The following is a 457,457-nucleotide window of genomic DNA, read 5'->3' as shown; positions in this document are numbered from 1 at the left end:
GTGTCTCGGTCGGCCCGTAGTGGTTGAACAGGCGCGCGCCGGGGAGTCCGGCGAACCAGCGCCGGATGCTGTCGGTGCACACCAACTGCTCGCCCGCGGTGACCACTTCGCGCAGCCGGGAGGGATACCTGTTCAGGCGGACGGCGTACTCGGCGAGCAGTTGCAGGGCCACGTAGGGCATGAAGATCCGCTCGGCGCCCGAGGACTCCAGCCGATCCAGGAGCGCGGGCGCGTCCTGCCGCCACTCGGGACGTATGAGCTGGAGGGCGCCGCCTGTGCACAGTGTCCCGAAGATCTCCTGGAAGGACACGTCGAACGCCAGCATCGAGAACTGCTGGGTGGCCGCGGGGGCGGTCAGGCCGCCGGGACCGGACTGCCACCTGATCAGGTCGCACAGTGTGCGGTCGTGGATCTGCACGCCCTTGGGGACGCCGGTGGAGCCGGAGGTGAACAGTGTGTACAGGGGGCGGGTGCCGTCGTGTGCCGGCGCGTCGACCGTACGTCGGTCATACGCGTGCCCGTCGGACGACGCAGTCGAGCCGTCGCCCGTCCGTGGCGCCGGGTCCGCCGGTTCGACGAGGTGGCGCACCACACCGTCCGGGAGCAGTGTGTCCAGCGTCGGCGAGCTGTCCCGCGTGGCCAGGACGCACAGCGGGTCGATCTGTTCCAGGACCCGGCGCAGCACGTCGGCCGGGTAGGAGGGGTCGAGGGGGACGGCGGTGACGTTCAGCCGTGCCAGTGCCAGCAGCGCCACCACGTGTTCGGCGGAGGGATCCAGGTACAGGGCCGCCCGGCAGGGGCTGCCGTCGGCCGGGATCGGGTAGCGGTCGGCCAGTTCCCCGGCGAGGGTCGCGGCATGAGCGTCGAGGGCCGCGTAGCTCAGGGTGCCGCCCTCGGCCGTGACGACGGCGGGGGCGTCCGGAGTGCGGTCGACCTGCCGGCCGAAACCTTCGGCGACCGTGGTGAAGCCGGGCTCCGGGGCGGGTCCGCGCCCGTGCTCCGGAAGGGACCGTCGGTAGGGCACGACGAGTTCACGCGCGGTGGAGCGGCCACCGGCCGCGAGCGCGTCCACGCCCCGCCGGAGCAGCTCCGCCATCGCCTCGACGTCCTCGCGGGTGAACCGGTCCTCGGCGTACTCCCACAGCACGTCGAGTCCGTCCGCATGCTCGACCACGGAGACCGTCATCGGGCATTTGGCCTCCGGTGCCGCCCACCACAGGGGGCGCTGGGCGCAGCCGGGCAGCCGCAGCGCCCCGAAGTCGGTGTTCTCCAGGACGAACAGAAAGTCGAACGGAGTGCTGTCGTCGACGGCCTCCCAGCCGGTCAGGACGTCCGTGAGCGCCACGTCCTGGCGTCCCAGTACCTGCCCTGTTTCGGTGCCGGTGCGGGCGAGGTGCCGGCGCAGGTCCTCATCGGGCGCGACGGTCAGCGGCAGCAGCACGGTGTTCGCCATCATGCCCGCGCTGTTCTCGAACTCGCGCACCGGACGGCCCGCGACCGGGGTGGCGATGCGCGGGCGGACCAGGCCGGTCACGCCGTACAGGCACCAGGAGAACACCCTCAGCAGGATCTGAAACCGGGTCAGTCCGAACTCGGCGCACAGCTGGTCCACTTGGGACCGCAGAACGACGTCGAGCGGTGTGTGCAGCAGGCGCGCCTTCGGTGCCGGACCCGCGACCTGGGCGGGCAGCGTCTCCTGCGGCTCCTCCAAACCCCGGTAGAACGCGAGGAGTTCATCGCGCTGCGCCTGGTAGGCCGTGCTCGCGAACCGGTCGCTCTGCCAGACGGCGAAGTCCAGCGGAGTCGGAGCGGGATCCTCGGGGCGGCCGCTTCCGGCGTAGGCGGCCGACAGGTCGTGCAGCAGGATGCCCAACGACCAGCCGTCCACGGCGATGTGGTGCAGGTGCAGCAGGAGAGTGCCGCCGCCGTCACCCGGCAGCCAGCAGGCTCGGAGCATGCGGGGGACGGCGAGGTCGAAGGGCTCGGCGAAGAAGGTGTCGGCGAAGGCGTGCGCTTCTTCCTCGTCCCACGCCCGCCGGGGGCCCGGCTCGTGCCAGGGGTCGTACGGCTCGCCGACGGTCTGCTCCAGGCCGTCCGGGCCGAGGCCGAAACCCGTCCGCAGCGCCTCGTGGCGTGCCACCAGGCTGCGCAGTGCTCGCCGGAGGGCAACGATGTCGAGGGGTCCGTCCACGCGGAAGGCCTGGTTGACGGAGTAGGCCCGGGAGCCGGGGTTGCGGCGCTGTATCAGCCACAGCCGCTGCTGTTCACTGGTGGCGGGCGCCGAGCGGGCGCCGAGCGGGCACCGGAGACCACCGGCGCCGGCAAGGCGCTCTCCTCGCCGGGACGGGCCGTGGTGAGGGACCGGGCGACGGAGGCCAGGTCGCCGTGCAGGACGGCCGCCTGGGTCAGCTCGCGGTCCCATCGCTGTCGTACGGCGAAGCAGAACCGAAGCGCCTTCAACGAGTCACCGCCGCTGGCGATCCAGCGGTCGCCGAGCCCGAGGCCGGTGGTGCCGAGTATCTCCTCGGCCAGTTCGACGACCCGGCGCTCCGTCTCCGTCGCGGCCGGTCCGTCGGAGTCGGAGGCGGCGGGCCGCCAAGGCCGGTCGGCCTGCCGCAGCAGCGCGGCCTGGTCGACCTTGCCGTTGGCGTTGAGCGGCAGCTCGGCCACGCGATGGATCCGGTGGGGGCGCATGTATGCGGGGAGGAGGGCCGCCAGGTGACGGTCGAACTCCTCGTAGGACAGCTCCTGACCGAGGTCCGAGGTGGGAGGCATCCTGACCGTGGGGGCGGCCACCGAGAAGCCGGCGGATCCCTCGGGCTTCAACGCGTTCTGGGGCATGGTGGCGGTCACCGAGAGCGAGGCGCACAAGCTGCCCGAAGTGGTGGGCACAGGAACGACCAACCCGTTGGCCGGTGCGGTCGTCCTCATGGTGGAGGGGATCGTCAACTACAACACGTCGGCGGGCTGACTTCCTGCGTGCCGGCGAGTTCGTGCGTGGTCGGCACCGCGCACGCGCGATGTCGTGAGCGTCTTCTCCGCGAAGGGGTCTCCGCCAGAGGGATCGCCTTCATGTCCGCACGATCGGTCCGCTCCCGCACAGTCCTCCCCGCCGACACGCTTGTTGACACGTAGCCGGCCCCGGGTGTCGATCAACCGGAAGGCCGCTGGGCTCTGATGCATCTCGTACGGCGAACCCGAGCCGATGATGACGTCGGCGAGCAGGAGACCGCTCATGTCGAGCTTCAGATGGAGGTCGTGGATCAGGCCCGTGCCGTCGTCCGTGTTGCCGGTGAGGGCGGCCCAGCCGATGAACGCCGAGCCCAGGATGCCGATCAGTGCCGGCGAGAGCAGGGTGCCGTGCCCTCCCACGAGGTGCGGACCAGGCCCATGGGGAAGCGGCGGTTGAAACCGGTGACCGAGTACTGCAGGTCCTTGGGCGCGGAGGGTTGGCGGCGGCGCCGGCCGGTCATGTCGACGACGACTTACTCGCCGGGGCCGTCCACGAGGTGGTTGAGGTACAGCGATGAGGCAAGCGCCCGGTGTGCAGGCCGGAGCGTTCTCTCTCGGCTCCTGACATCGCTCGGGAAGGGTAGGATTCTGTCCCCGAACTGGCGACTTGGGTCACTCCGAGTCGCCGACAGCGGGACACTTCGGAAGGTATTCGCCATCATGACAACGAATCCCGTCACCCGGCACCGGGTCCTCGTCCAGGGTGTGCCGGCGGACGGCAGCTATCCGGAGCGGGCTCCGGAGGCGTCGCGCGGCGAAGTCCTGCGGATCACGGTGGTGGGGGAGGACATCCTGCACCGGCCCTGCAAGCCGGCGTCCGCCGAGTTCGGGACGGCGGAGCTGTCCCAGTTGATCGATGACATGTTTGTCACCATGTACGTGGCCGAAGGTGCGGGACTTGCCGCCAACCAGGTCGACGTCGACCTGCGACTGTTCGTCTACGACTGTTTGGACGACGACGGTGTCCGGCACGTGGGGCACATCCTCAACCCGGTGGTCGAGCAGGGGGGCGAGGCCGGGGAGCGTCGTCTGCTCGAAGCCGGCGAGGGCTGCCTGTCCGTACCCGGCCCTCACATCGACCTGCACCGTCCGGCCGAGGCAGTGGTGCGCGGTCAGGACAAGGACGGCACGCCCGTGGTGATCGAGGGCACGGGTTACTTCGCGCGCTGTCTCCTGCATGAGACGGACCACCTCAACGGCCTGCTCTACATCGACCGGCTGACCAAGCGTGAGCGTCGCGGAGTGCTCCGGGAGATGCGCGACATCATGGACGATGTCTTCGCGCGTCGGATCGAGCGGGCCACAATGATCGGCGCTGTCGAAAAGGGGCAGCAGGCGGAGTAGGGCCGCGAGAGGAACGAACGGCGGCCGCCCTCCCTTCATCCCACCCCGCCCAACTCGCCCTGATACTAACGTTGTTCTTCGAACGGTTGCGCTCTCCACATCGTGGACAGCATGGGTACGCGTCTGCCAGGCTGACCTCTCGTCGGGCCCGCCCGGCCTCGTCATCAGCAGCAACCTGTCGTAAGTCCCTTTTGGGAGGGTTACGTTCCGTGTCGATATCCGAATCCGCCGTGGCCGCCGTCAGCGAGACGGTAATCAAGATCGTCTCCGACGTGCTGAAGCAGCCGGTGGTCCTGACGGACAACTTGCTGGAGCTGGGCGTCGACTCGCTGGTTGGCACCATCATTGTCGTGACCATCCGATCCGAACTCGGCGTGGATGTCCCCTTGTTGGCCCTGTTCGAGAACCCGGTGCTCGGCGATTTCGTCGCCGAGGTGACGGAACTGCTCCAGGAGAACAACGGCTGACGGCCTCCGGTCACCGAGTTAGGGAGGCTCGATGCCAGGAGGTGGGCCGGCGCTGCCGCTGACAACGGCGCAGGAGCCGATCTGGTTGGAGCAGCTCAGACATCCGGAACGGGTGAATGCCGGGTTCTTCTTCGCCACTCTCCGCGGTCCCGTGGTGGCCGGCGACGTGGTGGGGGCCTGTGCCGCGGTGTGCCGCCGCCACCCGGAGCTGCGCGGGACTGTCGAGGAGCGGGGTCGGCGGTACTGGTTCCGGATCCACGATGTCGACGACCTCTTCGAGTTCGAGCGGGCGAGCCTCCCGTGCCCGGCGGGTGCGGAGCAGGACGCGGCGCGCGCCTGGTACGTGGCCCGGCGCCCACTCCACTGGGACCTCACCTCCCGGGGTCCGATCCGCTTCATGCTCCTTGATCACGGCCGTGACCGACAGACGCTCGTCGTCGCCGTCCATCACATGGCATTCGACGGCCGCTCCAAATTCGTGTTCGCCCGGCAGTTCGCCCGGGCGCTGTCCGGAATACGCGAGCGTGGCGGCCTTGCCGGCGAGGAATGGGAGCCTGCCGCCCCGCTCGCGGGCCTTGAGGAGCCGGACCCGGAGGCGCTCGCGGCGGCAACGGGGTACTGGCGCAGCCGCGATCTTCCCTCATACCCCAGCCTGGTGCTGCCCCGGCCGGACGGGGCAGCAACGATGTCAGGGACCGCCGCCACGCCGCGGTTCGAACTGCCGGAGAAGGTGTTCAGGGAGCTCCGTGCCGTCACGAGGAAGACGGGAACCACCTTCTTCGCCGGGCTGCTTGCCGCGACGGCGGCGCAACTCGCCCGGTACGGCAACGACCGCCTGGCCTTATGCATCCCCGCCGACACGAGCACCGAGGCTACCCGCGACCGGATCGCCATGCAGGTCAACATGGTGCCGTGCGCCGTCGTGCTGGAACCCGGGGTCACCTTCCGGGATCTCGTGGGCGTCGCCGGGCAGGCCGTGTCGACCATCGGCCGGTTCCGGCGGGTTCCCTTCCACCTCCTGATGCGTGAACTCCGTCGCGGCTACGGTGTGGACATCGGGCCGGGCATCTTCGACCGCTTCGGGATCTCGTACCCGCGAGTCGCCGACGACCTGGGAGAGGTGCCGGGCCTGCAGCTCGACTGGGAGTTCTTCGCGCCGAACTCCTCGCAGTCCTTCCAGAACACACTGCAGTTACGCACGACCTCGGACGGGGTCTTCGGCCGCCTCGACTACGCCACGTCCGTCTTCGACGCCGAAACCGCCGAAGGCTTCGCCGAGGACTGGTGCCGGGCCCTGGAACAGGCCCTGCGCGATCCGGACGCCGCTGTCTTGCGGCGAACTTGGGGACACACGGCCGCGAACGCCGTCCCGGAACTGAAAGCCACGTCCGTCGTGTCGCCGGTGCCGCAGGCAGGACCCGAGACCGTGGTCGTCCCGGTCGAACGGTTCCTGCCGACCGGGGACAGGCTGGCACACGTGAAGGCGGGCGGCCGGATCGTGCTGGTGCTCGGCCACGAGCGGGTTGGGCCGATTGCCTGGGGAGAGTGGCAACCGGATCCCGGAACGAGCGACGGAGCCCTGCCGCTGCCCCACCGCGCCGGTGAGTGGCACCCGGTCATTGTCGCCCCCAGCGGCCGCGAGTTGCCCAGGCGCACGCCGGGCCTGTTGGTGCTTCGCCCCCCCGGCGGCGGGAAGGACGTGCCGACTGGGTTCCGTGCGCGCATCGACGGGAAGGGGTGCCTGTGCTTTCTCGGACCGGACGACAGGGCGAGGGACTTCGGCGGCCGGCTCCTGGAAGGCGGAGAAGTGGAGCGGCGGATATCCGCGCTGCCTGGAGTGCGTGACGTGTCTGTCGTGCCAGGAGAGGACGCGGCGCATCCGACGCCTGGAGTCCTGGTCGTCCCGGCAGACGCCGGTGGTTCCGGTTCGGACCCCGACGCGGTGCGCGCGTGGCGGCGGCGTGTCCTGGGGGTCTGGCCCTCGGAAGCGCCCAGGCCGACGCATGTCTCGCTCACCGATGCGCTGCCGCTCGACCCGTCGGGCGCCGTCGACCTGCCACGGGTCCGGGCGATCTGTCGCACCGGTCGCCCCCTCACCGACTCCCGTCCCGCAAGCCCTGGCACCGTGCACTCGACCGAAGGACGACGATGATCCCCCGCTGTGTGCTGCCCGAGATGGCCGCCCTGTGGTCCGACGAGTCCGAGTACGCCCTGTGGGCGCGTATCGAGGTCCTCGTGGCCGAGGCGCAGGCCGCGCACGGCCTCGTCCCCGCAGGGGAGTTGCGGATGATCTCCGAGGCCCCGCCGCCCGCGCCCCAGCGCGTCGCGCCGGGGCATCGAACCGCCGGCCGCCGTCGGCCCGGAGCGCTACCTCGCTCAGCGCGTCCATCTCAAGGAACGCCTGCAAGAACTGATCAGGGAGACAGCAGCACATGTGGAAGTGTGAGATCGTCAACGGCGCTGACCTCGACATCGACGAGGTGGTGGCCCTCTACCACGCCTCCACGCTCGGCCTGCGTCGGCCTGTGGAACAGCGTGAGCGCTTCACCACGATGATCCGAGAGGCGAACCTGGTCATCACCGCCCGCCTCGACGGCCGTCTGATCGGCATCGCGCGGTCGCTGACGGACCGGGCGTACGTCACCTACCTGTCGGACATCGCGGTGGACGCGGAGTTCCAGCGGCAGGGGGTGGGCCGCAGCCTCATCCGCGCCGTGCAGGAGGCGGCGCCGCAGGCCAAGATCGTCCTGCTCTCGGCGCCCGCCGCAGTCGACTACTACCCGCACCTGGGCTTCACCCGGCACAACTCGGCCTGGCTGCTCGACGCGCTGGAGTGACAACCGCACCGGCTCGGTGCTTCAGACGGGACCAGACGGCGCATCACGCGGAAGTTGGACGAGACCGTTCGGGGGTCGAACGATGACTGGCTTGAGGACAGAGGGGTTCGACGCGGTGGTGGCCGAGGCCGCCGCCCTGGCACGCAAACAGCTGACGGCGTCTGATGCGGCGCGCGTCGCCGCCACTCTGGACGGGCGCATCGACGAGGGGGCGGGCTTGGCGGCGCTGAGCCGCCCCGAGAGTAGACTCCTGGAGGAGATGGTACGCCTAGGGGCTGCCGTCGAAGGCAGTCCCGGCACCGACGGGGAGGGAGACAACGAGAATCCGGGCGGTGCGGCCGGTACCGACGGATGGCGACTGTTCCTCACCGCCACGGGTCGACTGGCGATCCGGAAGGACCCGGCGGATACGGCCGACGACGTCCGCAGTATCGGCCGGGTGTGCTGGCCCACCGAGGAAGCCCTCGCAGAGGCGGACCGCCTCGCGCACGAGCAGTTCTGCGCCGAGCGCGCCGAATTCGACGAGCTCGCCGCGGAACTGGCAGAGGAGCCGCCCGGGGCGGCCGCCGAACGGATCGCCGTCATCACCCACGCGCTGGTCCACCTGGCGCCGGTACAGATCTACGTGAGCGACCGCGTCTACAGCAACCTGGGAAGCCGTTCCAACCTGCCCGGGAAGTCGCTCGCCGTCGGCGCGCCGGGCTCGGTACTCACTGCGCTGAGCGCTTTACCCACCACCGAATGGCGGGTGGAGGACGCGGTGTTCGTGGCCTGCGCGACAGCCCTCATACGTTCCGGTACCGCCGCACGCCTCGAGGAGTTCAACGGCCGCCAACTCACGCCGCCCACCCTGGAAGCCTGGCTGCGACGCAAACTACGCGACTACGGAGGTACCGAAGCCGATCTCGCCTCGGCCGGTGCCACCGAAGGAGTCCTGCGCCGGATCGACACCCTGGCGCTGCGGTGTGCTGCCCGCCGCGCGGAGGTGGTGCGTGACGGTACGCAGTTCTACCGGGTCATCCAGGGTGCCAATCTCTTCAAGGAGGAACGCTCCTTCACGCCGGAAGTCGGCCCGACCGACCTCCCTGAAGAGGTGGCCGAGACCCTGCGTGTCCGGACCGACTGGGATCCGAGGGCCGAAGGAGGGCCGGAGGTACCTGCGGAGTTGGCGCTCGCCCTGACCGGTCCGGCCACCGACGTCCGGTTCGGCACCGCCTTCGAAGAGCTGCTGCACGACCTGCTCCTTGCCGTCGCCGACGCCACCGACTCGGACGCGGTCATGGCCCGCGGCCCGCGCTGTCTGGCCGATCTGGCCACCGGGACGCACGGACCTGACCACATCCTCAAACTCACCACCAACGAGAACTACTGCTGCGTCGTCCCCGGCCGGGCCTTCCGTGAGCGCTTCGGTGAGGACCGTGCGTCGCTGGTCAAGACGCTGTCCGCGTACAGCGCCCGTATGCGCTACAACACCTGGCACTATCTGCCGGATTCCATGGGCCTGGGCCTGCACCGCCCCGGACGCGACGACTGGTTCTACGCGCCCTCGCTCCCCGACATCGCCACCTGGTCCGACCAGCATCACACCGGCCACGTCATGTTCGGCGTGCGCAACGCGATCCGCGTCCCGATCGGGATCCCCTTCGACGGCGCTTATCGGCCGGGCCTGTACGACCTGCGGCTCATGCGCTCGGGCGACCCCTCGTTCGTCATCGACGACTTGCGTGCCGGCGTTGCCATAGGCCAGGTACTGGCCGCGCTCCATCGGGCGATGGCCGTCCACCGGCAGCGTGTCTCCGCCTTCGACAACGCATGGTTCCGGAGGTTTCATGGCTGACGCCTTTCGGTTCAGCGGGGTCGCCGACCTGCGCGAGGCGTTCGCACAGGGCGAGGTGTCGCCGCTCGACCACGTCGGGGATGTGCTGGACCGTGCGGAGACCGAGGGTGCTGAGTTGGGCGCGTTTGTTCCGCCGAGCCCGGAGAACCTGTCCCACGTGGGGCCGCTGACCCGCAATGTCGCCGACGCGGTCCTCATGACTGCGGTGCTGGGCGGTGCGGATCCCAGGGACCCCTACTCCGTCCCTGGCGCGCCGGGCGAGTGGGACCTTCCGCCGTACGGCAGCCGGCCGCTGCGGATCGGCTGGATCGAATCCCTCGGAGACCCGGCACCGGAACCGGAGATCCGTGACGTCGCGTACGCCGCAGCCGCGGCCCTCGCCGAGGCCGGGCACACCGTGGCCGAGGCAGCACCGCCGTTCGCGGACCCCTACGGTGTGCTGGAGACGATCCTGGCCGCGGCCGAGGCGGCTGCGACCGATCCGGCCACCGCGGAGCACGCCGCTCCCGGGCGGCTCCGGGTCGCGGAGCTGGGACACACTCTGTCGGCCGTCGACCTCGGTCGAGCCGAGCGCCACCGGGCAGAACTGACCGAGCGGGTACGGACCGCGATGGCCGACGTGGACGTTCTGGCGATGCCCACCGTGCCACTCGTCCCGTTCGCCGCCGACCTCGACCAGCCTGCGGAGCCGCTGTCCAAGGGCCGTCTGCCATGGCTGGCCTGGACACCGGCGACGTACCCGTTCAACCTCACCGGACAGCCTGCGATCTCGGTGCCCGCAGGCTTCACCCGGCAGGGGCTGCCGGTGGGCCTGCAACTGGTGGGCCGCTGGCGGGCGGACGCAACCGTGCTCGCCGCCGCCCGCGACCTGGAGTGGGTCCGCCCTTGGGCCGCCGACTACGACCGTCTTGCCGCAACAGCGACTTGAACACGTCCAAGGAGGAACGATGGTGATGGCCATGCCCGGCCGCGCCCTGAAGAACGCGAACGTCGAGCGTTATGCCGGGTTCAGCACCGGAGCGCCCGGCTTCGTCGCCGGTCACGGTCTGTGGAATGAGGACCAGCACGAGGCGGCGGCGGAGCTGGACGCTCTGCTGGACGGGCTCGACCTGGTGCGCGTCGTCTACGGCGACCCGCACGGCGTGGTGCGCTCCAAGACGCTGACGAGGTCGGCGTTCCGCACTGTGCTGCGCAACGGCATGGACGCCAGCCCCGGCCCGTTCGTGTTCGACACCGGGCACGCGGTGGCCATCGACTTCTTCACTCAGGGCGCCGGGATCGGCATCGACGAACTGAGCGGCGCCGGCGACTTCATCCTGGTCCCCGACCCACTCACCTTCCGAGTGCTGCCCCATCAGGAGGCGAGGGTCGGCTGGGTGATCGCGGACGAGTACCTGCGGGACGGTTCCCCGCACCCGCTGTCCAGCCGGGCAGTGCTCAAGCGGCAGGTCGAACGACTGTCGGCCTGCTCGCTCGACCTCGTTGTCGGCCTGGAGATCGAGTGGACGCTCACCCGCTTCCTCAACAACGGCCGCCCGGAAGGCATCGGAGGCTTCGGCATCCAGGGCGAGCCTCCGGCGGTCGAACCGGTGAACACTGGCTACCAGTTCAATCTCGACCTGTATGCCGACCAGCTCCTCCCGGTGATCGCACCACTGGCGCGCGCCTACCAGGCTGTCGGCTTGCCGCTGCGGACCATCGAGCACGAGTCGGGACCCGGCCAACTGGAATGCACCTTCAGCCCGATGAGTGCGCTCGCAGCGGCCGATGCCGTCCTGCTGGTCCGAAGCCTGACCAAGCAGATCTGCGCGCGCCTCGGTCACCATGCCTCGTTCATGGCGCTGCCTTCGCTGCCCGGGCTGGATCCGAGCGGATGGCACCTCCACCAGTCGCTGTACGACCTCGGACACGGCCGCAACGCGTTCGCCGCCGCCCCCGCCGAAGAGGGGACCGCCCCTCTCGTCCCGGACGCACCCCCGCTGTCGCCCACCGGCATCCACTACCTCGGCGGCCTGCTGGACTCCGCCGCGGAGGTAAGTCTGCTGTGTGTACCGACCGTCAACGGTTACCGGCGCCTCACGGACCAGTTCAGCCTGTCGCCCGACCGCGTCGTGTGGACCATGGAGAACCGGGGCTCGTTCCTGCGGGTCCTCGGCGGAGCCGGGGACCCGGCCAGCCATATCGAGAACCGCATCGGCGAGCCCTGCGCCAACCCGTACCTGTACATCGCCGGGCAGGTGGCGGCGGGCTACGACGGCGTCGAGCGCAGGGCAGACCCCGGCGTGGCCGCCACCGACCCGCACGCGCCGGACGCGAGACGGCTGCCGACCTCGCTCATCGAGGCGATCGAAGCCTTCGAGACGTCGGAGCTGTGCCGGCGGACGCTGGGCGAACCGTTGTGGCGGGCCATCGCCCTGCTCAAGCGCAGTGAATGGACCCGTTACCAGAAGTGGCTCGCCGAGACCGGCGTGGACCAGGCCGCCGGCGTCACGGCCTGGGAGCAGCGCGAGTACTTCGAGATCTACTGAACCGACCGGCCGGGTACACCCTTACCAGAGGAGCTTTTTGTGTGCGGTATTGGCGGCATCATCTCGTTCACCGCGGACCTCGGTGAACGTCATCGGACCGCTGACCAGTTCACGGCGGCGCTGCACGATCGGGGCCCCGAGTCGGGCGGCCGCTGGTTGGGACGACACGCCCTGCTGGTCTTCACCCGGCTCGCGGTCATCGACCCGGTCGGCGGTGGGCAGCCGATGGTGGGCCGGAGCGGGGAGGCTGCCGGCAGTCGAAGGGAACCGGCCGTTCTCGCCTATACCGGGGAGATCTTCAACTTCAGGGAACTACGTGCCGAGTTGACCCGGCACGGTCATCGGTTCGACACCGCCAGCGACACCGAGGTCGTCCTGCGCGCCTACGAACAGTGGGGGCCGGCCTGCGCCGAGAGGCTGCGCGGGATGTTCGCGTTCGCCGTCTGGGACGCGGCCGCGGACCAGCTCCACCTCATCCGCGACCGGTTCGGTATCTACCCGCTCCACTACACACTCACCGAAGAGGGGTTCGCGTTCGCCTCCGAGCCCAAGGCGCTGTTCCGCGCCGGCCAGGCCCGGCCCGTGGTCGACCGCGATGGGCTGCGTGAGCTCTTCGGCTACACGCCCACCCCCGGCCGGACCGTCTTCCGGGACGTCCGGGAGGTGATACCGGGCGAGATCGTCACCTTCGGCCGCAACGGCCTGGCCCGCCGACGCTACTGGGACCTGCCGGCCCGCGAGCACACCGAGGGCCTGTCCGAGACGATCGCCACCGTCCGGGAGATTCTGCAGGACAGCGTGCGCCGCCAGCTGGTCTCCGACGTCCCGCTCGGCGTGATGCTCTCCGGCGGTCTTGACTCCGGCATCGTGGCCGCGCTGGCCGACCGCGAGGTGGGTGCAGCGGCCGGCGGCGACCGGCTGCGTACCTTCTCCATGGAGTACGTGTACAACTTGGCGAACTTCCGCAGTGACGAGATGCACGCGTCTCCGGACAGTCCGCACGTGGCCACCATGGTCGACCACCTCGGCGCGGACCACAACGAATTGCTTGTGACCACCGACGACCTGATGGATCCCGCGGAGCAGCTTGCCGTTGTCGACGGGATGGACCGCCCGATCGTCGGCCTGGAGACTCACGTGGCGTTCCGCCGACTGGCGTCACGGATGCAGCCCACGGCCACCGTGGCGCTGTGCGGGGACGGCGCCGACGAGTTGTTCGGCGGCTACATCTGGTTCCAGGACCCTTGGTACGTACAGGCCGAGACGTTCCCCTGGATCGGGCCGTTCCACGGCATGGAGATGCACTCGGGACTCGTCGACCGACAGCTCTACCAGGAACTGGACGTGCCCGGCTACATCGACCAGCGGTACCGGGAGGCCTTGGCGGAGACCCCGCTGACCGGGGAGGAGACCGCCGAGGACCGCCGGATGCGGCAGATCACCTACCTCAACCTCACCCGCTACCTGCGCACCGTCCTGGACCGCCGCGACCGGATGGGGCAGGCCGGACCGCTGGAGGGACGCGTACCCTTCGTCGACCATGTGCTGGCGGAGTACGTCTACAACGTCCCATGGGCCATGAAGAACCTGGACGGGCGGGAGAAGGGACTTCTGCGCGCCGCGATGGGCGACCTGCTGCCGGACAGCATCGCACGGCGCAGCAAGTCTCCCTTCCCCACCGCACAGGACCCGGCCTACCGGCAGTCCCTGCGCAGTCGGTTGCAGACGATCAGCGAGGACAGGTCCAGCGGCGTCGCAGAGCTGCTGGACGTCAAGCGGGTCGACGCGGTGCTCTCGGACCCCTCCCAGGGCCTGGGCGCCGGCGTCAACCGGCTGAGCATCGAAGCAGCTCTGCAACTGCACTACTGGACCACGGAGTGCGGTGTGGAGTTCAAGCTGTGACCCTCTCCCACGCGCAGGAGCAGATGTGGTTCCTGCACCGGATGGAACCCTCGGCTGCCTACACCGTGCCGGTCGCCTACGACCTCACCGGACCGCTGGACGTCGGCGCGCTGCGGGCGGCCCTGCAGGCGGCGGCCGACCGTCACGAGATCCTGCGCACGGAGTTCACCGAGGAGGCCGGCCGGCCCACGACCCGGGTGCACCCGCCCACGGCGTTGCCCTGTCCGGTGGTGGAGCTGGAAGGTGAGAAGGAGCTAAGTGACGCGTTGCGGGCGGCCTGCGCCCGGCCCCTGCCGCTGACCGGGCCCCACCGCATGCACGTCGTGATCTACCGACTCGGTCCCGAGCACCACGTGCTGTTCCTGTCGTTCCACCACATCGTGGTGGACGGGATGTCGGTGCAGCTGCTCCTCGACGAGGTGCAGCTGCACTACCGCTCCACAGGCGCGGACGAACTGGACGGCCCCGCGCCGCGGTTCGCCGACCATGTCGCCGCCGAACGCGCCGCAGGGGACGGCGCCACGGACGATGCCGGGCACCTGGCCTACTGGCGGAGCCGGCTGGCCGGACTGGAAGACGTCGAGCTCCCCGCCGACCGGTCACGCCCGGCCACCTCGACGACGCACCGCGGGGAACTGCTCCGGCACAACCTGCCACCGGGCTTCATGGCCGGGGTGACGGGCTTGGCGGTGCGTGAGCGGGTCACGCCGTTCATGGTGCTCCTCGCGGCGTTCGCCTGGACACTGGCCCGCACCACCGGCAGCACCGACATCCCGGTCGGCGTGGCGACCTCCAGCCGGGCGAGCGTCGAGTCGTTCGGGACCGTCGGGCTGTTCGTGAACATGCTCCCCGTCCGCAACCGGACCGACCCGGAGCTGACATTCAGCGCCTTCCTGCAGCGGACACGCCAGGACCTGCTGGCCGACCTCGCGCACCGCGACCTGCCGTTCGGCCAAGTGGTGCAGGCCGTCGGACCGCCCCGCCACCGGGGGGCGAACCCTCTGTTCACGGTGGCCCTGGGCTATGAGCGCAGAAGGCCGGACGGCGAACTGGCCCCCGGAGTGGGCATGCGGGCCCGGGACGTACGCGAGGTCGCCACCGGACGGGCGAAGTTCGACCTCGACATTCATGTGTCGGCAGCCGGCGACGACTCGGTGCTGTACGTCGAGTACTCCCGCGACCTCTACGACCGATGGCGGATCGAGCAGTTGTTGCGGCATTTCGAGCACGTGACGATCGCCGCGGTCGCCGATTCCGCCGTGCCGCTGCGGCAGATCCACCTGGTCGACGAGCGGGGCAGTCGCGAGCTCGTCGACCGGCTGACCGGTCCGCGCCGCCCGGCGCCCGACGCGCTCCTGCACGAGCTTTTCGAACAGCAGGCACGCGCCGTTCCCTCCCGCATCGCCGCGGAGTGCCCGGACGGCAGACTGACCTACGCCGCTCTGGACGCCCGTGCCGACGCCATCGCGGGGGAGTTGCGCCGTGCCGGGATCCGGCCGGGAGAACGGGTGGCCCTCCGCCGCCGGCGAGGGCTCGCCCTGCTCGAGGCCGTACTCGGCGTGCTCAAGGCCGGCGCGGCCTATCTGCCGGTGGACCCACAGGCACCCCGGCAGCGGATGGACGGCCAGCTCGCCGACTCCGGTGTGCGGATCATGCTCGATGACGACGGCTTGCACACCTTGCCGGGGAGCCAGGTCCGGTTGCCTCCTGCCCCGTCGCGGGGCCCTGTCGCGTACGTCCTCTACACCTCCGGGTCGACTGGTCGCCCCAAAGGCGTTGCGGTGCCGCACGCCGCCGCCGTGGACTTCGTCACCCAGTTCGGCGACCTCAACGGCATCGGCGAGGGCAGCAGGGTTCTGCAGTTCTCCAACCTCACCTTCGACGTGTCGGTCCTGGAGATCTTCACCGCGCTGTGCCGCGGCGGCACGGTCTGTATGCCGTCACTCGAGACCGTCCGGGCACCCGGTGACCTTGCCGGCTACCTGCAGGACGCGTCCATCGAGGTGGCCGCGCTGCCGCCGACAGTGGCCGACCTCATGCCGGTGCTCCCCGACCTGCCTCTGCGCGTGCTGTCCCTCGGCGGCGAACCGGTCCCCGGCGCACTGGCCGCTCGCTGGTACGAGCCGGGACGTCAGGTCCTCAACTCCTACGGCCCCACCGAGGCCACGGTCATCGTCGCCTCTCACTCCTGCAGTCCCGACCAGGGGGAACCGGTCCCGTTCGGGCGGCCGCGCCCGAACATGTACGCCTATGTGGTCGACGCCTTTGGGGGCCTGGCACCGGAGGGTGTCCCCGGTGAGCTGTGGCTCGGCGGAACCGGAGTCGCCCAAGGATACGAGAACGCGCCCGACGCCACCCGGGCATCCTTCGTACCGGACCCCTTCGTGCCCGGCCGGGGCACGGTGTACCGGACGGGGGACCGTTGTGCCCTCGGCCGTGACTCCGAGCTGACCTTCCACGGCCGGATCGACGAGCAGGTGAAGATCCGCGGCTTCCGCGTGGAACTCGGCGAGGTGGAGGCGGTCCTGGCCGCCCATCCCGAGGTCTCCCGGGCCGCTGCCGGCGTGGCCGGCTCCGGTGCCGGCGCTCGCCTTGCCGCCTGGGTGGTACCTGCCTCCACCCGCTGCGACACCACCCGGCTGGTCCGGTGGATGGGCGAGCGGCTGCCCGCATACATGGTGCCCGCCACGGTGGAGGTGATCGACACCCTCCCGCTGACCCGACACGGGAAGGTCGACCGGGCTGCGCTCCCGGCACCGCGCCGGCACGTCGATGTGTCCGCCACGGGGCCGAGGACCCCTGAGGAGGCCGCGGTCACCGCGGCTCTGGCGACCACGCTGGACATCGATCGGGTCGGTGTCCACGACAGCTTCTTCGACCTCGGTGGCACCTCCCTGCAGATCATGCGGCTGCTGGACGAGATAGAGCGGCGGCTCGGGGTCGCGCCGACGGTCGGAGACGTCTACGCCGCCCCGACCGCCGAAGCGCTCGCCGGACGGGTGGTGCGGGCGTCCGGGGAAGTCCTGCCCGCGCAGTTGTCCGCACTCACCGGCGCGTGGACCGACAGCGCGGCCGTGCCACTGTTCCTGGTCCATCCCAGCGCAGGATCGCCGCTGTGCTATGCACCGCTCGCCCAACGGATAGGCCCGGGAGTGGTGTGCTGGGGCGTCGCGGCGGAGGCCCTGCACGGTGGACGGATGCCCGGCTCGGTGACCGCCATGGCCGACCAGTACGCCGATCTGATCGCCCGGGTCTGTCCCGACCGACCGGTACACGTGGCCGGCTGGTCGTTCGGCGGAATCATCGCGCAGGCAGTCGCGCAGCGGCTGCACCACCGTCTGGACCGCGTGGTGGCCGGACTCGTGCTGATCGACGCGGTACTGCCCGAGGGCCCTCCCCCTGCCGACGACGCCATCGAGGACAGCTTCCGCGAGGAGACGACGCTCACACTGGGGGCGGGTGGTGCACCCGGAGGGGGAGAACCGGCAGTTTCCGAAGAACTGAGGCGCCGCCTTCCGCTCTACTCAGCCATCGTGCGGGCGGTGTACGGACATCGGCCGGAACCCGTCGACGTGCCGACCCTGGTGGTGTCGGCGTCGCGGACCGGGCGACCGGCCGTGACGCCGTGGAGCGGGGTGCTGACCGGCCCGGTGACCGAAGAGGTGTTGAATACCGACCACTTCGGGCTGATCACCGGGCCCGCCGCGGACGAACTTGCCGCCCTGGTGACGAAGTTCGTCACCAGGGCCCAATGAGTCTGATCGCGCCCATAGGACACTTGTAGGCAGCGTCCCGCACCGCTGGATGCCATTCGGCTTCCGGCTCGGCCGTCTTCACCACGACCGTCCCGTCGTCCTCTCTCTGGGTGAACACCGCCGGGACGGTCATGGCGCACACACCCGTGCCCATGCAGACGTCGCGGTCCGTCTCGACCGTCAGGCGCTCAGACATCCCACTCCACCGGCAGTGACTTGACTCCCCACACTCCCATGTCGTGCCGCATCTCGATCTCCTCCCGCGGCACGGCAACACGGAGCCCGGGGAGCCGCTGGAAGATCACCGAGTAGCCGATCCGCAGCTCGGCGCGTGCCAGGTGCTGGCCGGGGCACTGGTGCACACCGTGGCCGAACCCCAGATGGCCGGTGGTCCTGCGCCGCAGGTCCAGCCGGTCGGGATCGTCGAACCGTTCCGGGTCGCGGTTGGCCGCGGGCAGCGAGATCAGGACCACCTCGCCTCGGCTGATGTGCTGTCCGGCCAGCTCGACGTCCTCCAGCGCACCACGGAACGGTCCCATGTGGAAGATGGTCTGGTGCCGCACCAGCTCCTCGATGGCGTTGTCCAGCCCGTCCATGTCTTCAAGCAGGCCGCCGAGTAGATCGGGGTTTTCCAGCAGCGCGTAGAGACCGAGGGCGATCATGCTCGCGGTCGACTCCATCCCGGCGACGAGCAGGGTCACCCCGACACCGGTCAGCTCCTCGTCGGTGAGGTCGCTCTCGGTCAGACCACTCAGCAGGTCGTCGCCCGGCCGAGCCCGCTTGGCGACGATCAGCTTGCTGATGTAGTCGTAAAGGTACGCCCAGGCCCGGGCGGAGTCGATGGTGTTGGTCTTCATGTCGACCAGCACGTTGGAACGTCGGAGGAACTCCTCACGGTCCTGCGAGGGCACGCCCAGCAGTTCGCAGATCATCGCCGAGGGGATGGGCACCGCGAAGTCGCGCAGGAAGTCCGAAGGTGGCCCGACGCGTATCATCTCGTCCAGACAGGCGTTGGCGATCTCGGTGATCCTGGGCTCCAGCACCGCCATCCGCCGTACCGTGAACTGCCCGGCGAGCAACCGCCTGTAGCGGGTGTACTCAGGCGGGTCGAGGCGACTGAACATACCCGGCAGTGTCGGCATGTGCCGTGTCGTCACCCGGCCTCGTTTGACGGGCCAGCGCCGGTACTCGTTGCGGTTGCTGAACCGGTTGTCGGCGAGCACCTCTCTGGCCAGCGCATGGCTGGTCACCAGCCAGCCGCGGTGACCGTCGGGGAAGATGAGCCGGCTGAGTGGTGCCTGCTCCCTGAGAGGGCCGAGCGCGTCCGGCGGGTGGAAAGGACAGGAACGAGCCATCGGAAGGCCGTGGATCTCAGGGGTCATCTCCACCATGGCGCACAGGTTAGCCACCATTTTGGATCTGGCCAAGGGACACATGTTCACATCCACGCGCGCCTGACATCCCGTCATTTCGGCGCGGAACTACTCCACTTCGCGCCGAGCAGAGCCGTCACCCGCTCACCGTGGGCCACACTGAACTCCTCCCAGCCATGGCGGTTGTGCGTACGGACTGCGGTCGACCAACCGGCCTCGCCGTCCGGCGCCGGTTCGACGAGCGCCCACTTCGGCTCGATGTCCATGCCTCGCAGCACCTTCGCCTGCAGCGCGTTCACACCGAAATCGATCGTGGTCCCGCCGTGGCGTTTCGCGTGCTCGATGGGCAGGTAGTAGCCCAGGTTGAAGTAGAGCGCCGTCCTGTGCGCCACCTCGTAGTCCAGGCCCAACCAGGGGACGATCCACTGCGTGCCATGGACGAATCCGCTCACGGCACCGACCAGACGCCCCTCGTCACGGCAGACCAGCGTCAAGGTGTCGTCGCCGAAGAAACGCGCTTGGGCTTCCAGGTTCCCGCGGATGACCGCGGGGTCGACCGGCGGATATCCGTGGTGCTGATAAGTGGCGACGATGAGGTTCGCGATCTCGTCGAAGTCCCCGGGCACATCGGCCGGACCCCAAGTCAGGCCGCTGTCACGGAAGATGCGGCGCTCGCGTCGGATCTCCGAGCGCCGCCGCGCAGGGAGCGAGGCGAGATAACCGTCGAACGTCGTGAAAGACAGCTCCAGGGTCGCCACGGTGCTCATCAGGCCGACCGAGGGGTGCCCGTAACCTGCCGTGGCCAGTTCGGAGAGCCGCGCCTGCGGCAGGCAGAGGAAGGCGGTGTGGTCGGCCCCCAGCGAGCGCGCGAGCGACCGGAACTCGCCAACCATCGCCCTGGCCAGCGCCGCCCGCTCCTGCGGCGGCACGTCTGGCCGGATGAGCAGGCCGTCGTTCTGATAGCCGTACGCCGACCCGCCCAGGACGGAGAATCCTGCGGGGACGCCGGTCTCGGCCCTGATGACGTGCGTCAGCGTGAACGGCCGCGGCATAACGTCCGGCCCGCCGGCATAGGTGGGCAGTGCGGCGATCAGTTGCCCGTCGTCGTCGTGCCACAGCAGGTAGCGTGTGCTCGCCGTGAGTCGCTCCTCCAGAAACCGCTGCCAGCCATGGCAGGCGAAGAACGACGCGCCTGCGGCCACCGCGTTCCAGGCTGCGGGCGCGACCTCGTCGACGGACCTCACCAGCCTGCACGCCGTAGTGGTGACGGAGGTCGCCCCAGTGTCGGGATCCACAAAGCCGCCCTTCGTGCGTGTCGGCCCAACAAGGTTGGATCGGCGTCGAGTTGGCGCCGACGTTACGCTACGATCCCACATCGTGGCAGTTCCGACTTCTTCCGAAGCTCTGCAGCACCGGGCGGGCGATCACCGCCGTGCGAACCTCACGTTGTGGCTGTCGGGTGTCAGCCTCTCCCTTTTCGGCGACTGCGCCCTCTGGCTGGTCGCGGGACTGTGGGTGAAGAGTCTCACGGGCAGTGACGCCGCGGCCGGCATGACGTTCCTCGCCTACCTGGCGCCCGCGATGCTGGCCCCGCTGTTCGGCGTTGTCGTGGACCGGGTACGGCGCAGGCGGTTGCTCGTCGTGATCAACTTGGCGATGGCCCCCGTGATGTGCCTGGCACTGCTCGTCCACACGAAGTCCGACGTGTGGCTGATCTACGTCGTGCTGCTGGTCTCCGGGCTCGGCTCAAGCCTGCACGCCACCGCCGGCAGCGCGATGTTGCCGAGGATTTCCGGAACGGACGGAATCGGCCGGGCCAATGCGAAGTTGCGCACTCTCAAGGAGGCCGCCCGACTGTGCGCACCGGCGCTGGGCACGGCGATGTTCGCCGTATGGGGTGCGGCGTCCGTGGTGGTGACGAACGCGGCGACCTACTTGGTCGCGGCCCTCTGCGTCTGCCTTGTGCGGGTCGAAGACCCCAAGCCTCAGCATGCACCGGGCGAGCCGGTGCTGCGCGAGATGAGCGCCGGTGTGCGCTTCATGTGGCACTCCCTGCCGCTCCGCGAGACGGCGCTCACCCTGATCGGGGTGGTCTCCGTCTTCGGGCTCATCCAGCCGACCGTGTTCGCCTTGGTCGCTCACGGCCTGCACATGCCGGTGACCTTCGTGGGTGTGCTCAGCACGTGTCAGGCGGCCGGGGCCGTTGTCGGCGGCATCGTCACCGTCAAGCTGGTGGACCGGCTCGGTGCCCGGCGCCTGCTGCTGTGCGGGTTGCTCCTTTACCTCGCCGGACACGCAGCGCTGCTCATCCCCGACCCGGCGGGCGTGATCGCCGGGTTCCTCGTGATCGGCGGCGGTGTGGCGCCGGTCGTGGTGGGCTTCTACACGCAGGTGCAGCGTCTGTCGCCGGACGCGATGCTCGGCCGGGTGTCCTCGGTCGCCGACGTGGTCATCAGCCTGCCGCAGACCCTGTTCATCGCGCTCGGCTCCGCGGTGATCGCAACGGTCGGGCACCGCCCGGTGCTGGTCTTCATGGTTGCTGTGCTGGCCGTGTCGACGTGGTACTACGCCGTCCGGCTCCGTGCCACGCCGACGCCGGCGGACCTGGTCCCGCTCTCGGCCCAAGGCACCCCGCCGTCGTGACAACGGAGGCCGTGCTGACCAGGCAACTGCCTGCAGGGCGGCAACTCCCTTTGCATGTAATGATATTGACCGCTTGCCTGCTGCATTGATGTTCGGCAGGATGAGGCTCCGTGGGGGCGGAGGCCCGTCAAGACCACCCTTCACTTTCATGCCGACGGCTGAAGCACAACGGAGGGCAGGTGTACGTGCCGGCGTCCTTGGCCAGGTCCGCAACAGTCGACCAGGCACCCGACGCATCCGGCACCGCCACGAGACCTGCGCAGCCGCTTCGCCGATGCTGCTTCCCTACCGACCGGTCCGCCGTCCGGCATCAACGCTGGGCATCTGTACGCCGGTGACCGGCCCCCTCCGGCCCCCGCGCGCTTCGGTTCCCCCAAGAGTTGGAGATACCACCCATGTCAGATGAGTCAGGGCCGGGCGACGTAATGGCGGACGTGGTGGGGATCGGCTTCGGCCCCTCGAACCTGGCGCTGGCCATCGCCCTCGAAGACCGCTCGCGCACCGGCGCCTTCACGGCCCGATTCTTCGAGAAGCAGGCGGAGTTCGGCTGGCACCGGGGCATGCTGATCGACGGCGCGACGATGCAGGTGCCCTTTCTCAAGGACCTTGTCACACCCCGCGAGCCCACCAGCCGATTCGGGTTCCTTTCCTATCTGCATGCCAAGGGTCGGATGATGGACTTCCTCAACCGGAAGTCTTTTTTCCCGCATCGCACCGAGTTCCACGACTACCTGTGCTGGGCCGCCGGACAGCTCGCCGACCGGGTGGACTACGGCAGCGAGGTGGTCGAACTGCGTCCGGTGAAGGACGCGGAGGGCGTCACCCGCTCCGTGGAGGTTGATGTCCGCCGCCAGGGCACTGTGTCCACGGTGCAGACACGCGCCGTGGTGCTGGCCTCCGGACTGGAGCCGGCGCTGCCCGCCGGCATCGAGGCCGGGGACCGCGTCTGGCACAGCTCGGAATTGCTGTACCGGGCGGAGAAGGCCGCCACCGGTGAGCCAAAGGCCTTCGTCGTAGTCGGCGCAGGACAGAGCGCCGCAGAGGCGGTCAGGTTTCTCCACGACCGATTCCCGCAGGCCGAAGTGCACACGGTGTTCAGGAGGTACGGCTACAGCGTCGCCGACGACAGCCCGTTCGCCAATCAGGTCTTCGACCCGGTCGCACTCGACCACTACTTCGACGCGCCGCCCGAGGTCAAGGAGATGCTGTTCGACTACCACACCAACACCAACTATTCGGTGGTCGACGACGACCTCGTCCGGGACCTGTACGACCGGGTGTACCGTGAACGGCTGAGCGGGAGACGTCGCCTGCACGTCCACCGGATCTCCCGTGTCCGCGAACATGCGAACGGCTCCGACGACGTGCGCGTCGACATCGAGTTCCTGCCTACCGGCGCAGTCACGACCGTCCGGGCCGCTGCGGTCGTCTACGCCACCGGTTACCACCCCGGGGATCCGCTGGCGCTGCTCGGCAACCTCGGCAACGGCTGCCTGTGTGACGAGCGCGGGCGCCTGCGGGTCGGCCGCGACTTCCGCGTCCAGACCGCTGAGGACGTGAAGGTCGGTATCTTCCTGCAGGGTTCCACCGAGCACACCCACGGCATTTCCTCGAGCCTGCTGTCCAACATGGCCGTCCGGGCCGGGGAGATCGCTGAAGCGCTGAAGGCGTGTCGGTGAACGGCCGCATCGACCGCATCGACCACATCGGCGTGGTCTGCCGGGACCTGGACGAGGCCGTGGAGTTCTATCACTCCACCTACGGCTTCGAGCTGCGTCATGTGGAGGTCATCGAGAGCCAGGGTGTTCGCGAGGCAATGATGACGATCGGCAGCCCCGCCGACGACCGAGCCCCCTACATCCAGCTGCTGCAGTCCACCCGTCCGGACTCGGCGGTGTCCGCATGGCTGGAGCGGCGAGGACCGGGCGTGCACCACATCGCATTCGGGACCGACGACGTGCACACGGCGGTCACCTGCCTCAAGGAACATGGCATCGCGCCGATCTTCGACCCGCCCGGCACCGGATCGCGAGGGACCCAGGTGACCTTCCTGCACCCGCGGGACTGCTTCGGCGTGCTGACCGAACTGGTGGCGCCGCCGCGGGAACCGGCAGCGGACGGCGAAACCACCTCCGATTCCGCGGCGGCCGGCGACGGCGCCTCGGCGTGCCGCTGAAAGGAGTTCGGCACCGTGTTCGTTCCGAAAATCTATCGCGTCGAGGGCGACGAGTGGCCGCGCCGTGTCATTCGCGAGCATGCCCTGGCGACGCTCACCACCAACGGGACAAAGTTCCCCCACGCCACCCACCTCCCGTCGCTGCTCTCCCCGGACACTCCTGAGGATGCGCCGCTGGTCGGCGCGGAACTCCTCGGCCACATGAATCGGGCCAATCCGCACTGGCGCGCGCTGGTCGACGGCACCCCGGCCCTGCTGATGTTCCAGGGGCCCGGTGCCTATGTCACTCCGGCCGTCTACCGTGTCGATCCCGCCGCGCCCACCTGGGACTTCGTCTCGGTCCACGTCCGCGGCAGGCTCCGCCTGGTGGAGGACCGTGAGGAGACTCTCGGGATCATCCTGGCAACCGTGGCACACCTGGAAGGCACCCTCGGAGATGCCTGGGATCCCACCTCGTCACTCGACTACTTCCGCCAGATCCTGCCCGGCGTGGGGGCCTTTCGGCTGGAGATCGAGGCCGTGGACGCGATGTTCAAGCTCAGCCAGGAGAAGGGCGACGAGGTGCGGCAACGCGTGATATCCCGCTTCGAGGACGGTGACGGCCGCCACCGGCGACTGGCCGAGCTGATCCGGGTACACGGAGGCGACGCCGACCGCCACGAGGGGCAGGCATGACGGGCCGGGGCACGGCAACCGTGCTGTGGGGCGGTGACGGGGACTCTTCCTGCCTGTTCACCGCCCTTCTGGAGACCGTCGCACAGCAACCGGACGCCGTTGCGGTCTCCGACGAAGGCGGAGACGTGTCCTACGCGCAACTCCTGTGCTGGGCACGGGGCATCGCCGTCCTTCTCGAGGAGCACGGCGTGGCGCCCGGCGATCCGGTCGCAGTCACGGGGCGGCGCAGTGCGTCCGTCGTCGCAGCGATGCTGGGCACCACCCTGCACGGCGCGGTCTACGTGCCCCTCGACCCCGAGTACCCCGCGCCCCGGCTCCAGCACATGCTGAAGGACAGCGGCGCCAAGGTGCTCCTGCACCACGGGCTCGCGCCGGCCCTGGACAGCGCAGCCACACCTGTGCGGATCCCGGCCCTCGGCGAGCTCCCGTACCCCGACCACGTCGTGGACGCGCGGAATCCCGCCCCATGCCGACCCGACGCCGCCTTCTACGTCATCTACACCTCCGGCAGCACCGGCTGGCCCAAGGGCGTGGCCATCCCGCACAGCTGCCTGGACAACATGGTCCAATGGCAGGCCTCGCACTCGCCGCGGCCCGACCTGCGCACCGCCCAGTTCGCGCCGCTCAACTTCGACGTCTTCTTCCAGGAGGTCCTCGGCACGTTGCGGGGCAGCGGCACGGTGGTGATTGCCCCGGAACGTCTGCGTCGGGATCCTGTCGGACTGCTGGCCTGGCTGGCCGAGCAGCGGATCGAGCGGCTCTTCCTGCCCTTCGTGGCGCTGCAGATGCTGGCGACCGTCGCGGTTGCGAGCCCGGACCTCGGCACCCTCAGGCTCACCGAGGTCAACACCGCGGGAGAGCAACTGGTGGCGACCGCACAGATCCGTGAGATGTTCCGGCGGCTGCCGCAGGCCCGGCTGGTCAACCACTACGGCCAGAGCGAGTCCGCGATGGTTTCCACGCACATCCTCCCCGCCGGCCCCGACCGGTGGCCGGACCTGCCACCGATCGGTGTCCCGATCCAGGGCTGCGAACTGCTGGTCCTTCCGGAGTCCGAGGCGGACCTGTCGGTCGGCGAGCTCCTCGTCGCCGGACTTCCGGTGTCGCTCGGGTACACGAACCAACCTGAGCTCACCGCCCGGCGGTTCACCACGATCCCCGCCACGCCACGCGGCCACACACGGGCGTTCCGCACCGGTGACCTGGTGCGGTTTCAGGACGGCGTGGTGCAGTTCCTCTGCCGGACGGACGACGATGTCAAGATCCGCGGGTACCGCGTGAACCTGACCGAGGTCGACGTGCACCTGCTCAGCCGGCCCGGCGTCGAAGCGGCGGCCTGCGTCGCCATGGAGACACCGACCGGAACCCGGGTCCTGCGCGCGGCCGTGACCGCCACCCACGGCGGTCCGCCCCCCGATGTGCCCGCCGCCATGGAGCACCTGCGCCGGGTGCTGCCGGAGGCGTCGGTGCCGCTGTCGATCACAGTGCTGCCTGACCTGCCCCGCACACCGAGCGGGAAGTCCGACCGAGATGCCGTGGCCGAACTTCTCGCCACCGGCAGCCCCCACAGACGAGAGGAGACGGAATCAGCATGGACGCGCTCGCCGAAGCCGTAGTCAACGGTGCGCACGGTCAGGAACTCGAACGCATACCGGTTCCTGACGAATATGTCGCCGTGCACACCCGTGTCGAGGACGTCGGCATTTTCCAGGGCAACGAGGACAAGGACGTCCGGCGCTCGCTGCGGGTCGGCGAGGTGCCGATGCCCAGGCTCGCGTCGGACGAGGTGCTGATCGCCGTGATGGCCAGCGGCATCAATTACAACACCGTGTGGTCCGCCACCTTCGACCCGGTGCCGAGCTTCGCGTTCCTTCGGCAGTTCGGGCGGCAGGGCGGCGACGCGGCCCGGCACGACCAGCCGTTCCACGTGCTGGGCTCGGACGCGGCCGGCGTCGTGGTCCGGGTCGGCACCGGAGTCCGCCGCTGGTCCGCCGGCGACCATGTGGTGGTGGCGACGGCTCACGTCGACCACGAGGAGCCCGCCACCCATGGGGATGCCATGCTCGGAGGGGAGCAACGCGCCTGGGGATTCGAGACGAATTTCGGTGGACTGGCACAGTACGCGGTGGTTCGTGCGAGCCAGCTGATGCCCAAGGCCGGGCACTTGACGTGGGAGGAGGCCGCCTGCAGCCCGCTGTGTGCCGGTACCGCGTACCGCATGCTGGTCAGTGACAACGGCGCCCGGATCAAGCAGGGCGATGTGGTCCTCATATGGGGTGCGGCTGGCGGCCTCGGCGCCTACGCGGCGCAGTTCGTACGCAACGGCGGGGGCATCGCCGTCGGCGTGGTCGGCTCCGAGGCCAAGGCGGAGACAGCTCGGCTGATGGGCTGCGAACACGTCATCGACCGCAGCGAGTTGGACCTGGACGGTGGGTCCACGGCGGTCGGCAAGCAGCTGGGCAAGCGAATCCGGAACATGGTCGGCGAAGATCCGCACGTCGTCTTCGAGCACGTGGGCCGGGCAACCTTCGGCACCTCGGTGTTCGTCGCCCGGCGTGGCGGCACCGTCGTCACCTGCGGCTCCAGCACCGGATACCAGCACGAGTTCGACAATCGCTACCTGTGGATGCGCCTGAAGCGGGTGATCGGCAGCCACGGCGCGAACCTCGAGGAGCAGTGGCAGGTCAACCGGCTCATCACCCTGGGCCGGATCAAGCCGGCGCTGTCGGTGACGTTTCCCCTGGCCGAGGCCCCGGAGGCCGCACGCCTGGTGCAGAACAACCAGCACATCGGCAAGGTCGGCGTCCTGGGACTGGCGCCCGAGGAAGGACTCGGCGTCACCGACCCGGTCCTGCGCAAGGAACTGGGCGCATCGAACGTCAGTCCACTCAGGGCTGAACGGGGCTGAGAGGAGCAGCAGTCATGGGTCGACCCGGCGAGTACCCGTTCGACGCGGGCATCCATCCGACCGGTTACACCACCAAAGTGTGGACGATGCGACAACTCGCCGGCCTCGCCAGCGCTGCCTCCACCAACGAGCGGTTCCACTACCTGCTGGATCTCGGCGAGACCGGCCTGTCACTGGCCTTCGACCTGCCCACGCAGCTCGGTCTGGACCCCGACGACCCCATGGCCGACGGTGAGGTCGGCCGCACGGGCGTGTCCATCGCCACGGTCGACGACCTCGCGGCGGTCTTCGAAGGCATTCCGCTCGACCAAGTCTCGGTGTCGATGACCATCAACGCCACCGCGCCGATGCTGCTGGCGATGTGGGTCGTAGTGGCCGAGGAGTCCGGTGTCGATCCGGCTCGGCTCACCGGGACGCTGCAGAACGAGATGTTGAAGGAGTTCCTGGCACGCAAGGCGTGCGTCTACGACCTCGACACCAGCATGCGGTATTCCCTGGACGTTCTGGAGCACTGCATCCGCCACCTGCCCAGGGTCAACCCGGTGTCGCTGTCGGGCGGACACGCGCGGGAAGCGGGGGCGTCCCGCGCGTTGGAGATAGCGTGCGGGATCGCCGACGCAGAGACCTACCTCCAAGGCATGATCAATCGTGGCCTCGGCGCGGACGAAGTGGCCCGCCGCTTCACCTTCATCTTCGGCGCGCACATGGAACTGCTGGCCGAGGCCGCGAAGTTTCGCGTCGCGCGGTCGCTCTACGCGAGGCGCCTGCACGAACGCTGGAGTGTCATGGACGAACGTGCCATGAAGATGCGCGTCCAGGTCAATACGTTCGGCTCCGCGCTCGTACACCAGGAACCGCTCAACAATGTAATCCGGGCGACCGTCCAGGCGCTCGCGGCCGTACTGGGCGGTGTGCAGTCGCTGCACGTGTGCAGCTTCGACGAGGCGTACCAGACGCCTGGGGAACTGGGCGCCCGGATCGCTCTGCGTACCCATCAGATCCTGGCGGAGGAGACCGACGTCGCCCGGTACGTCGACCCTCTTGGCGGATCGGAGACGATCGACCGGCTCGTGACCGAGATGACGGCGGACGTCGAGGACTGGCTCCAGCAGATCGAAGACCACGGTGGCATGCTGGGGAGCATTCGCAGCGGCTGGCTGGAGTCCGAGATCGAGGAACTGGCCTACCACGACCCCGGCCCACGGGTAGGTGTCAGGGACCCACTGCGCTCCGGAACCGAGCAGGAGATCATGCGGCGGGAGCGCCACGAGGCCCCGGCATCGGTGCAAAGAGCCGTCGAGCGCCGTCCGTGCGAGAAGGAACTGGCGGCTGTGCGCGAGGCCGCGCTGAGCGGTTCCAACGTGCTGCCGACACTGATCGAGGCAGCGAGGGCCCGTTGCACGATCGGGCAGATGCGGGCGGCGATGGACCCGGAATCCGGGTGACTGCGGCCTTCGGCACGGTCGAAGACCGGGACGCGGCGTTCTTCGGGGACAGGGACTGACAAGGGTGGTGGACGTCATGACGGACATACCGGCCGGCCGCGAGGCCTTCCCCTGGAACGGGAGTGCCGGTTCGCGCCACCAGATGAGCTCGCGGCGCTCCGCGAACACCGTCCGCTGAGCGCCATGACCCATCCGGACGGTCATGAGGGCCGGCTGGTGACCAGCTACGAGCTTGCGAGATCGGCGCTGGGGAGACCTCCGCTTCAGCAGTCGCAACGATCTGCGGGCGGGCGGCTCGCGGGGGGTAACGTCCTCCGGCACAATTTGGTCCGCGACTGGTCCGAGTAGACTTCACTGGGCGCCAGAGAGTAACTAGAAGAACCCGACTGATTGCATTGGGTAGCTGTCGTGTCGGGTTGCCTGGAGGGCATCGGCGCCTCCAGGCAAGCGACTTGAGACTCTAGAAGAACCCAAGCTTCTTCGGGCTGTAGGAAACGAGAAGGTTCTTCGTCTGCTGATAGTGCTCCAGCATCATCTTGTGCGTCTCCCGACCGATTCCGGACTGCTTGTAGCCGCCGAAGGCAGCGTGGGCCGGGTAGGCGTGGTAGCAGTTCGTCCAGACGCGGCCCGCCTGGATCGCCCGGCCCGCGCGGTACGCCGTGTTGATGTCCCGCGTCCACACACCGGCGCCGAGGCCGTACAGCGTGTCGTTGGCGATCTTGATGGCGTCGTCGAAGTCGTCGAAGGACGTCACGGAGACGACCGGACCGAAGATCTCCTCCTGGAAGATCCGCATGCGGTTGCCGCCTTCGAAGATCGTCGGCTGGACGTAGTAGCCGCCCTTCAACTCGCCGTCGTACTCGATGCGTTCGCCGCCCGTGAGGACCTTCGCGCCCTCCTGCCTGCCGATGTCCAGATAGGAGAGGATTTTCTCCAGCTGGTCGTTGGAGGCCTGGGCGCCGATCATCGTGTCGGTGTCCAGGGGGTGGCCCGGCTTGATCAGCTCGGTGCGGGCGACCGCCGCCTGGAGGAACTCGGTGTAGTTGCCGCGCTGGACGAGCGCCCGCGACGGGCAGGTGCACACCTCGCCCTGGTTGAGCGCGAACATGGTGAAGCCTTCGAGGGCCTTGTCGCGGAAGTCGTCGTTCTTCGCCCATACGTCGTCGAAGAAGATGTTGGGTGACTTGCCACCGAGCTCCAGCGTGACCGGCTTGATGTTCTCGGAGGCGTACTGCATGATCAGCCGCCCCGTCGTGGTCTCACCCGTGAACGCCACCTTCGCCACCCGCGGACTGGACGCGAGCGGCTTGCCCGCCTCCACCCCGAAGCCGTTGACGATGTTCACGACGCCGGGCGGCAGCAGGTCGGCGATGAGGCTCATCCAGTAGTGGATGGAGGCCGGGGTCTGCTCGGCGGGCTTGATGATGACCGCGTTGCCCGCGGCGAGGGCGGGAGCCAGCTTCCAAGTCGCCATCAGGATCGGGAAGTTCCACGGGATGATCTGGGCGACCACGCCGAGCGGCTCGTGGAAGTGGTAGGCCACCGTGTCGTCGTCGACCTCGCCGAGCGAACCCTCCTGCGCGCGGATCGCGCCGGCGAAGTAGCGGAAGTGGTCGATTGCGAGCGGGATGTCCGCGGCCAGCGTCTCGCGCACCGGCTTGCCGTTCTCCCAGCTCTCGGCGACGGCGAGCGGTTCGAGGTTCGCCTCCATGCGGTCGGCGATCTTCAGCAGGATGTCGGAGCGCTCGGTCACCGACGTACGGCCCCAGCCCGGAGCTGCCGCGTGCGCCGCATCGAGCGCCCGCTCCACGTCCTCCGCCGTACCGCGCGCGATCTCCGTGAACGGCTGCCCGTTCACCGGCGACGGATTCTCGAAGTACTGCCCGCGTGCCGGCGGTACGTACTCGCCCCCGATGAAGTGGTCGTAGCGCGCCTGGTAGGAGACGATCGCGCCCTCGGTGCCGGGCGCCGCGTAACGGGTCATGCTGGCCTGCCTCCTTCGAAGCGCTGCCCGCCGTTGGGCAGCTCCCGTCGGGAGGCTAGGGACGGCCACGTTGCAACTACGTTGCGTGAATGCCGGGACGGGCACGCGTGCTCGCTACGCCGGTGCGCCTCCCCGCCGGCCTGCGGCGCCGGGCCAGTCGGCCGGCGCCGCCAACTCCAGCTCCAGCGCCGTCAGGCGCGCCCGGACCGCCGCCGTCGGGCGGACCGCGGCGAGTGCCCGCCATATGTCGAGGTCGTCCTCGCCCCACGGCGTGTGCGCCCAGTCGGCCAGCAGGTCGGGATCGCGGCGGGCGATCAGCGCCGTACGGAGGCCGTCGGCCAGGCGGTGCCTGAGCCGCACCACCGCCGGGGCCTGGGAACCCGGCAGCAACGGCCCCGCGTACGCCGTCGCGGCCCCCGTCACCGCACCGCTCTCCAGCCGCCGCTCCACCACAGCGGCATCGCACTCGACGGGAACCGTCAGCCGGTAGGGCCGCGAGGACAGCAGACCCGGACCCAGCACCCTGCGCAGCCTGGCCAGTTCGGCGCGCAGCGTCACCGGCGTCACCGACTCGTCCTCATACAGCGCGCACAGCAGCTCGTCGCCGGTCAGCCCCTCGGGGTGACGCGAGAGCAGCACGAGGATCTCGCTGTGCCGGCGGCTGAGCCTGATCCTGCGCCCGCCGGACAGAAGCTGTGCCTCGTCCCGGCCCAGCGCCGTCAGCTCGGGCGTGTCGGCGGCGGGCCGCTCCGGGACGAGCAGTGCCAGGTGGGACTCGGCGGCCCGGGCGACCGCCTGTACGAAGCCCAGACTGTGCGGATGCGCGAGCCCGTCTCCGCCGGTGATGTCCACGGCACCGAGCACCCGCCCGGTGCGCGGATCGTGCACCGGAGCCGCCGCGCACGTCCACGGCTGCACGCGCCGGGTGAAATGCTCGGCCGCGAAGACCTGCACGGGCCGGTCGACGGCGACCGCGGTCCCCGGCGCGTTGGTCCCCATCGCCGTCTCAGCCCACCGGGCACCCGGCACGAAGTTCATCCGCCCCGCATTCCGCCGGGCGGCCGGATGCCCTTCGACCCACAGCAGCCTGCCGTGCACGTCGCACACCGCCAGCAGATGTTCCCCGTCGGCAGCGAACGTCCCCATCAGCTCACGGAACAACGGCATCACCCGCGCCAGCGGATGCTCGGCCCGGTAGGCGCCGAGGTCACCGTCCGCGAGCTCCACACTCGCCGTGCCGTCGGGCCCCACGCCGGCCCGCGCGGAACGCCGCCACGACTCGGCCACCACCGAACGCACCGGCCGGGCCACCGTGCCCACCTCGGTGAACCTCTCGTGCGCGCGACGCAGCATCCGCGCGTGCTCGGCAGGGTCGGCCCCCGGCTCGAGGGCCACCCACGGATCGGTCAACTCGGCCTCCCCGGAAGGTGTTGCGGCTGGGGACATCGTCACTCCGGGTACGCGCACGGACAACCGTTTCGACCACGGTGACCCGAATGACGGTGCCGCCCTCGCGGTCGGATGGAGCGGTCAGGCGAAGTTGACGAGTCTGATGTAGCGCGTCCAGTCCCAGTTGGGCCCGGGGTCGGTGTGGTCCGTGCCAGGCACCTCGTAGTGTCCGATGATGTGTGCCCGGTCCTTCGGAAGTCCGAATCTGGTGCAGATCGCCGCCGTGAGTCTCGCCGACTGCTCGTACAGCGCGTCGGTGAAGTAGGCGGGCCGGTCGACCCATCCCTCGTGCTCGATCCCGATGCTGCGCGTGTTGTAGTCCCAGTTACCCGCGTGCCAGGCGATGTCGGCCTCCCGGACGCACTGCGCGACATGTCCGTCGGCCGAGCGCACCAGGTAGTGCGCGGACACCTGCTTCTGCGGGTTCTGGAAGATGGAGAGTGTGTCGGGGTAGGTCTCCTGTGTGACGTGGATGATCACGTGGTCGACGGGATAGGCCGTGGGGCGGTTCGACACCGTGTAGTTGTCGGTGGTCGCCGGCCGCCACTCGGCGGACGGGTAGTCGACCACCTGGGCCTGCGCACCGGCCGGCGCGTCGGGAAGCAGCGTGTACGGGACGGCAGCGAGGGCCGCACCCCTTAAGAACCGTCGCCTGGTGGTTCCCGGTCTTGCCCGTTCCATGAAGCCGTGCCTTTCGGTCAGTGGGTGTGGCTCAGCTCGATCCGCGGGTGGGGATCAGCCCTGCAGGGTCGCTGCGACCTCCCGCAGGTGCGCGTGCACCCCACGGTGAGTCTCGCGCGCGGGCAGCCACTGTTTGCGGATCTTGGCCACGCAGGTGTAGTTGGTGTCGCAGACGTTGGCCAACGGTGACTCGACCGCCTGGGTCGCGAACTGGTACGCGTCCAGCTCGCTGAACCCGTAGTCGCGCACCAGCCACTGCACCAGGTCGAGCTGGGATATCCGGAACGCGTCCTCCAACGGGCGTGCCGATCCCGTCGAGATGATGTGCGTGTCCGACTCGATGCGCGGCCACGGTGTGGCGAGCCCCTTGAGCAACTCGACGATCACCACGGTGTTCATCGCGCACTCGACGGCGACGCCACAGGTCTCGCCCTCACCCTGCCGGGCGTGCCCGTCGCCCAGGCTGAGCAGCGCGCCCTCCACGTTCACCCCCAGGTAGCAGGTGACGCCGGCCCGCATCTCGGGCGTGTCCATGTTGCCGCCGTGCGCGTCGGGCACCAGGGCCGAGCGGACCTCGAAATTGGCGGGGGCCACCCCCACGGTGCCGTGCATCGGGTCCATGGGCAGCTCGGCCTCGATGTCGCTGTCATGGGCCCGGAACAGCACCGTGCGCCGGGTCCGGTCGAGCTGCCAGATCCACACGGTCTCCGGCAGCGGCGGCTGCAGTGTGGCCGTGGTGTGCGTGGAGGTGAGCGCGCCGAACAGGGGGACCGTGGTGGACGCGGCCCAGTCACGCGCCGGTTCGACCGACACGAAGTGCACCGCGACCGTGTCACCCGGTTCGGCACCTTCGACGTGGAAGGGGCCGGTCTGCGGATTGAGGAAGGGGAACTCGCACACCTCGGACACCAGATCCTTCTCGGACCGTACCCGCCCGGCGAAGCAGTCCTCCGTGTACACGTCGAGGACCGTGCCGGGTGCGATGCGCGCCACGGGGGGTGCCCCGCCGAAGGTCCAGGCGTACTCGTTCGGTTCGGGCCGGACGGTCAGGATCCGGGGGTCGCTCATGGGCGCGCTGCTCCGTTCTGCGCAAGGCCGGTGGGGGAAGGGTCGTCGAGGTGGACACGGGCGGTCTCGGCTATACGTTCGGGATGCCGCCGCATCAGCACCAGCAGCACCACGACACCGGCGGCCATCCACACTGGGACGATCGGCCCGGCGTACGACACCGGGCGGTCAGCTCGGTGACGACGCCGAAGACGGGCAGAAGCAGCAGCGGCGGGACCAACGCCTCCACGAACACGTAGCCCCAGCCGACGAGGAAACCGACAGCAGGGTGCAGCCCCTGCGCCGCGTACGTGGACACCGAGCCCGCGGCCGGCAGTTCCCTTGCCGGCTCGGCCACGCACGACGCGGTGAACAGACAGGCCACCAGCGCGATCAGCACGGCGAGTGGCAGGCTCCCGCCGGCGAAGGCCGCGCCGGACGGAATGGATGCGGCGACCGCGGCGGCCGGAGCCATGGCGGTGACGCTCTGGAACAGAACCTCGCGCAGCCCGATCGCGTCGCGCCTGAGACCTACCGCCACATCCCCCGACATGTGAATCCCCCTCAATTCACGCCGACATGCCAAGACACGGCCCGACTCGACGGGGTGCGTCTCGCGTGATTCACGGTACGGCGCTCGCGAGTTGGGCAGAAGGGCGCGACGTGCTTCGGTGGACGACACCGCTGATGTGGAAAACCTGGCCACCCACATGGGTGAAGCCGGCGTCGGCCGGGCCTATCGGGTGCGATGCAGGCTCGCCGAGAGATGGTGCTGCAACGGGCGGCCGACCGCGGCGAGATCGAAGTCGAACGTGAGTGTGTCGCCGTCGGTCAGGGTGTAGCGGCGACGGGTGGCGTCGACCTGTTTGGCGGTGGGGGTCAGGGCCACCTGATCGGTGGAGAGGTCCACCGAGTCCGTCGTCGCACGGCCCACCGCGACCTCCGCGATACCGGTGGGCTGGGTGATCAGTGCCTCCACCCGGCCGTCGGGCTGAAGCCGCCACCACCCGCTCTCCCGGGCCGCCGGACGCAACGGAGCGCCGTCGGCGTCGAGCAGCCAGGCCCGGGCCTCGTAGCGGAGGAAGGGGCGGCCGTCGTGGCTGAAGGCGACCTCCTGCGCGTACGCGAAATCCCCGGCCAGCGTCGGATACCCGCCCTGACCACGGCCGTGCCAGGTGCCCAGGAGACCGAGCACCGGCGCGAGCAGCGCGTGCGGTACGGGAGCCGCGTCCGGCCGGTGGCTGTCGGGGTACGGGTGCCCCGGTGCGGGGTCGAAGGGGTCGAACACGGTTGCGCTCCTCGGGTGGTGACGGTGCCGTTGCCGGGCGAAAGCGTAGAGCGCGTACGGGGCGTCGGTGCGGAACGGGTTCGGCCGAGTGAGGCGCGTACACGGTGCCGGTCGGTCCGGACAACGTGCGGCTGCGCCCGGCCCGTCCGCCGTACGGCCTCGCGGGTATCGGGATCGGATCAGGCCCTCTCGGCCACCGCCGCCGGGTCGTCAAGGACCGCCCGCACCACCGAGTGCGCCGCCCCCAGCAGTGGTCCTTCGGGGCCCAGCCGCGACACGGACACCGGGCAGGGCGGACCCGCCGTGCGCCGGTCCAACTCGGCCTCCAGTGACGGGAGGAGCCAGGGTGCGAGCCCGGCCAGCGCGCCGCCCAGCACCACGCTCTCGGGGTCCAGCAGATTGACCGCCCCGGTCAGCGCGATGCCGAGCGCGGTACCGGCGACGCGCAGCGCACCCCGTACGTCCTCGTCGCCCTCGGCGGCCCGGCCCGCGAGCAGCCCGACGCGGTCCTCGCCCGGTTCCAGGCCGGCGGCACGCAGCACCGCCTCCTCACCGGCGTACTGCTCCAGACAGCCGCGCCCGCCGCACGGGCACGCGGGCCCCTCCGGCTGCACCGGCACATGCCCCAGCTCGCCCGCGAAACCACGCGTCCCGCGAAGCAGCCCCCCGGCCACCACGACCGCCGCGCCGATGCCGATCTCCGCCGACACGTGCAGGAAGTCGTGGGGAGTGCTCTCGCCGAGCCAGAGTTCGGCGAGAGCACCGAAGTTGGCCTCGTTGTCGACGGTCAGCGGGATGTCGGTGGACAGCAGTGCACCGATGTCCGTGTCGTGCCAGTCGAGGTTCGGGGCGCGTACGACGGTACGGGCGTCGCGCGCCACCAGGCCCGGCACGGCCAGCGCGAGCCCCGCGGGCCACAGGCCTTCGCGGTCCGCCTCCGCGACGACCCGGCGCACCAGTCCGGTCAGCTCCTCGATCACCGGCTGCGGGGAGCGGCCACGGTTCGCGCGATGCCGTACGGCACGCGAACGCACCTGGCCGCGCAGGTCGACAGCGCAGACCGCGAGGTGGTCGACGCCGATCTCGGCGCCGATGCCGGCGGGGCCGCGTCCGCTGACGGCGAGCGCCGAGCCGGGACGGCCCACCCGCCCGGGCCGCTCCGGGCCCAGCTCCTCCAGCAGCCCGGTGCGTATGAGCTCGTCGACGAGGGTCGACACCGCCGCCCGGGTCAGCCCGATGCGCGAGGAGACGGCGGCCCGGGAGAGCGGTCCCTCGGCGCTGACGGCGTGCATCACCCGGGCGAGATTGCGGCGGCGCATGCCTTGCTGGGTGTCGGGCAGCACCCGGCCGGGGCCGGCCGGATGCGCCTCGTGCAGCGGTGCGGTCATGCCCCCGTCCTCAAAGGCTCTCGGTGCTCCGCTCCAGCAGCGGGGCCGCGTCGGAGAGTACCCCGGCGATCCTCGCCAGCGTCTCCTCGTCCCGCTCCACCGCCTCCAGCACCGGGCCCGCGGCGGTGTTCCAGCGCCGGGCGACCGCCGCCGGATCCTCGCCGGTCAGCAGGCCCGCCGCCTGCGCCGCTGCGCCGAGCGCGACCAGCTCCTTGGCCTCCGGGACCTGGACCGGGCGGCCCGACAGCCGCCTTACGGTCTGCTGCCATGCCGTGCCACGGGCGCCGCCGCCGATCAGCAGCAGGGGGACCGAGCGGTCCGCGTCCTCGTCGAGGACCAGGTCGAGTGCGCCGAGCAGCGAGTGCACGGCACCGTCGTAGGCGGCCTGCAGCAGCTGGCCTCCGGTGGTGTCGTGGCGCAGGCCGTGCAGCAGACCGGAGGCGCTCGGCAGGTTGGGTGTGCGTTCGCCGTCCAGGTAGGGCAGGAGCGTGACGCCGGCGACGGGTTCCACGGCCTCGCGGTCCAGGCCCAGCAGCGTCGCGACACGGTCGACGGCGAGCGTGCAGTTCAGCGTGCAGGCCAGCGGCAGCCAGTCCCCGTGGGCGTCGGCAAAGCCCGCCACCGTGCCGGTCGGGTCGGCAGGGCGCCGCTTGGAGACGGCGTAGACCGTGCCCGACGTGCCGAGGCTGAGCACCGGCGTCCCCGGACGCAGCCCGAGTCCGAGCGCGGCGGCGGCGTTGTCCCCCGTCCCCGGAGCGACCAGGGTGCCCTTGGAGAACGGCAGGTCGTGGCTGTCGCGCACGGTGCCCGCCATCTCGCCGGGCCGGACCACCCGGGGCAGCAGCGCCGGATCGAGTCCCACATGCGCGAGGATCTCCTCGTCGTACGACTCCGTCCCGGACGCCCACCAGCCCGTACCCGAGACGTCGCCGCGGTCGGTGGTGCCTTCCCCGGTCAGGCGCTCGGTGAGGTAGTCGTGGGGCAGGCGCACCGCCTTGGCCGCGCGCACCGCGTCCGGTTCGTTCTCCGCCAGCCAGGCCCACTTCGTGACCGTGAAGGACGGGCCGGGCACGCTTCCGGTGCGCTCCGCCCAGGCCTTCGGGCCGCCCAGCTCCTCGACGAGACGGCGCGCCTGCGGCGCCGAGCGCACGTCGTTCCACAGCAGCGCCGGGCGCACCGGCTCGCCCCGCCCGTCCAGCGTGACGAGGCCGTGCTGCTGACCGCCGATCGACACCGCGGCGGCCTCGTGCGCCGCATCGCCGCACTGACGCAGGGCCTCGCACAGGGCGTCCCACCACTGGCGCGGGTCGCTCTCGCGGCCGGCCCCGGAGGAGACGGTGTGCGGTGCCTGACCGCTCGCGACGACCTGCCCGGTGGCGGCGTCGACGACGAGCGCCTTGGTGGACTGGGTGGACGTGTCCACGCCGACGACGAGCGGACCCTCGGCTGCTGACATCGGGCTCTCCCTTTTTGCGCGGCTCAACAGGATGTTCCGTGCGACACACCCTGCTCTCTTCCCAGAGATGCGTTCGCATACTAATTTGTAAACTGCCATGACGAAATAGTCGGAGCAAACAAGGAGCCGCGGCATGAACTACCAGCCCACCCCCGAGGACAAGTTCACCTTCGGCCTGTGGACCGTCGGCTGGCAGGGAAGGGACCCGTTCGGCGACGCCACGCGGCGTGCCCTCGACCCGGTCGAGACGGTGCAGCGCCTGGCCGAGCTCGGCGCCCACGGTGTGACCTTCCACGACGACGACCTGATCCCCTTCGGGTCCTCGGACACCGAGCGCGAGTCGCACATCAAGCGATTCCGTCAGGCCCTCGACACGACCGGCATGACCGTGCCGATGGCCACCACCAACCTCTTCACGCACCCGGTCTTCAAGGACGGCGCGTTCACCGCGAACGACCGTGACGTGCGCCGCTACGCCCTGCGCAAGACGATCCGCAACATCGATCTCGCGGCCGAGCTCGGTGCGAAGACCTACGTCGCCTGGGGCGGCCGTGAGGGTGCCGAGTCCGGCGCCGCCAAGGACGTGCGCGTCGCCCTCGACCGCATGAAGGAGGGTTTCGACCTCCTCGGCGAGTACGTGATCTCCCAGGGCTACGACCTGAAGTTCGCGATCGAGCCCAAGCCGAACGAGCCCCGCGGCGACATCCTGCTGCCCACCGTCGGCCACGCGCTCGCGTTCATCGAGCGCCTGGAGCGCCCGGAGCTGTACGGCGTCAACCCCGAGGTCGGCCACGAGCAGATGGCCGGGCTGAACTTCCCGCACGGCATCGCGCAGGCCCTGTGGGCGGGCAAGCTCTTCCACATCGACCTCAACGGCCAGTCCGGCATCAAGTACGACCAGGACCTGCGCTTCGGCGCCGGCGACCTGCGCGCCGCGTTCTGGCTGGTCGACCTCCTCGAGAGGGCCGGTTACGACGGCCCGCGCCACTTCGACTTCAAGCCGCCGCGGACCGAGGACCTCGACGGCGTGTGGGCGTCGGCCGCGGGCTGCATGCGCAACTACCTCATCCTCAAGGACCGTGCGGCCGCCTTCCGCGCCGACCCGGAGGTGCAGGAGGCCCTGCGCGCCTCGCGGCTGGACGAGCTCGCCCAGCCGACCGCCGCGGACGGCCTGCAGGCCCTGCTCGCCGACCGCAGCGCCTTCGAGGAGTTCGACGTCGAGGCGACCGCCGCGCGCGGGATGGCTTTCGAGCACCTCGACCAGCTGGCAATGGACCACCTGCTGGGGGCTCGCGGCTGACGGCGCGCGCTGCTGGGGGCTCGCGCCTGGGTGCACGCGTGCGTGCGGCGCTGAGCGATCTCCGTGCGGAATGCTCCGGAATCATGCGGTCCGTGGCATGGATCCGTATCAAGTTCCGTACGGGGGTCGCCTCATGCCCGGTCCGAGGCGACTCTGGACGGTATGGCCATGCCGCCCGTACCGCCTCAGCCACCCGGGCCGCCGGGTGACACGCCGCCTCCGGGCGGCGGTTTCGGACCGCACTCCGAAGGATTCGGCCCCGGTTACGGGGCGGGAGAGGGCTACGGCTCTCCTCCAGGAGGCGGAGGCTACGGCCCCCCTCCGGGAGGCAACGAGCCACCCACCTACGGTGGTTGGCAGCCACCGCCGGAACCGCCCAGGAGGCGACGGAACCCGCTCGTCATCATCCTGGTCGGCCTCGCGGCGGTCGCGGCCGTGGTCGTCGTCGTCCTCATGGCCTCCGGGAGCGGCGACTCGCCCGACAAGAAGTCGCCCGCCGGCAGCAGCCAGAGCACCGGCCGCTCACAAGCACCGTCCCTCAGCATCCCGACCGAAATTCCGAGCGAGCTGCCCAGCGAACTGCCTTCCAAGCTGCCCAGCGAGCTGCCGAGCAGCGTCCCGAGCGACCTGGAATCGCTGATCCCCTCCCTGGGAGACATCGAGCTGCCGTAACGCGAGGTCGGGCGCAGTGCGGCAGTCGCACGTACGTCGCCGACGGTGCGCTCCGCCACAAGCAGGCGGTCGCCGCCCACGGCGACAACGGAGGAGACCTTCAGCTCGGAGGTGTCTTCCCTGCTCAGGTCCGCCACGTTCACGGGATCGAAGCGGTAGGCGTACTCGGCGGTGACGGCCTTCGGGCCGACCGTGGAACACGAGGAGTTCCTGCCGGAGGGCGACGCAGGACATGCCCTGTTCTGGGCGCGGCGCGCCGCACAGCCGGTCTGAACCTTCGCTGCCCCTCGCCTGTCCCCTCCGCGGCCCGAGTCACCCGCGGCCCGTTTCGGCGGGGTCCTCCCCGGGAGCCCTTTCCACCGAGGCCAGAGCTGTCGCCGGGTCCTGGCAGGCGGCTCCGGCGGGGACCCAGCGGCCCCGTTCCTTTCGATAGGGCCACCAACGCCCGTCCCGGCCCAGGCGCAGCTGGGCAGGTGTGCCGACGACCGTCCACCGGTTGTCCCGGGCCCGTAGCGACGGACGTTCGTCCTCGTCCCAGGACGACTCCAGAACAGTACGCGCGCGTGCGAGCGTTTCGCCCGTGACGGTCCACGCCTCCTCCAGGACGGACAGCGCGGCCGCCCCTCCGACCCGCCACGCGCGCGTGGCGCGCGTCAGATCCTCCCGGTCACGTCCCGACCCGTGGGCCAGCCGGTCCGCCACAGACCTCTCCGGTGCGCCTGTGGCGAGCCGGACGGCGTCCTGCGAGACCGTCAACTCCGGTTCAGGAAGCAGCTGTTCCGGCCCGGAGCGCAGGGCATCGGCGAGCATGCGATGTGCCTCGACGGCGGTCAGGGCGGCCAGGTATCGCAGCGCGGGCGGGTCCACGTCGGGGCCGGGAGGGGCCTCGGTGTCCAGGGAGGGTGGCATGCCGGGCTCCGGGGGCAGCTCCGGGGGAGTGGGCAGCGGCGGCAGGACGGCGCCGGTCGCGTACGCCTCGGCGGCGTCCACCCCCTCCGGCCCGGAGGGCGCTTCGGACGGCCGGATGCTGCGGGCCTGCAGGGCGTCCAGCACGGCGAGTTCCTCCCGCCCGCGCATCAACAGCAGCACGAACGGATCCTGATCCAGCAGACGCGCCACCTGGTAGCACAGGGCCGCCGTGTGCGCGCAGTGGTCCCAGGCGCCGCAGTCGCACTCCGGCTCCATGTCGCCCATTCCCGGCAGCAGTTCGACACCAGCGGTCGCCGCGTCCTCCACCAGATGTGGCGGCATCTCGCGGTCCAGCAGCGCCGCCACGTGTCCCGCGCGCTCGACCGCAATGTCCAGGAAACGGTCCCACTGGCCGCCGTCCAGCTCCCCCAGCAGAACGTCGGCCCGATGCACCGTCCGATCGCGGTCGTGGACCACGGCCGTCATGCGTCCAGGGCGCACGGACACCGCTCCCACGGCGCCCGCGCGCGCGAGACCTCGGCCCGCCTTCAGCTGCTGCGAGTCGAGTGCCCCATCCTCCAGCGCCTTCAGCCAGGCCAGGCCCCACCACGTGTCCGCGAACCTCCGCCCGTGCGCGGGCGGCAGCGCGGCGAACGTGCGCTCCGTGTCCTTCGCGTGCCGGTTCATCGTGTGCCCCCTCGCAGTTCCACCAAATCGGCCAGCTCCCCGTCCGTGAGCTCCGTGAGCGCGACCTCGCCGGAGCCCAGCACCGCGTCGGCCAGCTCCCGCTTTCGGGCGAGCATGTCGGCGATGCGGTCCTCGATGGTTCCCTCCGCGATCAGCCGGTGCACCTGCACGGGCCGGGTCTGCCCGATGCGGTACGCGCGGTCGGTGGCCTGCGCCTCGACGGCGGGATTCCACCAGCGGTCGTAGTGCACGACGTGCTCGGCCCGTGTCAGGTTCAGGCCCGTGCCCGCGGCCTTCAACGACAGCAGGAAGACGGGGACTTCGCCGTCCTGGAAGCGACGCACCATCGCCTCCCGATCGCCGACGGGCGTCCCGCCGTGCAGGAACTGCGAGCTGACGGCCCGGCCGGCCAGGTGCCTTTCGATGATGCGCGCCATGCGCACGTACTGCGTGAAGACCAGAACGCTCGCCCCCTCGGAGAGGATGGTGTCGAGCAACTCGTCCAGCAGCTCCAGCTTCCCTGAACGCCCCACGATCCGCGGCCGCTCCTCCTTGAGGAACTGCGCCGGGTGGTTGCAGATCTGCTTCAGTCCCGTCAGCAGCTTCATGATCAGCCCGCGCCGCGCCATGGTGTCGGAGCCGGAGATCTCCGCGAGCGTCTCCCGCACCACCGCCTCGTACAGGCCCGCCTGCTCCTTGGTCAGGGACACGGCACGGTCGGTCTCGGTCTTCGGCGGCAGCTCCGGGGCGATCCCCGGGTCGGACTTGTGCCGGCGCAGCAGGAACGGACGTACCAGCCGGGCGAGTCGCTCCGCCGCCGCCGGGTCCTGGCCGCCCTCGACGGCCTGCGCATACCGCGTGCGGAAGGTGCCGAGGTGGCCGAGGAGCCCAGGGGTCGTCCAGTCGAGGATCGCCCACAGCTCCGACAGGTTGTTCTCCACCGGGGTGCCGGTGAGCGCCACACGCGCGCGTGCGCCGATGGAACGCAGCTCCCGCGCGGTCGCCGAGTACGGGTTCTTCACATGCTGTGCCTCGTCCGCCACGACCATGCCCCACGGCACCTCGGCGAGCCTGCGCGCATCGAGGCGCATCGTCCCGTAGGTGGTGAGCACGAACTCCCCGCCGGCCAGGGCGTCCAGGCCGCGCCGCGCCCCGTGGAAGCGACCTACGGGTGTGCCGGGCGCGAACCTCTCGATCTCGCGCTGCCAGTTGCCCATCAGCGACGTCGGACACACCACGAGCGTGGGACCGGCCGTCGACGGGTCGCTCTGCCGGTGCAGATGCAGCGCGATCAGTGTGATCGTCTTGCCGAGTCCCATGTCGTCGGCCAGGCAGCAGCCCAGGCCCAGGGATGTCATTCGGGCCAGCCAACTCAGGCCCCGCCGCTGGTAGTCACGCAGCGTCGCCGCGAGAGCGGCGGGCTGTGCGACCGGCTCCTGCGCCTCCGGGGCCGCGAGCAGCTCCCGCAGGGCTGCCAGCCACCCCGTGGGGTGTACATCGATTCGGGTTCCGTCGACCTCGGTGGAGCCCGTCAGCGCGGCACCGAGCGCGTCGATGGGCGTGATCTTGCGATCCTGCTGGGCGCGGGCGCGGTGCACCTCCTGGGGGTCGATGAGGACCCACTGGTCGCGCAGGCGAACGACGGGGCGGTTGGCCTCGGCGAGCCGGTCCAGCTCCTCCCGTGTGAGCTGTTCGTCGCCCAGAGCGAACCGCCAGTTGGAGGCGAGGAGCGCGTCGGCGGACAGGAACGACGGGGCGCCCGAGGTGCCCCGGCCGGTGTCCGGCTCTCCGTCCGGGGGGCCGATCACCGCGCGGGCGGTGAGGTTGCGGGTCAGTTCCCGCGGCCAGTGCACGTCGACGCCGGCCTCGCCGAGGGCTCGGGCGCCTTGTCCGAGGAGCTCGGTGACCTCTTCGTCGGCGAGTTCGACGGCATCCGGCACGCTCGCCGAGAGCAGGGGCGTCAGCGGCGGCCAGGACCGCGCCGCCCGACGGAGCGCGAGCAGGGCGTCCATCCGTGCGCGCGGCCCGAAGCCCCCGCCCCCGGAACCGGACCAGACTTCGGAGGCGTCCGCCACGAGCACCGGATCACTGACGCTGTGCACCTGCAGGACGGCCCGGAACGCCACCGTGGCGTCGGCCTGCGCCGCATCGGCAAGGCCGGGTGCCTCGATCCGCAGGGAGAGGCGTACGTCCGCGTCGTGGCCCGCGGTGACATCGGCGGCCCACGCGCGCTGTGCGGGCATGTGCTGCGGCTCCTGCGCCGCGTAGGCGGGCCCGCCCGTCACGAGCGAGGCCGCCGGGGAGCGGGGGAGTGTGTCGGCCACCGCGTCCAGGTAGGCGTGCAGCAGCCGCTCCGGGTCGGCCAGCCTCGGCGGCCCGGCGCTGTCCGCAGGCACCGCGTGCGCCTGCGCCTGCGGTCCGGCGCCGTCCACAGGCACCGCGTGCGCCTCGGGCGGCATCGCGGCGGCCAGCCGACGGACGCGCTCGATGTCCTCCAGAGACAGAGGACCGACACGCCAGGCGTCGTGGTCCCTGGCGGAGAGACCCGGCAGCAGCAGTCCGCGCGCCACGAACTGCAGGGCCAGCACGGTGGCCGCACCCCAGAAGACCGCCCCCCTGTGCCCGTGCGGGTCGGTACGCGCACGCGTGAGGACGGGCAACGCCACCCGCACCGGCAGCAGGACGGCGGGAACCCCGACGCGCTCGACACCGTCGCCGCCGGGCAGGACGACGGTCAGATCCTCGGCGGTCCCGGCCCCGGCCGCGAGGAGCGGAGGAAAGGTGCCGTCGGGCCGCCAGAAGGCGACCCGGCCGGTGCGGGCCGGGTCACCGGGCACGAAAACGGCGCAGCAGCGGGCCAGTTCGGAGATCTCGGACGGTGTTGCCGTGGGGATCGACTGCACAGCGAAGCCGCATTCCTCAAATTTGACTACTTGGGGCCAGGGTCGCCGAGGGTACAGCACTTCGGCGGGCTGTCCGGCACGGCCGCGGGTCATCACCCGGACCGTCTCGCTCCGGGGTGTCGTCAACCCCCCTACGCGCCGCGGGGCTTGCCCCCGCCCCTGGACGGGGGGTGGCGCCATGGCCGGCGAGGGCCGTCAATCCGTACGTTTCAACAGGTCAGCCCCTTGCCCGAGAGAGCCGGAGACCGGTCATGCCCGAGCCCACCACAGCCCTCGCCGAACCCCTGCCGGGAACCCTCGCAGAACCGCTGCAGGGATCCCTTGCCGACCCCCTGCCGGGAGCGCGCGACGCACCGCCTCCCGGAAGCGAGTTCGCGCCACTCCTGCGCATGGTCAGGGGCCAGGGGCTGCTGGAGCGGCGCCAAGGCTGGTATGCGCTCGGCATCGCCACCAACGCACTCGCCCTGGCCGGCATCGTCACGGGCATCGTCCTCACCGGCGACTCCTGGTGGTCGCTGCTGCTGGCCCCGCTGCTGGCCGTCTTCGGCGCCCGCACGGCCTTCATAGGCCACGACGCGGGCCACTCCCAGATCACCGCCGTCAAGAAGGCCGCCCGTGCGATCGGCCTGATCCACGGAAACCTGCTCCTGGGCATGAGCTACGCCTGGTGGAACGACAAGCACAACCGTCACCACGCCAACCCCAACCACATCGACAAGGACCCCGACGTCGTCGCCGACGTCCTCGTCTTCACCGGTGCACAGGCCAAGCAGCGGTCGGGATTCCGGCGCTGGCTGACCCGCAACCAGGCCTGGCTGTTCTTCCCGCTCACCCTCCTGGAAGGCGTCGCCCTGAAGGTCCACGGCTTCCAGAACCTGCGCCGTCAAGCTCCACGGGAGCGCGCCGTGGAGGGCCTGCTCCTCGCGACCCACGTCGCCGCGTACGTGACGCTCCTGCTCAGCGCGCTGTCGCCGGGCAAGGCGCTCGCGTTCGCCGCACTCCACCAGGCGTTGTTCGGCCTGCACCTGGGCATGGCCTTCGCCCCCAACCACAAGGGCATGGAGATGCCCGACCCGGGCGGTGAGCGATGGGGCCATCTGCACCGGCAGGTGCTCACCTCGCGCAACGTCCGCGGCGGCGTCCTGACCGACTGGTTCCTGGGCGGCCTCAACTACCAGATCGAGCACCACCTCTTCCCCAGCATGCCCCGTCCCCATCTTCGGCTCGCCCAGCCCCTGGTGCGCGCCCACTGCAGGGAGTTGGGTATTCCCTATGCGGAGACCGGGCTCGTCGACTCGTATCGGCAGGCCCTGCGGCACCTGCACGAGGTGGGGGAGCCGCTCAGGGCGGAATGACCGAGAGTGTTCTCGGGCGAGAGCGTTCTCGGACGAGAGTGGTCTCAGGGATGAGTCGGGGTCGCACCTCAGGGACGTCTCAGGGTCGCGGTCCGGAACCGCGTGAGACGCAGGCCCGTTCTCAGGACAGAGAGCGGCAGTGGCCGCGAAGGAGGCGACGCAATGTCGAAGAACGCGAAGATCGCCGCGGGAGGTGTGGCGGTCGGGATCATCCTGCTGATCTGGCTGCCCTGGTGGGTATCGCTCCTGATAGTCCTGGGAGTGCCGGCCGCCGCCTACCTCGCGCTGGACCCGTCACAGCGGCGCAGGCTGCGCCGCGCCACCCGCAAGGAGCTCGGCCGCTGACGTACTACCGCATGGGATCGGCCCGGTCGGCCAGCCTGCAGGAGTCGACCACATCGCCGTCCGCGGGCCGTGCGACGGTCTGGTCCGCGGGCGGTCGGGCACCCTGCTCCACCCAGGAGACCAGCGCGTCGAACGCCGATCGATAGCAGGGCAGGATCGGCCGCAGCCGGTCCGGATACGTGTCGTACAGCCCGTCGACATGTGTCCCGCCCTGGATCGTGTAGTAGCGGTGCAGTGGACCTCGTCCGCTCGCGTCGACCATGCGCGCGTACACGTCCGAGTCGGCGGCCTTCGGCAGCAGTGTGTCCAGATCGCCGTGCAGCGTGATCAGCGGTCTGCCGATGCGCCCGGTGAGCGACACACGGGCCACGGCCCGGTGGACGGACGCGGGCCGCGACGCATAGTCGTACGCCGCGTCGGTGGCACAGGGCGACAGGATCTGGTCCGGGGTGCTTCCGGCTGACGGGCCGGGACAGCCGGGGTCGTAGGTCGGGTCGAACTCGGCGCGGTAGACCTTCTGCGTGACTCCCCAGTACGCCTTCTCGTGATACGGCCACAGAAACTCGGAGCCACGTGCGAAGCCCACTGCGTACATGTCCTCGTCCTCGGCCGAGCCCCGCATCCGTGCCACCACGGTGGGCAGGGAGGTGAGCAGGCTCGGCCCGTCCGCGGTCCACAGCGCGCCTTCCCAGTCCACGCCGCCGTCGTACAGTTCCGGGTGGTTCTCCAGCTGCCAGCGGGTGAGATAGCCACCGTTGGAGATGCCGGTCATGTAGGTATGGCGAGGGGTGTGCCCGTAGCGCTGGGCCACCGCGCGCTTCGCCGCGCGGGTGAGCTCGGTGGTCCGTGCGTTCCACTCGGCGACCGCGTCACCAGGGCGGGTTCCGTCGCGGTAGAAATCGGCGCCGTTGTTGCCCTTGTCGGTCGCCGCGTACGCGTAACCCTGGGCGAGCGCCTGGTCGGAGATCGCGGTGTCCGTCGCGTACTGCTTGCGTGTGCCGGGGGCGCCGGTGACCACGAGGCCGCCGTTCCAGTGGTCGGGCAACCGGATCACGAACTGCGCGTCGTGCCGCCAACCGTGGGTGGTGTTGAAGTGCGAGGAGTCCGGGAAATAGCCGTCGATCTGCACCCCCGGAACCCCGGAGGGGGCGCGGGTGGCCTTGGCGGTCAGCCCCGCCTGGTCTGCCATGTCGGTGTACGGCGTGCCCGCGAGCCCAGCCGTGGTCAGGTCGCGCAGACAGGCGCTCCGCTGAAAGGCGGCGCTCGGCACATGCAGCCGCTGCTGGTGGGCTTAGTGATCGCCGCCGAGCACCGAGGCCTCAGCCGGAGCGGGCCAGGCAAGGGCTGTTGCCACCAGCGTGGCGGTGGCGAGCGGAACACCGCGGGACGGACGCATGACGGCCTCCAGGCCAGGACGGGAGGGCAGCGCGACCGCGGAGGAGCGGGGCGCCGGGGGCTGCCCCATCGTGTGGTCCGGCCCTCGCGGCAACCATGGGCCGGGACCACATGGAACGGGCCCGCCGTATAGCGGCTTAGTACGGGGGCGCGTGTGACGTCCCGTGCGGAGGACGGCGATTGGCACAGGAGGCCAGGCGAAGGCCAGGCATTTCACGGCGAGAGCGCAGGGGCGACGCCGCGTCTCGAGCCCCGCCGGGTACCGCGGCGGGGCTCGGACGACGTGGTCCTCAAATGGGACGTACAGCCATCTTTTCGAGCGCCTCCAGAAGACCCGGCAGCTCCGGTCCCCGGCCGACCGGCAGCACCTCGCCGGGCTCCGCGTCGAGCAGCACGAACGCGATGTCGTCGGTCCTGGCCACGAGCGACCAGCCCGGACCGTCGGCACGCAGCGTTCGCGCGTCACCCGGAGCGAAGGACGACCGGACCCGGCCGAGAGGCGGCGGCGTCTCCACGTACGCCCGTGCCTCGGCGAGTACGCGCCGCACCCCGCCACGCCCGTTGGGCGCGTCGGCCCGTTCGCCCTGATCGTCCTTCACGGCCGCTGCGCTCTCCCCAGCGGCCTCCGCGCCCTCGATGGCGGCCGAAGCCCCGTCCGGGCTGGCGAAGTCGGCATCGTCGATCTGCTCCCGCCACACCGCCCACTGGAGCGCTATCTCGTCGGCACCCAGGCGTCGCTGCGCGGGCCCCCACGTGCTCGTGTCCGGCGGTGCCAGCGGTGGACCGTCCGCGACCTCGGGGCCGGGATCATGCGGCTCGGGCACGCCGGGAGCGGCGACCGCGACCGCGAGGGGCCAGCCCGGCAGTGCCGCGACGACCGAGCGCTCGCCGGGCGAGAGGTCGTACTCCATCCCGCAGTCCCAGGACGCGATGGCGACCGCGACCAGGGAGACGTCGTCGACCACGACGGTCCACCGGGCGCCGTCGCCGTCCTGGCCGAGCACCAGGCCGTATCCGTCGGCGAGCGGCGCGAGGCCGAGCGCCGCGCAGGCCTCCGGATAGTCGTCGCCCAGCACGCTCGGGAACTTCGCCGGCGTCAGAAGTACCGCCGTGAGCACATAGAGCGCATCGTCCGCGGCGGCGACGGCGTCCTCGTCCGTCCCGGCCATCCCAGCCTCCCCATCGAATCATCCGATCGCGCGCACCCTAGTGCGAGCGGAAGCAGCTTGTCACGACTCACAAGCACACCCGGAGCTGCAGTTTTCCGGCTGGACGGGGCGAATCGACCGCATGCGAGGCGGTGCGGTCAGGCCGCCGGAAGCCCCAGGAGCTCACGGGCCACCCTCCCGGGTGACTCGTCGCGCTCCCGGGCGAGCGCGATGACGGCCCTGCAGGCCAGCTCGTTGACCCCGAAGGACAGGTCCTCCGGCGACACCCAGCCGGCCGCCTCGTCGATCCGGTCCTGATCGTCCTCCGCACAGGCCGAGACGTATGCGGCGGCAGCCTCGAAAAGATTGTGTGTACGTTTGTCCCCGCCGCTGTTCACCTCCGCCCGCACGGTGTTGAGGAATCTCGCACAGGACTTGCGCACCCTGCCCCACATGCTGACCACCTTCCCCCTGCGTGGTGTGCCCCGGCTGATCGTTCATCTCCTGCTGTTCAACGTAGAGTTGGAGCTCCGGCTGCAGAAGGGGGACGGGGCGGTGAAGCGCTTCCGGCAGCTCGGACAGATCCGGCGGATGGGTCCGTACCAGGACTCTTTTGAGATCTGCCCTGAACTGATCAGCCGTCGAGCGACCTGATCGTGTCGCGCAGCCAGGTGAGTTCGGCCCGGGACGTGGCACGCGCGATGGTCAGTAGCCCGCGGCGGAAGGGATCGTCCAGCTCCTCGGCGCGCAGCGGCCGGTCACCGTCGTAGAAGAAGCTCGCCGGTTCCTCCAGGAAGGCCAGCCGGCGGCGGAGTACGGCCGCCTGTGCCGGGGCGTCGTCGAGGTGGCGGAGGAAGGCGAGCACGGTGAACCACCGGTTCTCGTCGGTGATGTCGCGCTGAGCGGGCTCGGCGAGCCGTCGGCGCAGTTCCCCTCTGCCCTCTTCGGTGAGCGTCAGGACGTGACGTGGAGCGGCCACGGCGCCGGGCTCCGTGGCGCGCTCCAGCAGGCCCGTCTTCTCCAGGCGCTTGATCGCCGGGTACAGCGTGCTTTCGGCGACGGGTTTCACGTGACCGGTCAGCGCGGTGATGCGTTTGCGCAGCTCGTAGCCGTGCAGCGGGGTGTCGTACAGGAAACCGAGGATGGCGAGCTCCAGCATGCCGGCATTCTCTCGTACCAGCGCTGTACATCGTTTCCTTGATACCTCGCTTCCTTGGCACCTCACTTCATCAATACCTCGGCTCACCAATACATCGTGTTTTCTATACCTCGAAACCGATGTATTGTTTTGGCCGGGCCGAGGACGGCCGCCGTGGTGCCATGAAGGAGGACGCGATGAAGCAGGCCGAGTTCGACGGCAAGGGAAGCTGCATCCGGTGGACGGAGACGCCGGGCGAGGAACCCGCGCGCGTCTATGTGCACGGACTGGGTTCGGTCTCGGCCGTGTACCACGCGCACATCGCGGCGCGCCCCGAACTCGCGGGCCGGCGCAGTCTGTTCGTCGATCTGCCGGGGCACGGCATCAGCGACCGCCCCGAACACTTCGGCTACACACTCGAGGAGCACGCCGACGCACTGGCCGCAGCGCTGGACGCTTCGGGTCTGACCGGCTCCGAGCTGGTGGCGCACAGCATGGGCGGCGCCGTCGCCATCGTGCTCGCCCGCCGACGGCCGGACCTGGTCTCCCGGCTGGTCCTCACCGAGGCCAACCTCGACGCCTTCCTGCCGCCCGCCGCGGGCAGCAGCGGTATCGCCTCCTACGAGGAGGACGCGTTCGCCGACGGCGGCTACGCGCGCGTGCTGGAGAAGGTCGGCCCTTTGTGGGCGGCGACCATGCGGCTGGCGGACGCGCGCGCCCTGCACCGCACGGCCGTCGGCCTGCGGCGTGGCTCCGAGCCCGTCATGCGCAGCGTCCTCGAGGAGCTGCCGATCGACCGGGTGTATCTGCAGGGCGAACTCAGCGGTGAACTCGCGGGCAGGGAAGCCCTGGAGGCCTCCGGTGTGCGTGTGATCACGGTGGCGGGCTCGGGCCACAACGTCATGTTCGACAACCCCGACGCCTTCGTGGCGGCGGTGGCGGGCCCGCGCTGAGGCTCAGCCCTCCCGTACCGCCAACGCCAGGAAACGGGCGTCCTCGTCGACGTACGAGGTCATGCGCCACGCCGAACCTGCCAGCAAGGGGCCGAGGTTGGCCTCGGCCCGCAGATCGTCCGGGGTGATGCGGCGGCCCTGGCGTGCTGCCAGCGCCGCCCTGCTGATGGGGTGGAACAGCGCCAGCGTCCCTCCGGGGCGGACCACGCGGGCCAACTCCCGGAGATTCTCGGCCGGTTGTGGAAGGTGTGCGATGAGCCCTGCGGCGAACACGGCGTCCAGTGACTGCGACCGCAGCGGCAGAGCGGCGACGTCGGCGAGCAGCAACTGCCCCTCGCGGTCCCTCCCGGCCCCTACGGCGGCCTGGAGCATGGCCGGGGTCAGATCGGCCCCGACGACCACTCCCGACCGCCCCACGGCGGCACGCAGCGGCGTCAGGGCCCGTCCGGTGCCGCAGCCGGCGTCGAGCACGCGGTCGCCCTCACGCAGCCCCATGTCGGCGACCGCGGCGGCGTAGGCGGGGCCGTCGTCCGGGAACCGGCTGTCCCAGTCGGCGGCGCGGGCACCGAAGAAATCCTGGACGTGTGTGTGGTCGTCGCTCATGTTCCGCATGATCCCTCACCGACACGGATGACGCCGCGGTGCACATGTTCGAGCGTGACGCGATCGTTCAGCTATACCTCTGCGCCATATTCCAACAGCTTTCGAAATGCGCACCCTTGGTGCCCCCTTGCCCGGACTAGCGTCCCTGGGCCATGGGACACCTGGACCATGCCACCTTCGGCTGGCTGACCCCCGTGCTGTCGTATGTGATGGCTTGCATCGGCGCCGCACTGGGACTGCGCTGTACCGTCCGCGCGCTGGGCGCCACCGGGCGCTCACGCCGCAACTGGCTCATCACCGCCGCATCGGCGATCGGCACCGGCATCTGGACCATGCACTTCGTGGCCATGCTCGGCTTCAGCGTCAGCGGCACCGACATCCGTTACGACGTGCCGCTCACCATCGTGAGCCTGCTCGTCGCCATGCTCGTCGTCTGTGCGGGCGTCTTCGCCGTCGGCTACAGCCGGGACCGCACCCGCGCGCTCTTCCTCGGCGGCCTGACCACCGGGCTCGGCGTCGCGAGCATGCACTACCTGGGCATGGCGGCGGTGCGGCTGCACGGCCATGTCGGCTACGACCCGGCACTCGTCGCACTCTCCGTCGTGATCGCCGTCGTCGCGGCGACGGCGGCCCTGTGGGCGGGCCTCAACATCAAGTCGCCCGTCGCCGTCACCGCCGCCTCGCTGATCATGGGGGTCGCGGTGACCAGCATGCACTACACCGCGATGTTCGCCGTGAGCGTCCGCGTCACACCTTCCGGCCAGGCCCTGCCCGGGGCCACGGCGATGCAGTTCATCTTCCCCCTCGCCGTCGGCCTCGGCTCCTACCTGTTCCTGACCTCGGCCTTCGTCGCGCTGTCGCCGACGACCGGGGAGCGCGAGGCATCCGCGTCGGCCCAGCGGCCGGTCGAGAGCGCCGCGCACTAGCGACGGCCCGCGCTGCCGGGCCCCCCGGCCACCACCGACCCACTCCCCAGCGAGGAGGCCATGCGTACACCGCGTAGGACCCCCAGCCCCGGCGCCGAGGCGCCGCCCCAGCCTCCCGCGCGCGGTCGTCGCGCCCATGCCGGGCCGCCCGCCGACGAGGTCCTGGACGAACCCGCGGGCCCGGCACCGGGCGACAGCCACGCGCGCGGGGGCGGCTGGCGCATACGGCCGCGCACCGTGCGAGCGAAGATCGTCTGCCTGCTGATGGTTCCGGTCGTCTCACTGCTGGCCCTGTGGGCGTATGCCACCGTCAGCACGGCACAGGACGTCTCCCGGCTACGGCAGCTGCAGCGCGTCGACGCCAGGATCCGCACCCCCGTCGCCACCGCAGTCGCCGCACTGCAGACCGAGCGCGCGGCCGCCGTGCGCTACGCGACCGACCCGTCGTCCGGACGGAGCGGCGACTACAAGAAGCTCGCGGACCGCACCGACAAGGCCATCGCGAAGCTGCGGCTCGGCCGCGACCACACGGTCGCGAACAGCGAGGAGCTGCCCACCGGGGTGTCACGGCGGCTCGAGACGTTCGTCGCAGGCGGCGAACGGCTGCGTTCCCTGCGCGCAGCGGTGATCGACCGCCGCGCGGACTGGGACGTGACATACCGGCAGTACACGAAGACCATCAGCGGTGCCTTCGAGGTGGGCGGCGCACTCACCGGCATCCAGGACTCCGACCTGGGCTCCGACGCGCGCGTGCTGCTCGAGTTCTCCCGCGCGGGCGAGGCATTGGCCCAGGAGAACGCGATGCTGGCCGGTACCCGCCCGACCGGTGGCCTCAGCGGCGAGCGGTTGCGGCTCTTCACCGGCGCCGTCGCCACCCGCCGAGCCCTCACCGAGGCCGCCGTCGCCGATCTGAGCCGCCCGCAGCGGAGCGCCTGGCAGAACCTCGCCGACAGCAGCGCGTACGCCGTCCTGGGCACGGCGGAGGACACGGTCGTCGACGGCACCCCGGGCCCGCTCACCTCCGCACCCGAGGCCACCTGGGCCACGGCACACGCGCGCGTGCAGGACGGTATGCGGACGATCGAGGAGAACGCGGGGCGCGGTGTCGCCGACAGCGCCGCCCCGTTCACCCGAGGTGTGCTCACCCCGGCCGGCGCCGCGGTGCTCCTCGGCCTCGCCGCGGTGGCCGCGTCGCTGGTCATCTCCGTCCGCATCGGACGCGGCCTCGTCATCGAACTCGTGAACCTGCGCAACAGCGCCCTGGAGATCGCCCGGCGCAACCTCCCCGAGGCCATGCGGAAGCTGCGCGCGGGTGAGGAGATCGACATCCAGGCCGAGGCCCCGCCAGGGCCGCCCGCCGAGGACGAGGCCGGACAGGTCGCCGAGGCCCTGGGCACGGTGCACCGCGCCGCCCTGCGGGCCGCAGTCGAACGCGCCGAACTCGCCAGCGGCATCTCCGGTGTCTTCGTCAACCTCGCCCGCCGCAGCCAGGTCCTCGTCCACCGCCAGCTGAGCCTCCTGGACAGCATGGAACGCCGTTCGGACGACCCCAACGAACTCAGCGACCTCTTCCGGCTCGATCACCTCACCACCCGCATGAGGCGCCACGCCGAGAGCCTGATCATCCTCTCCGGTGCGGCACCCGGCCGGGCCTGGCGCTTGCCGGTCTCGCTGACGAACGTGGTGCGCGCGGCGGTGTCCGAGGTCGAGGACTACGCGCGCGTGGAAGTACGACAGCTCCCCGAGGCATCGGTCGTCGGGTCGGCCGTCGCCGACCTCACACACCTGCTGGCCGAGATCGTCGAGAACGCGGCTCAGTTCTCGCCGCCCCACACACGCGTGCGCGTCATCGGCGAACCCGTCGGCAACGGCTACGTCGTCGAGGTCGAGGACCGCGGCCTGGGCATGGGCCCGGACAGCCTCGTCGAGGCCAACCGCCGCATCGAACAGTCCGAGGCGCTCGACCTGTTCGACAGCGACCGTCTCGGCCTGTTCGTGGTCAGCAGGCTCGCGGCCCGCCACGGGATCAAGGTGCACCTGCGCACCTCGCCCTACGGCGGCACCACCGCAGTCGTACTGCTGCCGACGGCGCTGCTGCACGGCGGGGCGGCGGAACGTTCCCCCGGCAAGGCGGCGGACGCCCGGCGGCCGGCGGAACGCCGGTACGCGCGCCTGCCCGAGACCGCACCGCACCAGGAGCCCGTCCCGGCGACGGCAGAGCGGCCCGCGCTGGTGGCACACACACGGGCCGCGGCGGAGACGATGCCCGACACCCCACCTCCCGGAGTGACCACCTTGCGCCTGCACCGTCCCCCGGAGAACGCCGAAGACTCCGACGACCTGCCCCGTCGCGTACGCCAGGCAAGTCTCGCCCCCCAACTGCGCGAACAGCGCACCGAGGAGCCGGCCCGGACACCGGCCTCTCCCCACGACGAACCGCGCACCCCCGAGGTCGTGCGCGAGCGCATGGCGGCCTACCGCGACGGCTGGACGCGCGGCGGCGGCAGGCAACCCGGCCGCGGTACCCGGCCGGATCCCACACCGCGCAGCGACAGCAGCGAAGGAGACCGCGCATGATCCAGGACCCGAGCATGAGGGCCGACCCGCGATCCGGCGAACTCGACTGGCTGTTGGACGACTTGGTCCTGCGCGTGAGCGAGGTGCGGCACGCCGTCGTGCTGTCCAACGACGGCCTCGCCGTGGGCGCGTCCACCGACCTGCGTCGCGAGGACGCGGAACATCTCGCCGCCGTGGCATCCGGATTCCAGAGCCTGGCCAAGGGCGCCGGCCGGCACTTCGGCGCCGGCGGCGTGCGTCAGACCATGGTGGAGATGGACGACGGCTTCCTGTTCGTGGCCGCCGCGGGCGACGGCTCCTGCCTCGCCGTGCTCACCGCCGTGACCGCCGACATCGGCCTGGTGGCGTACGAGATGGCACGACTGGTCAAACGCGTCGGAGAACACCTGTACACCCCGACACGCGTCGCCGCGCGGCCGCCCGCCGCCCGATGAGGCGAGAGAGTGACGCGCGCACATGAACGTGGACAGGACCGAGGCCCCGGCCGAACCGGGCAGTCAGTGGTACGACAGCGAGGCCGGGCCCCTGGTGCGCCCGTACGCCATGACGGGCGGGCGCACCAGGCCCGGCCCCACCGGGGTCCACTTCGACCTGATCGCCCTGGTCACCCTGGACGTGGGCGCGCCCGGCGCCGAGGACGACTCGGGGCTCGGGCCGGAACACCGGGACCTGATCGAACTGTGCCGCACGGAGACCCAGTCGGTCGCGGAGCTCGCCGCGGGATGCGACCTGCCCGTGGGAGTGGTCCGGGTCCTTCTGGGCGACCTGCTCGAACTCGGCTGCGTCACGGTCAGCCGTCCGGTACCGCCCGCCCAGCTTCCCGACGAACGGATTCTGCGCGAGGTGATCGAAGGACTGCGGGCGCTGTAGATGAGAGTTGTCCAATCCCTCGGAGAGGGGACGCAGTTGTGATGATGCCTATCGACGTCGACCGTTGCCGGCACTCCCGAGAGAAGTGATCGATGGTCTCCGAGCACTCCGAGCACTCCGACGCACAGGACGGCGAGACGGCCGCACTGGCGTTGAAGATACTGGTCGCCGGCGGATTCGGCGTGGGCAAGACCACTCTGGTGGGCGCGGTCAGTGAGATCAGGCCGCTGCGCACCGAGGAACTGCTCAGCGAGGCCGGCCAGTTGGTGGACGACACCGACGGCGTGGACCAGAAGGTCACGACGACCGTAGCCATGGACTTCGGACGTATCACCATCCGGTCCGGCCTCTCGCTCTACCTCTTCGGCACACCGGGCCAGGACCGTTTCTGGTTCCTGTGGGACGAACTGTCGCAGGGCGCTCTCGGTGCCGTGGTCCTCGCGGACACCCGACGGCTGGAGGACTGCTTCCCCGCGGTGGACTACTTCGAGCACCGGCGCATCCCGTTCGTGGTGGCCGTCAACTGCTTCACCGGCTCCCGCACCTACGGCGCGCAGGACGTCTCACGCGCCCTCGACCTCGACCGGGGGACGCCGGTGGTGCTCTGCGACGCCCGTGACCGGGACTCGGGGAAGGAGGTGCTGATCCGGCTCGTCGAGTACGCCGGGCGGATGCACACCGCCCGGCTTCTCGACTCGGTCGGCTGACCGGGGCCGCCGGTCAGCCGCGCTCAGTCTGCGACGGCCTTCTCGGCCAGGACCTTGTCGATCGCGATGCGGACGAGGAGTTCCCCCGGCACACCGTTGCGCCGCCCGAACTCCTCGGCACGCTCCTCACCCATGTACCGGGCTCCGATGCGGGCAGCCCAGTGCCTCAGCTCCCCGAGGTCCTCCGAGATCCGGGCACGGCCCTGCAGCACGACGAAGTCGAAGGGCGGCCGGTCGTCGTCGATACACAGGGCGGCCCGGCCGTCACGAGCCAGATTCCTTCCTTTCACGCTGGTCTTGGCGGTGTTGAACACCAGTTCGTCGCCGTCGAGCACGAACCAGATCGGTGTCACGTGCGGGCTTCCGTCGGCCCTCACGGTCGACAGCTTTGCGGTGCGGGTGCCGTGCGAGACGAACGCCCGCCATTCGTCGTCGGTCATCTTCTGCGCCATGCCTCCTATCCTCCTTGCCCGGGGGCCGGTCGTGGTGAAGGCTGGCGTGGAGATCCTCCGGCCAGGGGGAGTCATCACACGGGGAGACCGGATCATGGCGCAGAACCAGGGACTTGACTGGCTTTTGGACGACCTGACCGAGCGTGTCGAACATGTGCGGCACGCATTGGTCCTGTCCAACGACGGGCTGGTGACGGGAGCGAGCACGGGCCTGCGGCGCGAGGACGCCGAGCACCTCGCCGCCGTCTCGTCCGGACTGCACAGCCTGGCCAAGGGGTCGGGACGCCACTTCGGCGCGGGCAGAGTACGCCAGACGATGGTCGAGTTCGACGACGCGGTGCTGTTCGTCACCGCCGCCGGCGCCAGCAGCTGTCTGTGCGTGCTCAGCGGGGCGGAGGCCGACATCGGCCAGATCGCCTACGAGATGACCCTGCTCGTCAACCGGGTCGGCGAACACCTCGACGTGGAGGCGCGACAGCCCGAGCGAACCACGGCCAAGGACATCTGACCTGCAGGTTCGTCGTCTCGATCGGAGTTATCCACAGGCTCGCCACCCGATCCGCCGAAGCGGCTACGGTTTTTCCCGAGGCCGCGCGCACGGCGCGGGCCACGTACTCCACGGGGGAGACCGAACATGTCCGGCAATACTGTCACGCAACCGAACAGCGCGTCCTGCACGCCGAGCCGTGCGGCCCGCGAACTGGGCCTGAAGCGAGGGGAGTTCGACCTGGCCGTCAATCTCGGACACATCCGCACCGTGCCGGACGAAGGAGGCGGGGGCCTACGGGTCACCCGCACCGAGATCGACCGCCTGCACGCCGAGGACGGCTTTCCCGGGACGCTGAAGCAACGTGTCGAGGCCGTGGGCACGAAGGACGGCGCTGAACTGCTGGCCGTACCACTCGGCAGGTTCACCCGTCTGGCCAGGCTCGGCGTGGTCGTGCCGGTGAAGTTCTACCTCAACCGCTACCGTGCCGTCGTCTGGCTCTATCCGGCCGAAGAACTACGGCAGTTCGCGGCCGACGAGAACAACGCACCGCTGCTGAGGGGCCGTACGTCCGCTGGTCTGCGGCAGCAGCTGGCCGAGGGGCTGGATCTGCGACCGCGGACCTGGCGGGGCCGGCACCTCGGTTTCCTGCTCCGACGAGCGGGAGACCATCCGTGGGCGTGTGCGGCGGCCGTGGCCTCTCAGCTCGACGCCGTTCAGGTCGCGGAGATCGTCCAGGACCCGTACGAGCGCGCCCACCTGAACCGGTTCCGGCCCAGTGCGCCGGCCCACGGCGCACCCGGTTCGCCCGCCGCGCACCTGGCCGCGACCCTCTCCATGGCGCAGGACCCCGGCGAGATCGGCTGGCTGCGAGCCGATCTCGCGCAGGCGGTGGGCGAGGCGCGCGCACGCCAGCCGGCGCCGCGCCCGACTCCCCGGCACCCGACTCCCGGGCACGGTCGGCCGAGTTCCGGGCCGGCGCCGACGAAAGCACGGGAACGGACACACCCCACGCTCCCCACGGCCGCGCAGCAGAGCCCACCCGAGTGCGAGGAACCGGGACGCTCACGCGGGTTGTTGAGCCGACTGCTGCGCAGAAGCGCGTGAACTACAGCGCCCGGAACAGCCCTTCCTGGACCACGGACACGAGCAGTCGTCCCTGCCCGTCGTAGATCCGGCCGCGGGCAAGACCCCGGCCGCCCGTCGCGATCGGCGACTCCTGGTCGTAGAGGAACCACTCGTCCGCGCGGAACGGCCGGTGGAACCACATGGCGTGATCCAGCGACGCCATGTCGAAACTCCTCGGGCCCCACAGGGGTTCGACGGGGATGCGGACGGCGTCCAGGAGGGTCATGTCGCTGGCGTAGGTCAGAGCGCACGTGTGCACGAGCGGGTCGTCGCCGAGCGGCCCGACCGCACGCATCCACACAGCGCTGCGCGGCTCGGCGTCCTTGATCTCCTCGGGCGTCCAGCGCAGCCGGTCCACATACCGGATGTCGAAGGGCTGACGCCGGGCCATCCGCTCCAACTGCTCGGGCAGCTCGCCCAGATGCTCACGGACCTCCTGCATCACCGTCGGCAGCGACTCGGGGTCCGGGACCTTGCGGGCCGGCGGCAGCTGGTGCTCGAAGGGTCCTTCCTCAGGCTTGTGAAAGGAGGCGGTGAGATTGAAGATCGTGCGTCCCTGCTGCACGGCTGTGACCCGGCGGGTCGTGAAGGACCTGCCGTCCCGCACCCGCTCCACCTGGTACACGATGGGCACGCCCGGCCGGCCCGGGCGCAGGAAGTACGCGTGCAGTGAGTGCACGGGACGGTCGCCGTCCGTGGTGCGGCCGGCGGCGACCAGCGCCTGGCCCGCCACCTGGCCGCCGAAGACCCGCTGCAGGGACTCCTGCGGGCTGCGGCCACGGAATATGTTGACCTCGATCTGCTCCAGGTCGAGCAGGTCGACGAGTCTCTCGGCCGGGTTCGTCATGCGGGGGATTCTCCTTGGCTCACAGCTGGCCGACATCGGTGACACGGACGATCGCACGGCCCTCCGCGTCGGAGGCCGCGAGGTCGATCTCCGCGCTGATGCCCCAGTCATGATCGCCGTTCGGATCGGCGAAGATCTGGCGAGCGCGCCACAGGCCGTGCTCCGGCTCCTCCTCGATGAGCAGCAGCTTGGGGCCGCGGGCGTCGGGGCCGGTGCCCAGGTCGTCGTACTCGTCCCAGTACTTGTCCATCGCCTCGCCCCACGCGTCGGCGTCCCAGCCGGACTCGGCATCCAACTCGCCCAGCTCCTCGACGTGGTCGAGGGCGGCCAGCTCGACGCGGCGGAACATCGCGTTGCGGACCAGGACCCGGAAGGCGCGCGCATTGGAGGTGACCGGCTTGACCTCATCGGCCTTCTCCTGGGCCTCCTCGGCCGTCATCTCCTCCGGGTTGGCGAGCTGCTCCCACTCGTCCAGCAGGCTGGAGTCGACCTGGCGGACCATCTCGCCGAGCCACTCGATCAGGTCCTGCAGGTCCTCGGACTTGAGGTCGTCCGGGATGTTGTGGTCGAGGGTCTTGTAGGCGCTCGCGAGGTAGCGCAGCACGATGCCCTCGGTGCGGGCCAGCTCGTAGAAGGACACCAACTCCGTGAAGGACATCGCCCGTTCGTACATGTCGCGGATGACGGACTTCGGCGACAGCGGATGGTCGCCCACCCAGGGATGGCTCTTGCGGTAGGTGTCGTAGGCGTGGAAGAGCAGCTCCTCCAGCGGCTTGGGGTAGCTGATGTCCTGGAGGCGCTCCATGCGCTCCTCGTACTCGACGCCGTCAGCCTTCATCGCGGCCACGGCCTCGCCCTTGGCCTTGTTCAGCTGGGCGACCAGGATCTGCCGCGGGTCGTCCAGCGTCGACTCGACGACGGACACCATGTCCAGCGCGTAGGACGGCGACTCCGGTTCGAGCAGTTCGAACGCGGCGAGCGCGAAGGTGGACAGCGGCTGGTTGAGGGCGAAGTCCTGCTGCAGGTCCACGGTGAGGCGGACGATACGGCCCGTGGCGTCCGGCTCGTCGAGTTTCTCCACGATGCCGCCGTCCAGCAGCGAGCGATAGATGGCGATCGCGCGCCGGATGTGCCTCAGCTGCTGCTTGCGTGGCTCGTGGTTGTCCTCCAGGAGGTGCCGCATCGCCTCGAAGGCGTTGCCCGGGCGGGCGATCACCGACAGCAGCATCGTGTGCGTCACACGGAAGCGGGAGGTCAGCGGCTCCGGATCGGAGGTGATGAGCTTGTCGAAGGTGCTCTCCGTCCAGCCGACGAAGCCCTCCGGTGCCTTCTTGCGGACGACCTTGCGGCGCTTCTTCGGGTCGTCACCCGCCTTGGCCAGCGCCTTCTCGTTCTCGACGACGTGCTCGGGAGCCTGGGCGATGACGAAGCCGGCCGTGTCGAACCCGGCCCGCCCGGCTCGACCCGCGATCTGATGGAACTCCCGGGCCCGCAGCGTGCGGACACGGCTCCCGTCGTACTTGGTCAGGGCTGTGAACAGCACCGTGCGGATGGGCACGTTGACGCCGACGCCCAGCGTGTCCGTGCCGCAGATCACCTTCAGCAGACCGGCCTGGGCGAGCTTCTCCACCAGCCGCCGGTACTTGGGCAGCATCCCGGCGTGATGCACACCGATGCCGTGCCGCACGTAACGCGAGAGGTTGCGGCCGAACTTGGTGGTGAAGCGGAAGTTGCCGATCAGCTCCGCGATCTGGTCCTTCTCCTCACGCGTGCACATGTTGATGCTCATCAGCGCCTGCGCCCGCTCCACGGCCTGCGCCTGCGTGAAGTGGACGATGTAGACCGGGGCCTGCCTGGTCTCCAGCAGCTCGGTCAGCGTCTCCGTGAGCGGGGTGAGCCGGTATTCGTAGGAGAGCGGTACCGGGCGGGTCGCCGAGCGGACCACCGACGTGGGGCGGCCGGTGCGCCGGGTGAGGTCCTTCTCGAACATCGAGACGTCGCCGAGCGTGGCGGACATCAGGACGAACTGCGCCTGGGGCAGCTCCAGGATCGGGATCTGCCAGGCCCAGCCGCGGTCCCCCTCCGCGTAGAAGTGGAACTCGTCCATGACGACCTGGCCGACGTCGGCGTTCTTCCCGTCGCGCAGCGCGATCGAGGCGAGCACTTCGGCGGTGCAGCAGATGACGGGCGCATCCGAGTTCACGGACGCGTCGCCGGTCAGCATGCCGACGTTCTCGGTGCCGAAGATCTTGCACAGCTCGAAGAACTTCTCCGACACCAGCGCCTTGATCGGCGCCGTGTAGAAGGTGACCTCGTCCCGGGCCAGGGCGGCGAAGTGGGCGCCCGCCGCGATCATGCTCTTGCCGGAGCCGGTGGGCGTCGACACGATCACGTTCGCCCCGGAGACCGCCTCGATCAGCGCTTCCTCCTGGTGGGAGTAGAGCGTGAGACCCCGCTCCTGGGCCCACGACTCGAAGGCTTCGTAGAGGGCGTCGGGGTCGGCGGTCGGCGGCAGCTGATCGATGAGGGTCACGCCCCCATCTTGCCTGGCGTCCTCCCGCATAGGGGAATCGGTTGTCACCACGAAGATCACGACCAGTACGCTGTGACGCCGACGGAGTGTCAGCGCACCCGGTCAACTGGACAGCGGCACAAGACGAATGGGGCGGGCAACGGCCATGATGGGACCAGCACACTCACTCTCGGGCGCCGCCGCCTGGCTCGGCGTCGGTGCGGCGGCCGCTGCGGCCGGGCACGCCATGCCCTGGCCTGTACTCCTGGTCGGTGCCCTGATCTGCGCCGGAGCCGCGCTGGCACCGGACCTGGACCACAAGGCGGCCACCATCTCAAGGGCCTTCGGTCCCCTCTCGCGCGGGCTGTGCGAGATCGTCGACAAGATCTCCTACGCCGTCTACAAGGCGACGAGGAAGCAGGGCGACCCCCGCCGCTCCGGCGGCCACCGCACGCTCACCCACACCTGGCTCTGGGCTGTCCTGCTCGGCGCGGGTACATCGGTCGCCGCCATCACCGGTGGCCGCTGGGCGGTCCTCGCCATCCTCTTCGTCCACATGGTGCTGGCCATCGAGGGCCTGTTGTGGCGGGCGGCCCGGGGGTCCAGCAGCGACATCCTGGTCTGGCTGCTGGCCGGGACCAGCGCGTGGATCCTCGCCAGCGTCCTGGACAAGCCGGGCAACGGTTCGGACTGGCTGTTCACGCAGCCCGGCCAGGCGTACCTGTGGCTGGGCCTGCCGATCGTGCTGGGCGCGATAGTGCACGACATCGGGGACGCGCTGACGGTCTCGGGATGCCCGATCCTGTGGCCGATCCCGGTGGGCCGCAAGCGCTGGTACCCGATCGGACCGCCGAAGTTCATGCGGTTCCGGGCGGGCAGCTGGGTCGAGCTCAAGGTGTTGATGCCAGTGTTCATGCTGCTCGGCGGAGTGGGCTGCGCAGCGGCGCTGAACTTCATCTGAGGGGCGGACCCCTCGGGGCGGGACACGGCGGCCACGGCCTCACCCCACAGGGGCCGCGGGTGGTGTCAGTCCCGCCACTGCTCGGTCGGAGCCACACCGGGCAGCGGCCTGCCGATGGTGGCGAGGGGGATGAAGAAGAAACCCTGGCCGATCGCGAAGGCCAGCGTGGTCAGAGCCTTCTCGTCGTAGTGCCGGGACACCTCGGCGTACAGGTCGGCGGGGACGCGCTCGCCGTGCGGGTTCGGGGTGAGCACGGCCTCGACCAGCGCCAGTGCCGCACGCTCGGCGTCCGTGAAGTACGGTGCGTCGTGCCACGACGACACCCCCGTGATCCGCTCCTCGGACTCGCCGGCCCGGCGCAGGCTGCCGGTGTGCATGACGGTCAGATAGGTGTTGCCGACCAGCTGCCCGGTCCGCAGATGGACCAGGCTGATCGTGGTCTGGGGGACCGAACCGTTGCCTACGGCCTTGAACAGGGCTTCGGCGACCGGCCCGAACTCGGGGACGGTCTTGAGCGGGTTGGGCAGGCGCGACTCAGTGGTCATTGCGTCCGTGTTGATTGCGTCAGTGGTCATGGCTTTTCCTCACCGGAGTCTTCGAGATCTTCGAACTGCTTCTGTCTCAGTGACGGATCTCGAAGCCCGGATGTGACCGCCGGACGCCAGGAATTCCCGATCGGCCGCGTGCGGCCCCAGGGGTCAGCCGGTGGAAGCCTGCCCGGCCTCGCCCCCGCCCCCGTAGCGCCGCTCGAACTGGGCGATGCGGCCCTCCGTGTCCACCGTCCGCGCCTTGCCGGTGTAGAACGGGTGGCTCTCGGACGAGATCTCCACGTCCACCACCGGGTAGGTCTCGCCGTCGTCCCACTCGATGGTCTGGTTGCTGGTCGCGGTGGACCGGGTCAGGAAGGCGTAGCCTGCCGCGCGGTCGCGGAAGACCACCTGGTGGTAGTCGGGCTGCTTGTCCTGCTGCATAGGTGCTCCTTGACTGGTGGCGACTGCTCAGCCGGACAGGGCGTCCTCGTCGACGATGTGCATCGCGGCCTCCTCGGCGGACGCCGCCGCGCCGTCGATGCCCACGTCCGTGGCGACCATGGCGCTCTCGTCGTCCTCGTGCGCGCCCTCGTCGGGTGCCACGAGACGGCCGGAGCGGGCGGTGCCGACCTCGTTGTCCAGGAGTTCGCCGTCGGTGCCGTCGCAGTCACCGATGCCGTCGCCGTCGGGCGCCACGAGGTCCGGCAGTTCCTCGGCGAGGCGCTGGTCCAGCGTCTCCCCGTGCCGTCGTTCCGCCGCCGTCACATCGGCACGCTCCACCGCCCATGGTCTGTCCGGAGGGGACCAGCCCCGGTCGAGGGGGTCGTCGACACCATCGTTGACCAGGGAGTCCTCCGAGTCGAGCAGCCCGGAGTCCTCCTGGATCTCGGATCGGTCGGGCTGGTAGACGTCGTCTCCCCATCCGTCGGCGCTGTTCACGGGAACCTCCAGGTGATGGGGACGGCCCGTCTCACCGCGCTGGGCGTCGGACCGCCGTCACGCGGGGCACAGGCTGCGCCCGACAGAACCGACGGTCCCAGGGAGCTTCCCCGAGCCGGTGCCGTTATCCAGCCTTCCACCCCTTTTCGTGACTGCGCAACGGCACGGCACGAGGAGGTACTCGGTGCCGGGGAACGGCCCGTCGGCCCGGTGCGGACGGTCGTTTCCCGTCGATCATGTCCGGTTGGCGTGCACCGGGACCCGACGTCAGCTGTGCAGAACGGCCGACGACCAGACCTGCCCGTAGTCCGTCACCAGTTCGACGCGGTCGATGGCGCGTGTGGATCCGTAGGCGATCCAGGTGGCCCGGCCGGACGGCGGCATCCACCATTGGCCGGCACTGCGGGTGGAGCCGTCCTTGAGGAGGAGCCGGCAGGTGTAGTGGGTGCCGGGCCGGCCGTCCGTGATCTGCATGACCACGACGTGCTCGTCGCCGGCACGGCTCGGTTCCACGGTGCCGACCTTCGCCCCCGAACCCGTGACCAGCAGGGCTCCGTGATCGCTCGCGGCCACCTGGACCGGCGCCGACTCGTGGTGCAGGACAGTGCTGCCGACGGCGCCCAGGCAGAGGCCGGCCGCGGCGGCCGCGGCGACCAGCAGCGGGGTCCGGTGGAACCGGCGCGCGGGGGAGTGGCGGCGCAGTTCCAGGCGGCTGAGGACCCGGGCGTCGAAGCCGGGCGGCGCCGCGACCGCGGGGGCGGCCGGCAGTACCGCGTCGACGGCCGCCGACAGATCGTCGTACGCCGAGCGGCAGGAGGCGCAGACGGTGAGATGGCGCAGCAGCTCAGCCGGTTCGCCGGGGAGGGTGCCGAGAGCCAGGGCGGTCAGTTCGTCCTCGTCAGGGTGGTGTTCCCGGGCGTCAGAGTGGCGTTCCATCGCGGCTTCCCTCCTTCAGCGCGTCGCGCAGTCTGCGCAGGCCGGTGCGTATGCGGGTCTTGGCGGTGCCCAGAGGGATGTGCTCGTGCCGGCCCACCTCGGCGGCGGTGCAGCCGCCGAGCACGGCGAGGGCGACCGCGCGGGCCTGCTCGACGGGCAGGACCCGCAGCCGGGCGAGGGCGCGCTCGCTCTCCAGGGCGGCGAGGGCCTGCCGCGCCGTGCCGTCGGAGTCGTTCTCGGCCCGCAGGGTCACATCCAGCAGCCGCTCCAAGGTCTCCGCGAGGACAGGCGTGGAGCGCCGGGCCCGTACGGCGTCGATCGCGGCGTTACGGGTGATGGTCAGCAGCCAGGTGAGAGCCGAGGCCCGCCGGGGGTCGTAGTTTCCCGCCGCCCGCCAGGCCCGTACGAACACCTCCTGGCTCACGTCCTCGGCCAGCACCGGATCGCGGGTCACGGACAGCGCCAGACCGTAGACCGCGTCCTGGAAGCGGCGGACGAAGGCGGCCGCCGCCTGCTCGTCGCCCAGTGCGAAGCCGGCGACGAGCGAGGCGTCGTCGACACGGTCCGCGCGCGGGAACAGTTCCACACCCTTGTGTACGTACGGGAGTGCCGAAGGGATTGAACGGGTGCCGAAAAAATTGAACGCAAACCGTCCCAATCCGTCGGGGCCGCTCGTCCGTACAACCTCCGTCAGGAAGGACGGAGACATCATGAGGCGAGAGATCATGGGGCGAAGCGGCATCACCGTGGCGGGGTTCGCCATCGCGGCACTGGCGCTGGCCGGCTGCGGCGGAGGAAGCGGGAGCGGAAGCGGGAGCGGCGCCCAGAAGGGCAGCCCGGCAGCGGCAGTCATGGACACCTCCACCATCAAGGCCGGCCACTCGCAGGTGGGCGACATCCTCGTCGACGGCAAGGGACGCACGTTGTACCTGTTCACCGAGGACGGCAAGAACAGCAACTCGATGAACTGTGATGCCGCGTGCGTCAAGCTGTGGCCGCGCATGGAGGGCAAGCCGCACGCGGGCTCCGGCGTCGACGCCGGCCTCATCGGCACCACGAAGGGTTCGGGCAAGGCACAGGCGACGTATGCGGGACACCCCCTGTACTACTACGCCAAGGACCACGCGGCCGGCGATCTCAAAGGGCAGGGCATCGACAAGATCTGGTACGTGATGAACACCAAGGGCACGGCGATCATGAAGGCCGTCCCGGCGTCGAACGGCAACGGCTATGGCAACGGCAGCAGCGGCAGTGGCGGCTACTGACGCGGGCCGGGAGCCGCCGCGGTACGGCAGCCCCCGACCGGCTCGGGACACTCACCCGTGCCACGACCGCCACAGCGCCGCGTACGCGCCCTGCGCCGCGACCAGGTCGTCGTGGCTGCCCAGCTCGCTGATGCGGCCGTTCTCCACGACGGCGATCACGTCCGCGTCGTGGGCGGTGTGCAGCCGGTGGGCGATGGCGACGACAGTGCGGCCGTCGAGGACGCGGGCGAGGGACCGTTCGAGGTGGCGTGCCGCACGTGGGTCGAGCAGCGAGGTCGCCTCGTCCAGGACCAGCGTGTGCGGGTCCGCCAGCACCAGGCGGGCCAGCGCGATCTGCTGGGCCTGGGCCGGGGTGAGGGTCAGCCCGCCCGAGCCGACCTCCGTGTCCAGACCGTCGTCCATCGCACGGGCCCAGCCGTCGGCGTCGACCGCGCCCAGCGCCGCCCACAGCTCGGCGTCCACCGCGTCCGTACGGGCCAGCAGGAGGTTGTCGCGCAGGGAGCCCACGAAGACGTGATGCTCCTGATTGACGAGGGCCACGTGGGAGCGGACCTGTTCGGCGGACATCCGGGACAGCTCGGTGCCACCGAGGGTGATGCGGCCCTCCCGGGGCGCGTAGATGCCGGCGAGCAGCCTGCCGAGCGTGGACTTGCCCGCGCCGGAAGGGCCGACCAGGGCCAGCCGAGTACCCGGCGCGACATGGAGGGACACCTCGCGCAGCACGTCCACGCCCTCGCGATAGCCGAAGTGCACCCGGTCCGCGTGTACGTCACGTCCGTCGGGCGCCGGGGTCCGGCCACCGGCGTCCGGCTCGATGTCGCGCACGCCCACCAGCCGCGCCAGCGACACCTGCGCCACCTGCAGCTCGTCGTACCAGCGCAGGATCAGGTTCACCGGATCCACGAGCATCTGCGCGATCAGTGCGCCCGTGGTCAGCTGGCCCACGTCGATCCAGCCCCGCAGGACGAACACGCCGCCGATCATCAGCACCGAGGCGAGCACGGTCACATGGGTGACGTTGATGACGGGGAAGAGCACGGAGCGCAGCCACAGCGTGTAGTTCTCCCAGGCCGTCCACTCCTTGACCCGGCGCTCCGACAGCTCGATGCGGCGGTCGCCGAGGCGGTGGGCCTCGACGGTGCGCCCGGCATCGACGGTCTCGGCGAGGGCGGCGGCCACGGCGGCGTACCCCGCGGCCTCCGAGCGGTAGCCGGACGGCGCCCGTTTGAAGTACCAGCGGCAGCCGACCACCAGCAGGGGAACGGCGATCAGGACGGCGGGCGCCAGCGGCGGCACCGTGACGACGAGCCCGCCGAGCAGCAGCACCACCCACACCACGCCGATCGACAACTGCGGCACGGCCTCACGCATCGCGTTCGCCAGCCGGTCGATGTCCGTCGTGATCCGGGACAGCAGATCGCCCGTGCCGGCCCGCTCCAGGACACCCGGCGGCAGCCCGACCGACCGTACGAGGAAGTCCTCGCGCAGATCGGCCAGCATCCGCTCGCCGAGCATCGCCCCGCGCAGCCGCACCTCCCGCACGAACACCGCCTGCACGACCAGGGCGAGCACGAACAGCGAGACGATGAGCGGCAGATGAAGCTCCCGCGCCCCGTCCGACACCCGCTGGACGAGGTCGCCCAGCAGCCACGGGCCCGCCATCGAGGCGATCACGGACACCGTGTTGACGGTGATGAGGATCAGGAAGGCACGCCGGTGCCGCCGGAACAGCTCGGTCACATAGGCGCGTACGGTCGCGGGGGCGCCGACGGGCAGGGTGTTCGCCGTCGTCGGGGCCGCCGGGTCGTACGCCGGTGGCGCCACGCCGATCATGCCGTCTCCTCGATCTCTTCCAGTTCGTCCATGTCCAGTACGCCGCTCGGGGCGGCCTCGTCCTCGGTCTCCCGGGTCACCACGGCGCGGTAGCGGGGCTCGGTGTGCACCAGCTCGCGGTGCACACCGACCGCCGCGACCTCGCCCTCGTGCACTAGCACGACCCGGTCGGCGTGGTCCAGGAGCAGCGGCGAGGAGGTGAAGACCACCGTCGTCCGTCCTTCCCGCAGGGCACGCACTCCCTGAGCGATCCGCGCCTCGGTGTGCGAGTCGACGGCCGAGGTCGGCTCGTCCAGGACGAGCACCTCCGGGTCGGTGATCAGCGACCGGGCGAGCGCGAGCCGCTGGCGCTGACCGCCGGACAGCGACCGCCCGCGCTCGGTGATCCGGGCGTCCATCGGGTTCGCGGCGTCCAACGACCCCTGGGCCAGCGCCTCCAGGACGTCCCTGCACTGGGCGGCCGCCAGTGAGTCCCGTGCGGCGACGTCACCCGAAGCGGGTACGTCGAGCAGTTCGCGCAGCGAGCCGGACAGCAGCACCGGGTCCTTGTCCTGGACGAGGACGGACTTGCGGGCCGTGTCCAGCGGCAGTTCGTCCAGGGGGACGCCGCCGAGCAGGACGGACACGCCCTGCTCGGCCGGGTGCCCGCCCAGCCGCTCGGCAAGGCGCCCCGCCGCGTCCGGGTCGCCGCACACCACGGCGGTCAGCCGGCCGGTCGGCGCGAGCAGTCCGGTGGCCGGGTCGTACAGGTCCCCGGAGGGGAGGTCGGCCGCGCGCGAACCTTCGGTGTCCGTGGCCCGCTCCAGCGCCAGCACGCCCGCCGCCCGCGTGGCGGAGGGCCGCGAGAAGGAGTACGCCATGGCGATCTCCTCGAAGTGCCGCAGCGGATAGGTGAGGATCATCACCGAGCTGTAGACGGTGACCAGTTCGCCGACGGTGATGCGGCCGTGGCGGGCGAGGTGGACGCCGTAGAAGACGACCACCACCATCAGCAGGCCCGGCAGCAGCACCTGGATCGCGGAGATCAGGGACCACATGCGGGCGCTGCGCACGGCGGCGTGGCGGACCTCCTGGGAGGCGCGGCGGTAGCGGTCGAGAAACAGTTCCTCGCCGCCGATACCACGCAGCACGCGCAGGCCGGCGACGGTGTCCGAGGCCAGCTCGGTGGCCCGCCCCGCCTTCTCGCGCTGGAAGTCGGCCCGCCGGGTCGCCCGCGGCAGCAGCGGCAGCACCGCGAGCGCCAGCACGGGCAGGCCTGCGGCGACGACGACGCCGAGCGCGGGCTGGTAGACGACCAGGGCCACGCAGACCACCACGACCGTGAGGGCCGCCGCGGTGAAACGGGAGACGGCCTCCACGAACCAGCCGATCTTCTCGACGTCACCGGTGGAGACGGCTACGACCTCGCCGGCCGCGACACGCCGCGTCAGCGCCGAGCCCAGCTGGGCCGCCCTGCGGGCGAGCAGCTGCTGGACGCGGGCGGCGGCCGTGATCCAGTTGGTCACCGCGGTCCGGTGCAGGAACGTGTCGCCGAGGGCGATGCCCACGCCGGTCAGCGCCAACAGCCCTCCCGCAAGGGCGAGTTGCCGGCCTGAGCGGTCGACGACGGCCTGGACCGCTGTGCCGACGCAGAACGGCAGGGCGGAGACCGACACGAAATGCAGCAGGCCCCAGGCCAGCGACTTGAACTGACCACCCAGTTGGTTTCGGCCCAGCCACCACAGGAATCGGGGACCCGAGCGGGCGTCCGGCACGCCCGGGTCGGCATACGGAAGGTCTTGGATCTGCATGACGGATGACGTCCCAGTGGCTCGTGTCAGGGGGTGGTGGGAACTGCGAACGGCGACAACAAACCGTGAAAGGTTCGCCTCGCAGCGTGGTCGAAAGCAACAGGTTTTCTGTGGCGCCGTACAGAATGGGCCGATGCGAAAGAACGGTGCATGTCGTACGGCGGTCGCGGTGGCGGTCCTGGGAACGCTGGCGGTGATGGCGGTGGCCTGCGGCAGCGAGCGACAGGACGGCGCAGGTGAGAAGGGCGCCACGGGCGCCACGGGCGGCGCGGCCGGCACCCGCCCGCACATCGCCGACCGAACCCGGACCATCCCTGACGTCGGTGACCGCCTGCAACGGCGGATCCCCGCGGGCTCCGGTCAGGTCGTGGCGGTGTACGGCGACGGCAAGGACTCCGCGGACTCCACGGTCGTGCTGTACCGCAAGCGCGGCTCGGCCTGGGACCGGATGCGCAGTTGGCCGGCGCACAACGGCAAGAAGGGCTGGACCGCCGACCACCATGAGGGCGACCGGCGCAGCCCGATCGGCGTGTTCACCCTCACCGACGCGGGCGGCGTCCTCGACGATCCCGGCGCCCGGCTCCAGTACACCCGCGACGCGTCCCTCCAGGCCCCGCGCTGGTGGGCCCGCTCGCACTGGCACGACTTCGACTACGTCATCGCCATCGACTACAACCGCGTCAAGGGCACCCCGCCCGACGATCCGACGCGCCCCGAGGGCGACGCGAAGGGCGGCAGCATCTGGCTGCACATGGACCACGGCAGCGGTACGTCGGCCTGCGTCAGCGTCTCCCGGGCGGCGATGGAGTATCTGCTGCGCACGCTCGACCCCGACCGGCATCCCGTGGTGGTGATGGGGGACAGGGAGGACCTGAAGTCCTCGCACTTCTGACGGAGGCCTCATTGCCACGAGGCGCCAACTCGCCGTAGAACACCGGCCATGAAGAGACGGATCGTCATGTCCATGCTCGCCGGAGCGACCCTCCTGGCGAGCACCCTCCTGGGGGCGGCTCCGGCCCAGTCCGCCGACGTCCCCGCCGAGTTCGGCACCGACTGGCACGACCCGGTGACCGCGGCCCCGCCGGTCGACAAGCCCTCCGGAAAGTCCTGCCGGGTCACCCTGGCCGAGGCCCGGTTCCGGGACTTCACGCCGTACAAGGGCACGTACTCCCCGCCCGAAGGCTGCGGCGACCGCTGGGGCAAGGTGGTGCTGCGCCTGGACGGCAAGGTCGAGGGACGGCAGTTCGACCGGCTCGGCCATCTGCACGTCGGCGGGGTCGAGATCCTTCGTACGTCCACCCCCGAGCCCTCGCCCGACGGCATCGGGTGGTCCGTCGAGAAGGACGTGACGCGCTACAGCGACACGTTCCGCAGCGGCCAGGACGTCGAGATGCTCATCGGGAACGTCGTCGACGACACGTACACGGGCGTGATCGACGTCAAGGTCACGCTCACCTTCTACCCGGCGAGGACGGGCAAGCCGGCCACCGCGATCCCGGACCGGGTCCTCACCCTCTCGGACGGCAACACCCTCACCACCCCGCGCAACAGCGAACGCATCCTCGCCGAGGTCTACGCCACCGGATCGGGCGGCGGCTGCGAGGAGTTCTGGTACCTGGCGGTGCCCGACTCCGCGCCCTACTCCTGCCGGGCCGACGGCGGCCCCTACCGTGAGGTGCAATTCAAGGTCGACGGCCAACTGGCCGGAATCGCCGCGCCGTTCCCGCACGTGTGGACCGGGGGATGGTCCAACCCCTTCCTCTGGTACGTCGTTCCGGGCCCGCGCGCCTTCGACGTCAAGCCGATCGAATACGACCTGACCCCCTTCGCCGGCCTGCTCAATGACGGCCGCCCGCACCAGGTCCAGGTGTCGGTCGTCGGTGTGCCCGAGGGACAGAGCGGCTGGAGCGCTCCGGTCAACGTGCTCGTGTGGCAGGACGCCGGGCGGGCGCACGTGTCCGGGAAGCTCACCGTGCACAGGGTGGGTGACCTCGCCAACTCCTCGACGTACACGGCCGGTTCGCCGCAGCGCGTGGACACCGAGGCAGGCCATCGGCTGACCGTCGCCGGGTACGTGGACACCTCGCACGGGCGCGTGACCACCACCGTCGGCCGCACCCTCGCCAACACCTCCGCCCACCGGTGGACCGACGGCGAGAACACCGACGGCCTCGACGCCACCTGGACCGACGACGAGACGGTCACCGTCGACGGACGCGGCCCGGCCCGTACGACGCACACGCACCGGACGTACGCGATGAACGGTGCGACCACGATCGGCGACGACGCGCGGCTGCGCACGGTGCTGACGCTCGGCGACCGGGCCGCGGTCGTCGAAACGCGCGGCGGCCGGCGGACGGGCTGGTCGCGGCTCGACGACACCGTCACCGGCGACGCCACGTACACGACCGATGTGCCACGCGACCAGCGGCACGCCGTCGGCACGACGGGCGAGCGGTACCGCTTGTACGGCTCGGCGGGCTGCTACGACCGCTCCCTGACCAGCGTCCAGGGGGTGCTCACGGAGGAACGCGACCGCTGCTGAGGCCAGTTGTGTGCGATGTGTCACGCGAGGCTGGTTTTACAGGGCTGTAACGCGGAGGTCTTCGACGGGATCAAGAACGCCCTGAAAGTGATCGTCACGGAAGCCGCTTTCCGTATCGCAGAAGTTCCCCCCTGGCTTCTGTGTGGTGACGTCCCCCTCTAGGAGTGCCCGTGCCGCCGCCCGTACCGTCCCTCCCGCGACGCGTCGCACGCATACTGCGTACCTCACTCTTCGCGCAGGTCGCCTGCGCGCTGGTGCTCGGAGTCGTCGTCGGAAAGCTGTGGCCCGACGTGGCCACGGATCTCCAGCCGCTCGGCGACGGATTCACCCGCCTCATCAAGACGATCATCTCGCCGCTGGTGTTCTGCGTGGTCGTCGTCGGCATCGCCAAGGCCGGCGACCTGAAGGCGTTCGGCCGGATCGGGCTCAAGGCGCTGATCTGGTTCGAGGTCGCGAGCACGGCGGCGCTGATCATCGGTCTGGTCGCCGCCAACGTCTTCCAGCCCGGCTCGGGCATGCACGTCGACCCCTCCACGCTGAGCACCAAGGCGGTCGACGCGAAGACGGGCGGCGGCTCGCTGCCCTCGACGACCGAGTTCGTCGTCAACGCGCTGCCCACCAGTTTCATCGGCGCCTTCGCCGAGAACTCCCTGCTCCAAGTGCTCATCCTGGCCTGCCTGGTGGGCGCCGCACTGCTGCACCTCGGCCACACCAAGGTGCCGCAGGTCCTGCCCGCAGTCGAGCAGGCCCAGGAGATCATCTTCGCGATCGTCGGCTTCGTCATGCGGCTGGCCCCGATCGCGGTGTTCGGCGCGATGGCCGTCCTGATCGGCCAGTACGGGCTCGGCGTGATCGAGACCTACGCCAAACTGATCATCCTGTGCTACGTCGCCGCCGCGCTGTTCGTCGCGCTGCTCGCCGTCGCCCTGCGGATCGTCACAGGGCTCAGCCTCTGGAAGTTCCTCCGCTACATCCGCGAGGAGATGCTCCTCGCGCTCGGCACGGCGTCCACCGAGTCCGTGATGCCGCGCGTGATGCAGAAGCTGCGCAAGGCCGGAGCCCGCGACGACGCCGTGGGCCTGGTGCTGCCCACCGGCTACTCCTTCAACCTCGACGGCGCCTCGCTCTACCTCTCCATCGGCACGCTGTTCATCGCGCAGGCCGTCGGGGTGGACCTCAGCCTCGGCCAGCAGATCACCGTGGTGCTGGTGCTGATGCTGACCAGCAAGGGCATGGCAGGCGTCCCCGGTTCGGCCTTCCTCGCCCTGTCCGCGACCGCCTCCTCGCTGGGAGCCATCCCGGCCGGCGCGGTGGCGCTGCTGCTGGGCGTGGACCGGATCATGGACTCGATGCGCGTCGTGACGAACCTGCTCGGAAACTGTGTCGCGGTGTTCGCGGTGTCCCGCTGGGAGGGCGCGCTGGATCTGGAGCGGGCGAAGAAGGTGCTGGGCGGGGAGACCGCCGAGGAAGAGGAGTCGTCGGTTTCGGAGCCGACGGCGCCTGTCGCCCAGTAATTCGGGGCGTCCCGTTTCGCGGGCGGCTGTGGGTGCGTGAGGGCTGATCGCGCAGTTCCCCGCGCTCCTTGGGTACGGCCAGTGGGCCGACCTTCAAGGGGTGCGGGGAACTGCGCGACCAGCCACGAACGACCCGCAGTCGCCCGCGTGCCGTGATGCCCCCTACCTGCAGCGCCGCACTGGCTCCGGCGCCCCGTCCACCAACGTGTCCAGCAGCCCGCCCAACACCTCGCGCTGCTCGTCCGTCAGCGGCGCCAGGATCTCCACGGCGGCCGACCGTCGCGCCCCCCGGAGCTCGCTCAGCGCCTTGTGTCCGTCGTCCGTGAGCTCGATCCGGATCACCCGGCGGTTGGTCGGATCGGGAACCCTGCGCACCTTGCCGCTCGCCTCCAGCCCGTCCACCAGTGAGGTCACGGCCCGGGGGACCACCTCCAGGCGCTCGGCGAGATCCGCCATGCGCGGCGGGGAGCCGTAGTGCGCCAGTGTGCGCAGCAGCCGGGACTGGGCCGGGGTGACGCCCAGGCCGGCCTGTTCGATGTGGCGCTTCTGGATCCGGTGCACGCGCCGCGTGAGCCGCAGCAACTGCTCGGACAGCAGGCTGTCGGCATCGGGGGTGGTCATGCGGGAACAATATCAGGACTAATTTCATTGTGAGCTTAGGTAACAATGAGCTAAGGTCCGTCAGTCGCCGCCGCACCGCGCCGGCCATTCGTCGTCCCACCCCGTAGGAGCCCATGCACCCCGACCGTGAACCCGGATGGACTCCACCTGCCGACTCCGACTCCAAGGAGCAACCCCGGCAGGTGCGCCGCATCCTCGGACTCTTCCGTCCCTACCGCGCCCGTCTCGCCGTCGTCGGCCTGCTGGTCGGCGCCGCGTCCCTGGTCTCCGTCGCCACGCCCTTCCTGCTGAAGGCGACCCTCGACACCGCGATCCCGCAGGGCCGGACCGGCCTGCTCAGCCTGCTCGCGCTCGGCATGATCCTCAGCGCCGTCCTGAGCAGCATCTTCGGTGTCCTGCAGACCCTGATCTCGACGACCGTCGGCCAGCGCGTCATGCACGACCTGCGCACCGCCGTCTACGGCCGCCTGCAGCGCATGTCGCTCGCGTTCTTCACCCGCACCCGCACCGGCGAGGTCCAGTCCCGCATCGCCAACGACATCGGCGGCATGCAGGCCACCGTCACCTCCACCGCCACCTCCCTGGTCTCCAATCTGACCAGCGTGGTCGCCACGATCGTCGCGATGGTCGCCCTCGACTGGCGCCTGACCGTCGTCTCGCTGGTCCTGCTCCCGGTCTTCGTGTGGATCAGCCGCCGCGTCGGCAGCGAGCGAAAGAAGATCACCACCCAGCGTCAGAAGCAGATGGCCGAGATGGCCGCCACGGTCACCGAGTCGCTCTCCGTCAGCGGCATCCTGCTCGGCCGCACCATGGGCCGCTCCGACTCGCTCACGAAGTCCTTCGCCGAGGAGTCCGAGGGCCTGGTCGACCTCGAAGTCAGGTCGAACATGGCCGGCCGCTGGCGCATGGCCGTCATCACGATCGTCATGGCCGCCATGCCGGCCGTCATCTACTGGACCGCGGGCATCGCCCTCCAGATGGGCGGCCCTGACGTCTCGATCGGCACGATCGTCGCCTTCGTCTCGCTCCAGCAGGGTCTGTTCCGCCCGGCCGTGAGCCTCCTGTCGACCGGCGTCCAGATCCAGACCTCGCTCGCACTCTTCCAGCGCATCTTCGAATACCTCGACCTGCCGATCGACATCACCGAGCGGGAGGACCCGGTCCACCTCGACCGGATCAAGGGCGAAGTCCGCTTGGAGGCCGTCGAGTTCCGATACGACAGCAACGACAACAAGCGTGCGCCCATCCTCGACGGCATCGCCATCGACGTCCCCGCGGGCAGCAGCCTCGCGGTCGTCGGCCCGACCGGCGCCGGAAAGTCGACGCTCGGCTATCTCGTCCCGCGCCTGTACGACGTCACCGGCGGCCGCGTCACCCTCGACGGGGTCGACGTCCGCGACCTCGACTTCGACACACTCGCGCGCGCGGTCGGCGTCGTCTCCCAGGAGACGTACCTCTTCCACGCCTCGGTCGCCGAGAACCTGCGCTTCGCCAAGCCGGACGCCACCGACGAGGAGCTTGAGACGGCGGCGAGGGCGGCCCAGATCCACGAGCACATCGCGTCGCTGCCCGACGGCTACGACACGGTCGTCGGCGAGCGCGGGCACCGGTTCTCCGGTGGTGAGAAGCAGCGCCTGGCCATCGCGCGCACCATCCTGCGCGACCCGCCGGTCCTGATCCTCGACGAGGCGACCAGCGCCCTCGACAACCGCACCGAGGCCGCCGTCCAGGACGCCATCGACGCCCTCTCGGCCAACCGCACCACGCTCACCATCGCCCACCGCCTGTCCACCATCCGCGGCGCCGACCAGATCGTGGTCCTCGAGTCCGGGAGCGTCGCCGAACGGGGCACGCACGAGGAACTGCTGGAACGGGACGGGCGGTACGCGGCCCTCGTACGCCGGGATGCCCAACTGGAGCCGACGAGCTGAACATATGCCGGGTTTGTGACGGTATGCGGGTTACCGTGCCCGCATGCAGAAGAACACTCCGCCACGGAGCACGATTCGACTGACGCGGCGGGGCCGACTCGTCCTCATCGCGACCGGAGCCGTTGTGGCCGGCACCGCCGTGGCGGTGCCGCTGGTGATGCTGGAACGCCACCGGGATACCAGGCCCACCTCGCTGGTCATCCCCGAGGGCTGGCGCGCGAGCCAGGTCTACGCCGCCGTCGACAAGGGGCTCACCCTGCCGGCGGGCAGCACCAAGAGGGCGCTCGCGAAGGCCCGGCTGAAGCTGCCGAACGACGCGGAGGGCAACCCTGAGGGCTATCTCTTCCCGGCGACGTATCCCCTCCGCGCGAAGGCGACGCCCGAGTCGGTGCTGTCGTTCATGGTCGACACCGCGAACAAGAAGTTCAACGGTGCCCCGGTCGCGGCCGGCGCTCAGCGCAACGCGATGAACGTCTATCAGGCGGTCACCATCGCCAGCATCGTGCAGGCCGAGGCCGCCTCGAAGGCGGACATGGGCAAGGTCGCACGGGTCGTCTTCAACCGGCTGGAGCGCGGGATGCCGCTGCAGATGGACTCCACCCTCAACTACGCCCTGAAGCGCGCGACGCTGAAGACGAGCGCCGGCGACACGAAGCTCGACAGCCCCTACAACTCGTACCAGCGCATGGGGCTGCCGCCGACACCGATCGACAACCCGGGCGAGGAGGCGATGCGCGCCGCGATCAGCCCCACCCCGGGCGACTGGCTCTACTTCGTCACGGTCAAGCCGGGCGACACCCGCTTCACCGCCGACTACCAGGAACACCAGCGCAACGTCGCCGAGTTCAACACCAACCAGAAGACCACCGGCACGAAGCCCGCGAAGTAGCTTCCCGGTGTCGCCGTAGCGCTCGGGCCGGGAGTCAGGCGGCGACGGGCTTCGTCGGTTCCCCGGCCAGCAGGTGCCGGATGTCCCGTACGGCCGCTCGGCCTGCCCGGTTCGCGCCGATCGTGCTGGCCGACGGTCCGTAGCCCACGAGATGGATGCGGGGATCGGCGACCGCGCGGGTGCCCTCGACGCGGATGCCGCCGCCGCGCTGCCGTAGCCGCAGTGGACGCAGGTGGTCGATGGCGGCCCGGAACCCGGTGGCCCACAGGATGACGTCGGCGTCGACACGCTGCCCGTCGGCCCACTCCACCCCTTCGGGCGTGACCCGGTCGAACATGGGCCGGCGGTCGAGGATCCCGTCCGCGATGCCCTGCCGGATCGCGTCGTTGAGCGGCAGGCCGGTGACGGAGACGACGCTCATCGGGGGCAGCCCCTGCCGCACCCGCTCCTCGACCAGCGCGACGGCCGACCGGCCCACGTCCTCGGTGAACGGGCCCTCGCGGAAGACCGGCGGCCGCCTGGTCACCCAGGTGGTGGCAGCGGCGTACGGGGCGATCTCCAGCAGATGCTGCGTACCGGAGGCACCCCCGCCGACCACGACGACCCGCCGCCCGGCGAACTCCTCGGGCCCGGGGTACTGGGCCGTGTGCAACTGCCGCCCGCGGAAGGTCTCCTGACCGGGACAGCGCGGCCAGAAGGGCCGGTCCCAGGTGCCGGTCGCGTTGATCAGGGCCCGCGTCGACCAGGCTCCGTCCGAGGTCTCGACCAGCAGTCGGCCGTCCTCGCCCTCCCGCACGGCGAGGACGTCGACGGGCCGCCGTACCCGGAGGCCGAAGGTGCGCTCGTACCTGGCGAAGTACTCGGCGATCACCGCGGACGACGGCCGCGCGGGATCTGCGTCCGCCAACTCCATACCGGGCAGCGAGTGCATGCCGTGCACCTTGCCGTACGTCAGTGACGGCCATCGGAACCGCCACGCGCCGCCCGGACCGGGGGAGTGGTCGAGCACCACGAAGTCGCGCCCCGGCTCGAAGCCGGTGCGCCTCAGGTGGTAGGCGCTGGACAGGCCCGCCTGGCCGGCGCCTATGACGACTACCTCGATCTCGACCGCGTTGTTCACGCTTGTGCCAACGGCGTCCGGGTCATGGATCTTCCCGAGACGATCCCGAGGCGACGAGCCTCACCGGCCGCTCGCGACGAGGATCGGCGAGCCGCCTCCGCCGGCCGGACGCTCCACCAGCCCCCGTGCCGCCAGCTCGGGAATCACTCCCTCCCCGAACCAGTACGCCTCCTCCAGATGCGGATACCCGGACAGTACGAAGTGCTCGACGCCCAGCGCGTGGTACTCCTCGATCAGGTCGGCCACCTCGGCATGGCTGCCGACCAGCGCCGTACCCGCGCCGCCCCGCACCAGACCCACCCCGGCCCACAGGTTCGGGTGGATCTCCAGCGCGTCACGGGAGCCGCCGTGCAGGGCGAGCATCCGCTGCTGCCCCACCGACTCGCTCTTGCCCAGCGCCGCCTGCGCGGCCGCGATCGTGTCCGCGCCGAGGTCGTCGAGCAGCCGGTTCGCGGTCGCCCAGGCCTCGGCCGAGGAGTCCCGGGAAATGGTGTGCAGGCGGATCCCGAAACGGACGGTCCGGCCTTCCCGCTCCGCGAGCGCCCGAATCCAGTCGATCTTCCGCTTCACCTGCGCCGGTGGCTCGCCCCAGGTCAGATAGACGTCCGCGTGCCGCGCCGCGACCGGCCCCGCGGCCTTGGACGACCCGCCGAAGAACAGCTGCGGCAGCGGATCGGGCGGCAGCGCCGTCAGCCCGCCCTCGACCTGGTAGTGCGTGCCGTCGAAGTCGTACGGCTGCCCGCGCCACACTCCTCGTACGACCGACAGGAACTCGTCCGTCCGCGCGTACCGCTGGTCGTGGTCGAGCCCGTCGCCGAAACGGCGCTGCTCCGCGGAGTCGCCGCCGGTCACGACGTTGAGCAGCAGCCGTCCCCGGGTGACCCGCTGATACGTCGCCGCCATCTGCGCGGCGAGTGTCGGCGAGATCAGTCCGGGCCGGAAGGCCACCAGGAACTTCAGCCGCTCTGTGTGCTGGGCCAGCGCCACCGTCGTCAGCCAGGCGTCCTCGCACCAGGTGCCGGTCGGAGTCAGCACCGCTTCGAAGCCCAACTGTTCGGCCGCCTTGGCGATTTGGGCGAGATACTCGATGTCGGGCGGGCGCACGCCGTTGACCCTGCGAGCGGCACCCAGCTCGTTCGGGGCGTACGCGTGCCGGTCGACGAGCGTGCGTCCGTCACCGCCGGTCGGCAGGAACCAGTGCAGATGAACGGTCATGTCTCAGCCCTCCGACGCGCGGGCGGGTGTGGTCGAGGCCGGCAGCTTGCCGTTGTACCGCAGGTCCACGAAGTCGGCGAAGTCCACCTTCTTCGGGATGAGCTTCAACTCGGTGAAGGTGTCGGCGATCTGCTGCTCGGACGCGATCAGCGGCCTGTCGACGGCGACCGAGATCCGGGTGGCGTTGGTGCGCTTCACCGAGGCCAGCGCGACGTCGTACGGCAGGCCGGTGTCCTTCGCCCAGACCTTCGCCCACTCCTCCTGGTGGGAGGGGACCCACGCCGTGGCCCGCCGCAGCCGCTCCAGATAGTCCTTGATGGCGGCGGCCTTCTTCTTGTCCTGCAGCGCGGTCGGCGCCGCCACCTGGAAGGTGAGCCCGTTGGTCACACCGTCGCCGGTCGTCAGGACACGACCCTGCCTGCCCTGCAGGATCTGCGAGGTGTACGGGTCCCACACCGCCCACGCGTCGACCTTGCCGGACGTGAACGCGGCGAGCGCGTCGGCCGGCTGGAGGTACTTGACCTTGACGTCGCTCAGGCTCAGCCCGGCCGCCTTGAGGGAGGCGACCAGCTGGTAGTTGGCGGAGGAACCCTGCGCCACGGCGACCGACTTGCCCTTGAGGTCCTGGGGCTTCGTCAGCTTCGAGCCGTTCGGTACGAGGATGGCGTCGCCCTTGGACGTGCCGTGGAAGGCGGCCACCACCGTGATCTTCGAGCCCGCGCCCGCGGCGAAGACCGGCGGGGTGTTGCCGACGCCGCCGATGTCGACGGCCTTGGCGTTGACGGCCTCCAGCAGCGGTGGGCCGGAGGTGAACGTGGACCACTTGATCTTGTAGTTGAGGTTCTTGAGCTCCCCGGCGGCCCGCAGGATCGCCTCGGAACCACCCTTCTGGTCACCGACGTCGAGGGTGAGGGAGCCCTTGCCGTCGGTCGCGCCGCCCACGTCCGTCGACGAGTTCCCGCCGCAGGCGGTGAGCAGGAGGGCGAAGGGGAGGAGGAGCGCGGCGGGGACGAGGCGTCGTCGCATCATGGATCCGTTCTGTGGAACTGGAGAGGGGGAGGGGGAGTTCAGGCGGCTTCGGCAGCCGTGTCGACGCCGAGCCGTTCCAGCAGTCCGGCACGGAGCTCGGCGAACCGGGGGTCGGTGATGTCACGGGGGCGGTCGAGGTCGATGCGCTGCTCGTGCGCGATGACGCCGTCGTCCATCACCAGGACGCGGTCGGCGAGCAGGACGGCCTCCTCGACGTCGTGCGTGACCAGCAGCACCGCGCAGCCCCGGCGCTGCCACAACTCGCCCACCAGGCGCTGGGCCTTGATACGGGTGAGTGCGTCGAGCGCGCCGAACGGCTCGTCGAGCAGCAGCAGATCCGGCTCGCGCACCAACGCCCTTGCGAGGGAGGCGCGTTGAGCCTCGCCGCCGGAGAGGGTCTTGGGCCAGGCGTCGGCGCGGTGGTCCAGGCCCACCTCTTCGAGGGCCCGTTCGGCGAGGGAGCGTTCGGGCTTGCCGGGCAGACCCAGCACCACATTGCGCCACACCCTCTTCCAGGGCATGAGCCGCGGCGCCTGGAAGGCCACCGCCTTGCGGCGCGGCACCAGGACCGTGCCCGCGATGTCGCGGTCGAGGCCCGCCAGGATGCGCAGCAGGGTGGACTTGCCGCAGCCACTGCGGCCGAGCAGGGCGACGAACTCGCCGGTCTGGACGTGGAGTTGAAGGTTGTCGATGACGGTGTGGCCGTCGAAGGAGCGGGTCAGCCCGTCGACGCATACCGCCGTTTGCGGGGTCACCGGCCGGTGAACGTCGGTCGCCATTGCAGCAGCAGCCTTTCGAGGGAGCGGACGATGAAGTCGGCGAGCAGGCCGAGGAAGGCGTAGACGATCAGGCAGACCACGATCACGTCGGTGCGCAGGAAGTCCCGTGCCTGCACCATGAGGAAGCCGATGCCGGAGTCGGCGTTGACCTGCTCGGCGAAGACGAGGGCGAGCCAGGCGACGCCGAGGGAGTAGCGCAGCCCGGTGAGCGCGCCGGGCAGTGCCCCCGGCAGCACGACGTGCCGTACGAGACCCCAGCGCGACAGCCCCAACGACTCGCCCGCCTCGATGAGTTGGGCGTCCACGCCGCGGATGCCGGCGTACACGTTCAGGTAGAGCGGGAAGGTCACGCCGAGCGTGATGATGGCGACCTTCGGGGCCTCGCCGATGCCGAACCAGATGATGAACAGCGGGATCAGACCCACGAACGGCACGGTCCGCAGCATCTGTACGGGCGCGTCCACCAGGTCCTCGCCGATCCTGAACAGGCCGGAGACCAGGGCGAGTCCGGTCCCTACGAGGGTGCCCAGCAGCAGCCCGAACGCCACGCGCTGGAGCGAGGTGCCCATGGCGGAGGCCAGCGAGCCGTCGCCGATCAGATCTCCGGCTACCTGGGCGATGCGACCCGGCGAGGCGAGCACGTTCGAGGCCAGCGCGCCGGTGGCGCTGAGGAGTTGCCACAGACCGAGCAACAGGAGGGGACCCGAGGTGCGGCGCAGCCAGCGCGGGACGTGGGTGCGGCGGGAGGAGGCGGGGGCGATGGGGGCCAGGTCGAGGGAGGTGTGGCCGTGGGCGCCGTCCTCCGCTTCCTTCGATGCCGATATAGCCGGAATATCGGGTTTGGAGGAGCCGGGCGGGGCATGACTGATGCTCATGAGTGCTCCACGAGGAGGAGAGCGGCCGGTGAGGGCGGGGAGCGGGAGGGGTGTGCGTCAGTGCCGCCACGTCACGACTGGGCGTACGGGCAGGGCGGAGCACAGGTGGAACGTGGAGCGAGGGGAGGGAAGGGCGTCAGCAGCCGCGACAACAGGCGGCGGAGACCACCCGCAGCAGGTCGATGTGACCGCGCGTGGTGAGCATGACTGAACGCAACATGCGGCGAAAGTAGCCAGGCCGTCGATGTACGGTCAATGGTGTCTCGCCAAGTGGACCGCTCGTATCGGCCGGTGGGCCGGAGTTGAGCTGCGGAACCCGGCGCATGGGCCAGGATGGGGGCATGTCAGATGCCTTCACCACCCGAGTGCTGAACGTCGCCACCGGCTCCACGGAGAGGGTCGTCGACCTGACCCGAGACTGCGAGGCCTTCCTGCGGGAGGCGGCCGCCGGCCGTGACGGCCTCCTCAACGTCTTCGTCCCCCACGCCACCGCCGGCATCGCGATCATCGAAACGGGCTCCGGCAGCGACGACGACCTGATCGCCGCGCTCCACTCCCTCCTCCCCGCCGACGACCGCTGGCAACACCGCCACGGCAGTCCCGGCCACGGCCGCGACCACGTCCTCCCGGCCGTCGTCCCGCCCCACGCGACGCTGCCGGTGCTGGACGGGAGGCTGGAGTTGGGGACGTGGCAGTCGGTCTGTCTGGTGGATACGAACAGGGATAATGCGGAGCGGAAGGTCCGTTTCTCGTTTCTCGCGGGCTCCTGACTGCAACTCGGTCTCCGGGCGACCCACTTCCTCCGTACCGGAGCCCAGGTCTGACCCTGAACAACAAGCGCCCAGGGACGGACTGCCGACCCGGACGCGCCACAGCCGTGGACGGCCACGCTGTATGTGCCGGACCGCACGGTGTCTCGCGACAGGCACTTCGCCGTGTACTCGCCCACGAGCACATTGTTGTCGAACACCTCGGTGAACGGGCCGCACCTCGTTCCACTCGCCGTACTCTTCCACCACGGCGAGCGCACCCGCACCGCGGTGGACGTGCGCCGGGATGGGGGACCCGGCGCGGTGCCGGACGGAACCTGCACAACCCCTCCCTGCGGGCACGCTCTCTCCAAGACCACCCGTGAATGTGCGAAGCTGGTTTTCCGATCACGAGGGACGGTGCTTCTCCGTGTCACGGCGTCAGCCGGGCGCACACCCCGTAAGCCCGATCCGTGTCGCGTCCGGTGACGTCCTGCCGTCGGAGCCGTTCCAGCCTGGGAGCGGTGAGTACAGATGAGTCCGAGTTCCGCCGATGCCGCGAATCCCGCGCCGACCGGCGTCGGCAACGGGCCCGCCGTCTCCCGCCGGGAGTTCGACGCACTCTTCGAGGCGGTTCGCACGTGGGGTCGCTGGTCCCCGGCCGACCGCGGTGCCTGGAACCGCGTCACCGCGGACCATGTGCGGCGGGCCGCAGCGCGCGTGCGGACCGGGACGGTCGTCCCGCTGGCGCTGCCGTGGAACACCCGGCCGGGCCCCGGCAACCGCAAGCCCGCCCTGCACCACATGACCGACCTCGGTGACGTGGAGGCGCCGGAACCCTCCACCCACAAGGACTTCATCGCCGCCGACTACCACGGCAAGGGCATCACCCATCTCGACGCGCTGTGCCACATCGCCTATCGGGGGCGGCTCTACGACGGCCGCACGGCACACGAGGTCGTCGGTGCCACAGGCGCCCGCTTCGGCGCGGTGTCGACGCTCGGGTCCCTCGTCACGAGGGGAGTGCTCCTCGACCTGCCCGCCGTCCTCGGGATCCACTGGCTGGAGCCGGGGCGAGCGGTGCACGCCAAGGACATTGTCGTTGTGGAGAAGGCGCTCGATGTGACGATCGGCGATGGCGACGCGGTACTGCTGCGCTCCGGACACGTCCGGCGCCGCGAGGAACTCGGCGCCTGGGACCCCGACACGGCCAGCGCGGGCTTTCATGTGGACGCCCTGCCGCTGCTGGCCGAGCGTGGCATCGCGCTGCTCGGCGGAGACGGCGACAGTGACGTACGGCCCTCACCCGTGGACGGCGTGCACTCGCCGGTTCACGCCCTGGCTGTGGCCGCGATGGGGATGCCACTGCTGGACAACCTCGACCTGGAAGCGCTGTCCGCCGCGACCGCGACGGCGGGGCGCTACGACTTCATGCTCGTCGTGGCGCCGCTGAACGTCCCTGGCGGGACGGGCTCGCCCGTCAACCCGGTCGCGGTCCTGTGACACCGATCCGGTCCGGTCACCGTGTGTGAGGGGCCTTGTGAACGGTGACTCGCGCCTCCAATGCCCGTATCCTCGTCCATATCAGGCATTTCGGAAAGATTGACTGTCGAAGGCGCGAGTGAGGCGGAGCGTGGTTCGGGCCGGCGAAGATCCGATACCGACGGGGCGTGCGTCAGACGGCACGGGGCCCGCCAGTTTCCGTGAGCGGTTCCTGCAGGGTGAGCCGGTCGAGACGGGTGTGCGCACGTCGATCCTGGATTCCTGGCGGCGCTGCCGGACCCTGGGGCTGTCGCCGGACCAGTCCGACCTTCCCTTCCGGGAGGACTTCGAACCGGACGGACGGATCGTCCGCGCGGCCGTTCCGGTGCTCGACCGGCTGCAGGCCACGTTCGCCGGCAGCGCGATGAACATCTCCGTCGCCGATGCGAACGGGACGGTTCTCCTGCGCCGTTTCGGAGAAGCGTCGCTGGCCAGAGTTCTCCCGGCCATCCAGAGTGTCCCCGGGTTCGTGTTCGCCGAGAAGGTCGCAGGTACCAACGGCATCGGTCTCGCCCTGGCCGAGCGCCAACCCATCCGGGTCTACGGTGCCGAGCACTTCGCCGAGCGCTCCCAGGGCAGTGCCTGCCGCGCGCTTCCCGTCCGCGACCCGCTCAGCGGCCGCATCGAGGGCGTCCTGTGCTTCGGCTATCCGCGCAGCGCCGAGGACCCGGCGCTGGACACCGTGATACGCAAAGCGGCCGAGACCATCGAGCGGCGGCTGCTGGGGCAGAGTTCCTCGCGTGAGCGCGCTCTGCTGCGGGCGTACCTGGACAGCGGAGTCGAGGCCGCCGCAGGTTTTCGGCACCGCATAGGGGTGCGGGAACTGGCTGGGGAGATGAGCCCCCGCGACCGGGCGATCCTCATGGAGAAGGCCGCCGAGCTGATCGCCTGTGCGCAGCGGGCCTGTGTCGACGTGCCCCTGTCCGACGGCCGTCGGGTCACGCTCGTGAGCCGGCCGATGACGAGTGGCTCCGGAGTGGAGGGCTTCGCCATCGAGGCCGTTGTCCCCGGTCCCTCACCGCGCGAGCCCCTCGCCCTCCCGCATCAGGTCCACGAGCCGCTGGGCCTGTCTGCCGAGCTTGCCGTCGCCACCTCCCTCACGTTCTCCGGCGCCGTTCCCGACGTGGCGCCCGGGCAGCTCCACGTCACCCCGCCGTCGGAGTACCTTCCCGGCACGGAGCACGGCCCTGTCGCCGTGGGCGTCGAGCGCGTCACGGCCGGCGACGGCACGACGGAAGAGCACTCCGACTCCCCGCCCCCGGCGAGAAGGCTCATGATGGTGGGGGAGCCGCACGTCGGGACCTACGCCCTGGCCGCGCGCCGCCGCCTGGAATTGTTGTCGGAGGCCGGCGTCCGCATAGGCACCACCCTGGATGTGCGCACTACCGCCCGGGAGCTCGCCGAGGCGGCGGTGCCGCAACTGGCCGACTTCGTCACCATCGACCTGCCGGAAGCCGTGCTTCGCGGCGAGGAGTCCGCCGATCCCCGCAGTGACCTACGCCGTACGGCGGTCCACGGCATCCATGACGACTGTCCCTTCCACCCGGTCGGCAAGCAGGTCGACTACGGTCCGACGATGCCGCAGTCGCGGTGTCTGACGAGCGGCCAGGCAGTGCTGGAACCGGACCTGAAGGCTGCCGCGGGCTGGTTCGGGCAGGACCCTGAGCACTCCGCACAGCTGCTGAGCCACGTCCACTCCCTCATCGCGGTGCCCCTGGTCGCCCGCGGTGCGGTCCTGGGCGTGGCCAGCTTCTACCGCGCGCAGGACTCCCCACCGTTCGGGGACGACGACCGGTCGCTGGCCCAGGAACTGGCCGCCCGTGCCGCACTGTCCATCGACAACGCCCGGCGCTACACGCGCGAACGCGCCATGGTCCTGGCCCTGCAGCGCAGCCTGCTCCCGCACGGTGTGCCGGACCAGGACGCCGTCGAGGTCGCCCATCGCTACCTGCCCGCCGAATCCGACGTCGGAGGGGACTGGTACGACGTCATACCCCTGTCCGGCACCCGCATCGGGCTCTTCGTCGGCGACGTCGTCGGCCACGGCATGCTCTCCGCCGCCACCATGGGGCGGCTGCGCACGGCCGCCCGCAGTTTCGCCGAACTCGACTTCCCCCCGGACGAGGTCCTCACCCACCTCGACAAACTCGTGGGACGCCTGGACCGGGAGGACCCCGGCGCCGTCGACGCAGGCATCATCGGCGCGACCTGTCTCTACGCCATCTACGACCCGACCACACAGCAGTGCACCATGGCCCGCGCCGCCCATCCCCCGCCCGCTCTGGCCCGCCCCGACGGCACCGTGTGGTTCCCCGACCTCCCCGCCGGACCCCCGCTCGGCCTCGGCGGTCTGCCGTTCGAAGCCGCCGAGCTCGACCTCCCTGAGAACAGCCAGCTGGTCCTCTACACCGACGGGCTCATCGAGGACCGTCACCGCGACGTCGACGTGGTCCTCGATCAGCTGCGCGCCACGCTGGCCCAGGCGAACGGCACGCCCGGCGAGACCTGCGAGGCGATACTCGCCACGGTGGCCCCCGCCCACCCCTGCGACGACATCGCCCTGCTCGTCGCCCGCACCCACGCCCTGGACCCCCAGCGGATCGCCACCTGGGACCTGCCCGCGGATCCGGCCCTGGTCAGCGAGGTCCGCGCCTCCGCCACCCGGCAACTGACCGACTGGGGACTCGACGAGGCCGCGTTCGCCGCCGAACTGGTGCTCAGCGAGCTGGTCACGAACGCCATCCGCCACGGAGCAGGGCCCATCCGGGTACGGCTGCTCCACGACCGCACCCTGATCTGCGAGGTCTCCGACACCAGCAACACCGCCCCGCACCTGCGCCGAGCGGCCAGCACCGACGAGGGCGGCCGCGGCCTGTTCCTCGTCGCGCAGCTGACGCAGAGCTGGGGCACGCGCTACACCCAGCAGGGCAAGGTCATCTGGGCCGAATGCGGGATCGAGGGGGCCTGAGGCGCCGACCCCGGCGATTCGCTGCTCCGTTGGGGTCACAGAGAGCGGCCAGATGTCGGAAAATGTGCGACATGTGCCGCTAATGTCACTGATGTGCATAGGGAAGAACACGACAGGTCCAACCCCGGAGAGGTCCGTGCACGAGGCCCATGACACCTCTGCGCATGCGGTCCCGCCCTTCGGGGCGGAACCTCTGGTCCGTGTCCGCGGACTTGCCAAGCGCTTCGGGGGAACTCTCGCGCTCGCCGGGGTCGACCTCGATGTCCACGCCGGCAGCGTCCTCGCCCTCCTTGGTCCCAACGGAGCCGGGAAGTCCACGCTCATCAAGGTGCTCGCCGGCGTCCACCACGCCGACTCGGGGCAGGTCACCGTGGCCGGGCACCCGCTCGGGAGTCACGCCGCTTCCCGGCACATGTCCTTCATCCATCAGGATCTCGGCCTGGTGGAGTGGATGACGGTAGCCGAGAACATCGCTCTGAGCACCGGGTATCCGCGCCGCGCCGGACTGATCTCCTGGCGGCTCACCCGAGAACACTGCACCGAGGCACTGCGGGTCGTCGCCGGACATCTCGACCCCGACACGCCGATCTCCCGCCTCGCCCCGGCCGAGCGTTCGCTTGTCGCCGTCGCACGAGCCCTGGCGGCACGGGCGAGACTCATCGTCCTCGACGAGCCGACCGCCCGCCTGCCCGCCGCGGACTGCACCCGGCTGTTCCGGGTGCTGCACACCCTGCGCGACCGGGGGCACGGCATCCTCTACGTCAGCCATCGCCTGGACGAGGTGTACGAGGTCGCCGACACCTTCGCCGTGCTGCGCGACGGACGCCTGGTCAGCCACGGCTCGCCGGCGACCCACCCTCCTGCCCGCCTGGTGCGCGCCATCACCGGCGAGGGGCCGACCGATCACCGCCTCGCCACCACCCCGGCCGACGGCCCGGCCCTCCTGACCCTGGACGGGGTGCGCACCCCCGACGCGGGACCGGTCAGTCTGGAGCTGAGGCGGGGGGAAGTCCTCGGCCTGGTCGGCCTCACGGGCGCCGGACACATCGGCGTCGCCCGAGCCCTCGCGGGCGCCCGGCCCCTCCTCGGCGGACGAGCCCTTCTCGGCGGTCGCCCGTACCATCCCCGTACGGTCGCGGACGCCGTCGGACGGGGTGTCGCCCTCGTACCCGGTGACAGGCAGCGGGAGGGTTGCCTCGCCGAGCTGACCGTACGGGAGAACCTCCTGGCCAACCCCCGGGCGGGAGGCATGTCGGCCATGTGCTGGATCAGCCCCCGCCGCGAACGCGCCGAGGCCGGCACCCTGATCGAACGGTTCTCGGTGCGTCCCCACGACAGCGAGGCCGCCATCGCCACGCTGTCCGGGGGGAACCAGCAGAAGGTCATGATCGGCCGGTGGCTGCGGCTGGCCCTGCGCCTGCTGATCCTCGAGGAACCGACGGCGAGCGTGGACATCGGTGCCAAAGCCGCGATCCACCGCCTGCTCGACGAGGCGCTCGCCGCCGGCCTCGCGGTCCTCCTCATCTCCAGCGACTTCGAGGAGGTCGCGGGCGTGTGCCGGCGCGCCCTGGTCTTCGTCCGCGGATCCGTGACGACCGAGCTGACCGGCCCGGCCCTCACGGTCACCGAGCTCACGCGGGCGGCTTCGGCCCTGCCCTCCTCCGGAACCGCGGCGAATCCGTGACCGGCTCCCCCTCTCCGGCTGCGCCCCCGCCCCGGCCGCGTCGCTCGGGCCCACCGAGGCGACTCGCCCGACTGCACGAACGGAGCGGGCAACTCATCGGCGCCTACGGCCTCCTGACCGTCACCGCCCTGCTCTTCCTGATCTTCTCCCTCACCCTGCCGCGTACCTTTCCCACCCGGGACACCGTCGACTCGATCCTGTCCAACCAGTCGATCCCGGCCGTCCTCGCACTCGCCGCGATGGTCCCCATCGTGACCGGCGCGTTCGACCTCTCCATCGGCTACGGTCTCGGCCTGGCGCACGTCATGGTGATGCAGCTCGTCGTGGGCGACGGGTGGCCTTGGCCGCTCGCCTGCCTCACGGTGATCGCCGGAGGGGGTGTCGTGGGCGTCCTCAACGGTGTCGTCGTCGAATTCGGACGGATCGACTCGTTCATCGCCACGCTCGGAACCGGCAGCATGATGTACGCGGTGACCGGATGGGTCACGGGCGGCGGCCGGATCGTCCCCGGCCCGCAAGGCCTCCCGGCCGCCTTCACCGACATCTACGACTCGACGTTCCTCGGCCTGCCGGTTCCCGCCTTTTACGTGCTCGCGCTCGCGGTCGCCCTCTGGGTGGTTCTGGAGCGGCTGCCGCTCGGCAGGTACCTGTATGTCGTCGGGTCGAACCCGCGCGCCGCCGACCTGGTCGGCATCCCGACCCGCAAGTACACCGTCTACGCCTTCGCCGCGTCGGGACTGATCGTCGGCTTCGACGGAGTGCTGCTCGCGGCCCAGCAGCAGATCGGCAACCCCAGCGTCGGCCTCGACTACCTGCTGCCCGCGTTCGTCGGGGCCCTCCTCGGCTCCACCGCCATCAAACCCGGGCGCCCCAACGCCCTGGGCACCCTCGTCGCCGTTGCCGTCCTCGCCGTCGGCCTCACCGGCATCGCCCAGATGGGCGGCGATTTCTGGACGGTCCCGTTGTTCTACGGCGGCACCCTGCTCCTCGCCGTCGGACTGGCCGGCTACTCCGCTCGTCGCCGACTGCGCACCGGCGCGTTCGTCGCCCGCGATTCGCCCGCCGTGACACAGGACGACGGCACGCCGGGCAGCCCTCCATGACCCACGCCGCGGGCACCGCCGGAGTGCCCGGGCGGCATCCTCCGCAAGGAGCTTCCGTGCACCGCAACCGCAACACCCCCACCGTCCGCAACGCGCGGTCCACTGCCACCGCCCTGGTGGTCGCGGTGTTCGTGCTGGCCGGCTGTGACCGCGGCTCTTCGAGCGGCCCGGCGCACCCCACCTCCGGTCCGGGCGGCTGCCCCGCGGCCCAGACCAGGGCCCAGGCCGCCGTCAGCCGGGCGGAGCGGAGCGACATCCCCTGGAACGGACCGACCAGCGGTCCCACCGCGGTGGGAGGCAAGACCATCGTCTACGTCGCCCAGACCATGACCAATCCCGGAGTCGCGGGCGCCGCGGACAGCGTGCGGGAAGCCGCGCGCGTCATCGGCTGGCACGTCCGGGTGATCGACGGTGGCGGCACCCCCGCCGGTATCCAGGCGGCGATGAGCGGGGCCGTGGACGTCAGACCCTCGGGCATCGTCATCGGGGGCTTCGACCCGGGCTCGACCTCCCAGCAGGTGGCGCGTGCGAACGCGGCAGGCATCCCGCTCATCGGCTGGCACGCGGTCGCTTCCCCCGGCCCCAGCCGGCGCCCCAGGCTCTTCACCAACGTCACCACCAAAGTCGAGGACGTGGCCAGAGCCAGTGCGCAGTGGGTCATCACGAGCTCCGACGGCACAGCCGGGGCCGTGGTCTTCACCGATGCCTCGATCCCCTTCGCCAAGTACAAGTCCGACCTGATCAGGAAGGAGCTGGCCACCTGCGCAGGGGTAAAGCTGCTGGCGTACGAGAACATCCCGATCCCGGATGTCGGCAGCCGCATGCCCCGGGAGATCTCCTCACTGCTCTCCCGCTTCCAGGGGAGATGGACCCACTCCGTCGCCATCAACGACCTGTACTTCGCCGATGCCGCCCCGGCGTTCCGCGCGGCCGGCAAGAAGGGTTCCGGCCCGCCCTTCAACATCGGCGCCGGCGACGGCGACCCCTCCGCCTTCCAGCGCATCAACAGCAAGCAGTATCAGGCGGCCACCGTGCCGGAGCCGCTGTCCCTGCAGGGCTGGCAGATCGTCGACGAGTTCAACCGCGCCTTCTCCGGCCGGCCTGCCAGCGGGTATGTGGCCCCCGTCCACATCAGTACGGCCGACAACAGCCACGGCGCCACGACCTGGGATCCGGCGGGATACCGGGAGGCGTACCGGAAGATCTGGGGCACGTGACAGTGGCGGCAGGGACTGGTCAACGTGGCGGGGCGTACTCGGTGAGCAGGAGCGCGATGTCGTCCGCCCTGTCGGGGGAAGCGTGGCAGGCATCCCGCAGCAGCCCGTCGGCCAGATCGTCCAGGCCGCCCCCGCCGAGCCGGGCCAGTGACCCCCGGAGCCGCTCGACGTCGGAGCCGATGTCCGAGTCGCGCCTCTCGATCAACCCGTCCGTATAGAGGGCCAGGACCGACCCGGGAGCGAGACGCAGCTCCGACTCCGGAAAGCGTGCCGTCGCGTCGATGCCGAGCAGTGGGCCGCCGGGCACATCCAGGATCTTGGTGTGCCCGTCGGGCAGGCGCAGCAGGGGCGGGAGATGGCCCGCTCGGACGATGCGCACGATCCCCGAGCGGGGATGGAACTGGGCGTAGCAGCAGCTGGCGAGGAGCACCGGGTCGAGGTCCATGTGGAGCCGGTTGGTGCCGGCGGCGACATCGCTCGGTCGGTGGCCGGCGGCGACGAATGCCCGCATGGCGCTGCGCAGTTGGCCCATGGCGGCCGCGGCGGGGACGTTGTGCCCCTCGACGTCCCCGACGATCAGTGCGACTTCGTCGCCGGTGGGGATGACGTCGTACCAGTCGCCGCCGATGTCCATCCCCCTGGTGCCCGGAAGATAACGCCCGGTGACGTGCAGCCCCGGCAGAGTGGGCAGCCGGCGCGGCAGCAGCGCGTCCTGCAGGCCGCGGGCGAGGGCGAATTCGGCGTCGTAGAGTCTGGCGCGTTCCAGCGCCTGGCCGATCAGGCCGCCCAGCGCGGTGAGGACTCCGCGCTCCTCGTCGGGGAACCGGTGGATGTCGTCGAAGCCGAGCACGCAGGCGCCGACCGGGTGGTTCGAGGCGATCAGCGGCAGGAACGCCCAGGAGTTGGTGTGACCCGCCATGAGCCCGGGGTAGGTCTCGCGGAGCTGCTCCCGGGACTCGACGAACAGCGGGACCCCGGAGGTCAGCGCGTCCGTCACGGGCAGCCGGGCATGCAGCGGGGTGCCCTCGAACCGGGCGAGAAAGCGTTTCGAGTAGCCGCGCTGAGCGAGCAGGTGCAGGCGCCGTTCCTCGACCACGGCGATCGCCAGCTTCTGGCCGCCGAACGCCGGCAGCAACTGTTCGGCGACGGCATCGAACACCTCGTCCGCGGTGGCCGCCTCGGTGAGGGCGCTGCCCAGCGTGAGTACCCGGTAGAGGGAACCCACGCGGGGGGCCGCGGGCGGAGGCGCCGAGGAGAGGGGCGGCCCCTCCTCGGTGACCGGTGCACCGGGTACGGTGCCGGCCGGTACGGGCTGCTGCACTCGTGAGGCCCATCCCGTCATGCCCTGAGCGCCCGGGTGGAGGGAGAAGACCAGCCACTCGTCCGGCGGGCGGCGGACCAGGAAGGAGACCGGCTGCTGGGAGACGGCGGCGGCCCGGTAGCGGTCCTCGTACACGGGATCGGCCAGCCAAGGCAGAATGTCCCAGGGGCGCCGTCCGAGCAGTTCGTCCTGGCGGACCCGCAGCAGATCCTCCAGGCTGTGGTTGGCGTAGGCGAGGCGCCCGTCGGGAGAGAGCGCGAAGAAACCGTCCGCGAGCCGCTCGATCGCCGCCACGGCGGCCATGCCGCTCCCGGAGTCCAGCACGGCGCCGACCAGGTGGCAAGAGGCCTCCGAGTCGTCGGGCCTCTCCGGTACCCGGCCCCACAGCTCGACGACGCGGTGTCCACCACGGCCGTCCAGGATGCGTAGGTGGTGCGCCAGTAGGTGTCCTTCCTCGACCGCGGCGCGGGCGGCGGACCCGAAACCGGGCAGATCCGCCGGCTCGATGCAGGCTGCCAGTGTGGTCGCCCGACCGTCGAACGCGCGGGGCGCAATCCCGAAGATCGCGCACAGCTCGTCGTCGGCAGTGAGGGCTCCGGTGTCGAGGTTCCAGTCGAACAGGCCCACCCGGATCGCCGGAGCGGACGGCAGCGGGACCAGTACCGGAGCCGTCCGCTCGTCGTACTCACCGAGCGTGCCGCGGGCCCGCAGTCCGGCGAGGGCGGTGCCCAGCCGGTCGGCGGCGGAGCGCAACTGCCCGCGCTGTGCCCTCGACAGTCCGGTCCCGTCCGGCTTGGGCGTCCACACCACGGCGATGGCGCCGAAGGTCCGCTCGCCCGCCCGTACGGGGACCGATGCAGAGCCGAACGGGTAGGGCAGGGCGATCGAGAGCTGGGGGAAGCGCCGCATCGTCTCCTCCGCGCCGGCCAGGTGGACCATGCGCCCGGAGCGGCACGCCTCCGCCACCGGCATGCGGCTGTTGACCGGGATCCGACGCCACCCGCTGAGCAGTGAGGGCGGTGTCCCGCAGGACGCGGCCACGACGAGCGAGCGATGGTCGCCGGAGAGCAGGAACACGCTTCCGGTATGCGCTCCGGTGACCTCCACCGCATGGACCACGGCCCTCGCCAACGCGTCGTCACGCTCGGGCGCTTCGCCGACACCCGCGGCGCTGAGCGGGTATGAACTCGATGCCATACCGTTGGCCGACACGCTGCCCTCGATCATCCATGGAGTGCTTTTCCCAGTTTAGAGCCATTCGCACCTCTCTGTGGATGGATGTCGGGCCGGTACGGGTGAGTCGATTTTGTCCCCGCAGGCCAGACGGAGCGGGGGAACGTTCGCCAGGGTGCCCGATCATGAGCGAGAGCGAGCCGCCCGCCCCAGCGGAAGCTCCTCTCGCCACGGATGCGGACGTACTCGCGCCGTTGGTGCGGCCGGCACCTCGGGGGTCGGGCGTTGGCTGCGTGTCCTGGCGGAGTGCTGGATGCGGCCCGTAGTGCAAAAACCGAGCCGTGTGTACTCGCCCTCAGGGGGCGAGCAGAACCTCCTGGAAACGCTGGACGTAGTCCTGTCGTGGATGCAGGATTCCCGACGAGTTGGACGCTTCTCTGAGCCAGGGCGCCCTGGAGCCGCGCACGGACTGTCAACCTTGGGCCCTCAAGCTGAACCAGGGGTTGCCCTAACGGAGGTTGGCGGACACGAACAAGGACAACGCCGATCGAACGGTACGTCTGAGATTCCTCGCGGGCGGCTGACTCAGGAGCGCACCGCTGGGGCTGGCGGTGAACCGAGCGTCGGCTTTGGACAATTGTGGCGCGTGTTTTGCCGGCCCTTGCGTTGTCCGCATCGCCACACGGACCTAGCGTCCCCTGCGGAACCGTGGGAGGGCCGGCATGCTGAAGACCGTCCGAGAGCAGGCAACTGGTCTTACCAAGGATCAGCGCAACGCCTTCGTCGCCGCCTATCTGGGCTGGGCGATGGATGCCTTCGACTATTTTCTGGTGGTTCTCGTCTACAGCGAGATAGCCGACGAATTCCATGTCTCCCTCACCGACATGGCTTTCCTCACCACCGCGACCCTGGTGATGCGTCCGGTCGGTGCCCTGCTCTTCGGCATGTGGGCGGACCGCAGAGGCCGCCGGCTGCCGCTCATGGTCGACGTGGTGTTCTACTCGATCGTCGGCTTCGCGTGCGCCTTTGCGCCCAACTACGCCGTCCTGCTGGTCCTTCGCCTGCTGTACGGCATCGGGATGGGCGGCGAGTGGGGCCTGGGGGCGGCGCTGGCCATGGAGAAGATTCCCGCTGAGCGGCGGGGCTTCTGGTCGGGCCTGCTGCAGAGCGGCTACTCGCTGGGATATCTGCTCGCCGCTGTGGCCTTCTTCGGCATCGAACCCACCTTCGGCTGGCGGGGGTTGTTCGCCTTCAGCCTGGTGCCCGCGCTGGTCGCCCTCTGGGTGCGCACCCGGGTGGAGGAGAGCGAGGTGTGGGAGAAGAGCGTCCGGCTCAACCGCACTCCCGCCTACCAGGTGTTCAGGAACCCGGCGGTGCTGCGCCGCTTCGTGTACCTGGTGGCGCTGATGACAGCCTTCAACTGGATGTCGCACGGCACCCAGGACGTCTATCCGACCTTCGTCAAGAAGGGCCTGGGCCTTTCCCCGGACACGGCCATCGCCATCGCGGTGGTCTACAACATCGGCGCCATGATCGGAGGCGCGCTGCTCGGTGCCTTCTCCGAAAGGCTGGGGCGCCGCCGCACGATCATGATCGCGGCGGCCGGAGGTCTGGCGGTGGTGCCGTTCTTCGTGCTGTCCACCACCGTCGGCTGGTTGATGCTCTCCGCCTTCCTGATGCAGGTGTGCGTACAGGGAGCCTGGGGCGTCATTCCCGCGCATCTGACAGAGATGAGCCCGGACGCGATCCGAGGCTTCTATCCGGGCGTCACCTACCAGCTCGGCAACCTGATCGCGGCCCTCAACCTGCCGCTCCAGGAGGCCATCGCGGACCGTCACGGCTATCCCGCGGCGATGACGTGGACCGTGGTGCCCGCCCTGGCCGTGGTGATCGTCCTCAGTGCCGTCGGCAAGGAGGCCAAGGGCATCCGCTTCGGCGGCACGGGCACGCAGACGCCGAGCACGGCACCGGCCGACACGGTGTAGTTCCGGTGCTCGAATGCTCGAACGACACACCGACTGTGTCGGTACTGGGTGACGTAAGTCGTACGAACTGCCTTCAGATGTCCACGCCTTGCCGGAGTGCCCTCGCGGGGTCCCTCCGGCGCAGGCGGCAGCCGCCGTACCCCTTCTGCTTCACGCACCGTGGTGAGAATCCACGGAATCACCGTGTGGCACCCGCCAATTACGGATATTTCGCCCTAACTTCCATGGCTGTCGAAGGCGATCTTTCGCGATCGCATCCCCTTCACTCCATCGGAGAGAACATGCACATGCTCCGCAAGGCTGCCGTTCTGGTCGTGGCCCTCGGGACCGTCGGGTTCCTGAACGTCGGCGCAGCGCAGGCCCACGGGGGCCAGGACGGCGGCGGTCAAGGCGGCGTGTTCACCGTCCAGCAGAGCACGACTTGCCGGTCCCACGACCTGAACATCGACATCCTCGGCGCGGTCGGGCTGCTCAACGGCGCCCTGGGTGGCGCGCTCAACGGCGAGGGCAACCCGGGCGCCCAGGAGGACCACCTGGGCTCGACCATGGGCTGCAACAACGCGGTAGGGAAGTAGGCGGCAGGTCAGACCGTCCCCGGTGCCCGGCCACAGGCCGGGCACCGGGCCTTTTTGTGTCGCGCCGTCAGATCGGGGTGTCGTTCCTTGCCTTAACGCCTCTCGTCGTACTCAGACCCGGCTCAGACCCGCTTTCCGCACCCATTGGGCTGCCCACCGGGTGACAGGCGGGTGAAGCCTGAGCCGCCGTCCGATTCGCGGGGCATGCATGAGGACCGCGGCCCGATCCGGCCGGTCGCGGACAAAGACGTGCTGGAGGCGAGAGTGATGAACGAACGAGTCGACCAGGCCGACCACCACACCCTCAGGGTCCCGGTCCTCATCGTCGGCGGTTCCCTGGTCGGCCTGTCGACCTCGTTGTTCCTGGGACGGCTGGGGGTGCGCCACGCCCTGGTGGAACGGCACTCCGGCACCTCCATCCACCCGCGCGGCCGCGGCAACAACGTCCGCACGATGGAGGTGTTCCGGGTGGCGGGCGTCGAGTCGGCGATCCATGAGGCCGCCGCCACCTTGGCCGACAACCACGGCATCCTGCAGGCGCCCACCCTGGTCGGCGACGCGGGCGAGTGGCTGTTCAGGGAGATCGACCCCGGTGGCGGACTGGCCCGCTTCAGCCCCAGCGCATGGTGCCTGTGCAGCCAGAACGACCTGGAGCCGGTCCTGCTCGACCACGCCAGGGCACTCGGCGGCGAGCTGCGCTTCTCCACCGAACTCATGTCGTTCGAGAGCGACCCCACCGGCATCACCGCCGTGGCCAAGAGCCGCGAGACCGGCGAGCACACCACCATCCGCGCCGACTACCTCGTCGCCGCCGACGGCCCCCGCAGCCCCGTCCGTGAGCAGCTCGGCATCGGTCAGAGCGGTCCGGGCGACCTGTTCCACAACGTCAGCATCACCTTCCGCTCCCGCCGTCTCGCCGACGTCGTGGGCGACCGCCGCTTCATCGTCTGCTACCTGACGAACCCGGACGCCGACGGAGCGCTGCTGCCGGTGGACAACCGCGAGAACTGGGTCTTCCACGCCCCCTGGCACCCCGAACACGGCGAAACGCTGGAGGAGTTCACCGACGAACGGTGCATCGAGCACATCCGCCGCGCGGTCGGGTTGACCGATCTCGACGTGGAGATCACCGGCCGGGCACCCTGGCACGCCGCCCAGCGCGTCGCCCGCAGCTACCGCTCCGGACGGGTCTTCCTGGCCGGTGACTCGGCCCACGAGATGTCGCCCACCGGTGCCTTCGGCTCCAACACCGGAATCCAGGACGCGCACAACCTCGCATGGAAGCTGGCCGCGGTCCTCGGCGGCTGGGCGGGGGAGGGGCTGCTGGACACCTACGACGCCGAGCGCCGCCCGGTGGCGGAGGCGACCAGCGCCCGCGCCGCCGTCCGTTCGGCCGAACACAGTCACCCCGGATTCACCCCGCCGCCGGGTGCGGGCGGCGGCCGCCAGCGAGGCATCCTCAACGTGGCGCTCGGCTACCGGTACCCGCAGGGCGCGGTCGTCGGCGCCGATCCCGCCGCAGCGGTCGTCCCGGAGAACCTCGACCTGAGCGGGGCGCCCGGCACGAGGGCGCCCCACCTGTGGGTGAAGCGCGGAGGCGAACGGATCTCCACTCTCGACCTCTACGAACGGACCCCGGTCCTGCTCAGCGACGCCGGTGACCCGAGCGGATGGCACGAGGCCGCCACCCGCCTCGCCGACGAGATGTCGGTCCCCGTCCGGTCGTACCGAGTGGGCGCCGGACCCGAGGCCGAACTGGTTCCGGAGGGCGATGTGGACTGGGCGGAGCGCCACGGCACGACCCGCGGGGGCGCCGTCCTCGTACGGCCGGACGGGTTCGTCGCGTGGCGGTCGTCCGGACCGGATCCGGATGCCGGATCGGCGCTGCGCAGGGCCCTGGAAGACGGTCTGTCACTGGCCTGATCACCCGCCCGGCAGAGTGCCGGGTGAGGTGTGCTCGCTTCACCCGGGTGATCGTCCCGACTGGTGGCCCGGCGATGTCTGGCTGACGGTGGATCACGTCGGGGCCCGGTCAAGACAGCTGACAAAGTCCCAGCTGCCGGGCCTGACGGAAGGACCATCAGATGCGCTCTGCTCGCATGATCCTGGCGACAGCGGCGGCCTCGGCCGTCCTCGCCATCGGTGCACCCGGCGCATACGCCGCCGGGGGCGACTGGGATCACGACGACTCTTCGTACAGCGACGGCTCTTCGCACGGCAAGGAGCACGGCCAGGACACCAAGCACGATTCCCCGCACGGCGGCATGCACACGGGTGGTGGCGCGCTCACCGCGGTGAACGACCGCGACGACTGGGCCACCGCGAAGGACCCGAAGACGGACCCGGAGACCTACAAGGACAAGGAGGGCGAGCACGGCCAGGACTCCTGGGGCGGCGACCACGACAGTGACGGTGGCCGCGGCAACGACTCATGGAGCGGCGGACACGAGAAGCCCAGCGGTGGGATGCACACCGGCGGCGGAGGCCTTGCCACCCCGTCGGCGACCGCGGGCGGACTGGCGGTCCTGGCCGTGGCCGCGACCGGCCTGTATGCGGTGCGCCGCAAGAAGCTGGCCGGAAGCCCGGCCTGATCCATGCCTGATGCGATAGCGCAGCCGCGGCCGCCACCCGTTTGCCCGTGTGGCGGCCCGGCTCGCTGTTCGCATCCCGGTCCGCCCCGCTGCCGTGCCCGATTGAGGTGATTTCCGATGGCAGCCCCCCCTTCCCCCACCGGCGACGACCCGGTGTCCACCGGCCAGGGATCGTCCCGCTCGGGGGCGATGATGATGTGCGCCGCGGCCGGCCTGCTGCTGGCCGCGAGCCTGATCAGCGGCCAGGGCGAGTCGACCGACGCCTCCAGCCCGCCGGGCGGCCCCCAGTCCGCGGCGACGGCCCCGCAGGCCGCAGATTCGCCGCCGCGGTCGGCCGCGTCGGCACCGCCCGCCGGGCAGCCGGCGGGGAAGCATCTGCCCCGGTCCAGGCCCGTGCGCCTGCGCATTCCGAAGATCGGGGTCGACGCCCCCTTCACCGACCTCTACATCGGCTCGACCGGACAGCTGGAGCCGCCTCCGGCCGCCGACACCAACCTCGTCGGCTGGCATGTCAAGGGAGCCTCCCCCGGCGAGGCCGGAACCGCGATCATCGCCGGTCACGTCGACACCAAGACGTCCGCGGCGGTCTTCGCGAACCTCGGCGAGCTGCGCAAGGGCGACCGGTTCTCCGTCCTGCGGGCCGACGGGCGCACCGTGACCTTCCGGGTCGACGGCGTGGAGACCTTCGACAAGTCGAACTTCCCCAGCGACCGCGTGTACGCCGACACCCCGCAGGCCCAGGTGCGGCTCATCACCTGTGCGGGTGACTACGACCGCTCGGTCCGGGACTACACGGACAACCTGGTGGTCTTCGCCCATCTCGTCTGAGCGTCACCCGCGTAGTGCATACGAGTCGCGCTCTTCACGGGACGGGCACACGATCGAGGAACGCTGACGCCGCATCACCGCGGCTCGAACAACCACTTCCCCCCTCCGCGAAGGAGATGTGCGCAGGATGACCACCACGTCCGAACGTGTTTCCGGCCCGCTGACCCAACAGGTGTCGCCACGTGTCTCCCAGTCCGTGTTCGACGGCTCCAGACTCAGGGTCGTCCTGCTGGTGGACGTCTACGACGGGGCCCAGCAGCAGTTCCTGGAGGCGTACGAGCTCCTGTGCAACCAGGTCGCGTCCGTTCCCGGGCACGTCAGCGACCAGCTGTGCCAGTCCATCGAGAACCCCTCCCAATGGCTCATCACCAGTGAGTGGGAGAGTGCCCCGCCGTTCCTCGCATGGGTGAACAGCGAGGAGCACGTGCGGATGGTGGAGCCCCTGCACAGCTGTGTGCGGGACACCAGGTCGCTGCGCTTCCACATCGTCCGTGAGACGGGCGGACCGGCCGTGGACACCAAGGCCGGCAAGCGCCGGCTCCAGGCGTCGCCCAGGATCGGCGACGGCATCATCCGCCACGCCCTCACCTTCACCGTCAAGCCGGGCAGCGAGGAGACGGTCGCCAGGATCCTCGCCGACTACGCCTCGCCCGACCCCAAGGTCGATGCCGCCACCCGGCTGTGCCGCACGTCGCTGTTCATGCACGGCAACCGGGTGGTGCGGGCCATCGAGGTGCGGGGCGACCTGCTCGCCGCGCTGCGCCACGTGTCCCGGCAGCCCGAGGTGCGCGCCGTCGAGGAGGCCATCAACCCCTATCTGGAGCAGGACCGGGACCTGAACGACCCCGAGTCCGCCCGCGTCTTCTTCACCCGGGCCGCCCTGCCCGCCGTGCACCACGTGACGGCGGAGCAGCAGGACCCGCGAGCCGAGCGGTACGCGCTGTCCTACCCGGCCCGGCCCGGCTGCGGCATGCGCCTGGCCGAGCTGCTGGCCCGGCAGGACGAGGCGGCGGCGGACGACCCGCGCAGCCCGGTCCTGCGCAGCACGATCTTCCAGCGCGACGACGTCGTCGTACGGCTGATCGACGTGCGCGGCGGGCTCGACGCCGCCGACCCCGCGCTGGCGCTCGGCCTCCCGGACCCCGGGCAGGCCGCCGAGCTGATGACGTTCCCTGCCGACGCGTCCGCGCCGAAGGACGGCGAGCTCGCGCGCTACGTCGGGCTGGCCCGGATGGACCTCGTCACCGACCGCCGCTCGCCCGACGCCTGATCTGGCGTCACCCCCCGTGGCGGCGGCCACACCCCCACGTCGATGCAGGACCTGAACGGAGGAACGTCGTGATCACATCCCGTCCCAAAATCGTGGATCTCAGCGAGGTCGAGCCCAACCGTCGGCGCGGCGGCGATCTGCGCGCCATGCTCACCCCGGCCACGGTCGGCTCCACCAGCGGATTCATGGGCGTCGCCCTCGTCGAGCCCGGCGACCGCATCGGTGAGCACTACCACCCGTACTCCGAGGAGTTCGTGTACGTCGTGTGCGGGGAGCTGGAGGTGGACCTGGACGGCGTGCCGCATACGCTGCGGCCCGAGCAGGGGCTCATGATTCCCGCCCACATGCGCCACCGCTTCCGCAACGTCGGCAACGTGGAGGCCCGCATGGTCTTCCACCTCGGCCCGCTGGCCCCGCGTCCGCAGCTCGGCCATGTCGACACCGAGGAGACCGAGACCGTCGCCGAGGTGCATTCATGACGAGACGGGTGGCCGTCACCGGCATAGGCATCGTCGCACCGGGCGGCATAGGCGTACCGGCCTTCTGGGACCTCCTGGCGGCCGGGCGCACCGCGACGCGGGGCATCACGTTCTTCGATCCGGCCGGTCTGCGTTCGCGGATCGCCGCCGAGTGCGACTTCGACCCGGCGGACCACGGGCTGGACGCCGGGCAGACCGAACGGTGCGACCGGTACATCCAGTTCGCCCTGGCCGCCGGAACGGAGGCGGTGCGGGACGCCGGCCTCGAACTCGACCGGGAGGACCCCTGGCGGGTGGGTGTCTCCCTGGGCACCGCGGTCGGCGGCACCACACGACTGGAGCACGACTACGTGCTGGTCAGCCACGGCGGGCAGCGCTGGGACGTCGATGCCCGGCAGGCCGAGCCGTACCTCCACCGCGCGTTCGCACCGAGCACGCTCGCCTCGACCGTGGCGGAGCGGTTCGGGGCGCGCGGCCCGGTGCAGACCGTCTCCACGGGCTGCACCTCGGGGCTCGACGCGGTCGGGTACGCCTTCCACACCGTGGAGGAGGGCCGGGCCGACATCTGCATAGCCGGCGCCTCGGACTCGCCGATCTCCCCGATCACCATGGCCTGCTTCGACGCCATCAAGGCCACCTCCGCGAACAACGACGACCCCGCGCACGCCTCGCGTCCCTTCGACGCCGACCGCGACGGGTTCGTCATGGGCGAGGGCGGCGCGGTGCTCGTCCTGGAGGAACTCGAACACGCCCGGGCCCGCGGCGCACACGTGTACTGCGAGCTCGGCGGCTACGCGACCTTCGGGAACGCCTATCACATGACCGGTCTGACCCGTGAGGGCCTGGAGATGGCGAAGGCCATCGAGGCCGCCCTCGACCACGCCAGGCTCGACGGCACGGCGATCGACTACGTCAACGCCCACGGGTCGGGCACCCAGCAGAACGACCGCCACGAGACCGCCGCGGTGAAACGGGCCCTGGGCCCGCACGCCTACGACACGCCGATGAGTTCCATCAAGTCCATGGTGGGCCACTCCCTCGGCGCGATCGGCGCGATCGAACTCGTCGCGTGCGTACTGGCCCTGGCGAACCAGACCGTCCCGCCGACCGCCAACTACGAGACGCCGGATCCCGAGTGCGACCTGGACTACGTCCCCCGTGAGGCCCGCGCCCGGAAACTGGACAGCGTGCTCTCGGTGGGCAGTGGGTTCGGCGGCTTCCAGTCCGCGGTGGTCCTGTCCCGGCCGAGGGAGAAAACACGATGAGCGAACCCTATCCACGGCGCGCGGCCATCACCGGAATGGGCGTGGTCGCGCCCAACGGCTCCAGCACGGAGACCTTCTGGAAGTCCACAAGGGAGGGCATCAGCGTCCTGGACCGGGTCACCCGCGAGGGCTGCGAGCACCTGCCGCTGCGGGTGGCGGGCGAGGTCCGCGACTTCGACCCGTCGGCCGCGGTGGAGGAACGTTTCCTCGTCCAGACCGACCGGTTCACGCACTTCGCGATGGCCGCTGCCGACCTCGCGCTGGACGACGCCCGTCTCGGCCGGACCGAGACGGACGACTCCCCGTTCTCCGTGGGTGTGGTCACCGCGGCCGGCTCCGGCGGCGGAGCGTTCGGACAGCGGGAACTGCAGCAGCTGTGGAGCAAGGGCAGCCGGTTCGTCGGCCCGTACCAGTCCATCGCCTGGTTCTACGCCGCCAGTACCGGCCAGATATCCATCCGCCGGGGCTTCAAGGGGCCCTGCTCGGTCGTCGCCAGCGACGAGGCCGGCGGTCTGGACGCCCTCGCGCACGCGGCGCGGGCCGTACGGCGCGGTACCGACGTGATCGTGGCCGGATCGACCGAGGCGCCGCTCGCCCCCTACTCCGTCGTCTGCCAGCTCGGCTACGAGGAGCTCAGCACCACGGACGACCCGACCCGTGCCTACCGTCCGTTCACCTCCGCGGCCTGCGGGTTCGTCCCTGCCGAGGGCGGCGCCATGCTCGTCGTGGAGGACGAGGCCTCGGCCCGGGAACGGGGCGCGCGCGTGCAGGCGGTGCTCGCCGGACACGCGGCGACGTTCACCGGCGCCTCCCGCTGGGAGCAGTCCCGGGAGGGGCTCGCCCAGGCCATCCGGGGCGCCCTGGACGAGGCCGGCTGCGTCCCCGAGGAGATCGACGTGGTCTTCGCCGACGCCCTCGGAGTGCCGGAGGCGGACCGAGCGGAGGCCCTGGCGATCGCCGACGCGCTCGGCGCGCACGGCACGCGCGTGCCCGTCACGGCGCCGAAGACCGGCATCGGCCGGGGCTACGGCGCGGCGCCCGTGCTGGACGTCGCGGCGGCGGTGCTGGCGATGGAGCACGGCGTGATCCCCCCCACCCCCAACGTCTTCGACATCTGCCACGACCTCGACCTCGTGACCGGCCGGGCCCGTACCACCGAGGCACGCACGGCGCTGGTCCTGAGCCGGGGACTCATGGGATCGAACTCGGCGCTGGTGCTGCGGCACGGCGCCACCGACGCCTCGAGGTGAGGCGCCGCGCAGCAGCAGAGGAGCAAGCGCATGACTGACCGCATCACCGTGGAAGAGCTGGCCGAACTCATGAAGAAGTCCGCCGGCGTCACCGTCGACCCGGAGGAACTCCGCAAAGGCGACCCGGGCTTCGACACCCTGGGCGTCGACTCGCTCGGCCTGCTGGGCATCGTCGGCGAACTGGAGAACCGGTACGGCACACCGATGCCGCCCGACGCCGAACGCTCCAAGACGCCCCGTCAGTTCCTCGACCTCGTCAACGGTGCCCTCATGACAGGAGCGTGAAATGACCGGACACACGCAGAACGAGATCACCATCGCGGCGCCCCTGGACCTGGTCTGGGAGATGACCAACGACCTGGAGAACTGGCCGCGGCTGTTCAGCGAGTACGCCTCCGTCGAGGTGCTGTCCCGGGAGGGCCGGAAGACCACCTTCCGGCTGACCATGCACCCGGACGAGAACGGCACCGTGTGGAGCTGGATCTCGGAGCGCGAACCCGACCGCGACACGCTGAGCGTCAGGGCCCGCCGGGTCGAGACGGGACCCTTCGCCCACATGAACATCCACTGGCAGTACGAGGAGGTGGCGGCCGGCACGCGGATGGTCTGGACGCAGGACTTCGCGATGAAGCCGGAAGCGCCGGTCGACGACGCCTGGATGACGGACAACATCAACCGGAACTCCAAGGTCCAGATGGGCCTGATCCGGGACCGCATCGAGAAGGCCGCCGCCGAGCGCGGGGCCACGCCGGGTCTGACCCGCTGAGCCGGACGAAGGACGGAGAGCAGTCCCCATGCACCAAGCTCTGATCGTCGCCCGGATGGCTCCGGGATCGGCACCCGACATCGCCAAGGTGTTCGCGGAGTCCGACCGGGGAGAGCTGCCGCACCTCGTCGGTGTGGTCCGTCGCAGCCTCTTCCAGTTCGGCGATGTGTACATGCACCTCATCGAGTCCGAGCGCGAGCCCGGTCCCGCCATCGCCAAGGTCACGCAGCATCCCGACTTCCGGGACGTCAGCGAGCGGCTCACCGCGTACGTCAGCGCGTACGACCCCGAGACCTGGCGCTCCCCGAAGGACGCCATGGCTCAGCGCTTCTATCTCTGGGAGCGCGACCCGGCACGCTGAGCCTGCCGGACATCACCGGTGGCCGGGCCCGCGACGCTGCGGGACCCGGCCACCGGTGGTCTGTGCGGATGCGCTCCGATCACTGAGGGACGTGACAGTCGAACGCGTGCAGGTAGGGGTTCACCGGCCGGATGTCGTCGATGACCAGGCCCGCCTCGGTCAGCCGGGCCACCATGCTCTGGGTGGTGTGCTTCGCCCCGCCGACGTTCAGGAGCAGCAGCAGGTCCATCCCGGTGCTGAACCGCATCGAGGGCGTGTCGTCGACGAGGTTCTCGATGACCACGACCCGGGCCCCCGGCCCACCCGCCTCGCGCACGTTGCGCAGCGTCCGGGCCGTGCTCTCGTCGTCCCACTCCAGGATGTTCTTGATGACATACACGTCGGCCTCGACCGGGACGGCCACCCGGACGTCGCCGGGCACGATGCGCGCGCGGTCGGCGAGGTCGCCTCCCGCGCGCAGCCTCGGCACCGCGTTCTCCACCACCCGGGGCAGGTCGAGCAGGGTGCCGTGCATCGCGGGGTACTTGTCCAGCAGGCTCGCCACCACGTGCCCCTGGCCGCCGCCGAGGTCGGCGACCGACGAACTCCCGGACAGATCCAGGAACTCGGCGACGTCCCGGGCCGACTGCACGCTGGACGTCGTCATGGCGCGGTTGAAGACGTCGGCCGATTCCGGGGCGTCCTCGTTGAGGTAGGGGAAGAACTCCTTGCCGTACAGGTCCTCGACGACGTTGCGCCCGGTGCGCACCGCCTCGTCGAGCCTCGGCCAGGCGTCCCAGGTCCACGGCTCGGTGCACCACAGCGCGATGGCGCGCAGGCTGTTCGGGTCGTCCTCGCGCAGCAGCCTGGAGACGTCGGTGTGCTCGAAGGTGCCATCAGGCAGTTCGGCGAAGATGTCGTAGCAGGACAGCGTGTGCAGCAGCCGGCGCAGGGGCCGGGGCTCGGCCTTCACGGCTGCGGCGAGGTCCTCGACGGTCATGGGGCTGTCGCCGAGGGCGTCGGGGACTCCCAGCCGGGCGGCGGCCCGGAGGGCGGCGGCACATGCCGCCGCGAACGCGAGCTCCCTCAGCCGCATGGACGGCGGTGGGGCGGTCTGTGCGGTCGTCATGTGCCGCTTCCTTCCTCATTGGTTCATCGGGTTGGCCGGGGTCGAGCGGTCAGCACAGTCCCGCGGGCTTGGACGCGCGGCAGTGGTTGCCCTGGAAGGTGTTGCCCACTCCCTGGTCCGTGTTGACGATGTCCGCCGGGGAGTTGCCCCCGAGGACGTTGCCGCTGACGCGGTTGCGGTCACTGGTGACGCCCACGAAGCTCTTGAACAGGACGATGCCGCCGGACAGCGGGGACGCGCCGGCGTTGCCCCGGACCACGTTCCCCGTCACCGTGTTGTCCTCGGCGCCGGTCACGACGATGCCGGAGCCCTGGAGCGCGTCGAGCCGGTCCGTCTTCGGGCACGACTTGTTGTTGCGCACGACGAAGTTGTCGCGCACGGTCACGGCGCCGGCCTTCGGCTTGTTCTCGTCACCTACGACGAACACTCCCGCGCAGTTGCCCGTGATGCGGTTCTGCGCGACGGTGAGGTTCCGCAGTCGCCGGACCGTGACGCCGATGCGGTTGCCCTCCAGCCGGTTGCGCTCGATCACCGTGCCCTGGGTGTCGTCCGCGCCGGCCTCCTCCTTGATGGTGTTGGCGAGGAACAGACCCGCGTCGCCGTTGTCCTGGGCGGTGTTGTTCTGGAACACACCACGGACCGAGCGCTCCTGGGCGATGCCCCACACGCCGTTCTTCACCGCGGTCACGTTCCGCACGGTCATCCCGTCGGTCGCCATGCCGAACACCCCGGTCCGGGTGAAGCCGGTGACGGTCAGCGAGGCGACGGTGACGCCCTTGACGTTGCGGTCCTTCGTACCCAGCACACAGATGCCGTTGCCGCCCTCGGAGCAGCTGTCCGCGGCCTTCTTGGTGCTCGGCGCGATCACCGTGCCGCGCCCCATGCCCCGCAGGGTCAGTCCGGGCGTGGTCACCTTGACGCTCTCGTGGAACGTGCCGGGGGCGAGCAGCACGGTGTCACCGGACCGGGCGGCGTCCACCGCCTTCTGGATCGACTCGCCGGGCCAGACCACATGGGTCGCATGATGCCGGTCGGCAGGCGGAGCGGCACCGAGTCCCGTCCCGACGACCACGGCGGTGCACATCAGGTACGCGCGGTATTTCTTCATATCGCGAACGTTATGACCTGATATGCCGCTCAGCGGCAGGATGGGCCATCCGGCGGCGTGTCACCGTCCGAGTGATTGTTAGCCTTTGGTGTGAACGCCGCTGACTCCTTCCCGCTCGGCGCCGCGACCACGCTCGCCGGACTCGCCCACGATCCACATCCGCGACTGGCGCTGCTGCGTGCGCACGAGCCCGTGTCCTGGCTGCCCGAGCTGGGCGGCTGGCTCGTGACCCGTCGCGACCTCGCGCTGAGCGTGATGCGGGACGCCGAGACCTTCACCGTCGACGACCCCCGGTTCTCCACCGCTCAGGTCGTCGGGCCGAGCATGCTCTCGCTGGACGGCGAGCAGCACACCCGCCACCGCGAACCCTTCAACGCCCCTTTCCGCCCCCGACAGGTGCGGGACGGCTTCGCCTCGTTCATCGAGCGGGAGACCGACCGGCTCGTCACCGCGCTGGAACCGGCAGGTGCCGCCGAGCTGAGGCGCGTCTTCGCCGGACCACTCGCGGTCGCCGTCGTGACCGAGGCGCTCGGTCTGGTGGGCACCAGTGCGGACACGGTCCTGACCTGGTACGACTCCATCGTCCGCTCCGTCTCGGACATCACCGAGGGGCGCGAGGCGGGGCCCGCCGGCGCCGCGGCGTACGCGCAACTGCGCGCCGCGGTGGAGGGCACCGTCGCCGACCGGGGCAGCAGTTCGCTGCTCGTCTCCGCGGCCGGGCGGCTGACGCTGCCCGAAGTGGCGTCCAATGCCGCGGTCATGATGTTCGGCGGCATCGAGACCACCGAGGCGATGATCACCAACGCGCTGCTGCAGCTGCTGGCGAACCCCGGCCAACTCGCCCTGGTCCGCGCCGACTTCGACCTCCTGGACGGCGCGATCGAGGAGTCCCTGCGCCTCGAACCCGGCGCCGTGGTGGTCGACCGCTACGCCACCCGTGACTTCGAACTGGGCCCGGCATCGATCCGCCGCGGTGACCCGGTCACCGTCTCCCTCGCGGGTGCCAACCGCGACCCTGCCGTCTTCCCCGACCCCGACCGTTTCGACGTGCGCCGCGCGGGCGCCCGCCTCCAACTGGCCTTCGCGCACGGCCCGCACCACTGCATCGCCGCTCACCTGGCCCGCCTGGAGACCCGCATCGCCCTCCAGTACCTGCTCGAACGCCTCCCCGCTCTGCGCCTCGACCCGGACCACCCCACGACTCCGCACGGCCTGGTCTTCCGCAAGCCCTCCACCCTGCACGTGCTGTGGGACAGGCCCGCCTGAGGGCCGGCCCCGGCACGGTCACGCAGATCTCCTGACGCCGACATCGTGGCAAACGGTCGTCCGCCGCGGCGCCACTCAGGAGCAACTTCCCAGTAGATCGGGCGTGTTGAGGCGCTCGATGACCCGGCGCAGGAAGCCTGCCGCCGTGCCGCCGTCGCAGACGCGGTGGTCGAAGGTGAGGGACACGTTCACGACCTTGCGGACCTCGACGCGGCCGTCCGTCACCCAGGGGCGGTCGGTGATGCGGCCCAGCCCGATCATGGCCGCCTGGGGGTGGTTGAGGATCGGGGTGGCGCCGTCGACGTCGAAGCCGCCGTAGTTGTTCAGGGTGAACGTGCCGCCGGTGAGGTGCTCGGCGGGAAGCGAGCCGCGGCGGGCGAGGCCGGTCAGGCGCCGCAGCTCGGCGGCGAGGTCGTCGAGGGGGAGACGGTCGGCGTCGCGGACCACGGGGACGACCAGGCCATGGTCGGTCTGCGCGGCGAAACCGAGATGCACCTCGGGCAGCCGGACGAGCTCCTGGCGGCCCGTGTCCACACGGGAGTTGAGCTCCGGGAACGCGGCGAGAGCGTCGAGGCACGCCCGGGCCATCAGCGGCAGCAGGCCCGTCCCGTGGGTGGCGCGGGCGGCGAGCAGGCGGTCGGCCTCGGTGTCCGCCCAGATGGTCACCGCAGGCGTGTCACGGTGCCCACGGGAGAACTTCTCGGCCGCCGGACCCAGCGGGAGACGGGTGGCGGATCGTTGCGGAGGGATGTGGACGGCCGGCGCGGCGGCGTCTTCGGGCAGCGCGGTCGTGGTCGCCGGCCGCGGCGAGTGGTGACGTCCCGGCCGGGACGACGTGCCGTAGCCGGTCAGGACGGCGCCCGAACCGGCCGCCTCCTCCACGGTGAGCAGCGGCGCCCCCACCCGGACGACCTCACCGGCCGGACAGTGCAGGGCCGTCACCGTCCCGGCGAACGGACTCGGCAGCGTCACCACGGACTTGGCCGTCTCGAGCTCCGCGACGACCTGATCGTGCTCGACGGGGTCGCCCACGGCGACCATCCATTCCAGTACCTCCGCCTCGGCCAGCCCTTCCCCCAGGTCGGGGAGGAGGAAGGTCCGCCCGGGTGCGGTGGGGCCGGAGAGCGGCACGGGGCCGCGAGCTCCGCGTACGAAGGCGGGCAGCAGACGGTGGAGGCCGTCGAGCACCCGGTGTACCCCCGGTAGATGGGCGTCCTCCAGCAACGGAGGCGGATACGGGATGTCGAACCCCGTGACCCGCAGCACCGGAGCGCGCAGCGCGTCGAAGCACCGCTCCTGCACCCGCGCCGCGATCTCGGCGCCCACACCGGCGAAGCCCTGCGCCTCGTGCACCACCAGGCACCGGCCGGTCCTGCGCACCGACTCCTCCAGCGCACGGTCGTCGAGAGGGACGAGGGTGCGCAGGTCCAGCACCTCGACGTCCAGGCCTTCCGCGGCGGCCAGTTGAGCCGCTTCGAGCGCTACGGCGACCGAGGGGCCGTACGCCACGAGGGTGGCGTCGCTTCCGGCGCGGCGCACCGCTGCGGTCCCGAACGGCTCGGTGCGGAGCGGGAGTTCGAGCGCCTCCTTGGTCCAGTAACGGCGCTTCGGCTCCAGGAAGATCACCGGGTCCGGGTCGTCGATGGCCTCCCGCAGCAGGGAGTACGCGTCCGCAGCCGTCGCCGGTGTCACGACCTTCAGGCCGGCCGTGTGCGCGTAGTACGCCTCGCTGGAGTCGCTGTGGTGCTCCACGCCGCCGATGCCGCCGCCGTAGGGGATCCGTACGACCATCGGGAGGGTGAGGGCGCCCCGGGTGCGGTTGCGCATCTTGGCCACGTGGGAGGCGATCTGCTCGAACGCCGGGTACGCGAAGGCGTCGAACTGCATCTCCACCACGGGCCGCCAGCCGGCCATCGCCATGCCGACCGAGAGGCCTGCGATGCCGGCCTCGCTGACCGGTGTGTCGAAGCAGCGCCGGTCGCCGAAGGCCTCTCTCAGCCCGTCGGTGACCCGGAAGACGCCGCCGAGGCGGCCGACGTCCTCGCCGAGGACCACGACGCGTTCGTCCGCGCCCAGTGCGTCCCGCAAGGCGGCGTTGAGTGCCTGGGCCATCCCCGTGTCGACCGCGGTCATGTCAGCGTTCCTCCAACTCGGCCCGCAGGAGGGCTTGTTGATCGGTGAGGTGTGGGGGCAGGGTGCCGAAGACGTCGTCGAAGAGGGCCGACGGGTTCAACTCCGGGTCCGCCGCGAGCCGTTGGCGCACATCGGCGGCGTACGCCTCCGCCTCGGCGGTCACGGCCTTCACGTCGGCGTCGGTGAGCAGGCCCTGCTCGCGCAGCGCGGACTCCAGGCGGGCGATCGGGTCGCGCTCCCGCCAGCGGTCGGCCTCCGCGGTGGCGCGGTACCGGGAGGGATCGTCGGCGCTGGTGTGCGGGCCGAGCCGGTAGGTGTGCGCCTCGACGAGCCACGGCCCGCCGCCCGTCCGGGCGTCCTCGACGGCCGTGCCCAGCACGGCGAGTACGGCCGCGGCGTCGTTGCCGTCCACCTGCTCGGAGCGGATGCCGTAGCCGATCCCCTTGTACGCCAGACTCGGCGCGGCGCACTGCTCGGACAGCGGGACGGAGATGGCGTACCCGTTGTTCTGCACCAGGAACACCACCGGCGCCTTCAGCACGCCCGCCAGATTGAGGGCTTCGTGGAAGTCGCCCTCGCTGGTCGCGCCGTCGCCCACGAGCGCGAGGGCGACCGTGCCCGTGCCCTTGAGCCGCTCGCCGTGGGCAAGTCCCGCGGCGTGAGCGGCGTGGGTGGCCAGCGGGGTGCACTGCGGTGCCGTGCGGTGCCGCACCGGGTCGTAGCCGCAGTGCGCGTCACCGCGCAGCAGCGTCAGCGCCTCGACCGGGTCGATCCCGCGGCTGACCAGCGCGACGCAGTCCCGGTAGGTGGGAAACAGCCAGTCCGTGGCGCGCAGCGCGAGCGCCGCACCCACCTGGCAGGCCTCCTGGCCGAGACTGGAGGGGTGGACCGCGAGCCTGCCCTGCCGGGCGAGCGCGGTCGCCTGCTCGTCGAAGCGGCGCCCCACGACCATCTTCCGGTACGCCGTCAGCAGCGCCTCGGCCGACGGCTCGGGGTAGGTCCGCTCGCCCGAGCCATGCGTGGTGTCGAATTTCGGGACATCGCCATTCGGTGAAAGAAGGGAAAACGGAACCTGGGACGGAAGCCAGGTCGAGGGATCTGCCCAATTCTCCGCTGTCGTATGCATCGGCGTATCGCCCATGTTCCCGCGACCCCTTTCGTCATGGCTCGTGCGCCTCGGATGCTCTCCGCAGTGAGCGCTTTCTCAACTGCCGGACGGATACGCCCAAGTGAACCGGAACTGAATACTCCGCAGGTGGGGGGCGTGGTCGCAGCGACCCGGTAGTAAGCGCTTCCCCGGTGTCAACTGCGCGTCAGGCAAAGGTAACCCGCAGGTCGCCCGCTCGTCCCGAAGCACTGGTTCCAATTGATCAGCGAACGCAGCACTGCGGAAGGCAAGCAAAAAATGTCCGGAGTACGCCCGGGAAGACGTCATTACACCGTCGTCTGTTCCTCATGCGGAACCCGATACGAGGACGACGGTCTCCTCCTCGACTGTGACCGTCCCCACGAACCGGCATTCCTGCGCACCGACTACGACAGGACCGGAACCCGGACCGGTGAAAGCGCCGGGCTGTTCCGGCATGCCTCGCTGCTTCCTGTGACACGCACCTTCCCCGACGTGCCCGGTCCCGTCGTCTACGCCGCCGAACGGCTCGGCCGCCGTATCGGACTCGACCGGCTGTGGATCGCCTTCAACGGGTACTGGCCGGAGCGCGAGGCGTACCTGCCGACGTGCACGTTCAAGGACCTTGAGGCCTACACGGTGCTGGGCCGGCTGCCCGCCGAGCCGCCCGTGCTCGTGATTCCCTCGGCGGGCAACACCGCCGCCGCCTTCGCCTGGGCGGCCACCCGTCACCAGATGCCCTGCCTGCTCGTCGTACCCGCCCCGGCCCTGGAGCGGATGCGGTTCCCGGCCCCGCTCGACCCCCGCGTCCGGATCGTCGTCCTCGACGGCACCGCCACCTACAGCGACGCCATCGCATGCGCTGACCTGCTCTCCGCGTTCCCCGGCCACCACGCCGAGGGCGGCTCGCGCAATGTCGGCCGCCGGGACGGCCTGGGCACCGTCATGCTGGCCGCCGCCGACGCCCTCGGACGGCTGCCGGAGACCTATGTGCAGGCCGTCGGCAGCGGCACCGGAGCCATCGGCGCCCACGAGGCGGCACGCAGGCTGCGGACGGAGGGCGAGGCGCTGCCCCGCCTGCTGATGTGCCAGAACGCGCCGTTCGCGCCGCTGTACGACGCCTGGCGATGTACCGGCGCGGCATCGGCCGTCCGCGACCCCCATCTCGACCGCGACCGCGTCCCCCCTTTCGACCGCGACCGTGAGCATGAGCCGCTGGCCCGCGAACTGACCAACAGGCGCCCGCCGTTCACCGTCCGCGGCGGAGTCCGCGACGTGCTCACCGAGAGCGGCGGCGACGTACTGTGCACCGACAACGTTGCCGCGCTCGACGCCATGGCACTCTTCGAGGAGGCCGAGGGCATCGACATCGAGCCGGGCGCCGGCGTGGCGCTGGCCGCCCTGGCCGAGGCGGCACGGGCCGGCCGCGTCCGCAGCGACGAACTCGTCCTCCTCAACATCACCGGAGGCGGCCGGGCCCGCCAGGCCCGCGACCTGCCGCTGATACCCGCGGAACCCTGGCTGCGCGTGCCGTGGCCCGGACGCGACGAGGGGCCGCGGTCTGTCGCCGAACTCGTGGCGCGGCAGCTGACCGGCCTCGTGGCGGTCACGGAGGCCGCCCGATGACCCCTCCCCACGCCCTGGACGTGTCGGCCGCGCAGCGCTCGATGTGGTTCGGGCAGCGGCTCGACCCCGCCGGGCCCGCTTACAACGTAGGCGAGTACACCGAGATCCACGGCCCCGTCGATCCCGTCCGCTTCCGGGCGGCCGTCCAGCAGGTGGTGGCCGCCACCGAGACGCTGCGGGTCCGCTTCACGGCCGACGACGACACCGTCCGCCAGCTCGTCGACACCGACCCCGCCTGGGACCTGCCCGTCGTCGACCTCACGGGCGAAACCGACCCCCGGTCGGCCGCGGAGGCCTGGACGGCCGCCGACTTCGCCACACCCTTCGACCTCGAACGGTCACCGCTCTTCCGGTACGCGCTGCTGAAGCTCGCGGACGCGCACTGGATCTGGTACCAGCGCTACCACCACATCGCCGTCGACGGCTACAGCTGCTCCCTCGTGGCGGGCCGGGTCGCCGACGCCTACAGCGCCCTCGTCACGGGCACGCCGCACACAACGCCGCCTGCGCCCCTCGCCCCGCTGATCGCCGCGGACGAGGCGTACCGCGCCGGCGAACAGCAGGTGTCGGACCGGGAGTACTGGACGGGCGTGCTCGCCGACGGCCCCGACCCGGTGAGCCTGTCCGCCCGTCCGCCGCACGTCGCCGGGCGGTTCGTCCGCCGTACCGGTCATCTCCCGCAGGCCGCGGGGGACTTGGTGCACGCGGCGGCCGAACAGGCCGGCACCCGCTGGTCGCGCGTCCTGCTCGCGGCGACCGCCGCCTATCTGCACCGGCTCACCGGCGCCCAGGACATCGTCCTCGGCCTCGCCGTCACCGCCCGCGCGAGCGAGGCCGAACTCGCCACGCCGGGCATGGCGTCCAACGTGCTTCCGCTGCGGCTGTCCGTACGACCCGACACCACCGCCCGCGACCTCGTACGACGGACGGCGTCCGCCACCCGCGACCTGCTGGCGCACCAGCGCCACCGCGGCGAGGACCTGCGCCGGGAGCTGGACGGGCCGCAGGACGGGCCGCGCTTCTTCGGCCCCGTCGTCAACATCATGGCGTTCGGGCCGGAGCTGCGGTTCGCCGGGCATGAGACCACCCGCCACAACCTGTCCACGGGGCCCGTCGAGGACCTCGCCGTCAACGTGTACGACCGTGCCGACAGTCACGGCATCCGCGTCGACCTCGACGCCGGCCCCGACCACTACACGGACACCGAACTCGCCGCCCACCACCGGCGATTCGCACGCTTCGTGGAGCACTTCGCCGTAGCCGTCGTCGCCACCGGCACCCCGGTCGGCCTGGTGGAGGTGACACTGCCTCAGGAGCGCGCCGATGCCCGGCTCGCCGGTCCCGCCGCATCCACGGGCGGGGCGACGACCGTGCCGGAGCTCTTCACGGCCCGGGCCGCGGCCACCCCGGACGCCCCCGCGATCCGCCACGCCGGACAGGTGGTCACCTACCGGCAGTTGAACGCCCGCGCCAACCGGCTCGCACACCGACTGATCGCCCTCGGTGTCCGTCCCGAGGACCGCGTGGCGGTCCTGATGGGCCGCTCCGACGGGCTCCTCACCGCACTGCTCGCCGTGCTCAAGGCGGGCGGTGCGTACGTCGGCCTCGACCCGCGCGCACCGGCCGCCCGCGCTCGGCAGATCCTGGCGGAGACGGGCGCGAACGTCCTGCTGACCGACACCGTGCCCACCGAGTCGTACGACAGCCTGGTCACCGTCAGCCCCGAGGACCCGACGCTCGCCGCCGAACCGGACACGGACCCCGCCGTGCTTCCGCACCCGGCCCGACTCGCCTACGTCAGCTACACATCCGGCTCCACCGGCACCCCCAAGGGTGTCGCCGTCACCCACCACGACGTCACCGCCCTGGCCGCCGACTCGGCGTTCGGCGACGGCGCGCACACGCGCGTGCTGGTGCACTCGCCGACCGCGTTCGACGCCTCGACGTACGAGATGTGGGTGCCGTTGCTGAACGGCGGCACCGCCGTGGTCGCCGCGGCGGACGAGGACGTGGACGCCGCCGCCGTCGCACGACTGACGGAGCGTCATGGACTGACGGCCCTGTGGCTCACCGCCGGGCTGTTCCGCCTGGCCGCCGAGGAGGATCCGGGCTGCTTCGCGGGCCTGCGCCAGGTGTGGACCGGCGGGGAGGCCGTCCCCGCCGACGCCGTGCGCCGGGTGCTGGCCGCCTGCCCGGGGCTGACCGTCACCGACGGCTACGGCCCGACCGAGACCACGACGTTCGCCACCTCCCGCCCCTGCGCGGCGGGTGAGCCGGTCCCCGATCCGCTGCCGATCGGCCGCCCCCTGGACGGCATGCGTGCCCACGTCCTCGACGGAGCACTGCAGCCCCTCCCGCCGGGCGTGGTGGGCGAGCTGTACATCGGCGGCCCGGGCGTGGCCCGCGGCTACCTGGGCCGCCCCGGCCCGACCGCCGAGCGCTTCACCGCCGACCCGTACGGCCCGCCCGGCGCCCGCATGTACCGCACCGGCGATCACGCGCGCGTGACGGCCGACGGCGAGCTGGAGTACCACGGCCGCGGCGACGGCCAGATCAAACTCCGCGGCTTCCGTATCGAGCCCGCCGAGATCGAAGCGCACCTCGCCGCCCACCCCGACGTCGCGCAGGCGGTGGCCGCCGTACGCGAGGACCGGCCCGGCGACCGCCGGCTCGTCGCGTACGCGGTGTGCGCGGCCGAGACGCCGGGGGACCGGGAGGCCGAGGGTGCCACCTCGGTCTCGGACGCCCTGCGCGACCACCTCGCCGCCCGTCTGCCCGACTTCATGCTCCCCTCGGCCGTCGTGGTCCTCGACCGACTGCCGCTGACGCCCAACGGCAAGCTCGACCGGGCAGCGCTCCCCGCCCCGCCCGCCGCGGCCGCCCCGCGGACCCACGCGGGACCGCGCACCCCGCACGAAGAAGTCCTGTGCGCCCTCTTCGCCGACGTGCTCGGACTGCCCGAACTCGGCCCCCGCGACGGCTTCTTCGCCCTCGGCGGCCACTCGCTGCTCGCCCTGCGCCTGCTGGGCCGCATCCGCACCGCCCTCGGCGTCGAACTGACCCTGCGCGACGTCTTCCAGGAACCCACTCCGGCGGGGCTGGCCCGGCGGGCGGTCGCTGCCGGGACAGCGGTACGTCCCGCCAGGCGGCCCGCCCCGCGCAAGACCCCGGGCGAGGCCCCGTTGTCGTCCGCGCAGCGGCGGCTCTGGTTCCTGCACCGCCTTGAGGGGCCGAGCGCGGCCTACAGCATTCCCCTCGCCGTACGGCTGACCGGCACCCGTCTCGACGTGGACGCCCTGCGCGCGTCACTCGCCGACCTCGTCGCCCGGCACGAGATCCTGCGCACCGTCTACCCGGACACCGACGGGCTTCCGTGCCAGCGTCTGCTCGAACCGTCCACACCGGATCTGCAGGTCGTCGACCACGTCACCGAGGCAGAACCGGCCGATCGGCTACGGCAGTTGGCGGCGGAGGGGTTCCGGCTCGACGAGGAGGCCCCGTTCCGCGCCCACCTGCTGGTCCTCGGACCCGAGGAGCACGTGCTTCTCCTCGTCCTGCACCACATCGCCGCTGACGGCTGGTCGCTGGACCCGCTCCTGCTCGACCTGGCGGCCGCCTGCCGCGCACGGATGGAGGGACGGGAACCGGGCTGGGCGCCGCTGCCCCTCCAGTACGCCGACTACTGCGCCTGGCAGCACGACCTGCTCGGCGACGCATCTGCGTCCGACCGGGATCGTCAACTCGCCCACTGGCGCGAGGCGCTCGCCGGGCTCCCCGACGAACTCCCGCTCCCCGCAGACCGCCCGCGGCCCGCCCGCGCCACGCACCAGGGCGGCGACATCCCCGTCCGCCTGGACGCGGACCTGCACCGGCGGCTGCGCACGGTGGCCACCGAGACCGGCACGACGGTGTTCATGGTCGTGCAGGCAGGGCTCGCCGCCCTGCTCACGCGCCTGGGCGCCGGCACCGACATCCCCCTCGGTACGCCCGTCGCCGGCCGCGCCGACGAGCTGCTGGACGACCTGGTCGGCTGCTTCGTCAACACCCTCGTGCTGCGCACCGACACCTCGAAAGACCCCAGCTTCCGCGAGCTGCTGAGCCGGGTCCGCGAAACCGATCTGGCGGCCTACGCCCACCAGGAGCTGCCGTTCGAGCACCTGGTGGAGGCCCTCAACCCGCCCCGCTCGCCGGCCCGGCACCCGCTCTTCCAGGTGATGCTCGCCTTCCGCCCGACCGCCGGACCCCGCCTCGACCTCCCCGGACTGCACGCCCGCACACTGCCGGTGGAGACCGGAGCCACCAAGATCGACCTGACGTTCAACCTGGGCGAGCAGCGCACCCCCGACGGCTCCCCGGACGGCATCGAGGGCATCCTCCAGTACAGCGCCGACCTCTTCGACCGGCGTACAGCTGTGGAACTGGCTGCCCGCCTGGAACGCCTGCTGCGGGCCGCGGCCGGTGAACCCGACCGCCCCATCGGTGCCTTCGACATCCTCGGGGACGGCGAACGTCACCGCCTGCTGGCCGAGTTCAACGACACGGCACGGGACGTACCGGACACCACCTTCCCCCGGCTCTTCGAGGCGCGCGTGGCCGAAGCGCCGGACGCCGTCGCGGTCGAGGACGGCAAGAACTGCGTGACGTACCGTCAACTCAACGTCGCGGCCGAGCGGTTGGCGCGTGCTCTCACCTCGTACGGTGCCGGTCCGGGACGGATCGTCGCGTTCTGGCTGCCCCGCTCCGTCGATCTCGCGGTCGCCGTGCTCGCCGTCCTCAAGGCGGGCGCCGCGTATCTGCCGCTGGACCCGGAGCACCCGGCGGAGCGCACCGCCCATCTGCTCGCGGACGCCGGTCCCGTGTGTCTGATCGCCAGGGACCGGCTCCTCGCCGACCGTCCCACGGGCTGTCCTGTCGTGGATCCCGACACGAGCCCGGACGATCCGGGCCGGCCCCTTCCCGAGGCCCGGCCCGCCGATCCCGCCTATCTGATCTACACCTCCGGCACCACCGGCCGCCCCAAGGGCGTCGTCGTCGAGCACCGCAACCTCACCACCTATGTGGCCCGCTGCGTCGAGGCGTACCCGAGCCTGCGCGGCACCTCGCTGCTGCACGCCACGATGTCGTTCGACGCCACGGTGACCACCCTGCACGGGGCGCTCGCCGCAGGCGGCCGGGTACACATCGCCGGCTTCCACGACGCGGGCGTGGCACCGGCCAACGGCGGCTACACCTTCCTCAAGGCGACACCCAGCCACCTGCCCCTGCTGCCCGCGCTGCCCCACGACCTGTCGCCGGCCGAGGAGTTCATGCTCGGCGGCGAGGCGCTGGTCGGGGAGGCGCTGCGCCTGTGGCGCCGGGACCACCCCGACGTACGCCTGATCAACCACTACGGCCCGACCGAGCTCACCGTCGGCTGTACCGACCACCGCATCGAGCCCGGCGACGACCTGCCGACCGGGCCGGTACCCATCGGCCGCCCCATGTGGAACACCCGGGCGTATGTGCTCGACAGCCTCCTGAACCCCGTACCGGCGGGCGTCGAGGGCGAGTTGTACGTCTCCGGCGACCAGGTGGCCCGCGGCTATTGGATGCGCCCCGGCCTGACCGCCGAGCGGTTCGTCGCCGACCACTTCGGGTCGTCCGGCGGGCGCATGTACCGGACCGGCGACCTGGCCGTGTGGCGGGCCGACGGCGCCCTGGAGCTGCGCGGGCGGGCCGACGGCCAGCTCAAGATCCGCGGCCTGCGGATCGAGCCCGGCGAGGTCGAGGGCGTGCTCACCGGCCATCCCGGCGTCGCCCAGGCCGCGGTGGTGGTGCGCGAGGACGGGACCGGTGTGAGGCGCCTCGTCGGATACGTCGTCGGAGTCGCCGAGGCCGGCTTCCCCGCCCTTCTGGCGCACACCGCCCGGCAGTTGCCCGCCCACATGGTTCCCGAGGCGCTCGTGGCGCTCGACGCACTGCCGATGACGCCCAACGGCAAGCTGGACCGCGCCGCGCTGCCCGCCCCGGCCGCCATCCGTGAGACGACGGGCCGGGCGCCGCGCACTCCTCAGGAGGAGGCCCTCAGGGACCTGTTCGCCGAGGTTCTCGGGGTCCCCGCCGAGGGCGTCGGCGCCGACGACGGCTTCTTCGACTTGGGCGGTGACAGCATCACCTCCATCCACCTGGTGAGCCGTGCGCTCGCCACAGGTCTGCGGCTGACCCCGCGGGACGTGTTCGAGCAGCGTACGGTCGCGGGTCTCGCCGCCACGGCGGCAGCGCGGCCGGCCACCGGACCCGGCCCGGAGCAGGACGCACCGACCGGCGCTCTGCCCCTCACCCCGGCCATGCACCGGCTGTGCGAACGCGGTGGCCCGATCGGGGCGTTCAGCCAGTCCGTCTTGCTCGAAACCCCGGCGGGCGCGGACGAGAAGCGGCTGACGGCCGCGCTGCAGGCCCTGCTCGACCGTCACGACGTACTGCGGCTGCGGCTGGCGCCCGACGGCCGGTCGGCGCAGATTCCGCCCCCCGGGAGCGTCGATGCGGCGACCGCGCTGGAACGCATCAGCGAACCGGCCGACTTCGCCGACGTGTTGGACAGATCCGCTTCCCTGCTCAGCCCGCAGAAGGGCGAGTTGGTGCGGATGGTGTGGTGCGATGCCGGTCCGGAACGGCCCGGACGGCTGCTGCTGACCGTTCACCACCTGGCCGTGGACGGTGTGTCCTGGCGCATCCTGTGCTCGGACCTGGCCGCGGCCTGGCGCTCGGAGGAGCTGCCCGAGCCGGGGACCTCCTTCCGGCACTGGGCCCGCCTGCTGGAGAAGGAGGCCCGCAGTGCGGCGCGGGCGGCCGAACTGGACGTGTGGCGCGCCATGTCGGAGCCTTCGGCCCCGCTGCTCGGTGCCCGCCGCCCCGATCGGCAGCGGGATGTCGTCGGCGGGATGCGTCACCTCGCCCGGCAGCTCGCGGCCGACGTCACCGCCGAACTGCTCACCACCGTGCCCGCGGCCTTCCGCGCGGGACCCGACGACGTCCTGATCGCCGCCCTGGCCGCCGCGTTCGTCCGATGGCGGCGTTCCAGGGACGGCCACCCGGGCCTGCTGCTGGACATCGAGGGGCACGGCCGGGAGGACCTCGCCGGCGGCGTCGACCTGTCGCGGACGGTCGGCTGGTTCACCAGCATCGTGCCCGCGCGGCTCGACCTGGCCGGAGTCGACCCCGCAGATCCGGCCCAGGTCCTGAAGACCGTGAAGGAACAGCTGCGGTCCGTTCCTGACCACGGCATCGGATACGGGTTGCTCCGTCACCTCGACCCGGAGAACGGGCCGCTCCTCGCGGACCTGCCGACGGCGGAGGTCGGCTTCAACTACCTGGGCCGGGCGGTCCGTTCGGACAACGGCGACTTCCCCCTGGCGCCGGAGACCCTGCGCAACCTGGGCGCCGTGCACGACCCCGCCACGCCCGTGGCCCACGGTCTGGAGATCACCGCCATGACCACCGAGGACGGCCGCCTCGACATCACCTGGTCCTGGGCCCCCGGCATCTGGTCCGAGACCGACGTGCACACCCTCGCGGACGCGTGGCTGACGGAGCTGGCCGCGCAGACCGAAGGCGGCACCGCGGCGGTGGGCGGGCACACCCCGTCCGATCTGCCCCTGGTGTCCCTGTCCCAAGCAGAGATCGACGAACTCGAAGCCGAGTTCGGAAATGAGTGGAGGTAACCCACGGTGACTCGGTCCGGTTCCGGAATAGCCGACATCCTGCCCCTGTCGCCGTTGCAGGAGGGCCTGCTCTTCCACGCCCTGTACGACGACGAGCAGTCCCCCGACCTCTACGCCACCCAGCAGATCCTGGAGCTGACGGGTCCCGTCGACCCCGCCGTCGTACGCGCCGCCGGACAGGCGCTGCTCGACCGGCACCCCAACCTGCGCGCCTGCTTCCGCCGCCGGGACACCGGACGACCCCTGCAGATCGTGCCCACGGACGTCGAACTCCCCTGGGCGGAGGCCGACGTGTCCACCCTCGGGGAGGAAGAGCGCGACAAGGAATGGGAACGGCTGCTGGACGAGGAGCGCGCCCGCCGCTTCGACCTCGCCAAGCCGCCGCTCCTGCGCTACCTGCTGGTCAGGTGGTCCCCTGACCGCTACCGCCTGCTCCTCACCAATCACCACATCCTGCTCGACGGCTGGTCCAAGCAGTTGCTGGTACGCGAGTTCACCGCGCTGCACGCGGGCGAGCACCCCACCGCACTACCGTCGGCGCCCGCCTACCGCGACTACCTCGCCTGGCTGGGCCGACAGGACCGCACCGCCGCGGAGACCGCATGGCGCGACGCCCTGGCGGAGGCGGGCGAGCCCACTCTGCTCGTCCCCGGCCAGTCGGCCGCCACCACCGTGCTGCCCCAGGAACTGGTCGTCGAACTCCCCGAGCAGCTGACCAGCGCCGGCGAGGCCACCGCCCGGTCCCTCGGGATCACCCTCAACACGCTCGTCCAGGGCGCCTGGGGCGTACTGCTGGGCCGCCTCACCGGCCGCTCGGACGTGGTCTTCGGGCAGGCGGTGACCGTCCGCCCGCCCGAGCTGCCGAACATCGCCTCCATGGTCGGCTTCTGCCTCAACACCGTTCCCACACGGGTCCGTTGGGACGAAAGCGGCACCGTCACCGACCTCCTCGCCGCGCTCCACCAGCGGCAGGCGGCCCTGCTGCCGCACCAGCATGTGGGGCTGGCCGACATCCGGCGCGCGAGCGGAGGCAGCGGCGAACTCTTCGACACCCTGCTGGCCTTCGAGAACCACCCGGCTGCGACCGGTCCCGGAGCGGCCCGGGTCACCCAGCTCACCGGCCGCGACGCCACCCACTACCCGCTCACGCTCGCCGTTCTGCCCGCCCGCCGCCTCGCCCTGCGCCTGTCCTACCGGCCCGACCTGTACGACGAGACGGGCGCCCGGCAGCTCCTGGACCGCTTCGCCGCCGTTCTGGAGGCCTTCGTGGCCGATCCGACGCGCCGCCTGCGCGAGGTGGAGATCCTGCTGCCGGGGGAGCGGGAGCGGCTGCTGGCGCAATGGCAGGGCGAGGCCCCGGCCGGCGGACCGACGGACACCCTGCCGGCACTCTTCGCGCGCCAGGCGACCCGGACGCCCGACGCCACCGCCGTGATCCACGAGGGCACGCGGCTCACCTACGCCGAACTGGATGCCCAGGCCGCGCAGTTGGCCGGGATTCTCGCTGCTCGCGGCGCCGGCCCGGAGCGGCTGGTGGCGCTCGCGCTGCCCCGCTCTCCGGATCTCGTGGTGGCGATCCTCGCGGTCCTCAGGACCGGCGCCGCCTATGTGCCGCTCGACCCCGAGTACCCCGCCGACCGGCTGGCCTTCACCCTGGCCGACTCCGCACCGGTGCTCCTCGTGACCACCCGCGACCTGGCCTCCGGCCTGCCCGCCGCCGGGACCCCCGTGGTTCTGCTCGACGACCCGGACCCCACCGATCCGCCGGAACCGCCTGCTCCCGCCCCGGTCCTGACGGGCGATCATGTCGCTTACGTCATCTACACCTCGGGCTCCACGGGCCGCCCGAAGGGCGTGGCGGTCACGCACCGCAATGTCGTGCGGCTCTTCGACCACACCCGGCACTGGTACGACTTCGGGCCGGACGACGTGTGGACGCTGTTCCACTCCTACGCCTTCGACTTCGCCGTCTGGGAGATGTGGGGCGCGCTGCTGCACGGCGGCAGTCTCGTGGTCGTGCCGTTCGCCGTGAGCCGGGAACCCGCCGCGTTCCTGCGACTGCTCGCACGCGAACGGGTCACGGTGCTCAACCAGACACCCACCGCCTTCTCCGCCCTGGTCCGCGCGGACGCGAACGCGCCGGACACAGGACGCGAACTCGCCCTGCGCCACGTCGTCTTCGGTGGCGAGGTACTGGACCTCGGGCAGGTCGCCGACTGGTACACACGGCACTCCGACGACGCCCCCGTCCTGGTGAACATGTACGGCATCACCGAGACGACCGTGTTCGTCACCGGACTTCCCCTCGACCGGCACCGGGTGACCGGCCGCCAGACCGACGGCATCGGGCGCGCCATCCCCGACCTGCGTCTGTACGTCCTGGACGAGGGTCTGCGGCCCGTGCCGCCCGGAGTCACAGGCGAGTTGTACGTGGCCGGCTCGGGTGTGGCGCGCGGCTATCTGAACCGGCCCGCACTGACGGCAGGCCGGTTCGTCGCCGACCCGTTCGGCGCACCCGGCGAGCGGATGTACCGGACGGGCGACCTGGTGCGCTGGTCCGCCGAGGGCGAGCTGGACTACGTCAGCCGGGCCGACCAGCAGGTCAAGATCCGCGGGTTCCGCATCGAACTCGGCGAGATCGAGGCCGTCCTCGCCGAACACCCGGGCGTGGCCCAGGCGGTGGTCCTCGTACGGGAGGGGCGGCTCGTCGGATACGTGGTCGCCGAAGGCCCGGCCGGCGCGCTCGACCCGGCGGCGGTCCGGCGCCACGCGGCCGCGGCCCTGCCGGACCACATGGTGCCGGCCGCCGTCGTCGCCCTGGACCGGCTGCCGCTGACCACCAACGGCAAGCTGGACCGCGCCGCCCTGCCCGAGCCGTCCTCCGGCCCGGGCGCGGGCCGGGCGCCACACACCCCGCAGGAGGAGATCCTGTGCGGCCTGTTCGCCGACCTTCTCGGGCTCCCCGCCCACCGGGTGGGGCCGGACGACGCCTTCTTCGCCCTCGGCGGCGACTCGCTGAGCGCCATGCGGCTCGTCAACCGCATCAAGGGCGTGCTCGGCACCGCACTGCCCGTCCGGGCCGTCTTCGAGGCACCCACGCCCGCCGGTCTCGCCGAGCGGATCGGCACGGGCGATCAGGCCCGGCTGCCCGAACTCGCTCCCCGGCCACGGGAGTCGGCGCCGATCCCGTTGTCCTACGCCGGACAGCGACTGTGGTTCCTGAACCGGCTCGGCGGCGGGAACAGCACGTACACCGTGCATCTGGCCGTGCGCCTGACCGGGACGGTCGACCGGACGGCCCTCGAAGCGGCGCTCGCCGACGTCGTGGCCCGGCACGAACCGCTGCGCACCCTCCACCCGGACTTCCAGGGCGTCCCCTACCAGCGGATCCTCACCCCGGAGACGGGCCGCCCTCGGCTGTCCGTCGTACCGACCACCGAGACCGGACTCCCCGCGCTGCTCACCGCCGCCGCGGGCCACCTCTTCGACCTCGCCACCGAAACACCATTGCGCGCCACCCTGTACCCGCTCGGCGAGGACCGCGACGACGGCGGCGAACGCCGCGACGTGCACGTGCTGCAGCTCGTGGTCCACCACATCGCCGTCGACGGCTGGTCCACGGCACCGCTGATGCGCGACCTGGAGACGGCGTACACGGCCCGCGTGACGGGCCGGGCACCGGCCTGGGCGCCGCTGCCCGTACAGTACGCCGACTTCTCGCAGTGGCAGCGCGACCTGCTGGGCGAGGTGGCCGAGGCCGAGAGTCTGATGAACCGTCAGATCGCTTTCTGGCGGAACGCGTTGGCGGGTGCCCCCGATGAACTTCCCCTGCCGGCCGACCGGCCCAGGCCCGCGGAACCCAGCGGCCGCGGGAACCGGGTCCCGCTCACCGCCGACGCCGGCCTGCACGCCGCACTCGTCGACCTCGCCGCCTCCTCGCGGGTCACCGTCTTCATGGTGCTGCAGGCCGCGCTCGCCGCCCTGCTCACCCGGCTCGGCTCCGGCACCGACATCGCCATCGGCACACCGATCGCGGGCCGCGCGGACAGCAGGCTCGACGACCAGGTGGGCTTCTTCGTCAACAGCCTCACCCTGCGCACCGACACCTCCGGCAACCCGACCTTCCGTCAACTGCTGGAGCGCGTAAGGGACTTCGACCTGGCGGCCTACGCCCACCAGGACGTGCCGTTCGACCTCCTTGTGGAAGCCCTCAACCCCGAACGCACGCTGGCCCGCCATCCCCTCTTCCAGGTGATGCTGGCCTTCACGAGCCACACCCGGGGCCCCGCCCTCGCCCTGCCCGGCCTCGACGTCGCCCACGAACCCGTCGAGACCGGGGCCGCCCGTTTCGAACTCTCCCTCCACCTCGGCGAACACCGCCACGACGACGGCACACCGGCCGGCATCGACGGCGTCGCCGAATACAGCACCGACCTGTTCGACCCCGAAACCGCCGAACGCCTCACCCGGCGCCTCGTCCGCCTGCTGGCCGCCGTCGCCGCGGACCCCGACCGGCGCATCGGCGACGTCGACCTCCTCGACGACGGCGAACGCCGGCAGCTCGACGACTGGAACGCCGTCCCCCCGGAGATGCCCGCCGTCTCGCTCGCCGAACTCTTCCGGCACCAGGTCCGCTCGGCTCCGGCGGCCCCCGCGTTGAACGGGCTGTCGTACGCCGGACTCGACGCCCGTGCCGACCGGTTGGCCCGTGTGCTGGCCGGGCGCGGGATCGGGCCCGGCGACGTGGTGGCGGTGCGGATGCCGCGCTCTGTGGAGCGGGTCGTGGCGATCCTGGCGGTGGCGCTGGCGGGCGCGGCCTTCCTGCCGGTGGATCCGGGGCTGCCGCGCGAGCGGGCCGACTTCATGCTGGACGACGCTCGGCCCGCTCTGGTGCTGTGTGACACAGCACTGGACGGCACGCCCGGAGAGCTGCCCGCCGCGCACCACCCGCAGCAGGCGGCCTACGTCATCTACACCTCCGGCTCGACGGGCACGCCGAAGGGCGTCGTCGTCGCCAACCGCGGCCTCGCCTCCCTCGCCGAGACGCAGATCGAGCGCTTCGCCCTCGACGCGGACTCCAGGGTCCTGCAGTTCTCCGCGCCCGGGTTCGACGCGTCGGTGATGGAACTGCTGATGGCGTTCGCCTCGGGCGGCGCCCTGGTGGTGCCGGAGGAGACCGGACCGCTGGTGGGCGAGGCCCTGTGGCGGGTACTCATGGACAGTGCGATCACCCATGCGCTGATCCCGCCGGCCGCCCTCGCCACACTCCCGGCGCACGAACTGCCCGACCTGCGAACCCTGGTGGTGGGTGCCGAGGCCTGTCCCGGCGAGCTGGTGGCCCGGTGGGCGCCCGGTCGGCGTATGGCCAACGCCTACGGGCCGACCGAATCGACCGTGTGCGCCACCATCGGCGCGCCGCTCTCCGGCGATCAGGCCCCGCCCATCGGGCGGCCCGTCGCCGGCACCCGCGCGCACGTCCTCGACGCCTGGCTGCGGCAGGTCCCGCCCGGCGAGGTCGGCGAGTTGTACCTTGCCGGTGCCGGCCTCGCGCGCGGCTACCTCGGCCGGTCCGCCCTCACGGCCGGGCGCTTCGTGGCCGACCCGTTCGGCGGCCCCGGTGAACGGATGTACCGAACCGGCGACTTGGTGCGCCGGCCGGCCGAGGGCGACCTGGAGTACGTCGGCCGCAGTGACGACCAGATCAAGCTGCGCGGCTTCCGCATCGAGCCCGGCGAGATCGAGGCCGTGCTGACCCGGCACCCGCACGTCGCCCGCGCCGCCGTGGTCGTACGCGAGGACGAGCCCGGACAGCGGCGGCTCGTCGGATACGTCGTGCCCGAGCCCCCCGCCCAGCCCGACCCGGCGGTGCTCATGCGGCACGCGGAACAGGCGCTGCCCGACTACATGGTCCCCTCCGCCGTCGTCGTCCTCGACGCCCTGCCCCTGACCCCGCACGCCAAACTCGACCGCAAGGCCCTGCCCGCCCCCGACCGCACCGCGCCCACCGCCGGGCGCGAGCCCGCCACCCCCGCCGAGCGGATCCTCGCCGGTCTCTTCCGCGAGCTGCTGAAGCTTCCCGAAGTCACCGTGGACCAGGGGTTCTTCGCGCTCGGCGGGGACAGCATCTCCTCGATCCGGCTGGTGAGCCGGGCGGCCGAGTCCGGCGTGGTGATCAGTCCGCGCGACGTGTTCCAGCACCAGACGGTGGCCCGCCTCGCGGCAGTGGCCCGCGGGCCGGCGGCCTCGGCGGGCACGCACGACGACGGCCTCGGCACGATGCCGCTCACCCCGGTGATGCGGTGGCTGCTGGAACGCGGCGGACCGATCGGCACGTTCAGCCAGTCCGTGCTGCTGACCGTCCCGGCCGGCGCCGATCCGACGCGTCTCGCCGCGGCCCTGCAGGCGCTGATCGACCATCACGGCATGCTCCGCTCCCGGCTCACACCCGGACAGGAGCTGGAGGTCGGACCCGTCGGCGGCACCCGCGCCACCGACCTCCTGGAGCGCCGGGACCTGTCCGAGAGCGACGACCCGCGTGCCGCAGTGAGCGAGGAGTTCGAACGGGCTCTTGGCCTGCTGGATCCGGCGGCCGGGGTGATGATGCGCGCGGTGTGGTTCGACGCCGGGCCGGACCGCACCGGCCGCCTGCTGCTCCTCGTCCACCACCTGGCCGTGGACGGAGTGTCCTGGCGGATCCTGGTGCCCGACCTGGAGACGGCCTGGACGGCGGTCGCACAGGGCCGCACGCCCCGACTCCCCGCCGTCGGCACCTCGTTCCGACGCTGGTCGGAGCTGCTCCGCGACGAAGCCGGACAGTCCGCGCGGATCGCGGAGGCCGAGCTGTGGCGCCGTACGCTCGCCGCCCCGCGCACCCCACTGGGCGCCCGCCCGCTCGACCCCGCCCGGGACACCGGGGCCACCACGCGCTCGCTGCGGCTCACCCTGCCAACCCAGGCGACCGGCCCGCTGCTCACCACCGTCCCGTCCGCCCTCGGCACCGGCACGCAGGACGTCCTGCTCACCGCACTCGCCCTGGCCGTCGCCGACCGGCAGGGCTCCCCGCACGTCCTCGTCGACGTCGAAGGACACGGTCGCGAGGAGGTGACGCCCGGCCTCGACCTGTCCCGCACGGTCGGGTGGTTCACCTCCCTCTACCCGGTCCATCTCGACCTGGGCGGCATCGACGTGCCCGACGCGCTGGCCGCCGGACCCGCCGCTGAGGACGCCGCCCGGCGGATCGGAGACCTGCTCCGCGCCCCTGCGGACCACGGCATCGGGTACGGCCTGCTGCGCCACCTCAACCCCGACACGGCACCCGCCCTGGCCGCACCGCCCGCACCCGAGATCGGCTTCAACTACCTGGGACGCTTCACCGCCCCTGACAGCGACAGCGACAACGGCAACGGAAGCGACGGCGCCTGGGCCTTCGCCGCCGAGTCGTCGGCGCTCGGCGGCGGAACCGCCCCCGGTCTCGCGGCCGCCCACGCCCTGGAACTCAACGCGGTCGTCCACGACACCCGCACCGGCCCGCAGTTGGTGGCCGACTGGTCGTGGCCGGACGGCGTGCTGACCGAGCCGGAGGTACGCACCCTGGGCGAGGCGTGGTTCGCCGCGCTGGCCGCGCTCACCTCCCGCGCCGACAGCTCCACGGGTGCCGGGGCTGACCCGTCGCCGACGGGAGCGTCCCCGCTGGTGCTGTCCGACATACCACTGGACGAACTCGACGAACTCGCCGCGGGCCTCGACGGCTGACACGCACACCACAAGGACGGTGACCACACGCCATGACGCAGCCCGCGCTGGCCGACGTACTCCCCCTCACACCGCTGCAGGAGGGTCTGCTCTTCCACGCCCAGTACGCGCACGAGAAGGACGCCCGGGACGTCTACCTCGTCCAGTTGGTCCTCGAACTCGACGGCGCCGTGGACGCCGCCCGGCTGGGCGCCGCCGGACAGGCGCTGCTGGACCGCCACCCAAACCTGCGAGCGGCCTTCCGGCGGCGCCGCGGCGGCGGGCCCGTGCAGGTCGTCCCGCACAAGGCCGCGCTGCCCTGGACCGAGGCCGAACTGGCCGGGCCGGGCGTCGACACCGAGGGGGAGTGGGCCCGGCTGCTCGACGAGGACCGCGAGCGCGGGTTCGATCCGGCCACCCCGCCGCTGCTCCGCTGCACCCTGGCCCGCACCGGTGAGCGACGTCACCGGCTGCTCATCACCCACCACCACATCCTGCTCGACGGCTGGTCCGTCTCCGTCCTCGTACGGGAACTCCTCGCGCTGTACGACTCCGGCGGAGACCCGGCCGCGCTGCCGCCCGCCCCGCCCTACCGTGCCTTCCTGCAGTGGCTGGACGGCCGGGACCGCGGCGTCGCCGAGGCCGCCTGGCGGGGCGCGCTGGCCGGAGTGACCGAGCCGACCAGGCTCGCCGCGGCGGCCGCGGGCGACCGGGACTCCGGTGCGTTCGCCGAGGCCCGCGCCGAACTGCCCGCCCGGAGCGGGGCGGCCCTCACCGACCTGGCCCGACGCCTGGGCGTCACGGCGAACACCCTCGTCCGGACCGCGTGGGCGATCCTGCTCAGCCGCACGACGGGACACGACGACGTCGTCTTCGGCGCCACCGTCTCCGGCCGCCCGGCCGACCTGCCCGGCGTCGAGTCGATGGTCGGCCTGTTCATCAACACCGTGCCCACACGCGTCCGGCTGCGCCCCGGCGAACCGCTCGGCGCCCTGCTGCGACGGGTCCAGGAGGGGTACGTCGCCCTCCTCGACCACCATCACCTCGGCCTCGCCGACATCCAGCGGGCAGTCGGGGTGCCGGAACTCTTCGACACCCTCGTCGTGTTCGAGAACTACCCTGCGGACGCTGGCAGTTCGGACGGGGAAGGCCTGCGTGTCGTCGGGTCGAGCGGACGGGACGCCACCCACTACCCCGTGACCCTGGTGGCGTTTCCCGGCCCCCGGCTCCGGTTCCGGCTCGCCTACCGGTCCGACCTGTTCGACGCGGACTGGGCGGACGCCACGCTCGCCCGCCTCGTACGGATCCTCGAGGACATCGCCGCTCACCCCGACCGTCCGCTCGGCCGGCTCGCACTCCTGCCGCCGGCCGAGCAGGTCCACCCCTGTCCGGCCCCGGCGACCCGCACGCTCACCGAACTGTGGGCGGCCCAGGTCGCGGCCACCCCGGACGCGGAAGCCGTACGCGACCACGGCCGTGTCCTGACGTACCGCGAACTCGACGCGCTCGCCGGGCAGTGGGCGCACCGCCTCGCCGCCCTCGGCGCCGGGCCCGAGCGGGTCGTCGGCATCGCGCTGCCGCGCACCGCGGAGCTGGTCGCCGCCGTCCTCGGCGTACTGAGGTCCGGCGCCGCCTATCTGCCCCTCGACCCCGCATATCCGGCCGACCGCCTGGCGTACATCGTCGACGACGCCCGCCCGGTCGTCGTCCTCGCCACCCGAGAAACGGCCGCGGCACTTCCCACGGGGACACCCGTGCTCACGCCCGACGACCTCGATGGGGCGGGCACTCAAGAGCACGTCCCCGGAGCGGACCTGGACAACATCGCCTGTATCACCTACACCTCCGGAACGACCGGCCGCCCCAAGGGCGTGACGGCCACCCACCGCAACGCCGCCGAGTTCGTGGCGTGGACGCACACGGAGCTCGGGCCCGAGCGCCTGGCCAAGGTGCTGTTCTCCACCTCACTCAACTTCGACGTGTCCGTGTTCGAGATCTTCTCGCCGCTGCTGTGCGGCGGCCGGATCGAGATCGTCGAGAACCTGCTGGTCCTGACCGCCGACGGCCGTGACGACCGGGACGTGACGCTGATCAGTGGTGTGCCGTCGGTCATGGCGACCGTCGTCGCCGGCCGCCCGAACGTCCCGGCCCGCACCGTCGCCCTGGGCGGTGAGCCCATCCCCGAGCGGCTCCTCGCCGACCTCGAAGCGGCCTTCCCGGGCGCGCGGATCATCAACTTCTACGGGCCCACCGAGGCAACCGTCTATGCCACGGCCTGGCAGTCAGACCTCGACCCCCACGGCAAGGACGGCCCGCCGCCCCTCGGCCGCACCCTCGCCCGCAACCGCCTCCACCTCCTGGACCAGGCCCTGCACCCCGTGCCCGACGGGGTGACGGGCGAGGTGTACCTCGCGGGAGGCGGGCCGACCCGCGGCTATCTGGGCCGCCCCGGACTGACCGGGCAGCGCTTCGTCGCGGACCCGTTCGGCGGGCCCGGGGAGCGGATGTACCGGACGGGAGATCTGGCCGTGCGCGACCGCAACGGGCTGCTGCGCTTCCTGGGCCGCGTCGATCACCAGGTGAAGGTGCGCGGCTTCCGCGTCGAACTCGGCGAAATCGAGGCCGCGCTGACGGGGCATCGGGATGTCGCCGAGGCGGCCGCCGCCGTACGCGAGGACCACCGCGGCGAGAACCAGCTGGTCGCCTACGCCGTCGCGGCCGCGGGCCGGACGCTCACCCCCGACCTGCTGCGCGCGCACCTGGCGCAGACCCTGCCCGCCCACATGGTGCCCGCGGCGATCGTCGTCCTGGCCACCCTGCCCCTCACCGTCAGCGGCAAGCTGGACCGCAAGGCCCTGCCCGCCCCCGGGACCCCGGCCTCGGGGCACAGCGCGCCGCGTACCGAACAGGAGTCGAAACTGCGGGCGATCGTCGCCGACGTCCTCGGTCTGGACGCGGACCGGGTCGGCGTGCACGACAGCTTCTTCGACCTCGGCGGCCACTCCCTGCTGGTCCCCCTGCTGACCTCCCGCATCCGCACCGAACTCGGCACCGAGCTGCCCGTGCGGGCGGTCTTCGGCACCCCGACCGTGGCAGGACTGGCCGGCCGGGCGCACGCAGGGGAGGCGAGCACCGCCTCCGCCCTCGGTACGGCGGCGCTGGACACGGTGATTCCGCTGCGCGGCAGCGGCGAGCGGGAGCCGCTGTTCTGCTTCCCGCCGGTCTCCGGGCTGGCCTGGGGATTCGCCGGACTGGCCCGCCATCTCGACCCCCGCCGCCCGGTGTACGGACTGCAGTCCCGAGGGCTGATACCCGGGCAGCCGCGGTCGGGCAGCCCGGCCGAGGCGGTCGCCGGCCATCTGGCCCGGATCCGGGAACTCCAGCCACAGGGGCCGTACCACCTGCTCGGCTACTCGATGGGTGGTCTGGTCGCCCACGGCGTGGCCACGGCCCTCCAGGCGGCGGGGGAGGAGGTCGCACTGCTGGCCCTGCTCGACTCGTTCCCCGGCGCATGGGCCCGACGGGGCCCGCGGTCGAGCGACCGGCCGGCCGTCCTGCGCAGTCTCCTGAGCATCCTCGGGCGCCCGGTGCCGCCGCTTGACGCCCCGGACGAGCTGACCCACGCCCGGTTCGCCGAACTGGTGCGCCAGGTGCCCGACCTGCCGGGCAGCCTCGACGACGCCGAACTCGCCGCCCTGGTCGAGGTGACGGCGAACAACCGGCGCCTGCTGGAGGAGTTCGCCCCCACGACGTGCCAGGGAGACCTACTGGTCTTCACCGCCGCTCGCGATCCCGACGCGCTTCCCGACCGGCATGCCGCCTGGCAGCCGTACGTGGACGGACGCGTCGATCACCACGATGTCCCGTGCACGCACGGGGAGATGACCGGGCCGGCCGCCCTGGACATCATCGGGCCCGCGCTCGATCGACGGCTCCGGCTCACCACATCCGCCACCGACAGGAGGAACCCCGCATGACCACCAACCCCTTCGACGACGACAGCATCGAGCACCTCGTCCTCGTGAACGACGAGGGCCAGCACTCGTTGTGGCCCCACTTCGCAGAGGTCCCCGCCGGCTGGACCGTCGTGCACGGCCCCGCGAACCGTCAGACGTGCGTGCAGTACGTCGACGAGCACTGGACCGACATGCGGCCCAAGAGCCTGATCCGGGCCATGGGCGAGTGACGCGAGACCCCCAAGTGCCGCCCCAGTGGCGTCACTTGGGGGGCAGGACCCAGCTGAGCCGTCCTCCGAGGCCACCGGACCGCCGGGTCGCACCGGCGTCTCGTCCTGCGACGGGCCGCCGAACACGCCTCGTTCCCGCAGCACCGCGCCCTCCTGGAACACCTGACGGATGGCGGCGGACTCGAAGAGCGGATGGCGCAGGCCGTCGGAACCGGGCAGCCGGCCCACCGCCGTGTCGAGCTCCGAGGAGGCCGCCGTCAGCCGGACGGGATGCGAATCAGTCACTGCCCTCCTTCGAGGGAGTCGAGCCACGCGCGGATGGCCGCCACCGTGGTCCCGGAGTGTTCCTGCAGGAAAGAGAAGTGGTCTCCGGGGACGTCGACCCGCGTGTGCGGAAGCGGCCACGAGGTCCGCCACTCCTCCGCCTCCGCGCCGGCCGCCATCTCCGGGGTCGGCCGCGTGGCACGCACCAGCAGGGTGGGTGTGGCGACCGGTTCCGGCTCCCAGCCGAGGAACATGCGGGTGTACGCGCCCAGCGCCGCGACCCCGGCGTCCTCGTCCCCGGTGAACTCATTGCCGCCCAGACGCGGAGCGATGGCCGCGGGCAGGGCCAGCAGCCACTCCTTGTCGCTGTTGCCGTCGTCGATGAGGTAGGTGTCCAGCAGCACCTGCCCCACAGGAGCGGCCCCCATGGCTTCCAGCCGCCGGGTCACCGTGTGCGCCACGGCGCCCCCGGTACTGGCCCCGACGACCACGAAGGGCCGGTCACCCACGTGCCGCAGCACCGACTCGGCGTGCGTGCGGGCCAGTGTCTCCCGGTCGGCCGGCACCGCGTCACCCGCACCGATGCCGGGATGCGGGAACTCGAGTACGTCCAACTCGCCCTGGAGACAGCCGTGGAAGCGGGCGAACTCCCCGTCCGGAGCGGCGAACGGCGGGTGGGTGCCCGTGAAGAAGACGAGCACCGGGCCGTCCCCGGAACCGGTGGCGCGCCGCAGCGGCGCAAGAGCGTGCCGCCGGCTGTCGGCGCTGTCGAACGTCGCTGCCGCCCAGGACGCGGTGACCAGCATCTGCATCGCGGCGACCACCTGACCGGCCTCGCAGACCCGCCGGTAGAGCGAGGACAGAGTCTGTGCGGGCCGCGGGCCGGATGCCTGCCCGGGGCCCGCGGTCTGCCCGCTGTCCCGTGACCGCCCGCTGTCCGGAGCCCGGCCGCCGTCCCGCGTCCGCCCGGCATCCGGTGCCCTCCCTGTGTCCGGCGGCGTCGCGGGCAGGTCGTCATCGAGCAGGCCGAGCACGTGGCGGGCCAGCCCCTGGGCCGTCGGGTGCTCGAACACCACGGCGGCGGGAAGCCTGAGCCGTAGGGCCGTGCTCAGCCGGTTGCGGATCTGCACCGCCATCAGGGAGTCGAAGCCCAACTCGGCGAAGGACCTGCCCGCCGGGAGCGCGTCGGAGTCCGGGTACCCGAGCACCGTCGCCACCTCGGCGTTCATCAACTCCGTGAGTGCGTCGGCCCGTTGAGCCGCAGGCAGCTCGGCCAGCACCTCGCGCCAGGCTCCCGGTTGCCCTGGCTGCTCGGGGCCGGGGCGAGCACTCCCGGCGGCGGGCGTGCGGGGGCGCACCAGCCCGCGCAAGAGCGGCGGAAGGGGCTCCACGGCGGAACGCAGGCCCGTCCGGTCCAGCAGGGCGGGCGCCAGCACGGGCTCCCCTTCGCGGAGCGCCGCGTCGAACAGGGCCAGCCCCTGTGCCACGGTGAGCGGCCGGAGCGTGTCCCCCTTCCACTGCCGCGGGCCGGCCATACCCTCCTCGGACTCCCACGGTCCCCAGGCCAGGGAGACCGCCGGCAGCCCCAGTCGGGCACGGTGGCGGGCGAGGGCGTCCAGGAAGGAGTTCGCCGCCGCGTAGTTGCCCTGCCCGGCTCGGCCCAGCAGACCGGACACGGACGAGAACAGGACGAACGCCGACAGGTCCAGGTCCAGGGTCAGCTCGTGCAGGTGCCAGGCCGCGTCCGCCTTCGGCCGGAGCACCGCGGCCATCCGCTCGGGCGTCAGCGCCGCCAGCACGCCGTCGTCCAGAACCCCGGCGGCATGCACCACGGCGGTCACCGCGGGTTCACAGCCGTTGATCACCTCGGCCAGCGCGGCCCGGTCGGCCGCGTCGCAGGCCACGATCCGCACCTCGGCGCCCAACTCCGCCAGTTCCTCCCGCAGTTCCTCGGCCCCCGGCGCCTGCGGCCCGCGGCGTCCGATCAGCAGCAGATGTCGTACGCCGTACGACCTGACGAGGTGGCGGGCGAGCTCCGCTCCCAGCGCACCGGTGCCGCCGGTGATCAGTGCGGTGCCGTCCGGCCGGAGGGTCACGCCGGACCCTCCGGTTGCCGCGACGGCCAGCCGTGGCGCCGCCAACTGCCCTTCGCGGATCGCGAGTTGAGGTTCGCCAGTGGCCACCGCCGCGGGCAGCCGCCGCAGTGAGCCGGGCCGGTCGTCCACGTCGACCAGGACGATGCGTCCGGGCAGCTCCGACTGGGCGGCGCGCACCAGCCCCCACACCGCGGCCCCGGCCAGGTCCGGCTCGGGCGAGGTGGCGTCCCGGGTGACGACCACCAGGCGCGAGCCCGCCGTCCGAGGGTCGTCCTGCCAGTCCTGCAGTGTGCGGAGCACCCGGTCGGCCAGCACGTGCGCGGCGGTGAGGGGATCGCGGTCCGTGGTCGCGCCGACGGCGGTGACGACGACGGTGTCCGGCTCGGGCGGGGCGGATTCGGGCAGGCCGGAGATCGAACCGCGCAGGTCCGGTCCGTCGTCCACGACCTCCCAGCGCGCGGTGTCCGCGGAGTGCTCGCCCGCCACGGCGGTCCACTCGGGGCGGAACAGAGCCCGTCCCGCCAAGTCATCGGCAGCGGTGGGGAGTTCACGTGTGGTCAGGGCGTCCACCCGGGCCACCGGGCGGCCCGCCGGGTCTTCGAGCGTCACCGCGACCGTGCCCGCCCCGTCCGGAGTGACCCGTACCCGAACCGCCCTCGCGCCCGCCGCGTACAGGCGGAACCCGTTCCACGCGAACGGCACCCGGACAGCACCGGATTCGGGCGCGGAGTCCATGAGCAGCGGCGCGTGCAGTGCCGCGTCCAGCAGGGCCGGGTGGATCCCGAAGCGGCCGGCCGCCACCGACTCCCCTTCGGGCAGGCGGACTTCCGCGAACACTTCGTCGCCGCGCCGCCACAGTGCCCGCACGCCACGGAAGGCAGGCCCGTAGGCCAGACCCGTGTCCGCGAGACCGTCGTACGCGTCGGTGAGATCGATCCCGGTCGCGTCCTGCGGTGGCCACTCCGTCCCGCGCGGTGCCGCCGGCTCCGGCGCCGGACCCACCAGCCCCGTGGCGTGCCGGGTCCAGGAGCCGTCCTGCGCGTCCTCCGCATCCGCCTCGTCCGGCCGGGCGTAGACGTCGACGGGTCGCCGGCCCGCAGTGTCCGCCGCGCCCACGACGACCTGGAGGCGTACGGTCGTTGCCGGGGGCAGGGTGAGCGGGGCGAGCACCAGCAGTTCGTCGAGGGCGCCGCAGCCGACCTCGCCGCCCGCCCGAACGGCCGACTCGACGAACACCGTCGCGGGGACGAGCACCGTCCCGGCGACCACATGGTCCGCGAGCCACGGATGGGCCGTGAGCGAGACCCGGCCGGAGAACACCGTGCGGTCGGTGTCGGGCACGGCGAACCCCGGACCCAGCAGCGGGTGACCGTGCGCGGACGCCGTGGGGTCCGGGGTGCGCGGCGCGTCCAGCCAGTACCGCCGGCGCTGGAAGGCGTACGTCGGCAGGTCCACCCGCCGGGCACCGGTGCCCGCGAACACGGCGGGCCAGTCGACCCGCGCCCCGCGCACGTGCAGCCGAGCCACGGCGGACAGAAGCGACTTCGGCTCGGGCTCGCCGCCACGAGCGGCGGCGACGCACAGGGCATCACCGGCCAGGCAGTCCTCGGCCGCGGTCGTGAGCCCGGCACCGGGGCCGACCTCCAGGAAGGCCGAGACGCCGTTGTCCCCGAGCGAGCGCACGGCGTCCGCGAACCGCACAGGCCGGCGGACGTGCCGCACCCAGTACTGAGCGGAACACAGGTCGCCTGCCTCGGCCGGACGGCCCGTCACGGCGGAGGCCATCGGGATCCGCGGCGGCCGGAACGTCAGCCCCTCCGCGACCCGCCGGAAGTCGTCGAGCATGGGCTCGACCAGGGGCGAGTGGAAGGCATGACCGACCCGCAGGCGTACGGTCCTGCGGCCGCGCGCCTCGAAACCGGCCGCGATGGCGAGCACCGTCTCCCGTACCCCGGAGATCACCACCGAGCGCGGACCGTTGACGGAGGCGATCGCCACCCTCACGCCGGCGTTCCCGAGCGCCGCGCGGGCCTCGTCCTCCGTCGCGTGCAGGGCCACCATCGCCCCGCCGGCGGGCAGAGCCTGCATCAACCTGCCCCGCGCCGCGACGAGTTGGGCCGCGTCGGGCAGATCCAGTACGCCGGCGACGTGCGCCGCCGCCAGTTCCCCGACGGAGTGCCCGGCCAGGAAGTCGGCGCGCACACCCCAGGACTCCAGCAGCCGGAACAGGGCCACCTCGAAGGCGAACAGACCTGCCTGCGTGAAGTCCGTACGGTCCAGCAGAGCAACCTCCGGCGCACCCGGTCCGGCGGACAGCACCAGGTCCAGCGGCCGCTCCAGATGGCCGTCCAGCTCCCGGCAGACCTCGTCGAAGGCGGCAGCGAAGGCGGGGAACGCGGTGCGCAACTCCACGCCCATGCGGACGCGTTGGGCGCCCTGCCCGGTGAACAGGAAGGCCGTGCGCAGGGCGGGATCCGCGAGGGCCCGCACCGCGTCGGTGCTGTCGCCGCCCTCGGCCAGCGCCCGCAGCGCGGCCGTCATCCGTGCCCGGTCCGAGGCCGGGACCATCGCCCGGTGGGCGAGGGCCGACCTGGATGCGGCCAGAGTGAGGCCGACATCGGCCGCCGAGAGGTCCGGCCGGGACGCCAAGTGGTCCGTGAGACGGCGGGCCTGGGCCCGCAGGGCGCCCTCGTCGGCGCCGGAGAGCAGCCAGGGCGCCGCGACCGCCCCGACGTCCGGCCCGGCGCCGGGCGGCTCAGGCGCTTCCTCCAGGATCACGTGCGCGTTCGTCCCGCCGATGCCGAAGGCCGACACGCCGGCCCGGCGCCGTCCGGAGCCAGTCGCAGGCCAGGGGCGGGCCTCGGTCAGCAGCTCCACCCGGCCCGAGGACCAGTCGGCGTGGGGTGTGGGTGTCTGGGCGTGCAGCGTCCGGGGTAGCTCCTCGTGCCGCATGGCCTGCACCATCTTGATGACCCCGGCGACGCCGGCGGCCGCCTGGCTGTGCCCGAGGTTGGACTTGACCGAACCCAGCCACAGGGGCGGTTTGTCCTCGGGCCGGCCCTGGCCGTACGTGGCGAGCAGGGCCCGTGCCTCGATGGGGTCGCCGAGCGTGGTGCCCGTACCGTGCGCCTCCACCACGTCCACGTCGCCCGAGTGCAGGCCCGCCTCGGTCAACGCCCTGGTGATCAGCCGCTGTTGGGCCTCGCCGTTGGGAGCCGTCAGACCGTTGGACGCGCCGTCGGAGTTGACGGCGGAGCCGCGCAGCACGGCCAGGACCGGGTGGCCGTGGCGACGGGCGTCGGACAGCCGCTCCAGCAGCACCAGGCCCACGCCCTCGGCCCAGGCGGTGCCGTCGGCCGAGGCCGAGAACGACTTGCAGCGGCCGTCGGGTGCGAGATTCCGTTGGCGGCTGAAGGCGGTGAACGCATTCGGGGTCGCCATCACCGTGACCCCGCCGGCCAGGGCCAGGGAGCACTCGCCGGAGCGCAGCGCCTGGGCCGCCCAGTGCAGTGCCACCAGCGAGGAGGAGCAGGCCGTGTCGATCGTGATCGAGGGCCCGCGCAGGCCGTGGACGTACGAGATCCGGCCCGAGGCCACGCTGCCGGTCGAGCCCAGGGCCAGATGGGCCTCCAGCTCGTGCCGGGTGAGACGGCCGGCGTAGTCGCCGTGCATGACGCCCACGAAGACGCCCGTGTCGCTGTCGCGCAGGGCCGCCGGGGCGATACCGGCCCGCTCCCAGAGCTCCCACGAGGTCTCCAGCAGCAGCCGCTGCTGCGGGTCCATGGCGAGCGCCTCGCGCGGGGCGATCCCGAAGAGGCCCGCGTCGAACTCCGCGGCCGTGTGCAGGAATCCGCCGCTACGGGTGTACGAGGTGCCGGTCCGGTCCGGGTCGGGGTCGTAGAGAGCGGCCAGGTCCCAGCCCCGGTCGGTGGGGAAGTCCGAGATCGCGTCCCTGCCCTGCGACACCAACTCCCAGAGTTCCTCAGGGGAGTTGACATTGCCCGGGTAGCGGCAGGCCATGGCGACGATCACCACCGGATCGTCCGGGCCGGTCTGCGCGGCCGGGTCCGGGGCAGCCGCGGACCGGGGGACGAAGAGCGTGCTGTGCACCTGCCGGGCCAGCGCGGCCGGCGTGGGGCGGTCGAAGATCAGCGTCGAGGGCAGCCGCAGTCCCGTCGCCTCGCCGATACGGTCGATCAGCGTCACGGCGCCCACCGACGTCAGCCCGAGATCGGTGAACGGGCTGTCGGCGTCAAGCTGTTCGCGCCCCCCGCCCCCGCGCCCGCAGACGTCTGCCGTCTCGGCGAGCACCGCTTCGCGCAGCGCGCGCTCCCGTGCGTCCGGCGGCAGGGAAAGCAGCCGCAGTCGCAGGGACCCGTCGGTGTCCGTTCGCACGGAGGGGACCGCGGGGACGCCGGCAGCGGGCCGTGCCGCTCCCGTGGCGACCGCGTGGCGGACGATCTTGCCGGACGCCGTGCGGGGGACGGCCCCGATCTCGCGGATCTCGGCGGGCAGTTTGTACTCGGCCAACTGGGCGCGGCATGCGTCGAGGACCCGCCGCGGGTCGAACCCTTCCGGTCCCGGAACGACGTAGGCCACCGGGACCTCGCCGAGGACCTCGTGCGGCGCGCCCACGACGACCGCGTCCCGCACGCCGGGGCAGCGCAGCAGGGCCTGTTCGACCTCCGTGGGGTGGATGTTCTCCCCACCACGGATGATCAGCTCGCTGACCCGGCCGGTGAGGGCGAGATGGCCGTGTGCGAGGCGCCGGCCGAGGTCCCCGGTGTGGTACCAGCCGTCCCGCAGCGCCGGCTCCGTCTCCTCGGGCCGGTCGTGGTAACCGGTCATGAGACTCGGCCCGCGCACCCAGATCTCGCCCTCGTCGCCGACCGTGACATCGTTGCCGGAGCGCGGATCGACGACGCGCACCTCCACGCCCGGGATCGGCGGCCCGCAGGAACCGTCGAGCCGCACCCCGCCCGGACGGTTCGCCGCGATCAGGCCACAGGTCTCGGTGCTGCCGTACGCGTCGAGGAGCGGAGCCCCCAGCAGGTCCTCGACCGAACGGCGCAGGGCCGGTGTGCTCGGAGCGCCCGCCACGACGCAGGTCCGAAGGTCCGGCACCGAAGGGGGCGGCGTCTTGTGGGCCGATGCCAGCAGCTGGTGGTAGGTGGCGGGCACCCCGGCCAGGAGGGTGTAGGAGCCGCCCAGGGCTGCGTGAGGTGTGCGCAGCTCCCGCAGGAGGCCGTCGGGCGGGAGGAGGTCGGCGGTGATCCTGGCACTCGCGCCGACGGCGGTGACGGCCAGGACGGCGAAGGAGTGCCCGAAGCTGTGGAACAGCGGCAGCGGCCACAGCAGCCGGTCCTCGGGTGAGAGCCCGAACAGCGGGGCGTAACAGGCTGCCGCCGACCACAGCGCGGCGCGCTGCGTGGACACGACACCCTTGGGCCGGTGTGTGGTGCCCGAGGTGTAGAGGATCCAGGCCGGCTCGTCGAGCCCGAGGTCATCGCGGGGCGGCCCCGCCGAAGAGGGCTCGGCGGCGACGGTGGAGAACAGGACCGTGCCGTCCGGGGCGTCGCCCGGGACCGGTCCCGGGCCGGTGAGCACGACGCGTAACCGGCCGTGTCCGCGGTCGAGGCGGTGCAGGCGCGCCAGGTGCGCGGAATCGGTGACGAGGACCGAGGCGCCGCTGTCCTCGACGAAATGGGCGAGTTCGGCGTCGGACGACCGGGGATTGAGGGGCACGCCGATCGCTCCCGCCCTGACGACGGCCAGGATGCTCTCGACCATCTCCACGCAGTTGCCCAGACAGATCGCGACCCGGTCGCCGCGCCGAAGGCCGGTGCGGGCGAGGTGCCCGGCCAGTCGACCGGTGCGCCGTTCCAACTCCTCGTAGGTGACGGCGCGCAGGTCGTCGGCGAACGCGATGTGCGACGGCGACCTCTCCGCGTGCGTCCTCAGGAGCTCCGGCAGCGGCCGGATCAGCCCGTCGTATGTCATCTTCCCGCCCCTCCGGCGCGTGCCGGGGGGCACGGCGGCCGTCAATCTCCGTGCAGGCCAACGGGGTTGAGCCTACGGGGAGGGGGCCGCGTGATCGAGACGATCCGGCTCGGTGGCGCGCGGGGTGTCGAGCCGGGCGCAGGGGCGGGCGGTGCGGCGGTCGTGCTCGGTCCGCCCCTGCGGAGGGCTCACTGAGGGCCGGGCTCCGACGGAACCCACTGGTACCCGCTCAGCTCCTGCGGTGCCTGGTGCTGCATGTGTTCGGCCGCCACGCGGGCTTCCGCCACGACGTCGCCGCGCTCACGTAGCAGGCTTTCGTAGACCGGTTCGTTTCCGGCTGGGTCGGATGTCACAGTCCTGTGGTCCTTAATCGTGTCGCGCGAGTCGTCCGGAGAAACACCGTCACGTACGGCTGTGGCGCGCCGATATGGTTTCTGTGCCCATAGTGAAAATGTCCTGTGACACCAGGCGGGCGATGGTCGGTCAGGCGGCCGTGGGCTGCTCCTCCTCTTCCTTGGTGATGCCCACCGTCGCGTCCTGGTCGCCCTTCCCGCGCAGCGCGACCACACTCAGAAGGCAGCAGGCCAGCGCCGCGATGCCGCAGACCACGTAGCCGATGGCGTAGCCGTTGCCGAGGGCCTCCAGGGCGATGGGGGCCGCTCCGCCCGGCGGGGACGAGGGCGGGACCGAGTTGGAGGCGAGGGGCCCGCCCTCCGCCGCCACCTGGCCCGCGGCCGCCTTGACCTCGGCCGAGAGGTGGGAGGAGGCCAGCTTGGACGTGAACTCGTCCGCCGCGCGGCTCAGCGCGATCGCGCCGATGACCGCCGGGCCGAGGGTGAAGCCGAAGTCGCGGAGCAGGCTGGTCGAGGCGCTGGCCATGCCCGCGTAGTGGACCTCCACCGTGTTGACGGCCGTCGACGTGATCGAGGAGACCGTGAGCGCGAAGCCGATGCCGACCAGGCCGATCGGGAGGATGAGCGAGGTCAGCGCGCGGTCGTGGACCGAGAGGGTGGCGGCGAGGAAGTCTCCCGCTGCCATGAGCGCCAGACCGGTACCCAGCACCCACCTCGGGCTGACCCTCTCCAGCAGCCGGGAGATCAGCGGCATCAGCAGCAGCGTCCAGGCGTTGAGCAGGATGAAGGCGAACGAACCCCGCAGCGGGCTCTGGTGCTGGACCGGGCCGAGCCGGATGCTGGTCGCGTAGGCCGTGCCGAGGTAGCTGAACATGCCGACCACCGCGACGAACGACGCCACCGCGAACGCCCGGTTCTTGAACAGGTCCAGCCTCAACAGCGGTGAGGCGGCCCGGTGTTCGGCCACGACGAACAGAGTGATGAACAGCGCGGCCACGACGTAGGCGATCACCACGGGCCTCGCGGTCCAGCCGTCCGCCGGGCCCTGGATCACGGCGTAGAGCAGGGCGAACATACCGACGCCGATGGTGATCTGGCCGGCCAGATCGAGTGAACGACCCTCCGGGGCACTGGAGTTGTGCGCCAGCAGCTGGCTGAGCACGGTACTGATCAGGGCCAGGCCCGTGACGACGATGAACGCCCAGCGCCAGGAGCCGTAGTTGCCGGTGATGCCGCCCAGGACGGGGGCGACGAAGCCACCGCTGGAGAGGGCCGCGGCCCAGATCGTGATGGTTCGGGCGCGGTCCTTGGCCGAGTGCGTGCCCGCGGCGATCATGGCGAGCGACGTGGGGAAGAGGGCCGCCGCGCCCAGACCGGCGATGGCCTGGCCCACCCAGAGCATGTGGATGCCGGTCGCGGAGGCGGCGAGCGCCTCGCCGACCACCAGCAGTCCACCGCCGCCGACCAGCAGCCGCTTGCGGCCGAAGAGGTCGCCGAGGACGCCGAAGGTCAGCTCCAGGACGGAGACGGGCAGCAGGAACGCGTCCGAGATCCAGGTCAGCTGTGAACCGACGGGGTGCAGGTCCTCCTGGAAGAGCCCGTTCAGCGTGGCCGGCATGGCAAGGGCGATCTGCGCGAGACAGACGGCGAAGCAGCCGGCGATGAGGGTGCCGACCGGCAGTCCACCGGATGGTGGTGAGGCGGCGGTGGAACCGGATTGGGCGCGCGTTTCGGTGGACACGTGAGCTCCCCTTTGAGCGGCTTGTGCGGCTGAGGCGGCTTGTGCTGCTTGTGTTCTTTGAGCGGCTTGTGCAGCTTTGGGTGATGCGGGGACGCCGGGAACGCGATGAATGTAGGGCAGTTTTTCGACGACGGTCAATAGATTGCCCAATAACGAAGCGCAGGCCTACGCAGACGGCAGGAGACAGCGACAGCGAGTGGGCGGCGAGCCGGCAGGTGCTACGGGGCCGTCGTCCGGATCACGTCCAGCGCCCTTCCGGCCTCCAGGCGGGCCGGCTCCTCGTAGCGGTGCGCCAGCTCGTGGAAGTGCTCCTCCGCGCGGGCCGCGGGCCAGTCCTCGGGCAGGTGCTCGGCCGGCAGATGCGGATCCTGGCGGACCTGCTCCAGCCAGTCGGTGTGCAGGAGCAGTTGCCGTACGAGCACACTCGTCCCGTCCGCGCTCCGGGCCTCGTCCGCGCCCCACCGCGCCAGGAACGCCCCGTACCCCTTCGCGACGGACTCCACGTCGAACGCCGTGTGCAGGACCGTGCGGGCGTCGGTCGGGGCGACGGCCATGGCGCCCCGAAAGACCCTCAGATACGGGTCGACGCCGAGTCCCGCGACCACCTCGGGCACGTCCACCGTGCCCGGCGCGACCCACAGGCCGCTCTGCAACGGGCCGAAACCGTTCCACATCAGCCGGGACCGCAGATCGTGCCGCTCGCTGCGCCAGGCCTCCGGCAGGGAGAAGCCGACCAGGGTCCAGGTGCCGTCCCAGTCCCGGTTGACCGCGCCGGTGCGCCAGATCCGGTCGTGGCCGTCCCGCAGCACCCGGGTGGCACGCGGTGTCGGTCCGAAGTAGGTCTTACGGCCCCTCCGGTGCCGGTCCAGCAGGCCGCGCTTGACCATGCGGGTGAGCGTCGACCGTACGGCGTCCTCGGTGATCCCGGCCTGCCCGAACACGTCGATCAGGCTGCTCGCCGACACGGCGACGTCCCGGTCCAGGACGTGGATGCCGAAGAAACTCAGCATCAGCGACTGCGGCCGGGGCGCGCCCCCCGCCTGATCGAAGCTGGTCACGGGGCCAGAGTAGATCCGCGCCGGGAAGCCGGGGCCGTCGGGGCGGCCGCCGGCCTCACTCGGCGCCTGCGCGCGTGTTCCGGTCTCACTCGGCGCCTGCGCGCGCGTTGTGGACGGTGACCTCGCCGGAGTCGACGGCCTGCCTCCACACCTCCACGGACAGATCGTTGTCGACCGTGTAGTAGGGACGCAGCGCGACACCTCCCACCGTGACCGGCGGGTAGACGAAGACCTCCTTGCGGTCCGCCACGTCGTCGAGGAGACGGGCGAGCCGGATGACAGGCGCCTTCGCCGAAGGCTGCACGAAAACGTTCCAGACACCGCTTCCCGTCCCCTTCCCCCTCCCCGTCGCGGCCGCCAACTCCGCGTGGTCGAGCGTGAAGGAGAAGCTCCGGCTGTCGCTTCCGGCCCGCGGCTCCAGGGTGTGTTCGGCACCGTCGGTCCCGCGCAGACGAAGGCGTACGACTGCTCCCGCGAGGAGCGACGCACCGTGCAGGCGAGCGCCGACCGTCGTCGACCCCTTTGCCACGTCGATGTCGATGCCGTCGACCTCGGCGTGCCCGGGGCGCACCCAGGCCCGAACCGCGAGATGCCCGTCCTGGGTGACGTAGGGAATCCGGACGGCCACCGGCGACGGCCGGTCACGGCGGTGGCCGTCGACCAGGGCGCGCAGATCGCGCAGGCCGGGGCGCAGACGCTGCCGTTCGTCTCCCGGTCCCAGCAGGTACACGTCCCACCGGCCCTCCGCGAGCACCGGCTGTCCGCCCAAGGCGGCACGCACGCGTCCCTCGTCGGCCGGCTCCAGGTCCAGGACGTGGAGAGCCTGCTCGGGCCGGCCCTTCTTCGGACGCAGCCGCAGCAGCAACCGCCGCCCTCCGGCCTCGGCCGACGGCAGTGACAGGTCGAAGGTGATCCGGCCGTCCGCGTCGACCGCGCAGCCGACGCGCGGTTCCGTACGCACCCCGGCGCTGTCCGTACCGTCACTCACCACTGGCTCCTCGCAGTGTCCGGCGTACGGTGCCGACCGAGGTGATCGCGGCGTCGCGGGCCGCGAAGCACTGGCTGACCAGCGTGTGGTGCACTCGGGCGCGTCCCGTGGCGACCCGTCGGCCCGCTCTTCTCGCCGAGACCGCCTCGTTCAGCAGGTGTTCGGCCTGCTCGACCACCGGGCCGGGAGCGAACCGCCGCGCGTTCTCCAGGGCCGCACGGCCCGAACGGCGGCGCCGCTCGTCGTCGCCCACCAGGTCCAGCAGGGCCGCGCCGAGTGCGTCACGGTCCCCGACGGGCACCAGCCGGCCGTCGACCCCGTCCGCGATGATCTCGCCGGGGCCGTGGGGACAGTCGGTGCTCACCACCGGCAGACCGCAGCGCATCGCCTCGACGATCGTCATGCCGAACGGCTCGAAGTTGGAGGCGGCCACACCGATCGAGCCCTTTACCCACTCCGCCTCCATGGGAGCGGCAGCCCCCATCAGGAACACGTTGTTGCACAGGCCGAGATCCGCGACGAGCCCCCGCAGCCGGTCGTGTTCCTCGCCCTTGCCGTAGATGCGCAGGTGCCAGTCAGGGTGTTCGGCGGCGACCAGCGCGAAGGCCTCGATGAGCAGGTCGTAGCGTTTCACCGGGACCAGCCGCCCGGCCGCGACGACCACCTTCGCGTTGCCGTCCGCGGCCGGCAGCGCCGGATCCGGCACGCTGTTCGGCAGAGCCTGGACCCGTACGCCCGGCAGCCGCATCTTGCGCCGGTAGGCACCGGCGTCGGCCTCGGTCACCGTGGTGAGCACGTCGAGCCTGCGGTAGGCCCGGCGCAGCGCACCGCGCAGCCGGGGCGAGTGGTTGTCCAGGGTGAGGTGCTCCTGCCCGACCCGGGCGACATGCCGCGGGGCCTCCAGCGCGAGGTGCACATTGAGGCCCGGCCGGGTGCCGATCACCACGTCGGCGTCGATGGCGGCGAGGCACTCGCGGATCCGCCGGTCGGTCAACTCGCTGTACTGCCGGTACCGGTACTCGGCGCGGGGGAACACCCTCGCCGGCCGCTGGTGCAACGCGTGCTCCTTGTCCTGTCTGAGGTCCACCAGCGGCCGCAGCGTCACCGCCGGGTCCAGGGTGAAGTTCGTCCGTTCCCGGTGCCGCAGCACCGAGACGATCTCCACCTCGTGCCGCTCGGCCAGCGCCTGGGCCAGGTTGAACGTGGTGGCGATGGTGCCTCCGATCCCGTAGGCGTTGTGGAGAAGGAAAGAGATCTTCATGCCCGACTGGACCACGGCAACTCCCCTACAGTTGTGGTCTGTTACCACTTCGTAGTCGTCAAAGCGCCGCGCAGGGACTACCCGATGTGGACCACCCGGGTCCAGGCGGGCGGCGTGTCCGGCACGTATCCGGGGTCGTCCTCGTCCCAGCTCGCCGAGTGCCGGGAGAACAGACCCACCACCGTCCGGCACGCCGGTCGCGCGTCCGGCCACGGGGTCTGGCCGTCCGTCAGCACGACCACGACATCGGGGCGCGGCCGCGTGCGCAGCGCCCTGGCGACCGGACGCCGGTGCGCCGCGTCGATCGCCCGCCGGCAGGGAAGCGGCGTAACGGTCAGCGCGACCAGCAGCTCCTCCCGCCGGATCTCGGCGGGGTCGTGGTCCAGCGGGACGAGCACGCCGTCGACCAGACCGATCCGGTGCCGGGCTCCACGGCAGTCCACGACGCGTGGATGTCCTGCGAGGTCCGGAGCAGGGGGCGGGGAGGCGGGCGAACGGTCCGGTACGAGTGCGGAGGCGACCAGCGGGTGCAGCCGATCGACGTCGATCGACCCGGTGCGGATCAGCTCCAGGTCGGGCGGCACCCAGGTCGCCGCGTCCGGGAGAACCGGCAGCGCGGAGCTGCCCCCGGGCAGGGATCCGGCGTCGGCGCGCACCGCGGGCGGTCCACCGCACACACCCCCGCCGTCCTCGCCACATCGCGGAAGACAGCACGGTTCCCCCACTCGATCGGCCACAGGTTTTCCGGCGGTGCGGTCGGCCCCCGCGGTGCGGACGGGGCGCGGGGTCCGTCCCGCGTCCCGCGCGGAGGTGGCTGAGCGGCCTGTTGCCACGGAGTCGGCGATCGCGGAGGATCTTTGCCCCGGCCCGTATCCACAGGAGCTTCTCGTGACGTACGACATCGCCGCCATCCGCTCCCGATTCCCCGCCCTGCAGGCCGGAACGGCGCACTTCGACGGACCCGGCGGCACCCAGACCCCGGAGCCCGTCATCCGGGCCATCGCCGACGCGCTGTCCAACCCCCTGTCGAACCGGGGCCACGGGGCGCCGGGGGAGCGCAACGCCGAGAGCATCGTCGTCGAGACCCGTCGGGCCATGGCCGACCTGTTGGCCGCGGACCCGTCGGGGATCGTGTTCGGCCGCAGTGCCACCCAGCTCGCCTACGATTTCTCCCGCACCCTCGCCAAGACGTGGCAGCCCGGGGACGAGGTGGTCGTCACCCGCCTCGACCACGACGCCAACATCCGCCCCTGGGTGCAGGCCGCCGAACGGGCCGGAGCCAGCGTACGCTGGGCCGAATTCGACCCCTCCACCGGCGAGTTGACCACCGACGACATTCGCGCCGTGCTGTCCGAGCGCACCCGTCTGGTCGCCGTCACCGCCGCCTCCAACCTGATCGGCACGCGCCCCGCGATCACCGAGATCGCCGGCCTGGCCCGCGGGGTGGGGGCGCTCACCTATGTCGACGGTGTCCATTACGCCGCCCACACGCTGGTCGACCTGGAGGCGCTCGGCGCGGACTTTTTCGTCTGCTCCGCGTACAAGTTCCTCGGCCCGCACCACGGAGTCCTCGCCGCCCGGCCCGAGTTGCTGGAAACCCTGCGGCCGGACAAGCTCCTCCCCTCCACCGACGCGGTTCCCGAGCGCTTCGAACTGGGCACGCTGCCCTATGAGTTCCTCGCGGGCACCAGGGCGGCCGTCGACTTCCTCACCGGTCTCGACGCGGGCGCCACGGGAACACGACGACAGCGCCTGATCGCGGCCTTCGAGGCGCTCGAAGCGCACGAAGCGGGCCTGCGCACCCAGATCGACAAGGGCCTGTCCTCGCTCGACGGCATCACGATCCACTCCAGGGCGGCCGACCGCACCCCCACCCTGCTGCTGACCTTCGAGGGCCGCTCCACGACGGACGCGTACCGCTTCCTCGCGGAGCGCGGCGTCCACGCCCCGTCGGGATCCTTCTACGCCGTCGAGGCCTCCCGCCACCTCGGCCTCGGGGACACCGGCGGCCTGCGCATTGGCCTAGCGCCCTACAACAGCCCGCAGGACGTCGACCGGCTACTGACCGCACTGTCCGACTTCCTCACGCTCTGAGCAGAGGGTCCGCTCCGGCACGCGGCGGACCGGGGCGCGCCTGACGCGCCGAGGCGCCTGAGAGCCTGGAGCCGAAGCCGTCGGCACCTGGACGTGCCGTCAGGGTCGTGTGGTTGACTACGGCCGTGCTGCACGAGTCGGTCTTCCGGACCGCGGATCTCCCGGCGGGCGACCGGTTCGAGGCCTGGACCGAGCGCATGGGCCGCACCCATGCGCCCATGCAGCTCGCCAGCGACCGCGCCGCGGACTACCGCGGCGAGCAGCGCCTGGTCGGCCTGGGGGACGTGACCATATGGCCGGCGGCCTTCGACCACCTGGTCTTCCGCCGGACACCGAAGCTCGTCCGGCAGTCCGATCCCGAGGTCTACCACCTCTCCCTGCTGCGACGGGGAGAAGGAGCGGCCAACTGGGGCCGACAGCAGGTCGCCTACCGAATCGACGACATCCACACCAACAGCTCCTCGCGCTCGTGGGAGGTGTGCACCGGCCCCGACCCGGTCGCTCTCATCGGAGTCGAGATACCCCGGGCCCTGGTGCCACTGCCCGCGCACCGGGCGGAGCGGGTGGTCGGCGGCCGCATCTCGGGCCGCGAGGGGGTCGGCGCGCTGCTGGCGCAGTTCCTGGTCCAGTTGGTCTCGGACACCGGGCCCTACCAGCCCCTGGACGCACCCCGGCTGGGAACGGTCGTCGCCGACCTGGTGACCGCGGTCTTCGCCCACAGCCTGGACGCCGACCGCGAGTTGCCGCCCGAGACCCGCGCACGGACACTGACCCTGCGCATCAAGTCGTTCATCCGCCGCCACCTCCACGACCACGAACTCTCACCCGCCCGGATCGCCGCCGCGCACCACATCTCACGCAGCTACCTGTACCGCCTCTTCCAGGCCGAGGGCACCACCGTCGCCTCCTACATCCGCGATCAACGGCTGAAGAACGCCTGCCGCGATCTCGCCGACCCGGCCCTGCGCACGCTGCCGATCCATGCCGTCGGCGCCCGGTGGGGTTACCCCCGCGCCGCCGAGTTCACCCGGGCCTTCCGCACCGCCCACGGCGTTCCGCCGAGCGAGTTCCGCGAGGTGGCGTCCGCCGCGGACCGTGCTCAGACCCCGCCCGGGCGTGGACTCTCCGCCAAGTAGGTGTGGACCGGCCGCCAACGACACAGCGGTGACCTCCTGTGCATCCTTGTGATCACCGCGAGGGAAGTACGAGCGGATCAAGGCGGGGCCAGGACTGCGGGGGAGTCCTGGCCCCGCAGCCATTGGTCCCGCAGTCATTGGCCTCGCAGTCATGGGCCACGCCGGTGCGTTACACAGGCGCTGGCCTTGTTCGCGTAGGGGTTCGTTCGGCCGGAGGGCAGAGCCCGTTTCTGAACTGATGGGCTGTCCAGGTGAGTTGATCGACAGCGTGGGGTTCTTCGTGATCATGGCTCCTGAGGGGGACGGATGGGGCGAGGTCGGTCACTGGGTTTGGCTGCCTGTGGTGGACTGCTGGGTGTTCTTGTTGCAGGAGCGGGATGCACAGCTAGTTCGGATGAGACAGAGGGCCCGGGCGTGTCGGCCAGTGCTCGTTCCTACCTGTCGAAGGCGCTGGCCACCATGGACGATCACCGAGGCGGTCTGGGGCGCCTTGCCCGCGGCGACCCGGATGCGCCGGCGCAGATGGTCGCGAATGACGCCGAGAACACCGGCGGCGGCCCACTTCCTGGCGAACTCGTAGATCGTGCGCCAGGGCGTTCCGTGGAATAAGTGTCCGTCAAGCCTCGTAGGTGGAGAGCGTGATGCTTGCCAGGTCACACACCGGTGGAGCCGTCGATGCATTCGCGCAGCAGGTCGGCGTGACCGTTGTGTCGGGCGTATTCGGCGATCATGTCCACCATGATCCTGCGGAGTGAGATCGGCTCGCCGGTCCTCTTGCGGATCCCTGTTTCGTCCAGCGACGCTGCGGCGGCGGTGATGTGCCGTGATCGTTCGCATTCTGCCCGCCAGACGGCGAAGGCCTCGTTGACATCACCGTCCAGGCGGTCGAAGTCCTGGTTGGGGTCATCGTCGGAGTAGTAGAGCAGCGGGACCTCCTCGCCGGCGAACTGGATGCGGAACCACCAGCGTTCGACGCCGGCCAGATGCCGTGCCAGGCCGTGCAGAGACAGTGCGGACGGCGGTACCGCCTGTTCGGACAGCTGCTCTGGGGGCAGACCGGCGCACTTGAGCTCGAAGGTGGCCCGGTGCCTGTCCAGGACCGCGCTCAGCGTTTCTCGCTCGCTGCCCACGGCAGGTGGGGTGGGGCGGTTGTCACCGTTCCACCGGGGTGCATAGTGCTTCGGGGCGGGTGCGCCGGTCATCGTCTGCCTTCCTGGTCGGGGACGAGCCGAGTCTGACAGGCGCCACTGACATCGGGTCTGCGCGATGCAGGGCCCTGGGTGACATCGATGATGGGCAGCAGTGTGGCGGTGGGCGGAACGCCGATCCGGCGCGGTGTCGGTCCGGCGAGGGTGGGACGTCGGTGAGTCGCTACTCGGCCGTCGTTGCGGCAGGCCCCTTCCTGACCGCCAGGCGACGGGCCGCGGCCGTCGCACCGTGCCCAAGGAGCAGGAATCCGCCCGCGACGGGCGAGTTGAGGGCGGCGCTGCCCGGTCCGCGCCCTGAGACACAACAACGGGATGCGCGCCGTCGTACGGCCGGCCATGGCCCTGGATCGGGTGCAGCAACTGTTCATGGACGTCAGAGGTCGGATTGCGCGACGATGAAGGGCGTACAGCTGATCAGCGTCTCACCGCCCAATGGGCAGGAACCTACCGAGCAATCCACTGACAGCCCAAGCCGCGCCTGCCGGGCCGAAGCCCCTTCGGCTCGGATGCCGGCCCTCGGAAGGGAAGCCCCTTGTCCTCCTCATCCATCTTCCGCGCCGTTCCGCCGACCGCGGACGTGGTGATCATCGGCGGTGGCGTGATGGGCGCCAGCGCCGCGTTCCATCTCGCCGAGGCGGGGGTGACCGACATCGTCGTCGTCGAGCGCGGCGACCTGGCCTGCGGCAGCTCGGGCAAGCCGATCGGCGGGGTACGCGCCCAGTTCTCCGACCCGCTCAACATCGAGCTGGGCAGCCGGAGCCTGCGCGCCTACGAGAACTTCCCGCACCGCCCCGGTGCCGACATCCGCCTCGACACCGTCGGCTACCTCTTCCTGCTCACCACCGACCGGCAGGCCGCGGACTTCGAGGTGAGCGTCAGGACCCAGAACGCGCTGGGCGTACCCTCCCGAATGGTCACCCCGGACGAGGCACGCGCGCTGTGCCCCTATGTCGACACCGACGGACTCGTGGCCGCCGTCCACTCACCCACCGACGGCCATGCCCGCCCGGGCCTCGTCGTCCACGGATACGCGGACGCCGCCGCCCGGGCCGGCGTCATCCTCGCCACGCACACCACCGTGACCGGCATCGACAGGTCGGGCGACCGCGTCACCACCGTCCACACCGACCGCGGCCGCATCGCCTGCTCCAGCGTCATCTGTGCGGCGGGCGCCTGGTCCGGGCAGATCGGCGACATGGCCGGCATCGACCTCCCCGTCCGGCCGGTACGCCGCCAGCTCGCTTTCACCGAGCCGCTGACGCCCCCGGCGCCCCGCATCCCCTTCACCATCGACTTCGCCTCGTCGGCCTACTTCCACAACAGTGACGCCGGCCTGCTGTTCGGCCTCGCCGACCCTCGCCAGCCCGAAGGCTTCGACACCACCTGGACCCCGGAGTGGCTGGAACTGTTCCGGGCCGCCGTACGCCAACGGGCCCCCGAACTGGCCGACATGAGGACCGTCGGCGGCTGGGCCGGCCTCTACGAGGTCACCCCCGACCACAACGCCCTCATCGGACGCTCCGACGCGCTCGTCAACTTCCTCTACGCCACCGGGTTCTCCGGCCACGGCTTCCTGCAGGCCCCCGCCGTCGGCGAGATCCTGCGCGACCTCCACCTGGAGCGCGAACCCTTCACCGACATCTCGCCCCTCGGCGCCGACCGCTTCCGGTCCGGAGCCGCGACCCGCCCCGAAGCCCACGTGGTGTGACCCCCCTGATCGAAAGGGCACTTCGCTGATCGGCCGGTGGCGGCCGCGCGCCGCCTTCGCCGCCCGCCTCTCCGCGATGTACGGCGGGACGTTCCCGCCCACACCACGCTCGGGGCCGTCTCGCGCGAGGTCACCGAGGACGTCCTGCGCGCGCAGGGCGCCGACGCCGAACGCCTGGGCTCCATCGGACGCGTGACCGCGGAACGGCACGGCGCCATACGCGTCGGCATCCCCGCCGTACAGCATCAGGTCGCGGTGAGAAGGAGACGGGCGGCGGCCGCCATCCGGGCTCCCACGCCCGGTGTGCGTGCACGCGGTCGGCCGCCGAGACCACCGACGGGGACGCTGCGGCCCACGGGGCGGTTCAGCAGGATGTACGAGGCCCGGCAGGGCCGGCCGTGGGCAGGCCGATCTCGGGGTGCCGGCAGGATCAGCGGCGCCCGGCGATCGCCGTGAGGTACCCCCGCAGCATGACCTTCGCCTCGTCGAGGAGTCCCGCGTCCCCCTCCGCGTCGCGCCGGAAGGCCTCCTGGGCGAGCGCGTCGGCCGCCAGGACCGCGGCGTGGCAGGCCCGGGCGAGGGCCTCGTCGTCGTACGCGACGTCCAGGGCGAGGAGGATGCGGCGGAGTCCGTCGGCCATCCGGCGCTTGTGCTCGCGGTCCGCGGACCGGGTCCGCTCGGTCAGGCCGCTGCCGAACCACAGGGCGCGGAAGCCGTGTTCGGTGCGGTAGATCGCGGCGTACTCGTCGAGGAGCACACCGACCGGATCGTCCCAGCGCTCCTTGGCCGCGGCCTCGGCGAAGCGCTCCATGGCGGCCTCGAGTTTCGCGAAGTAGCCGGCCGCCAGGGCGTCGATGATCGCGTCGCGGTCGGGCAGGTACTGGTACAGCGACCCCACCGACACCTTCGCCTCCGAGGCGACACGGGTCGTGGTGAGCGCCTCGACGCCGTCGTCGATCAGGACGCGCTCGGCGGCCTCCAGGACCCGGGCCAGCCGGGCCCTGCTGCGCGCCTGCTGCGGGGTGCGGCGCAGGGAAGCGCCGGCCCCGCCGATGTCCGCCGTCGGCTCGCCCACGAAAACAACCTCCGAATGTGAACGTGACTTTGTTTCACCTTTAGGTTACGGTCCCGCACATGACCGACTCAAGCACGGTGCTGGGTCAGGAACGGGCCGCCGTGGCGGACGCCTGCCGCCGTCTGGGGGCCGAGGGCCTGCTCATCGGCACGGCCGGGAACGTCAGCGTGCGCGTGGGGGAGCGGATCGCGATCACCGCGACCGGAGCGGTGCTCGCCGAAATCACCGTGGACCAGGTGACGGTGGTCGACCTGGAGGGGACGGTCGTCTGCGGCACCTTCGAACCCACCTCGGAACTGGACCTGCATCTCGGTGTCCACCGGCGCTACGGCACCGGCGCCGTCGTCCACACACACGCCCCCATGGCCACCGCGCTCTCCTGCGTCCTGGACGAACTGCCCTGCATCCACTACCAGTTGCTCACCCTCGGCGGCACCGTCCGCGTCGCGCCGTACGCCACCTTCGGCACCCCCGAACTCGCCGAGTCGGTGCTCGCCGCGCTGGAGGGCCGCAGTGCCGCACTGATGGCCAACCACGGCGCGGTCACCCACGCACCCACCCTCGGCAAGGCGGTCGAGCACGCACTGCTGCTGGAGTGGGCCTGCGGCGTCTACCGGCACGCGGCCGCACTCGGCCCGCCCCGAGTCCTCGACGAGCAGCAGCAACTCGCGGTCATCGAGGCCGCGATCGCCCGCAGCTACGGCACCACCCACCCCCTCTCACCCGAGCAGGAGAGCAACAGATGAAGGTCGTCACGATGGGCGTGCACGTACTGGACGTACTGGTACGGCCGGTGGAGGAGATACCCGAGGGGCAGGGCGCCACCCTCGTGGACGACATCCGGATGACCGCCGCGGGGACGGCCGGCGGCACCGCGCTCACCCTCGCCAAGCTGGGCGCCTCGGTCCGCACCGCCGGCGCGATCGGCACCGACCCGACCGGCGACCTGCTCATCCAGCTCCTCAACAGGGCGGGAATCGACACCGAGTTGCTCGTCCGCCGCATCGACACCTCCACCTCCGCGAGCGTCCTGCCCATCCGCCCCAACGGCGACCGCCCCTCCCTCCATCTGCTCGGCGCCAACATCACCTACGGCCTCGACGACGTGCCCTGGGACGCGGTGGCCGAGGCCGGCCATCTCCACCTCGGCGGCCCCGAACTGGTCGGCGCCGACGTGGCGGCACGCATCCTCGCGCACGCCAAGGAACACGACGTGGTCACCTCCGTGGACCTCCTCGCCCCCGGCGAACTCGGCACCTTCGACCAGATCGAGCCGGTGCTCCCCTATGTCGACTTCCTGCTGCCCAACGACGATCAGCTCCTCGGCTTCAGCGGCGAGGACGACCTCGTGACGGGCGCGAAGAAGCTGCTGGCCGGCGGGGCCGGTCTCGTGGCGGTCACCCGCGGCGGCGACGGCGTGCTCCTGGTGACCGCGGAGGGCACCGACACGGTCCCGGCCTTCGAGGTCGACGTCGTCGACACGACCGGTTGCGGCGACGCGTTCTCGGCCGGGTTCCTGCGCGGGATGAGCCTCGGCCGCACCCCGCGCGAGGCCGCCGTCCTGGGCAGCGCCTCGGCCGCGCTGGTGGCCCAGGGCCTCGGCAGCGACCACGGGGACTTCGACCTTCCCGAGGCCGACGAGTTCGCCATGACCCACAAGACCCGGTCGTGAGCGGGATGACGGCGGTGCCCCCGATCGAGTGGTGACGCCCCCGGCACCGGCGTACGGTCGGACAGTGGACGGCAACGTTCACTGAAAGCGACACACCATGAGCAGCAGCCCCCAGCCGACCCCCGCAGCACAGGCCGCCACCCGGCAACCGGGCGGCGGGGGAAACGGCGTGGCGCTGCTCGTCATTGCGTCGTGCCAGCTGATGGTGGTCCTCGACATCACCATCGTGAACATCGCGCTGCCGCACATCCAGCGTGCCCTGGACTTCTCCACCACCAGCCTGTCGTGGGTGGTCAACGCCTACACCCTCACCTTCGGCGGGCTGCTGCTGCTCGGTGGCCGGGTCGGCGACATCCTCGGCAGGCGGCGGGTCTTCGTCTTCGGTGTGCTGCTCTTCGCGCTGGCCTCCCTGCTGGGCGGTTTCGCCCAGAACTCCGGTCAACTCCTCGCCGCCCGCGCCCTTCAGGGAGTGGGCGGTGCCATCGCCTCCCCGACCTCGCTCGCACTGATCAGCACGACCTTTCGCGAAGGCCCCGAACGCAACCGGGCGTTCGGCGTCTTCGCCGCGGTCTCGTCGGGCGGCGGTGCCATCGGGCTGCTCGCGGGCGGGATGATCGTCGAGTGGCTGAACTGGCGCTGGGTGCTGTTCGTGAACGTACCGATCGGCGTGCTCATCGCCCTCGCCGCGCCCCGCTGGATCAAGGAGTCCGAGCGCCATCCCGGCCACTTCGACATCGCCGGCGCGCTGACCTCCACCCTCGGCATGGTGCTGCTGGTGTACGGGTTCATCAGAGCCGCCCAGGAGGGGTGGCGGGACGCGCTCACGCTGGCGTCGTTCGCCGCGGCCGTCGTCGTACTCGCCGTGTTCATCCTGGTCGAGCGGGTTTCCCGGCAGCCCATCACCCCGCTGCACATGTTCGCCGACCGCAACCGCGCGGGCACCTACGGCATCATGCTGAGCCTGGCCGCGGCGATCTTCGGCATGTTCTTCTTCCTCACGCTCTTCGTGCAGGACGTGCTGGGCTTCAGCCCGTTGGAGGCAGGGCTGGCCTTCCTGCCGGTCAGCGCGGTGATCGCCGTCGGCGCGGCGCTCGCCTCGCGGTTCCTGCCCAGGTTCGGCCCCAAACCCTTCATGGTGGTGGGCGCCGTCCTCGCGGCGGCCGGCCTGGCCTGGCTGACCCTGACCGACGTGCACTCCACCTACGCGGGCAGCATCCTCGGGCCGATCCTCGTCTTCGGCCTGGGCATGGGCATGGAGTTCGTGTCGCTGACCCTCATGGCGCTCTCCAACGTCTCGGTCCAGGAGACCGGCGCGGCCTCCGGGCTCCTCAACGCCACCCAGCAGGTGGGCGGTTCGCTGGGCCTGTCCATCCTGGTCACCATGTTCGGCACGGCCAGCACCAACGAGGCCCACAAACAGATCCCACTCTTCCTGGCCCAGGCGACCCCCGCCGAACGCCTGCGCTTCCGGCGCACCGGCCAGCTGCCGCGGCCCTGGTCCGACGAGGTCCTCACGGCCGGGATCTCGGCCGCCTTCGTCATGGCGGCGATCTTCACCCTGGTCGCCGCGCTGATCGCCGTGGTGGCCATCCAGGTCCGCCAGTCCGACCTGGAACGCCTCAAGGGCGGGGTGGGCCCCGGCTCGATGTGAGACCGGCGCGCGGGGCGCCGCCAAGGGGCGCCCGCGTGGTCACCGCCGTTCGTCCTCGGGCTCGCGTTCGGGCTCGGAGTTCCTTCCGAAGGCCGCGGCGATCGTGGCGTAGTGAGCCGCGATCGTGAGATTCGTACCGGCCGTTCCGTCCAGCGTGTCTCCGGCCCTCAGGCGCGCCTCGGACAGGAACAGCCTGGCTTTCTCCAGGCAGAAGTCGCGTATCTGGGCATCGGTCATGCCGCGGACGTCCGCGTCGGGGACATCGTTCGGCTGCCGCCGGTGCCATGGTCTGTCGTTCGGCAAGGTGGCGCCCCCAGTCGGTCCGCTGCTCAGTCCGATGAGACAGACTCCCCGCCCCATTCCTCCGGCGCAACATCCGCGAGCGTCTGAGAGAACGTCCACTGGTGGCCGGCGGGATCCTCGGCGGTGTACTGGCGCTCGCCGTACTCGAAGTCCGTCGGTTCCATGAGGATCCGCGCGCCGTGCTCCCGGGCCCGCTCGCAGTGGGCGCGGGCGTCTTCCACCCGCACCGTCACCGAGTGCGTGACCTCGCCGGGACGCGGGGGACGGCGGTCCTTGCGGGTGTCCCCGACGATCACGGCCCCGTCTCCGAAACTGAGCTGCGCCCGGTGGTCCTCGCCGATCCGCACCCGTTCCTCGAACCCGTAGGCCGCGCCGAGCCAGGCGACCGCCGCGCGCACGTCGGGATAGATCAGGACGGGGATGACGGTCGACGAGGGGATGGAGCGGTTCGGCTTCACGGCTGGCTCCCGGCGGTCGGATCCAAGACTCTGATCGAGGGGCGGGTCGCCTGCCCGTTGTGCCAGGCTGACGGGTCCGCTCGTGCCTTCCCCGTGCGCCTACGATTTCAACCCGGGAGCGTCAGTGATCGCATCTCGCCTGGCCCCGCTGCTGGAGCAGTTCGACTTCGGCTGTGCGCGGCTGGCCGCCCGCATGACAGGGCCGGTGATGGACAGCGGCGACGGGTCGGACACCGAGGTGGGTGCCATGACCGACGAGGAGTACTTCTGGGAACCGGTGCCGGACTGCTGGTCGGTCCGGCGCCGTGCGGACGGGCCGGGTCCGCGCGCGACCGTGCTCGCCGGCAGCGAGGACGGAGACTGGGGACGCGACGCCGCGCCGTACCCGCACCCCTGGCCGCCGCCCTTCACCACCGTCGCCTGGCGTCTGAGCCACCTGAGCGAGATGTTGTTCCTCCGCGCCGATCACACGGCAGGCGGCCACGCCCTCACCCGGGACGACCACGTCGTCAGCGGGGACGTGGCCTCGGCCGTCGCCGCGTTCGACGCCGGGGCCACAGCCTGGCGGAAGGCGCTGCTGAGCACCGACGAGGCGGCGCTCGACACGGTCGGTCACTGCACGTATCCCCACGGCAGCGACCCGGAGGAGCCGTTCGTCGACGTCGTGTGGTGGGTCAACCGGGAAGTCCTGCACCACGGGGCGGAGATCGGCCTGCTGCGCGACCTGTACCGCGCCCGACGGCCCTGATCGCGCCGCCGGGGATCAGGGCGTGGGGACCAGCCCCATTTGCTGGGCCCGCAGGACGGTGCTGATGCGGTCACGGGTGCCGAGCTTGCGGTAGATCTTCTCGACGTGCTTGTGGACCGTACGGTCCGATATGCCGAGCCGCCGGCCGATAGCGGCCGCGGTCAGGGCGTCCGTGAGCAGGAGCAGCACGGTCAGCTCCCGGGGCGTGAGCGCGCACTCCGCGGCCGGTGCGTGGGCGGAGCCGCCGTCAGGGGACGGAGCGGCCAGCCGCTGCCAGCGGATCAGGAGCTGCCGCTGCTGCTCGACCGCCGCCAGCAGCGGCTGAAGCTGCTGCGCCGTGCGGACGTGGTCGTCGGAGAAGTCCGCACCGGAGCGGTAGATCATGCATCCGGTGATCGGCGTCGTCGACTGGGGCAGCGGAAGCGCCAGGACGTGGTCCGCGTCGATGACGTCGCCGATCAGCCGCGCCGTCGGACTCGCGGACCACACGCGGCCGGCGGCCCGGCGCGCGGTGAGGGGAGCGCGGTCGGGCCCGGCCGCGTAGTGCTGCGCGAACGGATACCCCGCGCGCAGCAGGCTCAGGTCCTCCTCGCCGAGCCCGGCGAGCTGGGCGGCGACGCCGGGCGGCATGCCGACGGTGCCCTCGGCCTCGTTCCAGTCGTCGAGCTTGTAGACGAGGGTCTCGCCGCCGCACAGGCCGGGCAGGGCCGTCGCCAGCAGGGGCCACAGCCGCTCCGGCTCACGTTCGTTGAGCGCCGCGACGGCCACCGACAGCATGCGTTCGTGGGCCTCGCCCGGCACCTGGGCCACGTTCCATCTCCGCTCGTCCGCCGCGTACGCAGTTCTACCCATACCGGCGACGCCATGTGCTGTCGGAGACTTCATCCGAGCAATCCGAGCACCACTGACGTTCTCGGAAGTACTCCAGCACACCGGCGCCACGGCGGCCGCAGCGGGGGGAGACCTGGCGCCTGGGGCGGGCGCCGGGATCCCCCACCGTGCGGGGGCCGCCGGCGCGGGGGACCGGCGGCCCCGCAGGGCTCACTCAGGCGCCGGCGTATCCGTACGCATCGCGTCCGAGATCGACTTGACTCCCCCGTGCGCGGTGAGGCCGCCGTCCACCGGGATCTCCGCCCCGGTGATGAACGACGATTCGTCGGAGAGCAGGAAGACCACCAGCGGCGCGATGTCGTCGACGCTTCCGCTGCGGCCGAGCGGGGTCTCGCGGAGGGTCGCGTCGCGGAACGCGGGTGTGGCGGCGGCCGTCATCTCGGTCTCGATGTAGCCGGGATGGACGGTGTTCACGCGGATGCCCCGGGGCCCCAGCTCCATGGCCGCGATCTTCGACACCCCGCGCAGGGCCCACTTGCTGGCCGTGTACGCCACGGGGTAGTAGCCGGTGAGCGCCGCGGAGGAGCCGACGTTGACGATCGACGAACCGGGCGGCATCAGCGGGGCGAGGTGCTGGATGCCGAGCAGCGGGCCGATCGTGTTCACCGCCTGGACCTGCGCGAAGTCGGCGGGGAGCACCTCGCCGAGGCGCTCGCGCCGGATGATCCCCGCGTTGTTGACCAGCCCGTGGATCTCGCCGTACGACCCCTTCAGCTCGGCGGCCAGCCCGGCCCAGTCGCTCTCGCTGCCGACGTCGAGCCGGCGGACGTCGCCCTCCGGCCGGACGTCGGTGGCGATCACCCGCGCCCCGGCCAGGGCCAGCGCCGCCGCCTCCGCTGCGCCCTGGCCGCCGGCCGCGCCGGTGACGACGACGACCTTCCCGGCCAGCCGCCCTGTGTGCTGATCACTCATGCCGCCATACTTCACCACCGTGGCAACCTGAGCTCGTACTCGGGGTGGAACCTCTGCATGTAGCCGGTGTCGTCGCGCGAGCGCATCCCCGAGTCCAGGTACAGCCGGTGCAGTCGGTCGAGGGCGTCGTGGTCCAGGTCCACCCCCAGGCCGGGGCCGGTCGGGACCGCGACCTCGCCGTCACGGAACTCCAGTACCCCGGGGAGGACGACATCGTCGGCCGAGTTCCACGGGTAGTGCGTGTCGCAGGAGTGGTCGAGGTTGGGGATGGCCGCCGCGACATGGGTCATTGCGGCGAGGCTGATCCCCAGGTGCGAGTTGGAGTGCATCGACAGGGCGAGCCCGAACGCCTCGCAGACGGCGGCGAGTTCACGGGTGCGGCGCAGTCCGCCCCAGTAGTGGTGGTCGGTGAGGAGTACCTGGATCGCGTCCTGCTCGATCGCGGGCTTCAGATGCTCCCAGGCGATCACGCACATGTTGGTGGCGAGGGGGAGCGGCGATTCCTTCGCGACCTGCGCCATACCGGGAACGGTCGCGGTCGGGTCCTCCAAGTACTCGAGTACGCCGTCCAGTTCGCGGGCGACGTGCCTCGATGTCTCCACCGTCCAGGCGATGTTGGGGTCCAGCCGCAGCGGCTGCCCCGGGAAGGCCTCGGACAGCGCCTTGATCGCGGCGATCTCCTCGTCGGGCGGGAAGACACCGCCCTTCAGCTTGAACGAGCGGAAACCGTACCGCTGTTGCATCAGCCGGGCCTGCTCGACGATCCCGGCGGGGTCCAGCGCCGCGCCCCAGTCGTCGCCGACCGCCGCCCGGCCGTCGAGCGCCGGGTGCTCGGCCCACTTGTAGAAGAGGTACGCGGCGAACGGCACGGAGTCGCGGACCCGGCCGCCGAGGAGGTCGCTGACCGGCCGCCCGAGCAGCTTGCCCTGGGCGTCGAGACAGGCCACTTCCACCGCGGACGTGGTCCAGCCGCGCTCGTGGGAGCTGGGCACGGCCGGCAGCAGAGCGGCGTCGATCGCGGCCGCGAGGGCCGTCGTGCCGAAGACGTCCATGCCCACGACGACCTTCGCCGCGGCCTCAAGCCGCTCCAGGCGGGCGGTGCCGCCTGGGGACTCGCCGAGGCCCACCGTGCCGTCCTCCAGGACGAGTTGGAGGATGACGCGCAGGGCCAGGGGCTCGTGCACGCCGTTGGAGTTGAGGAGGGGCGGGTCGCGGAAGGCGATCGGGGTGACGATCAGTTCGCGGATCCTCGTGCCACCCGTGGTGCTCATGTCCGTGGTGCTCATGCGCCCACTGCCTCCATACCGTGGTCGATCAGTTTCGCCAGCCGGGCCACATGCTCCGGCGTGGGGTCGAGCAGGGGCGCCCGTACGCCGCCGACGTCCAGGCCGCGGGTCACCCCGGCCTTGACGAGTGACACGGCGTATCCCGGGACCTCGTCGCGGAGTTCGACGAGGGGGCCGTAGAACTCGTCGAGGAGCGTGCAGACCAAGGCCTCGTCGTCCTTGGCGAGCGCGCTGTGGAAGGCCAGGGCGATCTCCGGCGCGAAGGCGAACACCGCGGAGGAGTACAGGTCGACACCGATGCCGCGGTAGGCGGGGGCCGTCATCTCCGCGGTGGGCAGGCCGTTGAAGAACTGGAAGCCCCCGGCGCCGGGTGCGGCGCGCACGGCCCGCACGATGCGGTGCATCCGCTCGATGTCGCCCAGGCCGTCCTTGAGGCCGGTGACCTTGGGCAGGGCGGCGATCTCGGCCGCGGTGGCCTCGGTCAGGCGGGCGGTGCCGCGCTGGTAGAAGATCACCGGCAGGTCGCTCGCCGCGGTGACCTCCTCGACGTACCGCACCAGGCCCCGTTGGGGAGCGCTCACCAGGTACGGCGGCAGCAGCAGGAGGCCGTCGGCGCCGGCCCGCTCGATACGGGCGGCCTGGTCCCGGGCGACCGGGGGCGGGCCACCGGCGGCGGCCAGTACGGGCACCCGGCCGCCGGTCACCTCGACCGCGACCCGCGTGGCGCGTTCGATCTCCTCGGACGTCAGCGCGTGGAACTCGCCGGTGCCGCAGGCGACGAACACGCCACCCGCGCCGGCCGCGACACCGGACTCGATGTGCCGCGCGAGCTGTGCCTCGTCCAGCGAGCCGTCCGTGGCGAACGGCGTGACCGGGAAGAACAGCACTCCTTGGAACTTCATGTCTCCCTCGTAACGTACGAGCTGTGGATGTCAGCCCTTGGTGGCCCCGGCGGCGATGCCGGTGACCAGCGAGCGCTGGAGGAGCAGATAGACGACCAGGCTGGGGACGAGCGCGATGACCGCACCGGCCAGCACCACCCCGGAGCCGACCTCGGGGTCGGTGCGCAGGACGGACAGGGCGACGGTGACCGTGTAGTCGGTGGGGTCCTTGGCGGCGATCAGGGGCAGCAGGTACTGGTCCCAGATCATGATGAAGCCGAGCACGCCGGCCACGCCGAGCGCGGGCTTGCACAGCGGCAGGACGACCTGCCACAGCATCCGCAGTTCGCCGACGCCGTCGATGCGGGCGGCCTCCTCGATCTCGGTGGGGATGTCCTTCATGAACTCGGTCAGCAGCATCACCGAGAAGCCCCAGGCGCCGAGCGGCAGGATCACCGCCCAGACGGTGCCCTTCAAGTCCAGCCCCACGACCGGGACATGGCCGAGGACCAGGGACAGCGGGATGGCGATGACCTCCTCCGGGAGCATCATCGTCAGCATGAACAGGGTCAGGACCAGGGCCTGGCCGCGGAAGCGGTGCCGGGCCAGGGCGTACGCGGCGAGCACCGAGACCGCCAGCTGCAGCAGCAGCCCGCCGCCCGCGATGACCAACGAGTTGGTGAAGTAGTCCCAGATGCCGCGCTCGCCCGCCACCCGCATGTTCAGCAGCGTGGGATGGTGCGGGAGGAAGGACAGCGACGAACCGCTGGGATTCGTGCTGAAGGCGCCCGCGATGATGGTCAGGAACGGAGCCGCGAAGATCGCCAGGGCTGTCACGCAGAGCAGCACCCGCAGGGCCATGCCCAGGCCCGGCCTGTCGCTCCAGCCGAGGGCGGTGTCGAACCGGGCCGGGGTGGTTCGGGCCTGCTTGCCGCCCCGCCCAGCGGGGGAGACGGCGACCTCGTCGGACGGAGTGCGGACGGGGTCGAGGGCGGGTGCGCTCATCGCACGTCTCCCCTCTTGCGGAAGTAGTTGACCGTGACGGTGAGCAGCAGCGTCACGCAGAGCAGCACGACGGAGGCCGCGGAGGCGCCGCCCAGGTCGTTACGGGTGAATCCCAGGGTGTAGGCGCGGGTCATCCAGACATCGGTGGAACCGGCCGGGCCGCCGCCGGTGAGGACGTACACCTCGGTGAACACGCGCAGCCCGCGGATGGCGGCCAGCGTGAGGACGACGCCCAGGGCGGGGCGGATCGCGGGGAGGGTGATGTACCGCAGGCGCTGCCACAGTGAGACGCCGTCCATCGCGGCCGCCTCGTACAGGGAACGGTCCACGCCGGCGAGTCCGGCGAGGATGATCACCATGTTGTACGGGGCCGCCATCCAGATGCCCATGGCCATGGTCGCCCACAGCGCGGTGTTGGGGTTGTCCAGGAAGGGGACGGGACCGATGCCGAGGAAGCCGAGTGCGCTGTTGACCAGGCCGTCGGAGGTCGGGTAGTACATCAGCCGCCACAGCTCGCCGACGACCGCGGTCGCGGTGACGACGGGCAGGAACACGGCCGTACGCATGATCTTCAGCGAGCGTGCCTGGCCCTCCAGGAGCAGGGCGAGCAGGAATCCCACGAGGATCGCGCCGAGCGAGATGCCGACGCCGAGGACGAGGGTGTGGCCGATCGCGTCCTGGAAGCGGTGGTCGCTCAGGACGCGCGTGTAGTTGTCGAGGCCCACCCACTTGTCGCCGAGGAAGGGCCGCACCTTGAAGAAGCTGAGCCAGATGCCCTTGCCCATCGGCAGGAACTTGAAGACGAGGGCGAGCAGCAGCCCCGGGGCCAGGAACAGCCAGGGGAGGACGGCCTTCTTGTTCGGCCCTCTGCGCCGTGCGGGCGCGGTCACGGTAGCGGTCATTTCAAAAGGTCCTGGTCCTTGAGGTCACCGGCGAGGGTTTCGTTGAGCTCCTTCAGGCCTGAGCGGACGTCACTGCCGCAGTACGTGAACAGGGCGTTGAGGCTGTCCGCGGTGTCCTGCTTGATCGGGGCGAAGTCGGGCGCGTTGGGGAACTGCTGGGACGCCGTCTCGTACGCCTTCTGTACGACGCTCCACCGCGCGTCGCCCCGCGCCTTGGCCGCGTCCAGCGTGGAGTTGGTGGGGATGCGCACGACGGGCTGGTGGCCGTCGACGCTGGTCATGCCGATCTTCTGGCCCTCGGCGGAGACCAGGAACGCGGCAAGTTCCCGCTCCTGGTGGCTCTTTCCGGTCCGGGCCCCGAAGTAGACGTTCTCGCCCTCGGCCAGCACGTCGGAACCCGCCGGGCCGGCCGGGGCGGGCACGACCTCGTACGTGTTCCTGCCGGGCGTCGTGTCGAAGCTGGTGATGTTGTACGGGCCGGTCATGTACATACCGGCGTTGCCGTCCTGGAAGTTGGTGGCGGTGCCGGTGACCGCACTGACGGCGCCCGGCTGGAGGACACCCCGGGCGCCGCAGAAGAGGTTGTCCTTCATCCAGGTGACGGTTCGTACGGCGGCCGCCGAGTCCATCGAGGGGCGGTAACGGCCCTTGCCGGCCGGCTCGATGATCTGCGCGCCGCCCTGCCACAGGAAGCCGGCACCCCACCAGGCGGCATAGCCGTTCATGGCGCTGCCCGGCGCGACGATGCCGTAGGTGTCCTTCTTGCCGTCCCCGTCGGGGTCGCGGTCGGCGAAGGCCTTGGCGACGTCGAGCATCTGCTGCCAGGTCGTCGGTGCCTTCAGGCCGAGCTTCTTCAGCCAGTCCTTGCGGATCATCAGGGTCATCGCCTGGCGGGAGTACGGGATGCCGTAGTGCTTGCCGTCCAGGCCCACGGTGGAGGACCACGACTTGGCGCTGATCTGGTCGTGGCCCGCGATCGAGTCGGGGTCGATCGGCTTGAGCAGCCCCTGGCTCTGGTAACTGCCCATCAGAGCCGTGTCGTTGATCAGGACGTCGGGCAGGTCCTTGGTGGAGGCCCGCGCCTGGAGCTGCTGGTCGAAGTTGACGACCGGCTGGTGGTCGATCTTGATGCCGGTCTTCTTGGTGAAGGCGGCGAAGACACGGTCGTAGGTGGCGGCCGAGTCCGGATCGCTCCGGGTCCACACCTCCAGCGTGTTCGGGTCGCCGGAACCGGCGCTGCCGGACCCGGAGCCACAGGCGGCCGTCCCGAACGCGAGCCCCGTGGCGGACGGGCCGCGGCATCACCCGCGCCTGCTCGGAGGGTTCGCGCGACGGGCCGTCCGGGCCGCGAGGGTCACCTTCCGGCGTGCGCGTTTCGGGCATCACCGTCCGCCTCGACGACGATCCCGGTCAGGAGGCGACCCGGCGCATGGCCGAGGGCATCGCGGACATCGCCGCCACCCACGTGATGGGCCCGCAGCACGACCTGCGGGTCGAGTGCGCCGTCGTCATCCCGGTGGCCGCGATCGTCCCGTGTGCTCATCCGCTCGGGCTCGGCCCGGCGGGCACCGGTCGGCGTGAACTCTTCGACGTCGGCGTCCGGTGGGCAGGGGGCTCCCGGTCCGCCCGGGGCTGGTCCGCGACGGGCTCGCCCCGCAGTAAGAGCTCGTACGCTCACTCGGTCTTCCGGCAGTGCGCGGCACAGGTCCGGGCGGTGCGCGGCCGCCGACTTCCGTGAGCGGCCGCGCACTTCACCGGACTGCTGGTGTCTCGACTCGACCGGTGTTCCTGACCCTCACGCCGGACGCACGGCGATCCGGATCGCGGCCTCCCCGGCGTTGTGGATCGACTCCTCGCGGATGACCGAGCCCGGACCGGGGGCGTGGATCATCAGGCCGTTGCCGGTGTAGACGCCGACGTGGCTGAAGTTGTCGTGGAAGAAGATCAGGTCCCCGGGGCGGCTCTCGGCGAGCGGGATCACGGTGCCGGTGTTCGCCTGCTCGTGCGGGGTGCGCGGCAGGGCGACCCCCGCGGCCTTCCAGGAGGCCTGGGTGAGACCGGCGTTGTCGTACGACTCCGGCCCGACCGCACCCCACAGGCACGGCCTGCCGATCTGCGCACGGGCGAACGCGACGGCCCGGTCGGCCTTGGTGCCGACGGGCGTCTCGACGACGGGGACACCGGTGTCGAGCACGGAAGGCTGCATCCGCCAGTCCGGGGCGGCGGGTGCGCCGGTGTCGAGTGCCGGGGGCTGCATCCGCCAGTCCTCGGCCGCGGGGACGCCGGTGTCGAGGACGGACGGCTGGAGTCGCCAGTCCCCGGCCGGCGGCACGCCCGTGTCGAGTACGGACGGCTGCCGCAGTCGCCATGCCTCCTCGGTCGCGCGCAGCGCCTGCTCCTCCCAGGGGGCGGGAACCTGGGGGAGTTGGGGCAGTGGGAGCGGCTGGGACTGGACGGCCATCAGCGGCGCCACGGAGGTCTGCCGGGCGGTGTACCTGTACAGCAGCTCGCTGGCCGCCGCGATCTTGCGCTGGTTGTGCTGCTTGGAGCTGCGCAGCGACGCCTGCTTCGACTCGGGAGCGGCAGCGGGCGGGGCCGTGGAGGATTCCTGCCGCTGTGCCGGTACGGCGGGCAGTGCCGCCGTGGGTGCGGCCGTCAACTCGGCCACCGGACCCGGCTCGGTCTGACCGGCGGGCAGTTCGAGCGCGGGCCGGGCGGCCGGCTCCAGCCCGCGGCCGGTACGGGTCTCGGGCGCCGGTGCCGCCGCGCGCTCGGGCCGGGGCCCCGCCGGGCGGGCCGGCGTGCGCCGGGTGGGCGTGCGGTCGGCCGGCAGGACGGCCGGGGCCGTCGGGCCCAGTGATGAGCGCGCCCCGGCGAACCACTGCCGGGTGATGTCGTCCATCTCGGGATCCGACGTCCGGGTCCGGCCACCGCTCGCCGGGGCGCCGCGGCCCCGCGAACCCGCCGACTGCGCCCGGGTGATGTTGTGGAGGCCGGTGTCGGACTCGGCCTGGTCGTAGAGGCTGCTCACCCGCTGCAGGACGTCTTCGCGGCTGGGGCCCTCGTCCGCCGTCATCGGTGCGGCGTCGGCGGTCTGCGAGAACAGGGCCACCGAGGTGAGGGCGGCGGTCGCGAGAGCGGAGTTGCGCATACCGGGAAGGCCGAAGCCTCCTGGACGCGACGATCGTTCCGGCGCCATGGGAGCCGTACTCCTTCCGTGCTCCGCCTACCGAGTTAGCTGTCGGGTTCGGGCGGTCGTCTCCGGAAGGCATGCCCTACGGCCCTTGCCCTTGCGGGCGGTTGGGCCGATTCACCCCATCGTTCGGTCGGGTCCCCGGCTCCGGCTGCCACGGGGGCGCACCGGACTCGGCGGAGGCCGCGCGTCCCGACGGGGTTCGCCGGTGGGTCTCGTGCGGCCTGCTGCCAAACTAGCCAACTTGTGCGACTCGTGTGAAGGTTGGAGGCCGGAATGTCCGATACGCTTTTGTGACCTTTGTCGTGACGTTCCGTCAGATCCGAGTGTTGTGCACGCAGGGAATCCGGACGGCGACGGAACGTCGCGGGCTGGCGGGTGTCGCGGAAGGACTACGGCGTCAGGAGCAAGGCGTCAGGAGTCAGGAACGCGGGTCGTCGCTCCGCTGCTCGCGCTCGGCGTTCCGCTTCTTGATGCGCGCCCCCTCCTTGCGGACCTCGGCCTGGGTGGCACGCTCCTTCTGCAGCCACTCGGGCTGTTCCTGCTTCAGCGCGTCGATCTGGTCCGTGGTGAGCGGCTCGGTGACCCCGCCGCGCGCGAGGCCCGCGATGGAGACGCCGAGCTTCGCCGCGACCACCGGACGCGGGTGCGGCCCGTTGGCCCGCAGCTCGCGCAGCCACTCGGGCGGCTCGGCCTGGAGCTGGTCGAGCTGGGCGCGTGAGACGACACCCTCACGGAACTCGGCGGGGGTGGCCTCGAGGTACACACCCAGCTTCTTCGCCGCGGTCGCGGGCTTCATCGTCTGGGTGGTCTGGTGCGACATCATGGTGCCCAGGGTATCGAGCGCGTTCGAGACCTCCGACCACGGCCGGTAGCCTGGCGGGGTGACAGGCACGGAAGCATCCCAGACGTTCCGGCTCGCGTACGTCCCGGGAGCGACGCCCGCCAAGTGGGTGCGGATCTGGAACGAGCGCCTGCCCGACATTCCGCTGACCCTCCTCGCCGTACCGGCCGCCGAGGCGTCCGAGGTGCTGCGCGCCGGTGACGCCGACGCGGGACTCCTGCGCCTGCCGGTGGACCGTACGTTCTTCAGCGCCATCCCCCTCTACACCGAGACGACGGTCGTCATGGTCCCCAAGGGCCACCTGATCACCGCGGCGGACGAGGTGAGCGTCGAGGACCTCGCGGAGGAGGTCGTCCTCCATCCGCTCGACGATGTCTTCGACTGGGACCGGCCGCCGGGAGAGCCCGCCTTCGAGCGCCCCGCCACCACGGAGGACGCCGTCGAACTCGTGGCGGCGGGCATCGGCCTCCTGATCGTCCCCCAGTCGCTGGCCCGCCTCCACCACCGCAGAGACCTCACCTACCGGCCGCTCGTGGACGGCCCCGGGTCGGGCGTCGCCCTGGCCTGGCCCGAGGAGGCGACCACGGACATGGTCGAGGACTTCATCGGCATCGTCCGCGGCCGCACGGTCAACAGCTCCCGGGGCCGCACGGCACCTGCGCCGGAGTCCCAGGGCAAGGCGGGCGACACGGCCGCCGCCCGGCGCAAGCCCACGGCCGCCAAGACGACCGGACGGAACCCTCGGGGTGGATCCGTCGTCTCCAAGGGCGCCAAGCGCAGGAAGCCTCGCCGCCGGGCGTAGCCCCGGAGGAGTGGTCTCGCCTGTGCGGCGTGGGCCACTTCTACCAGGTCAGGGGGCGTTTTGCTTCGCAGGAGGATGCGGTGCATCGGCGGTGTCGCGGACAGTGTGCGCGCTGCCGGACTGTCGTACGCCCGGGCAGACCGTTCCGGGCAGGGGCGGCTGCGTCGCGAAGCCTGGCGGGTGGCCGTATTCCTCGGGCGCACGCTGCGGGGCGAGTGGAACGGCATCGTGGTCGATCCCGTGCGGCAACTCCGAAGGCGCGGGCTGCCCGCGCTGTCCCTCGCGTTCGTGGCCGCCTTCGGCGTCATCTTCTTCCATGCGCTGGCGCAACGGCCGACCGGTGCCGTGGTGGTCCGGATCCTCGGCGGCGTCAAGGCCGACCTGCCGTGGTGGCTGGCCCTGCTGCGCACGCCGGTCTCGCTGTACGTCCCGGCCCTGGATCTGCCCGTGTGGGCGGGGATCACGCAGTTGTTCCTCGCGTTCGCGCTCGCCGAACTCGCACTCGGCCGGGCCAGGACGCTCGCCGTCGCGTACGCGACCACGCTGGCCGGCACCCTCATGGTGCGCGTGATGATCGCGCTCGGCCCCGGCTGGGGTGGGCTGGGCCTGTCGCGTGAGGTCGGGCAGGTGCTGGACACCGGACCCTCCGCAGCTGTCGTGGGCCTGTTCACCTACGTCGCCGTCGTCCGCCGCGCTCCCATCGTGTTCACGCTCACCGGTGGGTCCATGGTGTGGGAGTCGATCGCCGTACCCAACCTGGCCGGCCGGGAGCACCTGATAGCGGTCGGCGCCGCGATCGTCCTCGCGCTGTTCCACGGGCGCGGCCGCAAGCGGCCATCCGGCGAAGTCGCCGTGCCGGTCCTCCGGCACAAGGTGCCGAAGGCGACGTCCCAGCGCCGGTCCTCGGACGATCACATCGCGGTCGGTTGAACGCCGGGCGGCGTGTGCGCACCGTGCGGGGAGGAGGTCTGGCTTATCTTCGCCACGGAATCCGACATCCGGAGTAAAAATGCAAAAAACGGATGAACTGGTTGATGTGGCGCCCCCCTCAGTGATCGTCGCGCCGCCGGACGCCCACCCGAGACGGCACTTCACCCGATGGCCCCTGTCCGTCGGCATCGCCACGTCGGCCGGTCTGGTGGCGGTGCTCGTGCTCACCGGCGGCGGGTGGCTGAACCAGCCCGCTGTCGCGGCCTGGCGCACGGTCTGTCTGGCCATCACCGTCCAGGCGCTGCCCTTCCTTCTCCTGGGTACGGCCCTGTCGGGGGCGATCAACGCCTTCGTACCGGCCGACCTGTTCACCAGGATCCTGCCCAGGCGCCCCGCACTCGCCGTCCCCGTGGCCGGCGTCGCGGGCGTCGTGCTGCCGGGCTGCGAATGCGCCTCGGTGCCGGTCGCGGACAGTCTGATCCGCCGCGGCGTCAACCCGGCCGCCGCCTTCGCCTTCCTCCTCTCCGCTCCCGCGATCAATCCGATCGTGCTCACCGCAACAGCCGTCGCCTTCCCGGGAAACCCCGCCATGGTCGCCGCCCGACTGGTCGCCTCCCTTCTCACCGCGGCCGCGATGGGCTGGCTGTGGCTCTGGTTGGGACGCGAGGAATGGCTGCGCCCCGCTGTCCGGCACACCGGGCACCGGCCGGGTCACAGCCGCTGGAAGGAGTTCCGCCTCGGCTTCCGGCACGACTTCCTGCACGCCGGGGGCTTCCTGGTGCTGGGCGCCATGGCCGCGGCCACGTTCAACGTGGCGGTACCGGGCTCGGTCCTCGGCACCTTCTCCGGCTCGCCCTGGCTGTCGGTGCTCTTCCTGGCCGGTCTCGCCGTCCTGCTCGCCGTCTGCTCGGAGGCGGACGCCTTCGTCGCAGCCTCGCTCACCGGCTTCTCGCCCACCGCTCGCCTGGCCTTCATGGTGGTCGGGCCGATGGTCGACCTGAAGCTGATCGCCCTTCAGACGGGCACGTTCGGCCGGGCCTTCGCACTCCGCTTCTCCACCGCGACGACGGCCGTCGCCGTCGTCGCGAGCGTCCTGATCGGAGGCGCGCTGCTGTGAAGCGCCACGTACAAGTACTCCTGCTCGTCCTGACCGGCCTGGGACTGCTGCACACCGCCCTGTTCAGCGACCTCTGCCTGCGCTACGTCAAGGAGGGTCTGCGTCCCCTGCTCATCGCCTCCGGCGTACTGCTCCTGCTGCTGGGCCTCGCGGGAGCCGCGCTCGACCACATGGACCCGGAACACGACGACCAGGGACGCAACCACGACCACCACCAGGACCGCGACCGTAACCACGAGCACGACCTCAACCACGAAGACGACCACAGGCCCGAACACGATCACGGGCACGACCACTCCACCGCCCCCCGCATCGCCTGGCTGCTGTTCCTGCCCGCGCTCAGCCTGCTCTTCTACGCTCCGCCCGCCCTCGGCGCGTACACGGCCGCGCACGCGAACAACAAGGCCGTGAAGCAGGAGCAGCGGTTCGACCCGCTGCCCGCGACCACACCCCTGCCGCTGACCCTCACGGACTTCACCGCCCGGGTCCAGCAGGACCGGGAACAGGCCATCAGGGGCCGCAGCATCAGCATGACCGGTTTCGTCACCCCGGCAGGACCGGGCGGCGGCTGGTACCTGACCCGGATCATCTTCACCTGCTGCGCTGCCGACTCCCAGTCGGTCAAGGTGCGGATGTACGGGACTCCCGCGCCGCGCGCCAACACCTGGCTGGCCGTCACCGGAAGCTGGCACCCGCGCGGCACGCTCGGCACGAAGTCCGCGACGGCGGCCCTCGACATCCACCGCACCGAGCGCATCTCGCCGCCCGTCAACGCGTTCACCGACGACCTTCCGCTGACTCCTTCGTGACGAGGGCCCTGGTACGCCCGGTGTCTCCACGTGCACCCGGCGAACGGCCCGCTCGCGTCCCGCCGTAGGGCGTCACATGGTTGCCCCTGGCCGGCCCTGCTCGCCCTCGGGCGGCGTGGTCCGCGTCCGAGACGCATGCGTGGAGCGGACGAACTCCCGGATGACGCGGGCCAGTTCCGTCGGCCGGTCCAGGGGGAGCAGCGTGTACCCGTCGTCCACCTCGACCAGCCGCCCCTGGGGCAGCAGTGCGGCGAGGCGCCGGCCGTGCTCGGGCGGCATCACCCGGTCCTCACTCGCCCAGACGATCAGGGCGGGCCGGTCGAAGAGCGGCAGGCGCTCTGCCGTGGCTTCCAGCAGGCGACGGGTCGCCCGGTCCGCCGTACGCAACAGGCGTACGGCGTCCCGGCGGATCCCCGGTTGGCCCAGAACCGGCCGCATCCAGCGCGCGCAGGCCGCGTCACCCCGCTTGGTCAGCCAACCGAACGCGATCGGCAGACGGCGCACGAACCGCACTCTCATCTGCTGCATGAACAGCCCGAACAGACGCGGCGAGAGACGACCGCCGGCCACCAGGACCCGCCCGGTCAGGCCCGGCGGGAAGTTGTCGAAAGCGTCGCAGGACACGAGCACCGCCCGCCCCACGCGGTCCTCGCCTTCGGCCATGACGAACTGCACGAGGGCACCACCCGTGTCGTTCCCGACCAGGGTGACCTCCCGCAGGTCCAGCCGGTCGAGGAACTCGACGACGAGCCGCGCCACCGCGGGCAGCGACAGCTCAGCGTCGGCGCGCATCGGGTGGCGGTGCGCTCCCAGGGGCAGGGTCGGAGCGACACACCGGTGGTCGGCGGACAGGTCGGCCATCGGCCCCTGCCACAGCGAGGCGTCCATCATCAGGCCGTGCAGCAGCACCAGTACGGGACCGTCGCCGCCGGTGTCCTCGTACGCGATCGTGCCGGCGGAGAGTTTGATCTCGCAGGTGTCCGCGGTCCGGGTACCGGTGTCCATGGAAGGCCTCCCGTACGTGTTCGCCAGGTGTCAGCACTCAAGAGGGTCCAGGAGCCCCGGAGTGTGACATCGTCCGGCGGCACGCGTCGTCGTGGCGCGTCGCCGGTGGCAGAATCGGCGGCGTGGACCGGGGGATCCTCGAGCGCGAGCCCGAGCTGGAACAGCTGGCCACGGCCGCACAGGAGGCGGCGGACGGGGCCGGTTCGGTGGTGCTTGTCTTCGGCGAGGCCGGGATAGGCAAGTCGAGCCTGGTCAGAGCCATGCCCGAGCATCTGCCCGGGGAGGCCCGGGTGCTCGTCGGACAGTGCGACGACCTCGCCACCCGGCGGCCCCTCGGCCCGTTCCGCGACCTCGTCGGCAGCGTCGGCGCCGAGCTGGCCCGCGCCGTCACCGAGGGCGGCGACCGGCACCGCGTCTACGAGGCCCTGCACGGCGAGCTTGCCGTGACCCCGCATCCGGCGGTACTCGTCGTCGAGGACGTGCACTGGGCCGACGAGGCCTCCCTGGACGCCCTGCGCTTCCTTGTACGGCGTATGGAACAGCTGCCCGCCCTGCTGGTCCTCACCTACCGCGACGACGAGCTGAGCCGCGGACATCCCCTGCGCCACCTCCTCGGCCAGGTCTCCCGCGCTCCACGCGTGCACCGCCTGCCCCTGGCCCGGCTGTCCCTGGACGCGGTCCGCACGCTCAGCGCCACCGGCCGCCTCGACCCGGCCCAGGTGTACGAGGTGACGTCGGGCAATCCCTTCTTCGTCGCCGAGGTCGTCGCCGCCGGCGGCACCGGGGGAGTGCCCCCGACCGTCGTCGAAGCCGTGCTCGCCCGGCTGCGGGGACTGGAGCCGGCCACCGTGGACGCGCTGGAGCAGCTTGCCGTCGTCCCCTCGGCCGTGGAACGTCCGCTGGTCGACGCGCTGCTCAACGGCGGGGTCGCCGTCCTCGCGGCGGCCGAGCAGCGCGGGCTGCTGGCCGTCGCGCCGGAGCGGGTGGCGTTCCGGCACGAGCTGATCCGGCGGGCGGTCGCCGACGCCGTGCCCGCGGCCCGGCGCATCGAGCTCAACCGCACCGTCCTCGCGGCTCTCACCGCCCGGCCCGGCTCCGACGCGGCCCGCGTGGTCCACCACGCCGCCCAGGCCGGCGACCAGGACGCCATCGCCCGCTACGGCCCCGACGCGGCCCGGGACGCCGCCTCGGCAGGCGCCCACCGCGAGGCCGCCGCCCAGCTGCGGCTCGTCCTGCGGCAACGGCACCGCTACGCCCCTGCCGACCTCGCCGACCTGCTCGAACGCTATGCCGTGGAGACCTACACCATCGCCGACTCGGCCGCCGCCGTCACCGCCGAGCGGGAGGCGGTCGCCCTGCGCCGCTCCCTCGGCGACACCCTCGCGCTCGGCGCCGATCTGCGCTGGCTGTCCCGGATCCACTGGTGGGCCGGGGACGCCGACGAGGCGCAGGAGGCCGCCCGCGAGGCCGTCGCCGTCCTTGAGCACGCCGGCGACGACCGGCTGCTGGCGCTCGCCGTCAGCAACATCGCCCAGCTGAGGATGCTGGCCGACCGCTACCCCGAAGCCGTCGAGCACGCCGAGCGCGCCATCGTGCTCGCCCAGAAGACCGAGGACGCGGGGATCCTCTCGCACGCCCTCAACAACCAGGGCACGGCCCGCTGGCGGGGCGGCGACCCCGGCGGGCGGCGCCAGCTGGAGGAGAGCCTTGAGGTCGCCCTCGACGCCGGCGAGGTCGAGCACGCCTGCCGCGCCTACGCCAACCTCATCTGGACCCTGCTCGACACCCTGCAGTTCACCGAGGCCGACCGCTTCCTGACGCCGGCCATGGACCTGGCCGACCGAGCCGAACACCTCGGCTTCCTCACCTACCTCCACGTCGAGCTGGCCATACGCCGGCTCGCCGCCGCCGACTGGGAGGAGGCCGAGCGGCACGCCGAGTTCGGCATCCACGACTTCCTGCCCGCGCGCTGCCCGGCCCTGACCGTCCTGGCCCGGGTGCGCACCCGCTGCGGCCGCCCCGGCGCCGACGAGCTCCTCGCCGAGGCCCGGGAGATCGCCGTACGCACCCGGGAACTCCAGCGCACCGGCCCCGTGGCGGCCGCGCTGGCGGAGGCGGCCTGGCTGCGCGGGGACCTCGACGCCGTGGTGGAGGCCGTGGCCCCCTTCCACGCGCAGGCCCGCGACCTCGCCGTCGTTCCCCATCGCGCCGAGCTCGGCTACTGGCTCACCAAGGCCGGGCACCCCCCGTTCCCGGCGGACGACTCGGGGCATCCGTACGCGCTGCAGGCACGCGGGCAGTGGCGGCGCGCCGCGGCTCTCTGGCACACGGCGGGCTGCCCGTACGAGTACGCCATCGCGCTCGCGGAGAGTCCGGAGCCCGCCGACAAGCTCTCCGCCCTCGCCCGGCTCGACGCCCTGGGTGCCGAGCCGTCGGCCCACCTGCTCCGCACCGAGCTGCGCGGGCTCGGCGTGCGCCACGTCCCGCGCGGCCCCGTCGCCGCCACCCGAGGCAACCCCGCCGGCCTCACCGACCGCCAGTTGCAGGTCATGCGGCTGCTGGCGCAGGGCCTGACCAACGGTGAGATCGCCGACCGGCTCGTGGTCTCCGTCCGTACCGTCGACAACCACGTCCGCGCGGTCCTCGACAAGCTGGACGCGCCCACGCGACGCCACGCCGCCGTCCGCGCGACGGAACTCGGACTGCTCGCCGACCGCGAAACGTAGGTATCCGCGGGCCCGAGCTGGGTGACACCCACGGATGACCGGGCCGGTGCTACCCGAGTAGAACGTACAGATCGACCTGTCTCCTAAAAAAACGGGGGAAATCCGTATGTCCAGTACACCGGCCCTGGCGGCACGCAACGAACTGGCCGACTTCTCCGGAGAACTGATCGGACCCGAGGACTCCGGCTACGAACAGGCCCGCCCCGTCTACAACGCCATGATCGACCGGCGCCCCGCCCTCCTCGCACGCTGCGCCGACGCGGACGCCGTCGCCCGCGTGATCGGCTTCGCCCGGGCGCACGACCTGCCCCTCGCCGTCCGCGGCGGCGGCCACCACGGTGCCGGTCTCGGCACCGTCGACGGCGGCGTCGTGGCCGACCTGTCACCCATGAAGGACATCCACGTCGACCCTGCCGCCCGCACCGTCCGGGTCGGCGGCGGCTGCGTGTGGGGCGAGGTGGACCGTGCCACCAACCCGCACGGCCTCGCTACCCCCAGCGGCATCGTGTCCACCACCGGCGTCGGCGGCCTCTCCCTCGGCGGCGGCCTGGGCCACCTGACCCGCAGGTGCGGCCTGACCATCGACAACATCCTCGCCGCCGACGTCGTCCTGGCCGACGGACAGCAGGTGCGCGCGAGCGCCGACGAGAACTCCGACCTGTTCTGGGCGATCCGCGGAGGAGGCGGCAACTTCGGCGTCGTCACCTCGTTCGAGTTCCGGCTGCACGAGGTCGGCACGGTCGTCGCGGGCCCGACCTTCTGGCCCGTCGAGGTCAGCCCCGAAGTCCTCAGCGCCTACCGGGACTTCCTCCCGAACGCCCCCCGCGAGCTCAACGCCTTCTTCCTGCACGGCACCGTCCCGCCGGCCCCGCCGTTCCCCGAGGACATCCAGATGCGCAAGACGGCCGGCGTCGTCTGGTGCTACACCGGAGACGACACCGAGGCCGCCGCACGCGAGATGGCCCCGCTGCTCGACGCCCTGCCGACGCCGATGCTGCACGCGGTCGGCCCGATGCCCCACCCCGACCTGCAGGGCATGTTCGACGGGCTCTACCCCCCGGGCCACCAGTGGTACTGGCGCGCCGACTTCGTCAACGAGATCCCGGACGAGGCCGTCGAACTCCACGCCAAGTTCGGCGCCGAGGCGCCGACGGTCCAGTCGACCATGCACCTGTACCCGATCGACGGCGCCGCCCACGACGTGGGCCCCGACGAGACCCCCTGGGCCTACCGCGGCGCCCAGTGGTCCACCGTCTACGCCGGTGTCGACCCCGACCCGGCCAACGCGGACCTCGTCAAGCGGTGGACCGTCGACTACTTCGAGGCCCTGCACCCGTACTCGGCGGGCGGCGCCTACGTGAACATGATGATGGACGAGGGCCAGGACCGCGTCCGCGCCAGCTACGGCGGCAACTACGACCGCCTGGCCAGGGTCAAGGCCGACCGCGACCCGGACAACGTGTTCCGCCTCAACCAGAACATCCGGCCGAGCTGACCGGAACGGCATTCAGCAGGCGCCGATGAACGGGCGGTGCCCCGGGCGGGGGACGGGGCACCGCCCGTTCATCGACGCAGGGACCCGGTCCCGCGACCCGGCCGGGTCGATCACCGCGTCGATCTCGAACGCGGCCGCCGCGTTGACCGCCTTCCCGCGCTCCTGCAACTCGGCGACCCGCTCTTCGAAGACGCGGGCCCGCCCGGCCGGGCCCGCGATCGCCTCCAGCACTGCGAGAATGCGCCGCACGCAGTCAAGTCGCTGCCGCACCCGGTCAAGTCCGTGCCGCACCCGGTCAAGTCCGTGCCGTGCGCCGTCACTTCCGTGCCGCCCGCCCGATCGACTCAACCAGCGGCAGCAGCCGCTGCGGGACGCGCTCGCGCAGGGCCACCTCGGTGCGGGTGCGGACGACGCCGGGCAGGCTGATCAACTTCTGGATCACGTCCTCCAGATGGGCGTTGTCGCGTGCCACGACCCGGGTCAGCAGATCCCCGCCGCCCGTGATCGAGAAGGCCTCCACGATCTCGGGCACGGCGGCCAGCGCGTCCCCCACGTCGTCCAGATTCCCCTGGGTGACCTCGATGTGCACGAACGCGAGCACCGGGTGCCCTAGCGCGGCCGGCGAGAGCGTCGGGCCCGTGCCGGTGATCACGCCGTCCCGTTCCAGCCGGTCGAGGCGGGCCTGCAGGGTGCCGCGGGCGACGCCGAGGACACGGGCGTACTCGCGCACGCTGGTGCGCGGCCGCTCCATCAGCAGCCGCAGGATGCGGGTGTCGAGTTCGTCGACGGCCATGGTGCCCGGCCTCCTCGTCCATGGACCGATGGCCCGCCCATGGACGGGCCAGGACCGATATGTCTGTGCCAATGGTCCAGCATATTGGGCGGCACTTGAGCCAGCCGCAGTCTTGATGCTGCAATGAACACGTCGATGGCGCTGCGGATCCCGCGGCGCCTTTTTCATGCCGTTGTCCAGTCGCGGTCCGAGGGGCGGGGAAAGCAGTGCTGAAGAGGGTGTTCGTGGCTCCGGACCCGGGGCGCGCACGGCTGCGTTTCGCCGCGCGGGCCGTACTCGGCATCGGACTCGCGGTCGTCGTCTGCGGCCTGGCCGGACTCTCCCTTGCCGGGGCCGTCACCGGCGGCCTCGCCGCGCTGCTCGCCCTGTTCACCGTCTCCGACGCCACGGTCCGGGGGCAGGCCGTCACCACCGCGCTGCTGCCCGCCGTCGGTCTGCCCGTGCTCACCGCCGCGGCCCAGCTGCACGACCATCCCGTGGCCCGCGACCTCACCTTCCTCACCGTCATCGGCGTGGGCGTGTACGCGCGCCGCTGGGGCACGCGCGGGCACAGCCTCGGCGTCTTCGCGTTCATGACCTTCTTCGTGGCGCAGTTCCTGCACGCGACCACGGACCGGCTGCCCGAGCTGTACGCCGCCGTGATCCTGTCCGTGCTCACCGCATCCGCCGTGCGGTTCGGCCTGTGGTGCTACGAGGCCCAGCTGCCCCCGGCGCCGGTGCCCGCCCCGCCCGCCGGCACCGGCCTGGCCCGCGTCACCACGCGCCAGGCCTTCCAGGCCACCGCCGGCGCGGGCTTCGCCCTCGTCGTGGGCCAGCTGGTGTCAGGACAGCGCTGGTACTGGGCCGTCGGCGCCACCTGGTGGATCTTCGTCAACACCGCCTCGCGCGGCGAGACCCTGGTCCGGGGATTCCGCCGGGTCCTCGGCACGGTGATCGGCATAGGCCTCGGCCTGTTGCTCGCCGTCCCCGTGCACGGAGCGGCCGCGCCCACCGCCGTACTCCTCGCCGTCTGCGTTTTCGGCATCTTCTACACGGCCGCGGTGTCGTACACGTGGATGATGCTCTCGGTCACGCTCCTCGCCGAACTCCTCTACGGCCTCCTGGGCGTGCTGAACCCCGCCCTGCTCGCGCTGCGTCTCGCCGAGACGGGAGTCGGCGCGCTCGGTGCCGCACTCGCCGTGCTCTTCGTCCTGCCGGTCACCACGCACACCGTCACCGACGTCTGGATCCAGCGCGCCCTGCGCTGCGTCCACGCGTGCACGGCGGAGGCGGCCGCGCGCCTGGCCGGTTCCGCGACGGCCGACCCGGCGCCACGGGTCGCGGAACTGGACCAGTTGCTGGGCCGCGTGCGGTGCTCGGTCGCACCCCTGGTCCACCCCCTCAACCCGATGCTCGGCCGCAAGCGACGCGCCCGCCGCGTACTCGCTCTCCTCGACGACTGCGCCCGCGAGACCCGGGGCCTGGTCGCCGTCGCCGCCGACCCGGAGGCCTCCCACGACGCCCGCCTGGCAGCCGCCTGCTGGCGTGTGGAGTCCGCGGTCCAGGCGCTGACGGGTGGCGCCGGCAACCACGTCACCGCCACCACCGACGCGCCTGCCGCCGAACCCGCCCTGGCCCATTGCACGGCCTGGAACGGGCGCTCATGGAACTCGCCACCCCCCTGCGGACGCCGTCGGGCTCGCCGCTCGTGGGTACGTGAATCACCGACCGGCGATTGCGGCCCGGTCACATCCACCAGATGTGGTCTAGACCGCTATTGATCGACTGCTAACGTCGCCCCGACGCACAGGACCGAGAGGGGACAGCGGTGACAGACGGCGGCGGGCGGCAACGGCGGGCCTTCATCGGGTCGTTCACGGCGGCGGGAGGCAGCGGGATCGTGACGGCGGCCGTGGCCGCGGGCAGTGGCGCCCTGACCGCCCTGAGCAGCGTGGACGGCGTGCCCGACCCCTCGTACCTGGCGCTGGCGCCGGACGCGCGGACCCTCTACGCGGTCAGCGAGACGGCTGAGGGCGCGGTGGCCGCGTACCGGGTCACGGGGGACCGGCCGGAGAGGTCCGGTGCACCGGTGCCGGTCGGCGGCAGCGGCCCCACGCACCTGAGCGTCCACGACGGCCACGTCCTGACCGCCAACTACGGCTCCGGCAGTGTCACCGCCGTGCCCGTCCGTTCCGACGGCACCCTCGCGGGCGCCGCCTCCGACGTCTTCCAGCACCGGGGCTCGGGCCCGCACACCCAGCGCCAGCAGGGGCCGCACGCTCACCAGGTGCAGTCCGACCCGAGCGGGCGGTGGGCCGTCAGCGTCGACCTCGGCACGGACTCGGTCCGGGTGTGCACCCTGACGGACGGCCGCCTCGAACTGCACCGGGAGGTCGCCCTGCGCCCCGGCTGCGGACCCCGCCACCTGGCCTTCCACCCGGCCGGCACGCACGCGTACGTGCTCAACGAGCTGACGCCGACCGTCACCGTCTGCCGCTGGGACGCCGCCGCCGGCACCCTGGAGCCGCTGACCGAGCGCCATGTGCTGCCCGACGGCCCGGCCGGCGACGCCTATCCGTCCGGCATCGTCGCCGCGCCCGACGGCCGCTTCGTGTGGACCGCCACCCGCGGTGAGGACGTACTGTCCACGTTCGCCGTCGAGGGGGACGAACTGCGGCTGGTCGGCACGGTCCCCTGCGGCGGCCACTGGCCCCGCGCGATCGCCGAGTCGGCGGGATTCCTCTACGTCGCGAACGAGCGCTCCGGCGAGGTGGCCTGGTTCGCCGTCGACCCCGGCACGGGCCTGCCGCGCTACGAGGGCGCGCTCACGGCCCCCGCCGCGTCCTGCGTGGTGTTCGGCTGACGGGCGAGGCCGTATGCCGAGGGGCCCGCTCCGGTGGATGGGGCGGGCCTGTCGGTGTCCGTCGGGTGGTGCGGTGCGTGTGGGTGGACCGGTGGGCCCTGTGGCTGGGGTGGGGCGATGGCCGGTGGTGCGGGCTTGCTCATGGTCCCGGCCGCGTCCTGCGTGGTGTTCGGCTGACGGGCGAGGGGCCGTATGCCGAAGGGCCCGCTCCGGTGGATGGGGCGGGCCTGTCGGTGTCCGTCGGGTGGTGCGGTGCGTGTGGGTGGACCGGTGGGCCCTGTGGCTGGGGTGGGGCGATGGCCGGTGGTGCGGGCTTGCTCATGGTCCCGGCCGCGTCCTGCGTGGTGTTCGGCTGACGGGCGAGGGGCCGTATGCCGAAGGGCCCGCTCCGGTGGGCGGGCCCTTCGGCGTCCGTACGGTGGTGCGGTGCGCGTCAGCGGACCGGCGCGCCCTGCGGCTGCGGCGGGGCGATGCCCAGCGCCGTCGTGTACTTGGCCAGCGCGAGTTTGCCGATCGCAGGGTAGGGGCCGAGCGCCTCGGCGGCCGGGCAGCCCGCCTCCTTGGCCGCCTCCTCGATCAGGCCCGCGTCGATCTCCGGCCCTATCAGATACGGCGCGAGGGCCAGCTGCTGCGAGCCCGAGGCCCGCAACTGCTCGGCGATGGCCGCGATCGAGCCGTCCTGGTCCAGCGCCGCCGCCATCACCGGCACGGCGAGACGCGCGGCGAGCAGCATGCCGGTGATCCCGGCTGCCTGAACTGCCTCGTCACCGCCCACCGAAGCCAGGATGATGCCGTCCGCGGCGGTCGCCACGGTGAACAGCCGGGCCCGGTCCGCGCGGGCCAGACCGGCCTCCGAAAGACGCACGTGCAGCGCCTCGGCGAGCAGCGGGTGCGGGCCCAGCACATCGGTCAGATCGGCCGCGACGCGGCTGTCCATCACGGCCTGGCGGATACGGCGCAGCAGCGCGCCGTCCGGGCCGGCCAGCAGCGGCACGACGACGGCGACGGGGCCCTCCGGCTCCTTGACGTCCAGACCGGCAGCCCTGGCGTGCTCGAAGCGTGCCGCACGCTCCTCGGCGGCGTGCGCGAGCACGGCCTGGAGCGCGGGGAACTCCGCCTCGTCCCCGTCGAGGTACCCGATCCGCGCGTCCAGACCGGGGAGCTCGGAGCGGGCGATGCTCACGACCTCCTCGGCGAGGCTGCGCGTGGCGGCGCCGGGAGTGCCCGGTACCGCGAGGACGAGCGCGGGCGCGCCCTCGGGAGCCGCCAACGGCTCGGGTCGGCGGTGCCGCCCGGGCTGGCGAGGTCGCGGCATTCGTACTGGCAGGCCGGACGCGGGCCCAGTGGGGGAGCTCATGGCGACGCATGTTACTGGCTTCACGGGCTCCCCTGTTCGGGGAGGGTGCAGGTGAGCGGTATCCGTCCGCTTTTGTCTGATGAGTTACGTACGGTTCAGACGCGATTGGCGTCCCGGGAGCGGTTCCCCGTCCCGCTCACCACACACAGCATCGCCTCATCACCCGGGAGAGTGAGCACCCCGGCCGCGAGATCGTCGGCCATCCGCACCGAGCCCGCCAGGGGATCACCGGCGGCCGGCACCAGCGCAGCGTGCGGCAGCCGCCGCGACAACTCCTCCTTCAGCGGGACGAGCAGCGGGTCGCCCATCCTGAACAGGCCGCCCGTGACGGCCACCCGGGGCTCTCCCGCGGCCGGGCAGACCGCGGCCGCCGACTCGGCCATGTGCCCGGCCGCCGCCCGGAGGATGCCCGCGGCGACCGGATCGCCGTCGGCGCAGGCGGCCACGTGGGGCGCGAAGGAGGCGAGGACCGCAGGACGGTCCTGGCGCGGGTAGAGCCTGCCCGGCAGCCCCGGCATCGGGCCGAACATCTCCTCGGCGCGGGCCAGCAGCCCGGCCGAACCGCCCGGACGCCCGTCGTACGCCCGTAGAGCCGCCTCCAGCCCGGCCCGCCCGATCCAGGCACCGCTGCCGCAGTCGCCCAGCAGATGACCCCAGCCGTCCGCACGGCGCCAGCGCGCGAGGTCCGTGCCGACGGCGATCAGACCCGTACCGGCGGCGACCACGGCACCGGGCCGTGGCCCGAGGGCGCCCACATAGGCGGTGACGGCGTCGGCGGCGAGGGCGACGGCACGGACGCCGAACTCCCGTCCCAGGGCACCGGGGAGTTCGGCCCGCAGGGCGTCACCCAGCGTGGCGAGCCCGGCGGCACCCACGACGGCCGCACTCAGCGCGGAAACACCGGTCTCCTCCGTCAACGCCCGCACCATCGGCGCCAGTTGGGCCATGAGATGCCCGGGGTCGATGCCCCGGGCTCCGGTGCGCACCGGCTCCCGCGTCTCCCGCTCCGCGAGCAGACCACGCTCCGTGTTCTTGACGACGACGCGCAGTCCGGAGCCGCCGGAGTCGACCGCGAGGATCCCTGTCGTGCCCGCCCGCGCTCTGTTGCCCTCCGCGTCCGTACCCGACCCGTCCTCCGCGCCGGTCACGGCAGGCGCCAGTCCACCGGCTGTCCACCCTGTCCGACCAGCAGGTCGTTGGCCCGGCTGAACGGGCGCGAGCCGAAGAAGCCGCGGTCGGCCGACATGGGGGAGGGGTGGGAGGACTCCACGGACGGGAGGCTGCCCAGCAGCGGGCGCAGATTGCGGGCGTCCCGGCCCCACAGGACGGACACCAGGGGCTTCCCGCGCCCGGCCAGGGCACGGATGGCCTGCTCGGTGACCTCCTCCCAGCCCTTGCCGCGGTGCGCGGCGGGCTTGCGCGGCGCGGTGGTCAGCGCCCTGTTGAGCAGCAGCACACCCTGCTGCGTCCACGGCGTCAGGTCGCCGTTGGACGGCTGCGCGAGTCCCAGGTCGGTGTTCAGCTCGCGGAAGATGTTGAGGAGACTTCCGGGCAGCGGACGCACCTCGGGCGCCACCGAGAACGACAGCCCCACCGCGTGCCCCGGCGTCGGATACGGGTCCTGACCGACGATCAGGACCCGTACGTCGTCGAAGGGTTGCTGGAAGGCCCGCAGAACATTCGCGCCGGCCGGAAGATAGGTTCTCCCGGCGGCGATCTCCGCGCGCAGGAAGTCCCCCATCTCGGCGATGCGTCCGGCGACGGGTTCCAGGGCCTTCGCCCAGCCCGCTTCGACGATTTCATGCAACGGTCGTGGTGCCACGGGCGTCACCCTACTGCCGTACGGGCAGCGGAGATCAACCAGTGGCCAAGGCCGCGCGGTCCCCCCGTGGAACTCATCCGACCACGGCCGCCCGCACGCACAGCACGTCCGGCAGATGGGACGCCAACTGCCGCCAGCTGTCGCCGTCGTCGGCCGAGGCGTACACCTCGCCGTTGCGGTTGCCGAAGTACACGCCCGCCGGGTCGGCGCCGTCGGTGCACATCGCGTCGCGCAGCACCGTCCCGTAGTGGTCCTCCTGCGGCAGGCCCGCCGTCAGCGGCTCCCAGCTCTTGCCCGCGTCGGCGGTGCGGAACACCCGGCACCGGTGGTCGGCGGGCACCCGGTCCGCGTCCGCGTTGATCGGGAACACGTACGCCGTGTCGCCGCGGTGGGGATGCGTGGCCGCCGCGAAGCCGAACGTGGACGGCAGTCCCTCGCCGATGTCTGTCCAGTGCGCGCCCGCGTCGTCGCTTCTGTACACCCCCCAGTGGTTCTGCAGATACAGCCGGTCCGGGTTCGCCGCGTCCCGTGCGACCTTGTGCACGCACTGCCCGAACTCCGGGTTCGGATCGGGCAGGAACACCGCGGAGACACCCGAGTTGGAGGGTGCCCAGCTCGCGCCGCCGTCCGAGGTGCGGAACACCCCGGCGGTCGAGACCGCGACCGTCACGGCCTGCGGGTCACGCCGGTCGGTGAGCACGGTGTGCAGGCCCTCACCGCCGCCGCCCGGGACCCACTTCGAGCGGGTGGGGTGCTCCCAGAGCGGGCGGACCAGCTCGAAGGTCTCCCCGCGGTCCTCGGAGCGGTACAGCGCGGCCGGCTCCGTGCCCGCGTACACCACGTCCTCTTCCGCGGCCGCCGGGTGGAGCTGCCACACCCGCTCCAGCGAAGCCCCCGTGTCCTGGGGGAACTTGACGGCCGGCCGGGCCGGTTCGGTCCAGGTGCGGCCCAGGTCGTCGGAGTGGAAGACGGACGGCCCCCAGTGGGCGCTGTCACCGCCGGCCAGTAGACGCGGCCGGTCGCCGCGGGTGTCGACGGCGACCGAGTACACCGCCTGTGCGTTGAAGTAAGGACTGTCGTCGAACTCCCATGTGCCACCGCGCCGACGCCCGATGAACAGGCCTTTGCGCGTGCCCACGGCGAGCAGTACCTCGGTCATGCCGAACACCTCCGCTGTGTATGTGCGGCTTTGCCCCAGACACCGGCCAGTCTGCACCCCGCCACTGACAGTCACCTCTGGAGTCGCGGTCACCGCAGGTCAGGGCGGCGGAGCCGGGTTGAGGCGGCGACAACCGGCCGCGTTCACGAGGACGTCTGTGCGAGCAGGGGACACATGGGACCGTCGAGTCGGGGGACTCGACCTGAGCATCCAGCGGCCTTGGCCCGTATGGGATGGAGGTCGGGGGATGGTCGTGCGCGCAGGAGGAGGAAGCCTTCGATGGCGTTCCGTGGTCCGAAGGTGTGGCTGTGGCGCTGGCGGCGCAACCCGCTCAGGCGTCGAGCCGACGCGGTGGAGGCGTGGGTCGTGCTCGGTGCCTGGCTGGTCACCGTCCTGGCGGGCGTGCTCGCAGGTCTCACGGCCACCGGGGCCGTCGAGGACGGGCTGGCCCGCGAGCGCGTCGAGTGGCGGCAGGTCGCGGCACGGCTCACGGAGAAGGCCCCGGGAACGACGTCCGGCCACTCCGCCACGTCGAGCGGCGAGAAGGTGTGGGGGAAGGTGCGCTGGACCGTGCCGAACGGCACCACGCACACGGGTCAGGTCCGGGTCCGCCCCGGCAGCAGCGCCGGCGCGGCGGTCACCATCTGGACCGATCCGCAGGGCCATCTGGTCTCCAGGCCCGCCACCGCCTCGCAGGCCCAGCTGCGGTCCTCGCTGATCGGCGCCCTGGTGGGCGTGAGCGCCGCCGCGGTGCCCTTCGTCGGCGGTCGGCTCCTGTGCGGCCGTCTGGAACGCCGCCGCATGGCGCAGTGGGACACGGAGTGGGCCCGCTTCGGCCCGCTGTGGGGCCGCAAGACGAGCTGACGCCGGCTGCGGCACCCACCTGACGATGGCACGGCGGCACCGCGTCGCGCTGCGGGCTGACGGCCCGTGTGCCATCGTCTTAGTGATGTCTCGAGTCGGCGCCCGCGGGTGCCGACTCCAGGGCGGAAGAGGTAGCGGTTACTCCAGTTGATGCTGGGCCCCTGGACGCCTCGCGTCGGACAACTACCCTCGCGAACACAACCATTTCTGGCGGAAGGCGGTGCCTCATGGCGGAGCAGACGTCCAGAAGAGGACTGGTCGGCGAACTGTCGGCGGAGTTCCTCGGCACCATGATCCTGATTCTCTTCGGCTGCGGTGTGGTGGCCCAGGTGGTGGCCGCCGGTCTCGGTGACCACGACAGCATCGCCTGGGCCTGGGGCTTCGGCGTCACGCTCGGCGTGTACGTCGCCGCCCGTCTCAGCGGTGCCCATCTCAACCCGGCCGTCACCCTGGCCCTGGCCTGCTTCAAGGGCTTCCCGTGGAAGAAGGTCGCGCCGTACGTGGTGGCACAGACCGTGGGTGCCTTCGTGGCCGCGCTGTTGGTGCGCTGGAACTACTCCGAGGTCCTGGCCAAGGTCGACCCCGGCCACACCATCAAGACCCAGTTCGTCTTCTCCACACTCCCGGGCAACGGTGTCCTGCCGGTGAGCGAGTGGGGCGCCCTCCGCGACCAGGTGATCGGCACCGCGATCCTGGTGCTGCTCATCTTCGCGATCACCGACGTGCTCAACACCCCGCCCGGCGCCAACATGGCCCCGCTCATCATCGGCTTCCTGGTCGTGGCGATCGGCATGGCCTGGGGCAGCGACGCCGGATACGCCATCAACCCGGCCCGTGACTTGGGGCCGAGGCTCGCCAGCTACCTCACCGGGTACAGCACGGCCTGGCGGGATCAGTACGGCAACATCTACTTCTGGGTGCCGATCGTCGGGCCCCTGATCGGCGGCGTGGTCGGTGCCGCCATCTACAAGCTGTTCATCACGCCGTATCTGACGGGCGAGGAGCCACAGGAGCCCGGCCGGGTGCCGACGCCGGAGGGCGAGACCAAGTAGCTTCGAGTAGCTCCGACAGGTGCGGACGGGCCGCGGGCGAAGTGCCCGAGGCCCGTCCGATGTGGGTAGCCCGTCCGACGCGGGCCCTAGCGGGCCGCGGTCGGCTGCCCCGTGCGCCGCCCGCGGCGGTGCAGGGCGAACGCGGTGCCGGTCGCGCCGGCCGTGAGGAGACCGGCGGCGACGGCGATCGGCAGCGCAGGGGAGGCGGAGCCCGCGTCGGCCACGTTCTGCGCCCTCAGGTCCTGGACGTAGGGCGGATAGGCGCCGTGGGCCGAGGTGCTGGTGGCCGTCCCGCTGTGGTGCGGGATGCCCTTCACCGACTTGACCGAGCCGTCCGTGTTCAGCAGCACCTGCTTGTTGTTGGGGTGCCGGAAGTCGAACAGGCCCGTCAGGGAGCCGGCGCGCTGGTCGAAGGAGGCGCCACCGACGCGGCCGGTGTGCCAGTTGTTCTCGATGAACCTGGTGATCGACGCCTGCTCGGTGCGGGTGTGATCGACCGCGTTGACCTTGCTGTACGGGGAGACGACCAGCAGCGGCTGCCGGGTGCCGGGGCCGCAGCGGTCCGCGTAGCCCCCGGCCGCGGCCGGCCCGGACTGGCAGGCCGGGCCGTCGAGGGCCTTGCCGTTGGATCCGGCGGTTGAGTTCTTGGAGCCGTTGAGCACCTTGGCGGCGACGTGGTCGTACCAGCCGTCGGAGTCGTCGTAGGCGAGCACGACCGCGGTGGACTTCCACTCGGGCGACCGCTGCAGCGCGTTGATCTCCTTGATCAGGAAGTGCTGCTCGTCGGTCGGGTCCGAGTAGCCGGCGTGGCCGTCCTGGTACTCGGCCGCCTTCAGGAAGCTCACCGCGGGCAGGTTGCCCGCCTTGAGGGTCGCGTCGAAGTCCGCCAGGTCGTAATTGTGGTTGGCCCGGCCGTTGTGCCCGATCTCGGCGACGCTCTTCGGGGCCAGGTGGTGCGGGTTGGACGTCGACTTGTAGTACTCGAACGGCGAGTGGTGCGGGCTGTAGTCGACGGCCGCGGCGCCGCCGACGTTGGTGTGCGTGGTGTCGCACTTCGCGTGGCCGCCCTGCTTGCCGTCCCAGGCGGTGCTGGGCCGGAAGCCGCCCTGGAACCAGCCCCAGCTCACGCCCTTGGCGTTGAGCAGGTCACCGATGTTCTTGCCCTGCATCGACGCCAGCGCGCCGGTCGCGGTGTGGTCCTTGTCCGAGCAGTCGTCGTAGGCGGGGTCCGGGTCGTTGATGACCGTGCCCACGCCCTTGGCGTCGGGGGAGACGACGACGTACGGGTCCGGTGTCGAGGTCTGCTTCGGGTTCTCCGTGCCGGTGGCCGGGTCGACGGAGATCACGCCGTGGGTCTGGCCGGAGACCAGGTTGAGCGCACCGGGGGTGGAGGGCCCGTACACCGAGCTGAACGACTTGTCGTTCAGCGCGTAGTGCTGGGCGTAGTTCCACAGGGCCGTGACGGTGTTGCCGTCGTAGTAGTCCATCACCAGGCCGGGCTCGCCGAAGAGCCCGGTGCACTTGTTGACCTCGGTGTTCTCGACGTACTTGTCGGCCTTGCCGCCGTCGGCCGCGTACTGCTCGGGGCCGTAGGAGTGGTTCTGGTCGCAGGTCATGGCCTGCGAGCCGGCGAGACGCTTCGGCTTGTAGAGGTTCGGGTTCTTCTTCAGCAGCCCGGAGTTGAGGAGGTTGTCGGCCTTCGGGGTGCGCGCCGCCGCCTTGAAGGCAGTGCCGTCGGTGTTGGCGGCCTTCGGATACGTGGCGAAGTAGTGGTCGAACGAGACGTTCTCGCCGTAGATCACCACCAGGTGCTTGATCGGGGTCGCGGTGTGCGTGCCGGAGTGGCCGTGGCCGGCGGCGGAGGCCGGTACGGCCCCGCCCGCGCTCGCCAGGGCGGCCGCGCCGAGCAGGGCACCCGCACGGGTCAACCCGCGCCACGCCCTTGAGGTTCTGCCTGTGCCGATCATGCTGTCTCGCCTTCCGAGAGCACTGCGTCCACTGAATTCCGTCGCCACGGCATATCCGTGGCCAGGACATCTACGGCTCGATCCTGGGCAATGGTGACGGCGGGGCGGAGGAGGGGCAATGACGGCTCAGCGAATGTTCGGTCAGGAAATGCTCATCGTATTTTGGTGCGCTCTTGACCGGTATTCGGACGGGCGGCTTCAGGCCAGAAGTGCGCGCCCCAGCCAGTCGGAGCCGTCCCGCACGCCTGGCAGGGCGAAGAAGTAGCCGCCGCCGAACGGGGAGATGTAGTCGACCAGCGGCTCGCCGGCCAGCCGTTTCTGCGCGGCCTCGAACTGGCGGGCGAGGTCCTGCTGGTAGCTGCAGAACAGCAGTCCCATGTCGAGGTTGCCGTTGCTGTCCGTGCCGCGGTCGTAGTTGTAGCCACGGCGCAGGATGCGCTGCTCGTCGGTGGCGGTGGTGCGCGGGTTGGCCAGCCGGATGTGGCTGTCCAGGGGGATCACGTCGCCCTGGGGGTCCTGCGGATAGTTGGGAGTGTCCTTCTCGTGGCGTCCGTCCAGGGGCGCGCCGGTGTCCCGGGCGCGGCCGAACATCCGCTCCTGCTCGGTGATCGAGACACGGTCCCAGAACTCCACCAGCATGCGGATCAGCCGTACGACCTGATAGCTGCCGCCGACCGTCCAGTCCGGCTCGCCCGCGCCGCCGCCCACCCACACCAGGCGGTCCATCGCGCGGGCGTCGCGCACGTCGGGGTTGGCGATGCCGTCCTTGAACCCCATGTGGTTGCGGGGCGCGCCCGAGGGACGGGGCGGGCTGATGAAGCCGTCCATGCGCCAGCGCACCTGCATACCGCCGCGGGTGTGCCGGGTGATGTCGCGCAGGGCGTGCAGCACCGTGTCCGTGTGGGCGGCGCACAGCTGCACGCTCAGATCGCCGTGGCACCAGGCGGCGTCGAGGTCGTCGTCGGGGAACGACGGCATCGCGGTCAGCCGGTGGGGTCTGCGGGCGGCCAGGCCGTAGCGCTCGTCGAAGAGGGAGGCGCCGGCACCGACGGTGACGGTCAGCGCGTCCGCGGGGACGTCGGGGCCGAGGGTGCCGGAGTCGACGGGCGGGGCGGTGATGCCCAGCTCGTCCTGGCTGTGGCCGGCGGTGAGGTACCGGGCCCGGTCGGTGAGCGTGCGCAGCAGGTCGGCCAGCTCGCGACGGCTCTCGGTGGTCGTGTCGAAGGACACGAAGGCCGTGGCGCGCTGAGCCGGGGTGAGGATGCCCGCCTGGTGCCGGCCGTGGAAGGCCACCCGCGCACTCTCGCGGGACTGCGCGGCGGCGGACGCGGCCGGGTGGTCCGCGGCCACGAGTCCCGTCCCGGCCACGGCAGCGGCGCCGGCCAGGAAACCCCGGCGCCCGACGTCGTTCACCGGGTTCACGCGGTCCTCCGTACGTCGGTGAGAGCGGCCACGCCGGACAGCCGCTCGACCAGTTCGCCCAGGTCGGCGTCGACCTTCTCGCGCTGGGCGCGGGTCAGCCGGTCCAGGGGCGTCCAGTGACCGTCGTGGTCGAAGCCGTCGAGCGTGCGCCCGGTGCGGGCCATCCACGTGTCGACGCCGGACAGGCCGGTGTCGCGGGTCTTCAGCAGCGGACGCAGATATCCGAGGAGCACGCGGGTGCCGTCGAGGTTGGCGCGGGCGGTGGCCAGATTGGTGCCGCTGCCGTAGTCGGTACGGCCGGTCAGCTCGAACTGCACGGTGTTCTCCAGGATCTCGTGCGCGCGCAGACCGACGTCCCCCGGATCCATCCGCTGGTCGGGCCAGTCGTCGCGCACGGTGTGCACGGCCTCTGCGAGCCGGCCGGCCGGCCCGCGCAGGCGGCTCGCCGATTCGCCGTGCCACAGTCCGTACTCCACCCGGTGGAACCCCGCGAAGTCCGCGTCGTGCACTGCGCCGGACAGGCCCGCAGTGGTGCCGTTGATCGCCGCGTCCGCGTCGCCGAACGTGCCGTAGGCGGCACCCATCCGCTCGTACACCAGATGCGCGGTGAGCCAGTCCGCGCGCGCGGTCGTCAGATCCCCGCGGTCGATCGCGTCGCGCAGCGCGTCGGTCTTCCGCGCCAGCTCGACCGTGCGGGCCTGGATCCACTTCTGGTAGGCGAGCGTGGGCGGGATGAGCTCCTGCTGGGTCACCGGGACGGCGCCCGGACCGCCCTTCGCCGTCGCGCCGCCGATGCGCACGGTGGGTCCGGTGACCGCGTCGGCGTCGTCGGGCAGGCACTTGAAGGCGTAGGTGCCGTTGCCGAGGGTCACCCGTATCGGGCGCTCGGTGCCCGGCGCGAGTCCCTCGACCTCGCCGTAGACCGCGCCCGTCCTCGGGTCGGTCAGATAGACCTCGGCCGCTGTGCCGGAGCTGTTGCGCAGGTCGAAGACCTGGCGGCCGGGTTCGGGGTGGGTCCAGCCGTGGCCGCAGCCGGCGGAGGCGACCTCGACGGTGGTGTGCCGCAGACCGTCGGCCGGCCTCGCCGCGCGGGCGCCCCCGCCGGAACCCCCGGCCGCCAGAGCCCCGGCCACCACCGCGGTCGCGGCCACCAGCGCACCGCCCGCGACCAGCGCGGTGCGCCGCCGAGGCGGGCGGGGCGGGGGCGGGACGGGATCGGATGCGGCTTCGGCGCCGACCGCGGGATCGGGCATGCCGGGCCTCCTGGGAGTCGTACGAATGAGGCGGCGTCCAATGATCCTAAGCAGGCCGCGGGACCGCGACCGCGTTTCTGGCCTGCTCCTGACCAGAGGAAAAGCCAGAATTCGCCCGCGGTTCACCCACCGGCCCGACGGGCAACGGACGCCCACGGCAGCCGTCTCACGTGCGGCGATTCCGGGCGATCTGCCCGTGGCGTGGGGGAGGGGGACGGGGCGGCAAGGGCGAGTGCGGGTCGGGGCCGGCGCCGGTGGCACGGCCCCGGCTACGACGACTGGGCGCCTCACGACGCGGTGCCCTTCCTGGTCGAGGTGGAGGCCGAGGCGGGTCTGTCCGGTGAGGTCTTCGGGCGGATCGCGGTCGGGCGGAACAACATCTTCTGGTCGGCCGATCCGGCGGTCAGGAGGCGCCAGGTGTAGCGGGAGCGGGAGGCGCCATGCGATGCGGTCGCCGAGCGAGGCCGAACATGCCGCCCGTGGCTGCTCCGAGACGCCGGCCCGGGCGGGCGCGCCGTGGGCTCGGTCCGAGGCACTGGCCTCGGCGTCCGCCACCCGTCGGCACGCGCTCCCCAGGTACGGCGGCAGCATCACCATGCCGTGCCGCCGCGCGGGCAGGCGTGCCGCTGCACGGACGGCAGCGCGCGGGACGCAGTCGGCACCGACCTAAGCGCCCGTCCCCCGCCCCGTCTCCGCGTCACTCGCTGCGACGACGGCCGAGCCCGACCAGATCCGCAGGACGGGCTCGGGGTCGCGGCCTCAACGCCTCAACTCCCTTCCGGCAGCGCACGGTTCAGAACGGCGTCCAGGTCGACCGCGTCGGGCAGGGTGCCGAAGGCGTGTCCCCAGTCGCCGCCCAGCCGGGTCGCGCAGAAGGCGTCGGCGACCGCTGACGGGGCGTGCCGCACCAGGAGGGAGGCCTGCAGGGTCAGCGCCATCAGCTCCACCAGGCGGCGGGCGCCGGACTCGGAGCCGTTGGCCAACTGGCCTTCGAGCCGGACCACCGCGGCGTCCAGCCGGGAGTCCGCCCCCTGCGCGAGGGCGAGTTCGTCGAACAGGGCCTGTGCGCTACCGGGCTCCCGCCTCAACGCCCGGAGTACATCAAGGGCGTTGACGTTCCCGGAGCCCTCCCAGATCGACAGCAGCGGAGCCTCGCGGTAGTGCCGGGGCATGCCCGACTCCTCCACATAGCCGTTGCCGCCGAGGCACTCCAGGGCCTCGGCGGTGAAGGCGGGGCCCCGCTTGGTCACCCAGTACTTGCCGACGGCGGTCGCGATCCGCCGGAACGCCGCCTCACCCGCGTCCCCGCGCACCGCCCGGTCCGCGGCCCCCGCCAACCGAAGCGTCAGCGTCGTGGCCGCCTCCGACTCCAGCGCGAGGTCCGCCAGGACATTGCGCATCAGCGGCTGGTCCACCAACCGCGCCCCGAACGCGCTGCGGTGGCGCACATGGTGTCCCGCCTCGACGAGTGTCTTGCGCATCAGCGTGGCCGACATCATCACGCAGTCGAGTCGGGTGCAGTTGACCATCTCGATGATCGTCTTGACGCCCCGGCCCTCGGGCCCGACCAGCCAGGCCACGGTCCCGTCGAACTCCGGCTCGGAGGAGGCGTTGGACCGATTGCCCAGCTTGTCCTTGAGGCGCTGGATGCGGAAGGAGTTGCGGCTGCCGTCGGGCAGGATCCGCGGCACCAGGAAACACGAGAGCCCCTCCGGGGCCTGTGCCAGCACCAGGAACACGTCGCACATGGGCGCCGACGTGAACCACTTGTGGCCGCGCAGCGCGTACATGCCGGGCTCAGCGGTCGGCCAGGCCGTGGTGGTGTTCGTACGGACGTCGGAGCCGCCCTGCTTCTCGGTCATCCCCATGCCCGCGAGCAGGCCGCGCTTCTCCGTCGGTACCTTGAGCGCCGGCTCGTACTCCCTGCTGGTCAGCAGGGGTTCGTAGATCTTCGCCAGCTCCGGCTGGGTACGCAGGGCGGGGACGGCCGCGTACGTCATCGATGTGGGACAGCCGTGCCCGGCCTCGGTGTGCCCCCACACCAACCCGCCCGCGGTACGGGCGACATGGGCCCCCGGCCGGTCCTCCGCCCACGGTGCGGCGGCCAGGCCCTCGGCGACCGCGGCCCGCATCAGGTGGTGCCAGCTCGGGTGGAAGTCGACCTCGTCGACGCGGTTGCCGTAGCGGTCGTGCGTGCGCAGCACCGGCTCGTGGACATTGGCCAGCTCGGCCCACTCCTGTGCCTCCTCGCTCCCGGCCCGCAGCCCCAGCCGCCGGACGCCCTCCTCGGCCCATCCGGCACCCTCGCGGCGCAGCCCCTCCAGCAGAGCCGTGTCCTCGGAGGCGTCGTAGGGCGTCAGGGCGGGGGGCTGGTTGGTGACGTCGTGCGTGGCGTAGTGCTGCCGGGGCTGCGTGGACGCGGGTGTCGGAACCATGGCGTCATGTTGCATCTTTTCTGCGGTCGCAGCAATAGCGCAACAAGACGGTGCGTGTGAAGGTACGCAAGAAGGTGTGTATGAAAGAGCACAGGCCAGGAGCGCACGTAAGGTACGGGCTCATGCGGATGAACGTGTCAGTGCAGCCCGGCGAGGTCGACCTGCCGCCGCTCTCCGCGCGGTCGGTCGTCCTGAGCCTGCTCCTCGGCGCGCACCCGCCGGAGCTTCCGGTCAAGGAGCTCGTCCGAGCGGTGGAGCCCTTCGGCGTCGGCGGCTCCACACTGCGTGCCGCCCTCAGCCGGATGGTGGCCGCCGGTGACCTGCGCCGCACCGCCGCCGCCGTCTACGGACTCAGCGACCGTCTGCTGGCCCGCCAGCGCCGACAGGACGACGCGGTGGAGGCGCACGCGTGCGCATGGGACGGCCACTGGGAGATGGTGGTGATCACGGCGACGGGCCGCGGCGCCGCCGAACGTGCCGACCTGCGCGCCCGGTTGACCACCCTGCGGCTCGCGGAACTGCGCGAGGGCGTGTGGCTGCGCCCCGCCAACCTCAGCCGCACCCTGCCGGACGAGCTGGAGCAGGTGGCCCAGTCCTACACGGCCCGCCCCGACCGGCCCGCGGGCGAACTGGCCGCGCAGCTCTGGCCGTTGGGCGCCTGGGCCGCGACAGCCCGTGCCCTGCTCGCCCGGGTGGCGGAGGCGGACCGCCCGGCCGACCGTTTCACCGCCTTCGCCGCGGTCGTGCGCCACCTGCTCGCCGACCCCGTACTGCCCCCCGAACTCCTCCCCGCCGACTGGCCGGGCGAGGCCCTGCGCGCCGCGTACGCGGACTACCAGCGGCAGATCACCGGATCGATCGGCCACTGAATCGGGGTACCGAACAGAGCGGGGAGCGGGGTACGGGGGAAGGGCAGTCACATCGGACGTCGGCGCGACGGCGGTGAGTTGACTTACACCGACCGGTGGTACTGGACCGGAACCTGCACATCCGCGCCGAGTTCGCGCGCCGCATGCCGGGCCCACGAGGGGTTGCGCAGCAGTTCGCGGCCCAGGAGCACGGCGTCGGCCTCGTTGTTGGCGAGGATCTTCCCGGCCTGTTCGACGTCGGTGATCAGGCCCACCGCGGCGACCGGGAGGGCGGTCCCGGCCTTCACTCGGGCCGCGAACGGGACCTGGTGCCCGTCACCAAGTCCACGACCACGCACCACTTCCGGGTGCTGCGCGAGGCCGGGGTGATCCGGCAGATCTACCGGGGCACGGCCAAGATGAACGGCTTTCGCCGGGACGACCTAGACGATCTCTTCCCGGGACTTCTCGACACCCTGCTCGCCGCCGCCGCTCGGCAGGCCGCCCGCCTCGGCGGATGAAGTCGCCTTCGAGGGAAGGTGGTTGAAGAGCAGGTTCAGCACGATCGCCGTCAGGCAGCCCGCGCTGATGCCGCTGTTCATCACCGTCTGGAACCAGTCCGGGAACTTCGCGTAGACCGTCGGCACCCCCGCCGGCAGCATGCCCACGGCCACCGACACCGCCACGACAGTGAGGTTGTGGTTGTCCTTGAAGTCGACCTGGGCCAGGGTCCGCAGGCCGCTCGCGGCCACCGTCCCGAACATCACCAGACCCGCGCCACCCAGCACCGGCGCCGGTATCGCCGCGACCACCGCGCCCAGCTTGGGCAGCAGACCCAGCAGCACGAGGATGCCCCCCGCGGTGGCCACGACCCAGCGGCTGCGCACCCGCGTCATGCCGACGAGGCCGACATTCTGCGCGTACGCCGTGTACGGGAAGGTGTTGAAGACGCCGCCCAGGACCGTCGACAGACCGTCGGCGCGCAGCCCGTCCGCCAGGGAACGCGGCTCGACCTTCCGCCCGGTCATCTCGCCGACCGCGATCAGGTCGCCGGTGGTCTCCGTCATCGTCACCAGCGCCACCACCAGCATCGAGATGATCGCCGAGGCGTGGAAGGTGGGCGTGCCGAAGTGGAACGGCGTGCTGATGCCCAGCCAGTCGGCGCCGTCGACCCCGCCGAAGTCCGTGAACCCGAAGGGGATCGCCACCGCCAGGCCCACCACGATGCCGATCAGCACCGCGATCCGGCCGAGGAACGCCGGCGCGAACCGCTGCACACCCAGCACCACCGCCAGCACGAGGGCGGCCAGCGCCAGGTTCTTCGGCTCCCCGAAGTCCTTCGAACCGGCCCCGCCCGCGGCCCAGTTGCCCGCGACCGGCAGCAGCGAGATGCCGATGATCAGGATCACCGTGCCGGTGACCAGCGGCGGGAAGAAGCGCAGCAGCCTGCCGAAGACCGGCGCGAGCAGCACGATCGCGAGGCCTGCGACGATCACCGAGCCGTAGATGGCGGGCAGTCCGCCACCCGTCGTCCCGATGAGCACCATCGGCGACACCGCTGCGAACGTACAGCCCTGCATGATCGGCAGCCGCACGCCGAACCGCCAGAAGCCCACGCACTGGATGAGCGTGGCGATGCCGCAGACCAGCAGATCGGCCGTGATCAGATACGCCAGGTCCGCGGGCGACAGCTTCATCGCGCCGCCCACGATCAGCGGTACGGCCACCGCGCCCGCGTACATCGCGAGCACGTGCTGCAGACCGAAGGCGGCCAGTTGCCGTACGGGTGGGACCTCGTCGACCGGATGGACGGGGGCGGGCGTAGCCATGGGCACTCCAGAGCGGCGGGGGAGGGAGTGAGGGGGAGAGTCGGAACAGCACGAGACCGTATGCGGCTTGCACAGTTTGTTGATTTCCGGGGTGTTGCCGCTGTGTGTACTGCCCACTGGGTAGCTTCCGACGCTGCTACGAGGCCCGCTGTTCGCCCGTCGCCCGCGCCGCCGCCAGCAGCGACTCCCAGTCCGCCAGCTTGACGACACCGCGGCCCAGCGAGGCGCCGAGGGCCGCCTCGGCCCGCTCGATCGCCTGCCAGCCCGCCCACCGGACCGGCTCGATCCCCTCCGCGCGCAGCGCCGCGACAGGATCCCCCGGCAGCTCCTCGCGTACGAGCACGGAGGCGTCCTCCAGCAGCGACACCACCGTCTCCTTCGCGCACGGACGGTTGGTACCGATCACTCCGGTCGGGCCGCGCTTGATCCAGCCGGCCACGTACTCGCCCGGCGCGACGACGCCCGCGCGCAGGACGCGCCCCGCCAGATGCGGCACGGTGCCGCCGGCCGCGTCGAACGGCAGCCCCTCCAGCGGCACTCCCCGATAGCCCACCGAACGCAGCACCAACTGTGCCTCGATGTCCTCGTACCGTCCGGTGCCCGTGACGCCCCCGCGCCCGTCGGGTTCCGTCCGCTCGAAGCGCACTGCGCCCACCCGGCCGCCGTCGGCGAGCAGTTCGACGGGGCGCAGGAAGAAGCGCAGCCGGATGCGGTGCGGGGCGTCCTCGGGAGGCCGCTGGGCCCAGCCGCGCAGCACTTCCACGTTGCGGCGCTGGACCGCAGGCAGCGCGGCCGGATCCGCGTAGGCCGGATCCAGGGCCAACTCGGCCTGATCCACGGTGAGTCCGGTGTCCGGGAGCCCGTCCAGCTCGCGCAGCTCCTTGGTCGTGAAACGGGCCTGCGACGGGCCGCGCCGGCCCACCATGTGGACCTCGCTCACCCGGCTCGCGGACAGCGCGCTGAGCGCCGCCTGCGGCATGTCCGTCGGGCTCAGCTCCGCCGGGCCGCGGGCCAGCATCCGCGTGACGTCCACCGCGACATTGCCCACGCCGATGACCACGGCCGACCGGGCGTCCTGTACGAAACCGTCGTCGGCGGCATCCGGATGGGCGCTGTACCAGGACACGAACTGTGTCGCCGACCAGCTGCCCGGCAGGTCCTCGCCCGGGATCCCCAGGTGGCGGTCCGTGGCGGCGCCCACGCAGTACACCACCGCGTGGTACAGCTCGCGCAACCGGGCGGCCGGCAGCCCGCCGGGGCCGACCTGGATGCCGCCGAGGAAGCGCACCCGCTCGTGCTCCAGGACCGTACGCAGGTTGTTCTGCAGTGACTTGATCTTCTCGTGGTCCGGCGCGACGCCGTAACGCACCAGGCCGTAGGGGCACGGCAGCCGGTCCAGGACGTCGACGGACACCCCGGAGTCCAGCTGGACGAGACTCTGGGCGGTGTAGACCCCGCTCGGTCCTGAGCCGACGACGGCGACACGCAACACGGCGGAACTCCTTACGAGAGGAGATCGCTGACGGCTCCAGCATCGCACCGCCCGTGCTGCGCTGACAGGGTGCAGGCACACCATGGACGCGCGTGTCCGTTTCTGCTGTATGTGATCAAGTGGTTACGTTCCGCGTGTGCTAGAAGCATCCTTTCTTAATCTTTCTGATCGTTGTCCGACGGACGGCACGGTGTCCGTATGGCCCGCGTGGGAAGTGCGGGAGGACGATCGCGCCACGTCGTGGTTCAGCGTCCGGCTGGCGTTCGGCGACGGCGCCCGGGTCGACGCCCTCGCGATGGTCTGCGAGGGCTGCGCCGCGCTGGAGGACGTCCGGGCCCAGCCTGCGCTGTCCCTGGACGACCTCGCGGAACTCGCCGACTGGATCGAGGAACCGCTCTTTCGCGCGTGCGGCCCAGGGCCGGATCCGGCTGCCGGGCAGGACGGATCCGTACCCTCCCGGCGGGCCCGGTCCGGCTGGCCGCGTGGCGTCGAGGGGCGCCGGCTCGTCGCCCAGAAGTACCGCGCGGCGCAGGAGCAGGGCGCCGATCCGGTCCTCGCGGTGATGTGCGCGACCGGCCACAGCCGGCGCAGGTCGCTCCGGCTGATCTCACAGGCCCGCGACTCGGGGTTCTTGACGCCACGTCACGCACGGCGCTGACGGGGCGCCGTCCCCGGGGCACCGGGGCATTGGCCGCTGGTCGGAGGGAGCTACTGGTCGGAGGGCTCCGGCCGGGCGGGCCGGTCGCCGGGTCACTCGCCGGTCGCGAAGTACCGTGACAGATCCGTCTCGTACGCCCCCTCGGCCGCCGCCCCGGTGTCGGGCGGCACGCCCATCTCCCAGTCGAGCCGGTAGCGCTTGAACAACTCGGCCCGCAGGGTGGTGATCGGCATCGGCACCCTCGGCAGCACCAGCGCGTAGACGGCGCCCATCAGCAGGGAACGCAGCATCGGATAGTCGGCGTCGACGTCCCGCGACCCGCGCCGGGCGACGACGTCCCGCAGCAGCTCGGCGAGGCGCTGCTGCTCCGGGCACTGCACGAACCCCTCCGCCTGCAGCAGCCCGGCCATGTGCTGGCGCATCAGCACCGGACGGTCCCGGCCCAGCCGCAGAATCGCGTCGATGGCCCGCGCCATCCGCTCCCGGCCGTCCTCGGTGCGCGGCTCCCGCTCGACCGCCTCCTCCAGGATGCGGTGCATCAGCCGGTGCACTGCGGACTGCACGAGCTGGCGCTTTCCCGGGAAGTAGTACGACACCAGACCGCGCGCCGAGCCCGCTCGGTCCGCGATGTCGCCGAGCGTCGTCGCCTCGTAGCCGTGCTCACCGACCAGCTCGACGGCCGCTTGCAGGAGCCGCTCCCGGGAACGTCTCCGCAACTCTTCATTGACCGAGGCACTGCGCGGGGACATGCTGTAACTCCTGCGTTGACTGGCTGCCAGCCAACTATACTCAGCACGTCCCGATCGGAGTTCCGTACGGGCTGGTCAGGGCTGCCGTCCGTCTGGGGCGACGCGGGGGATCGTCTCAGGCGGGCGGTCCTTTCGCCCAGATGGTGTCCTCAGGCTACTTCCCGAAACCTTCGTACTCCCCTCGCGCCGCACCCCCGCCGTCCCTAAAGTGGCACGAGTGCCGAGCCGAGGAGGCCTGCGGAGATGGAACAGGACCGGCAGATCCTGGCCAGGATCACGGAGATGGTCGAGGACGAGCGCAAGCTCCGGGAATCCCTCGCGTCCGGTGAGATCGACAGCACGACGGAACACCAGCGGCTCGGACAGCTGGAGCGCGACCTCGACCAGTGCTGGGACCTGCTGCGGCAGCGGCGCGCGAAGACCGAGTTCGGGGAGAACCCGGACGAGGCGCGGGCCCGGTCGTCGTCGCAGGTCGAGGGCTACCTGGAGTAGCCGGGCGGACGCGCAGGGCGGACCCGGGGCCGGTCCGCCGCTCAGTCCACCAGGTCCAGCACGGCGCGCAGCCCGTCCGGCCGCTCGGACGTCGGCAGATGGTCCACCAGGTGCACCCGGCAGCCGAGGGCCGCCGCTCCGCCGTCCGCCGCCCGGTCGTCACCGACCATCAGGACCTCCGCCGGATCGGCTTCGAGTGCCTCGCAGGCCGCCGCGAACAGCCGTGGGTCGGGCTTCTGGATGCCGTGTTCGTACGACAGGACGTACGTGTCCACATACCGGTCGAGGCCGTGCTCGCGGAAGACCGGACGCAGGTCCCAGCCGATGTTGCTCACCACGCCGATGCCGATCCCGCGCTCGCACAGCGCCCGGAGCACCTCGGCGGCGTCGGGGTAGGGCGCCCACGCGGCCGGCCTCCTGTGCCGGTCGTACAGCGTGTCGTGCAACCCGGGGTCGGGGAGCGGCACTTGGCGGGAAAGGCCGGTGTAGGCGGCCCGGTGCAGCTCGGCGCTCTCGTCCCGGATCCGCCACACCTCGGCGAGGTGCGCGGGCAGTTGTGCCGGGGTCGCTCCGCCCGGTTGCGCCCCGGCCACCTGCAGCGCCTTCGCCGCCTGGGTCAACTCCGGCTCGGAGACCGTGATCCCGGCCTCGTCCAGCACCGCCCGCAACCAGGCCTCGGTGGACTCGATACGGAAGAGTGTGCCGGAGAAGTCGAACAGGACAGCCGTCATGGGTGGATCTTACGTGGCCTGCTCATGGTCGCCATCGCTGGTGGACCAGCACGGCCAGCGCCACGAGCATCGCCCCCAGGAGCCAGCCGCCCACCACGTCGGAGGGCCAGTGCACGCCCAGCCATACACGCGTGAGGCCCACCCCGGCCACGGAGACCACGGCCACGGCCAGCGCCGTGCGCCACAGGGCGCGGCCGGGGCCATAGACGTGCAGGAGCCAGAGCAGGAGGCCGCAGACGACCGTGGCGGTCATCGCGTGTCCCGAGGGGAAGGCCGCGTAGTGGGCCGCGTCGACGGGGTCGGGCCAGACGGGGCGCGGGCGGTCGACCGCGGACTTGAGGGCCTGTTGCAGCAGGGTGCCCAGCGCGCAGGTGGCCACCAGCCACAGCGCCGTCCACCACGCCGCACGTCTCCACACCAGCCACAGCACGGCCGCCGCGCACACCAGGCGCATCGTCCAGGGGTCCCAGACCCAGTCCGTCAGGATGCGGAACGCGTGGGTGAGGCCGGGTTCGTCGACGGCCCAGCGGTGGGTGGTGCGGGCGATGTCGCCGTCGGTGCTGGTCAGGGGGCGCCACTTGACCGCGACGAGCGTGAGCAGCAGCGCGGAGCACAGGGCGAGGACGGTTGCGGCGCGGGCGGTGGCGTTCTGGTCCGGCGGGCGGGGCGGGGAGTCGGCGGGCGGGTTGTGCATGCATTGATCCTCGCCGACCGGCGGGGTCCGAGGCCAATGTCCGGGACTCCTGCGCATCCCGAGGCCGACACCGGGGCCTTCTGGGCCGCCCCGGGAGGGCACAGCCGACGGGCACTACCCCAGGGCCCGCAACCCCGGTACGAACGCCACCAGTACCGGCACCACCGGCACCAGGGCGGCTGTCGCCGTCAGCCCCAGCCGTCGGGTTGCCGTGAGCCGGTCGGGTGCGCCGAGCAGCCTGCGCACGCGCTGCGGAACGTGTGCCTGGGCGCTGGGAGAGGGGCCGAACACGCCCCGGTCCTGGTTGAGTTCGACGAGTGCGAGCGCGGTCGTCAGACGGCCGTGGCGGCGCGAGGCCATGTCGTCGGCGGCGAGCTCGACCAGCCGGTGCATCTCGTCCCGGAACCCCGCGAACACCGGCACCTGCGGGAACCCGACCGCCAGCGCGGCCGAGCAGTGCAGTAGCCAGTCGTGCCGGGCCTGGGCGTGCCCCTGCTCGTGGGCCAGGACGGCGTCCAGCTGCCGGCCCTTGAGGCGGCGCAACGCGGCGGTGGTGACGACGAGCCCGGGCGCCGCACCGGCCATCCACCAGGCGTCGGCCCGCTCGCCCTCCAGCACGACCAGCCGGCCCTCCTCGGGGTTCTCGCCGGGCAACAGCGGGGCCCGGACGAGGAGTTCGGCCCGGCGCCGGCGACGGCGCGCCCGCGCCCGCACGACCTCCCGGACCAGCAGGGCCACGCTCCACACCCCGGCGCACGCGAGCGCCACCGCGGTCGTCGCCGCCCACGGGCCGGTCGCACCGAGTGCGTAGGCGTCCACGACCGTGTGCGGCGCCGCGGCGAACACGTGGCCGCGCACCGCCTGCCACGCGTCCGCCGCGCTCAACGTCATCGACAGCGCACAGCACATGAGTACGGCCGCCACCACGCACTGCCACACCCACAGCGCGAGCACCGGTTCACGGTCCGCCCAGTCGGCCCGGGCGAGCAGCCGTGGGGAGACGACGGCGGTCAGCGCGCCGAGCAGCAACAGTGCCGCGGGGACCATCATGGCGATCACCCTATGAGTCCACGCGCGCCCGGGGCAGGGGCGGCCGCGGCAAAGTGACGCAGGCAACGGTTGCGTGCGGGACACGGCGGCTCGGAGAGGGAGCGGGATCGGTAGGCGGTGGCCGCGACCGGGGGCCCTCGTCGAGGGCGGTCACGAGGTGCCGTAGCCGCGGGTCGGGGCGCTGGGTCCGCGGCCGGCCGCAGAGCCAACTCCTCAAGTCCGCTTGCCGGTTCGGCGGCCGCGTTGACCCGCGCGTCGAACCGGCGGGGTCCGCAGCGCGAGCGGGGCACGGCTGCTCAGAGCGTGATCAGCATGGCCACCATCGCGATCCCCATCGACAGCCGGCAGGCCCGCGCCAGCTCCGGCCGGTCGCCCCAGCCCGTGGTGCCGCCGCCCGCGGTGGCAGGTATCAGCCGGACCCCCGACAACAGCACGTACCCCACGAAGTAGAGCAGCAGCATCCCCGTCACCAGGGGGACTCCGGACGAACCCCCGTGCCCGGCATGGTGTGCCGGAGCGGCCGCCATCGCGACCGCCATGTAGACCATGGCCGAGGTGCCCACCAGGTGGTGCAGATGGTGCGCGCTCGTCCGCGCCGTCCACAGGTCGCGCAGCGCGGCGGCGCCGAAGAAGGCCGCGTAGCCGGGCCAGGTCCACGGCGGCGGGCTGAAGGCCGCCGCCGGAACGGACATGGCGGCCATGCCGAAGCCCATCAGCGCCTCGCCGCCCGCGGCCCTGCGCTGCTCCTCGACCGTGCTGCGCATCCGCAGCAGACAGTAGGCCCCGGTCGCCGCGCACAGCGCGACCAGCAGCCAGCCGGGCGAAGCCGGTCCGTGCACGCGCACCTCCCCGCTCGACGGTGTCGACAGTCGGTGGTTGCCCGTACGACGCGGCGCGCACGCAAGCGCAAGGAGGTGCACGGGGAGCGTTCGAGGGAGCACGGCAGGTGAGGGCAGGTGAGGGCAGGTGAGGGCAGACGGAGGCGGGTGCGCGAGATTTCCTTTACTGGTAAAATACCTGCTAAGGTTATGCCACATGACCCCTGCGACCTCCACTCCCACCACCCCGCGCGGCCGCCGCCTCCCCCTGTCCGGCGTGCTGCGTCTGGGCCGGCCCGCGGACATCTGGTTCAAGCCCGCCCTGAGCGTGGTCGCCTCGGTCGCTCCGCCCAATCTCACGCTGCTGGCCCTCGGCCGGCTCGACCTGGCGCTGTACACCATGGCGGGGTCGCTGTGCGCGCTGTACGCCCACAACCGCCCCTACACCGCCCGGGCCCGGGTCCTCGCCTGGGTGGTCCTCGGCATGGTCGGCGGCCTGGCCGTCTCCCTGGTCACTGCCTCGCTCACCGGCAGTGCCGTCGTGCTCGTCACCGTCGGCGCCCTGCTGGCCGCGCTGCAGAAGGCGCTGTGCGACGCGACCCGCATCGGTCCACCCGGCAATGTGGTCCTGACCTTCATCACGTCCGCCTCCCTCTTCGCCCCGCAGACCCTCGGTCAGGTCCCCGGCCATCTCGCGCTGGCTCTCGCGGCGGGCGGCTGGGCCTGGCTCGTCGGCATGGCCCCCGGACTGCTGCGCCCGCACGGCCCGGAGCGCCGGGCCACCGCGGGCGCCCTGAACGCCGCGGCCGCGTACGCCGGCACACGGGGCACGGGCGACGGCCACGCGCGCAGCCGCGCCACGGCGGCCGCCGCCGTCCAGGCCGCCTGGCAGTCGCTCCTGGCCACGCGCGGCCCCCGTACCCGGCGCGCCCTCGAACGCCTCGTCGTCCGCGCCGAAGTCGCCCTCGCCGCACCCGCCGACACCGATCCGGAGCAACTGCGCATCTGGGCACGCGAGTTGACCGGCACCAGACCCGTCCCGGTCGTCCACGACCCAGTGGTCACCGACGACCTCCTCGGCGTGGACGCAGAACTCGCCGTCCTGCCCCGCCCGTTGTGGCAGCGCCTCGGTCCACTCACCCCGATCGCCGTCCGCACCGCGCTGGGCTGTGCCCTCGCCGGCTACGCCTCCCTGGCCCTCGGCGTCGGCCGCCCCTACTGGGCCCTGGTCACCGCGGCCTCCCTCTATCAGGCCAACCTCGTCCTCACCTGGGGCCGGGGCGTCCAGCGCGTCGTCGGCAACCTCCTCGGCGTCCTGCTCTTCGCCGCCGTGGCCCCGCTCGCGCACCTCGGCCAGACGGCCCTCGTGCTGTGCTGCCTCGCCTTCAACTTCGGTGCCGAGGCGCTGATCGGCCGCAACTACTGGCTCGGCACCGTCTGCGTGACCCCGATGGCGCTGCTCATCACCGAGTTCACCGGGTTCCAGGAGCCGGGGCAGCTGATCGCCGAGCGCGCCGTGGACACCGTCGTCGGCGCGCTGGCCGGCCTCGTCGCGGCCGTCGCCGTCACCAACCGGCGCGCCGGCGACCGGGTCGAGCACGCCCTGGCCGCAGTCGAGCGCTCCCGCGAGCACACCGCCCGACTGCTGGCCGAGTCCGCCCCCGCCCCCGTAACCCTGCAAGCCGCTCGCCGCTCGCTCGCCGCCGCCCTGGCCGACCTGCGCGCCACCGTCGACGCCGCGTCCGGCGAGTGGTGGCAGCGCGCCCTGCCCCAGGAGCGGGTCGTGCGCGCCGAGCAGGCCGGACACCGTACGCTCGCGGCGACGGTGCGGCACGACGGGCCGCGCCGGAGCGCGAGGACGGAGGGCGTACGGCCATGACGGCACCGAACGGACGGCAGGCGGGCGCGACCAGGGGGGACGACACCGTCTCCGCGGTCGTGCGCCAGTGGCGGGCCGTCCACCCCGACCTCGACACCGGCCCCATGGAGATCGTCGGCCGGATCAACCGCTGCGCCGCGCTCCTCCAGCAGGCCGAGGACGGCCCGCTGCGCCGGACGGGCCTGAGCCGCCCCGAGTTCGACCTGCTCGGCGCCCTGCGCCGTACCGGCCACGAGCTGACCCCCAGCGAGCTGGCCCGCGAGACGTACTCCTCCGGCGCCGCCGTCACCAAGCGCCTCAAACAGCTCACCGAGCGCGGCCTGGTCGAACGCCGCGGTGACGCCCGCGACCGCCGCGTCGCCCACGTCCGCCTCACCGACGCCGGCAGCGCCCTGGTCGACGGGATCCTGCCCGAGCAGCTCGCCTACGAGACCTCCGTACTGTCCGTGCTCGACCCGCCGGGACAGGACGAACTCGCCGGTCTGCTTGGGGAGTTGCTCGGCCGGCTGGAGGGTCGGCGTGGCACTCTGCGCGCCTGAGCGGCGGATGCCGGAACGTTCGGACGGCGGACGTCCGTTGACGTGATCGACGCCGACTCCCTACGTTCGACCGGGCTGGTTCGGATCACCGGCTGGCGTACGAGATGTCGAACCAGCGATCAGCGGGGGATGCCGTGGCAGCCGAGACGTTCACTGTCGACCTGGGCACGGAGACGGGCCCCTTCCACGGCGGAGCCGCCGGCACGCTCTACGGCCTCGACTCGGCAGTGGAGGCGGGCAAGGGCAACGGCCAGTGGTGGCTGTTCAACGCGTACGGGCAGCTGTCCGGGAACACCGTCCGGGTGACGGCGCCACACCCCAACGTGCGGTACACACTGCAGGGCGTCGCCGCACTCGACCGGGCCAAGCGGCAGGCACGTGTGCTGTTCGGCGGTGCGAGCGGCCGTGCGGACCTGGTCCTCACGGGCGTCGACGCGGAGGTCTTCGGCGCGAGGGTCCACCTGCGGCTGCAGGAGATCCCGTGGACCGGGCAGGTCGGCGCGAGCGCCCAGCCGTTGCGCCTGCGGGACCTCGAACTGCCCGTCGTGGACGGCCGCGTGACGCTGCCCCTGACCGGCCTCGACGAGATGTCGGCCTACCAGCTGATCCTCGCACCGGGCGGCAACGGGGCCACGCCGCAGCCGCCGTCGGTGACCTGGCGGTGCACGTACGAGGCCGAGGACGCGACCTACACGGGAGGCGGCCGCTCCAAGAACGGTCCCGAAGGATCCCCGTCCGCCGTCGACAGGTTCGCCACCTCCGGCGGCCATCACGTGGGCGGACTGCGCACCGGCTCCGACGGGGTGCTCGCCTTCGATGTCGAGGTCCCGCAGGACGGCACGTACGACATCCGGGTCTTCGCCAACTCCTACAACCTCGCCGACCTGGTGCGCGAGAACGGCCCCACCAACGTCTTCCTGCGCATCGACGGCGAGGACCCGCGGGAACTGCGGCTGCCGCTCGGCTACAAGTGGGCGGTGTGGGGCCACACCGACACCGAGGCCGAATTGACCGCGGGACCGCACCGGATCACCCTCGCCGCACAGGACCCCGACCTCGGCACGACCAGGGGCGACGCGGTCGTCGACAAGTTGGACCTCGTTCTGCGGGACGAGCAGGAGGCCGTGTACGACGCCGAGTACGCGGCGCTCGGCGCGGGCGCCCGGATCAGCTACGCCCACGTCGGCGCATCCGGCCCCGGTGTCGCCGTGGCCCCCCGCGGCGGCACCGTCACCTTCTGGGCGCACGCCGCCGACGACGGCGAGGCGACGGTCACCATCGATGTGCTCGGCCCCGGCGAGGGCCTGCTCACGGTCAACGGCGAGGAGCTCGGGCCCGTCCGGCGAGGCCCCGTCCCGCTCTTCCTGGCCGGCGGCATCAACAAGGTCACGGTCACCGGGACGTCGGAGCTGCTGGTGGTGGACCGGCTGCGTGTCGGCGCGTCCCGCGGACTGCTGCCCGTGCGCGTCGGCGCCGCCGAGGACGGCGTCCTGACCGGCACCGCACACGTGACGGGACTCCCGTACGCCACCGGTGGCAAGGCGGTCGACGGCATCGGCGCCGGGCCCGGCAACGCGCTCACCCTGACACTCAAGGCCGAGCGCGCCGGACGGCATGCGCTCACGATCCGCTACTCCAACGGCGAGCAGGCACCCGCCACTCACTACAACCCCGACCCGGTCTGCCGCCACGCGGACATCTCCGTCAACGGGGCCGCCCCGCACCGAGTCCTGTTCCCCACCACCTTCCACTTCAACAACTTCTGGAACCTCTCCGTCCCCGTCACCCTGGACCAGGGCCCCAACACGATCACCTTCACCGCCGACGAACTCCCCGACTTCGACGGCCGCACCCACAACCAGTACGGCCAGCGCTCGGCGTACGCCCCGGTCGTCGACCGGGTGAGCGTGACCCCGCTTGTCTGAGGGGGTCCTGTCGTGTCGGGCATGGCGAACGACCTCCGGGACCTCGCGGGCGTCGACTTCGAGCGAGTGGACATGTCGGGCACGCCCTTCAGCGGCGTGAGCCTCAACCGGGCGGGCATTCTGTACTCCGCGCTCCCTCAGGTGGTGATGCGCGGTGTGAAGATGGTTCACGTCCGGAGGCAGGCCTCGGCACTGATCACCGTTCGTCGCGCGGCAGGTACACGCCGAACACCGCCTGCTGCGGGTCCCGCAGCACCGCGATCCGCGGCCCGTCCGGCACGACGGTGGGCTCCATGAGGACGGTGCCGCCCGCCCCGGTCGCCGTGGCCGCGGTGGCGTCCACGTCCGCCACCGCGAAGTACGGCAGCCAGTGCGGTGGCACCTCGGGCGGGAACTCGTCGTCCATCCGCACCATCCCGCCGAAGTCCGCGCCGTCGACGCCCCACTGCGTGTAGTGCTGCGAGGCGTTGACACTCCAGCCGAACACCGTGGTGTAGAAGCTCAGGCACCGCTCGGGCGCACGGGTCAGCAGCTCCACCCAGCCCAGCGCGCCGGGCGAGTTGAACAGCCCGGCGCCCGGGAAGGCCCGCGCCTGCCACATCTGGAAGGCCGCACCCGCCGGATCGAGCGCCACAGTGAAACGGCCCACGTCGAGCACGTCCATCGGGCCGAGCAGGACCGTCCCGCCGGCCGCCGTCACCCGCTCGGCGGCGGAGTCCGCGTCGGCCACCGCGAACGACACGTTCCACGCGACGGGCTGCGACTCCTGGAAGAGCGGGGTCAGTGCGGCGACGGCCGCGTCCCCGAGGTGCGCGACCGTGTAGCCGCCCGCCTCCTGACGCGGGTCCGTTTCGTGGCGCCAGCCGAACAGCTCCGCGTAGAACCGCTTGGCCGCCGCCATGTCACTGGTGCCCAACTCGGTCCAGCAGGGCCCGCCGGTCACCGGCTTGTCGAGCTTCATGACGTTCCTCCGGAGGGAATGCGGGACAGCCCCCTCCAGCACGCTAGTCCCGGGCCCCGGCCGCGGCCATCCGGCGAAAACCCCCTCGCACACGGCGCCGCCAGGGACGTATTCTCGCCCCGTACCGCACCCATTGGCGGCCTCCAGCTCACGTATCCGCTCCGGAGGTTTCGCATGTCCGCACTCACGGTGCGCCCTTTCCGCCGCGACGACCGCGACCAGCTCACCGATCTGGTCAACGCGCACATCGCCGCCGTCGTCCCCGGCGTCTCCGTCTCGGTGAACACCGTCCTCAGTGATCTGGAGCGCCGGCCCGCCGAGTTCGTCATCGACCCATGGGTGGCCGAGCGCGTGACGCTCGTCGGCGAGCAGCGCGGGCACGTTGTGGCCGCCGCCCATCTGCTGCGCTACCGCCCCGGCGACGAGGTCGGGGAGGACTACCGGGACGCCGGCGAGATCGACTGGTTCGTCTGCCGTCCGCCGGCGTCCCTCTGGCCCGACTCCGAGGCCGCCGCCGACCAGCTGATGGCCGCGTGCCTGGCCCAGCTCGCCCGCTGGAACGTACGCGTCCGGTACGCCGACGGCGCCGTTCCGGCCCCGGTCGTATACGGCCTGCCGCGCAACTGGCCGCACATCCGCGCCCTCTACGAACGCTTTGGCTTCCAGCACGTCGGCGACACGGAGGTCATCCTGCTGGCACGGGTGGCCGACCTGCCGGCGCCCGAACCCTGGCCGGGCACGACGACCGAGCGCACGCTGGGGGAGTGCGGCACCCGCTTCACGGTCCACGCCGGCACCCGCGCCCTCGGCTTCATCGAGATCGACACATCCCTGGCCCGCCCCGAGCGCCACGCGCGCGCGGCCGGCCTCGCCGACATCGGCAACCTGCACGTCGACCCGGCCCGGAACGGCGAGGGCCTGGCGCAACGGCTGCTGGCCGAGGCCGCCGGGTGGCTGCGTCTGTGTGGAGTGGACCGCCTCCTCGCCTACGAGCAGGTCGGTGACAAGGCGGCGATCGACCTGCTGCTGGGCGCAGGCTTCCGCGAACTCACCCGCACGGACCGCCGCTGGGAGCACCGCCCGGACTGACCCCCGGACTGACCTCAGATCCCCGGCCGGTACCGCATCGGATGGTCCGCCGGCACCTCCACCAGCACGATCCGGGTCCCGTCCGGGTCCGCGATCCACATCTCCATCAGACCCCAGGGCTCCTTCACCGGCGCCCGCACGATGTCGACCCCGGCGGCGCGCAGCTCCTCGTGCGCCGCTGCCACGTCCTCGACCTGCAGCCACAACTGCACGGCCGGGGAGGGCGGGGTCTCCAACCTGCCGGAGACCTCCAGGAAGCCGCCGCCCAGGAAGTACACGGTGCCGCGCTCCGGCCCCGTGCCGAACTCGCGGTGGACGGCGAGGCCGAGCTGCTCACCGTAGAAGCGGCGTGAGCGCTCGGGATCGAGGGGATGGACAAGCGTCCGGCTGCTGAGAACGTGCACCATGCACCGGAGCCTAATGGCAGGGTTACCCTCGTCCGAGCCCCAGCCGCGCCCAGATTCCGGAGTGACGTCCATGGAAACCGCTGCCACCGACCTGACCTTCCGCGACGCCACCGACGCCGACGTGGACGCCCTGGTCGCGCTGATCGAGTCGGCCTACCGAGGGGACTCCAGCCGGGCCGGGTGGACCACCGAGGCGGACATCCTCCAGGGGCAGCGCACCGACCCGGAGGGTGTCCGCGACGTCATCAAGTCGCACGAAAGCCGGCTGCTGACGGTCGAACGGCAGGGCGCCGTGGTCGCCTGCTGCCAGCTCGAACACCGCGGTGACCACGCCTACTTCGGAATGTTCGCCGTCAGCCCGCAGCTGCAGGGCGAGGGCCTCGGCAAGGTGATCATCACGGAGGCGGAGCGCGCGGCGCGCGAGACCTGGGGCGTGCGCGAGATGCACATGACCGTGATCTCCGTACGCAACGACCTCATCGCCTGGTACGAGCGCCGCGGCTACCGCCGTACGGGCCGGATGACCCCGTTCCCGTACGGCGACGAGCGCTCCGGTGTTCCGCAGCGCGACGACCTGCAGTTCGAGCTGCTGGTCAAGGAGCTGGCGTGACGTTCACGCGGTGAAGCGGGCGGTGCGTTTGATCTCCGGGTAGTCGGTGGTCGCGCCGTCCAGCTGCAGGGCCCGTACGAGCCGGAGGTGGTCCTGCGTGTTCACCACCCAGCCGATGATCCTCAGGTCCGCCTTGCGGGCCCGCTCCACGACCTCCAGCGTGAGGCGGCGGATGTTGAGGCAGACGGTCGCGGCACCGGCCTCCACCGCGCGGTCCACGATGTCGGTGCCGTAGCGGCTGCCGATCAGCGCGGTCCGCACGCCCGGCACCAGCCGGTTGATCTCGGCGATCGCCTCGTCGTGGAACGAGGACACCTCGACCCGGGAGACCAGGTCCCGTTTCAGTATCACCTCGGCCAGCGCCCGGGCCGCCGCGATGTCCTTGATCTCGGCCTGGAGAGGCGACCGTACGGCGTCGAGGACCTCCTCGAAGACGGGGACGTGCTCCCCGCGGCCGGCGTCCAGGGCACGCAGCTCGGAGAGGGTCTTCTCGGCGATCGGGCCGGTGCCGTCGGTCGTGCGGTCCACGTCGGTGTCGTGCATGACGACGAGGGCGCCGTCCTTGCTCAAATGCAGATCGAGTTCGATCACGTCGAGCCCGGCCTGCTGGGCGGCGACGAAGGAACGGAGGGTGTTCTCGGGTTCGGTACCCATGACTCCGCGATGACCGATGGTAAGGAAGTTCAAGGTTCAACTCGCTTCCGTCGACGGCGGCTCGGCTCCGCGCGCGACCTGAGCGGACGGTCACGCGGACAGAGCCGCAGCCTAACGGCCCGGCCCGGCGATGAACCCGTGCGTACACGGGGGATTGGGGTGTCGCGAGGGGCGGACCTGGCCCGTACCCCTGAGGGCGGTCACCCTGGCGTGGGCGAGTCCTCCCGGGATTGACCCCTGGCTTGTTTCGGCTGTCCGGTCCCAGGGTAGCCGCGCGATATCCAAATGCCCGCCGGATCTGTTTCCGGCAGGAAAAAGTTCGGTGACCACCGGGGGTGCGCAGGATAATCTCCCGAGACTCCTCTTGCTGGGAGGAAGCTCGTATGTATACGGTCTCCTTACGCGAGGTTCTCCTGTGGAGGATGGGACATGACGGAAATTCTTGTGCAGACGGCTTCGGGGGACTGGATTCCTCCCGTGACCAGGGTGGTGGAGCACCCGGCATGGGCCGTGCTCAAGGATGCCGTGGAGCGGATCCGGCCATGGCAGTCCAAGGACGGGTCGATCGACCTCGCGGCGGAGGGCGCCCCCGAGCGCGCGGACGCCGCGGCGGCGGTCGGGCGTGTCGTGGAGGCGGTCGAGGAGCTCTCCGCGCTGCTCCCGCACGACAGCGCCTACCACGAGGCCCTGGTCCAGGACCTGCGCCGGTGGGCCGAGGGTGGCTTCGAGGTGCCCGACTTCCTCGACTCGCTGCTGGCCTTCCAGCCCGCCGCGAACCGCGCTGACGGCCTCCAGCACCTGGTCGTCTTCCCGATGTACACGCAGAACGGCAACCCCGACCGCAACCTCGAAGCGGTCGTCCTGCGCATGGTCTGGCCCCAGTGGCTGGCCGAGCTGGAGCGCAGCCGCTACGACAACCCGCTGTTCTGCGGCATCAAGTTCGAGGACTTCACGGCCGGCTACGACACCAACTCCGCCGTGCTCTTCCCGGAGACCATCGCCGTGCGCGAGGCGCCGGAACGCTTCTCCTGGGGCGGCATCTTCTGCGACCGCGAGGCCGCCCGCTTCCGCCGGGTCACCGAGGCCGCCGTCGGCATCCTGGGCATCGAGCTGCCCGAGGACGTCGCCGCCATGGTCCACGACCAGACGCGCTGCGAGGAGGCCTTCGTCCTGTGGGACATGGTCCACGACCGCACGCACAGCCACGGCGACCTGCCCTTCGACCCGTTCATGATCAAGCAGCGCCAGCCGTTCTGGATGTACGGACTGGAGGAGCTGCGCTGCGACCTCACGGCCTTCAGGGAGGCCGTGAAACTGGAGGCCGACGGCGTCCCGCAGGCTCGTGACGTGCAGTATGCGGTCCTCTTCGACCGCATGTTCCGCTTCCCGGTCACCGGTGAGCGCGTGCGCAACTACGACGGCCTCGGCGGTCAGCTCCTCTTCGCCTACCTGCACAAGCACGACGTGGTGCGCTGGACGGACAACAAGCTGTTCATCGACTGGCAGCGCGCCCCGCACGTCACCAACCAGCTGTGCGCCGAGATCGAGAAGCTCTACCGCGACGGCATCGACCGTCCCAAGCTCGTCCACTGGTTCGCCGGATACGAGCTGGTCTCCGGTTACCTCGCCCCGCATCCCGGCTCCCGCTGGGCCAAGGGCCCGGACGCCCTCGACCTGAGCCAGCCGCCGCGGAAACTCGTCGATGACGTGCTTCCGGACGAGTTTCCGCTGAGCATGTTCTATGAGGCCCTCTCCAAGAAGCTGAAGAACGTGATCGCCTCCACCAAGGGGATCACCGCGGAGAGCGCCGAGCGGGTGGCCGCGTGAGCGACCGCACCACCAGGAACACTGCTCAGGAGGCGAAGACCATGGCGGGGAACGGAGCTCTCAGCGGTGCGGTGATCGCGGTGGCCGGCGCGGGCGGACCCGCCGGCCGCGCGACACTGCTACGGCTGGCCGAAGCGGGGGCGACCGTCGTCGCCGCCGACAACGACCCCGAGCGGCTCGCGGAGGCGGTGGACGCGGCCCGCTACGCGTCGGGCGGCGCCACCGTCACCGGCGAGCCGGTGGACCTGCTGGACCTGGAGTCCACCCGGGAGTGGGCCAGGCACATCGAGAAGGAGTTCGGCCGAGTCGACGGCCTGGTCCACCTCGTGGGCGGCTGGCGCGGCAGCGAGACCTTCATCAAGACGAGCCTGGACGACTGGGACTTCCTGGAGCTGCTGCTCATCCGCACCGTGCAGCACACCTCCCTCGCCTTCTCCGAGGCGCTGCAGCGCAGCGAGCGCGGACGGTACGTCCTGATCAGCGCCGCGGGCGCGACCAAGCCCACCGCGGGCAACGCCGCGTACGCCGCCGCCAAGGCCGCGTCCGAGGTGTGGACGCTGGCCATGGCCGACTACTTCCGCAAGGCCGGGGGCGCCGAGGGGCCGACGTCGGCGGCTGCGATCCTGGTGGTGAAGGCGTTGGTGCACGACGCGATGCGCGCCGATCGCCCCAACGCGAAGTTCGCGGGCTTCACGGACGTCACGGACCTCGCCGAGGCCATCGCCGACGTCTGGAGCAAGTCCGCCGCCGAAGTGAACGGAAAGCGTCTGTGGCTGACCGAGAAGCCGTGAACCCCCCGAAGACCGACGCACGTCGTCATCACGACCCGGAGGTCCGCGGCTTCGCCAGCGACAACTACGCCGGGGCCCACCCGGAGGTGCTCGCCGCCATGGCCCTGGCCAACGGCGGGCACCAGGTCGCGTACGGCGAGGACGACTACACCGAGAACCTCCAGGGCATCGTCCGCAGCCACTTCGGCCCGACGGCGGAGGCCTTCCCGGTCTTCAACGGCACGGGCGCGAACGTCGTCGCGCTCCAGGCGGTCACCGACCGCTGGGGCGCGGTGATCTGCGCCGAGAGCGCGCACATCAACGTCGATGAGGGCGGCGCCCCCGAGCGCATGGGCGGCCTGAAGCTGCTCACCGTGCCCACGCCCGACGGCAAGCTCACCCCCGAGCTGATCGACAGGCAGGCGTACGGCTGGGACGACGAGCACCGTGCGATGCCGCAGGTCGTCTCGATCACCCAGAGCACGGAGCTCGGCACGCTCTACACGCCGGACGAGATCCGGGCGATCTGCGACCACGCCCATGCCCACGGCATGAAGGTGCACCTGGACGGCTCCCGCATAGCCAACGCGGCAGCCTCGCTGAACGTCCCCATGCGGACGTTCACCAACGCGGCCGGCGTCGACATCCTCTCCCTGGGCGGGACGAAGAACGGTGCGCTGTTCGGCGAGGCCGTCGTCGTCATCGACCACGACGCCGTCAGCCATATGAAGCACCTGCGCAAGCTGTCCATGCAGCTCGCCTCCAAGATGCGTTTCGTGTCGGTGCAGTTGGAGGCTCTGCTGGCCAAGGACCTGTGGCTGCGCAACGCCCGCCACTCCAACGAGATGGCCCAGCGGTTGGCCGAGGGCGTGCGTGCCGTGCACGGGGTGGAGATCCTCTATCCGGTGCAGGCCAACGGGGTGTTCGCCAAGCTCCCGCACGACGTGAGCGAGCGTCTGCAGAAGCGGTTCAGGTTCTACTTCTGGGACGAGGCCGAGGGAGTCGTGCGCTGGATGTGCGCCTTCGACACGACCGAGGAGGACGTGGACTCGTTCGTCGCGGCGCTGAAGGAAGAGATGGCGCGGTAGCCACGGTCCCCGACGGTGCATAGGTATGCGGTCGCTTGAAAAGTCATTGACTGTCGGGTGATCGCATTCCTATGCTCTGTGGGCATGGAGCTGATCCAGAACAACCCTGACCTGTCCGCGTACTTGGCCGCCGACGAGGCCATCGACCATGACCACCCGCTGGTCCGGGAGACGGCTGCCCGGCTCGCCAGGGAGGCGGTGGACTCGTATGCCTATGCGCGGCTGGCGTTCGATTTCGTTCGCGACACGATCCCGCACTCGCAGGATTCCGGTGACCCGCGCGTCACCTGGCGTGCCTCCGACGTCCTGGAGCAGGGCACGGGCATCTGTTACGCCAAGGCGCACGCACTGGCGGCCCTGCTGCGGGCCGAGGACATTCCGGCCGCGCTCTGCTATCAGCGGTTCGACGTGGTGCACGGCCTGGTCGCCGTGCGGTTCAACGGCGCCTGGCATCGACAGGACCCGCGCGGAAACAAGCCGGGCGTGGACGCCCAGTTCTCCCTCGAAGGCGAGCTGCTGGCCTTCACCCCCGACCCGCAGTCCAATGAGATGGACTATCCGGTCCTGTATGCTGAACCGCATCCGACCGTGTTGAGCGTTCTCCGAGCCGCCTGCGACCGGCCGTATCTCTGGAAGACCCTCCCCACCGCACTCTGAGGCATGGCAATGACTCCCTCCCTGACCGTGTCCGACGAGGTGCGCACCCTGGCGCCCGGCTTCACCCACCTGGCAATCGAGGCGCACGGCCTGGTCAACGGCCCCAGCACGGAAGCCGGTTCGGCCCTGCTCGACGACGCGGCCCGCCGTCTGGCCGTACGCCTCGACGGGCGTGCCCCGCACGAGGGCCCGTACATGGCGGCCTGGCGCGAGGTCTACACGGCGTTCGGTCCAAGCCCTCGCGCACCCGCAACTCGGCCGAGGCGCTGGCGAAGAGGGCGCTGACGGACAGCGGCCTGCCCCGCATCAACCTGCTCGTCGACCTCTACAACGCCATCAGCGTCGCCCACCTGATCCCCGTCGGAGGCGAGGACATCGACCGCATCCAGGGTGGCATGCGGCTCGTACGGGCCGTCGGCGACGAGGACTTCGTGACCGTGGCCGGTGGCGAGGAGGTCGTCGAACACCCCGACGCGGGCGAGGTGATCTGGCGTGACGACGCGGGCGTGACCTGCCGACGCTGGAACTGGCGCCAGGGTCCCCGCACCCGCCTCACCGAGGAGACCGTCTCGGGCATCTTCCTGCTGGAGGGCCTGGCACCGATGCCCGTCACCGAGGTGCAGCAGGCAGGGGCCGAACTCGCCGAGCTGCTGGAGAAGTTCAGCCCCGGGGCGCGGATCACCGTCCACGCCCCGGAGTGAGAATTCAGCGAGCCTCGGCCGCCTTCACCTCTTCGGGGGTCGGCGCCGTGCCACCGAGATGCGCGGGCATCCACCAGGTGTCGTTCGGGCCCTTGGGCCGCACCGGGTAGGCGCGCTGCGCGGCTTCCAGGAGCTCCTGGACGCGCTCGCGCAGCCGCCGCGTGATGGCACCCGCGTACTGGTCCTGGGGCGCCTCGACCGGCTCGCCGACCCGAATGGTGATCGGCGTGTGGCTGCGCTTGAAGTTGCGCGGGTGACCCTTGGTCCACAGGCGCTGAGTACCCCACAGAGCCATCGGGATGAGCGGGACGCCGGCCTCCTGGGCCATGCGCGCGGCACCCGACTTGAAGCTCTTCAGAGTGAACGACTGCGAGATGGTCGCCTCGGGGAAGACGCCGACGATCTCGCCGGAGCGCAGCGACTGCAGCGCGTGCTGGTACGCCGTCTCACCCTGCTTGCGGTCCACCGGGATGTGCTTCATCCCGCGCATCAGCGGACCGGAGATCTTGTGCCGGAACACCGACTCCTTCGCCATGAAGCGCACCAGACGCTTCTGTGGCAGGGCGGCCAGACCGTCGAAGATGAAGTCCAGGTAGCTGATGTGATTGCTCACCAGCACGGCGCCGCCCGAGCGCGGAATGTTCTCCGATCCCTTGCAGTCGATCTTGAGGTCCCAGGCCTTGAACAGCGTTTGGGCGAGACCCACGACGGGACGGTAGACAAGCTCAGCCATGGGCGGGGTGGACCCTTCTCTCTGCCCGGATGGGTTCTCCCGGCGGGAAGTTACGCAGCCGTAGGTTTACGGCATTGCGCAGATCGTGCCCCAAGAACGAACGGGTGGCCAGCCCTGGTGCCGCAGAACGGCGAGATCCTCGTCACGTCCATCACCAGTTCGACCTCGGACGTTTTCTCCGCCTTTACTCCGTACGGACCGTCACGCGGCGCAGGACCAGGTACATCTCGCATCCGAGGCAGTACCCGAACGCGGCATTGAGGAACGCGGCGGCGAGCGCGGCCCCGGTCGCGGCGAGTCCCAGCCAGCTCGGCCCCAGCGCGTAACCGACCAGCCCCACGCCCGCGAAGAGCAGGCCCACCGCCTGTGCGAACCGCGGCGGCTCCGGCGACTCGAACTCGGTCGGCGGCCCGATCCGGGGCCGCACGGTCTTGCGGAACAGCCAGCCGTACGGAGAACGGCCCACCCCGCCCGCCGCGCCGAGCGCGAACGCCAGCGTCTGCCAGGCCAGCAGCCAGCCGCTCCCGGTGATCAGCACGACCGCGAGGACGGCGGTCGTCACGGCAGCCCCGAAGCGGGGCCCCCTCACATCGATGTCCATGAACCAAGCATTCCGCAACGGAAACGATCTGGGCAGTCGGGAATCTTTGCAGTCTCGTGAATGCTTGTGCAGGTGATGAACGGACTCGTGGTGTGCGCGGTGGTGCTCCTGGTGGCGAGCGCCTATGGAATGCTGCATCGGCAGCGAAGCGGGAGGGTGCGCGTGCGTGGGCGCGACGGCGGAAAGCGGCTCGGGGCGGCCGAGTTGGGCCAGGAACTGGGTGAGCGCGCCACGCTCGTGCAGTTCTCCAGCGCCTTCTGTGCGCCCTGCCGGGCCACCCGGCGCCTCCTCGGCGAGGTGGCCGGAATGCTCCCGGGTGTGAGCCACGTCGAGATCGACGCGGAGGGCCACCTGGACCTCGTGCGCGAACTCGACATCCTCAAGACCCCGACGGTGCTGGTCCTCGACGCCGACGGCCGGGTCGTGCGACGCGCCACCGGCCAGCCCCGCAAGGCCGATGTCATCGCGGCGCTGGGCGAGGCGGTTTGACGGCTGTGGTCGCAGGGGTGAGGCATCTCCCATATGCCGGAACGTACTTGACTGTGCGCACCACCTATCGTCAACCTGACCGTATGCCACCGGAACTCCTTCTCTTCGGGCGGGTCCACGTCGACCTCGCCCGCACCGCGAGTGCGCGCTGTCCGAGCTGTTGAGCAGCCACGACTCCGCTCGCCCCTCCTCGCAGAAGGACAATTCCATGACGGCCACCGGCCTCGACGCCCGCACCTCTCAGCTCGCCTCTCCCGACCTGCTGCGCTCCGTCTTCCGCCGGCACGCCGCGGGAGTCGCCGTGATCACCGCACAGGGCGACGCCGGCCCTGTCGGCTTCACCGCCACCTCCCTGACCTCGGTCTCCGCCGAACCCCCGCTGCTCTCCTTCGGCATCAGCACCGGAGCCTCCAGCTGGCCGGCGATATCGGCGACCGACCACATCGGCGTCCACATACTCGGCGACCATCAGCAGGACTTGGCGGCCACCTTCGCCAGGAGCGGCGCGGACCGGTTCGGTGCGCCCACCGCCTGGCGCGAGGGCCCCGAAGGGGTGCCCGTCCTCGACGACGTGCTGGCCTGGCTCGTCTGCCGGGTCGTCGGCCGCGTCCCCGTAGCCGACCAGCGCATCGTGCTCGCCGAGGTCGTGCTCGGCGACCCCACGGGCCACGGCCGCCCGCTTCTGTACCACCAGGGGCGGTTCAACGGCCTGCGTGACTGATCGTCGGCCGGCTCCTTCTGCGAAGCGGTCGAGTTCCGATTACGCTGCGTTGCAAAGGTCACAGTTCAAAGCGCTTGCTTAGCGGGAACGAACTGGGTGTACTGGCGAGTAATGTTTCGCTCGGAGCGTGGGTCGCCCCGATCGGGATCGGCCGCTTGAGGCGCCTATGCTGCCTGAACGTAGGCAGCACCGAAATGACGATTGCAGTAGGAGAGCCGGCGTGAGCTTGAGGATCGTTGTCACTGTGAAGTACGTGCCCGACGCCACTGGCGACCGGCACTTCGCCGATGACCTGACCGTCGACCGGGACGACGTGGACGGTCTGCTCTCCGAGCTGGACGAGTACGCGGTCGAGCAGGCGCTGCAGATCTCCGAGAACTCCGATGACGACGTGGAGATCACCGTGTTGACGGTGGGTCCGGAGGACGCCAAGGACGCGCTGCGCAAGGCGCTGTCGATGGGCGCGGACAAGGCGATCCACGTCGAGGACGAGGGCCTGCACGGCAGCGACGCGATCGCCACCTCGCTGGTGCTGGCGAAGGCGATCGAGAAGGCCGGCTTCGATCTGGTGGTCTCCGGCATGGCGTCCACCGACGGCACGGCGGGCATCGTGCCCGCGCTGGTCGCCGAGCGGCTGGGGGTGCCGCAGGTGACGCTGCTGTCCGAGGTCGCGGTGGCGGACGGCACGGTGACGGGCCGCCGGGACGGGGATGCGGCGTCCGAGCAGCTGGAGGCCTCGCTGCCGGCGGTGGTGTCGGTGACCGACCAGTCGGGTGAGGCCCGCTACCCGTCCTTCAAGGGGATCATGGCGGCGAAGAAGAAGCCGGTTCAGGCCTGGGACCTGTCCGACCTGGACATCGACGCCGACGAGGTGGGTCTGGCGGGTGCCTGGACGAAGGTCGAGACCGCCACCGAGCGTCCGGCCCGTACCGCGGGCACGATCGTCAAGGACGAGGGCGAGGGCGGCAGGCAGCTCGCCGAGTTCCTCGCGAGCCAGAAGTTCATCTAAGGGCCCTGGCAGCCCCTTCCAAGGGTCCGGCAGCCCCCTTCCTTCGGAGCTCGCCTCCCTTACCGTCCCTCGCCCCTCAGCTTCGCAATTTCGCAGGAGAGCAATCCCATGGCTGAAGTTCTCGTCTACGTCGATCACGTGGACGGTGCCGTCCGCAAGCCCACTCTGGAGCTGCTGACCCTGGCCCGCCGCATCGGCGAGCCCGTCGCCCTCGCGCTGGGCAACGGTGCCGCCGGCACCGCCGCCGCGCTCGCCGAGCACGGCGCGGTCAAGGTCCTCACCCACGAGGCGCCGGAGTACGCCGACTACCTGGTCGTGCCGAAGGTCGACGCGCTGCAGGCCGCCGTCGGCGCCGTGTCGCCGGCCGCGGTGCTGGTGCCGTCCTCCGCCGAGGGCAAGGAGATCGCCGCCCGTCTGGCGCTGCGGATCGGCTCCGGCATCATCACCGACGCCACCGACCTGGAGGCCGGCGATGAGGGTCCGGTCGCCACCCAGTCGGTGTTCGCCGCCTCCTTCACCACCAAGTCCCGTATCGCCAAGGGCATCCCGGTCATCACCGTCAAGCCCAACTCCGCCGCGGTCGAGGCCGCCCCGGCCGCCGGCACCGTCGAGGCCCTGGATGTCACGTTCTCCGAGAAGGCGACGAGCACGAAGGTCACCGGGCGTACCCCGCGTGAGTCGACCGGGCGTCCGGAGCTGACCGAGGCCGCGATCGTGGTCTCCGGCGGCCGCGGGGTCAACGGCGCCGAGAACTTCGCGATCATCGAGGCCCTCGCCGACTCCCTGGGTGCGGCCGTGGGTGCCTCGCGGGCCGCGGTGGACGCGGGCTGGTACCCGCACACCAACCAGGTCGGCCAGACCGGCAAGTCCGTCTCCCCGCAGCTGTACATCGCCAACGGCATCTCCGGCGCCATCCAGCACCGGGCCGGCATGCAGACCTCGAAGACGATCGTGGCGGTCAACAAGGACGCCGAGGCCCCGATCTTCGACCTCGTCGACTACGGCATCGTCGGCGACCTCTTCGACGTCGTCCCCGCCCTCACCGAGGAGATCAAAACCCGCAAGGGCTGATCACTCGACGCCTGTCCGAGGCCTCCGCGATCGCACGAACGGTCGCGGGGGCCTCGGCTCATTCCAGACCGATCGACGCCTGCACCGGCAGGTGGTCGCTCGGGAACTGGCCGTCCGCGGAGAAGGTGTTGATCGATGCCCGGTGCGTCGTCACCCCTGGCGTGGTCAGGATCCAGTCGATGCGGTCGCCGTCCGGCGTGAGTCCCTTGTAGCCGTGGAAGGTCCCGTAGTGGGCACTGCGCTGCGCTGCAGCGTCCCAGGTGTCGACGAGGCCCGAACCCACCAGCGTGTCGTAGACCGGATTCCTGTGCGCGGCGACGTTGAAGTCGCCGGTCACCACGACCGGCAGCGAGCGGTCGAGCCACGCGATCCGTTGCGTCATCAGGGAGGCGCTGCGCTCGCGCGCGTACTGGCTCGCGTGGTCGAAGTGGGTGTTGAGGACGTAGAACTCCCGTCCGCCGTCGGCGAGATCGCGGAAGCGGACCCAGGTGACGATGCGAGGGAAGGCGGCGCCCCAGGTGTTCGAGCGGATGACTTCCGGGGTGTCGGAGAGCCAGAAGGTGTAGTGCTCGGCGGGGGCCAGGCGCCCGGTGTCGTAGAAGATCGCCGTGGACTCGTCGCGGCTGCCGCCCTCGCGTCCCGTGCCGATCCAGTCGTAATCCGGTCCGAGGTCGGAGTCGATGTCGCGCAGTTGCTGATAGAGGCCCTCCTGGGTGCCGATGACCTGAGGATGCGCGCGAAGCAGCAGTTCGCGCATCACCGGTCTGCGGGCGCTCCAACTGTTGGGCTCGGTGGTGCTCGCGAAACGCAGGTTGAAGGTCATGACGTCGAGACGGGGCGCCCGGCGCGCCTGTCTCGGGACGGACGGGGCGGGCGAGACCGACCCGGACGAGGCGGACGAGGCGGAGATCGCGGCGCTGGAGAGGGGCAGGGTGACTGCCGCGGCCAACAGAGCTTTCATCCCCAGACGGCGGGTGACTCGGCGGTACGGCACGGGGGCTCCTTCGGTGGCGACGGCCGGACGAGTCGTGCGTGAGGCGGGTCGTGCGGGAGGCGGGCCATGCGCAGGGAAGTGTCATACCCCGCTGCGAGATGAGCGTGAACACGCCCAGATCACGGCGTCGCTCCCCATGGACATGGTGTTGACCATCCGGAAGGTCCACCGATAACTTCATTCTACGGATTGTTGATTCCGTACTGCGGAAAACAGGAGGATGGGATGGGTCAGGGTCAGCAGGAGAAGGTGGCGACGAGCCTCGCGGGTGCGATCAGCGAGGACATCAGCGCCTCCCTCGCCCCGGTCGACGCCGAGTTGGAGCGCCGCTACCCCGGGGACCCCGGCACCCGCCAGCCCGTCCACACCGTCTACGTCCCCGGTGACGTCTTCGCCGCCGACACCATCCGCTCCTGGGGCGACCAGGCACTCGCGGCCCTCGACGCACACGCCCCGGACGCCGCCTCCTTCGCCACCGTCCTCGGTCTGTCCGACGAACTCGCCGAACCCGTCTACGCGCGCGTGCGCGCCAAGCTGGAGCGCGAGCCCATCGAGGACCTGCGCGTCGACTTCGAGGACGGCTACGGCTCCCGCCCGGACGCCGAGGAGGACCAGACGGCGGCGCGCGCGGCCCGGCTCGTCGCGGAGGCGTACGAGAAGGGGACGGCGGCCCCGTACATGGGCATCCGCATGAAGTGCATGGAGGCACCGGTGCGCGACCGAGGCATCCGTACCCTCGACATCTTCCTCAGCGGCCTGATGGAGGCCGGCGGCCTGCCCGACGGGCTGGTGCTGACACTGCCCAAGGTGACCTGTCCCGAGCAGGTCACCGCCATGGTGCGGCTGCTGGAGGAGTTCGAGAAGGCGCGCGGGCTGGAGGCCGGCCGGATCGGCTTCGAGATCCAGATCGAGACCAGCCAGTCCATCCTCGCCACCGACGGCACCGCCACCGTCGCCCGGATGATCCAGGCCGCCGAGGGGCGCGCCACAGGACTGCACTACGGCACCTTCGACTACAGCGCCTGCCTCGGCGTCTCGGCCGCCTACCAGGCCAGCGACCACCCGGCCGCCGACCACGCCAAGGCGATCATGCAGGTCGCTGCGGCGGGGACGGGGGTCCGGGTGTCGGACGGCTCGACCAACGTGCTGCCGATCGGACCGACCGAGAAGGTGCACGACGCGTGGCGCCTGCACTACGGCCTGACCCGCCGCGCCCTGGCCCGTGCCTACTACCAGGGCTGGGACATGCACCCCGGCCACATCCCCACCCGTTACGCGGCCGTCTTCGCCTTCTACCGCGAGGGTTTCGAGCAGGCCGCCGCGCGGCTCGCCCGGTACGCGGGCCGGGTCGGCGGTGACGTCATGGACGAGCCCGCCACCGCCAAGGCCCTCGGCGGCTACCTGCTGCGCGGCCTGGACTGCGGCGCGCTGGACATCGCCGAGGTCGCCCGGGCGACCGGTCTGACCCGGGCCGATCTGGAGGGCTTCGCGGCACCCCGGCGCGGCGACCTCACCGTCTCCGGCACGTAGCGGGCCTGTCACAGCCGTCACCGGCGGCTGGTGTTGTCACCGCTGCCCCGTAGTCTGTACGGCACGCATTGACATGTCACAGGAACGGGGCAGCGGGCAGTGTCTTCGGGGGAGACTTCGGCAGGAAAGGGCCAGGGCGACGGGACCGGTCGCCTGCTGGCCGGGCGGTATCGCATCGTCGCCCAGCTCGGGCGCGGCGGCATGGGCATCGTCTGGAGAGCGGTCGACGAGGTCCTCGGACGCGAGGTCGCCGTCAAGGAACTGCGCACCTACAACGACGCCTACGGGCCCGAACTCGCCGACCTGCGGCTGCGGATGCAGCGCGAGGCCCGCGCGGCGGCCCGGGTGCGCCATCCCGGAGTCGTCGCCGTGCACGACGTCACGGAGGTCGACGGCCGCCCCCTGATCGTGATGGAGCTGGTCGACGGGCCGTCCCTGGACCACGTTCTGCGCGAGCGCGGCACCCTCGACGCGCGCGAGGCGGCCGGGATCGGTGCGAAGGTCATGGACGCGCTGGCCGCCGCCCACCGGGCCGGCGTGCTGCACCGCGACGTGAAGCCCGGCAACATCCTGCTGGAGCGTTCGGGGCGTGTCGTCCTCACCGACTTCGGCATCGCCACCATGGAGGACCCGGGCGACGGCTCCGCCACCCACCTCACCCGCAGCGGCGAACTCGTCGGCTCCCTCGACTACCTGGCCCCCGAGCGGGCGCAGGGCGCCGACCCCGGACCGGCCTCCGACATCTGGGCCCTCGGCGCCACGTTGTACGCGGCGGTGGAGGGCTCCTCGCCCTTCCGGCGTACGTCGACGTACTCGACCCTCGCCGCGATCGTGACCGAACCGCTGGCCGAGCCCCGTCGGGCGGGCGCCCTGGGCCCGGTTCTCCGGCAGCTGCTCGACAAGCGGCCCGAGACCCGGCCGGAGGCCGAGCGGGCACGCGGACTGCTGCAGGCGGTCGCGGACATGGCGGGCACGGACACACCGACGGCCACGCTGCGCGGCGGCACGGACCCCAGGCCCGACACGGAACGCAGTCTTCCGTCGGTGCCGCCGGGGTTCGGCCCATGGGAACCCGTGGGGACGGATCCGGCCGGGAGCGGCACGGCGCCGCTCGGAGCCGACACACCACGCTCCGGCTCGGCGGAGCAGCCGGGGCCGGTCTTCCCGGCCTTCGGGGCGCCCGAGCAGGCCGGCGGCTCCGCCGGGAGCGCGGCGCACGGCAGGAGTGGCGCCGAACCCACCGCGCAGCCGTCGCACGGCTTCGGGCCACCCGCGTCGATGGGCCCGTACCCCCCGTCGGCACCCACCAGTGCCGTGTCCACCTCGCGGCCCCGGCGCAGAGGGCGCGCCCTCCTCGCCGCCGCCGCGGTGGTCGCCGTCCTCGCGGCGGCCGGGACCACGGTCGCCCTGGTGAACGGCTCGGGCGGAACGAAGGACGACGCCAGGCCGGCCGGGTCCGCCACGAGCGCAGGGGCCTCCGGCTCGGTGAGCGGCCGCACCGACGCCGACCGTCCCGGCGCGCCCAAGCCCACGAAGCGCAAGGGCGGCAAGACCCCGGACGGGACCGAGGCACCCGGCAGAAAGGGCGGGACCGAACCCGGTGACGGGGCCTCCTCGTCCTCCCCGGCGAAGCCCACCGGCGGCGGCACGACGGGCGGCGGTTCGGGCGGCACGCACGGGGGTACGTCGGACGGCGGCACCGACGGCGGTTCCGGCACCGGCGGTACGGCGACGGGCGGAGGTGGCACGACCGCCGAGCCGTCGGCCTGCCAGTCCATCGGCGGCGGCAAGTACAACTGCCAGGTCTGGCGCACCGCCAAGTCCTACACCGCCTCCGGCACCGAGGTCGGCGTCATCAACGCGGGCACCAACTACTTCTTCTGCCAGCAGAACCTGGGCCGGCGCGAGACCTACGGCCAGTGGACCAACGTCTGGTGGGCGAAGACGGACGACGACAGCGGCAACACGAACGTCTTCGTCAGCGACGTCTACGTCAAGGGCGGCGACAACGACGAGCCGATCCCGGGGTTGCCGGTCTGCTGACGCTCACGCGTCCGTCACATACCGCTCCAGCCCCGACACCGTCACCAGGCTCTCCTCGGCGAACACCTGGGTGCCCTGCTCGCACAGCCCCGCGTCGGCCCGCGCCCGTGCGCAGAACTCCTCGGGTGTGACACCGAACAGCTCCCTCAACCGGGCCGAACCGACGAGGAGTTCGGTGATCAGCGCCCGCTGGCCGGGGTGCCCGCGCGGTGCCCCCGAGCCGTTGTGCAGGACCCCGCGGCGGTTGACGTAGACGTACACCCCGGGCAGGCGCGTACCGTCCTCCAGCTCGATCCGCACGTCCGGCGCGGGCAGCCAGGCGCGCCGGAAGTTGCCGTAGGGCAACGGCACGCCCTCGCTCGCGTCGATCACCCTGAGCTGCTCGGTGTCGAGCCAGGTGAGGAACAGCTCCCGTACGGTGCCGGGTGCGTCGACCGGTGACGCGGAGACGTATCCCAGGCGGCTGACGTGCGCGGAGACGCCCACGCTGATGCCGGTGACCCGGGTGCGCACGATCGGAATCGGCGAGGTGATCCCGGACTCGGTCATCTTGTCGCGCAGTTGGCCCGGGCAGGCGTTGGAGCCGACGGCAAGGACGGGGAGACGGTCTTCGTGGACGAGGCGGTCAAGGGGCAGCAGTCGGTCGCCGTCCAGGAGCCCGGACTGCGACGGCCAGGCGCCCGGGTAGAGCAGCGGATGCCTGCGCGGAGCCTCGGCCAGGCCCAGTGCTTCGAGCGTGCGCTCCGCATGGCTGCCCATCGGCCGCTCAGTCCGTCGGGGGCAGCTCGCCCGAGCCACGGGTGATCAGCCGGGTCGGCAGTTCGATGCGTTCCGGGGTGAGTAGAGTGCCGTCCAGCTGGCGGAAGAGGCGGTCGGCGGCCGTGCGGCCGAGAGTCGCGGCGTCCTGGGCGACGACGGTGACGCCCGGCTGCAGCAGGTCGGCGAGCTCGATGTCGTCGAAGCCGACCAGGGCGACCGGGCGGGCCTGCTCGGCGAGAACGCGGACCACGGTGACCGTCACCCGGTTGTTGCCCGCGAAGATCGCGGTGACGGGATCCGGCCCGGAGAGCATCTCCTCGGTGGCCCGGCGCACCCGCTGCGGGTCCGTGACGCCCAGGGACATCCACGAGTCCGCGACCGTTATGCCCGCGTCCTCCATGGCGGCCCGGTAGCCGCGCAGCCGCTCGGCGGCCGTGTGGATGCGGGGCATGTCGCCGACGAAGCCGATCCGGCGGTGGCCGTGGGCGATGAGGTGGGCGACGCCGTCGCGGGCGCCGCCGTAGTTGTCGGAGAGGACGACATCGGCGTCGATCTTCCCGGCCGGCCGGTCGACGAACACCGTGGCGACGCCCGCCCTGATCTCGGGCTCGAGATAGCGATGGTCGCCACCTGCCGGGATGATCACCAGGCCGTCCACCCGTCGGGCGCACAGAGCCAGGGCCAGTTCCTGCTCACGGTCGGGGTCCTCCGCGCTGGAGCCGTTGATCAGCAGGGCGCCGTGTGCGCGGGCCACCTCCTCGACCGCGCGGCTGAGGGGGCCGTAGAACGGGTCGGCGAGGTCCTCCAGGACCAGGCCGATGCTGGCGGTGCGGCCCTTGCGCAGGACCCGCGCGCTGTCGTTGCGGCGGAAGCCCAGTGCGTCGATGGCTTCCTGGACACGGCGCTCGGTCTCGGGGGTGACGCCGGGCTCGCCATTGACCACGCGGGAGACGGTCTTGAGGCCCACGCCGGCGCGCGCCGCCACGTCCTTCATCGTCGGACGGTTGCCGTAACGCGTTCCGGAAAGGGGGGCTGATCGGCGAGCGGTCTCGGGCACGATGCGCTGTCCTGTCCTGTCTCGTCCATGGGGATGCGTCGACCATGAGTTTGTATGAGGATGTGGCGTCGAGCATAGGGCCTGGACAACGTTGTCATGCGCAAGAGAGACTGTCCACCGCAATCTCCGGCCTCCGCCCCCACCGCGAGACCGGCTCATACTTCTCCACGGTCGACGGGGAAATCTTCCCCGGCCGACCGGAGATCCGATGGTTGATGGGGAGATCCGACACTGATGCACACCGACCTCGTGGGCGCGCTCGACATCGGCGGTACCAAGATCGCCGGGGCGCTGGTGGACGGTCACGGCCGGATCCTGGTGCGTGCCCAGCGCGCGACGCCCGCACAGCAGGACGGCGAGACCGTGATGGGCGCGGTCGAGGAGGTCCTCGGCGAGCTGACGGCCTCGTCGCTGTGGGGACGCGTCACGGCCCTCGGTATCGGCAGTGCCGGTCCGGTGGACGCCTCCGCGGGCACGGTGAGCCCGGTGAACGTGCCGGGCTGGCGCGACTACCCGCTCGTGGCGCGGGTCCGGGAAGCGGCCGGCGGTCTGCCCGTCGAGCTGATCGGCGACGGCGTGGCGATCACGGCGGCCGAGCACTGGCAGGGCGCCGCCCGCGGCCATGACAACGCGCTGTGCATGGTGGTCTCCACGGGCGTCGGCGGCGGTCTGGTCCTCAACGGCCAGCTTCACCCCGGCCCCACGGGCAACGCCGGCCACATCGGTCACATCTGCGTCGACCTCGACGGCGACCCGTGCCCCTGCGGCTCGCGCGGCTGCGTGGAGCGCATCGCGAGCGGCCCGAACATCGCCCGCCGTGCCCTCGACAACGGCTGGCGGCCCGGACCCGACGGCGACACCTCCGCCGCCGCGGTCGCCGCCGCCGCGCGTGCCGGTGACCCCGTCGCCGTGGCCTCCTTCGAGCGCGCGGCCCAGGCGCTGGCCGCCGGCATCGCCGCCATCGCCACGCTCGTCGAGATCGACATCGCCGTGATCGGCGGGGGAGTGGGCAAGGCCGGCGACGTCCTGTTCACGCCGCTGCGCAAGGCTCTGGGCGACTACGCGACCCTGTCCTTCGTGCAGCGCCTGGAGATCACGCCGGCCCAGATGGGCACGGACGCGGGACTGGTCGGAGCGGCCGCGGCCGCGCTCGCCAAGCGGGCGAACGCGGCAACGGTCTGACAGGTCCCAGCAGGAACGTTCACCCTGTTGCCGGGCCTTTGGCGCGCTCAGCAGGTCAACCGGGCGTTCGCCCAGTCCGCGTGGTCCGAGTCGATGCCGTCGCCGCCGTCGGTCACGACCAGGCGGACCACCTGGGCGCCGGTCACGTCAGCGGTCAGCGGCCGGGCCGGCATCGCGTTGGTGAGAACGCCCGTCGAGGCGACCTTGGTGCCGTCGGCCCAGATCTCGAAGGCAACGGTGCCCTTCGCGCCCTTCTCGTCGTCGACACCGACATCCGCGGTGACCGTCTCGCACGCCGTGCCGGTGTAGTACTCGACCGCGCTCTCCGCGTGGACGCCGAGCCCCTTGCCGTACACCACACCGCCGATCGTCAGGGGGTGGCCGTCGCCCGCGGCGCTCTCCCCGTTGCTGGTGTTGCGCTCGACGGGCCCGTAGCCGTTGGTGGCCGACAGCCATGGCAGGTCGCCGAGTCCGGAGGTGCCCGAGGGCGGCGGTACGACCACCGAAGCCGTCAGCGGGACCGTACTGTCGACCCGGACACCGGTCGGGGAGCGGTAACTCGCCCTGAGCGTCAGGTCGTACGAACCGGTCGGCGTCCCCGCCGGAGGGGTGAGGGACCACGTGGTGCGCAGGGCGTGGCCGGTCGGTACGACGGCGGAGGTGGTCCGCGAAGCCGCTCCGACCGTCCATCCCCCGGGCCCGGTCAGCTTCGCCCTGACGCGCAGGGCGGGTGTACGGCCCAGGTCGGTGACGACGGAGGTCAGCGTGGCCGCCTTGCCCGCCTCGATCAACGGGCTGCCGTCCAGGCCGAGTTCGACGGCGGGCGGCTGCTGGGCCCATCTGCGGTCGGCGAAGACCCGTACGAGAACCGTTCCGTGCGCCGGGACGGTCGCCGAGATGGTGCCGGCGCTGTTGTAGCTCCTGTGCTGCCACAGGTCGCGCAGGGTGTACGCGGCGGCGTGGGGCAGGCCCACGGCCCCGGCGCTGGTGGCGATGTGCTGGGCGGTCCCCGACTCGTTGAAGAGGGCCACCGCGCGGCTGCCGTCCTTCATCTCCTTGGCCACGACCCAGCGCCCTCCCTCGGAGGAGACGACCGTGCCCTGCTTGCCCAGCGGGTCCTGGTCGACGGCGACGACCTCCTTGTTGCCGAGGATGTCGAAGGTCGATCGGGACGCCTTGCGCAGGTCGGATCCGATGAGGAGCGGGGCGGCCATGACCGACCACATCGAGAGGTGGGAGCGGTACTCGGTGTCGGTCATGCCGCCGTTGCCGACCTCCAGCATGTCGGGGTCGTTCCAGTGCCCGGGGCCCGCGTACGGCGCGAGCGGCAGGTTCTGCTTCAGGATGGACAGCATCGAGCCCCAGCTGTCGCTGATGTCACCGGTCGTGCGCCACGAATGGCCCACGTCGGCCGCCCATTCCCAGGGCTTGTTCTGACCCCATTCGCAGATGCTGTACACGATGGGCCGGCCGGTCGCCTTCAGGGCGTCGCGCATGGTCGTGTAGCGCAGCTTGGCGTCCACGCCCTGGTTATTGCAGTTGTCGTACTTGAGATAGTCCACGCCCCAGTCCGCGAACTGCCGGGCGTCGCTGTACTCGTGACCGAGCGCACCCGGGAATCCGGCACTGTCGCACGTCGTCGTGCCCGCGCTGGTGTAGATGCCCAGCTTGAGTCCCTTGGAGTGCAGATAGTCGGCGACCGCTTTGATCCCGTTCGGAAAGCGGACCGGATCCGGTACGAGCCGGCCGTCCGCGTCCCGGTTCGGCAGGGCCCAGCAGTCGTCCAGGTTGACGTACTGGTATCCGGCGTCCTTGAGGCCTTTCTCGACGAAGAGGTCCGCGATTCCCTTGACCATGGATTCGTTGAACTCGGCACGGCAGTGCGTGGAGTTCCAGTTGTTGAAGCCCATGGGTGGGGTGAGGGCGAGGCCGTCGGCCAGGGTGGGCGCGCTGGGCTCGCCGACAGGTGCCGCCAGGGCCGGCGCGGCGAGTCCCGCCGCGCACAGGAGTCCTGCGGTGAGCGCTCCGACCACTCTTCGGCGGGTTGTGCGGGTGTGAAGGTGACGCATCGTTACGTTCCTCCGAACACGCGAAAGGTGGGATGACGTCATGTATATGCCAGGGCTGCGCGTTTGCGGTAGGTCGTAGCGGTCGGCACGGGCCGGGCGGATCGGGGCCGGCCCTCCGCGAACCTCCGCGCGGTCACGATGGTGCTCCGCGGCCCTCTCCGGGCGCCTGGAGGTCATCGCGTACGGCACCCGCAGTCCGCAGCCCCGCTGTGACGCCCGGCAGGTCGCCGACGAGGCCGACGCGGCGGCCGGCATGCGTGACCCCTGGCCGTGGTCGACAGTTGATCCGGTCATGAAGAAGCGCAGCATGCTCGCCATCGCCTCCCTCGCCACCGGTTTCGTCGTCGCGGCCGTGTCGCCGTCCCATGCCGTCGGCAACGGCCCGGCCGTCACGCCGTCGTCCGCCCCCGCGGACGACGCGGCGCCCACGCCGTCCCATTCCCTCGGGCACCCGGCAGTGCTCGGCTCCGAAGTCGAGGGGGCCCTCGGTGCCCTCGACCCGACCATCGCCAAGGAGTACCGCCTGGCCATGGCCAACGCCCCCCACGGGAAGAACGGCCACGTCGGCTGACGAACCGTGCCTTTCGGGCGCGACGCCGGTGTCCCCGCTGACGGGGCCACCGGCGTCCGCGTTCCCGGCGCCCTCAACGGGGGCTGGTTTTGGTGGCAGGGTGGAGCGGGCAAGCCTCAGGGGGCCAACAGAAGAGGGGGACCTGTGACCGTCGTCTGGATCAACGGCGCGTTCGGTGCGGGGAAGACCACCACCGCACGGGAGCTGATCGAGCTGATCCCGAACAGCACGCTCTTCGACCCCGAGGTCATCGGCGGAGCGCTGACGCACCTGCTGCCGCCCAAGCACCTCGCCGAGGTCGGCGACTTCCAGGACCTGCCGGTCTGGCGACGGCTCGTGATCGACACGGCGGCCGCCCTGCTCGCCGAGCTCGGCGGGACCCTCGTGGTCCCGATGACCCTGCTGCGCCAGGAGTACCGCGACGAGATCTTCGGCGGCCTCGCAGCCCGCCGGATCGCGGTCCGGCATGTCCTTCTCGCCCCGGCGGAAACGATCCTGCGAGAGCGAATAGCCCGTCGGGAGGTGCCGCCGGACCTGCCGGACGGCGAGATACGGATACGGCAGTGGTCGTACGACCACATCGAGTCGTACCGTGCCGCCCTCGCCTCCTGGCTCACCGCCGACGCCCATCTCGTCGACACCGGTGCGCTGACCGCCTACCAGGCGGCGGCCCGCATCGCGGAGGCGGTCGGTGCCGGCGACGTCGCGGTGTGTGACATCGTGCAGACGCCCGAGCCGACCTCCGAGACCCTCGCGGCCGGCGTCCTCCTCTTCGACGAACAGGACCGGTTCCTTCTCGTCGACCCCACCTACAAGGCCGGCTGGGAGTTCCCCGGCGGCGTCGTCGAGCGCGGCGAGGCACCCGCCCGCGCCGGTATGCGCGAGGTCGCCGAGGAGACCGGCATCCACCTCGACGACGTTCCCCGCCTCCTGGTCGTCGACTGGGAGGCACCCGCGCCTCCCGGCTACGGCGGCCTGCGCCTTCTCTTCGACGGCGGTCGCCTCGACTCCGCGGAGGCGGCACAACTCCTGCTGCCCGGGCCCGAACTGCGCGCCTGGCGGTTCGCCACCGAGGAAGAGGCCGCGGACCTGCTGCCACCGGTGCGCTACGAACGGCTGCGGTGGGCGTTGCGGGCGCGCGAACGCGGGGCGGCGATGTACCTGGAGGCGGGCGTTCCGGTGGGCTGACGTGTGTCGCATCCCCGAGATGCGGACACCCTGGAGACCTCCCTCGTCCTCATCGCACCGGGGCGGTGGGAACCCGGTCGTCCGCCACTACTCGGAGAGCGTGGAGCTGTTGTAGGCGAGGCGTAGTTCCTCGTATGGGTAGTGGGTGCGGCTGCCGTTCTTCCGCAGCCGGTCGAAGAAGCCGTTGAGGACGGCGGTGAGGGGTGCGTCACGGGCGATGATCGCGGCGGCGGTCCCGGGGATGCCGTCCGTGTGCGCCCCGATCGCGCAGGCCCGCACGAAGGCCTCCCGCTCCTGTTGGTCGTACCCGTACAGAGCGGTCACGAGCCAGTTCACCAGGTGAGCCCGGGAATGGACGAGGTCGTAGTCGCGGTGCCGGTCGAAGAAGGCGCGCTCCTGCCGGGTGAGCCGGAACCGGGAGCTGACCGCGAGGCCGTGGTCGGTGAGATAGAAGTCGTCGCCGTCGGTGAGGACGTTCTGGAAGTGGGCGTCGAAATGGGCCAGTTCGTGATCGTGGAGGAAGGCGCTCAGGGTCCCCAGCCACTCGTCCACCCGCCTGCAGACCCGGTCGGATTCGGCCGTGCGCACCTGGGTGTCGAGCCAGTCGTGGAGGGTGTGCGGAAAGTACTCAAGGAACAGGGTGAGGCTTGCGGACGACTTCCGCAGGGCCTCAAGGCGTTCACGAACCTGACGGGAGCCGCTCCAGTAGCCCACCACTCGCTCCACGTCGGCCAGTTCCTCGGGGAGTGGCTGTACGGAGTCCGGCAGGACGCGCCAGTGATGCATCAAGGGGAAGCCCGGGAAACGGTCGGCCAGCACCCAGTTCGTCGTCATCGTGTGCACGGCCAGCTCACGCCAGGCACCGAAGCCCGGACTGCGCCCGGTGCCGTAGTGACAGCTCGGCGGCAGCCCGAAGAAGTTCCCCGTGGACTGCGCGTTCTCGGGTGCCAGCTCGACGTCCGTGAGCGGCACCCGCTTCACGAACACGCGGCGCCCCTCCACTTCGACCAACGCCGAACGCCCACCGATCCCGACACCGAGGGGCACCCCCGACTCCACCAGGTCCGCCAGCTCGCGGTCGCCCAGGAGGGCCAGGGAGGTGGCGAGGTCGGCGTGGGCGGCGCGGCGCGTGGCGGAGGACATGACCTCCATGGTCAGGGTGCGAGCGGGTGTGTGTCTGCCGATCGGCGAAGTGCCGTCGCGGCGTGCGCGATCACCGGATCGCCGTGACCGAAGCACGCCACGTCGGAGGCGGCTCCGCGAGCCGCTGGAAGGGGCGCGGCGAGTTCGCCGGCCCCGCCCGCGTGGTCCTCGTGGAAGTGCGTGAGCACGATGCGCCGCAGGTTCCCGAACAACGCTGCCACGGCGGCGACGCGGGCGCCCGAGCCTCCGGACCCGAGTCGATCAGCGTCTCGACGCTCGGCGCAGCGCGCTGCGCCGCTCCCCGTCGCCGTCGCGCCGGAGAAGAGGCCTGGCCGACGGGGAAGCGGACGAGGTGGAGGCCGGGGACGAGTTCGATGACGTCCAAGGGGCGACCGTGGACGGGCCCCCGTCCGAAGACGAGGGCCCTCTGTCGGAAGCAGACCGAAAGCAGACGGGTAGCGGAGGTCAGCTCGCCGCGTAGGTGCGCAGGAACAGCGCCTCGGCCACCGACAGCCGCTCCAGCTCCTCGGGTGAGACGCTCTCGTTCACGGCGTGGATCTGGGCCTCCGGCTCGCTCAGGCCGATCAGGAGGATCTCCGCCTGCGGGTAGAGGGAGGCGAGGGTGTTGCACAGCGGGATGGAGCCGCCCTGGCCCGCGTACTGCATCTCCTGGCCGGGGTAGGCGACCGCCATCGCCTCGGCCATGGCCGCGTACGCCGGGCTGGTGGTGTCGGCGCTGAACGCCTGGCCCTGCCCGACCTGCTCGACGCTCACCCGGGCGCCCCACGGCGTGCGGGCCTCCAGGTGGGCCTGCAGCAGCTTGGTCGCCTCGACCGCGTCCACGCCCGGCGGCACTCGCAGGCTGACCAGCGCGCGTGCGCCCGCCTGCACGGACGGGGTGGCGCCCACGACGGGCGGGCAGTCGATGCCGAGGACGGTGACGGCCGGACGCGCCCAGATCCGGTCGGCGACCGTGCCCGAGCCGATGAGCTGTACGCCGTCCAGCACCTTGGCGTCCCGGCGGAACCGCTCCTCGTCGTACTGCAGGCCCTCCCACCGGCTTTCGGGGGCGAGGCCGTCGACCGTCGTCGAGCCGTCCTCCGCGCGCAGCGAGTCGAGGACCCGGATCAGCGCGGCCAGCGCGTCGGGGGCGGCGCCGCCGAACTGGCCGGAGTGCAGGTTGCCCTGGAGGGTGTCGATCTGCACGCGGACGAGGGTCATGCCGCGGAGGGTGGAGGTGACCGTCGGCAGCCCGACGCGGAAGTTGCCCGCGTCGCCGATGACGATCGTGTCGGCCGTCAGGAGATCGGGGTGCTCCTCGGCGTACCGCTCCAGGCCGCCCGTGCCCATCTCCTCCGAGCCCTCGGCGATGACCTTGACGTGCACGGGAACGCCGCCGTTGGCCTTGAGGGTGCGCAGCGCGAGCAGGTGCATGATCACGCCGCCCTTGCAGTCGGCGGCACCGCGCCCGTACCAGCGGCCGTCGCGCTCCGTCAGCTCGAACGGCGGACTGGTCCAGGCGGCCTCGTCCAGCGGCGGCTGCACGTCGTAATGGGCGTAGAGCAGGACGGTCCTGGCGCCCTCGGGGCCGGGCAGGTAGCCGTAGACGGACTGGGTGCCGTCGGGGGTGTCGAGGAGGGCCACGTCCTGGAAGCCCTCGGTGCGCAGGGCGTCGGCGACCCAGTGCGCGGCGCCCTCGCTCTCGCTCTTCGGGAACTGGTCGAAGTCCGCCACCGACTTGAACGCCACCAGTTCGGCGAGTTCCGCCTTCGCCCTCGGTATCAGCGAGGCGACGGTCTCGGCGACCGGATTCGACGACATGGGCACGCTCCTTGTGGGTGCGACGTTGTACAGGTGGATATCGGGATCCTCCCACAGCGGCCTGCGGTGATGTCCGCCGTAGGATGCGGGGGACAGGTGCGGCAGGCGGCTTGATCGGAGCAGCGGACCATCGTGAGCGGCGAGAACTCTTCGGCGGACGACGTGCAGCGGGTGTGGGACGTCGTCGTGGTGGGCGCGGGACCTGCAGGGGCCTCGGCCGCCTACGCGGCTGCGGTCGCGGGGCGCAGCGTGCTGCTGCTGGAGAAGGCGGAGCTGCCGCGTTACAAGACGTGCGGCGGCGGGATCATCGGCCCCTCGCGCGACTCCCTGCCGCCCGGCTTCGAGCTGCCGCTGCGCGACCGGGTACACGCGGTGACGTTCTCGAACAACGGCCGCTTCACGCGGACCCGGCGCTCCCGGCAGATGCTGTTCGGGCTGATCAACCGGCCCGAGTTCGACCAGCAGCTCGTCGAGCACGCGCAGAAGGCGGGCTCCGAGCTGCGGACGGGCGTCACCGTGCAGCGCGTCGAGCAGCACGGGTCGGCGGTGCCGGACCGGCGTACCGTCGCCCTGTTCCTGCAGGGCGGCGAGACGCTGCTCGCGCGGGCCGTGGTGGGCGCCGACGGCAGCGCCAGCCGCATAGGAGCGCACGTCGGGGTGAAGCTCGACCAGGTGGATCTCGGCCTGGAGGCGGAGATCCCGGTGCCGGAGACCGTCGCCGAGGACTGGCGGGGGCGGGTGCTCATCGACTGGGGGCCGATGCCCGGCAGTTACGGCTGGGTGTTCCCCAAGGGCGACACGCTCACGGTCGGCGTGATCTCGGCGCGCGGTGAAGGCGCGGCGACGAAGCGGTACTTGGAGGAGTTCATCGGGCGACTCGGCCTCGCCGGCTTCGAACCGAGCATCTCCTCCGGCCACTTGACCCGCTGCCGGGCCGACGACTCGCCCCTGTCGCGCGGTCGGGTGCTGGTGTGCGGGGACGCGGCGGGTCTGCTGGAGCCGTGGACCCGTGAGGGCATCTCGTTCGCGCTCCGCTCGGGGCGGCTCGCGGGAGAGTGGGCGGTGCGGATCGCCGAGGCGCACGACGCGGTGGACACCCGGCGCCAGGCACTGAACTACGCGTTCGCGATCAAGGCGGGGCTCGGCGTCGAGATGAGCGTCGGCAAGGCTCTGCTCACGGCGTTCGAGCGGCGTCCCGGCCTGTTCCACGCGGCGCTGACCGGTTTCCGGCCCGCGTGGAACGCGTTCAGGGACATCACACGGGGGGCGACGTCCCTCGCCGAGCTCGTGCGCACCCGCCCCATGGCCCAGCGCGCGCTGACCGCGCTCGACCGGCGTCGGCCGGTGGGTGGCGAGTCCCCGCTGGGTGGCGAGTCACCGGTGTCCGGCGAGTCGCAGGTGTCCAGCGGGTCCCCGGGGGGCGACGAGCCTTCGGCGGGCGGCGAGGTCAGCTCGTGACGGTGACGCGGAAGACGGGGTGGTCGGGTGCGATGCGCCGCAGCTCGGTGTCCGGCGAGTCGGGGCCGACCCCGTTGAAGAAGACCCCGACCTCGGCCTTCCAGCGCTTGAGGTAGGCCCGCAGCAGCGGGACCTTGTCGTCGTCGCCGACCTCGGTCGCGGTGAACACGTCCACGTTCTTGCCGAGCCGCAGCTCACCGCCGCCCGCCGCGCGCATGTTGTGCGTCCACTGGACGTGGCCGCGCGGCGCGACCAGGTACTGCTGTCCGTCCACGGTCAGCAGGTTCACGGGGGTGGTCCGCCACTCGCCGCTCTTGCGGCCGCGGACCGCCAGAACCCTGGAGCCCCAGACGCTGAGGCCGCGGCGGGTCATCCATGCCACGGCGCGGTTGAACACGTTGACGGTGAACCAGCCGGGCTTCTGGACGTGCGTGGACATGAGGACCCCCATCGGTCACGTGAAGAGCGCCGCTCTCTTTTGTGAGCGCTGCTCTCGCTAGTTGAGATTCTGCACCGGATCGGTGATCCATGGCAAGAGCAGTGCTCTCTTTTTTGTTCGCTGCTCTCCTTTGTGTGCACTGCTCTTGTTCGTGGGAGACTGCTCCCATGAGTACCGCACACAGCGCCCGCGCCCGAGCCAGGATCGAGGTCACCGCCGCCATCAAGGACGAGGCACGCAGACAGCTCGCCGCCGAGGGTGCCGCCAAACTCTCGCTGCGCGCCGTCGCCCGGGAGCTGGGGATGGTCTCCTCCGCGCTCTACCGCTACTTCCCGAGCCGCGACGACCTGCTGACGGCACTCATCATCGACGCGTACGACTCCGTCGGCGAGGCCGCGGAGACGGCGCGCGACGCCGCCTCCGACGCCGCCCCCACCCCACGCTGGACCGCCGTCTGCGAAGCCGTACGTGCCTGGGCCCTCGCGCACCCCCATGAATACGCCCTGATCTACGGCTCTCCGGTCCCCGGCTACGTCGCCCCCGACACCACCATCCCGGCCGCGTCCCGCGTCGGCCTCGTGATGATCGGCATCCTGCGCGACGCCGTCAGGGGCCCGGGCGTGACCTTCCCCCCGCTCCCCGCCGAACTGCGCCCCGAGGCCGAGCGCCTCAGCGCCGACATCGCCCCCGACCTCCCGCCGGAGGTGTCGGCGGCCCTGGTCGCGGCCTGGGCCCAGTTGTTCGGACTGGTCGGCTTCGAGCTGTTCGGACAGTTCAACCGCATGGTCGAGGACCGGGAAAGGTTCTTCCGGCACGCCGTCGTACAGCTCGCCCGGGGAGTGGGGCTGAGGTGAGAGCCGAGTGGGCCTGAGGTGAGCGCGGGCGCCCCGCGTACTTCCCGTGGAGTACGCCTGATCACCACGCCCGGCTGACGCCCACCAGGCACGATGACGTCTAGCGTGGCGGGCATGGACGAGCAGCGAGCACGCGGGGCCGGCCCGCCTCACTGGTGGCGGCACGGGCCGCCGGGGCTGAACCGCTGGGTCGACGAACAGCAGTCGACCCGGTGGCCGTGGCGTTCCACCGGGCTGCTCACGATCTTCGTGCTCGCCGGCTCCAACTACGCGGCACACCAGCAGGCGGGCGAGCGGGCCGCCCTGGACCCGTTCGCGCGCGCACTGCTGCTGGTGGGCTCGGTGCTGCTCCTGTGGCGACTGAGGCATCCGGTGGCCGTCGTCTTCGGTACGGCGGCAGCGGCGATGATCTACCTGGGCGCGGGCTACCCGTACGGGCCGGTCTTCCTCACCGTCGCACTGGGCTGCTTCAGTGCCGTGGTCGCGGGACATCGGCGGGCGGCCTGGGCCGCGGTGGGGATGCTCTGGGTCGGGCATGTGCTGGTGGGCCAGTGGCTGTACCGCTGGCTGCCGCCGTCCGCGGACTCGGCGGCCTCGTGGGCGCCGGAAGGCGTGATCGCCGCCTGGGTGGTGGCGATCGTGGCGCTGGCGGAACTGGCCCGGGCTCGGCGCGAGCAGTGGGTCCGGGAACGGGCCGAGCGGGCGCAGGCCGCGCGCCGGCGGGCCGACGAGGAGCGGCTGCGGATCGCCCGCGAGCTGCACGACGTCCTCGCGCACAGCATCTCGGTGATCAACGTCCAGGCGGGCGTCGGTCTCGCGCTCCTCGACACCGACCCCGAGCAGGCCCGCACCGCGCTCACCACCATCAAGGCCGCCAGCAAGGAGGCGCTGGGGGAGGTCCGCCAGGTCCTCGACACGCTCCGCGCATCCGGAGAGGCGCCGCGCGCTCCGGCGCCCGGCCTCGACCGGCTGCCCGAGCTGGTGGAGCAGGCGGCGAGCGCGGGGCTGACGGTGGACGTCGAAGGCGAGCCGCCCCGGCTCGCGCCCGGCACCGACCTGGCCGCCTTCCGCATCGTCCAGGAGGCCCTCACCAACGTCGTACGGCACTCGGTCTCGCGCCACGCGCGCGTGCACGTCGACCACGACCGGCGGACGCTGCGGCTGTGCGTCGACGACGACGGGCCCGCGACCGGCGCCGACGTGGGCGGCAGCGGCAACGGTCTGGCCGGAATGCGGGAGCGGGCCGCCGCGCTGGGTGGCACGATCGAGGCGGGCCCGCGCACGGACGGCGGCTTCCGGGTGCTCGCCGTACTGCCGTTGAAGGTGAAGGCCGAGGAGGACGACCGGTGATCCGTGTACTGCTCGCCGACGACCAGTCACTGGTGCGGGCCGGCTTCAGGGCACTGCTCGACGCACAGCCCGACATCGAGGTGGCCGGGGAGGCCTCCGACGGTGAGGAGGCGCTGGGCAAGGTGCGTGAACTGCGCCCCGACATCGTCCTGATGGACATCCGCATGCCGGTGCTGGACGGGCTGGCGGCGACCCGTCGGATCACCGACGACGAGGCGCTGCGAGGCGTCAAGGTGGTCATGCTCACCACCTTCGAACTCGACGAGTACGTCTTCGAGGCGATCCGCTCCGGTGCCTCCGGCTTCCTGGTCAAGGACACCGAACCGGACGAACTCCTGCGCGCCGTAAGGGCGGTGGTGGACGGCGACGCGCTGCTGTCGCCCGGGGTGACCCGTCGCCTGATCGCGGAGTTCGCGGCCCGCTCCAAGGAACCGGCGGCAAAGGGTGCTCTCGGCGAACTCACCGAGCGGGAACGGGAGGTGATGGCCCTGGTCGGCATCGGTCTGTCCAACGACGAGATCGCCCGCCGTCTGGTCGTGAGCCCCCTCACAGCGAAGACCCACGTCAGCCGCACGATGGTCAAGCTCGGCGCCCGGGACAGGGCCCAACTGGTCGTACTCGCCTACGAGTCGGGGCTGGTGCGGCCGGGCTGGCTGGGCTGAGCCGGCCGCCGGAAACGGACCAGCACACTGACCACCCGGGCGAGGAACAGCACGGGGGCGAGCACGAGGCCGGTACGCAGCAGCACCGTCTCGACGCCTTGCGGCAGGTCGAAGAGCAGCGCCGGACCGGCGACCGCCCCGAAGACGACCGCTGCCGCGAACACCGCGCTGCACAGCGCGTATCCGATCTCGACGGTGATCGCGTCCCGCTCGGCCTGACTGCGCCGTCCCCCGTGCTCGGTCATGCCCGAAGTCTCACAGCCGTGCGCCCGGCGGGGCAAGCGGGCCCCCGCCGGGCGCTCGACGCAGAGGCGTCCCCCTAGTCGCGTACGGGTACGCGCTCCGCCTCCACCGCGGTGGACTTGGCGACCGTGACGGACTGTTGAGGTCGACGGGTGCGCACGCCCGTGAGCGTGATCAGCAACCCGGCGACCGCGATTCCCGTGACCACCACCAGACCGGGCCGGTAGCTGTCCAACACGGCCTGCGGGGTGGCGTGTTCGGGCGCTCCCGCGGTCACCACGGCCGTCACGACGGCCAGGAAGATCGCGCCGCCCACCTGCACCGAGGTGTTGAGCAGACCGGAGACCATGCCCTGCTCGTGGTCCTCGACCCCGTTCGTGGCCTGGATGTTGAGCGAGGGGAAGACCAGCGCGCAGGCCGCGCCGATCAGCAGCATCGACGGCAGGATGACGGCGGCGTAGGTCGGGTCGAGGCTCACGCGCAGGAACAGCGCGTACCCGACGACCATCAGCGCGAAGCCCGCCGCGATCAGCCGCTGGGTGCCGAACCGGTCGACGATCGAGCCGACCTTCGTGGACGACACGGCCACCAGCGCGCCCGCCGGCAGGAAGGCGAGCGCCGTGTGCAGCGCCGACCAGCCCAGCAGCGACTGCATGTACAGGGTGACCAGGAACTGGAAGCCGACGTAGGACCCGAAGAAGGCCATCGCGCCGAGCTGGGCGCGGATCTGGCTGCCGGAGCGCAGCACGCCCAGCCGGATCAGCGGACCGGGAGAGCGCCGCTCGACCAGGACGAACACGGTGAGCAGGACGGCGACGGCCAGGAAGGACAGCAGCGTGCGGGCCGACGCCCAGCCGGCCTGGGGCGCCTGTACGACGGTGAAGACGAGCAGCAGCATCGACGCGGTGCCGAGGACGGCGCCGGGGATGTCGTAGCCGTTGTGGTCCTTCTCGCGCTCGCTGCGCGGGAGCAGCTTCAGGCCCGCCACCAGGGCGATCAGGGCGATGGGCGCGGGCAGCAGCATGGTCAGGCGCCAACTGGCCTCGGTGAGCAGGCCGGAGAGCACCAGGCCCATCGAGAAGCCGGTGGCCGCGCAGGTGGTGTAGATGGACAGGGCGCGGTTGCGCAGCGGGCCCTCGGCGAAGGTCGTGGTGATGATGGACAGGCCGGCGGGCGCGGTGAAGGCCGCGCTCAGGCCCTTGATGAAGCGGCTGGCGATCAGCAGCGGACCGGAGTCGACGAGCCCGCCGAGCAGTGAGGCGAGCGCGAAGACGCCCAGGGCGATCAGGAAGACCTGACGTCTGCCGAGCAGGTCGGCGGTGCGTCCGCCGAGCAGGAGCAGGCCGCCGTATCCCAGGATGTAGCCGCTGACGATCCACTGCAGGGTCGAGGTGGACAGGTCGAGGTCGGTGCCGATGGACGGCAGCGCGACGCCGACCATCGACACGTCGAGCGCGTCCAGGAACATCGCGGCGCAGAGCACCAGCAGGGTGCCCCACAGCCGGGGGGTCCAGCGTCCCTCGGTCGTGGGAGTGGTGAGCGGAGAGGTCATGTCCGAGACACTACATGTACATGCATCGAATGCAAACGCATTTAATTCTGATGCAATAAATTTGCTTCTCTGCTACGGTGCGGCCATGGCGGCGAAGAAGGCCGAGCAGGAGCTCGCGGGCCAGTGGCGGGACATCCTGGCACTGCATGCGCGCACCCAGTGCGAACTCGACCGTGAACTGCACCAACACGGCCTGTGCGCCAGCGACTTCGAGGTGCTGGACGTCCTGGCCGGCGAAGCCCACGGCTATCGCGTGCAGGAGATCTCCGAGCGCGTCCATCTGAGCCAGAGCGCGCTGTCGCGGCTCATCGCCCGGCTGGAGAAGGACGGCCTCGTCGAGCGTGCCATGTGCGCGGAGGACCGGCGGGGCGTCCGCGTGGCCCTCACCGGGAGGGGCAGCACGCTGCACGGCGAGGTGCTGCCGGTGCAGCGCGCGGTGCTGGCGAAAATGCTGGCGGGCGACCTCAGCTCCAGGTGACGGCAGACTTCTCGCGCCACAGCGCGGCGACGGCGGCGTCCCCGGTGACCTTGGGGAACGGGAGCCGGTTCCACAACGCCGGATACAACTGCCCGGCGGGCCCCGCCACTTCGCAGTCCGCGTCCCCCGCCCCGTCCCGCGTGGCCACGGGCGGCTCCTGGGACAGTCGTACGGTCCACACCGCGTCGTCCGCGTCCGTCGCCCGCACCCGCAGCACTCGGGGCTCGTCGCTGCGGACCTTGCTCCGGCTGCGGGCGTGGAAGCCGCGCAACAGCTCGTCGATGCCGTCCGCCGCGAAGACGGGGGCGATCTCGGCCTGGGCGCCGCCCCGCGCACTCTCCGCGTCGATCCGGTGCACCGTGGTCTCGTGCGCCTGGCGGCGTGCCCAGAACGCGAGCGGGGAGGGCGCGGGCAGGAAGTGCCAGCACCGCACGTCGGGCGGGGCGCTGGAGAGGGTGTCGACGAGGTGTCGGTGTCCTGCGCGGAACCAGGCGAGCAGTTCGTCGCCGTCCAGGTCGGGCAGTCCGCCGTCGGGGTGGTACGAGGTGTGTCCCTCGGCCACGAACGCGGCCGCCCAGCGGTGCACCATCCCGGTGTGCCGCACCAGATCACGCACCTGCCACGGAGGGCAGGTCGGCACCTCGGCGTCGGTCCCCGCCGCCTCGGCCGCAAGGGAGAGGAGATGCCCCTCCCGGTCCAGGACCTCCACGAACTGGGCTGTCTTCATGGGAAGAGTGTGCCGGACGCACGACATCGGCATCCGGCAGCGACTGATCAGACTCCGGGGTGCCGGTGCGGCTGCTGCGGCTGCCCGTACGACTGACCGCCGGCAAGGCCCGCGGCCTGCGCCTGCAACTGCTCGGCCTGCTCCTTCGTGACCTTCTGCTCCGCGCCGCAGAACGTGCACTGCGTCGCGTACTTCGTGGAGATGGGGAACAGCGGCACGAAGAACAGGGTGAACTTCGTGACGCGCTTCCTGAGCGTGTGCGCGGCGGGAGTGCCGCAACTGCCGCACACCAGCGTCAGTATCGCGAGCTGGTACAGATATCCCTTGGTGCCAAAGACGATCACGAGGTCGGCCCTTTCCTGGGTCAGTGCCCGGCGCCGGATGGAGGACGCCGACCGCCATCCTCTCCCGGAAACGGCACGGACTGCCGGGCGGAGTCAGCGTGCTGCCGCACGTCGGGTGACGAGTCCTATGGCGGCTGCCGTGGCGGCAAGTACCGCGACGCTGGTGAGGGCGGCGGGAAGCGAGAACCAGTCCGCCATGAAACCGATGGCGGGTGGCCCCAGGAGCATGCCGCCGTAGCCGAGGGTGGACGCGATCGCGACCCCGTCGGGGCCGGCCAGCGTGCCGGCGCGTTCGACGGCGACGGGGAAGAGGTTGGCGAGGCCGAGCCCGGTGACGACGAAGCCGAGGAGCGCTGCCCACAGGGAGGGGGCGAGCGCGCCGAGCAGCATGCCGACCGCGGCCGTGGTGCCGCCGTGGACCAGGGTGCGGGTCCGGCCCAGGCGTTCGAGCAGCCGGGTGCCGGTGAGCCGGCCGATGGTCATGGCAAGCGCGAAGCTGGAGTAGCCGACCGCCGCCGCGCCCGGTGTGGCGTGGAGGTCCTGTTCCAGGTGCAGGGCGCTCCAGTCCGCCAGTGCTCCCTCGCCGTATGCCGTGCACAGGGCGATCAGGCCGAAGGTGACGACGAGACCGCGGGTACGGGTGTCCAGGCGGCGTGGCGCGGGTTCGTCCGTCGGTGACGTCTCGGGTGGTCCCGGGGGCTGGATGCGCAGGAGGACCCGGCCCGTCAGGGCCGTGACGAGCAGTCCGATCACGGTGAGGCCGAGCAGGTGCCATGGGGGGGACAGGGACCCGGCGATCAGGCCGCCGAGTCCGGCGCCGATCATGCCGCCCAGGCTGAAGGCGGCGTGGAAACTGGGCATGATGGGCCGTTGCAGGGCTCTGACCAGGTCGACCGCCGCGCTGTTGAACGCGACGTTTATCCCTCCGTAGGCGGCGCCGAAGACCAGCAGGACGGCGCCGAGGGTCAGCGCCGAGTGGGTGAGCGGGGGCAGGGCGACGCTGAGGGACAGCAGGATGCCGCAGATCACGGTGACCGGGTGGCTGCCGTAGCGGCGGCACAGACGACCGGTGAGCATCATCGTGACGACGGCACCGGCGGAGACGCCGAGCAGCGCTAGGCCGAGGGCGCTGGCGGAGGCTCCCGTCTGCTGCTTGATGGCGGGGATGCGGACGACCCAGCCGGCGAAGACGAAGCCGTCGAGGGCGAAGAACACGGTCAGGGCTGTGCGGAGCCGGGGGAGGTCGGTGGTGCGGTTGCCCGGCACGACGTTGTGCGTTCGGGATTTGTTTATTTGCGGCACAAAGTCAGGCTAGGAGCCGGGTGCGGCCGAGGCAAGGGGGCCGGGGTTCTTCTGCGACGCTGAGGGGGCCGAGGCCTCCTGTGCGGTGGCCGGCGTGCCTTCGTCCCGGTCGGTGGGCACGGTTCCGTATCGGTCACTGGACGTCGGCCACCGAGAAGATCCCCGGATCGCTCACCCCGTACAGCACCGTGCCCACCAGCAGCGGCGGCACCGAGCTCGGTGTGAGCTCCTCGAAGGAGCGGCCCTCGGTGTCGAAGGCGGGGGTGGTGCGTCCGATCTCCCTGCCCGTGCGCGGGTCGAGAGCGATGATGCTCGTGTCCGGCAGGTTGACGTACAACCGGCCGTCGTGGAGGGCGGGTTCGCTGAAGACGCGCAGCTCGCGCGAACTGGTCCACAGCGGTTTTCCGCGTTTGAGATCGAGGGCGAGCAGGGTCTCGTTGCCGTAGTCGAAGATGTACATCGTGTCGCCGTGCACGAGCGGTGGCGTCTCCGGCTCGACACTCCAGGGAAAGTCGATACGACGGGTCTTCCCGCTGCTGAGGTCCTGGATGAAGAAGGCGGAGGACACCCCGCTGTCCTTCTCCCAGCGCGCGTAGTAAGCCGTGCCGTCGTGGACCGCGGCCAGCCACAGGACGCCCGTGGGTGCCCTGACCGTGCTCAGTGTTCGCCCCGTGCGCGCGTCGAGGCGGGCGATCCGGCCGGAGCCGCTGCGCAGGTCGGCGTAGAGCGTCCGCTCGGGCCCCTCGTAGAACGGGCTGGGTGAGCGGGATGTCAGCTCGCGCTGCCACAACTCCTTGCCTGTGCGCGCCTCGTAGGCCGCATAGCGTGGGCTGCCGGTGGGCCCGAGCTCGTTCAGCCTGACGAGCAGTACGCCGCTCACATACGAGAACTCGCCGACCGGACCGTCCAGACGCCACAGTCGCCTGCCGGTACGGCCGTCGAAGGTGTCCACTCCCTCCGAGCGATCGGCACTGCGGACGTGCACCACGCCGTCGTGGACGGCGGGCCGGCTCACGGAGAAGCCGCTGACCCGCTTCTTGCTCATGGGCTTCGTCCACACCGCCCGTCCCGTCGTGGCGCTCAGCCGGATCAGCGCGGTCTGTGCGGAGGAGCAGAAGACGCCGAGAGCGTCCGGTGTGCAGGACGGCGACGTGGCCATCGGATCGCCCTTGTCCGGCTCCAGCGCGTTGCGCCAGGGCTTCCAGCCCGGCGGCACCGAACCATGGGACGCCGGCCGGGTGTCCGCTTGGCCGACCCCGTCGGCGGTGCTTGCCGGGGCGCCGCCGATCACCGCTGCCGCGCCCGCGCCGGCCACGCCGAGGAGGGCGGCGACGGCGACGGCCGCCCACAGCTTCGTCCTCCTGCGTCGCTCAGGTTCGGCCCGTTCGACCTGTTCGGTCCTTTCGGACGGCCGGGGCACTGTTCCCGGCGCCGGGGCCGACGCGATCCGGGCCGGCTCCGCGTCGGCCTTTTGACCGGGCACTTCTTCCGGGAGCGCCGCCAGGGCGTCCAGCACCTCGCCCGACGTGGGCCGGTCCGCCGGCTCCTTCGCCAGGCAGGCCGACACCAACGGGCGCAGTGGCTTTGGCAGTTCGCCCAGGTCGGGCTCACTGTGCACGGTGTTGTACGCGGCGAGATAGGCGTTCTCCGCCTCGAACGGGCTGCGCCCGGTGGCCGCGTAGACGAGCACCGCGCCCAGGGAGAAGACGTCAACGGCGGGCCCGACCTCGCGCGGGCGGCTGAACTGCTCCGGTGCCATGAAAGGCGGTGAGCCCATCACCAGGCCGGTCTGGGTCCGGACATCGCTGCTGGCCGCGCGGGAGATGCCGAAGTCGATGACGCGCACCGCTCCGTTGTCGCCCTCGCCCTCCAGCAGCAGCACATTGCTGGGCTTGAGATCCCGGTGCACGACCTGCGCGCGATGGATCTCCCGCAGCGCCTCGGCGAGTTCGGTGCCGAGCCGGCGCAGGGCGGGCCAGTCCAGCGCACCGGTCTGCGCGACCCGTTCGGCGAGCGTGTGACCGGGAACGTACGCGGTGGCCATCCATGGCCGATCCGCGTCCGGGTCGGCGTCCACGACCGGTGCGGTGAACGCACCGCTGACCTGGCGCGCGGCCGCGATCTCCTGCCGGAACCTGGCCCGGAACTCGGCGTTGTCCGCGTACCTCGTGTGGACGACCTTGACGGCCACGGTCCGTCCGGATGCCGATCTGCCGAGGTAGACGACGCCCATGCCGCCGATGCCGATCCGCGATTCGATTCGGTAGCCGCCGACGGACCGAGGGTCCCCCTCGCCCAAAGTCACCGCAACTCCTTCACCGGCGCCGGTCCCGGATTCTGCTGGCATGAACCGCTCACTCTAGCGCTGGTCCGGGCCCACACCCAGGTGAAGGGGCGCGGGGGACTGCTGGTCGTCAGGCGCCCGCCGAGCGACGCCCCAGGACCGGCTCGGCCAGCATTCTCGCCGTTCGGCAGAGCGTCTGGCCGTGCTGTGCGAAGAGTTCGTCACGTGAGTCGAAGTGACCCAGGTCCGCCAGGACATGGGCCGAGAGGTCGCATGCGGCGCCGGTGGCCGGGCAGAGCGTCGCACCGTCCCAGTCGATCGCCGTCCGGGACAGCGCGTCGAAGAGCGTCTCCGCGCCGGCATTGGTGAAGCCACCTCCCTCACCGTCGCTCAACTCGTCGAGACTGCCGAAGAGTTCCGAGACCGGCAGCCAGGGAGCCGTGGGGTGCGCGCTGGGCGACAGCGCGTCGAGGCGGAATTCCGGCCACGCCAGCAGCACCCGGTCCGGGACGATCCGCTGCAGCCGGGGGAAGCGCGGATACCAGAACGCCCCGTCCACCAGCAGGCCGCGCACCCGCGTGGCCACCCCGGACGCCCGTGCCACGGACTCCAGTACGGCCAGGCGCTGACTGCACGAGCCGCGGCCGTGGCGAAGCACCGCGGACACGGGGCGCTCGTCCTGCACCGAGTACACCGGCCGGACGGTCGAGGCGATCCGTCGGTGGGCCCGGCGCAGGGCCGCGATCCCGCGGGCGGGCTCCGCGGCGGCCACCGGGCCGGCCGCCGAGTCGGACGCCATGTCGGTCTGCCGGAGCAGGGAGGTGACAAGCGGATGCTGCCAGTCGAGGATCCGCGTCGGGGCCGTGCTCCCCGCCGCCGGTCCCGCCTCTCGTCCCGCCCCCGTCGTGCCGACGTGGCGACGGCCTCGTGGCGTGAGCAGTGAGCTCGTCATGACCGTGGTCCTCTCGTCCAGTGCTCCGCGATGGCTCGCACAGGCATCTTGGCGGAAAAACTGAACGCGTTCAACTCTGGCGGGTGGTGCGGAGGTCCGCGGGTGCCGAACATCCGGTGAACCTGCACACCGTTCACGGGCAGGTCGCAGGGAACCTGAAAAGCCGTCACGACTTTGCCGACGTCCGGCGGATTTGCCGGAAAAGCGTGCGCCCGGAAATCGGTGGCAATGGTTGCGCGTGCAGCGGGGCGGCAGGCTGTGTGAAGGGTGTCGGTATGTACGGTCACCGCGCTCACACGCAGGTGAAGGCACCTTTCGCCAGGTGTACCGGCCAAGCCCCGGACGGTTGGCCGTCCGATTGCAGGCGTGCTTTGATCCTGCCCGTGGTGCAGGTCGCGGGAGAGGTTCTCCTTGTCGAGGATCGGGCGAACTCTGCCATTCCGAAGTGGTTACTCGAAAGGATCGCGCGTGATGAACCTTGCCTCCCAGGTCGAGACGACCGAGATGTCCGACGCCGAGATGGAGAACGTTTCCGGCGGCCTCGGGCTCGGCGACCTCCCGGTCGGCGGCCTCCCGGTCGGCGACCTTGCGCTCGGCGGCTCCGGCGGTCTCTCCCTCCAGACGCCGCTCGGTGACATCGCCGGAGGCCTCGTGGCCGGCGGGTCCCTGCAGGGCCTGACCGCGGGTGCGAGCCTGCAGACGCCCCTGTCTGCCTGACGACATCTGCTCGTCCGTGGGCCCCGGATCGATCGATCCGGGGCCCACGGACGTTTCGCGTCAGGCCCGGCCGTGGGTCTCCTGCGAGCGTCGCGCCAGCGCGTCGATGACCACGGCCGCGAAGAGCACCCCGCCCGTGATGACGAACTGGATGGCCGTGGGGGTGTCCGTGATCGACATGCCGGAGGAGATCGACTGGATGACCAGCATGCCGAGCACCGCCGACCAGGTCGTGCCCCGCCCTCCGAACAGGCTGGTGCCGCCGATGACGGCCGCCGCGATGGCGTTGAGCAGCAGGACACCCGATCCCGAACCCTGGCTCACCGATGTGATGCGCGAAGCCAGGAACAGGCCGCCGATCGCGGCCATCGTCCCCGACACCGCGAGCACCGCGGTCTGGATGGCCGTCACGTTGAGGCTGGCGCGGCGCGCAGCCTCGACGCCGCCGCCGAGTGCGTAGACCTGCCGGCCGTAATGCGTGTGGCGCAGGACGATGTCGAGGCCCGCCACCACCACGAGGAAGATCAGCAGGGCGAGCGGCAGACCCTGGAACCGGTTGAGCAGATAGGCCGAGGTGAACGCGATCACCGCGAGTCCGCCCGTGTGCACCCCGATGTCCCGCAGTGAGCGGTGCGGCATGCCGACGGCCATTCGGCGCCGCCTGTTCTGGTACATGATCAGGAAGACGATGCCCGCGCAGACCGCCGCCAGGCCGTAGGCGACACCGTCGTTGGTGAAGTAGTAGCTGGTCAGCTTGGCGACCAGCCCGTTTTCGTCCAGGTTGATGGTGCCGCTGGTGCCGAGGATGTAGAGCATGAGGCCGTTCCAGGTGAGCAGCCCCGCGAGCGTGACGACGAACACCGGCACCCGGGTCTTGGCGCACGAGAAGCCCTGGACGGCTCCCGTCACCGTGCCCACGAGCACCGCGACGATGACAGCGAGCCATTCGGGCACCCCGTGGTTCACGTTCAGAACGGCGAAGACGGCCGCGGCGAAGCCGCTGATCGAGCCGACCGACAGGTCGAGATCACCGAGCAGCAGCACGAAGACGATGCCGACCGCGATCAGGCCCGTACCCACGATGTCCACGCTCAGATTGGACAGGTTGCGCGGCGAGAGGAAGTTCGAGTTGAGGGACTGGAAGATGATCCAGACCGTGGCGAGCACGAGGACGACGGGGAGCGAGCCCAGCTCACCGGCGCGGAACCTGCGCCGGAGGGAGACACCCCAGCTCCTCAGGACGAGGGCGGCGGCCTGCCCGCGCTGTGTCGGGCGGGCCTCGTCGACCGGTACGGCGCCGTCCGCCCGCGTGCTGTCCGCAGTGCGGCGCATCCCTGTCACCACCCCGCCTCCTGGGATGCCGGCCGGCGCGGCACGTTCTCCGTGGCGCCGGTGATGGAGGAGATGATCTGTTCCTGGGACGCGGTGTTCACGTTGAAGAAGCCGTTGTTGCGACCGAGCCGCAGCACGGCGGCCCGGTCCGCGAGTGCCTTGACGTCCCCCATGTTGTGGCTGATCAGCAGTACCCCCATACCGCGGTCACGCAGCGTGTCGACGAGATCCAGGACCTCGGTGGTCTGCTCGAAGCCCAGCGCCGCGGTCGGTTCGTCCAGGAGGAGGACCCGGGGGTCGCCGAGGAGCGAACGTGCGATGGCCACCGTCTGCCGCTGACCGCTGGACAGGGTGACAAGGGGGGCCCGCAGGTCCGGGACGCTCTTGGTCAGCCGCTTCAGCAGAATCATGGTGCGGCTCTCCATCTCCATCTCGTCGAGGAACCCGAACCTGCGGATCTCCCGGCCGAGGAAGAGATTGCCGACGACGTCGAGATTCCCGCACAGCGCGAGATCCTGGTGGACGGTGGCGATACCGAGGTCCCGGGCGTCGTGCGGGCGCCTGATGTGCACCGACCGGCCCTCCCACTCGATGACGCCCCGGTCCGCGGGGGCGACGCCGGAGATCACCTTGACGAGGGTGGACTTGCCGGCCCCGTTGTCGCCGAGCAGCGCGACGACCTGTCCGGCGTGGATTTCCAGCTCGACGTCCTTGAGAACCTCGACAGCGCCGAAGCGTCTGCACACGCCGTGCAGCGCCAGCAAGGGGGGAGTCGGCACGGAAACCATCTCCTTCCCAGGCCGGGACTCGGGCGGAACGGGATCGTCAGGTCAGACCCACCCTGGTGCAGTCCGCCTTGAGCGGGGGGACGCAGATCTGCCGGACGGTGTAGAAGCCGTCCTTCACCAAGGTGTCCTTGATGGTGGGGGCGGTCACGGGCACGGGCGTGAGCAGGACCGCCGGCACCGACTTCCCGCCGCTGGTCCTCACCTTGTCCTTGCCGACCTCGTCGAGACTCGTGCGGCGGGCCGCGGCCACGGCCATGGCGCCGCCCGAAGAGGCCTCGGGGCCGAAGGGCTTGTACACGGTCATGTACTGGTCGCCGGCGACGATGCGCTGTACGGCTCCGAGCTCGGCGTCCTGCCCGGTGATCGGGGGCAGCGGGTCCACCTTGTTTGCCTTGAGGGCGGAGATGCTGCCCGCGGCGAGGCCGTCGTTGGCGGCGTAGACCCCCTGGATACGGTCGGCGCCGAGGGCGGCGATGGCCCCGGACATGTTCAGGTTGGCGTTCTCCGGCCTCCACTGAAGCGTGTCGTACGCCTTGCCGATCCTCACGCGCCCCGAGAGTACGGACAGCGCGCCCTTCCTGAACGACACCGCGTTGGGATCGCTGGGATCCCCGTTCATCATGACGATCTGCGGGCTCGGCCCGCTGCCGTCCATGGCCTTCAGCAGCGCCCTGCCCTGCAGCCGGCCGACCTCCTCGCCGTCGAAGGAGACGTAACCCGAGATCGGGCCTTGGGAGAGCCGGTCGTAGGCGATCACCGGGATGTCCGCCGCGGCCGCCTTCGTGACCGCCGGGCCGAGGGATCTGGCGTCCACCGCCACGAGCACGATGGCGTCGACGCCCTTGGTGATCATCGAGTCCATCTGTTCCTGCTGGATCGCCACATCGCCCTTCGCGTTGGCGTTCTCGATCGTGCAGTCCCTGCACAGCTGCGTGATCTTCTTCTCCAGCCGGGGCCTGTCCTCCGCCTCCCACCGGGCCGTGGTGGCGTCCGGGAGCAGCAGGGCGATCTTCGGTGTGCCCGTCCCTTCCGGGTCCTTCCCGGGGCTCGACCCGCAGGCCGACAGAGCAACGGCCGTCGAGATCGCGGTCATGGCGAGGGCCGCGCCCCGTATGCAGGCCTTCATGTCGGAGACCTCCCTCCGGAACGGAGATCCACCTGGGAAGTGCCGCATGGTGGCGGCAGGACGACCCGTCGTCAGTCTCGCACCGGCCACGGCGATCTGCGAACGCGGCGGCGGTCGTCGACACGGCCTGAGAGCGCGGCGGTGGTCACTGATACGGCTGTGTCCGCCGGACGCCCGGTGTGGTTCGCCCGCATATGCGATTCTGGTGTGGGTTGCCCGATCTCAGCCGCATCAGCGGCACGGACGGGAGGTAGCTGCCGACATGCCTCACGACGGCCGTGCCCGGGCCGGAGTCTCTCAGCTGCGGGCATCCGGGGCCGATGCCACGGACACCGGTGCGCTGCGTCCGGTGCCGGTAGCGGCAGCGGGCGAGCGGGCCCTGGCCTTCGCCGGAGCGGCCATGGCGGCCGTCTATCTGCCCGAGGCCGGCCGGCAGGAGCTTCGCCTTGCGGAGACGGCCTGTTGGGCCCCTTCCGACCAACGGCTGCCCGAGCGTCTGCCGCTGTCCGGGGAGTCACCCGCGGCCTCCTCCCTCCGCACCGACCGGCCCCTGTGGCTCGATCCTGCCGAGCAGGTCTCCTCCGAGGGTGGGCCCGTACCGGGCGCGGAGGCGTCGCTCGGCGTCCTGCCCCTCGGGCCGGAGGGGAGACGCCAGGGCTGCCTGGTCGTCGTGGGGACGTCCGCCGACGGCTTCGAGCCCGAGCAACGACGCTTCCTGGAGCGGTACGCCGACGCGGTCAGCCGCATGCTCGTGTCCGCCGCCGACACCCCCGGGCCGTCGGCAGTACTGGGGCCCGCCCTGCGGAGTCTGCGCGCCGGCTCCTTCGTCCTGGTGCCGGACACCGGCCTGATCGAGGCGGACGAAACCCTGCTCGGCCTCGTCGGCATCACACCGGCCGACTTCGACGGCAAGGCGGACACCCTGCTCGCGCACGCCCTTCCCGAGGACATGCACGCGCTGGTGTCGGTCCTGGAACCGGCACCCCAGGCGTTCGGCCGACGGGAGCTGGAGTTCCGGGTCCGCGGCCCCACCGGTGAGATGCGCTGGCTGAGTCTGTGTTGCCGTGTCGTGGCGAGCACCGACGACAGCCCCGAGCAGGTGCTGGGGGTGGTGACGCCGACGTCCGTCCTGCGCCGGAGCGCCGACGACGTCTCCCGTATCCAGTGGCTGACCACCGCCCTCGACGACGCCACGACGGTGCGTGACGTCAGCCGTGTGGTGGTCACCGCGCTGCGGGAGCCGCTGGGCGCCGACCGGGTGGCGCTCGCCGAGCTGCAGGGCGACCGGCTCATGGTCACCGTGCTCGACCCGCCGCAGCCCGACGCCTGGCCGGAGAGCTGGCGTGCCCAGTGGCGTACGGAATGGCCCGAGGCCCCGATCGGCGCCCTGCCCACCCTCCAACTGGCCCTGCGGGACGGGCGTTTGGATCTGTGGCCCGCCGGCACGGCCTTCGAACCCGGACTCGCGGGCATCGGTGGCGGAGGCCTGGCCGTCCTGCCGCTGCCCGCCAGGGGACGTGTCGCCGGTCTGTGCCTGATCGGCTGGGACCGGCCGCACGAGTTCGTCCCCGACGAGCGGTCCCTGCTGACGGCCACCGCGGCGCTCGTCGGACAGGCCCTCAAGGGCGCGCACGAGCACGACGCCGAGCAGGAACTCGCGACGATGCTGCAGCGCAGCCTGCTGCCCCGGCGGCTGCCCGAACTGCCCGGCGGGACGGCCGTGGCCCGCTATCTGCCCGCCCGGCGAGGCCTTCAGGTGGGCGGCGACTGGTACGACGTCATCGCCCTGTCCGAGGACCGGGTGGCGCTGGTCATCGGCGATGTGCAGGGGCACAGCGCGGGAGCGGCGACCATCATGGGCCAGATGCGTACCGCGGTCAGGGCGTACGCGGTGGAGGGCCACCCGCCCGACGTGGTCGTCGCGCACGCCAACCGCCTCCTCGTCGGCATGGAGACCGATCTCTTCGCCACCTGCTGCTATGCCGAACTGGACCTGGAGCAGGGCAACACCCTGTTCGTGAGGGCCGGGCACCTCGCACCCCTGGTGCGCCACCCCGACGGCAGTACGGAGGAGATAGAGGTCGAGGGCGGGCTCCCCCTGGGCATACTGGAGGAGGCCGAGTTCCCCATGACCGCGGTCGAGCTGCCCCCCGGCACGGTGCTCGCGCTGCTCACCGACGGTCTGGTGGAGGCCGCAGGCCTGCCCATCGACGAGGGCATGCAGCAGACCCGCACGGCGCTCGCCGCCGCCGATCCGGCGGATCTGGGGCGCATGGCCGACCGGTTGCTCGGTGATGTCGGCCGCCGCGAGGACGACGTGGCGCTGTTGCTGCTGCGCTACGACGGCATGCGGACCCGGCCGATCCGGGCCGGCTGGGTGGTGTGGCGGCTGCCCGACGCCGTCATGCACGCCCGCCGCTTCACCGCGCGCACGCTGCGGCACTGGAAGGCGGAGGACGTCGCCGACGCGGTGCTGCTGGTCGTGTCCGAACTGGTCACCAACGCCCTGGTGCACACACAGGGCGCCGTCCGCCTCGATCTCATGCTGCGTGGGGACCGGGTGCGCGTCTGTGTCAGCGACTCCTCACCGCGCGCGCCCGCCAAGCCGGTGATCGTGGACTGGGAGTCGACCGGTGGCCGGGGGCTGCTGCTGGTCGAGGCGATGTCGGAGAGCTTCGGCTCGATGCCGGTGGCCGGCGGCAAGCAGGTGTGGAGCGAGATCGCCGTGCCGCCGCGAGAGCCGGCACCCGCCGAGCCCGAGCCCCGGCCGGCCGGGGGGAGCCTGCCGTGAGGACCCGTGGATGGCAAGCCGTCGCGGCCCTCGTCGCGGCACTCATGACGATGTCCCAGGTCTCCTGCGGCAAAGACGGCAACGCGGGCACGGACAGCTTCGCCGTCGGCCTGCTCCTCCCCAGCCGAGCGGTCCCGCGCTGGGAGCACTCCGACAAGCCGCTGATCGAGAAACGGCTCAAGGAACTGTGCCCGCGCTGCACGATGGAGTACGCCAACGCGGAGAACGACGCCGACAGACAGCGGCAACAGGTGACCTCCATGATCACCAAGGGGGTCAAGGTCCTGATCCTCGACGCCGCCGACACCAAGGCCCTGCGGTCCTCGACCCAGGAGGCCCACCGGGCGGGCGTACCGGTCGTCGCGTACGACCGGCTCGTGCAGGGCCCCGTCTCCGGCTACGTCAGCTTCGACGGCGGGCAGGTCGGCAGGCTCCAGGGCCGCGCACTCCTGAACGCCATGGGGGACAAGGCGGCCGGCAAGCAGGTCGTCATGCTGAACGGCGATCCGACCAGCCCCAACGCGGCCTGGTACAGGAGGGGCGCGTTGTCGGTCATCGCGGGCAAGGTGAGGATCGGCAGGTCGTACGACACCCAGGGCTGGAGCGCGGACAACGCCCACGTCGAGATGTCCGCCGCCATCGCGGCCCTGGGCCCCGACCGGATCGGCGGGGTCCTGGCGGCCAACGACGCGATAGCCGCCGGTGCCATCTCGGCTCTCAAGCGCGCGGGCGTCAGGCCGCTTCCCCCGGTCACCGGTCAGGACGCCGACCTCGACGCCGTACGGCGCATCGTCGCGGGGGAGCAGTACATGACGGTGTACAAGAGGTTCGGGACGGAGGCCGCCGCGGCCGCGACCATGGCCGTCACGCTGGGCCGCGGCGACGATCTCGGGAAGGTGGCCGAGACGACGACCGACAGTCCCACCACCCGGAACATCCCGTCCGTCCTGCTCACCCCGAGCGCCGTGACGGTCCGGGACGTCAGGCGGATCCTCGTCGACGGCGGGGTGTACACGCTCGACGCGATCTGCACCCGGGAGTACCGGCACGCCTGTGAGAGGGGCGGGCTCGCGCCGTAGCGACGGCGCCTGCGGCGGATCTGGCGCATGAGGGTGCGGCGGCTCACGCGCGTATCGGGGCCCGCTCGGGACTGCCGCTCCCGCCCCGTCGGCTCACGGCTCACGGCTCACCGGTGTCGGGGTCGGGCGGCGTCGCTGATTCCGTGCGGCACTCATGGGGCCGGGCCGTCCTCGCCCGACCGAGTCGCGGGTCCACATGGATCTTGGGGCCCGGCCCGGCGCCGGGCGGGCGTTCGCCGGCGAGTACGGGGCCGACCTCGTCGAGGCTCACGGTGGCGGCGACAAGCGGCCGCGGATCGACGAGGCCCTCCGCGTAGGCCCGGATGGCGGCATCGAGTCCGGGGGAGGCGGACAGGACACCCACCGCGGTCACGTCCTTGAGGGCGAGCGTGCGGGTGTCGATCCGGCTGGGATCGCCGGCCAGCCCGATGTACACGAGCCGGCCGCCCGGTTCGACCGACTCCAGCGCGAGGTCCGGCAGATGGGCGGCGTTCGAGGCGTCGACGACCGCGTCGAAGGGCAGATCGGGAACCGAGCCCTCCGGCCACACGTGGGCGAAGCCGAGACCGTGGACGAAGGCCGGCGAGTCGCCGGTGCGGCCCATCAGGTGGACCTCCGCACCGGCGGCCCGCAGGAACATCGCGACCAGCAGCCCGATCGTCCCCGGCCCGAGCACCAGCACCCGGTCGCCGGACCCCGCCGCGGTGGCGCGTGCGGCCCGCAGGGCGTTGCCGCCCGGCTCCACGAGGGCGCCGAGTGAGGCGTCCACCGCGTCGGGCAGGACGTGCAACGAGGAGACCGGGACGGCCAGTTGCTCGGCCAGAGCGCCGGGCCGGTCTCCCCGTACGCCGACCTCCTGCCGTTTGTCGCACACATGCTGACGGCCGCGCCGGCACCGGCGGCAGTCGCCGCAGCCGAGCATCGTGTCGCCCATGACACGGCGGCCGATCCACGCGGGGTCGACCCCGGCACCGACCGCCGTCACGCGACCGGCCCACTCGTGGCCCAGGCGCATCGGGTAGGCGGCGTGACCGTGGTGGAGATACGCCATCGCGCCGGTGAAGAACTCGACGTCGGTTCCGCAGACGCCGACCCGCTCGACGTCCACGACGGCTTCGCCGGGGCCGGCCGCCGGCGCCGGCACGCACGGGACCGCGTACGCACCGGGGCCGGTCAGCACGAAGGCACGCATCGTGCCAGGACTCACCGGGGTCCGAGCACGTGCTGGCGCTGTGTGCCGAGGTGCCTGATGCCCAGTTCCATCACGTCGCCCGGCTGGAGATACACGGGCGGGGTGAGGCCCATGCCCACGCCGGGCGGGGTGCCCGTGTTGATCAGGTCGCCGGGCTCCAGGACGAGGAACTGGCTGAGGTAGTGCACGATGACATACGGGTCGAAGACCATCGTCTTGGTGCTGCCGGTCTGCCGGCGGACCCCGTTGACGTCCAGCCACATGTCCAGTGCGAGGACGTCGTCGATCTCGTCGGCGGTGGCGAGCCAGGGGCCTGCGGGGTTGAAGGTCTCGGCGGACTTGCCCTTCGCCCACTGGCCGCCGCGCTCCAGCTGGAAGGCGCGCTCGCTGACGTCGTTGACGACGACGTACCCGGCGATGGCGTCGCGGGCCTCCTCCACCGAATCCAGGTAGCCGGTACGCCTGCCGATCACGATGCCGAGCTCCACCTCCCAGTCGGTCTTCGTGGAGCCGCGAGGAATACGCACGTCGTCGTACGGGCCGACCAGGGTGTTGGGTGACTTGGTGAACAGGATCGGCTCGTCCGGCACGGCCATGCCGCTCTCGGCCGCGTGGTCACGGTAGTTGAGCCCGATGCACAGGATCTGGTGGGGGCGGGCGATCGGAGCGCCGACGCGCTCTCCGGCGAAGCGGGACACCTGTCCCGCCGCCACCCGCTCGGCCACGACGGGGCGGACGCGGTCGATGCCGCCCGACCCGAAGAACGCCTCGTCGAAGTCCGTGACGACGTCGGAGAGGTCGACGTAGGTCTCGTCGTCGATACGGGCAACGGGCTTCTCGGCGCCGGGCGCGCCTATACGCATGAGGTACACGAGGTCGGTCTCCAGGGTCGGATCGATGGGGGCGGACGGGTCTTCAGCGGTGCGGCTCGCCGAGCGGGCCGAGGAGGCCGCGGATCTCGGCGAGCGCGTCGACCAGGGTTTCCAGGGGTGTCCGGTAGGCCAGCGCGCTGACGCTCACGGCCCCGGAGGGCGACGTCGGCGAGGTCAAGTACACCGGCAGAGCAAGGCAGTTGACCCCGGTCTCGTTCTCCTGGGCGTCGAGGCCGTAGCCCCGCTCGCGGGTGGCCCCCATCTCACGGTGCAGGTCGACGGCCGTGCACAGGGTCCGCGGCGTGCGACGCTCCAGAGGGCGGTCGCCGATCCACGCCGCGACCTCGTCCGGCGAGCCCAACTGCCCTGCGAGCAGCAGCTTTCCGACCGCGGTGGCGTGGGCGGGGTTGCGCCCGCCGATCGCCGAGGTCAGACGGACGGCACCGGTGGGCGGATCGACCTTGGCGCGGTAGACGACCTCACGGCCGTCCAGAACCGCGTAGTGCGCGGTCTCGCCGAACCGGTGCGCCAGCGCCTCCAGCACCGGGCGGACGCGCATGTGATCGGGCCGGACCTCGTGATGGGCGAAGGCCATACGCAGGAACTCGTCACCCAGCACATAGCGGCCGCGGGTGTCCTGGTCGGCCAGACCGGCCCGGCGCAGGGCGCCCAGAGCCCGGTGCACGGTCGGCTTCGGGCTGCCGATCACGCGGGTCAGCTCCTCCAGCCCCACCCCGTCGGGATATCGCGCGAGCTCCTTGAGGACCGCGAGCACCCGGTCCGAGCCCACGAGCCGGCCGCCGTCGGCGCCCGCCCCGCCGGGGGCTGTCGATCCGTCGTACGTCTGCGTATCCTCCATGGTGTTCCGAACTGTAGACCGCTGTACCGATTACTGGAAGGAACTCCATGGTTCGGCTCCGCAGCGCGCAGTGGTACGAGGGACAGGACCGCAACGCCTACATCCACCGGGCGTGGATGCGGCGGGGCGTGCCGGACGACGCCTTCACCGGCCGGCCGCAGATCGCCATCGCCAACACCGCGTCGGATCTGACCCCGTGCAACGCGCACCTGAACGAGGTCGCGGCCTCGGTGCGTGACGGTGTGCACGAGGCGGGTGGGGTCCCGCTGGACCTGCCCGTGGTGTCGCTGGGCGAGACGCAGGTGCGGCCCACGGCCATGCTCTGGCGCAACATGGCCGCGATGGCCACGGAGGAGATGCTGCGGGCCAACCCCATCGACGGTGTCGTCCTGCTGGGCGGCTGCGACAAGACCATCCCCTCGCTGCTCATGGCCGCCGCCTCGGTGGACCTGCCCGCGGTCGTCGTGCCCGGCGGCCCGATGCTCACCGGGACCTTCCGCGGGACGCCGCTGGGCTGCGGCACCGATGTGTGGCGGCTGTCGGAGGAGGTCCGGGCCGGCACGCTCTCCCAGGAGCAGTTCACCCGGTCCGAGTCGTCGATGATCCGCAGCCGCGGGCACTGCAACACCATGGGCACCGCCTCGACGATGGCGCTGGTGGCGGAGGCCCTGGGCACGACCCTGCCCGGCACGGCCGGAACTCCCGCCCCCGACAGCCGGCTTCTCCAGGCCGCGCACCTCACCGGCCGGCTGGCCGTGGAGATGGTGGGCGCCGAACGGCGGCCGGGCTCGTTCCTGACCGAGGCGTCCTTCCACAACGCGATCGTGGCACTGGCCGCCGTCGGCGGTTCGACCAACGCGGTCGTCCACCTCCTGGCCATCGCGGGCCGACTGGGCATCGACCTGACCCTCGACGACTTCGACCGCATCGGCTCCCGCGTCCCCGTCCTGGTGGACCTCCAGCCGGCCGGCCGCTTCCTCATGGAGGACTTCCACCGCGCCGGCGGTCTCCTCGCCGTCCTGCGCGAGGTACGCGACCTGCTCGATCCCGGCGCGCTGACCGTCACCGGCGAGCCCCTCGTGAGCCACCTCGACGACGCGCCGATTTGGGACGGCGAGGTCATCCGCACCCGTGCCGAACCGCTGGTCGCCGAGGGCGGCATCGCCGTGCTCCGCGGCAACCTCGCACCGGACGGGGCGCTGATCAAACCGGCCGCGGCCTCCCCGCACCTGCTGCGCCACCGCGGCCGTGCCCTCGTCTTCGACAGCATCGAGGACTTCCACGCCCGTATCGACGACCCCGGACTCGACGTCGACGCGGACTCCGTCCTCGTCCTGCGCGGCTGTGGCCCCAAGGGCTACCCGGGCATGCCCGAGGTGTCGAACATGCCCCTGCCGAAGAAGCTCCTCGAACAGGGCGTCCGTGACATGGTCCGCGTCTGCGACGGACGGATGAGCGGCACCGCGTACGGCACGGTCGTCCTGCACGTGGCACCGGAGGCCGCAGCGGGCGGCCCACTCGGCCTGGTGCGGACCGGAGACCTCATCACGCTGGATGTCGAAGCCCGCCGTATCGACCTCGACGTACCCGCCGACGAACTCGCCCGCAGAACCCCGGACAAGGCCACCGTCACCGGCTTCGCGAACCCCCGCCGCGGCTGGGAACGCCTCTACGTCGACCACGTCCTCCAGGCCGACTCGGGCGCCGACCTGGACTTCCTGGTCGGCTCCAGCGGCTCTGAAGTGAGCCGGGAGTCGCACTGAGGGCAGCGGCGGCCTCCCTCATCCGAAACCCGGGTGGCGTCGGCGCGTCGCCCGGGTACAGTCGGGCAATGCCCGATCTCCAGCGGCTGCACGCCGGCCACGCCCCGGCGGTCCTGGCTTTCGAGCTGGCGAACCGCGCCTACTTCGCCGCCGCGGTCTCCGACCGTGGCGAGGAGTTCTTCGAGCAGTTCACCGACCGGCACAGCGCTTTGCTGGATCGGCAGGAGGCCGGCACCGGCGCCTTCTACGTGCTCGTGACCGAGGACGGCTCGGTCGTGGGGCGGTTCAACCTGTACGAGTTCGACGACGGCACCGCCGAACTCGGCTACCGGGTCGCCGAACACTTCTCCGGCCGCGGCGTGGCGACCGCAGCCGTCCGTGAACTGTGCCGGCTGGCCGCGACACGGCACGGGCTGCGCACACTGCGGGCGGCCGCTTCCCACGACAACGCGGCATCCCAAAGGGTGCTGGTCAAGGCCGGGTTCGTCCCGGTCGGCCCGGCCGGTCCGACCGACCTCGGCGGCAAGTCGGGCAGTTGGTACGAGCGCGACCTGGTGCACGGGTCCTAGGGCCTCTCCCGGGACGGCGTTGGCGGGGCTTTCACTCTGTGCTGCACACCGTCCGGGGTGCCGAAGGCCTGGGCGGCTGGGCCTTCTGGACGAGCTGCACACCTTGGAGGAGCCCGTCGATGCCGGGGTCCTCGTGCGCGGCGACCCTTGCGATGGTCAGCAGGGCGGCCTCGTAGAAGGCGTCCCGCACGGCGGGCGGCATGACGTCCGAGGCGTCCAGACAGCGGGGGCCGTCACCATTGAGGCGCTCGACGATCTCGCGTTCGACCGCGTCCTTCCGTGGCCGCACCTGGCGATTCGCCGAGAAGACGGCCGCGGTGCCGGCCCATGTCTGCTGGCCCGCCTTGGAGGTGAGCCGTTCGATCAGTTCCTGGGCCTGGGGACGGTCGCTGAACAGGGCGGCGAAGTCGCCGGTCACCTCATGGGCGCGGGCCCGGTCCGGGCCGCCGGGCAGCAGCGGCGCGGAGTCCACCAGGGCCGCGCGCTTCGCGTACTTCTCTCCGTAGAAGGAGGTGGCGAAGGAGCCCTGGTGCTCCAGAGTGCATCCGCGCCGGCCGTCGAAGAGCAGGCCGTGGTGGTCGGGGTCACCGCGGTGGTCGGTGAGCAGGGCCTGCTTGGCCAGGCCTCTGTCCTGCTGGAGCAGACGGGCCCACGCCTGCCAGGCGTCGCGCACCGGTGCGCTGTTCCACCACGCCCCCGGCTTGCCGAGCGCCCACTTCTGGTAGACGGCCGGCCCCGACCGTTGCAGCACCAGATCCTCGATCCAGTCGGTACCGGGCCAGCCGGAGGCGCCGTCGTCACCCATGCCGATGCACCAACTCCGCAGCGGCGCAGGTGAGGTGGCGGGCCTGTGGCCCTGGCGGTACCAGACGATGCTCTTCAGGTCGGCCTTGACCGGGACCCAGAACACGTGCTTGGAGGACTCTCCCGTCTGCTTCCAGGGGGAGCCGTACTCCTGCGGGTGGTAGAGCCGGTCCAGCGGCTTGAGGTGCTTCTGGTCGGCGTACTCGGCGAGTTCGCCGAGACCCGGCATGATCACGATGTCCGGCGGCTCCCCCGACTGCACCTTGGAGAGCAGCACCTCACGCTGCGCCGCGGTGCCCTGGTAGTGGAAGGGGATGCCGAAGCTGCGCAGCACCTTCTTGAAGTCCTTTTCCTGGCCGGCGGTCCACGTGCCGAGGATGGTGACGGGCTCGTCGTCGTTCTGCTGCTCCCAGACGACCACCATCCCGGCGGCGGCGATCAGCAGCATCACCACGAGGAAGACCAGCATCTTGAACCGCCGGGTCACCGTCGCCTCCAGTAGTCCTTGTCGAGCCGGAGAACGAGCCCCGACGCGGGCAGGGCGATGAGCAGCAGACCGCCGATCAGGGTGCCCCGGTACACCCTGTCGGTCCAGGAGCCGTCGGCCAGTTCCCGTCGGACGTCCTCGGACGTCTCCGTGACCTGCCGCTGGGTGCCGGGCAGTGTGTCGTGGCAGCAGTCCTGCTGGGACATGTGGGTGATCTTCCGCAGGCCCTTGATCGCGCCGTCGAGATCGCTCTCGGTGGAGGAGGTCGTCATCAGCGGGACCACCGCGAGCAGCACGGTGATGACGAAGGCCGCGAGCAGATACGGGTTCCAGTCGCGGCCGCAGCGGTCGCGCAGCACGAACAGTGCCGAGAGCAGCGTCAACGCCAGGGCCGCGAGGGCGAGTTCGGCGAGCCACCAGCCCGCGCGCTGCCACGTCCCCAGGGAGGCGGTGGCTTCGGCGTGCGTCATCTGGATCCGCTGCAGTGAGCTCAGACGGGGCGCGAGGCCCACGTCCTTGCGGGTGAGCAGCGACGTCGCCTCGTCGAACTTCTGCTCCTGCATGAGCTGCTGGTCGCGGCCCATGGACATGCCGAGGTTGAGTGAGTTGCCGTAGGTGGCGAGCAGACCGTTGACGGTGCCCAGGTCCTGGTCCGTCCGGTCGGCGATGCGGGACAACCCCTGGTCGGCGGCGGACAGCTGGGAGCGGTAGGACTCGCCCGAGCCGGCGACGTCGACAAGGTGGTGCGTCACCAGGACGCGGACCTCCCAGTCGGCACGCAGCGCCGCGAGCCGGGCCGCGGCGAGCCCCTGGACGGCCGGTGCCTCCCGGGACGAGAGCGCCTCCACGCCACGCTGGGTCTGCCGGTAGCAGCCGAGCAGCGCGATCGCCGCCACGATCGCGCACAACGTCAGGATGAGCAGATGCATCTCCAGCAGCCGGCGGGTCCGCCAGAGGGCCAGCCGCCTGCGCCAGAAAGCGGCGGGGGAGCTGCGGCGCAAGAAGGCGACGGGTCCGGTCTTCACAGCAGCTTCTCCCCGCAGGCGATGCAGTAACGGGCCTCGCTCCCGGCCACGGTGCCGCAGCCGCCGCAGCGCGGACCCGGCCGCGCGTTGACGGCCTCGGTCAGCAGTCCACCGGGACGGGACCCGGCGCGCAGGATCATCGGGCCGAGCGTGCCGGCGTCGACCGCGGTGCGCAGCCGGACCCGCCCGGCGGCCGCGTCCTCGATGTCGGCAACCGCGTGGATCTCGGCCAGCACCCAGTCCGTGCCGAACTCCGCCGCCAGACGTGCCGCCTGCCCCAGACACTTCTCGGCGGTGTCCCGTCTGTGGTCCTGGAGAGCGACGAGCCCCCGGCGCAGAGCACTGCGCATCCGTCCGGTGGCGTTCAGGTCGCGCACGCTGTCGGCGCCCGCCGGGGCGTGCGGCGGGGGCTGCGCGGGACGGTGCCAGCGGGCGATGACGGGCGCATGCACCTCGCCGACGGAGACCATGGCGAACTGCAGCTCGGTCTCCAGCGGATCGGCGTCGGCGTCGGCCACGAGCGTGAGCAGGTAGTCGCGTCTGCCCTGCTCCCACTGGTAGGTCGGGAAGCTCCAGCGGTGCGGCCGGCCGGGCTGGGGCAGCCCGCCGAGACGGTGCGGCCGGGGTGCCTTCTCGCTGAGCGAGACCTGGCGCACCGACGGTCTTACGGTCACCTCGATCGGCAGTTGGGGGGTGTGCACCCGGCGCAGGCGCTTGATGGCCGCGGTGATCGTCCGGGCCAGGCCGTCGTCCACGAACTCGGCGGTGCCGTGCAGCCGTTCGGCGAGGGTCAGCAGGGGGTCCGGGGCCCATTCCGAGCCCACCGCCAGCACATCGCAGGTGAACTGCCCGGCGCAGGCGTCCAGTTCCTCCTCCAGACGGGTCTCGCCCGGAGCGCTGCTGCCGTCCGTGATCAGCACCAGATGGCGTACGGACAGCGGCCGGCCGAAGAGCAGGGCGCGTGACCTGGCCGCCCAGGCGGCGTACCCGGCGGGACGCGGGCCCTCCCCGTGCAGCGGGAGCGAGCCGACGGCGAAGGCGGCCCGCCGCTTCTCGTGCTGGTCGGCGACGGCCCACTCGTCGTCGCCCCGCGGATAGCACCGCACGGGCTCGGGGCCGCCGCCGAGCACGGTGAAGGAGATGCCGTCGGGCAGGGCGCGCAAGGCGGCCGGCAGGGCCCGTCGGACGGACTCCCGGTGACGCCGGGCGACGTCCACCGCGATGATCACGGCGAGTTCGACCGCGGGCAGGTCGGTGGGAGCACCGTCGGCGGACACGTCGACCCGCAGATGCGCCTCGATCTTCACGCTGCGGTGCGGGCGCAGATCGCCGTCGAGATCGACGTGCAGCTGGATGCCCGGCTGCTGCGGCCGGGTGTGGCTGCTCATTCGTACCTCACCGCTCCTTCCCCTTCGTCGCCGACCGGACCGCGTGGGGGCGCCGTCCGGTCCGTGGTGGCCGTGCGGTCAGAACCTGGTCTGGGGGCGTACCGCGTGCAGGAGGTCCACGAGGTGGTCGTGGACGGTGACCGACTCCCGGTGGCGTGCGGCCAGTTGGCGGTAGTGCTTCTCCACCTGTCGGCGCAACTCGCGTTCCTGTGGGCCCAGGCGTCTGAGGCGGCGGGCGTCGAGCCGTCCGGCTCCCGCTCCCGGTGAGCCGGGCCGGTCGCTGCGGGAATGCAGCGCGTCCAGTTTCCATTCGTGCATTTCGGTGCTCAGGCGCAGCGCCTCGTCCTCGGACAGGCTCGGTTCGCCGGCGCCCGGTCGCTGGCCCTCGAGGCCGCGCAGTTCGGTCAGGGCCGCGTCGACCTCGGTGGGTGCCGGCAGCGGATCGCCGTCTCCGGGCAGCCGGGCCGCGCGGATGCGTAAGGAGGCGATCCGGGCGACGGTGTGGTCCAGGGTGCCGGGGCGGACCCGGCCCAGTACGTCGAGGGCCGCCCGGCGGTCGCCCGCACGCAGCGCGAGCCGGGCCAGGCCGAGGGCGGCGCCGCCGTGAGCGGGGTTGCGGGCGAACACCGCCTCGTACAGTTCCTTCGCGGTGGGTCCGGCCGAGTCGTCGCCGAGTCGCTCCCCGCAGTAGGCGAGGGCCAGTTTGGGCGCGTACTCGCCGGGGAGTTCGAGATGGACCTTCGCGAAGTGGTTCCTGGCCTCGGCGACCTGGCGCGGAACCTCCTCCAGGCCGGCGCTGCGCAGCGCGAGCAGCGCGCGGTGCCATTCGAGCCGCCACCGGCGCACCGCGGACGGCCCCGGGATGGAGTCCGCGGTGTCGAGTTCCTCCTGGGCGAGCGCCAGGTCCTCCAGCGTGTTGCGGCGCAGCAGGACGCGTACGTTGTGCAGGCAGATCTCCACCGACTGCGGCTTCTCGTACTCCTGGTCGAGGAGTTGGCCCGGGTCGTAGCCGCTGCTCACCTCGAACCGCGCGGTCTGCGGATCGCCCGGATAGCGTCTTGGTACCGGCAGACAGCGGGCGATCTCCGTGGGCGTGGGCGCACCGAGGTCGAGGGCGGGGGCCTCGGGCGGCCAGTATCGGTCGCGGCGTGGGCGGTCCAGCCAGTGCTCGATGCCCGGCACGGTGCCGAGCCGGGCGCCGAGCAGCTGCGGGGACGGCCGGAAGTAGTCGGAGGGCTCGGGCGGGTCGCTCTTGCCGCGCAGGGCGCGGATCTCCCTCAGCGCGCCGCGCAGTTGGCCGGCCATCTCCCGGGCGTCGGCGAAGCGCAGACCCGGATCGCCGCGGGTGGCGCGCTCGACGACCCACCAGAAGGAGGCGGTGCCGAGGCCGGGCACCTCGTCCACAGCCCAGCGGGCGAGTTCCCGCAGGGTGACACCGACGGTGTGCAGGTCGTGGGCGACGGTGGGCACGGCCACGGACCCCGTCTCGGGAGCCATGTACTCGGGAGTGACATGGGCGGGGGGCTGGGGCCGGCTCTCGTCCTGCTCGCGCATGCCGCCGAGGTCGATGACCTTGACCGCGTCCCCGTGGTGCACGACGTTCGAGGGCTTCATGTCCCCGTAGACGAAGACGCGTTCGCCGCCGGCGTGCAGATGGACGAAGGCCTCCAGGATCTGGCAGCCGTACGCGGCGACGTGCTCGATGTCGAGCACCGACTCACCCCGCCGGGTCTCCTCGACGACCTTCTCCAGGGTGCCGTCGCCGACGTCGTCCATGACGATGTAGCCGCCGGTGACCTGACCTGCCCGGTCGCTGCGCGCGACGAAGTCGCGGATCTGGACGATGCGCGGGTGGCGGATGGCGACGAGGTTGCGGCGTTCGACGTCGGCGAGCCGGGCGCCGTCGTGTTCGTAGCGGTTGAGCAGTCCCTTGACGGCGACGACGTCACCGAGATGGGTGTCCTCGGCGAGGTAGACCCAGCCCTGGCCGCCGTGCGCGATGGGCCCCATGATCCGGTACTGGTCGCGCAGCAGCCCGCCCTCGGTGAGCTCCGGCTTGTACGAGTAGCGCGCGCCGCAGGCCGGGCAGAACCCCTCGGTCGGCACCTGACCCTCGGTGTAGGGCGGGGCGAACGTGATGCCGCATTCGGCGGCCGAGCAGCCCATGCGGATGCGCAGCGGTGCCTCGGGCCGGATGAGGCGCTCCTGCGCGGGGCGTGACGGGCGCTCGGGCAGGGCGAGGAGGTCGTGGGGGCCGAAGTCCCGTGGGTCCTGGGGCAGTACGGGCAGCCCGGGACCGCCCTCCGCGCGGCCGCACTCGGCGCAGTGGCCGGTGGGCAGCACGGTGCCGCCGCAGGGGGCTCCGGTGAAGCGCCGGTGCGGGCAGGCCGTCATCCTCTCGTCGTCCCCCTCTGCTGCCCTGGCCGTGCTGAGCCGGTCATGCCCGGCCTGCCGGTCCTACGCGGCCTGCCGGTCCTACGCGGCCTGCCGGTCATACGCGGCCTGCCGGTCATACGCGGCCTCCGGGGTGTCGTAAGTCGGCGCGCAAGGTTCTGATCAGCTCGCGCAACCGGGTGAGTTGCTGTCGCGGGTCCGTCAGTTCGTCGATCAGGCGGCGCTCGTGCCGGCGCCGGTCGGCTGTCTCGGTCAGGGTGTGGAGGGAGGCGCTGTCGACGACGCCGAGACGGACCGCGCGGCTGAACTCCGCTCGCTGCAGCCGGTCCAGGAGCGCGTCCGCGTGGTTCGACAGTGCGGGCCGCAGGAGTTCGTCGCGGGCCGCGCTCCAGCCGGTGCCGCCCTCGTGCCGGAAGACGAGCAGCAACCGGAAGCCCAACACCCGCAGCCGGCCCAGGAGTTCGATCAGCGCATCCGGCTCGGGTTCCTGGTCGAGGCCGTCGACGAGGACGGTGACCGGGCGGACGGGCGCACGGTCGGCCGCCTGAGCGGGCCGGGGCCTGGTACCGCGCAGCCAGTCCCAGTACGCCAGGTACTCGCCGGTCGGGAAGGTGATCTGGTCCAGGGCGTGGTCGGCGAGGTCCGGTCTGCTGGAGCCGCCGCGATGCACGACATGGGCACGGTGCTCCAGATGGCGCAGCGAGCGCTCCTTGCCGCTGCCCGGACGGACCACGGTGATCTTCACCGGATCCCCGTCCGGGTCCTCGAACCAGCGGGTCAACCGCTCCTCGAAGAGCCTGTCCCATGCGTTCGGGTTGCTCAACTCCTTGATCAGCGGGGAGAGTTCGGCGATACGCTCGACCGGGACGAGATACGAGAAGGCGAGCCGGTTGTCCTCGGGCAGTGCCGCCTCCATGTCGCCGCGCCAGCTGACGACGAGGCCGACCACGCGGGCCGGACGGCCTTCCTGCGGGCGGGTGCACACGGCGGCGCCGCTGAAGCCCTTGCGCACCACCTCCGCCCTGGTGACGGCGTCGAGCTGGACCCGCTCGCCGCTGGCCCCGCCGATGCGGCCCCACAGGCTCATGCCGTCGTCAAAGCCCTGCGCGTAGCCCGTCGCGTACACCTCCATGCCGCCCCACAACGCCGGTTCCAGCGGGGCGGGGCGAGCCTGCGGGCGCGGGTTGTCCAGGCGCAGCACGGCCACGTCCTCGCTCGCGCGCAGCCAGCCGCCGGGCAGGACCCGCGCCGCCACGGGTTGGATGTCGCTGTTCTCGGCGAACTCCAGCCACATCACGGCGTCCGGGGTGCGCACCACGTGGGCGCAGGTCAGCGCGGTGTTCTGGTCGACGAGCACGCCCGCGCCGCAGATGGGGCCGTGCGCGTCCTCGCGCCGTAACCTCAGTCTCCAGTCCGCACGCAGTTCCCCCATGCTGTCTCACACTACGCGCGGAGCATGGTGCATCCCTAGACTTGTGACCAGTTCGGATCGGCCAATCAATGGAATTCGGCGGTGTGTTGACATGGGGGATTCGGAACCGATCGGTCTCGCGGAGGCCATCGGCACGGTCCGTGCCGAGCTCGCGCGGGCCCAGGCCGAAGGCGCGGAGAGCGACTGGCGGTTCAGCGTGGAGCAGGTCAGCCTGGAGTTCTCGGTGCAGTTCCACCGGGCAGGCGAGGGCGGGGCGGGCCTGAGGCTGGGTGTGGTCGAGGCACGCCTGGGCGGCTCGGTGAGCCAGGACTCCACGCACCGCATCCAGGTCGACCTCAAGCCCCTTCCCCGCCCCGACGGCCGTCACCACGAGGTGAGCCGCGACGACGACACCGCCCACGGCCGGCCGGAACCGCACGACGGCGACCTCTCACGCGGCTAGTGGTGCCGGCGCAGGGTGCTGGTGCCGCTGGTCCCCGACGGTGACGGAGCCCTTGACCTTGGCGCCCGTCCGGTTGTCGTAGACCACGTCGCCGGTGGACTTCTTCCAGATCCTGATGCGGAAGGTGTCCGGAGCATCGGTTGCGGTGACGCGGAAGGCGTAGCCGCCGGTGCCGTTGACCGTGCCGGAGCCCTGGTACACGGCCTGGGAGCCGGTGATCACCAGCCAGTCGGAGCCGGTGGAGCGGAAGTGCAGCCTGGCCGGGCCGAGTTCGAGGGCCACCTGGCCGGTGGGGGTGGTGGCTCCCTTCGCGTAGAACGCCGTGAGGAGGAAGGCGGCCTTGCCGGTCAGGTCCGGTCCGGCGGGGTAGGCGCCCGCCGGAGAGGTGAAGACGCCGGTGGCGAACGCGGTCCCCGCGGAGCGGTCGTAGGCGATCAGTTCGGGGAGCGTCCTGCTGCCCGTGGCGCCGTCGTCGTCGGTGACGGTGATCACCGGTCGCCGTATTCCCGCCTTGGTGTAGGTGTGTTCGGCGCGGCAGCCGGTGACGGTGACCGTGCCGGGCTGCGGCTCGCCGCCGTCCTTCCAGTCGACCGCGCAGGTGTGGGTGTCGCTCGCGCCCGGGTCGGTGAACTCGGCGGTGACGACTGCCCGTTTGCCCACCGACACCGGGGACCGCGGCCCCTCGGCGGAGGTGATGGCCGGTGCCACGTTGGACACCGTGACGGTCGCCGTGTCGCTGCTGCGGCCGCCGGTCAGGGTGGCCGTGTAGGTGCCGTCGTCGGTGCACGTGACGGTGGTCTTCGCCGCCCCGGGGTCGGCGACGGTGCAGGGCGCTCCCTTTTCGACCGTCCAACTCGGGCTGCCTGCACCGGAGATGGTGCCGTTCAGCGCGAGGGCGTCGCCTTCCTTCCCGTCGGCGTCCGCACCGGCGTGCACGATGGTCACCGGGTCGATGCTCGTCAGGGTGGGCGCGACCTTCTTGATCAGGCCGTCCGAGTCGAACTCCAGCTTGTCGATGGTGGTCTCGCGGTGGGTGCCGTCACCGCCGGGGATGGCGAACCGGTGGTAGGCGATGTACCAGTCGTCGGTGTTCGGGACGTGGACGACCGAGTGGTGGCCGGTGCCCTTGATGCCGAGGGAGAGGTCCTTCTCCAGGATCACGCCCTGCTTGGTCCAGGGGCCGGTGGGGGAGGGCCCGGTGGCGTAGGCGACGCGGTAGTTCTCGTCGCGGGTGTCGTTCTCCGACCACATGAAGTAGTAGGTGCCCTTGCGCTTGATGACGAAGGAGCCCTCGTTGTAGCCGCTGGGCGTGATGTCCTTCATTTTCGAGGTGTCGACGGAGGCCATGTCGTCGTTCAGCGGAGCCACGTAGGCATGTCCGTTGCCCCAGTAGAGGTAGGACTGCCCGTCGTCGTCGGTGAAGACCGCCGGGTCGATCATCTGGCCGCTGAACTGGCCCGCCTTCAGCAGCGGTTGACCGAGGGCGTCCTTGAAGGGACCGGTCGGCGAGTCGGACACCGCGACCCCGATGTTGGCGTCGGCGCAGAAGTAGAAGTAGTACTTCCCGTCCTTCTCGGCGATCGTCGGCGCCCAGGCCCTGCTGTCCGCCCAGCTGACGTCGGGACCCAGGTCGAGGATGACGCCGTGGTCCTTCCAGTGGACCAGGTCGGTGGAGGAGTACGCCTTGAACTGCGTACCGCTCCAGCCGTCGAAGCCGTCGGTCGTCGGGTAGATGTAGAAGGTGTCGCCGAACCGCACGATGTTCGGGTCCGCGTTGAGGCCTGGCAGAACCGGGCTCTTCATGACGAGCGCCGAGACCGTCCAGGCGCGCTTCTTCCCGTCGGACCCCGTCACCTCGTACGTCACCGGCTTGCTGAAGTCCTGCACACTGCCGGAGGCGGGGCTGATCGCCGCGCCGTGCGCGAGGGTGAACTCCGGTGCCAGCGCGGTGAGATCGGTGCCTTCCTTCACCGGCAGCGTGACCTTGCTGTCGTCGTTGTCGACGATGGCGTCCACCTTCAGCGCGGGGTGGGTCGCCTTGGCGATGCCCGCGGTGTTGCCGCTGAGCTCCATGACCTCCGCCGCCGACAGGGCACGGTCGTAGATGCGGAAGTCGTCGACGTCGCCGCCGAAGTACGGGTCGGCCGAGTACAGGGAGCGGCCGATGTAGCCGCTGTAGTCCTTGTTCGCGTCGTACAGGTCGGACGGCTTGATGGTGGTCGTCGTACGGGCAGCCTCGACGCCGTCGACGTAGAGGACCATCGTGCCGGTCGCGCCGTCGAGGGTCACGGTGACGTGCCGCCACTGGCCCGGCGTCAGCTGCGAGCCCGCCGTCACCTTCGACTCCGCCGACCAACTCGCCTTCGTGATGGCCGAGTAGAGGCTGTTTCCGCCGTTGGAGGGCGTGGCGAACAGGTACTTGTCGCTGTCAGGACCGAGCCCGAACAGCCACTGGAAGCTGCTGCCGCCCTTCCACTTGGCGTACGTCGACACGGTCACGCTGTCGGCGTTCTTCAGCACACCGGCCGGGACCTTCACATACGGCGAGCCGGTGGCGCCGGACATCCTGAACGAGCCGCCCTTCACGCCGGTGCCGAAGGCGGGCGTGCCGACATACGTGCCGTGGTAGCCGTGGCCGCTGGAGTCGACCGCGATGTTCCCGCCCGTCTCGTCGAAGTCGTAGTGCAGGAGCAGGTCGGACGGGACATCGCCGCCCTCCTCCGAGACGGTGACCGAGGCCTGCACGGGGATCGCCGCGCCCTCCGGCAGGCTGCCGGTCACCGTGAAGGTGCCGGCCTGCGCGTAGGCCGAGGCCGGGACGTCGTCCCAGGTGACCGCGACCGGCCGCTCGACGCCGTCCGCGTACGTCGCGATCACGGTGGCGGGCAGGACGGGCGCCCGACCGGTCCTGGTCTTCACCTTCACGCTCTCGACGCTCTGCACCAACTGGTCGGGCTGGTAGGCGCGCAGGAGGCGGTCGTACTCGGCCTGGGTGACGGGCAGGACGGTGCCGTGGCGTGGCTTGGCCGGCAGGTCGTAGCCGGTGGACGGGGTCCAGTTGCCGGAGTCGAGGTCCGTCGTCTCGAACGGGAGGTAGCCGCGGCCGCCGAACTCGTCGAGGAAGGCGTACCACTTGTCCTCGGTGTTGGACTTGAACACCAAGGGCCCCTCGGCCGCGCTCATCGTGCCCTTGCCGATGCCCTCCGCGACCGCGGTCCAGGAGGGGTTGAGGATCGAGTCGCTCTTCTCCTCGAAGATGAACTTGCTGTTGGGCGTGGAGGAGGTGTTGTTGCGCTCGTCCTTGGACAGGCGGTAGTACGTCCCGTCGTGCTGGATCATCGTCGAGTCGATGACCGAGTAGCCGCGGTCGATCCACACCTTGGGCTTGCTGAAGGTGTAGAAGTCGCGGGTGGTCGCGTACATCATGCGGTTGTACGTGTCGCCGGAGTGCGCCTCGTTGTCGTACAGCTTCGACGCCCAGAAGACCACGTACTCGCCGAGCTTCGCGTCGTAGAACGCCTCCGGCGCCCAGGTGTTGCCCGCGCTGTCGGGGGAGATCTTCACCAGCCGCTGGTTCGTCCAGTGGACCAGGTCGGTGGACTCCCAGATCATGACGGACTTGCTGCCGGTGCGCTGGGCGGCGTCCCAGTCGCCGTTGCCGTAGATCCTGAGGTCGGTGGCGATCTGGTAGAACTTGTCGCCCTCGGGGGAGCGGATGATGAACGGGTCGCGCAGGCCCTTCTCGCCGAGCGTGGAGGTCAGGACCGGCTTGCCGTCGTTCAACTCCCGCCAGTGCAGCGGGTCGTTGCCCTTGCTGAGGGCGGAGTAGAGCTGTTCGCCGTCCGACGTGCCCTCGCCGGTGAAGTAGCTGAACATATAGCCCTTGAGGGCTTCCTTCGCGGGCAGTTCGGGCACCTTGGCCGTCAGGACGCGGGTTGCGCTCGCCTCGCCCTTGGTGACGGTGGCGGTCAGATCGACGGTGGTGGCGCCGGCGCCGTGCGCGGGGCGGTGGACCACGCCGTCGGCGGAGACCGCGGCGGGGTCGGCGGAGGACCAGGTGACGCTCGTGCCGTAGGTGCCGTCGGCGGGCAGGGTGAGGTTGCCGCGTGCGTCATCCAGGTTGTGGACGGTCAGCGCGTCGGCGGCCTGCCGGGCGGCGGTGGCGTCGTCGAGGGCGGGCAGGACGGTGACCTCGAAGGTCCGGGTGTCAGTGACCGTGCCCTTTGTGAGGGTCGCCGTGAGGGTGGCGTGGCCGTCGGGCGAACCGGCGGCGGGGCGGGTCACCCGGCCCGAGTCCGAGACGACGTCGGTGTTGTCGCTGGACCAACTGATGCCGGAGCCACCCGCCGTGCCGGTCTTCGGCAGATCCAGATCCGCCGTCACGGCACTGGTGTCACCGAGGCCGAGGGCCGCCTTGTCGTCGGCGACGCCCTGGGTGTCGACGGGGAGGGCGAGTTGCTCGACCTCGGAGCCGGCCAGTGCGCGGTCGTATACGCGGAAGTCGCGGATGCGGCCCTTGAAGAGCTGGTCGCCGGAGTAGACGGACCTGCCTATGTAGTCGGCGGTGGTGGTGCCGGAACCGATCGCGCCGGGGGTGATGCTCACCGCCGTGTTGCGGCCGACCTCGACGCCGTCCTCGTAGAGCACGCCCGTGGTGCCGGTCTGGGTATAGGCGATGTGCTTCCAGACCGAGCGGGTCAGATTGTGCGAGTCGGACGGCTTGGTGTTCTGCTCGGTCGACCAGTTGCCGCTCGCGACCGACGTACGGAAGGAGTTGCCGGTGCTGAACAGGTAGCCGTTCCCGTTGCCGCCGCTGGAGTTGCCGAAGCCGTAGAGGAAGTACGGCGTGCTCTGCGCGGAGTCGATGCGTACGTCGAGGGAGACGGTGATCGAGTCCATCCCCTTCATGACGTCGTCCGGCACCTTGATGTAGGTGTCGGTGCCGTTGAAGGCGAGCCCCTGACCGGATGCCGACCAGTCGGCGGTGCCGTTGACCGTGCCGGTGCGCCCGTTGCCGGAGGCGTCGCTCACCGTGGTCCCGGAATCGGCGTCCAGTTTGTACCACAGGGCCAGTCCGTCGGTGATGTCCGAGACTTCGGCGGACTGTGCCGCCTGCGCGGGGAGTGCCGGTCCGGCGAGGGCCACAAGCATCGAGGCGGCGGTCAGTCCGGCGAGACGGCCCGCCAGGCCTCTCGCGCGGCTGCGAAGTCGTGCGATGTGCGTCATGTCGGGTTCCCTGCTGAGACATGGCTGATGGCGGACGGTGAGGCGGGACGGGCGCACGAAGGAGGGCCGACGACGACGTGCTTGTCGTGGACCTGGGGTTACGCGGAGGTGACGTCGTGTTGCGAGAGTGTCAATCGGCGTGCTGTGCAGCGTCAAGAGGTTTCGATCAATGTGCGACAGGTCGAACGGAAGCGTGCAACCTGGCACGCCGGGAGAGCACTTGGCTGAGCCGACCGCCTCTCTGATCGTCGCCGTCGTCGGTGTGCGGCGAACGCGTGAACCGTGCGCCCCGGGTGGCGGCCCGGCCGGGATCGTAGGCAAGGTGGAGACCTGCGGAGAGGCGGGTGGAGATGACCACTGCGACGGTCGTGGGAGCCGGCCCCAACGGTCTGGCCGCCGCCGTCGCCCTGGCCCGCACCGGTGTACGGGTCACCGTGCTGGAGGCGGCCGACACGATCGGCGGCGGCACCCGCTCCGGCGAGGCGACCGTGCCGGGGCTGCTGCACGATCACTGCTCGGCCATCCATCCCATGGCCGTGGGCTCGTCGTTCCTGAACGAGCTGGGCCTCGACCGTCACGGTCTGCGCTGGGCGTGGCCGGACATCGACTGCGTGCATCCGCTGGACGGTGGCACGGCCGGGGTACTGCACCGCTCGGTCACCCGGACCGCCGCCGGCCTCGGCGCCGACGGCCGAGCCTGGCGTCGGCTGTTCCAGGGCCCTTCGACGGCGTACGACCTCTTCGGCGACGCCATCATGGGCCCGCTTCTGCGCCTGCCCCGGCATCCGGTCCACCTCGCCCGCTTCGGTGTTCCCGCGCTCGTACCGGCGTCGCTGCTGGCGAAGGTGTTCAGGACGGAGGAGGCCCGCGGGCTGTGGGGCGGGGCGGCGGCGCACGCCTTCCATCCGCTGGAGCGGCCGTTCAGCGCGAGCGTCGGGCTGGGCGTCGTCACCGCGGGACACCGCTACGGCTGGGCGGTCGCCGTGGGAGGCTCGCGCCGCATCACCGACGCCCTGGCGGCCCTCCTGCTCGAACTCGGCGGGACGATCGAGACCGGCGTGCGGGTGCGGACGGTCACGCAGCTTCAGCGCGCGGACGTGACCCTCTGGGACGTGGCACCCAGGGCCCTGGCCGGCATCCTCGGCGATCTGCTGCCGGCCCGGACCGCCCGCGCCTACCGGCGCTACCGGCACGGACCGGGTGCGTTCAAGGTCGACTTCGCGGTCGAGCACGGAGTGCCCTGGCGGGCCGAGGCGGCGCGGCGGGCGGGCACGGTGCACGTCGGCGGCACGTACCCGCAGATCGCCGCCGCGGAGCGGGACATCCACGCCGGGCGCATGCCGGCGCGGCCGTTCGTCCTGGTCGGACAGCAGTATCTGGCCGACCCCTCGCGCTCGGTCGGCGACGTTCACCCCGTGTGGTCGTACGCCCATGTCCCGAACGGCTACACCGGTGACGCCACGTCGGCGGTCATCGCGCAGATCGAGCGGTTCGCCCCCGGCTTCCGGGACCGCATCGTCGCCACCGCGGTACGCACCACGCGCGGGTTCGCCGAGTACAACCCCAACTTCGTCGGCGGCGACATCATGACCGGCGCCACGGACCTCTCCCGGCTGGTCCTCGGACCACGCCCCACGCTGCAGCCGTACGACACGGGGGTGCCCGGCCACTATCTGTGCTCCGCGGCCACCCCGCCCGGCGCCGGCGCGCACGGAATGTGCGGAGCCCACGCCGCGGCACGAGCCCTGGGCCAGCTGCGTGCGTGACGCAGCGAGGCCGCGGGCCGTCCTTCGTCCAGGGCTGTCGACGCGGGGCGCGGTCAGGGAGAGGTCAGCCGGTAGCGCAGCACACCGCTCCGGGTCGTGAAGTCGTCCGGAAGGAAAGGGGCGCTGACGGGGTGTCCGTCGAGCCGCAGCGACCGCACGCGGGTGTTCTCCGCCGACGCGCCCGGGGCCAGGACGGTCAGGGTGACCCCGTTGCCGCGACGCACCGTGGCGGCGGGGAAAAGGGGGCTGGCCAGGGCGAGTTGGGGGCTGCCCGGGATCTGCGGGTACATGCCGAGGCAGGCCCAGACGGCCCAGGACGACATCGCGCCCAGGTCGTCGTTGCCGACGAGACCGTCGGGCCGGTCGGCGAACAGGGCGACCAGGGCGCGCCGCACGGTCGCCTGGGCGCGGTCGGGGCGGCCCACGTAGTCGTAGGCCCAAGGGACGTTGAAGGAGGGCTCGTTGCCGAGATAGGCGTACGGCTTCTCGGCCCCCGCGTTGAGCTGCGTGAAGAAGGTGTCCAGACGGGACGTGACCGCGGCGTCACCGCCCATGGCGGCGAACAGGGCGGGCAGGTCGTGCGGGACCATCCATGTGTACTGCGCCGCGTTGCCCTCGACGTACTCCCCGCGCTGGGTGGGCGTGAACGGCGGCCACGTTCCGTCGGCCGCGCGGGGCTGCAGGTAGCCGCTCGCCGGGTTGAACAGATGGCGCCAGTTGCCGGCGGCGCGCGTGAGAGCGGCCTCGGTGTCGGTGTCGCCGAGGCGTCCGGCGAGACGGGCGAGCGCGGCGTCGGCGACGGCGTACTCCAGCGTGGTGGAGGCGCTGCCCCAGACGCCCTTGGCTCCGGCCGGGACGTAGCCCAGGCTGTCGTACTGCTGGTGTCCCGGCCGCTGACGGTCGTCCTCCCGGCCCGCCACGGCCGTGCGCAGCAGCGCCTCGGCGTCGAAGTCCGTGCCGCCGAAGGCGTGGATCGCGGCGGCGATGGCCGGCAGCGGATCGCCGACCATGACGCGGGTGCCGCCGTTCGCCAGCGTCCACCGGTCGAAGTACCCGGCCTGGCGGCCCTGTTCGAGGATCGACCGGGCGACGTCGGACGCCTCGTGCGGCGCGAGCAGGGCGAGCAGCTGGACCTGTGAACGGTAGACGTCCCAGCCGGAGTAGTTCGCGTACTGCACGTGCCCGGGCCGGGTGCGGTGGACACGGCCGTCCATCCCCCGGTAGCGGCCGTCGGTGTCGCTGAAGACGCTGGGGTGCAGCAGCGCATGGTAGAGCGCGGTGTAGAACACCCGGCGCTGGGCCTCGGTGCCGCCGCGGACGGCGATCCTGCCGAGCCACTCGTTCCACCGGTTGCGCGCGGCACGCCGGACGACGTCGTACGAGCCGCCGCCCTGCTCCACGGTGGCGTTGCGGCGGGCTGCGCCGACGTCGACGAAGGACACGCCCACCCGGGCGGTGACCGTACGGATTCCGGGTGCGAAGGAGACGTACGCGCCGGACGTCTTTCCGTCCAGGGCCTCGGTATGGGCGAAGGGGCGGTCGAAGACGACGTGGAAGTAGAGCCGGTAACGGTTCGAGGAGCGGCAGAAGCCGCCGCTGTCGGTGTATCCGGACAGGGTGCGCGTGCCGACGGTGATCTTTCCGCCGGCCTTGTTGAACGCCCGGCCCGCATCCACGGTCAGCCCGGCCGGCTGCGCTTCGTCCGAGGGATAGGTGAAGCGGGCGATGCCGGAGCGCTGGGTGACCGAGAGCTGTGTATGGATGCCGTTGTCGAACGTGACACCGTAACTGCCCGGCGACGCCTGTTCGTTGGCGTGGGAGAAGGTGGCGAAGCGAGCGGCGGGGTCCGCGTCCGGGCGGCCGGTGAGCGGCATGAAGGGCACGTTGCCGTAGTCGCTGCAGCCGGCGCCGGAGATGTGAGTGAGGCTGAAGCCCCGGATCCGGTTGTCCTTGTACGTGTACCCGCCGTGCTGGTGCGTGACCGTGTCGGGGCTCCACTGGACCCCGCCCAGCGCCGCCGAGGCACCGGGGAAGGTGTTCCCGGCCCCTCCGCCGTGACCGAAGTCCGTGCCGCCCGGAGCTGTGCCGACGAACGGGTTGACGTAGCCGGCGGGATCGGCCGCGGGCCGTGAGGACTCGGCCGGGGAGGGGGTGGAGGACGCCGCCTGGGCCGCTGGGGCCAGCAGGGCGGCCGAGGCCAGGGCAGCCGCGACAGAGTGCAGGCGCAAGAAGCTCTCCTCGAGACGGTGGGACGTCGCGGTGTCGTACGGCGACGGGGCTGCCCACCTTCTCTGCCGGACCGCGTGGTGACGCGGCGCCTTGCCGTGGCACGGGCTGCGGATCAGGCTCACGGCGCAACGCACGGGCATGAGGAAGGGGAGTTCGGGGACACCGGGCGGGGACGGGGGCGGTGCTGTTCACCCGGTCGCCCGGCCCGCTCACACCTCCCTGTGCTCGATGCCGAGCAGGCTCGCCGCGGCCCGGAAGTCGGCGGTGTGCCTGCCGACCGCGAGGGACCAGTGGTGGCCGGTGCCCGTGGCGCTCCACGCGTCGACCCACTCGCCGGGATCGCGGCCGAAGTCGACGCGGCTGGTGGTGTTGCCGATCTCCAGCAGGGGGCCGGGGACGACGGTGCCCTCGGAGGTGATGAACGACAGGCTGCCGTCGGCGTCCTGGCCGAGTCCGAGGAGGGTGACCGGGCCGTGCCGTACGTCGAACTCCACGCTGACGCCCCAGCCGCGCTTGCCGTGATACACGCCGAGGCCCCGCAGCAAGGGGTCACGGGCGCTCACGGCCAGGTGGGCCGGCCCGTCGTGGCCCATCTCCACCACGCCGTCCTCGAAGTTCAGCGCCTGGATCTCGGTGAAGGAACCTCCGGCACCGACACTCTGCGAGGCCAACTGGGCGACGCTGGTGCGCAGTTCGTACTCCCCGGCGGCGGGTACGCCCCGGGCGGTGAGCAGGGAGGCGCCCAGGATCATGCCCGCGCCCAGCCGTTCGTGCAGCTCGCCGTCGAGGCCGCGATGGTAGTAGGCGAGCGTGTCGAGGCCGAAGTCCGCCACGAGCCGGTCGAGGGCGACGGACACGGTCGCTCCCCACCCGAAGTCCTCGTCCACCACGCTCTCGTCGAGGGTGAAGACCCGGCGGGCGAGCGTCATGCGGTCGCGGGTCTCCGCCTCGGTCACCTTCTCCACCCGGTGCCGCAGGTCGTCGAACTCCAGTACCTCGACGTGCGAGCCGAACGTCGTCGACAGCAGGGTCGGATCGGTCGAGACGTCGAGCATGCCGGGATACAGGTGCCCCATCAGTCCGTGCCGGGCGTGCCTGAGTGCGGCCCGGACGTGTGCGGCGCGGATCCACTGCTCGATGCGCCGCCAGGCGGACTCCTGGTGCAGCCATCCCGACACCGACCGGAAGGGGATGCCGGCGCGGCGGAAGACGTTGCCGATCTCGGGTACGGAGCACTGCCCGCAGTAGGCCAGCCAGGCACCGGTGCCGAAGGAGGCGTGGTCCATCCGCTCGGACGGCTGCAGGTCGATGACCAGCACGGGCGTGTGTGAACGCCGGGCGATCGGCAGCACCATCGACGAGGTCAGATACGTCGTCACGAAGAGCACGATCAGGTCGCAGTCGGCCCGGCGCAGCTCCTCGGCGGCGACGGCCCCCTCCTCGGCGTCCGAGACGAAGCCGACGTCGGTCACCTCGGCGTCCATCCGCCGCAGGCGTTCGGCGACGTGTGCGGCCGACTCCTTCAGCTGCGGAAGGAGACCGGGGAACTGCGGCCAGTACGTGCCGAGTCCGCCGGCGACCAGGCCGATGCGGGTGCGGCGGCGGGGCACCGGGGGGAGCAACTCCTTTATCCGCGTGGAGTGTTCGGCAGTTGTCATGGCTCTGGGTGCTCCTTCGGAGGTCCGCTTCGGATTCACGCCCGGGCCGCTCCCAGATCCGCCGGAGCGGCAGTGGCGTCGGGGGAACGCCGCAGGAGCACACGGACGATGTAGACGCCCGCGAACGCCGACGCCGCCATGCAGGCGGTGATCGACCAGAGCAGGACGGACGCGCTGTACTCCATCAGGGCGGGCGTGACGAACGCGACGCCCGCGAAGACTCCGCGCGACACGGCGTAGGTGAGGCCCTGGGTGGTGCCGCGGGTGTCCGGGGGCAGCGTGAGCTGCGACCACACCTTGTAACTGGCCTCCCCGGCAAAGGGGTTGGAGATCTGGTAGAGCACGAAGAAGACGAGCATGCCGACGAGGGCACCGGCCGTGAGGGAGGCGACGCAGAAGGCGACGATCTGTACGACGGTGAACACGTAGAACAGCCGGTCGCGCCAGGGGGTGTCGGCGATCCGGACGAAGACGAAGGTCAGCACCAGGGCGATCGGGAGGAAGACGAGGTTGATCCCGGTGGCCAGGCTCTGCGAGGCGCCGCTGACCGTGACCAGCAGATAGGTGCCGAACTGGCCGAAGGTGTTGGCGCCGACGCCCCAGGTGACGTAGTAGGCGAAGGTCGCGGCCATCGGCAGCAGCGCGGCTCGGTTCCACACGTTCTTGAGCTCGGTGCCACGCGGTGCGGGCGCCGCGGCCGGTTCCCGGGGCACCTCCGTGTCCGGCGGTTCGGCGTCCGGCCGCAGGCGGGAGCGGAGCTGCCAGGTGACCAGTGCGGCGACGGCCAGATGGCCGGTGATGAGCCGCGCCCCGACCATGCCCGAGTCGGACAGGAGGTAGCCGAGGAAGATCACTACGACGATGCCCGCCACCCACATGACCTGGGTGAAGGACACGAGCCGTGCTCGGCCTTCGACGGGGGCGGCGTCCGAGACCACGGCCAGGGACGTCGGCAGATCGGCTCCGGCCGCGAGGCCCGCCACGAGCACACCGCAGAAGAGCACGATGTCGTTCGGCGCCAGGGTGATGACGATCGCGCCCAGCGCGAAGCAGAAGATGTCCCAGTTGTAGACACGGCGGCGCCCGAACATGTCGGCCAGCCGTCCGCCGACGAGGGAGCCGACGGCGATGCAGCCGGTGACGATCGCGCTGATCGCGCCCGCCATCCACACGCCCATGTCGTAACTGTCGCGGTAGATGGCCAGGTTGACGGCGATGCTGACGATGAGGGCGGCGTCGAGGTAGGAGGCCATGCCCGAGAGGGCCGCGACCTTCCACAGCCGCCAGGGGATGGGTTGTTCGGAGCGTTCGGGGGCAGTCGGGGTTCGGACCATGATGCGACTCCGTCGTCTGGGGATGGGCCGAGCGGAGGGGAACGTCGCGGCTCTGGGCCGGGCTGCGGTGAATATAGGGTTCAAAAAACGTTACAACAAGACCTCTTGCGCGCATCCGCTGGAAATGGCGTCCCGTGGGGTCGCCGCGGCATGTCTGGCGCGTACGCCGCAGCTTGTCTACGGTGAGGTGCATGTAAAACGTTTTTCAGATCCGTGAAGGTGTCCGAGCCCAACTCGGAAGGACCGCATTCGTGATCTCGCCGTCCCTGCAGCAGCTGTTCGAGGATCCGCCCCGGGACTTCGGCCCCACGCCGCTGTGGTGGTGGTCGGGTGCGAGGGTCACCCGCGAGCGTCTCACCTGGCAGATGCGCAGGTTCGCCGACGGCGGCATCCACAATCTCGTCGTGATCAACCTGGCCCCGGCCGGGCCGGGTTTCGGCGCCCCGGCCGACGAACCGGCGTGGTTCGGCGAGGAGTGGTGGGAACGCTTCACCGACGCCTGCAGGGTCGGCCGTGAGCTGGGCACGCGCCTGTGGTTCTACGACCAGATCGGGTTCTCCGGCGCAAACGTCCAGGGCGGCGTCACGCGTCGGCAGCCCGAGGCGGCCGGCCTCGCCCTGCGCACCCGCCGGGCGACGGTCGCCAAGGGCGCCGTCCTGCTGCGGAGTTCGGAGACCCTGGTGGGCGTGTACGCCGCGGACGGCCGCCGCCTGCCCGACACCGACCTCGACGCCGGCCCGGATACCGAGGCCGGGACCGGAACTCGTGCTCAGCGGATCGCCGCCGCGGAGGGCAGCGAGATCCAGCTCGTCACCGCCGTCCCCACGGCCTTCGACTACCTGGACCCGTCGGCCGTCGGCCTGCTGATGGACGCCGTCCACCACGAGTTCGACCGCCGGGTCCCCGAGTACCTGGGCAACGTCGTCGCGGGCAGCTTCCAGGACGAACTGCCCGGCACCAACTCCTACAGCCACCGCTTCCCCGAGGAGTTCCGCGCCCGCCGCGGCTACGACCTGCTCGACCATCTGCCGGCCCTCTTCGAGGAGACGGCAGCCCTCTTCGAAGAGAAGGCGCGGGCGGCGAAGATCCGCGCCGACTACTACGCGGTCCGCGCCGAACTCACCGAAGAGGCCCTGTTCAAACCCCTCGCCGCCTGGCACGACGAACGCGGCATGCTTGTCGGCTGCGACCAGAGCCACCCCGCGCGCTCCGGCCACCCCGCCCAGTCCACGCAGATCTACACGGACTACTTCCGCACGCACCGCTGGTACGGCGCCGCCGGCAGCGACCACCACGGAGATTCCAAGGTCCACTCCTCCATGGCGCACCTCTACGGACACGAGCGCGTCTGGATCGAGGCGTTCCACTCAACGGGCTGGGGCGGCACACTGGAGGACACCTACGACTGGCTCCTGCCGTTCCTGCGCAGCGGCGCCAACCTGTACAACCCGCACGCCAGTTACTTCGGCACCGCGGGCGGCTGGTTCGAGTGGGCGCCGCCGTCCACCGACTGGCGCCAGCCCTACTGGCAGCAGTACCCCGCGTTCTCGCGGGCCGTCGCCCGGATCTGCTCCCTCATGTCCTGGGGCACTTACAGCGCCGACGTGGCGGTCCTGCACCCCACCGCCACGATGCAGGCCCTCATCCCGCTGGACGCGCCCATCAAGCACTTCGGCGACGGCCGCCTCGGCGAGGGCCACGCCGACGTGGACGAGACGCAGGAGCGCTACCTGGACCTGTGCGGCACCAACAACTGGCTGCGGCCCCGCATCGGCGCCCTGGACCGGCACCGTGTCTCCTTCGACGTCATCGACGACGCCTCCGTGCAGCGGGCCACGGCCGCCGACGGCGCCCTGCGCATCGGGGACCTGGCCTACAGCGCGGTCCTGCTGCCCTCCGCGAGCGTCCTGGAGGAGGACACGGCGCGCCGGCTCACCGAACTGCTCGACGCCGGCGGCCGGGTGGTGGTCGTGGGCCGTCCGCCCGAGGGCGCGGCGGGCCTCGCCGGTGACGACACCGTCGTGGCGGCGCTGAGCGCTCACCGGCGGCTGGAGCGCGCGAGCGGCGCCGAGGCGGCGGCAGCAGCCGTGGCCGGTACCGCCGGACACGCGACGGGTGACGTCCCGCTCCTCGTCAGGAGGAACGGCGACACGGCGATCGCGCTGGTGACGGGGGCCTTCCCGGACGCCCGTACGCATCCGCCCAGGGGCAACCACGACATCGACCCGGCCCGCTACGCCCCCACCAGGTCCGTCACCGTGCGCGCTCCCGTCGCCGAGGCCGAGGTGTGGAACCCGGCGACCGGTGCCCGACGCCCCGCGCGCGTCACCGTCTCCGCCGGCGTCTCGGCCATCGAGGTGCAACTGGAAGGCGCCCCGGCCGTACTCGTCGTATGGCGCGAGGGCACCCCGACGGCAACGGAGCCCAGGCCGACACCCCGGCCGGCCCGGACCGTCGACGTGTCGACCGGCTGGGAAGGCCGCCTGGTGCCCACCATGGACAACACCTGGGGCGACCTCGCGCTGCCCGCCGGGTCGCTGGTCGACGTGCCGCAGATCTGGACTGTGCGGTGGGCCGAGTCCGCTTCAACTGACGTGCGCTGGGAGGAGATTCGGGCGACCTACGGCAACCGGGCGCGCGTTCTGCCCCCGATGCCCGCCGCGAAGGCCCCCGCCGCGCTGGACCCCGCGTCCGTCGCACGGGTGCTGGCCGGAGAGCTGCCGCTGGTGCTCTGGAACGAGAGCTGGGCCGTGGCGCTGTTCTCGTCGAGCCGCGGAATCCTCGATCCGGACGGCCTGCTGGGCAACAAGGGGCTCGTGACCGAGGAGTTCGTGCGTGTCCCGGTACCGGGCCCCCACACCGTCGCCCGCGTCCGGACGATCGTCGAGACCGACCACCGGGGACCCGCCGAGCTGCACGTGGGCGCGGCGGCGGCCAAGCGCGTGTGGTGGAACGGCGAGCGGCAGGAGACGGGCGGCGGATATCTGGCGTCCGCGCGCGTGCAGGTGAAGCAGCGCCGCAACGTCCTGGAGTACGAGCTGTCCGACGCCGAGGACCGCCCCTCGCTGATCTCGGCCAAAGCCCATGCCCCCGTGGGCAGTTACTACTGTCTGTCGCGTCCGGACGGGTTCGCGCGGCGTCCCCGGTTCATGTGTCTGCCCGAGGGTGTACGACCGGACGGCGGCGTCACCTATCGCGGGCGCCTGCGTGCTCCGGACGACGGGGCGCGGGCCGTGCTCGTGGTGGGTGCCGCCGTGGGGGTCACCGTGCTGCTCGACGGCGCCGTCGTGGCGAGGCAGGAGAAGGTGGAGTACTACGAGTCCGACTGGGGCGCGGTGCCGATGTTCTTCCGCCACGAACTGCCCCTCGGGGCGGGCGATCACGTGCTCGACGTCGTGGCCGACGGCGCCCGCGCACGGGACGCGGTGTTCGTCGACCTCGTGGCCCGCTCGGGGGCCGACGCGACCGCGCTGGTCAGCGGAGGCGGCTGGGAGGCCGAGACGGGCGAGTGGCGCGGACGCACCGTCGAACACGAGGGCAGGTGGGGGGAGTTGCAGCACTGCCATGCCGCGGTGCGGCCGCACCCGTTGCCGGACACCGAGTGGCTCACCGGCGCACCCCTGCTCGGCACCCCCGTACTGCCGGTGCGGTCCACCGACGACGTCCGTGAGCGCGCCCAGCGCTTCCGCTTCACCGCGCCGTCGGGCACCGTCGCCCTCGATCTCCCGCTGGAGCTGCCGGCGCGCGTCAGGGTCGCGGGCGAAGCCGAACGACCGCTCGACGGACAGACGCTGACGTTGCATCAACCCCTCGCGGAGGCAACCGAGTTCGAGGTCGTCACCGCCCCCACGGCCCTGCTGCGGGGCGGCTCGGCCTGGCGCGGGCCGGTGCGTGTCCATACCGTGCCGGCGCCGATCGAGCTGGGGGAGTGGGGGGCGCTGGGACTGGGCAGCTGGAGCGGCGGAGTCATGTACTCGCGGGACGTGGACGTGCCTGCCTGGCCGGACCCGGTGCTCGATCTGGGACGGGTGCGCGGCAGTGTCGCGGTCCGTGTCGACGGCGAACCCGTCGGCGAGGCGTTCTGCGCTCCCCACCGCTTCGCGCTGCGAGGGGCCGCCGGGCGCGCCGTACGGATCGACGTGACCGTCCACAACACGCTGGCCCCGTATCTCGCCGAAGCCACTCCGACCGCCTGGGCGTTCCCGTCCCAGCTCGCCTCGGGTCTGCTGGGACCGGTGACGCTGCGCAGCCGGGGCTCAGCCGGCGGAAAGTGACCGGGTGGAGTCCCGCAGGACCAGGCCGGGTGCGAACACCCTTGTCTCATGGGCGTGTTCGGCGCGGGCCTCCACCTCGTCGAGCAGCATCTCCACGGCCGCCCTGCCGAGATCCTCGACGGGCTGCCGGACCGTCGTCAGGGTCGTCCCCACGAAACTCGCGATGTCAAGGTCGCCGTACCCGACCACCTGTACGTCCTCGGGAACCTTCACACCCCGCTCCGCCAGCCCGCGGCACAGTCCGGCGGCCAGGAAGTCGTTGGTGCAGAACACCCCGTCGGGCAGATCGCCGAGCCCACGGGCGATGTCCGTTCCGTACGCCACCGTCATCTCCGCGGCGGCCACCTGCCCCAGCCGCGCCTCACGTCGGCTGCGCACGGCCTGCCTGGCGCCCTGGTACCGGTCCGCGCACTGCCGTATCGCGCGCTCCCCGTTCACCACCAGGATGTCACGCGCCCCGCAGTCCAGGAGGTGCTGCACGGCGACACGGCCGCCGGCGATGTCGTCGACGGAGACGGAACAGCCGTCCTGGGCCGGCATCGCGCGGTCCGCCAGAACCAGCGGGATGCCCCGCTCGCGCAGCCGTGTGAGCCGGGTGGGGTCGGCGCTGAGCGGGACGACCACGGCGCCGACGGAGCGCTGTTCGACCAGCATGCTGAAGTAGCCCTGCTCACGCTCCGGTTGGTCCCCGCTGTGGCAGAGCACCAGCGCATAGCCGTGGTCGTACGCCGCGTCGGCGGCCCCGCGGGCGATGCGCGCGTAGAAGGAGTTGGTCACGTCGGGCAGCACCAGGCCGATGGAGGAGGTGTGTCCCGTGCGCAGTCCGGCGGCGCCCGGATGGGGGACGTAGTCGAGTGCCGCCACCGCGTCGCGGACCCGCTCGGCGGTCCGGGCGTTGACACGCTCCGGGCGGTTCAGCACGTTCGACACCGTGGACACCGAGACCCCGGCGGCGGCTGCGACGTCCTGGATGCGGGCGGGGCGAACCGGAATGGCGTCCACCCCCCCTTGCTGTGACAGCCGTGCGACCAGGCGCGACGGGGTCCTGACAGGCGACGCAAAGTCTACCCCGGCGGCCTCTGGAACGTTTTTTCAACCGCCATCGGCCCGTGCCGCGCTCGCCGCTGTCAGGGACGCCCTCGCCTGACGAGCATCAGTACGCCCTCCGTGCTCGTCCACGGACCGTGCTCCATTCCCGGATGCCGGTACGCGTACATCCCCGCGGTGAACGTCTCGCCCAGGCACAGGTCGGTCAGGGACCCGTCGACGACGTACACCTCCTCGAAGCAGTCGTGACGGACGGGTCCTTGCGCGCTGGTGTCCGTCCCCGGCTCGTACCGCTGGAGCACGGTCGCGTCCTCGCTCTCCGGATCCTCCGCCAGCACCTGCTCCCACACGCCGTCGGGCGCCCCGGGCGGCCGGCGCCAGGGCGCCTCGGGGCGGTGGAACTCGGACTGCGGTCTGCTCATCGGGCCCGCCCTCTCATGGTGTCGACCGAGTTCAGCACAGCCGCCGCGCCATTCACCCTCCGTCGCACCCGTGAGCACGATCCGTGAGCGGGGCGTCGCCGGGTGTGCCGGGAGCGTCCGAGGTGGGACGCTTGGACGGGAGGCATCCGCCGAGGGGACTCGGGAGGGCCCGATGGGACGAGACGTACCCGCCCTGGTGTTCACGCGGGAGGACCGCCGTCAGTACCGGGAGAAGATGCACACCTGCCTCGACGTGCTCGCGCAGATGCTGCGCGAGTCGGGCTTCGAGAGTGAACGCCCCCAGGTCGGGCTGGAGATCGAGCTCAACCTGGTGGACGGCGACGGACTGCCCGCCATGCGGAACACCGATGTGCTGCGGGCGATCGCCGACCCCGCCTGGTCGAGCGAGCTGGGCCGCTTCAACCTGGAGATCAACCTCCCGCCCCGGCTGCTCACGGCGGGCGGCCCCGGCTCCTGGGAGCAGGCGATCCGCGACGCGCTCAACCACGCCGAGGAACGCGCCGCTGCCGTGGGCGCACACCTGATCATGATCGGGATTCTGCCGACCCTGCGGGAGTCGCACATGGGCGAGTCCGCCCTGTCCGGCGATCCGCGCTATCGACTGCTCAACGAGCAGATCTTCGCGGCACGGGGCGAGGACCTGCGGATCCGGGTGGACGGCGTGGAGCGGCTGTCGATGTACGCCGACGCCATCACCCCGGAGGCCGCCTGCACGAGCACCCAGTTCCATCTGCAGGTCGCCCCCAAGGAGTTCGCGGACTACTGGAACGCGGCGCAGGCCGTCGCGGGTGTACAGATCGCCCTGGCGGCCAACTCGCCCTTCCTGTTCGGCAGGGAGCTGTGGCGCGAGACCCGTATCCCCCTGTTCGAGCAGGCCACCGACACCCGGCCCCAGGAGATCAAGGCTCAGGGAGTACGGCCCCGGGTGTGGTTCGGGGAACGGTGGATCACCAGCGTCTTCGACCTCTTCGAGGAGAACGTCCGCTACTTCCCGGCGCTTCTGCCGCTGTGTGACGAGGAGGACCCGCAGGAGGCGCTGGACGGCGGCGGCGTTCCGCAACTGGGCGAACTGACGCTCCACAACGGCACGATCTACCGCTGGAACCGGCCCGTCTACGCCGTCACCGACAGCGGACCCCATCTGCGCATCGAGAACCGCGTCCTGCCCGCAGGCCCCACCGTGGCCGACGTCATCGCCAACGGCGCCTTCTACTACGGCCTGACGCGCGCCCTCGTCGACGAGGACCGCCCGGTGTGGACACGGATGTCCTTCGCGGTCGCCGAGGAGAACCTGCACGCCGCCGCCCGCGACGGCATCGACGCCCGCCTGTACTGGCCCGGAAGCGGCGAAGTGCCGGTCACGGAGCTGGTGTTGCGACGTCTGCTGCCCCTGGCCCACCGGGGCCTCGAACTGGCGGGCCTGGACGCCACATGGCGCGAACCCATGCTCGGCATCATCGAGCAGCGCTGTGTCACCGCCCGCAACGGCGCCCTGTGGCAGGCCGAGACGGTCCACCACCTGGAGAAGACCGGCGTCGGCGACCGCTATGAGGCGCTGCGACGGATGACCACCACGTACAAGGACTACATGCATCTGAACGCGCCCGCGCACACGTGGCCCGTGGACTGACCGCCGGCCGACCGGTGACGGGAACAGGCTGCCGCCGAGCCGGGACGCAACCCGGTGCCGGCGCGACGCCGGCCCAGTGTCGCGGTGAGTCCTCCGGTTCAGGCTCGATAGGTCCGCAGCTTCCGGTAGAGAGTGGCGCGGGCGATGCCCAGGGCCGCCGCCGCGCGGGCCTTGTTGCCGCCGTGGAGGCGGAGGGCCTCCAGGACGGCGGCGCGCTCGGCCTGCTCCATCGGGCTGAGCTGCCGGGCGGCGGGGCCCTCGCGCACGGGGCCCGGCAGCTCGCTGCGCCGGACGGGGCCGGTCGCGCGACGGCCCTGTGCCAACGCCCGTACCAGATGCGCGAGTTCGGTGATGTTGCCGGGCCAGGGATGCTGCTCCAGAGCGCGCAACGCGTCCAGCGTCCAGCTGAGCGGCGGCCGTCCCGGCGCCGGTCGCGGAGCCAGAACGGTGAGCAACTCCCTGATGTCCTCAGGCCGTTCACGCAGGGCCGGGAGGGTGACGGAGCGGGCGGCCAAGGTGTCCAGGAGTCGTTGGAGACACGGCCCTGGCGGTGTTCCGGGGGTGTAGGTGACCAGCAGGGGAACGTCCGGACGGGCATCGAGAGCCGAGTTGAGAGCCGCCGTGTCGTGCGCGGCGAGCTGCTCGGCATGACGGACGAGGAGCGGACCGCCCGTGAGCAACTGGCCGACCAGCGTGCCGAGTTCACCCTCCGCGGCATCCACGAGCGGCAGGTTCTCGCCCAGCTCCCGTGCCAGCGAGGTCTTCCCCGTGCCGCGCTCGCCGACCAGCAGCAGTGGCTCGGGCGACCCGGCCAGCTCCACCGCACGCCCGACCGCGTGCAGCCACGGCACCGATCGCCCGGGCAGTCCCACGTCACCGCGCGCGGCCAGTGCCACCGCCGCACGCTCCACCGGCTCCAGCACGGCCACCGCCCCGACGGCCGAGCCCTGGTGGGGCACGGGCGTGAGGAGCGCGGCACACCCTGTGCCGTCCGCGAGCCGGATGCGGCGTGGTGAGCGCGACTCCCGCATCAGCGCGACCGCGCCCCGCTCCAGTTCCTCCAGCCCCTGAGGCGAGAGCAACTGCTGCGCGGCCTCGCTGACGAAGCGGTTGCGGCCGTCGAGGGCGACGACCGCGTGGCCGTGCTCTCCCGCGGCCCTCAAGTAGGCGTCCAGCAGGACCCGTTCGGCTGCCCGGGACCGGGAGAGGAGCTCCGCCTCGACGGCTGCGGCCGCGGCCTCGGCCAGCGGGGCCCAGGGATGCGGTCCGCACTCGGCGTCCAGGCCGGAGGACACCGTCACCGTGCCCAGCATCCGCCCGGTCTCCGACGCCCGCACCGGCACACTGACCGCGGAGACGTCCTGCCACCGGTTGAGGAAGTGCTCGGGGCCGTGCACCTCGGCGCGCCGCCGGGTGTGCAGGGCGAAGGCCGCGCTGTTGTGGCCGACCACCCGCTCGGAGAGGTCGTGGCAGGGGGCGCCCGGCCCGTGTCCTTCGGCCCACAGCACCCGTAGCCGATCGTCGGTGAGCACGAGCGAGGCCTGCCCGGCACCGAGGGTGGAGGCGATCCGCTCCAGCACCGGGCGGGCCGCGGCCAGCAAGGGGGACTCGGCGGGCGGTGGCGCGTCCGCAGCCGAGTCGAGCGCGTCGTGTCGTACACCGAGGAACCGGGCACGCTTCCACGCGGCGGCGACGTCCGGCGGTACCCCGTCCGGCAGTTGCCGCCCGAGCAGGAAGAGTTCCCGGGCCCTGCGCAGCAAAGCGAGGTCGGGGCGGACGGCGGGGCGCTCTGCGGTGGTCATGGCAACGCTCACCCTACGGGGACCGGTTGAACGCGCAACAACCTTGGACCGATGCGACGCACTGTCTCGAATTGAGACACCCGGCTTCCCGCATATCCCCACATGATCATGGACAGTCGGCACCGTCCTCATTCCTGGAGCGTCCCCCGTGCACACCGTCGAGCCCGATGTCGTCACCGACGTACTGATCGTCGGCAGTGGCCCCGCGGGTGCCTCCGCCGCGCTCGCCCTGAGCACCTACGGTGTGCCGAACATCGTCGTCACCCGCTACCCGAGCCTCGCCGACACACCCCGCGCGCACATCACCAACCAGCGCACCATGGAGGTGCTGCGCGACCTCGGCGTCGAGGACGAGGTCGTCGCGAAGGCCACACCGCAGCACCTGATGGGCAACACGACCTTCTGCACCAGCCTCGCCGGCGAGGAACTCGGCCGGGTCCGCTCCTGGGGCAACGACCCCCTCGTCCAGGCCGCGCACGAACTCGCCGGTCCCACCCGCATGTGCGACATGCCCCAGCACCTCATGGAGCCGGTCCTCATGGACGCGGCCGTCGCGCGCGGCACGCAGCTGCGCTTCAGTACGGTCTACAAGTCCTTCGTCCAGGACGCCTTCGGCGTGACGGTCACCGTCGAGGACCGGCTGCGCGGCGACGAGTACACCATCCGCGCCAAGTACCTCATCGGCGCCGACGGCGGCCGCTCGCAGGTCGCCGAGGACGCCGAGCTGCCGATGGGCGGCCAGATGGGCGTGGCCGGCAGCATCAACATCGTCTTCGACGCGGACCTGTCGAAGTACACCGCCCACCGGCCGTCCACCCTCTACTGGGTGCTGGCGCCGGGTGCGACCGTGGGCGGCATCGGCGCGGGACTGGTCCGCTGCGTGCGGCCCTGGAACGAGTGGCTGATCGTCTGGGGCTACGACGTCAGCGCCGGCGCCCCCGACCTGACCACCGAGTACGCGGAGTCCGTGGTGCGCCAGTTGATCGGCGACGACGACATCCCGGTGACCGTCAAGTCGTCCTCCGCCTGGACCGTCAACGAGATGTACGCGCAGACCTACTCCAACGGCCGCGTCTTCTGCGCCGGCGACGCCACGCACCGCCACCCGCCGTCCAACGGCCTCGGCTCCAACACCTCCATCCAGGACTCCTACAACCTGGCCTGGAAGCTCAAGCTCGTCCTCGACGGCTCCGCGTCCCCGAAGCTCCTGGAGACCTACACCGCCGAACGCGCCCCGATCGGCAGGCAGATCGTCACCCGCGCCAACAAGTCCATCGGGGAGACGGCCCCGATCTTCGAGGCGCTCGACGGGCTGTCCCCCCAGACGCCCGAGCAGCTGTGGTCCAACATCGCCGCCCGCAAGGACGACACCGAGGCGGCGCGGAAGCAGCGCGAGAAGCTGCGCGAGGCGATCGCCTTCAAGGCCTACGAGTTCAACGCGCACGGCGTCGACCTCAACCAGCGCTACCCCGAAGACGGCTCGGCCGCGATCGTCCCCGACGGCACCCCCGACCCCGGCTTCGACCGCGACCCCGAGCTGTACCACCAGCCGACCTCCCGCCCCGGCGCCAAGCTCCCGCACGCCTGGATCACCTCGGGCACCCGCACCCTGTCCACCCTCGACACCGTCGGACACGGCCGCTTCACCCTGATCACCGGCATCGGCGGCACGCACTGGCTGCGGGCGGCGAAGGCCCAGCACCTGGAGATGGCCACCGCGGTCATCGGCCCGGGTCAGGAGTACGACGACCCGTACGGCGACTGGGCGCGCCTGAGCGAGGTGGAAGACGGGGGAGCGCTCCTCGTACGGCCGGACGGTTACGTCGCCTTCCGGCACGCGACGCCGGCCGCGTCCGGCGAGGACGCCGAGCGGCTGCTGACCGAGGCGGTACGGCGGATCCTCGGACACGCCTGACATCACGCACGCCCCCCACACCACCCCCCCCAAGGCCTGAAAGGTGAACCAACATGCCCCTCGGATTGCTCCGGCGGCGCCTCAGGAATGCCCCCGGGGGCGCCGCGGGCCGCGTGCTTCCCGTCCCGGCCGGCGCGGGCATCGTCGTCCGCGAGGTCCTGGACCCGGTGAACGAACCCCTGGGCGGCGCCGATGTGACGGTGACGGAACTGCGCAGCCACCAGGTCGCGACGCGCGGCACCACGGACCCGTACGGACTGTTCATGGCCACACTGCCACCGGGCACTTACAGCCTGATGGTCGCGGCCGAAGGGCTGGAACCGCACCGCGAGACCGTCGACATCGTCGCCGACGCGGGCCTGTCCCCGCAGCGGGTGTGGCTCCAGCCCGCCCGGCAGGCCGATCTCCCGGTCCCCGGCACCTGGCTCTTCGACCCGCCGCACACGGCGATCCGGTTCATCGCCAAGCATGTCGGCATGGCCCATGTGCACGGCCGCTTCGAACGGTTCGAGGGCGGCATCCAGGTCACCCCTGACGTGTCCGAGTCCCGCGTCCACGTGCGCATCGACGCGTCGAGCATCACCACGGGCAACAACACCCGTGACACACACCTGCGTTCCGCCGACTTCCTCGACGTCGAGCACTTTCCGTACATCGACTTCAGGAGCACCCGCTTCGCCTACCGCGGCGGAAGCAAGTGGTCGCTGCTGGGCACCCTCACGATGCACGGCGTGAGCCGGTCGGTGTCGCTGGACACCACGTACCTGGGCATGGCCAACGGCGGTTACGGCGAGGAACTGCGCTGCGCCGCCCTGGCGAAGACGGAGCTGCACCGCGAGGACTACACGCTCAACTGGCGGTCCATGCTGGCGCGCGGCATAGCGGTGGTCGGACCCACGGTCCAGCTGGAGCTCGACGTCCAGGCGATGTACCGCACCCACGACACCCCCACGCCGCCGGAGTAACGCCCCCCGACGCGCTCCGGCACTTCATGACCCGACATGGCCTAACGGCGGGCCCAAGATCCCAAATTACTACTCTCCGTATGTATACGCTCACCGCAAGTAGCTGTCCAGGGCTTCGTGCCCGGTGAGAAAGGGTCAAACCATGCGCACGTTCCAGCGCGCTGCCGTCGTGGCTGCCGCAGTTGCGGGTCTCTCCGTCCTCGGTGTCGGTGTCGGCTTCGCCGACGACTCCGACGGTCCGCGGCAGGGCACCGAGATGACGTTCCCGGTGTACTCCGCCCCGCAGGCCGACACCAAGAAGGACACGTCGGAGGAGGGGGGCAAGTACGTCCTGCCGGAGTTCGACCTCAGCGCGTTCCTGCCGTCGTTCGCCGCAGCCAAGTAGCGAAGCCCGGAGCAGTAAAGGCAGCCCGGTCGTGCAGCAGGCCCGTCAGGGTGCGCGGCCGGGCTGCAGCGCGTCGATGGCAGGACATTGAGGCGCGGCCGGTGAATGCCGGAACGGATGTATTCCGTTCCGGCATTTCTGCTTTCCGGTATGAAAGCCGCGGTGCCCCGGCTTGTGGCCGGGGCACCGCGGTGAGGTTCTGCCCTACTTGCCGACGCCGTTGTTGCAGCCCATGTCCGAGCCCAGCCCGGTGTCCTGGGCGCCGCTGTTGCCCTCGCCGTTCAGCCCGTTGCCGAGGACGCCGTCGAGCAGCCCGACCTGGCCGAGGACGTCGAGGTTCAGGTCGTGCGACCGGCACGTGGTGCTCTGCAGGACGCTGTACTGGCTGCCGCCTCCGCCCGAACCCGCGCCGCCCTGGCCTCCGTCGGCGTGGGCGGCGCCGCCGGCCAGTCCGACGGTCCCGAGAACCGCGAACAGGACGGCAGCGTTGCGAAGCTTGTGCATGGCATCTCCGGTGGAGTGAAGTGGATGCGACCTGTGACAGATCGACTACGTTCAGTTGGGGAGATTAATGAGGAATATCTCCAAAACACCCGGCGGCGCGCCGAATTCCGGCAACCGTCAATGCCCCTGGTCGAAGGCCCGGAAAAGGCATACCGGAAGTGAACCGAGACCTCGGCATATCTTGAGATGATTCCAATTGGGCCGTGTTCCCGGCGAGTTGGCATGTGGCCCACGCCGGCGGTGCGCGACCCGGCGCAGAGCCGCACGCGGGCCACCGCCCGGGCCGCGGGAGCCGATCTCGCGCACCCGCTCCTTCTCGCGTTGCCCACTCCGGGTACCTGGCGCACTCTGGACCTATGGGTGGGCACGAGGGCCCGGGCCCTACGCTGATCACGTCCGTCCAGCGGGCCTTCCGGCTGCTGGAGGCGGTGAGCGCGCACGAGAACGGCGCGCCGGCGAAACAGCTGGCACGGGAGACCGGGCTGCCCCTGGCCACCGCCTATCACCTGCTGCGGACACTCGTCCACGACGGATATCTGCGGAAACTGGGCGACGGCGGGTTCGTCCTCGGGGACAAGTTGCAGACATTCCAGACCATGGGCCGCGGGCAGGCGCTGCTCAGCAGGGTCCGGCCCGCGCTCGCCGCCCTGCGGGACGAGCTGGCAACCGCCGCCTACCTCACCTTCTACGAGGACGGAGAGATCCGGGTCGCCGAGATCGTGGACAGCCCCCGGGCGCCACGCGTCGACCTGTGGGTGGGCTTCGAGGACGCGGGGCACGCCACGGCGCTGGGCAAGTCCGTGCTGCGGGAGCTGGACGGCGACGCCCGCAAGGACTACCTCTCCCGGCACCACCTCGCCGACCTCACCCCGCGGACGATCACCAGCCTGCCGGCACTGCTCCGGCTACTGGACTCCTCACCCGTGGCTCCGGCCGTGATGGACATGGAGGAGTACGCCCTGGGAACGGTCTGTGTCGCCGTACCCGTCTACAGCGGGGACATGCTGGGCTCGCTCGGGGTCTCCCTGCCGGCGGATCGGCTCTCCCGGCTGCCGGAGATCCGGGCCCGGCTGATCCCCACCGCGAGCCGCGTGACCAGGAGCCTCTCGCTCACTATCTGAAAATCCTCTTCTTGTGACATCCAGGTCCAACCCGTTTCCTGGATGAAACGGGCATTTCGGCTATGCGTCCCGTGCTCAGAACCCGTACTCAGAACCCGCTCAGAACCCGTACACAGAAGAGGACTGCGGAAGACACATGAGTCAGGCCCGAGACCATGGCGGCGGCCGTCGGCCGACACGGCCGTTCAGGAACCGAGTGGCCGGTCCCGCGGCCTCGGCCAGGCGTGCCGTCGCACAGCTGGCCGCCGGCGCGCCCGTCCTGCCCGTACTGATCGTCTCGGTGATCGTGCTCACCGACCTCGCGGGCGGAGCGGGGATGATCTGGCTGCCGATGCTCGCCGCCGGGCCCGCCCTGGCCGCCACCACCAACGGACCGCGCGGTGTCCTGTGCGTGGGCGTCCTCGCCGCGGTGCTGGGCGCGACGCTCGGCGGCCGGGACGGTGTTCCGGACCGGGAACTGGCGGCCGTTCTGTCCGCCCTGGCGGCCGTCACCCTCGCGAGTGCCCTGACCAGCGCACTGCGCGGCCGCCGCGAACGCGTGCTCGCCGCCGTCCGCTCGGTCGCGGAGACCGCCCAGCACGTGCTGCTCAAGCCCGTCCCGGCGACCGTCGGCCCCTTCCAGGTCGCCGTCCGCTACAGCGCCGCGGCCGCCGAGGCCCGTATCGGCGGGGATCTCTACGCGCTGATCCCCACGCCGTACGGGGTGCGGCTGATCGTCGGCGATGTGCGCGGCAAGGGGCTGCCCGCCGTGGGCACCGCCGCGCTGGTGCTCGGAGTCTTCCGCGAGGCGGCCTACGACGAGCCCGATCTTCTCGCCGTCGTCGACAGGATCGAGCGGAGCCTCGCACGCAATCTCGGCGGCGACGACTTCGTCACCGCCGTGGTCGCCGGATATCCGAGGCCGGGACAGCTGGAGGTGGTGAACTGCGGACACGCGCCGCCGCTGCTGGTGCGTGCGTCCGGGAGTGTCGCGGCGGTGGAGCCCACGCAGCCCGCCCCGCCCCTCGGACTGCGCGCCCTCGCGCCTCACACGCCCGGCCTCCAGGTTCTGCCCTTCGCCGACGGGGACCAGCTGCTGCTCTACACCGACGGGGTCACCGAGGCCCGTGACCACGGCCGCGCGTTCTATCCGCTCGACGAAGGGCTGGCACGCCACGTGTCCGACGATCCGGCGCGCACCCTCGGCGCGCTCCACGACGAACTCCTCGCACACGTGGGTGGCCGGTTGCACGACGACGCCGCACTGCTCCTGATCCGCAAGCCGGTCCCGTCCGAGCGGATGCCCGAAGTCGGTACACGAGGCGGCACAGCCGTAGTGCGGACGACGTCCTGCGCTCCGGTCTGCAAGCCCCTTGAGGGAACAGCGAGTTGACAGCGAGATGACAGTGAGTCGGCCGTGGGTCGACAGCGAGTGACGAACGTCCGGTGGTCGGCCGCCCGGCCGGGGTCACCGTGACGCGGACCCGGCCCACTCCTCCGCGGCCGTGAGCGCAACCGCGGCGGGCGGCGGCGTCGACGTCGTCAGCTCGATCCGTCGCCCCTCGGCCGACGAGGAAAGGAGCGCGGTCATCGTCTCCAGCACGTGCAGGGCGAGCTCACCGCTCGCGCGAGGCGGCCGCTGCCCGTCGGCTGCGATGAAGTCGAGCAGACCGACGCCGCGTGCGCCCGCGACGTAACCCGCGGACGGCGGGAGCGTGCGCCACTGCGTGTCGCCGAGTCCGAAGAGCCGCACCTCGCCGTCGAAACCGTTCGGATCCGGCACCGAGAGCGTCCCCGTCTCGCCGTGGATCTCGATCGGCGCGGCCGTGGTTGCCACGCCGTCGAAGCTCGTGGTGATCGTCGTCAGGGTCCCGCCCACGTGCTCCAGCACACCGGAGACATGACTGTCCACCTCGACCGGTATCCGCTCGCCCGCGCGCGGGCCGGAGCCGACGACCCGCTCGGTGCGCAGCCTGCTGGAGGCCCCGGTCACGGCACGCACCGGACCCAGCAGATGGACCAGGGACGCCAGGTAGTACGGCCCCATGTCGAGGAGCGGGCCGCCGCCGGCGGTGTAGTAGAAGTCGGGGTGGGGATGCCAGCGTTCGTGTCCCGGGGTGATCATGACGGCCGAGGCGAACTGGGGGCGTCCGATCGTGCCCGCCTCGACCGCCGCCCGCGCCGTCTGGATTCCGGTGCCCAGGACGGTGTCCGGCGCGCAGCCCACCCCGACTCCCGCCTTCGTGGCGGCCTCCATGACGGCGTGGGCGTCGACGAGGGTGGCGGCCAGTGGCTTCTCCCCGTAGACGTTCTTGCCCCGGGCGACGGCGCCGAGGGCGATCTCGGCATGGGCCGCCGGGACGGTGAGGTTCAGCACCGTGTCCACGTCCGGGCTGCTCAGCAGCTCCTCGACGGACAGCGCCTGGACGCCGGGCAGTTCGGCGGCGACCCCGGCCGACCGCGAGGCGTCGAGATCGGCCACCGCGGTGACGCGTACGGCGGGATGGCCGGCCAGCGTGTCCAGGTACGCGCGGGAGATGACGCCGAGACCTACGATGCCGACACGGTGCGGGTCGCCCACAGCATGCCCCTCTCGATGACGGTGCGGACGTTCGGGTTCTCCACCACGTCGAGGCTGTGCCCCGGAGTGGTCACCACGATCCGCCCGGCGCCCCACCGCCGAGTCCAGATCGCCGGAGAGGTGACGGGCCGGTCCCAGGGCTGCCAGGCACGGACCGGATGGGTGGTCGTGGCCAGGACGTCGATCAGGTCGTCGTGGAGCACCCAGTACTGCTCCGTGCACAGCTCGAAGTCCTCGACGCCGGCGGTGACGGGATGCTCGCGGCCCAGCTCGGTGATGGTGACGACGTGCGGAAGGAAGTTGTCCTCGGCCTCTCCCCGGCGCTCGCACGGCTCCTTGCCCGGGTGGACGGCGAACTGGCCTCCCACCAGGTGGAGATAGTCGGAGGAGGCACGGAACGAGTCGACGATGCCACCGTGCCAGCCGGTGAAGCCGGTACCGGCCTCGACCGCCGCGCTCAGCCCCGACAACTGCTCGGCGGTGATCTGCGACATCGAGATGCACTGCACCACGAGGTCGGTGGCGCCCAGTTCGGCGGCGTCGGCGTAGACGTCCGTCGACTCCTCGATCCGGACGGTGTAACCGTTGCCTTCGAGGAAGGGGAGGAACAACTCCGTTGCCTCGACCGGCCGGTGTCCCTCCCATCCGCCTCGAACGATCAGGGCCTTCTTCCGTGTCATCTTGATCCTCACCCGTAGGACGGAGCCATCACTATGCGCCCGTCGCGCGCGATCGGGAAAGGGCGGCCGGATCGACGAAAGTTTCGCGGCCCACGACGCCGCGCCCGGACGGTCAGGAGGTGGACGTCACGGACGACGCCCGGGCGCCGACCAGCCAGCAGGCCGCGGTGAAGCGGACCTCCGGGCCCTGCACAAAGGTGTCGAACGCGGCCCGAACTGTTTCGAGGACCTGCTCGCGGGTCCGCTCGTCCACCTCGCGCAGGGCCAGACCGACCGGACCGAGCCGGGTGAGGTAGTGGGTCAGTTCCTCCTCGGGCAGGGCACAGGCCACGTCGATCGGCTGGATGTCGGTCTCGGCCCAGCCGCTGTCCGCCAGGATGCGGCGGATCTTCTCCGGATCCGCGAAGCCGAACTGCCCGGGCCCGTCGGGGCGGCGCGCGGGGAGGCCGGGCAGCAGCGGGGCCGCGGCGCGTTCGGCCGTCGTCATGAACGGATTCTCCGCAGGGCCGCGCCAGGCGATGAACCGGAGCCGGCCGTCGTCCGTCGAGGCACGGCGGAGATTCTCGAACGCCCGCACGGAGTCGTTGAAGAACATGACACCGAAGCGCGAGATGACGAAGTCGAAGGACGCAGGCTCGAACGTGTGATCCTGAGCGTCGGCGCGGACGAAGGACGCCGGAGTACCCTCCCGCTCGGCGCGCGCCCGGGCGGCGGCGATCACGGGTTCGGAGATGTCGACGCCCAGACAGCGCCCCGCCGGTGCGAGCCGCCGCGCGACGGCCAGCGTGATGCCGCCGGTGCCGCAGCCGACATCGAGCACACGACTGCCGTGCCCGGTGGACACGGCATCGACGAGCAGGTCCTCGAAGGGCCTGAACATCTCGTCCAGCACGCCCTGCATCTCGACCCAGGCATTGCCGCCGGGCCCGTTCCAACGCGCCGCCTGATCGTCAGCGGTCCTGCGGGTGCCGTCCATGAGCGCCTCCTCTGCTTGCCGTCATCGAGCCGGGATGACACCGTGCCACTTCAAGTCGACTTGAGGTGAAGAGGATGACAGACCTCGACATAGCCGAGGTGGCACTGCGCGCCGGGGTTCCCGCCTCGACACTGCGGTTCTACGAGGAGAGAGGGCTGATCGCGTCGAGCGGCAGGCGGGGTCTGCGCCGTCAGTACGACCCAGGCGTACTGGAGCGCCTCGCGCTGATCGCACTCGGCCGCACCGCCGGTTTCTCGCTCGACGAGATCGCGCGCATGTTCGCGCCGGACGGACGGCCCCGCATCGACCGGGAGATGCTCGCGTCCAAGGCCGCGGAGCTGGACAGGACGATCCGCGAACTCGGCGTGCTGCGCGACTCCCTGCGCCACGCCGCCGCCTGCCCCGCACCGAGCCACGCGGAATGCCCCACCTTCCGCCGCCTCCTGGAGGCCGCCGCGTCCGGCGTCCTCGCCCCACCGGCGAAGCGGGTTCCGCGGCGACCGTGACGCCGGTTCGTCAGCGCGCCGTCAGGCCGAGCCGGCGTCGTAGTCATGCCGGGCTCGCTCGACCTTGTCGAGGTTGCCGGCGGTCCATTCGGCGAGCTGGGCGAAGAGCGGGGCGAGGCTGCGACCGAGTTCGCTGATCTCGTACTCGACCCGAGGGGGAACCTCCGGGTGGTAGGTGCGTATGACGAGACCGTCGCGTTCCAGCTGCCTCAGCCGCTGGGTCAGCACCTTCGGAGTGATCCTCGCGATGCGGCGTTCCAACTCGACGAAGCGTTGCCGACCGTGTGCGTGGAGGCTCCACAGGATCGGTGTGGTCCACCGGCTGAACACGATGTCCACGACCGGGCCGATCGGACAGGCGAGTTCCGGATCGGTCCCGACGGATGCCGGTCCTGTGCCCTTGAGCGCCATACGCATCCCTCCGGGAAAGCCACTTTCCTATAGGTACCTACTATACCGGCGGTGTTAGCGTCCGATCGGCGCCCGGGAAGCAGCATCCCGCGGCGTTCCGGCCCGCTCGGGCATCGACAACCACGCTGCATCACAAGGGAGTTGCTCATGATCGTCGTAACGGGGGCGACAGGTAACGTCGGCCGGTCGCTCGTGCGGACCCTCGCCGCAGCCGGTGAGCGGGTGACCGGGACCTCCCGGTCCGTGTCGGCCGCGGACGCGCCGCACGGTGTCCGGCACCGGCAGGCCGACCTGATCCGACCGGAGAGCCTTCGGCCGGTGTTCGACGGTGCCGAGGCGCTGTTCCTGCAGAACGGCGGCCCGAGCGCGCATCTGCTCAGCCCCCAGGGCATCCTCGATGTCGCCAAGGCCGGCGGCATCCGCAGGGTCGTGCTGCTCTCCTCCCAAGGAGTCGCGACGCGGCCGGAGTCGGCCTCGCACGGGGCCACGGCGCGCCTCATCGAGGACGCCGTACGGCAGTCGGGTCTGGACTGGACGATCCTGCGGCCCGGCGGCTTCCACTCCAACACGTACGCCTGGGCCGAGTCGGTCCGCACCCGGAGGGTGATCGCCGCGCCCTTCGCCGACGTCGGCCTGCCCACCGTCGACCCGGACGACATCGCGGAGGTCGCCGCCGCGGCCCTGCGCGAGGACGGCCACACCGGACAGGTCCACGAGCTGACCGGGCCCGCCCTCGGCACACCCCGGCAGCGGGCCGAGGCGATCGCCGGCGCGCTCGGCGAACCGGTCCGCTTCCACGAGCAGACCCGGGAGGAGGCCCGCGCCCAGATGCTGCGGTTCATGCCCGAGCCCGTGGTCGAGACCACGCTCGACATCCTCGGCGAGCCCACGCGGGCCGAGCAGCGCATCAGCCCGGACGTCGAGCAGGTCCTGCACCGCGCGCCCCGGACGTTCGCCGACTGGGCGCACCGGAACATCACTGCTTTCCGCTGAGACCTCGCCCTCGGCTGCGCATGGCTCCGCGGCGCCTTCCTCGTTGGCCGGCCGTACGGCCCGGACAAGCTCCGTCAGGACGGGCTCCGTCGGCGATCCGCCCGACGGAGCCCGCTCTGGCACGACGGTGGAGGGTCAGGCGGTGTGCAGTGTCAGCCCGTACCGGTTGAGGATCTCGTTGACGGGCTGGTACCAGGTCTCGCCGCCGGAACCGCGGTTGCCCCAGCCGCCGGAGGTGACGCCCTGGGCCCGGTCGCCGCTGATGAAGGAGCCACCGGAATCACCGGGCTCGGCGCAGACGCTCGTCTTCGTCATCCGGTGGACGGCGCCCTGGCTGTAGTTGACCGTCTCGTTCTTGGCCAGGACCGTGCCGCAGTGCCACTGGGAGGTGGAACCGGAGCGTCAGATGGACGCGCCGACGGGAGTCTCGGCGGAGCCACGGACGAGCTCCCGAGGGTCTCTGCTCGCGCCCGGAGGAGCGGCGGATCAAGCGTCGGCGCGTCGCCGATCTTCTCCGCGTTGTGCTCGGCGATCTTCCCCGCGGCCCTCTCCGCGATCTTCTTCCTGATCTGCTGGACTTCGGTGCATGGGGGTTGTCCTGACATGCACCCGCACCTAGGGTCACCTTCGAGTGCAAGCGCTTTCTGCATGTGCTGTTCGTCGCCCGCTCAAGGAGCGCCGTATGCCCCCACACCCCGCCCGCCGCACACCGGGCGACCCGTTCCATCCGGCCATGCACGGAGACCACCCCCACTGGGCCCCGAAGGAGCGCGCATGAGTATCCGTCAGTCACGCGTACGGCGACCACATCGCGGTCGCTGCGCCGGACGGCACCGAGATCCTCCGCTACGTCTACCGTCCCGACCCCGATGCCTTCGAGGCGCGCAAGCCCTACGCCCACCCGGTGCGCACCCTCGCGGGCCGCACCGTGACCGGCTACCGCCCCAGCGACCACCGCTGGCACAAGGGCCTGCAGATGACGGCGAGTCATCTGTCCGGGCAGAACTTCTGGGGCGGCAACTGCTATGTCCACGGCGAGGGTTACCTGCCGCTGCCCGACCGCGTCGGTTCGATGCGGCACGACGGCTTCCCCGAGTTCACGGTCGAGGACGACCGGCTGGCCTTCACCGAGGCCCTCACCTGGGTGGAGAACGGCGGCTGCGCATGGGCGCGCGAGGAGCGCGGGCTGGCCGTGCACTCGGTCGACGAGGAGGCCGGCGCCTGGGCTCTGGACTGGTCGATCCGTCTCACCAACACCCGTGACACGCCACTCGTGTTCGGCTCGCCCACCACGGCCGGCCGGGAGCTGGCCGGCTACACCGGGCTGCAGTGGCGCGGTCCCCGCGACTTCACCGGCGGCACCGCCTTCGGCCCTGACACCGACGGGGGAGCGGGCGTGGACGCGGGCAAGCTGATGGGCACGCAGGGTCCCTGGCTGGCCTTCACCACCGAGCACGACGACGTGGACGCGCACTCCACGCTCGTCTTCGCGCACGCCCCCGAGAACCTCGACGAGCAGTCCGCCGTCCACGAGTCGCACTGGTTCGTGCGCTCCGAACCGATCCCCACGGTCGCGTTCTCCTGGGCGTTCTTCGAGGAGTTCGAGCTGCCGCCCGGCGCGACCTTCGGCTACCGCTACCGGGTGGTCGTCGCCGACGGCGCCTGGGACCGCGACCGCGTCGGCACCCACCTGGAGGGCCTGCCGTGGTGAACGACCCCGGGCCCGCCCTTCCCCACCCGCTGCCCGGCGCGGTCGGCCTCTCCCATCTGAGCGCCTACGACTGGGAGGCCGCCGACGGGGTGTGCGGCGGCAGTCCGCATCTGCACCTGGTGTGCACCGAGGCGTACGTCGTCACGGGCGGCCGCGGGGCGGTGCAGACACTGAGCCCGGACGGTTACCGGGACATCCCGCTGGAGCCGGGCTCGGTCGCCTGGTTCACTCCGGGCACCGTCCATCGCATGGTGCAGGGCGGCGGTCTGCGCATCACCGTGCTGATGCAGAACAGCGGCCTGCCCGAGGCCGGCGACGCCGTCTTCACCTTCCCGTCCGAGGTGCTCGCCGACCCCGGGAGGTACGCGGCCGCGGCAAAGCTGCCGCCCGGTAGGGGAGTTGAGACGGAGGTGGCCGCGCGCCGCCGCAGAGACCTCGCCGTCGAGGGCTACCTCGCCCTGCGCGAGGCGCTCGTCGCCGGGGACGACGGACCGTATCTGGAGTTCCAGCGGGCCGCCGCCCGGCTGGTGCGCGACAAGGTGCCGCGCTGGCGCGAGTTGTGGCGGGCCGGTGCGCTGGCCGCCGCCGAGCGCACCGGGGCCCAACTCGACGCCCTCGCGGCGGGTGAGCCCGTGCATCTCGCCGACGCGACCGCGTACGAGGCCGCGCCCACCCGGCACGGAGGCTTCGGCATGTGCGGCCTCCGCGACGAGTACGCGCTCCCGGGGACGACGCTGCCGCACGAGGTCAAGTAGCCGCGTCAGCAGGGTGGGTGAGGGAACGCCAGGGGGGTTCCGACCGAAAGCCCGAGGAGAGGAAGAGGTGACCTCGGCATGCCCGGACACGGGACAAAGGGGTTCTGCGCATCGGCCGCCGCACTCGCGCTCTGCGCGGTACTGGCCGGCTGCGGGGGACCCGGGGAATCGGCGGGCGGCGGCAAGGTGGTGCTGCGCTACACGTGGTGGGGCAACCCCGACCGCGCGGCACGCACCGAGCAGGCCGTCGCCCTGTTCGAGAAACAGCACCCCGATGTGCAGGTACAGACGTCGTTCTCGGGATACGACGCCTACAAGCAGAAGCTCGCCATCCAGGCCACCGGCGGCGACGCACCCGACGTGATGCAGCTCGACTACCGCCAGATCGACCAGTACGCCTCCGGACACGTCCTGCTCGACCTCGGGAAGGTCAAGGATGATCTGCGCACTAGCGAGATCGACGCGGGTCTGCTGGCCACCGGCCGGGTGGACGGCACCCAGTACGCCGTCCCGCAGGGCCGCGGCACCGAGACCGTGGTCTACGACGTGGCGGCCTGGAAGGCCTCCGGGGTGCCGCTGCCGAAACGGGGCTGGACCTGGAGCCAATGGGCCGACGACATACGGGCGTTGGCGAGGAAGACCGGCAGACCCGGTGCCACCGACCCCGGCCAGAGCGAGGACGCCTTCGAGGTGTGGCTGCGCGGCGGGGCCAAGAGCCTCTACACCAAGGACGGCGGACTCGGCTTCACCGCGGGCGATCTGACCCGGTGGTGGACCTTCACCGACCGGCTCCGCCGGGAGGGTGCCGTCTCCCCGGCCGGACAGACCACCCAGCTCGACGGCTCCGTGGAGAACACGCCGCTCGGCCGCGGCAAGGCCACCGCCGACTTCAACTGGGACGCCCCGTCCAGCGGTTACCTCGCGCTCGTCAAGGGCGGCGTCGCGCTGGCACCGATGCCGTCGGGCGAGGACGGCACGCCCGGCCAGTACTTCAAGCCTTCCATGTTCCTCGGCATCGGGGCCCACACCGGCCACCGCACGGAGGCCGCCGAACTCGTCGACTTCCTCCTCAACGACGGACAGGCGGCGAAGATCCTCGGTGCGACCCGCGGTATCCCCGTCAACGAGACCGTCCGCAACCGGACCGCCTCGCAGCTGAAGGACTTCGACAAGACGGTCGCCGACTTCCAGACGTCCCTGGAAGGAACCCTGAAAAATCCGCCGCAGGCACCGCCCTCCGGCGACAACGCCCTGCAGACCACCTTCCAGCGCGACTACGACCAGGTGTCGTACGCGCGCATGTCGCCGCGCGAGGCGGCCCAGAACTACGTCACCGAGGCGAAGGCGGAGCTGAGGTCATGACCACCACCGACATCCCCGCACCCACCGCACGACCGCCCCGCCCCGCATCCGCCCCCACGCGCCGCCCGGGGCGCGAACGCGAGGGCGCCGCCTGGGTGTTCCTGTCCCCGTGGGTACTCGGCGCAACCGTCCTGACGCTGCTGCCGATGGCTGTCTCCCTCTATCTCTCCTTCACCGACTACGACCTGTTCAACGCGCCGCACTGGGTGGGCCTGCGCAACTACACGCAGATGTTCACCGAGGACCCGCGGTACTGGCGGTCGGTCGCCACGACCCTGACGTACGTCGTGATCGCCGTGCCCCTGCAACTCGCGCTCGCGCTCGTCGTCGCGCTCGCCCTCAGGACCCTGAAGCGCGGCAAGGGCTTCTACCGCTCCGCCTTCTACGCGCCCTCGCTGCTCGGCGCGTCCATGTCCGTCGCCCTCGTCTGGCGGGCCGTGTTCAACGACGGCGGCACCGTGGACAACCTGCTCGGCACCGGCGGGTGGGTCAACAAGCCCGGCTGGTCGCTGGTGGCCGTGGCACTGCTGACGGTCTGGCAGTTCGGTGCGACGATGGTCATCTTCCTGGCCGGCCTGCAGCAGATACCCGCCGAACTGTACGAGGCGGCAGCCATGGACGGGGCCGGCACCTGGCGGCAGTTCCTGTCCGTCACGGTGCCGATGCTGTCCCCCGTGTTGTTCTTCAACCTGGTCCTGCAGACCATCCAGGCGTTCCAGGTGTTCACGCCCGCCTTCGCGGTCAGCGGCGGCAAAGGTGGCCCCGCCGACTCGACCCTCGTCTACACCCTCTACCTGTACGACCGGGGCTTCGTCGCCTCCCACATGGGCTACGCCTCCGCCATGGCCTGGGTGCTGCTGCTCGTCATCGGCGCCGTCACCGCGGTGCTGTTCCGCAGCTCGCGCTCCTGGGTCTTCTACGCCTCCGAGGGGGACCGATGACCACAGCCTCAACTGCCGTGTCCCGCAAGCCCGTTCGCTGGGGCCGGATCGCCGTGCACCTCGGCTGCCTGGCCGCCCTGCTGGTCATGCTCTACCCGCTGGCCTGGCTGCTCGCCACCTCGCTCAAACCCGCCGACGAGGTCATCGCCAGCCTCGACCTGCTGCCCAGCCACCTGGAGTGGTCGAACTACAAAACCGCCCTGGACGGCGTGAACGACGTGTCCATCTGGCGGCTGCTCGGCAACTCGCTGCTGATCGCGGGCGGCGCGGTCGTCGGCAACGTCGTCAGCTGCTCGCTCGCCGCCTACGCCTTCGCCCGGCTGCGATTCCGCTTCCGCGGGCCGATGTTCGCCTTCATGATCGCGACGATCATGCTGCCGCACCACGCGGTGCTGATCCCGCAGTACATCCTCTTCAACAAGCTCGGCCTGGTGAACACCTACTGGCCGCTGATCCTGCCGAAGTTCCTCGCCACGGAGGCCTTCTTCGTCTTCCTGATCGTGCAGTTCATGCGCGGGCTGCCGAGGGAACTGGAGGAGGCGGCGCGCATCGACGGCTGCGGCCCCTTCCGCAGCTTCTTCCAAGTCATCCTGCCGCTGACCCGCCCCGCCCTGATCACCACGGCGATCTTCACGTTCATCTGGACCTGGAACGACTTCTTCACCCAGCTGATCTACCTCTTCGACCCGGACAAGTTCACCCTCACGCTCGCGCTGCGGTCGTTCGTGGACGCCTCCAGCCAGTCGGCGTTCGGCCCGATGTTCGCCATGTCCGTGATCGCGCTGCTGCCGATCGTGCTGTTCTTCCTCGCCTTCCAGCGGTTCCTGGTGGAGGGCATGGCCAGCTCCGGACTGAAGGGGTGAGCGGCATGAGCGACACACGGACGCGTGAACCGGGTGAGGTCTTCGGGCCGCGCATGACCCTGTTCGCCGACATGCTGAGCGTCGGCCTCGCCACGGCGGCGGCCTGTCTGCCACTGCTGACCGCCCCGGCCGCGCTGTCGACGGCGTGCGCGGTGCTGCGGGGCGCACAGGAGGACCAGCCCGTCACCGCGGGCCGCTACCTCGCCCTGTTGCGGCGGCGCCTGCGCGCGGGCGACCTGGTGGCGGGGGCCGTCGCCCTGGCGGGTGCGCTGCTGTTCGCCGCGGACCTGGCGCTGGCTGGGGTGGGGCTGCCCGGGGCGCCCCTCTTCGCGGTGGCGGCCGCCGCGATCGGCGGGTGCGCCGCGCTGGTCGCCCTCAGGGCCTGCGCACGTCCCGAGTCCCTCGACGACTGGCCGGCCGCCCTGCGCGCGGCCGCGCGGGACGCGGCACGGGACGTGGGCGGCAGCGGCCTGGTGCTTCTCGCGCTGGCGACGGCTGCCCTGTGTGCGTGGATGCTGGTTCCGCTGGCGTTCCTGGTGCCCGGGCCGCTGGCGTTGGCGCTCACGGCAGTCGACGTACGGTGTGCTGCTTCGAGGCTCAAAGAGCCTGCAGGGAAAGCCGGTTCGCCGGGCGGGTGATGCCGGACAGGTCGCGGACCGTCATGCTGTTGCGGTCCGCGACCGAGCGGCCGAGCGCGTGGTGCGGCCACAGCCCCGCGGCCACGCGGCGGCTGCGCTCGCCCCATTCGCGGGCCGCGGCACCGCGCGCCTTGTAGTGGTTGACGGCGAACCCGCCCGCATGGATCCGCACCAGGCAGAAGCCGCCCGGGTACTCCTTGACCGCGCTGACCTCCTGCATCGTGACGTGCGGGGCCTGCGGCAGCACCGTGCGCTTGTTGCGGTGGGTGTGGCCCGCGTGATGGAGGAAGACGCCGGGTGCGCCGGCATAGGCGTCGAGGATGGAACGGGCCTGACGACGGCCGAGGCGCTGCCCGCCCGTCACCGGGAAGACGGAGTCCCGCACGGCCAGCGGATGATGCCCGAACACCACGGTGGGCTGGTCCTTGGCCTCCCTCAACCGGGCCCGGAACCACGACAGTTGCTCACCGCCGAGGCCGCCCGAGTCGGCGCCGTTCCCGTCCTTCTCGTAGGTGTCGAGCCCGACGATCCGCAGGCCGCCGAGGTCGCGCGTGAAGTACGACGGCCCGTCGCCGTCGAGAAACCCGTCGCGGAAGGAGTCGCCGCAACCGCCGGTGCAGGAACGGCAGTTGCCGTGTCCGGGCCGGTCGTGGTTTCCGCGGACGACGAAGTAGTCCCGGCCGTGGATGCCGAAACCGTCCAGGATCCGCTTGGCCTCGGCGAGGTCCTGTGCTCCGCCGCCGGCCGAGATGTCCCCTGCGGCCAGCAGCACGTCCGCTCCCCGCAGCCGGGCCTCCTCGACGACTGCCCTGCTCATGATCTCGGGATACGGCGCCAGTCCCTGCTCCTGCCGCACCCCGCGCAGCAGGGGAACACCGGTCACCAGACCGGCGGTGGTCTCACCCAGGTGCAGGTCGTTGCAGAGCGCGATCGACAGCAGATGCCGCCCCGGCGGCGGCTGCGGTGTGGTGAACGAGTACGGGCCGCCGCCCGAGCCGAGGCCGTGCAGGTTGGTGCCGACGGCGTTGCCGCGGACCAGATGCAGCGGGGTGGGCGTCGCGGCCACACCCCGCGAGCGGGCCTGGTAGTAGTACGTCTGCCCCGGCTCCAGGTCCGTGAGCTCCACGTAGTGGTGCGCCACCGGTCCGTCCTCCGCCGCGACGCGGTTGAGGCGGCCGGGGTGGGTGCCGTAGACGACCTCGCCCTCCGTGACCGCGGGCAGCATGTGACCCAGGCCGTCGTCGCTGCCGGGCACTCCCGTGTACCAGGTGATGACGGCGCGGTCCTCGGCCAGGGTGACGAGCTCCAGATGGATCGCGGCCAGGCCGTCGCGGTGACGGTGCCTGCCGCGGCCCGCCGGGCCGCGCAGCGCATCGGCGGCAGCCCGCAGCAGGGCGGGCGTGAGGAGGGCGCCGGACCGCAGGACCTGACAGGGATCCGGCAGGGTCTGCAGGGCGGCGAGGGGAGCGGACAGGCAGCAGCGCATGCCCAAGTGTGCCCGCACGCGGTGAACGACGGCTGTGACGTCCGCGGCGGGGCAGGGTACGGCGTACGACAACTCCCTGGTCGGCGCCCATGCCACACCGGGGTGGCGTGGGCAAACTCACGCCGTGCGGTTCAGCGTGGTTCGCCACGATAGGTGCCGAAGTTCCACCTGTTGCCTTCCGGGTCGCGTGCGGCGAAGTCGCGGGAGCCGTAGTCGGTGACGTGCAGGTCTGCGGTGATCTCGGCGCCGACGGCCTTGGCGCGGGCGTGGACGGCGTCCGGGTCGGCGGTGACGACGTAGGCGCTGAAGGCACCGGGCGGTGTCGGGCCGGTACCGGGCTCCTGCTCCTCGCGCACGGATCCCAGCATGACTCCGCCGCCCTCGGGCCAGCTGAGCTGGGCGTGCTGGACCAGGTCGCCCTCGCCGTACACCACGGTCTCCTCGAAGCCGAAGGCCTCGACGAGGAAGCGGATCAGGGCCCGGGCGTCGTGGGCCCGCAGCGTGGGCCAGACCTGCGGGGCGGGGGGCCGCCCGGCGGTGCCGGACGTGTTGGCGGTATCGGAGCCGGTGGCGTCGGACGTGCTGGTCGTGTCGGATGTGCTGGGCATGGTGTGTGCCTCCGTCTCGCGGGTGTCTGCCTGGACCGGCCGCCTGACGTGACCGGCCGACATCACCAGCGTCACGCGGGCGGGCAGTGCCCGGATTGGATGTTTCGGAACTCCTGCGCCAGCCAGTCGCTCGGCGTGCAGGACGCCAGCGCTGCGAACTCGCGGTCGAGGTGCGACTGGTCCGCGTAGCCGCAGTCGGCGGCGAGTCCCGCGAGGTCGGGCCGGCCCGGGCGGCTCGCCAGACGGCGTCGTGCCAGGTCGAAGCGGATGACGCGAGCGGCCGCCTTGGGGGTGAGACCGATCTCGGCGCGGAAGCGGTTACGCAGGTGCCGCTCGCCGACGCCGGTGTCGGCGGCGAGCTTGTCGACACGCAGCCGACCGCCGGCGGTCAGCAACCGCTGCCAGGCACCGGCCACCGGGCCGGCCAAGGCCGGCCCCGGGCCGTCGTGCAGGGACATGCGCCGCATCAGCCAGTCGTCGACGACCGCGAACCGGGCCGCCCAGCCGGCTGCCTCGCGCACCCTGTCGTGGACCTCGCGCACACAGGCGCCGAGCACGTCGTCGGCGTGCAGATCGGTCCCGGCCAGCTCTCCCGCGGGCAGCCCCAGCAGGACGCGCGCGCCGAGCGGGCTGAGCGCGGCCTGGATGCCGGACTGCCGCCCGGGGATCTCGATGAGCGCGGGCGTGAGGTGCAGGCCGCCCAGCAGGGTCGGATAGTCACCGCCGGCGGCGCCCGGATCGGGATGGGCGGCGATCGTCAACGGCTCGTCGAGGGTGATGATCAGTGTCAGCCACGGTGACGGCAGCCCTCGGTGCCGACCGTGCGGGATGCCGCGCTGGCGGTAGCCGGAGTACCACCCGACCAGCCCCCGCAGAGGCGGCGCGGGGACCCCTCGCACCGACTCGTCCACGATCTCGCCGCCCATGGAGCCATTCTCGCGCGCCGGGGACCTGGCTGCTCCCTCCAGGAGGCCAGGGCCTCGGCGAGGAGAGCGTCGTTGTCCACATGCATGCGGCCAGGGCCGGCCTCACCCTTGGGCGGGGTCGAGGCCGACCGGGACGTGGGTCGCCCCACGTCAGGCGCCCACGTACCCCGCGAGGTGCTCGCCGGTGAGGGTGGAGCGGGCGGCGACGAGGTCGGCCGGGGTGCCCTCGAAGACGACGCGGCCGCCGTCGTGGCCCGCGCCGGGGCCGAGGTCGATGATCCAGTCGGCGTGGGCCATGACCGCCTGGTGGTGCTCGATGACGATCACGGACTTGCCGGAGTCGACCAACCGGTCGAGCAGGCCGAGGAGTTGCTCGACGTCGGCGAGGTGAAGGCCGGTGGTCGGCTCGTCGAGTACGAGGACGGATCGGCTGCCGCCCTTGTCCGCCATGTGGGTGGCCAGCTTCAGACGCTGCCGCTCACCGCCGGACAGCGTGGTGAGCGGCTGGCCGAGGGTGAGATAGCCGAGCCCGACGTCCGCGAGGCGTTCGAGCACCTTGTGCGCGGCCGGGGTGCGCGCCTCGCCCTCGGCGAAGAACTCCAGCGCTTCCGACACCGGCATCGCGAGCACCTCGGAGATGTCCCGGCCGCCGAGGCGGTACTCGAGCACCGACGCGTCGAACCGCTTGCCCTCGCAGTCCTCGCAGGTGCTGGCGACCCCGGCCATCATCGCCAGGTCGGTGTAGATGACCCCGGCGCCGTTGCAGGTGGGGCAGGCGCCCTCGGAATTGGCGCTGAACAGCGCGGGCTTGACGCCGTTGGCCTTGGCGAACGCCTTGCGGATCGGCTCCAGAAGACCGGTGTACGTCGCCGGGTTGCTGCGCCGCGAACCCCGGATCGGGCTCTGGTCGACCGAGATCACCCCGAGCTCCTCGGGCACCGATCCGTGCACGAGCGAACTTTTCCCGGAACCCGCGACACCGGTGATCACCGCGAGCACGCCCAGCGGGACGTCCACGTCGACGTCACGCAGGTTGTTCGCCTTCGCGCCGCGGATCTCCAGGGCGCCGGTGGACTTGCGCACCGCGTCCTTGAGCGAGGCCCGGTCGCCGAGGTGGCGGCCGGTGACGGTGTCGCTGCCGCGCAGCCCGTCGAGGGTGCCCTCGAAGCAGACGGTGCCGCCCGCCGTACCGGCGCCGGGGCCGAGGTCGACGACGTGGTCGGCGATCTCGATGACCTCCGGCTTGTGCTCCACGACCAGGACCGTGTTGCCCTTGTCCCGCAGCCTGAGCAGCAGCTCGTTCATCCGCTGGATGTCGTGCGGGTGCAGGCCCGCGGTCGGCTCGTCGAAGACGTACGTGACGTCGGTGAGCGAGGAGCCGAGGTGGCGGATCATCTTGACGCGCTGTGCCTCGCCGCCCGACAGGGTGCCCGCGGGCCGGTCGAGGGAGAGATAGCCGAGGCCGATCTCGACGAACGAGTCGAGGGTCTGCTGCAGCGCCGTGAGCAGCGGCGCCACCGAAGGCTCCGCGAGCCCGCGCACCCAGTGGGCGAGATCCCGGATCTCCATCCGGCAGGCGTCCGCGATCGAGATCTGCTTGATCTTCGAGACACGGGCGTGCTCGGCGAGCCGGGTGCCCTCGCAGTCGGGGCAGGTGGTGAAGGTGACCGCCCGCTCCACGAAGGCCCGGATGTGCGGCTGCATCGCCTCCTTGTCCTTGGACAGCATCGACTTCTGGATGCGCGGGATCAGACCCTCGTAGGTCATGTTGATGCCCGCGATCTTCATCCGCGTCGGCTCGCGGTGCAGGAGGTCGTGCAGTTCCTTCTTGGTGAACCTGCGGATCTGTTTGTCCGGGTCGAAGAAGCCGGACTCCGCGTAGAGCCGGGAGTTCCAGCCGCCGCCGGTGTATCCGGGGATGGTGAAGGCGCCGTCGTTGATCGACTTGGTGTCGTCGTAGAGCTGGGTCAGGTCGAGGTCGGAGACCGCACCGCGGCCCTCGCAGCGCGGGCACATGCCGCCCACCTTGTTGAAGGTGACCTTCTGCTTGGCACCGCCGCCCACGGAGATCGCACCGGCGGCCGAGACCGAGGGCACGTTGAAGGCGAACGCTCCGGGCGGGCCGACGTAGGGCTTGCCGAGCCGGCTGAACATGATCCGCAGCATCGCGTTGGCGTCGGTGGCGGTGCCGACCGTGGAGCGCGGGTCGGAGCCCATCCGCTGCTGGTCGACGCTGATCACGGTGGTCAGACCGTCCAGGACGTCGACCTCGGGCCGCGTCAGGCTCGGCATGAAGCCCTGCACGAAGGCGCTGTAGGTCTCGTTGATCAGCCGCTGCGACTCCGCGGCGATGGTGTCGAACACCAGGGAGCTCTTGCCCGAACCGGAGACGCCGGTGAACACCGTCAGCCGGCGCTTCGGGATCTCGATGCTGACATCCTTGAGGTTGTTCTCGCGCGCGCCGTGCACACGGATCAGGTCGTGGCTGTCGGCGGCATGCAGCGCGGGCGACTGCGAGTCCGTCCTCTTGGCCGTGGTCATCGTCTCTCCATCTGTCGGGCCGGGGCGGGCACGGGCGTCGGTGGCCGGCGGGCGATCGGGGCTCAGTGGTCCTGCAGCAGTCCGCGGACGTCGCCGTCGGGGTCGGTGAAGGTGGCCACCGGACGGCCGCCGCCGACGTCGTGCGCGGGCTCCTTCACGGTGGCACCCGCGGCGGTCACCTCGGCGGGTTTCGCCTCGGCGTCCGGCACGTGCCAGCAGGTCACCGGCGAGGTCATGCCCTGCGTCCCGCCGCCCGGCACCAGCCCGGTGTGCCGGCCCCCGGCCTCGAAGGCGACGTAGTAGGACTCGTCGGCCACCGGGGGCACGCCCAGCAGGGCGGCGTACACCTCCCTGGCGGCCGCGATGTCGGTCACGGGGTGCAGCCCGGTCTTGATCCCCTGGGTGGGTGAGCCGGCCATGGTCACTCCTGAGGTCGTGGTTCTGCGGTCACGTTATCCGCGGCCCACGGACCGGCGCTTCTCGATTCCTGATCGGTTCCGGAACCCGTTCGGACCGTGCTTCCGGCGCCGGGCCGTCAGCAAAAGGCACGCAGTGGCGCCGAGCGCCACCGTGGCGAGCCCCGACCCGCCGAGTGTCGCCCGCGGGCCCAGCGCCGCGATGAGCGGTCCGCCGAGCGCCGTGCCGAGCGGTGAGGCGGTGAGCAGCACGGCGTTGTTGGCCGCGAGCATCGCGGCCAGGTGCTGCGGTGGCGACTTCGTCTGCATGAGCGTCACGGAGAGCGCCACGAACGGTCCGTAGACCACACCGCCGAAGGTGAAGCACGCGACGGTGACGGCCGTCGGCACGTCCAGCCCGAACGGCAGCAGCGAGAACCCCCAGGCGATCACGATGCCGACCGTCACGGGCCACAGGGGCAGCCGCCGCAGCGCGCCGACCGCCAGCGAGCCGAGCACGGCGCCGAAGCCGAACAGCATCCAGTACAGGCCAAGGAGTGTGCCGGGGGCGTGCAGGTCGTCGGTCACATGCAGCGGCAGGGCCACCTCGACCGGGCCGTACAGCAGGTTGAAGAACCACGTGAGCGTCAGCAGACCGAGCAGCTCGGGACGGGACCGCAGCAGGGCGAGTCCGCCGCGCGCGGCCGCCTGGTCGACGGGGGACACGTGCCCCGACTCCGGCAGCCGGGTGCGCACGACGAGCACGACGAGGAACACGTAGGTGAGGGCGTCCAGGCCGAGCACGAGCGCGGAGCTCGCGTACGTCACCAGCACACCGGCGACGGCGGGCCCGGCGATCGTGGCAGCGAAGGTGAGCGAGCTGACGAGGGTGTTCCCGGCGAGCCGCCGGTCCTCCGGCAGCAACTCGGCGAGCAGCGTGTACTTGCCCGCGCTGCCCCACGCGTGCAGCAGCGACGAGACCGCGAGCAGTACGAGGTACAGCGGCGGCGACAGCAGTCCGGTGAACCGGGCGAGCGGCACGGCGCCGAGGAACACACCGCGCACCACGCTGTCGGCGATCAGCAGCCGCCTGGCCGGCACCCGGCGCAGCCGGCGGCCCAGCACCAGCGCGCCGACCACACCCGGCAGGGTGTACGCGGCGACCGCACCACCTACCCACAGCCCCGCGCTCGCCTGCGGGGCGAGCTCGATGGCGAGCCACGCCACCGCGACGAAGCTCATGCCGTCCCCGAGGCCGGAGACGCCGAAGCCGAGGATCAGCCGCCGGAACACCCGGTCGGCGAGGACCGGCCGGTAGGCGGAGGGAACGAGACGTCGGATCACCGAGGTCACGCTAGGCCCGGCCGGGGGGCCGGCGCTTCTCCTTTCCTGATCGTCCTGCCTCCGGGTGCCGGTGAACAGCCGTCGGTGTTCGCTCGTACCCCTGTGATACGCCTGTCCGTCCGGGGCGGGCGGAACTGCGCCGACAGGGAGACGCACGTGTCACCGCGCCAGCCATCACGAGGACGCACGGTACGCATCACGCCCACGACCCGGCTGGTGCGCGGCGCGACCGTGGCCGGCAGCCTGGCCCTTCTTCCCCTGGCCGCCGCCTGCACCGCAGCAGAGGACGACGACGCCGCACGTTCCAAGCCGGCCAGAACGGCGGGGACGTCGGTAACGGCCGCTCCGGAGGCGGGAGTTGTGGCACCGGCGAAAGTTTTGTTTTCCGGTTCCGCCTCTGTCAGCGTTCGTCGGCGGTGAGCGGCAGCCAGGATCAGTGATGCCGCCGAGCCGCACGGAGAGGTGTCGTGCGTTCGGACCGCCCTGATGGGACCTACTGCCGCGCGGCGGTGCCGCGGAGCCCGAGCCTTGTGATCGTGCGGCGGAGTGCGGTGCGGATCGCCTGCGTCGTCGACGGGTCGAGCGGTGTGGAGAGGTGGTCGATCTCCAGCCCCGCGATGACCGAGAGAATGATCTCCGAGTCCGTCTCGGGATCGTCCGAGCCGAGCCGGCTCGCGACGTGGCTGACCTGGATCTGCAGCGCCTGGCGCCACGCCCGCGAGACGCGTGCGAGATCCGGCCTGCGGGTTGACTCGATCAGGAACTCGTACTCTGCGACCAGGCTCGTTCGTGCCTCGGTCAGCCCGTGGTGGATGAACGCCGCGAGGTGCTCGGCGACGTCGTCGGCATGGCTGCCGCTCTCGACACCCGCAAAGGCGGCGAGGACCCGGTCCGCCTCCCGGCGCGTGTGCAACTCGAACGCCTCAAGGATCAGATCGTCCTTGGTCTTGAAGTAGTAGCCGAGGGCTCCGAGCGGCAGCCCCGCTTCCGCCGCGATGGCACGCATGGAGAGACCGGCGAGTCCCTTGTCCCCGATGACCCTCAGGGCTGCTTCGAGGATGGCCGCCTTGCGGACCCCGCCGCGCTCGGTCAGGACGGGGGTGTCTCGTTGCTGGGCGGACTCGCCGGGCCGGCTCATGTCTGTCGTCGTCCTTCTCACCTGTGGGTGACCGCCGGGCGTCGCCCGCCGGCAATGGCCGCACGGTAGCAATCGGGGCGACCTGCCTGTGCGGTACGCCGTGGCATCCTGTCCCTTCACCTTTGAGACTGGAACGAACGTACCACTCATACCAAGAAAAGTCGGCCGTCCTGCCTGGGGCAGCGACAGTTAATTACCCTTGAAAGGCCAGTGAACTGGCCATTGCCGCCCAGTCCTAATTCCCTTACTGTGACGAACGTTCAACTCAGTCACACCATCGCGCGTCCAGGGATTCGAGGGTGAGTACCACATGAACCCGACCAACGCCGACGGCCGGCCCGTCGCGATCATCACCGGGGTCGGCAGTGCATCCGGCATCGGTTTCGCCTGCGCCAAGCGGTTGGCCGACGACCACTCGCTGCTGATCACCTCGACCACCGGGCGGATTCACGAGCGGGTGGCCGAGCTGGCGGGGAGCTGCCCCGTCCGTGGGGTCTCGGGCGATCTCACCGATCCCCGGTTCGCCGAGTCGGTGGTGGCCGAGGCGCTGGACGCCTTCGGCCGGATCGACGTTCTCGTCAACAACGCCGGCATGGTCTCGGTGGCCGAGCCCGAAGATCCGTCCAGCCTCGCGACGGCCTCCGACGAGCAGTGGCGTTCGGCCCTCTCGCGAAACCTCGACACCACCTTCCATATGACCCGCGCCGCGCTCCGGTCGATGCTCGACCGCGGGTACGGCCGGGTGGTGAACATGTCGTCGCTCTCGGGCCCGGTGATGGCCTACAAGGGCGACGTCGCCTATCACACGGCCAAGGCCGGCCTGATCGGCCTCACCCGCTCGACAGCCATGGACACGGCTTCGCGGGGCATCACGGTCAACGCCGTCGCGCCTGGCTGGATCGCGACCGGGGGGCTCGACGAGCACGTCGACGCCCTCGGGGCGGCAACGCCCGTCGGTCGTGCCGGGCGCCCCGAGGAGGTCGCCGCACTGGTGGCGTTCCTGGCCTCGCCGGAGTCGTCCTACGTCACGGGGCAACTGTTCGTGGTGGACGGCGGCAACTCCATCCAGGAGGAGCGCGGGCTGAGCCCGGCAGGCGGTCCCTTGGCGCTGTTCGCACAGTAGCCCGCCATTCGCCCATTCTTTCTGTTTTGCCCGTGCTGCCCATCGCCAAGAGGAGCGAAGGATGGACCTGAACTATCTGTCGGCCGACGAGATGCTGGGGGCGTTTCGGCGGCGCGAGCTGTCCCCGGTGGAAGTCCTGGACTCCCTGATCGAACGGGTCGCCAAGACCAGCGAGGTCAACGCGGTCGCCGAGGAGATGTTCGACGAGGCCCACGATGTCGCGCGGGCCGCCGAGTCCAGGTATGCGGGGAAGGGACCGGCGCCCCGGGCGCTCGAAGGCGTCCCGGTCGCGGTGAAGGAGGAGATGCCCATCGCCGGCAGGTCTCACCGCTTCGGCTCCCTGCTGACCGAAGGCAACGTCGCGACGCAGACGCAGCCGATGGTCCAGCGCCTGATCGACGCCGGTGCGGTCCTGCACCTGCGGACCACGACGCCGGAGTTCTCGATCGCCGTGACCACCCACTCCGCGCTGTGGGGCGTCACACGCAATCCATGGAACCTCGACTACAGCCCCGGCGGTTCCTCGGGCGGCTCGGGTGCGGCCCTGGCTGCCGGACTCGCCCCACTGGCCACCGGCTCCGACATCGCGGGCTCCATCCGGGTTCCGTCGGCTCTGTGCGGCGTCGTCGGGTTCCGGCCCCCCTACGGACGGGTGCCGTCGTTGCCGCCGCTCAGTCTCGACACCTACTGTCAGGACGGGCCGATGGCCCGCACGGTCACCGACTGTGCTCTCTTCCAGAACGTCATCGCCGGACCGGACCCCGTCGACCAAGCCTCGGTACCTGCTGCTCCACCGCTCCCGACGGCCTTCGGATCGTGTGCGGGACTGAAGGTCGCGCTCGCGGTCACCATCGGTGACTTCCCCGTCGTCCCCGAGGCGGCGGCCAACATCGAGCGGTTCGCGAGCGCCCTGCGGGACGCCGGAGCCGAGGTGACGCCGGTCGAGATCCCGATCACCCGTCAGTCGATCATGGCCACCGCATTCGCCCACTACGGCCTCCTCCTCGGGCCGTCCGTACGGGAGTGCGCGCCGGCCGACGACCCGCGCTGGTCCCGGAACGTCCTCGATGTCGTCGAGGCGTGTGAGGCGGCCCTGGAGAACGTCGGCGCCCTGCGGGTCGTGGAAGAGGAAGGCCGCATGCACGCCGTGCTCGCCGAGATCCACCGCGACCACGACGCCATCATCTGCCCGACCATGGCCACCACCGGCTACCCGGCGGACGCCACGTCCGCGGAGTCCGTCGAGCTCGCCGAGGGTGTGCGGTTCGCCAACCTCGTGAGCCACTGTCTGACCCAGCTCTTCAACATCGCGAGCCGGCATCCGGTCCTCAACGTGCCCTCAGGTCGCGCGGGCAACGGGGTGCCGACCGGCGTGCAGATCGTTGCCCGGCCGTTCGACGATCTGACCGCGTTCCGCCTCGGGGCGGCCGCCGAAGCACGTCTCGGCCTCTGGAGCGACCCGGACTGGCGGCCGAAGCCGGCGCACCATGGCTGAGACGCAACGGTCATCCACCGACGAAGCCGCGGTCGACGACACCGCCTGCGCCGCACCTCGCACCGGCCCGGCGCTGTCGAAGCAGGACGCGACCCGGCTCCTGCACGAGGAATGGGGAATCACCGGTCGGCTCACCGACCTGGGGAGCACCGAGGACCAGGTCATGCTGGTCGAGGACGACAGGGACGGGCGCCGATACGTCCTGAAGGCGTCTCTGGCCGAGGGCGGTGCGGAGGCAGTCCACGCCGAACACCTGGCGGTCCGTCACTTCCGGTCCCGGGATCCGGGCCTCGTGGCGCCGGAAGCCATCCCGACGCTGCGGGACCACGACCTGGTCGACCGCACGGGGCTCCGCGTGCGGCTCTTGAACTGGGTTCCGGGTGCACCGCTGGGCTCCGTCGCGCACCTCTCGCCGACGGCGCTGCGCGGCCTCGGCCGACTGGCCGCGAGATCGGTCACCGCACTCGCCGGGTTCGACCACCCCGGGCTGCACCGCCGCTCTTCGTGGGATCCACGCCACGCGGTCCGGACCGTGTCCGGGCTCACCGATCACTTCACGGACGCGGAGAACGCGCTCATCGAGCGGACACTCGCTCCGATGGACGAGCTCGTCGGCGGCGGGGCCGCCGGGCGACTGCCGGAACAGGCCGTGCACACCGACATCCACGAGTACAACGTGGTCGGTGACTTCGATGCCGACGGCGGGTTCGTCCCGACCGGGATCATCGACTTCGGGGACCTGGTGTGGACGTGGCGGGCCTGCGAGGTCGCGACGCCGATGCTGGCCGCCATCGCACGTGCCCCCGAGGATCCACTGGGAGCGGCGCTGCCGGTCCTCGCCGGATACCTCGATCGGCTGTCGTTGGCCGAGGCCGAGGCGGACGCGGTCTGGACGCTGGTCCGCGCGCGTGCCGTGCTCTGCGCGGCGCTCCAGACCGTCGCGTCGCAAGAGGATCCGGATGACAAGGGGGCGGCCAAGGTCGCCGCCGAGGACTGGCGGGCGTTGCGGTCCGTGGTGGAGACCGACCCGGCGCTCGCGACAGCGGTGGTGCGCCAGGCCTGCGGTTTCGGCGCACCGGAGACCGACCTGGCCGATCTCGTCGCCCGGCAGTCGCCGAGCCCGATCCTCAGCGACCAGGAGTTCGGTCGGCTCCGGCCGGTCGATCTGAGCGTCGAGTCCGAGCTGTTCTCGGCGGGCGACTGGATGGATGGCGCGGCCTTCCCCCAGCTCGGATCCGACACGGAGGTGGCCGTCGGGCGCTTCGACGAGGTCCGCCTCGGTGAGCCCCACCTCAGCGACCGGGCGCCCGCCGCACTGCACCTGGGTGCTGACCTGTTCGTCCCAGCCAGCACCGCGGTCTACGCCCCGCTCGACGCCACGGTGGTCCGGGTAGATGGTCACGCCGTCGTGTTGCGGAGCCGCGTCGACACCACGACGTTCTTCGTCCGGATCGCCGGAGTGGCCTCGCACCTCCCCGTCGGGCACACCGTGCGCCGTGGTGCCGAGGTCGCGCTGGTCGCACCGGCGGCCGGCCCACTGCCTTCCCACGTCCACGTGCAGCTCGGGCTCTCACCCGACCTGCCGGGCTACGGCAGGGTCCGGGACCGTGCGGCCCTCCTGACGCTCTGTGCGGACCCGTCACCGCTCGTCGGGACGCCCACCAGGGCAGAGCGCGGAAAAGCGGTCGAACGCGTGCATCAGCGCCGGGCGAAGTACGTGGCCGGCGCCCAGTCGACGTACTACGGGACTCCCGTGCAGATGGTCCGGGGCTGGCGGTACTGGCTCTACGACAGCGCGGGCCGACGGTACCTCGACCTGATCAACAACGTCGCGATCGTCGGGCACTCCCACCCCGCGCTCACCTCGGCGGCGGCTCGGCAGATGGCGTTGCTGAACACCAACTCCCGCTTCCTGTACGACGCCTTGGGTGAGTACGCGGAACGGCTCGCCGACACCCTGCCCGAGGAACTGCACACCTTCTTCCTCGTGAACTCGGGCAGCGAGGCCGTCGATCTCGCCGTCCAACTGGCCCGGGTGTACACGGGGCGTCGCTCAGTGGTCGTCATCGAAGGCGCCTACCACGGCTGGACCTCGGACGTGTTCGCGTTGGACACGCTTCCCCATGACCGCCCGCGCTGGCGCGAGGAGCTCGACGAACACGTCCACGTCGCCGAGACGCCCGACCCGTACCGCGGACGGCACGGTGCGCGGGTGGAGCCGTATGTGGAGTCCGTGAGGCGAGCCTGCGCCGAAGCCGGCCCGGGTGGTGGCGTGGCCGCGTTCGTGGCCGAGCCCCTGCTCGGCAGCCAGGGAGGAATCGTTCCGCCGCCGGGATACCTGGCCGGCGCCTACGCCGCCGTTCGCGAGGCGGGCGGGGTGTGCGTCGCCGACGAGATCCAGGTCGGGATGGGGCGCACCGGGTCGGCCTTCTGGGCGTTCGAAGGCCAGGGCGCGACCCCCGACATCGTCGTCGCGGCGAAGGCGACCGGCAACGGACATCCCATCGGTGTCGTGGCGTGCCGGCCCGAGATCGCGGCGGAGTTCGGCCGACGGGCCGGGTTCTTCTCCTCCACCGGCGGCGGCCCGGTCTCGTGCCGGATCGGTACGGCGGTCCTCGACGTCCTTCGTGACGAACGCCTGCCGGAGAACGCGCGCACGGTCGGTACGCACCTCGGCGCAGAGCTGGGCGCCCTGGCCGCACGTTTCCCCGAGATCGGCGCCGTCTACGGGGAGGGCCTCTATCGCGGTGTCGACATCGTCGAACCGGGCGCAGGCAAGGAGCCGGCACCCGCCGCCGCGACCCAGATCTGTGAACGCATGTTCGAACTCGGTGTCGTCATCCAACCCACCGGAGTCGAGCTCAACGTCCTGAAGATCAAGCCACCCCTCTGCTTCGACAACGCGGCAGCCGACTACTTCCTCGCCCAGTTCACCCGAGTGCTCGAGGAGCGGGCACAGTCCCGGATGGCCATGACCCGATCGGTTCACCGGCATCCCACGACCATGCAAGGTTGCCCGTGAAAGGAATGAGAGCCCATGACCGGAACATCCGCCGCTGAAGCCGGGATCGAGCTGCATCACGTCGATCCGGTGCCCGAATCCCACCGGCGAGGCCGCCCCCGCGACCTCTTCCACGTGTGGTTCGCCTCCAACCTCAACGTCGGCAACGCCATCTTCGGCGCGATCATCTACTCGGTCTGCCGCAGCATCCCGCTGGCGCTGCTCGCCGCCGTCATCGGCAACCTGGTCGGGACCGTCCTCATGGCCCTGCACTCGATCCAGGGCGCGAGGCTGGGGATTCCCCAACTGATCCAGAGTCGCGGCCAGTTCGGATACCTCGGTGCCCTGGTGCCCGTCGTAGTGGGGTCCGTCATGTACGTCGGGTTCACGGTCTCGGTCTCGCTCGCGGGCGGTATCGCGCTCAGGGCGGCCACGGGCGGCCGGATCCCGCTGCCCCTGGCCATCTGTCTGATCGCCGCGCTGAGCGTGCTCCCCGCACTGATGGGAAACCGGGCCATCCACGTCGTCGCACGCTACGCGACGTGGCCGCTCACCATCAGCCTGATCGTCGTCAGCGGCTACACGCTCGTCGGAGGGGGTGACGTGGCGGCGACGTCCGGTCCGGTGTCGCTCGCGTCGTTCCTCGCCGGCACCGGGGTCGCCGTGACGTTCGCGCTCACCTACGCAACGGCCGTCTCGGACTACTCGCGCTACCTGCCGCGCGACGCGTCAGGCCGGGCGGTTTTCTGGTGGACGGCGGCCGGGGTGTTCCTGTCGTCCACGTTCTGCTGCGTCGTCGGTGTGCTGCTCGCGGCCAAGTTCGCTGCCGCGGACGTCTTCCAGAGCGCCAGTGCCGCGCTCGGCGGTGGCGCTCTCGCGACTGTCGTCCTGGTGGTGACCGCACTGGGCCTGGCCGTGACGAACATGCTCAACCTCTACGGCGGGATGCTGAACCTGATCACGGGCCTCTCGACCTTCGTCAAGATCTCGAACTCGTTCCGGACCCGTGCGGCGATGATGCTGCCGACCCTCGTCATCGGTCTTGGCCTGGCCGTCACGGCCTCACAGGACTTCACCGGCAATCTGACGGCGTTCCTGTCGTTCCTGCTCCTGCTGCTCATTCCCTGGGGAGCGGTGAACCTCGTGGACTTCTACCTCGTCCAGCACGGGGAGTACGACGTGCCCGGCATGTACATCCGCAGCGGAAAGTACTGGAGCGACCCGGCCACGTGGACCCGCAACGGGGTCAACCTCAAGGTCCTCATCGCCTTCCTGGTCGGCGTGGTGTCCGGCATTCCTGCCATGAGCAACGCGTGGTTCGTCGGGCCCGTCGCGCGGCACTTCTCCAACGCCGACCTGTCCTGGATTCCCGGCATGGTGGTCACCTCGGTCGTCTACCTGTCGCTCGTCCGCGTCGGCCGCGGCGCCCGTGGAGAGTCGTTCACGGCAGTCGCGAGTCGGCAACCGACATCTCCCCTGTGACCAGAACTCCCAGTGCTGCGTGCCCATGCCCGACCTGCGTTTCCGGCCCGCCGGAGTGGAGCATCGGTGACGCACCGGGCGTCGCCGACCGCCTCCGCCGGCCGACCGAATCCGGCTCGGGCACGAGCCAGCAGCTCGGCTGCCGTGGCCTCACCCAAACCAGCGATTCCCACACTTGTTGCACGGGCTGGCGTCAGAAAAAGCGGCGCTGAACTGCATGAAACACCACAAGCCGGCCTCGCGCTGCGGTCTCTGCCCAAGGGAACCTCTGCCCGTCAGGGAGCGGCGTCCGGTGCGTGTTCTCGCCTGTGCCGGGTGCCGACTCTCGTACTGAACGTACTTGGGTCTGTGCCCGCTGCGGTGAGTGGGGGGCCTCCCACGCCCTTGAGGCAGTGGGGGAGCGTGCCGGGCGTCGCGACGGGGTGAACGTCGCCTGCCGGGGCACTACCGGCCCGGGACCGGGGTCGGCCGCACGGTGGACGGCGCCCCGAAGCGGACCGACACACCTGGCGAGTAGAGCACGCTGACCGGCGGCTGCGGCATCCGCGGCAGGCCGGCCGCGGTGATCAAGTCGTCGTCGAGGTCGAGGAGTTCGGCCCGGTGCAGCGGCCACGGCGCGTGCTCGTTCGGCAGGTGCACGGTGCGGCCGTGCCACGGGACGTGCATGCCCCATCGGGCTGTGAGGAACAGCTCCAACGCGGTGGGCCTCGCTATCGGCGCGTCGGGCCGCACCACGACCCGGCTCGTGGGCCCTCGCCCCGAGCGTCGTCCGCGACGGCAGGTGTAGGTGAGCACGCCGTTCTCGCGGCGCAGGCGCATCGACGACCACACATACGGCAGGCGTACGCCGAACCGGCCCGTCAGCACCGGCAGCAGCCGGGTCGCGTCCAGCGAGCGGAACACGACTCCGCGGCGGCCCTGCTCGTCCACCGAGTACAGCCGTACGTTCGTCTCGCAGAACGTCCCGAGATACGGCAGACCCGGCCCGGGGCCGAGGCCGACGCCGCGCATCAGGAACGGCACGAGGCCGACGTAGGTGACCCCGTCGAGGGTGTCCGGGCGGGTCCCCGCGGGCAGCAGAGCCGCCACCCGCTCCGGCTCCACCGGCCAGTGCAGGAAGGTCAGTTCGTGCCAGCCCTGCACCAGCGCCGGCCGGCGCACGGGTCGCGGGGTGGACGGCGTGATCGGCTCGGTCTCCATGGTCCAGCCTTGTAGCACGCGGGCGACAGCCGACCGCTCGGACGGGCCCTGGTCTCCCGGGGTTGTGCGCAACGGCACAGTCATGGACGCCGGCCGGGCGGCGCGGCGGTGCTGTCTCTGACGACCAGGCTGGTCGGGACGAGATCGGTGCCTGCCTGCGAGCCGCCGTGGGCGCGGATCTGCTGGAGGGCGCCCTGGACGCAGCGGCGGCCGACCTCGGCGAAGTCCTGGTGGACGGTGGTGAGGGGCGGGACGAAGAAGGCGGCGTCGGGGATGTCGTCGAAGCCGACGACGCTGATGTCCGCCGGCACGGTCAGCCCCCGTTCGTGGAAGGCGCGCAACAGCCCCAGCGCCATCTGGTCGTTGGAGGCGAACACGGCCGTGCAGCCGGGCTGTCCGGCGAGCGCCAGACCTGCCGTGTAGCCGGACTCGGCCGACCAGTCGCCGTGCAGGGGCGGCGGCACGGGACGTCCCGCCGCCTCCAGAACGGCCCGCCAGGCCTGGGTGCGACGCTGGCCGGCGAAGGACGTCTCGGGGCCGGTCACGTGCCAGACCGTTCGGTGGCCCAGGTCGAGCAGATGGCTCACGGCCTTGCGCGCTCCGTCGGCCTGGTCCGTGTCGACCACGCTGTAGCGGTCGCCGGCGTCGGAGTCCACGACGACCACGTGCACACCGGGCGGCAGCTGCACCGTGGCGGTGTCGAGCAGATGGATCTCCATGATGACGATGACGGCGTCGACGGCCAGCTCGCCCATGCGCGTGAAGGCCCCCAGCACGTTGTCCTGGGTCGGGACGTCGATGGGGATCAGCGTGATCGCGTACCCCTCGTCCGCGGCATGCGTGGCGATCGCCTCCACGGTGCGGCTGTTGCCCGTCGAGGACAGGCTGAAGAGGATCACGCCGATGGTGTTGAACTGGCCGTAGCGCAGGGCGCGTGCGGCGCTGTTCGGCCGGTAGCCCAGCTCCCGCATCGCCGCGAGCACCTGCTCCCGGGTCGAAGTGATCACTCCGGAATGGCCGTTGGAGACACGCGAGACGGTCTGCGACGACACGCCCGCGAGCTTGGCGACATCGGCCATGGAGACACGCTGCTTGCGGCGCCCGCCCGGCACGCCGGAGCCGCCCCGCTGCGCACCGCCGGCAGGTGCGGAGATCCGCTGCGCCCGGTCGTTCAGGTCCATGCCTGCACCACTCCCGTCTCCCTCGACGCACCGGAATGTTACGCGTGGGACATCTTGACGGCCGCTGGAGCGGATGCCACGATTCCGGCCCCGCCGAGTTTACGTAAACATCCGATGCCGTGGCAGTCCATGTTTACGTAAACATGCGGGACGCCGAGCCGCCACCTCCTGAAAGGCACGTCGATGCGCAAGACCCCTGCCGAACGCCGCCTCACTCCCCGGCTGCGTACCGCCTGCGTGGCGGTCGCGATCGCCGCGATCAGCGGTGCGACCCTCGCCGGCACCCCCGCCTCCGCCGCCGTGCCGAAGAACACGTCCCAGTTCAAGGGCGTCAACTGGGCCGACCCCCGTGACAACTACGCCAACGACCCCGTCGTGCTCTCCGGCCTGTCGCTCTCCGACAGCTACGCCCAGACCTACGCCAAGGCGAGCCGCGTCATCTCGGCGTTCCGCGCCAACCTCGGTGCCAACACCGTCCGGCTGCCCATCAACCCGTACACCGTGAACGGCTCGTACTGGAAGTCGTACCGGGGCGTCATCGACGCGGCGTCGGACAAGGGCTTCAAGGTCATCGTGTCCTACTGGGAGGGCACCGGGGACCAGAAGGACGGCTTCATCGACGACGAGGCCACCTACTGGCCGATGTGGAACACCGTCGTCAAGACCTACAAGCACGACAAGCACGTGTACTTCGAGCCGATGAACGAGCCCCACGGCTACACCGACGCCCAGTGGGCCGACCTCGCCGCGAAGTGGCTCGCCAGCTACCCGTCCGTCCCGCGCGACCGGGTCTTCGTCAGCGGCGCCGGCTACAACGACCACGTCACCTCGGTCTGCGCCGACCCGCGGCTGAAGGGCACCTATCTGTCGCTGCACCACTACGGGTTCTGGAAGGACTACGCCACCTACGACCAGTGGGTGTCCGACCTCAAGGAACGCCTCGGCAACTGCGCGAGCCGCACCGTCGCCGACGAGTTCGGCGCTCCGATGACCACCGGCTTCGACTACGACAGGCCGGACGCCACCAACAACTCGGTCAACTTCATCCAGGCCGACACCGACACCTTCCGCAAGCTCGGGATGGGGTCCGTCTACTGGCCCGGACTGCGCACCGACGACACCTACTCGGTCCAGAGGCTGACCGGCCCGGCCGCCCGCCCCTGGCTGGCCACCACCAACCAGTCCGGCGCCGACCGCCTCGCCTGGGCCTGGGGACGCGGCAAGCCGGTCCAGCCCTGACCCGGCCCCTCACGGACGCGGGACGGCCCCGGATCCGCTCGGATCCGGGGCCGTCCCGCACCTCGCACACCTGACGGCTACGGCTTGATGCCCACGCCGGTCCACAGGCTGACCTCGGCGTCCGTGGCGTCCATGCCGCCCTCCGGGCGCCAGCGGTGGCCGACGGAGACGCCCGGGTCGAGCAGGTCGAGCCCGCTGAAGAAACGGGCGACGTCGTCCCGCGAGCGGAACTGCACCGGAGTGCCGGCATTGGTGTAGATGTCGGTGACCTTCTGCCAGGTCGCCGGGTCGAAGTCGGGCGTGCAGTGGCTCAGTGCCAGCGCGCTGCCCGAGGGGAGCACCGCCAGCAGCCGCTCCACGATGCCGTACGGGTCCTGCGCGTCCGTCACGAAGTGCATCAGGGCGTTGAGCGACAGGGCCACGGGGCGGTCGAGGTGCAGGACCTCGGCCAGCGCGGGGGAGTTCAGCAGCGCCGCCGGGTCGTTGACGTCCGCCTCGATGTACGTGGTGCGGCCCTGCGCGGTGCTGCGCATCAGGCGCTCGGCGTACTTGAGGACGAGCGGGTCGTTGTCGGCGTAGACCACCCGCGCCTCGGGGACCACGGACTGGGCCACCTGGTGCAGGTTCGGCTCGGTGGGGATGCCGGTGCCGATGTCCAGCCACTGCCGTATGCCGTGCTCCCTGGCGAGGACGCGGGTGGCGCGGTGCATGAACGCCCGGTTCTCGCGGGCGCACACGAAGATCGCCGGGTAGACCGACGCGACGGTCTCGGCGGCGTGCTTGTCGACCTCGAAGTGGTCCTTGCCGCCGAGGTAGTAGTCGTACATCCGGGCGGAGTGGGGCCTGCTGGTGTCGATGTCCCGCGCGGCGTGCGAGTTGGTCATCGTGTCCCTTTCGAAGTGGTGCGGTGGGGGTGTGTGGCGGTCAGGTGATCGGCGAGGCCCCGTTTGACCCCCGCGACGAACGCGGTGATCTCCTCCGGGGTGTAGATCAGCGCCGGGCCGGCGGGGTCCGTCGACTGCCTGAGCGCCACGCGGCCGTCGGCGAGTTGCTTCGTCTGCACGCACTGGCCCCCGTTGGGACCGCTCCACGGAGACTCCCAGCCCTGTTCGCCGAGGTCCGCCGCCGGCATGCCGTTGTAGACGTTGCAGACACTGCCGTCGATCGGGGTCATGAGTACTCCTTTCGCATGCGGTTCAAAAGCCCCCTGCTGTCCGCGTCCGAGGTCAGCAGGGACATGCGGTTGTGCGCCTCCAGATGTGCCGCGACGTCCGAACGCTGGTCCAGGTACATGGCACCGGAGAGGATCTCGCTGTAGACGATGTCCGGCAGCTCCCGTTCCTCGAACCGGAAGTAGGTGAAGGGGGCACACGCCCCGACATGGGCGCCGGCGGTGAACGGCACGACGTCGACGCTGACGTGCTCCAGCTCCGAGACCTCCAGGAGCCGGTCGATCTGCTCCCGCATCACCTCGGGGCCGCCCACCACCCGGTGCAGCACGGCCTCCTCCATCACCACCCACAGCGTGGGGGCGTCGGATCTGTCCAGCAGGCCCTGGCGGCGCAGTCGCAGGTCCACCCGCCGCTCCAGGTCCTCCTTGCTGCCGTTCGGGAGGCCGCCGCGCAGCACGGCGCGCGCGTAGGCGTGGGTCTGCAGCAGGCCCGTCACGTAGTGGGGCTCGTAGGTGCGCAGGGTCGTGGCCCCGCTCTCCAGGCTCACGTAACCGCTGAACCAACTCGGCAGCACATCGCGGTACATGTGCCACCAGCCGGGCTCGTTTGCCCGCTCGGCGAGGGCGACGAACTCCTCGATCTCCTGCTGGTCCGCCCCGTACGTCTCGAGCAGCTTCTCCACGTACAGCGGTTTGAGGGCGACCTCCGCCTTCTCCAGGCGGCGAATGGTCAGGGACGTCACCCGCAGGGCCCTGGCCGCGTCCTCCAGTGACACGCCCGCACCCTGGCGCCGCTCCTGCAGGCGCCGACCGAGGATCATGCGGAGAACGGTGGGTGCGCTGGAGCCACTGCCCGCGCCCGGCCGACCTTCGTTCACGTCCAACCTCCTGAGGTGCCGTCACTGATCCGGTAACGAAGGTGACTTGGTGAAGTCAGCAGACCGATACCGGCGCCATGAAATTATCAGGCAGCTGGTTGCAGGTTGAACTGGCCTGGGAGCATAGTTACTTGTGTGATTCGTTACGACGATCACAGCGCGCCCGCTCTCCTGGAAGGCAACCGCCGTGTCCCCCCACACGACTTCCTCCCCGCAGCTCTTAGACGCCGCGAACCCGGAACGAACGCACTGGCTCGAACTGCCTCCGCACCGCTCCAGCATCAAGGTCGCCCGTCGGTCCATGAGCGCCCGGATGAGCGCGTGGCGCCTGCCGGGCGATCTGTGTGCGGACGCCGTCCTGCTCATGTCCGAGCTGGCCACCAACGCCCTGCGGCACACGCTCAGCGCGCGGATCCTGTGCGGCATCGGCCTCGTCACGGACGGATGCCTGCGCCTGGAGGTGCACGACCACGACTACACGGGCGGATGCCTGCCCCGGTGCGAGCCCGGCCCCGACGACGAGGGCGGCCGCGGACTGCTCCTCGTGGAGGCCATCGCGGACACCTGGGGGGTCGACCGGTCCAGGCTCACCGGCGGCAACGCCGTGTGGGCGAACCTGAGGGCCTGGACCTGAACCTGGCGGTCCGGAGGGCGAGTTCAGTCCTTCGCGGGCGTCAGCTCGGCGAGCAGCAGCGTGCGGTCGTCGGCGCCGGCCGCGCCGGAAGGGGAGCGCAGCAGCCGGCGGCACAGGGCCTGCAGCCGGTCCGCGTCGTCGCCGGCCGAGGGTGCGAGGTGCTCCGTGTCCACGGCGCGTGCGAGGCGGCTGATCTCCTGGTCGATGTCGGCGTCGCGGGACTCGACCAGGCCGTCGCTGTAGAGCACGAGCAGGGCCGGTTCGTCCACGGTCAGCACGGTGGCCTCGTAGCTGCCCGTGCCCAGCCCGAGGGGCAGACCGGGACTGGTGAGCGGGACCGGCGCGGTCTTGCCGGAGGGGCCGCGCAGCAGTGGGGGAGGGTGGCCCGCTCCGACCAGCGTGCAGGTGCGCTGCCGGGGGTCCCACTCGGCGTAGATGCAGGTCGCGAAAGAGGCTCCCGGGGTGTCGCAGGCGAGCGCGTCGAGGCGCCGTACGAGTTCCGCGGGCGGGATGTCGAGCCCCGCCAGGGTGCGGACGGCGGTGCGCAGCTGGATCATCGCGACGGCTGACTCCGGGCCGTGCCCCATGGCGTCCCCGACCACCAGACTGACCCGGTCCCCGGGTCGTTTCAGCACGTCGAACCAGTCACCGCCGATGATGTTGCCCTGCCCGGCGGGAAGGCAGCCGTGGGCGATACGGCACCCCTCGGCCTCGTGGGCGGTGCCCGGCAGCAGGCTCCCCCGGATGGCCAGGGCGGTGCGGCGCTCGCGCTCGTAACGGCGGGCGTTGTCCAGGGCTATGGCGGCCCGCGCGGCCAGCGACTCCACGGCCACGATGTCCGCGGGCCGGAAGGGGGCCCGGTCCGCGCCGCGCGTGCAGGCGACGAAGCCGACCGCGGTGCCCCGCAGATGAAGCGGGACGACGAGGAAGGACGAGACGCTCAGCAGGTCCCCTATCCGCGCGTCGCCGCCTGCGGAGGCCGTGAGCCGCTCGGAGGTGTGGGTGTCGACCGAGTCGAGCAACTGCGCGTGTCCGGCGGCGAGGGCGCGCGCGTACGGAGTCTCACGCGGGAAGACGATGACCTCGCCGGCCGGCAGCACCCGGTCCCAGTCCTCGGCCGCGTCGGTTCCGACGCGCAGCGCCAGGCGGCGCGCCTCTATCTGGGGCGGATCCGCGGCCGGGTACGCGTTCTCCTCGCGCAGCCAGCGCTCCAGCAGGTAGACCGACGCCGCATCGCAGAATCCGGGCGTCAGCGCGTGCACGACATGACTGCCGGTCAGCCACAGTTCGAGTTCCGAGCCGATGGCATCCGCCGCGGGGGAGAAGGCCGACCGGCGGGGCGAAGGCGGGTCGGCGGGTGTGTCGTCGGTGCGGCTGCGAGGTTCGTTCCGCAGGGGTCGTGCCTTTCCGGGTGTGGGCTCCGGACGCACGGTGATCGGGATGGCTCGCCGCGCGCCGTCGGCAACTATATGATGACGCGTCAAGGTCCCTGGTCGGAGAGGGAGTTGTCGTGCCGGACAGCGCAGGAATCGAACCGGGGACGGATCCGGACAAGGCGAGCGTCGCCCGTATGTATGACGCCATGCTGGGCGGGCAGCACAACTTCGCCATCGACCGGGAGGCCGTCGCGGCCTTCACCGCCATCGACCCCCAGGTGCGCACCCTGGCCCGGGCCAACCGCGCCTTCCTGGGACGAGCCGTGCGCTTCCTGATCGAGGCCGGGGTGCGGCAGTTCATCGACCTCGGCTCGGGCATCCCCACCCAGGGCAACGTCCACGAGGTCGCGCAGGCCGCGAGCCCCGGCGCCCGTGTGGTCTACGTGGACAACGACCCCGTGGCCGTGGCCCACAGCACCTCGCTGCTCGCCGACAACCCGGATGCGGACATCGTCGACGCCGACATCCGGCGGCCGGCCGACGTCCTGGCCTCTCCACAGGTACGGAAACTGATCGACTTCGACCAGCCCGTGGCCGTACTGATGAACGCGATCCTGCACTTCGTCACGCCCGAGGAGGACCCGGCCGGTATCGTGGCCGCGTTCCAGGACGCCCTGCCGGGCGGCAGTTGGTTGGCGCTGACCCACGCGACCAACCAGGATCGCCCCGACACCGCTGACGCCGTCGGCAAGCTGTACCGCTCCCGCGCGACCTCACCGGTCAGTGCCCGCTCCCACGACGAGATCCGCGGACTCTTCGCCGGCTTCGACCTCGTGGACCCGGGCCTGGTCTACGTGCCGCTGTGGCGGCCGGACCCCGACGACCTGATCCCGGACGAGCCGTCGGAGTACTGGGTGTACGCGGGAGTCGGCCGCAAGGGCCGGCCGATCCCCAGCCAGGTGGCACGCTCAGCACTGCGGGATCTGTGACTTCCAGGTGCCGGGGCCTCCGGTGTTCAGATACCAGTCGTTGACATAGCCGTCGCCGATGCCGTTGTCGACCCGCATCCAGTAGCGGTAGCCGTGGCCGTCGGCGTCCGGGTCACCGGTGGTCCAGCAGTCGATGCCGAGTTCGTCCCCGTTGTGGTGGTGGCCGAAGACCGGGGACTCGGACGCGCCGTACCTGGGGGCGGTGCGTACGGCCAGATAGGACCCGGCGTCGATGCCGGTGACGTTGGCGCACACGGCAGGGTCGCCGGAGATGCTGCACGAGTGGATCGCGGCGCCGGCCGGCCCCGCGCCGGCGAGGACGGCCGCGGCCGCTGCGGTGAGAGCGACGCCCGTCGCGGTGAGGGCACGCAGACGCTTCATCAGGGTTTCCTCCGTTGGTTCGACCGGTTCGACCGGTTCGACCGGTTCGACGGGATCAGGCGCACTGGGGGATCCGGGACTTCCAGACGTTCGGGCCGCCGCTGTCGAGGTACCAGTCGTTGACGTAGCCGCTCGCGCTGCCGGTGGAGACCTGCATCCAGTAGCGGTAGCCGTGGCCGTCGGCGTCCGGGTCGCCGGTGGTCCAGCAGTCGAGCTCCAGCCACTGCCCGTTGCCGAACCGGGCCACCGCCCCGGCGCCGTAGCGCGGTGCGGTGCGCATCACCAGGGACGAGCCCGCATCGATGTCGATCACTTGGGCGCAGCGCGCCGGGTCGCCCGGGCCCGCGCCGGGGCACGGGCGCGGATCGGCCTCGGCGGGCGCCGCCGTGAGCAGCCCGGCCCCGGCGAGCAGGGCGACGGCCGCCCCCGCGGCGGCCGCCGATTCCAGCCGGGACCGGATCGGTCGTGGTGTCAGCATCGGTTCCTCCATTCGATTGCCGATGATCAACGACGATGGCATCGAACGAGCCAGGAGCCACCCTGTGATGTCTCAGGGCCTCAGGGTCCGGTGGGTGTCGGAGATTTCCCGGTTTCCCGGTCGGACGTGTCGATCCGCGCGGTCGCCGTTCGTGTAGGGAGTGGAGGCCGGCACAGGGCCGGTCACGAAGAAGGGCTGTGATGACGATGACCCGGGTATCGACGCTGCTCACCGGCCTCGGCCTGGTCGAGTCACCCCGCTGGCACGGTGACCGGCTGTACTTCTCCGACTGGACCGCCGGCGAGGTCGTCGCCGTGGACCTGGCCGGACGCAGCGAGGTCGTCGCCCGGGTGCCGTCGCTGCCCCTGTGCACCGCCTGGCTGCCCGACGACCGACTGCTGATCGTCTCGTCCGGGCAGGGACGGCTACTGCGCCGCGAGCCCGACGGCAGCCTGGCCCTCTTCGCGGATCTCGGCGTCCCGGGCTGGAACGACATCGTGGCGGACGGCCGCGGCAACACCTACGTCAATCGTGCCCACTTCGACCCGATGGCGGGGGAGGACGCGCAACCCGGGTCCGTCCACCTGGTCGCCCCCGACGGCTCGGTGCAAGAGGTGGCCGACGACATCGCCTTCCCCAACGGCATGGCGGTGACCGCGGACGACTCCACGCTGATCGTCGCCGACTCCTACCGCCACCGTCTGGTCGCCTTCGACATCGGGGCCGACGGGCGTCTGTCCGGCCGGCGCGTCTGGGCCGACCTGGGCGCGGGCACGCCGGACGGGATCTGCCTCGACGCGGAGCATGCCGTCTGGTACGCCGATGTCCCCCACCAGCGCTGTGTGCGCGTCGCCGAGGGCGGCAAGGTGCTGCAGACCGTGACGCTGGACCGCGGGGCGTTCGCCTGCGTGCTCGGCGGCCTCGAAGGCAGGACGCTGTTCATCACGGCGGCCCGCTGGCAGGGCATGACGGAGGCCGAGCTGGTGGCACCCGGCACCGGTCAGGTCCTCTCCGTCCCGGTCGAGGTGCCGGGAGCGGGCCGGCCGTAGCACCGGCCGTGCCTCACAGGAAGGGCATGCCCGCGTCGATCCCCGACAGGACCCTGCCGTACGGCTCCAGGTTGGTCGCACCGCCTGGCACGACGGGCCCTCACCGTGACGCGGAAGGTGCGAGGCGTCAATGGCGCGTGCGGGGAGCCGAGTTGGAACGGGACAGCTCTCAGCCCCTGCCCAACTGGTCCGTGAGGCAGGCGAGGTAGAGGGCCATGGTGGTGCGATGGTCGCGCAGCGGCCGGCCGGTGATCTGCTCGATCTTGTTCATGCGGTAGACGACGGTGTTGCGGTGGATGTGCAGGGCGGCGGAGGCCCGTACGAGGTTGAATCCGCCCTCGCACCAGGCGGTGATCGTGTCGCGGAGCGCCGGCCAGTCCGGCTGGGCACGCAGATCGCCGGTGGTGAGGTCGACCAGGCGGTTGCGGGCGGACTGGTTCACCGAGGCCAGCACCTGATGCACCCGGAGCTCGGCGATCAGATGAACGGGAGGGCCCGCACCACCCTTCGTGCGTGGGGATCCCCAACTCGCCTCGCCCGCCGGACGCCCGCCCAGACGCAGGGCGTCACAGGCGTCCTGGTAGGAGTCGTGCAGGGAGCCGACCGAGGAGGCGGGCTCGCCGATGCCCACGCGGGCGGTCATCCCGTCCTGCGCGGCGATGAGGTCGACGACCCGTCGGCAGTCGGCGACCAGGGCCGCCGTCCGGTGCCGGGCCGTGCAGCGGTGCAGGACGCCGATCCGGCCGGGAGCAGCGCCGGCGACGATGTCCTGCGGGTCGGCGAAGACCTCGCGGACGGTGCGCAGCAGTTCCGTGCGGACCAGCGCCACGTCCTGGGTGGGGGCGCCGTTCCGGCGGCGTGCGGCCCCTTCGGGCACGGTCACCTCGATGGCCACCGCGACCCGCCGCAGCCGCAGGTCGAAGCCGAGTTCGGCGGCACGGAACACCAGGAAGTCGCCCTCGACGACCTGCGGATCGTACGAGGCGATGTCGGCGAGCAGCTTTTCGGCCGCCCGCTCGGAGAGCAGACGTGAGCGCAGCATCACGGACTCCCTGAGCAGGATCTCCGTCTGGCGCTTCACCAGCAGTCCGAAGCGGCGCACCTGGGCGGGAGTGCCGGTGATCCCGACGGTGCCCACCGCCTGTCCGCCCGCGACCAGCGGCAGGGTGACGCCGGGGCGCACCCCGCGCAGCTGCTGGGCCTGCGAGGCGTTGTGCGTGGCTGGTTCCTGGGTGCGCACGACCTCCACCGACGCCTCGTGGAAGGAGCCGACGCGACTGCTGTCACCGCTGCCGATGACCATGCCCTCCGCATCGGTGATCAGCACGTTGAAGCCGATGACGGCGGAGGTGTCGCCGGCGATCTCCTGCGCGAGTGACGGGCTCAGCACGACTGTTCCTCCCGTCGGACAACGGGCCGGGGACTGGACGCACCGTACAGGCGATCGCGCGACCACGGCCACAAGTTCGTACGAAGTGAACGGTGACGCACCCCTGGACCGGTCTCTAGCGTATGGGCCCAATCGATATCCCCGCCGGGGGCACAGCGCGGTGAACGGCGGGCTCCTCAGGCCGATACGGAAGGCCCATGCCGATGATCCGTGTGCGCTCGCTCGCCGTCGCTCTGTCAGCGACGCTGATGTTTTCCACGGTCGCCGCCTGCAGTTCGGACGGCGACGACTCCCCGAAGAACGTGTCCGCGAAGACCGCCGCCCTGGGCACGCTCACGCCCGGCGTCATCAAGGTGGCCGTCCAGCCGTACGCGCCCTACACCACCGTCCAGGGCGGCAGAATCGTCGGCCTGGACGGCGATATCCTCGCCTACGCGGCCAAGAAGCTGGGCCTCCAAGTCAAGCCGCAGGTAACGGACTTCGCCGGCATGCTCGCCGGAGTGCAGTCCCGCCGGGTGGACATGACCATCGGCGGTGTCGCATGGTCCGCCGACCGGCAGAAGCAGGGACTGTTCACCGACCCGCCCTACTACTCGCCCCCGGCGATGGCCGTGCGCAGCGGCAAGACCTACAAAACGGTGAACGACCTCGAGGGCCTCAACCTGGGCACGGTCGAGGGCTACGTCTGGGTCAAGTCCATCCAGGCCGTGCCCGGCGCCAGGCTGCACGCCTACCCGGACGCCACCGGCGTCTTCGACGACCTCGGCGCCGGCCGCGTCGACGTCGGTTTCCTCGACCCGCTGATCATCATCGCCGCGCAGAAACAGCGCCCGGAGCTGAAGATCAGGACGGAGTACCTGACGCCGCCGACCGCAGCCGAGGTCAGGGCCAAGCCCGCCTACGCGTACTTCCAGCCGTACCAGACCGGCTTCTGCCTCCCCAAGAAGGCCACGAAGCTGGAGAAGGCGGTCTCCGCGCAGATCGACGCCATGTACGCCAACGGCGAGCTGGCCAAACTCGTCAAGAAGTACGGCGGCGACCCGGAGCAGTTCCTCAAGCCCGCCGCCGACGTCGCCACCTCACGCCGCGGCGTGGACCGGCCCGGCAACTGGACGCCGCCGTCCATCGGCCAGTGAGAACCAGTGAGAACCAGTAACGATCACAGAGGATCAGTGAGGAGCTGACATGTCAGGACTGTTCCAGGTCCCCTGGTCCGGCTACCGGTCCGACCTGCTCGACGCGCTCTGGCGCACCGTCTCCTACACGCTGGTCAGCTTCGCCGGCGCGGTCCTCCTCGGCCTGGCCGTCGCGCTGCTCCGGCTGAACCGGGCCTGGCCCGCACGGGCCGTCGCCGCCGTCTACACCGAGGTGTTCAAGAACGTCCCGCTGTTGGCCATCATCTTCCTGACCTACTTCGGTCTCGCCTCGGCGGGGATCCGGCTGGACGTGTTCACCGCCGGCTGCCTCAGCCTGATCGTCTTCTACGCCGCCTACCTGTCCGAGATCTTCCGCGCCGCGATCAGCGGTGTGCACGCCGGACAGACCGAGGGGGGCGAGGCGCTGGGCCTCGGCAGGGCCGGCATCTTTGCCCATGTCGTCCTGCCACAGGCCGTCCGGCAGGCCCTGCCCGGCACCAACACCATGCTGGTCGACCTGCTCAAGTCCACCTCGCTGCTCGTCACCGTCTCCGCCGCAGAGCTGATGTCGGAGGGGCGCCTCATCACCTCGGCCACCTTCCGGGCGCTGGAGGTGTACCTCGTCATCTCCGCCCTCTACTTCGCCCTGTGCTACCCGCTCTCCCAACTCCTCCTGCTGCTGGAGCGGAAGGTGCGCGCCGGCATCCCCCTGTCCCCCTGGCGACGGCGCCGGATGCGCGCCGCTCGCGCGCTGCTCGCCGCCGACCTCGGCGCGACAGCCGACCCGAAGGAGGCGGCCGTATGACCGAGCCCGTCACCACGGCGAAGACCGTGCCACCGGCCACCACCGAGGCGGTCGTACGGATCGACGGCCTCAGCAAGTCCTTCGACGGCCGCCTGGTACTCGACAACGTCGGCCTGGAGGTCGACCGCGGCCGCATCGTCAGTGTCATCGGACAGAGCGGCGGCGGCAAGACGACCCTGATGCGCTGCGTCAACCTCCTCGAACGCCCCGACCGGGGAACCGTGGAGGTAGCCGGCGAGCTGGTGCACAGCGCCGGCCGCACGGTCTGCCGCGACCTGCCCCGGCTGCGCCGTACCGTCGGCATGGTCTTCCAGCGCTTCAACCTCTTCCCGCACCTGACGGCCGTGGAGAACGTCGTCCTGGCACAGCGCAGGGCCGGTGTGCCGCAGGACGAGGCGCTGGAGCGGGCCGTCACGCTGCTGCGCCGGGTCGGCGTGGCGCACCGCGGCCTCGCCCAGCCCGAGCAGCTCTCGGGCGGAGAACAGCAACGTGTCGCCATCGCACGGGCGTTGGCCCTGCGCCCCGAAGTGCTGCTCTTCGACGAGCCCACCTCCTCCCTCGATCCGGAGGCCACCCGGGAGGTGCTCGGCGTGATGCGCGAACTGGCCGCCGACGGCATGACGATGCTGCTCGTCACCCACGAACTGCCCTTCGCCCGTGAGGTGTCCGACCACCTCGTCTTCGTCGACGGAGGGCGCATCGTGGAGGAGGGCGCACCACGGGACGTGCTCGACCGCCCCGCCCAGGCCCGCACACGAGAGTTCCTCGCCGCGTACGAGTCGGCCTCATGACCGCCCCCGTGGTGGTGCTCGGCGGCGGCGTGGTGGGACTGTGCACCGCGTACTACCTGGCCGAGGCGGGCCTCGCGGTGGAGGTCGTCGAACGGCGCGGCCTGGGCTCCGGGGTGTCGAGGGGCAACGCGGGCTGGATCTGCCTCAGCCACTCGACGCCGGTGCCGGCACCCGGAGTCGTACGGTACGCACTGCGCTCGCTCGGCCGGCCGGACTCGCCCCTGTATCTGCGACCCCTGCCCGACCCGGCCTTCGTGCGCTGGCTGTGGCGGTTCTGGCGCAGCAGCACACCGGCCGCCTTCCGGCGTGGCTACGCGGCGGTCGCCGAGCTGAACCGCACCACCTTCGACCTCTTCGACGGCCTGCGCGAGGCCGGCGTCGACACCACACTGACGCGCCCCGGCATGGTCCACGCCTTCCTCTCCCCGGCCGAGGCCCGTCACCACCTCGCCGTACAACGGGAGATGGCCGACGGACGCTACCCGCTCCCCGACGACGTCACCACCGGGGACGCGGCCCGGCTGCTGGACGACGCGCTGTCGCCCGGGGTGCGCGCCGCCTATCTCGTCGAGGGAGAGGGCGTGGTCGACCCGGAGGCCTTCGCCCGCGGGCTCGGTCAGGCGCTCGCCGCGGCCGGGGTGAAGGTCCACGAGAACGCGGAGGCGGTGGGGTTCAGGACCACCGGGGGCCAAGTCACCGCGGTGCGCACCGAGTTGGGCGAGATCCCGTGCGGCGCGGTCGTGATCGCCGCCGGCATGCGCTCGTCCGGGCTGCTGGGGGCGCTGGGACACCCGCTGCCCCTCCAGGCGGGCAAGGGCTACAGCTTCTCCGTGGACCTGGACCCCGCTCCCCGGCACACCCTCTATTTCGGCGAACGCAGGGCGGTCGCCTCACCGATCGCCGGCACGACACGGATCGGGGGCACGATGGAACTGAGCGGCAACAACAACCGCCTGGACTGGCGCCGCGTGGTCGCCGTAGCCCTCGCCAGCCGACACTACCTGGGCCGCTGGTTCGACGACCCGGACGACCTCGTCGGCCTGATTCGCGACCCCTGGGTCGGCGGCCGGCCGTTCCTCCCCGACGGGCTCCCCGTCATCGATCGTGTCCCCGGCCACGACAACGCCTTCGTGGCCACCGGACACGGCATGCTCGGCGTCACCCTCGGCCCCGTCACCGGCCACACCCTCACCGAGTACGTCCGCACCGGCAACCGCCCCCGGGCCCTGGAACCGTTCCGCTTCGACCGACTGCGCCGTTGAGGACCGCGGTGGTTGTACGGGGACACCCGGTGCGATATCCATGGCCGCATGCTGCGTGGCGACAGAGCCGGTCTGCGGGCCCGGCACGAGGACGACGTTCCCGTACTCCACCGTGAGCCCTATGAGGACGTGGCCACCCGCTCCCGCGCGGACCGGGCCGCGCGGGCGTCGCGGCGGGATGCGGGAGGACGGCCATGACACCGGCGGAGGAACAGTTCGACGACCTGGTGACCGAGTTGCTCGGCCTCCCCGGGGTCACTCCGCCCGGCGGCTCCGGCTCCGGCTTCGGCAGGACCGCACTGCGGGTGCACAGCAAGATCTTCGCGATGCTGGTCCGCGGACGGCTGGTGGTGAAGCTCCCCAAGGAGCGGGTGGACGCGCTGGTCGACGCGGGCGAGGGAGACAACTTCGACGCCAACAAGGGCACGCCCATGAAGGAGTGGTTCAGCCTCTCCCCGGCCTCCCTCCTGACCTGGTCGTCCCTCGCCCGGGAGGCCCTGGCGTTCGTCGGCGCTCAGCACAAGGGCGCCGCCGGAGGCTGAAGCCGTGGCGGCGCTCCTGGGGTGAATCGCGATGCCCGCCGTCCCGATCGCCACTACTGTGCCGAGGACAGCATGATCCTTCCAAGGGGTGACGTGGACTACTTCTTCTACTGCCGGGACCGGCCGGGAACGTGGGCACTGCGGTCGGAACTGACCGAAGATCACTGGGCGTTCATGGACCGGTACGCCGACACGATGATCGCGCGCGGCCCCACGTTCACCGCAGACGGCACCGCGGTCACCGGCAGCATGCACATCGTCGGCCTGCCCGACGAGGCGGCCGCGCACGAGTTCGCGTTCGAAGAACCCAACCACAAGGCCGGTGTCTACGAGGAAGAGGTGCTGGTACGGCGCTGGCGGAACGTCCTGGGCCGCACCATGTGGGAGTTCACGGGGGCAACGGCCGGACATCGACGTTTCCTGATCATCGCGCACGGCAAGCCAGGCACGACCACGGCCCACGCGCCCCTGGACGCGGCCCACCACCGGTACCTCGATCGCGGTTACCGCGAACACCTCATCGCCTACGGCCCGTTGCTGTCCCTGGACGGCGGCGCATGGACGGGCACGGCCCTCCTGGTCGAGCTGCGGGACAGGAGCGCCGCCGAGGCGATGATGGCGGACGAGCCGTACGCCCGCGAAGGCCTCTACGAGAGCGTCGAGATCCACGACTGGGAGTTCGGCGGGCGGCCTGCGGCCTAGCGGCGGTCCGCGGTCTTTTGTTGCGGCAGGCGCTCTTGACAACATGCGTACTGTTTCGCGACGTTTGGTCCTCGGCGTACAGTTCGGAACCTGAGGGTCGACCGCGGAACGACCGTGTACACGGCGCGGAATCGGCTGATACTCAGAGAAGTGGTAGGACGCGGACCATGCGCCGCGGGGGGACGTCACGGGGGGAGCGGTCGCCGATGCGATCAGTGAACAGGGGTCCACACGCTCTACCGGCCTGTGCCGCGGTCGGAACGTCACTCGCGGAGCCTGTGGAAGGGCGGATGATCTGACGTGGACGTCACGATCCACAGAGTCGACGAACTGAACGCCTCTCTGCGCGCGGCCTGGCACCGTGCGATGGACGAGTCGCCCGAATACGCCAACCCTTTCCTGGCGCCGGAGTTCGCGCTCGGGATCGGCCGCTACCGCGCCGGAACCAGGGTCGCGGTCCTGCGTGAGGACGGGCGGCCGGCCGGCTTCCTCCCATTCGAACGCAATGCCTTCGGCGTCGGCAAGGCCATAGGTCTCGGCCTCTCCGACTGCCAGGCGCTCGTGCACCGCCCCGGAGTCACCTGGGAGGCCCAGGAGCTGCTGAAGGCCTGTGGCCTGTCCATCTTCGAGTTCGATCATCTCGTGGAGGAACAGAAGCCGTTCGGGCGCCATGTCACGGGCATGTTCGCCTCTCCGGTCGTCGACCTGAAGCCCGACGAGAGCGGCTACGCCCCATGGCTGCGCGGCGCGTATCCGGGACTGGCCAAGACGACGCTGAAGAAGGAGCGTCGCATCGGGCGGGACGTGGGCGAGCTGCGCTTCGAGTTCGACGAGCGTGATCCGCGGATGCTGCACCGGCTCATGCAGTGGAAGTCCGCCCAGTACCGCAGGACGGGCCGGATGGACCGCTTCGCCCGGCCGTGGATCGTCGACCTGGTGAACCATCTCCACCAGGTCCGGGAGGAGCACTTCACCGGTGTGCTGTCGGTGCTGTACGCCGGTGACCGGCCGGTCGCGGCGCACTTCGGGCCCAGATCGCGCACGGTGCTCGCCGCCTGGTTCACCGCGTACGACCCCGATCTCCACTACTACTCGCCCGGGCTGATGATGCACCTGCGGACGGCGGAGGCGGCGGCCCGGCACGGGATCACGCTCATGGACCTGGGGCGCGGCGACAAGGAGTACAAGGACTGGCTCAAGACCCGGGAGCTGCGCGTGGCGGAAGGATTCGCCAGCCGCCCCCACCCGGTCGCCGCGGCCCACCGGCTGTGGCGCAGACCCGTGCGGGGCCTGCGGAACACGGTCAACGCCCATCCCGAGCTGCGCGCCCCCGCCGACCGTCTGCTGAGGACGGTCGGCACACTGCGCACGTCGAGACGGGCGGACTGAGCCGCCGCGGGGCCCCGCGCCCGCTGAGCGCACATCGACGGCCATCCGCGGCGCCGGCTGCCCGGGTCGACGGTTGCCGGCTGACGCCGATGACCGTCGGCGTCAGCCGGCAGCGAAGTCCGGACCGCCTGCCGGAGCAAGGGTGTAAGCATGTAACACAGCCCTTGGGTAAGCGGAAAGGTCGATCCGTGGCCGACACACTCTCCGGGCCCGACCGCTCCCACGAGGAGCGGGCCGCACTGGACTCCTACTCGCAGATCGTCACCTCGGTCGCCGCCGAGCTCACGCCGAAGGTGGCGGCACTGAACGTCGCGCACCGTCGCCCCAGCGGGCGATTCGTGCAGGGGACCGGTTCCGCGGTGGTCTTCACCGATGACGGCTTCCTGCTCACCAACGCCCATGTCGTCGGGCACTCCGACGCCGGTACGGCGTCCTTCGCCGACGGCACGACCACCCCCTTCCATGTGATCGGCGCCGATCCGCTCTCCGATCTCGCCGTGGTCCGTGCCGACGGACCGACCCCGCCCCCGGTCAGGCTCGGCGAGGCCGACGCCCTGCGGGTGGGGCAGCTGGTCGTGGCCGTCGGCAATCCGCTCGGACTGACCGGCAGCGTCACCGCCGGCGTGGTCAGCGCGCTGGGCCGGTCGCTGCCGGCGAGCGCGGGCAAGGCCACCCGCGTCATCGACGACGTCGTCCAGACCGACGCCACCCTCCATCCGGGCAGCTCGGGTGGCGCCCTCGCCACGGCCGACGGCAGGGTCGTCGGCATCAACACCGCCATCGCCGACGTCGGCCTCGGCCTGGCCGTCCCGGTGAACGGCACCAGCCGCCGGATCATCGCGACCCTGCTCTCCGAGGGCCGGGTCCGCCGCGCCTACCTCGGCCTCGCCGGCATCCCCGCCCCGCTGCCACCGCTGCTGCGGGCCCGCACCGGCCGGCCCACGGGCCTGCGGATCATCGAGGTCGTGCCCGCCTCCCCGGCCGCCCGCGCCGGCCTCCGGGACGGCGACCTGCTGATCACCGCCCACGGCGCACCGGTCACCAGCGCACAGGCACTGCAGCGACTGATGCTCGAGGACGCCATCGGCCGGCCGCTCCCCCTGACCGCGCTGCGCGGCGACGCCCTCGTCGACGTCATCGCCACGCCCGCGGAGCTGGTCGCCGACGACTGAGGCCGAGCGGCACACACTCTCCCCGGGGGACCCGGCCGTGTTGCCGAAACAGCAACAGACAGCGCCCTCGGAGTCCGGTCCGCCGGATGATCGTCGTCCACGCACCTGGTCACGCTCGCCCCGGGAGGAACCATGCCGCAGACCCGCGACGCCGACCGCACCCACCGCCTGGTGCCCACACCGGGCGGCCGTACGCACCTGGTGGAGCAGGGCAGTGGACCCCTGGTGGTGCTCGTGCACGGTTTCCCGGAGTCCTGGTACTCGTGGCGGCACCAGCTGCCGGCCCTGGCCGCCGCGGGCCACCGTGCCGTGGCCCTCGACGTGCGCGGCTACGGGCGCTCCTCCACACCCGGGGACGTGGCGGCGTACCGGATGCTCGACCTGGTGGCGGACAACGCGGCCGTGGTCGACGCCCTCGGTGAGCGGTCCGCGGTGATCGTCGGGCACGACTGGGGCGCGACCATCGCCGCGACCTCGGCTCTGCTCCGGCCCGACGTGTTCCGTGCGGTCGGCCTGCTGAGCGTGCCCTACACCCCGCCCGGCGGCCCGAGGCCCAGTGAGGTCTTCGCGGCGATGGGCGGAGAGGAGGAGTTCTACGTCTCGTACTTCCAGCGGCCCGGCCGTGCCGAGGCGGAGATCGAACCCGACGTCCGGGGCTGGCTCGCCGGCTTCTACGCCGCCCTGTCGGCCGACACGATGCCCGCACCCGGCGCGCCCGATCCGCACTTCGTCGGCCGCGGCGGGACGCTGCGCGACAGGTTCCCGGGGGACGGACTGCCGGACTGGCTCGGTGAGCACGAACTCGACGTCTACGCCGAGGAGTTCGAGCGGACCGGCCTGACCGGGGCCCTGAACCGCTATCGGAACATGGACCGGGACTGGGAGGACCTGGCCGCCCACCACGGCGCCCCCGTCACACAGCCTTCGCTCTTCGTGGGCGGGTCCCTCGACGCGTCCACCACCTGGCTGTCGGACGCGATCGAGGCGTACCCCGCCACCCTTCCCGGTCTGGCCTCCTCCCACATCCTCGAAGGCTGCGGCCACTGGATCCAGCAGGAGCGCCCCGAGGAGATCAACCGGATCCTGATCGACTGGCTCGGCTCCCTCGACGTCTGATGTCCGTCAAAGCGCGGTGTGAAGACACATGCGGACGGGCGGGACAGCTGATCGCTGTCCCGCCCGCTCGATGACCGGTTCCCGAGGCTACGCGGCGAGGGCGCCGCGCAGGCGCGTGGAGCTTCGGTAGGTGGAGATTCCGACGGCCAGCAGCCAGTAGCTGAGGATCGCCCCCATCAGGGCGGTCGTGCCCCAGCCGTTCGCCGCATAGAAGTTCGCGGGAGTGTTGCCGAAGAACAGGGACGGCACGAACGCCAGGTTGATCGCTGCGAGGACGTACGCCGAGCGGCTGATCCAGCGCGGCAGCATGCCGGTGCGTGCGACGGTGTAACCGACCGTGGTCAGGAAGAGGCCGAGCATCAGCCGGGAGATCGATCCGTAGAGGATGTACGTGCCGTTGACGGTGATCGTCGGATCGATCGGATGGTCGGTGGCAATGACCGCGCCGGCCTCCAGGCCCATGGAGACCAGGGTGATCGTCGCGTAGACCAGCCCGGTGGTGTAGGCCAGCGAACCCGCCCACTCGTAGTCGGGACGTGTGCGCTTGACCAGTTCACGGAATGCCGTCACGAACAGGACCAGGCATGCGAGGCCGATGATCCCGAGGAGCAGCCGGGCCAGGACGTTCGCGTCCGGCGGCGGGCCCGAGTAGACGAAGTACAGGGGCACTTCGACGATGAGCGCGGTCGCGGCGGCGATACCGGCGACGCCCGTCAGGCGCCTGGCGAGAACTTCGTTCATTGTTCTTCCCCCGAGCTGGAGAGGTGGATTGCGAGTCGGTCCCTTTGCCGACGTCATGAATCCTTCCTGCCGCGGGGCTCCGCGTCCCTGGGCCTGGGCGGCGGATGCGGGGTGGTGCTGCCGACACCTCCCCCGGGGGTCCTCAGCCGAGGGCCCGGTCCAGGTTGAACGCCGCACTGATGAGTGCCAGATGCGTGAACGCCTGGGGGAAGTTGCCCTGTTGCTCGCCGGTGTGGCTGATCTCCTCGGCGTACAGGCCGAGATGGTTGGCATAGGTGAGCATCTTCTCGAAGGCGAGGCGCGCCTCGTCGATGCGCCCGGCGTGCACCATGGCCTCGACGTACCAGAACGAGCAGATCGAGAAGGTGCCTTCGTCTCCGCGCAGTCCGTCGGGGCTGGCCAGTGGGTCGTAGCGGTAGACGAGGGAGTCGGACACCAGCTCGTGGGTGAGGGCGTCCAGTGTGGACAGCCACTTGGGGTCGGTGGGCGCGATGAACTTCGTCAGCGGCATCATCAGGACGGACGCGTCCAGCACGTCGCCGTCCTCGTGCTGGATGAACGCCTGCCGGCTCTGCGACCAGCCCCGCTTCATGATCTGCCGGTAGATCGTGTCGCGGGCCTGCCGCCAGCGGGGCAGGTCGCCGGGCAGGCCACGCCGGTTGGCCATCCGGATCGCCCGCTCGATCGCCACCCAGCACATCAGCCGCGAGTACAGGAAGTTCTTGCGGCCTCCGCGGGTCTCCCAGACCCCCTCGTCGGGCTGGTCCCAGTGCGCGCACACCCATTCCACCAGCGTGCACACGTCGTCCCACTGGTCGCTGGAGATGGGCTTGGCCCACTTGTCGTAGAGGTAGATCGAGTCGATGAGCGCGCCGTAGATGTCGAGCTGGAGCTGGTCGGCGGCCGCGTTGCCGACCCGTACCGGTGCGGAGCCGAAATGCCCTTCCAGGTGGTCGAGTTCGCGCTCGGTGAGGTCGGTGCGTCCGTCGATGCCGTACATGATCTGCAAGGGAGCGGACTGTCCGTCGGCGCACGGACTGACGTACTGGGTGAGGAACTTCATGAACGCCTCGGCCTCCTCGGTGAAGCCGAGCCGCAGCAGCGCGTACACGCAGAAGGCGGCGTCGCGCACCCACACGTACCGGTAGTCCCAGTTGCGTTCGCCGCCCAGCTCCTCGGGCAGGCTCGTCGTCGGCGCGGCCACGATCGCGCCGGTGGGCGCGTAGGTGAGCAGCTTCAGGGTGAGGGCGGAGCGGTGCACCATCTCCCGCCAGCGGCCACGGTACTTGGAGGCGGACAGCCACCGCCGCCAGTACGCCACCGTCGTGCCGAACTGCTCCTCGGCCTCGGTCTTCGCACACCGGCGCGGCTCCACGTCACCGCCCACCTGGTCCAGCGCGAACACCGCCGTCTCGCCCTCGGACAGCTTGAAGTCGGCCCGCGCGTCGAGCCCGTCCGCCTCCAGCGGCACGGTCGCCGACAGCGCGAGCGACAGCCCCTCGGACTCGAAGACCGCCGACCCGCCGGCCATGCGCAGGACGTGCGGCCGGGTGCCGTAGTCGAACCGCGGGGCGACCCGGGTGCGGAAGGGGATCGAGCCGCGCACGCACACGACCCGCCGGATCACCCGGTGCCGCTCGGTCTCCACGCCCCCGCCGTTGACCGGCATGAAGTCCTGCACCTCACCGACGCCGTCCTCGGTGAAGAAGCGGGTGATCAGGACGTTCGTGTCGGGGAAGTAGAACTGCTTGGTCCTCGCCGGGACGGCCGCCGCCAGCTCGAAGGACCCGCCGCGCTCGGCGTCCAGGATCGCCGCGAAGACGCTCGGCGCGTCGAAGGCCGAGCAGCAGTACCAGTCGATCGTGCCGTCGGTGCCCACCAGGGCCACACTGCGCAGGTCGCCGATCAGACCGTGCTCTGCGATCGGCAGATATCGGGGGGCACCCCCGGGGGCGCCCTGGTCGATCGCTTCCGAGCTCATCGCAGCCTCCCTGCTCCGACCCGCGTCCCGCTCCCAGCCTAGGCGGACTCGGGCACGTGGGCGCGAGGATCGCTCGGGGCAGGGCGTACTGCGGGGGTCAGACCGCGACGACGGTGATCCCCGCCTCCTCGAAGCCGCGTAGCGTGTCCGGGCTCGCCGCCGAGTCCGTGACGAGGGTGCCCACCGACTCGGCCGCGCAGATCCGGGCGAACGCCCGCCGGCCCAGCTTGCTGGAGTCCGCTGCGACGATCACCCGCTCGGCGCGCTCGCACAGCAGTCGGTTGATCGCGGCCTCCGCCTCGTCGTGCGCGGCGGCACCGTGTGCGGCGTCGAAGGCGACCACGCCGAGCACGGCCACATCGAGGGTGATCTGGCCGAGCACACCGTCCGCGAGCGGCCCGATCAGCTCGTACGACTGCGGGCGCGCGACCCCGCCGGTCACCACGATCTTGAACTGAGGGCGCACGGCAAGCTCGTTGGCGATGTTGAGCGCGTTCGTGACGACCGTGAGCGCCGGAGACCCGGAAGCGAGATCGCTGCGGACGGCGAGCGCGCGCGCCACCTCGGTCGTGGTGGTGCCGCCGGTCAGCCCCACCGCCTCGCCGGGCGCGACGAGATCGGCCACGGCCTTCGCGATCCGCTGCTTCTCGGAGGCGTGCCGGGCCGTCTTGTAGCGCAGCGGCAGTTCGTACGACACTCCGTGCACGACCGCGCCACCCCGGGTGCGGTCCAGCATCTGCTGCTCGGCGAGCTGGTCGAAGTCGCGCCGGATCGTCGCGGCCGAGACCTCCAGCTCGGCGGCCGCGTCCTCGACGTCCAGTCGGCCGCGCTCCACCAGCAGCTCCAGCAGCGCCTTCCAGCGGGCGTCCCGCGACATGCCCACGCTCCGTTCCTCCCGCTCCTCGATCTCCCGGCGACCTTAGCGCACCCCGTCTGCGCTCGAATGCTTGATTCTGCTCGAAAACTCGCTATATCTTGCAGGAACAATCAAGTCATGGGAACCAAGGAAACCAATCAGGCCAGGGGTCAGGGCAAGGGAGGGTCCGGCATGACGCATGTCGAGGACGAGCTGAAGAGCCAGCCCGAGTGCTGGATACGGGCCGCGTCGGAGGCGGCCCGGCACGGCGGGGCGCTTCCGGTGCCGGGTGAGCGGGTCGCGATCGTCGGGTGCGGCACCTCGTACTTCATGGCGCAGGCGGTCGCCGCACTGCGCGAGAGCGCCGGGCAGGGTGAGACGGACGCCTTCGCCGCCTCCGAGTTCCCCCACGGCCGCGCCTACGACCGTGTCCTGGCCCTCACCCGCTCCGGCACCACCACCGAAGTCCTCGAACTACTCGGCCAGTTGAAGGGGCGCACACGGACGACCGCGATCACCGCCGACCCGGACACACCGGTCATGGCCGCCGCCGGCGACGTCGTCGTGCTGGACTTCGCCGACGAACGGTCCGTCGTTCAGACGCGGTTCGCGACCACCGCCCTGACCCTGCTGCGCGCCCATCTCGGCCTCCACACCGACGCCGTCGTCGACGACGCCCGCACCGCCCTGGCGACCCCGTTGCCCGAAGGACTCGTCGCCTGCACGCAGTTCACCTTCCTGGGCCGGGGCTGGACGGTCGGCCTGGCCAACGAGGCCGGGCTGAAGATGCGCGAGGCCTCCCTCGCCTGGACCGAGGCCTACCCGGCGATGGAGTACCGGCACGGCCCCATCAGCATCACCACCCAGGGCACAGCGGCCTGGATGCTCGGCGAGGCCCCTGAGGGCCTGCCCGAACAGGTGCGCGCCACCGGTGGGTTGTGGGTGGCCGACGGGCTCGACCCGCTCGCCGGACTGGTCCGCGCCCAGCGCCTCGCGGTCGCCGTCGCCGCGGCCCGCGGCCTCGACCCGGACCGGCCCCGCCACCTCACCCGCTCGGTGATCCTCGCCCCCTGACATACCGGAAGGGATTGACCGTGCCCCTCGTCACCACCGGCGAACTCGTCACCCGGGCCGGCGCCGAGCACTCCGCCGTCGCCGCCTTCAACATCATCACCCTGGAACACGTCGAGGCCGTCATCGCCGGCGCCGAGTCGGCCGAGGCCCCCGTCGTCCTCCAAGTCAGCGAGAACGCCGTCAAGTTCCGCTACGGCCGACTGCTCCCGCTCGCCCGCGCGGCCGTCGCCGCCGCCGAACGCGCCACTGTGCCCGTCGCGTTGCACCTCGACCACGTCCAGAGCGACGATCTGCTGCGCCAGGCCGCGGACGCCGGGTTCAGCTCCGTGATGTACGACGCGGCCCGCCTGCCCTATGACCGGAACCTCGCCGCGACCTGCGCCGCCGTCGACTGGGCACACGCCCAAGGCCTCTGGATCGAGGCCGAGTTGGGACAGATCGGCGGCAAGGCGGGGCCCGGCGGGCGGGAGAATTGTGCCGCGCCCCCGCTGGACGCCCACGCCCCCGGCGCCCGCACCGACCCCGCCGAGGCCCGCGCCTTCGTCGCCGCCTCCGGGGTGAACGCCCTCGCCGTGGCCATCGGCAGCACGCACGCCATGACCACCCGCACCGCCACCCTCGACCACGGCCTCCTCAAGCGGCTGGCCGCCGCCCTGGACGTGCCCCTCGTCCTGCACGGCTCCTCCGGAGTGCCGGACGAGGAACTGGCCGCGGCGGTCGCGGGCGGCATCGCCAAGGTGAACGTCGGCACCGCCCTCAACATCGCCATGACCGGCGCGATCCGCGACTTCCTCGCCGCCCATCCCGAGGCGGTCGACTCGCGCAAGTACCTGAGCGTGGGGAGGGAGGCGATGGTGCGGGCGGTGACCGGAATCATCCGGACCGTTGGCCGCCCACCGGCGTGATCACTCCTTGACGGCCTTCAGGACCACGAACTTCGGGTCACTCGCGACCAGTTGACTGTTGCCGAAGGCCTTGCGCAACTTGACGTGGTAGCCGAGGTGCCGGTTGCCGATCACCCACAGCTCGCCGCCGGGCCGCAGCACACGCCGCGCCCCGGTGAACATCCGCCAGGCCGTCGTGTCCGTCGTCGCCTGGTGCGAGTGGAACGGCGGATTGTTGAGCACGAGGTCGACACTGCCGTCCGGCACCCCGGTCAGCCCGTCCCCGACCCGGAACTCCGCGATCCCCCGCACCCCGTTCGCCTGGTACGTCGCCTCCGCCGAGGCCACGGCCTGGAACGACTCGTCCACGAACAGCACCTCGGCCGTCGGATCGGCCACCGCCACCGCCGTACCCACCACCCCGTTGCCGCAGCCCAGGTCCACCACCCGCCGGTCGGGGCGTGCGGCCGGCAGATGCTGCAGGAAGAAGCGGGTGCCGATGTCGAGCCGGTCGGCACAGAACACACCCGCGTGGTTGACCACGGTGCGCCCCGAGGCCGGGCCGACACCGCCGGGCAGGGCGTAGCTGTACGGCCACGGGTTCGCGGGGCGCGCAAGCGACGCGTCCGGCCTGCAGAAGACGAGCCGGGCCTTCTTCTCCGCCAGAGAGGTGCGGGTCGGTCCCAGGATCCGCTCGAAGAGCTGCAGCGTCGAGGTGTGGATCTCCTTCACCATGCCGGTGCCGACGACCACCGTCCCCTCGTGCACCGCCGGTGCCAGCCGCAGCAACTGGTCCTCCAGCAGCGCGAGACTCTTGGGCACCCGCACCAGGAGGACGTCGACGCGGTCGGGCGGCGGGTCCTGGGTGGTGAGCAGCCGCACGGCACCGGTCGCGACGCCGGCCCGCGCCAGGTTCGCCCGCGTCGCCTCCTGCGCCAGGAACGAGTCGGTGATCTGCACGGGCCCCTGCGCCGCGAGCGCGGTGGCCAGAGCGCCCCAGCGGTCACCCAGGACCACGACCGTGCCGGACAGCGGGACCTGCTCGTCTGCCAGGTGCCTGAGCAGGTAGGCGTCGGAGGCGTCCCAGGCGCGCAGCCTCTCGCGCGGGTCCTCGGGGAAACGGGCCAGCGCGAACTCGCCCCACGGCGTCGTCATACGGTCGTCCATCGTGCCTCAAGGCTAGCCGAGCCCCAGCTCAGAACCCGTCGCGCGGCCCGTCGGGCAGGATGGGGCGCATGGATGCCGAGCTGTTCCCCAGGGCTCGTGAGGAGATCGCGCCGGGCGCGGTGCATGTGCCGGACTGGCTGGACGCGGGGCGGCAGCGGGAGCTGCTGGACGCGTGCCGGGCCTGGGCCCGGCCACCGGCCGGCCTGCGTACCGTCCGCACACCGGGCGGCGGCACGATGACCGCACGCCAGGTCTGCCTGGGCCGGCACTGGTATCCGTACGGCTATGCCGACACGGTCGTGGACGGTGACGGTGCTCCGGTGAAGCCGTTTCCGGGGTGGCTGGACGAGCTGGGGCGGCAGGCGGTTGCCGACGCGCTGGGGACGCCGCCTGCGGTGGCACGTGACGTACCACCGGCAGGGGCAGGGGCAGGGGCAGGGGCAGGGGTAGAGGCACCGACATGGGTTCCGTATGACATAGCACTGATCAATTTCTACGATGGCGACGCCCGCATGGGCATGCACCGCGACAGCGACGAGACGTCGGACGCGCCCGTGGTGTCCCTGAGCCTCGGCGACACCTGCGTCTTCCGTTTCGGCAACACCGAGACCCGCACCAAGCCCTACACGGACGTCGAACTGCGCAGCGGCGACCTGTTCGTGTTCGGTGGCCCGTCCCGGCTCGCGTACCACGGCGTTCCCCGGGTGCACGCGGGCACCGCACCGCCCGAGTTGGGACTGACCGGACGTCTGAACATCACGCTCCGGATCAGCGGCCTGTAGGCCGGGGAATGCGCGGATCATGGGAGACTCGCCCTCATGAGCGGCAAGGCGGACCCCCGGCCGACGGGGGAAGGAACCACCTCGAGGGCGCGGCTGGACCGGGGGCGCGGCGCGCTCGGGCCCGCGTTGGAGCTCGTGCACACCGGACGCGCGCCCACCCGGGCCGTGCTCACCGCCGAACTCGGCGTCACCCGGGCCACGGCCGGCGCGGTCGCCGCCGAACTGGAAGCGCTCGGGCTGATCCGCGTCGACGCCCGGCCCGGAGCGGCGGCCGGCTCGCAGGGCAGGCCCTCGCACCGGCTCGCGGTCGCCGCTGACGGCCCGGTCGTCCTCGCGGCGCAGGTGCACGCCGACGGGTTCCGGGCGGCGCTGGTCGGCCTGGGCGGCAGCATCGTCGCCACGGCGCCCGGCTGCGAGACCGTCGACGCCGACCCGGCGAAGGTCCTCGGCTCGGTCGTGGAAGCGGGCGCCGAGCTGCTGCGTTCGACGGGAAGGCACTGCGTCGGTGCCGGACTCGCCGTACCGTCCGCGGTCGCCGAGCCGGACGGCCTGGCCCTCAACCCCCTGCACCTGGCGTGGCCCGTGGGCGCGCCCGTACGCCGGATCTTCGCGGAGTGCGTGCGCGAGGCCGGGATCACTGGTCCCGCCTTCGCCGGCAACGACGTCAACCTCGCCGCCCTCGCCGAGCACCGGCACGGGGCGGGCCGCGGCGCCCGGGACCTGCTGTGCGTGGCCACCGGCCACCGCGGGGTGGGCGGCGCGCTGGTGCTCGACGGCCGCCTGCACACGGGCAGTTCGGGCCTCGCCCTGGAGGTCGGCCACCTCACCGTCAACCCCGAGGGCCGCCCCTGCCACTGCGGCAGCCGCGGCTGCCTCGACGTGGAGGCCGATCCGCTGGCGCTGCTCACGGCGGCCGGCCGCGAGCCGGGCCCCGAGGTCTCGCTCCTCCAGCAGGCCATCGACCTGATCCGCAACCACTACGACGACCCGTCGATCCGCACGGCCACCGAGGCCCTCATCGACCGCCTCGGCCTCGGTCTCGCCGGCCTGGTGAACATCCTCAACCCCGACCGCATCATCCTCGGCGGTCTCCACGGCACGCTCCTCGACGCCGACCCCGACCGGCTGCGCGCCGTGGTCGCCGACCGCAGTCTGTGGGGTCAGAGCGGCGGCGTCCCCATCCTGGCCTGCACCCTCGACCACAACAGCCTTGTCGGTGCGGCCGAGTTGGCGTGGCAGCCGGTGCTGGACGATCCGCTGGGGGCACTGACCTGAGGGTCAGCCGTCCTCGGCTGTCCTCCTTGGCCGGCTCCAGGAGGCGCCCGATCGCCGTCGCCGTCGAGGAGGCACCGCTGGGCGAGCGCCTGGCCCGGTTCGGCATGCTCGCCATGGGCGCCGACAGCCACACCCTGACCCGGAGCGTGTACGTCACCGAGCACACCGTGCAGGACCATCTGAGTCCGTCTTCGCGCGGACGGGCACGCACAACCGCCGAACCTGCTCGCTCGCCCGCGCACTGGGGGCGTGAGCCCCACGGCGCTAGGCTCCGGAGCATGCGGATCTCCGTCTCCTCGGACATGGACGAACCCGTGGCGCGCTCGCTCGTCGCGGAACTGGGCAGGCGCGGCCACGAGGTGGTGGCCCACGGGGCGCTGAGCCCCGGCGACGACCCCCAGTGGGCCGCGTGCTCGGAGGCCGCGGCCCGCGAGGTCGCCACGGGGACCGCGGCCCAGGCGGTCGTGTGCTGCTGGACCGGCACGGGGGCCTCCATCGCCGCGAACAAGGTGCCCGGCGTACGGGCCGCCCTGTGCACCGACGCGTACACGGCGGACGGAGCCCGCCGCTGGAACGACGCCAACGTGCTGGCGCTCAGCCTGCGCCTGACGTCCGAGCCGCTGCTCAAGGAGATCCTCGACGCCTGGTTCGCGGCCGAGGCCAGTGAGGACCCCGAGGACCGCCGGAACGTGCGGCGCGTGGGGCAACTCGACCTCGGCAGGAACACCGACTGACCGGGCGCGCCGTCGCCCAAGCGGCCGGCGACCACCTCTTGCTTACTCCAATAAAGGCGCTTTAGTTTAGTCAGCATGATGGTGACCCAGCGGGAGCGCGAGATCATCGCGTTGCTGCGCCGCGACCCGCTCGCCGGGCCGCAGGCGATCGCCGACGCCCTCGGCACCACCCGGGCCGCGGTGAACGTTCACCTGTCCAACCTGGGCAAGAAGGGTGCCATCCTCGGCCGCGGCTACATCCTCCGCGAGGAGAACGCGGTCGTGGTCGTCGGCGGAGCCAACGTCGACGTGAAGGTACGCAGCCTGGCACCCGTACGGCAGCGGACGAGCAATCCGGGGCGGGCCGGCACCACCGCGGGCGGCGTGGGCCGCAACATCGCGGAGAACTTGGCGCGGCTGGGCACCCCGACGCATCTCATCGCCGCCGTCGGCCGGGACCCGGCGGGCGAGCGCCTGCTCGCGGAGACCGCGGCGGCAGGCGTACGCCTCGACCACGTGCACCGCGGTGCCCATCCGACCGGGACCTACACGGCGGTCCTGGACGCCGACGGGGACCTGGTCGTCGCGGTGGCGGACATGGCCGCCACCGAAGCACTGGCGCCGGAGGACCTGCACCCGGCGCGTGAACTGATCGCCCACGCCGACATGCTGGTCCTGGACGGGAATCTGCCGGCCGGGGTGCTGGCCCACGCGATGGACGTCGCACGGACCGCCGACGTACCGGTGGTGATGGACCCGGTCAGTGCCCCCAAGGCAGCCCTGCTCGCTCCGCTGCTCACCGCCCGTCGGCCGCTCTTCGCGCTCACACCGAACCTCGACGAACTCCGGGCCCTCCTCGGCCACCCCGTCGGCGACAGCGAGGCCGAGGTGACGGCGGCCGCCGCCACCCTGCACGCGCGCGGCGTGCGGCACGTGTGGGTACGGCTCGGGGCGCGCGGCAGTGTCCTGAGCACCGCGGGCGGGGACGCGACGTTCCTGACCGCGCCGCCCGCGGAGGTCGCGGACGTCACCGGCGCCGGGGACGCGATGCTCGCCGCTTTCGTCCACGCGCTGCTGGCGGGCGGCGGGCCGCTGGACGCCGCCCGCTACGGGCACGCCGCCGCAGCCCTGACGGTCGCGAGCCCGGCGACCGTACGCCCCGACCTGACCCCACGCCTGATCGAGGACACACTGACCGGCCCACTGACGAAACCGACCGGCCGTGCCGCCCCGACCGCTGGGGCCACCGGGGCCGGCCCGTCCGCCTCGACCGTCCCGAACGGCCCGGACGCCGCGGCCGGCTCGGGCGACCTCACGGACGCGTCGGCCCAACCGAGCCGAACGGTCTGACCGACCGACCCGACTGACGCGTGCGGCTGCCTGACAGGCATGAACCCCCCGGGCCCCGAAGCCCTGGGCCCGAAACCCCCCGGCCACCCCCCGCCCCCTGAACGACCAGATGCGGAGCCAGAGATGACCACGCCCACCCCAACCCCCGCCCCGATGCCCGCGACCGCGGCCCCGCATCCGCGCCTGGTGCTGACCGACGAGGTCCGCGAGGCGCTGCGCGACGGGCGTCCCGTCGTGGCGCTGGAGTCGACGATCATCAGCCACGGCATGCCGTATCCGCAGAACGTGGAGATGGCCGTCGAGGTCGAGCAGATCATCCGCGACGGCGGTGCCGTCCCCGCGACGATCGCCGTCCTGCACGGCCGGCCCCGCATCGGGCTGACGCCCGCGGACCTGGAGCTCCTCGCGACCGCGCCGGACGTCACCAAGGCCAGCGTCCGTGACCTCGCGTACGTCGTCGCGCGCGGCACCCACGGCGCGACGACCGTCGCGGCGACCATGCGGCTGGCGGCCCTCGCGGGCATCCGCACCTTCGTCACCGGCGGCATCGGCGGGGTGCACCGGGGCGCCCCGACGACGTTCGACATCAGCGCCGACCTGACGGAACTGGCAGCGACGGGCGTCGCGGTGATCAGCGCGGGCGTCAAGAGCATCCTCGACATCGGCCTGACCCTGGAGACCCTGGAAACCCTCGGCGTCCCGGTCCTGACCTACGGCACGGACGAGTTCCCGGCGTTCTACTCGCGCCGCAGCGGCTTCACCTCGCCCATGCGCGTGGACTCCCCGGCCGAGATCGCCGCCGTGATGCACGCCCGCTGGGACCTCGGCATTCCCGGCGGTCTCAGCATCGCCAACCCGGTGCCCGAGGACGAGGAGGTGCCGGCCGAGCGCATGGACGGCGTCATCTCCCAGGCCCTGGCGGAGATGGACAAGGCCGGCATCACCGGCAAGGACACCACCCCGTACCTCCTCGGCCGGATCGTCGAACTCACCGGCGGCGAGAGCCTGCGCACCAACATCGCGCTGGTCAAGAACAACGCCCGGCTCGGCGCCCGGATCGCCGTCGAATACGCCAAGCCCTGATGCGTGCGAGGCCGTTGAGAGGGCAATACGGTCAGTGCCACTCCACCGCGAACGCCAGGGCGGGGTTCGCCGTGAAGATGCGGTCCACCAGGTCCTCGCCCAGCACCAGCGCCAGCCGTGGCCGAACCCGGCGCAGCAGGTACGGCATCCCGGGCCCGCCGTCCACCGACCGCGCCCCGGCGACCACGGTGTCCCCACCGAGCAGCAGCCGATGCCCGAACCCTGCCTCGGCGAGCGCCCGTACGGCGTCCGGCATGCGCCAGTCGGTGGCGTGATGGGCGCGGGACGGGCCGTCGAACGCCAGCCAGCAGCCCGCCTCCGCGGCCTGGCGCTGCACGGTGAAGTCGGGGGAGCGGTTGAGGTGGCCGAGGATCACACGGTGCGGCGGGACGCCCAACTCGCCGCACAGCAGGTCCAGTACGTCGAGTGCGCCCGTGCCCAGCTCCAGGTGGACGGCGATCGGCGCGCCCGTCGCGTGGTGGGCCTCGGCCGCGGCCGTCATCGTCCACCGTGCGTGCGCGTCGAGCGAGTGGAAGCCGCCCGCCACCTTGACGAGACCGGCCCGGACGCCCGATGTGCCGATTCCCTCGGTGAGTTCGGAGACGAACACGTCGGCGAGTCTGCCGCGCAGCTCGCCGAGCAACTGCGGGATGCAGTGGGCGGCTTGGTGCAGTCCCGTCGCGCAGACCACGTGCACGCCGGCCGCCCGGGACAGCAGCGGCAGGTCCGCGGCGCGCCGCCCCATCCCGACGGGGGTCCACTGCACGACGCTCGCCCCGCCCGCCGCACGGAACGCCTCCAGCTCGGCCCGCGCGGCGGTGGCGTCGTTCAGCTCCTGGCCCGGCAGCTGCGGGCTGCTGATGAAGAGATGGTCGTGCGCGTCGCAGACGCCCAGCTCCTCGGGCCGCATGTCGCCCAGCACCGTACGGACGCTGCTCACCACTGCTGTCCGCGCGGCAACCGGTCACGCCCCGGCGCCGACATGTGCAGCACCTCGAACACGTCACCGTCGGCCTTCGGTGCGTCGTGCGCCCACAGCGAGAAGTGCACCAGCTCCCAGCGGCGGGAGTCCACGGCCGCCGCCGCGAGCACCGCGCCGTCCTCGCCGGCCAGCCGCTCGGTCTCCTGCACCGCGTCCGCCATGACTCCGGCCAACTCCACGCCCTCCGGCACCGGTTGGCGCCGCCGCACCGCGAACCGCGCCGGGAGGCCGGTGCCGCCACCCTCCTCGTACGCCAGTCCCGTCCACTGTCGGACGGACGGTCGCCCGAAGTCGTTGCTCAGCCCCTGGAAGGCGCCGCCCCAGAGGAAGCTGTTCATGCCCTCCATGGTGTTCCACAGGTAGAACGGCGCGTACTGGGTGACCGGCGAGCCGTTCACCCCGCGCTCGCGCAGCAGGTACGTCTTGAAGCCGAGGCCCTCCCAGCCGTCCAGCAGATGCCCGACGCGGGCGACACGGCCGCGGATGATGCCCGTGTCGTAGTCGGCGGGCAGGGTCAGCTCGTACTGCATGGCATGCATCGGATGCCTCCTCAGGCAGGGGTGCCCTGCGAACCGTCGGCGGGGTACTCCTCCGGTCCGACGTGCGCGTCCCACTCCGTGGTGGTGCCGTCCTGGGCGGCCTCGACGACCGCGAGATGCGTCATGAAGGTGCGCGGCCCGGCACCGTGCCAGTGCCATTCCTCCGGCTCGATCCACACGGTGTCGCCGGCGCGGATCGCCTCGACGGCCCCGCCCTTTCGCTGCACCAGCCCCTCGCCCTCCAGGACGTGCAGGACCTGGCCGTGCGGATGGCGATGCCAGGCGGTGCGGGCGCCGGGCGTGAAGTGGACGTTGAACATGCGCAGTCGGGACGGGGCGGCGGGCGCGGCTATCTCGTCGAGCCACACAGAGCCCGTGAAGTTCTCCGCCGGGCCCTGCCAGGTGTCGGGACGCTTCCTGGTGATGTGCACTGACCTGAACTCCTAACGTGGGGCGAGAAGGGAGAGCAGACCCCGGACGGCGGCGTCGAAGGCGGTGGGGGAGCCGGCCGCGCGGGCGAGGACGTAACCGCCCTGGACGGTCGCCAGGACGGTGGCCGCGATCTCCTCACCGTCCAGCGTGGGCGCGAACTGCCCCTGTTCCTTGCCCTCTTCGACGATTCCCGCGATCAGCTCCCGGATCGCGTCGAGCGTCTCGTCGACCGGCGCGCGCAGCTCGGCGCTGGCGATGACGTCCGGATCCATCGTCAGCCGCCCGACGGGGCAGCCGCGCAGCACGTCACGCTCGCGCAGCAGATACGCCTCGATGCGCTCGTACGGCGTCCCCGGTCCGTCGAGTACTCCCTCGGCGGTGGCCCGCAGCTCGCCGGCCGTCCGCCGGATCGCCGCCAGCGCGAGATCCGGCTTGCCCTTGAAGTGGTGGTACATGCTGCCCTGCCCGGCGCCCGAGCGCTCCAGGATCGCCTTGGGGCTGGTGCCCACGTAACCGCGCTCCCACAGCAGCTCACGGGTGGACTGGATCAGTCGCTCCGAGGTGCTCATGCAGTCACTGTACATACTAGTAGTTACAGAAGTCGAGCTCTTTGGGAGCAGCAGAAACCGCCCTGCGTACTCCCCGGGAGGTACACGCAGTGCCGCTGGCCGTACGACGACCCGGCCCCCTTCCCGGCGGGAGTCTCGAGAGAACAACGCAAGACCCACCTGGGAGATGACTCGAGATGCAGACACTCGCGAACTGGAACGGCGGCCCCGGCCCGTGGATCCTCTTCTTCCCGCTGATCTGGGCGGCCGTCGTGATCGGCGCCGTGACTCTTCTGCGCCGCACCGTCCGGCGCGGCCGCCGTGGACCCTGGCGGCCCATGGACGATCCGCGCCCCTCCGGCGACTCGCCGCTCGCCGTGCTCGGCCGCCGCTTCGCCTCCGGCGAGATCGACGAGGACGAGTACTGGCGCCGGCTGTCCGTCCTGGACGAGCAGTTCGGCCGCAGCAAGGGCGGTGCGGCGTGACCACCACGACCGCCGTCCGTACGGCCGCCCGGGTCGTCGACGCAGTGAAGGTCTACGGCCGCGGTGACACCGAGGTGAGGGCCCTGGACGGGGTGAGCGTCGACTTCCCGGTCGGGCGCTTCACCGCGATCATGGGGCCCTCGGGCTCCGGCAAGTCCACCCTGATGCACTGCGCCGCCGGCCTGGACACGCTCAGCTCGGGTGCCGCCCACATCGGCGACGTCGACCTGGGCGGACTCGACGACCGCCACCTCACCCTCCTGCGCCGCGACCGCGTCGGCTTCGTCTTCCAGGCGTTCAACCTGGTGCCGACGCTGAGCGTCGCGGAGAACATCACGCTGCCGCTGGACCTCGCCGGCGGCAGCGGGGACCCGGAGTGGATCGAGGCGCTCATCGACGTCGTCGGCCTGCGCGACCGCCTCCACCACCGCCCCTCCGAACTCTCCGGCGGCCAGCAGCAACGCGTCGCCGTGGCCCGGGCGTTCGCCGGTCAGCCGGACGTCGTCTTCGCCGACGAGCCGACCGGCAACCTCGACTCCCGCTCGGGCGGGGAGGTCCTCGGACTGCTCGGCCGCGCCGTGCGCCGGACCGCCCGCACCGTCGTCATGGTCACCCACGACCCGGTGGCCGCCGCCCACGCCGACGAGGTCGTCTTCCTCGCCGACGGACGCCTGGTCGACCGTATGCAGTCCCCGACCGCCGACAGGGTCCTCGACCGCATGAAAGCCTTCGAGGTGCCCTCATGAACGCCGCCGTACGCCTGAGCGTGTCCTCCCTGCGCGCCCACAAACGACGCTTCGCCGGCACCTTCCTCGCCGTGTTCCTCGGCGTCGCCTTCCTGGCCGGCACCCTCGTCATGGGCGACACACTGCGCGCCAGCTTCGACAGCATGTTCGGCAACGCGACCATCGGCACCGATGCCGTCGTCCGCAGCGCGGACACGATCACCACACCCGGTGAGAGCCAGGGCGTACGGCAGCCCGTCGACACGGCCCTGGTGAGCACCCTGGAGACGGTGCCCGGTGTCGCGGCCGCCGCGCCCGACATCGAAGGCGCCGGTCAACTCGTCGGCAAGAACGGCAAGCCCATCGGCGGCCAGGGCCCGCCCACCCTCGCCGGCAACTGGATCACCGACTCCGGGCTCAACCCGTACCAGCTCGCCGAGGGCCGCGCCCCGCAGAAGTCCGGCGAGGTCGTCGTCAACCGCGGCGCCGCGAAGAAGGGCGGCCTGAAGATCGGCGACACCACCACACTCCGCACCCCGGACCCGGTCGAGGTGACGATCGTCGGCCTGGCGACCTTCGGCGGCGAGGACGGCATGGCCCAGGTGACCTTCACCGGCATGACCCGCACCGACGCCGAGAAATACCTCACCGCCAGGCCCGGCGAGGCGGCGAGCATCAAGGTGCGCGCCGGACCCGGCGTCGGTGAGAAGGAGCTCGTCGACCGGCTGACTCCCGTACTGCCCAAGGGTGTTGAGGCCATCACCGGTCAGGAGTCGGCCCAGGAGAACACCGACATGATCTCCAGCCAGTTCCTCACCGTCTTCACCACCCTCCTGCTGGTGTTCTCCGGCATCGCCCTGCTGGTCGCGACCTTCTCCATCCACAACACCTTCGCGATCGTCGTAGCCCAACGCACCCGCGAAAACGCCCTGTTGCGAGCCCTCGGTGCCTCCCGCCGCCAGGTCACCGCGACGACCCTCGTCGAGGCGAGCGCTGTGGCCGTAGCCGCTTCGGTCACGGGACTTGCCGGCGGAATCGGCATCGCGGCAGGCCTGCAGGCCCTGTTCCCCGCGATCGGATTCCCCTTCCCCGACGGCAACTTGGTGATCAGCGCCCTGTCCATGGCACTGCCGCTCGCGGTCGGCATCGTGGTCTGCCTGGGCTCCGCGCTCCTGCCCGCCGCCCGGGCCGGCCGCACCGCCCCGCTGGCCGCCCTGCGCGAGACGACCGTCGACGCCTCCGGCGCCTCCCGCACGCGTGCCGTCACCGGTATGGGCCTCGCCGCCCTCGCCGTAGCCGTGACGCTCAGCGGCGTCCTGGTCTCACCGTCCGTCTGGCTGGCGGGACTTGGCGCCGTCCTCGCCCTGGTCTCGTTCGTGGTCCTCGGCCCGGTCGCGTCCTCGACGGCCGTACGGATCCTCGGCGGCCCCCTCGACACGCTGCGCGGCGTCACCGGCTCCCTCGCCCGGCGCAACGCCCTGCGCAGCGCCAGGCGGACCGCCGCCACCGCGAGCGCCCTGATGATCGGCGTGGCCGTCGTCTCGCTGTTCACCGTCTTCGGCGCCTCACTGAAGGCGACCATGGACCAGACCGTCTCACGGTCCTTCGCCGGCGATGTCGCCGTCAGCACACCGTCGTTCGGCGCGGGCGGCAGCGGCCTGAGCCCTCGGCTCGCCGGGGCGATCCAGCAGCTGCCCGAGGTCGACACGGCCGTAGGGCTGGGACGCGGAGTCGCCGAAGTCGACGGCAAGGGACGGGCGTTGACCGTCACCGACCCGGGGGCGCTGGAGCGCACCTTCGACCTCGGAAAGGTGCAGGGCTCCCTGCGCGACCTCGGCAGCGACGGCATCGCCATCACCAGCGCGGAAGCCGACAAGCAGCACCTCACCACCGGGGCGAAGGCCCAACTCGCCTTCACGGACGGCAAGAAGCAGACCTTCACGGTCCGCGCCGTCTACGGCCGGTCCGAACTCGCCGGCGACTACCTCATCACCCGTGCCGCCTGGGCCCCGCACCGCACCCAGGACTCCGACACGCTCGTCGCCGTCTCCTTCAAGGAGGGTGTGAGCACGGACGCGGGCAAGGCATCCGTGCAACACGTCGCCGACCGCTACGGCAACCCCGAGGTGCAGACCCGCGACGAGTACGCGCAGTCCTCGGCCGGAGGCATCGACATGATGCTGACCCTCGTCTACGCCCTGCTCGCCCTCGCGGTCCTCATCGCACTGCTGGGCATCGCCAACACCCTGACCCTGGCGATCCACGAACGCACCCGCGAACTGGGTCTGCTCAGGGCCGTCGGGCAGACCCGCTCCCAGCTGCGGGCCATGGTCCGGTGGGAGTCGGTGCTCGTCGCCGCCTTCGGCACGGTCGGCGGCCTCGGCCTCGGCGCCTTCCTCGGCTGGGTATTGGTCAAGGCCTCGGACGGTGCCGGCGACAGCGCCTTCGCCTTCGCGATCCCGCCCGTGCAGCTCGTGATCGTGGCCCTGGTGGGTCTCGCGGCCGGCGCCCTCGCGGGCCTGCGTCCGGCCCGGCGGGCGGCGCGCCTGGACGTGCTGCGCGCCATCGCCACCGAGTGAGAGAGTGCGGGCAGATCACCGCCCGGTCAGCCGGCAACGGCCGACCGGGCGGGAGCGTGTGCGGGCCTTCGGCCGTCGACCGCGAGCTCGACCTCCGCGAACCGGTGCGCCGGCTTCTCGGCCGTACGACGCGGAAGGCGGGCCGGCGCCGCGACCGGAGCCGGAGCGGTGGGCAGCGTGAACCAGACGACCTTGCCCGACTCGCCGTCCGGGCGCACCCCCCAGCTCTCGCTCACCGCGGCCACCATGGCGAGTCCGCGCCCGGTGGTGGCGCCCGGCTCCACCTCCCGCACCTCGGGCAGCCGGGGGTCGTGATCGTGCACGGAGACCGTGAGCCGGTCCAGCAGCAGCTCTATCTCCACGGTGCACAGCTTGTCGGGCTGGGCATGCAGATGGACGTTGGTCAGCAACTCCGTCACACCGAGCGCGGCACGGTCGATGAGGGAGTCCATATGCCAGTAGCGCAACTGCGCAGAGACGATTCTGCGGACCTGGCCGATCCGCGACGGCAGGGCTTGCAGCTCTACCGTGCAGTGCCTGCTTGGGTGACTGATCACGGCTGCGACTCCCCGACTGAAGAGGTCCGGAAGAACACGGAAGACGGATCCAGCAGGGTGGCTGAGGGAGACGGCCGCCTGCTGTCGTGCCCGGCGGGCTGGTTCGCAGCGTTATCGCCGGTAAACCCAGAGTGACGTGAGACCAGCGTGACGCAGGGGGCGCGGTACCGCAACTCGCCGTCGGCTCGCGGTCGCAGGGCGCAGCCCGCCGCCGTACTGCGGGAGTTGTCAGCCGCCGCGCCCCGCGGCCCTGCGTACGGCCTCTATGAACCGGCGTGCCGCGGGCGGCCCTGGCTCGCCCGGTGCGGGGTCGTGGTCACCCAGCGTCAGCAGGTACCGCTTGCCGTTGAGGTCCGCGAGCGCTCGGCCCTGCGCGGCGAACCAGGGCTTGGAAGCACGCACCGCCTGCACCGGCGCGCTGTCGATCTCGGTGCCGTAACTGGTGAGCAACGCGAGCCTGCCGTCGCTGATCCGGACCTGCCCGGCCCGGGTGAGCGAACGCAGCCGTTTGCCGATCCGCACGCCCGTCGCCGTGAACTCCGGCTCCACCATGCCGCCCGCCCCCTTGTGCGCGTCCGGTGCGCTGGATTCTGACCTGCGTGGGCCGTGATCCAGCTCGTCTCGTGATCCAGTGTGCGCCCCCGTTCCGTGCAGTCTGCCCGCACCCGGCGTCGAGCACCAGTACGCACGGCACCCCTGCTCCGGGCGCCCGGAGCACTCGCCCGAATGCGCCCCCACCATCGCCCACCCCCTGCCCCCAGGCTGTCCTTTGGGGTGCCCAAAGGTGCGTTTATGCAGGTGAGAAGCGTGCGGAAGGTGTTTATGATCGATGTGTCGGCGGCGCGACGCGTCGTCGGCGCTCAGTGTGAGGAGCACCCGTCGTGAGCACCCCCCAGCAGACCCGGACCGGCCGGACCCTCGACGTCGACCGCAGCGACGCGGCCTACCGTGACTGGCTGAAAGAAGCCGTCCGCAAGGTCCAGGCCGATGCCAACCGCTCGGCCGACACGCACCTGCTCCGCTTCCCGCTGCCCGAGAAGTGGGGCATCGACCTGTACCTCAAGGACGAGTCGACCCACCCGACCGGCAGCCTCAAGCACCGGCTCGCCCGCTCCCTCTTCCTCTACGGACTGTGCAACGGCTGGATCCGGCCGGGCCGCCCGGTGATCGAGGCGTCCAGCGGCTCGACAGCCGTCTCCGAGGCGTACTTCGCGAAGCTGATCGGCGTGCCCTTCATCGCCGTCATGCCGCGCACGACGAGCGCCGAGAAGATCCGCCTGATCGAGTTCCATGGCGGGCAGTGCCACTTCGTGGACGACTCGCGCAGGATGTACGAGGAATCGGCACGTCTGGCGGTGGACACCGGCGGCCACTACATGGACCAGTTCACCTACGCGGAACGGGCCACGGACTGGCGCGGCAACAACAACATCGCCGAATCCATCTTCCGCCAGCTGGAGCTGGAGCGGTTCCCGGAGCCCGCGTGGATCGTGGCGACGGCCGGCACCGGCGGCACCTCGGCGACTCTCGCCCGCTACGTCCACTACACCCAGCGCGACACCAGCATCTGCGTGGCCGACCCCGAGAACTCCTGCTTCTTCGAGGGCTGGACCACCGGCGATCCGGACGTCACCTGCGACTGCGGCTCCCGTATCGAGGGCATCGGCCGCCCCCGCATGGAACCGAGCTTCGTGCCGGGAGCCGTCGACCGGATGATGAAGGTGCCCGACGCGGCGAGCGTCGCCGCCGTACGGGCGCTGGAGCGGGCCATCGGCCGCAAGGCGGGCGGCTCGACCGGCACCGGCCTGTGGAGCGCGCTGAAGATCATTGCCGAGATGGTGGCCGCGGGGCGGCAGGGGAGCGTGGTGACGCTGTTGTGCGACCCGGGCGACCGGTACCTGGACAAGTACTACTCAGACGCGTGGCTCGCCGAGCAGGGCCTGGACATCGAGCCGTACACGGCGGCGATCCAGTCGCTGCTGGAGACGGGCGTCTGGCCGACTGAGGAGGTGCGCCCGAGCCGCAGCTGATGCCCCGGCAGGCAACGTTTGCCCGTCAGGGAGCGGCGTCCGGTGCGTGCTTTGAGGGTCCCCCGGCCGGGTGCCGGGTGCCGGCCCCCGTACCGGACGTACTCGGGTCTGTGCCCGGTGCGTCGAGTGAGGGGGACCTCCCACGCCCTTGAGGCAGTGGGGGAGCGTGCCGGGTGCCGCGACGGGGAACGTTGCGTGCCGGGGTACTAGGTCGCGAGGCGCCGGTCCAGTGAGGTCACCGCGTCTCGGAAGGCCCGGCCCAGGCCCGCCCGAGCCGCCTTGAGGACGAGTCGCAGCGGAGCCGTCCCGTCGGCGGCGAAGGTCCACTGCACGCGCGTGCCCGTGCCGGCCGGAACGAGCCGCCACTCCTCGACCAGGGCCCGCATCCCGGGAGCGTTGGTCACGTCGACTCGGTAGGCGTACACCTCCGCCTCCTTCGCCGCGAGCACCGTCTCCTCGAAGCGCGTCCCGCCCGTCAGCCGCACCTCGCGCCGGGCGCCGCCGTCGAGCGGCCGGGCCAGTCTCACCGCCGAGAACCACTGCGCCCAGCCCGTCACGTCCTCGGCGAGCGCGTGGAACACCGCCTCCGGAGCGGCCGAGATCTCCCGGGCGAAGACGAGACATACGGGCGCGGTCTCGACGAAGTCGAGCCCTACGGGACGCAGACGACGAGCCATGGACGAGAACCTCCTTGACGGAGCAGGGAAGTTGACCGGGGCAACGTCACGATAACTGGCGGCCCGTCAGATGTCTGCACCGCCCGGAGCCGATCAGCTCTCCGGCTCGCCCGCCACGACCAGCCGGCGCAACTGCTCGGAGATCTCCTCGCGCGCGTCGCCCGCGAGACCCGAGTCGGTCACCAGCGTGTCGACCTGCTCCAGCGCGGCGAACGAACTCAGGCCCACCACGCCCCACTTGGTGTGGTCGGCGACCACCACGACCCGCCGCGCCGACTGCACCAGGCGCCGGTTGGTCTCGGCCTCCGCGAGGTTCGGCGTCGACAGGCCGGCCTCGACCGATATGCCGTGCACACCGAGGAACAGCATGTCGAAGTGGAGCGCCGCGATCGCCTGGTCGGCCACCGGGCCCACCAGCGAGTCCGACGGCGTGCGCACGCCACCGGTCAGCACCACCGTGGCCGCACCCTGCCGGGGGCCGGAGGTGCGCTGCGCGGCATGGAAGACATCGGCCACCCGCACCGAGTTCGTCACCACGGTCAGGTCCGGCACGTCCAGCAGGTGGTGCGCCAGCGCATACGTCGTCGTACCCCCGGACAGCGCGATCGCGGTACCGGGCGCGACCAGCTGGGCCGCGGACCGGGCGATGTCCTCCTTGGCCGTCAGCTCCAGGCCCGACTTGGCCTCGAAGCCCGGCTCGTGCGTGCTCGCCTCCACGACCGGGACCGCACCGCCGTGCACCTTCTCCAGAACGCCCTGGCGGGCCAGCGCGTCGAGATCGCGGCGCACGGTCATGTCCGACACGCCGAGCTTGCGGGTCAGCTCGTTGACACGGACCCCGCCCCGGCGCCGGACCTCGTCCAGGATCATGGAGCGCCGCTGCTCCGCGAGGAGGTTCTGATTCTCACTCACGTACGCTCCGGTCCTTTCGCCTCAAGCCGTCCGACATGCCCTGCACACCCCGTCCGACAAGGACATTCTCGCCGACCCCGGTGCGCGGACGTCCCATCCTCGCACGGGTGGGCACCCAGGACGCCACCCGCCCGATGCGCTGATGTCACCGATGCCACATCTGTTCCTCGCATGTCACTCGGAACGGGGAGATTCCGTGTTCACAGGTGTACGTCCCCGTCCGAGCGGCGATCCTTGTGCCCGCACGGACACAAGAAGACGGCGCGTCACGGGGGAAGTGCGAACAGTGGAACGTGCGCAGGAACGTGCCTCGGCGAACGGCCCCGCTCCGGCGCCCGAGGGATCCGGAAACACCCTGGAACTGCTGGTCCACGGCGTGGGCGGCACCACGCCCCAGGACATGCTCGATGATCCGTGCACGGTGCGGATCACCGGCGACGACACGGCGGCCGTCTTCCGGCGCGCCGCGGACGTCGACGCGGACGGCAGACCCGACGGCCATCGCGGCGGACCGGTGCCGGAGGCGTACGTCTGGTGCAACCTCACCTCCGGCAACAGCGCGCGTGCCCTGTGGCTGTTACTGCTGCCGTTCATGGTCGTCAACCTCGCCCACTGGATGCGGCCCACCGACCGCGGCCGCAAGCGGACGGTGCGCTTCTACGGGCTGCTGGTGCGACTCGCCGGACTGACCCTGACGGTACTGCTGGTCGCTGCCGCCTGCGAGGTCGCCCTCGACCTGGCGGCCTGGCAGTGCGCGGGCACGCGCGCGTGCGCCGAGCGGCACACCTGGCTGGGCTTCCTGTCACCGGAGGTGTCGCACCACAGCTGGTGGAGCAGGCCGGGCCGCCGCCTCGCCCTCGCGGCTCTGGTGCCCACCGCGCTCACCGGCCTCCTCTGGTACCTCTCCCACCGCACCTGGAGCGCGTACGAGTCCCAGCAGCCGCTCGCCCACCGGACCGAACCCGACGAGGAGACCGGCCGCACCGCCCTGGGCCGCCCCGGCTTCTGGTACGGCCGCCGGCTCGTCGCCCGGCTGCGCGCCGCCCACACCGCGGCCGGCCTGCTGACGGTCGCCGCGGCGGTCGCCTCGTCCGCGGCCCGCTTCGACCGCGCTCCGGGCGGCCCCGCCGTCCTGGACGTCCTGGGCCGGCTCCTCGCCGTGGCCCTCGTCGCCACCGGCGCCGTCGTGATGTGGGTGGTCTGCCGCCGGGGACGCAGCGAGAACCGCCTCGACCGGGAACTCGACGCGCACCTCGTACGACGGCTTCCGCTCGCCGCCCTCGTCCTGCTCCTGCTGTGCGCGGTGTACGCCGGCTGGGAGCGCCCCGGATGGCGGTCGGGCGGCCTGCTGGCCGGCGGCGGCACCACCTTCGGCGGTATCGCCCTGGTCCAGGGCTTACTGGTCCTCGCCCTCGCGGTCGTCGCCCACCTGCTGTACCGCACCCACCCCGACCCGCGCGCCGTGCTGCACGGCCAGGGCGGACCCGCCGTCGCGATCCTCGCCTGCGCCCTGGGCGGCGTCATGTCCGGCGGAGTCTCCCAGCGGGTGTCGGACTGGCTGGACGGCACCGGCACCTCCATCGAGGGCCCGCCGGTCCTGCTGACCTGGCAGGCATCCGTCATCCCCCTGCTTCTCCTCGCCCTGATCGCGCTCTGCGGCCTGCTCGGCCGACGGGCCTGGCTGCTGCGCCACACCGAACTGGCCACCGTCGAGCTCGACCACCCCGGCGAACCCGAGGACGCCGCACGCACCCGCCGAATCGCCACCACGCGCGCGCTGGCCACGCTCACCGACCGCGCCCCCCTCGTCGTCGCTGTCACCGCCACCACGACCCTGATCCTGGGCGCCGGAGCACTGGCCGGCGCCAAATTCACCGAAGAGGCGCCCGGAGAGGCGGCCCAGCACGCCTTCGCCTTCGTGCACGGAGCCGCACAGACCGCGCAGGCCCTGGGCTCCTGGCTGATCGGCCTGGGCTTCATCCTCTTCGTCACCTGGGGCCGGCGCGCCTACAAGGACGCCTCCGCCCGGCGCACCATCGGCATCCTCTGGGACGTCGGCACCTTCTGGCCGCGCGCCGCGCACCCCTTCGCCCCGCCCTGCTACGCCGAGCGTGCCGTCCCCGACCTCACCTGGCGGATGGCGACCTGGACCCGCGCCACCGGCGGCCGCCTCGTCATCTCCGGGCACTCCCAGGGCAGTGTGCTCGCGGCGGCCGCGGCCTGGCAGCTCAAGCCGTCCGACCGCAAACGGGTCGCCCTGCTCACCTACGGGTCCCCGATCGAGCGCCTGTACGGCCGCTGGTTCCCGGCCCACTTCGGCCCGGCCGCCCTCGCCTCCCTGCACCACGACGTCGACTGCTGGCGCAACCTCTACCGGCTCACCGACCCCATCGGCGGCCCGGTCCGCCTGCCCGGCGACTGCGGCCCCGAGGTGGACCGCCCGCCGCTCAAGGACCCCCTCGCATACGGCCGTACCGCACAACACCCTCTGCCCGCACCGATCCTCGGGCACTCGGACTACCAGGCCGACCCGGCCTTCGCCGAGGAGCGGGAACGGTTGCTGGGCCGCCTGCGAGCGGACGTACCGGCTCCACGCCCCGCGGCAGGCACTCAGGAGGGCTCGGGCAGGTCCTCGGCGTAGAGCAGCGTCAGGTCGTCCGTGCTCGGCTCGTCGAAATGGGCGACCCGGCTCGCGTGCCGCTCCACCATGGCCTCGAAGGTCTGGCGGGCGGTTCGGCCGTTGCCGAACGCCGGGCCCTTGGGGAGCGCTGTGAAGTACTTCAGCAGGGCCTCCGCGGCGCCCGGCGCGAGCCGGTACTCGTGCTCGTCGGCCTGCTGTTCCACGATCCGCAGGAGCTCCCCGGGGTCGTAGTCGCTGAAGGTGATGGTCCGTGAGAAGCGGGACGCCACACCGGGGTTGACCGAAAGGAACCGCTCCATCTCGGCCGTGTAGCCCGCGACGATCACCACGACCGCGTCACGGTGGTCCTCCATCAGCTTCACCAGCGTGTCGATGGCCTCCTTGCCGAAGTCCCGGCCCGAGTCCTCCGGCGACAACGCGTAGGCCTCGTCGATGAACAGCACACCGCCACGCGCCCGGTCGAACGCCTCCTGCGTGCGGATCGCCGTCGAGCCGATGTGCTCACCGACCAGGTCGACGCGGGACACCTCGACGAGATGGCCCTTCTCCAGCACACCGAGCGAGGCGAGGATCTCGCCGTAGAGCCGCGCCACGGTCGTCTTGCCGGTGCCGGGGGAGCCCGTGAAGACCAGATGCCGCTTGACCGAGGCCGCCTTGAGGCCCGCCAGCATGCGACGCCGGCCCACCTCGATCATGTCGGTCAGCGCCCGCACCTCGCGCTTGACGCTCTCCAGGCCCACCAGCGCGTCGAGTTCACCCAGTACGGCCCTCGACGTCCGCGTCGGCTGCTCGGGCTGCGCGGCGAGCAGGGGCTCCTGTTCGGTGGTGCGCTGCCCGGGGATCGCTCCCAGCAGACCGGGCGACTGACCGGCGGTCTGCACAGCGGGCTCCGGGGCCGCGGGAGACCTGAGGCCCGCGCTCTCGTCGCTGGTGCAGCCCTCGACGACGGGGCCGGTGCCGGGCGCCGCGTCGCCTCCCTCCGCGAACTCGTACCCACCGCGCGCGCAGCGCTCCGTGCGGCACTTCTTCAACGTCGTACGACTGCCGTCGATCACGTGGAAGCCGTAGCCGCCGCTGCCCGTCACCCGGCAGTTGAGGAAGCTGCCGCGGCCGCCCGCCGACACGTAGAAGCCCGCCTCCGCGGGGGAGTCGACCGTGCAGCGCTCGATGGTGGGGTCGGCGCCCTTGGTGACGATCACGCCCGTCTGTGTGGCGTCGATGGTGCAGTTGTTGAGGGTGCCGCCGCTGCCGTGGTCGCGGAACCAGGCACCTGTCGCGGCGTCCCGGATACGGCAGTCGTCGAGCTGTGCGGTGGCGCCGTCGCTCACCGACACGGCCGTGTTGCGCACCTGGGACAGGTCGCTGTCGACGACGTCCGCGCGCGAGCCGCGGTCGAGGACGAACAGGGCGTCCGGCACGTCGTGCACCCGGCAGGAGTCCAGCACCGCAGTGGCGCCGTCACTGACCCACACCGCCGGGTAGTCGCCCGTGCTGTCGAAGATCTCGCACTGGTTGGCGTCCACACGGGTGCCCGGATCCCACACCGACAGGCCGTTGCGCCCGAACTGACGAACCGTCGTCCGAGTCAGGGTGAGCACAGAGCGGGAGCGCAGATCGACCGCGTTCTCAGGGATGTCGTGGATGCGGCAGTCGGCCAGCGTCAGCACCGCGTCCGTGTCGAGGGTGACGCCGTCCGCCGTGGTGCGGTGCACATCGCAGTCCGTGAGGTGCGCGGTGGCACGGCCGGTGACCTGGACCCCGCTGCCACGGACCTCGTACACCTCGCAACCCACCGCGTCCAGCGCGGAGTTCTCACCGGTGGCTGACAGACCCGCGCCCGAGGCGTGATGGATGCGGCACCGCTCCAGACGGGGCTGCGCGCCGCCGCGGACCGCAACCCCCGACTGACCGGCGGCCACGACCTCGCACTCCTCGAACACCCCGCCTCCGCCGTCGAGTACGGCGATACCGATGCCGGCCGGATTGTCGACGGTGCACCGCCGCACAGTCGGCCGCGCGCCCCCGCGCACCTCGATCCCCGCCGCCGACCGGGTGATGATGCGGACGTCCAGCAGCTCCGGAGTGCCCTCCTCGACCAGCAGGGCGGGCGCCGCTGCGTCCTGCCCCTCCACATGCAGGTCCTGCACCACCGCCGAGGCACGCACGGTCAACGGCACACCGTCCAAGGGTGCGATCCGCACCGATCCGGGAGAACCCTCGGGCCCGCGCAGGGTCACCGACCGCTGCACCACGAGGTTTTCCCGATAGGTACCGGGCGCGACGGTGAGGACGTCACCGTCGGCGGCAGCCTCCAGGGCGGCGGCGAGCGATGCGTACTCACCCGTGCGGCGCCGCCACCGCGATGTGCCGGTGTGCGTCACCTGGACCGTGCCCTGTGCCATGGTGTTGTTCTGCCCCCACCTCGTGATACGCGGGTCGATGCCGAAGGGATCGGCCGGTCCACCGTAGCGTGCGCGCGGGCGGTGGGTTGACCAGAGAGGGAAGGCCGTCAGCTGCCGGCGCCGGTCCTGCCCCAGTCCGGGCCCGCCCGGTCCCAGGCCTGGTCCCAACGGGCGTACCGGCGACGGACCATGCGCCAGACGATCAGCCGTCGACCGCCCTCGACGGCGCCCGCGGCGAGCATGGCGGCGCCGAACCCGGCGAGCACCGCGTGCGTCGTCGCTGTCGCCGAATCGAGCGGACGGGCCACTATCTGGCCGTGCAGGTCCGTCCATATCCTGAAGTGGTCACCGCGGTGCGGTGACGCGAGGCTCGCCAGGGCCGCGCCGTGGTGGCCGGAGCCGTCCGGCGCGGTCCAGTCGGCGAGGACGCGGCTGCGCAGATCCCGCGACGAGGTGGACTCGGGGTCGGTGTCCAGCGGCGAGCGGTCCAGCTTGCGCACGACGGTGGCCGTCACCAGGTGGCGGGCCGCACGCTGGTCCCGGACGGACTGCTGCAGCGCGTCCTGCGCGATGGTGCCGACGACGGAGCCGATCACCGGGGCCGCGACGAGGATCAGCAGCAGGGCCACCAAGGTCAGCCAGGCCTCTACCAGATCGCTCGTGCGGCGCAGCGGATTGTGCCGCCAGCGCCAGAGTCCGCCGATTGTGCGCACAGTCCCGCACCCCCCTTCCCGCTCCGTGATAACCCCCGGCCGAGCCGTACACGCGCCGACCCGGTCAAAGAGAGAGCGAGATCACTTGCTCCCGGGCTCTCTCATGAACTTCTCACGAAACCTCAACGCGCAGGCCCCCGACCCTGGTTCCCGCGCCGCGGGCCTTGTCCGGATCTTTCGTCCGGGCCGCTCCACAGCGTCCGGCGGAGCTGCCTATTCGAGGACCGTCACCGGATCGCCGACCCGGATCGTGCCGGGGGAGAGGGGCACCAGGTTCTGACCGAAGACCAGGCTGCTGCCCATGCGGCGGTGGCGGCCCAGGGCGGCCAGGGGTTCCTTGCCCCGCTCGGCGGTGTCCTGGTCGGTGGTGGTCACCACGCACCGCCCGCACATCTTGGCGACCCGGAAGGTGACCTCGCCGACGGCGATGAGGGACCACTCGTCCTCGGCCCAGGCGTCGGTGCCCGCCACGACCATGTTCGGCCGGAACCGGTTCATCGGCAGCGGCCCGTCGGCCGGTTGAGAGCCTTGGGCGATCAGGGAGTTGAGGGCGTCGAGGGAGGCGCTGGTGGTGAGCAGCAGCGGGAAGCCGTCGGCGAAGCTGACCATCTCGCCGGGCCGCGCGTACACCGGGTCGACGGGCCGGCGGGTGGCCGGATCATCCATGTGTACGAGGCGTACGTCGATGCCGAGATAGTCGCTGCACCAGGCGTGCGCGGCCGCGTCCTCGGCGGGAACGGCCTCGGCCTTGTCTCCGAAGATCTCCAACGGCACCGTGCCGACCGGCCGGGGGACCCGCACGGTCAGCGGGCCCTTCCCCGGTGCGGACAGGCGAACGCCGCCGCCGGGGACCAGCTCGGCGGCGGCCTGCGCAAGGCGCGGCTGCTGACGTTGCGTGACGACCTTTCCCCTTGCGTCGATCAGCGCCCAGCGCCGGTCTCCGGCCAGCCCCCAGGGCTCCACGACGGCTTCCCGGGGCGCGACGCCCCGGAACGCCTTCACCGGATGGACGTGAATCGACTGCAGCAGCGCGTTCCCCATGCGGCCATCGTGCCAGGCGGCGGCGAGAGCCGGGGAGGACGGCTCAGTAGCCGCGGTACTGCTGCTGGTTGTTGTACGGGTCCTGGTACTGGGCTGGGTTGGGCCGGGGAGCCGCGGGGCGCATCGCCTCGTAGCCCGTACCGGTCGCCATGGGCCGTTGCGGCTGCTGGGGTCCGGGATAGCCACGAGGCGCCGTGGTCTGCTGAGGGATGTACGCCGCGGGCGCCTGCTGCAGCGGAGCCGGCTGCTGCGCCTGCGGATAGCCGTAGGAGGGCTGGGAGGGACCCGCCGGAAGGGCGGGGAGTGCCGACGGCAGGGCCGGCAGATAGCTGCCCGGCGCGTCGTACGCGGCGGGGACCCGGATCGGAGCGATCTGCGGGGTGCCCCGCTCGGCGACGAGCCTGTCGTAGATCGGAGTGTCCGGGAAGGCGGAGTAGTAGCCGCCGCCAAAGGTGGAGCGGGGGGAGGTCATGGCACATAAGTTAAGCCCTCGATGTGCTAGTTGGGGAGACCGATAAGAGGGTTGTTTTCAGTGTCGCCAGTGACGCGGGATCCCCAATGCGAGCGAACTTGGCAAAAAAGGGCGCCCAGCGATGTTCAGGTCCGGTAAAGGCCGAGTTTCGGGCGGGTTACCAGCGGTTGGCCACAGGTAACCCTGTGCTCCTCGTGGGAGTTCGTGGGCCCGGGGAATAGGTTGTGCGGATGGAGTACCTGAAGGGCTGCCGGGACACGGACAGGCACGGTGACACGTGATGGGGGCGGGCATGTCAATGCCGAAAGGATCGAATACGCCGGTGCCGACGACGGCACTGCGGGTGGAATTGGGCTGGAGTTCAGGACCCGGCGTTCCGGACGCGGACGCCTCGGCGCTTCTGCTCGTGGGCGGCAAGGTCCGCTCCGACGGCGACTTCGTCTTCTACAACCAGCCGGAGCACGTTTCCGGCGCGGTCCGGTACGAGGGCAAACACAACGGGGACGGCCGCGTTGTCGACAGCCTCCTTGTCGACCTCGCGCGCGTGGAGCCCACGATCGAGACCGTCGTCCTCGCCGCTTCGGCGGACGGCGGTACGTTCGGACAGGTTCCCGGCCTCTACATCGAGGTCCGCGACGCCGCCCAGGGCGGTGTGGTGGCCCGTTTCGACAGCACGGGCGCCAGCGTCGAAACCGCTTTCGTGCTCGGTGAGTTCTACCGCCGCCAGGGCGCCTGGAAGTTCCGCGCCGTCGGCCAGGGCTACAGCAGCGGACTCGAGGGTCTGGCCGCGGACTTCGGGATCGCGGTCGACGAACCGCAGCACACTCCGCCCGCCGCAGCTCCCGCGGCCCCTCCGTCCGCGACCATGCCCCCGCCCGTCGCCCCGCCGGTGAACATGCCCCCTCCCGCCGCGCCCCCCATGACCATGCCTCCGCCTGTCACGCCCCCGGCCGCCGTGCAGCCCCCTCCGCCGCAGGAGCCTCCCGCGCAGCCGGTCCGCCTGACCAAGGTGACGCTCACCAAGGCGGCCCCCGCGGTCTCGCTGTCCAAGCAGGGCGGCACCTCGGGCTCGATGCGCGTGAACCTCAACTGGGAGGTGCGCAAGCAGTTCTCGGGATGGGGCAGCAAACGTGGCCGCGCGGTCGCCCATCACGCGGACCTCGATCTAGATCTGTGTGCCCTGTTCGAACTCGCCGACGGCAGCAAGGGCGTCGTACAGGCCCTCGGCAACTCCTTCGGAGCCCTGAACCGGCCGCCGTACATCCACCTGGACGGCGACGACCGCACGGGCGCCGTCGCGAACGGTGAGAACCTCACCGTCAACCTTGACCACAAGCAGGACTTCAGGCGGATCCTCGTCTTCGTGACCATCTACGAAGGCGCGCGGTCCTTCGCCGACCTGCACGCGACGGTCACCCTGCAGCCGCAGTTCGGTGCCCCGATCGACTTCTCGCTCGACGAGTGCACCGTTCCCTCGACCGTCTGCGCCCTCGCTCTGATCACCAACACGGGCAATGACCTGGTCGTCCAGCGGGAGGTCCGATACCTGGTGCCCGAGCGCGGGGTGAGCCCCCAGCGGACCGTCGACTATGCCTACGGGTGGGGCATGAACTGGACCCCCGGCAGGAAGTGAGCCCCGCGGACGGAAAGCGAGCGCTCTAGAGAGGGCGCTCGTCCGCGACGGTGTCCGGGCGTGTGTACGTACGGCCCTTCCAGGCCGCACCGCGTCCCCTGTAGTGCTGCACCGCGGAATCGACCGTCATGAGGAGATAGAGGAAGGCGGTGACCGGTAGCAGGGGAGCGAGCCACGGCGGCTGGCGGTAGTAGCGGAGCATGGGGAGGTACGTCCCCGTCATCACCAGCCACGCGAGACAGCCGAGGACCCCGGCCGCCCCGTCCCCGGTGGCCGCACCCACGACCAGGGCCGCGGGCGGCACCAGGTACACCAGGGCCAGCCCGACGACCGTCCCGAGGAGCAGCGGCGGGTTGTGCCGCAACTGTGCGTACGCGCTGCGTGACACCATGCGCCACAGGTCGTGCAGCCGCGGATAGGGCCGCACGCTGTCCACCCGCTCGGCCAGCCCCAGCCAGACGCGACCGCCACTGCCCTTGACCGCGCGCGCGAGTGCCACGTCGTCGATGACGGCGTGGCGGATGGCGTCAGGGATCCCCGCCCGCTCGGCCGCCTCCGTACGCAGCAGCACGCAGCCGCCCGCCGCGGCCGCCGTCCGCGTCCCTTTCCCGCTGATCCGCCGGAACGGGTACAGCTGGGCGAAGAAATAGACGAAGGCCGGCACCACGAGCCGCTCCCACACGCTCTCCACCCGCAGCCGAGCCATCTGGGAGACGACGTCGAAGCCGCCGCTGTGCGCAGCGGCGACCAACTCCCGCAGGCTGTCCGGCGCATGCGCGATGTCCGCGTCCGTCAGCAGCAGATATTCGGGCTCACGCGCGCGTGCCAGGCCGACGCCATGCCGTAATGCCCACAGCTTGCCCGTCCAGCCGGCGGGCGGTTCACCGGGTGAGCCGACCGTCAGGGGCAGCCCGCCGTGCGTGGCCGCGAGTTCGCGGGCCAGGTCTCCGGTGCCGTCCGAGCTGCTGTCGTCGACGAGGAAGATCTCCGCCCGGCCCGGATACTCCTGTGCGAGCAGGGACGGCAGGCTCGCGGGCAGTACGGCGGCCTCGTCGCGCGCGGGGACGACGACACAGACGGACGGCCAGCCGGCAGGGTCCTCGCGGGGCGGCAGCCTGACGTCCGTGCGCCAGAAGAAGCCCTGACAGAGCAACAGCCACAGCCAGGCGGCGAGTGATACGGCGGCGATCCACGCGATGGCGCTCACCCGCGCAGTCTGCCCCACCGGACCGGCCCGCAAGGGCCCATCGTCTATCGTGGCCGGGTGAAGATCGCGCTCATGGACTCCGGAATCGGTCTGCTCGCGGCCACAGCCGCGGTACGGCGTCTGCGGCCCGACGCAGATCTGGTGCTTTCCCTGGACCCTGACGGCATGCCCTGGGGACCCAGGACCCCCGAGGACCTGACCGAGCGTGCCCTGGCCGTGGCCGAGGCGGCCGCCGCACACGGGCCCGACGCCCTGATCGTCGGCTGCAACACGGCGACCGTGCACGCCCTGCCCGCCCTGCGCGCCCGTCTCGAACCCGACCTGCCGGTCATCGGCACGGTCCCGGCGATCAAGCCGGCCGCGGCCGGCGGCGGCCCCCTCGCGATCTGGGCGACGCCCGCCACCACAGGCAGCCCGTACCAGCGCAATCTCATCGCACAGTTCGCCGACGGAGTGACGGTCGCCGAGGTGCCCTGCCACGGGCTCGCCGAGGCGGTGGAACACGCCGACGAGGCCGCAATCGACGCAGCCGTCGCGGCGGCCGCCGCGCTGACCCCCGACGATGTAACGACCGTCGTCCTGGGCTGCACCCATTACGAACTCGTCGCCGAACGCATCCGTGCCGCCGTGCAGCAGCCCGGTTTCCCTCCGCTCGTCCTGCACGGTTCCGCAGGCGCCGTGGCCGCCCAGGCCCTGCGCCGCCTCGGCGAGCAGCCCGCCCCAGGGGCACCGGCCACCGGAACCCTGACGGTGCTGCTGAGCGGCCGCGAGGGTGCACTCATACCGCCCGCCCTGGCCTACGAAGAAGGCCGACTGCTCCAGGCGGTCAGCCCCGCGCGCTGAGCGGACGTCATGAAACGGACCTCATGAAATGGATGCCATCGGTCCGGGCGGCGTACGGGCATGGTTCACTCTCCGCGACCCGGTGCCCGCGCAGCGAAACATGAGTAACCTCGTAGCCATGAGGGACCACCCCCACGGCGAGAACGCCAAGCTTCCGGATGTCTGGACCGGACACGCCACCAAGCGGGTCCAGTGGCTGCCGGCGGTCGCCGGCGCGGCCGTCATGGCGCTCGGCATCGAGCTCGCAGTCGACTCCGCCTGGACATCGGGTATCGCCCCGCTCGTCATGGCCGTCGTGGGCTGTATTGCCGCCGGACTGCTGGTCCTCTTCGGCACGCTCGCCTTCCTGCACGTCGATCTGAAGCTCGACAAGGAATGCCTTGAGGTGCGCTGCGGCCACATCGGTGTGCCGCGCCGCAAGATCCCCCTCTCCCATGTCGCCGGCGCCGAGTTCGCCGCGCACGTGAACCCGCGCCACTGGGGCGGCTGGGGCTACCGCTGGCGGCCCGAGAAGGGCACCGCGGTCGTGGTGCGGCGCGGTGAGGGCGTCGTCCTGCGCCTGTGGGACGGCCACACGTTCACGATCACCGTGGACAACGCCGAGGCGGCCGTCCGGGTCATCAGCGACCGTCTGCGGCCGGGCACGACCGGCGCGCTGCACTGAGCCTCGTCGTCACGGCGTCAGCCGATCACGGCGCGGGCGTACGTCAAACTTCTCCTGTGGTGACTCGTCGGCGAGCGGCCGGGCCGTGGCCAGGCCCGCGAGCAGGCCCGCACCGACCGACACGGCGGTGAAGCTCAGCGCGTTGCCGACCGCGGCGATCGCCGCGAGCGCCGTCAGAGCCGCACCCGCGGTGAGCACGACCGGGGTGGGGCGCGGGGAGCGCCACAGCGCATGCAGCACCCAGCAGAAGGACGCCCCCAGCAGGACCACGCCGACGACACCCTGCTCGGCCGCCTGCTGCAGCACGGCCGAGTGCGGCTTGCCGTCCGAGAGCACGGTCCGGGTCGCCGTCGTGCTCAGTTCACCGAAGCGCTCCGGGCCCACGCCCAGGGCGGTGTTGCGATGTGCCAGATGCAGGGCGTCCTGCCACAGCTGGACCCGGTGCTGGGTGAGCTGCCCTTCCAGGGACGTGATGAGTCCCTCGGGCAGGGTGTTTCCTGCGACGGCCCAGGTCAGGCCGGTCACCAGGGCCGCGACCAGGGCGAGGCCCGCGATACCCGGGCCACGGCTGTGCATCCGTCCGGCGGCGAGCGAGCACAGCAGCACGGCGGTGCAGGTGACGAATCCGCTGGTCGAGCCGAGGGCGGCCGCGGTCACCGTGATCCCGACCGCCAGCGCGCCCATCGCGAACCGCAGGGGCGGCGACTCGGCGGCCCAGGCCGCGCAGCACGTCGCGCCGGCGCACAGGGTCAGCAGCGCGGCGGTGGCACCGGCATGTCCGAGCGGCGCGACGATCTGAGGACCCGGGGCGAGGTGCGGAACGGCCACCGCCAGGCCGATTCCGGCCAGCGCTCCGGCACAGGGCGCGGCCACCGGCAGCAGCGCCCCGCAGATCCGCCCGGCCGCGTATCCGGCGGCCACGGCCAGCACTGCGAGCAGCACACCCTCCGGCCGACCGTCGTGCACGGTCGCCGTGATCAGCGACCAGGTGGCACAAGCTCCGAGCACCACCACGCCCACTGCGTCAGAAACGTTTCGTCTCTCGCCGCCCTCCCCAGGACCGGCATCAGACGTCATCCCTGTGGAAACCACCCAGCCCCCCGAACCCGGCCGAAGCCCCCCGACCTCGCACGACCCAGGTCGCCGCGGCCGTGACCGGCCGGGCGACTGTGGCTGGGCACACCGTAACGGCTGATGGACGTTTTGTGGATGAGTTGGACCGAGTTGCGCAGGAACGATGCGGCAGCTGCGGCGCGCAGCGGCCTGTGCTGCCATTCGGACCGCGCTGTCCGGGGCAAGGTCACCGGCCGTACACTCCCGGAGTGACCGTCACCGCAACCTCCGTGGACGAGTCGGACCAGTTGCAGCCGCAGGCCGCGCCCGCATCGCGTTCGGCGCGCCTCGTACGCCTCGTTCCGGCTCTCGCCGCGGCGCTCTTCGGAGTGCTGCTCTACGTCAGTTTCCCGCCGCGCACCCTGTGGTGGCTGGCCGTCCCGGCCTTCGCCGGCTTCGGGTGGGTCCTTCGTGGCCGCAGCTGGAAGGCGGGCCTCGGTCTCGGCTACCTGTTCGGTCTCGGCTTCCTGCTGCCGCTGCTCGTGTGGACCGGCGTGGAGGTCGGCCCAGGACCCTGGCTGGCGCTGGTGGCGATCGAGGCGATCTTCGTCGCTCTGGTCGGCGCGGGCGTCGCCGTCGTGTCGAAGCTGCCCGCGGGGCCGGTGTGGGCCGCCGCGGTGTGGATCGCGGGCGAGGCCGCACGCGCGCGTGTGCCGTTCAATGGCTTCCCCTGGGGCAAGGTCGCGTTCGGTCAGGCCGACGGCGTCTTCCTGCCGCTGGCAGCGGTGGGCGGCACCCCGGTGCTGGGCTTCGCGGTCGCCCTGTGTGGCTTCGGCCTGTACGAGGTCGTACGGCTGGCCCTGGATGCCCGGCGCACCCGCGACGTCCGGCGGTCGGCCGCGGCCGTCGCCCTGCTGAGCGTGGCCGTGCCGGTGGTGGGCGCGGTCGCCGCCCGCTCGCTGGTCAGCGACAAGGCCGAGGACGGCTCCGCGACCGTCGCGGTCATCCAGGGCAATGTGCCCCGCTCCGGGCTGGAGTTCAACGCCCAGCGACGGGCCGTGCTCGACTACCACGCACGCGAGACCCGGCGCCTGGCCGCCGAGGTCAAGGCGGGCAAGATCGCCAAGCCCGACTTCGTGCTGTGGCCGGAGAACTCCTCCGACGTCGACCCCTTCGACAACGCCGACGCGTACGCCGTCATCGACGGCGCGGCCAAGGCGATCGGCGTGCCCGTCTCGGTCGGCGGCGTCGTCAAGCGGGACGGCAAGCTGTACAACGAGCAGATTCTGTGGGACCCCAGGAAGGGCCCCCTCGACACGTACGACAAGCGGCAGGTCCAGCCGTTCGGCGAGTATCTGCCGCTGCGCTCGCTCATCGGCGCGATCAACAGCAACTGGACCTCGATGGTTCGCCAGGACTTCAGCCGGGGCACCAAGCCCGGGGTGTTCACCATGGACCACGCCAAGGTCGGCCTGGTCACCTGCTACGAAGCGGCCTTCGACTGGGCCGTGCGTTCCGAGGTCACCGACGGCGCGCAGATCATCTCCGTACCGAGCAACAACGCGACCTTCGACCGCAGCGAGATGACGTACCAGCAGCTCGCCATGTCCCGCGTCCGCGCCGTCGAACACAGCCGGACCGTCACCGTGCCGGTGACCAGCGGCGTCAGCGCGATCATCATGCCGGACGGGAAGATCACGCAGAGGACCGGCATGTTCGTCGCGGCCCACCTGGTCCAGAAGGTGCCGCTGCGGTCGAGCGAGACACCTGCCACGCGGCTGGGAATCCTCCCGGAGATGGCTCTGGTGCTGGTCGCCGCGGGCGGACTCGGGTGGGCGATCGGCGTCGGAGTGCGCGGGCGGCGCGCCCGGCGCGTGTAACCGTACGCCCGGCGCCCGCCCCGTGAAATGCGCCGGGGGCCCGGGCGCCGGCCCTTTAGGGTCGGTGTCATGGCAACTCCTGACTTCATCCGCGAGATCCGGGCCACCTCGGGCCACCAGCTGCTCTGGCTCCCCGGCGTCAGTACCGTCGTCTTCGACGGCGAGGGCAGGATTCTGCTGGGTCAGCGCTCGGACAACTTCGAATGGGCGCTGATCTCGGGCATCCCCGAACCGGGCGAGCAGCCCGCTGCCGCCGCCGTGCGGGAGGTGTACGAGGAGACGGGCGTCCAGTGCGTCGTCGAACGCGTGGTCGCGGTGCGGTCCGGCGGGCCGGTCACCTATCCCAACGGCGACATCTGCCAGTTCATGGACATCTGCTTCCGTGCGCGGGCGGTGAGCGGCGAGGCCAGGGTGAACGACGACGAATCCCTGCAGGTCGGCTGGTTCGCGCTCGACGCGCTGCCCCCGTTGACCGACTACCACCACTTCCGGATCAAGCAGGCACTGTCCGACGAACCCACATGGTTTGACGCTATGAGTTCTGAATAAAGTATGGGGTGTGACCATATGTGGGCGGACGGGGGTGCTGCTTAGGGTCGGCACATGACCCCGCCCAGCGCCCTCCCGACTCCCCACGCTGTCTCCCTCGACCTCGGCGGCCGCACCGCGCTTGTCACCGGTGCCGCCGGTGGCATCGGCCGCGCCTGCGCGCTGCGCCTCGCGGCCGCCGGGGCCAAGGTCAGAGCGGTCGACCGGGACGCCACGGGACTGGAGTCGCTCGCCGAGCAGGCCGGGGGGCTCGCGGGCGCCGTCGAACCGCACGTCCTCGATCTCACGGACCTCGACGCGGCCGAGCACGCCGCCGCGGGCACCGACGTCCTCGTCAACAACGCCGGGCTGCAACTGGTGCGCCCCATCGAGGAGTTCCCGCCCGACGTCTTCCACACCGTGCTCACCGTGATGCTGGAGGCACCGTTCCGCCTCGTCCGCGGAGCACTGCCCCACATGTACGGGCAGGGGTGGGGCCGCATCGTCAACGTGTCCTCCGTCCACGGACTGCGCGCCTCGGCCTACAAGTCGGCCTATGTGGCGGCCAAACACGGCCTGGAGGGACTGTCCAAGACCGCCGCCCTGGAAGGCGCACCCCATGGCGTCACCTCGAACTGTGTGAACCCGGCCTATGTGCGCACCCCACTGGTCGAGAAGCAGCTCGCGGACCAGGCACAGGCACACGGCGTACCCGCGGAGCGCGTCCTGGCGGAGGTGCTGCTGCGGGACAGCGCCGTCAAGCGGCTGATCGAGCCGGAGGAGGTCGCCGAGGCCGTGAGCTATCTGTGCAGCCCGCAGGCCTCCTTCGTGACCGGCACCTCGCTCGTGCTCGACGGCGGCTGGACCGCCCACTGACCAGGCAGGCATCCATGCGTCCACGAGTTGTCCACAGGGCTGACGGGGCGGCCGTGGGATGAGGAATCCTGTGAACATGTCTCGCGATCACGTGCAGTCCGCCGAGCGCGCCGATGCCGAAGCGGCCGGGCCGGCGCTCACCGGCGCCGAGACGCCGTTCCTGGAGCTGCTGGCCAGGGGCGCGTCCTCCGACGCCTACGAGCAGCCGGTGCTGCTGGCGCGCGCCGAGGGGCGGTCGGCCGAGGTGATCGCCGCGCTCGACCACGCCAAGCTGCTCGCGCTGCGTGTGCGCGCGGACCTGGAGGGGCGGCGCCGCCGGGAGGCCGAGCTGTCCGCGCTCTTCGAGACGGCCCACGACCTCGCCGGTCTGCGGGACCTGGACTCTGTTCTGCAGGCGATCGTGCAGCGCGCCCGGTCACTGCTGGGCACGGACGTCGCCTACCTCAGCCTGAACGACCCGGACCGCGGCGACACCTACATGCGGGTGACCGAGGGCTCGGTCGCCGCCCGCTTCCAGCAGCTTCGGCTCGGCATGGGGGAGGGGCTCGGCGGACTGGTGGCCCAGACGGCCCGTCCGTACGTCACCGACGACTACTTCAAGGACGGCCGCTTCCAGCACACGCACACCATCGACAGCGGCGTGCGGGACGAGGGCCTGGTCGCCATCCTCGGCGTGCCCCTGATGCTGGGCCACCACGTCATCGGCGTCCTTTTCGCGGCCGACAGACGCGCCCGTGTCTTCGAACGCGAGCAGATCGCCCTGCTCGGTTCGTTCGCGGCGCTGGCCGCGGCCGCCATCGACACCGCGAACCTCCTCACCGAGACCCGCTCGGCCCTCGCCGGCCTTGAGCGGGCCAACGAGATCATCCGCGACCGCAGCGGAGTCATCGAGCGAGCCTCCGACGTCCACGACCGGCTCGCCGAGCTCGTGCTGCGCGGCGGCGGGGTGCACGACGTGGCCGCGGCCGTCTCCCAGGTCCTCGACGGCACCGTCGACTTCACCGAGGCCGTCGACGCGCCGGAGGCACCTCTGGAGGCGTCCCGTGCCGAAGGGCACGCGGTGTGCCACGAGGACGACTGGATCGCCGCCGTGACGGCCGGAGGCGAGTTGCTCGGCGCGCTCGTCCTGCGCGGTCACCCCGGCCTGGACCCCGTCGACCAGCTCACCCTGGAGCGGGCCGCGATGGTCACCTCGCTGCTGCTGCTCGCCAGACGCTCGGCCGCCGAAGCCGAACAGCGCGTTCGCGGCGAGCTGTTGGACGACCTCCTCGACGCCCGCGACCGCGACCCGCGCCTGCTGCGCGAGCGTGCCTCGCGCCTGCACGCGGACCTCGACGCCACCCACGTCGTGCTCGCCGCCCGACTCGACGGCACCGCACCCGACGCCGACCATGAGGCGGCCGCGCGCCGGCGCCTGTGGTCCGCGGCCTCGCACCTCGCCGCGACCCGGCACGGACTGGCAGCCGCGCGCGACGGCGGCACCGTCCTGCTGCTGCCGCTGACGCCCGGCGACATCGCTGCCGACCTGGCCCGAACGACCGCCCACCAGCTGGGCACGGCGGTCCACGAGGCGGTCACCGTCGGCGCCTCCGCCCCCGTCCAGGACCTCGCCGCCCACCCCGAAACCGTGGCTGCGGCCTACGCGGAGGGCCGACGCTGCCTGGAGGCCCTGTGCCTGCTCGGCCGCTCCGGCGACGGGGCCGCAGCAGAGGACTTCGGCTTCCTCGGCCTGCTGCTTGCCGGGGACCGGGACATCGCCGGCTTCGTGGACCGCACGATCGGCCAGGTCGTCGCCTACGACGCACGACGCGGCACCGACCTCGTACGCACCATCGACGCCTACTTCACCTGTGGCATGAGCCCGGCCCGCACCAAGGACGAACTCCACGTCCACGTCAACACCGTGGCCCAGCGCCTGGAGCGTGTCGCCCGTCTCCTGGGCGACGACTGGCAGAGCCCCGCCCGCGCGCTGGAGATCCAACTCGCGCTGCGGCTGCACCGGTTGTCGGCACCCGCACAGAACTGAACCCCCCGTAGGCGAGGCGTACGGGGGGACGGTTTCCTGTGGGTCACACGGTGCGCGCGTCCGCCGCCGGAGCTGCCGTCGGTTCGGCGCCCGCGGACGGCTCGACGTCGGCCAGGTCCCGGTGGCGGGTCTCCTTGGCCACGCCCACCGCCAGGACCGTCAGGACGGCCGCGGCGATGACGTACAGGGCGATCGGGGTGGAGCTGCCGTAGTCGGACAACAGCGCGGTGGCGATCAGCGGGGCGGGCGCGCCCGCGGCGACCGAGGCGAACTGGGCGCCTATGGAGGCACCGGAGTAGCGCATCCTGGTCGAGAACATCTCGGAGAAGAAGGCGGCCTGGGGCGCGTACATCGCGCCGTGCAGCACCAGGCCCACGGTGACCGCGAGGATCAGGTTGCCGAAGCCGCCGGTGTCGATGAGGGAGAAGAACGGGAACATCCACAGCCCGACGCCGACCGCGCCCAGCAGATACACCGGACGTCGGCCGACCCGGTCCGACAGCGCGCCCCAGGCCGGGATGACCGCGAAGTGGACGGCCGACGCGATCAGCACCGCGTTGAGCGCGGTCTGCTTGGACACACCGGCCGACGTGGTGGCGTAGACGAGGATGAACGCGGTGATCACGTAGTAGCTGATGTTCTCCGCCATGCGCGCGCCCATCGCGATCAGCACGTCCCGCCAGTGGTGGCGCAGCACCGCCACGATCGGCAGCTTCTCGGCCTCAGCGGCCCGGTCGGCCTTGCGGGCCTCGGCCTGGGCCAACGCCTGCTGGAACACGGGTGATTCATCGACAGACAGACGAATCCACAAACCGACGATCACCAGCACGCCGGAGAGCAGGAACGGGATCCGCCAGCCCCAGGACACGAAGGCGTCGTCCGACAGGAGGGCCGTCAGCGCGGACAGCACACCGGTCGCGAGCAACTGCCCGGCGGGCGCCCCGGTCTGCGGCCACGAGGCCCAGAATCCGCGCCGTCGGGCATCCCCGTGCTCGGACACCAGCAGCACGGCCCCGCCCCACTCGCCCCCCAGCGCGAAGCCCTGGACCAGACGCAGGGTGGTGAGCAGCACCGGAGCGGCGGCTCCCACCGTCGCGTGCGTCGGCAGCAACCCGATCGCGAAGGTCGCCCCACCCATCATCAACAGGCTCAGCACCAGCAGTTTCTTACGTCCGATCCGGTCGCCGTAGTGCCCGAAGACCAGTGCGCCCAGCGGGCGGGCGGCGAATCCGACGGCGTAGGTGAGGAACGACAGCAGGGTGCCGACGAGGGGGTCCGAGTCCGGGAAGAACAGCTTGTTGAAGACGAGCGCGGCGGCGGAACCGTAGAGGAAGAAGTCGTACCACTCGATGGTGGTGCCGATGAGGCTGGCGGCGACGATACGCTTGAGGTTGGCGGATGTCGGGGGAGCGGATGCTGCTGAGGCCATGTGCGCCACTTCCTCGTGTGCGGTGGGGACGGGTACGTGTCCGGACACCGTAGAAACGCGCACGTCGAGCGCACATATGGCGGGGCACCATACTTCGGGGGTTGGCTATGCGTGCGGCCACCATGCCTGCTGGGGGCCCGGCGGCCGTCACAGCATCACGCGCCTGACCTGTGTGTAGCCGAGCAGGCCGGTGAGGGAGAGTTCGCTGCCGTGGCCGGAGTGGTGTACGCCGCCGTGGGCCATCTCCGACACCGTCGTGCCCTGGGTGTTGACCCGGACGATGCCGGTCTGCAGCGCGCGGCTCCCGCATCGCGTGGTCGTGGTCGCGGGCCCAGACGCTCGCGGCGAGTCCCTGCGGGACGCCGTTCGCCATGCGCAGGGCCGCGGACTCGTCGGCGAAGGGCTGACGGTGACGACCGGGCCGAACACCTCGCTCTGCACGGCCTCGTCCTGCTGCCGCACTCCCGCCACGACGGTCGCGCGACGGAAGTAACCGGGACGGGCGAGGGGCGAGCCGCCGGTGACGAACAACGGCATCCGCCTCATGCTGCGCGATCCCACGGTCACGCTCGCCATGGCGCTCGCCGCCGTCTGGCGCCATGTGTCCGCGGCGCTCGGCCTGCCGGACACGATCCCGACGGGCTGAGTAACCGTCAAAGTTGCTCAGCCCACCGGGAGTTGGGCGGGGTCAGCGGACCGGGAAACCGAAGGAGTACCCCTGCTGCTTCAGTGACGGCAGGATCTCGCGCAGGGCGGCCACGGTCTGGGAGCGGTCTCCGCCGGCGTCGTGGAAGAGGATCGTCGGACCGTTGGGCAGCTCGTTCTTGACGGTGGCGACGATGGCTTCGGTGCCGGGGCGCTCGAAGTCCTTGGAGTCCACGTTCCATCCCAGCGGGCGCATGCCCTGCGAGGCGGCGAGGTGCCTGCTGTAGGGCGTGAAGGCACCGCCCGGGGCCCGGTAGTACATCGGCCGGACGCCCCCGGCGGCCTTGGTGATCATGCCGGCGGCGTCCAGGATCTCCTTGGACTGGTAGGAGTTGGCCTTCTTGTCCATGGTGGTGTCGTGCGACACCGTGTGGTCGCACAGTCGGTGCCCCGCCGCCACCACGGCCTTGACCAGGTCCGGGTGCGCCTGGGCCTGCGTGCCGACCATGCAGAAGGTGGCCTTCACGCCGTAGTCCTTCAGCACCTGCAGGACCTGGGGCGTCCAGACAGGGTCCGGTCCGTCGTCGATCGTGATGTTGACTCCGCGGACGCCCTTGTCCGAGGCATGGGCGATGGTCACGGACACCGGGGCCCGACCGGGAGCCGCAGCCCCCGTGGAGGGGTGTGCCGCGGCTCCCGCGTGCGCCCCGCCGATGGGGCCCGCCTGCGCCGTCCATACCGAAGTGGCCGCCGCCACCGCCGTCACCCCGACCGCCGCCGCGAGTACCCGGCCGTGCCATCCCCGCCCGCCATGCCGCGCCATGTCCGCCCTGTTTCCTGTCGTCCCGGTGGTTCTTGTGCACCTGTCAGGACGGCGAAGAGGTGCCGCAGGATCCGTCTGTTACGGATCACGGACAATTTCGCGGGGCTACCGAGACGCAACTCAATCGGAGAGCCGGTTTTCGAACGTACGGGCTTGACAGGGGCCTTCCGCGTCCGCACGGTCGCCGTCGCTCCGGACCGGCGGCCGGCCGGCTGGCCGCCACCGTCAACGGGCCTTGCGTGTACCGGAGTTTTTCTGCCTCCCTCTCCACCGACGGTGCTTCGCCGGCCGGCTCGCCCGGTCCTCGCTGCTGAGGTCAGGCCGCCGGTTGTATCAGCCCGGACTCGTAGGCGAAGGCGACCGCCTGGACGCGGGCACGGGCGCCGATCTTGGCGAGGATGTGGCTGACGTGGGACTTGACGGTGGTCGGGGCGATGGAGAGCCGAACGGCGATCTCGGTGTTGGACCAGCCGGCGGCGACGGCCGCGAGGACGTCGCGTTCGCGTTCGGTGAGGGTGTCCAGGCCGACCTCCCGGCGGAGGGGGAGGGAGGCCGGCTGCTCGTCGCGGACGGTGTCGATGAGTGCGCGGGTCAGCGCGGGAGTGATCACGGCGTCACCGGCGGCCACGACGCGGATGGCCGCGATCAGTTCGTCCGGGGCCGCGTCCGTGAGAAGGAAGCCGCCGGCTCCGGCGCGCAGAGCGGCGTAGGCGTGCCCCTCGTGACGGGGCGAGGTCAGCACCAGTACCCGGGGAGGCGGTCCACCGGCCAGGACCGCGCCGGTGGCCGGGGCGAGGCGCGGGGGCCGTGCGATACGGCGGATCGCCTCGATGTCGTCGGCTTCGGCGAGCCGGATGTCCATCAGTACGACGTCCGGACGGAGCGCGGCGCTCATGGTGACCGCGTCGGCCCCGCTCACCGCCTCCCCGGCGACGCTCAGATCGGGCTCGACGGTCAGCAGCATCCGCAGGCCGACACGCTGCAGGGACTGGTCGTTGACGATGAGTACGGAGACCATGTCCGTCCTCCCTCACCCTCGAAACGAAACTGTTTCGTTCACTTGGTGACCAGCCTAGTCCCGCGCCTATCGAAACGGCATCGTTCTCCTTATGGTGTGGGTCACATCTCACGACGGAGATCGCATCTCGCGACGAACGTGAACGCGCGGTTCTTCCGCGGTGTCCGTCACCGCTCGCGGTGCTCGTGCGCCGCCCGCTCCAGTTCGTCCGCCTCGGCCTCCGCGAGCCGCTGTTCGGCCTCCACGTCGATGGACCGGGTGAGCAGCCAGTAGAGCGCCGCGGCGACCGGCAGTCCGACGAACAGGGAGATGTCGGCTCCGTCGAGCGCGTCGGCGACGGGGCCGGTGTAGAGGGTGCCGACGGAGAAGAAGGGGATCATGGCGCCGAAGCCCACCAGGTAGGCGATGATGCCGTGCCGGCCCCAACGCCCGTAGATTCCCCGCGGGTTGAAGATCTCGGCGATGGCGTAGTGTCCGCGGCGCACGACGTAGTAGTCCATCAGGTTCACCGCGGTCCACGGGATGAACAGATAGAGCACCAGCAGCAGGAAGTTGTTGAAGTTCTCCAGGAAGTCGGAGGTCGCGGCCAGCGCGCCGACCAGGGAGAGCGCCGCGGTGAGCCCGATGGTCACCAGCCGCACGCCGAGCGTCGGCCGTACCCGTCTGATCGAGTCGATGGCGCTGATCAGGGTCAGCGAACCGCCGTACATGTTCAGTGCGGTGACGGAGACCAGGCCCAGGACGGCGAAGAGCAGCACGATCGCGCCGAACCCGCTGAACACCTTGTCGCCGGCCGCATTGATCGACTTGACCGTCTCGAAGTCCTTGCCCGCCCAGGCCGCGAGCAGCGAGCCGAGCACCATCAGCCAGATGCCGCCGAGGGCCGAGCCGAAGTAGGTCCAGTAGAAGGTCTTGCGGACGGTCACGCCCGGCGGGAGGTAGCGCGAGTAGTCGGAGACGTAGATGGCCCAGCTGATCTGGTAGCCGGCCACCACCCCGAACTGCGCCAGGAACGGTGTGGCCTTGAAGGCGTCGAGGTCGAAGGAGCCCGCCGGGTAGTGCAGCGTGACAAGGACGCCCACGGTGAAGATCCCGAAGACGACCAGGAAGGAGTACGTCAGGAGCTGCTCGGCCTTGTGGATGACGTCGTAGCCCACCAGCGCGATGACGAGGGCGACCACGGTCACCACGGCAACCCACAGCTTGACGCCGCCGTGCACCGTGGTGTGCATCGCCTCACCGGCGAGGATGGTGTTGAAGACGTTGAAGCCCGCGTACTGCACATAGGCGAACAGCCACACCAGCAGGGCGCCGACGTAGCCGAACTGGGGCCGCGACTGGATCATCTGCGGCAGCCCGAGCTGCGGCCCCTGCGCCGAGTGGAAGGCCATGAAGAAGGTGCCGAGGACGGTGCCCGCCACGATCGCGATGAGCGACCAGACGAGGTTGCCGCCCTCGGTGATGCTGATCAGGCCCACGGCGAGGGTGGCGATCTGCGCGTTCGACATGAACCACAGGGGGCCCAGGTGCCAGAGCCTGCCGTGGCGCTCGTCCAGGGGGACGTAGTCGATGGAGCGGATCTCCAGACCCGACACCCGCGGTTGCGATGATGTGGTCACGGCGCCTCCGGAGTGCTGATCCGCCCCTGTGGCCGCATTCATTCCCCACGAACGCCCGGTCAAGTGGTCACATTGCCGACCCTTGACCGGGCGTATCGCCGACGTCAGACCGCCGGGCTCGGGAAGGTCGGGTACGCCACCCCGGAGACGTGCTGGACGACGCGGATGACCTGGCAGGAGTAGCCGAACTCGTTGTCGTACCAGAGGTAGAGGATGGCGTTGTCGCCGTCGACCTTGGTGGCGCCCGCGTCGACGATCGAGGCGTGACGCGAGCCGATGAAGTCGCTGGAGACCGCGTCCGGTGCGGTGGTGAAGTCGATCTGGCGCTTGAGCGGCGAGGTCAGCGACACGTTGCGGAGGTAGTCGAGGACCTCCTCGCGGTCGGTCTCACGGCTCAGCCGCAGGCTGAGGATCGCGATCGAGACGTCCGGCACCGGGACGCGGATCGAGCTGCCGGTGATGGGCGCCTTGAGGTCGGGCAGCGCCTTGGCCACCGCGGACGCGGCGCCGGTCTCGGTGATGACCATGTTCAGCGGCGCGGAACGGCCGCGGCGGTCGGCCTTGTGGTAGTTGTCCAGCAGGTTCTGGTCGTTGGTGAACGAGTGGACGGTCTCCACGTGGCCGCGCTCCACGCCGAACTCGTCGGCCATCGCCTTCAGCGGCGGCACGATCGCGTTGGTGGTGCAGGACGCGCAGGACAGGATCTGCTCGTCCGGCTTGATGGTGTCGTGGTTGACGCCGTGCACGATGTTCGGGACGTCGCCCTTGCCCGGCGCGGTCAGCACGACCTTCTCGACGCCGGGGCGCAGATGCTGCGAAAGGCCCTCGCGGTCGCGCCACTTGCCGGTGTTGTCGATCAGGATGGCGTTCCTGATGCCGTACGCCGTGTAGTCGACCTCGGACGGGTCGTTCGCGTAGATCACCTTGATCGCGTTGCCGTTGGCGAAGATCGTGCCGCTTTCCTCGTCCACGGTGATGGTGCCCTGGAACTGCCCGTGGATGGAGTCACGGCGCAGCAGCGAGGCGCGCTTGATGATGTCCTGGTCGCCACCCCCGCGTACCACGATCGCGCGCAGCCGAAGGCCGTTGCCGGAACCGGCCTTCTCGATCAGCAGACGGGCCACCAGGCGGCCGATGCGTCCGAAGCCGTAGAGGACGACGTCGCGTCCCTCGCCGCCCTCGATCTTGTTCGCCCCCGTGGCGCCGGCGACGGCCTCCGCGGTGAACTCCTCCACGGACAGGCCGCGGTCGTCGCTCGTGTACGTCGCCGCGAGCATGCCGATGTCGATCTGTGACGGCCCGAGGTCGAGCGCGGTGAGCGCCTGCAGGAACGGCAGGGTGGCGACGACCGACAGCTCCTCGCCCGCGATCTGCCGGGCGAACCGGTGGGTCTTCAGGATGCTGACCACCGACTTGTTCACCAAGGAGCGGCTGTGCAGCAGGACGGTGACGTCCCGCTCGCGGTGCAGCTTCCCGATGATCGGGATCATCGACTCCGCGATCTCCTCGCGGGTCTTCCAGTTGGTGAACGAGTCGTCGTTGACAGTCACAGATCCATCTTTCGAGCTAGGCGGCGCTCATATGTTAAACCCTGTTTGATCGATCGTTTGAGCGGGGTTCGTCACACGAGTCCGCGCGCGCGTCCGTACACGCGTCGGTGCCCGCGATCGAGACGATCCGGCCCCCGTCCGTACCTGACGGGCATGGGGCACGCCCGCCCCGCGACGCCACCGCACCGATCGAGGGACGTACACCATGAACGCAACCGCAGCCATCGGCGTGACCGGCCTGGGCGTGATGGGCCGCAATCGCACTCACCGGCCTCGCGGGCCTGGTCGCTCCCACCGCCCACGCGACCGACAACGTCCCCTGTCACGGCACCACCAAGAGGGACCTCACCGACCCCGGCACCGGGCGCGTGTGGCCGGGGACGGACGTCAAGGTCTGCAACCTCACCCGCGGCCATGTGCCGGTGTACGCCACCCGTTCGCCGGGCGCCCCGGTCGTCGGACACCTCGAACAGGGCGGCGCCGCCAACTGGTTCGTCTCCGAGATGACGGGCCAGACCTTCCGGGACGGTTCCTCGGAGAACTACTGGTGGGCCAGTACCCGGGCGGACAACGGCCGTTGGGGCTGGGTCCCCGAGGTCTACTTCGCGGGCGGCGACAACAACGAGGACGACGCCGGGCTGCTGATGCCCGGCAACTACACCTGCGCCAACGTCTGCCCGCCGCTGCCGTTCTGGGCGCGCTGAGCGGGTGATCCGGCGCGCTGGGCGGGCCGCTTGCCCAGGTTGCGCCAGGCGATGCCGCCCGGCATCGGCGCCATGAGCATCAGCAGGAGCCAGACGGACTTCGGCAGGTGGCGCACGCGTGAGTCCGGTGTCCTGACGCAGTCCACGAGGGCGTGCAGCCACAGCACGACCACAACGGCGTTGAGAGTGAAGAGGATGAGGGCGGTCAAGGGCCGAGTTCCTTCGTGCCGGTGCCGGTGCCGTGCCGGTGCCGGCGCGGGCACCGGGATCCTGCCTGTTCGCCCCTTCATCGGACCAGGCCGCCCGGCCGGTTCACGCGGACGGCACCCTTTCCCGCCGACGGCGGTGGGCGAGCCGTCCGGCAGCCGGCGCCGCGCCGGCCCCGGTGCCCCTTGACGGCTTGACCAGCGCAGACCAGGCTTCAGGCCTCGGCGGAACGCACCTGGACAGGTAGGTCGACGATGGCAGAGTCCCCGGACACCCCCGGCAAGAGAGCCACGGGGCGACAGCTCCAGGTGGAGACGAACGGCCTCGACGTCATCGCCGACGCCGAGCGCAAGGGCACTCCGCGGACCCTGTTCTGGCCCTGGTTCGGCGCCAACGTCTCTGTCCTCGGGCTGAGTTACGGCGCCTTCGCGCTCGGCTTCGGGATCTCCTTCTGGCAGGCGCTGGCCGCGGGCGTCATCGGCATCGTCTTCTCGTTCCTGCTCTGCGGCTTCGTCCCGGTGGCCGGCAAGCGCGGGTCCGCGCCGACCATGGTCCTCAGCCGGGCCGCGTACGGTGTGCGCGGCAACCGCCTTCCCTCGGTGGTCTCCTGGGTCCTCACCGTCGGCTGGGAGACCGTGCTGTGCGCGCTCGCCACCATGGCCACCGCCACCGTCTTCGGCCGGCTCGGCTGGGGCGGCGGCACCGGGACCCAGGTCGTCGCCCTGATCCTGGTCGGCGCCCTCACCGTCGTCGGCGGCGTGATGGGCTTCGACCTCATCATGCGGCTGCAGACCGTGATCACCGTCGTCACCGGCGTCCTGACCGTCGTGTACATCGCGCTTGTCGCCGACCACATCCACTGGGGCACCGTCAGCGCCCTCCCGGCGGGCTCCGCCCAGGAGTTCATCGGCGCCGTGGTGTTCATGATGACCGGCTTCGGGCTGGGCTGGGTCAACGCCGCCGCCGACTACTCGCGCTATCTGCCCCGCAGTTCGTCCGGCCGGGGCGTGATCGGCTGGACCACCTTCGGCGCGTCCGTGGCACCGCTGCTCCTGCTGGTCTTCGGACTGCTGCTGGCGGGCTCCTCCAGCAAGCTCGACACGGCAGTCGCCGCCGACCCGATCGGCGCCCTCACGACCATCCTGCCGACCTGGTTCCTGGTCCCGTTCGCCGTGGTCGCGGTGCTCGGCCTGGTCGGCGGCGCGGTCCTCGACATCTACTCCTCCGGCCTCGCCCTGCTCTCCGCGGGCCTGCGCATCCCCCGCTACCTGGCCGCCTTCGTCGACGGCGTCCTGATGATCGCGGGCTCGATCTACATCGTCTTCTTCGCCGACGACTTCCTCGGCCAGTTCATGGGTTTCCTGACCACCCTCGGCGTCCCCATCGCCGCCTGGTGCGGCATCATGCTCGCCGACCTGGTCCTGCGCCGCCGCGACTACGACGAGGGCGACCTCTACCGCCCCACCGGCCGCTACGGCGACGTGGCGCTCACGCCTCTGCTGCTCACCCTCGCCGCCACGGCCCTCGGCTGGGGCCTGGTCACCAACTCGGCCGCGGGCTGGCTGGACTGGCAGGGCTACCTCCTCGACGCGTTCGGCCTCGGTGGCAGGTCCGGCGCCTGGGCCTACGCCAACCTCGGCGTCCTCGCCGCTCTCGCGCTCGGCTTCCTCGGCACCCTCGCCCTGGGCCGCACTCGCGTCCGCGCACAGGAGGCGCAGGCCCCGAGCCCCGCGGACGCGGGAGCGGTCGCATGACGACCGGCCTGCTCGCCGTCATCGACATGCAGCGTGTCTTTGCCGAGCCCGACAGCCCCTGGGCCACCCCCCGCTTCGCCGAGGCCGCGGCAGGAGTACGACGCCTGCTGCCGGCGTACGCGGAACGAGTCGCCTTCACCCGCTTCCTGGCCCCGGCCGAACCCGACGGCGCCTGGCGGGCCTACTACGAACAGTGGCCGTTCGCCCTCCAGCCGCCCGACGCCCGACTCTGGGAACTGGCCGACGAGTTCACCGACCGCGCCCAACACGTCGTCGACGCGCCCACCTTCGGCAAGTGGACCCCCGAACTCGCCCGGCACGTAGGCCCCGAGCGCCGCCTGGTCCTGGCCGGCGTCAGCACCGACTGCTGCGTCCTGTCCACCGCGCTCGCCGCCGCCGACGCCGGAGTCGAGGTGCTGGTCGCCGCTGACGCCTGCGCCGGCGCGGACGACGACTCGCACGCCAGGGCCCTGCACGTGATGGACCTGTACCGCCCCCTGATCCGCGTGACCACGGTCGCGGAAATACTGGACGGCCCACGTTCACCGTCGTCGAGGACTCTCCTGATCCCTTGATCTCCTGAGGCGGTTCACCAGGTGTTTTCCCTCGGGTCCTCTCCCTGGTGATTCCCCGCGGAGAGGAGGAATGAGCCGGTCCGGATCGGGTACGCGAGCAGAACCGTGCCCGGGACCGATCTTGTCCCGGCCGGCCCGTACGACCGCCGCTACCAGGGGATCCGCCATGGAGATACCTGCCAACGACCACACCGTCACCCCGGCTCGGCAGGCGCTGGACGCGCTGGCCGTGAACACCGAGGACATTCAGGCGCTGGACACGCTCGCCGGCAGCGAGGTGCTGGTTCCCGTGCCCGACGACGCGAACCAGGAGGACGCCAGGGACCCGGGCGCCGTGGCACTGCCGGTGCTGGAGCAGCCGGACGGCGACCCGGTGGTGCCCGTGTTCACCTCCGAGGGGGAGATGGCCGGGATGCTGCCGTTCGTCTCCCGTTACCGCCTGGTGCCGCTGGGCGCACTCGCCTCGCAGTGGCCCGCCGACGATCTGTCCCTCACCATCGACGCCGGATCCGAGCATCCGCTGACGCTCACCTCGGAGGGCGTGCGGACCCTGCTGGCCCGGCCCTGACGCAGCAGCCGGGCCCGGGAAAGGGAGCGGGTGGTGGCTTCCCGCTCCCCGCACCCCGGCTCTCGCACGGCGAGGAGATGAACGGCGCCGACACCGCTCATACCCGGGCGCCCACGGCGGCCGCGCCGGACGGTACGACCGGCGAGGCCCCCGCGTCACTCCCGGATACGCGGGGGCTGTCCGCGGAACACAGCGGATTCCGGCATCTGGGTGCGTACGCGGCCGGGACCGCCGTCGCCCGCAGCGGTCCCGAACCCGGTCCCGAACCCGATCCCGGCCCGTTCGAGCGCAGTACCGTGATCGTATGGAACAGCGCATCACACTGATCACGCTGGGAGTCTCCGATCTCGCGCGCGCCAAGGCCTTCTACGAGGCCCTGGGCTGGCGCGGACAGGAAGTCGAGGAGACCGTCTTCTTCCAGGCGGGCGGGCTGGGGCTGGTGCTGTGGAGCCGTGACGCACTCGCCCGGGACTGTGGCCTGGAGCCCGCTCGGGCGAGTGGTTTCGGCGGGATCGCCCTCGCGCACAACGTGCGGTCCGAGGCAGAGGTCGACGCTCTGCTGGCGGCCGTGCGGCGAGCCGGCGGGACCATCACCAAGCCCGCGGCCACCAACGCCATCGGCTTCTACTCCAGCGCCTTCGTCGATCCGGACGGCCACGCCTGGGAGGTCGCCCACAACCCCGGATTCCCCCTCGCCGAGGACGGCTCGGTCACTCTCCCCGACTTCGGCAACCCGTAGCCGCGGGCGTCGCCCCGCAGGGCGGCAGGGAGAAGTACGGCGCCATGCCCACGGTCTCCGCGGTCCTGACCGCGCTGCCCGACCCTGCCGACCATCCGGTCTTCCGCCTCCGCGGCCGACGCTGATCGCCCCACCCCGAAGCGGTTCACAATGTCCGCATGGAATGGATCTCCGGCGTGGCGGGCGGCCTGCTCCTGGGGGTCCTGTTCGCCAACGTCCTGCGCACCCTCGTGGTGCCCCGCGGTCTCTACTCGGTCCTGGTGTTCCGGCTGTGGTGGCTGCTGCGCCGACTGCTGCGGCTCGCGGCACCCCGTGGCGGCTACGACGCCATCGACCGCGCGCAGACCTGGCTCGCTCCGCTGATCCTGATCGGCATGCTCGCGACCTGGCTCGGCGGAGCACTGGTGGGCTACGGGCTGCTCTTCCACGCCGTGCCCGGGCTCGCCTGGGGCAACTCCTTCCGGGAAGCGGGCTCCAGCCTGCTCACCCTCGGCTTCGCCAGCGGCGACCGGCTGCGCCTGTCCACACTCGACTTCCTCGCCGCGGCCACCGGGCCCGTCCTCATCGCCCTGCAGATCGCCTACCTGCCCACGCTGTACGCCGCCTACAACCGCCGTGAGCTGGAGGTGACCCTGCTGCAGTCACGGGCCGGCGAGCCCGCCTGGGGCCCTGAGATCCTGGCCCGGCAGTGGCTGGTGGACACCGAGTCCGCGCTGCCCGAGCTGTACCGGGCCTGGGAGCGGCTGGCCTCCGACATGGGGGAGAGCCACTCGACGTATCCCGTCCTCATCGCGTTTCGCTCGCCCCGCCCGTACCGCCACTGGCTGGTCGGCCTGGTCGCCGTCATGGACGCGGCAGCCATGCAGCTCGCGCTCACCCCGCACACCGCCCCGCCGGAGGCGCGCCTCGTGCTGCGGGCCGGCTTCATCGCGCTGCGCGACATCGCCCGCGCCCTGCGCCTGCCCTTCGACCCCGACCCCGCCCCTGGCGCACCCATCCGGCTCACCTGCGCCGAGTTCGACGAGGCGGTCGCGATGCTGGAGGCGGCGGGCTTCGGCGCCGACCGCACCACCCTTGAGGCGTGGCCGCACTTCCACGGCTGGCGGGTCAACTACGAGGCGATCGCCTACGAACTCTGCCGCCGCTGCGACGCGGTACCCGCCCTGTGGACCGGCCCTCGTGACTTCGCCTCGACTCCGATTCCGCCGCGCAGACCGGCGGACCGCCGCCCTGGTGAAGGGCGTGCGGAGGTGCCGCCGGAGGGCGGGTGAGGGGAGTGTGGGGGGGGCGTGGCGGGGTGTGTGGCGTCACGCCGTGGTGGCCGGTACCGGGTGGGGGAAGGTGACGCCGGTCAGTTCCTCCGAGACGATCCACAGGCGGCGGGCGGCCGCCGGGTCGCTGGCTGCCTGCGAGCGGCCGACCAGGGTCGGGGCGCCGCGCATCTCGCCGAGGCCGTCCGGACCGACGTAGCTCGCGCCGGGCAGGTCCTGGACGGCGGCGTACAGCGTGGGCAGTGCGCCCGCCTTGCTGTCCTGGGCCACGAAGCGGTTGGTCACCTGCATGAGAGCACGCCGCAGCGCGCTGCCGTCGTGGCTCTGAAGGCTGGTCGCGGCGTACCCCGGGTGCGCCGCGAGGGCACGTACGGACGAGCCCGACTCGGCGAGGCGGCGCTGGAGTTCGAGGGTGAAGAGCAGGTTGGCCAGCTTGGACTGGCTGTACGCCTTCATGGGCGCGTACTCGCCGGTGAGGTTGAGGTTGTCGAAGTGGATCCGTGGGCTGCCCGGCATCCGGTGAGCGCCGGACGACACCGTCACCACCCGGTCGGTGACATGGCGCAGCAGCAGGTTCGTCAGGGCGAAGTGGCCCAGGTGATTGGTGCCGAACTGCGTCTCGAAGCCGTCCTTCGTGGCGGACTCCGGGATGTTCATGATGCCGGCGTTGTTGACGAGCAGATCCAGGTCGCCCTGCCAGCCGGCGGCGAACTCGCGCACGGAGGCGAGATCGGCGAGGTCGAGCCGGCGCACCTCCACGCTCCCGTTCACCCGCGCCGCCGCTGCCTCGCCGCGCTTGGGGTCCCGTACGGCGAGCACCACATGCGCGCCCGCACCGGCCAGTGCCTCGACGGTGGCGATGCCGAGCCCGCTGTTGGCGCCGGTCACGACCGCCGTGCGGCCGGTCTGGTCGGCGATGTCGGTGATGTTCCACTTGCTGGGTTGAGTAGCCATGCCCGCTAATGTAGGCGCCGCCAACAATGCTGTCAATGACAACAATAGTGACGCCGCCAACAATGTGGGCGGCATAAACATGACCGATACACTGACGCCCATGCACACCCGCACTCGCCGCTACCACCACGGAGATCTCCGTGCCGCCCTGCTCACCCGTGCCGAGGAGACGCTCCGGGAGAAGGGGCCGGCCGCGCTGTCGTTGCGTGAACTCGCCCGCGACCTCGGCGTCAGTCATGCCGCGCCGAGCCGTCACTTCAAGGACAAGCAGGCACTCCTTGACGCGCTGGCGCTGACCGGATTCGAGCGGCTGACCGCTGTCCTGGAATCGTCACAGGACGGTGCCGGAGGGACGTTCGCCAAGCGGCTGGACGCGGTGGTCCGCACGTATGTGGGTTTCGCCCGGGACAACGCCGAGCTGCTCGACCTGATGTACTCGATCAAGCACGACCCGGCGGCCTCCGACGCGCTGCTGGAGGCCACGCATCGCTGGTCCGACGTGGTCGTCCGGCTGATCGGCGACGGGCAGGCGCGGGGAGAGGTGCGGGAGGGGTCGGTGGAGCGCGTCGGCCTCCCGGTGTTCGCGACCCTGCACGGCTACGCCGACCTCGCGGCGACCGGCATGCTGCCGTCGGAGGTGGACGAGCACGGGCTGGACGAAGTGATCGCGTTCATGCTCCGAGGGTGTGTGCCTCGGGACGTCACGGGAGCGTGAGCACCGCGCTCTTGTCCGAAAGGCCGGGCGCCGGCTTGTCGGGACGGGTGGCCGCCGGCCCGGTGTCGTCGGCGTAGTCGCTCTGTCGCCCGTGGAACCTGTGGCCGGCCGCGAGGAGCCGGACGATCTCGTGCCCCAGAGCGACTGGGGCCTCCCTCGTCGGCCGTCTGTACGTGCGGCGGAGTGCGGGGTCCCGGAGGGCGCGAAGTGCGGTACGTCGGCCCTAACGCCCCGGCGAATCCTGCGGCGCGGGCCGGTCGCCCAGCAGTCGGGCCAGCACCTCGCGCTGCAGCGGCAGCGCCTCGGCGTGCAGGTCGCGGCCCTTGCCGGTCAGGGCGACCCACACGCCGCGCCGGTCCTCCACGCAGACGGAACGCTCCACCAGGCCGTCCTTCTCCAGTCGGCCGATGAGCCGGGACAGTGCGCTCTGGCTGAGATGAACCCGTCCCACGAGGTTCTGCACCCGGCAGTGGTCACCCGCGGCGGGCGCCTCGGACGCCAGGATGTCGAGCACTTCGAAGTCGCTCGCGCCCAGGCCGTGCGGGTGCAGGGCCCGGTCGATCTCGCACATCGTGCGCGCGTGCACGGAGAGGATGTCTCGCCACACGTCCTCCAGCCGTCCATCTGCCGTCTTCGCTGCCATACCCGCACGGTAACACCGAATCAGGCATTTATTGACCATGCAATCAATGCGGATGCATGCGGATTGGTGGCCGGTGATGCCGGACGTGGTGTCACGCGGAGGGGTCCTGGAGCAGCCCGACGAGGTTGCCGTCCGCGTCCTTGACGAAGGCGATCAGCCTGCCGCCACCGACGTCCTGCACGTCCTGCAGCATCTCGGCGCCGGCGTCGACCAGTGCGGCGAGCCGCCCCCGGATGTCGGCGACGTGCCAGTACGGCACCGGGCCGGTCATGCCCTTCGCGTGCCCGTTGGGGTCGAGGCCGATGTCCTGGCCGGCGTCCTTGAAGCCGACGTAGTACGGCTCGTCGGCGTACGGCTCCACCTCCAGCAGGGCGCTGAACAGAGCCTTCGCCCGGGTGATGTCCTTGACGGGGTAGATGATCGTCTTGAGGCCAGCGGTCATGGCGTGCTCCTCGGCAGTGGGGAACCGGCGGATTTCGTCGGTGGTTTCACGCTAGGGCGCAATGGCGGGGCATGGCTTCTTCGATCCTGACCGCTTGCGCACGATCGGGCGTCCGTCACCCGTGGCCGGTAGCCGAATCAGTCCACGCTGCCGGACGGGACGGGGAAGGCCGGCGCGGTCCCGGGAGCGCGCTGCCGGCGCAGGGGCGGTTCAGTCATCGCTGAGCCAGAAAGCGCGGGGCCGGGCGCAGGGGTACCGCCTGGCTCCCGCCCGTGTTCCTGGAGGTGGGACCGTACAGCCCTGTGTCGGATGGGCCGTACGTTCCCGGACAAGGGTGGTCGAATGCCCTTCGCGGCGGTGCGGGCTGCGGGACAGTGTGAAGACGCGGTATGTGGTGGTCCGTCCGGAGAGGGGGACGACGTGTTGAGGACTTCCGTCAGTGAGAAGCGGCTGGTCATCCTGGAGTGGCTGAAGGATCCGGCCGTGCATTTTCCGCCGCAGCCGCACGGTGACCCCGTCGACGCCGGCGTCACCGCGGACGCCGTGGCTGCCAGGCTCGGCGTGCCCCGCGCGGTCGCCGCCACCCATCTCGACCTGCTCGCGGACGTCGGCCTGCTGCAGACCCGCAGGATCCGGTGGCGCACCTACTACCGGCGGGACGAGATGCGGATCGCCGAGGTGGCGCGCATGTTCGAGAAGGGCTGGTAGGCGAGGACAGGGCGACGCGTGCTCGCGGCCGTAGGCGGCGGCCTCACCGCACTACGAACGCAGGGATGACGGCCCCTGCCCGCGGTCCGTCGGGTCCGCCGGGTGGGGAGGCTCGTCGAGGTGCCCGAGCCACTCGCACAGGAGCCGGCCCAGCAGCGCACCACCGAAGACCACGAACCCGACACCGACGAGCCACGACTCCACCACCACAACCGTGCCGACAGGGCCGTAGCTGATCGCGTTGGTGACCAGGAGCGGGGTGAACACCAGATACGAGAATCCGCGCAGGCCGACCAGACCCGCCATCGTGGCGAGCGCACCCGGCAGGAGATAGCGCCAGGGCACCTGGCGGTGGAGCAGGAAATGCGGCGCCCACCAGAAGAACAGCAGGCCGACCCCCATGCTGAGCAGGATGCGGGGCGTGCCCTCCAGCACCTTCCGGGTCTGCACCTGGGCGTACAGGTACACCATCAGCATGGTCAGCCAGACCGCCTGCCGCCAGATCCGGTGCCACGGCACGGAGGCCGCCTTCCAGATCCGCTCATAGCCGTTCTGCACGCTCGATGCGAAGGACATGCCGAACAGCGCGAGCAGTGCCACGCTCAGCACGCTGGTGGTGCTGATCACATTGCGGGTCGGACCGAAGACATGCGCGAGCGCGTCCGCGGACCGGCCGGACAGGGCCATGCCATCCACCAGCCACAGCGCGAACCCACCGTGCCCCAGCGGATCCGCGGCCGCGACCACGATCAGCAGCGGCGCCAGCGTGACCAGGGCGAGTGTGGCGAACCCCATGGACCGGTGCAGCAACTCCAGCTCCGTACCGCGGCGGTGCAGCTCGGCGAACCCCAGCCGGTGCCAGGCGGCCTGCCGTGACATGGGGACCACCCCTTCCTCCGGTCCGGAGCTACCGGTGGTGGTGTGCTGAGTGGCCAGGAACACATCCCCATAAACCTGATCGGGTGACGCGGCACCCGGCGGGCACCCCTACACATGCCAGCATGAACTGTCCCGACCTCGACGAGGAGGTTTTCATGGACCGTCCCAGTGAAATGGACCGTGCCAGTGAACTGGTCCCGCTCCGATACGTCGCCATCGGCGGCCGCGGCCCCGAGGACGTCGTCGCAGACGCTCGCGGCCGGGTGCTGACCGGAGTGGAGGACGGCCGCATCCTGCGTATCGACGGACTGGCGGAGCCCGCGGCACCCCGCGTCGAGGTGCTCGCCGAAACGGGCGGCCGACCGCTCGGACTCGAACTCCTCCCGGACGACGCCCTGTTGGTGTGTGACGCCGAACTGGGCCTGCTGCGCGTCGACCTCGGTGAGGGTGTCGTCCGCATTCTCGCCGACTCGGTGGCGGGGGAGCGGCTCAGTTTCTGCAGCAACGTGGTCGCCCTGTCCGACGGGAGCGTCTGTTTCACCGTCTCCAGCCGCCGCTACCCCCTCAACCAGTGGATCGGCGACCTCGTCGAACACACCGGAACCGGCCGTCTGCTGCGCCTCGCCCCCGGCAGCGAGCATCCCGAAGTCCTGCTGGAGGGGCTCCAGTTCGCCAACGGCCTCGCCCCGAGCGCCGACGAATCCTTCCTGGTCGTCGCCGAGACCGGAGCCTGCCGGCTGACCCGCTACTGGCTCACCGGAGCCAGGGCGGGGCGCAGCGAACCCTTCGCCGAGAACCTCCCCGGCATGCCCGACAACCTCTGGCGGGCACCCGACGGCCCGATCTGGGTGTCCCTGGCCGGCCCTCGCGTCCCCCCGCTCGACCTGCTGCACCGCGCCGCTCCCGCCGTCCGCGGCGCCGCCGCCCGCATCGCCGTCCGCGCCCCGTTCCGCCCCACGGGCACCATCGGTGCCCTCGCGTTCGACGACCAGGGCGCCATCGTCCACCACCTCGCCCGCCGCCGCTCCGGCTATCGCATGGTGACCAGCGTCTGCGAGGCCGCCGGTCACCTGGTCCTGGGCAGCCTGTGGGAGCGGGGCGTCGCGGTCTGCGAGCGGCCCGTCCCGAAGTGACCCGGGTCCGGCCCGGGCGATACCCTGTTGCCCGGCCGCGACCACGCCTCGCGGCGCGGTGGTGGGGCCCGCCGTACCCGAACCGCGGCAGTGCCGCCGCCAACGGTCCCTACTTGCGAAGGAGCGGCGCCCGTGTGTCCCGGGCCCCGGCGAGTAGGAGACGTACGACCATGACAGCCCCGGAAGCCGAGAGCGTCCGCGCCCGACCCCGCACTGAGCGACCGCCCGCCTGGCGCACCCAGGCGCCCGTCGTCGCGGTGGTCGCGCTCGGCGGCGCCCTCGGCGCCACGGCCCGCTACGCGTTCTCGCTGTGGTGGCCCGCCCAGGCCGGCGGATTCCCCTGGGCGACCTTCTGGACCAACGTCGTCGGCTGTGCGGTCATCGGCGTCTTCATGGTGGTCATCACCGACGTGTGGGCCGCCCACCGCCTCGTACGCCCCTTCTTCGGCACCGGTGTGCTCGGCGGCTTCACCACTTTCTCCACCTACGCCGTCGACATCCAGAAGCTGGTCGACGGCGGCCATCCCCGCACCGCACTGGCCTACCTCGCCGCGACCCTGCTCGCGGCGCTCGCGGCGGTGTGGCTCGCGGTGATCGCGACCCGCCGCGTCCTGAAGTGGAGGCAGCCATGACGAGGCTGACCGGCAGCGCCCTGCGTGTGACCGTCTTCATCGGCGAGAACGACACCTGGCACCACAAACCGCTCTACTCCGAGATCGTCCACCGCGCGCACGCGTCCGGCCTCGCCGGCGCGAGCGTCTTCCGCGGCATCGAGGGCTTCGGCGCCTCCTCCCTGATCCACACCTCGCGGCTGCTGTCGCTGAGCGAGGACCTGCCCGTCGCGATCGTCATCGTCGATTCCCAGGACCGGGTGCGCGCCTTCCTCCCGCAGCTCGACGAGCTCGTCGGCGAGGGCCTGGTGATCCTCGACGACTGCGAGGTCATCAGGTACGTCGGCCGCGAGGACGGTCCCGGTGAAACGCGCACGAAGGGTAAGAAGTCGTTGTGAACTGGCTGTTGGTCGTGGCGGGAGCCGTGGTCGGTGCCCCCCTGCGCTATCTCACCGACCGTGCGGTGCAGGCGCGGCACGACTCGGTCTTCCCCTGGGGCACCTTCGCGGTGAACGTCTCCGGCTGCCTGATCCTCGGCCTGCTGACCGGTGCGGTGGCCGAGGGGGCCGCCGGTTCGCACATCCAGCTGCTGATCGGCACCGGCCTGTGCGGGGCCCTGACGACGTACTCGACCTTCTCGTACGAGACCCTCAGGCTGACCGAGACCGGGGCGGGGCTCTACGCTGCCGCCAACGTCGTCGGAAGCGTGGCGGCGGGTCTCGGCGCGGCATTTGTCGGGGTGTCGGTAGCCCAGGCCCTGTGGGGTAGGTGACCGGCTCCCTCACGCGCGTAGTAAGACTGTCTACAGCACTGTCGACCAACTCCTCAGAACTGGATCCCATGAGCGTCATTAACGTCGGTCAGGCCGTCGTCCTCGGAGCCGTCGAGGGGGTGACCGAGTTCCTTCCGGTCTCCTCCACCGGCCACCTGAAGATCACCGAGGGGCTGATGGGCATCCCCGTGGACAACGACGCCGTCGTCGGCTTCTCCGCCGTCATCCAGGTCGGTGCGATCGCCGCCGTGCTCGTGTACTTCTTCAAGGACATCGTGCGGATCGTCTCCGCGTGGGGCCGTGGCCTGGCCAACAAGGAGGAGCGCTACCACCACGACTACAAGTTCGCCTGGTGGGTGATCTACGCGACCATCCCGATCGTGATCGTGGGCCTGGCCGCCAAGCCGCTCATCGAGGGTCCGCTCGCCTCGCTCTGGGTGGTCGCCGCCTCGCTGATCGTGGGCAGTGGCGTGATGTGGGCGGCGGACCAGATGGGGCGGCACAAGCGCGGGGAGGACGACACCACGTTCAAGGACGCGATGCTGGTCGGCAGCTCCCAGATCCTCGCCCTGCTCTTCCCCGGCTTCTCCCGCTCGGGCGCCACCATGTCCACGGCCCTCATCCTCGACCTGGACCGCGTCGCCGCCACCCGCCTCTCCTTCTTCCTCGGCATCCCCGCCCTGACCGGCGCCGGCCTGTACGAGCTCAAGGACGCGCTGGGTACGGGGGTGGGCGCCGCCCCGCTGGCCGTCGGCACGCTCGTCTCCTTCGTCGTCGCGTACGGCTCCATCGCCTGGCTGCTGAAGTTCGTCGCCAAGCACTCCTTCAACGCCTTCGTCATCTACCGGCTCATCGTCGGCGTCCTGCTGCTGGGCCTGCTCAGCACGGGCGCCCTCAGCAGCTGACGGCATGCGGACGGCCGCATCGGCGGAAGTCTGCGCGGCGGCCGCCCGACGGGGCCTGTGCCGATCCGGCCGGGGCGGCGCGCCTGAGGGCGCGAAGCTCTGGCGGGGCCATGTGGTGTGTCGGAGGGGGGCGGGCGCTGAGGGATCCCGCCGCCGGCCCTGGAGGGCTGCGTCCCGCGGGCCCGCGGCGGGCGGACCGGAAGGTTTCCGTCCGCGTATCGGTGCGTCCGAGCCCGGCCGAGGGGGCCACGCTGTGCGGGACGGCGAGCTGTACCGCCTCTTCGGCCGCAGGACTTCACCGCCGCCCGAGGCCCGCGGGTGGCGGACGTCCGCTGCTCTTCCGGCGGCATCGGACGCCGGAAGAGTGGGCCGGCCGAAGATGAACCGCGGCCGGCCTGAGTGAGGAGTGCTGTGCTGGGGACTTGGCTGTGAGGACGGGTATCAGCAGCATTCCCTGGGGGCTGGCCCGGCCAGGCTCCTCTGGTTCAGCATCGAGCTGGGGGAGCCGCCCGTCAGAACATGCTGCCTTGCTCGCAGACCCGGTGGGCGACCTCGCGGAGTTTGACGTTGTTCTCCTGCGAGAAGCGCCGAAGTGCGTCGAACGCCTGCTCCTCGGAGAGGTTGTGGGCGCCCATGAGGATGCCCATGGCCTCGCCGATGGCGTGGCGGGTGGCGACGGCCTGTTCCAACTGGGCGTGCGTGCGGGCGCTGGAGAAGGCGACGGCGGCGTGGGACGCCAGCAGCCAGCCGGCCAGTTCGCTGGCCTCGGTGAAGGCGCCGGGCTTGCGGGAGTAGACGTTCAGCGCGCCGAGTTCCTCGTTCTCGGTGAACAGCAGGAAGCCCATCATGCTGCCGAGGCCGAGGGTGCGTGCCTGGGAGGCGTAGGAGGGCCACGCCTGCTGCTTCTCGGTGAAGTCCGCGATGCGGAAAACCTGTCCGTCCTCCTTCATGCTCGCGGCGTCGAAGCAGGGCCCCTCGCCCAGTCGCTCCTGCAACTGGTCGCTGTCGTCGACCAGCTTCTCCGTGGGAGCCAGCGTCTGCACCTTCGAACCGTGCAGCACCAGAATTCCGGCCGCGTCGCAGCCCTCCACCAGCTCCGTTGCCGAGTGTGTGATCCGCTTCAGGGTGTCGTCGACCGACTTCTGAGCGAGGAGATCGCGAGCCATCGACGCCATCTGCTGCGCGAACCGACCCCAGTCCATGCCGTCCTCCACATCAGGGTGCGTCCTGGTCAAGAACACGTCTACCCACCCTTTGACGCAACCTGCACAGGGCGTCCGGGGGAGTCGACTCCGGCGCGCAGCGGGAGGATCCGGCAGCAAGAACCGGCAGGAAGCACCCGCGCAAGTCGACTTTCAGGCTTCCCGCACCATGGATTCCCACATTCGCCGCCCTTGACAGCTCCCGTCCGGCACCCGCAGGATCACTAACGTGAACCTGTCAGACAGCCAGACAGCCAGTCAGGGCCCGCGGCGTATCAGCGCCATGGAAGCGGTGCTCGGGCATCTGCGTGCCGCCATCGAGCGCGGCGAGTACGCGGTGGGGGACAAGCTGCCCTCCGAGGCGGAGCTCTGCCGCACTCTCGAGGTCAGCCGGCCGGTGCTGCGCGAGGCCCTCAGGGCCCTGCAGACGATGGGCCTGACCGTCTCCAGGACGGGCAAGGGCACCTTCGTCGTCGCCAACACCGTGGAGGACCCCACGTTCGGCGACTACGCGGCCAGCGACCTGCTGGAAGTGCGCCGTCACGTCGAGATCCCGGTCGCGGGCTACGCGGCCGTGCGCCGCACCTCCGAGGACCTCGACCACCTGGCGCACCTGCTGGAGCGCATGGAAAGGGAGACCGACACCACCTCGTGGGTCGCCCTCGACACGCTGTTCCACCTGGCCGTCGCCCAGGCCGCCCAGAACCCGGTGTTCCGCCGGGTGATCGAGGAGATCCGCGACGCACTGGCGCGTCAGTCGGCCTTCCTCAACGAGCTGGGCGGACGCCGCGAGCAGTCCAACCGCGAGCACCGGGCGATCGTCGAGGCGCTGATCGACGGTTCCGAACTCGACGCGGTGGACGCCATGGCGCACCACCTCGACCGCGTCGAGACGACCCTCACCGACATCGTGCGCCCCACGCGCACGGACAGCCCAACGGAAGGCGGACCCGAGGCGTGAGCGAGCAGCACCTCAAAGACGAGACGCGCACACCGGCCGCACATGTCGACGCGGGAGACGCCGGCTACAGCAAGTCCCTGAAGTCCCGGCACGTCAACATGATCGCCATCGGCGGGGCGATCGGCACCGGCCTCTTCCTCGGCGCCGGCGGCCGTCTCGCCGACGCCGGCCCCTCCCTCTTCATCGCCTACGCGGTCTGCGGCGTCTTCGCCTTCCTCGTCGTGCGCGCCCTCGGCGAACTCGTCCTGTACCGGCCCTCGTCCGGTGCCTTCGTGTCGTACGCCCGGGAGTTCCTCGGCGAGAAGGGCGCGTTCACCGCGGGCTGGATGTACTTCCTCAACTGGGCCACCACCGGCATCGCCGACATCACCGCTGTGGCCACGTACACCCATTACTGGGGCATGTTCTCCGACATCCCGCAGTGGGTGATCGCACTGATCGCCCTGGCAGTGGTCCTCACCGTGAACCTGATCTCGGTGAAGATCTTCGGCGAGCTGGAGTTCTGGTTCGCCATCGTCAAGGTCAGCGCGCTGGTGATCTTCATGTGCATCGGCATCTACCTGCTGGTCACCCAGCACCCCGTCGACGGGACCAGCCCCGGCCCGGCGCTGATCACCGACAATGGCGGCATCTTCCCCAACGGCCTGCTGCCCATGCTGCTGATCATCCAGGGCGTCGTCTTCGCCTACGCCTCGGTCGAGCTGGTCGGCGTGACGGCCGGCGAGACCGAGAACCCCGAGAAGATCATGCCCAAGGCGATCAACTCGATCATGTGGCGCGTGGGCGTGTTCTACGTAGGCTCGGTCGTCCTGCTGTCGATGCTGCTGCCCTGGAACAAGTACAGCTCCGGCGAGAGCCCCTTCGTGACGGTGCTGTCCAACATCGGCATCCCGGCGGCCGGCGGCGTGATGAACCTCGTCGTCCTCACCGCGGCGATGTCCTCGCTCAACTCGGGCCTGTACTCCACCGGCCGTATCCTGCGCTCCATGGCGATGTCCGGCTCCGCACCGAGGTTCACCTCCGTGATGAGCCGCAGCCAGGTCCCCTACGGCGGCATCCTGCTCACCAGCGGCATCTGCGTCCTGGGCGTCGGCCTCAACTTCGTGGTCCCGGCGGACGCCTTCGAGATCGTCCTCAACTTCGCGGCGATCGGGATCCTCTCCACCTGGGGCATGATCATGCTCTGTCACCTCCTCTTCTGGCAGAAGACCCAGAAGGGCGAGCTGACCCGCCCGGACTACCGACTGCCGGGCTCCCCGTGGACGGAACTCGTGACGCTGGCGTTCCTCGCCTCCGTCCTGGTCCTCATGTACGCCGACGGAGGCGCCGGCCGCACCACCGTGCTGTGCCTGCCGCTGATCGTCGGAGCCCTGGTCGTCGGATGGTTCGGCATCCGCGGCCGTGTCGCACGCCGGTCCACCGGGACCGGTCCCACCACCGGAGCCGACGCGTGACCCACGCGCCGCTTCCTGACAAGAGGCAGTGATGTTCAGCAGTTCCGTCGCGGACGCACCCCTGATCCGCGAGCCCCTCCACGCCCCCGTCGCCCACCTGATACGCGGCGGGGTCGTGGAGGGCATCCACTACGGCTCCGTCGTCGTCCTCGGCGCCGAGGGACACCTCCAGCTTCAACTCGGCGACATCGAGGCCGCGTTCTACCCCCGGTCGGCACTCAAGCCCGTCCAGGCGGTCGCCATGGTCCGGGCCGGTCTCCCGCTCGACGGCGCGCTCCTCTCGCTCGCGGCGGCGAGCCACTCCGGCGAGGAACGTCACCTCGCCGGGACGCGGAAGATCCTGGAACTCGCAGGGCTGACCGAGGAACACCTGCGCAACGTCACGGACATGCCGTTCGATCCGGCCGTCCGGGACGAGTGGATCCGGGAGGGCCGCTCGCCCTCCCGGATCGCCCAGAACTGCTCCGGCAAGCACGCGGCCATGCTCTACACCTGCAAGCTCAACGGCTGGTCCCTCGACGACTACCTCGACCCCGGCCACCCCCTCCAGCAGGCGATCGCGGAGATCGTCGAGGACCTCACCGGACAGCGCATCGCCCAGGTGACCGTAGACGGCTGCGGCGCTCCGCTGTTCTCGGTCTCGCTGCACGGTCTCGCTCGTGCCGCCGCCCGTATCACCACGGCTCCGGCCGGTACACCCGAGTCACGTGTCGCCGACGCGATGCGCGAACACGCCGAGATGGCCTCCGGATCCGGCCGGGACGTGGCCGCGCTGATGCGGGCCGTGCCGGGGCTGCTGGCCAAGGACGGGTTCGAGGGCGTTCAGGTTGCCGCGTTGCCGGACGGCCGGGCCGTCGCCGTGAAGATCGCCGACGGGGCGAACCGGGCACGTGTCCCGGTGGCGGCCGCCGCTTTGGGCAGGGCCGGGGTCGACCCCGCGCTGCTCACCGGGTTCGAGGGCGAGGCGTTGCTCGGCGGTGGCCGGGAGGTCGGGCGTGTACGGCCCGTGCGTTCGCTGGAGCCGGTGGTGGTTTCGGCCTGCGCGTAGTGGGCCGGGCCGGTTTGTCGTCCGGTGGCTGCGGCCGCCGGACGTGGCTGGTCGCGAGGCTCTCATGGCCCCTGTCGGGGCGCTGTCACCCGGTATCCCAGAAAGAGGACCCTCACCTTCATGACGACCGTCGTCACCCGTAGCGAACACGACCTGCTCGGCGACCGTGACGTTCCCGCCGACGCGTACTGGGGTGTGCACACCCTGCGTGCCACGGAGAACTTCCCCATCACCGGCACCTCGATCTCCGCCTATCCGCACCTGATCGACGCCCTCGCGGCCGTCAAGGAGGCCGCCGCCCTCGCCAACGAGGAGCTCGGTCTGCTGGAGCCCGAGAAGGCCGCCGCGATCGTCGAGGCGTGCCGGGAGATCCGGGCCGGCAAGCTGCACGACCAGTTCGTCGTCGACGTCATCCAGGGCGGCGCCGGCACCTCGACCAACATGAACGCCAACGAGGTGATCGCCAACCGGGCGCTGGAGCTGCTCGGGTTCGACAAGGGCCGGTACCGGCACCTGCACCCCAACGAGGACGTCAACCTCGGTCAGTCGACCAATGACGTCTACCCGACCGCCGTCAAGATCGCGACGGTGTTCGCGGTGCGCGGGCTGCTCAAGGCGATGGCCGTCCTGCAGGACGCCTTCGCCGCAAAGGCCGTCGAGTTCCGCGCCGTGCTCAAGATGGGCCGCACACAGCTCCAGGACGCGGTGCCCATGACGCTCGGTCAGGAGTTCTCCGCATTCGCCGTCATGATTGACGAGGACCGCTGCCGTCTTGCCGAGGCCGTCGAGTTGATCCATGAGATCAACCTGGGTGCCACGGCCATCGGCACCGGACTCAACGCCCCCGCCGGATACGCCGAGTCGGCCCGCCGCCACCTCGCCGACATCACCGGGCTGCCGCTGGTCACCGCCGCCAACCTGGTCGAAGCCACCCAGGACTGCGGCGCGTTCGTGCAGATGTCCGGGGTGCTCAAGCGGATCGCCGTCAAGCTCTCCAAGAGCTGCAACGACCTGCGGCTGCTGTCTTCCGGGCCGCGTGCGGGTCTGGGCGAGATCAACCTGCCGCCGGTACAGGCCGGTTCGAGCATCATGCCCGGCAAGGTCAACCCGGTGATCCCCGAGGTCGTCAACCAGGTCGCCTTCGAGGTGATCGGCAACGACGTCACCATCACCATGGCCGCCGAGGCAGGACAGCTCCAGCTCAACGCCTTCGAGCCGATCATCCTGCACTCCCTGTCGGAGTCCGTCACGCATCTGCGCAGCGCCTGCCTGACGCTCGCCGAGCGGTGCGTGGACGGCATCACCGCCAACACCGAGGCGCTGCGCGCGAGCGTGGAGAACTCCATCGGCCTGGTCACCGCGCTCAACCCGCACATCGGGTACACCGCGGCCACCGACATCGCCAAGGAAGCCCTCGCCACCGGCCGGGGTGTGGCCGAACTCGTCCTGGAGAAGGGCTTGTTGCCCGCCGAGACCCTCGCCGAGCTGCTGCGGCCCGAGGTCCTGGCCGGCAGCGGCTCCGTCATCGCCTGATCCACGGCCGCGCGCCAGGACCGACCCGGAGGCACAATGGTGATCATGGCCGTTCCCCCATCCGCCCCCACCTTCGAACCGGTCCTGGCGCGCATCGCCGAGGAGATCGAGCGCACCCCCGGCCGTGGCCGGCCCGCCGACTACATCCCGGCGCTCGCGGCCTGTGACCCGCGCCGCTTCGGCATGGCCGTCGCGGAGCCGGACGGCACGGTGTACGGGGTGGGGGACTGGCGTGAGCCGTTCTCCGCGCAGTCCCTCACCAAGGTCTTCACCCTCGCCCTCGACCTGGCCCGCGAGGGCGACGAACTCTGGGAACACGTGGGCCGCGAGCCCTCCGGCAACCCCTTCAACTCCCTGATCCAGCTGGAGTACGAGAGCGGCATCCCGCGCAACCCGTTCATCAACGCGGGCGCCCTGGTCGTCACCGACCGCCTCCAGACCCATACCGGAGACGCGGCGGGAGAGCTGCTCGCCTTTCTGCGTACCGAGAGCGGCAACCCGGGCCTGGACTTCGACCTGGACGTTGCCGCCTCCGAGTCCGCACACGGCGACCGCAACGCCGCCCTCGCCCACTTCATGGCGTCGTACGGCAACATCGACAACCCCGTCCCGGCGCTGCTGGACCAGTACTTCCGTCAGTGCTCCGTCACGGCGTCCTGCGCCGACCTCGCCCTCGCCACCGGCTTCCTGGCCCGTCACGGCGTTCGCGCCGACGGCAGCAGGCTGCTCACCGGCAGCCAGGCCAAGCAGGTCAACGCGGTGATGCTGACCTGCGGGACGTACGACGCGGCGGGCGAGTTCGCCTACCGTGTCGGGCTGCCCGGCAAGAGCGGCGTCGGCGGCGGCATCATCGCGGTCGTACCCGGGCGCTGCACGCTGTGCGTGTGGAGCCCCGGGCTCGACGAGCGCGGCAACTCGGTGGCGGGCGTCGCGGCCCTGGACCGCTTCACCACCCTGACCGGCCTGTCGGTGTTCTGAGAGCCGGCGTTCGAACGGGCGGCTCAGTCCAGGAACTCCCTCAGCAGCGGCACCAGCAGGGACGTGCGCCGCATCAGCGCCACATGCGTGGTGGCCGGCAGGACGGCCAGCCGCGCCCCGGGGATCAGCGCCTGCATCTCGGCCGCGTGCTCCACGCGTACGAAGTCGGTGTCGCCGACGACCAGGAGCGTGGGCGCGCTCAGCCCGCGCAGGTCGTCGGCCGTCCAGGGCAGCGGGGCGTGGGCCGCGCCCGTGACCTTCGCGAGGAAGTCCTGGAAGTGCTCGGGATGCGGCGCGACAGCGGCGTAGGCCTCGGCCATCTCCTGGAAGTCCGCCTCGCTGGGCAGCCGGGGAGAGGCGTAGTCCGGAGTGCGGACCTCCTCGTGGTAGCCGTCCTGTCGGTACTGGGTGGCGGCGAGCACGAGCCGTCCGACGCGCTCGGGGTGCCGCACCGCGATCTCCAGGGCGGTCAGCCCGCCGAGGCTGAAGCCGATGAAGTCGGCCTGCTCGACGCCGAGTTCGTCGAGCAGCGCCACGACGTCCGAGGCCAGGTTCGCCACCGTCATCTCGCGGTCGGTGTCGGCCGTGTGGCCGTGTGCCTGCAACTCGGGCGCCACGACACGGCGGTCCGCGGCCAGGGCGGGCAGCACGGCGGCGAAGGACAGGCCGATGGTATGGACCCCGCCGTGCAGCAGCACCAGTGGGCGCCGGCCGGCCCCGGCGGAGCCGTGGGTCTCGTAGTACATCTCCAGGCCGTTGACCTTGGCGTGGGCGGAGCTGTCGGGCACGGTCATCACGTCCGTTCTGTGGCTGATGGACAAAGGGGGGGCGAATGAAGGCCGGACGCAGGGGAGACCGGCCGACGGGACAGAAATCATCGCTCCCGGCGCGCGATCACACGCCGGACACACGCAGGCCCCCGCCCGGAAGGCGGCGCGTCAATTTCCGGCCACCCGGCGTTGACACGCTGACCGAGTGTTGGCCATGGCTTTTCCCGTCGATCTCCGTCGCTGTCAGGTCCTGGGCCTGGCCGGCACCGCCTTCCTCGCCCTGGGCGGTGAGACGTCCGGTGCCCTGCCCGTCCGGGACCTCCTGGCACCGGCCAACGCCCGCGCGGCCCTGGGCCTGGTCGGGGTGTACTTCGGTGTCGTCCTGCTGATAGCCGCCTGGGTGCTGCTCGGGCGGCTCGTGCGCAGCGCCGGGCCGCCCACGCCGCGCGAGCTGCTGCTGGTGCTCGCCGTCTGGGCCGCACCGCTGCTCCTCGCCCCGCCCCTGTTCAGCCGTGACGTCTACAGCTACCTCGCGCAGGGCGCGATGGTCGACGCCCACATGGACGTCTACGCGCACGGGCCCGCCCAGCTCGGCGGCCCGCTCGCCGACGAGGTCGCCCCGCTGTGGCGGCACACCGGTGCCCCGTACGGCCCCGTGTTCCTCGCCGTCGTCTCAGCACTGTCCGGCCTGACCCGCGGTGAGCTTCCCGCCGGTCTGGTCGGGATGCGGCTGGTGGCGCTGCTCGGCGTGGCGCTGATGGCGGCCGCGCTGCCCCGGCTCGCCCGGCACAGCGGCGCCGATCCGGCCGCCGCCCTCTGGCTCGGCGCCCTCAACCCGCTGGTCCTGCTCCACCTGGTCGCGGGCGCCCACAACGACGCCATCATGCTCGGCCTGCTCGGCGTCGGCCTGGTCGCGGCGCTCGGCCGCCGGCCGGTGCTGGGTGCCGTACTCGTCACGCTCGCCGCGCTGGTCAAGGCGCCCGCCGTGCTCGGGCTCGCCGCGGTCGTCGTCCTCCAGGTGCGCGCCGGGCTACATCCGGCGAAGGCCGTCCTGTCGGCCGGGGTCGCAGCCGCGGCCACCACGGTCGCCGCGACGGCCCTCGCCGGAACGGGCTACGGCTGGATAGGCGCCCTCGACACCCCGGTCTCCGCGCACAACTGGGCCCTCACCAGCCTCCTCGGACGTGCCACCGGAGCCATGCTGGAGCACCTCGGCAGCGACCTCGCGCCCCTCGCCCTCCCGGCCTGGCACATGCTCGGCCTCGCGGTCACCGCCCTGCTGGTGGCGGCCATATGGTGGCGGCTGCGCCCCCGCCCGGTCTACGCGCTGGGCCTGAGTCTCGCCGCCGTGGCCGCCTTCGGCCCGGCGATCCGCCCCTGGTACGCCCTGTGGGGCCTGTTCCTGATCGCCGCCGCGGCACCCACCACCTCGGTACGGCAACGGGTGGCGGCCGTGACGGGAGTGCTCGCGCTCGCCACCCTGCCGAGCGGCGGACCGGCCGACAGCGGGCAGTTGATGCTGGCCGTCTCCGGCGGTGCGCTGGCCGTGGTCGTCCTGTGGCAGGTCCACCAGGCGGCCCAGGCACCCGCGCTGGAGAGGACCGCATGAAGGACCGCATGACCCCTCCCCGCACCGACCGCGGCCGACTGCTTTTGGTCCTCACCGTCGCCGCCGCCGTCACGGTCTTCACCGCGACCGTGCCGCTGCTGCGCGACTGGTTCGACCTGCGCGTCTACTACGGGGCCGTCAACAGCTGGATCCACCACGGCGGACGGATCTACGACTACCAGGTGCCGGGGACGACGTACGGCTTCACGTACCCGCCGTTCGCCGCCGTCAGCATGCTGCCCATGGCCCTCGTCGGTCTGCACACCGCGATCGTCGGCTCCCTGCTGCTCAACCTGGCGGCCCTGGCACTGGTGCTGCACGTGCTGACCGACGGGGCATGGCGCCGCTACGGCTGGTTCGGCTGCGCCCTGGGCGCCTGTCTGCTCGCCCTGTTCGAACCACTCCGCGACACCTTCAGCTTCGGGCAGGTCAACCTTCTGCTGCTGGCCCTCGTGCTGGCGGACGCCTGGCTGCTCGGCACAGGGCGGGAACGCCGGGCGGGCGTCGGCATCGGCCTCGCGGCCGCGATCAAACTGACCCCGGCTGTCTTCATCGGACTGCTCCTGCTCGCCCGCCGATGGCGTGCCGCCGCCGTCGCGACGGCCGTCGCGGCCGCGGCGACCGCGCTCGCCGGCCGGGTCACGCCGGGTGCCTCGCGTTTCTACTGGACCGAGGCCCTGTGGGACACCAGCCGGGTGGGCCGCCTCGACTACGTCTCCAACCAGTCGCTGCAGGGCATCCTGGCCCGCCTCGGCGAAGTGGACCGCAAGGTCTGGGCCGCGGCCGTCCTGGTGGTCCTCGGCATCTGGGCCTGGCGGACTCGCCGGGCGGTCGCGGCGGCGGACTGGCCGGCCGCGTTCGCCCTCACCGGCCTGACCGCCTGCCTCGTCAGCCCCATCACCTGGGTGCACCACCTCGTATGGCTGCTGCCGTCGTTCGCCGTGCTGATCCGCACCGGGCACGCGCGCGTGGCGGGCGCCCTGTACTCAGTGCTGTGCACCAGCGTCGTGTGGCTGTGGTTCCACGACGCGTCCGGCATCGACGGGTTCCTCGGCAGCAACACCTACACCTGGATCACCCTGGGCCTCCTGCTGTGGCTTCCGGTGGGTCAACTCCGTGGCGACACACCGCCCTTGCCCCGCAGCACCAGCGCCACTGCCCCTGCGCCCAGAACGGCGGCACCCGAGATGACGCCCGCCGCGGGCCATCCCGGCCCGCCGTCCGGGACGGCGACGGCCACGGGAGTGGCCTGGGGCCCCGGCCGCGGTCTGACCCGCAACCCGTCCAGCGAGCCCACCGGTTCGACCCGGCCGGCGGCGTCGAACCCCCAGTCGAGCAGTTCGCGTGCCTCCTCGTAGACCGTGAACCCGCCGCCCGCCTGAGGGTTCATGACCGTGACCAGGAGGGTGCGCCCGCCGCGACGGGCCGCGGCGACCAGGGTGTTGCCCGCGTTGCTGGTGTAGCCGTTCTTGACACCGATCAGCCCCGGGTACGGTTCCACGCCGTCCGCGCCGGTCAGCAGCCGGTTGGTGTTCTGGATGTCGTACGACCGTCCGCTGCCGCCCGGGAACTTCGCCAGGGCCGTGCCGCAGTACCGCGCGAAGTCCGGGTTGCGCAGTCCCTCCCGCCCGAACACCGCCAGGTCGTACGCCGACGACACCTGGCCGGGTGTGTCGTATCCGTCGGGCGACCGTACGTGTGTGTCGAGCGCGCCCAGGGAACGGGCCTTGGCCTGCATCCGCGTGGCCGTCTCATGCCAGCCGCCGTTCAACGAGGCCAGGACGTCCACGGCGTCGTTCCCGGAGTTGAGGAAGACTCCGCGCCACAGATCGGCGATCCGGTAGGTCTGCCCCTCGGCGACTCCGACCTTGCTGCTGCCCGGTCCGATGTCCTCCAACTCCCGTTCCTTCACCGTGTGTTCGATGCCGGCGGGCAGGGCGGGCAGCACGGTGAGGGCGAACAGGGTCTTGAGCGTGCTGGCCGGCGGCAGCCCGCGATGCGCGTCGTGCGCGGCCAGCACCTCGCCGGTGCCGGCGTCGGCCACCAGCCAGGACAACGCGGAGACCTCCGGTACCCCGGGCGCCCCACGACGGGTCCGGACCTGGGTGCCCTCGCGGTACAGGAACGACGGCTGCGGCGCCGCAGCCCGCGGCGCACCGGGCGGGGTGGGCTCCGCACCGGCGGCGGCCGCGACGGGCGCGAGAGCCAGGACACCGGCCACGCAGAGGGCACAGGTGGAGACGGCTGTCCGGGACCTGAATTCGGTGATCATATGATCAACGTAGGAATCTGTCCGAGGTGCGTGCCGGTGACCGGGCCATGACGCGGCTTGCTAGCACCCGGATGCCGCAACGTGGGGGCGGACGGCAACGTGGGGCGGACGGCGAAGGTCCGTGACAGGCCTCCTCCGCGCATGGATGCTCGCGACACGCGCAACATGTCGAGTGCGACAAACAACGTTTTGATACGTTGATCACAGTATTCCGGGCGGCTCACCCCCGTTGAGGAACCCGGGATGCACACCTGCGCATAGACCCCGTAGGTGCGGGTCCCGGGCGCCACGCACTCCCCCGATGAGTGGCGCCCGGGACCACGAACTCCGCTGTTCCGGCACAGGCCGGAGGCGGCCGTGAGGTCCTGGTGACACGGACCTATTCGGCGAGCTTCCCTTCGGTCGAGACCTCTTCCATCAGAGTGGCGATCTCGTCCGGGACCGCCGGAATGCTCTCGTGGGTGATGCCCGTCGACGGGGACCACACGAGATTGACCCGCAGAGCGGGATCCATGTCGGGATAGTCGCTGCGGTTGTGACAGCCACGTGTCTCCCGACGCTCCAGTGCCGCTTCGAGGGTGGCGCGGGCGGCAAGGGCGGCGGACTTGAGGTCAAAGGCGTGCGCGAGGTCCTGATAGCCCGCGATGTCCGGGTGCACGCCCACGTCGTCCATCCTCTTCTCGATCACCGTGAGCTCCGCCAGCCCGGCGCGCAGGCCTTCTTCGTCGCGTACCACTCCGGCGTGCTCCGTCATGGTGTCGCGGATGGCACGCTGCAGGGCACGCACGTTCTCCGGCCCGTCGGCGGCGAGGAGATCGTCCATCTCGGCGCGGGCCTCCGCGACGGCCGACGCCGAGCGTGGCTGCGCGGTCAGGGACTCCGAATAGGCGGCCGCCGCCCGGCCCGTGAGGCGGCCGAAGACGAGCAGTTCGATGAGGCTGTTCCCGCCGAGACGGTTGGCGCCGTGCAGCCCGCTCGACGCCTCGCCGATGGCGTACAGGCCACGCACATCGGTGCTGTGGTCCTCGGGACGCACCCACACGCCGCCCATCGAATAATGGGCGGTGGGCGCGATCTCGATGGGTTCGCGCGTGATGTCCAGCATCTGCAGGTCCAGCAGAGTCTGGTAGACGCGGGGGAGCCGCGTCATGATCGTCCGCCGTGGCAGGTGCGAGACGTCGAGCCACACGCCTCCCTTGGGGGTCCCGCGCCCTTCCTTGATCTCCGTGTAGGAGGCCAGGGCCACGCGGTCGCGGGTGGACAGCTCCATGCGGGCGGGGTCGTAGCGGGTCATGAACCGCTCCCCGAGGGCGTTGCGCAGGATCCCGCCCTCACCCCGGGCGGCCTCGCTCACCAGCGTGCCGGCCGCGTTCTCCGGCTCGATGATCCCGGAAGGATGGAACTGGACCAGTTCGGCGTCGCGCAGCCGGGCACCGGCCCCCACGGCCAGGCGGAAGGAGTCGCCCGTGTTCTCGTCGCGCCGTGAGGAGGTGCGCCGCCAGATCCGGGTGTGGCCGCCCGCAGCGAGAATGACCGCGTCGGCGTGGATCAGGTAGCGCCTGCCGCTCGTGAGGTCGAAGCCGTAGGCACCGAAGACCGCTCCGTCGTGCGCCAGGAGCCTGGTGATGTACACGCCCTCGAGTACGGGGATGTCGAGCTGTTCCGCGCGCCTGATCAGCGTGCGCTGGATCTCCAGGCCGGTGTAGTCGCCCGCGAAGGCGGTCCGCCGGAACTTGTGCGCGCCGAAGAACCGCTGCGAGATACGGCCGTCCTCCTCCCTGGCGAAGGCCATCCCGTAGCGCTCAAGGTCGTCGATGCCGCGGGCGGCGCCCTGCGTCACGATCTCGACGGTGCGAGGGTCGGCCAGCAGATAGCTCTCCTTGAGAGTGTCCGCCGCGTGCTGTTGCCAGCTGTCCTCGGGATCCATGGTGGCGAGGGCCGCGTTGATGCCACCGGCGGCAAGTGCCGTGTGGGCGTCGTCCTTGGGGCGCTTGCCGACCGCGAGGACGTCGACACCGGCCTCGGCCAGCTCGATCGCTGCTCGCAGTCCGGCTCCGCCGGTACCGATCACCAGCACCATGGTGGAAAGACGTTGTTCGGTGATAGCCACGGTCTTCTCCGATCGACAAGGTTGTCATTCACTAGGACCGGAACATCGGGGTTTCTGTGACAGTGACCGGTGCTGTCGCTCGCTCATGCCTGTCGGCCTGCGGCTGGTTCGGGCGGGCCGGAAGCCCTGTCACCGTCCATGGGAATCAAGCGTGATGGTTGTCGGCGTTCCTCGCGAGGCCATCCGTGCGTAGGGACACAGCGCATCTGCCTGCTCCAGGAGTGGAGCGGCGATTCCTGGATCGATACCCGGCCATTTGACCACCAGATGGACCTGCAGCAGATAACCGCCGTCTTCCGGATCCCGCCCGAATGCCACGGTCGTCCCAATGGAGATCGCGGCGGGATCGAGCGCCTCCTGCCGTGCCACCAGACTCAGTGCGCCGTGGAAGCAGGCCGCGAATCCGGCGGCGAACAGCTGCTCGGGATTGGTTCCGCGGCCGTCCCCTCCCAGTTCTGCCGGCATGCGCAGGTCGATGTCCAGGACACCGTCGTCCGAGCGCGCTTTTCCCGAGGCCCGCCCATGAGTTGCCTCCCCGCCGCTCACGGTCACCGTGGTCGTGTAGATGGGGGCGAAGGATTCGCCGCCGAAGTCCTTGTCGGTCGACAATGCGGGCAACCGAAACTGCTCGTTCAACGCGTCACTCCGACAGCACTCGGGGACCCGGGATTCCGGACAACGAGTTGACCGGCAAGTGCCGCCTTCTGTGACGCAGGGCGGACCGCCTCAGCTGTCCTGCGAAGCCACGTACGGCGCCAGTTTCTCCGGATTCATGACCCACATAAGGCGTTCGATGCCGCGCGTCGACACTTCGGCGGACAAGAGAGCCACAGCGTTTCCGCCGGCCGAGACCAGAACGGCCGGCCTGCCGTTCGCCTCGACCCAGCGGACGTCCGACTGCGGCCAGAAGCGCGGGGCGAAGGCGGCGAGGTATTTGGCGACACGCAGACGTCCGACGACCGGAATCCTGGATGCTCCGCGCACGCCGCCACCGTCGGCGTAGCTGACCACGTCCGCCGTGAGAACGTCTTCGAGCACCGCCAGATCGCCGGTCTGCGCCGCGGCGAGGAACACCTCCAGCAGCCTACGGTGAGCTTCGGGGCTCGCGGGCTCCCGGCGTTCCGCCGTCAGGTGTTTGCGGGCGCGGCTCACCAGCTGTCGCGTATTGGCCTGGCTCGTCTCCAGCATGTCCGCGATCTGCCGGTAGGGATAGTCGAAGGCTTCCCTCAGCACATACGCGGCCCGTTCCACGGGATTCAGCTTTTCGAGGAGGAAGAGGACCGCCAGGTCGAGCGCCTCCGCTCGTTCCGCGCCCAGTTGCGGGTCTGCCGTGGTGTCGACCGGTTCCGGCAGCCAGGGCCCGGTGTAGGACTCACGTCGCTTGCGTGCGGACTGAGCCAGGTTGATCGCCAGCCGCGAGGTGATCGTGGCCAGGAACGCCGTCGGGTCGAGAACGTCGGCGCGGTCGGTCCTCTGCCAGCGCAGCCACGCGTCCTGGACGATGTCCTCGGCTTCCACGGCGCTGCCCAGCACGCGGTAGGCGATGCCGAAGAGCTGGGGACGCGCCGCCATGAAATCCCTCGTTGCCTTGTCGAGAGAGTCGGCGTCATCCCCGGCGCGCATAGGTGTCCTCCAGATGTGGATCACCATGCTACAAGCAGGCTCGTCACCGCACTCGAAGCCCGGTGGCGACGTGATCCACAGCCAGGACGGTGCTGGGCCCGTTGATGCCAGTGGCCTGTTTCCATGCCGTGGATCGGGTGGCGTGGAGACAGGCCGTGGGCGGCGGGCAGGGTGGGCGCCGATCAGCCGAACATGCCGGGCTGGTAGTCCCCGGCGGGCTGCTGGACGATGAGGTTCACACGGTTGTACGCGTTGATGACCGCGATGAGGGAGACCAGTGCTGCGAGCTGGTCCTCGTCGAAGTGCTTCGCGGCGTTCTCCCACGCCTCGTCGGTGACACCGCCCGCCGCATCGGCGGTGCGGGTGCCCTGCTCGGCCAGCTCCAGGGCGGCACGCTCGGCCTCGGTGAACACCTTGGCCTCACGCCACGCAGCGACCAGGTTGAGGCGCTGCGCCGTCTCGCCTTCGGCTGTGGCGTCCTTGGTGTGCATGTCCGTGCAGAAACCACAGCCGTTGATCTGGCTTGCGCGGATCTTCACCAGTTCCTGCGTCGTGGTCGGCAGGGTCGAGTCCCACACCAGCTTGTTGGCGGAGTTGATGTGCTTCAGGACCTTTCCCGCGAGGGGGTGGCCGAAGAAGTTGAGACGCGGTTCCATGGGGATCTCCTTGCCCTGTTGCGGATACACACCTACTGACAGGGGTGGCCCGTGACGTGTGACAGCTCTTCGGGTATGACCTGCGTCTCAGCGTTTCGACGGTGTGGGCCGAATTCACCCGCGACGGGGGAAGCCTTCGCCATCGGGCCTTGCCAGGTTGGACGGGCACGCGCGCGGGACGGGAACAGCGGTGCTCGCATGCCTGGGGACGCGCCGGCGGGAAGGAGGGGCCGCTCATGCAGCGCCATGCTCCGATCGGGGATCGGGAGCCGGTCGGAGACACGCGGACCGCGGCGCTGGTTCTGGCCCTGATCACGGCGGCCCTCTCCCTCGACCACGAGATGGGCGTGGTCGTCCGAGAAGGCCACCGATCCGCGTATGCCGCATGGTCCCTTCGCAGGGCCGTCCGGCCGTGCGAAGGGACCATGCGGCCGTCTTTGCCAGGCGTATGTCCGGAAAGAATGGGATCCTGAAGCGAGGGGAACGCTGCCCATGACATGACGGACAGTGGTGGTGAGCGCCGTGTCTGCATTCGAGGAGTACGTTCCGGCGTCGGCCGACGGAAGCGTCGATCCGCTGGGGGACCCCTTCCTGCGCACCCGGTTCGCGCTGCCGGCCAGGCCCGGCGCGTTCCTGCGGCGGCAGCGGCTGAACCGGCACCTCGACCAGGCTCTGGGCGCTCCGCTGACCATGGTCAACGGCTCCGCCGGCGCGGGCAAGACCCTGCTGGTCGCCGACTGGGCCGCACACCTGGACCGGCCGGTCGCCTGGCTCACCCTCGAGTCGGACGAGCAGCGGCCCGGCATGTTCTGGGCTTATCTCCTGCAGGCCCTGCGCGTCTGCGGGATGCCGCTGTCCGACCCCGCCGCCCGCCCGGCGGACGCCGGCCGCGTGGACCACAGGGTGCTGTCGGCGATAGCCGGTGAACTCAACGACCGTGACCAGGCAGCGACCGTCGTCCTCGACGAGTACGACCGCGTGAGCGCGCCCGAGGTCGCGGAGCAGCTGGAGTTCGTGCTGAACCACGCCGGCGAGGGGCTGCGGCTGATCCTCGTCACCCGCACCGAACCCATGCTCCCGTTGCATCGCTACCGGGTGGCCGGCGCGCTGACCGAGATCCGCGGCGCCGAGTTGGCCTTCACCCCGGAGGAGGCCCTCGACCTGCTGGAGGTGCACGGTCTGCGCCTTCCCCTGGACGCGGCGCGCGCTCTGGTGGACCGCACCCGGGGCTGGGCCGCCGGCCTGCGCCTGTGCGCCCTGGCCGCGCTGGAGAGCCCGGACCCGGAGACGTATCTCAAGGAGTTCGAGGCGGACCGGAGCACGGTCGCCGACTTCCTGCTGGCCGAGGTGCTCAAGCAGCAGACGGAACAGACGGAGGACCTCCTGCTGCGGGCCAGCGTGCTGGAGAGCTTCTGCCCCGATCTGGTGAACGCCCTGACGCAGCGGACCGATGCCGAACGCATCCTGGCCCGGCTGCACCGCGAGAACGCCTTCGTCGAGGATCTTGGACACTCCTGGTACCGCCTGCACCCGCTGTTCGGGGAGATACTCCGGGCCCATCTGCGCGAGCGCTGCCCCGGTCTTGAGCCCGAACTGCACCGGCGGGCCGCCCTGTGGCTGCAACGCTCCGGCTCCCTCCCGGAGACCCTCGCCCACGGCGCCGCCGCGGGCGACTGGGACTTCACCGCCGGGGCCCTCGTGGACGACCTGGCGATCGGACAGTTCTTCACCGGTCTGCGCTCCGAGGACCTGACCCGGCTCTTCTCCCGGATGGGGCCCGATGCCACGAGCCCCGCGACGGAACTCGTGCGCGCCGCATGCGACCTGTCCCGCAGCGACCTCGACCGTGGACTGGCCCACCTCCACCATGCCGAGGAACGGCTGACCGGCGACCTGTCCGACCCCGCGGCCGCGCAGCTGAGCTGTGCGCTGCTGGAGGCCCTGGCCGCCCGCCTGACCGGGTCCCCCGCACAGGCGGAACAGGCTGCCGAAACCGCCGAGGAGGCGCAACAGGACGTTCCCGCACACCTGCTGGACAAGCATCCCGAGTTGCCCGCCCTCCTGATGACCCACCTGGGCACGACGCGACTGTGGGCAGGGCGGTTCGAGGAGGCGCAGGCCGCTCTGTCCACGGTGATCCGCTCGCCCGGGGGAGTCTCGACCCTGCTCCCCCGGGAGGAGTCGATGGGCCACCTGGCGCTGATCGACTACCTCAACGGCTGGCCCGGCAGAGCGGAGGACAAGGCCCTGGAGGCGGTGACCGAGACGGAGCGCTTCAGACTCGACCACCCCTCAGGCTCCGGCATCGAGCGACTGGTGCTGGCCGCCGTGGCCGTCGACCGCAACGAACTGGGCCGGGCCCAGGCCCTCCTCGACGAGGCAGCCGAACTCCCCGACGCGATACCGGACCCGGTGACGGCCGCCGGACGGGCCATCGCCACGGCGCGGCTCCGGTTGGCCCGGGGCGACGCGCGAGCCGCCGTCGAGGCGGCCGCCCCGGTGGTCTCCACCGCCGTGGCCTCACCGTGGGCGGAGAGCCACGCGGTACTGGTCGTCTCCGCCGCACACCTCGCCGAAGGACGGTCCGAAACCGCCGCCGAGCTGCTCCGAACCGTTCCCGACAGCCAGCCCGCGTGCGCCGTGGAGGCCGCTCGCCTCCACCTCGTCGCAGGCCGTCCGGATGCCGCGATCGACCTCCTCGACAGCATCCGGGCCGACAGCCGAACCGGTCCGGCGGTGACCGTCCGGGCGGCACTCGTGAGAGCGCAGGCCGCGCACGGCGCGGGGGATTCGGCCACCGCCCGCGCACTGGTGGCACAGTCGCTCGTGCAGGCCCGGCACGAGCGGTTGCGCCGGCCCTTCCTCGAAGCCGGACAGTGGATCCGCCCTCTCCTGGCCACCGCGCCCCTCCAGCAGTTGGCCGAGGGCTGGCTCGTGCCCGGCACCTGGCGACACGACGAACCGGTCGGAGCCGGGATGCCCCTCTGGCCCCTCGTCGTGGAGGAGCTGAGCGGCCGTGAGCACGATGTGCTCGAACGGCTGGCCCAGATGATGTCGACGGAGGAGATCGCCGCCGACCTGTACGTGTCGGTGAACACGGTGAAGACACACCTCAAGAGCCTGTACCGGAAGCTGGGCGTGAACCGCCGCAGCGCCGCGGTACACCGTGCGCGGGACCTGCGGCTGCTGTGAACACGGATCGCATCGCCCGCGGCGGGTGAGGCGCCGGACGACCTCCTCGGTTGGGATGGGAATGGCGGCCGGCTCCACCGCCGCTCCGGGCCGACTCGGCGAGGTGGACACCGTGACACGATGGCGAGCTCTGATCGTCCTGGGCACGGCCCAGTTCCTGATGGTCCTTGACACCTCCGTCATGAACGTGTCGATCAGCCAGCTCGTCGAGGACTTCGACACCGAGGTCACCGCCATCCAGACCGTGATCACGCTGTACGCGCTGGTCATGGCCGCGTTCATGATCATCGGTGGCCGGTTCGGCGACATCGTGGGGCGCCGCCGTCTCTTCTTCATCGGACTGATCGTCTACGGCACGGGATCGGCCCTGACCGCGGTGGCCCCCACCGTGTGGGTGCTCGCGCTGGGCTGGTCGGTCATCGAGGGGCTCGGCGCCGCCATGGTGCTGCCGTCCATGGCCGCTCTCGTCGCGGAGACCTACCGCGGGCGGGACCGTGCCGTCGCCTACGGCGTCATCGGCGGACTCGCCGGCGCGGGGATCGCGGTCGGCCCGCTGCTGGGCGGCTGGGTGACGACGTACCTCACCTGGCGGCTCGTCTTCGCCGGTGAGGTCGTGGTCGTCGTGGCCGTCCTGTGCTGCCGCCGGATGATCACCGAACCCGTCCGGATCGGACCCCGCCACCGGCTGGACGGAGTCGGCGCCGTGCTGTCGGCGGGCGGTCTGGCCCTCGGCGTCCTCGGCGTGCTGCAGAGCAGTACCTGGGGATGGCTACAGCCCCGCAACCCTCCCTTCACCGTCCTGGGCTTCTCCCCGACGCTGTTCGTCGTCGGCGCCGGGGCGGTCGTCCTCGCCCTGTTCGTCCACTGGGAGCGGCGGCGGGAGGCGCAGGACGCCGAGCCTCTCGTACACCTGGCCCTGCTGCACAAACGGGCTCTGCGCTCCGGTCTGATGACGCTGCTGAGCCAGAACCTCATCCTGCTGGGACTGTTCTTCGTCATCCCGCTGTACCTGCAGGTGGTGCAGGGCTTCGACGCGTTCCAGACCGGACTTCGGCTGCTCCCGGTGTCCGTCACGATGCTCGCGGCCTCCGTGCTCGCCTCCTCGCTGGGCCGGGTGGTGGGGCCGCGCCGGGTGGTCCGGCTGGCCCTGCTGACGCTGGTGGGAGCAATCGTGTGGCTGCTGGCCACCATCGACCCGGTCATCGACGACGCGCAGTTCGCCGGAGCCATGGCGCTGCTGGGCGTGGGTACCGGCCTGCTCGCCTCGCAGTTGGGCAACGTCGTCCAGTCCAGTGTCGGCGAGGAGGAGCGCAGCGAGGTCGGAGGGCTGCAGTTCACGGCGCAGAACCTGGGCTCCGCGCTGGGCACGGCACTCATCGGGTCCATCCTCGTCGGCGCACTGGCCCAGGCGTTCACCACGCAGGTGGCCGACGATCCCCGGCTGTCCGAGGAGGCCCGCACCCAGACCGGTGTGGCTCTGGAGTCGGGGATCTCCTTCGTCAGCACCGAGCAGGTGCGTTCGGCGGCCGAGAGCGCCGGTCTGCCCTCGTCCGAGGTCGACGCCCTCGTGGACTCGTACGCCTCGGCGCAGCTCGACGGCCTGAAGGCGGCGATCCTCGCCACCGGCGGTGTGACGCTGGCCAGTTTCCTCGTCACCTCCAGCCTGCCGGCCGGCCAGAAGCGGCGTACGGAAGATTCCGGTGCCGATACATCGTCCGGAGCCGTCGGATCGACGCAGTGAACCCCCAGGGAGGCCCCGATGTCCAGGACCGACGGCACCGCGGTCCGCGCGCGCGGCGCCGAGCGCCGGGACCACGCGGACTACACCGGCGGCGTCTACGGATCGATGCTCGCGGCCTCCGTGGTGATCGGGGCCGGCACCCTGGGCTCTTTCCCGCGCGTCGAGCTGGTGGTGCTGTTGCTGCTCACCGGCGTGGTGTTCTGGATCGCGCACGTCCACGCCCAGCTGTTCGGGGCGCGGCTGGCGCAGCGGCCCCTGGACCGCCAGGTCGTGCTGCACGTCTGCCGCGACGAGTGGCCCATCGTCAAGGCCGCCGTCCCGCCCGCCGCCGCGGTGGCCCTCAGCCCGCTCCTGGGCCTGGACGTACAGGGCGCCGTCTGGCTGGCACTGTCCGTCGCCGTGGCCGGGCAGGTGGGCTGGTCCGCCGCCGCGGCACGCCGCACCGGCGCCACCTGGCGCCTGGTCGCGACCACTGCCTCGGTGAATCTGCTGCTGGGCCTGGTGATCATCTCGTTCAAGATCGTTCTGAAACACTGACCGAGGCCACCCGCGGGAGTACGACCCATGCGCTACGAGATCCGAGTCGACGGACACCTGTCGAAGGCGCTTGCCGAGGCCTTCCCGGAGCTGGATCACGTGGTGATGTCCGGTCAGACCGTCCTGTTCGGTCCCGTCATCGACGAGGCGCAGCTGTTCGGACTGCTGGCCCGCTGCCGGTCACTGGGCCTGCGCGTCGTGGAGATGCGTCAGCTGCCGGAGTGACCCGACCCAGGCCGTTGCGCTCAGAGATCCTGCGCCGTGATCCGGCCCGAGCGGGAGGCGGCCGCCAGCGCATCGAAGTCGCGCTCGTTCTGGTCGGCGTAGGACTGCGCGAAAGCGGCGAGCGCGCGGTCGAAGCGGTCGCTGCCGCCGAGGTACGCGGAGATGGCGATGGGATCCCCTGAACGAGCGTGCGCCCGCGCCAGGGACGCCCCGCACAGCCGGGCGAAGAGGCGGAACAGAGGCGGGTCCATGGTCTCCGGCCGCGCGATGCCCTTCCAGTCCCGCAGCTGACGTACATAGAAGTCGCGGCCCTGCCCGTCGAGGCCGGTCACATGCGTCCAGCCCAGCAGGATGTCACTGGTGGTCTGGATCAGACGCTGTCCGGTCACGACCCGGCGGCCCTGGTTGTCGTCGTGGTCGCCACCCGTCTGGGCGGCCAGCACCGATTCCCCTGCTTCCTTCGCCTGCAGCAGAAGGGGGTCGTCGTCGTTGCGGCCGAGCAGGAGAATGATCCAGCAGCGGGTGCCGACACTGCCGACGCCCACCACCTTGCGAGCCATGTCCACCAGGCGGAAGTGGCGCAGCAGATGCCGGCGTTCGGACGGCAGGGTCTTTGCGTATCCCTCCACCACGGTCCGCAGTTCCTTCTCCTGTCCGTCGGACCTCGCGTCGGTCAGCAGATCCCTGAGCGGAGTGATCAGCGGTGGGTCCGGTGTGATGCGCCGGCCCTCGTCCGTGGCCTGCGTGAGCTTTGCGAAGGCCTGCAGATGTGTACGGGTGCGGGCCTGCTCCGTGGCCCGGGCGGTGCGGTGCCGGGACTTCTTGTCCATCGACGAGGCCAACAGCTGCTGCAGGCCGGCGACATCGTCCTGGGCGTACCAGATGTCCAGGGTGCGCATGCCGGCGAATTCGCGCATCCGCTCCCGGTAGGCCCGCACACAGGTCCGCACGGCCGCGTCCTGCTCCTTGACGGAGTAGCCGTTCGCCCTGCTCGCTATCGCGAAGCTGGCCGCCAGACGCTTGACGTCCCATTCGAACGGCCCGGGCAGGGTCTCGTCGAAGTCGTTGATGTCGAAGACCAGATGGCGCTCCGGCGAGGCGAGCAGCCGGAAGTTCAGCAGGTGGGCGTCTCCGCAGAGCTGCACGTGCAGCCCGGTGTTCGGTCCGGGGCCCAGATCCATCGCCATGATCGCCGCCGCACCACGATAGAAGCGGAACGGCGACTCGAGCATGCGGCCGTACCGGATCGGGACCAACTCCGGTACCCGAGTGGCCGATTGGCGCTCTAGCACCTCGATCGGGTCGGGCCGTCGCGGGCCCGGCTCGAAGCTGCCGTGGCGCGAGCGCGGCGCTCGGCCACGGGCGTCCCTGCCACAGGCCACCCGCTCGGCCTGCGACAGGGAGACCGTCAAGGAGTTCGTGGTGGTCATGGCTGAACCTCCTGGTCCGGAGTCCTCGGATCCGGCGGGTGGGTCCCCGACGGCGCCCGGCCCTGCGGCGCGCCCGCCGGCACCCGCGCGACGACGTCCGACCGCACCTCCCGCGAGAACACCGGCGCCACGCCCCGCGGACCGCACGCGAGTCGCGCGAAGACCCCGTCCGGGCAGCCTGACAATCGGTCATGTCTGTCTCTTCGTTCGCGTCCGTCTCTTCGTTCCGTCGCGCCGGCAGTGCGGTGAGCGCCTCCGGACCCCACCCCACCGGCACGACGGGGCCGCCGGATCACCCGTAGGGGGTGACCCGTGCCGCGGCGACGCGCGGGATCCTGATCCGGAGCGGTCCCGCACGCCGCCCCGTCGGCGGTCCGCAACGACCGCTCGATCACGCGAGGAGGAGCCATGACCGTGTCGCGTGGTCCGGCACCGCGTACCGGACCGGAGCACAGTCCCGACGGGGCGGTCCCGGACCAGGAGGGCGCTTCCGCGGAAGTGCTGGAGCGCCTCGGCCGTTCCTGGACCTGGATCCTCGGCTCCGCCGTCGCGACGCTCGTGCCCGGCGTCCTGGTCCTGGTCTGGCCGGACGAGACCCTGCACGTGCTGGCGGTCCTCATCGGCCTGTACCTGCTGGTGATCGGGTCGTTCCGGTTCGTCGCCGTCTTCGCCCGGGACGGGCACGGGGAGCGGCTCCCCGGGCTGCTCATCGCCGTCCTGTACGTCCTGGCCGGAGTGCTGTGCCTGCGCAACCCGCTGCAGACCATCGCCGCGCTCTCGCTCATCGTCGGTGTCGTCTGGCTCGTGTCGGGCATCCTGACGCTCTACACGGCCATCGCCGCCCAGGAGTTGCCGCACCGCGGCGTCGTCCTGGGTCTCGCGGTGCTCGCCATCGTCGCCGGGATCGTCGTCCTCGCCCTGCCGGCCGAGTCGGCCCGGGCACTGACCCGGCTGCTCGGCCTGTGGCTCGTGCTGCTCGGCCTGGCCGAGGCGGCGCTCGCCCTCGCCTGGCGGGCGGCACTGCGCAAGTCCGGCATCACGGGGCGGCCCGGGACCGACCCGAGCGTCTGAACCCGATCTGCGCTGAGGACTGCCGAGGCCGCCGCGCCCATTCGTCCGGGCCGCCGCGAAGGAGCCGGGTGCGCACCGCCGACGAACCGGGGCACGCGGTCCCGTGAACCGCGCCACGCCTTCCCGACGCGGTTTCGCGCCACTGCTCCGGCGGAGGTCCGGTCAGTGGGCCGCCACCTCGTCCCGCCCACCGCCACGCACTGAACCAGGGCCTGCCCAGGGCGAGGGCGTCTCCTCCCGCCCACGACGCTCACCCGTGCCGGGTGAGGCCGCCTCGCCCTTGCCGTGGGCACGCTGAGACCGCACAAACAGGCGGGCGGGCGAACGCCCGGGACCGGAGGAGAGACATGAGCGCGTCGACGTACCTCGCGTACGACTTTCCGCTGCTGAGCGCCTTCTGGACGATGCTGTGGTTCTTCCTGTGGATCATGTGGTTCGTCCTGCTCTTCCGGGTCGTCGTCGACATCTTCCGTGACGATGGCATGAGCGGCTGGGCCAAGGCCGGCTGGCTGGTGTTCGTCATCGTGCTGCCCTTCCTGGGCGTCTTCGTCTACGTGATCGCCCGCGGTAAGAACATGGGCCACCGGGAGATCGCCCAGGCACGGGCGCAGCAGCAGGCCTTCGACTCGTACATCCGCGACACCGCCAAGGGCGGAGAAAAGTCCAGCAGCGTCGACGAACTCGCCAAGCTCTCCGAGATCCGCGCCCGCGGTGACATCACGGACGAGGAGTTCGCCAGGGCCAAGGACCTGGTCCTGACCGGCCATGGTCCCGCGACGCACTCCGGTGCCTCAGCCGCCCCCCACGGGCGCTGAGCACGCCGGACCGACCGAAAAACGAGGCATCAGGATGACTGCGACACACACCGCACACGCGCCGACGACGAAGCAGAACTGGGCTGCCGGTCTGATGGTCTTCGCGGCCGTGATGCTGATGATCGCCGGACTGCTCGCCATTTTCCGCGGCATCATGGCGATCGCCGAGGACGACGTGTTCGTCAACACGCGCAACTACGTCTTCCAGTTCGACCTGACCGGGTGGGGCTGGATCCACCTCGTGCTGGGCGCGGTCGGCGTACTCGTCAGCTTCGGTCTGTTCCAGGCGGCGACGTGGGCGCGCGTCGCGGGCGTCGCCATCGCCGGACTCATCGTCATCGCCAACTTCCTGTCCGTGCCGTACTACCCGGTCTGGTCGGTCGTGATGATCGCGATGTCGGGGTTCATCATCTGGGCCCTGTGCGTGGTCCGGCGCGACGAGTCCTTCGAGCCGTTCGAGCGCCCGCCGCACGACGTCTGAGGCGGTTATCCGGTACGGGCACCCGCCGGTGACCTGAGGTTCGGCGTACGCCATGTCCTGCGGCAGGGTCACTCGGCAGGCAGCGTCGGCTGGATGCGGCGCAGGAACGTCGCGTTGTCCGGGGTGTCCCGCATGCGGTCCAGCAGGGTCTCCAGACCGGACTGGCCGTCCCGGGTCTGCAGGGCGCGGCGCAGACCGCGTACGGCGGTCAACTCGGGGGCGGAGAGGAGGAGTTCCTCACGGCGGGTGCCGGACGGGTTGATGTCGACGGCCGGGAACACGCGGCGTGAGGCCAGCTCGCGGCTGAGACGGAGTTCCATGTTGCCGGTGCTCTTGAGCTCCTCGAAGAAGTAGTCGTCGGCGCGGGAACCGGTCTCCACCAGCGCGGTGGCGAGGATCGTGAGCGAGCCGCCCTCCTCGGCCAGCCGGGCCGCCCCGAAGAACCGCTTCGGCCCGAGCAGCGCGGTCGCGTCGACACCGCCGCTCAGGGTGCGGCCACCGGCGGCGGCCGCGTTGTTGTGCGCCCGGCACAGCCGGGTCAGCGAGTCGAGCAGGATGACGACGTCCTCGCCCGCCTCGACGAGCCGCTTGGCCCGCTCGATGACGAGATCGGCGAGCGCGATGTGCTGCTTGGCGGCCCGGTCGAAGGTCGAGGCGTACACCTCGCCGCGCACGGAACGCCGCATCTCGGTGACCTCCTCGGGGCGCTCGTCGAGCAGCACCACCATCAGGTGGCACTCGGGGTGGTTGCCGGCGACGGCAGCCGCGATCTGCTGGAGCACCACGGTCTTGCCGGTCTTGGGCGGGGCAACGAGCAGCCCGCGCTGGCCCTTGCCGACAGGTGTGATCAGGTCGGCGACGCGGCCGGTCAGGCCGGCCGCCGGGTGTTCGAGACGGAGCCGGCCGCGCGGGTGGAGCGGCATGAGGTCGCGGAAGTGACGGCGGCCGCGCACTTCGTCGGGCGTGCGCCCGTTGATCCGTACGACCTCGGTCAGGGCGCGCCGGCCGTCGCGTACGCCGTCTACCAGGTCGCCCTTGCGCAGGCCGTGACGGCGGATCAGCGCGGGGGAGACCGGGAGGTCGGAGGGCGAGGACAGCAGGCTCGCGGAGCGCAGGTGCCCCTTCCCGCTCGCGTCGATGTCGAGGACACCGGTGGCGACCTGGGTCGTGGGCTCTTGCTTGACTGGGGGGTGTTCGAGTGTGGTGGTCATGGTGGTCGGTCCTTTCGAGGACGGATGGCATGAGACATGCGGAAGGAAGGAGTGACGCCGCGAAGAGACGAAGGCGGACTGAGCGCCTTCGGCGGCAGAGACATCACCTCGGGTACGGCACAGCCGTGCCGGTCATGAGGTGGTGCGGAAAAGCCGGTGCGCCGGCCGCGCAACGGCGGGCGATTCGGCGAACTGAAAGGGAACTGGCACCGGCGCCCTCAATGGGGGCGTACACAAGTGCTACCAGGACCGTACCACAGGGGGTGCGGCGCCAAACCGCTCAGCGGGTGGCGAGCAGGCCGTAGAGAAGCGGGATCCGTGGCTCCGGAAGGCGCCACCAGCCGGAGGGGGTCCGGACCATCTGCGGCCACCGCGGCCAGGGCAGCTCGTCGCTCTCGCGCAGGCCCCGGATGGCCATTCCCGCACCGATCAACGCGTTGACGACCTCGCTCATTCCGTGCATCCACTCGTAACTGTCGGTGGCGCCCTCGACGGCCGGACCGTCGGTGTAGGTGTGCGTCGCGTCCCGGTGCACGGCGCCGTCACCGGCCAGGTAGTCGTGGCGCAGCAGCAGTTCGGAGCCCTCGCCCTCAGCGGGTTTGGGACCCAGCGAGTTGAGCAGCGGGTGGAACTCGACCAGGTACAACCGGCCACCGGGGCGCAGGAGTTGGGCGACGACGGCCGCCCAGTGGTCCAGGTCCGGCAGATAGCACAGCGCACCCTTGCCGGTGTAGACGACGTCGAACTGCCGCCCGTCCAGGGCCTGTACCGCGTCGTAGACGTCGGACTCGACGTAGTCGACGTCCAGGCCGGCCTTCGCCGCGATGTCCCTCGCGGCGGCCACCGACGCCCCCGAGAAGTCGAGGCCGACGGCCCGTGCGCCGCGCCGGGCGAAGGCGATCGTCTCGGTCCCGAGGTGGCACTGCAGGTGGAGCACGTCGCGTCCGGCCAGCTCGCCCAGGTCGTCCCACTCGAAGGAGGCGAACCAGCGCGCCGGGTCGAGATCCTGGTCGAGACCGTAGAACCGGCTGGCGAGGTGGACGGGGGTGCGGGCGTCCCAGTTCGCCCGGTTGGCCCGCATGAACCGTGCGTGCTCGTCGGTGGTCATGAGGACATCCAACCGCGGACGCGCCCCGGCCTGCGGGAGGAATCGCGTATCGGCCAGGGTTGGCGCGGGACAGGCGTCCGACGATGGCCAGGGAGGGGCGAACCGGTCCAGGCCATGGCAGGTGCCGGTGAGATGCGTCAACATTTGGGGAAGGACGACGGATCTGCCCGGCGACGCCACTCCGGGGCTCAGACCCCGTTGACGGCGAGGAGGCCGGCCGGTGTGAGGTGGACGGGCGCGCGGTACACGGACCAACCCACGGTCGAGGTGCGGACCTGGATCGACGCCCCGCCGGAGCGAGTGTGGGCGCTGGTGTCCGACGTAGGGCTGATGTCGGGCACCAGCGGTGAACTCCAGTCGGTGGAATGGCTCGACGGCGCCACCGGACCGGCCGTCGGCACCCGCTTCCTCGGCCGCGGCCGGCATGAGGAATGCGGCGAGTGGACCACCACCTCGTACGTCATCGAGTGCGAACCGTGCCGCGTCCTCGCCTGGGCCGTACAGGACCTCGCCGAGCCGTCGGCGGTGTGGCGCTTCCGGCTCCACGCCGGCGACGGCGGCACCGAACTGTCGGAGTGGGTGCGGCTGGGCCCCGGCCGCTCCGCACCGTCCGCGGCGATCGACCGGATGCCGGAGACGGAGGAGGAGATCGACTTCGTACGGCTGCCGGAGTTCGAGCACACCATGACCGCGACGCTGAAGCACATCAAGATCCTGGCGGAGACCGCCTGATGCGCTCCGTGACCAGGGTCGAGGCCTCCGGCGGACGCTGCCCGGGGATGGCTCGCCCCGGGGTGTCGATTCCGGCTGCCCCCGTTCGTCGGTGGGATACAGGAAGCTCATGACGACCGGGAGGAACCATGAAGTACATGCTGCTCGTCTGCGGCGACGACACCGCCGACGCCTCGGGCATGGCACCCGTAGAGCCCTGGGTGGAGGAGCTGGGGGACCGCAGTGTCCGGCTGCACGGTCACCGGCTGGCACTGCCCGCCGAGGCGGTCACCGTGCGGGTGCGCGGCGGCGAGGTGCTGCGCACGGACGGACCGTTCGCCGAGACCAAGGAGTACGTCGCCGGCTACGACCTCCTGGAGTGCGACAGCCTGGAGGAGGCCGTCGAGGCCGCCGCCAGGCACCCGGTCGCCACCATCGGTGCCATGGAGGTGCGCCCCTTCTGGCCGATGTGGGACGAGGAGGACGCCGAGACCGCGATCCGCAGCCTCGACGCGGAACTCACCCAGGCGGCGAGGGAACGGGACCTGGAGCGGGCGCTGGCCTGCTACGCGCCGGACGCGGAGGTCTTCCACCTCGCTGACGGCCACGAACGGCAGGGCCTGGACGCCCACCGCAAGGCCCTGCAGGACCTGTTCGCGGCGGCCGCCGGCCCCGTGACCCGCGAGGTGCTGGACTTCCGGGTCCAGGTCGACGAGAGCGTCGGGTTCGCCCACTGCCTCGTCCGGCTGACCGGAACCCGCACCGACGGCACAGCGCTCGACGACACGCTGCGCGTGACCACCGGCTACCGCGACATCGGCCTGCGCCGACTGATCACCCTTGAGCACGCCGTGTCCCTGAAGGGGGAGTGATGAAGTACGCCCTGTTGTTCTGCTCGCCGGTCGGCGACGAGGAGCAGAGCCCGGCACAGCACGCCGACGACCCGCGTTTCGCCGCATACCTGGCGGAGGCGCGGGCCGGCCGGGTCACCGGCGGGGCACGGCTGCGGCCGGTCGGCGACGCCACCACGGTGCGCGTCCGGGGCGACGAGGTCCTGCTCAGCGACGGGCCGTTCGCGGAGACCGAGGAGTATCTCGCCGGGATCGCCTTCATCGACGTCGCCGATCTCGACGAGGCCATCTCCCTGGCCGCCAGGCATCCGGCCGCCACCGGCGGTTCGGTCGAGGTGCGGCCGGTCTGGGAGTGACGGTGCCCGATGCGGAGAAGGCCGTCGCCGCCGCGTTCCGTGAGGAGTGGGGCCAGGTCGTCGCCACCCTGATCCGGGTGACCGGCGACTGGGACCTCGCCGAGGAGTGCGCGCAGGACGCCTTCGCCCAGGCCCTGGACCGGTGGCGGCGCGACGGTGTACCGCGCCGCCCCGGGGCCTGGCTGACCACGACCGCCCGCAACCGCGCCCTCGACGTGCTGCGCAGGGAGGCGGTGGGGGCGGCGAAACTGCGGGAGGCGGCAGTGCTGGTGCGGGACGAGGGACCGTACGACCCGGAGTACGACGGCGACGACAGCGGCGTGGAGGACGACCGGCTGCGGCTGATCTTCACGTGCTGCCATCCGGCCCTGGCCATCGAGGCCCGGGTCGCGCTGACCCTGCGCACCCTCGCGGGGCTGACCACACCGGAGATCGCCCGCGCCTTCCTGGTCCCCGAGGCGACCATGGCGCAGCGCCTGGTGCGCGCGAAGAAGAAGATCCGCAACGCCGGCATCCCCTACCGGGTGCCGCCCGCGCACCTCCTGCCCGAACGCACGACCGGTGTGCTCGGAGTCGTCTACCTCCTGTTCAACGAGGGGTACGCCGCCACGTCCGGCGCCGACCTCGTGCGCACCAACCTGTGTGCGGAGGCGATCCGACTGGCCCGTGTCCTGGCCCGCCTGATGCCGGACGAGCCCGAGGTGGCCGGCCTGCTCGCCCTCCTGCTGCTGCACGACGCCCGCCGGCACACGCGCGTGGACGCGGCCGGAGAACTCGTGACACTGGAGGACCAGGACCGCGGCGCATGGGACCGCACGGAGATCGACGAGGGCGCCTCCCTGCTGGAGGCGGCGCTGCGCCGCGGCCGCCCCGGGCCCTACCAGATCCAGGCCGCCATCGCCGCCTGCCACACCACCGCCGCCACGGCGGACGACACCGACTGGGCCGACATCGCCGCGCTGTACGGGGAGTTGACGCGGTTCGTGCCCTCACCCGTGGTGCGCCTCAACCGCGCGGTGGCCGTCAGCATGTCCGAGGGCCCCGACGCGGGACTCGCCCTGGTCGCCGAACTGGAACACGAGGGCGATCTGGCCGACTACCACCTCCTGCCCGCCACCCGCGCCGACCTGCTCCGCCGCGGCGGACATACGAAGGAAGCGGTCGCGGCGTACGAGCGGGCGCTGGAGCTGGTCGAGAACGACGCGGAGCGAAGGTTTCTGGAAAAGCGGGTCGCGGAGTGTCGATCCGCGGAGGAGCCGTTCGTCGGTGGGGTGAAGACACCCTGAGACACCGGAGGCTCCGATGACCGCTCAGCCGCATACGCGCCGCACCATCACGCTCCGGCAGGCCCTCGCCTCGCTGCTGCGGGCGCGCCGGACGTCCGATGCGCCGGGCACCCCGGACATCTGGCTCGCCGGCCTGCGCCTGGGAGGCTGACCATGCCGACCGCCGACTCCCGCCGCTGGTACGCCCTCGCCCTTCTGTGCGTCGCCGGGTTCATGGTGATCCTCGACGCGCAGATCGTCGTTCTCGCCCTGCCGTCCATCTCCGAAGGCCTCGGCTTCTCTGCGAGCGGCGCCCAGTGGGTGATGAGCGCCTATCTGCTGAGCTTCGGCGGACTGCTGCTCCTCGGCGGCCGCACCGCCGACCTGCTGGGCCGCCGCCGTGTCTTCATGACCGGCACGCTGCTGTTCGGGCTGTCCTCGCTGCTGTGCGGCTTCGCCTGGTCGGCGGGAGCGCTGGTGGCGGCCCGTACCGTGCAGGGCGTCTCGGCCGCCGTGATGGCGCCGACCGCGCTGTCGATCCTCCTGAACACCTTCGACGAGGGCCACGAACGCAACAAGGCGCTCGCCATCTGGTCCGGCAGCGGTGGCTTCGGCGCCACGGCCGCCCTGCTGATCGGCGGCCCCCTGACCGATGTCCTCGGCTGGGAATGGGTCTTCTTCCTGAACGTCCCCGTCGCGCTGCTCCTGCTGATCCTGAGCCCGCTCCTGCTGCGCGAGAGCCGCGCCGAGGCCCGGTCGCTCTCCTACGACCCGGTCGGCGCGCTCACCGCCACCGCCGCACTCGTCGTCTGCGTCTACGCCGTCGTCGAGGCACCCGGCGCCGGCTGGCTGTCGGCGCGCACGACCGGCCTGCTGGCCGCAGCCGTCCTCATCGCGTTCGTCTTCATCCGTGTCGAAGCGCGCTCCGCCGCACCCCTCGTGCCGCTGCGGCTGCTGCGTGCCCGGACGGTGAGCGGTGGCAACCTGGTCGTGTTCCTGCTCGGCGCCTGCGCGTTCGGGATGTCGTACACCCTGTCCCGGTACGGGCAGGGCGTCCTCGGCTACTCGCCGCTGTGGTTCGGCCTGTGCAACGTCGTGATGCCGGTCGGGGCCGTCGTCGGCTCCTACGCGGGGCAGGCCCTGGTCACCCGTCTCGGCCCGCGCCCCGTAGCCGTCGGCGGGCTGGCCCTGGTCGGCGCGGGCAGCCTGCTGCTGGCCGGAGTGCCGGTGAACGCCGGATTCGTCCGCGACCTGCTGCCCGGGCTGCTGCTCTTCGGGCCCGGCCTCGGCGCCTGCGCGGTCGCCGGTTCCATCGCCGCCCTGACCGGAGTGGGGGAGCGGGAGTCCGGGGTGGCCTCCGGGATCAACACCGCGGCCTTCCAGATCGGCGGCGCCTTCGGGGTCGCCGTGGTCACCTCCGTCGCCCTCTCCCACAGCGGCGGCCCGAACCGCCTCGCGTCCCTGACCGAGGGCTACCAGGCAGCCTTCACCGCATGCGCCGCGCTCGCGGCGGCCGGACTGGCCTGCGCCCTCGTGCTGCTGCGTGCCCCGCGCCCGCGGACGCCGCAGCCCCGACCGGCGGGTACGGCCACGAGGCGTCGAGTGCGTACGTGATCGCCATCAGGACGCGGCGTCGGCGGACCGCGTCTGCGCCTCCTTGGCGATGTCCTCGAACCGTGCCCCCATGGCCGCCGCCAGGGCCTGAGCGCCCGACAACGGCCGCACCATGACCGTGAGTTCGTCGATCAGGCCGTCCTCGTCGAGGTGGATGAAGTCGCAGCCCGTCAGCTCCCGGCCGCCCACCCGCGCGGCGAACACCAGCGCGTGGTCGCGGCCGTCGGCGCCGGTCAGTTCACGCTCGTACCGGAAGTCCTCGAAGACCTGCGACACCGCGCGCAGGATCGCCGCCGTGATCGCCTTGCCCGGGTACGGCTTGAAGACGACCGGGCTGGTGAAGACGACGTCCTTCGCCAGCAGTGCCTCGACGGCGTCCATGTCTCCGGCCTCGACCGCCTCGCGGAACGCTCGCATCTCGCCACCTCATAATCAACTTTTTGAGTAAGTGAGGATGAGAGTAATCAGTCGGTGTGCGGCTGTCCACTAGGCTGACGTGGGTGTTCAGCCCCGAAGGCCCCAGCCTGCGTGAACTCGCCGTCCAGGCGTTGTCGTCCGTCGAGCACGGCTACGACCTGCTCGCTCCGAAGTTCGACCGCACACCCTTCCGGACGCCCGACTCGGTCCTGGACGCCGTCGTCTCGGCGCTGGCCCGGACGGGGCCCTTCCACAGCGGCCTCGACCTGTGCTGCGGCACGGGTGCGGGCGTCGACGTACTGGCGCGGCTGTGCCGGGAGAGTGTCACCGGGGTCGACTTCAGCGCGGGCATGCTCGCCGTGGCGCAGGAGGGCGTACGGCCGCTGGGGCCGACGATCTCCTGGGTCCGGGGCGATGCCCGCGCCCTTCCGTTCGGCCCGGGCACCTTCGACCTCGTGGTGAGCTTCGGGGCGTTCGGCCACTTCCTGCCCGCCGAGCTGCCCGGCCTGTTCGCCCAGGTCCACTCCGTGCTGCGGCCGGGCGGCAGCTTCGCCTTCCCCATCCTCGCCCCGCCCCGGCCCACGTCGCCCGCGTTCTGGATGCTGCTCGGCTTCGACGCGGTCATGCGGGTGCGCAACGCCGTGTGGCGGCCGCCGTTCGTCATGTACTACCGGGCCTTCCGGCTCGGGGACGTACGACGGGACCTGGAGCGGGCCGGGTTCCGCGTGCGCCTGGAAGCCCTGCCGGAGTTCGGCCGACGCGCCGACGGCAGCCCACGCGTAAGGATGGTCGTGGCCGTCCGCGCCTGATGAAGCCGCCGCGGCCGATCAGGGGTCGGACACGTCGGGCAGGTCGAGTACGCCGCCCAGCGCCAGCGCGATGGCCGCTTCCGGCCCCAGCTCCCTTCCCTCGCGGACCGCTTCGGTGAAGCGGTGGTCCCCGAGGGATGCGCGCAGCCGACGCTCGTACTCGCGGTGGAAGACCGTCCTGTCGGGCCTGCCGAGCTGGGGCAGGCCCGCCACGTGCCACAGGCGTCTGCTGATGCCGAGGAGGCGCGCGGCCAGTTCGTCCTCGCCCAGGGCGGCCTGGGCGGCGACGAGGAGGTCGGCGACCGCGGCGGCGCCGAGCCGGTCGTGCACCCGCAACTTGGCGGTCAGCGCCTCGCGCGCCGAGCGCACCGCCTCGTCCGGGTGGCCGAGACCGATCCCGGCGAGCGAGACGAAGAAGTCGCCCCATGCCCGCATCCACAGCTCGCCCCGCTTGGCGCAGTCCGCCCGCAGCCGCTCGGCGACCGCGGCGCACCGCTCGAACGCGGCCTGACTCGCCAGCAGATACGACTGCAGGGCGAGGGTCAGCAGCTGGAAGAACTCGGCGCCGCCGTCCCCGGCCGGCCCCTGCCGGACACTTCCGTACAGCACCGCCGAGCGTGCCGACTCGCCCCGCACGGCCAGGCTCGCCCCCGTCAACGGCAGGGCGGGCACCGGGAGTTGACGCTCGGCCGCGAGCCACACATAGGCGGCGCTCACCGACTCCGCCGCCTCCAGGTCGTCCGGGACGACGGTGACCAGGCGGTGGGCCCAGACCGCCAGGGTGTGCTCGGAGCCGCCGGACTCGGGGCCGTGGCGCAGTGCGCGCTCCAGGTAGCTGCGGCCCTCCTCGGCGAACCCGCAGGCGAACCAGAAGAACCAGAGCGAGCCGGTGAGTTCGAGGGCCGTCTCCGCCTCGGTCGCGGTCAGGCACTCCTCGATCGCCAGGCGCACATTGGCGTGCTCCACGGTCAGCCGCTCCGCCCACATCCGCTGGCCGGGCCCGAGCCACTCCGCCTCCCCCTGCCGGGCGATCCAGCGGAAGTAGTCCCGGTGGCGGCGCCGGACGGCCTCCGTCTCGCCCAGCCCGGTCAGCCAGTCGGCGCCGAACGAGCGGACGGTGTCCAGCATCCGGTAGCGCACCGCCGCTCCCTCGTCGTCTCGGGTGACGATCGACTTCTCCGTCAGTGACGCGAGCAGCGGAAGGATCTCCTCCGCGTCCAAGGGGCCGCCGTGGCACACGAATTCGGCCGCCTCCACGTCCCAGCCGCCCGCGAACACCGAGAGCCGGGCCCACAGCAGCCGCTCCAGCGGGGTGCACAGCTCATGGCTCCAGCCGATCGCGGTGCGCAGCGTCTGATGCCGGGCGAGCCGCGGACGCGCGGGCGAGACGAGCAGGTCGAAACGGGAGTCGAGACCCTCCAGGAGCCGGTCCAGTGGGAAGCCGCGCAGGCGTACGGCGGCCAACTCCAGCGCCAGCGGGATCCCGTCCAGCCGGGCGCAGACCGCCGCCACATGTGCCCGGTTGGCATCGGTGAGCGCGAACGACGGCACCGCGGCCGCGGCCCGGGCCGTGAACAGCGCGACCGCGTCCGCGCGCTCCCCCAGCGGCAGCGGCGCCACCGCCAGCAGGTGCTCGCCCGGCACGCCCAGGGGTTGCCGGCTGGTGGCCAGAACCCGTAACTCCGGAACGTGCGCCAGGAGTTCCTGCACGACCCGCGCGCACTCGTCCAGGACGTGCTCGCAGGTGTCCAGGACGAGCAGCAGCGGCGCACCGGCGAGGTGTTCGCAGACCGCCTGCAGCAGGGGGCGCAGCGTCTGCTCGGTCAGCCGGGTCGCCTGCGCCACCGTGTTCGTCAGCAGGTCCGGGTCCCTCAGCTCCGACAGCTCCACCAGCCAGGCCCCGCCCGGGAACCCGGCCCTGGCCGCGTGCGCGGCCCGCAGCGCCAGCCGGGACTTGCCCACACCTCCCGGCCCCGTCAGCGTCACCAGTCGCTCGGTCCCCAACAGCCCCGCGATTCCGGCGAGTTCAAGCCGACGGCCGACGAACGCGTTCGCCTCGGCGGGAAGGTTGCCGATCCTGCCGCCCTGTACAGAGGCCGCCATCGTCCCCCCTCACCGGAACCGATGGCGGACACCATAACCCCTCACGGCAGGCCTGCTTCCGGCGTAGCGTGGAAGCGGTCCGTCCACCCAGGGAGGTGCGGGGATGGCCGTCATACCCACCCTGAAAACCGTGGGACAGATGCGCCAGGGAGACCACCTGCTCCTCGGCTACGACACGGACGAGGAGCGCGAGACCGTCCTCGCCGTGTTCCTGCTCGACGGCCTGGCCAGCGGGCAGCGCGGACTCCTGCTCCCGCCCGCCGACATCCCCGGCGGGGTCGCCCTGTCCTTCCTGGAGGCGCACGGCTGCCGGGTCGACGAGGAGCTCGCGGACGGCAGGCTGTGCGTCGACCCGCACCTCGCCGGGCCCGAGGGGCTGTGGGACCTGGACGAGGTGATCCGCCGCGAGGCGCGCCGCGCCGTCGGCGACGGCTTCCTCGGCCTGCGCGTGTGCACGGAGATCCTGCGCGCCCAGGCCGGCAAGGAACTCAAGACGCTGCACGACAGCGAGCTGCTGCTCGACCCCGTGTTCTCCTCGCTGCCGGTCCTCGGCATCTGCCAGTACGACCGCCGGATCTTCGACGAGACGGAACTCGTCCCGCTCGCCGGGCTGCACCACGGCCGGGTGGGCGCCGACGACGTGTGGCGCGACGACCTCCTCGCCATCACCCGCACCTTCGCACCCGCAGGCCTCGCCCTGGCGGGAGAGGTCGACGACACGAACGTCACCGCCGTCGCCCGAGCCCTGCGCGCCGAGACGGCCCGCGCCCGGGCCCGCACCGCTAACGGCGCACGGACCGCGAACGGCGCCCGCACCCACCTCGACCTGCACGAGCTGCGCTTCATCGACGTCGGCGCACTGCGCCTGCTGGTGTTCACGGCGCTCAGCCTGTACGCGGCGGGCGGCACCCTCGAACTGTCGGGCGTCGCCCCGCACGTCCAGCGGGTGATGCGGGTGGCCGGCTGGGACCGCGTCCCGGGCCTGCACATCGAGCCGGAAGGACCGGAAGCACCGGCAGGACCCGACGGACCGGCAGGACCGGAAGCACCGGCAGGACGGGAAGGACCGGCAGGACGGGAAGGACCGGATGGAGAAAGTCCGTGACCGGGTTCGTCCACCAGGCGCTGCGCTGCGCTACGCCGCGGACGACCAGTTCCTCGACCCGGCCGCCCGCTTCGTCCGTGACGGGGCGGCCGAGCCGGATGCCGCCGGCGGTCACGGACGGTGGCTGGTACGGCAGTCGAGCGACCTGGCCGCCGACGACCTCGACGCGTCGGGCTCCGTAGTACGGCTGTACTTCCGACGGCCGGGACACGGTCAGCCCGCCGCGGGCAGCGTGAACTCATAGACCAGGGCGCCCGGTTGAGCGTCCACGACCAGGTCGGTGATCTCCAGCGGCCGCGCATACTGGTCGTGCACGCGCCGGGTGACCCGTACCGAGGGCGTGTCCGCGAGGCGGGTGATGGAGTCCCGGTGATGCAGGGTCAGGCCCGCCTTGCGCATCCAGTCGTAGGCGCGGCTCAACTGCGCCGAGGCGGCGCCGTCGGCCCGGTCGCGGTAACGGGCCAGCTCCTCGACCTCGGAGAGCGCCACGGCGGAGAAGGACGTGACCGCGCTACGGCGCCCTCGGCCGTCGGCACCGGCCGACTCGTAGCGGTGCACGAGGGTCGGGTGGTGCGGGGCGAGCCCGAGGGCCTCGGCGTGCTCCGGCGGGGGAGCCTCCCAGGTCACCCTGGTCCGGTCGACGGCACCGGGGTCCGCGGCCCCGGCACCGACCGGGAAGGTCGACGAGGGCGCGGTCTCGACCGGCAGCCCGGGCAGCGTGGCGTGGCTGCCCCGCCGGTCGGTGGCGACCAGACCGTCCCGGCGCAGCACCTCCAGCGCCTGCCGGACGGTCTCCCTGCTGACATCGAAATGACCGGCCAACTGCCGTTCTCCCGGCAGTCGTCCACCCGGCGGGACGGTGCCGTCGCGCAGCTCGCCGAGCAGCTGCTGCGCGACGCGCCAGTACAGCGGTTCTCCCTCGGTGCGGGTGCGGGTGCGGGTGCGGGTGTGGTCGTGCGGAGTGGTGCGGGCCATGCCGCGCCTCCTGTTGGTGACGTACCGTAGCCGTGCGGGCTCATTGCGCCACCAGATCTAGCATTGGTCTAAACCACGAGGGAAGACCGGCCTGCGGGTTCGGCCGAAACCGGCCCGCCCCGATCGCCGCTCACAGCGCGCTGTACAGGGCGTCGACGAGGGCCATCTTCCGAGGGTCGTCCGCGATATGGGGGCCCATCCGGTTCATCACATAGCCGAGGGACACCCCCGCCTCCGGGTCGGCGAGGCCACAGGAGCCGCCGAAGCCGTCGTGTCCGAAAGCCCGCGGGTTGGGGCCGTACGAGCCGTTCGGGCCGCTCAGCCACAGGCCGAGCCCGACCTCCGTCTCGTGCTCGAAACCGGCGCCGAGCACCAGGTCCCGGCAGCTGCCCTGTCCCGCGCGCACCCGCTCGGCCGCCTCGGCGGACAGCACGCGGTGGCCGTCGTACGAACCCCGGCCCGCGAAGATCCCGTAGAGCGCGGCGACCGCCCGCGCCGTGCCGTGCCCGTTAGCGGCCGGGATCTCGGCGGCCCGCCATTCGGGTGTGTTGGCCTCGGTCGCGCCCACCAGCGGATTGGCCAGCGCCGCCAGCGCCAGGGGAGTCAACTGGCTGAAGACCGCCGCCTGTTCGCTGCTCGACGCGGCAGGCGGATGCACCAGTTCGGCCGCCCGCCCGGCCTCCTTCTCCGGCAGCCCGACGGTGAAGTCGATCCCGAGCGGCCCGGTCACCTCCCGTTCGAGGAACGCCCCCGGCAGCAGCCCCGAGATGCGCCGCACGACCTCCCCGACCAGGAAGCCGAAGGTGATCGCGTGATAGCCGGACCGTGTCCCCGGCTCCCACCAGGGCTCCGTCGCCGCGAGCCGCCGCGTCGTCAACTCCCAGTCGTAGAGCTGCTCCAGCGAGTGCGGCTCACGCGGCCCGGACAGCCCCGCCCGGTGCGACAGCAGATGGCGTACGAGGATCCTTTCCTTGCCGGCCGCGGCGAACTCGGGCCAGTACGCCGCCACCGGCGCGTCGAGGTCGAGCAGTCCCCGGTCGGAGAGGATGTGCGCGCACAGCGCGACCGGGCCCTTCGTGGTCGACCACACGTTGACGAGGGTGTCCCGTTCCCAGGGCCGGGTGCGGGCCGCGTCGGCCCATCCGCCCCACAGGTCGACCACGACCTCGCCGCCGAGGCTCACGGCGACCGCGGCACCGAGCTCGGCCCGCTCCCGGAAGTTCTCCTCCAGCGCCGTGCGCACCGCCGCGAACCGGTCGTCGCAGTAACCGTGCACCTCTGGCTCGCGCTCCGCCATGGGGTCCTCCGTCGTCCGCCCGAAACCCGGGCCGCGACGCTGCGACCCGGGCGGTCCCGAACGTACCGACTGGTCGGACTGGAGGGAAGGCCGGAGGCGGAAGAGCTTCCGGACCTCCGGCTTTGCGCGGAGCCCGTCAGGCGTACGACCGCAGCCAGTCCAGCTTGGCCGCCTCCTGGTAGGGGCCGCCGCCCTCGTGGTCGTTGAAGTCGTACACCTCGATCGTCTTGTCGTCGTGCGCCCAGGCGTTGAAGGCCGCGAAGACGGTCGACGGCGGGCAGGTCTGGTCCTCCAGGGCCGTCGAGAACAGGGCGGGAGCGCGGCCGCGGGAGGCGAAGTGCACTCCGTCGAAGTAGGACAGGGTGCGCAGGGCGTCCGTGGCCCGGCCGCGGTGGGTCTTGAGGTAGAGGCCGATCTCGCGGTACGGGTGGCGGTCCGTGCTGGTCGCGGCGCGCGGGTAGTCGCAGAGGAACGGCACGTCCGGCGCGATCGCCGTCAGGTCCGGGACGAGACCGCCCACCGCGATGGTGATGCCGCCGCCCTGGCTGGCGCCGAGGGCGACCGTGCGGGAGGCGTCGGTCAGTGGGTGCGAGCGGGCCGCCTCGACGGCACGCACCGCGTCCGTGAACACCCGGCGGTAGTAGTAGTTCTCGGGCGCGTCGATGCCGCGGGTCATGAAACCGGGGAAGGCGGGCGCGCCGCCCACCGGGTCCGCGGTGCCGCCGCCCCCGCCCCACGCGCTGCCCTGCCCGCGCGTGTCCATCACGAAGTGCGCCCGGCCGGTGGACGCCCACAGCAGATGCTCGTGCGGCAGGCCGCGCCCGCCGCCGTAGCCGACGAACTCCACGACCAGCGGTATGGGCTCCTCGGCCGCGGCGGGCAGCGTCAGCCAGCCCTTCACCGGGTGCCCGCCGAAGCCCGCGAACGTCACGTCGAACACCCGGACCGTCGTGAGGCCGGTGTCGACCGGTTCGAAACGGGCGTCCAGGTCGTGCTCGCGGGCCTCCTGGAGGGTCTTGGACCAGAACGCGTCGAAATCCCCGGGCTCGGTAGAGGCGCTGCGGTACTCGCGCAACTCGTCGAGGGGGAGGTCGAACAGGGCCATGTAGGACCGCCTTTGCCATGGGACGAAGGATTCAGGTAGGGATGATCACACCGTACGTGGATCCTCCGACGAATCGCCAGGTCTTTCCAGCCGTACCTGTCTTACGACGCGGCCCCTGTCGACAGCCGTGGATCTGCTGGTCAAGGACGCCGGAGTGCTGGTCGTGGCGGGGGACCGCGAGATCCCCGGCGGCAGGGTGGCCGTAACGAATGGTCGGGTCACCGCCGTGGCAGCCGCCGGGACCGAGCCCGCAGCGCGACGGCTCCGCCTCCACGGACCACGCCTCCCTCTGGAGGGAGACGCGCAACGCCCTCCTGCTGGGCCGCTACCGGGGCGGACCCGGCGCGATGACCGCCCGCGACGCCCTCGACCGCGCCACCCGCGGCTCGGCCCGCTGCCCCGGCCGCGCCGACGAACTGGGCCATCTGCGCCCGGGCGCCTGCGCCGACCTGGTCGTCCGGGACCTCCACGAGGTCGCCCTCGCGGGAGCGTTGAGCGATCTCTGGAGGCGTGGCTGCGCTGCGGACCCGCCCGCGCCCGGAGCACGGTGGCCGCGGGCCGGGTGCTCGTCGACCGGGGCGAGCCGGTGCTGGCCGAAGCGGTACTTGAGATGCGTGGCGAGGGGCGTGTCGACCACCCTGACGGGCTCGACGTCACGCCGCCCCGCGCCGGGGCCGTCGAAGAGCCGCAGCCCGTCTCCGAGGAGTGCGGGCACCACGTGCAGCTGCAGCTCGTCGATGAGTCCCTCCCTGAGGAACTGCCGCACCGTGCTCGCCCCGCCGGCGATGTCGACGTTCCTGCCGCCGGCGGCAGCTCTCGCCCGGTCGAGGGCGGTGTGGATGCCGTCGGTGACGAAGGCGAACACGGTGCCACCCTCCTTGACCAAGGTCGGCCGGGGGCGGTGGGTGAGCACGAAGACCGGCGTCCTGGACGGTGGGTTGTCGCCCCAGAACTCCTCACCCGCGTCGTACATCATCCGGCCCATGACCACCGCCCCCGTGGCGTCGAACCACGCGCGCATCAGCTCGGAGTCGCGGTTGTCCTCGCCGCCGGTCATGCCCTGCCGCTCCCGCCGGCTCGCCAGGTTGTGGATCCACTCGAAGAGCGGTTCGGCGCCGGTGCCTCCCGGGTTGTCGACGGAGACGTCGGTGCCGGCCATGTAGCCGTCCAGGGAGATCGCCAGGTCCGCGGTCACGGTCACGACGGGGTGCTCCTGAGGTCGTGGGATGTGCAGCCTTCAGCCTCACGTCGATCGGGAGGCGGCGCATGCGACATCCCCGTACCGGTTCACGCCTTGCGTCGTGTCCACTGCGGCTCGGTCCGCGCCCATTCCCGCTCCCACTCCACCAGCCGGCGGCCGGTGGTCACGCGGCGCACGACCGCGTTCGCGAGGAGCACCACGCCCACCGCGCCGCCCGTGGCGGTGATGCCGATGGTCACCGTGTGCTGCCAGACCGCGGTCTCGCCCGGCGGTGGGGCTACGGTCCTGCCCCGGGAGTCGAACCAGACGTCGACCGTGTCGCCGTGCTGGGTGCCCGCCGGGACGCGCGCGTTCGTGGTGTGCGTGCCGGTCACGGGATCCTTCCACCGCACCTCCACGCGGTACGAATGCTCCCGGCCACCCTCGACCGTGGGCAGCATGTCGGGGGTCCTGCCGGTGACCTCGGCCCGCACGCGGTGACGTTCGGCGCGTTCCGCCGTGGCGCTGCCCCGCGCCTCGTCATGGGCCCACCGGCCCGCGAGGGCTCCCGCCAGCGGGGCGCCCACCAACAGCAGGACGGCGACGATCAGCGCCGTCCACGCCTCCACCACGTCCGAGTGGCGCCGCAGCGGATTGCGCCGCCAGCGCCAGCCGCGCACTCGGGTTCGCATCCCGACCTCCTCGCCGTCACCGGAGCCGGAGGGGCCGTACCGTGTTTGCTTCGTATTGTCCCTCCCCACCACCTGTGCGCGCGAGTGCCCAGGAAAAGCGGATACCCAGCACGCCGCCGTGAGGACATCGGGACGTGGCCGTGAGGAGGCCGTGCCGGCCGCTCGTCAGCCGAAGCGTTCGATCCGGATCCGTTGCACGGGCTGGCCGGCCTCGACGAGCAGCCGCGAGGCGTGCTCGGCGAAGGCGTTCGAGCCGCACACATAGGCCTCCCACCCACCGGGAGGCTGCTCGGCCAGGAGCGGCGCCACATGTGCGGCCGCCATACGTCCGACGGGCACACCCGCCGGTGCGCTCCGCGTGAACACGGGCGTCGTCTCCGCGCCGAACTCCCGCGCGTAGATGAGCTCTTCGGGACTGCGCGCCGACACCACGAGCCGCAGCGGAACGTCGAGATCCCGTGCCCGGTGGTGGCGCACCATCGACATCAGCGGCACGACACCCGAGCCGGCGCCGATCAGCAGTGCGGGACGGTCGCCCGGCCAGGCGAAGAAGCCGCTCAGCGGGCCACGCACCTCGACCCGGTCGCCCGGCTCGGCCACGTCGTGGAACCAGCCCGAGACCTCGCCGCCCTCGACGTGATCCAAAGTCAGCTCGATGTGACCCGGTTCGTCGGGAGCGGACGCGATCGAATAGTGGCGCTGGGCCACATATCCGTCCTCCGCGGTCAGCCGCAGCATCAGGTGCTGGCCGGGCAGATGCCCCGCCCAGGCGGGCACCGCGAACCGGAAGGTGGAGGCGTACGCGGTCTCGCGGCGGACCTCGGTCAGCGTGGCCGTCTGCCACACCGCGGCGGTCCGGTTGCTCACGGCGATCCGGCCGGGCACGGCGAAGCGCGTCGGAGGAGTGGCCGGGGGAGTGAACGTCTCAGTCACCGGAGTACCGCTGCTCCTGCCAGGGATTGCCGCGCGCGTGGTAGCCGTTCTGCTCCCAGAAGCCCGGCTCGTCGTGGTCGAGGAGCGTCAGGCCCGCGATCCACTTGGCGCTCTTCCAGAAGTACAGATGCGGCACCAGCAGCCGGGCGGGCCCGCCGTGCTCGGGTGCGAGCGGCTGCCCGTCGTACTCCCAGGCGATCCAGGCACGCCCGCCGGTCAGATCCGTGAGCGGCAGGTTCGTGGTGTACCCGGTGTGTGAATAGGCGACGGCATGGGTGGCGGACCCATGGGGCCGCACCACGTCGAGAAAGGCGTCCAGGGACACACCCCCGAAGCGCACCCCGAACTTCGACCAACTCGTCACACAGTGGATGTCGCCCTCGTACGCCGACTCCGGCAGCGCGTGCGCCTGCTCCCAGTCCCAGGTCCGCGGCCGCTCCACGAGCCCGTCGACGCGGAAGGTCCAGTCGGCGGGCGCCAGTTCGGGCGTGACCTCCGCGGACAGAACGGGCCATTCGTCGCCCGCGTCGTACTGGCCGGGCGGCAGGCCGGGATGGTTGACGCGGGCGCGTCCGGTGAAGCCTCGGGTGACGTTCATATGGATCCAGCGGGACGGAAGTGATTGCCTGTGCATTCAACCGTACGTGCTCGTCGGCGGTGCTCGCGCCCCGGGCCGGCCCGCGATCATTCAGGGCGTAGGAAGAGTCCGGTGAGCGGGGAATAGCAGGACCTCGAACGTCCTTGCCGTCTGGTGCCGGAACCGGTGCCCCGTACAACCGGTGAGCGGCGCGGCAGCGAAGGAGAGTGGGAGCAGATGCCCAAGGCGTACGTCTTCACGCGCAACGGCGGACCGGAGGCCGAAGCCCTTGTCGACGTGGACCGGCCGAGCCCCGGCCCCGGTCAGGTGCTCGTCGCGGTGCGTGCCGCGGGCGTGAACCTCGTCGACCGGAAACGGGCCGGCGAGGCCCTGCGTGCCGTCGAGGAGGGCCATGCCCGCGGCAAGATCCTGATCGAGGTCGCGATATGAGCGACAGCACACCGCACGTCCTCGACAACCCCGCCCGCGCCGCACTGACCGGCCCGCACGCCCACTTCGCCGAGCGGCGCGGCCGGGTGCTGCGCTACCCCGTCGACGTGACGCCGTGGCTGGCGCTGCCCGAGGAGCTCGACGACGAGGACTGGGCCGACCTCGCGGCACTCGCCGGCCCCGGCGTCGAGGTCCCGCTCCTCGGATTCCGGGGCGAGCCCCCTGCGGGCTGGGAGATCACCTTCCGGATCGAGGGCGTGCAGTTCGTCGACGACGGCCTGGCCGCCGCCCCGGACCCAGAAGCCGTCGTCCTCGACCCCGCCGACGTCCCCGAGATGCTCGACCTGGTCGCGCGGACCCAGCCCGGCCCCTTCCTGCCGCGCACCATCGAACTCGGCACCTACCTGGGCATTCGCCGCGGTGGCACCCTCGTCGCCATGGCGGGGGAGCGGCTCCACCCGCCCGGCTGGACCGAGATCAGCGCCGTCTGCACCGACCCCGCCGCCCGCGGCGAGGGCCTTGCGACCCGGCTGATCCTCGCCGTCGCCCACGGCATCCGCGAGCGCGGCGAAGCGCCGTTCCTGCACACCGGGGCAGGCAACACCAACGCCATCCGCCTCTACGAGTCCCTCGGCTTCCGCCTTCGCCGCACCACGGTGTTCGGCGCGGCCCGCGTCCCCGAACACCGCGCGGACGAACGGGCGGTGGCCGTCCCCTAGCCACTCCCCGTCCCCGCGTCCCCTCGTTGACTGGTCCTCGTCCGCGGGGCGCGCCCACGCGTTGTGGCGCACGAGAGAGTCGGCGAACCGCTCCAGATCCTCGCTGGGCCAGTCCGCCGGCCGCCCGCGGAAGGCCGCTCGGCGGCTTTCGGTGACCTGGGCGAGGATCTGGCGCCCGGCGTCGGTCAGGTGCAGGACCTGGACTCGATGGTCGTCCCGGTCCAGGCGCCGCTCGATGAGCCGGGCCCGTTCGAGCGCCGACACCTGCCGGCCGCCGCGCCGGTACGCGCGGACCGTCAGGAAGCCGAGGAGGAGCAGATCGTGGAAGAGGTCGAGGAGACCGTCGCCGTATGAGCGTTGGGGTAATGTGGCTGTCCGGCTGCGGAATGTCCCGGCCTTTGCAGACCGAGGAGGTGAGACCCATTACCGCTGTGTCAGGTCGGGTGCTCTCCCCTCGAGGCGACGTGGGTCGCCGGTAGGCGACAGCGGGAGCGCCCTTCGCATCACCGAAAGGCTCTCGGCCTCCATGCCCTCACGTTCTCCTGCTTCTCCTTCCTCTCCTTCTCTGCCTTCCTCCCCGGCCACGCCCGACGTCCGTGCCCGCGTCGTCACCGAGTTGCGCGCCGCGGGCTGTGTCTTCGCGGAGGACGAGGCGGAGTTGATCCTGGCCGGCGCGCGCACCCCCGCGGAACTGGCCGCCATGGTCGACCGCCGGGTCACCGGGCTGCCTCTCGAACTCGTCGTCGGCTGGGCCGAGTTCAGGGGGCTGCGCATCGCCGTCGAACCCGGCGTCTTCGTGCCGCGCCGCCGCACCGAGTTCCTCGTCGACCAGGCCCTCGCCCAGGTTCCGGACGCCTCCGTCGTGGTGGACCTGTGCTGCGGCTCCGGCGCGGTCGGCGCTGCCCTGGCCGCCGTGCTCGGCCACGTGGAACTGCACGCCGCCGACATCGACCCGGCCGCGGTGCGCTGCGCCCGCCGCAATGTCGGCGCGGTCGGCGGCCAGGTCCACGAGGGCGACCTGTTCGCGGCGCTGCCCGGCGATCTGCGGGGCCGGATCGCCATCCTCGCGGCCAATGTGCCCTACGTCCCCACGAGCGAGGTCGGCCTGCTGCCCGCGGAAGCCCGCGACCACGAACCGCGGGTCGCGCTCGACGGCGGTGCCGACGGGCTCGACGTCCTGCGCCGGGTCGCCGCCGAGGCCCCCCGCTGGCTCGCCCCCGGCGGCTGCCTCCTGGTCGAGACGAGCGAACGGCAGGCCACCGCGGCCCTCGGCGCCTTCACCGGCAGTGGGTTGAGGGCACGTCTGGCGGTCTCCGAGGAGCTGTACGCCAACGTCGTGATCGGCGTCGGACCGTAGGACGGTCTTCGGTACCGGCAGCGGCGTCAGGTCGTGGCGCCGTTGCCCGACGGGCTCGACGACGGTGCGTGGTGGCGCCAGTCCCTGTTGCCCGGGCCCGGGAACCTGTTGTGCCGGTCGCCGCCCCGCCCCCAGTCGTCCCAGGTGCCCGAGAGCGCGCGCGTCGCGGTCCTGGTGCCGTCGTCGGAGCGGGTGCCGACGAGGAGCGCCGTCTCGCCCTTCTTGAGGTCGCCGGCGCCGGAACCCTTCGTACCGTCCCGGAACACGGTGGTGTCGGCGTTCACGGTCCATGTCCACGCGGCGCCGTCGTCGCTCTTGACGGTGACCTGGTCGCCCGCGACCTTCTCGACGGTGCCGCGCTGCCAGGTCCGTACGATCCACTTGCCCGTGTCCTGGTCCTTGACCGTCGCCTCGCCGTGCACCCCCATGCCGCCGACGCCGAACCCGAACCGGGGGCCCCCACCGTGCCGGCCGCCCGGCCCGTCCGGTGACGGTGACGCGGACCCGGACGCGGAGGGCGTGGCGCCCTGGCCCGAGCCGCCCGCGGTGGCGGCGTAGGCGACGGTGCCGCCGAGGGCGAGGACGACGACCGTGGCCGCCGCGATCACGGCGCGCGACCGGCGGGACCGCCGCCGCCAGAGCCCCGGCTCGTGGTCCGCCACGCCCGGACCCGTCATCACTTCCCAGTCGTCCGATTCGTGCGTCACCGCTAGCTCCCATCGGCCACGGCACCGGCATCCCTATGCCACGCCTTACTGCGATTGTCGGGTGTGGACGATAAGGAGCACGTAATCAATACCTGTGAGAACCGGGCGTCCCGGATGATCAGCCCGTTTTCTGCACCCGCGCGATGAGAAGCGCCACGTCGTCGGAGTTGTCGGGCTGGTGCAGGGTGCGCAGCAGGAGGTCGCAGACCTCCTCCAGGGGGCGGTCGGGGCCTTCGAGGAGGGCCAGGAGTGCGTCAAGGCGCTCGTCGAGGGGATGCTGCCGGGTTTCCACCAGGCCGTCGGTGTAGAACACGAGGCGGTCACCGGGTTCCAGGTCGACCGTGGTGGTCGAGAAGGCGACCCCGCCCACGCCCAGCGGCACCCCGGTGGGCAGGTCCAGCAGTTCCGGGGGACGCCCGGCGCGCAGCCTGGCCGGCGGCAGGTGCCCCGCGTTGGCGATCCGGCACTGCCGCAGCTCGGGGTCGTGGACGGCGTACACGCAGGTGGCGATGGAGTGGTCCAGGCCGTCGGTGATCCTGTCGAGGTGTTCCAGGAGCCGAGCCGGATCGAGGTCGAGGGAGGCGAGGGTGTTGGTCGCCGTGCGCAGCCGGCCCATCGTCGCGGCGGCGTTGATGCCGCTGCCCATCACGTCGCCCACCACCAGGGCCGTCTTGCCGTCGTCCAGGGGGATCACGTCGAACCAGTCACCGCCGACCTCGGCGGTGGCGCCCGCGGGCTGGTAGCGGGAGGCGACCTCCAGGCCGCCGGTCACGGACGGGTGGCTGGGCAGCAGGCTGCGCTGGAGGGTGAGGGCGGTGTCGCGGGCGTTCTGGTACCAGCGGGCGTTGTCGATCTGCACCGCGGCGCGGGCCGCCAGCTCGCGGGCGAGCAGCAGGTCGTCCTCGCTGAACGGGAGCGGGTTGCGCGTGCGCTTGAGGTCGAGGGCGCCGAGCACCTCGCCCCGGGCGATCAGCGGCACGGCCAGATAGGAGTGGACGCCCGCACGGGCCAGTAGGTCCGCAGCCTCGGGCGAGCGGGCGATACGGGGCAGGTCCGTGGCCTCGACCTGCGTCACCATGACCGGCCGGCCGGTGCGCACGCACTCGGTGACGAGGCGGTCGGAACCGTACCGGGCCACCTTCCCGGGCGGGTCGGCAGCCCGCAGCGCCTCCGGGGCACCCTCCGCCTGCACGGCCAGGGCCCGGAACACCGCCGGCTCAGCGGGGCCCAGGCTGCTGCGCCTGCCCGCCACCACCGCGTCCAGCAGATCGACGGCGGCGATGTCGGCGAGCTCCGGCACGGCGACGTCGGCCAGTTCGCGGGCGGTGCGGTCCAGCTCCAGGGTGGTGCCGATGCGGGCGGAGGCGTCCGCGATGACCTGGAGTCGCCGCCGCGCGGCCTCCGCCTCCACGCTCGCCCGGTGCTGTTCGGTGACGTCCACGACCGAACCGGCCAGGCCCAGGACCGTCCCGACCGCGTCGTCCAGGCGGTACAGCGAGATCGACCAGGCGCGCTCGTCGTCCGGGTCGGGCGAGGTGCGGCCGACGGCCTGCTGGTCGACCAGGGGGCGTCCGGTCCGGAGCACCTCCTGCGCGGCCGCCTCCAGGGCGTCGACGTCGAGATGCGGCAGGACCTCGCGGATCGAGCGGCCGATGTGGTCCTCGGCCGACAGCCCGTTGATCTCCTCCAGTGCCGGGTTGACCGAGACGTACCGCAGATCGGTGTCCAGGACGGCCAGCCCGATGGGGGACTGGGCGATCATCCGGGTGGACAGGGCCACGTCCCGCTCCAGCCGCCGTACGGTCGACCGGTCGGCGCACAGACCCAGCGCGTAGACGTCGCCGTGGTCGTCCATCAGCCGCATGTTGCGGAACTCCACGAGACGCGTGGTGCCGTCCTTGCGCCGGATGGGGAAGGCCCCGGCCCAGCTCTGGCCGGTGACCATGACGTCGGCGAACAGCTTGACCACCAGGTCGAGGTGCTGTTCGTGCACCATGATGTGGGCCGCGTACTCGCCGAGGGCCTCTTGGGCCGGATAGCCGAACAGCTCCTCGGCCTGCGGGCTCCACAGCACGATGTGTCCCTCGGCATCCAGGACCACCGAGGCGACGCGGAGCACGTCGAGCAGCCCGCTCGGCCGCACCGACTCCTCGCCGTCGGCCACCGGAAACCCAGGTGCACTCATTCCACGCACCGCCTTCGCCCGCTCACGCGGCACGCCGTCCCCTGTGCCGACTCCCCTGTTCTACCGCGCTCAACCGTCCCTGTGACGACCCCGTCGCCCACCTCCACCATCCCTCAACACGGCCAGGGCCTTCCCGCCGCCGGAACCGTGACGACACTACCCGGGGCGGAGCGTCGCCGAGCCGAAAGCCTCCGTTGGTGAATTGGTCTGTACATGACCACCTGGTCGCGCCAGACTGTCGCACTGTTCCGCCCTGTTCGGCCGAGCATGCCCACCCCCACGGAGGAGCCCTCCCATGCCCCTGCGCGCCCGGCAACGTTGTCAGGTGGCCCTGGCCGCGGCCGTCGTCCTCGCCACCGCCGCCGTCCTGTCCGCCGCCCCGCCCGCGTCGGCCGCCGACACCTGGACCGAAGTGGGCTCCGACCGCGCCGATCCGCTGACCGAGAGCCAGGGGCTGACCTCGATCGAGGTCCCGGCCGGGCGCCCCAACCACTACACCGGCATCGGCACCATCCCCGCCGACGTCAGCCGCCGGGGCTGGGACCATGTCGGCGACCCCGACGCCTCCTACAACGGCTACTACGTCGAGCCGTACCAGGCCGACTCGGGCAACGCGAAGATGTTCCGCGTGCAGGCGCCGGACGGCACCTGGTCCGAATACGTCCACACCCTCAGCCCCGGCGAGGCTCTCAACAACTCCTGGGTCGCGATCTCGCCCGGCGGCCCGTGGATGCTGGCGGGCGAGTACGGCACCATGAGCCGCCTGCTGGTCCTCCCCACGCCGGGCGCCAACGCGAGCACTTCCCCCTCCGCGAACCTCCCGCAGGCCTCCACCGTCAACCTCGATCACGCGGTACGCGACGTGCAGGGCTGCGACTTCTCCGGCCCGACCACGCTCCTGTGCTCCTCCGACGACCCGGAGGGCTCTCTGTTCGGCGTGACCAGGCCACTGCTGCAGATCGACCTGTCCGCCGAACCCAACGGCACCTCGGACGTCTTCGGCCATGTCACGGCCCTGCGGCAGCTTCCGCTGCGCAGCTCCTGCTCCGGCACGTTCGAGGTGGAGGGCGTCGACTACGACCGCCGCGACGCCACCCTGCGCGTGATCGTCGTGTCGCCGGGCTTCTGCGTGCTGACGGACAGCAAGACGTACCGCTTCACACGGAGC

385 protein-coding genes, 19 pseudogenes and 1 riboswitch (2 of these 405 running past the window's edge) are annotated in these 457,457 nt (G+C 71.4%); of the genes and pseudogenes, 210 read left to right on the top strand and 194 right to left on the bottom strand.

Features of this window, described 5'->3' with window-relative positions:
* Positions 1-2,245, bottom strand: partial view of an AMP-binding protein gene (locus ACYUED_RS04735; RefSeq protein WP_491294132.1) — the 5' portion only. Its footprint begins 836 nt before the window's first position; the window shows 2,245 of its 3,081 coding nt (coding positions 1-2,245); it begins with the start codon at positions 2,243-2,245; its stop codon lies off the left edge, out of view.
* Positions 2,245-2,775, bottom strand: a complete 531-nt coding sequence (locus ACYUED_RS04730) for a hypothetical protein (RefSeq protein ID WP_491291065.1) — start codon at positions 2,773-2,775, stop codon at positions 2,245-2,247. The genes ACYUED_RS04735 and ACYUED_RS04730 overlap by 1 nt, the downstream gene beginning before the upstream one ends.
* Positions 2,776-2,782: 7 nt before the next feature.
* On the opposite strand from ACYUED_RS04730, the gene ACYUED_RS04725 reads away from it, so the two are divergent.
* Entirely contained in the window at positions 2,783-2,971 is a 189-nt protein-coding gene (locus tag ACYUED_RS04725; RefSeq protein WP_491291064.1) for a hypothetical protein, read from the top strand.
* Between the two features lie 227 nt (positions 2,972-3,198).
* Here ACYUED_RS04725 and ACYUED_RS04720 read toward each other — a convergent pair.
* Positions 3,199-3,360, bottom strand: a pseudogene (locus ACYUED_RS04720) (YibE/F family protein); the annotation flags it as partial.
* Between the two features lie 312 nt (positions 3,361-3,672).
* On the opposite strand from ACYUED_RS04720, the gene def reads away from it, so the two are divergent.
* The 9 genes from def to ACYUED_RS04675 all read left to right on the top strand — a co-directional run bounded on the left by def (position 3,673) and on the right by ACYUED_RS04675 (position 17,682).
* Positions 3,673-4,356, top strand: coding sequence for a peptide deformylase (gene def / locus ACYUED_RS04715; protein ID WP_491291063.1), 684 nt, complete (start codon positions 3,673-3,675; stop codon positions 4,354-4,356).
* A 209-nt stretch (positions 4,357-4,565) separates the two neighbouring features.
* The gene (locus ACYUED_RS04710; protein WP_491291062.1) at positions 4,566-4,823 is read left to right on the top strand and encodes a phosphopantetheine-binding protein; all 258 of its coding nucleotides are present in this window, start codon (positions 4,566-4,568) and stop codon (positions 4,821-4,823) included.
* Positions 4,824-4,854: 31 nt separating this feature from the next.
* Positions 4,855-6,975 (top strand): condensation domain-containing protein, encoded by a 2,121-nt coding sequence (locus ACYUED_RS04705; RefSeq protein WP_491291061.1) that lies wholly within the window; start codon positions 4,855-4,857, stop codon positions 6,973-6,975.
* 280 nt (positions 6,976-7,255) lie between these two features.
* Positions 7,256-7,660 (top strand): GNAT family N-acetyltransferase, encoded by a 405-nt coding sequence (locus tag ACYUED_RS04700; RefSeq protein WP_491291060.1) that lies wholly within the window; start codon positions 7,256-7,258, stop codon positions 7,658-7,660.
* A gap of 91 nt (positions 7,661-7,751) precedes the next feature.
* Positions 7,752-9,497, top strand: coding sequence for a hypothetical protein (locus tag ACYUED_RS04695; RefSeq protein ID WP_491291059.1), 1,746 nt, complete (start codon positions 7,752-7,754; stop codon positions 9,495-9,497).
* Entirely contained in the window at positions 9,490-10,425 is a 936-nt protein-coding gene (locus tag ACYUED_RS04690) for an amidase family protein (RefSeq protein WP_491291058.1), read from the top strand. The genes ACYUED_RS04695 and ACYUED_RS04690 overlap by 8 nt, the downstream gene beginning before the upstream one ends.
* A 19-nt stretch (positions 10,426-10,444) precedes the next feature.
* Positions 10,445-12,025 (top strand): type I glutamate--ammonia ligase, encoded by a 1,581-nt coding sequence (locus ACYUED_RS04685; protein ID WP_491291057.1) that lies wholly within the window; start codon positions 10,445-10,447, stop codon positions 12,023-12,025.
* A gap of 39 nt (positions 12,026-12,064) precedes the next feature.
* Positions 12,065-13,927 (top strand): asparagine synthase (glutamine-hydrolyzing), encoded by a 1,863-nt coding sequence (gene asnB, locus ACYUED_RS04680; RefSeq protein ID WP_491291056.1) that lies wholly within the window; start codon positions 12,065-12,067, stop codon positions 13,925-13,927.
* Positions 13,924-17,682 (top strand): non-ribosomal peptide synthetase, encoded by a 3,759-nt coding sequence (locus ACYUED_RS04675; RefSeq protein ID WP_491291055.1) that lies wholly within the window; start codon positions 13,924-13,926, stop codon positions 17,680-17,682. The genes asnB and ACYUED_RS04675 overlap by 4 nt, the downstream gene beginning before the upstream one ends.
* On the opposite strand, the gene ACYUED_RS04670 is transcribed toward ACYUED_RS04675, so the two are convergent.
* The 3 genes from ACYUED_RS04670 to ACYUED_RS04660 all read right to left on the bottom strand — a co-directional run bounded on the left by ACYUED_RS04670 (position 17,666) and on the right by ACYUED_RS04660 (position 20,257).
* On the bottom strand, positions 17,666-17,878 hold the full coding sequence (locus ACYUED_RS04670) for a ferredoxin (RefSeq protein WP_491291054.1): 213 nt from the start codon (positions 17,876-17,878) through the stop codon (positions 17,666-17,668). The genes ACYUED_RS04675 and ACYUED_RS04670 overlap by 17 nt on opposite strands.
* On the bottom strand, positions 17,871-19,073 hold the full coding sequence (locus ACYUED_RS04665) for a cytochrome P450 (RefSeq protein ID WP_491291053.1): 1,203 nt from the start codon (positions 19,071-19,073) through the stop codon (positions 17,871-17,873). Before ACYUED_RS04665 ends, ACYUED_RS04670 begins: the two co-directional genes overlap by 8 nt.
* Before the next feature lie 74 nt (positions 19,074-19,147).
* On the bottom strand, positions 19,148-20,257 hold the full coding sequence (locus ACYUED_RS04660; RefSeq protein ID WP_491291052.1) for a GNAT family N-acetyltransferase: 1,110 nt from the start codon (positions 20,255-20,257) through the stop codon (positions 19,148-19,150).
* A gap of 175 nt (positions 20,258-20,432) precedes the next feature.
* On the opposite strand from ACYUED_RS04660, the gene ACYUED_RS04655 reads away from it, so the two are divergent.
* The 7 genes from ACYUED_RS04655 (at position 20,433) to ACYUED_RS04625 (ending at position 28,902) form a co-directional block, all read left to right on the top strand.
* Positions 20,433-21,698: an MFS transporter gene (locus tag ACYUED_RS04655; protein ID WP_491291051.1), complete on the top strand. Its 1,266-nt coding sequence runs from the start codon at positions 20,433-20,435 to the stop codon at positions 21,696-21,698.
* Positions 21,699-22,093: 395 nt separating this feature from the next.
* A complete protein-coding gene (locus ACYUED_RS04650; protein WP_491291050.1) occupies positions 22,094-23,377 on the top strand; it encodes a lysine N(6)-hydroxylase/L-ornithine N(5)-oxygenase family protein in 1,284 nt (427 codons plus the stop codon).
* Complete coding sequence (gene mce / locus ACYUED_RS04645; RefSeq protein WP_491291049.1) at positions 23,374-23,874, top strand: methylmalonyl-CoA epimerase; 501 nt, start codon at positions 23,374-23,376, stop codon at positions 23,872-23,874. Before ACYUED_RS04650 ends, mce begins: the two co-directional genes overlap by 4 nt.
* A 15-nt stretch (positions 23,875-23,889) precedes the next feature.
* Entirely contained in the window at positions 23,890-24,549 is a 660-nt protein-coding gene (locus tag ACYUED_RS04640; RefSeq protein WP_491291048.1) for an FMN-binding negative transcriptional regulator, read from the top strand.
* Complete coding sequence (locus ACYUED_RS04635; protein WP_491291047.1) at positions 24,546-26,165, top strand: amino acid adenylation domain-containing protein; 1,620 nt, start codon at positions 24,546-24,548, stop codon at positions 26,163-26,165. The genes ACYUED_RS04640 and ACYUED_RS04635 overlap by 4 nt, the downstream gene beginning before the upstream one ends.
* Complete coding sequence (gene ccrA, locus ACYUED_RS04630; RefSeq protein WP_491291046.1) at positions 26,141-27,457, top strand: crotonyl-CoA carboxylase/reductase; 1,317 nt, start codon at positions 26,141-26,143, stop codon at positions 27,455-27,457. Before ACYUED_RS04635 ends, ccrA begins: the two co-directional genes overlap by 25 nt.
* 14 nt (positions 27,458-27,471) lie before the next feature.
* Positions 27,472-28,902, top strand: a complete 1,431-nt coding sequence (locus tag ACYUED_RS04625) for a methylmalonyl-CoA mutase family protein (protein ID WP_491291045.1) — start codon at positions 27,472-27,474, stop codon at positions 28,900-28,902.
* Between the two features lie 460 nt (positions 28,903-29,362).
* On the opposite strand, the gene exaC is transcribed toward ACYUED_RS04625, so the two are convergent.
* The 8 genes from exaC to xylB all read right to left on the bottom strand — a co-directional run bounded on the left by exaC (position 29,363) and on the right by xylB (position 38,195).
* Positions 29,363-30,886: an acetaldehyde dehydrogenase ExaC gene (gene exaC / locus ACYUED_RS04620; RefSeq protein WP_491291044.1), complete on the bottom strand. Its 1,524-nt coding sequence runs from the start codon at positions 30,884-30,886 to the stop codon at positions 29,363-29,365.
* Between the two features lie 114 nt (positions 30,887-31,000).
* A complete protein-coding gene (locus tag ACYUED_RS04615; RefSeq protein WP_491291043.1) occupies positions 31,001-32,332 on the bottom strand; it encodes a winged helix-turn-helix domain-containing protein in 1,332 nt (443 codons plus the stop codon).
* An 84-nt stretch (positions 32,333-32,416) separates the two neighbouring features.
* The gene (locus tag ACYUED_RS04610) at positions 32,417-33,016 is read right to left on the bottom strand and encodes an N-acetylmuramoyl-L-alanine amidase (protein ID WP_491291042.1); all 600 of its coding nucleotides are present in this window, start codon (positions 33,014-33,016) and stop codon (positions 32,417-32,419) included.
* 54 nt (positions 33,017-33,070) lie between these two features.
* Positions 33,071-34,084: an acetamidase/formamidase family protein gene (locus tag ACYUED_RS04605; RefSeq protein WP_491291041.1), complete on the bottom strand. Its 1,014-nt coding sequence runs from the start codon at positions 34,082-34,084 to the stop codon at positions 33,071-33,073.
* Positions 34,085-34,178: 94 nt separating this feature from the next.
* Complete coding sequence (locus ACYUED_RS04600; RefSeq protein ID WP_491291040.1) at positions 34,179-34,616, bottom strand: hypothetical protein; 438 nt, start codon at positions 34,614-34,616, stop codon at positions 34,179-34,181.
* A gap of 183 nt (positions 34,617-34,799) precedes the next feature.
* Positions 34,800-35,351: a heme-binding beta-barrel domain-containing protein gene (locus ACYUED_RS04595; RefSeq protein WP_491291039.1), complete on the bottom strand. Its 552-nt coding sequence runs from the start codon at positions 35,349-35,351 to the stop codon at positions 34,800-34,802.
* Between the two features lie 179 nt (positions 35,352-35,530).
* Positions 35,531-36,739, bottom strand: coding sequence for an ROK family protein (locus ACYUED_RS04590; protein WP_491291038.1), 1,209 nt, complete (start codon positions 36,737-36,739; stop codon positions 35,531-35,533).
* Positions 36,740-36,749: 10 nt separating this feature from the next.
* Positions 36,750-38,195, bottom strand: a complete 1,446-nt coding sequence (xylB, locus tag ACYUED_RS04585; protein ID WP_491291037.1) for a xylulokinase — start codon at positions 38,193-38,195, stop codon at positions 36,750-36,752.
* A 133-nt stretch (positions 38,196-38,328) separates the two neighbouring features.
* Here xylB and xylA point away from each other — a divergent pair, with 133 nt between their 5' ends.
* Together xylA and ACYUED_RS04575 are read left to right on the top strand one after the other, a co-directional pair.
* Positions 38,329-39,495: a xylose isomerase gene (gene xylA / locus ACYUED_RS04580; RefSeq protein ID WP_266923272.1), complete on the top strand. Its 1,167-nt coding sequence runs from the start codon at positions 38,329-38,331 to the stop codon at positions 39,493-39,495.
* Positions 39,496-39,663: 168 nt separating this feature from the next.
* Positions 39,664-40,167 (top strand): hypothetical protein, encoded by a 504-nt coding sequence (locus ACYUED_RS04575; protein ID WP_491291036.1) that lies wholly within the window; start codon positions 39,664-39,666, stop codon positions 40,165-40,167.
* A gap of 44 nt (positions 40,168-40,211) precedes the next feature.
* Here ACYUED_RS04575 and ACYUED_RS04570 read toward each other — a convergent pair.
* From ACYUED_RS04570 to ACYUED_RS04560, 3 genes and pseudogenes are all read right to left on the bottom strand, one after another.
* Positions 40,212-40,349, bottom strand: a pseudogene (locus tag ACYUED_RS04570) (esterase-like activity of phytase family protein); the annotation flags it as partial.
* Between the two features lie 130 nt (positions 40,350-40,479).
* Positions 40,480-41,763, bottom strand: a complete 1,284-nt coding sequence (locus ACYUED_RS04565; protein WP_491291035.1) for an SWIM zinc finger family protein — start codon at positions 41,761-41,763, stop codon at positions 40,480-40,482.
* Positions 41,760-44,666 carry an SCO1167/SCO6262 family helicase gene (locus ACYUED_RS04560; protein WP_491291034.1) on the bottom strand — a complete coding sequence of 969 codons (2,907 nt, stop codon included), beginning with the start codon at positions 44,664-44,666 and terminating at the stop codon, positions 41,760-41,762. The genes ACYUED_RS04565 and ACYUED_RS04560 overlap by 4 nt, the downstream gene beginning before the upstream one ends.
* Positions 44,667-44,917: 251 nt before the next feature.
* On the opposite strand from ACYUED_RS04560, the gene ACYUED_RS04555 reads away from it, so the two are divergent.
* Entirely contained in the window at positions 44,918-46,021 is a 1,104-nt protein-coding gene (locus ACYUED_RS04555) for a fatty acid desaturase family protein (protein ID WP_491291033.1), read from the top strand.
* 162 nt (positions 46,022-46,183) lie between these two features.
* Entirely contained in the window at positions 46,184-46,366 is a 183-nt protein-coding gene (locus tag ACYUED_RS04550; protein ID WP_266526973.1) for a tail-anchor membrane protein, read from the top strand.
* Between the two features lie 4 nt (positions 46,367-46,370).
* Here the strand turns inward: ACYUED_RS04550 and ACYUED_RS04545 are convergent.
* The 3 genes and pseudogenes from ACYUED_RS04545 to ACYUED_RS04535 all read right to left on the bottom strand — a co-directional run bounded on the left by ACYUED_RS04545 (position 46,371) and on the right by ACYUED_RS04535 (position 49,364).
* Positions 46,371-47,762, bottom strand: a pseudogene (locus ACYUED_RS04545) (tannase/feruloyl esterase family alpha/beta hydrolase).
* Between the two features lie 289 nt (positions 47,763-48,051).
* Entirely contained in the window at positions 48,052-48,930 is an 879-nt protein-coding gene (locus ACYUED_RS04540; protein ID WP_491291032.1) for a hypothetical protein, read from the bottom strand.
* Positions 48,931-49,067: 137 nt separating this feature from the next.
* The gene (locus tag ACYUED_RS04535; protein ID WP_491291031.1) at positions 49,068-49,364 is read right to left on the bottom strand and encodes a hypothetical protein; all 297 of its coding nucleotides are present in this window, start codon (positions 49,362-49,364) and stop codon (positions 49,068-49,070) included.
* On the opposite strand from ACYUED_RS04535, the gene ACYUED_RS04530 reads away from it, so the two are divergent.
* The gene (locus tag ACYUED_RS04530; RefSeq protein WP_491291030.1) at positions 49,363-49,563 is read left to right on the top strand and encodes a hypothetical protein; all 201 of its coding nucleotides are present in this window, start codon (positions 49,363-49,365) and stop codon (positions 49,561-49,563) included. The genes ACYUED_RS04535 and ACYUED_RS04530 overlap by 2 nt on opposite strands.
* On the opposite strand, the gene ACYUED_RS04525 is transcribed toward ACYUED_RS04530, so the two are convergent.
* Positions 49,544-50,068: a PadR family transcriptional regulator gene (locus tag ACYUED_RS04525; RefSeq protein ID WP_491291029.1), complete on the bottom strand. Its 525-nt coding sequence runs from the start codon at positions 50,066-50,068 to the stop codon at positions 49,544-49,546. The genes ACYUED_RS04530 and ACYUED_RS04525 overlap by 20 nt on opposite strands.
* A 176-nt stretch (positions 50,069-50,244) precedes the next feature.
* On the opposite strand from ACYUED_RS04525, the gene ACYUED_RS04520 reads away from it, so the two are divergent.
* Positions 50,245-51,000, top strand: a complete 756-nt coding sequence (locus ACYUED_RS04520) for an alpha/beta fold hydrolase (RefSeq protein WP_491291028.1) — start codon at positions 50,245-50,247, stop codon at positions 50,998-51,000.
* Between the two features lie 3 nt (positions 51,001-51,003).
* On the opposite strand, the gene ACYUED_RS04515 is transcribed toward ACYUED_RS04520, so the two are convergent.
* Positions 51,004-51,603, bottom strand: coding sequence for a class I SAM-dependent methyltransferase (locus tag ACYUED_RS04515; protein WP_491291027.1), 600 nt, complete (start codon positions 51,601-51,603; stop codon positions 51,004-51,006).
* A gap of 152 nt (positions 51,604-51,755) precedes the next feature.
* Here ACYUED_RS04515 and ACYUED_RS04510 point away from each other — a divergent pair, with 152 nt between their 5' ends.
* The 5 genes from ACYUED_RS04510 to ACYUED_RS04490 all read left to right on the top strand — a co-directional run bounded on the left by ACYUED_RS04510 (position 51,756) and on the right by ACYUED_RS04490 (position 56,683).
* Positions 51,756-52,529, top strand: a complete 774-nt coding sequence (locus ACYUED_RS04510; RefSeq protein WP_491291026.1) for an MHYT domain-containing protein — start codon at positions 51,756-51,758, stop codon at positions 52,527-52,529.
* 60 nt (positions 52,530-52,589) lie between these two features.
* Entirely contained in the window at positions 52,590-55,106 is a 2,517-nt protein-coding gene (locus ACYUED_RS04505) for a sensor histidine kinase (RefSeq protein WP_491291025.1), read from the top strand.
* On the top strand, positions 55,103-55,540 hold the full coding sequence (locus ACYUED_RS04500) for a roadblock/LC7 domain-containing protein (RefSeq protein ID WP_266526938.1): 438 nt from the start codon (positions 55,103-55,105) through the stop codon (positions 55,538-55,540). The genes ACYUED_RS04505 and ACYUED_RS04500 overlap by 4 nt, the downstream gene beginning before the upstream one ends.
* 22 nt (positions 55,541-55,562) lie before the next feature.
* Entirely contained in the window at positions 55,563-55,976 is a 414-nt protein-coding gene (locus ACYUED_RS04495; protein ID WP_491291024.1) for a DUF742 domain-containing protein, read from the top strand.
* Between the two features lie 92 nt (positions 55,977-56,068).
* Positions 56,069-56,683 carry a GTP-binding protein gene (locus ACYUED_RS04490; RefSeq protein ID WP_491291023.1) on the top strand — a complete coding sequence of 205 codons (615 nt, stop codon included), beginning with the start codon at positions 56,069-56,071 and terminating at the stop codon, positions 56,681-56,683.
* A gap of 23 nt (positions 56,684-56,706) precedes the next feature.
* On the opposite strand, the gene ACYUED_RS04485 is transcribed toward ACYUED_RS04490, so the two are convergent.
* Entirely contained in the window at positions 56,707-57,135 is a 429-nt protein-coding gene (locus ACYUED_RS04485; protein WP_491291022.1) for a PPOX class F420-dependent oxidoreductase, read from the bottom strand.
* Positions 57,136-57,229: 94 nt separating this feature from the next.
* Here ACYUED_RS04485 and ACYUED_RS04480 point away from each other — a divergent pair, with 94 nt between their 5' ends.
* Positions 57,230-57,643 carry a roadblock/LC7 domain-containing protein gene (locus ACYUED_RS04480; RefSeq protein WP_491291021.1) on the top strand — a complete coding sequence of 138 codons (414 nt, stop codon included), beginning with the start codon at positions 57,230-57,232 and terminating at the stop codon, positions 57,641-57,643.
* Positions 57,644-57,769: 126 nt separating this feature from the next.
* A complete protein-coding gene (locus tag ACYUED_RS04475; protein ID WP_491291020.1) occupies positions 57,770-58,729 on the top strand; it encodes a DUF6397 family protein in 960 nt (319 codons plus the stop codon).
* A 1-nt stretch (position 58,730) separates the two neighbouring features.
* Here ACYUED_RS04475 and ACYUED_RS04470 read toward each other — a convergent pair whose 3' ends face one another.
* The gene (locus ACYUED_RS04470) at positions 58,731-59,597 is read right to left on the bottom strand and encodes an acyl-CoA thioesterase (protein ID WP_491291019.1); all 867 of its coding nucleotides are present in this window, start codon (positions 59,595-59,597) and stop codon (positions 58,731-58,733) included.
* A 19-nt stretch (positions 59,598-59,616) separates the two neighbouring features.
* Complete coding sequence (locus ACYUED_RS04465) at positions 59,617-62,130, bottom strand: DEAD/DEAH box helicase (protein WP_491291018.1); 2,514 nt, start codon at positions 62,128-62,130, stop codon at positions 59,617-59,619.
* Between the two features lie 145 nt (positions 62,131-62,275).
* Between ACYUED_RS04465 and ACYUED_RS04460 the strand changes: the two genes are divergently transcribed.
* On the top strand, positions 62,276-63,070 hold the full coding sequence (locus ACYUED_RS04460) for a metal-dependent hydrolase (protein WP_491291017.1): 795 nt from the start codon (positions 62,276-62,278) through the stop codon (positions 63,068-63,070).
* A gap of 65 nt (positions 63,071-63,135) precedes the next feature.
* Here the strand turns inward: ACYUED_RS04460 and ACYUED_RS04455 are convergent, their stop codons facing one another.
* The 5 genes from ACYUED_RS04455 to ACYUED_RS04435 all read right to left on the bottom strand — a co-directional run bounded on the left by ACYUED_RS04455 (position 63,136) and on the right by ACYUED_RS04435 (position 66,061).
* Positions 63,136-63,645 (bottom strand): carboxymuconolactone decarboxylase family protein, encoded by a 510-nt coding sequence (locus ACYUED_RS04455; RefSeq protein WP_491291016.1) that lies wholly within the window; start codon positions 63,643-63,645, stop codon positions 63,136-63,138.
* 123 nt (positions 63,646-63,768) lie between these two features.
* Entirely contained in the window at positions 63,769-64,041 is a 273-nt protein-coding gene (locus ACYUED_RS04450; protein ID WP_491291015.1) for a type B 50S ribosomal protein L31, read from the bottom strand.
* A gap of 27 nt (positions 64,042-64,068) precedes the next feature.
* Positions 64,069-64,539, bottom strand: coding sequence for a DUF5709 domain-containing protein (locus ACYUED_RS04445; protein ID WP_491291014.1), 471 nt, complete (start codon positions 64,537-64,539; stop codon positions 64,069-64,071).
* A gap of 267 nt (positions 64,540-64,806) precedes the next feature.
* Positions 64,807-65,475: a hypothetical protein gene (locus tag ACYUED_RS04440; protein WP_491291013.1), complete on the bottom strand. Its 669-nt coding sequence runs from the start codon at positions 65,473-65,475 to the stop codon at positions 64,807-64,809.
* The gene (locus ACYUED_RS04435) at positions 65,459-66,061 is read right to left on the bottom strand and encodes a sigma-70 family RNA polymerase sigma factor (protein WP_491291012.1); all 603 of its coding nucleotides are present in this window, start codon (positions 66,059-66,061) and stop codon (positions 65,459-65,461) included. The genes ACYUED_RS04440 and ACYUED_RS04435 overlap by 17 nt, the downstream gene beginning before the upstream one ends.
* 124 nt (positions 66,062-66,185) lie before the next feature.
* Between ACYUED_RS04435 and ACYUED_RS04430 the strand changes: the two genes are divergently transcribed.
* Complete coding sequence (locus ACYUED_RS04430; RefSeq protein WP_491291011.1) at positions 66,186-66,740, top strand: COG4315 family predicted lipoprotein; 555 nt, start codon at positions 66,186-66,188, stop codon at positions 66,738-66,740.
* A gap of 51 nt (positions 66,741-66,791) precedes the next feature.
* On the opposite strand, the gene ACYUED_RS04425 is transcribed toward ACYUED_RS04430, so the two are convergent.
* Together ACYUED_RS04425 and ACYUED_RS04420 are read right to left on the bottom strand one after the other, a co-directional pair.
* Positions 66,792-68,573: an ABC transporter ATP-binding protein gene (locus ACYUED_RS04425; protein WP_491291010.1), complete on the bottom strand. Its 1,782-nt coding sequence runs from the start codon at positions 68,571-68,573 to the stop codon at positions 66,792-66,794.
* Complete coding sequence (locus ACYUED_RS04420) at positions 68,570-70,363, bottom strand: ABC transporter transmembrane domain-containing protein (protein WP_491291009.1); 1,794 nt, start codon at positions 70,361-70,363, stop codon at positions 68,570-68,572. Before ACYUED_RS04420 ends, ACYUED_RS04425 begins: the two co-directional genes overlap by 4 nt.
* A 133-nt stretch (positions 70,364-70,496) precedes the next feature.
* Here ACYUED_RS04420 and ACYUED_RS04415 point away from each other — a divergent pair, with 133 nt between their 5' ends.
* The 3 genes from ACYUED_RS04415 (at position 70,497) to ACYUED_RS04405 (ending at position 74,422) form a co-directional block, all read left to right on the top strand.
* Positions 70,497-71,255, top strand: a complete 759-nt coding sequence (locus ACYUED_RS04415; protein ID WP_491291008.1) for a L,D-transpeptidase family protein — start codon at positions 70,497-70,499, stop codon at positions 71,253-71,255.
* Positions 71,256-71,303: 48 nt separating this feature from the next.
* On the top strand, positions 71,304-72,908 hold the full coding sequence (locus tag ACYUED_RS04410) for a peptide-N4-asparagine amidase (RefSeq protein ID WP_491291007.1): 1,605 nt from the start codon (positions 71,304-71,306) through the stop codon (positions 72,906-72,908).
* Between the two features lie 170 nt (positions 72,909-73,078).
* Complete coding sequence (locus ACYUED_RS04405; RefSeq protein ID WP_491291006.1) at positions 73,079-74,422, top strand: cation:dicarboxylate symporter family transporter; 1,344 nt, start codon at positions 73,079-73,081, stop codon at positions 74,420-74,422.
* A gap of 162 nt (positions 74,423-74,584) precedes the next feature.
* Here ACYUED_RS04405 and ACYUED_RS04400 read toward each other — a convergent pair whose 3' ends face one another.
* On the bottom strand, positions 74,585-75,043 hold the full coding sequence (locus ACYUED_RS04400; protein WP_491291005.1) for a MarR family winged helix-turn-helix transcriptional regulator: 459 nt from the start codon (positions 75,041-75,043) through the stop codon (positions 74,585-74,587).
* A 113-nt stretch (positions 75,044-75,156) separates the two neighbouring features.
* Between ACYUED_RS04400 and ACYUED_RS04395 the strand changes: the two genes are divergently transcribed.
* Together ACYUED_RS04395 and mltG are read left to right on the top strand one after the other, a co-directional pair.
* Positions 75,157-76,974 carry an ABC transporter ATP-binding protein gene (locus ACYUED_RS04395; RefSeq protein ID WP_491291004.1) on the top strand — a complete coding sequence of 606 codons (1,818 nt, stop codon included), beginning with the start codon at positions 75,157-75,159 and terminating at the stop codon, positions 76,972-76,974.
* A 43-nt stretch (positions 76,975-77,017) separates the two neighbouring features.
* Entirely contained in the window at positions 77,018-77,863 is an 846-nt protein-coding gene (gene mltG / locus ACYUED_RS04390; RefSeq protein WP_491291003.1) for an endolytic transglycosylase MltG, read from the top strand.
* A gap of 34 nt (positions 77,864-77,897) precedes the next feature.
* Here the strand turns inward: mltG and ACYUED_RS04385 are convergent, their stop codons facing one another.
* The 5 genes from ACYUED_RS04385 to ACYUED_RS04365 are packed head-to-tail and all read right to left on the bottom strand — an operon-like array spanning position 77,898 to position 82,881.
* A complete protein-coding gene (locus ACYUED_RS04385) occupies positions 77,898-78,983 on the bottom strand; it encodes an NAD(P)-binding domain-containing protein (protein ID WP_491291002.1) in 1,086 nt (361 codons plus the stop codon).
* 60 nt (positions 78,984-79,043) lie between these two features.
* Complete coding sequence (locus ACYUED_RS04380) at positions 79,044-80,198, bottom strand: LLM class flavin-dependent oxidoreductase (RefSeq protein WP_491291001.1); 1,155 nt, start codon at positions 80,196-80,198, stop codon at positions 79,044-79,046.
* A 3-nt stretch (positions 80,199-80,201) separates the two neighbouring features.
* The gene (locus tag ACYUED_RS04375; RefSeq protein WP_491294130.1) at positions 80,202-81,224 is read right to left on the bottom strand and encodes an ABC transporter substrate-binding protein; all 1,023 of its coding nucleotides are present in this window, start codon (positions 81,222-81,224) and stop codon (positions 80,202-80,204) included.
* A 41-nt stretch (positions 81,225-81,265) separates the two neighbouring features.
* Positions 81,266-82,006, bottom strand: coding sequence for an ABC transporter ATP-binding protein (locus tag ACYUED_RS04370; protein ID WP_491291000.1), 741 nt, complete (start codon positions 82,004-82,006; stop codon positions 81,266-81,268).
* Positions 81,979-82,881: an ABC transporter permease gene (locus tag ACYUED_RS04365; RefSeq protein ID WP_491290999.1), complete on the bottom strand. Its 903-nt coding sequence runs from the start codon at positions 82,879-82,881 to the stop codon at positions 81,979-81,981. Before ACYUED_RS04365 ends, ACYUED_RS04370 begins: the two co-directional genes overlap by 28 nt.
* Before the next feature lie 341 nt (positions 82,882-83,222).
* Here ACYUED_RS04365 and ACYUED_RS04360 point away from each other — a divergent pair, with 341 nt between their 5' ends.
* The 6 genes from ACYUED_RS04360 to ACYUED_RS04335 all read left to right on the top strand — a co-directional run bounded on the left by ACYUED_RS04360 (position 83,223) and on the right by ACYUED_RS04335 (position 92,144).
* On the top strand, positions 83,223-83,651 hold the full coding sequence (locus ACYUED_RS04360) for a secondary thiamine-phosphate synthase enzyme YjbQ (RefSeq protein WP_266526862.1): 429 nt from the start codon (positions 83,223-83,225) through the stop codon (positions 83,649-83,651).
* A 513-nt stretch (positions 83,652-84,164) separates the two neighbouring features.
* Positions 84,165-85,133 (top strand): cyclase family protein, encoded by a 969-nt coding sequence (locus tag ACYUED_RS04355; RefSeq protein WP_491290998.1) that lies wholly within the window; start codon positions 84,165-84,167, stop codon positions 85,131-85,133.
* A 130-nt stretch (positions 85,134-85,263) separates the two neighbouring features.
* Positions 85,264-88,140 (top strand): SpoIIE family protein phosphatase, encoded by a 2,877-nt coding sequence (locus ACYUED_RS04350; RefSeq protein WP_491290997.1) that lies wholly within the window; start codon positions 85,264-85,266, stop codon positions 88,138-88,140.
* A 136-nt stretch (positions 88,141-88,276) separates the two neighbouring features.
* Positions 88,277-89,824, top strand: coding sequence for a sugar ABC transporter ATP-binding protein (locus ACYUED_RS04345; protein ID WP_491290996.1), 1,548 nt, complete (start codon positions 88,277-88,279; stop codon positions 89,822-89,824).
* Entirely contained in the window at positions 89,821-90,927 is a 1,107-nt protein-coding gene (locus ACYUED_RS04340) for an ABC transporter permease (protein WP_491290995.1), read from the top strand. Before ACYUED_RS04345 ends, ACYUED_RS04340 begins: the two co-directional genes overlap by 4 nt.
* 56 nt (positions 90,928-90,983) lie before the next feature.
* Positions 90,984-92,144 (top strand): substrate-binding domain-containing protein, encoded by a 1,161-nt coding sequence (locus ACYUED_RS04335; RefSeq protein WP_491290994.1) that lies wholly within the window; start codon positions 90,984-90,986, stop codon positions 92,142-92,144.
* 19 nt (positions 92,145-92,163) lie between these two features.
* Here ACYUED_RS04335 and ACYUED_RS04330 read toward each other — a convergent pair whose 3' ends face one another.
* The gene (locus ACYUED_RS04330; protein ID WP_491290993.1) at positions 92,164-94,692 is read right to left on the bottom strand and encodes a SpoIIE family protein phosphatase; all 2,529 of its coding nucleotides are present in this window, start codon (positions 94,690-94,692) and stop codon (positions 92,164-92,166) included.
* A gap of 668 nt (positions 94,693-95,360) precedes the next feature.
* On the opposite strand from ACYUED_RS04330, the gene ACYUED_RS04325 reads away from it, so the two are divergent.
* From ACYUED_RS04325 to ACYUED_RS04270, 12 genes are all read left to right on the top strand, one after another.
* The gene (locus ACYUED_RS04325; protein ID WP_491290992.1) at positions 95,361-96,623 is read left to right on the top strand and encodes an MFS transporter; all 1,263 of its coding nucleotides are present in this window, start codon (positions 95,361-95,363) and stop codon (positions 96,621-96,623) included.
* Positions 96,624-96,904: 281 nt separating this feature from the next.
* Positions 96,905-97,198 carry a hypothetical protein gene (locus ACYUED_RS04320; RefSeq protein ID WP_266677117.1) on the top strand — a complete coding sequence of 98 codons (294 nt, stop codon included), beginning with the start codon at positions 96,905-96,907 and terminating at the stop codon, positions 97,196-97,198.
* 267 nt (positions 97,199-97,465) lie between these two features.
* A complete protein-coding gene (locus tag ACYUED_RS04315; protein WP_491290991.1) occupies positions 97,466-99,121 on the top strand; it encodes an FAD-dependent oxidoreductase in 1,656 nt (551 codons plus the stop codon).
* A gap of 161 nt (positions 99,122-99,282) precedes the next feature.
* Positions 99,283-99,789 (top strand): hypothetical protein, encoded by a 507-nt coding sequence (locus ACYUED_RS04310; protein ID WP_491290990.1) that lies wholly within the window; start codon positions 99,283-99,285, stop codon positions 99,787-99,789.
* A gap of 117 nt (positions 99,790-99,906) precedes the next feature.
* Positions 99,907-100,617 carry a class F sortase gene (locus tag ACYUED_RS04305; RefSeq protein WP_491290989.1) on the top strand — a complete coding sequence of 237 codons (711 nt, stop codon included), beginning with the start codon at positions 99,907-99,909 and terminating at the stop codon, positions 100,615-100,617.
* 127 nt (positions 100,618-100,744) lie between these two features.
* A complete protein-coding gene (locus tag ACYUED_RS04300) occupies positions 100,745-101,887 on the top strand; it encodes a SchA/CurD-like domain-containing protein (RefSeq protein WP_491290988.1) in 1,143 nt (380 codons plus the stop codon).
* 68 nt (positions 101,888-101,955) lie between these two features.
* Positions 101,956-102,366 carry a cupin domain-containing protein gene (locus ACYUED_RS04295; protein ID WP_491290987.1) on the top strand — a complete coding sequence of 137 codons (411 nt, stop codon included), beginning with the start codon at positions 101,956-101,958 and terminating at the stop codon, positions 102,364-102,366.
* The gene (locus ACYUED_RS04290) at positions 102,363-103,631 is read left to right on the top strand and encodes a beta-ketoacyl-[acyl-carrier-protein] synthase family protein (protein ID WP_491290986.1); all 1,269 of its coding nucleotides are present in this window, start codon (positions 102,363-102,365) and stop codon (positions 103,629-103,631) included. The genes ACYUED_RS04295 and ACYUED_RS04290 overlap by 4 nt, the downstream gene beginning before the upstream one ends.
* On the top strand, positions 103,628-104,881 hold the full coding sequence (locus ACYUED_RS04285; protein ID WP_491290985.1) for a ketosynthase chain-length factor: 1,254 nt from the start codon (positions 103,628-103,630) through the stop codon (positions 104,879-104,881). The genes ACYUED_RS04290 and ACYUED_RS04285 overlap by 4 nt, the downstream gene beginning before the upstream one ends.
* Positions 104,882-104,911: 30 nt before the next feature.
* On the top strand, positions 104,912-105,166 hold the full coding sequence (locus ACYUED_RS04280) for an acyl carrier protein (protein ID WP_491290984.1): 255 nt from the start codon (positions 104,912-104,914) through the stop codon (positions 105,164-105,166).
* A gap of 1 nt (position 105,167) precedes the next feature.
* A complete protein-coding gene (locus ACYUED_RS04275; RefSeq protein WP_491290983.1) occupies positions 105,168-105,647 on the top strand; it encodes an SRPBCC family protein in 480 nt (159 codons plus the stop codon).
* A gap of 28 nt (positions 105,648-105,675) precedes the next feature.
* Positions 105,676-106,008, top strand: coding sequence for a TcmI family type II polyketide cyclase (locus tag ACYUED_RS04270; protein WP_491290982.1), 333 nt, complete (start codon positions 105,676-105,678; stop codon positions 106,006-106,008).
* A gap of 79 nt (positions 106,009-106,087) precedes the next feature.
* Here ACYUED_RS04270 and ACYUED_RS04265 read toward each other — a convergent pair whose 3' ends face one another.
* Together ACYUED_RS04265 and ACYUED_RS04260 are read right to left on the bottom strand one after the other, a co-directional pair.
* Positions 106,088-107,116, bottom strand: a complete 1,029-nt coding sequence (locus tag ACYUED_RS04265; RefSeq protein ID WP_491290981.1) for a methyltransferase — start codon at positions 107,114-107,116, stop codon at positions 106,088-106,090.
* Between the two features lie 49 nt (positions 107,117-107,165).
* Complete coding sequence (locus ACYUED_RS04260; RefSeq protein WP_491290980.1) at positions 107,166-108,224, bottom strand: right-handed parallel beta-helix repeat-containing protein; 1,059 nt, start codon at positions 108,222-108,224, stop codon at positions 107,166-107,168.
* Positions 108,225-108,314: 90 nt separating this feature from the next.
* Here ACYUED_RS04260 and ACYUED_RS04255 point away from each other — a divergent pair, with 90 nt between their 5' ends.
* Entirely contained in the window at positions 108,315-109,490 is a 1,176-nt protein-coding gene (locus ACYUED_RS04255) for a cytochrome P450 (protein WP_491290979.1), read from the top strand.
* Positions 109,491-109,565: 75 nt separating this feature from the next.
* Here ACYUED_RS04255 and ACYUED_RS04250 read toward each other — a convergent pair.
* The 3 genes and pseudogenes from ACYUED_RS04250 to pdhA all read right to left on the bottom strand — a co-directional run.
* Positions 109,566-110,525 (bottom strand): annotated as a pseudogene (locus ACYUED_RS04250) (dihydrolipoamide acetyltransferase family protein); the annotation flags it as partial.
* Between the two features lie 129 nt (positions 110,526-110,654).
* Positions 110,655-111,623 (bottom strand): annotated as a pseudogene (locus ACYUED_RS04245) (alpha-ketoacid dehydrogenase subunit beta); the annotation flags it as partial.
* Between the two features lies 1 nt (position 111,624).
* Complete coding sequence (gene pdhA, locus ACYUED_RS04240) at positions 111,625-112,749, bottom strand: pyruvate dehydrogenase (acetyl-transferring) E1 component subunit alpha (RefSeq protein ID WP_491290978.1); 1,125 nt, start codon at positions 112,747-112,749, stop codon at positions 111,625-111,627.
* A gap of 279 nt (positions 112,750-113,028) precedes the next feature.
* Here pdhA and ACYUED_RS04235 point away from each other — a divergent pair, with 279 nt between their 5' ends.
* The 5 genes from ACYUED_RS04235 to ACYUED_RS04215 are packed head-to-tail and all read left to right on the top strand — an operon-like array spanning position 113,029 to position 133,992.
* Positions 113,029-114,375, top strand: coding sequence for a cysteate synthase (locus ACYUED_RS04235; RefSeq protein WP_491290977.1), 1,347 nt, complete (start codon positions 113,029-113,031; stop codon positions 114,373-114,375).
* Entirely contained in the window at positions 114,372-122,075 is a 7,704-nt protein-coding gene (locus tag ACYUED_RS04230; protein ID WP_491290976.1) for an amino acid adenylation domain-containing protein, read from the top strand. Before ACYUED_RS04235 ends, ACYUED_RS04230 begins: the two co-directional genes overlap by 4 nt.
* Before the next feature lie 6 nt (positions 122,076-122,081).
* Entirely contained in the window at positions 122,082-129,827 is a 7,746-nt protein-coding gene (locus ACYUED_RS04225; RefSeq protein ID WP_491290975.1) for an amino acid adenylation domain-containing protein, read from the top strand.
* Positions 129,828-129,859: 32 nt separating this feature from the next.
* Positions 129,860-133,783 (top strand): amino acid adenylation domain-containing protein, encoded by a 3,924-nt coding sequence (locus ACYUED_RS04220; protein ID WP_491290974.1) that lies wholly within the window; start codon positions 129,860-129,862, stop codon positions 133,781-133,783.
* A complete protein-coding gene (locus tag ACYUED_RS04215) occupies positions 133,780-133,992 on the top strand; it encodes an MbtH family protein (protein WP_491290973.1) in 213 nt (70 codons plus the stop codon). Before ACYUED_RS04220 ends, ACYUED_RS04215 begins: the two co-directional genes overlap by 4 nt.
* Before the next feature lie 281 nt (positions 133,993-134,273).
* Here ACYUED_RS04215 and ACYUED_RS04210 read toward each other — a convergent pair whose 3' ends face one another.
* From ACYUED_RS04210 to ACYUED_RS04180, 7 genes and pseudogenes are all read right to left on the bottom strand, one after another.
* Positions 134,274-142,352, bottom strand: a complete 8,079-nt coding sequence (locus tag ACYUED_RS04210; protein WP_491290972.1) for an SDR family NAD(P)-dependent oxidoreductase — start codon at positions 142,350-142,352, stop codon at positions 134,274-134,276.
* 188 nt (positions 142,353-142,540) lie between these two features.
* The gene (locus ACYUED_RS04205; RefSeq protein WP_491290971.1) at positions 142,541-142,705 is read right to left on the bottom strand and encodes a hypothetical protein; all 165 of its coding nucleotides are present in this window, start codon (positions 142,703-142,705) and stop codon (positions 142,541-142,543) included.
* 130 nt (positions 142,706-142,835) lie between these two features.
* Positions 142,836-144,446: an MFS transporter gene (locus ACYUED_RS04200; RefSeq protein WP_491290970.1), complete on the bottom strand. Its 1,611-nt coding sequence runs from the start codon at positions 144,444-144,446 to the stop codon at positions 142,836-142,838.
* 218 nt (positions 144,447-144,664) lie between these two features.
* The gene (locus tag ACYUED_RS04195) at positions 144,665-145,504 is read right to left on the bottom strand and encodes a PaaX family transcriptional regulator (protein WP_491290969.1); all 840 of its coding nucleotides are present in this window, start codon (positions 145,502-145,504) and stop codon (positions 144,665-144,667) included.
* Positions 145,505-145,589: 85 nt separating this feature from the next.
* Complete coding sequence (locus tag ACYUED_RS04190; protein ID WP_491290968.1) at positions 145,590-146,492, bottom strand: transferase; 903 nt, start codon at positions 146,490-146,492, stop codon at positions 145,590-145,592.
* On the bottom strand, positions 146,485-147,753 hold the full coding sequence (locus tag ACYUED_RS04185; protein WP_491290967.1) for a glycosyltransferase family 4 protein: 1,269 nt from the start codon (positions 147,751-147,753) through the stop codon (positions 146,485-146,487). The genes ACYUED_RS04190 and ACYUED_RS04185 overlap by 8 nt, the downstream gene beginning before the upstream one ends.
* Before the next feature lie 77 nt (positions 147,754-147,830).
* A pseudogene (locus ACYUED_RS04180) lies at positions 147,831-148,043 on the bottom strand (DUF2201 family putative metallopeptidase); the annotation flags it as partial.
* A gap of 598 nt (positions 148,044-148,641) precedes the next feature.
* Here ACYUED_RS04180 and ACYUED_RS04175 point away from each other — a divergent pair.
* Positions 148,642-149,847, top strand: coding sequence for a cysteine desulfurase-like protein (locus tag ACYUED_RS04175; protein ID WP_491290966.1), 1,206 nt, complete (start codon positions 148,642-148,644; stop codon positions 149,845-149,847).
* 125 nt (positions 149,848-149,972) lie between these two features.
* Entirely contained in the window at positions 149,973-150,983 is a 1,011-nt protein-coding gene (locus tag ACYUED_RS04170) for a helix-turn-helix domain-containing protein (RefSeq protein WP_491294128.1), read from the top strand.
* A gap of 653 nt (positions 150,984-151,636) precedes the next feature.
* On the opposite strand, the gene ACYUED_RS04165 is transcribed toward ACYUED_RS04170, so the two are convergent.
* Entirely contained in the window at positions 151,637-152,185 is a 549-nt protein-coding gene (locus ACYUED_RS04165) for a DinB family protein (RefSeq protein ID WP_491290965.1), read from the bottom strand.
* Between the two features lie 538 nt (positions 152,186-152,723).
* On the opposite strand from ACYUED_RS04165, the gene ACYUED_RS04160 reads away from it, so the two are divergent.
* The gene (locus ACYUED_RS04160; protein WP_491290964.1) at positions 152,724-153,899 is read left to right on the top strand and encodes an NAD(P)/FAD-dependent oxidoreductase; all 1,176 of its coding nucleotides are present in this window, start codon (positions 152,724-152,726) and stop codon (positions 153,897-153,899) included.
* A gap of 25 nt (positions 153,900-153,924) precedes the next feature.
* A pseudogene (locus ACYUED_RS04155) lies at positions 153,925-154,154 on the top strand (2-oxoadipate dioxygenase/decarboxylase family protein); the annotation flags it as partial.
* A 175-nt stretch (positions 154,155-154,329) separates the two neighbouring features.
* Here ACYUED_RS04155 and ACYUED_RS04150 read toward each other — a convergent pair.
* Positions 154,330-154,974: a TetR/AcrR family transcriptional regulator gene (locus ACYUED_RS04150; protein ID WP_491290963.1), complete on the bottom strand. Its 645-nt coding sequence runs from the start codon at positions 154,972-154,974 to the stop codon at positions 154,330-154,332.
* 59 nt (positions 154,975-155,033) lie between these two features.
* On the opposite strand from ACYUED_RS04150, the gene ACYUED_RS04145 reads away from it, so the two are divergent.
* The 3 genes from ACYUED_RS04145 (at position 155,034) to ACYUED_RS04135 (ending at position 158,297) form a co-directional block, all read left to right on the top strand.
* Positions 155,034-155,720 (top strand): class II aldolase/adducin family protein, encoded by a 687-nt coding sequence (locus ACYUED_RS04145; RefSeq protein ID WP_491290962.1) that lies wholly within the window; start codon positions 155,034-155,036, stop codon positions 155,718-155,720.
* Positions 155,717-156,646: a carbohydrate kinase family protein gene (locus ACYUED_RS04140; protein ID WP_491290961.1), complete on the top strand. Its 930-nt coding sequence runs from the start codon at positions 155,717-155,719 to the stop codon at positions 156,644-156,646. The genes ACYUED_RS04145 and ACYUED_RS04140 overlap by 4 nt, the downstream gene beginning before the upstream one ends.
* A gap of 97 nt (positions 156,647-156,743) precedes the next feature.
* On the top strand, positions 156,744-158,297 hold the full coding sequence (locus ACYUED_RS04135) for an MFS transporter (RefSeq protein ID WP_491290960.1): 1,554 nt from the start codon (positions 156,744-156,746) through the stop codon (positions 158,295-158,297).
* A 39-nt stretch (positions 158,298-158,336) separates the two neighbouring features.
* Here ACYUED_RS04135 and ACYUED_RS04130 read toward each other — a convergent pair whose 3' ends face one another.
* Entirely contained in the window at positions 158,337-158,534 is a 198-nt protein-coding gene (locus ACYUED_RS04130; protein ID WP_491290959.1) for a hypothetical protein, read from the bottom strand.
* A gap of 92 nt (positions 158,535-158,626) precedes the next feature.
* A complete protein-coding gene (locus ACYUED_RS04125; RefSeq protein WP_491290958.1) occupies positions 158,627-159,058 on the bottom strand; it encodes a VOC family protein in 432 nt (143 codons plus the stop codon).
* Between the two features lie 124 nt (positions 159,059-159,182).
* Here ACYUED_RS04125 and ACYUED_RS04120 point away from each other — a divergent pair, with 124 nt between their 5' ends.
* Positions 159,183-159,806, top strand: coding sequence for a DinB family protein (locus ACYUED_RS04120; RefSeq protein ID WP_491290957.1), 624 nt, complete (start codon positions 159,183-159,185; stop codon positions 159,804-159,806).
* A 15-nt stretch (positions 159,807-159,821) separates the two neighbouring features.
* Here ACYUED_RS04120 and ACYUED_RS04115 read toward each other — a convergent pair whose 3' ends face one another.
* The 7 genes from ACYUED_RS04115 to ACYUED_RS04085 form a co-directional block, all read right to left on the bottom strand.
* Positions 159,822-160,658 carry a helix-turn-helix transcriptional regulator gene (locus ACYUED_RS04115; protein WP_491290956.1) on the bottom strand — a complete coding sequence of 279 codons (837 nt, stop codon included), beginning with the start codon at positions 160,656-160,658 and terminating at the stop codon, positions 159,822-159,824.
* A gap of 189 nt (positions 160,659-160,847) precedes the next feature.
* Positions 160,848-161,609 (bottom strand): SDR family NAD(P)-dependent oxidoreductase, encoded by a 762-nt coding sequence (locus tag ACYUED_RS04110; protein WP_491290955.1) that lies wholly within the window; start codon positions 161,607-161,609, stop codon positions 160,848-160,850.
* 11 nt (positions 161,610-161,620) lie between these two features.
* The gene (locus tag ACYUED_RS04105) at positions 161,621-162,880 is read right to left on the bottom strand and encodes a glucarate dehydratase family protein (protein WP_491294126.1); all 1,260 of its coding nucleotides are present in this window, start codon (positions 162,878-162,880) and stop codon (positions 161,621-161,623) included.
* A gap of 11 nt (positions 162,881-162,891) precedes the next feature.
* A complete protein-coding gene (locus tag ACYUED_RS04100) occupies positions 162,892-163,797 on the bottom strand; it encodes a 5-dehydro-4-deoxyglucarate dehydratase (RefSeq protein WP_491290954.1) in 906 nt (301 codons plus the stop codon).
* 30 nt (positions 163,798-163,827) lie between these two features.
* The gene (locus ACYUED_RS04095; RefSeq protein ID WP_491290953.1) at positions 163,828-164,781 is read right to left on the bottom strand and encodes a carbohydrate ABC transporter permease; all 954 of its coding nucleotides are present in this window, start codon (positions 164,779-164,781) and stop codon (positions 163,828-163,830) included.
* On the bottom strand, positions 164,778-165,683 hold the full coding sequence (locus ACYUED_RS04090) for a carbohydrate ABC transporter permease (protein ID WP_491290952.1): 906 nt from the start codon (positions 165,681-165,683) through the stop codon (positions 164,778-164,780). The genes ACYUED_RS04095 and ACYUED_RS04090 overlap by 4 nt, the downstream gene beginning before the upstream one ends.
* Positions 165,680-166,894, bottom strand: a complete 1,215-nt coding sequence (locus tag ACYUED_RS04085) for an ABC transporter substrate-binding protein (RefSeq protein WP_491294123.1) — start codon at positions 166,892-166,894, stop codon at positions 165,680-165,682. The genes ACYUED_RS04090 and ACYUED_RS04085 overlap by 4 nt, the downstream gene beginning before the upstream one ends.
* Positions 166,895-167,049: 155 nt before the next feature.
* Between ACYUED_RS04085 and ACYUED_RS04080 the strand changes: the two genes are divergently transcribed.
* Positions 167,050-167,421, top strand: coding sequence for a hypothetical protein (locus tag ACYUED_RS04080; protein ID WP_491290951.1), 372 nt, complete (start codon positions 167,050-167,052; stop codon positions 167,419-167,421).
* 57 nt (positions 167,422-167,478) lie between these two features.
* Here the strand turns inward: ACYUED_RS04080 and ACYUED_RS04075 are convergent, their stop codons facing one another.
* The gene (locus tag ACYUED_RS04075; RefSeq protein WP_491290950.1) at positions 167,479-168,882 is read right to left on the bottom strand and encodes a C40 family peptidase; all 1,404 of its coding nucleotides are present in this window, start codon (positions 168,880-168,882) and stop codon (positions 167,479-167,481) included.
* Between the two features lie 8 nt (positions 168,883-168,890).
* Positions 168,891-169,065: riboswitch (cyclic di-AMP (ydaO/yuaA leader) on the bottom strand.
* A gap of 232 nt (positions 169,066-169,297) precedes the next feature.
* Positions 169,298-169,702: a DUF5997 family protein gene (locus tag ACYUED_RS04070; RefSeq protein ID WP_491290949.1), complete on the bottom strand. Its 405-nt coding sequence runs from the start codon at positions 169,700-169,702 to the stop codon at positions 169,298-169,300.
* A 58-nt stretch (positions 169,703-169,760) separates the two neighbouring features.
* Here ACYUED_RS04070 and ACYUED_RS04065 point away from each other — a divergent pair, with 58 nt between their 5' ends.
* The 4 genes from ACYUED_RS04065 to ACYUED_RS04050 all read left to right on the top strand — a co-directional run bounded on the left by ACYUED_RS04065 (position 169,761) and on the right by ACYUED_RS04050 (position 173,378).
* Positions 169,761-170,522, top strand: a complete 762-nt coding sequence (locus tag ACYUED_RS04065; RefSeq protein ID WP_491290948.1) for a LysR family substrate-binding domain-containing protein — start codon at positions 169,761-169,763, stop codon at positions 170,520-170,522.
* Between the two features lie 105 nt (positions 170,523-170,627).
* Positions 170,628-171,452 carry a hypothetical protein gene (locus tag ACYUED_RS04060; protein ID WP_491290947.1) on the top strand — a complete coding sequence of 275 codons (825 nt, stop codon included), beginning with the start codon at positions 170,628-170,630 and terminating at the stop codon, positions 171,450-171,452.
* 79 nt (positions 171,453-171,531) lie between these two features.
* Positions 171,532-172,569 carry a permease gene (locus ACYUED_RS04055; RefSeq protein ID WP_491290946.1) on the top strand — a complete coding sequence of 346 codons (1,038 nt, stop codon included), beginning with the start codon at positions 171,532-171,534 and terminating at the stop codon, positions 172,567-172,569.
* Positions 172,566-173,378, top strand: a complete 813-nt coding sequence (locus tag ACYUED_RS04050) for a TIGR03943 family putative permease subunit (RefSeq protein ID WP_491290945.1) — start codon at positions 172,566-172,568, stop codon at positions 173,376-173,378. The genes ACYUED_RS04055 and ACYUED_RS04050 overlap by 4 nt, the downstream gene beginning before the upstream one ends.
* Positions 173,379-173,450: 72 nt before the next feature.
* Here ACYUED_RS04050 and ACYUED_RS04045 read toward each other — a convergent pair whose 3' ends face one another.
* The gene (locus ACYUED_RS04045; RefSeq protein ID WP_491290944.1) at positions 173,451-174,383 is read right to left on the bottom strand and encodes an alpha/beta fold hydrolase; all 933 of its coding nucleotides are present in this window, start codon (positions 174,381-174,383) and stop codon (positions 173,451-173,453) included.
* 122 nt (positions 174,384-174,505) lie between these two features.
* On the opposite strand from ACYUED_RS04045, the gene ACYUED_RS04040 reads away from it, so the two are divergent.
* A complete protein-coding gene (locus ACYUED_RS04040) occupies positions 174,506-177,109 on the top strand; it encodes an ATP-binding protein (protein ID WP_491290943.1) in 2,604 nt (867 codons plus the stop codon).
* 106 nt (positions 177,110-177,215) lie between these two features.
* A complete protein-coding gene (locus ACYUED_RS04035) occupies positions 177,216-178,604 on the top strand; it encodes an FAD-binding oxidoreductase (RefSeq protein ID WP_491290942.1) in 1,389 nt (462 codons plus the stop codon).
* 12 nt (positions 178,605-178,616) lie between these two features.
* Here the strand turns inward: ACYUED_RS04035 and ACYUED_RS04030 are convergent, their stop codons facing one another.
* Both ACYUED_RS04030 and ACYUED_RS04025 read right to left on the bottom strand, forming a co-directional pair.
* Positions 178,617-178,853, bottom strand: a complete 237-nt coding sequence (locus ACYUED_RS04030) for a hypothetical protein (RefSeq protein WP_491290941.1) — start codon at positions 178,851-178,853, stop codon at positions 178,617-178,619.
* A 67-nt stretch (positions 178,854-178,920) separates the two neighbouring features.
* Complete coding sequence (locus ACYUED_RS04025) at positions 178,921-179,397, bottom strand: Lrp/AsnC family transcriptional regulator (protein WP_491290940.1); 477 nt, start codon at positions 179,395-179,397, stop codon at positions 178,921-178,923.
* 206 nt (positions 179,398-179,603) lie between these two features.
* On the opposite strand from ACYUED_RS04025, the pseudogene ACYUED_RS04020 reads away from it, so the two are divergent.
* A pseudogene (locus ACYUED_RS04020) lies at positions 179,604-181,096 on the top strand (FUSC family protein).
* 108 nt (positions 181,097-181,204) lie between these two features.
* A complete protein-coding gene (locus ACYUED_RS04015) occupies positions 181,205-182,239 on the top strand; it encodes a lactonase family protein (RefSeq protein WP_491290939.1) in 1,035 nt (344 codons plus the stop codon).
* A gap of 433 nt (positions 182,240-182,672) precedes the next feature.
* Here the strand turns inward: ACYUED_RS04015 and ACYUED_RS04010 are convergent, their stop codons facing one another.
* From ACYUED_RS04010 to ACYUED_RS03995, 4 genes are all read right to left on the bottom strand, one after another.
* A complete protein-coding gene (locus tag ACYUED_RS04010; RefSeq protein WP_491290938.1) occupies positions 182,673-183,596 on the bottom strand; it encodes a sirohydrochlorin chelatase in 924 nt (307 codons plus the stop codon).
* Positions 183,597-183,691: 95 nt separating this feature from the next.
* Positions 183,692-184,675, bottom strand: a complete 984-nt coding sequence (locus tag ACYUED_RS04005) for an N-acetylglucosamine kinase (RefSeq protein ID WP_491294836.1) — start codon at positions 184,673-184,675, stop codon at positions 183,692-183,694.
* A 65-nt stretch (positions 184,676-184,740) separates the two neighbouring features.
* Positions 184,741-185,418, bottom strand: coding sequence for a uracil-DNA glycosylase (locus ACYUED_RS04000; RefSeq protein ID WP_266526662.1), 678 nt, complete (start codon positions 185,416-185,418; stop codon positions 184,741-184,743).
* Between the two features lie 73 nt (positions 185,419-185,491).
* A complete protein-coding gene (locus tag ACYUED_RS03995) occupies positions 185,492-186,577 on the bottom strand; it encodes a WD40/YVTN/BNR-like repeat-containing protein (RefSeq protein WP_491290937.1) in 1,086 nt (361 codons plus the stop codon).
* Between the two features lie 279 nt (positions 186,578-186,856).
* Here ACYUED_RS03995 and ACYUED_RS03990 point away from each other — a divergent pair, with 279 nt between their 5' ends.
* Together ACYUED_RS03990 and ACYUED_RS03985 are read left to right on the top strand one after the other, a co-directional pair.
* On the top strand, positions 186,857-187,441 hold the full coding sequence (locus ACYUED_RS03990) for an Rv1733c family protein (RefSeq protein ID WP_491290936.1): 585 nt from the start codon (positions 186,857-186,859) through the stop codon (positions 187,439-187,441).
* A gap of 227 nt (positions 187,442-187,668) precedes the next feature.
* On the top strand, positions 187,669-188,493 hold the full coding sequence (locus ACYUED_RS03985; protein WP_491290935.1) for an MIP/aquaporin family protein: 825 nt from the start codon (positions 187,669-187,671) through the stop codon (positions 188,491-188,493).
* 86 nt (positions 188,494-188,579) lie between these two features.
* On the opposite strand, the gene ACYUED_RS03980 is transcribed toward ACYUED_RS03985, so the two are convergent.
* The 3 genes from ACYUED_RS03980 to ACYUED_RS03970 form a co-directional block, all read right to left on the bottom strand.
* Complete coding sequence (locus ACYUED_RS03980) at positions 188,580-190,460, bottom strand: phospholipase C (protein ID WP_491290934.1); 1,881 nt, start codon at positions 190,458-190,460, stop codon at positions 188,580-188,582.
* 198 nt (positions 190,461-190,658) lie between these two features.
* A complete protein-coding gene (gene efeB, locus ACYUED_RS03975; RefSeq protein ID WP_491290933.1) occupies positions 190,659-191,882 on the bottom strand; it encodes an iron uptake transporter deferrochelatase/peroxidase subunit in 1,224 nt (407 codons plus the stop codon).
* Positions 191,879-193,135 carry an EfeM/EfeO family lipoprotein gene (locus ACYUED_RS03970; protein ID WP_491290932.1) on the bottom strand — a complete coding sequence of 419 codons (1,257 nt, stop codon included), beginning with the start codon at positions 193,133-193,135 and terminating at the stop codon, positions 191,879-191,881. The genes efeB and ACYUED_RS03970 overlap by 4 nt, the downstream gene beginning before the upstream one ends.
* Before the next feature lie 201 nt (positions 193,136-193,336).
* Here ACYUED_RS03970 and ACYUED_RS03965 point away from each other — a divergent pair, with 201 nt between their 5' ends.
* Positions 193,337-193,558 (top strand): hypothetical protein, encoded by a 222-nt coding sequence (locus ACYUED_RS03965; RefSeq protein WP_491290931.1) that lies wholly within the window; start codon positions 193,337-193,339, stop codon positions 193,556-193,558.
* A 344-nt stretch (positions 193,559-193,902) separates the two neighbouring features.
* Here the strand turns inward: ACYUED_RS03965 and ACYUED_RS03960 are convergent, their stop codons facing one another.
* A complete protein-coding gene (locus ACYUED_RS03960; protein ID WP_491290930.1) occupies positions 193,903-195,570 on the bottom strand; it encodes an acyl-CoA dehydrogenase family protein in 1,668 nt (555 codons plus the stop codon).
* A 122-nt stretch (positions 195,571-195,692) separates the two neighbouring features.
* On the opposite strand from ACYUED_RS03960, the gene ACYUED_RS03955 reads away from it, so the two are divergent.
* Positions 195,693-196,439 carry a PaaX family transcriptional regulator C-terminal domain-containing protein gene (locus tag ACYUED_RS03955; RefSeq protein WP_491290929.1) on the top strand — a complete coding sequence of 249 codons (747 nt, stop codon included), beginning with the start codon at positions 195,693-195,695 and terminating at the stop codon, positions 196,437-196,439.
* An 83-nt stretch (positions 196,440-196,522) separates the two neighbouring features.
* On the opposite strand, the pseudogene ACYUED_RS03950 reads toward ACYUED_RS03955, so the two are convergent.
* Positions 196,523-196,759 (bottom strand): annotated as a pseudogene (locus tag ACYUED_RS03950) (oxidoreductase); the annotation flags it as partial.
* Here ACYUED_RS03950 and ACYUED_RS03945 point away from each other — a divergent pair.
* Positions 196,748-196,939 (top strand): annotated as a pseudogene (locus ACYUED_RS03945) (helix-turn-helix domain-containing protein); the annotation flags it as partial. The pseudogenes ACYUED_RS03950 and ACYUED_RS03945 sit on opposite strands and share 12 nt — an antisense overlap.
* Here ACYUED_RS03945 and ACYUED_RS03940 read toward each other — a convergent pair.
* Positions 196,862-198,247: a nucleobase:cation symporter-2 family protein gene (locus tag ACYUED_RS03940; protein WP_491290928.1), complete on the bottom strand. Its 1,386-nt coding sequence runs from the start codon at positions 198,245-198,247 to the stop codon at positions 196,862-196,864. The pseudogene ACYUED_RS03945 and the gene ACYUED_RS03940 overlap by 78 nt on opposite strands.
* A 136-nt stretch (positions 198,248-198,383) precedes the next feature.
* Positions 198,384-199,739 carry an FAD-dependent oxidoreductase gene (locus ACYUED_RS03935; protein WP_491290927.1) on the bottom strand — a complete coding sequence of 452 codons (1,356 nt, stop codon included), beginning with the start codon at positions 199,737-199,739 and terminating at the stop codon, positions 198,384-198,386.
* 190 nt (positions 199,740-199,929) lie between these two features.
* Here ACYUED_RS03935 and ACYUED_RS03930 point away from each other — a divergent pair, with 190 nt between their 5' ends.
* A complete protein-coding gene (locus ACYUED_RS03930; RefSeq protein WP_491290926.1) occupies positions 199,930-200,397 on the top strand; it encodes a DUF6214 family protein in 468 nt (155 codons plus the stop codon).
* Positions 200,398-200,489: 92 nt separating this feature from the next.
* Here ACYUED_RS03930 and ACYUED_RS03925 read toward each other — a convergent pair whose 3' ends face one another.
* A complete protein-coding gene (locus ACYUED_RS03925) occupies positions 200,490-201,146 on the bottom strand; it encodes a TetR/AcrR family transcriptional regulator (protein ID WP_491290925.1) in 657 nt (218 codons plus the stop codon).
* Between the two features lie 243 nt (positions 201,147-201,389).
* On the opposite strand from ACYUED_RS03925, the gene ACYUED_RS03920 reads away from it, so the two are divergent.
* Positions 201,390-201,638, top strand: coding sequence for a DUF2630 family protein (locus ACYUED_RS03920; protein WP_491290924.1), 249 nt, complete (start codon positions 201,390-201,392; stop codon positions 201,636-201,638).
* Between the two features lie 41 nt (positions 201,639-201,679).
* Here the strand turns inward: ACYUED_RS03920 and ACYUED_RS03915 are convergent, their stop codons facing one another.
* The 4 genes from ACYUED_RS03915 to ACYUED_RS03900 all read right to left on the bottom strand — a co-directional run bounded on the left by ACYUED_RS03915 (position 201,680) and on the right by ACYUED_RS03900 (position 204,952).
* Positions 201,680-202,369: an HAD family hydrolase gene (locus ACYUED_RS03915; RefSeq protein ID WP_491290923.1), complete on the bottom strand. Its 690-nt coding sequence runs from the start codon at positions 202,367-202,369 to the stop codon at positions 201,680-201,682.
* A gap of 22 nt (positions 202,370-202,391) precedes the next feature.
* Complete coding sequence (locus ACYUED_RS03910; protein WP_491290922.1) at positions 202,392-203,063, bottom strand: phosphatase PAP2 family protein; 672 nt, start codon at positions 203,061-203,063, stop codon at positions 202,392-202,394.
* A gap of 114 nt (positions 203,064-203,177) precedes the next feature.
* A complete protein-coding gene (locus ACYUED_RS03905) occupies positions 203,178-204,113 on the bottom strand; it encodes a M56 family metallopeptidase (protein WP_491290921.1) in 936 nt (311 codons plus the stop codon).
* 296 nt (positions 204,114-204,409) lie between these two features.
* Complete coding sequence (locus ACYUED_RS03900) at positions 204,410-204,952, bottom strand: DUF5134 domain-containing protein (protein WP_491290920.1); 543 nt, start codon at positions 204,950-204,952, stop codon at positions 204,410-204,412.
* Between the two features lie 196 nt (positions 204,953-205,148).
* Here ACYUED_RS03900 and ACYUED_RS03895 point away from each other — a divergent pair, with 196 nt between their 5' ends.
* The 3 genes and pseudogenes from ACYUED_RS03895 to ACYUED_RS03885 all read left to right on the top strand — a co-directional run.
* A complete protein-coding gene (locus tag ACYUED_RS03895) occupies positions 205,149-206,810 on the top strand; it encodes an FUSC family protein (protein WP_491290919.1) in 1,662 nt (553 codons plus the stop codon).
* The gene (locus tag ACYUED_RS03890) at positions 206,807-207,349 is read left to right on the top strand and encodes a MarR family winged helix-turn-helix transcriptional regulator (RefSeq protein WP_491290918.1); all 543 of its coding nucleotides are present in this window, start codon (positions 206,807-206,809) and stop codon (positions 207,347-207,349) included. Before ACYUED_RS03895 ends, ACYUED_RS03890 begins: the two co-directional genes overlap by 4 nt.
* 218 nt (positions 207,350-207,567) lie before the next feature.
* Positions 207,568-209,274, top strand: a pseudogene (locus tag ACYUED_RS03885) (cellulosome protein); the annotation flags it as partial.
* 196 nt (positions 209,275-209,470) lie between these two features.
* On the opposite strand, the gene ACYUED_RS03880 reads toward ACYUED_RS03885, so the two are convergent.
* Positions 209,471-210,235: a VOC family protein gene (locus ACYUED_RS03880; protein ID WP_491290917.1), complete on the bottom strand. Its 765-nt coding sequence runs from the start codon at positions 210,233-210,235 to the stop codon at positions 209,471-209,473.
* 174 nt (positions 210,236-210,409) lie between these two features.
* Here ACYUED_RS03880 and ACYUED_RS03875 point away from each other — a divergent pair, with 174 nt between their 5' ends.
* Positions 210,410-211,324 (top strand): GNAT family N-acetyltransferase, encoded by a 915-nt coding sequence (locus tag ACYUED_RS03875; RefSeq protein WP_491290916.1) that lies wholly within the window; start codon positions 210,410-210,412, stop codon positions 211,322-211,324.
* Between the two features lie 14 nt (positions 211,325-211,338).
* Here ACYUED_RS03875 and ACYUED_RS03870 read toward each other — a convergent pair whose 3' ends face one another.
* On the bottom strand, positions 211,339-211,731 hold the full coding sequence (locus tag ACYUED_RS03870; protein WP_491290915.1) for a VOC family protein: 393 nt from the start codon (positions 211,729-211,731) through the stop codon (positions 211,339-211,341).
* A 70-nt stretch (positions 211,732-211,801) separates the two neighbouring features.
* On the opposite strand from ACYUED_RS03870, the gene ACYUED_RS03865 reads away from it, so the two are divergent.
* The gene (locus ACYUED_RS03865) at positions 211,802-212,341 is read left to right on the top strand and encodes a GNAT family N-acetyltransferase (RefSeq protein WP_491290914.1); all 540 of its coding nucleotides are present in this window, start codon (positions 211,802-211,804) and stop codon (positions 212,339-212,341) included.
* Positions 212,342-212,344: 3 nt separating this feature from the next.
* Here the strand turns inward: ACYUED_RS03865 and ACYUED_RS03860 are convergent, their stop codons facing one another.
* Positions 212,345-213,028 (bottom strand): glycerophosphodiester phosphodiesterase, encoded by a 684-nt coding sequence (locus tag ACYUED_RS03860; RefSeq protein WP_491290913.1) that lies wholly within the window; start codon positions 213,026-213,028, stop codon positions 212,345-212,347.
* A 396-nt stretch (positions 213,029-213,424) separates the two neighbouring features.
* Between ACYUED_RS03860 and ACYUED_RS03855 the strand changes: the two genes are divergently transcribed.
* The 5 genes and pseudogenes from ACYUED_RS03855 (at position 213,425) to ACYUED_RS03835 (ending at position 218,038) form a co-directional block, all read left to right on the top strand.
* Positions 213,425-214,822 (top strand): DUF6421 family protein, encoded by a 1,398-nt coding sequence (locus ACYUED_RS03855; protein WP_491290912.1) that lies wholly within the window; start codon positions 213,425-213,427, stop codon positions 214,820-214,822.
* Between the two features lie 41 nt (positions 214,823-214,863).
* Positions 214,864-215,613 carry an SDR family NAD(P)-dependent oxidoreductase gene (locus ACYUED_RS03850; RefSeq protein ID WP_491294835.1) on the top strand — a complete coding sequence of 250 codons (750 nt, stop codon included), beginning with the start codon at positions 214,864-214,866 and terminating at the stop codon, positions 215,611-215,613.
* Positions 215,610-216,680: a threonine aldolase family protein gene (locus ACYUED_RS03845; RefSeq protein ID WP_491290911.1), complete on the top strand. Its 1,071-nt coding sequence runs from the start codon at positions 215,610-215,612 to the stop codon at positions 216,678-216,680. Before ACYUED_RS03850 ends, ACYUED_RS03845 begins: the two co-directional genes overlap by 4 nt.
* An 84-nt stretch (positions 216,681-216,764) precedes the next feature.
* The gene (locus ACYUED_RS03840; protein ID WP_491290910.1) at positions 216,765-217,337 is read left to right on the top strand and encodes a transglutaminase domain-containing protein; all 573 of its coding nucleotides are present in this window, start codon (positions 216,765-216,767) and stop codon (positions 217,335-217,337) included.
* Positions 217,338-217,346: 9 nt separating this feature from the next.
* Positions 217,347-218,038: pseudogene (locus ACYUED_RS03835) on the top strand (B3/B4 domain-containing protein).
* 4 nt (positions 218,039-218,042) lie between these two features.
* Here ACYUED_RS03835 and ACYUED_RS03830 read toward each other — a convergent pair.
* Together ACYUED_RS03830 and ACYUED_RS03825 are read right to left on the bottom strand one after the other, a co-directional pair.
* Complete coding sequence (locus tag ACYUED_RS03830; protein WP_491290909.1) at positions 218,043-218,771, bottom strand: lysophospholipid acyltransferase family protein; 729 nt, start codon at positions 218,769-218,771, stop codon at positions 218,043-218,045.
* A 184-nt stretch (positions 218,772-218,955) separates the two neighbouring features.
* The gene (locus ACYUED_RS03825; RefSeq protein ID WP_491290908.1) at positions 218,956-219,372 is read right to left on the bottom strand and encodes a DUF4395 domain-containing protein; all 417 of its coding nucleotides are present in this window, start codon (positions 219,370-219,372) and stop codon (positions 218,956-218,958) included.
* A gap of 75 nt (positions 219,373-219,447) precedes the next feature.
* Between ACYUED_RS03825 and ACYUED_RS03820 the strand changes: the two genes are divergently transcribed.
* From ACYUED_RS03820 to ACYUED_RS03805, 4 genes are all read left to right on the top strand, one after another.
* Positions 219,448-219,861 (top strand): TlpA family protein disulfide reductase, encoded by a 414-nt coding sequence (locus ACYUED_RS03820; RefSeq protein ID WP_491294833.1) that lies wholly within the window; start codon positions 219,448-219,450, stop codon positions 219,859-219,861.
* Positions 219,862-220,069: 208 nt separating this feature from the next.
* Positions 220,070-220,582, top strand: a complete 513-nt coding sequence (locus ACYUED_RS03815; protein WP_491290907.1) for a flavin reductase family protein — start codon at positions 220,070-220,072, stop codon at positions 220,580-220,582.
* A gap of 220 nt (positions 220,583-220,802) precedes the next feature.
* Positions 220,803-221,591 (top strand): electron transfer flavoprotein subunit beta/FixA family protein, encoded by a 789-nt coding sequence (locus ACYUED_RS03810; protein WP_491290906.1) that lies wholly within the window; start codon positions 220,803-220,805, stop codon positions 221,589-221,591.
* Between the two features lie 108 nt (positions 221,592-221,699).
* The gene (locus ACYUED_RS03805; protein WP_491290905.1) at positions 221,700-222,662 is read left to right on the top strand and encodes an electron transfer flavoprotein subunit alpha/FixB family protein; all 963 of its coding nucleotides are present in this window, start codon (positions 221,700-221,702) and stop codon (positions 222,660-222,662) included.
* Between the two features lie 58 nt (positions 222,663-222,720).
* Here ACYUED_RS03805 and ACYUED_RS03800 read toward each other — a convergent pair whose 3' ends face one another.
* Positions 222,721-223,656, bottom strand: coding sequence for an endonuclease/exonuclease/phosphatase family protein (locus tag ACYUED_RS03800; protein ID WP_491290904.1), 936 nt, complete (start codon positions 223,654-223,656; stop codon positions 222,721-222,723).
* Between the two features lie 225 nt (positions 223,657-223,881).
* On the opposite strand from ACYUED_RS03800, the gene ACYUED_RS03795 reads away from it, so the two are divergent.
* Complete coding sequence (locus ACYUED_RS03795; protein ID WP_491290903.1) at positions 223,882-225,186, top strand: DUF6986 family protein; 1,305 nt, start codon at positions 223,882-223,884, stop codon at positions 225,184-225,186.
* Between the two features lie 99 nt (positions 225,187-225,285).
* A complete protein-coding gene (locus ACYUED_RS03790) occupies positions 225,286-227,229 on the top strand; it encodes a serine/threonine-protein kinase (RefSeq protein ID WP_491290902.1) in 1,944 nt (647 codons plus the stop codon).
* 3 nt (positions 227,230-227,232) lie between these two features.
* On the opposite strand, the gene ACYUED_RS03785 is transcribed toward ACYUED_RS03790, so the two are convergent.
* Both ACYUED_RS03785 and ACYUED_RS03780 read right to left on the bottom strand, forming a co-directional pair.
* Positions 227,233-227,988, bottom strand: a complete 756-nt coding sequence (locus ACYUED_RS03785; RefSeq protein WP_491290901.1) for a hypothetical protein — start codon at positions 227,986-227,988, stop codon at positions 227,233-227,235.
* A 7-nt stretch (positions 227,989-227,995) separates the two neighbouring features.
* Complete coding sequence (locus ACYUED_RS03780; protein WP_491290900.1) at positions 227,996-229,045, bottom strand: LacI family DNA-binding transcriptional regulator; 1,050 nt, start codon at positions 229,043-229,045, stop codon at positions 227,996-227,998.
* 234 nt (positions 229,046-229,279) lie between these two features.
* Here ACYUED_RS03780 and ACYUED_RS03775 point away from each other — a divergent pair, with 234 nt between their 5' ends.
* Entirely contained in the window at positions 229,280-230,227 is a 948-nt protein-coding gene (locus ACYUED_RS03775; RefSeq protein WP_491290899.1) for an ROK family protein, read from the top strand.
* A gap of 47 nt (positions 230,228-230,274) precedes the next feature.
* Here the strand turns inward: ACYUED_RS03775 and ACYUED_RS03770 are convergent, their stop codons facing one another.
* Positions 230,275-232,296, bottom strand: coding sequence for an NPCBM/NEW2 domain-containing protein (locus ACYUED_RS03770; RefSeq protein WP_491290898.1), 2,022 nt, complete (start codon positions 232,294-232,296; stop codon positions 230,275-230,277).
* A gap of 352 nt (positions 232,297-232,648) precedes the next feature.
* Between ACYUED_RS03770 and ACYUED_RS03765 the strand changes: the two genes are divergently transcribed.
* Together ACYUED_RS03765 and ACYUED_RS03760 are read left to right on the top strand one after the other, a co-directional pair.
* Positions 232,649-232,867 carry a hypothetical protein gene (locus ACYUED_RS03765; protein WP_491294831.1) on the top strand — a complete coding sequence of 73 codons (219 nt, stop codon included), beginning with the start codon at positions 232,649-232,651 and terminating at the stop codon, positions 232,865-232,867.
* 144 nt (positions 232,868-233,011) lie between these two features.
* Positions 233,012-234,055: an NUDIX hydrolase gene (locus tag ACYUED_RS03760; protein WP_491290897.1), complete on the top strand. Its 1,044-nt coding sequence runs from the start codon at positions 233,012-233,014 to the stop codon at positions 234,053-234,055.
* A gap of 87 nt (positions 234,056-234,142) precedes the next feature.
* Here the strand turns inward: ACYUED_RS03760 and ACYUED_RS03755 are convergent, their stop codons facing one another.
* The 3 genes from ACYUED_RS03755 to ACYUED_RS03745 all read right to left on the bottom strand — a co-directional run bounded on the left by ACYUED_RS03755 (position 234,143) and on the right by ACYUED_RS03745 (position 237,019).
* The gene (locus tag ACYUED_RS03755) at positions 234,143-235,198 is read right to left on the bottom strand and encodes a BUD32 family EKC/KEOPS complex subunit (protein WP_491290896.1); all 1,056 of its coding nucleotides are present in this window, start codon (positions 235,196-235,198) and stop codon (positions 234,143-234,145) included.
* A gap of 11 nt (positions 235,199-235,209) precedes the next feature.
* Positions 235,210-235,419 carry an MBL fold metallo-hydrolase gene (locus ACYUED_RS03750; protein WP_491290895.1) on the bottom strand — a complete coding sequence of 70 codons (210 nt, stop codon included), beginning with the start codon at positions 235,417-235,419 and terminating at the stop codon, positions 235,210-235,212.
* A gap of 244 nt (positions 235,420-235,663) precedes the next feature.
* A complete protein-coding gene (locus tag ACYUED_RS03745) occupies positions 235,664-237,019 on the bottom strand; it encodes a dipeptidase (protein ID WP_491290894.1) in 1,356 nt (451 codons plus the stop codon).
* Between the two features lie 132 nt (positions 237,020-237,151).
* On the opposite strand from ACYUED_RS03745, the gene ACYUED_RS03740 reads away from it, so the two are divergent.
* Complete coding sequence (locus ACYUED_RS03740) at positions 237,152-238,477, top strand: geranylgeranyl reductase family protein (RefSeq protein ID WP_491290893.1); 1,326 nt, start codon at positions 237,152-237,154, stop codon at positions 238,475-238,477.
* On the opposite strand, the gene ACYUED_RS03735 is transcribed toward ACYUED_RS03740, so the two are convergent.
* Positions 238,467-238,916, bottom strand: a complete 450-nt coding sequence (locus tag ACYUED_RS03735) for a nitroreductase family deazaflavin-dependent oxidoreductase (RefSeq protein WP_491290892.1) — start codon at positions 238,914-238,916, stop codon at positions 238,467-238,469. The genes ACYUED_RS03740 and ACYUED_RS03735 overlap by 11 nt on opposite strands.
* 167 nt (positions 238,917-239,083) lie before the next feature.
* On the opposite strand from ACYUED_RS03735, the gene ACYUED_RS03730 reads away from it, so the two are divergent.
* The 3 genes from ACYUED_RS03730 (at position 239,084) to ACYUED_RS03720 (ending at position 241,782) form a co-directional block, all read left to right on the top strand.
* Positions 239,084-239,770, top strand: a complete 687-nt coding sequence (locus ACYUED_RS03730; RefSeq protein ID WP_491290891.1) for a TetR/AcrR family transcriptional regulator — start codon at positions 239,084-239,086, stop codon at positions 239,768-239,770.
* A gap of 114 nt (positions 239,771-239,884) precedes the next feature.
* Positions 239,885-241,120 carry a sensor histidine kinase gene (locus ACYUED_RS03725; protein ID WP_491290890.1) on the top strand — a complete coding sequence of 412 codons (1,236 nt, stop codon included), beginning with the start codon at positions 239,885-239,887 and terminating at the stop codon, positions 241,118-241,120.
* Entirely contained in the window at positions 241,117-241,782 is a 666-nt protein-coding gene (locus tag ACYUED_RS03720; protein WP_491290889.1) for a response regulator transcription factor, read from the top strand. The genes ACYUED_RS03725 and ACYUED_RS03720 overlap by 4 nt, the downstream gene beginning before the upstream one ends.
* Here ACYUED_RS03720 and ACYUED_RS03715 read toward each other — a convergent pair.
* A complete protein-coding gene (locus ACYUED_RS03715; RefSeq protein ID WP_491290888.1) occupies positions 241,743-242,027 on the bottom strand; it encodes a DUF6332 family protein in 285 nt (94 codons plus the stop codon). The genes ACYUED_RS03720 and ACYUED_RS03715 overlap by 40 nt on opposite strands.
* A gap of 74 nt (positions 242,028-242,101) precedes the next feature.
* Positions 242,102-243,577, bottom strand: a complete 1,476-nt coding sequence (locus ACYUED_RS03710) for an MFS transporter (RefSeq protein ID WP_491290887.1) — start codon at positions 243,575-243,577, stop codon at positions 242,102-242,104.
* Positions 243,578-243,662: 85 nt separating this feature from the next.
* Here ACYUED_RS03710 and ACYUED_RS03705 point away from each other — a divergent pair, with 85 nt between their 5' ends.
* Positions 243,663-244,055 carry a MarR family winged helix-turn-helix transcriptional regulator gene (locus ACYUED_RS03705; protein ID WP_491290886.1) on the top strand — a complete coding sequence of 131 codons (393 nt, stop codon included), beginning with the start codon at positions 243,663-243,665 and terminating at the stop codon, positions 244,053-244,055.
* Here the strand turns inward: ACYUED_RS03705 and ACYUED_RS03700 are convergent.
* From ACYUED_RS03700 to ACYUED_RS03680, 5 genes are all read right to left on the bottom strand, one after another.
* A complete protein-coding gene (locus ACYUED_RS03700) occupies positions 244,042-244,782 on the bottom strand; it encodes a maleylpyruvate isomerase family mycothiol-dependent enzyme (RefSeq protein WP_491290885.1) in 741 nt (246 codons plus the stop codon). The genes ACYUED_RS03705 and ACYUED_RS03700 overlap by 14 nt on opposite strands.
* A gap of 47 nt (positions 244,783-244,829) precedes the next feature.
* Positions 244,830-245,126, bottom strand: coding sequence for a zinc-ribbon domain-containing protein (locus tag ACYUED_RS03695; protein ID WP_491290884.1), 297 nt, complete (start codon positions 245,124-245,126; stop codon positions 244,830-244,832).
* A gap of 93 nt (positions 245,127-245,219) precedes the next feature.
* Positions 245,220-246,428 (bottom strand): MFS transporter, encoded by a 1,209-nt coding sequence (locus ACYUED_RS03690; protein ID WP_491290883.1) that lies wholly within the window; start codon positions 246,426-246,428, stop codon positions 245,220-245,222.
* A gap of 133 nt (positions 246,429-246,561) precedes the next feature.
* Entirely contained in the window at positions 246,562-248,733 is a 2,172-nt protein-coding gene (locus ACYUED_RS03685) for a serine/threonine-protein kinase (protein ID WP_491290882.1), read from the bottom strand.
* A 109-nt stretch (positions 248,734-248,842) separates the two neighbouring features.
* Complete coding sequence (locus ACYUED_RS03680) at positions 248,843-249,664, bottom strand: transglutaminase domain-containing protein (RefSeq protein ID WP_491290881.1); 822 nt, start codon at positions 249,662-249,664, stop codon at positions 248,843-248,845.
* Between the two features lie 471 nt (positions 249,665-250,135).
* Here ACYUED_RS03680 and ACYUED_RS03675 point away from each other — a divergent pair, with 471 nt between their 5' ends.
* Positions 250,136-250,381 carry a type A2 lantipeptide gene (locus tag ACYUED_RS03675; protein WP_491290880.1) on the top strand — a complete coding sequence of 82 codons (246 nt, stop codon included), beginning with the start codon at positions 250,136-250,138 and terminating at the stop codon, positions 250,379-250,381.
* Positions 250,382-250,441: 60 nt separating this feature from the next.
* Here the strand turns inward: ACYUED_RS03675 and ACYUED_RS03670 are convergent, their stop codons facing one another.
* Genes ACYUED_RS03670 through ACYUED_RS03660 form a run of 3 tightly spaced genes read right to left on the bottom strand, consistent with a single transcriptional unit; the run spans position 250,442 to position 253,627 of the window.
* On the bottom strand, positions 250,442-251,713 hold the full coding sequence (locus ACYUED_RS03670) for a sugar ABC transporter permease (RefSeq protein ID WP_491290879.1): 1,272 nt from the start codon (positions 251,711-251,713) through the stop codon (positions 250,442-250,444).
* Between the two features lie 5 nt (positions 251,714-251,718).
* Positions 251,719-252,501: an ATP-binding cassette domain-containing protein gene (locus ACYUED_RS03665; RefSeq protein WP_491290878.1), complete on the bottom strand. Its 783-nt coding sequence runs from the start codon at positions 252,499-252,501 to the stop codon at positions 251,719-251,721.
* A 37-nt stretch (positions 252,502-252,538) separates the two neighbouring features.
* Positions 252,539-253,627, bottom strand: coding sequence for a sugar ABC transporter substrate-binding protein (locus tag ACYUED_RS03660; protein WP_491290877.1), 1,089 nt, complete (start codon positions 253,625-253,627; stop codon positions 252,539-252,541).
* Positions 253,628-253,889: 262 nt separating this feature from the next.
* Here ACYUED_RS03660 and ACYUED_RS03655 point away from each other — a divergent pair, with 262 nt between their 5' ends.
* Positions 253,890-256,418 carry a SpoIIE family protein phosphatase gene (locus ACYUED_RS03655; RefSeq protein ID WP_491290876.1) on the top strand — a complete coding sequence of 843 codons (2,529 nt, stop codon included), beginning with the start codon at positions 253,890-253,892 and terminating at the stop codon, positions 256,416-256,418.
* Entirely contained in the window at positions 256,415-257,497 is a 1,083-nt protein-coding gene (locus ACYUED_RS03650) for a substrate-binding domain-containing protein (RefSeq protein ID WP_491290875.1), read from the top strand. Before ACYUED_RS03655 ends, ACYUED_RS03650 begins: the two co-directional genes overlap by 4 nt.
* Positions 257,498-257,597: 100 nt before the next feature.
* Here the strand turns inward: ACYUED_RS03650 and ACYUED_RS03645 are convergent, their stop codons facing one another.
* Genes ACYUED_RS03645 through ACYUED_RS03635 form a run of 3 tightly spaced genes read right to left on the bottom strand, consistent with a single transcriptional unit; the run spans position 257,598 to position 260,420 of the window.
* Complete coding sequence (locus ACYUED_RS03645) at positions 257,598-258,689, bottom strand: zinc-dependent alcohol dehydrogenase (protein WP_491290874.1); 1,092 nt, start codon at positions 258,687-258,689, stop codon at positions 257,598-257,600.
* Positions 258,690-258,700: 11 nt separating this feature from the next.
* On the bottom strand, positions 258,701-259,561 hold the full coding sequence (locus ACYUED_RS03640) for a fumarylacetoacetate hydrolase family protein (protein ID WP_491290873.1): 861 nt from the start codon (positions 259,559-259,561) through the stop codon (positions 258,701-258,703).
* 43 nt (positions 259,562-259,604) lie between these two features.
* Positions 259,605-260,420, bottom strand: coding sequence for an IclR family transcriptional regulator (locus ACYUED_RS03635; protein ID WP_491290872.1), 816 nt, complete (start codon positions 260,418-260,420; stop codon positions 259,605-259,607).
* A 47-nt stretch (positions 260,421-260,467) separates the two neighbouring features.
* On the opposite strand from ACYUED_RS03635, the gene ACYUED_RS03630 reads away from it, so the two are divergent.
* Together ACYUED_RS03630 and ACYUED_RS03625 are read left to right on the top strand one after the other, a co-directional pair.
* Positions 260,468-262,183: an IlvD/Edd family dehydratase gene (locus ACYUED_RS03630; protein ID WP_491290871.1), complete on the top strand. Its 1,716-nt coding sequence runs from the start codon at positions 260,468-260,470 to the stop codon at positions 262,181-262,183.
* A gap of 68 nt (positions 262,184-262,251) precedes the next feature.
* A complete protein-coding gene (locus ACYUED_RS03625) occupies positions 262,252-262,752 on the top strand; it encodes a GNAT family N-acetyltransferase (protein ID WP_491290870.1) in 501 nt (166 codons plus the stop codon).
* A gap of 31 nt (positions 262,753-262,783) precedes the next feature.
* Here the strand turns inward: ACYUED_RS03625 and ACYUED_RS03620 are convergent, their stop codons facing one another.
* The 5 genes from ACYUED_RS03620 to ACYUED_RS03600 all read right to left on the bottom strand — a co-directional run bounded on the left by ACYUED_RS03620 (position 262,784) and on the right by ACYUED_RS03600 (position 270,282).
* Positions 262,784-264,043, bottom strand: coding sequence for an ABC transporter substrate-binding protein (locus ACYUED_RS03620; protein WP_491290869.1), 1,260 nt, complete (start codon positions 264,041-264,043; stop codon positions 262,784-262,786).
* A complete protein-coding gene (locus ACYUED_RS03615) occupies positions 264,040-265,068 on the bottom strand; it encodes a hypothetical protein (protein ID WP_491290868.1) in 1,029 nt (342 codons plus the stop codon). Before ACYUED_RS03615 ends, ACYUED_RS03620 begins: the two co-directional genes overlap by 4 nt.
* Positions 265,065-266,456, bottom strand: a complete 1,392-nt coding sequence (locus tag ACYUED_RS03610) for a vWA domain-containing protein (RefSeq protein WP_491290867.1) — start codon at positions 266,454-266,456, stop codon at positions 265,065-265,067. Before ACYUED_RS03610 ends, ACYUED_RS03615 begins: the two co-directional genes overlap by 4 nt.
* 78 nt (positions 266,457-266,534) lie before the next feature.
* Positions 266,535-268,850, bottom strand: coding sequence for a tetratricopeptide repeat protein (locus ACYUED_RS03605; RefSeq protein WP_491290866.1), 2,316 nt, complete (start codon positions 268,848-268,850; stop codon positions 266,535-266,537).
* Between the two features lie 115 nt (positions 268,851-268,965).
* Complete coding sequence (locus ACYUED_RS03600) at positions 268,966-270,282, bottom strand: S1 family peptidase (RefSeq protein WP_491290865.1); 1,317 nt, start codon at positions 270,280-270,282, stop codon at positions 268,966-268,968.
* Positions 270,283-270,373: 91 nt separating this feature from the next.
* Here ACYUED_RS03600 and ACYUED_RS03595 point away from each other — a divergent pair, with 91 nt between their 5' ends.
* The gene (locus ACYUED_RS03595; protein ID WP_491290864.1) at positions 270,374-270,724 is read left to right on the top strand and encodes a trypco2 family protein; all 351 of its coding nucleotides are present in this window, start codon (positions 270,374-270,376) and stop codon (positions 270,722-270,724) included.
* Here the strand turns inward: ACYUED_RS03595 and ACYUED_RS03590 are convergent.
* Positions 270,713-275,950: a family 43 glycosylhydrolase gene (locus tag ACYUED_RS03590; protein WP_491290863.1), complete on the bottom strand. Its 5,238-nt coding sequence runs from the start codon at positions 275,948-275,950 to the stop codon at positions 270,713-270,715. The genes ACYUED_RS03595 and ACYUED_RS03590 overlap by 12 nt on opposite strands.
* A gap of 350 nt (positions 275,951-276,300) precedes the next feature.
* Here ACYUED_RS03590 and ACYUED_RS03585 point away from each other — a divergent pair, with 350 nt between their 5' ends.
* Positions 276,301-277,716 (top strand): phytoene desaturase family protein, encoded by a 1,416-nt coding sequence (locus ACYUED_RS03585; RefSeq protein WP_491290862.1) that lies wholly within the window; start codon positions 276,301-276,303, stop codon positions 277,714-277,716.
* Between the two features lie 53 nt (positions 277,717-277,769).
* On the opposite strand, the gene ACYUED_RS03580 is transcribed toward ACYUED_RS03585, so the two are convergent.
* The 3 genes from ACYUED_RS03580 to ACYUED_RS03570 form a co-directional block, all read right to left on the bottom strand.
* Positions 277,770-279,944, bottom strand: a complete 2,175-nt coding sequence (locus ACYUED_RS03580; protein ID WP_491290861.1) for a GH92 family glycosyl hydrolase — start codon at positions 279,942-279,944, stop codon at positions 277,770-277,772.
* Positions 279,945-280,154: 210 nt separating this feature from the next.
* Positions 280,155-281,603, bottom strand: a complete 1,449-nt coding sequence (locus ACYUED_RS03575) for an arabinose isomerase (RefSeq protein WP_491290860.1) — start codon at positions 281,601-281,603, stop codon at positions 280,155-280,157.
* A gap of 35 nt (positions 281,604-281,638) precedes the next feature.
* Positions 281,639-282,937 carry an MFS transporter gene (locus tag ACYUED_RS03570; protein WP_491290859.1) on the bottom strand — a complete coding sequence of 433 codons (1,299 nt, stop codon included), beginning with the start codon at positions 282,935-282,937 and terminating at the stop codon, positions 281,639-281,641.
* Between the two features lie 251 nt (positions 282,938-283,188).
* Between ACYUED_RS03570 and ACYUED_RS03565 the strand changes: the two genes are divergently transcribed.
* A complete protein-coding gene (locus ACYUED_RS03565) occupies positions 283,189-287,211 on the top strand; it encodes a glycosyl hydrolase (protein WP_491290858.1) in 4,023 nt (1,340 codons plus the stop codon).
* On the opposite strand, the gene ACYUED_RS03560 is transcribed toward ACYUED_RS03565, so the two are convergent.
* Together ACYUED_RS03560 and ACYUED_RS03555 are read right to left on the bottom strand one after the other, a co-directional pair.
* Complete coding sequence (locus ACYUED_RS03560) at positions 287,194-288,213, bottom strand: LacI family DNA-binding transcriptional regulator (protein WP_491290857.1); 1,020 nt, start codon at positions 288,211-288,213, stop codon at positions 287,194-287,196. The two genes, ACYUED_RS03565 and ACYUED_RS03560, sit on opposite strands and share 18 nt — an antisense overlap.
* A 125-nt stretch (positions 288,214-288,338) precedes the next feature.
* Positions 288,339-288,680 (bottom strand): cupin domain-containing protein, encoded by a 342-nt coding sequence (locus ACYUED_RS03555; RefSeq protein WP_491290856.1) that lies wholly within the window; start codon positions 288,678-288,680, stop codon positions 288,339-288,341.
* Positions 288,681-288,852: 172 nt separating this feature from the next.
* Between ACYUED_RS03555 and ACYUED_RS03550 the strand changes: the two genes are divergently transcribed.
* Positions 288,853-290,331, top strand: a complete 1,479-nt coding sequence (locus tag ACYUED_RS03550; RefSeq protein ID WP_491290855.1) for a glutamate-cysteine ligase family protein — start codon at positions 288,853-288,855, stop codon at positions 290,329-290,331.
* Between the two features lie 98 nt (positions 290,332-290,429).
* Here ACYUED_RS03550 and ACYUED_RS03545 read toward each other — a convergent pair whose 3' ends face one another.
* Entirely contained in the window at positions 290,430-292,133 is a 1,704-nt protein-coding gene (locus ACYUED_RS03545; protein ID WP_491290854.1) for a helix-turn-helix domain-containing protein, read from the bottom strand.
* A gap of 148 nt (positions 292,134-292,281) precedes the next feature.
* On the opposite strand from ACYUED_RS03545, the gene ACYUED_RS03540 reads away from it, so the two are divergent.
* From ACYUED_RS03540 to ACYUED_RS03530, 3 genes are all read left to right on the top strand, one after another.
* Positions 292,282-294,048 carry an FAD-dependent oxidoreductase gene (locus ACYUED_RS03540; protein ID WP_491290853.1) on the top strand — a complete coding sequence of 589 codons (1,767 nt, stop codon included), beginning with the start codon at positions 292,282-292,284 and terminating at the stop codon, positions 294,046-294,048.
* 53 nt (positions 294,049-294,101) lie between these two features.
* Positions 294,102-295,013, top strand: a complete 912-nt coding sequence (locus tag ACYUED_RS03535; RefSeq protein WP_491290852.1) for a YceI family protein — start codon at positions 294,102-294,104, stop codon at positions 295,011-295,013.
* Positions 295,014-295,155: 142 nt separating this feature from the next.
* Positions 295,156-295,398 (top strand): hypothetical protein, encoded by a 243-nt coding sequence (locus ACYUED_RS03530; protein WP_491290851.1) that lies wholly within the window; start codon positions 295,156-295,158, stop codon positions 295,396-295,398.
* A gap of 204 nt (positions 295,399-295,602) precedes the next feature.
* Here the strand turns inward: ACYUED_RS03530 and ACYUED_RS03525 are convergent, their stop codons facing one another.
* Positions 295,603-295,902: a hypothetical protein gene (locus tag ACYUED_RS03525; protein WP_266526415.1), complete on the bottom strand. Its 300-nt coding sequence runs from the start codon at positions 295,900-295,902 to the stop codon at positions 295,603-295,605.
* Between the two features lie 356 nt (positions 295,903-296,258).
* Between ACYUED_RS03525 and ACYUED_RS03520 the strand changes: the two genes are divergently transcribed.
* Positions 296,259-297,023, top strand: coding sequence for an IclR family transcriptional regulator (locus ACYUED_RS03520; RefSeq protein ID WP_491290850.1), 765 nt, complete (start codon positions 296,259-296,261; stop codon positions 297,021-297,023).
* A gap of 136 nt (positions 297,024-297,159) precedes the next feature.
* Entirely contained in the window at positions 297,160-298,395 is a 1,236-nt protein-coding gene (locus tag ACYUED_RS03515; protein WP_491290849.1) for a PP2C family protein-serine/threonine phosphatase, read from the top strand.
* Positions 298,396-298,470: 75 nt separating this feature from the next.
* Here the strand turns inward: ACYUED_RS03515 and ACYUED_RS03510 are convergent, their stop codons facing one another.
* The 3 genes from ACYUED_RS03510 to ACYUED_RS03500 form a co-directional block, all read right to left on the bottom strand.
* Positions 298,471-299,583 (bottom strand): Gfo/Idh/MocA family protein, encoded by a 1,113-nt coding sequence (locus ACYUED_RS03510; protein ID WP_491290848.1) that lies wholly within the window; start codon positions 299,581-299,583, stop codon positions 298,471-298,473.
* Entirely contained in the window at positions 299,553-300,263 is a 711-nt protein-coding gene (locus ACYUED_RS03505; protein ID WP_491290847.1) for a ThuA domain-containing protein, read from the bottom strand. Before ACYUED_RS03505 ends, ACYUED_RS03510 begins: the two co-directional genes overlap by 31 nt.
* A 112-nt stretch (positions 300,264-300,375) precedes the next feature.
* Positions 300,376-301,239: a class I SAM-dependent methyltransferase gene (locus ACYUED_RS03500; RefSeq protein ID WP_491290846.1), complete on the bottom strand. Its 864-nt coding sequence runs from the start codon at positions 301,237-301,239 to the stop codon at positions 300,376-300,378.
* A 74-nt stretch (positions 301,240-301,313) separates the two neighbouring features.
* On the opposite strand from ACYUED_RS03500, the gene ACYUED_RS03495 reads away from it, so the two are divergent.
* Positions 301,314-301,745 carry a helix-turn-helix domain-containing protein gene (locus ACYUED_RS03495; protein ID WP_491290845.1) on the top strand — a complete coding sequence of 144 codons (432 nt, stop codon included), beginning with the start codon at positions 301,314-301,316 and terminating at the stop codon, positions 301,743-301,745.
* A gap of 21 nt (positions 301,746-301,766) precedes the next feature.
* Here ACYUED_RS03495 and ACYUED_RS03490 read toward each other — a convergent pair whose 3' ends face one another.
* A complete protein-coding gene (locus ACYUED_RS03490; protein WP_491290844.1) occupies positions 301,767-302,156 on the bottom strand; it encodes a winged helix-turn-helix transcriptional regulator in 390 nt (129 codons plus the stop codon).
* Positions 302,157-302,303: 147 nt separating this feature from the next.
* Between ACYUED_RS03490 and ACYUED_RS03485 the strand changes: the two genes are divergently transcribed.
* On the top strand, positions 302,304-303,149 hold the full coding sequence (locus ACYUED_RS03485) for an SDR family oxidoreductase (protein WP_491290843.1): 846 nt from the start codon (positions 302,304-302,306) through the stop codon (positions 303,147-303,149).
* A gap of 135 nt (positions 303,150-303,284) precedes the next feature.
* On the opposite strand, the pseudogene ACYUED_RS03480 reads toward ACYUED_RS03485, so the two are convergent.
* Positions 303,285-303,599: pseudogene (locus tag ACYUED_RS03480) on the bottom strand (S1 family peptidase); the annotation flags it as partial.
* Positions 303,600-303,957: 358 nt separating this feature from the next.
* Here ACYUED_RS03480 and ACYUED_RS03475 point away from each other — a divergent pair.
* From ACYUED_RS03475 to ACYUED_RS03450, 6 genes are all read left to right on the top strand, one after another.
* Complete coding sequence (locus tag ACYUED_RS03475; protein ID WP_491294829.1) at positions 303,958-304,860, top strand: DUF6807 domain-containing protein; 903 nt, start codon at positions 303,958-303,960, stop codon at positions 304,858-304,860.
* Complete coding sequence (locus ACYUED_RS03470; protein WP_491290842.1) at positions 304,854-305,615, top strand: cupin domain-containing protein; 762 nt, start codon at positions 304,854-304,856, stop codon at positions 305,613-305,615. The genes ACYUED_RS03475 and ACYUED_RS03470 overlap by 7 nt, the downstream gene beginning before the upstream one ends.
* Positions 305,616-305,693: 78 nt before the next feature.
* On the top strand, positions 305,694-306,977 hold the full coding sequence (locus ACYUED_RS03465) for an ABC transporter substrate-binding protein (RefSeq protein ID WP_491290841.1): 1,284 nt from the start codon (positions 305,694-305,696) through the stop codon (positions 306,975-306,977).
* Positions 306,974-307,918, top strand: a complete 945-nt coding sequence (locus ACYUED_RS03460) for a carbohydrate ABC transporter permease (RefSeq protein ID WP_491290840.1) — start codon at positions 306,974-306,976, stop codon at positions 307,916-307,918. Before ACYUED_RS03465 ends, ACYUED_RS03460 begins: the two co-directional genes overlap by 4 nt.
* A complete protein-coding gene (locus tag ACYUED_RS03455; protein ID WP_491290839.1) occupies positions 307,915-308,781 on the top strand; it encodes a carbohydrate ABC transporter permease in 867 nt (288 codons plus the stop codon). The genes ACYUED_RS03460 and ACYUED_RS03455 overlap by 4 nt, the downstream gene beginning before the upstream one ends.
* Before the next feature lie 5 nt (positions 308,782-308,786).
* Positions 308,787-309,419 carry a hypothetical protein gene (locus ACYUED_RS03450; RefSeq protein ID WP_491290838.1) on the top strand — a complete coding sequence of 211 codons (633 nt, stop codon included), beginning with the start codon at positions 308,787-308,789 and terminating at the stop codon, positions 309,417-309,419.
* Here ACYUED_RS03450 and ACYUED_RS03445 read toward each other — a convergent pair.
* The 7 genes from ACYUED_RS03445 to ACYUED_RS03415 form a co-directional block, all read right to left on the bottom strand.
* Positions 309,379-310,905, bottom strand: a complete 1,527-nt coding sequence (locus tag ACYUED_RS03445; RefSeq protein ID WP_491294827.1) for a purple acid phosphatase family protein — start codon at positions 310,903-310,905, stop codon at positions 309,379-309,381. The two genes, ACYUED_RS03450 and ACYUED_RS03445, sit on opposite strands and share 41 nt — an antisense overlap.
* A 131-nt stretch (positions 310,906-311,036) precedes the next feature.
* Positions 311,037-311,513, bottom strand: a complete 477-nt coding sequence (locus ACYUED_RS03440; protein WP_491290837.1) for a VOC family protein — start codon at positions 311,511-311,513, stop codon at positions 311,037-311,039.
* A gap of 71 nt (positions 311,514-311,584) precedes the next feature.
* Positions 311,585-312,439 (bottom strand): AraC family transcriptional regulator, encoded by an 855-nt coding sequence (locus ACYUED_RS03435; protein WP_491290836.1) that lies wholly within the window; start codon positions 312,437-312,439, stop codon positions 311,585-311,587.
* A gap of 150 nt (positions 312,440-312,589) precedes the next feature.
* Positions 312,590-314,980, bottom strand: a complete 2,391-nt coding sequence (locus ACYUED_RS03430) for an ATP-binding cassette domain-containing protein (RefSeq protein ID WP_491290835.1) — start codon at positions 314,978-314,980, stop codon at positions 312,590-312,592.
* Positions 314,981-315,042: 62 nt separating this feature from the next.
* Positions 315,043-315,399, bottom strand: a complete 357-nt coding sequence (locus tag ACYUED_RS03425; protein WP_491290834.1) for a VOC family protein — start codon at positions 315,397-315,399, stop codon at positions 315,043-315,045.
* 33 nt (positions 315,400-315,432) lie between these two features.
* Positions 315,433-316,719: an MFS transporter gene (locus tag ACYUED_RS03420; protein ID WP_491290833.1), complete on the bottom strand. Its 1,287-nt coding sequence runs from the start codon at positions 316,717-316,719 to the stop codon at positions 315,433-315,435.
* Positions 316,720-317,212: 493 nt separating this feature from the next.
* Positions 317,213-317,857, bottom strand: coding sequence for a TetR/AcrR family transcriptional regulator (locus ACYUED_RS03415; protein ID WP_491290832.1), 645 nt, complete (start codon positions 317,855-317,857; stop codon positions 317,213-317,215).
* A gap of 310 nt (positions 317,858-318,167) precedes the next feature.
* Here ACYUED_RS03415 and ACYUED_RS03410 point away from each other — a divergent pair, with 310 nt between their 5' ends.
* The 4 genes from ACYUED_RS03410 to ACYUED_RS03395 all read left to right on the top strand — a co-directional run bounded on the left by ACYUED_RS03410 (position 318,168) and on the right by ACYUED_RS03395 (position 324,958).
* The gene (locus tag ACYUED_RS03410) at positions 318,168-318,980 is read left to right on the top strand and encodes an SDR family NAD(P)-dependent oxidoreductase (RefSeq protein WP_491290831.1); all 813 of its coding nucleotides are present in this window, start codon (positions 318,168-318,170) and stop codon (positions 318,978-318,980) included.
* 61 nt (positions 318,981-319,041) lie between these two features.
* Entirely contained in the window at positions 319,042-320,475 is a 1,434-nt protein-coding gene (locus ACYUED_RS03405) for an amidase (RefSeq protein ID WP_491290830.1), read from the top strand.
* On the top strand, positions 320,468-323,497 hold the full coding sequence (locus tag ACYUED_RS03400; RefSeq protein WP_491290829.1) for an aminotransferase: 3,030 nt from the start codon (positions 320,468-320,470) through the stop codon (positions 323,495-323,497). Before ACYUED_RS03405 ends, ACYUED_RS03400 begins: the two co-directional genes overlap by 8 nt.
* A gap of 15 nt (positions 323,498-323,512) precedes the next feature.
* Entirely contained in the window at positions 323,513-324,958 is a 1,446-nt protein-coding gene (locus tag ACYUED_RS03395) for a purine-cytosine permease family protein (protein ID WP_491290828.1), read from the top strand.
* 444 nt (positions 324,959-325,402) lie between these two features.
* On the opposite strand, the gene ACYUED_RS03390 is transcribed toward ACYUED_RS03395, so the two are convergent.
* On the bottom strand, positions 325,403-326,158 hold the full coding sequence (locus ACYUED_RS03390) for a YqjF family protein (RefSeq protein ID WP_491290827.1): 756 nt from the start codon (positions 326,156-326,158) through the stop codon (positions 325,403-325,405).
* Between the two features lie 80 nt (positions 326,159-326,238).
* On the bottom strand, positions 326,239-327,339 hold the full coding sequence (locus ACYUED_RS03385) for a LacI family DNA-binding transcriptional regulator (RefSeq protein WP_491290826.1): 1,101 nt from the start codon (positions 327,337-327,339) through the stop codon (positions 326,239-326,241).
* Between the two features lie 183 nt (positions 327,340-327,522).
* Between ACYUED_RS03385 and ACYUED_RS03380 the strand changes: the two genes are divergently transcribed.
* Positions 327,523-328,578 carry a glycoside hydrolase family 5 protein gene (locus ACYUED_RS03380; protein WP_491290825.1) on the top strand — a complete coding sequence of 352 codons (1,056 nt, stop codon included), beginning with the start codon at positions 327,523-327,525 and terminating at the stop codon, positions 328,576-328,578.
* Between the two features lie 77 nt (positions 328,579-328,655).
* Here the strand turns inward: ACYUED_RS03380 and ACYUED_RS03375 are convergent, their stop codons facing one another.
* The 3 genes from ACYUED_RS03375 to ACYUED_RS03365 are packed head-to-tail and all read right to left on the bottom strand — an operon-like array spanning position 328,656 to position 330,627.
* Complete coding sequence (locus ACYUED_RS03375; protein WP_491290824.1) at positions 328,656-329,462, bottom strand: SAM-dependent methyltransferase; 807 nt, start codon at positions 329,460-329,462, stop codon at positions 328,656-328,658.
* Positions 329,459-329,752, bottom strand: coding sequence for a DUF397 domain-containing protein (locus tag ACYUED_RS03370; RefSeq protein ID WP_491290823.1), 294 nt, complete (start codon positions 329,750-329,752; stop codon positions 329,459-329,461). The genes ACYUED_RS03375 and ACYUED_RS03370 overlap by 4 nt, the downstream gene beginning before the upstream one ends.
* Complete coding sequence (locus ACYUED_RS03365; RefSeq protein WP_491290822.1) at positions 329,749-330,627, bottom strand: Sco1979 family transcriptional regulator; 879 nt, start codon at positions 330,625-330,627, stop codon at positions 329,749-329,751. The genes ACYUED_RS03370 and ACYUED_RS03365 overlap by 4 nt, the downstream gene beginning before the upstream one ends.
* Before the next feature lie 187 nt (positions 330,628-330,814).
* Here ACYUED_RS03365 and ACYUED_RS03360 point away from each other — a divergent pair, with 187 nt between their 5' ends.
* On the top strand, positions 330,815-331,261 hold the full coding sequence (locus tag ACYUED_RS03360; protein WP_491290821.1) for an ATP-binding protein: 447 nt from the start codon (positions 330,815-330,817) through the stop codon (positions 331,259-331,261).
* Between the two features lie 23 nt (positions 331,262-331,284).
* Here ACYUED_RS03360 and ACYUED_RS03355 read toward each other — a convergent pair whose 3' ends face one another.
* The gene (locus ACYUED_RS03355) at positions 331,285-332,691 is read right to left on the bottom strand and encodes a PP2C family protein-serine/threonine phosphatase (protein WP_491290820.1); all 1,407 of its coding nucleotides are present in this window, start codon (positions 332,689-332,691) and stop codon (positions 331,285-331,287) included.
* A 140-nt stretch (positions 332,692-332,831) separates the two neighbouring features.
* Here ACYUED_RS03355 and ACYUED_RS03350 point away from each other — a divergent pair, with 140 nt between their 5' ends.
* Complete coding sequence (locus ACYUED_RS03350) at positions 332,832-333,626, top strand: SAM-dependent methyltransferase (protein ID WP_491294824.1); 795 nt, start codon at positions 332,832-332,834, stop codon at positions 333,624-333,626.
* Here the strand turns inward: ACYUED_RS03350 and ACYUED_RS03345 are convergent.
* Together ACYUED_RS03345 and ACYUED_RS03340 are read right to left on the bottom strand one after the other, a co-directional pair.
* Positions 333,606-334,007, bottom strand: a complete 402-nt coding sequence (locus ACYUED_RS03345; protein WP_266587259.1) for a hypothetical protein — start codon at positions 334,005-334,007, stop codon at positions 333,606-333,608. The two genes, ACYUED_RS03350 and ACYUED_RS03345, sit on opposite strands and share 21 nt — an antisense overlap.
* A gap of 55 nt (positions 334,008-334,062) precedes the next feature.
* Positions 334,063-334,485 carry an SH3 domain-containing protein gene (locus ACYUED_RS03340; RefSeq protein WP_491290819.1) on the bottom strand — a complete coding sequence of 141 codons (423 nt, stop codon included), beginning with the start codon at positions 334,483-334,485 and terminating at the stop codon, positions 334,063-334,065.
* Positions 334,486-334,685: 200 nt separating this feature from the next.
* Here ACYUED_RS03340 and ACYUED_RS03335 point away from each other — a divergent pair, with 200 nt between their 5' ends.
* Positions 334,686-335,534, top strand: a complete 849-nt coding sequence (locus ACYUED_RS03335) for an SMP-30/gluconolactonase/LRE family protein (protein ID WP_491290818.1) — start codon at positions 334,686-334,688, stop codon at positions 335,532-335,534.
* Between the two features lie 169 nt (positions 335,535-335,703).
* Here ACYUED_RS03335 and ACYUED_RS03330 read toward each other — a convergent pair whose 3' ends face one another.
* Complete coding sequence (locus tag ACYUED_RS03330; RefSeq protein ID WP_491290817.1) at positions 335,704-336,924, bottom strand: CdaR family transcriptional regulator; 1,221 nt, start codon at positions 336,922-336,924, stop codon at positions 335,704-335,706.
* A gap of 197 nt (positions 336,925-337,121) precedes the next feature.
* Between ACYUED_RS03330 and ACYUED_RS03325 the strand changes: the two genes are divergently transcribed.
* The 10 genes and pseudogenes from ACYUED_RS03325 to ACYUED_RS03280 all read left to right on the top strand — a co-directional run bounded on the left by ACYUED_RS03325 (position 337,122) and on the right by ACYUED_RS03280 (position 345,839).
* Entirely contained in the window at positions 337,122-338,060 is a 939-nt protein-coding gene (locus ACYUED_RS03325) for a substrate-binding periplasmic protein (protein WP_491290816.1), read from the top strand.
* A 49-nt stretch (positions 338,061-338,109) separates the two neighbouring features.
* A complete protein-coding gene (locus tag ACYUED_RS03320) occupies positions 338,110-338,865 on the top strand; it encodes an amino acid ABC transporter permease (protein WP_491290815.1) in 756 nt (251 codons plus the stop codon).
* A complete protein-coding gene (locus ACYUED_RS03315) occupies positions 338,862-339,656 on the top strand; it encodes an amino acid ABC transporter ATP-binding protein (protein WP_491290814.1) in 795 nt (264 codons plus the stop codon). Before ACYUED_RS03320 ends, ACYUED_RS03315 begins: the two co-directional genes overlap by 4 nt.
* Entirely contained in the window at positions 339,653-340,918 is a 1,266-nt protein-coding gene (locus ACYUED_RS03310) for an NAD(P)/FAD-dependent oxidoreductase (protein WP_491290813.1), read from the top strand. The genes ACYUED_RS03315 and ACYUED_RS03310 overlap by 4 nt, the downstream gene beginning before the upstream one ends.
* A 48-nt stretch (positions 340,919-340,966) precedes the next feature.
* Positions 340,967-341,071, top strand: a pseudogene (locus ACYUED_RS03305) (GNAT family N-acetyltransferase); the annotation flags it as partial.
* A 41-nt stretch (positions 341,072-341,112) separates the two neighbouring features.
* A complete protein-coding gene (locus ACYUED_RS03300; protein ID WP_491290812.1) occupies positions 341,113-341,460 on the top strand; it encodes a hypothetical protein in 348 nt (115 codons plus the stop codon).
* Positions 341,461-341,553: 93 nt separating this feature from the next.
* On the top strand, positions 341,554-342,162 hold the full coding sequence (locus ACYUED_RS03295; RefSeq protein ID WP_491294822.1) for a YciI family protein: 609 nt from the start codon (positions 341,554-341,556) through the stop codon (positions 342,160-342,162).
* A gap of 300 nt (positions 342,163-342,462) precedes the next feature.
* The gene (locus ACYUED_RS03290) at positions 342,463-343,551 is read left to right on the top strand and encodes a GNAT family N-acetyltransferase (RefSeq protein WP_491290811.1); all 1,089 of its coding nucleotides are present in this window, start codon (positions 342,463-342,465) and stop codon (positions 343,549-343,551) included.
* Between the two features lie 188 nt (positions 343,552-343,739).
* Positions 343,740-344,723, top strand: coding sequence for a S1C family serine protease (locus ACYUED_RS03285; RefSeq protein ID WP_491290810.1), 984 nt, complete (start codon positions 343,740-343,742; stop codon positions 344,721-344,723).
* Positions 344,724-344,855: 132 nt separating this feature from the next.
* Positions 344,856-345,839, top strand: a complete 984-nt coding sequence (locus ACYUED_RS03280; protein ID WP_491290809.1) for an alpha/beta fold hydrolase — start codon at positions 344,856-344,858, stop codon at positions 345,837-345,839.
* Positions 345,840-345,926: 87 nt separating this feature from the next.
* Here ACYUED_RS03280 and ACYUED_RS03275 read toward each other — a convergent pair whose 3' ends face one another.
* The 3 genes from ACYUED_RS03275 to ACYUED_RS03265 all read right to left on the bottom strand — a co-directional run bounded on the left by ACYUED_RS03275 (position 345,927) and on the right by ACYUED_RS03265 (position 349,438).
* Positions 345,927-346,580, bottom strand: coding sequence for a hypothetical protein (locus ACYUED_RS03275; RefSeq protein ID WP_491290808.1), 654 nt, complete (start codon positions 346,578-346,580; stop codon positions 345,927-345,929).
* 142 nt (positions 346,581-346,722) lie between these two features.
* Entirely contained in the window at positions 346,723-348,561 is a 1,839-nt protein-coding gene (locus tag ACYUED_RS03270) for a glycoside hydrolase family 15 protein (RefSeq protein ID WP_491290807.1), read from the bottom strand.
* A gap of 97 nt (positions 348,562-348,658) precedes the next feature.
* A complete protein-coding gene (locus ACYUED_RS03265) occupies positions 348,659-349,438 on the bottom strand; it encodes a DeoR/GlpR family DNA-binding transcription regulator (RefSeq protein WP_491290806.1) in 780 nt (259 codons plus the stop codon).
* 171 nt (positions 349,439-349,609) lie between these two features.
* On the opposite strand from ACYUED_RS03265, the gene ACYUED_RS03260 reads away from it, so the two are divergent.
* Together ACYUED_RS03260 and ACYUED_RS03255 are read left to right on the top strand one after the other, a co-directional pair.
* A complete protein-coding gene (locus ACYUED_RS03260; RefSeq protein WP_491290805.1) occupies positions 349,610-350,491 on the top strand; it encodes an SIS domain-containing protein in 882 nt (293 codons plus the stop codon).
* A 20-nt stretch (positions 350,492-350,511) separates the two neighbouring features.
* Entirely contained in the window at positions 350,512-351,396 is an 885-nt protein-coding gene (locus ACYUED_RS03255; RefSeq protein ID WP_491290804.1) for a class II fructose-bisphosphate aldolase, read from the top strand.
* On the opposite strand, the gene ACYUED_RS03250 is transcribed toward ACYUED_RS03255, so the two are convergent.
* Positions 351,397-352,530, bottom strand: a complete 1,134-nt coding sequence (locus tag ACYUED_RS03250) for a methyltransferase (protein ID WP_491290803.1) — start codon at positions 352,528-352,530, stop codon at positions 351,397-351,399.
* An 80-nt stretch (positions 352,531-352,610) separates the two neighbouring features.
* Between ACYUED_RS03250 and ACYUED_RS03245 the strand changes: the two genes are divergently transcribed.
* The 5 genes from ACYUED_RS03245 to ACYUED_RS03225 all read left to right on the top strand — a co-directional run bounded on the left by ACYUED_RS03245 (position 352,611) and on the right by ACYUED_RS03225 (position 357,745).
* Positions 352,611-353,324 (top strand): alpha-ketoglutarate-dependent dioxygenase AlkB family protein, encoded by a 714-nt coding sequence (locus ACYUED_RS03245; RefSeq protein WP_491290802.1) that lies wholly within the window; start codon positions 352,611-352,613, stop codon positions 353,322-353,324.
* Between the two features lie 36 nt (positions 353,325-353,360).
* The gene (locus ACYUED_RS03240) at positions 353,361-354,599 is read left to right on the top strand and encodes an ROK family protein (protein WP_491290801.1); all 1,239 of its coding nucleotides are present in this window, start codon (positions 353,361-353,363) and stop codon (positions 354,597-354,599) included.
* 278 nt (positions 354,600-354,877) lie between these two features.
* Positions 354,878-355,333 carry an RpiB/LacA/LacB family sugar-phosphate isomerase gene (locus ACYUED_RS03235; protein ID WP_491294820.1) on the top strand — a complete coding sequence of 152 codons (456 nt, stop codon included), beginning with the start codon at positions 354,878-354,880 and terminating at the stop codon, positions 355,331-355,333.
* Between the two features lie 75 nt (positions 355,334-355,408).
* Positions 355,409-356,662, top strand: coding sequence for a carbohydrate kinase family protein (locus ACYUED_RS03230; protein ID WP_491290800.1), 1,254 nt, complete (start codon positions 355,409-355,411; stop codon positions 356,660-356,662).
* Between the two features lie 123 nt (positions 356,663-356,785).
* Positions 356,786-357,745 carry a pseudouridine-5'-phosphate glycosidase gene (locus tag ACYUED_RS03225; protein WP_491290799.1) on the top strand — a complete coding sequence of 320 codons (960 nt, stop codon included), beginning with the start codon at positions 356,786-356,788 and terminating at the stop codon, positions 357,743-357,745.
* Positions 357,746-357,776: 31 nt separating this feature from the next.
* Here the strand turns inward: ACYUED_RS03225 and ACYUED_RS03220 are convergent, their stop codons facing one another.
* The 4 genes from ACYUED_RS03220 to ACYUED_RS03205 are packed head-to-tail and all read right to left on the bottom strand — an operon-like array spanning position 357,777 to position 360,267.
* Positions 357,777-358,685 carry a phosphotriesterase family protein gene (locus ACYUED_RS03220; protein WP_491290798.1) on the bottom strand — a complete coding sequence of 303 codons (909 nt, stop codon included), beginning with the start codon at positions 358,683-358,685 and terminating at the stop codon, positions 357,777-357,779.
* Entirely contained in the window at positions 358,682-359,266 is a 585-nt protein-coding gene (locus ACYUED_RS03215) for a DUF4865 family protein (protein ID WP_491290797.1), read from the bottom strand. The genes ACYUED_RS03220 and ACYUED_RS03215 overlap by 4 nt, the downstream gene beginning before the upstream one ends.
* Before the next feature lie 11 nt (positions 359,267-359,277).
* Positions 359,278-359,697 carry a (R)-mandelonitrile lyase gene (locus ACYUED_RS03210; protein ID WP_491290796.1) on the bottom strand — a complete coding sequence of 140 codons (420 nt, stop codon included), beginning with the start codon at positions 359,695-359,697 and terminating at the stop codon, positions 359,278-359,280.
* 12 nt (positions 359,698-359,709) lie between these two features.
* A complete protein-coding gene (locus ACYUED_RS03205) occupies positions 359,710-360,267 on the bottom strand; it encodes a TetR/AcrR family transcriptional regulator (RefSeq protein ID WP_491290795.1) in 558 nt (185 codons plus the stop codon).
* A gap of 176 nt (positions 360,268-360,443) precedes the next feature.
* Between ACYUED_RS03205 and ACYUED_RS03200 the strand changes: the two genes are divergently transcribed.
* From ACYUED_RS03200 to ACYUED_RS03190, 3 genes are read left to right on the top strand one after another with little or no spacing between them, the layout of a single operon-like run.
* Positions 360,444-360,731: an SHOCT domain-containing protein gene (locus ACYUED_RS03200; protein WP_491290794.1), complete on the top strand. Its 288-nt coding sequence runs from the start codon at positions 360,444-360,446 to the stop codon at positions 360,729-360,731.
* Positions 360,728-361,477, top strand: coding sequence for an ABC transporter ATP-binding protein (locus tag ACYUED_RS03195; RefSeq protein WP_491290793.1), 750 nt, complete (start codon positions 360,728-360,730; stop codon positions 361,475-361,477). The genes ACYUED_RS03200 and ACYUED_RS03195 overlap by 4 nt, the downstream gene beginning before the upstream one ends.
* Complete coding sequence (locus ACYUED_RS03190; RefSeq protein WP_491290792.1) at positions 361,474-364,035, top strand: ABC transporter permease; 2,562 nt, start codon at positions 361,474-361,476, stop codon at positions 364,033-364,035. Before ACYUED_RS03195 ends, ACYUED_RS03190 begins: the two co-directional genes overlap by 4 nt.
* Positions 364,036-364,061: 26 nt before the next feature.
* Here the strand turns inward: ACYUED_RS03190 and ACYUED_RS03185 are convergent, their stop codons facing one another.
* Positions 364,062-364,592, bottom strand: coding sequence for an ATP-binding protein (locus ACYUED_RS03185; protein ID WP_491290791.1), 531 nt, complete (start codon positions 364,590-364,592; stop codon positions 364,062-364,064).
* A gap of 228 nt (positions 364,593-364,820) precedes the next feature.
* Positions 364,821-365,144 carry a hypothetical protein gene (locus ACYUED_RS03180; protein WP_491290790.1) on the bottom strand — a complete coding sequence of 108 codons (324 nt, stop codon included), beginning with the start codon at positions 365,142-365,144 and terminating at the stop codon, positions 364,821-364,823.
* A 329-nt stretch (positions 365,145-365,473) separates the two neighbouring features.
* On the opposite strand from ACYUED_RS03180, the gene cds1 reads away from it, so the two are divergent.
* On the top strand, positions 365,474-366,622 hold the full coding sequence (gene cds1, locus ACYUED_RS03175) for an L-cysteine desulfhydrase Cds1 (protein ID WP_491290789.1): 1,149 nt from the start codon (positions 365,474-365,476) through the stop codon (positions 366,620-366,622).
* A gap of 206 nt (positions 366,623-366,828) precedes the next feature.
* Here cds1 and ACYUED_RS03170 read toward each other — a convergent pair whose 3' ends face one another.
* Both ACYUED_RS03170 and ACYUED_RS03165 read right to left on the bottom strand, forming a co-directional pair.
* Positions 366,829-367,299, bottom strand: coding sequence for an SRPBCC family protein (locus ACYUED_RS03170; RefSeq protein ID WP_491290788.1), 471 nt, complete (start codon positions 367,297-367,299; stop codon positions 366,829-366,831).
* 93 nt (positions 367,300-367,392) lie between these two features.
* A complete protein-coding gene (locus ACYUED_RS03165) occupies positions 367,393-368,211 on the bottom strand; it encodes a DeoR/GlpR family DNA-binding transcription regulator (RefSeq protein ID WP_491290787.1) in 819 nt (272 codons plus the stop codon).
* Positions 368,212-368,497: 286 nt separating this feature from the next.
* Here ACYUED_RS03165 and ACYUED_RS03160 point away from each other — a divergent pair, with 286 nt between their 5' ends.
* Positions 368,498-370,852, top strand: a complete 2,355-nt coding sequence (locus ACYUED_RS03160; RefSeq protein WP_491290786.1) for a hypothetical protein — start codon at positions 368,498-368,500, stop codon at positions 370,850-370,852.
* Here the strand turns inward: ACYUED_RS03160 and ACYUED_RS03155 are convergent.
* From ACYUED_RS03155 to ACYUED_RS03140, 4 genes are all read right to left on the bottom strand, one after another.
* Positions 370,822-373,254 carry a right-handed parallel beta-helix repeat-containing protein gene (locus ACYUED_RS03155; RefSeq protein WP_491290785.1) on the bottom strand — a complete coding sequence of 811 codons (2,433 nt, stop codon included), beginning with the start codon at positions 373,252-373,254 and terminating at the stop codon, positions 370,822-370,824. The genes ACYUED_RS03160 and ACYUED_RS03155 overlap by 31 nt on opposite strands.
* A 107-nt stretch (positions 373,255-373,361) precedes the next feature.
* A complete protein-coding gene (locus ACYUED_RS03150; RefSeq protein ID WP_491290784.1) occupies positions 373,362-373,967 on the bottom strand; it encodes an Rv1733c family protein in 606 nt (201 codons plus the stop codon).
* Positions 373,968-374,180: 213 nt separating this feature from the next.
* Complete coding sequence (locus ACYUED_RS03145) at positions 374,181-375,008, bottom strand: MOSC domain-containing protein (protein ID WP_491290783.1); 828 nt, start codon at positions 375,006-375,008, stop codon at positions 374,181-374,183.
* 43 nt (positions 375,009-375,051) lie between these two features.
* Entirely contained in the window at positions 375,052-375,480 is a 429-nt protein-coding gene (locus ACYUED_RS03140) for a DUF6643 family protein (protein WP_491290782.1), read from the bottom strand.
* A gap of 298 nt (positions 375,481-375,778) precedes the next feature.
* Between ACYUED_RS03140 and ACYUED_RS03135 the strand changes: the two genes are divergently transcribed.
* The gene (locus ACYUED_RS03135) at positions 375,779-377,113 is read left to right on the top strand and encodes a TerD family protein (protein WP_491294819.1); all 1,335 of its coding nucleotides are present in this window, start codon (positions 375,779-375,781) and stop codon (positions 377,111-377,113) included.
* Positions 377,114-377,138: 25 nt separating this feature from the next.
* Here the strand turns inward: ACYUED_RS03135 and ACYUED_RS03130 are convergent, their stop codons facing one another.
* Positions 377,139-378,338: a glycosyltransferase gene (locus tag ACYUED_RS03130; protein WP_491294817.1), complete on the bottom strand. Its 1,200-nt coding sequence runs from the start codon at positions 378,336-378,338 to the stop codon at positions 377,139-377,141.
* A 39-nt stretch (positions 378,339-378,377) separates the two neighbouring features.
* On the opposite strand from ACYUED_RS03130, the gene ACYUED_RS03125 reads away from it, so the two are divergent.
* Positions 378,378-379,163: a glutamate racemase gene (locus ACYUED_RS03125; protein ID WP_491290781.1), complete on the top strand. Its 786-nt coding sequence runs from the start codon at positions 378,378-378,380 to the stop codon at positions 379,161-379,163.
* A gap of 118 nt (positions 379,164-379,281) precedes the next feature.
* Positions 379,282-379,827 carry a hypothetical protein gene (locus ACYUED_RS03120; protein ID WP_491290780.1) on the top strand — a complete coding sequence of 182 codons (546 nt, stop codon included), beginning with the start codon at positions 379,282-379,284 and terminating at the stop codon, positions 379,825-379,827.
* A 9-nt stretch (positions 379,828-379,836) separates the two neighbouring features.
* On the opposite strand, the gene ACYUED_RS03115 is transcribed toward ACYUED_RS03120, so the two are convergent.
* On the bottom strand, positions 379,837-380,904 hold the full coding sequence (locus ACYUED_RS03115; protein WP_491290779.1) for an O-antigen ligase family protein: 1,068 nt from the start codon (positions 380,902-380,904) through the stop codon (positions 379,837-379,839).
* 245 nt (positions 380,905-381,149) lie between these two features.
* Here ACYUED_RS03115 and lnt point away from each other — a divergent pair, with 245 nt between their 5' ends.
* The 4 genes from lnt (at position 381,150) to ACYUED_RS03095 (ending at position 386,190) form a co-directional block, all read left to right on the top strand.
* Entirely contained in the window at positions 381,150-382,760 is a 1,611-nt protein-coding gene (gene lnt / locus ACYUED_RS03110; protein WP_491290778.1) for an apolipoprotein N-acyltransferase, read from the top strand.
* A gap of 69 nt (positions 382,761-382,829) precedes the next feature.
* Positions 382,830-383,309: an NUDIX hydrolase gene (locus ACYUED_RS03105; RefSeq protein WP_491290777.1), complete on the top strand. Its 480-nt coding sequence runs from the start codon at positions 382,830-382,832 to the stop codon at positions 383,307-383,309.
* Between the two features lie 54 nt (positions 383,310-383,363).
* Entirely contained in the window at positions 383,364-384,164 is an 801-nt protein-coding gene (locus ACYUED_RS03100; protein ID WP_491290776.1) for a 3-hydroxybutyrate dehydrogenase, read from the top strand.
* A gap of 76 nt (positions 384,165-384,240) precedes the next feature.
* Positions 384,241-386,190, top strand: coding sequence for a helix-turn-helix domain-containing protein (locus tag ACYUED_RS03095; protein WP_491290775.1), 1,950 nt, complete (start codon positions 384,241-384,243; stop codon positions 386,188-386,190).
* Positions 386,191-386,233: 43 nt separating this feature from the next.
* Here ACYUED_RS03095 and ACYUED_RS03090 read toward each other — a convergent pair whose 3' ends face one another.
* Both ACYUED_RS03090 and ACYUED_RS03085 read right to left on the bottom strand, forming a co-directional pair.
* Positions 386,234-387,619 (bottom strand): MFS transporter, encoded by a 1,386-nt coding sequence (locus ACYUED_RS03090; RefSeq protein WP_491290774.1) that lies wholly within the window; start codon positions 387,617-387,619, stop codon positions 386,234-386,236.
* 147 nt (positions 387,620-387,766) lie between these two features.
* Positions 387,767-388,156: an aldehyde dehydrogenase family protein gene (locus tag ACYUED_RS03085; RefSeq protein ID WP_491290773.1), complete on the bottom strand. Its 390-nt coding sequence runs from the start codon at positions 388,154-388,156 to the stop codon at positions 387,767-387,769.
* On the opposite strand from ACYUED_RS03085, the gene ACYUED_RS03080 reads away from it, so the two are divergent.
* Positions 388,140-388,265: a hypothetical protein gene (locus ACYUED_RS03080; protein WP_491290772.1), complete on the top strand. Its 126-nt coding sequence runs from the start codon at positions 388,140-388,142 to the stop codon at positions 388,263-388,265. The two genes, ACYUED_RS03085 and ACYUED_RS03080, sit on opposite strands and share 17 nt — an antisense overlap.
* Before the next feature lie 42 nt (positions 388,266-388,307).
* Here the strand turns inward: ACYUED_RS03080 and ACYUED_RS03075 are convergent, their stop codons facing one another.
* The 4 genes from ACYUED_RS03075 to ACYUED_RS03060 all read right to left on the bottom strand — a co-directional run bounded on the left by ACYUED_RS03075 (position 388,308) and on the right by ACYUED_RS03060 (position 393,274).
* A complete protein-coding gene (locus tag ACYUED_RS03075) occupies positions 388,308-389,087 on the bottom strand; it encodes a polysaccharide deacetylase family protein (RefSeq protein WP_491290771.1) in 780 nt (259 codons plus the stop codon).
* 316 nt (positions 389,088-389,403) lie between these two features.
* A complete protein-coding gene (locus ACYUED_RS03070) occupies positions 389,404-390,105 on the bottom strand; it encodes a LuxR C-terminal-related transcriptional regulator (protein ID WP_491290770.1) in 702 nt (233 codons plus the stop codon).
* Between the two features lie 167 nt (positions 390,106-390,272).
* On the bottom strand, positions 390,273-391,724 hold the full coding sequence (locus tag ACYUED_RS03065) for a purine-cytosine permease family protein (protein WP_491290769.1): 1,452 nt from the start codon (positions 391,722-391,724) through the stop codon (positions 390,273-390,275).
* 104 nt (positions 391,725-391,828) lie between these two features.
* Positions 391,829-393,274: a glyceraldehyde-3-phosphate dehydrogenase gene (locus ACYUED_RS03060; RefSeq protein ID WP_491290768.1), complete on the bottom strand. Its 1,446-nt coding sequence runs from the start codon at positions 393,272-393,274 to the stop codon at positions 391,829-391,831.
* A gap of 368 nt (positions 393,275-393,642) precedes the next feature.
* On the opposite strand from ACYUED_RS03060, the gene ACYUED_RS03055 reads away from it, so the two are divergent.
* Positions 393,643-393,978: a hypothetical protein gene (locus ACYUED_RS03055; RefSeq protein ID WP_491290767.1), complete on the top strand. Its 336-nt coding sequence runs from the start codon at positions 393,643-393,645 to the stop codon at positions 393,976-393,978.
* Here ACYUED_RS03055 and ACYUED_RS03050 read toward each other — a convergent pair.
* Entirely contained in the window at positions 393,930-394,187 is a 258-nt protein-coding gene (locus tag ACYUED_RS03050; RefSeq protein WP_491290766.1) for a hypothetical protein, read from the bottom strand. The genes ACYUED_RS03055 and ACYUED_RS03050 overlap by 49 nt on opposite strands.
* 252 nt (positions 394,188-394,439) lie before the next feature.
* Between ACYUED_RS03050 and ACYUED_RS03045 the strand changes: the two genes are divergently transcribed.
* From ACYUED_RS03045 to ACYUED_RS03025, 5 genes are all read left to right on the top strand, one after another.
* Positions 394,440-395,939 carry a purine-cytosine permease family protein gene (locus ACYUED_RS03045; protein WP_491290765.1) on the top strand — a complete coding sequence of 500 codons (1,500 nt, stop codon included), beginning with the start codon at positions 394,440-394,442 and terminating at the stop codon, positions 395,937-395,939.
* Positions 395,936-396,514: a cysteine hydrolase family protein gene (locus ACYUED_RS03040; RefSeq protein ID WP_491290764.1), complete on the top strand. Its 579-nt coding sequence runs from the start codon at positions 395,936-395,938 to the stop codon at positions 396,512-396,514. Before ACYUED_RS03045 ends, ACYUED_RS03040 begins: the two co-directional genes overlap by 4 nt.
* A gap of 166 nt (positions 396,515-396,680) precedes the next feature.
* Positions 396,681-397,082, top strand: coding sequence for an SseB family protein (locus tag ACYUED_RS03035; RefSeq protein ID WP_266526139.1), 402 nt, complete (start codon positions 396,681-396,683; stop codon positions 397,080-397,082).
* 304 nt (positions 397,083-397,386) lie between these two features.
* Complete coding sequence (locus tag ACYUED_RS03030; RefSeq protein ID WP_491290763.1) at positions 397,387-397,821, top strand: VOC family protein; 435 nt, start codon at positions 397,387-397,389, stop codon at positions 397,819-397,821.
* A gap of 158 nt (positions 397,822-397,979) precedes the next feature.
* Complete coding sequence (locus ACYUED_RS03025) at positions 397,980-399,092, top strand: hypothetical protein (protein ID WP_491290762.1); 1,113 nt, start codon at positions 397,980-397,982, stop codon at positions 399,090-399,092.
* 36 nt (positions 399,093-399,128) lie between these two features.
* Here ACYUED_RS03025 and ACYUED_RS03020 read toward each other — a convergent pair whose 3' ends face one another.
* Positions 399,129-400,046 carry an oxidoreductase gene (locus ACYUED_RS03020; protein ID WP_491290761.1) on the bottom strand — a complete coding sequence of 306 codons (918 nt, stop codon included), beginning with the start codon at positions 400,044-400,046 and terminating at the stop codon, positions 399,129-399,131.
* 100 nt (positions 400,047-400,146) lie between these two features.
* Between ACYUED_RS03020 and ACYUED_RS03015 the strand changes: the two genes are divergently transcribed.
* Positions 400,147-400,761, top strand: coding sequence for a TetR/AcrR family transcriptional regulator (locus ACYUED_RS03015; RefSeq protein ID WP_491290760.1), 615 nt, complete (start codon positions 400,147-400,149; stop codon positions 400,759-400,761).
* A gap of 223 nt (positions 400,762-400,984) precedes the next feature.
* Here the strand turns inward: ACYUED_RS03015 and ACYUED_RS03010 are convergent, their stop codons facing one another.
* Entirely contained in the window at positions 400,985-401,404 is a 420-nt protein-coding gene (locus tag ACYUED_RS03010; protein WP_491290759.1) for a MarR family winged helix-turn-helix transcriptional regulator, read from the bottom strand.
* Between the two features lie 91 nt (positions 401,405-401,495).
* Positions 401,496-401,846 carry a VOC family protein gene (locus tag ACYUED_RS03005; RefSeq protein WP_491290758.1) on the bottom strand — a complete coding sequence of 117 codons (351 nt, stop codon included), beginning with the start codon at positions 401,844-401,846 and terminating at the stop codon, positions 401,496-401,498.
* A gap of 420 nt (positions 401,847-402,266) precedes the next feature.
* On the opposite strand from ACYUED_RS03005, the gene ACYUED_RS03000 reads away from it, so the two are divergent.
* Complete coding sequence (locus tag ACYUED_RS03000) at positions 402,267-402,554, top strand: ArsR family transcriptional regulator (RefSeq protein WP_491290757.1); 288 nt, start codon at positions 402,267-402,269, stop codon at positions 402,552-402,554.
* A 51-nt stretch (positions 402,555-402,605) separates the two neighbouring features.
* Here ACYUED_RS03000 and ACYUED_RS02995 read toward each other — a convergent pair whose 3' ends face one another.
* Positions 402,606-403,433 (bottom strand): ribonuclease BN, encoded by an 828-nt coding sequence (locus ACYUED_RS02995; protein WP_491290756.1) that lies wholly within the window; start codon positions 403,431-403,433, stop codon positions 402,606-402,608.
* 173 nt (positions 403,434-403,606) lie between these two features.
* Here ACYUED_RS02995 and ACYUED_RS02990 point away from each other — a divergent pair, with 173 nt between their 5' ends.
* From ACYUED_RS02990 to ACYUED_RS02970, 5 genes are all read left to right on the top strand, one after another.
* Positions 403,607-404,566 carry an SMP-30/gluconolactonase/LRE family protein gene (locus ACYUED_RS02990; RefSeq protein WP_491294815.1) on the top strand — a complete coding sequence of 320 codons (960 nt, stop codon included), beginning with the start codon at positions 403,607-403,609 and terminating at the stop codon, positions 404,564-404,566.
* Positions 404,567-404,736: 170 nt separating this feature from the next.
* Positions 404,737-405,198 carry a fluoride efflux transporter CrcB gene (gene crcB, locus ACYUED_RS02985; RefSeq protein ID WP_491290755.1) on the top strand — a complete coding sequence of 154 codons (462 nt, stop codon included), beginning with the start codon at positions 404,737-404,739 and terminating at the stop codon, positions 405,196-405,198.
* The gene (locus ACYUED_RS02980; RefSeq protein ID WP_491290754.1) at positions 405,195-405,575 is read left to right on the top strand and encodes a DUF190 domain-containing protein; all 381 of its coding nucleotides are present in this window, start codon (positions 405,195-405,197) and stop codon (positions 405,573-405,575) included. The genes crcB (ACYUED_RS02985) and ACYUED_RS02980 overlap by 4 nt, the downstream gene beginning before the upstream one ends.
* Positions 405,572-405,949 (top strand): fluoride efflux transporter CrcB, encoded by a 378-nt coding sequence (gene crcB, locus ACYUED_RS02975; RefSeq protein ID WP_491290753.1) that lies wholly within the window; start codon positions 405,572-405,574, stop codon positions 405,947-405,949. The genes ACYUED_RS02980 and crcB (ACYUED_RS02975) overlap by 4 nt, the downstream gene beginning before the upstream one ends.
* A 68-nt stretch (positions 405,950-406,017) precedes the next feature.
* Positions 406,018-406,854, top strand: a complete 837-nt coding sequence (locus ACYUED_RS02970) for an undecaprenyl-diphosphate phosphatase (protein WP_491290752.1) — start codon at positions 406,018-406,020, stop codon at positions 406,852-406,854.
* 512 nt (positions 406,855-407,366) lie between these two features.
* On the opposite strand, the gene ACYUED_RS02965 is transcribed toward ACYUED_RS02970, so the two are convergent.
* Positions 407,367-408,056: a GAF and ANTAR domain-containing protein gene (locus tag ACYUED_RS02965; RefSeq protein ID WP_491294813.1), complete on the bottom strand. Its 690-nt coding sequence runs from the start codon at positions 408,054-408,056 to the stop codon at positions 407,367-407,369.
* A 283-nt stretch (positions 408,057-408,339) separates the two neighbouring features.
* Between ACYUED_RS02965 and ACYUED_RS02960 the strand changes: the two genes are divergently transcribed.
* The 5 genes from ACYUED_RS02960 (at position 408,340) to ACYUED_RS02940 (ending at position 414,030) form a co-directional block, all read left to right on the top strand.
* The gene (locus ACYUED_RS02960) at positions 408,340-409,017 is read left to right on the top strand and encodes a FadR/GntR family transcriptional regulator (RefSeq protein ID WP_491294811.1); all 678 of its coding nucleotides are present in this window, start codon (positions 408,340-408,342) and stop codon (positions 409,015-409,017) included.
* Positions 409,014-410,471: an amino acid permease gene (locus tag ACYUED_RS02955; protein ID WP_491290751.1), complete on the top strand. Its 1,458-nt coding sequence runs from the start codon at positions 409,014-409,016 to the stop codon at positions 410,469-410,471. The genes ACYUED_RS02960 and ACYUED_RS02955 overlap by 4 nt, the downstream gene beginning before the upstream one ends.
* A gap of 31 nt (positions 410,472-410,502) precedes the next feature.
* Positions 410,503-411,519, top strand: coding sequence for an asparaginase (locus ACYUED_RS02950; protein WP_491290750.1), 1,017 nt, complete (start codon positions 410,503-410,505; stop codon positions 411,517-411,519).
* Between the two features lie 120 nt (positions 411,520-411,639).
* The gene (gene aspA / locus ACYUED_RS02945) at positions 411,640-413,052 is read left to right on the top strand and encodes an aspartate ammonia-lyase (RefSeq protein WP_491290749.1); all 1,413 of its coding nucleotides are present in this window, start codon (positions 411,640-411,642) and stop codon (positions 413,050-413,052) included.
* Positions 413,053-413,088: 36 nt separating this feature from the next.
* The gene (locus ACYUED_RS02940; RefSeq protein WP_491290748.1) at positions 413,089-414,030 is read left to right on the top strand and encodes a glutaminase; all 942 of its coding nucleotides are present in this window, start codon (positions 413,089-413,091) and stop codon (positions 414,028-414,030) included.
* 23 nt (positions 414,031-414,053) lie between these two features.
* Here ACYUED_RS02940 and ACYUED_RS02935 read toward each other — a convergent pair whose 3' ends face one another.
* Positions 414,054-414,824 (bottom strand): alpha/beta fold hydrolase, encoded by a 771-nt coding sequence (locus ACYUED_RS02935; protein WP_491290747.1) that lies wholly within the window; start codon positions 414,822-414,824, stop codon positions 414,054-414,056.
* 190 nt (positions 414,825-415,014) lie between these two features.
* Between ACYUED_RS02935 and mptB the strand changes: the two genes are divergently transcribed.
* On the top strand, positions 415,015-416,409 hold the full coding sequence (gene mptB / locus ACYUED_RS02930; protein WP_491290746.1) for a polyprenol phosphomannose-dependent alpha 1,6 mannosyltransferase MptB: 1,395 nt from the start codon (positions 415,015-415,017) through the stop codon (positions 416,407-416,409).
* Between the two features lie 8 nt (positions 416,410-416,417).
* Positions 416,418-417,767 (top strand): glycosyltransferase 87 family protein, encoded by a 1,350-nt coding sequence (locus ACYUED_RS02925; protein ID WP_491294810.1) that lies wholly within the window; start codon positions 416,418-416,420, stop codon positions 417,765-417,767.
* A 35-nt stretch (positions 417,768-417,802) separates the two neighbouring features.
* Here the strand turns inward: ACYUED_RS02925 and ACYUED_RS02920 are convergent.
* The 5 genes and pseudogenes from ACYUED_RS02920 to ACYUED_RS02900 all read right to left on the bottom strand — a co-directional run.
* A pseudogene (locus tag ACYUED_RS02920) lies at positions 417,803-418,681 on the bottom strand (D-alanyl-D-alanine carboxypeptidase family protein); the annotation flags it as partial.
* 379 nt (positions 418,682-419,060) lie between these two features.
* Positions 419,061-420,761 carry an L-aspartate oxidase gene (locus ACYUED_RS02915; RefSeq protein WP_491294809.1) on the bottom strand — a complete coding sequence of 567 codons (1,701 nt, stop codon included), beginning with the start codon at positions 420,759-420,761 and terminating at the stop codon, positions 419,061-419,063.
* A 159-nt stretch (positions 420,762-420,920) separates the two neighbouring features.
* Positions 420,921-421,427 (bottom strand): Ohr family peroxiredoxin, encoded by a 507-nt coding sequence (locus tag ACYUED_RS02910; protein ID WP_491290745.1) that lies wholly within the window; start codon positions 421,425-421,427, stop codon positions 420,921-420,923.
* 90 nt (positions 421,428-421,517) lie between these two features.
* Positions 421,518-422,414 (bottom strand): RNA polymerase sigma-70 factor, encoded by an 897-nt coding sequence (locus ACYUED_RS02905; protein ID WP_491290744.1) that lies wholly within the window; start codon positions 422,412-422,414, stop codon positions 421,518-421,520.
* A 182-nt stretch (positions 422,415-422,596) separates the two neighbouring features.
* On the bottom strand, positions 422,597-423,070 hold the full coding sequence (locus ACYUED_RS02900) for a carboxymuconolactone decarboxylase family protein (RefSeq protein ID WP_491290743.1): 474 nt from the start codon (positions 423,068-423,070) through the stop codon (positions 422,597-422,599).
* Positions 423,071-423,592: 522 nt separating this feature from the next.
* On the opposite strand from ACYUED_RS02900, the gene ACYUED_RS02895 reads away from it, so the two are divergent.
* The 4 genes from ACYUED_RS02895 to ACYUED_RS02880 all read left to right on the top strand — a co-directional run bounded on the left by ACYUED_RS02895 (position 423,593) and on the right by ACYUED_RS02880 (position 428,765).
* Positions 423,593-426,262 carry a winged helix-turn-helix domain-containing protein gene (locus ACYUED_RS02895; protein ID WP_491290742.1) on the top strand — a complete coding sequence of 890 codons (2,670 nt, stop codon included), beginning with the start codon at positions 423,593-423,595 and terminating at the stop codon, positions 426,260-426,262.
* Positions 426,263-426,374: 112 nt separating this feature from the next.
* A complete protein-coding gene (locus tag ACYUED_RS02890) occupies positions 426,375-428,003 on the top strand; it encodes an MFS transporter (protein ID WP_491290741.1) in 1,629 nt (542 codons plus the stop codon).
* A gap of 18 nt (positions 428,004-428,021) precedes the next feature.
* Complete coding sequence (locus ACYUED_RS02885) at positions 428,022-428,540, top strand: hypothetical protein (protein ID WP_491290740.1); 519 nt, start codon at positions 428,022-428,024, stop codon at positions 428,538-428,540.
* A gap of 27 nt (positions 428,541-428,567) precedes the next feature.
* On the top strand, positions 428,568-428,765 hold the full coding sequence (locus ACYUED_RS02880) for a DUF8691 family protein (RefSeq protein ID WP_491290739.1): 198 nt from the start codon (positions 428,568-428,570) through the stop codon (positions 428,763-428,765).
* Positions 428,766-428,785: 20 nt separating this feature from the next.
* Here ACYUED_RS02880 and ACYUED_RS02875 read toward each other — a convergent pair whose 3' ends face one another.
* Positions 428,786-430,195 carry a DUF2252 domain-containing protein gene (locus tag ACYUED_RS02875; protein WP_491290738.1) on the bottom strand — a complete coding sequence of 470 codons (1,410 nt, stop codon included), beginning with the start codon at positions 430,193-430,195 and terminating at the stop codon, positions 428,786-428,788.
* A gap of 408 nt (positions 430,196-430,603) precedes the next feature.
* On the opposite strand from ACYUED_RS02875, the gene ACYUED_RS02870 reads away from it, so the two are divergent.
* From ACYUED_RS02870 to ACYUED_RS02860, 3 genes are all read left to right on the top strand, one after another.
* Positions 430,604-431,266: an HdeD family acid-resistance protein gene (locus ACYUED_RS02870; protein WP_491290737.1), complete on the top strand. Its 663-nt coding sequence runs from the start codon at positions 430,604-430,606 to the stop codon at positions 431,264-431,266.
* Between the two features lie 347 nt (positions 431,267-431,613).
* Entirely contained in the window at positions 431,614-432,081 is a 468-nt protein-coding gene (locus tag ACYUED_RS02865) for an SHOCT domain-containing protein (RefSeq protein WP_491290736.1), read from the top strand.
* 34 nt (positions 432,082-432,115) lie between these two features.
* On the top strand, positions 432,116-432,562 hold the full coding sequence (locus tag ACYUED_RS02860; protein WP_491290735.1) for a DUF7144 family membrane protein: 447 nt from the start codon (positions 432,116-432,118) through the stop codon (positions 432,560-432,562).
* Between the two features lie 68 nt (positions 432,563-432,630).
* Here ACYUED_RS02860 and rho read toward each other — a convergent pair whose 3' ends face one another.
* Both rho and ACYUED_RS02850 read right to left on the bottom strand, forming a co-directional pair.
* Positions 432,631-433,773 (bottom strand): transcription termination factor Rho, encoded by a 1,143-nt coding sequence (gene rho / locus ACYUED_RS02855; RefSeq protein WP_491290734.1) that lies wholly within the window; start codon positions 433,771-433,773, stop codon positions 432,631-432,633.
* A gap of 280 nt (positions 433,774-434,053) precedes the next feature.
* Positions 434,054-434,881 (bottom strand): class I SAM-dependent methyltransferase, encoded by an 828-nt coding sequence (locus ACYUED_RS02850; protein ID WP_491290733.1) that lies wholly within the window; start codon positions 434,879-434,881, stop codon positions 434,054-434,056.
* Between the two features lie 222 nt (positions 434,882-435,103).
* On the opposite strand from ACYUED_RS02850, the gene ACYUED_RS02845 reads away from it, so the two are divergent.
* The 6 genes from ACYUED_RS02845 to ACYUED_RS02820 all read left to right on the top strand — a co-directional run bounded on the left by ACYUED_RS02845 (position 435,104) and on the right by ACYUED_RS02820 (position 439,678).
* Positions 435,104-435,613, top strand: a complete 510-nt coding sequence (locus tag ACYUED_RS02845) for an SRPBCC family protein (protein WP_491290732.1) — start codon at positions 435,104-435,106, stop codon at positions 435,611-435,613.
* Between the two features lie 128 nt (positions 435,614-435,741).
* The gene (locus ACYUED_RS02840) at positions 435,742-436,464 is read left to right on the top strand and encodes a YciI family protein (RefSeq protein WP_491290731.1); all 723 of its coding nucleotides are present in this window, start codon (positions 435,742-435,744) and stop codon (positions 436,462-436,464) included.
* Positions 436,464-436,799: a YciI family protein gene (locus tag ACYUED_RS02835; protein WP_491290730.1), complete on the top strand. Its 336-nt coding sequence runs from the start codon at positions 436,464-436,466 to the stop codon at positions 436,797-436,799. The genes ACYUED_RS02840 and ACYUED_RS02835 overlap by 1 nt, the downstream gene beginning before the upstream one ends.
* Complete coding sequence (locus tag ACYUED_RS02830) at positions 436,796-438,085, top strand: RNA polymerase sigma factor (protein WP_491290729.1); 1,290 nt, start codon at positions 436,796-436,798, stop codon at positions 438,083-438,085. Before ACYUED_RS02835 ends, ACYUED_RS02830 begins: the two co-directional genes overlap by 4 nt.
* 16 nt (positions 438,086-438,101) lie before the next feature.
* Entirely contained in the window at positions 438,102-438,236 is a 135-nt protein-coding gene (locus ACYUED_RS02825; RefSeq protein WP_491290728.1) for a hypothetical protein, read from the top strand.
* A gap of 2 nt (positions 438,237-438,238) precedes the next feature.
* Positions 438,239-439,678: an MFS transporter gene (locus tag ACYUED_RS02820; RefSeq protein WP_491290727.1), complete on the top strand. Its 1,440-nt coding sequence runs from the start codon at positions 438,239-438,241 to the stop codon at positions 439,676-439,678.
* A 6-nt stretch (positions 439,679-439,684) separates the two neighbouring features.
* Here the strand turns inward: ACYUED_RS02820 and ACYUED_RS02815 are convergent, their stop codons facing one another.
* Positions 439,685-440,095 carry a nuclear transport factor 2 family protein gene (locus ACYUED_RS02815; protein ID WP_491290726.1) on the bottom strand — a complete coding sequence of 137 codons (411 nt, stop codon included), beginning with the start codon at positions 440,093-440,095 and terminating at the stop codon, positions 439,685-439,687.
* Positions 440,096-440,178: 83 nt separating this feature from the next.
* Between ACYUED_RS02815 and ACYUED_RS02810 the strand changes: the two genes are divergently transcribed.
* Positions 440,179-440,904 (top strand): class I SAM-dependent methyltransferase, encoded by a 726-nt coding sequence (locus ACYUED_RS02810; protein WP_491290725.1) that lies wholly within the window; start codon positions 440,179-440,181, stop codon positions 440,902-440,904.
* 18 nt (positions 440,905-440,922) lie between these two features.
* On the opposite strand, the gene ACYUED_RS02805 is transcribed toward ACYUED_RS02810, so the two are convergent.
* A complete protein-coding gene (locus ACYUED_RS02805) occupies positions 440,923-443,007 on the bottom strand; it encodes an ATP-binding protein (RefSeq protein ID WP_491290724.1) in 2,085 nt (694 codons plus the stop codon).
* Positions 443,008-443,110: 103 nt separating this feature from the next.
* On the opposite strand from ACYUED_RS02805, the gene ACYUED_RS02800 reads away from it, so the two are divergent.
* Both ACYUED_RS02800 and ACYUED_RS02795 read left to right on the top strand, forming a co-directional pair.
* Complete coding sequence (locus tag ACYUED_RS02800) at positions 443,111-444,112, top strand: MEDS domain-containing protein (RefSeq protein ID WP_491290723.1); 1,002 nt, start codon at positions 443,111-443,113, stop codon at positions 444,110-444,112.
* Complete coding sequence (locus ACYUED_RS02795) at positions 444,096-444,356, top strand: hypothetical protein (protein WP_491290722.1); 261 nt, start codon at positions 444,096-444,098, stop codon at positions 444,354-444,356. The genes ACYUED_RS02800 and ACYUED_RS02795 overlap by 17 nt, the downstream gene beginning before the upstream one ends.
* Here ACYUED_RS02795 and ACYUED_RS02790 read toward each other — a convergent pair.
* The 3 genes from ACYUED_RS02790 to ACYUED_RS02780 all read right to left on the bottom strand — a co-directional run bounded on the left by ACYUED_RS02790 (position 444,326) and on the right by ACYUED_RS02780 (position 447,489).
* A complete protein-coding gene (locus tag ACYUED_RS02790) occupies positions 444,326-445,087 on the bottom strand; it encodes a GntR family transcriptional regulator (RefSeq protein ID WP_491290721.1) in 762 nt (253 codons plus the stop codon). The genes ACYUED_RS02795 and ACYUED_RS02790 overlap by 31 nt on opposite strands.
* Positions 445,088-445,217: 130 nt before the next feature.
* The gene (locus ACYUED_RS02785; RefSeq protein ID WP_491290720.1) at positions 445,218-446,384 is read right to left on the bottom strand and encodes a serine hydrolase domain-containing protein; all 1,167 of its coding nucleotides are present in this window, start codon (positions 446,382-446,384) and stop codon (positions 445,218-445,220) included.
* Positions 446,385-446,520: 136 nt separating this feature from the next.
* Positions 446,521-447,489 carry an acetylxylan esterase gene (locus ACYUED_RS02780; RefSeq protein WP_491290719.1) on the bottom strand — a complete coding sequence of 323 codons (969 nt, stop codon included), beginning with the start codon at positions 447,487-447,489 and terminating at the stop codon, positions 446,521-446,523.
* A gap of 209 nt (positions 447,490-447,698) precedes the next feature.
* Here ACYUED_RS02780 and ACYUED_RS02775 point away from each other — a divergent pair.
* Positions 447,699-447,929, top strand: a pseudogene (locus tag ACYUED_RS02775) (amidohydrolase family protein); the annotation flags it as partial.
* A gap of 284 nt (positions 447,930-448,213) precedes the next feature.
* On the opposite strand, the pseudogene ACYUED_RS02770 reads toward ACYUED_RS02775, so the two are convergent.
* The 4 genes and pseudogenes from ACYUED_RS02770 to ACYUED_RS02755 form a co-directional block, all read right to left on the bottom strand.
* A pseudogene (locus tag ACYUED_RS02770) lies at positions 448,214-448,648 on the bottom strand (dihydrofolate reductase family protein); the annotation flags it as partial.
* Positions 448,649-448,776: 128 nt separating this feature from the next.
* Positions 448,777-449,361 (bottom strand): Rv1733c family protein, encoded by a 585-nt coding sequence (locus tag ACYUED_RS02765; RefSeq protein ID WP_491290718.1) that lies wholly within the window; start codon positions 449,359-449,361, stop codon positions 448,777-448,779.
* A gap of 165 nt (positions 449,362-449,526) precedes the next feature.
* Positions 449,527-450,294, bottom strand: coding sequence for a ferredoxin reductase (locus ACYUED_RS02760; RefSeq protein WP_491290717.1), 768 nt, complete (start codon positions 450,292-450,294; stop codon positions 449,527-449,529).
* Complete coding sequence (locus ACYUED_RS02755) at positions 450,287-450,892, bottom strand: sulfite oxidase-like oxidoreductase (RefSeq protein WP_491290716.1); 606 nt, start codon at positions 450,890-450,892, stop codon at positions 450,287-450,289. The genes ACYUED_RS02760 and ACYUED_RS02755 overlap by 8 nt, the downstream gene beginning before the upstream one ends.
* Before the next feature lie 216 nt (positions 450,893-451,108).
* On the opposite strand from ACYUED_RS02755, the pseudogene ACYUED_RS02750 reads away from it, so the two are divergent.
* A pseudogene (locus tag ACYUED_RS02750) lies at positions 451,109-451,246 on the top strand (NADP-dependent oxidoreductase); the annotation flags it as partial.
* A 71-nt stretch (positions 451,247-451,317) separates the two neighbouring features.
* Positions 451,318-452,040, top strand: a complete 723-nt coding sequence (locus ACYUED_RS02745; protein WP_491290715.1) for a GNAT family N-acetyltransferase — start codon at positions 451,318-451,320, stop codon at positions 452,038-452,040.
* Positions 452,041-452,082: 42 nt separating this feature from the next.
* Here the strand turns inward: ACYUED_RS02745 and ACYUED_RS02740 are convergent.
* Positions 452,083-452,310 (bottom strand): annotated as a pseudogene (locus tag ACYUED_RS02740) (MarR family transcriptional regulator); the annotation flags it as partial.
* A gap of 256 nt (positions 452,311-452,566) precedes the next feature.
* On the opposite strand from ACYUED_RS02740, the gene ACYUED_RS02735 reads away from it, so the two are divergent.
* The gene (locus tag ACYUED_RS02735; RefSeq protein WP_491290714.1) at positions 452,567-453,397 is read left to right on the top strand and encodes a putative protein N(5)-glutamine methyltransferase; all 831 of its coding nucleotides are present in this window, start codon (positions 452,567-452,569) and stop codon (positions 453,395-453,397) included.
* 26 nt (positions 453,398-453,423) lie between these two features.
* Here ACYUED_RS02735 and ACYUED_RS02730 read toward each other — a convergent pair whose 3' ends face one another.
* Complete coding sequence (locus ACYUED_RS02730) at positions 453,424-454,104, bottom strand: hypothetical protein (RefSeq protein WP_491290713.1); 681 nt, start codon at positions 454,102-454,104, stop codon at positions 453,424-453,426.
* 118 nt (positions 454,105-454,222) lie between these two features.
* Positions 454,223-456,289: a SpoIIE family protein phosphatase gene (locus tag ACYUED_RS02725; protein WP_491290712.1), complete on the bottom strand. Its 2,067-nt coding sequence runs from the start codon at positions 456,287-456,289 to the stop codon at positions 454,223-454,225.
* A 295-nt stretch (positions 456,290-456,584) separates the two neighbouring features.
* Here ACYUED_RS02725 and ACYUED_RS02720 point away from each other — a divergent pair, with 295 nt between their 5' ends.
* Positions 456,585-457,457, top strand: the 5' portion of a protein-coding gene (locus ACYUED_RS02720) for a hypothetical protein (RefSeq protein ID WP_491290711.1). 3 nt of this gene lie beyond the right edge of the window; 873 of the gene's 876 nt are visible here — the first part of the coding sequence; the start codon lies at positions 456,585-456,587; its stop codon lies off the right edge, out of view.

It is taken from the genome of Streptomyces sp. DF42 (assembly GCF_058267695.1).
This window is presented reverse-complemented; position numbering and strand designations above follow the sequence as displayed.

Coding starts and splice junctions, on each gene's coding strand:
- ACYUED_RS04590 (WP_491291038.1), bottom strand. CDS start 36,739: ATGACCGCACCGCTGCACGAGGCGCATCCGGCCGGCCCCGGCCGGGTG.
- ACYUED_RS02865 (WP_491290736.1), top strand. CDS start 431,614: ATGAGCGCGTCGACGTACCTCGCGTACGACTTTCCGCTGCTGAGCGCC.
- ACYUED_RS04485 (WP_491291022.1), bottom strand. CDS start 57,135: ATGGCGCAGAAGATGACCGACGACGAATGGCGGGCGTTCGTCTCGCAC.
- ACYUED_RS04605 (WP_491291041.1), bottom strand. CDS start 34,084: ATGAGCGACCCCCGGATCCTGACCGTCCGGCCCGAACCGAACGAGTAC.
- ACYUED_RS03585 (WP_491290862.1), top strand. CDS start 276,301: ATGACCACTGCGACGGTCGTGGGAGCCGGCCCCAACGGTCTGGCCGCC.
- ACYUED_RS03395 (WP_491290828.1), top strand. CDS start 323,513: ATGACCGGAACATCCGCCGCTGAAGCCGGGATCGAGCTGCATCACGTC.
- ACYUED_RS03350 (WP_491294824.1), top strand. CDS start 332,832: ATGTATGACGCCATGCTGGGCGGGCAGCACAACTTCGCCATCGACCGG.
- ACYUED_RS03410 (WP_491290831.1), top strand. CDS start 318,168: ATGAACCCGACCAACGCCGACGGCCGGCCCGTCGCGATCATCACCGGG.
- ACYUED_RS03090 (WP_491290774.1), bottom strand. CDS start 387,619: ATGGCCTCAGCAGCATCCGCTCCCCCGACATCCGCCAACCTCAAGCGT.
- ACYUED_RS03490 (WP_491290844.1), bottom strand. CDS start 302,156: ATGGCGCTCAAGGGCACAGGACCGGCATCCGTCGGGACCGATCCGGAA.
- ACYUED_RS03550 (WP_491290855.1), top strand. CDS start 288,853: ATGGGACGAGACGTACCCGCCCTGGTGTTCACGCGGGAGGACCGCCGT.
- ACYUED_RS03115 (WP_491290779.1), bottom strand. CDS start 380,904: ATGACGTCTGATGCCGGTCCTGGGGAGGGCGGCGAGAGACGAAACGTT.
- ACYUED_RS04100 (WP_491290954.1), bottom strand. CDS start 163,797: ATGAAGTTCCAAGGAGTGCTGTTCTTCCCGGTCACGCCGTTCGCCACG.
- ACYUED_RS04090 (WP_491290952.1), bottom strand. CDS start 165,683: ATGACCGCTACCGTGACCGCGCCCGCACGGCGCAGAGGGCCGAACAAG.
- ACYUED_RS03500 (WP_491290846.1), bottom strand. CDS start 301,239: ATGGACGGCACCCGCAGGACCGCTGACGATCAGGCGGCGCGTTGGAAC.
- ACYUED_RS03270 (WP_491290807.1), bottom strand. CDS start 348,561: ATGAGCTCGGAAGCGATCGACCAGGGCGCCCCCGGGGGTGCCCCCCGA.
- ACYUED_RS03635 (WP_491290872.1), bottom strand. CDS start 260,420: ATGGAGGATACGCAGACGTACGACGGATCGACAGCCCCCGGCGGGGCG.
- ACYUED_RS03920 (WP_491290924.1), top strand. CDS start 201,390: ATGGAACAGGACCGGCAGATCCTGGCCAGGATCACGGAGATGGTCGAG.
- ACYUED_RS04380 (WP_491291001.1), bottom strand. CDS start 80,198: ATGACCGTTCATCTGCACTGGTTCCTGCCGACCGGCGGTGACGGACGC.
- ACYUED_RS02900 (WP_491290743.1), bottom strand. CDS start 423,070: ATGGAACCGCGTCTCAACTTCTTCGGCCACCCCCTCGCGGGAAAGGTC.
- ACYUED_RS03970 (WP_491290932.1), bottom strand. CDS start 193,135: ATGCCCGATCCCGCGGTCGGCGCCGAAGCCGCATCCGATCCCGTCCCG.
- ACYUED_RS02785 (WP_491290720.1), bottom strand. CDS start 446,384: ATGGCGGAGCGCGAGCCAGAGGTGCACGGTTACTGCGACGACCGGTTC.
- ACYUED_RS03135 (WP_491294819.1), top strand. CDS start 375,779: ATGCCGAAAGGATCGAATACGCCGGTGCCGACGACGGCACTGCGGGTG.
- ACYUED_RS03955 (WP_491290929.1), top strand. CDS start 195,693: ATGCGGATGAACGTGTCAGTGCAGCCCGGCGAGGTCGACCTGCCGCCG.
- exaC (WP_491291044.1), bottom strand. CDS start 30,886: ATGACCCGTTACGCGGCGCCCGGCACCGAGGGCGCGATCGTCTCCTAC.
- ACYUED_RS04730 (WP_491291065.1), bottom strand. CDS start 2,775: ATGCCTCCCACCTCGGACCTCGGTCAGGAGCTGTCCTACGAGGAGTTC.
- ACYUED_RS04285 (WP_491290985.1), top strand. CDS start 103,628: ATGAGCGAACCCTATCCACGGCGCGCGGCCATCACCGGAATGGGCGTG.
- ACYUED_RS03310 (WP_491290813.1), top strand. CDS start 339,653: ATGACCGCCCCCGTGGTGGTGCTCGGCGGCGGCGTGGTGGGACTGTGC.
- ACYUED_RS03315 (WP_491290814.1), top strand. CDS start 338,862: ATGACCGAGCCCGTCACCACGGCGAAGACCGTGCCACCGGCCACCACC.
- ACYUED_RS02805 (WP_491290724.1), bottom strand. CDS start 443,007: ATGGCGGCCTCTGTACAGGGCGGCAGGATCGGCAACCTTCCCGCCGAG.
- ACYUED_RS04185 (WP_491290967.1), bottom strand. CDS start 147,753: ATGAAGATCTCTTTCCTTCTCCACAACGCCTACGGGATCGGAGGCACC.
- ACYUED_RS04610 (WP_491291042.1), bottom strand. CDS start 33,016: ATGGAACGGGCAAGACCGGGAACCACCAGGCGACGGTTCTTAAGGGGT.
- ACYUED_RS03425 (WP_491290834.1), bottom strand. CDS start 315,399: ATGGCCGGCTCACCCACCCAGGGGATCAAGACCGGGCTGCACCCCGTG.
- ACYUED_RS02980 (WP_491290754.1), top strand. CDS start 405,195: ATGACGAGGCTGACCGGCAGCGCCCTGCGTGTGACCGTCTTCATCGGC.
- ACYUED_RS03385 (WP_491290826.1), bottom strand. CDS start 327,339: ATGGACCTGAACGACCGGGCGCAGCGGATCTCCGCACCTGCCGGCGGT.
- ACYUED_RS02860 (WP_491290735.1), top strand. CDS start 432,116: ATGACTGCGACACACACCGCACACGCGCCGACGACGAAGCAGAACTGG.
- ACYUED_RS03725 (WP_491290890.1), top strand. CDS start 239,885: ATGGACGAGCAGCGAGCACGCGGGGCCGGCCCGCCTCACTGGTGGCGG.
- ACYUED_RS03240 (WP_491290801.1), top strand. CDS start 353,361: ATGAGCGGCAAGGCGGACCCCCGGCCGACGGGGGAAGGAACCACCTCG.
- ACYUED_RS02820 (WP_491290727.1), top strand. CDS start 438,239: ATGCCGACCGCCGACTCCCGCCGCTGGTACGCCCTCGCCCTTCTGTGC.
- ACYUED_RS02970 (WP_491290752.1), top strand. CDS start 406,018: ATGAGCGTCATTAACGTCGGTCAGGCCGTCGTCCTCGGAGCCGTCGAG.
- ACYUED_RS03940 (WP_491290928.1), bottom strand. CDS start 198,247: ATGGCTACGCCCGCCCCCGTCCATCCGGTCGACGAGGTCCCACCCGTA.
- ACYUED_RS04670 (WP_491291054.1), bottom strand. CDS start 17,878: ATGTCTGAGCGCCTGACGGTCGAGACGGACCGCGACGTCTGCATGGGC.
- ACYUED_RS03985 (WP_491290935.1), top strand. CDS start 187,669: ATGGCGGAGCAGACGTCCAGAAGAGGACTGGTCGGCGAACTGTCGGCG.
- ACYUED_RS04320 (WP_266677117.1), top strand. CDS start 96,905: ATGCACATGCTCCGCAAGGCTGCCGTTCTGGTCGTGGCCCTCGGGACC.
- ACYUED_RS03495 (WP_491290845.1), top strand. CDS start 301,314: ATGACAGACCTCGACATAGCCGAGGTGGCACTGCGCGCCGGGGTTCCC.
- ACYUED_RS02990 (WP_491294815.1), top strand. CDS start 403,607: ATGGACCGTGCCAGTGAACTGGTCCCGCTCCGATACGTCGCCATCGGC.
- ACYUED_RS04495 (WP_491291024.1), top strand. CDS start 55,563: ATGAACGTGGACAGGACCGAGGCCCCGGCCGAACCGGGCAGTCAGTGG.
- ACYUED_RS04700 (WP_491291060.1), top strand. CDS start 7,256: ATGTGGAAGTGTGAGATCGTCAACGGCGCTGACCTCGACATCGACGAG.
- ACYUED_RS04565 (WP_491291035.1), bottom strand. CDS start 41,763: ATGAACCGGCACGCGAAGGACACGGAGCGCACGTTCGCCGCGCTGCCG.
- ACYUED_RS03095 (WP_491290775.1), top strand. CDS start 384,241: ATGTCTCGCGATCACGTGCAGTCCGCCGAGCGCGCCGATGCCGAAGCG.
- ACYUED_RS04325 (WP_491290992.1), top strand. CDS start 95,361: ATGCTGAAGACCGTCCGAGAGCAGGCAACTGGTCTTACCAAGGATCAG.
- ACYUED_RS04455 (WP_491291016.1), bottom strand. CDS start 63,645: ATGACCACTGACGCAATCAACACGGACGCAATGACCACTGAGTCGCGC.
- ACYUED_RS03705 (WP_491290886.1), top strand. CDS start 243,663: ATGGCGGCGAAGAAGGCCGAGCAGGAGCTCGCGGGCCAGTGGCGGGAC.
- ACYUED_RS03450 (WP_491290838.1), top strand. CDS start 308,787: ATGAGCGACACACGGACGCGTGAACCGGGTGAGGTCTTCGGGCCGCGC.
- ACYUED_RS04370 (WP_491291000.1), bottom strand. CDS start 82,006: ATGGCGACCGACGTTCACCGGCCGGTGACCCCGCAAACGGCGGTATGC.
- ACYUED_RS04365 (WP_491290999.1), bottom strand. CDS start 82,881: ATGAGCATCAGTCATGCCCCGCCCGGCTCCTCCAAACCCGATATTCCG.
- ACYUED_RS02745 (WP_491290715.1), top strand. CDS start 451,318: ATGAGCGACAGCACACCGCACGTCCTCGACAACCCCGCCCGCGCCGCA.
- ACYUED_RS03105 (WP_491290777.1), top strand. CDS start 382,830: ATGGCAACTCCTGACTTCATCCGCGAGATCCGGGCCACCTCGGGCCAC.
- xylA (WP_266923272.1), top strand. CDS start 38,329: ATGAACTACCAGCCCACCCCCGAGGACAAGTTCACCTTCGGCCTGTGG.
- ACYUED_RS02885 (WP_491290740.1), top strand. CDS start 428,022: ATGTCCAGGACCGACGGCACCGCGGTCCGCGCGCGCGGCGCCGAGCGC.
- ACYUED_RS03895 (WP_491290919.1), top strand. CDS start 205,149: ATGACCCCTGCGACCTCCACTCCCACCACCCCGCGCGGCCGCCGCCTC.
- ACYUED_RS04550 (WP_266526973.1), top strand. CDS start 46,184: ATGTCGAAGAACGCGAAGATCGCCGCGGGAGGTGTGGCGGTCGGGATC.
- ACYUED_RS04540 (WP_491291032.1), bottom strand. CDS start 48,930: ATGGCCGGGACGGACGAGGACGCCGTCGCCGCCGCGGACGATGCGCTC.
- ACYUED_RS04110 (WP_491290955.1), bottom strand. CDS start 161,609: ATGAGTGATCAGCACACAGGGCGGCTGGCCGGGAAGGTCGTCGTCGTC.
- ACYUED_RS03190 (WP_491290792.1), top strand. CDS start 361,474: ATGAACGCCGCCGTACGCCTGAGCGTGTCCTCCCTGCGCGCCCACAAA.
- ACYUED_RS03910 (WP_491290922.1), bottom strand. CDS start 203,063: ATGCACAACCCGCCCGCCGACTCCCCGCCCCGCCCGCCGGACCAGAAC.
- ACYUED_RS03840 (WP_491290910.1), top strand. CDS start 216,765: ATGGAGCTGATCCAGAACAACCCTGACCTGTCCGCGTACTTGGCCGCC.
- ACYUED_RS03730 (WP_491290891.1), top strand. CDS start 239,084: ATGAGTACCGCACACAGCGCCCGCGCCCGAGCCAGGATCGAGGTCACC.
- ACYUED_RS04505 (WP_491291025.1), top strand. CDS start 52,590: ATGCGTACACCGCGTAGGACCCCCAGCCCCGGCGCCGAGGCGCCGCCC.
- ACYUED_RS03405 (WP_491290830.1), top strand. CDS start 319,042: ATGGACCTGAACTATCTGTCGGCCGACGAGATGCTGGGGGCGTTTCGG.
- ACYUED_RS03010 (WP_491290759.1), bottom strand. CDS start 401,404: ATGGCAGCGAAGACGGCAGATGGACGGCTGGAGGACGTGTGGCGAGAC.
- ACYUED_RS03205 (WP_491290795.1), bottom strand. CDS start 360,267: ATGAGCACCTCGGAGCGACTGATCCAGTCCACCCGTGAGCTGCTGTGG.
- ACYUED_RS03715 (WP_491290888.1), bottom strand. CDS start 242,027: ATGACCGAGCACGGGGGACGGCGCAGTCAGGCCGAGCGGGACGCGATC.
- ACYUED_RS04260 (WP_491290980.1), bottom strand. CDS start 108,224: ATGAAGAAATACCGCGCGTACCTGATGTGCACCGCCGTGGTCGTCGGG.
- ACYUED_RS04275 (WP_491290983.1), top strand. CDS start 105,168: ATGACCGGACACACGCAGAACGAGATCACCATCGCGGCGCCCCTGGAC.
- ACYUED_RS04520 (WP_491291028.1), top strand. CDS start 50,245: ATGAAGCAGGCCGAGTTCGACGGCAAGGGAAGCTGCATCCGGTGGACG.
- ACYUED_RS03625 (WP_491290870.1), top strand. CDS start 262,252: ATGCCCGATCTCCAGCGGCTGCACGCCGGCCACGCCCCGGCGGTCCTG.
- ACYUED_RS03005 (WP_491290758.1), bottom strand. CDS start 401,846: ATGACCGCTGGCCTCAAGACGATCATCTACCCCGTCAAGGACATCACC.
- ACYUED_RS04555 (WP_491291033.1), top strand. CDS start 44,918: ATGCCCGAGCCCACCACAGCCCTCGCCGAACCCCTGCCGGGAACCCTC.
- ACYUED_RS03890 (WP_491290918.1), top strand. CDS start 206,807: ATGACGGCACCGAACGGACGGCAGGCGGGCGCGACCAGGGGGGACGAC.
- ACYUED_RS04035 (WP_491290942.1), top strand. CDS start 177,216: ATGTCCAGTACACCGGCCCTGGCGGCACGCAACGAACTGGCCGACTTC.
- ACYUED_RS03280 (WP_491290809.1), top strand. CDS start 344,856: ATGCCGCAGACCCGCGACGCCGACCGCACCCACCGCCTGGTGCCCACA.
- ACYUED_RS03600 (WP_491290865.1), bottom strand. CDS start 270,282: ATGGGGGAACTGCGTGCGGACTGGAGACTGAGGTTACGGCGCGAGGAC.
- ACYUED_RS03375 (WP_491290824.1), bottom strand. CDS start 329,462: ATGACCAACTCGCACGCCGCGCGGGACATCGACACCAGCAGGCCCCAC.
- ACYUED_RS03460 (WP_491290840.1), top strand. CDS start 306,974: ATGACCACCACCGACATCCCCGCACCCACCGCACGACCGCCCCGCCCC.
- ACYUED_RS02995 (WP_491290756.1), bottom strand. CDS start 403,433: ATGTCACGGCAGGCCGCCTGGCACCGGCTGGGGTTCGCCGAGCTGCAC.
- ACYUED_RS03085 (WP_491290773.1), bottom strand. CDS start 388,156: ATGCCGTTGTTCGTCACCGGCGGCTCGCCCCTCGCCCGTCCCGGTTAC.
- ACYUED_RS04115 (WP_491290956.1), bottom strand. CDS start 160,658: ATGGGTAGAACTGCGTACGCGGCGGACGAGCGGAGATGGAACGTGGCC.
- ACYUED_RS04210 (WP_491290972.1), bottom strand. CDS start 142,352: ATGACATACGACGGGCTGATCCGGCCGCTGCCGGAGCTCCTGAGGACG.
- ACYUED_RS03655 (WP_491290876.1), top strand. CDS start 253,890: ATGCCTCACGACGGCCGTGCCCGGGCCGGAGTCTCTCAGCTGCGGGCA.
- pdhA (WP_491290978.1), bottom strand. CDS start 112,749: ATGCATACGACAGCGGAGAATTGGGCAGATCCCTCGACCTGGCTTCCG.
- ACYUED_RS03595 (WP_491290864.1), top strand. CDS start 270,374: ATGGGGGATTCGGAACCGATCGGTCTCGCGGAGGCCATCGGCACGGTC.
- ACYUED_RS03680 (WP_491290881.1), bottom strand. CDS start 249,664: ATGACGAGCTCACTGCTCACGCCACGAGGCCGTCGCCACGTCGGCACG.
- ACYUED_RS03155 (WP_491290785.1), bottom strand. CDS start 373,254: ATGGCACAGGGCACGGTCCAGGTGACGCACACCGGCACATCGCGGTGG.
- ACYUED_RS04330 (WP_491290993.1), bottom strand. CDS start 94,692: ATGATCGAGGGCAGCGTGTCGGCCAACGGTATGGCATCGAGTTCATAC.
- ACYUED_RS02850 (WP_491290733.1), bottom strand. CDS start 434,881: ATGACCACCGACGAGCACGCACGGTTCATGCGGGCCAACCGGGCGAAC.
- aspA (WP_491290749.1), top strand. CDS start 411,640: ATGACGACCGTCGTCACCCGTAGCGAACACGACCTGCTCGGCGACCGT.
- ACYUED_RS04705 (WP_491291061.1), top strand. CDS start 4,855: ATGCCAGGAGGTGGGCCGGCGCTGCCGCTGACAACGGCGCAGGAGCCG.
- ACYUED_RS03100 (WP_491290776.1), top strand. CDS start 383,364: ATGACCCCGCCCAGCGCCCTCCCGACTCCCCACGCTGTCTCCCTCGAC.
- ACYUED_RS03855 (WP_491290912.1), top strand. CDS start 213,425: ATGACGGAAATTCTTGTGCAGACGGCTTCGGGGGACTGGATTCCTCCC.
- ACYUED_RS03645 (WP_491290874.1), bottom strand. CDS start 258,689: ATGCGTGCCTTCGTGCTGACCGGCCCCGGTGCGTACGCGGTCCCGTGC.
- ACYUED_RS04220 (WP_491290974.1), top strand. CDS start 129,860: ATGACGCAGCCCGCGCTGGCCGACGTACTCCCCCTCACACCGCTGCAG.
- ACYUED_RS04140 (WP_491290961.1), top strand. CDS start 155,717: ATGAAGGTCGTCACGATGGGCGTGCACGTACTGGACGTACTGGTACGG.
- ACYUED_RS02755 (WP_491290716.1), bottom strand. CDS start 450,892: ATGAACGTCACCCGAGGCTTCACCGGACGCGCCCGCGTCAACCATCCC.
- ACYUED_RS04430 (WP_491291011.1), top strand. CDS start 66,186: ATGAGGCGAGAGATCATGGGGCGAAGCGGCATCACCGTGGCGGGGTTC.
- ACYUED_RS03700 (WP_491290885.1), bottom strand. CDS start 244,782: ATGAAGACAGCCCAGTTCGTGGAGGTCCTGGACCGGGAGGGGCATCTC.
- ACYUED_RS03340 (WP_491290819.1), bottom strand. CDS start 334,485: ATGCTGACACCACGACCGATCCGGTCCCGGCTGGAATCGGCGGCCGCC.
- ACYUED_RS02905 (WP_491290744.1), bottom strand. CDS start 422,414: ATGCGCGCCGGGGATGACGCCGACTCTCTCGACAAGGCAACGAGGGAT.
- ACYUED_RS03535 (WP_491290852.1), top strand. CDS start 294,102: ATGCCCCTCGGATTGCTCCGGCGGCGCCTCAGGAATGCCCCCGGGGGC.
- ACYUED_RS04235 (WP_491290977.1), top strand. CDS start 113,029: ATGTCCGGAGTACGCCCGGGAAGACGTCATTACACCGTCGTCTGTTCC.
- ACYUED_RS03200 (WP_491290794.1), top strand. CDS start 360,444: ATGCAGACACTCGCGAACTGGAACGGCGGCCCCGGCCCGTGGATCCTC.
- ACYUED_RS03380 (WP_491290825.1), top strand. CDS start 327,523: ATGCGCAAGACCCCTGCCGAACGCCGCCTCACTCCCCGGCTGCGTACC.
- ACYUED_RS04025 (WP_491290940.1), bottom strand. CDS start 179,397: ATGGCCGTCGACGAACTCGACACCCGCATCCTGCGGCTGCTGATGGAG.
- ACYUED_RS03250 (WP_491290803.1), bottom strand. CDS start 352,530: ATGACGACGCCGTGGGGCGAGTTCGCGCTGGCCCGTTTCCCCGAGGAC.
- ACYUED_RS03040 (WP_491290764.1), top strand. CDS start 395,936: ATGACGACCGGCCTGCTCGCCGTCATCGACATGCAGCGTGTCTTTGCC.
- ACYUED_RS03020 (WP_491290761.1), bottom strand. CDS start 400,046: ATGGCTACTCAACCCAGCAAGTGGAACATCACCGACATCGCCGACCAG.
- ACYUED_RS03735 (WP_491290892.1), bottom strand. CDS start 238,916: ATGTCCACGCACGTCCAGAAGCCCGGCTGGTTCACCGTCAACGTGTTC.
- ACYUED_RS03505 (WP_491290847.1), bottom strand. CDS start 300,263: ATGACACGGAAGAAGGCCCTGATCGTTCGAGGCGGATGGGAGGGACAC.
- ACYUED_RS03075 (WP_491290771.1), bottom strand. CDS start 389,087: ATGGCGCGGCATGGCGGGCGGGGATGGCACGGCCGGGTACTCGCGGCG.
- ACYUED_RS02965 (WP_491294813.1), bottom strand. CDS start 408,056: ATGGACTGGGGTCGGTTCGCGCAGCAGATGGCGTCGATGGCTCGCGAT.
- ACYUED_RS03825 (WP_491290908.1), bottom strand. CDS start 219,372: ATGGACATCGATGTGAGGGGGCCCCGCTTCGGGGCTGCCGTGACGACC.
- ACYUED_RS03035 (WP_266526139.1), top strand. CDS start 396,681: ATGGAGATACCTGCCAACGACCACACCGTCACCCCGGCTCGGCAGGCG.
- def (WP_491291063.1), top strand. CDS start 3,673: ATGACAACGAATCCCGTCACCCGGCACCGGGTCCTCGTCCAGGGTGTG.
- ACYUED_RS04135 (WP_491290960.1), top strand. CDS start 156,744: ATGAGCAGCAGCCCCCAGCCGACCCCCGCAGCACAGGCCGCCACCCGG.
- ACYUED_RS04360 (WP_266526862.1), top strand. CDS start 83,223: ATGTCAGATGCCTTCACCACCCGAGTGCTGAACGTCGCCACCGGCTCC.
- ACYUED_RS03465 (WP_491290841.1), top strand. CDS start 305,694: ATGCCCGGACACGGGACAAAGGGGTTCTGCGCATCGGCCGCCGCACTC.
- ACYUED_RS03215 (WP_491290797.1), bottom strand. CDS start 359,266: ATGCATGCCATGCAGTACGAGCTGACCCTGCCCGCCGACTACGACACG.
- ACYUED_RS02790 (WP_491290721.1), bottom strand. CDS start 445,087: ATGGCCCGCACCACTCCGCACGACCACACCCGCACCCGCACCCGCACC.
- ACYUED_RS03325 (WP_491290816.1), top strand. CDS start 337,122: ATGCCGATGATCCGTGTGCGCTCGCTCGCCGTCGCTCTGTCAGCGACG.
- ACYUED_RS04600 (WP_491291040.1), bottom strand. CDS start 34,616: ATGTCGGGGGATGTGGCGGTAGGTCTCAGGCGCGACGCGATCGGGCTG.
- ACYUED_RS04315 (WP_491290991.1), top strand. CDS start 97,466: ATGAACGAACGAGTCGACCAGGCCGACCACCACACCCTCAGGGTCCCG.
- ACYUED_RS04420 (WP_491291009.1), bottom strand. CDS start 70,363: ATGCAGATCCAAGACCTTCCGTATGCCGACCCGGGCGTGCCGGACGCC.
- xylB (WP_491291037.1), bottom strand. CDS start 38,195: ATGTCAGCAGCCGAGGGTCCGCTCGTCGTCGGCGTGGACACGTCCACC.
- ACYUED_RS03815 (WP_491290907.1), top strand. CDS start 220,070: ATGACGGCCACCGGCCTCGACGCCCGCACCTCTCAGCTCGCCTCTCCC.
- ACYUED_RS04535 (WP_491291031.1), bottom strand. CDS start 49,364: ATGTGGGGCAGGGTGCGCAAGTCCTGTGCGAGATTCCTCAACACCGTG.
- ACYUED_RS03610 (WP_491290867.1), bottom strand. CDS start 266,456: ATGAGCAGCCACACCCGGCCGCAGCAGCCGGGCATCCAGCTGCACGTC.
- ACYUED_RS02835 (WP_491290730.1), top strand. CDS start 436,464: ATGAAGTACGCCCTGTTGTTCTGCTCGCCGGTCGGCGACGAGGAGCAG.
- ACYUED_RS03440 (WP_491290837.1), bottom strand. CDS start 311,513: ATGCCCAGCACATCCGACACGACCAGCACGTCCGACGCCACCGGCTCC.
- ACYUED_RS02735 (WP_491290714.1), top strand. CDS start 452,567: ATGCCCTCACGTTCTCCTGCTTCTCCTTCCTCTCCTTCTCTGCCTTCC.
- ACYUED_RS03925 (WP_491290925.1), bottom strand. CDS start 201,146: ATGTCCCCGCGCAGTGCCTCGGTCAATGAAGAGTTGCGGAGACGTTCC.
- ACYUED_RS04280 (WP_491290984.1), top strand. CDS start 104,912: ATGACTGACCGCATCACCGTGGAAGAGCTGGCCGAACTCATGAAGAAG.
- ACYUED_RS02795 (WP_491290722.1), top strand. CDS start 444,096: ATGGAGAAAGTCCGTGACCGGGTTCGTCCACCAGGCGCTGCGCTGCGC.
- ACYUED_RS04510 (WP_491291026.1), top strand. CDS start 51,756: ATGGGACACCTGGACCATGCCACCTTCGGCTGGCTGACCCCCGTGCTG.
- ACYUED_RS04440 (WP_491291013.1), bottom strand. CDS start 65,475: ATGGAACGCCACTCTGACGCCCGGGAACACCACCCTGACGAGGACGAA.
- ACYUED_RS03370 (WP_491290823.1), bottom strand. CDS start 329,752: ATGACCCCGATCGACGGCAGTGTCTGCAACGTCTACAACGGCATGCCG.
- ACYUED_RS04615 (WP_491291043.1), bottom strand. CDS start 32,332: ATGTCCCCAGCCGCAACACCTTCCGGGGAGGCCGAGTTGACCGATCCG.
- ACYUED_RS04625 (WP_491291045.1), top strand. CDS start 27,472: ATGGGTCGACCCGGCGAGTACCCGTTCGACGCGGGCATCCATCCGACC.
- ACYUED_RS03245 (WP_491290802.1), top strand. CDS start 352,611: ATGGATGCCGAGCTGTTCCCCAGGGCTCGTGAGGAGATCGCGCCGGGC.
- ACYUED_RS03555 (WP_491290856.1), bottom strand. CDS start 288,680: ATGAGCAGACCGCAGTCCGAGTTCCACCGCCCCGAGGCGCCCTGGCGC.
- ACYUED_RS02840 (WP_491290731.1), top strand. CDS start 435,742: ATGAAGTACATGCTGCTCGTCTGCGGCGACGACACCGCCGACGCCTCG.
- ACYUED_RS03430 (WP_491290835.1), bottom strand. CDS start 314,980: ATGACCACGGCCAAGAGGACGGACTCGCAGTCGCCCGCGCTGCATGCC.
- ACYUED_RS03485 (WP_491290843.1), top strand. CDS start 302,304: ATGATCGTCGTAACGGGGGCGACAGGTAACGTCGGCCGGTCGCTCGTG.
- ACYUED_RS02935 (WP_491290747.1), bottom strand. CDS start 414,824: ATGACCGTGCCCGACAGCTCCGCCCACGCCAAGGTCAACGGCCTGGAG.
- ACYUED_RS03515 (WP_491290849.1), top strand. CDS start 297,160: ATGAGTCAGGCCCGAGACCATGGCGGCGGCCGTCGGCCGACACGGCCG.
- ACYUED_RS03070 (WP_491290770.1), bottom strand. CDS start 390,105: ATGGTCTCCGTACTCATCGTCAACGACCAGTCCCTGCAGCGTGTCGGC.
- ACYUED_RS04095 (WP_491290953.1), bottom strand. CDS start 164,781: ATGAGCGCACCCGCCCTCGACCCCGTCCGCACTCCGTCCGACGAGGTC.
- ACYUED_RS03145 (WP_491290783.1), bottom strand. CDS start 375,008: ATGGGGAACGCGCTGCTGCAGTCGATTCACGTCCATCCGGTGAAGGCG.
- ACYUED_RS03960 (WP_491290930.1), bottom strand. CDS start 195,570: ATGGTTCCGACACCCGCGTCCACGCAGCCCCGGCAGCACTACGCCACG.
- ACYUED_RS03030 (WP_491290763.1), top strand. CDS start 397,387: ATGGAACAGCGCATCACACTGATCACGCTGGGAGTCTCCGATCTCGCG.
- ACYUED_RS02870 (WP_491290737.1), top strand. CDS start 430,604: ATGACCGTGTCGCGTGGTCCGGCACCGCGTACCGGACCGGAGCACAGT.
- ACYUED_RS02825 (WP_491290728.1), top strand. CDS start 438,102: ATGACCGCTCAGCCGCATACGCGCCGCACCATCACGCTCCGGCAGGCC.
- ACYUED_RS04310 (WP_491290990.1), top strand. CDS start 99,283: ATGCGCTCTGCTCGCATGATCCTGGCGACAGCGGCGGCCTCGGCCGTC.
- ACYUED_RS02960 (WP_491294811.1), top strand. CDS start 408,340: ATGGAAGCGGTGCTCGGGCATCTGCGTGCCGCCATCGAGCGCGGCGAG.
- ACYUED_RS04400 (WP_491291005.1), bottom strand. CDS start 75,043: ATGACCACCCCCGATGCCGACAGCCTGCTGTCCGAGCAGTTGCTGCGG.
- ACYUED_RS03180 (WP_491290790.1), bottom strand. CDS start 365,144: ATGGTGGAGCCGGAGTTCACGGCGACGGGCGTGCGGATCGGCAAACGG.
- ACYUED_RS04650 (WP_491291050.1), top strand. CDS start 22,094: ATGTCAGATGAGTCAGGGCCGGGCGACGTAATGGCGGACGTGGTGGGG.
- ACYUED_RS03905 (WP_491290921.1), bottom strand. CDS start 204,113: ATGATGGTCCCCGCGGCACTGTTGCTGCTCGGCGCGCTGACCGCCGTC.
- ACYUED_RS04105 (WP_491294126.1), bottom strand. CDS start 162,880: ATGAGCACCACGGGTGGCACGAGGATCCGCGAACTGATCGTCACCCCG.
- ACYUED_RS03575 (WP_491290860.1), bottom strand. CDS start 281,603: ATGACAACTGCCGAACACTCCACGCGGATAAAGGAGTTGCTCCCCCCG.
- ACYUED_RS04290 (WP_491290986.1), top strand. CDS start 102,363: ATGACGAGACGGGTGGCCGTCACCGGCATAGGCATCGTCGCACCGGGC.
- ACYUED_RS04635 (WP_491291047.1), top strand. CDS start 24,546: ATGACGGGCCGGGGCACGGCAACCGTGCTGTGGGGCGGTGACGGGGAC.
- ACYUED_RS04130 (WP_491290959.1), bottom strand. CDS start 158,534: ATGACCGATGCCCAGATACGCGACTTCTGCCTGGAGAAAGCCAGGCTG.
- ACYUED_RS03785 (WP_491290901.1), bottom strand. CDS start 227,988: ATGGGCAGCCATGCGGAGCGCACGCTCGAAGCACTGGGCCTGGCCGAG.
- ACYUED_RS04425 (WP_491291010.1), bottom strand. CDS start 68,573: ATGATCGGCGTGGCGCCACCGGCGTACGACCCGGCGGCCCCGACGACG.
- ACYUED_RS03670 (WP_491290879.1), bottom strand. CDS start 251,713: ATGCGCCGCACTGCGGACAGCACGCGGGCGGACGGCGCCGTACCGGTC.
- ACYUED_RS03570 (WP_491290859.1), bottom strand. CDS start 282,937: ATGGTCCGAACCCCGACTGCCCCCGAACGCTCCGAACAACCCATCCCC.
- ACYUED_RS04045 (WP_491290944.1), bottom strand. CDS start 174,383: ATGGACACCGGTACCCGGACCGCGGACACCTGCGAGATCAAACTCTCC.
- ACYUED_RS04230 (WP_491290976.1), top strand. CDS start 114,372: ATGACCCCTCCCCACGCCCTGGACGTGTCGGCCGCGCAGCGCTCGATG.
- ACYUED_RS03880 (WP_491290917.1), bottom strand. CDS start 210,235: ATGAAGCTCGACAAGCCGGTGACCGGCGGGCCCTGCTGGACCGAGTTG.
- crcB (WP_491290755.1), top strand. CDS start 404,737: ATGACAGCCCCGGAAGCCGAGAGCGTCCGCGCCCGACCCCGCACTGAG.
- ACYUED_RS03990 (WP_491290936.1), top strand. CDS start 186,857: ATGGCGTTCCGTGGTCCGAAGGTGTGGCTGTGGCGCTGGCGGCGCAAC.
- ACYUED_RS03015 (WP_491290760.1), top strand. CDS start 400,147: ATGCACACCCGCACTCGCCGCTACCACCACGGAGATCTCCGTGCCGCC.
- ACYUED_RS04690 (WP_491291058.1), top strand. CDS start 9,490: ATGGCTGACGCCTTTCGGTTCAGCGGGGTCGCCGACCTGCGCGAGGCG.
- ACYUED_RS04450 (WP_491291015.1), bottom strand. CDS start 64,041: ATGCAGCAGGACAAGCAGCCCGACTACCACCAGGTGGTCTTCCGCGAC.
- ACYUED_RS03275 (WP_491290808.1), bottom strand. CDS start 346,580: ATGAACGAAGTTCTCGCCAGGCGCCTGACGGGCGTCGCCGGTATCGCC.
- ACYUED_RS03525 (WP_266526415.1), bottom strand. CDS start 295,902: ATGCACAAGCTTCGCAACGCTGCCGTCCTGTTCGCGGTTCTCGGGACC.
- ACYUED_RS04415 (WP_491291008.1), top strand. CDS start 70,497: ATGCGAAAGAACGGTGCATGTCGTACGGCGGTCGCGGTGGCGGTCCTG.
- ACYUED_RS04470 (WP_491291019.1), bottom strand. CDS start 59,597: ATGACGAACCCGGCCGAGAGACTCGTCGACCTGCTCGACCTGGAGCAG.
- ACYUED_RS04075 (WP_491290950.1), bottom strand. CDS start 168,882: ATGGCGCCGGAACGATCGTCGCGTCCAGGAGGCTTCGGCCTTCCCGGT.
- ACYUED_RS03170 (WP_491290788.1), bottom strand. CDS start 367,299: ATGGCTCGTCGTCTGCGTCCCGTAGGGCTCGACTTCGTCGAGACCGCG.
- ACYUED_RS03995 (WP_491290937.1), bottom strand. CDS start 186,577: ATGACCGAGGTACTGCTCGCCGTGGGCACGCGCAAAGGCCTGTTCATC.
- ACYUED_RS03830 (WP_491290909.1), bottom strand. CDS start 218,771: ATGGCTGAGCTTGTCTACCGTCCCGTCGTGGGTCTCGCCCAAACGCTG.
- ACYUED_RS03045 (WP_491290765.1), top strand. CDS start 394,440: ATGGCAGAGTCCCCGGACACCCCCGGCAAGAGAGCCACGGGGCGACAG.
- ACYUED_RS04145 (WP_491290962.1), top strand. CDS start 155,034: ATGACCGACTCAAGCACGGTGCTGGGTCAGGAACGGGCCGCCGTGGCG.
- ACYUED_RS03455 (WP_491290839.1), top strand. CDS start 307,915: ATGACCACAGCCTCAACTGCCGTGTCCCGCAAGCCCGTTCGCTGGGGC.
- ACYUED_RS02800 (WP_491290723.1), top strand. CDS start 443,111: ATGGCCGTCATACCCACCCTGAAAACCGTGGGACAGATGCGCCAGGGA.
- mltG (WP_491291003.1), top strand. CDS start 77,018: ATGCAGAAGAACACTCCGCCACGGAGCACGATTCGACTGACGCGGCGG.
- ACYUED_RS03320 (WP_491290815.1), top strand. CDS start 338,110: ATGTCAGGACTGTTCCAGGTCCCCTGGTCCGGCTACCGGTCCGACCTG.
- ACYUED_RS03820 (WP_491294833.1), top strand. CDS start 219,448: ATGAACGGACTCGTGGTGTGCGCGGTGGTGCTCCTGGTGGCGAGCGCC.
- ACYUED_RS02880 (WP_491290739.1), top strand. CDS start 428,568: ATGCGCTACGAGATCCGAGTCGACGGACACCTGTCGAAGGCGCTTGCC.
- ACYUED_RS03235 (WP_491294820.1), top strand. CDS start 354,878: ATGCGGATCTCCGTCTCCTCGGACATGGACGAACCCGTGGCGCGCTCG.
- ACYUED_RS03660 (WP_491290877.1), bottom strand. CDS start 253,627: ATGAAGGCCTGCATACGGGGCGCGGCCCTCGCCATGACCGCGATCTCG.
- ACYUED_RS04685 (WP_491291057.1), top strand. CDS start 10,445: ATGGTGATGGCCATGCCCGGCCGCGCCCTGAAGAACGCGAACGTCGAG.
- ACYUED_RS03605 (WP_491290866.1), bottom strand. CDS start 268,850: ATGACGGCCTGCCCGCACCGGCGCTTCACCGGAGCCCCCTGCGGCGGC.
- ACYUED_RS02765 (WP_491290718.1), bottom strand. CDS start 449,361: ATGCGAACCCGAGTGCGCGGCTGGCGCTGGCGGCGCAATCCGCTGCGG.
- ACYUED_RS02915 (WP_491294809.1), bottom strand. CDS start 420,761: ATGGTGCTGGTGATCGGTACCGGCGGAGCCGGACTGCGAGCAGCGATC.
- ACYUED_RS03445 (WP_491294827.1), bottom strand. CDS start 310,905: ATGCGCTGCTGCCTGTCCGCTCCCCTCGCCGCCCTGCAGACCCTGCCG.
- ACYUED_RS03770 (WP_491290898.1), bottom strand. CDS start 232,296: ATGCGTCACCTTCACACCCGCACAACCCGCCGAAGAGTGGTCGGAGCG.
- ccrA (WP_491291046.1), top strand. CDS start 26,141: ATGGACGCGCTCGCCGAAGCCGTAGTCAACGGTGCGCACGGTCAGGAA.
- ACYUED_RS04270 (WP_491290982.1), top strand. CDS start 105,676: ATGCACCAAGCTCTGATCGTCGCCCGGATGGCTCCGGGATCGGCACCC.
- ACYUED_RS04300 (WP_491290988.1), top strand. CDS start 100,745: ATGACCACCACGTCCGAACGTGTTTCCGGCCCGCTGACCCAACAGGTG.
- ACYUED_RS02875 (WP_491290738.1), bottom strand. CDS start 430,195: ATGACCACCACGAACTCCTTGACGGTCTCCCTGTCGCAGGCCGAGCGG.
- ACYUED_RS04010 (WP_491290938.1), bottom strand. CDS start 183,596: ATGAGCTCCCCCACTGGGCCCGCGTCCGGCCTGCCAGTACGAATGCCG.
- ACYUED_RS03415 (WP_491290832.1), bottom strand. CDS start 317,857: ATGAGCCGGCCCGGCGAGTCCGCCCAGCAACGAGACACCCCCGTCCTG.
- ACYUED_RS03775 (WP_491290899.1), top strand. CDS start 229,280: ATGCACACCGACCTCGTGGGCGCGCTCGACATCGGCGGTACCAAGATC.
- ACYUED_RS03980 (WP_491290934.1), bottom strand. CDS start 190,460: ATGATCGGCACAGGCAGAACCTCAAGGGCGTGGCGCGGGTTGACCCGT.
- ACYUED_RS03870 (WP_491290915.1), bottom strand. CDS start 211,731: ATGGTGCACGTTCTCAGCAGCCGGACGCTTGTCCATCCCCTCGATCCC.
- ACYUED_RS03520 (WP_491290850.1), top strand. CDS start 296,259: ATGGGTGGGCACGAGGGCCCGGGCCCTACGCTGATCACGTCCGTCCAG.
- ACYUED_RS03225 (WP_491290799.1), top strand. CDS start 356,786: ATGACCACGCCCACCCCAACCCCCGCCCCGATGCCCGCGACCGCGGCC.
- ACYUED_RS02940 (WP_491290748.1), top strand. CDS start 413,089: ATGGTGATCATGGCCGTTCCCCCATCCGCCCCCACCTTCGAACCGGTC.
- ACYUED_RS03795 (WP_491290903.1), top strand. CDS start 223,882: ATGGGTCAGGGTCAGCAGGAGAAGGTGGCGACGAGCCTCGCGGGTGCG.
- ACYUED_RS04055 (WP_491290946.1), top strand. CDS start 171,532: ATGCAAAAAACGGATGAACTGGTTGATGTGGCGCCCCCCTCAGTGATC.
- ACYUED_RS02725 (WP_491290712.1), bottom strand. CDS start 456,289: ATGAGTGCACCTGGGTTTCCGGTGGCCGACGGCGAGGAGTCGGTGCGG.
- ACYUED_RS02815 (WP_491290726.1), bottom strand. CDS start 440,095: ATGCGAGCGTTCCGCGAGGCGGTCGAGGCCGGAGACATGGACGCCGTC.
- ACYUED_RS03530 (WP_491290851.1), top strand. CDS start 295,156: ATGCGCACGTTCCAGCGCGCTGCCGTCGTGGCTGCCGCAGTTGCGGGT.
- ACYUED_RS02925 (WP_491294810.1), top strand. CDS start 416,418: ATGACCCCTCCCCGCACCGACCGCGGCCGACTGCTTTTGGTCCTCACC.
- ACYUED_RS03260 (WP_491290805.1), top strand. CDS start 349,610: ATGACGCATGTCGAGGACGAGCTGAAGAGCCAGCCCGAGTGCTGGATA.
- ACYUED_RS03710 (WP_491290887.1), bottom strand. CDS start 243,577: ATGACCTCTCCGCTCACCACTCCCACGACCGAGGGACGCTGGACCCCC.
- ACYUED_RS04215 (WP_491290973.1), top strand. CDS start 133,780: ATGACCACCAACCCCTTCGACGACGACAGCATCGAGCACCTCGTCCTC.
- ACYUED_RS03120 (WP_491290780.1), top strand. CDS start 379,282: ATGAGGGACCACCCCCACGGCGAGAACGCCAAGCTTCCGGATGTCTGG.
- ACYUED_RS04475 (WP_491291020.1), top strand. CDS start 57,770: ATGTCCGGCAATACTGTCACGCAACCGAACAGCGCGTCCTGCACGCCG.
- mptB (WP_491290746.1), top strand. CDS start 415,015: ATGGCTTTTCCCGTCGATCTCCGTCGCTGTCAGGTCCTGGGCCTGGCC.
- ACYUED_RS04525 (WP_491291029.1), bottom strand. CDS start 50,068: ATGCTGGAGCTCGCCATCCTCGGTTTCCTGTACGACACCCCGCTGCAC.
- ACYUED_RS04530 (WP_491291030.1), top strand. CDS start 49,363: ATGCTGACCACCTTCCCCCTGCGTGGTGTGCCCCGGCTGATCGTTCAT.
- ACYUED_RS04410 (WP_491291007.1), top strand. CDS start 71,304: ATGAAGAGACGGATCGTCATGTCCATGCTCGCCGGAGCGACCCTCCTG.
- ACYUED_RS04665 (WP_491291053.1), bottom strand. CDS start 19,073: ATGGTGGAGATGACCCCTGAGATCCACGGCCTTCCGATGGCTCGTTCC.
- ACYUED_RS04355 (WP_491290998.1), top strand. CDS start 84,165: ATGAGTCCGAGTTCCGCCGATGCCGCGAATCCCGCGCCGACCGGCGTC.
- ACYUED_RS04265 (WP_491290981.1), bottom strand. CDS start 107,116: ATGACGACCGCACAGACCGCCCCACCGCCGTCCATGCGGCTGAGGGAG.
- ACYUED_RS02780 (WP_491290719.1), bottom strand. CDS start 447,489: ATGGCCCTGTTCGACCTCCCCCTCGACGAGTTGCGCGAGTACCGCAGC.
- ACYUED_RS03875 (WP_491290916.1), top strand. CDS start 210,410: ATGTCCGCACTCACGGTGCGCCCTTTCCGCCGCGACGACCGCGACCAG.
- ACYUED_RS03590 (WP_491290863.1), bottom strand. CDS start 275,950: ATGACGCACATCGCACGACTTCGCAGCCGCGCGAGAGGCCTGGCGGGC.
- ACYUED_RS03865 (WP_491290914.1), top strand. CDS start 211,802: ATGGAAACCGCTGCCACCGACCTGACCTTCCGCGACGCCACCGACGCC.
- rho (WP_491290734.1), bottom strand. CDS start 433,773: ATGACCACCACACTCGAACACCCCCCAGTCAAGCAAGAGCCCACGACC.
- ACYUED_RS03805 (WP_491290905.1), top strand. CDS start 221,700: ATGGCTGAAGTTCTCGTCTACGTCGATCACGTGGACGGTGCCGTCCGC.
- ACYUED_RS03755 (WP_491290896.1), bottom strand. CDS start 235,198: ATGTCCTCCGCCACGCGCCGCGCCGCCCACGCCGACCTCGCCACCTCC.
- ACYUED_RS03400 (WP_491290829.1), top strand. CDS start 320,468: ATGGCTGAGACGCAACGGTCATCCACCGACGAAGCCGCGGTCGACGAC.
- ACYUED_RS03140 (WP_491290782.1), bottom strand. CDS start 375,480: ATGACCTCCCCCCGCTCCACCTTTGGCGGCGGCTACTACTCCGCCTTC.
- ACYUED_RS04490 (WP_491291023.1), top strand. CDS start 56,069: ATGGTCTCCGAGCACTCCGAGCACTCCGACGCACAGGACGGCGAGACG.
- ACYUED_RS03850 (WP_491294835.1), top strand. CDS start 214,864: ATGGCGGGGAACGGAGCTCTCAGCGGTGCGGTGATCGCGGTGGCCGGC.
- ACYUED_RS03300 (WP_491290812.1), top strand. CDS start 341,113: ATGACACCGGCGGAGGAACAGTTCGACGACCTGGTGACCGAGTTGCTC.
- ACYUED_RS04070 (WP_491290949.1), bottom strand. CDS start 169,702: ATGATGTCGCACCAGACCACCCAGACGATGAAGCCCGCGACCGCGGCG.
- ACYUED_RS04165 (WP_491290965.1), bottom strand. CDS start 152,185: ATGACCGGCGCACCCGCCCCGAAGCACTATGCACCCCGGTGGAACGGT.
- ACYUED_RS03675 (WP_491290880.1), top strand. CDS start 250,136: ATGAACCTTGCCTCCCAGGTCGAGACGACCGAGATGTCCGACGCCGAG.
- ACYUED_RS03265 (WP_491290806.1), bottom strand. CDS start 349,438: ATGTCGCGGGACGCCCGCTGGAAGGCGCTGCTGGAGCTGCTGGTGGAG.
- ACYUED_RS03435 (WP_491290836.1), bottom strand. CDS start 312,439: ATGGGCGGCGAGATCGTGGACGAGTCGGTGCGAGGGGTCCCCGCGCCG.
- ACYUED_RS04375 (WP_491294130.1), bottom strand. CDS start 81,224: ATGCGACGACGCCTCGTCCCCGCCGCGCTCCTCCTCCCCTTCGCCCTC.
- ACYUED_RS03230 (WP_491290800.1), top strand. CDS start 355,409: ATGATGGTGACCCAGCGGGAGCGCGAGATCATCGCGTTGCTGCGCCGC.
- ACYUED_RS03345 (WP_266587259.1), bottom strand. CDS start 334,007: ATGAAGCGTCTGCGTGCCCTCACCGCGACGGGCGTCGCTCTCACCGCA.
- ACYUED_RS03390 (WP_491290827.1), bottom strand. CDS start 326,158: ATGGAGACCGAGCCGATCACGCCGTCCACCCCGCGACCCGTGCGCCGG.
- ACYUED_RS02950 (WP_491290750.1), top strand. CDS start 410,503: ATGTTCAGCAGTTCCGTCGCGGACGCACCCCTGATCCGCGAGCCCCTC.
- ACYUED_RS04575 (WP_491291036.1), top strand. CDS start 39,664: ATGCCGCCCGTACCGCCTCAGCCACCCGGGCCGCCGGGTGACACGCCG.
- ACYUED_RS04515 (WP_491291027.1), bottom strand. CDS start 51,603: ATGAGCGACGACCACACACACGTCCAGGATTTCTTCGGTGCCCGCGCC.
- ACYUED_RS03915 (WP_491290923.1), bottom strand. CDS start 202,369: ATGACGGCTGTCCTGTTCGACTTCTCCGGCACACTCTTCCGTATCGAG.
- ACYUED_RS04395 (WP_491291004.1), top strand. CDS start 75,157: ATGCACCCCGACCGTGAACCCGGATGGACTCCACCTGCCGACTCCGAC.
- ACYUED_RS03630 (WP_491290871.1), top strand. CDS start 260,468: ATGGTTCGGCTCCGCAGCGCGCAGTGGTACGAGGGACAGGACCGCAAC.
- ACYUED_RS03745 (WP_491290894.1), bottom strand. CDS start 237,019: ATGTCGTCGAATCCGGTCGCCGAGACCGTCGCCTCGCTGATACCGAGG.
- ACYUED_RS03545 (WP_491290854.1), bottom strand. CDS start 292,133: ATGACCACCGCAGAGCGCCCCGCCGTCCGCCCCGACCTCGCTTTGCTG.
- ACYUED_RS04460 (WP_491291017.1), top strand. CDS start 62,276: ATGATGGGACCAGCACACTCACTCTCGGGCGCCGCCGCCTGGCTCGGC.
- ACYUED_RS03025 (WP_491290762.1), top strand. CDS start 397,980: ATGGAATGGATCTCCGGCGTGGCGGGCGGCCTGCTCCTGGGGGTCCTG.
- ACYUED_RS04305 (WP_491290989.1), top strand. CDS start 99,907: ATGGCAGCCCCCCCTTCCCCCACCGGCGACGACCCGGTGTCCACCGGC.
- ACYUED_RS03335 (WP_491290818.1), top strand. CDS start 334,686: ATGACGATGACCCGGGTATCGACGCTGCTCACCGGCCTCGGCCTGGTC.
- ACYUED_RS04480 (WP_491291021.1), top strand. CDS start 57,230: ATGGCGCAGAACCAGGGACTTGACTGGCTTTTGGACGACCTGACCGAG.
- ACYUED_RS04500 (WP_266526938.1), top strand. CDS start 55,103: ATGATCCAGGACCCGAGCATGAGGGCCGACCCGCGATCCGGCGAACTC.
- ACYUED_RS03665 (WP_491290878.1), bottom strand. CDS start 252,501: ATGGTTTCCGTGCCGACTCCCCCCTTGCTGGCGCTGCACGGCGTGTGC.